This window comes from Bordetella bronchiseptica (genome assembly GCF_900636925.1).
Lineage (GTDB): Bacteria > Pseudomonadota > Gammaproteobacteria > Burkholderiales > Burkholderiaceae_B > Bordetella > Bordetella pertussis.
Genome location: NZ_LR134326.1, coordinates 1135681 through 1591163, shown reverse-complemented (window position 1 = coordinate 1591163; position 455483 = coordinate 1135681). Strand labels below are relative to the sequence as shown.

Annotated in this window: 412 protein-coding genes, 3 tRNA genes and 1 other RNA gene (2 of these 416 only partly in view); 164 read left to right on the top strand and 252 right to left on the bottom strand. The window is 67.4% G+C overall.

Translation table 11 applies throughout. The annotated features are described in order from the left end of the window. From phoU to rmuC, 4 genes are all read right to left on the bottom strand, one after another. On the bottom strand, positions 1–505 hold the 5' portion of the coding sequence (gene phoU / locus EL288_RS07470; RefSeq protein WP_003813242.1) for a phosphate signaling complex protein PhoU. 275 nt of this gene lie to the left of the window's left edge; only the first 505 of its 780 coding nucleotides appear in the window; it begins with the start codon at positions 503–505; its stop codon lies beyond the left edge, outside the window. Between the two features lie 154 nt (positions 506–659). Continuing rightward, positions 660–1340, bottom strand: coding sequence for a ribose-5-phosphate isomerase RpiA (gene rpiA, locus EL288_RS07465; RefSeq protein WP_003813244.1), 681 nt, complete (start codon positions 1338–1340; stop codon positions 660–662). 53 nt (positions 1341–1393) lie between these two features. Next, complete coding sequence (locus EL288_RS07460; protein ID WP_010926810.1) at positions 1394–3052, bottom strand: isovaleryl-CoA dehydrogenase; 1659 nt, start codon at positions 3050–3052, stop codon at positions 1394–1396. A 79-nt stretch (positions 3053–3131) separates the two neighbouring features. Beyond that, positions 3132–4547, bottom strand: coding sequence for a DNA recombination protein RmuC (gene rmuC, locus EL288_RS07455; RefSeq protein ID WP_003813247.1), 1416 nt, complete (start codon positions 4545–4547; stop codon positions 3132–3134). A gap of 77 nt (positions 4548–4624) precedes the next feature. On the opposite strand from rmuC, the gene EL288_RS07450 reads away from it, so the two are divergent. After that, positions 4625–5332, top strand: a complete 708-nt coding sequence (locus EL288_RS07450) for a PhoP regulatory network YrbL family protein (RefSeq protein ID WP_003813249.1) — start codon at positions 4625–4627, stop codon at positions 5330–5332. A 7-nt stretch (positions 5333–5339) separates the two neighbouring features. Here EL288_RS07450 and EL288_RS07445 read toward each other — a convergent pair whose 3' ends face one another. The 9 genes from EL288_RS07445 to EL288_RS07405 form a co-directional block, all read right to left on the bottom strand. Then, positions 5340–6056 carry a DNA-3-methyladenine glycosylase gene (locus tag EL288_RS07445; protein ID WP_003813251.1) on the bottom strand — a complete coding sequence of 239 codons (717 nt, stop codon included), beginning with the start codon at positions 6054–6056 and terminating at the stop codon, positions 5340–5342. A gap of 4 nt (positions 6057–6060) precedes the next feature. Further along, complete coding sequence (locus EL288_RS07440; protein WP_003813253.1) at positions 6061–6417, bottom strand: arsenate reductase; 357 nt, start codon at positions 6415–6417, stop codon at positions 6061–6063. Next, positions 6414–7223, bottom strand: coding sequence for an ABC transporter permease subunit (locus EL288_RS07435; RefSeq protein ID WP_003813256.1), 810 nt, complete (start codon positions 7221–7223; stop codon positions 6414–6416). The genes EL288_RS07440 and EL288_RS07435 overlap by 4 nt, the downstream gene beginning before the upstream one ends. Then, the gene (locus tag EL288_RS07430; RefSeq protein WP_003813258.1) at positions 7220–8134 is read right to left on the bottom strand and encodes an ABC transporter permease subunit; all 915 of its coding nucleotides are present in this window, start codon (positions 8132–8134) and stop codon (positions 7220–7222) included. Before EL288_RS07430 ends, EL288_RS07435 begins: the two co-directional genes overlap by 4 nt. Further along, positions 8131–9258, bottom strand: coding sequence for an ABC transporter ATP-binding protein (locus EL288_RS07425; RefSeq protein ID WP_003813260.1), 1128 nt, complete (start codon positions 9256–9258; stop codon positions 8131–8133). The genes EL288_RS07430 and EL288_RS07425 overlap by 4 nt, the downstream gene beginning before the upstream one ends. Before the next feature lie 6 nt (positions 9259–9264). After that, positions 9265–10368, bottom strand: coding sequence for a polyamine ABC transporter substrate-binding protein (locus tag EL288_RS07420; protein WP_003813262.1), 1104 nt, complete (start codon positions 10366–10368; stop codon positions 9265–9267). 131 nt (positions 10369–10499) lie between these two features. Next, entirely contained in the window at positions 10500–11234 is a 735-nt protein-coding gene (locus tag EL288_RS07415; RefSeq protein ID WP_126621905.1) for a 3-deoxy-D-manno-octulosonic acid kinase, read from the bottom strand. Then, complete coding sequence (locus EL288_RS07410; RefSeq protein ID WP_003813267.1) at positions 11224–11649, bottom strand: group II truncated hemoglobin; 426 nt, start codon at positions 11647–11649, stop codon at positions 11224–11226. Before EL288_RS07410 ends, EL288_RS07415 begins: the two co-directional genes overlap by 11 nt. After that, positions 11649–14180 carry an ABC transporter permease gene (locus EL288_RS07405; protein WP_003813269.1) on the bottom strand — a complete coding sequence of 844 codons (2532 nt, stop codon included), beginning with the start codon at positions 14178–14180 and terminating at the stop codon, positions 11649–11651. The genes EL288_RS07410 and EL288_RS07405 overlap by 1 nt, the downstream gene beginning before the upstream one ends. A 114-nt stretch (positions 14181–14294) precedes the next feature. Here EL288_RS07405 and EL288_RS07400 point away from each other — a divergent pair, with 114 nt between their 5' ends. From EL288_RS07400 to fimX, 8 genes are all read left to right on the top strand, one after another. After that, positions 14295–15269, top strand: a complete 975-nt coding sequence (locus EL288_RS07400; protein WP_003813270.1) for a TRAP transporter substrate-binding protein — start codon at positions 14295–14297, stop codon at positions 15267–15269. A gap of 85 nt (positions 15270–15354) precedes the next feature. Further along, positions 15355–15855 carry a TRAP transporter small permease gene (locus EL288_RS07395; protein WP_003813272.1) on the top strand — a complete coding sequence of 167 codons (501 nt, stop codon included), beginning with the start codon at positions 15355–15357 and terminating at the stop codon, positions 15853–15855. Between the two features lie 40 nt (positions 15856–15895). Further along, on the top strand, positions 15896–17173 hold the full coding sequence (locus EL288_RS07390; RefSeq protein WP_010926811.1) for a TRAP transporter large permease: 1278 nt from the start codon (positions 15896–15898) through the stop codon (positions 17171–17173). 139 nt (positions 17174–17312) lie between these two features. Next, positions 17313–17945, top strand: coding sequence for a fimbrial protein (locus EL288_RS07385; protein WP_010926812.1), 633 nt, complete (start codon positions 17313–17315; stop codon positions 17943–17945). Between the two features lie 118 nt (positions 17946–18063). Beyond that, positions 18064–18693: a fimbrial protein gene (locus EL288_RS07380; RefSeq protein WP_003813275.1), complete on the top strand. Its 630-nt coding sequence runs from the start codon at positions 18064–18066 to the stop codon at positions 18691–18693. A 113-nt stretch (positions 18694–18806) separates the two neighbouring features. Beyond that, positions 18807–19436, top strand: a complete 630-nt coding sequence (locus EL288_RS07375) for a fimbrial protein (RefSeq protein WP_003813276.1) — start codon at positions 18807–18809, stop codon at positions 19434–19436. A 128-nt stretch (positions 19437–19564) separates the two neighbouring features. Beyond that, the gene (locus EL288_RS07370) at positions 19565–20191 is read left to right on the top strand and encodes a fimbrial protein (protein WP_003813278.1); all 627 of its coding nucleotides are present in this window, start codon (positions 19565–19567) and stop codon (positions 20189–20191) included. Between the two features lie 233 nt (positions 20192–20424). Further along, positions 20425–21030: a fimbrial major subunit FimX gene (gene fimX / locus EL288_RS07365; RefSeq protein WP_003813280.1), complete on the top strand. Its 606-nt coding sequence runs from the start codon at positions 20425–20427 to the stop codon at positions 21028–21030. Positions 21031–21083: 53 nt separating this feature from the next. Here fimX and paaK read toward each other — a convergent pair whose 3' ends face one another. From paaK to paaA, 9 genes are all read right to left on the bottom strand, one after another. After that, the gene (gene paaK / locus EL288_RS07360) at positions 21084–22397 is read right to left on the bottom strand and encodes a phenylacetate--CoA ligase PaaK (RefSeq protein ID WP_010926815.1); all 1314 of its coding nucleotides are present in this window, start codon (positions 22395–22397) and stop codon (positions 21084–21086) included. A gap of 74 nt (positions 22398–22471) precedes the next feature. Next, positions 22472–22942, bottom strand: a complete 471-nt coding sequence (gene paaI / locus EL288_RS07355; protein ID WP_003813284.1) for a hydroxyphenylacetyl-CoA thioesterase PaaI — start codon at positions 22940–22942, stop codon at positions 22472–22474. Next, positions 22942–23730, bottom strand: a complete 789-nt coding sequence (gene paaG, locus EL288_RS07350) for a 2-(1,2-epoxy-1,2-dihydrophenyl)acetyl-CoA isomerase PaaG (RefSeq protein WP_003813286.1) — start codon at positions 23728–23730, stop codon at positions 22942–22944. Before paaG ends, paaI begins: the two co-directional genes overlap by 1 nt. Positions 23731–23740: 10 nt before the next feature. Continuing rightward, a complete protein-coding gene (gene paaN, locus EL288_RS07345; protein WP_003813288.1) occupies positions 23741–25405 on the bottom strand; it encodes a phenylacetic acid degradation protein PaaN in 1665 nt (554 codons plus the stop codon). 50 nt (positions 25406–25455) lie between these two features. Then, positions 25456–26544: a 1,2-phenylacetyl-CoA epoxidase subunit PaaE gene (paaE, locus tag EL288_RS07340; RefSeq protein ID WP_003813290.1), complete on the bottom strand. Its 1089-nt coding sequence runs from the start codon at positions 26542–26544 to the stop codon at positions 25456–25458. Positions 26545–26555: 11 nt separating this feature from the next. Continuing rightward, entirely contained in the window at positions 26556–27062 is a 507-nt protein-coding gene (gene paaD, locus EL288_RS07335; RefSeq protein WP_003813291.1) for a 1,2-phenylacetyl-CoA epoxidase subunit PaaD, read from the bottom strand. Next, a complete protein-coding gene (gene paaC / locus EL288_RS07330; RefSeq protein WP_003813293.1) occupies positions 27059–27823 on the bottom strand; it encodes a 1,2-phenylacetyl-CoA epoxidase subunit PaaC in 765 nt (254 codons plus the stop codon). The genes paaD and paaC overlap by 4 nt, the downstream gene beginning before the upstream one ends. 15 nt (positions 27824–27838) lie before the next feature. Further along, the gene (gene paaB, locus EL288_RS07325; RefSeq protein WP_003813296.1) at positions 27839–28123 is read right to left on the bottom strand and encodes a 1,2-phenylacetyl-CoA epoxidase subunit PaaB; all 285 of its coding nucleotides are present in this window, start codon (positions 28121–28123) and stop codon (positions 27839–27841) included. A 64-nt stretch (positions 28124–28187) separates the two neighbouring features. Beyond that, a complete protein-coding gene (paaA, locus tag EL288_RS07320; protein WP_003813298.1) occupies positions 28188–29177 on the bottom strand; it encodes a 1,2-phenylacetyl-CoA epoxidase subunit PaaA in 990 nt (329 codons plus the stop codon). A gap of 171 nt (positions 29178–29348) precedes the next feature. Between paaA and paaX the strand changes: the two genes are divergently transcribed. Then, complete coding sequence (paaX, locus tag EL288_RS07315; RefSeq protein WP_003813301.1) at positions 29349–30278, top strand: phenylacetic acid degradation operon negative regulatory protein PaaX; 930 nt, start codon at positions 29349–29351, stop codon at positions 30276–30278. Here the strand turns inward: paaX and EL288_RS07310 are convergent. Next, positions 30250–30936: an NAD(P)H-hydrate epimerase gene (locus EL288_RS07310; RefSeq protein WP_015064016.1), complete on the bottom strand. Its 687-nt coding sequence runs from the start codon at positions 30934–30936 to the stop codon at positions 30250–30252. The genes paaX and EL288_RS07310 overlap by 29 nt on opposite strands. Before the next feature lie 33 nt (positions 30937–30969). Beyond that, the gene (gene orn, locus EL288_RS07305; protein ID WP_003813303.1) at positions 30970–31515 is read right to left on the bottom strand and encodes an oligoribonuclease; all 546 of its coding nucleotides are present in this window, start codon (positions 31513–31515) and stop codon (positions 30970–30972) included. Positions 31516–31559: 44 nt separating this feature from the next. On the opposite strand from orn, the gene EL288_RS07300 reads away from it, so the two are divergent. After that, positions 31560–32825: a M48 family metallopeptidase gene (locus EL288_RS07300; RefSeq protein ID WP_003813306.1), complete on the top strand. Its 1266-nt coding sequence runs from the start codon at positions 31560–31562 to the stop codon at positions 32823–32825. Further along, positions 32822–33724, top strand: a complete 903-nt coding sequence (gene rsgA / locus EL288_RS07295; RefSeq protein WP_003813309.1) for a ribosome small subunit-dependent GTPase A — start codon at positions 32822–32824, stop codon at positions 33722–33724. Before EL288_RS07300 ends, rsgA begins: the two co-directional genes overlap by 4 nt. A gap of 381 nt (positions 33725–34105) precedes the next feature. Here rsgA and EL288_RS07290 read toward each other — a convergent pair whose 3' ends face one another. The 3 genes from EL288_RS07290 to rplS form a co-directional block, all read right to left on the bottom strand. Next, positions 34106–35155 carry an NADP(H)-dependent aldo-keto reductase gene (locus EL288_RS07290; RefSeq protein ID WP_010930118.1) on the bottom strand — a complete coding sequence of 350 codons (1050 nt, stop codon included), beginning with the start codon at positions 35153–35155 and terminating at the stop codon, positions 34106–34108. Positions 35156–35256: 101 nt separating this feature from the next. Beyond that, a complete protein-coding gene (locus tag EL288_RS07285; protein WP_003813314.1) occupies positions 35257–35982 on the bottom strand; it encodes a CoA pyrophosphatase in 726 nt (241 codons plus the stop codon). Between the two features lie 276 nt (positions 35983–36258). Then, on the bottom strand, positions 36259–36639 hold the full coding sequence (gene rplS, locus EL288_RS07280; RefSeq protein WP_003813315.1) for a 50S ribosomal protein L19: 381 nt from the start codon (positions 36637–36639) through the stop codon (positions 36259–36261). Between the two features lie 307 nt (positions 36640–36946). On the opposite strand from rplS, the gene EL288_RS07275 reads away from it, so the two are divergent. Further along, complete coding sequence (locus EL288_RS07275; RefSeq protein WP_003813317.1) at positions 36947–37819, top strand: DMT family transporter; 873 nt, start codon at positions 36947–36949, stop codon at positions 37817–37819. A gap of 7 nt (positions 37820–37826) precedes the next feature. Here EL288_RS07275 and EL288_RS07270 read toward each other — a convergent pair whose 3' ends face one another. The 14 genes from EL288_RS07270 to EL288_RS07205 all read right to left on the bottom strand — a co-directional run bounded on the left by EL288_RS07270 (position 37827) and on the right by EL288_RS07205 (position 52459). Then, positions 37827–38207 (bottom strand): hypothetical protein, encoded by a 381-nt coding sequence (locus EL288_RS07270; RefSeq protein ID WP_003813319.1) that lies wholly within the window; start codon positions 38205–38207, stop codon positions 37827–37829. A gap of 153 nt (positions 38208–38360) precedes the next feature. Next, complete coding sequence (locus tag EL288_RS07265; protein WP_003813320.1) at positions 38361–39635, bottom strand: PA0069 family radical SAM protein; 1275 nt, start codon at positions 39633–39635, stop codon at positions 38361–38363. Positions 39636–39824: 189 nt separating this feature from the next. Beyond that, positions 39825–41123, bottom strand: coding sequence for a sulfate adenylyltransferase subunit 1 (locus EL288_RS07260; protein WP_003813322.1), 1299 nt, complete (start codon positions 41121–41123; stop codon positions 39825–39827). 52 nt (positions 41124–41175) lie between these two features. After that, a complete protein-coding gene (gene cysD / locus EL288_RS07255) occupies positions 41176–42084 on the bottom strand; it encodes a sulfate adenylyltransferase subunit CysD (protein ID WP_003813323.1) in 909 nt (302 codons plus the stop codon). Between the two features lie 49 nt (positions 42085–42133). Further along, complete coding sequence (locus EL288_RS07250) at positions 42134–42886, bottom strand: phosphoadenylyl-sulfate reductase (protein WP_004565842.1); 753 nt, start codon at positions 42884–42886, stop codon at positions 42134–42136. Next, the gene (locus tag EL288_RS07245; protein WP_003821532.1) at positions 42883–43947 is read right to left on the bottom strand and encodes a sulfate/molybdate ABC transporter ATP-binding protein; all 1065 of its coding nucleotides are present in this window, start codon (positions 43945–43947) and stop codon (positions 42883–42885) included. Before EL288_RS07245 ends, EL288_RS07250 begins: the two co-directional genes overlap by 4 nt. Positions 43948–43971: 24 nt before the next feature. After that, positions 43972–44871, bottom strand: coding sequence for a sulfate ABC transporter permease subunit CysW (gene cysW, locus EL288_RS07240; protein WP_003813328.1), 900 nt, complete (start codon positions 44869–44871; stop codon positions 43972–43974). After that, positions 44868–45743, bottom strand: a complete 876-nt coding sequence (gene cysT / locus EL288_RS07235) for a sulfate ABC transporter permease subunit CysT (RefSeq protein WP_003813329.1) — start codon at positions 45741–45743, stop codon at positions 44868–44870. The genes cysW and cysT overlap by 4 nt, the downstream gene beginning before the upstream one ends. Positions 45744–45758: 15 nt before the next feature. Then, positions 45759–46793, bottom strand: coding sequence for a sulfate ABC transporter substrate-binding protein (locus tag EL288_RS07230; protein ID WP_010926821.1), 1035 nt, complete (start codon positions 46791–46793; stop codon positions 45759–45761). A gap of 188 nt (positions 46794–46981) precedes the next feature. Then, positions 46982–47623, bottom strand: coding sequence for a peroxiredoxin (locus tag EL288_RS07225; protein WP_003813333.1), 642 nt, complete (start codon positions 47621–47623; stop codon positions 46982–46984). Between the two features lie 82 nt (positions 47624–47705). Continuing rightward, positions 47706–49532 (bottom strand): acyl-CoA dehydrogenase, encoded by a 1827-nt coding sequence (locus tag EL288_RS07220; RefSeq protein WP_003821527.1) that lies wholly within the window; start codon positions 49530–49532, stop codon positions 47706–47708. Positions 49533–49794: 262 nt separating this feature from the next. Next, positions 49795–50724 (bottom strand): electron transfer flavoprotein subunit alpha/FixB family protein, encoded by a 930-nt coding sequence (locus EL288_RS07215; protein ID WP_043172132.1) that lies wholly within the window; start codon positions 50722–50724, stop codon positions 49795–49797. Further along, a complete protein-coding gene (locus EL288_RS07210; RefSeq protein ID WP_033447049.1) occupies positions 50724–51473 on the bottom strand; it encodes an electron transfer flavoprotein subunit beta/FixA family protein in 750 nt (249 codons plus the stop codon). The genes EL288_RS07215 and EL288_RS07210 overlap by 1 nt, the downstream gene beginning before the upstream one ends. Positions 51474–51544: 71 nt before the next feature. Further along, positions 51545–52459 (bottom strand): histone deacetylase family protein, encoded by a 915-nt coding sequence (locus EL288_RS07205; protein ID WP_010926822.1) that lies wholly within the window; start codon positions 52457–52459, stop codon positions 51545–51547. Positions 52460–52478: 19 nt separating this feature from the next. On the opposite strand from EL288_RS07205, the gene mltB reads away from it, so the two are divergent. Beyond that, positions 52479–53624: a lytic murein transglycosylase B gene (mltB, locus tag EL288_RS07200; RefSeq protein WP_010926823.1), complete on the top strand. Its 1146-nt coding sequence runs from the start codon at positions 52479–52481 to the stop codon at positions 53622–53624. Positions 53625–53680: 56 nt separating this feature from the next. On the opposite strand, the gene cysM is transcribed toward mltB, so the two are convergent. The 14 genes from cysM to gyrA form a co-directional block, all read right to left on the bottom strand. Next, positions 53681–54592: a cysteine synthase CysM gene (cysM, locus tag EL288_RS07195; RefSeq protein WP_003813345.1), complete on the bottom strand. Its 912-nt coding sequence runs from the start codon at positions 54590–54592 to the stop codon at positions 53681–53683. Between the two features lie 80 nt (positions 54593–54672). Then, on the bottom strand, positions 54673–55257 hold the full coding sequence (locus EL288_RS07190) for a ComEA family DNA-binding protein (RefSeq protein WP_003813346.1): 585 nt from the start codon (positions 55255–55257) through the stop codon (positions 54673–54675). 34 nt (positions 55258–55291) lie between these two features. Continuing rightward, complete coding sequence (gene rfaD / locus EL288_RS07185) at positions 55292–56281, bottom strand: ADP-glyceromanno-heptose 6-epimerase (RefSeq protein WP_003813348.1); 990 nt, start codon at positions 56279–56281, stop codon at positions 55292–55294. Beyond that, complete coding sequence (gene rfaE1, locus EL288_RS07180) at positions 56278–57219, bottom strand: D-glycero-beta-D-manno-heptose-7-phosphate kinase (protein WP_003813350.1); 942 nt, start codon at positions 57217–57219, stop codon at positions 56278–56280. Before rfaE1 ends, rfaD begins: the two co-directional genes overlap by 4 nt. Next, entirely contained in the window at positions 57216–58439 is a 1224-nt protein-coding gene (lapB, locus tag EL288_RS07175; protein WP_003813352.1) for a lipopolysaccharide assembly protein LapB, read from the bottom strand. The genes rfaE1 and lapB overlap by 4 nt, the downstream gene beginning before the upstream one ends. 41 nt (positions 58440–58480) lie before the next feature. Next, positions 58481–58795: a lipopolysaccharide assembly protein LapA domain-containing protein gene (locus tag EL288_RS07170; RefSeq protein WP_003813353.1), complete on the bottom strand. Its 315-nt coding sequence runs from the start codon at positions 58793–58795 to the stop codon at positions 58481–58483. Between the two features lie 191 nt (positions 58796–58986). Further along, positions 58987–59346, bottom strand: coding sequence for an integration host factor subunit beta (locus EL288_RS07165; RefSeq protein WP_010928906.1), 360 nt, complete (start codon positions 59344–59346; stop codon positions 58987–58989). 1 nt (position 59347) lies between these two features. Further along, positions 59348–61063: a 30S ribosomal protein S1 gene (rpsA, locus tag EL288_RS07160; protein WP_010926825.1), complete on the bottom strand. Its 1716-nt coding sequence runs from the start codon at positions 61061–61063 to the stop codon at positions 59348–59350. Between the two features lie 185 nt (positions 61064–61248). Next, positions 61249–61920 carry a (d)CMP kinase gene (cmk, locus tag EL288_RS07155; RefSeq protein ID WP_003813361.1) on the bottom strand — a complete coding sequence of 224 codons (672 nt, stop codon included), beginning with the start codon at positions 61918–61920 and terminating at the stop codon, positions 61249–61251. Positions 61921–61934: 14 nt separating this feature from the next. Then, positions 61935–63263, bottom strand: a complete 1329-nt coding sequence (gene aroA / locus EL288_RS07150; RefSeq protein ID WP_003813363.1) for a 3-phosphoshikimate 1-carboxyvinyltransferase — start codon at positions 63261–63263, stop codon at positions 61935–61937. Further along, positions 63260–64159: a prephenate dehydrogenase gene (locus EL288_RS07145; RefSeq protein WP_003813366.1), complete on the bottom strand. Its 900-nt coding sequence runs from the start codon at positions 64157–64159 to the stop codon at positions 63260–63262. The genes aroA and EL288_RS07145 overlap by 4 nt, the downstream gene beginning before the upstream one ends. Before the next feature lie 86 nt (positions 64160–64245). After that, the gene (gene pheA / locus EL288_RS07140) at positions 64246–65331 is read right to left on the bottom strand and encodes a prephenate dehydratase (protein ID WP_003813370.1); all 1086 of its coding nucleotides are present in this window, start codon (positions 65329–65331) and stop codon (positions 64246–64248) included. Then, entirely contained in the window at positions 65324–66457 is a 1134-nt protein-coding gene (serC, locus tag EL288_RS07135; protein ID WP_003813372.1) for a 3-phosphoserine/phosphohydroxythreonine transaminase, read from the bottom strand. Before serC ends, pheA begins: the two co-directional genes overlap by 8 nt. Beyond that, positions 66457–69138, bottom strand: a complete 2682-nt coding sequence (gyrA, locus tag EL288_RS07130) for a DNA gyrase subunit A (protein WP_010926826.1) — start codon at positions 69136–69138, stop codon at positions 66457–66459. Before gyrA ends, serC begins: the two co-directional genes overlap by 1 nt. A gap of 370 nt (positions 69139–69508) precedes the next feature. Here gyrA and ompA point away from each other — a divergent pair, with 370 nt between their 5' ends. From ompA to ssrA, 5 genes are all read left to right on the top strand, one after another. Then, positions 69509–70090, top strand: a complete 582-nt coding sequence (gene ompA, locus EL288_RS07125; protein ID WP_003813377.1) for an outer membrane protein OmpA — start codon at positions 69509–69511, stop codon at positions 70088–70090. Positions 70091–70215: 125 nt separating this feature from the next. Continuing rightward, entirely contained in the window at positions 70216–70941 is a 726-nt protein-coding gene (gene ubiG / locus EL288_RS07120; RefSeq protein ID WP_033448326.1) for a bifunctional 2-polyprenyl-6-hydroxyphenol methylase/3-demethylubiquinol 3-O-methyltransferase UbiG, read from the top strand. Next, positions 70938–71615, top strand: a complete 678-nt coding sequence (locus EL288_RS07115; protein ID WP_003813381.1) for an HAD-IA family hydrolase — start codon at positions 70938–70940, stop codon at positions 71613–71615. Before ubiG ends, EL288_RS07115 begins: the two co-directional genes overlap by 4 nt. 217 nt (positions 71616–71832) lie before the next feature. Next, complete coding sequence (locus tag EL288_RS07110) at positions 71833–73017, top strand: MFS transporter (RefSeq protein WP_003813383.1); 1185 nt, start codon at positions 71833–71835, stop codon at positions 73015–73017. Positions 73018–73059: 42 nt separating this feature from the next. Next, positions 73060–73446: a transfer-messenger RNA gene (ssrA, locus tag EL288_RS07105) on the top strand. A 114-nt stretch (positions 73447–73560) separates the two neighbouring features. On the opposite strand, the gene EL288_RS07100 is transcribed toward ssrA, so the two are convergent. Beyond that, positions 73561–74472 carry a LysR family transcriptional regulator gene (locus EL288_RS07100; protein ID WP_003813474.1) on the bottom strand — a complete coding sequence of 304 codons (912 nt, stop codon included), beginning with the start codon at positions 74470–74472 and terminating at the stop codon, positions 73561–73563. Between the two features lie 124 nt (positions 74473–74596). On the opposite strand from EL288_RS07100, the gene EL288_RS07095 reads away from it, so the two are divergent. The 7 genes from EL288_RS07095 to EL288_RS07065 all read left to right on the top strand — a co-directional run bounded on the left by EL288_RS07095 (position 74597) and on the right by EL288_RS07065 (position 80956). Beyond that, positions 74597–75571: a Bug family tripartite tricarboxylate transporter substrate binding protein gene (locus EL288_RS07095; RefSeq protein WP_003821495.1), complete on the top strand. Its 975-nt coding sequence runs from the start codon at positions 74597–74599 to the stop codon at positions 75569–75571. 34 nt (positions 75572–75605) lie between these two features. Then, on the top strand, positions 75606–75965 hold the full coding sequence (locus EL288_RS07090) for a DUF4286 family protein (RefSeq protein WP_033458814.1): 360 nt from the start codon (positions 75606–75608) through the stop codon (positions 75963–75965). Between the two features lie 66 nt (positions 75966–76031). Next, complete coding sequence (locus tag EL288_RS07085; RefSeq protein WP_010926854.1) at positions 76032–77204, top strand: thiolase domain-containing protein; 1173 nt, start codon at positions 76032–76034, stop codon at positions 77202–77204. A 3-nt stretch (positions 77205–77207) separates the two neighbouring features. Continuing rightward, positions 77208–77630 (top strand): Zn-ribbon domain-containing OB-fold protein, encoded by a 423-nt coding sequence (locus EL288_RS07080; protein WP_003813481.1) that lies wholly within the window; start codon positions 77208–77210, stop codon positions 77628–77630. Positions 77631–77634: 4 nt separating this feature from the next. Beyond that, positions 77635–78618, top strand: a complete 984-nt coding sequence (locus EL288_RS07075; RefSeq protein WP_033456223.1) for a tripartite tricarboxylate transporter substrate binding protein — start codon at positions 77635–77637, stop codon at positions 78616–78618. A gap of 11 nt (positions 78619–78629) precedes the next feature. Continuing rightward, the gene (locus tag EL288_RS07070) at positions 78630–80288 is read left to right on the top strand and encodes an AMP-binding protein (protein WP_033452504.1); all 1659 of its coding nucleotides are present in this window, start codon (positions 78630–78632) and stop codon (positions 80286–80288) included. Positions 80289–80380: 92 nt separating this feature from the next. Then, on the top strand, positions 80381–80956 hold the full coding sequence (locus EL288_RS07065; RefSeq protein ID WP_010928921.1) for a restriction endonuclease: 576 nt from the start codon (positions 80381–80383) through the stop codon (positions 80954–80956). Positions 80957–80980: 24 nt separating this feature from the next. On the opposite strand, the gene EL288_RS07060 is transcribed toward EL288_RS07065, so the two are convergent. Next, a complete protein-coding gene (locus EL288_RS07060; RefSeq protein ID WP_010928922.1) occupies positions 80981–81970 on the bottom strand; it encodes a LysR family transcriptional regulator in 990 nt (329 codons plus the stop codon). A gap of 135 nt (positions 81971–82105) precedes the next feature. On the opposite strand from EL288_RS07060, the gene EL288_RS07055 reads away from it, so the two are divergent. The 3 genes from EL288_RS07055 (at position 82106) to EL288_RS07045 (ending at position 85220) form a co-directional block, all read left to right on the top strand. After that, positions 82106–83083, top strand: coding sequence for a Bug family tripartite tricarboxylate transporter substrate binding protein (locus EL288_RS07055; RefSeq protein ID WP_003813492.1), 978 nt, complete (start codon positions 82106–82108; stop codon positions 83081–83083). Between the two features lie 125 nt (positions 83084–83208). Continuing rightward, positions 83209–84282, top strand: coding sequence for a TauD/TfdA family dioxygenase (locus tag EL288_RS07050; RefSeq protein ID WP_003813493.1), 1074 nt, complete (start codon positions 83209–83211; stop codon positions 84280–84282). Between the two features lie 77 nt (positions 84283–84359). Next, on the top strand, positions 84360–85220 hold the full coding sequence (locus tag EL288_RS07045; protein WP_003821484.1) for a fumarylacetoacetate hydrolase family protein: 861 nt from the start codon (positions 84360–84362) through the stop codon (positions 85218–85220). A gap of 51 nt (positions 85221–85271) precedes the next feature. Here the strand turns inward: EL288_RS07045 and EL288_RS07040 are convergent, their stop codons facing one another. Together EL288_RS07040 and EL288_RS07035 are read right to left on the bottom strand one after the other, a co-directional pair. Then, positions 85272–86168 carry a TrmB family transcriptional regulator gene (locus tag EL288_RS07040; RefSeq protein WP_033458812.1) on the bottom strand — a complete coding sequence of 299 codons (897 nt, stop codon included), beginning with the start codon at positions 86166–86168 and terminating at the stop codon, positions 85272–85274. A 41-nt stretch (positions 86169–86209) separates the two neighbouring features. Further along, positions 86210–87025, bottom strand: a complete 816-nt coding sequence (locus tag EL288_RS07035) for a phosphosulfolactate synthase (RefSeq protein ID WP_003821483.1) — start codon at positions 87023–87025, stop codon at positions 86210–86212. Positions 87026–87137: 112 nt separating this feature from the next. Here EL288_RS07035 and EL288_RS07030 point away from each other — a divergent pair, with 112 nt between their 5' ends. Genes EL288_RS07030 through tcuA form a run of 3 tightly spaced genes read left to right on the top strand, consistent with a single transcriptional unit; the run spans position 87138 to position 91021 of the window. Further along, a complete protein-coding gene (locus EL288_RS07030) occupies positions 87138–88370 on the top strand; it encodes a 2-methylaconitate cis-trans isomerase PrpF family protein (RefSeq protein WP_015040164.1) in 1233 nt (410 codons plus the stop codon). A 42-nt stretch (positions 88371–88412) separates the two neighbouring features. Beyond that, positions 88413–89597 (top strand): tricarballylate utilization 4Fe-4S protein TcuB, encoded by a 1185-nt coding sequence (tcuB, locus tag EL288_RS07025; RefSeq protein WP_003813507.1) that lies wholly within the window; start codon positions 88413–88415, stop codon positions 89595–89597. 20 nt (positions 89598–89617) lie between these two features. Further along, positions 89618–91021: an FAD-dependent tricarballylate dehydrogenase TcuA gene (gene tcuA / locus EL288_RS07020; protein ID WP_003813511.1), complete on the top strand. Its 1404-nt coding sequence runs from the start codon at positions 89618–89620 to the stop codon at positions 91019–91021. A gap of 50 nt (positions 91022–91071) precedes the next feature. Here tcuA and EL288_RS07015 read toward each other — a convergent pair whose 3' ends face one another. The 7 genes from EL288_RS07015 to EL288_RS06985 form a co-directional block, all read right to left on the bottom strand. Continuing rightward, complete coding sequence (locus tag EL288_RS07015) at positions 91072–92526, bottom strand: aldehyde dehydrogenase family protein (RefSeq protein WP_003813512.1); 1455 nt, start codon at positions 92524–92526, stop codon at positions 91072–91074. A gap of 104 nt (positions 92527–92630) precedes the next feature. Next, positions 92631–94043, bottom strand: coding sequence for an MmgE/PrpD family protein (locus EL288_RS07010; RefSeq protein WP_003813514.1), 1413 nt, complete (start codon positions 94041–94043; stop codon positions 92631–92633). 108 nt (positions 94044–94151) lie between these two features. Continuing rightward, complete coding sequence (locus EL288_RS07005; RefSeq protein WP_003813516.1) at positions 94152–94931, bottom strand: ABC transporter ATP-binding protein; 780 nt, start codon at positions 94929–94931, stop codon at positions 94152–94154. A 23-nt stretch (positions 94932–94954) separates the two neighbouring features. Continuing rightward, positions 94955–95782, bottom strand: a complete 828-nt coding sequence (locus EL288_RS07000) for an ABC transporter permease (RefSeq protein WP_126621904.1) — start codon at positions 95780–95782, stop codon at positions 94955–94957. Beyond that, complete coding sequence (locus EL288_RS06995) at positions 95779–96651, bottom strand: ABC transporter permease (RefSeq protein WP_003813519.1); 873 nt, start codon at positions 96649–96651, stop codon at positions 95779–95781. Before EL288_RS06995 ends, EL288_RS07000 begins: the two co-directional genes overlap by 4 nt. A 19-nt stretch (positions 96652–96670) precedes the next feature. Then, entirely contained in the window at positions 96671–97645 is a 975-nt protein-coding gene (locus tag EL288_RS06990) for an NrtA/SsuA/CpmA family ABC transporter substrate-binding protein (protein WP_003813520.1), read from the bottom strand. Between the two features lie 104 nt (positions 97646–97749). Next, positions 97750–98751, bottom strand: a complete 1002-nt coding sequence (locus EL288_RS06985; RefSeq protein WP_003813523.1) for a LysR family transcriptional regulator — start codon at positions 98749–98751, stop codon at positions 97750–97752. A 173-nt stretch (positions 98752–98924) separates the two neighbouring features. On the opposite strand from EL288_RS06985, the gene EL288_RS06980 reads away from it, so the two are divergent. The 8 genes from EL288_RS06980 to EL288_RS06945 all read left to right on the top strand — a co-directional run bounded on the left by EL288_RS06980 (position 98925) and on the right by EL288_RS06945 (position 108462). Continuing rightward, a complete protein-coding gene (locus EL288_RS06980; RefSeq protein WP_003813525.1) occupies positions 98925–99476 on the top strand; it encodes a thiamine pyrophosphate-binding protein in 552 nt (183 codons plus the stop codon). A 12-nt stretch (positions 99477–99488) separates the two neighbouring features. Then, the gene (locus EL288_RS06975; RefSeq protein ID WP_003813527.1) at positions 99489–100097 is read left to right on the top strand and encodes a thiamine pyrophosphate-dependent enzyme; all 609 of its coding nucleotides are present in this window, start codon (positions 99489–99491) and stop codon (positions 100095–100097) included. 26 nt (positions 100098–100123) lie between these two features. Beyond that, positions 100124–101323, top strand: coding sequence for a pyridoxal phosphate-dependent aminotransferase (locus EL288_RS06970; protein WP_003813530.1), 1200 nt, complete (start codon positions 100124–100126; stop codon positions 101321–101323). Continuing rightward, positions 101320–103455, top strand: coding sequence for a hydantoinase/oxoprolinase family protein (locus EL288_RS06965; RefSeq protein ID WP_033458811.1), 2136 nt, complete (start codon positions 101320–101322; stop codon positions 103453–103455). The genes EL288_RS06970 and EL288_RS06965 overlap by 4 nt, the downstream gene beginning before the upstream one ends. After that, a complete protein-coding gene (locus tag EL288_RS06960) occupies positions 103452–105113 on the top strand; it encodes a hydantoinase B/oxoprolinase family protein (RefSeq protein ID WP_010928929.1) in 1662 nt (553 codons plus the stop codon). Before EL288_RS06965 ends, EL288_RS06960 begins: the two co-directional genes overlap by 4 nt. 70 nt (positions 105114–105183) lie before the next feature. Next, positions 105184–106164, top strand: coding sequence for a Bug family tripartite tricarboxylate transporter substrate binding protein (locus EL288_RS06955; protein ID WP_003813537.1), 981 nt, complete (start codon positions 105184–105186; stop codon positions 106162–106164). Beyond that, the gene (locus tag EL288_RS06950; protein ID WP_015065181.1) at positions 106161–107018 is read left to right on the top strand and encodes a nitroreductase family protein; all 858 of its coding nucleotides are present in this window, start codon (positions 106161–106163) and stop codon (positions 107016–107018) included. The genes EL288_RS06955 and EL288_RS06950 overlap by 4 nt, the downstream gene beginning before the upstream one ends. Before the next feature lie 73 nt (positions 107019–107091). Further along, entirely contained in the window at positions 107092–108462 is a 1371-nt protein-coding gene (locus EL288_RS06945) for an MFS transporter (protein WP_003813541.1), read from the top strand. Positions 108463–108573: 111 nt separating this feature from the next. On the opposite strand, the gene EL288_RS06940 is transcribed toward EL288_RS06945, so the two are convergent. Beyond that, a complete protein-coding gene (locus EL288_RS06940; RefSeq protein ID WP_003813543.1) occupies positions 108574–110196 on the bottom strand; it encodes a sensor domain-containing diguanylate cyclase in 1623 nt (540 codons plus the stop codon). A gap of 135 nt (positions 110197–110331) precedes the next feature. Between EL288_RS06940 and EL288_RS06935 the strand changes: the two genes are divergently transcribed. Next, the gene (locus EL288_RS06935) at positions 110332–111186 is read left to right on the top strand and encodes a universal stress protein (protein WP_003813546.1); all 855 of its coding nucleotides are present in this window, start codon (positions 110332–110334) and stop codon (positions 111184–111186) included. 8 nt (positions 111187–111194) lie between these two features. On the opposite strand, the gene EL288_RS06930 is transcribed toward EL288_RS06935, so the two are convergent. The 3 genes from EL288_RS06930 to EL288_RS06920 all read right to left on the bottom strand — a co-directional run bounded on the left by EL288_RS06930 (position 111195) and on the right by EL288_RS06920 (position 113847). Further along, positions 111195–111635: a YidB family protein gene (locus EL288_RS06930; protein ID WP_003813548.1), complete on the bottom strand. Its 441-nt coding sequence runs from the start codon at positions 111633–111635 to the stop codon at positions 111195–111197. A gap of 128 nt (positions 111636–111763) precedes the next feature. Next, positions 111764–112993, bottom strand: coding sequence for a lytic murein transglycosylase (locus tag EL288_RS06925; RefSeq protein WP_003813550.1), 1230 nt, complete (start codon positions 112991–112993; stop codon positions 111764–111766). 38 nt (positions 112994–113031) lie between these two features. Further along, complete coding sequence (locus tag EL288_RS06920; RefSeq protein ID WP_003813551.1) at positions 113032–113847, bottom strand: ferritin-like domain-containing protein; 816 nt, start codon at positions 113845–113847, stop codon at positions 113032–113034. 53 nt (positions 113848–113900) lie between these two features. On the opposite strand from EL288_RS06920, the gene EL288_RS06915 reads away from it, so the two are divergent. Beyond that, the gene (locus EL288_RS06915) at positions 113901–115052 is read left to right on the top strand and encodes a GNAT family N-acetyltransferase (RefSeq protein ID WP_003813554.1); all 1152 of its coding nucleotides are present in this window, start codon (positions 113901–113903) and stop codon (positions 115050–115052) included. Positions 115053–115220: 168 nt separating this feature from the next. Here the strand turns inward: EL288_RS06915 and EL288_RS06910 are convergent, their stop codons facing one another. Both EL288_RS06910 and EL288_RS06905 read right to left on the bottom strand, forming a co-directional pair. Then, on the bottom strand, positions 115221–115709 hold the full coding sequence (locus EL288_RS06910; RefSeq protein WP_010928936.1) for a cyanophycin metabolism-associated DUF1854 family protein: 489 nt from the start codon (positions 115707–115709) through the stop codon (positions 115221–115223). Continuing rightward, positions 115706–117994 carry a cyanophycin metabolism-associated ABC transporter gene (locus tag EL288_RS06905; protein WP_003813559.1) on the bottom strand — a complete coding sequence of 763 codons (2289 nt, stop codon included), beginning with the start codon at positions 117992–117994 and terminating at the stop codon, positions 115706–115708. Before EL288_RS06905 ends, EL288_RS06910 begins: the two co-directional genes overlap by 4 nt. Positions 117995–118258: 264 nt before the next feature. Here EL288_RS06905 and cphA (EL288_RS06900) point away from each other — a divergent pair, with 264 nt between their 5' ends. From cphA (EL288_RS06900) to EL288_RS06880, 5 genes are all read left to right on the top strand, one after another. After that, on the top strand, positions 118259–120874 hold the full coding sequence (gene cphA, locus EL288_RS06900; RefSeq protein ID WP_033447960.1) for a cyanophycin synthetase: 2616 nt from the start codon (positions 118259–118261) through the stop codon (positions 120872–120874). A gap of 70 nt (positions 120875–120944) precedes the next feature. Further along, complete coding sequence (gene cphA / locus EL288_RS06895; RefSeq protein ID WP_033458810.1) at positions 120945–123518, top strand: cyanophycin synthetase; 2574 nt, start codon at positions 120945–120947, stop codon at positions 123516–123518. 264 nt (positions 123519–123782) lie between these two features. Continuing rightward, positions 123783–123983 carry a CsbD family protein gene (locus EL288_RS06890; protein WP_003813568.1) on the top strand — a complete coding sequence of 67 codons (201 nt, stop codon included), beginning with the start codon at positions 123783–123785 and terminating at the stop codon, positions 123981–123983. Positions 123984–124014: 31 nt separating this feature from the next. Continuing rightward, positions 124015–124176, top strand: coding sequence for a DUF1328 domain-containing protein (locus EL288_RS06885; RefSeq protein WP_003813570.1), 162 nt, complete (start codon positions 124015–124017; stop codon positions 124174–124176). A 57-nt stretch (positions 124177–124233) separates the two neighbouring features. Next, on the top strand, positions 124234–124572 hold the full coding sequence (locus EL288_RS06880) for a BON domain-containing protein (protein WP_003813572.1): 339 nt from the start codon (positions 124234–124236) through the stop codon (positions 124570–124572). Between the two features lie 147 nt (positions 124573–124719). Here the strand turns inward: EL288_RS06880 and EL288_RS06875 are convergent, their stop codons facing one another. From EL288_RS06875 to EL288_RS06830, 10 genes are all read right to left on the bottom strand, one after another. Next, positions 124720–125601 carry a PhzF family phenazine biosynthesis protein gene (locus tag EL288_RS06875; RefSeq protein WP_003813574.1) on the bottom strand — a complete coding sequence of 294 codons (882 nt, stop codon included), beginning with the start codon at positions 125599–125601 and terminating at the stop codon, positions 124720–124722. Between the two features lie 77 nt (positions 125602–125678). Further along, positions 125679–127058: a 4Fe-4S binding protein gene (locus EL288_RS06870; protein ID WP_003813576.1), complete on the bottom strand. Its 1380-nt coding sequence runs from the start codon at positions 127056–127058 to the stop codon at positions 125679–125681. A gap of 38 nt (positions 127059–127096) precedes the next feature. Beyond that, positions 127097–127942 (bottom strand): FTR1 family iron permease, encoded by an 846-nt coding sequence (locus tag EL288_RS06865; RefSeq protein ID WP_003813578.1) that lies wholly within the window; start codon positions 127940–127942, stop codon positions 127097–127099. A gap of 15 nt (positions 127943–127957) precedes the next feature. Next, positions 127958–128302, bottom strand: coding sequence for a cupredoxin domain-containing protein (locus EL288_RS06860; protein WP_003813580.1), 345 nt, complete (start codon positions 128300–128302; stop codon positions 127958–127960). A 2-nt stretch (positions 128303–128304) separates the two neighbouring features. Then, entirely contained in the window at positions 128305–128841 is a 537-nt protein-coding gene (locus EL288_RS06855; protein WP_003813582.1) for an iron transporter, read from the bottom strand. A gap of 171 nt (positions 128842–129012) precedes the next feature. After that, a complete protein-coding gene (gene phaR, locus EL288_RS06850; protein ID WP_003813585.1) occupies positions 129013–129588 on the bottom strand; it encodes a polyhydroxyalkanoate synthesis repressor PhaR in 576 nt (191 codons plus the stop codon). Between the two features lie 102 nt (positions 129589–129690). Beyond that, positions 129691–130428, bottom strand: coding sequence for an acetoacetyl-CoA reductase (phbB, locus tag EL288_RS06845; RefSeq protein WP_003813586.1), 738 nt, complete (start codon positions 130426–130428; stop codon positions 129691–129693). A 67-nt stretch (positions 130429–130495) separates the two neighbouring features. Beyond that, a complete protein-coding gene (locus EL288_RS06840; RefSeq protein WP_003813588.1) occupies positions 130496–132133 on the bottom strand; it encodes a PHA/PHB synthase family protein in 1638 nt (545 codons plus the stop codon). Between the two features lie 107 nt (positions 132134–132240). Further along, the gene (gene pgeF, locus EL288_RS06835) at positions 132241–132996 is read right to left on the bottom strand and encodes a peptidoglycan editing factor PgeF (protein ID WP_003813591.1); all 756 of its coding nucleotides are present in this window, start codon (positions 132994–132996) and stop codon (positions 132241–132243) included. Next, positions 132984–133946, bottom strand: coding sequence for an RluA family pseudouridine synthase (locus EL288_RS06830; protein WP_003813593.1), 963 nt, complete (start codon positions 133944–133946; stop codon positions 132984–132986). The genes pgeF and EL288_RS06830 overlap by 13 nt, the downstream gene beginning before the upstream one ends. A 101-nt stretch (positions 133947–134047) precedes the next feature. Here EL288_RS06830 and EL288_RS06825 point away from each other — a divergent pair, with 101 nt between their 5' ends. Beyond that, entirely contained in the window at positions 134048–134848 is an 801-nt protein-coding gene (locus EL288_RS06825) for an outer membrane protein assembly factor BamD (RefSeq protein ID WP_003813594.1), read from the top strand. A 61-nt stretch (positions 134849–134909) separates the two neighbouring features. Here EL288_RS06825 and EL288_RS06820 read toward each other — a convergent pair whose 3' ends face one another. After that, positions 134910–136985 carry an ATP-dependent DNA helicase gene (locus tag EL288_RS06820; protein ID WP_033458809.1) on the bottom strand — a complete coding sequence of 692 codons (2076 nt, stop codon included), beginning with the start codon at positions 136983–136985 and terminating at the stop codon, positions 134910–134912. A 164-nt stretch (positions 136986–137149) separates the two neighbouring features. Between EL288_RS06820 and tex the strand changes: the two genes are divergently transcribed. Next, entirely contained in the window at positions 137150–139525 is a 2376-nt protein-coding gene (tex, locus tag EL288_RS06815) for an RNA-binding transcriptional accessory protein Tex (RefSeq protein ID WP_003813599.1), read from the top strand. An 80-nt stretch (positions 139526–139605) separates the two neighbouring features. On the opposite strand, the gene EL288_RS06810 is transcribed toward tex, so the two are convergent. The 7 genes from EL288_RS06810 to EL288_RS06780 form a co-directional block, all read right to left on the bottom strand. Next, the gene (locus EL288_RS06810; protein ID WP_010926868.1) at positions 139606–140961 is read right to left on the bottom strand and encodes a tryptophan--tRNA ligase; all 1356 of its coding nucleotides are present in this window, start codon (positions 140959–140961) and stop codon (positions 139606–139608) included. A gap of 59 nt (positions 140962–141020) precedes the next feature. Beyond that, positions 141021–141347 (bottom strand): DUF3325 domain-containing protein, encoded by a 327-nt coding sequence (locus EL288_RS06805; RefSeq protein WP_003813603.1) that lies wholly within the window; start codon positions 141345–141347, stop codon positions 141021–141023. A gap of 4 nt (positions 141348–141351) precedes the next feature. After that, on the bottom strand, positions 141352–142986 hold the full coding sequence (locus EL288_RS06800; RefSeq protein WP_003813605.1) for a PepSY-associated TM helix domain-containing protein: 1635 nt from the start codon (positions 142984–142986) through the stop codon (positions 141352–141354). Continuing rightward, positions 142983–143291, bottom strand: a complete 309-nt coding sequence (locus tag EL288_RS06795) for a DUF3649 domain-containing protein (protein WP_003813607.1) — start codon at positions 143289–143291, stop codon at positions 142983–142985. Before EL288_RS06795 ends, EL288_RS06800 begins: the two co-directional genes overlap by 4 nt. 116 nt (positions 143292–143407) lie before the next feature. Further along, positions 143408–145885 (bottom strand): TonB-dependent siderophore receptor, encoded by a 2478-nt coding sequence (locus tag EL288_RS06790; protein WP_033448582.1) that lies wholly within the window; start codon positions 145883–145885, stop codon positions 143408–143410. Between the two features lie 93 nt (positions 145886–145978). Further along, a complete protein-coding gene (locus EL288_RS06785; protein ID WP_003813612.1) occupies positions 145979–146941 on the bottom strand; it encodes a FecR domain-containing protein in 963 nt (320 codons plus the stop codon). Next, the gene (locus tag EL288_RS06780; protein WP_003813614.1) at positions 146934–147467 is read right to left on the bottom strand and encodes a sigma-70 family RNA polymerase sigma factor; all 534 of its coding nucleotides are present in this window, start codon (positions 147465–147467) and stop codon (positions 146934–146936) included. Before EL288_RS06780 ends, EL288_RS06785 begins: the two co-directional genes overlap by 8 nt. A 259-nt stretch (positions 147468–147726) precedes the next feature. Between EL288_RS06780 and EL288_RS06775 the strand changes: the two genes are divergently transcribed. Genes EL288_RS06775 through EL288_RS06765 form a run of 3 tightly spaced genes read left to right on the top strand, consistent with a single transcriptional unit; the run spans position 147727 to position 150332 of the window. Then, a complete protein-coding gene (locus EL288_RS06775; protein WP_003813616.1) occupies positions 147727–148575 on the top strand; it encodes a TauD/TfdA dioxygenase family protein in 849 nt (282 codons plus the stop codon). Next, entirely contained in the window at positions 148572–149294 is a 723-nt protein-coding gene (locus EL288_RS06770) for an SDR family oxidoreductase (protein WP_003813618.1), read from the top strand. The genes EL288_RS06775 and EL288_RS06770 overlap by 4 nt, the downstream gene beginning before the upstream one ends. Positions 149295–149348: 54 nt before the next feature. Next, on the top strand, positions 149349–150332 hold the full coding sequence (locus EL288_RS06765; protein ID WP_003813620.1) for a Bug family tripartite tricarboxylate transporter substrate binding protein: 984 nt from the start codon (positions 149349–149351) through the stop codon (positions 150330–150332). 31 nt (positions 150333–150363) lie between these two features. On the opposite strand, the gene EL288_RS06760 is transcribed toward EL288_RS06765, so the two are convergent. After that, on the bottom strand, positions 150364–151266 hold the full coding sequence (locus tag EL288_RS06760) for a LysR family transcriptional regulator (protein ID WP_033458806.1): 903 nt from the start codon (positions 151264–151266) through the stop codon (positions 150364–150366). 87 nt (positions 151267–151353) lie between these two features. Here EL288_RS06760 and EL288_RS06755 point away from each other — a divergent pair, with 87 nt between their 5' ends. Continuing rightward, positions 151354–152112 carry an SDR family oxidoreductase gene (locus tag EL288_RS06755; protein ID WP_033458804.1) on the top strand — a complete coding sequence of 253 codons (759 nt, stop codon included), beginning with the start codon at positions 151354–151356 and terminating at the stop codon, positions 152110–152112. 12 nt (positions 152113–152124) lie between these two features. On the opposite strand, the gene zapE is transcribed toward EL288_RS06755, so the two are convergent. The 6 genes from zapE to EL288_RS06725 all read right to left on the bottom strand — a co-directional run bounded on the left by zapE (position 152125) and on the right by EL288_RS06725 (position 162001). After that, entirely contained in the window at positions 152125–153216 is a 1092-nt protein-coding gene (gene zapE, locus EL288_RS06750; protein ID WP_033447983.1) for a cell division protein ZapE, read from the bottom strand. Positions 153217–153313: 97 nt separating this feature from the next. Next, on the bottom strand, positions 153314–154741 hold the full coding sequence (gene lpdA / locus EL288_RS06745) for a dihydrolipoyl dehydrogenase (RefSeq protein ID WP_003813626.1): 1428 nt from the start codon (positions 154739–154741) through the stop codon (positions 153314–153316). A 229-nt stretch (positions 154742–154970) separates the two neighbouring features. Continuing rightward, positions 154971–156188: a 2-oxoglutarate dehydrogenase complex dihydrolipoyllysine-residue succinyltransferase gene (gene odhB, locus EL288_RS06740; protein ID WP_004566345.1), complete on the bottom strand. Its 1218-nt coding sequence runs from the start codon at positions 156186–156188 to the stop codon at positions 154971–154973. A gap of 45 nt (positions 156189–156233) precedes the next feature. Next, positions 156234–159104, bottom strand: coding sequence for a 2-oxoglutarate dehydrogenase E1 component (locus tag EL288_RS06735; protein ID WP_003813631.1), 2871 nt, complete (start codon positions 159102–159104; stop codon positions 156234–156236). Positions 159105–159428: 324 nt separating this feature from the next. After that, positions 159429–161477: an OPT family oligopeptide transporter gene (locus EL288_RS06730; protein WP_010930203.1), complete on the bottom strand. Its 2049-nt coding sequence runs from the start codon at positions 161475–161477 to the stop codon at positions 159429–159431. 38 nt (positions 161478–161515) lie between these two features. Then, positions 161516–162001 carry an Lrp/AsnC family transcriptional regulator gene (locus EL288_RS06725; RefSeq protein ID WP_126621903.1) on the bottom strand — a complete coding sequence of 162 codons (486 nt, stop codon included), beginning with the start codon at positions 161999–162001 and terminating at the stop codon, positions 161516–161518. 122 nt (positions 162002–162123) lie between these two features. Between EL288_RS06725 and mdeB the strand changes: the two genes are divergently transcribed. The 4 genes from mdeB (at position 162124) to EL288_RS06705 (ending at position 168629) form a co-directional block, all read left to right on the top strand. Further along, positions 162124–164820: an alpha-ketoglutarate dehydrogenase gene (gene mdeB / locus EL288_RS06720; protein ID WP_010926927.1), complete on the top strand. Its 2697-nt coding sequence runs from the start codon at positions 162124–162126 to the stop codon at positions 164818–164820. 153 nt (positions 164821–164973) lie between these two features. Further along, positions 164974–167256, top strand: coding sequence for an NADP-dependent malic enzyme (locus EL288_RS06715; protein WP_033446507.1), 2283 nt, complete (start codon positions 164974–164976; stop codon positions 167254–167256). Positions 167257–167430: 174 nt separating this feature from the next. Beyond that, entirely contained in the window at positions 167431–168066 is a 636-nt protein-coding gene (locus EL288_RS06710) for a fimbrial protein (protein ID WP_010926928.1), read from the top strand. A gap of 110 nt (positions 168067–168176) precedes the next feature. Further along, complete coding sequence (locus EL288_RS06705) at positions 168177–168629, top strand: DUF2214 family protein (protein WP_003813640.1); 453 nt, start codon at positions 168177–168179, stop codon at positions 168627–168629. A gap of 15 nt (positions 168630–168644) precedes the next feature. On the opposite strand, the gene EL288_RS06700 is transcribed toward EL288_RS06705, so the two are convergent. From EL288_RS06700 to EL288_RS06665, 8 genes are all read right to left on the bottom strand, one after another. Further along, positions 168645–169754 carry a hypothetical protein gene (locus tag EL288_RS06700; RefSeq protein ID WP_225665550.1) on the bottom strand — a complete coding sequence of 370 codons (1110 nt, stop codon included), beginning with the start codon at positions 169752–169754 and terminating at the stop codon, positions 168645–168647. Between the two features lie 91 nt (positions 169755–169845). Next, a complete protein-coding gene (locus EL288_RS06695) occupies positions 169846–171156 on the bottom strand; it encodes a citrate synthase (RefSeq protein ID WP_003813645.1) in 1311 nt (436 codons plus the stop codon). A gap of 20 nt (positions 171157–171176) precedes the next feature. Beyond that, positions 171177–171437: a succinate dehydrogenase assembly factor 2 gene (locus EL288_RS06690; RefSeq protein WP_003813647.1), complete on the bottom strand. Its 261-nt coding sequence runs from the start codon at positions 171435–171437 to the stop codon at positions 171177–171179. A 25-nt stretch (positions 171438–171462) separates the two neighbouring features. After that, entirely contained in the window at positions 171463–172179 is a 717-nt protein-coding gene (locus tag EL288_RS06685) for a succinate dehydrogenase iron-sulfur subunit (protein WP_003813649.1), read from the bottom strand. Positions 172180–172191: 12 nt separating this feature from the next. Beyond that, positions 172192–173970: a succinate dehydrogenase flavoprotein subunit gene (gene sdhA, locus EL288_RS06680; RefSeq protein ID WP_003813651.1), complete on the bottom strand. Its 1779-nt coding sequence runs from the start codon at positions 173968–173970 to the stop codon at positions 172192–172194. A 3-nt stretch (positions 173971–173973) separates the two neighbouring features. After that, positions 173974–174357 carry a succinate dehydrogenase, hydrophobic membrane anchor protein gene (sdhD, locus tag EL288_RS06675; protein WP_003813653.1) on the bottom strand — a complete coding sequence of 128 codons (384 nt, stop codon included), beginning with the start codon at positions 174355–174357 and terminating at the stop codon, positions 173974–173976. Further along, positions 174357–174770, bottom strand: coding sequence for a succinate dehydrogenase, cytochrome b556 subunit (gene sdhC, locus EL288_RS06670; RefSeq protein WP_003813654.1), 414 nt, complete (start codon positions 174768–174770; stop codon positions 174357–174359). The genes sdhD and sdhC overlap by 1 nt, the downstream gene beginning before the upstream one ends. A gap of 124 nt (positions 174771–174894) precedes the next feature. Next, the gene (locus EL288_RS06665; protein WP_003813656.1) at positions 174895–175674 is read right to left on the bottom strand and encodes a GntR family transcriptional regulator; all 780 of its coding nucleotides are present in this window, start codon (positions 175672–175674) and stop codon (positions 174895–174897) included. 288 nt (positions 175675–175962) lie between these two features. Here EL288_RS06665 and EL288_RS06660 point away from each other — a divergent pair, with 288 nt between their 5' ends. The 15 genes from EL288_RS06660 to EL288_RS06590 all read left to right on the top strand — a co-directional run bounded on the left by EL288_RS06660 (position 175963) and on the right by EL288_RS06590 (position 192967). Next, the gene (locus EL288_RS06660; protein ID WP_003813657.1) at positions 175963–176952 is read left to right on the top strand and encodes a malate dehydrogenase; all 990 of its coding nucleotides are present in this window, start codon (positions 175963–175965) and stop codon (positions 176950–176952) included. A 261-nt stretch (positions 176953–177213) separates the two neighbouring features. Beyond that, entirely contained in the window at positions 177214–178107 is an 894-nt protein-coding gene (gene prpB, locus EL288_RS06655) for a methylisocitrate lyase (protein WP_003813658.1), read from the top strand. A gap of 73 nt (positions 178108–178180) precedes the next feature. After that, on the top strand, positions 178181–179383 hold the full coding sequence (gene prpC, locus EL288_RS06650) for a bifunctional 2-methylcitrate synthase/citrate synthase (protein ID WP_003813660.1): 1203 nt from the start codon (positions 178181–178183) through the stop codon (positions 179381–179383). A 118-nt stretch (positions 179384–179501) separates the two neighbouring features. Further along, a complete protein-coding gene (gene acnD, locus EL288_RS06645; RefSeq protein ID WP_126621902.1) occupies positions 179502–182096 on the top strand; it encodes a Fe/S-dependent 2-methylisocitrate dehydratase AcnD in 2595 nt (864 codons plus the stop codon). Between the two features lie 56 nt (positions 182097–182152). After that, positions 182153–183343 carry a 2-methylaconitate cis-trans isomerase PrpF gene (prpF, locus tag EL288_RS06640; protein WP_003813665.1) on the top strand — a complete coding sequence of 397 codons (1191 nt, stop codon included), beginning with the start codon at positions 182153–182155 and terminating at the stop codon, positions 183341–183343. A gap of 17 nt (positions 183344–183360) precedes the next feature. Next, entirely contained in the window at positions 183361–184818 is a 1458-nt protein-coding gene (locus EL288_RS06635) for a bifunctional 2-methylcitrate dehydratase/aconitate hydratase (RefSeq protein WP_003813668.1), read from the top strand. Between the two features lie 69 nt (positions 184819–184887). After that, positions 184888–185310 (top strand): CopD family protein, encoded by a 423-nt coding sequence (locus tag EL288_RS06630; RefSeq protein WP_010930898.1) that lies wholly within the window; start codon positions 184888–184890, stop codon positions 185308–185310. 29 nt (positions 185311–185339) lie between these two features. Next, a complete protein-coding gene (locus EL288_RS06625) occupies positions 185340–186839 on the top strand; it encodes a THUMP domain-containing class I SAM-dependent RNA methyltransferase (RefSeq protein WP_003813672.1) in 1500 nt (499 codons plus the stop codon). Between the two features lie 215 nt (positions 186840–187054). Further along, positions 187055–187237, top strand: a complete 183-nt coding sequence (locus EL288_RS06620; RefSeq protein WP_003813674.1) for a hypothetical protein — start codon at positions 187055–187057, stop codon at positions 187235–187237. Positions 187238–187370: 133 nt separating this feature from the next. Further along, positions 187371–187901: an RDD family protein gene (locus tag EL288_RS06615; RefSeq protein WP_003813677.1), complete on the top strand. Its 531-nt coding sequence runs from the start codon at positions 187371–187373 to the stop codon at positions 187899–187901. Between the two features lie 65 nt (positions 187902–187966). After that, positions 187967–188839 (top strand): UDP-2,3-diacylglucosamine diphosphatase, encoded by an 873-nt coding sequence (locus EL288_RS06610; protein WP_003813679.1) that lies wholly within the window; start codon positions 187967–187969, stop codon positions 188837–188839. A 137-nt stretch (positions 188840–188976) separates the two neighbouring features. Further along, positions 188977–190641 (top strand): acyl-CoA synthetase, encoded by a 1665-nt coding sequence (locus EL288_RS06605; RefSeq protein WP_003813682.1) that lies wholly within the window; start codon positions 188977–188979, stop codon positions 190639–190641. 11 nt (positions 190642–190652) lie between these two features. Next, positions 190653–191174: a gamma carbonic anhydrase family protein gene (locus tag EL288_RS06600; RefSeq protein ID WP_003813683.1), complete on the top strand. Its 522-nt coding sequence runs from the start codon at positions 190653–190655 to the stop codon at positions 191172–191174. A 49-nt stretch (positions 191175–191223) separates the two neighbouring features. Further along, on the top strand, positions 191224–192138 hold the full coding sequence (hslO, locus tag EL288_RS06595) for an Hsp33 family molecular chaperone HslO (protein ID WP_010930902.1): 915 nt from the start codon (positions 191224–191226) through the stop codon (positions 192136–192138). A 76-nt stretch (positions 192139–192214) separates the two neighbouring features. Next, entirely contained in the window at positions 192215–192967 is a 753-nt protein-coding gene (locus EL288_RS06590) for a TadE/TadG family type IV pilus assembly protein (protein ID WP_033458342.1), read from the top strand. Here the strand turns inward: EL288_RS06590 and EL288_RS06585 are convergent. From EL288_RS06585 to EL288_RS06575, 3 genes are read right to left on the bottom strand one after another with little or no spacing between them, the layout of a single operon-like run. After that, a complete protein-coding gene (locus tag EL288_RS06585; protein WP_010930904.1) occupies positions 192945–193346 on the bottom strand; it encodes a cupin domain-containing protein in 402 nt (133 codons plus the stop codon). The two genes, EL288_RS06590 and EL288_RS06585, sit on opposite strands and share 23 nt — an antisense overlap. 24 nt (positions 193347–193370) lie before the next feature. Then, a complete protein-coding gene (locus tag EL288_RS06580; RefSeq protein WP_003813692.1) occupies positions 193371–193850 on the bottom strand; it encodes a carboxymuconolactone decarboxylase family protein in 480 nt (159 codons plus the stop codon). Between the two features lie 49 nt (positions 193851–193899). Further along, positions 193900–194655, bottom strand: coding sequence for an SDR family oxidoreductase (locus tag EL288_RS06575; protein ID WP_003813694.1), 756 nt, complete (start codon positions 194653–194655; stop codon positions 193900–193902). A 223-nt stretch (positions 194656–194878) separates the two neighbouring features. Between EL288_RS06575 and EL288_RS06570 the strand changes: the two genes are divergently transcribed. Further along, positions 194879–196444 (top strand): winged helix-turn-helix domain-containing tetratricopeptide repeat protein, encoded by a 1566-nt coding sequence (locus EL288_RS06570; protein WP_033447430.1) that lies wholly within the window; start codon positions 194879–194881, stop codon positions 196442–196444. A 67-nt stretch (positions 196445–196511) separates the two neighbouring features. On the opposite strand, the gene ftsB is transcribed toward EL288_RS06570, so the two are convergent. The 17 genes from ftsB to EL288_RS06485 form a co-directional block, all read right to left on the bottom strand. Then, positions 196512–196868 carry a cell division protein FtsB gene (gene ftsB / locus EL288_RS06565; RefSeq protein WP_003813698.1) on the bottom strand — a complete coding sequence of 119 codons (357 nt, stop codon included), beginning with the start codon at positions 196866–196868 and terminating at the stop codon, positions 196512–196514. An 81-nt stretch (positions 196869–196949) separates the two neighbouring features. After that, on the bottom strand, positions 196950–198236 hold the full coding sequence (eno, locus tag EL288_RS06560) for a phosphopyruvate hydratase (RefSeq protein WP_003813700.1): 1287 nt from the start codon (positions 198234–198236) through the stop codon (positions 196950–196952). Positions 198237–198241: 5 nt separating this feature from the next. Beyond that, the gene (locus EL288_RS06555; protein ID WP_003813702.1) at positions 198242–198526 is read right to left on the bottom strand and encodes a DUF1330 domain-containing protein; all 285 of its coding nucleotides are present in this window, start codon (positions 198524–198526) and stop codon (positions 198242–198244) included. 9 nt (positions 198527–198535) lie between these two features. Beyond that, positions 198536–199393 carry a 3-deoxy-8-phosphooctulonate synthase gene (kdsA, locus tag EL288_RS06550; protein ID WP_003813703.1) on the bottom strand — a complete coding sequence of 286 codons (858 nt, stop codon included), beginning with the start codon at positions 199391–199393 and terminating at the stop codon, positions 198536–198538. After that, the gene (locus EL288_RS06545; protein ID WP_003813705.1) at positions 199390–201042 is read right to left on the bottom strand and encodes a CTP synthase; all 1653 of its coding nucleotides are present in this window, start codon (positions 201040–201042) and stop codon (positions 199390–199392) included. The genes kdsA and EL288_RS06545 overlap by 4 nt, the downstream gene beginning before the upstream one ends. 215 nt (positions 201043–201257) lie before the next feature. Continuing rightward, positions 201258–203057, bottom strand: coding sequence for an aminopeptidase P family protein (locus EL288_RS06540; RefSeq protein ID WP_010926935.1), 1800 nt, complete (start codon positions 203055–203057; stop codon positions 201258–201260). An 8-nt stretch (positions 203058–203065) separates the two neighbouring features. Then, on the bottom strand, positions 203066–203884 hold the full coding sequence (locus EL288_RS06535) for a M55 family metallopeptidase (RefSeq protein WP_003813709.1): 819 nt from the start codon (positions 203882–203884) through the stop codon (positions 203066–203068). A gap of 26 nt (positions 203885–203910) precedes the next feature. Next, a complete protein-coding gene (locus EL288_RS06530; protein ID WP_003813710.1) occupies positions 203911–205059 on the bottom strand; it encodes a DmpA family aminopeptidase in 1149 nt (382 codons plus the stop codon). Positions 205060–205076: 17 nt separating this feature from the next. Further along, complete coding sequence (gene gsiD, locus EL288_RS06525) at positions 205077–205976, bottom strand: glutathione ABC transporter permease GsiD (RefSeq protein WP_003813711.1); 900 nt, start codon at positions 205974–205976, stop codon at positions 205077–205079. 7 nt (positions 205977–205983) lie between these two features. Then, on the bottom strand, positions 205984–206904 hold the full coding sequence (gene gsiC / locus EL288_RS06520) for a glutathione ABC transporter permease GsiC (RefSeq protein WP_003813715.1): 921 nt from the start codon (positions 206902–206904) through the stop codon (positions 205984–205986). A 61-nt stretch (positions 206905–206965) separates the two neighbouring features. Further along, positions 206966–208519: a glutathione ABC transporter substrate-binding protein GsiB gene (gsiB, locus tag EL288_RS06515; protein WP_003813717.1), complete on the bottom strand. Its 1554-nt coding sequence runs from the start codon at positions 208517–208519 to the stop codon at positions 206966–206968. 70 nt (positions 208520–208589) lie between these two features. After that, positions 208590–210491, bottom strand: a complete 1902-nt coding sequence (locus EL288_RS06510) for a dipeptide ABC transporter ATP-binding protein (RefSeq protein WP_003813720.1) — start codon at positions 210489–210491, stop codon at positions 208590–208592. A gap of 44 nt (positions 210492–210535) precedes the next feature. Further along, on the bottom strand, positions 210536–211516 hold the full coding sequence (locus EL288_RS06505; protein ID WP_033459647.1) for an isoaspartyl peptidase/L-asparaginase family protein: 981 nt from the start codon (positions 211514–211516) through the stop codon (positions 210536–210538). After that, entirely contained in the window at positions 211513–212397 is an 885-nt protein-coding gene (locus EL288_RS06500; RefSeq protein WP_003813724.1) for a MurR/RpiR family transcriptional regulator, read from the bottom strand. The genes EL288_RS06505 and EL288_RS06500 overlap by 4 nt, the downstream gene beginning before the upstream one ends. A 224-nt stretch (positions 212398–212621) precedes the next feature. Beyond that, positions 212622–213275, bottom strand: coding sequence for a CoA transferase subunit B (locus EL288_RS06495; RefSeq protein WP_003813726.1), 654 nt, complete (start codon positions 213273–213275; stop codon positions 212622–212624). A 12-nt stretch (positions 213276–213287) separates the two neighbouring features. Then, positions 213288–213986: a CoA transferase subunit A gene (locus EL288_RS06490; RefSeq protein ID WP_033459646.1), complete on the bottom strand. Its 699-nt coding sequence runs from the start codon at positions 213984–213986 to the stop codon at positions 213288–213290. A 103-nt stretch (positions 213987–214089) separates the two neighbouring features. Further along, positions 214090–214539: an acyl-CoA thioesterase gene (locus tag EL288_RS06485; RefSeq protein ID WP_003813730.1), complete on the bottom strand. Its 450-nt coding sequence runs from the start codon at positions 214537–214539 to the stop codon at positions 214090–214092. 109 nt (positions 214540–214648) lie between these two features. Between EL288_RS06485 and EL288_RS06480 the strand changes: the two genes are divergently transcribed. The 4 genes from EL288_RS06480 (at position 214649) to EL288_RS06465 (ending at position 218790) form a co-directional block, all read left to right on the top strand. Beyond that, entirely contained in the window at positions 214649–216295 is a 1647-nt protein-coding gene (locus EL288_RS06480) for an electron transfer flavoprotein-ubiquinone oxidoreductase (RefSeq protein ID WP_033449775.1), read from the top strand. A 97-nt stretch (positions 216296–216392) separates the two neighbouring features. Next, on the top strand, positions 216393–217277 hold the full coding sequence (locus EL288_RS06475) for an NAD-dependent epimerase/dehydratase family protein (protein ID WP_010928982.1): 885 nt from the start codon (positions 216393–216395) through the stop codon (positions 217275–217277). Then, entirely contained in the window at positions 217274–218431 is a 1158-nt protein-coding gene (locus EL288_RS06470) for a cytochrome P450 family protein (RefSeq protein ID WP_010926940.1), read from the top strand. The genes EL288_RS06475 and EL288_RS06470 overlap by 4 nt, the downstream gene beginning before the upstream one ends. Beyond that, on the top strand, positions 218428–218790 hold the full coding sequence (locus tag EL288_RS06465) for an antibiotic biosynthesis monooxygenase family protein (protein WP_003813739.1): 363 nt from the start codon (positions 218428–218430) through the stop codon (positions 218788–218790). Before EL288_RS06470 ends, EL288_RS06465 begins: the two co-directional genes overlap by 4 nt. Before the next feature lie 13 nt (positions 218791–218803). On the opposite strand, the gene ltaE is transcribed toward EL288_RS06465, so the two are convergent. The 6 genes from ltaE to EL288_RS06435 all read right to left on the bottom strand — a co-directional run bounded on the left by ltaE (position 218804) and on the right by EL288_RS06435 (position 226708). After that, positions 218804–219823: a low-specificity L-threonine aldolase gene (gene ltaE, locus EL288_RS06460; RefSeq protein WP_003813743.1), complete on the bottom strand. Its 1020-nt coding sequence runs from the start codon at positions 219821–219823 to the stop codon at positions 218804–218806. Positions 219824–219844: 21 nt separating this feature from the next. Then, positions 219845–220741 (bottom strand): DMT family transporter, encoded by an 897-nt coding sequence (locus tag EL288_RS06455; RefSeq protein ID WP_003813745.1) that lies wholly within the window; start codon positions 220739–220741, stop codon positions 219845–219847. A 145-nt stretch (positions 220742–220886) separates the two neighbouring features. Beyond that, entirely contained in the window at positions 220887–222866 is a 1980-nt protein-coding gene (gene acs / locus EL288_RS06450) for an acetate--CoA ligase (RefSeq protein WP_010926941.1), read from the bottom strand. Positions 222867–223077: 211 nt separating this feature from the next. Beyond that, entirely contained in the window at positions 223078–224418 is a 1341-nt protein-coding gene (locus EL288_RS06445) for an MFS transporter (RefSeq protein ID WP_003813749.1), read from the bottom strand. Continuing rightward, a complete protein-coding gene (locus EL288_RS06440; RefSeq protein ID WP_010926942.1) occupies positions 224415–224822 on the bottom strand; it encodes a heme-binding protein in 408 nt (135 codons plus the stop codon). The genes EL288_RS06445 and EL288_RS06440 overlap by 4 nt, the downstream gene beginning before the upstream one ends. Continuing rightward, positions 224819–226708, bottom strand: coding sequence for a propionate--CoA ligase (locus EL288_RS06435; protein WP_003813753.1), 1890 nt, complete (start codon positions 226706–226708; stop codon positions 224819–224821). The genes EL288_RS06440 and EL288_RS06435 overlap by 4 nt, the downstream gene beginning before the upstream one ends. A gap of 232 nt (positions 226709–226940) precedes the next feature. On the opposite strand from EL288_RS06435, the gene EL288_RS06430 reads away from it, so the two are divergent. Then, the gene (locus tag EL288_RS06430) at positions 226941–227600 is read left to right on the top strand and encodes a C40 family peptidase (protein ID WP_033447287.1); all 660 of its coding nucleotides are present in this window, start codon (positions 226941–226943) and stop codon (positions 227598–227600) included. A gap of 134 nt (positions 227601–227734) precedes the next feature. Here EL288_RS06430 and EL288_RS06425 read toward each other — a convergent pair whose 3' ends face one another. From EL288_RS06425 to EL288_RS06410, 4 genes are all read right to left on the bottom strand, one after another. Further along, positions 227735–228046 carry a DUF2325 domain-containing protein gene (locus EL288_RS06425; RefSeq protein WP_003813757.1) on the bottom strand — a complete coding sequence of 104 codons (312 nt, stop codon included), beginning with the start codon at positions 228044–228046 and terminating at the stop codon, positions 227735–227737. A 215-nt stretch (positions 228047–228261) separates the two neighbouring features. Continuing rightward, positions 228262–229206 carry a CysB family HTH-type transcriptional regulator gene (locus tag EL288_RS06420; protein ID WP_003813758.1) on the bottom strand — a complete coding sequence of 315 codons (945 nt, stop codon included), beginning with the start codon at positions 229204–229206 and terminating at the stop codon, positions 228262–228264. 99 nt (positions 229207–229305) lie between these two features. After that, positions 229306–230799: a CoA-acylating methylmalonate-semialdehyde dehydrogenase gene (locus tag EL288_RS06415; RefSeq protein ID WP_003813760.1), complete on the bottom strand. Its 1494-nt coding sequence runs from the start codon at positions 230797–230799 to the stop codon at positions 229306–229308. 96 nt (positions 230800–230895) lie between these two features. After that, positions 230896–232113 carry an ABC transporter substrate-binding protein gene (locus tag EL288_RS06410; protein ID WP_003821372.1) on the bottom strand — a complete coding sequence of 406 codons (1218 nt, stop codon included), beginning with the start codon at positions 232111–232113 and terminating at the stop codon, positions 230896–230898. Between the two features lie 139 nt (positions 232114–232252). Here EL288_RS06410 and EL288_RS06405 point away from each other — a divergent pair, with 139 nt between their 5' ends. After that, entirely contained in the window at positions 232253–233173 is a 921-nt protein-coding gene (locus EL288_RS06405) for a LysR family transcriptional regulator (protein WP_003813764.1), read from the top strand. Here EL288_RS06405 and lptF read toward each other — a convergent pair. Next, entirely contained in the window at positions 233170–234282 is a 1113-nt protein-coding gene (gene lptF, locus EL288_RS06400; RefSeq protein WP_003813765.1) for an LPS export ABC transporter permease LptF, read from the bottom strand. The genes EL288_RS06405 and lptF overlap by 4 nt on opposite strands. A gap of 53 nt (positions 234283–234335) precedes the next feature. Here lptF and EL288_RS06395 point away from each other — a divergent pair, with 53 nt between their 5' ends. From EL288_RS06395 to EL288_RS06365, 7 genes are all read left to right on the top strand, one after another. Further along, the gene (locus EL288_RS06395; protein WP_003813767.1) at positions 234336–235835 is read left to right on the top strand and encodes a leucyl aminopeptidase; all 1500 of its coding nucleotides are present in this window, start codon (positions 234336–234338) and stop codon (positions 235833–235835) included. A gap of 17 nt (positions 235836–235852) precedes the next feature. Then, positions 235853–236308, top strand: coding sequence for a DNA polymerase III subunit chi (locus EL288_RS06390; protein ID WP_003813769.1), 456 nt, complete (start codon positions 235853–235855; stop codon positions 236306–236308). Between the two features lie 30 nt (positions 236309–236338). Further along, positions 236339–236665: a hypothetical protein gene (locus EL288_RS06385; protein WP_003813770.1), complete on the top strand. Its 327-nt coding sequence runs from the start codon at positions 236339–236341 to the stop codon at positions 236663–236665. Positions 236666–236764: 99 nt separating this feature from the next. Further along, the gene (locus EL288_RS06380; protein WP_003813772.1) at positions 236765–237475 is read left to right on the top strand and encodes a Bax inhibitor-1/YccA family protein; all 711 of its coding nucleotides are present in this window, start codon (positions 236765–236767) and stop codon (positions 237473–237475) included. A gap of 181 nt (positions 237476–237656) precedes the next feature. Continuing rightward, on the top strand, positions 237657–238610 hold the full coding sequence (locus EL288_RS06375; protein ID WP_080561934.1) for a Bug family tripartite tricarboxylate transporter substrate binding protein: 954 nt from the start codon (positions 237657–237659) through the stop codon (positions 238608–238610). Further along, positions 238607–239587 carry a M14 family metallopeptidase gene (locus EL288_RS06370; RefSeq protein ID WP_010926945.1) on the top strand — a complete coding sequence of 327 codons (981 nt, stop codon included), beginning with the start codon at positions 238607–238609 and terminating at the stop codon, positions 239585–239587. Before EL288_RS06375 ends, EL288_RS06370 begins: the two co-directional genes overlap by 4 nt. Before the next feature lie 3 nt (positions 239588–239590). Continuing rightward, positions 239591–240691: a PLP-dependent lyase/thiolase gene (locus EL288_RS06365; protein ID WP_010928994.1), complete on the top strand. Its 1101-nt coding sequence runs from the start codon at positions 239591–239593 to the stop codon at positions 240689–240691. Here the strand turns inward: EL288_RS06365 and EL288_RS06360 are convergent. The 19 genes from EL288_RS06360 to EL288_RS06270 form a co-directional block, all read right to left on the bottom strand. Continuing rightward, positions 240688–241608, bottom strand: coding sequence for a LysR substrate-binding domain-containing protein (locus EL288_RS06360; RefSeq protein WP_010926946.1), 921 nt, complete (start codon positions 241606–241608; stop codon positions 240688–240690). The two genes, EL288_RS06365 and EL288_RS06360, sit on opposite strands and share 4 nt — an antisense overlap. A 19-nt stretch (positions 241609–241627) precedes the next feature. Next, the gene (gene recO, locus EL288_RS06355) at positions 241628–242215 is read right to left on the bottom strand and encodes a DNA repair protein RecO (RefSeq protein ID WP_003813782.1); all 588 of its coding nucleotides are present in this window, start codon (positions 242213–242215) and stop codon (positions 241628–241630) included. Continuing rightward, a complete protein-coding gene (gene era, locus EL288_RS06350) occupies positions 242208–243098 on the bottom strand; it encodes a GTPase Era (protein WP_003813784.1) in 891 nt (296 codons plus the stop codon). Before era ends, recO begins: the two co-directional genes overlap by 8 nt. Beyond that, positions 243095–243856 carry a ribonuclease III gene (rnc, locus tag EL288_RS06345; protein ID WP_023853248.1) on the bottom strand — a complete coding sequence of 254 codons (762 nt, stop codon included), beginning with the start codon at positions 243854–243856 and terminating at the stop codon, positions 243095–243097. The genes era and rnc overlap by 4 nt, the downstream gene beginning before the upstream one ends. Before the next feature lie 5 nt (positions 243857–243861). Continuing rightward, entirely contained in the window at positions 243862–244746 is an 885-nt protein-coding gene (gene lepB / locus EL288_RS06340; protein WP_010928996.1) for a signal peptidase I, read from the bottom strand. A 22-nt stretch (positions 244747–244768) separates the two neighbouring features. Beyond that, positions 244769–246562, bottom strand: a complete 1794-nt coding sequence (gene lepA, locus EL288_RS06335) for a translation elongation factor 4 (RefSeq protein ID WP_003813789.1) — start codon at positions 246560–246562, stop codon at positions 244769–244771. Between the two features lie 130 nt (positions 246563–246692). After that, positions 246693–248180, bottom strand: coding sequence for a DegQ family serine endoprotease (locus EL288_RS06330; RefSeq protein WP_003813791.1), 1488 nt, complete (start codon positions 248178–248180; stop codon positions 246693–246695). Between the two features lie 37 nt (positions 248181–248217). Beyond that, the gene (locus EL288_RS06325; RefSeq protein ID WP_042144922.1) at positions 248218–249276 is read right to left on the bottom strand and encodes a MucB/RseB C-terminal domain-containing protein; all 1059 of its coding nucleotides are present in this window, start codon (positions 249274–249276) and stop codon (positions 248218–248220) included. Then, positions 249276–249776 carry a sigma-E factor negative regulatory protein gene (locus EL288_RS06320; RefSeq protein ID WP_003813794.1) on the bottom strand — a complete coding sequence of 167 codons (501 nt, stop codon included), beginning with the start codon at positions 249774–249776 and terminating at the stop codon, positions 249276–249278. Before EL288_RS06320 ends, EL288_RS06325 begins: the two co-directional genes overlap by 1 nt. Positions 249777–249788: 12 nt before the next feature. Beyond that, positions 249789–250388, bottom strand: coding sequence for an RNA polymerase sigma factor RpoE (gene rpoE, locus EL288_RS06315; RefSeq protein ID WP_003813797.1), 600 nt, complete (start codon positions 250386–250388; stop codon positions 249789–249791). Beyond that, the gene (locus EL288_RS06310) at positions 250385–250885 is read right to left on the bottom strand and encodes a hypothetical protein (protein ID WP_003813800.1); all 501 of its coding nucleotides are present in this window, start codon (positions 250883–250885) and stop codon (positions 250385–250387) included. The genes rpoE and EL288_RS06310 overlap by 4 nt, the downstream gene beginning before the upstream one ends. Position 250886: 1 nt before the next feature. Then, entirely contained in the window at positions 250887–252116 is a 1230-nt protein-coding gene (fabF, locus tag EL288_RS06305; RefSeq protein ID WP_003813802.1) for a beta-ketoacyl-ACP synthase II, read from the bottom strand. A 189-nt stretch (positions 252117–252305) separates the two neighbouring features. Next, entirely contained in the window at positions 252306–252545 is a 240-nt protein-coding gene (gene acpP / locus EL288_RS06300) for an acyl carrier protein (protein ID WP_003813816.1), read from the bottom strand. Positions 252546–252727: 182 nt separating this feature from the next. Then, positions 252728–253480, bottom strand: a complete 753-nt coding sequence (gene fabG / locus EL288_RS06295) for a 3-oxoacyl-ACP reductase FabG (protein WP_010929000.1) — start codon at positions 253478–253480, stop codon at positions 252728–252730. Position 253481: 1 nt separating this feature from the next. Then, on the bottom strand, positions 253482–254417 hold the full coding sequence (fabD, locus tag EL288_RS06290) for an ACP S-malonyltransferase (protein WP_010926948.1): 936 nt from the start codon (positions 254415–254417) through the stop codon (positions 253482–253484). A gap of 81 nt (positions 254418–254498) precedes the next feature. Next, the gene (locus EL288_RS06285; RefSeq protein WP_033447294.1) at positions 254499–255485 is read right to left on the bottom strand and encodes a beta-ketoacyl-ACP synthase III; all 987 of its coding nucleotides are present in this window, start codon (positions 255483–255485) and stop codon (positions 254499–254501) included. Further along, positions 255485–256543, bottom strand: a complete 1059-nt coding sequence (gene plsX / locus EL288_RS06280) for a phosphate acyltransferase PlsX (RefSeq protein WP_003813826.1) — start codon at positions 256541–256543, stop codon at positions 255485–255487. The genes EL288_RS06285 and plsX overlap by 1 nt, the downstream gene beginning before the upstream one ends. A gap of 56 nt (positions 256544–256599) precedes the next feature. Then, positions 256600–256782, bottom strand: a complete 183-nt coding sequence (gene rpmF, locus EL288_RS06275; RefSeq protein WP_003813827.1) for a 50S ribosomal protein L32 — start codon at positions 256780–256782, stop codon at positions 256600–256602. 51 nt (positions 256783–256833) lie between these two features. After that, a complete protein-coding gene (locus EL288_RS06270; protein WP_003813829.1) occupies positions 256834–257427 on the bottom strand; it encodes a YceD family protein in 594 nt (197 codons plus the stop codon). Between the two features lie 108 nt (positions 257428–257535). Here EL288_RS06270 and EL288_RS06265 point away from each other — a divergent pair, with 108 nt between their 5' ends. The 3 genes from EL288_RS06265 to EL288_RS06255 are packed head-to-tail and all read left to right on the top strand — an operon-like array spanning position 257536 to position 259671. Beyond that, positions 257536–258135, top strand: coding sequence for a Maf family nucleotide pyrophosphatase (locus tag EL288_RS06265; RefSeq protein WP_003813831.1), 600 nt, complete (start codon positions 257536–257538; stop codon positions 258133–258135). Continuing rightward, positions 258132–258842 (top strand): SAM-dependent methyltransferase, encoded by a 711-nt coding sequence (locus EL288_RS06260; RefSeq protein ID WP_003821344.1) that lies wholly within the window; start codon positions 258132–258134, stop codon positions 258840–258842. The genes EL288_RS06265 and EL288_RS06260 overlap by 4 nt, the downstream gene beginning before the upstream one ends. Before the next feature lies 1 nt (position 258843). Next, positions 258844–259671, top strand: coding sequence for an N-acetylmuramoyl-L-alanine amidase (locus EL288_RS06255; RefSeq protein WP_033459644.1), 828 nt, complete (start codon positions 258844–258846; stop codon positions 259669–259671). Here the strand turns inward: EL288_RS06255 and msrQ are convergent. From msrQ to EL288_RS06235, 4 genes are all read right to left on the bottom strand, one after another. Further along, positions 259668–260330, bottom strand: a complete 663-nt coding sequence (msrQ, locus tag EL288_RS06250; RefSeq protein WP_010926950.1) for a protein-methionine-sulfoxide reductase heme-binding subunit MsrQ — start codon at positions 260328–260330, stop codon at positions 259668–259670. The two genes, EL288_RS06255 and msrQ, sit on opposite strands and share 4 nt — an antisense overlap. A 7-nt stretch (positions 260331–260337) precedes the next feature. Beyond that, on the bottom strand, positions 260338–261297 hold the full coding sequence (gene msrP / locus EL288_RS06245; RefSeq protein ID WP_003813837.1) for a protein-methionine-sulfoxide reductase catalytic subunit MsrP: 960 nt from the start codon (positions 261295–261297) through the stop codon (positions 260338–260340). A gap of 156 nt (positions 261298–261453) precedes the next feature. Continuing rightward, positions 261454–262125, bottom strand: coding sequence for an HAD family hydrolase (locus tag EL288_RS06240; protein ID WP_003813838.1), 672 nt, complete (start codon positions 262123–262125; stop codon positions 261454–261456). A gap of 2 nt (positions 262126–262127) precedes the next feature. Continuing rightward, on the bottom strand, positions 262128–263093 hold the full coding sequence (locus EL288_RS06235) for an RluA family pseudouridine synthase (protein WP_003813839.1): 966 nt from the start codon (positions 263091–263093) through the stop codon (positions 262128–262130). 507 nt (positions 263094–263600) lie between these two features. Here EL288_RS06235 and EL288_RS06230 point away from each other — a divergent pair. Beyond that, complete coding sequence (locus tag EL288_RS06230; protein WP_033459643.1) at positions 263601–266711, top strand: ribonuclease E/G; 3111 nt, start codon at positions 263601–263603, stop codon at positions 266709–266711. A 75-nt stretch (positions 266712–266786) separates the two neighbouring features. Here EL288_RS06230 and EL288_RS06225 read toward each other — a convergent pair whose 3' ends face one another. The 7 genes from EL288_RS06225 to EL288_RS06195 all read right to left on the bottom strand — a co-directional run bounded on the left by EL288_RS06225 (position 266787) and on the right by EL288_RS06195 (position 275425). Further along, the gene (locus EL288_RS06225; protein ID WP_010929006.1) at positions 266787–267854 is read right to left on the bottom strand and encodes a linear amide C-N hydrolase; all 1068 of its coding nucleotides are present in this window, start codon (positions 267852–267854) and stop codon (positions 266787–266789) included. A 298-nt stretch (positions 267855–268152) separates the two neighbouring features. After that, entirely contained in the window at positions 268153–268689 is a 537-nt protein-coding gene (locus EL288_RS06220) for an acyloxyacyl hydrolase (RefSeq protein WP_003813842.1), read from the bottom strand. Between the two features lie 209 nt (positions 268690–268898). Beyond that, positions 268899–269777 (bottom strand): acetyl-CoA carboxylase, carboxyltransferase subunit beta, encoded by an 879-nt coding sequence (gene accD / locus EL288_RS06215; RefSeq protein ID WP_003813843.1) that lies wholly within the window; start codon positions 269775–269777, stop codon positions 268899–268901. A 36-nt stretch (positions 269778–269813) separates the two neighbouring features. Beyond that, positions 269814–270671, bottom strand: a complete 858-nt coding sequence (trpA, locus tag EL288_RS06210; RefSeq protein ID WP_003813844.1) for a tryptophan synthase subunit alpha — start codon at positions 270669–270671, stop codon at positions 269814–269816. A 3-nt stretch (positions 270672–270674) separates the two neighbouring features. Then, on the bottom strand, positions 270675–271874 hold the full coding sequence (gene trpB / locus EL288_RS06205; protein ID WP_003813845.1) for a tryptophan synthase subunit beta: 1200 nt from the start codon (positions 271872–271874) through the stop codon (positions 270675–270677). 109 nt (positions 271875–271983) lie between these two features. After that, positions 271984–273135, bottom strand: a complete 1152-nt coding sequence (gene argE, locus EL288_RS06200) for an acetylornithine deacetylase (RefSeq protein ID WP_003813846.1) — start codon at positions 273133–273135, stop codon at positions 271984–271986. A 76-nt stretch (positions 273136–273211) separates the two neighbouring features. Then, complete coding sequence (locus EL288_RS06195; protein WP_003813847.1) at positions 273212–275425, bottom strand: RelA/SpoT family protein; 2214 nt, start codon at positions 275423–275425, stop codon at positions 273212–273214. 83 nt (positions 275426–275508) lie between these two features. Between EL288_RS06195 and EL288_RS06190 the strand changes: the two genes are divergently transcribed. Both EL288_RS06190 and EL288_RS06185 read left to right on the top strand, forming a co-directional pair. Beyond that, positions 275509–276342 carry a M90 family metallopeptidase gene (locus EL288_RS06190; RefSeq protein ID WP_003813848.1) on the top strand — a complete coding sequence of 278 codons (834 nt, stop codon included), beginning with the start codon at positions 275509–275511 and terminating at the stop codon, positions 276340–276342. Continuing rightward, entirely contained in the window at positions 276339–276848 is a 510-nt protein-coding gene (locus tag EL288_RS06185; protein WP_003813849.1) for an NAD(P)H-dependent oxidoreductase, read from the top strand. The genes EL288_RS06190 and EL288_RS06185 overlap by 4 nt, the downstream gene beginning before the upstream one ends. 132 nt (positions 276849–276980) lie before the next feature. Here EL288_RS06185 and EL288_RS06180 read toward each other — a convergent pair whose 3' ends face one another. Beyond that, positions 276981–277331, bottom strand: coding sequence for a RidA family protein (locus tag EL288_RS06180; RefSeq protein ID WP_003813850.1), 351 nt, complete (start codon positions 277329–277331; stop codon positions 276981–276983). 51 nt (positions 277332–277382) lie between these two features. After that, positions 277383–278558: a nicotinate phosphoribosyltransferase gene (gene pncB / locus EL288_RS06175; RefSeq protein ID WP_033459649.1), complete on the bottom strand. Its 1176-nt coding sequence runs from the start codon at positions 278556–278558 to the stop codon at positions 277383–277385. Between the two features lie 166 nt (positions 278559–278724). Between pncB and fdxA the strand changes: the two genes are divergently transcribed. The 12 genes from fdxA to EL288_RS06115 all read left to right on the top strand — a co-directional run bounded on the left by fdxA (position 278725) and on the right by EL288_RS06115 (position 289526). Continuing rightward, the gene (fdxA, locus tag EL288_RS06170; RefSeq protein WP_010931551.1) at positions 278725–279048 is read left to right on the top strand and encodes a ferredoxin FdxA; all 324 of its coding nucleotides are present in this window, start codon (positions 278725–278727) and stop codon (positions 279046–279048) included. A 45-nt stretch (positions 279049–279093) separates the two neighbouring features. Further along, entirely contained in the window at positions 279094–279891 is a 798-nt protein-coding gene (locus tag EL288_RS06165; RefSeq protein WP_003813853.1) for a ferredoxin--NADP reductase, read from the top strand. Between the two features lie 144 nt (positions 279892–280035). Beyond that, positions 280036–281262: a polyhydroxyalkanoate depolymerase gene (locus EL288_RS06160; RefSeq protein WP_003813854.1), complete on the top strand. Its 1227-nt coding sequence runs from the start codon at positions 280036–280038 to the stop codon at positions 281260–281262. Positions 281263–281319: 57 nt separating this feature from the next. Then, on the top strand, positions 281320–281961 hold the full coding sequence (gene rsxB / locus EL288_RS06155; protein ID WP_010926953.1) for an electron transport complex subunit RsxB: 642 nt from the start codon (positions 281320–281322) through the stop codon (positions 281959–281961). Continuing rightward, positions 281958–282593, top strand: coding sequence for an endonuclease III (nth, locus tag EL288_RS06150; protein ID WP_003813856.1), 636 nt, complete (start codon positions 281958–281960; stop codon positions 282591–282593). Before rsxB ends, nth begins: the two co-directional genes overlap by 4 nt. Before the next feature lie 258 nt (positions 282594–282851). Next, positions 282852–283625 (top strand): ABC transporter ATP-binding protein, encoded by a 774-nt coding sequence (locus tag EL288_RS06145; RefSeq protein ID WP_003813857.1) that lies wholly within the window; start codon positions 282852–282854, stop codon positions 283623–283625. Continuing rightward, entirely contained in the window at positions 283622–284332 is a 711-nt protein-coding gene (locus EL288_RS06140; RefSeq protein ID WP_003813858.1) for an ABC transporter ATP-binding protein, read from the top strand. The genes EL288_RS06145 and EL288_RS06140 overlap by 4 nt, the downstream gene beginning before the upstream one ends. Before the next feature lie 58 nt (positions 284333–284390). After that, positions 284391–285605: an ABC transporter substrate-binding protein gene (locus EL288_RS06135; RefSeq protein WP_004566398.1), complete on the top strand. Its 1215-nt coding sequence runs from the start codon at positions 284391–284393 to the stop codon at positions 285603–285605. Positions 285606–285696: 91 nt separating this feature from the next. Further along, positions 285697–286584 (top strand): branched-chain amino acid ABC transporter permease, encoded by an 888-nt coding sequence (locus EL288_RS06130; RefSeq protein ID WP_003813860.1) that lies wholly within the window; start codon positions 285697–285699, stop codon positions 286582–286584. After that, positions 286581–287561 carry a branched-chain amino acid ABC transporter permease gene (locus EL288_RS06125; protein ID WP_003813861.1) on the top strand — a complete coding sequence of 327 codons (981 nt, stop codon included), beginning with the start codon at positions 286581–286583 and terminating at the stop codon, positions 287559–287561. Before EL288_RS06130 ends, EL288_RS06125 begins: the two co-directional genes overlap by 4 nt. A gap of 95 nt (positions 287562–287656) precedes the next feature. Continuing rightward, positions 287657–288655, top strand: coding sequence for an ABC transporter substrate-binding protein (locus EL288_RS06120; protein ID WP_003813862.1), 999 nt, complete (start codon positions 287657–287659; stop codon positions 288653–288655). A gap of 31 nt (positions 288656–288686) precedes the next feature. Then, entirely contained in the window at positions 288687–289526 is an 840-nt protein-coding gene (locus EL288_RS06115) for a branched-chain amino acid aminotransferase (RefSeq protein ID WP_003813863.1), read from the top strand. Between the two features lie 46 nt (positions 289527–289572). On the opposite strand, the gene EL288_RS06110 is transcribed toward EL288_RS06115, so the two are convergent. The 7 genes from EL288_RS06110 to EL288_RS06080 all read right to left on the bottom strand — a co-directional run bounded on the left by EL288_RS06110 (position 289573) and on the right by EL288_RS06080 (position 296629). Then, positions 289573–290325 carry an ABC transporter ATP-binding protein gene (locus EL288_RS06110; protein ID WP_003813864.1) on the bottom strand — a complete coding sequence of 251 codons (753 nt, stop codon included), beginning with the start codon at positions 290323–290325 and terminating at the stop codon, positions 289573–289575. Further along, positions 290322–292160, bottom strand: a complete 1839-nt coding sequence (locus tag EL288_RS06105; RefSeq protein WP_003813865.1) for a branched-chain amino acid ABC transporter ATP-binding protein/permease — start codon at positions 292158–292160, stop codon at positions 290322–290324. Before EL288_RS06105 ends, EL288_RS06110 begins: the two co-directional genes overlap by 4 nt. 5 nt (positions 292161–292165) lie before the next feature. After that, positions 292166–293203: a branched-chain amino acid ABC transporter permease gene (locus EL288_RS06100; protein WP_003813866.1), complete on the bottom strand. Its 1038-nt coding sequence runs from the start codon at positions 293201–293203 to the stop codon at positions 292166–292168. Between the two features lie 161 nt (positions 293204–293364). Next, a complete protein-coding gene (locus EL288_RS06095; protein ID WP_003813867.1) occupies positions 293365–294528 on the bottom strand; it encodes an ABC transporter substrate-binding protein in 1164 nt (387 codons plus the stop codon). 232 nt (positions 294529–294760) lie between these two features. Further along, positions 294761–295318: a biotin transporter BioY gene (locus EL288_RS06090; RefSeq protein ID WP_003813868.1), complete on the bottom strand. Its 558-nt coding sequence runs from the start codon at positions 295316–295318 to the stop codon at positions 294761–294763. Between the two features lie 43 nt (positions 295319–295361). Then, entirely contained in the window at positions 295362–295955 is a 594-nt protein-coding gene (locus EL288_RS06085) for an energy-coupling factor transporter transmembrane component T family protein (RefSeq protein WP_003821317.1), read from the bottom strand. Beyond that, on the bottom strand, positions 295952–296629 hold the full coding sequence (locus EL288_RS06080; protein ID WP_003813870.1) for an energy-coupling factor ABC transporter ATP-binding protein: 678 nt from the start codon (positions 296627–296629) through the stop codon (positions 295952–295954). The genes EL288_RS06085 and EL288_RS06080 overlap by 4 nt, the downstream gene beginning before the upstream one ends. Before the next feature lie 51 nt (positions 296630–296680). On the opposite strand from EL288_RS06080, the gene msrB reads away from it, so the two are divergent. Genes msrB through EL288_RS06060 form a run of 4 tightly spaced genes read left to right on the top strand, consistent with a single transcriptional unit; the run spans position 296681 to position 298759 of the window. Next, positions 296681–297082 (top strand): peptide-methionine (R)-S-oxide reductase MsrB, encoded by a 402-nt coding sequence (msrB, locus tag EL288_RS06075; protein WP_003813871.1) that lies wholly within the window; start codon positions 296681–296683, stop codon positions 297080–297082. After that, positions 297079–297648 (top strand): septation protein A, encoded by a 570-nt coding sequence (locus EL288_RS06070; RefSeq protein ID WP_003813872.1) that lies wholly within the window; start codon positions 297079–297081, stop codon positions 297646–297648. The genes msrB and EL288_RS06070 overlap by 4 nt, the downstream gene beginning before the upstream one ends. 21 nt (positions 297649–297669) lie before the next feature. Then, positions 297670–297954, top strand: a complete 285-nt coding sequence (locus EL288_RS06065; protein ID WP_003813873.1) for a BolA family protein — start codon at positions 297670–297672, stop codon at positions 297952–297954. Between the two features lie 28 nt (positions 297955–297982). Beyond that, positions 297983–298759, top strand: a complete 777-nt coding sequence (locus EL288_RS06060) for a peptidylprolyl isomerase (RefSeq protein ID WP_003813874.1) — start codon at positions 297983–297985, stop codon at positions 298757–298759. 84 nt (positions 298760–298843) lie between these two features. Here EL288_RS06060 and ligA read toward each other — a convergent pair whose 3' ends face one another. From ligA to smc, 3 genes are read right to left on the bottom strand one after another with little or no spacing between them, the layout of a single operon-like run. After that, entirely contained in the window at positions 298844–300934 is a 2091-nt protein-coding gene (gene ligA, locus EL288_RS06055; RefSeq protein ID WP_003813875.1) for an NAD-dependent DNA ligase LigA, read from the bottom strand. Beyond that, positions 300934–301992 carry a cell division protein ZipA C-terminal FtsZ-binding domain-containing protein gene (locus EL288_RS06050; protein WP_003813876.1) on the bottom strand — a complete coding sequence of 353 codons (1059 nt, stop codon included), beginning with the start codon at positions 301990–301992 and terminating at the stop codon, positions 300934–300936. Before EL288_RS06050 ends, ligA begins: the two co-directional genes overlap by 1 nt. A gap of 44 nt (positions 301993–302036) precedes the next feature. Further along, complete coding sequence (smc, locus tag EL288_RS06045; protein ID WP_033448079.1) at positions 302037–305564, bottom strand: chromosome segregation protein SMC; 3528 nt, start codon at positions 305562–305564, stop codon at positions 302037–302039. A gap of 262 nt (positions 305565–305826) precedes the next feature. Here smc and lplT point away from each other — a divergent pair, with 262 nt between their 5' ends. Beyond that, positions 305827–307140 carry a lysophospholipid transporter LplT gene (gene lplT, locus EL288_RS06040; protein WP_003813878.1) on the top strand — a complete coding sequence of 438 codons (1314 nt, stop codon included), beginning with the start codon at positions 305827–305829 and terminating at the stop codon, positions 307138–307140. An 18-nt stretch (positions 307141–307158) separates the two neighbouring features. Here lplT and EL288_RS06035 read toward each other — a convergent pair whose 3' ends face one another. Further along, positions 307159–308055: a uracil-DNA glycosylase gene (locus tag EL288_RS06035; protein ID WP_033452148.1), complete on the bottom strand. Its 897-nt coding sequence runs from the start codon at positions 308053–308055 to the stop codon at positions 307159–307161. After that, complete coding sequence (locus tag EL288_RS06030) at positions 308042–309289, bottom strand: bifunctional tRNA (adenosine(37)-N6)-threonylcarbamoyltransferase complex dimerization subunit type 1 TsaB/ribosomal protein alanine acetyltransferase RimI (protein ID WP_010926956.1); 1248 nt, start codon at positions 309287–309289, stop codon at positions 308042–308044. The genes EL288_RS06035 and EL288_RS06030 overlap by 14 nt, the downstream gene beginning before the upstream one ends. A 129-nt stretch (positions 309290–309418) precedes the next feature. On the opposite strand from EL288_RS06030, the gene risA reads away from it, so the two are divergent. From risA to EL288_RS06010, 4 genes are all read left to right on the top strand, one after another. After that, complete coding sequence (risA, locus tag EL288_RS06025) at positions 309419–310153, top strand: response regulator transcription factor RisA (protein WP_003813882.1); 735 nt, start codon at positions 309419–309421, stop codon at positions 310151–310153. Between the two features lie 34 nt (positions 310154–310187). Next, positions 310188–311582, top strand: a complete 1395-nt coding sequence (gene risS / locus EL288_RS06020; RefSeq protein ID WP_033446543.1) for a sensor histidine kinase RisS — start codon at positions 310188–310190, stop codon at positions 311580–311582. Between the two features lie 62 nt (positions 311583–311644). After that, complete coding sequence (locus EL288_RS06015) at positions 311645–312193, top strand: peroxiredoxin (protein ID WP_003813886.1); 549 nt, start codon at positions 311645–311647, stop codon at positions 312191–312193. A 55-nt stretch (positions 312194–312248) separates the two neighbouring features. Further along, the gene (locus tag EL288_RS06010; protein WP_003813887.1) at positions 312249–312767 is read left to right on the top strand and encodes a carboxymuconolactone decarboxylase family protein; all 519 of its coding nucleotides are present in this window, start codon (positions 312249–312251) and stop codon (positions 312765–312767) included. A gap of 80 nt (positions 312768–312847) precedes the next feature. On the opposite strand, the gene EL288_RS06005 is transcribed toward EL288_RS06010, so the two are convergent. Beyond that, positions 312848–313675 carry an AraC family transcriptional regulator gene (locus EL288_RS06005; RefSeq protein ID WP_010931533.1) on the bottom strand — a complete coding sequence of 276 codons (828 nt, stop codon included), beginning with the start codon at positions 313673–313675 and terminating at the stop codon, positions 312848–312850. 60 nt (positions 313676–313735) lie between these two features. On the opposite strand from EL288_RS06005, the gene EL288_RS06000 reads away from it, so the two are divergent. Continuing rightward, positions 313736–314986, top strand: a complete 1251-nt coding sequence (locus EL288_RS06000) for an MFS transporter (protein ID WP_223851191.1) — start codon at positions 313736–313738, stop codon at positions 314984–314986. 8 nt (positions 314987–314994) lie between these two features. On the opposite strand, the gene ispF is transcribed toward EL288_RS06000, so the two are convergent. Together ispF and ispD are read right to left on the bottom strand one after the other, a co-directional pair. After that, positions 314995–315483: a 2-C-methyl-D-erythritol 2,4-cyclodiphosphate synthase gene (gene ispF / locus EL288_RS05995; protein ID WP_010926958.1), complete on the bottom strand. Its 489-nt coding sequence runs from the start codon at positions 315481–315483 to the stop codon at positions 314995–314997. Continuing rightward, positions 315480–316163: a 2-C-methyl-D-erythritol 4-phosphate cytidylyltransferase gene (ispD, locus tag EL288_RS05990; protein ID WP_003813895.1), complete on the bottom strand. Its 684-nt coding sequence runs from the start codon at positions 316161–316163 to the stop codon at positions 315480–315482. Before ispD ends, ispF begins: the two co-directional genes overlap by 4 nt. 29 nt (positions 316164–316192) lie before the next feature. Between ispD and mfd the strand changes: the two genes are divergently transcribed. Next, the gene (gene mfd, locus EL288_RS05985) at positions 316193–319648 is read left to right on the top strand and encodes a transcription-repair coupling factor (RefSeq protein WP_003813896.1); all 3456 of its coding nucleotides are present in this window, start codon (positions 316193–316195) and stop codon (positions 319646–319648) included. A gap of 35 nt (positions 319649–319683) precedes the next feature. Then, positions 319684–320544: a phosphoserine phosphatase SerB gene (gene serB / locus EL288_RS05980; protein WP_033458675.1), complete on the top strand. Its 861-nt coding sequence runs from the start codon at positions 319684–319686 to the stop codon at positions 320542–320544. Between the two features lie 128 nt (positions 320545–320672). Here the strand turns inward: serB and EL288_RS05975 are convergent, their stop codons facing one another. After that, a complete protein-coding gene (locus EL288_RS05975) occupies positions 320673–321590 on the bottom strand; it encodes a LysR family transcriptional regulator (protein WP_003813900.1) in 918 nt (305 codons plus the stop codon). A 137-nt stretch (positions 321591–321727) separates the two neighbouring features. Between EL288_RS05975 and EL288_RS05970 the strand changes: the two genes are divergently transcribed. Genes EL288_RS05970 through EL288_RS05960 form a run of 3 tightly spaced genes read left to right on the top strand, consistent with a single transcriptional unit; the run spans position 321728 to position 325331 of the window. Then, positions 321728–322708: a Bug family tripartite tricarboxylate transporter substrate binding protein gene (locus tag EL288_RS05970; protein ID WP_003813902.1), complete on the top strand. Its 981-nt coding sequence runs from the start codon at positions 321728–321730 to the stop codon at positions 322706–322708. Between the two features lie 59 nt (positions 322709–322767). Then, complete coding sequence (locus EL288_RS05965) at positions 322768–324558, top strand: acetolactate synthase catalytic subunit (protein WP_003813904.1); 1791 nt, start codon at positions 322768–322770, stop codon at positions 324556–324558. Continuing rightward, positions 324555–325331 (top strand): SDR family oxidoreductase, encoded by a 777-nt coding sequence (locus EL288_RS05960; protein WP_003813906.1) that lies wholly within the window; start codon positions 324555–324557, stop codon positions 325329–325331. Before EL288_RS05965 ends, EL288_RS05960 begins: the two co-directional genes overlap by 4 nt. Positions 325332–325340: 9 nt before the next feature. On the opposite strand, the gene EL288_RS05955 is transcribed toward EL288_RS05960, so the two are convergent. The 19 genes from EL288_RS05955 to EL288_RS05865 form a co-directional block, all read right to left on the bottom strand. After that, the gene (locus EL288_RS05955; protein WP_003813908.1) at positions 325341–325859 is read right to left on the bottom strand and encodes a GNAT family N-acetyltransferase; all 519 of its coding nucleotides are present in this window, start codon (positions 325857–325859) and stop codon (positions 325341–325343) included. Positions 325860–325970: 111 nt separating this feature from the next. Then, entirely contained in the window at positions 325971–328241 is a 2271-nt protein-coding gene (locus EL288_RS05950; RefSeq protein WP_033458673.1) for a TonB-dependent receptor, read from the bottom strand. A gap of 211 nt (positions 328242–328452) precedes the next feature. Continuing rightward, positions 328453–330684, bottom strand: a complete 2232-nt coding sequence (locus tag EL288_RS05945; RefSeq protein ID WP_003813912.1) for a TonB-dependent receptor — start codon at positions 330682–330684, stop codon at positions 328453–328455. A 300-nt stretch (positions 330685–330984) separates the two neighbouring features. Beyond that, complete coding sequence (locus EL288_RS05940; protein WP_003813915.1) at positions 330985–331314, bottom strand: DUF2818 family protein; 330 nt, start codon at positions 331312–331314, stop codon at positions 330985–330987. 16 nt (positions 331315–331330) lie between these two features. Then, positions 331331–332815 carry an NADH-quinone oxidoreductase subunit NuoN gene (nuoN, locus tag EL288_RS05935; RefSeq protein ID WP_003821286.1) on the bottom strand — a complete coding sequence of 495 codons (1485 nt, stop codon included), beginning with the start codon at positions 332813–332815 and terminating at the stop codon, positions 331331–331333. A gap of 10 nt (positions 332816–332825) precedes the next feature. After that, positions 332826–334328, bottom strand: a complete 1503-nt coding sequence (locus EL288_RS05930; protein WP_003813918.1) for an NADH-quinone oxidoreductase subunit M — start codon at positions 334326–334328, stop codon at positions 332826–332828. Continuing rightward, positions 334325–336337, bottom strand: a complete 2013-nt coding sequence (nuoL, locus tag EL288_RS05925; RefSeq protein WP_003813919.1) for an NADH-quinone oxidoreductase subunit L — start codon at positions 336335–336337, stop codon at positions 334325–334327. Before nuoL ends, EL288_RS05930 begins: the two co-directional genes overlap by 4 nt. 17 nt (positions 336338–336354) lie before the next feature. Beyond that, positions 336355–336663 carry an NADH-quinone oxidoreductase subunit NuoK gene (gene nuoK, locus EL288_RS05920; protein ID WP_003813920.1) on the bottom strand — a complete coding sequence of 103 codons (309 nt, stop codon included), beginning with the start codon at positions 336661–336663 and terminating at the stop codon, positions 336355–336357. Beyond that, positions 336660–337307 carry an NADH-quinone oxidoreductase subunit J gene (locus tag EL288_RS05915; RefSeq protein ID WP_003813921.1) on the bottom strand — a complete coding sequence of 216 codons (648 nt, stop codon included), beginning with the start codon at positions 337305–337307 and terminating at the stop codon, positions 336660–336662. Before EL288_RS05915 ends, nuoK begins: the two co-directional genes overlap by 4 nt. A 17-nt stretch (positions 337308–337324) precedes the next feature. Beyond that, the gene (gene nuoI, locus EL288_RS05910) at positions 337325–337813 is read right to left on the bottom strand and encodes an NADH-quinone oxidoreductase subunit NuoI (protein ID WP_003813924.1); all 489 of its coding nucleotides are present in this window, start codon (positions 337811–337813) and stop codon (positions 337325–337327) included. Positions 337814–337834: 21 nt separating this feature from the next. Beyond that, complete coding sequence (gene nuoH / locus EL288_RS05905; protein ID WP_003813926.1) at positions 337835–338908, bottom strand: NADH-quinone oxidoreductase subunit NuoH; 1074 nt, start codon at positions 338906–338908, stop codon at positions 337835–337837. Continuing rightward, complete coding sequence (gene nuoG / locus EL288_RS05900; RefSeq protein WP_003813928.1) at positions 338908–341235, bottom strand: NADH-quinone oxidoreductase subunit NuoG; 2328 nt, start codon at positions 341233–341235, stop codon at positions 338908–338910. The genes nuoH and nuoG overlap by 1 nt, the downstream gene beginning before the upstream one ends. A 15-nt stretch (positions 341236–341250) precedes the next feature. Beyond that, positions 341251–342618 carry an NADH-quinone oxidoreductase subunit NuoF gene (gene nuoF / locus EL288_RS05895; protein ID WP_003813930.1) on the bottom strand — a complete coding sequence of 456 codons (1368 nt, stop codon included), beginning with the start codon at positions 342616–342618 and terminating at the stop codon, positions 341251–341253. Continuing rightward, positions 342615–343109: an NADH-quinone oxidoreductase subunit NuoE gene (gene nuoE / locus EL288_RS05890; protein WP_003813932.1), complete on the bottom strand. Its 495-nt coding sequence runs from the start codon at positions 343107–343109 to the stop codon at positions 342615–342617. Before nuoE ends, nuoF begins: the two co-directional genes overlap by 4 nt. A 45-nt stretch (positions 343110–343154) precedes the next feature. After that, positions 343155–344411, bottom strand: coding sequence for an NADH-quinone oxidoreductase subunit D (locus EL288_RS05885; RefSeq protein ID WP_003813935.1), 1257 nt, complete (start codon positions 344409–344411; stop codon positions 343155–343157). Positions 344412–344413: 2 nt separating this feature from the next. Further along, positions 344414–345037: an NADH-quinone oxidoreductase subunit C gene (locus tag EL288_RS05880; RefSeq protein ID WP_010926963.1), complete on the bottom strand. Its 624-nt coding sequence runs from the start codon at positions 345035–345037 to the stop codon at positions 344414–344416. 74 nt (positions 345038–345111) lie between these two features. Continuing rightward, positions 345112–345588 carry a NuoB/complex I 20 kDa subunit family protein gene (locus EL288_RS05875; protein WP_003813941.1) on the bottom strand — a complete coding sequence of 159 codons (477 nt, stop codon included), beginning with the start codon at positions 345586–345588 and terminating at the stop codon, positions 345112–345114. 36 nt (positions 345589–345624) lie between these two features. Then, on the bottom strand, positions 345625–345984 hold the full coding sequence (locus EL288_RS05870) for an NADH-quinone oxidoreductase subunit A (RefSeq protein WP_003813943.1): 360 nt from the start codon (positions 345982–345984) through the stop codon (positions 345625–345627). 188 nt (positions 345985–346172) lie between these two features. Continuing rightward, entirely contained in the window at positions 346173–347339 is a 1167-nt protein-coding gene (locus EL288_RS05865) for a porin (RefSeq protein ID WP_003813945.1), read from the bottom strand. 454 nt (positions 347340–347793) lie between these two features. Between EL288_RS05865 and EL288_RS05860 the strand changes: the two genes are divergently transcribed. The 3 genes from EL288_RS05860 to EL288_RS05850 are packed head-to-tail and all read left to right on the top strand — an operon-like array spanning position 347794 to position 349272. After that, positions 347794–348405 carry a TetR/AcrR family transcriptional regulator gene (locus EL288_RS05860; protein ID WP_003813947.1) on the top strand — a complete coding sequence of 204 codons (612 nt, stop codon included), beginning with the start codon at positions 347794–347796 and terminating at the stop codon, positions 348403–348405. Between the two features lies 1 nt (position 348406). Beyond that, positions 348407–348841 (top strand): PaaI family thioesterase, encoded by a 435-nt coding sequence (locus tag EL288_RS05855; RefSeq protein WP_010926964.1) that lies wholly within the window; start codon positions 348407–348409, stop codon positions 348839–348841. Then, positions 348838–349272, top strand: a complete 435-nt coding sequence (locus EL288_RS05850; protein WP_003813951.1) for an NAD(P)-binding domain-containing protein — start codon at positions 348838–348840, stop codon at positions 349270–349272. The genes EL288_RS05855 and EL288_RS05850 overlap by 4 nt, the downstream gene beginning before the upstream one ends. Here the strand turns inward: EL288_RS05850 and EL288_RS05845 are convergent. The 5 genes from EL288_RS05845 to EL288_RS05825 are packed head-to-tail and all read right to left on the bottom strand — an operon-like array spanning position 349256 to position 354774. Then, on the bottom strand, positions 349256–350059 hold the full coding sequence (locus EL288_RS05845; protein ID WP_003813952.1) for a phosphatase PAP2 family protein: 804 nt from the start codon (positions 350057–350059) through the stop codon (positions 349256–349258). The genes EL288_RS05850 and EL288_RS05845 overlap by 17 nt on opposite strands. A gap of 16 nt (positions 350060–350075) precedes the next feature. Continuing rightward, entirely contained in the window at positions 350076–350891 is an 816-nt protein-coding gene (locus tag EL288_RS05840; RefSeq protein ID WP_003813954.1) for a metallophosphoesterase family protein, read from the bottom strand. After that, the gene (locus EL288_RS05835; RefSeq protein ID WP_010926966.1) at positions 350888–351847 is read right to left on the bottom strand and encodes a diacylglycerol/lipid kinase family protein; all 960 of its coding nucleotides are present in this window, start codon (positions 351845–351847) and stop codon (positions 350888–350890) included. The genes EL288_RS05840 and EL288_RS05835 overlap by 4 nt, the downstream gene beginning before the upstream one ends. A 44-nt stretch (positions 351848–351891) precedes the next feature. Beyond that, positions 351892–352788, bottom strand: coding sequence for a LysR family transcriptional regulator (locus EL288_RS05830; RefSeq protein WP_003813958.1), 897 nt, complete (start codon positions 352786–352788; stop codon positions 351892–351894). A 27-nt stretch (positions 352789–352815) separates the two neighbouring features. Beyond that, complete coding sequence (locus tag EL288_RS05825) at positions 352816–354774, bottom strand: BCCT family transporter (protein ID WP_003813960.1); 1959 nt, start codon at positions 354772–354774, stop codon at positions 352816–352818. Positions 354775–354978: 204 nt separating this feature from the next. Here EL288_RS05825 and EL288_RS05820 point away from each other — a divergent pair, with 204 nt between their 5' ends. The 5 genes from EL288_RS05820 (at position 354979) to EL288_RS05800 (ending at position 362149) form a co-directional block, all read left to right on the top strand. Further along, positions 354979–355647, top strand: coding sequence for a winged helix-turn-helix transcriptional regulator (locus EL288_RS05820; protein ID WP_003813962.1), 669 nt, complete (start codon positions 354979–354981; stop codon positions 355645–355647). Between the two features lie 123 nt (positions 355648–355770). Beyond that, a complete protein-coding gene (locus EL288_RS05815) occupies positions 355771–356877 on the top strand; it encodes an efflux RND transporter periplasmic adaptor subunit (protein WP_010926967.1) in 1107 nt (368 codons plus the stop codon). Positions 356878–356889: 12 nt separating this feature from the next. Further along, positions 356890–360003 carry a MexW/MexI family multidrug efflux RND transporter permease subunit gene (locus EL288_RS05810; RefSeq protein ID WP_126621901.1) on the top strand — a complete coding sequence of 1038 codons (3114 nt, stop codon included), beginning with the start codon at positions 356890–356892 and terminating at the stop codon, positions 360001–360003. After that, positions 360000–361463, top strand: a complete 1464-nt coding sequence (locus EL288_RS05805; protein WP_003813969.1) for an efflux transporter outer membrane subunit — start codon at positions 360000–360002, stop codon at positions 361461–361463. The genes EL288_RS05810 and EL288_RS05805 overlap by 4 nt, the downstream gene beginning before the upstream one ends. Positions 361464–361477: 14 nt before the next feature. Further along, positions 361478–362149, top strand: a complete 672-nt coding sequence (locus tag EL288_RS05800) for a helix-turn-helix transcriptional regulator (protein ID WP_010926969.1) — start codon at positions 361478–361480, stop codon at positions 362147–362149. 43 nt (positions 362150–362192) lie between these two features. Here the strand turns inward: EL288_RS05800 and azu are convergent, their stop codons facing one another. Together azu and EL288_RS05790 are read right to left on the bottom strand one after the other, a co-directional pair. After that, complete coding sequence (gene azu, locus EL288_RS05795; protein ID WP_003813974.1) at positions 362193–362687, bottom strand: azurin; 495 nt, start codon at positions 362685–362687, stop codon at positions 362193–362195. Between the two features lie 140 nt (positions 362688–362827). Continuing rightward, a complete protein-coding gene (locus EL288_RS05790) occupies positions 362828–363475 on the bottom strand; it encodes an IclR family transcriptional regulator (protein ID WP_003813976.1) in 648 nt (215 codons plus the stop codon). Between the two features lie 103 nt (positions 363476–363578). On the opposite strand from EL288_RS05790, the gene EL288_RS05785 reads away from it, so the two are divergent. The 4 genes from EL288_RS05785 to EL288_RS05770 all read left to right on the top strand — a co-directional run bounded on the left by EL288_RS05785 (position 363579) and on the right by EL288_RS05770 (position 370097). After that, complete coding sequence (locus tag EL288_RS05785; RefSeq protein ID WP_010926970.1) at positions 363579–365627, top strand: hydantoinase/oxoprolinase family protein; 2049 nt, start codon at positions 363579–363581, stop codon at positions 365625–365627. Then, a complete protein-coding gene (locus EL288_RS05780; RefSeq protein ID WP_003813979.1) occupies positions 365624–367636 on the top strand; it encodes a hydantoinase B/oxoprolinase family protein in 2013 nt (670 codons plus the stop codon). Before EL288_RS05785 ends, EL288_RS05780 begins: the two co-directional genes overlap by 4 nt. 25 nt (positions 367637–367661) lie before the next feature. Continuing rightward, a complete protein-coding gene (locus EL288_RS05775; RefSeq protein ID WP_033458669.1) occupies positions 367662–368996 on the top strand; it encodes an NAD(P)/FAD-dependent oxidoreductase in 1335 nt (444 codons plus the stop codon). 108 nt (positions 368997–369104) lie between these two features. Then, the gene (locus EL288_RS05770) at positions 369105–370097 is read left to right on the top strand and encodes a Bug family tripartite tricarboxylate transporter substrate binding protein (protein WP_003813981.1); all 993 of its coding nucleotides are present in this window, start codon (positions 369105–369107) and stop codon (positions 370095–370097) included. A gap of 66 nt (positions 370098–370163) precedes the next feature. Here EL288_RS05770 and EL288_RS05765 read toward each other — a convergent pair whose 3' ends face one another. The 4 genes from EL288_RS05765 to metC all read right to left on the bottom strand — a co-directional run bounded on the left by EL288_RS05765 (position 370164) and on the right by metC (position 375563). Next, a complete protein-coding gene (locus EL288_RS05765) occupies positions 370164–372248 on the bottom strand; it encodes a rhodanese-like domain-containing protein (protein ID WP_003813982.1) in 2085 nt (694 codons plus the stop codon). Between the two features lie 24 nt (positions 372249–372272). Next, positions 372273–373247 (bottom strand): tripartite tricarboxylate transporter substrate binding protein, encoded by a 975-nt coding sequence (locus EL288_RS05760; RefSeq protein ID WP_033446555.1) that lies wholly within the window; start codon positions 373245–373247, stop codon positions 372273–372275. Positions 373248–373376: 129 nt separating this feature from the next. After that, the gene (locus EL288_RS05755) at positions 373377–374408 is read right to left on the bottom strand and encodes a M14 family metallopeptidase (RefSeq protein WP_010930022.1); all 1032 of its coding nucleotides are present in this window, start codon (positions 374406–374408) and stop codon (positions 373377–373379) included. 3 nt (positions 374409–374411) lie between these two features. Then, the gene (gene metC, locus EL288_RS05750) at positions 374412–375563 is read right to left on the bottom strand and encodes a cystathionine beta-lyase (RefSeq protein ID WP_010930021.1); all 1152 of its coding nucleotides are present in this window, start codon (positions 375561–375563) and stop codon (positions 374412–374414) included. Between the two features lie 170 nt (positions 375564–375733). Between metC and EL288_RS05745 the strand changes: the two genes are divergently transcribed. Next, entirely contained in the window at positions 375734–376657 is a 924-nt protein-coding gene (locus EL288_RS05745; protein WP_003813986.1) for a LysR substrate-binding domain-containing protein, read from the top strand. Positions 376658–376734: 77 nt separating this feature from the next. Continuing rightward, on the top strand, positions 376735–377559 hold the full coding sequence (locus tag EL288_RS05740; protein ID WP_003813987.1) for an SDR family oxidoreductase: 825 nt from the start codon (positions 376735–376737) through the stop codon (positions 377557–377559). A gap of 197 nt (positions 377560–377756) precedes the next feature. On the opposite strand, the gene EL288_RS05735 is transcribed toward EL288_RS05740, so the two are convergent. The 5 genes from EL288_RS05735 to EL288_RS05715 all read right to left on the bottom strand — a co-directional run bounded on the left by EL288_RS05735 (position 377757) and on the right by EL288_RS05715 (position 384091). After that, positions 377757–378740, bottom strand: a complete 984-nt coding sequence (locus tag EL288_RS05735) for a tripartite tricarboxylate transporter substrate binding protein (RefSeq protein ID WP_003813988.1) — start codon at positions 378738–378740, stop codon at positions 377757–377759. A gap of 58 nt (positions 378741–378798) precedes the next feature. After that, a complete protein-coding gene (locus EL288_RS05730) occupies positions 378799–380292 on the bottom strand; it encodes an argininosuccinate lyase (protein WP_003813989.1) in 1494 nt (497 codons plus the stop codon). A 47-nt stretch (positions 380293–380339) separates the two neighbouring features. Beyond that, entirely contained in the window at positions 380340–381728 is a 1389-nt protein-coding gene (locus tag EL288_RS05725; protein ID WP_010926974.1) for an MmgE/PrpD family protein, read from the bottom strand. 30 nt (positions 381729–381758) lie between these two features. Then, complete coding sequence (locus EL288_RS05720) at positions 381759–382748, bottom strand: tripartite tricarboxylate transporter substrate binding protein (protein WP_003813991.1); 990 nt, start codon at positions 382746–382748, stop codon at positions 381759–381761. Between the two features lie 110 nt (positions 382749–382858). Continuing rightward, entirely contained in the window at positions 382859–384091 is a 1233-nt protein-coding gene (locus tag EL288_RS05715; protein ID WP_033446547.1) for a methylaspartate ammonia-lyase, read from the bottom strand. A 281-nt stretch (positions 384092–384372) separates the two neighbouring features. Here EL288_RS05715 and EL288_RS05710 point away from each other — a divergent pair, with 281 nt between their 5' ends. After that, positions 384373–385173, top strand: coding sequence for an IclR family transcriptional regulator (locus EL288_RS05710; RefSeq protein WP_003813993.1), 801 nt, complete (start codon positions 384373–384375; stop codon positions 385171–385173). Positions 385174–385195: 22 nt separating this feature from the next. Here the strand turns inward: EL288_RS05710 and betT are convergent, their stop codons facing one another. From betT to EL288_RS05685, 5 genes are all read right to left on the bottom strand, one after another. Next, positions 385196–387427 carry a choline BCCT transporter BetT gene (gene betT / locus EL288_RS05705; protein WP_003813994.1) on the bottom strand — a complete coding sequence of 744 codons (2232 nt, stop codon included), beginning with the start codon at positions 387425–387427 and terminating at the stop codon, positions 385196–385198. 652 nt (positions 387428–388079) lie between these two features. Then, positions 388080–388164 (bottom strand) — tRNA-Leu (locus EL288_RS05700). Between the two features lie 126 nt (positions 388165–388290). Beyond that, positions 388291–388755, bottom strand: a complete 465-nt coding sequence (gene secG / locus EL288_RS05695; RefSeq protein ID WP_003813995.1) for a preprotein translocase subunit SecG — start codon at positions 388753–388755, stop codon at positions 388291–388293. Between the two features lie 21 nt (positions 388756–388776). Then, positions 388777–389523 carry a triose-phosphate isomerase gene (gene tpiA, locus EL288_RS05690; RefSeq protein ID WP_003813996.1) on the bottom strand — a complete coding sequence of 249 codons (747 nt, stop codon included), beginning with the start codon at positions 389521–389523 and terminating at the stop codon, positions 388777–388779. A 144-nt stretch (positions 389524–389667) separates the two neighbouring features. Beyond that, positions 389668–390645 (bottom strand): NAD(P)H-quinone oxidoreductase, encoded by a 978-nt coding sequence (locus EL288_RS05685; protein WP_003813997.1) that lies wholly within the window; start codon positions 390643–390645, stop codon positions 389668–389670. A 489-nt stretch (positions 390646–391134) separates the two neighbouring features. On the opposite strand from EL288_RS05685, the gene EL288_RS05680 reads away from it, so the two are divergent. Then, a tRNA-Leu gene (locus EL288_RS05680) sits at positions 391135–391219 on the top strand. A 59-nt stretch (positions 391220–391278) separates the two neighbouring features. After that, complete coding sequence (locus tag EL288_RS05675; RefSeq protein WP_003813998.1) at positions 391279–391890, top strand: PIN domain-containing protein; 612 nt, start codon at positions 391279–391281, stop codon at positions 391888–391890. Here EL288_RS05675 and EL288_RS05670 read toward each other — a convergent pair. From EL288_RS05670 to rpsO, 4 genes are all read right to left on the bottom strand, one after another. Then, positions 391884–393101, bottom strand: coding sequence for a threonine ammonia-lyase (locus EL288_RS05670; RefSeq protein WP_003813999.1), 1218 nt, complete (start codon positions 393099–393101; stop codon positions 391884–391886). The genes EL288_RS05675 and EL288_RS05670 overlap by 7 nt on opposite strands. A gap of 38 nt (positions 393102–393139) precedes the next feature. Then, entirely contained in the window at positions 393140–393859 is a 720-nt protein-coding gene (locus tag EL288_RS05665) for a lipoprotein (protein ID WP_003814000.1), read from the bottom strand. Positions 393860–393979: 120 nt separating this feature from the next. Then, positions 393980–396139, bottom strand: coding sequence for a polyribonucleotide nucleotidyltransferase (pnp, locus tag EL288_RS05660; protein ID WP_033458667.1), 2160 nt, complete (start codon positions 396137–396139; stop codon positions 393980–393982). Positions 396140–396229: 90 nt separating this feature from the next. Then, positions 396230–396499 (bottom strand): 30S ribosomal protein S15, encoded by a 270-nt coding sequence (rpsO, locus tag EL288_RS05655; protein WP_003814002.1) that lies wholly within the window; start codon positions 396497–396499, stop codon positions 396230–396232. 293 nt (positions 396500–396792) lie between these two features. Here rpsO and EL288_RS05645 point away from each other — a divergent pair, with 293 nt between their 5' ends. Next, positions 396793–397320 carry a lipoprotein gene (locus EL288_RS05645; protein WP_003814003.1) on the top strand — a complete coding sequence of 176 codons (528 nt, stop codon included), beginning with the start codon at positions 396793–396795 and terminating at the stop codon, positions 397318–397320. Between the two features lie 18 nt (positions 397321–397338). On the opposite strand, the gene pssA is transcribed toward EL288_RS05645, so the two are convergent. The 4 genes from pssA to EL288_RS05625 form a co-directional block, all read right to left on the bottom strand. Continuing rightward, a complete protein-coding gene (gene pssA / locus EL288_RS05640; RefSeq protein WP_003814004.1) occupies positions 397339–398118 on the bottom strand; it encodes a CDP-diacylglycerol--serine O-phosphatidyltransferase in 780 nt (259 codons plus the stop codon). Between the two features lie 167 nt (positions 398119–398285). Beyond that, entirely contained in the window at positions 398286–399302 is a 1017-nt protein-coding gene (gene ilvC / locus EL288_RS05635; RefSeq protein WP_003814005.1) for a ketol-acid reductoisomerase, read from the bottom strand. Between the two features lie 72 nt (positions 399303–399374). Then, positions 399375–399866, bottom strand: a complete 492-nt coding sequence (gene ilvN, locus EL288_RS05630; protein ID WP_003814006.1) for an acetolactate synthase small subunit — start codon at positions 399864–399866, stop codon at positions 399375–399377. 10 nt (positions 399867–399876) lie between these two features. Beyond that, entirely contained in the window at positions 399877–401592 is a 1716-nt protein-coding gene (locus EL288_RS05625) for an acetolactate synthase 3 catalytic subunit (RefSeq protein ID WP_003814007.1), read from the bottom strand. A 470-nt stretch (positions 401593–402062) separates the two neighbouring features. On the opposite strand from EL288_RS05625, the gene EL288_RS05620 reads away from it, so the two are divergent. Beyond that, complete coding sequence (locus EL288_RS05620; RefSeq protein WP_033458665.1) at positions 402063–404291, top strand: FUSC family protein; 2229 nt, start codon at positions 402063–402065, stop codon at positions 404289–404291. A gap of 6 nt (positions 404292–404297) precedes the next feature. Here the strand turns inward: EL288_RS05620 and EL288_RS05615 are convergent, their stop codons facing one another. The 4 genes from EL288_RS05615 to EL288_RS05600 form a co-directional block, all read right to left on the bottom strand. After that, positions 404298–405539, bottom strand: a complete 1242-nt coding sequence (locus tag EL288_RS05615; RefSeq protein WP_003814009.1) for an MFS transporter — start codon at positions 405537–405539, stop codon at positions 404298–404300. A gap of 11 nt (positions 405540–405550) precedes the next feature. Then, positions 405551–406324, bottom strand: coding sequence for a peroxide stress protein YaaA (gene yaaA, locus EL288_RS05610; RefSeq protein ID WP_003814010.1), 774 nt, complete (start codon positions 406322–406324; stop codon positions 405551–405553). A gap of 26 nt (positions 406325–406350) precedes the next feature. Further along, positions 406351–407133, bottom strand: coding sequence for a 3-hydroxybutyrate dehydrogenase (locus EL288_RS05605; RefSeq protein ID WP_003814011.1), 783 nt, complete (start codon positions 407131–407133; stop codon positions 406351–406353). A gap of 88 nt (positions 407134–407221) precedes the next feature. Then, the gene (locus EL288_RS05600) at positions 407222–408448 is read right to left on the bottom strand and encodes a cation:proton antiporter domain-containing protein (RefSeq protein ID WP_003814012.1); all 1227 of its coding nucleotides are present in this window, start codon (positions 408446–408448) and stop codon (positions 407222–407224) included. 240 nt (positions 408449–408688) lie between these two features. On the opposite strand from EL288_RS05600, the gene EL288_RS05595 reads away from it, so the two are divergent. The 11 genes from EL288_RS05595 to EL288_RS05540 all read left to right on the top strand — a co-directional run bounded on the left by EL288_RS05595 (position 408689) and on the right by EL288_RS05540 (position 422008). Beyond that, positions 408689–408778: transfer RNA gene (locus EL288_RS05595), tRNA-Ser, on the top strand. Positions 408779–409174: 396 nt separating this feature from the next. Then, positions 409175–410560, top strand: coding sequence for an alcaligin biosynthesis hydroxylase AlcA (gene alcA / locus EL288_RS05590; protein WP_010926977.1), 1386 nt, complete (start codon positions 409175–409177; stop codon positions 410558–410560). Between the two features lie 18 nt (positions 410561–410578). Beyond that, positions 410579–411184: an alcaligin biosynthesis acetyltransferase AlcB gene (gene alcB / locus EL288_RS05585; RefSeq protein WP_003814014.1), complete on the top strand. Its 606-nt coding sequence runs from the start codon at positions 410579–410581 to the stop codon at positions 411182–411184. Next, entirely contained in the window at positions 411181–413037 is a 1857-nt protein-coding gene (alcC, locus tag EL288_RS05580; RefSeq protein WP_010926978.1) for an alcaligin biosynthesis protein AlcC, read from the top strand. The genes alcB and alcC overlap by 4 nt, the downstream gene beginning before the upstream one ends. Beyond that, positions 413034–413834, top strand: a complete 801-nt coding sequence (gene alcD, locus EL288_RS05575) for an alcaligin biosynthesis protein AlcD (RefSeq protein ID WP_003814016.1) — start codon at positions 413034–413036, stop codon at positions 413832–413834. The genes alcC and alcD overlap by 4 nt, the downstream gene beginning before the upstream one ends. A gap of 14 nt (positions 413835–413848) precedes the next feature. After that, positions 413849–415042, top strand: a complete 1194-nt coding sequence (alcE, locus tag EL288_RS05570) for an alcaligin biosynthesis hydroxylase AlcE (RefSeq protein ID WP_033458663.1) — start codon at positions 413849–413851, stop codon at positions 415040–415042. Positions 415043–415109: 67 nt separating this feature from the next. Then, the gene (gene alcR / locus EL288_RS05565; protein WP_003814017.1) at positions 415110–416084 is read left to right on the top strand and encodes an alcaligin siderophore biosynthesis transcriptional regulator AlcR; all 975 of its coding nucleotides are present in this window, start codon (positions 415110–415112) and stop codon (positions 416082–416084) included. A 122-nt stretch (positions 416085–416206) separates the two neighbouring features. Continuing rightward, complete coding sequence (gene bcr, locus EL288_RS05560; protein ID WP_003814018.1) at positions 416207–417430, top strand: alcaligin export MFS transporter Bcr; 1224 nt, start codon at positions 416207–416209, stop codon at positions 417428–417430. 111 nt (positions 417431–417541) lie between these two features. Continuing rightward, entirely contained in the window at positions 417542–419746 is a 2205-nt protein-coding gene (gene fauA / locus EL288_RS05555) for a TonB-dependent alcaligin siderophore receptor FauA (RefSeq protein WP_010926982.1), read from the top strand. Positions 419747–420040: 294 nt separating this feature from the next. Then, positions 420041–420700, top strand: coding sequence for a MarC family protein (locus EL288_RS05550; protein ID WP_003814020.1), 660 nt, complete (start codon positions 420041–420043; stop codon positions 420698–420700). Between the two features lie 552 nt (positions 420701–421252). Then, a complete protein-coding gene (locus tag EL288_RS05540) occupies positions 421253–422008 on the top strand; it encodes a GGDEF domain-containing protein (RefSeq protein WP_003814021.1) in 756 nt (251 codons plus the stop codon). A 15-nt stretch (positions 422009–422023) separates the two neighbouring features. Here the strand turns inward: EL288_RS05540 and EL288_RS05535 are convergent, their stop codons facing one another. Then, complete coding sequence (locus EL288_RS05535) at positions 422024–422233, bottom strand: hypothetical protein (RefSeq protein WP_162179453.1); 210 nt, start codon at positions 422231–422233, stop codon at positions 422024–422026. A 120-nt stretch (positions 422234–422353) separates the two neighbouring features. On the opposite strand from EL288_RS05535, the gene EL288_RS05530 reads away from it, so the two are divergent. Next, complete coding sequence (locus tag EL288_RS05530; RefSeq protein WP_003814023.1) at positions 422354–422869, top strand: hypothetical protein; 516 nt, start codon at positions 422354–422356, stop codon at positions 422867–422869. 272 nt (positions 422870–423141) lie between these two features. Further along, a complete protein-coding gene (locus EL288_RS05525; protein ID WP_003814024.1) occupies positions 423142–423459 on the top strand; it encodes a virulence factor in 318 nt (105 codons plus the stop codon). Positions 423460–423647: 188 nt separating this feature from the next. On the opposite strand, the gene EL288_RS24580 is transcribed toward EL288_RS05525, so the two are convergent. The 5 genes from EL288_RS24580 to EL288_RS05500 form a co-directional block, all read right to left on the bottom strand. Then, on the bottom strand, positions 423648–423896 hold the full coding sequence (locus tag EL288_RS24580) for a hypothetical protein (RefSeq protein WP_003814025.1): 249 nt from the start codon (positions 423894–423896) through the stop codon (positions 423648–423650). Positions 423897–424174: 278 nt separating this feature from the next. After that, a complete protein-coding gene (gene serS / locus EL288_RS05515) occupies positions 424175–425530 on the bottom strand; it encodes a serine--tRNA ligase (RefSeq protein WP_003814026.1) in 1356 nt (451 codons plus the stop codon). Between the two features lie 46 nt (positions 425531–425576). Next, positions 425577–426917: a replication-associated recombination protein A gene (locus EL288_RS05510; protein WP_010930945.1), complete on the bottom strand. Its 1341-nt coding sequence runs from the start codon at positions 426915–426917 to the stop codon at positions 425577–425579. A gap of 101 nt (positions 426918–427018) precedes the next feature. Then, entirely contained in the window at positions 427019–427651 is a 633-nt protein-coding gene (gene lolA, locus EL288_RS05505; protein WP_003814030.1) for an outer membrane lipoprotein chaperone LolA, read from the bottom strand. Next, complete coding sequence (locus EL288_RS05500) at positions 427651–430011, bottom strand: DNA translocase FtsK (RefSeq protein ID WP_003814032.1); 2361 nt, start codon at positions 430009–430011, stop codon at positions 427651–427653. Before EL288_RS05500 ends, lolA begins: the two co-directional genes overlap by 1 nt. A 41-nt stretch (positions 430012–430052) precedes the next feature. On the opposite strand from EL288_RS05500, the gene trxB reads away from it, so the two are divergent. From trxB to EL288_RS05485, 3 genes are read left to right on the top strand one after another with little or no spacing between them, the layout of a single operon-like run. Continuing rightward, positions 430053–431012, top strand: coding sequence for a thioredoxin-disulfide reductase (gene trxB, locus EL288_RS05495; protein ID WP_003821203.1), 960 nt, complete (start codon positions 430053–430055; stop codon positions 431010–431012). Then, positions 430999–431685 carry a Smr/MutS family protein gene (locus EL288_RS05490; RefSeq protein ID WP_010929073.1) on the top strand — a complete coding sequence of 229 codons (687 nt, stop codon included), beginning with the start codon at positions 430999–431001 and terminating at the stop codon, positions 431683–431685. Before trxB ends, EL288_RS05490 begins: the two co-directional genes overlap by 14 nt. Continuing rightward, positions 431682–432014 carry an SMR family transporter gene (locus tag EL288_RS05485; RefSeq protein ID WP_003814037.1) on the top strand — a complete coding sequence of 111 codons (333 nt, stop codon included), beginning with the start codon at positions 431682–431684 and terminating at the stop codon, positions 432012–432014. The genes EL288_RS05490 and EL288_RS05485 overlap by 4 nt, the downstream gene beginning before the upstream one ends. A gap of 13 nt (positions 432015–432027) precedes the next feature. On the opposite strand, the gene EL288_RS05480 is transcribed toward EL288_RS05485, so the two are convergent. Together EL288_RS05480 and EL288_RS05475 are read right to left on the bottom strand one after the other, a co-directional pair. Continuing rightward, entirely contained in the window at positions 432028–434094 is a 2067-nt protein-coding gene (locus EL288_RS05480; protein ID WP_003814040.1) for a sodium:solute symporter family protein, read from the bottom strand. Further along, complete coding sequence (locus EL288_RS05475) at positions 434094–434366, bottom strand: DUF4212 domain-containing protein (RefSeq protein WP_003814042.1); 273 nt, start codon at positions 434364–434366, stop codon at positions 434094–434096. The genes EL288_RS05480 and EL288_RS05475 overlap by 1 nt, the downstream gene beginning before the upstream one ends. Before the next feature lie 693 nt (positions 434367–435059). On the opposite strand from EL288_RS05475, the gene kdpF reads away from it, so the two are divergent. The 6 genes from kdpF (at position 435060) to kdpE (ending at position 443247) form a co-directional block, all read left to right on the top strand. Beyond that, positions 435060–435149: a K(+)-transporting ATPase subunit F gene (gene kdpF, locus EL288_RS05470; RefSeq protein ID WP_017685545.1), complete on the top strand. Its 90-nt coding sequence runs from the start codon at positions 435060–435062 to the stop codon at positions 435147–435149. Beyond that, positions 435149–436933: a potassium-transporting ATPase subunit KdpA gene (gene kdpA, locus EL288_RS05465; RefSeq protein ID WP_003814045.1), complete on the top strand. Its 1785-nt coding sequence runs from the start codon at positions 435149–435151 to the stop codon at positions 436931–436933. The genes kdpF and kdpA overlap by 1 nt, the downstream gene beginning before the upstream one ends. A 23-nt stretch (positions 436934–436956) precedes the next feature. Beyond that, positions 436957–439122, top strand: a complete 2166-nt coding sequence (gene kdpB, locus EL288_RS05460; protein WP_010926987.1) for a potassium-transporting ATPase subunit KdpB — start codon at positions 436957–436959, stop codon at positions 439120–439122. 10 nt (positions 439123–439132) lie between these two features. Continuing rightward, positions 439133–439732 carry a potassium-transporting ATPase subunit KdpC gene (gene kdpC / locus EL288_RS05455; RefSeq protein ID WP_003814050.1) on the top strand — a complete coding sequence of 200 codons (600 nt, stop codon included), beginning with the start codon at positions 439133–439135 and terminating at the stop codon, positions 439730–439732. A gap of 65 nt (positions 439733–439797) precedes the next feature. After that, entirely contained in the window at positions 439798–442545 is a 2748-nt protein-coding gene (locus tag EL288_RS05450; protein ID WP_268746252.1) for a sensor histidine kinase, read from the top strand. Positions 442546–442551: 6 nt separating this feature from the next. Continuing rightward, positions 442552–443247, top strand: a complete 696-nt coding sequence (gene kdpE / locus EL288_RS05445; protein WP_003814052.1) for a two-component system response regulator KdpE — start codon at positions 442552–442554, stop codon at positions 443245–443247. An 8-nt stretch (positions 443248–443255) separates the two neighbouring features. Here the strand turns inward: kdpE and EL288_RS05440 are convergent, their stop codons facing one another. From EL288_RS05440 to icd, 3 genes are all read right to left on the bottom strand, one after another. Continuing rightward, complete coding sequence (locus tag EL288_RS05440; protein WP_015065061.1) at positions 443256–444506, bottom strand: O-antigen ligase family protein; 1251 nt, start codon at positions 444504–444506, stop codon at positions 443256–443258. Between the two features lie 149 nt (positions 444507–444655). Next, positions 444656–445636, bottom strand: coding sequence for a glycosyltransferase family 9 protein (locus EL288_RS05435; protein WP_003814057.1), 981 nt, complete (start codon positions 445634–445636; stop codon positions 444656–444658). A 198-nt stretch (positions 445637–445834) separates the two neighbouring features. Next, on the bottom strand, positions 445835–447091 hold the full coding sequence (icd, locus tag EL288_RS05430; protein ID WP_003814059.1) for an NADP-dependent isocitrate dehydrogenase: 1257 nt from the start codon (positions 447089–447091) through the stop codon (positions 445835–445837). Positions 447092–447293: 202 nt separating this feature from the next. Between icd and EL288_RS05425 the strand changes: the two genes are divergently transcribed. Continuing rightward, a complete protein-coding gene (locus EL288_RS05425; RefSeq protein ID WP_003814061.1) occupies positions 447294–447719 on the top strand; it encodes a DUF1841 family protein in 426 nt (141 codons plus the stop codon). A gap of 50 nt (positions 447720–447769) precedes the next feature. Here the strand turns inward: EL288_RS05425 and EL288_RS05420 are convergent, their stop codons facing one another. Both EL288_RS05420 and EL288_RS05415 read right to left on the bottom strand, forming a co-directional pair. After that, positions 447770–448132, bottom strand: coding sequence for a c-type cytochrome (locus EL288_RS05420; protein ID WP_003814063.1), 363 nt, complete (start codon positions 448130–448132; stop codon positions 447770–447772). Positions 448133–448144: 12 nt separating this feature from the next. Continuing rightward, positions 448145–448498, bottom strand: coding sequence for a c-type cytochrome (locus EL288_RS05415; RefSeq protein WP_003814065.1), 354 nt, complete (start codon positions 448496–448498; stop codon positions 448145–448147). A gap of 160 nt (positions 448499–448658) precedes the next feature. Between EL288_RS05415 and EL288_RS05410 the strand changes: the two genes are divergently transcribed. Next, on the top strand, positions 448659–449546 hold the full coding sequence (locus EL288_RS05410; RefSeq protein WP_003814066.1) for an AAA family ATPase: 888 nt from the start codon (positions 448659–448661) through the stop codon (positions 449544–449546). Between the two features lie 21 nt (positions 449547–449567). Further along, complete coding sequence (locus tag EL288_RS05405) at positions 449568–450740, top strand: vWA domain-containing protein (protein WP_003814068.1); 1173 nt, start codon at positions 449568–449570, stop codon at positions 450738–450740. A 3-nt stretch (positions 450741–450743) separates the two neighbouring features. Here the strand turns inward: EL288_RS05405 and EL288_RS05400 are convergent, their stop codons facing one another. Together EL288_RS05400 and EL288_RS05395 are read right to left on the bottom strand one after the other, a co-directional pair. Next, positions 450744–451298, bottom strand: coding sequence for a GNAT family N-acetyltransferase (locus EL288_RS05400; protein ID WP_004566468.1), 555 nt, complete (start codon positions 451296–451298; stop codon positions 450744–450746). A 37-nt stretch (positions 451299–451335) separates the two neighbouring features. Continuing rightward, positions 451336–451710, bottom strand: coding sequence for a hypothetical protein (locus tag EL288_RS05395; protein ID WP_003814072.1), 375 nt, complete (start codon positions 451708–451710; stop codon positions 451336–451338). A 332-nt stretch (positions 451711–452042) separates the two neighbouring features. Here EL288_RS05395 and EL288_RS05390 point away from each other — a divergent pair, with 332 nt between their 5' ends. Further along, positions 452043–454793 (top strand): M16 family metallopeptidase, encoded by a 2751-nt coding sequence (locus EL288_RS05390; RefSeq protein WP_003814074.1) that lies wholly within the window; start codon positions 452043–452045, stop codon positions 454791–454793. Positions 454794–454961: 168 nt separating this feature from the next. Here the strand turns inward: EL288_RS05390 and dnaJ are convergent, their stop codons facing one another. Next, positions 454962–455483, bottom strand: partial view of a molecular chaperone DnaJ gene (dnaJ, locus tag EL288_RS05385; RefSeq protein ID WP_003821186.1) — the 3' end only. The gene runs 600 nt beyond the window's last position; only the last 522 of its 1122 coding nucleotides appear in the window; its start codon lies off the right edge, out of view; it ends in the stop codon at positions 454962–454964.

Genomic DNA, 455483 nt, shown 5'->3' with positions numbered 1-455483 from the left:
GCAGCGCCGCCTTCCATTCCTTGTCGACTTCCTTGTCGCTGCGCACGACCTGCGCGGCCAGGATCGGATCCAGGCGCGCGAAGGCGTCCAGCGCCTGGCGCAGCATATTGCCCACGTTCACGGCCATGTGGCGCAGTTCGATCAGGGGAATGTGACGCTGGTCGTTCTCGTACATGCGGCGCACGGCGGTGGCGATCTTCTCGGCCTCGTCGCCCGAGCGCTCCATGTCGGTCAGCATCTTGGAGACGGCCAGCAAGGTGCGCAGGTCGATCGCGGTGGGCTGGTGGCGCGCCAGGATCAGGCTGATGCGCTCGTCGATCTCGACTTCGTGCCGGTTGACCTCTTTCTCGCGCTCGCGCACCTTCTCGACCATGCTCATGTCGCCGGCCGGAATGGCTTCGACCGCTTCGTGGATCATGGCCTCGACGATTCCGCCCATCTGGAGGAACTGCGACCGCACGTGCTGCAGGTCTGCGTCGAATTGTTTGTTGGTGTGCTCCGTCATCCGGACTCCCTGCGTGGTTGGTCTCATCTGTAGTGCCCCTGAAAACGCGGTTGCGCAGAGGGCTGCCCGACCCGCAAGGTTATGACCCGACTATGACAGGATTATGAATCCCCCCCGGAAGACCGGCAAGCCGGCCCCGGGAAGGCGCGCCGGGTCAGCCGCGGCGCTCCAGGCGGCGGATGCCGTCCTGGGTGGCCAGCAGCGCCACATCGGCGCCGGCCAGGGCGAACAGGCCGCAGGTCACCACGCCCGGAATGTCGTTGATGGTCTTCTCCAGCCCCGGCGCGTCGGCGATCGACAGGCCGGCCACGTCCAGGATGATGTTGCCATTGTCGGTAACGAAGCCTTCGCGCAGCGCCGGCTGGCCGCCCAGCCGGCTCAAGCCGCGCGCCACGGCGTTGCGCGCCATGGGAATGACCTCCACCGGCAGCGGAAAGCGGCCCAGCCGCTCGACCAGCTTGGACTCGTCGGCGATGCAGATGTAGCGCCGGGCCACCGAGGCCACGATCTTCTCGCGCGTCAGCGCGCCGCCGCCGCCCTTGATCATGTGCAGGTTGGGATCGATCTCGTCGGCGCCGTCCACGTAGATCGGCATGCTCTGGACATCGTTGAGGTCCAGCACCGCCAGGCCGTGGCCGGCCAGCCGCGCCGCGCTGCGCTCGGAACTGGCCACCGTGCCGCGCAGCCTGCCCTTGAAGCGAGCCAGGCCATCGATGAACAGATCGGCGGTCGAGCCGGTGCCCACGCCGATGATCACGTCCGGCCCGGCTACCTGTTCGACCAATTCGAGTGCCGCGTCGGCGGCTTGTTGCTTGAGTTCTTGCTGAGTAAGCATGGCGATTGCGAGTATGAGCGCGGCAGGCGCGCGAAACCTTGAAGGCCGGAAATTTAGCAGATACCGGGCCAGGCGCGGGCCAGAATCGGGGCCGGATCGTCGATCGGCGCGGCCCCGACGATGCCCGCGGGCGCGTGCAGGCGCGTGGCGGCAAAGGCCGCGCCCACCGGGGCGGGCGCGTGGCGAATCAGCAAGGCAGCCTGCCAGAGCGTGGCCAGCCCGGCGGCCACGCGGCGCGCCAGGGCCTGCGGGACCGAGTCCGGCTGCGCCACCAGCGCCAGCCAGTCGTCCAGCGCCTGGTCGTACGCGGGCACCACGCCGCGCGCGCGGTCCAGCTCGTCGCGCAGGCCCGGCAGCGCCTCGGCCTCGCGCGCCAGGCCGCGCAGCACGTCCAGCGCCATGACATTGCCCGAGCCCTCCCAGATCGAATTGACCGGCGCCTCGCGGTACAGCCGCGCCAGCGGCGCTTCCTCGACGTAGCCGTTGCCGCCCAGCACTTCCATGCATTCGCCCAGCGCGGCGATGGCGCGCTTGCAGACCCACAGCTTGGCCGCCGGCGTACCCACGCGCACCAAGGCGCGCGCGACCGGGTCGGCACGCTCGTCCACGGCGCGCGCCAGCCGCAACGCCAGCACGGTCGCCGCCTCGCTCTCCAGCGCCAGGTCGGCCAGCAGCACCCGCATCAATGGCTGCGCCAGCAGGGCAGTCCCGAAAGCCTGGCGCTGCGCGGCGTGATGCAGGGCCTGCGCCACCGCCTGGCGCAACAGCGCCGCGCTGCCCAGCACGCAATCCAGCCGCGTGGTCGCGGCCATCTCCAGCAATACCGCGGTCCCGCGCCCCGGCTCGCCCAGCATGGCGCCCCAGGCCTGCTCGAACTCCACTTCGGCACTGGCGTTGCTGCGATTGCCCAGCTTGTCCTTCAGGCGGCGCAGGCGCACGGCATTGCGCGGCCCATCGGGCACCCAGCGCGGCACGAAGAAGCAACCCAGCCCTTCGTCGGTACGCGCCAGCACCAGGTGCGCATCGGCGTGCGGCACCGACAGGAACCATTTATGGCCGGTCAGCAGGTAGGCCTGGCCGCGCCCGGGCGCGCCGACCGGCTCGGCGCGCGTGGCCACCGAGCGCAGGTCCGAACCGCCTTGCTTCTCGGTCAGGCCCATGCCGATCAGGGCGCCGCGCTTGCGGCCGATGGGCGCGTCGCTGGCGTCGAACTCGCGCGAATACAGGACGTCGAGCCAGTCGCGCCCGTAGTCGATGACGCCGGCCGGCTCGCGCGCCAGCAAGGGCACCGCGGCGTGGGTCATGGTGGTGGGACACAGGGTGCCGGCCTCCACCTGGCCTTGCATCAGGTAGGCGGCCGCGCGCGCCACGTGCGCGCCCGGCACCGGCTGCGCCCAGGCCCTGCTGTGCAGCCCGCGCGCCACGATGCCGGTCATCAGCGCGTTCCAGGCCGGGTGAAAGGCGACCTTGTCCTGCCGGTGGCCGGTCGGGTCATAGGCCAGCAGGCGCGGCGAATTGCGATTGGCCTCGGCGGCGGCCTCCAGCGTCTGGGCCCGGCCCAGCCATGCGCCGTGCTCGCGCAACTCGGACTCGAAGGCCGCGGCGCCCTCGCGCCGCACGGCCTGCTGCAGCACCGGATCGGTCTCGTACAGCGAATAATCTTCCAGCGGTGCGACCTGGTTGGTCACCAGGTGCGTAAGGAACGGCTGCATGGCGCCTCCGGCCTTGGCGGCGAAAGAATTGGGCGGACCGCCCGCCCCGCCGGGGGCTCGCCGCCCCCGCGCCTGCTCCTCAGGATGGGGAGCCCTGGTCAGCCCCTAGTGTATCGGGTTCGTCGCCCAGCAGCCGGGCCGCCTCGGCCTCCGGCAGGGCCTCGACCGTCCTGAGGTTGCGCAGCATGGCGCGCGTGCGCACCTCGGTCTGGCCGATCCTGTTGCTGGCGGTGTCCAGGGTTTTCTTGACCGTGGCCAGCGATTCGCCGAACTTGGCGAACTCGGTCTTGACCGCGCGCAGCACCTGCCACACCTCGGACGAGCGGCGCTCGATCGCCAGGGTGCGGAAACCCATCTGCAGGCTGTTGAGCAAGGCCGCCAGATTGGCGGGGCCGGCCACGTTCACGCGCAGGCCGTGCAGCTTGTCCAGCAATCCGGGCCGGCGCAGCACTTCCGCGTACAGGCCTTCGGTGGGCAGGAACATGATGGCGAAGTCGGTCGTGTGGGGCGGCGCCACGTACTTGGACGCGATGAGCCGCGCCTGCGTCTCCACGGCCTTGGCCAGCGCCGCGCCGGCGGCGCGGGCGGCCTCCTGCTCGGCCGCATCCTGGGCATCCATCAGGCGCTCGTATTCTTCCTTGGGAAACTTGGCGTCGATGGGCAGCCACACCGGGCCGCCGCCCTCGTCCTTGCCCGGCAGGCGGATCGCGAACTCCACCACCGCATCGCTGCCGGGCACCGGCTTGACGTTGCGCGCGTATTGCTCGGGCGTCATGGCGTCTTCCATGAGCCGCGCCAGCTGCACCTCGCCCCAGGTGCCGCGCGATTTCACGTTGGTCAGCACCCGTTTCAGGTCGCCCACGCCGGCCGCCAGCGTCTGCATCTCGCCCAGGCCCTTGTGCACGGCCTCCAGGCGGTCCGACACCATCCGGAACGACTCGCCCAGGCGCTGCTCCAGCGTCGCGTGCAGCTTCTCGTCCACGGTACGGCGCATTTCCTCGAGCCGCGCGCCATTGTCCGCCTGCAAGGCCTGCAGGCGCTGGTCGACCACCTGGCGCACGTCCTGCATGCGGCGGTCATTCAGTTCGACCAGGCCCTGCAGGCGCTCGCCGAACTGGCTGGCGAAACGCGCCAGCGACTCGCCATGCTCGGCGCGGGCGGCGCGCGCGTCGCGCCCCAGCGTGGCGCGCAGCTCTTCCTGGCTTTGCGCCATCTCGGCGCGCAGCGCGCGCATCGACTCGGCCAGCTCGGCGCGCAACCCGCGCTGGCTCTCCGCCAGGTCGGCGCGCAGCCCCCGGTCCACGCGTTCCAGGCCATCGAGCAGCGCCTGCAGGCGCGCGTCGCCGCCCCGCCCGCGCAGCGCCAGCAGGCAGGCCAGCAGCGCGAACACCGCGGCCGCCACGGTTATCCAAGGCAGATAAGATTCCAAGCCAATCTCCACAAACCACGATTGTAGGAACAGGGGCCGGCTCACGCCAGGACACTGCTTAAGCAAGCCGGCGCAGGCTCACACCGGGCATACAAAAAAAGACTAACATTGCTCGCTGACTGTCATACCGATCCTTTTTTATCGTGCCCTGGCCCGACAACACCGCAGACCACAACACCCATCACGCGCCCCTGCCGGGCAGCGGCTACGCCGCCATGTTCGGCCCGCTGGACCTGAGCCAGGCGCGGCTGCTGGCCCAGGGCGGCGACCGGTACGTGTTCCAGCACCCGCACGAGCCCGCGCTGTTGGTCAAGGTCATGGACATGGAGGCGCGCGCCGTCTATCTGGAGGCGCGCCCGTTCAAGCGCTGGTACAAGCAATTCCAGCGGGAAAGCGCCTACCGCGTCTACCTGAACGAAATCACCGAATACGTCACCACCTCGACCAGCGCCTCGGGTGTCTGGCAGGTGCCGCTGGCGCGCATCGTGGGGCTGGCGCAGACCTCGCTGGGCCTGGGCCTGCTGGCCGAGAAAATCACCGACGCGGCCGGCAACATGGCGCCGACGGTCAGCGATCTGGTCAAGCGCGGCGAATTCGACACGGCGCTGGCCCAGCGCCTGGACCGGTTCTTCGAAGACCTGGCCGACGCCCACATCGTGATCCACGATATCTCGGCCAGCAATATCGCCTGTGGCCGCAATGCCGAAGGCCGCGAAGGCCTGTATCTGATCGACGGCTTCGGCGTGCTGCCGCTGATTCCCACCTATGCCTGGAGCCGGCGCCTGAACCGCAAGCGCATCATGCGCAAGTACGCGGAACTGCGCGCCCGCATGCCCGCCCCGGCGCCCTGAGCCGGCGCTACACGTACAGCGCGCCGTCGGGATCCACCCAATCGAAATCGCGCCCGGCCTGCTGGCCGCGACGCAAGGGATTGCGCGTGCAGAACGCCGCATAGGCCGGATCGACGTAGCGGTACGGCAGGTGCTCGTCGCGCCCGGCCGGGATGCCCAGCCGGGTGGTGCGGACCAGGCGGTCGAGCCGCACGCCCACGTCCTCGACGAAAAACCGCCGCGGGTCGAAGGCCTTGGCGTCCCATTGCGGCACTTTCAGCCCGAGCGCGCGGCACAGCAGGGTCTGGCCCGCGCACAGGCGCGCCGGCGGCCGGGGCTGGCCCTGCGCATCCGGGTTGAGCCGCTGCATGCAGGCCAGCGCGCGCGGCCCGGACACCTCGTCGACCCAGGGATGGCCCGATTTGATCAACACCGCATTACCGGGGCCGGCCGCGCTGAAATTGAGCGAATCGCCGCCGCGCGCGTAGTACATGTAGACCACGCCCCCGTCCATGAACAACGCGCGCCGCTTGTGGGTGTAGCCGAGCGAGGCGTGGCTGCCCTTCTCGGCCAGGTAATAGGCTTCCGTCTCGATGATGCGCGCCGACAGCCACAGGCCGTCCACGCGGTGGCGCACCACCTTGCCCAGCAGGTCGCGCGCGAGCTGCTGGGCGTCGCGGTTGAAGAAAGCGGCCGGCAGGGCCGGGCCCGGCTGCGGCCGGGCCGTGCGCGCAGGGGCCGGCATACGATCAGGCGAAGCGCTCGCCGTAGCGCTTTTCCGAGAAACCAACGGTCACCTCGCCGTCCGGCGTCACGGTAACGGGGCGGCGCACCAGCGCCGGGTACTCGGCGATCAGCGCGGTCCATTCGGCATCGCTGCGGGCCGCCTTGCGCTCGTCGGACAGCGCGCGCCAGGTCATGGACGTGCGGTTGACCAGCTTTTCCCAGCCGCCCACCTTGCCGGCCCATTGCTTGAGCGTGGCCGCCGGCACGGGATGGTCGCGATAATCGACAAAGTCATGCGCCACGCCGCGGGCCGCCAGCCAGTCGCGCGCCTTCACGCAGGTGCTGCACTTGTTCAGACCATACAGGGTGACTTGTTTCATCGGTTATCGGCCTCCTTGCGCCACTGCAACCGGTTGGCGATGATCACGCAGGTGCCGACCGCCAGGATGAACAGGGTGGCCAGCGCGTTGATCTCGGGCTTGAGCCCCAGGCGAACGCGCGAGAACACCTCCATCGGCAGGGTCGACGACCCCGGCCCCGACAGGAACGACGCGATCACCACATCGTCCAGCGAAAGCGTGAATGCCAGCAGCCAGGCCGACACCAGCGCCGGGGCGATCAGCGGCAGCGTGATCGCGAAAAATACCTTGATGGGCGTGGCGCCCAGATCGAGCGCGGCCTCTTCGAGCGAGCGGTCCATGTCGCGGATGCGCGACTGGACCACGACCGCCACGAACGCCATGCACAGCGTGACGTGGCCCACCCAGATGGTGAACACGCCGTTCTGCTCCGGCCAGCCCAGGTGGCCACGCATCTCGACGAACATCAGCAAGAGCGAGATGCCCAGCACGACCTCGGGAATGACCAGCGGCGCGCTGAGCATGCCCACGTACAGCGTGAAGCCGCGAAAGCGGCCCATGCGCCCCAGCACGTAGCCGGCCCAGGTGCCGATGATGGTGGCGGCGGTGGCCGTCAGGACGGCGATCTTGAACGACAGCCAGGCGGCGCGCAGCAAGGCGCTGTCCTCGAGCAGCGAGCCATACCAGCGCAGCGAGAATCCGGTCCAGGATGTCACCACCGGCGAATCGTTGAACGAGAAAACCATCAGGCTGATGATGGGCACGTACAGGAAGAAGTACCCGAGGCCCAGCACCAGCATCCGCAACGACTTGTTGGGCCCCTTCATCGGCGGCCTCCGCCGGCGAAATCCTGCTGCTTGATCTGGTTGTACTGGAACAGGGCCAGCGGCACCAGCAGCAACAGCACCATCACGCAGGTGACGGCCGAGGCCATCGGCCAATCGGTGTTGTTGAAGAACTCGTTCCACATGACACGCCCCATCATCAGGGTGTCGGCGCCGCCCAGCATTTCCGGGATGACGTACTCGCCCACCGACGGGATGAACACCAGCATGGCGCCGGCGATCACGCCCGGCCGCGACAATGGCACGGTGATGCGCCAGAACGCCTGCCACGGCCGCGCGCCCAGGTCGTAGGCGGCTTCGAGCAGGCGCAGGTCCATCTTCACCAGGTTGGCGTACAGCGGCAGGATGAAGAACGGCAGGTAGGCATAGACCAGGCCGATGTAGACGGCCAGGTCGGTACGGTATATTTCCAGCGGACTGGAAATCAGGCCCAGGCTCATCAGCAGCTTGTTCAGCAGGCCGTCGTTGCGCAGGATGCCCACCCACGCGTAGACGCGCAGCAGCAGCGAGGTCCAGAACGGCAGGATCACGGCCAGCAGCAGCAGATTGCGCAGCGCGGGCGCCGAACGCGCGATGTAGTAGGCGATCGGATAGCCGATGAGAATGCAGCACAGCGTGGTGATCGCCGCCATCTTGACCGAATTGAGGTAAGTGGCGACATACAGGCTGTCGGTGAACAGCAGGACATAGCCGCGCAGGTGCAGGCTGAGCTGCACGGCCTCGTCCTTGAACTCGGCCAGCGGCGTGTACGGCGGAATGCCGAACTGCAGCTCCGCGAAGCTGATCTTGAACACCAGCAGGAACGGCACCAGCAGGAACAGCACCAGCCAGGCGAACGGCGGCACGATGGCCACCGTGCGGCGCGATGGCCGCGGCAGGGCGAACCGCCTCATGACGAGAACACCGTCGCGCTATCGGCGTCCCAGCTGACGAAGACCTCCTCGTCGATGCCGGGCGCGTCCTGGCGCGCCAGTTGCAGGCTGGGGACGCTGGCCTCGACGATCTTGCCCGAGTCCAGGCGGATCTGGTAGAGGCCGTAGCTGCCCATCCAGGCCATGTGGGTGACCATGCCATGCGCCCAGTTGTGCTCGGCCTCGGGCTGCTCGCGCAGGACCACCAGCCGCTCGGGCCGGATCGATACGTGCACTTCCATGCCCAGCGGCTCGCTTACGCCGTGGCTGACGTACAGCGGCCGGGTCAGCTCGCCCGACTCGATGGCGACATGGTCGGGCTCGTCGACCACGATGGTGCCCGAGAACAGGTTGGTCGAGCCGATGAAGCCCGCCACGAAACGCGAATTCGGAAACTCGTAGACGTCCTGCGGGGTGCCGCACTGCACGATCTGGCCTTCGGTCATGACGGCCAGGCGGTGCGCCATGGTCATGGCCTCTTCCTGGTCGTGCGTCACCATGATGCAGGTCACGCCGACCTGCTGCAGGATCTTGACCAGCTCGATCTGCGTTTTCTGGCGGATCTGCTTGTCCAGCGCCGACATCGGCTCGTCGAGCAACAGCAGCTTGGGCCGCTTGACCAGGCTGCGCGCCAGCGCCACGCGCTGCTGCTGCCCGCCGGACAGCTGGTGCGGCTTGCGGCGCGCGTAGCCGGCCATCTGGACCAGGTCCAGCGCCTCGAACACGCGGTCATGGATCTCGGCGCGGTCCACCCCTTCCTGCTTCAGGCCGAAGGCCACGTTGGCCTCGACCGTCATGTGCGGAAACAGCGCGTACGACTGGAACATCATGTTCACCGGCCGGCGGTACGGCGGCACATTGGTGATGTCCTCGCCGTCGAGCAGGATCTGCCCCGAGGTGGCGTCCTCGAAGCCGGCCAGCATGCGCAGCAGCGTCGACTTGCCGCTGCCAGAGCTGCCCAGCAGCGCGAAGATCTCGTTGCGCCGTACGGACAGGTTGACCGACTGCACGGCCACCACGTCGCCGAAAATCTTGACGACGTCGGAGACCTTGACGAATTCGTCCGGATCGGCGGAATGCTGCGCCGAATAGCGGATGTCGCTCATGATGGCTCAGCGTCCGGACTTCAGTTCGGCCCACATGCGCGTCTGCAGGCGCTGCACGTTCAGCGGCTGGGCCTTGATCACGTACAGGGTCTTGGACACGTCGGCGGGCGGGTAGATCATCGGGTTGTCGGCCACGTCCTTGACCACGAACTCGCGCGCCGCCTTGTTGGCGTTGGGATAGAACATGGTGTTGGTGATGGCCGCGTGCACCTGCGGCGTCTCGATATAGTTGATGAAGGCGTGCGCCTCCTCGGGATGCGGGGCGTCCTTGGGAATGGCCATCACGTCGAACCAGGCGGGCGCGCCGCCCTTCGGGATGAAGTAATTGATCTCGTACGGCTTCCTGGCCTCCTGGGCCCGGCGGCGCGCGATCATCACGTCGCCCGAAAAGCCGTAGACCATGCACAGGTCGCCCACCGCCAGCTCGTCGATATAGCCCGACGAGCTGAACTGGCGGATATAGGGCCGGATCTGCTTGAGCAGGGCCAGGGCTTCCTTGTAGTCGTCCGTGTTGGCGCTGTTGGGATCCTTGCCCAGGTATTTGAGCACCGCCGGGAACACCTGCGCGGCCTCGTCCAGCATGGAGATGCCGCACTCCTTCAGCTTGGCGGCGTTCTCGGGCTTGAACAGCATGTCCCAATTGGCCAGGTCCACGCCCTCGCCCATGATCTGCCTGACCTTGGTGACGTTGTAGCCCAGCCCGTTGGTGCCGTAGCCCCACGGGATCACGTACTGGTTGCCCGGGTCGATGGTGGCGACCAGCGCCATGACGTCGGGGTCGAGATTCTTCCAGTTGGGGATCTTGGACTTGTCCAGCTTCTGGTACAGCCCGCCCTCGATCTGGCGCGACGCATAGTGGGTCGAGGGCACGACCACGTCGTAGCCCGACTTGCCCGTCAGCAGTTTGGCCTGCAGGGTATCGTTGTTGTCATAGACGTCATAACGCACCTTGATGCCGGTTTCCTTCTCGAAACCGGGGATGGTGTCGGGCGCCGTATATTCGGCCCAGTTGTAGACGTTGACGACCTTGTCTTGCGCCGCTGCCGGCGACATCGCCGCCGCCAGCACTGCGCCGCCCAATACGCAGCGCAACCGTGCCGAGAATTTCATCGCGAACCCCCTGCCATGATGCGATTTTCGATAATTGCCAAAAGGCGGAATCATAAAGCCTTTTAGGAGCGGGCTGGTCGCAAATCCAGCCCTGAACAAGCAGTTTTCGCCCGCGCGCTACGCCGGGCGGCTCATGCCCTTGCGGTCCCGCGCGCCCAGGCGGCCCGGTAGGCCGGCTCCAGCCTCTGCCAGAAGTCCTGCCCCCGCTCGCCGCCGACCTTGACGAGGGAACGGCGCAGGCGCGCCAGGTTGCCCTGGCGCCCCCGCTCGGACACGCCGCCGGCCGTGCCCCGGTCGAAATCGATCAGCCATGCCAGCCCGCCCGGGTCCAGCAGGATATTGAAGGCGTTCAGGTCGGCATGCCAGACGCCCGCCCGGTGCATGGCCGCGATGGCGCGCGCCACCGCCTCCCAGACGGGCTCGTCGAGCAGGCTGGCCAGCGGCCGGGCCGCCGGGATGCGCTCGACCAGGATCGCCGCCCGGTACGTCAGGCCGTGGCGCCAGTAGCCGGCCGCCAGCGGCGCCGGCACGGCCAGGCCCTGCTCGCGCATGTGCGCCAGCAGGCGGTACTCGCGCAGGCCGCGGGTACGCGCCTCGCCTTGCCACACATAGGCATCGCGGCTGACGCGCGCCGCCAGGCCGCCGCGCCGGTAGCCGCGCAGCACACCCTGCCAGCCGGGCGTGGCGACGAACCACGCCGCCTGCCTGCCGCCCGCCGCCACCGGCTGCGCGGCCGCGCCATAGCTGGACGGATCGAACAGCGCCGGCCCGGGCGCCTCGATACGCGCCGCGTCGTACAGCATGGCGCCGGCCGGCGCCTCGCGCCAGGCCAGGCGTTCGGTGCGCGCCCGGGTATCAGCCGGCACGGTTGCGCATCCAGTCGGCCGTGCCGTAGAAGGCCTGCAGCAGGCGATCGACCAGGGCCGCGGGCAATTGCTGGTCCTGCATGGCGCGGCCCATGCACGCCACCCACTGGTCGCGCTCGATCTCCCCGATCGAGAACGGCAGGTGCCGCGCGCGCAGGCGCGGATGGCCGAAGCGCTCGATATAGTGGTCCGGACCGCCGAAGTAGCCGCACAGGAACCAGAACAGCTTGTCGCGCGCCTGCTCCAGGCTGGGGCCATGGGCATCGCGCAGCGCCTTGAAGTCGGACTCCATGTCCATCAGGTCGTAGAACCGGTCGACCAGCTCGCGCACGCCGGGCTCGCCGCCGAGCATGTCGAAAACGGTCTTGGAGGTGTCCAGCGGCTCGGAAATCGGCTGGACGCGGGTCGTCGTCATTACGCTTCTCGCAAAGTAACCAGCGGCGGCGTGCGCAGCACGCCCCGCAAAGCCAGGGCGCCGCCAGCCCACGCCCCCAGCATGCCGGCCAGTGCGCCGGCCAGCCAGGGCCACCACTGCAGGCTGATGGCGAAATCGAATACCTGGGTCGACAGCACCCAGGCCACGGCGGTGGCGCCGCCGGCGGCCAGCAGGCCCGCCAGGCCACCCACCGCCAGCAGTTCCAGGCGCTGCGCGCGGGCCAGTTGGCGGCGGGTCGCGCCCAGCGCGCGCAGCACCGCGGCCTCACGCACGCGTTCGTCGCGGGTGGCCGTCAGCGCGGCCGCCAGCACCAGCACGCCGGCCGCCAGTGTAAACAAGAACAACAGCTGCACGGCCTTGACCACTTCGTCCAGCACGGTCTGCAATTGCCCGAGGATCGCCCCCACGTCGAACACGGTCAGGTTGGGAAAGGCCTGCACCAGGTCGCGCAGCACGGCGGCCTTGGCGGGCGGCAGGTGGAACGAGGTGATCCAGCTCTGCGGCGCGTCGGCCAGCGCCTGCGGCGAGAGGATGGCGAAGAAGTTCACGCGCATCGAATCCCAGTCGACCCGGCGGGTGCCGCTGACCACCACCTCGACCTGCTGTCCGGCGATGTCGAATCCCAGCTTGTCGCCCACCGCCAGCTTCAGCGAGCGGGCCAGCCCGGACTCCAGCGACACCTCGGCCGCGTCGGGGCGCAGCCAGCGCCCCTGCTCCACCCGGTTCGACTCGGGCAGCGTATCGCCATAGGACAGGTTGAATTCGCGATCCACCAGCCGCTTGGCGCGCGGCTCGTCGAAATCGTCCGGACCGACCGGCCGGCCGTTGACGCTGACCAGGCGGCCGCGCACCATCGGCCACAGATGGACCTGGCCCAGGCCGGCGTCGGCCAGCCGCTGCATGACGGCGTCGCGCTGGTCGGGTTGCACATTGATCAGGAAACGGTTGGGCGCGTCGGGAGGCAGCGTGCGCTGCCAGCCGGCGATCAGGTCGGTGCGCGTCATGGTCAGCAGCAACAGGGCCATCAGGCCGATTGCCAGCGCGCACACCTGCGTGATGGTGGCCGCCCGGCGCCGCACCACGCCGGCCAGCGCAAAGCGCAAGGCCGGCAGGCCGGCCGCGGCGCGGCGCAGCCGCGCCAGCGCCTGCACGGCCAGCCAGGCCACCAGCGCGAACACGGCGAAGGCTCCCAGGAAACCGCCGGCCACCACCGCGCCCAGGCGCGCGTCGCCGGCAAACCACCAGATGAGCAAACCCAGGCCGACGGCCCCCAAGGCATAGCCGCCCGCGCCACGCGCGCGCAGGCGATCGGCGTCGCGCCGCAGCACCCTGGCCGGCGGCACGTGGCGCAGCTGCGCCAGCGACGGCAGCGCGAAACCCAGCAGCATCAGCAGGCCGGTCAGCACGCCCTGGGCCGCCGGGATCGCCGACGGCGCCGGCAGGCTGGTGTCGATCAGCTGGCCCAGCGCCAGCACCAACCCCTGATGCACCGCATAGCCCAGCAAGCAGCCGACGGCCGAGGCCGCCAGCCCCACCAGCGCGAATTCCAGCACCAGCATGCGCGTCACCTGCGCCTGCACCGCGCCCAGGCAGCGCATGACGGCGATGCCGTCGCGATGCCGCTGCATGAAGCGGCCGGCCGCCAGCGCCACGGCCACCGCCGAAATCAGCACCGCCAGCAGCGCCACCAGCGCCAGGAAGCGCTGCGCCCGGTCCAGGGTGCGCCGCACCTCCGGCCGGCCCGACTCGAGCGTGGCCAGTTTCTGGCCACGCTGCAGATGCTGGCCCAGCCATTGCCCGTAGGCGGCCACGGCGTCGGGCTGCCCGGCCGCCAGCAGGGCATAGCCGATGCGGCTGCCCGGCGCCACCAGTCCGGTGGCGGGCAGGTCGGCGGTGCGCAGCATGACGCGCGGCGCCACATTGACGAACTGCATGCCGCGATCGGGCTCGTAGGTGATGACGCGCTCGATGCGCAGCCGGGCATCGCCCAGGCCCAGCGTGTCGCCCACCTGCACGCCCAGCAGCGTCAGCAGCTGGGCGTCGACCCAGACGGCGCCCAGCGCCGGCACATCGCGGGTGGGCGCGTCCTGGGCAAAGGGCGCCTCGGCCACCCGCAGGCTGCCGCGCAGCGGATAGCCCGGCTCGACGGCCTTCAGGGAGGCCAGCTGGGCATTGCCGTTGGCGCTGGCCATGGACGGGAACTGCAAGGTACTGGAAACCGACAGCCCCGCCTGGCGCGCCCGCTGCGCGAACTCGGCCGGCACCGGCTCATCGGCCTCCAGCACCAGGTCGGCGCCCAGCATCTGGCCCGCATCGCGCTCCAGCGCCCGGCCGACCCGGTCGGCCAGGAAGCCCACGCTGGTGACGGCGGCCACCGCCACCACCAGCGCCAGCACCAGCAGGCGCAGCTCGCCGGCGCGCGCGTCGCGCATCATCATGCGCAAACCCAGGCGCAGGGTCGGCAACCAGCCCTGGCGGGCGGGGCTGCGGGCATCAGGGAAATCCATCATCGGGCAATCGTAACCAAGTAGGAGAGTTGTCAGGGAATCCCGCTATCATGCGCGAGGGGCAGTCCGGCGCGACTGTCAAGCAACAATATTAATTAACGAAACGGAGAAGACACTATGCGCAAGTCCTGGCTTGCGGCCGCGACGCTGGCCGCCTGCACCGTTGCCGCCTCCCTGCCCGCCGCGGCCCAGACCACCCTGAAAATGGCCTATGCCCTGTCGACCTCGTCGCATTACGGCGCGGGGGCCGAGGCTTTCGCCAAATCCATCGAAGGCGCCTCGGGCGGCAAGTACAAGGTACAGCAATTCGCCAACAGCGCCCTGGGCGGCGAACGTGAGGTTATCGAGGGCCTGCAGATCGGCACCATAGACCTGGCCATCGTCTCGACCGGCGCCACGCTCAATTTCGTGCCCGAGACCGGCGTGTTCGACATCCCGTTCCTGCTGCGCGACCTGCCGCACGCCCGCGCGGTGCTCGACAGCAAGATAGGCCAGGATATGCTGGCGAAGTTCCCCGACCGGGGCATCATCGCCCTGGCCTGGGGCGAACAGGGCTTTCGCCACCTGACCAACAACGTGCGCCCGGTCAAGACGCCGGCCGACGCCAAGGGCCTGAAGATCCGCACCACCGAGAACCCCATCCACATCACGGCATTCCGCCAGATCGGGATCCTGCCCACGCCGATGGCCTGGCCCGAAGTCGCCACCGCCTTGCAGCAGGGTACCATCGACGGCCAGGAGAACCCGCTCTCGGTCATCACCTCGGCCAAGCTGTCGCAGCTGCAGAAGTACCTGTCGCTGACCGGCCATGTATATGGCCCGGCCCTGGTGCTGATGTCCGCCAACGTCTACAACGGCCTGTCGGACGCCGAAAAAGCCAGCTTCAAGGCGGCCGGCAAGGACTCGGCGCAGGCCATGCGCGCCTACGTCGACAACATCGAGCAGACCGGCGTGGAGCAATTGAAGAAGGAAGGCATGGAGGTCAGCGAGGTCGATCGCGCCGCGTTCGCCGCCGCGGTCGAGCCGGCCTACGCCGAGTACTACAAGAAGTTCGACAAACAGCTTATCCAGTCCATTCGCGACACCAAGTAAGCCTGTCCGCGCCGCCCGGCCTCCCTCGGCCGGCGCGGCGCCCGGCGGCCCGCCCCGCGGCCGTCCTCCCACCCCGGAAACCATCATGCGACTGCTTTGCACCGCCGAGCGCGCGCTGTTCCGACTGGTTTCGGCAATTGCCCAGATCCTGCTGATTGCCGCCGCCTGCGCCGCGTTCTACCAAGTCATTGCCCGTTTCATCCTGCATTCCCCCGCGGACTGGAGCGAAGTCGCCACGCGCGCGCTGCTGATCTGGACCGTGCTGCTGGGCGTGGCGCTGGCTTTCCGGCACGGCGCCATGATCAGCGTGGAGCTGCTGCGCAACACCCTGCAAGGCGCCGCGCGCCGCCTGCTCGAGCACGCCATTGCCCTGACCTGCATCGCCTTCCTGGCGTTCATCGCCTGGATCGGCGGCCAGATGACCTGGCGCGTGCGCTTCCAGAACGTGCCCAGCCTGGACATTTCCATTTCGTGGATCTATCTGGCGATACCGGTCGGCGCCACGCTGGCGGTCATCGCCGTGCTGGCGCGCTGGCTGGCCGGCGAGCAGGACGACGTACCGGTGCGCAACGACGCGCAGGGCTGAGGCCCGTTCCCATCCCTTCGAGCAACCTGGGCTGTCCATCATGTCGCAGTTGATGATTCTCTCGATGTTGATTTTCTTCGGGCTGTCGGTGCCGGTCGCGGTGGCGATCGGCATCGCGGCCCTGACCGGCGTGTCGGTGGGCGGCCTGCCCTGGCTGGTGGTGGCGCAGCAGATCTACGCGGCCCTGGACAAATACCCGCTGGTGGCCATTCCCTTCTTCATCCTGGCCGGCAACCTGATGGAGGCCGGCGGGATCTCCGAGCGCATGGTCGAATTCGCCAAGAGCCTGGTGGGCGGCATACAGGGCGGCCTGGCGTGCACCTGCGTGCTGACCTGCATGATCTTCGCGGCGGTGGCCGGCTCCAGCGTGGCGACCACCTTCGCGGTGGGCGCGATCCTGATTCCGGCCATGGTCCGCCACGGCTACCCGGCGCCGTTCGCCGCGTCGCTGCAGGCCAGCGCGGCCGAGCTCGGCGTGATCATTCCGCCGTCCATTCCCATGATCCTGTTCGCCGTGTCCACCGACACCTCCACCGGCGAGCTGTTCATCGCAGGCGTCATGCCCGGCGTGCTGATCGGCCTGGCGCTGATGCTGTATGTATGGCTGTACGCGCGCCGCAATGGCCTGGGCAAGCAGGACGGCGCGGGCCGCCTGCCGGTGTGGCAGGCGTTCAAGCGGGCCTGGCTGGCCCTGCTGATGCCGGTCATCATCCTGGGCGGCATCTACGGCGGCGTGTTCACGCCCACCGAGGCGTCGGTGGTCGCGGTCATGTACGCGGTGCTGATAGGCTGGCTGGTCTACCGCCGCCTGTCGTTCGGCCTCATTTCGACCACCCTGCATCGCTCGGTGATCTCGACCGCGGTCATCATGTTCGTGATCGCCAACGCGGGCGTCTTCAGCTTCCTGCTCAACCGCGCCGGCATCCCGGACGCGCTGGGCGTATGGCTGAGCCAGCTGTTCGACAACCACTTCACCTTCCTGATGGGCGTGAACGCGGCGCTGTTCGTGATCGGCATGTTCATCGAGACCTCGGCCTCGGTGGTGGTGCTGGCGCCGCTGCTGCTGCCCGTGGCCATGAAGTTCGGCGTCGAGCCGGTCCACTTCGGCGTCATCATGGTGGTGAACCTGGCACTGGGCATGATCACTCCGCCCTTCGGCGTCAACCTGTTCGCCGCCTGCGCGGTCGCCAAGCTGCCGCTGGAGCGCCTGGTCCGGCCGCTGGTCCCGTTCGTCGGCGTGGTGGTCGCGTGCCTGCTGGTCATTACTTACTGGCCCGGCCTGTCGCTGGGCCTGCGCGACCTGGTCTATGGCCGCTAGTCCCATACGCCCCCCGCGCCTGCGCCTAGGAATAGGCGCAGGCCATCCTCATATAAATCCCACACGACCAACAGCCCAGACCTCAGTCAACTTTTAATATTCTTGTAATCGCATCCTTAGTGACATAGCGATTTATCACGTGAAGCAAGAATTTTCCTCCATCCAGTTCAAGGCGGCGCTTCTGGCCGCCGGCCTGGTCCTCCAGGTTCCCGCCCATGCCAACGATGGCACGATCGTCATCACCGGCGCCATCACCGATACCACCTGCATCATCGAGGACCCCTCAGGCCCGAATCACACCAAGGTCGTACAGCTACCCAAAATCTCCAAGAGCGCATTGAAGGTCAAAGGCGACCAGGCCGGCCGCACGCCATTCACGATCAGCCTGAAAGACTGCCCGGCCGATCTCGGCAACGGCGTCAAGGTCTATTTCGAGCCCGGTCCCACCACCAACTACGCCACCGGCGATCTCAAGGCGTACAAGCTGGCCTACGCCACCAACCCCAACGCCACCCCGCTCAACAGCATCGTTGCGGCAACTCCCGCCACCGGCGTGGAAATCCGGATCTCCAACCTGGACGACAGCAAAATCCCGATGGGCGTCGACGTCACCAACCAGCGCGCACAGGGGTTCAATCCCGTGGAACAAACCGGCGACACCAACAAACGCACCGTGACCATGCGCTACCTCGCCTCGTACGTAAAAGCGGATGGCGACATCCAGGCCAGCGCCATCACCACTTATGTGGGTTTTTCCGTGGTCTATCCTTAAGCAGGCCGCCCGACAATGAGGCGGGTTCCTACACACCTATCAGCCCCCCCCCCCCCCCCCCGACCACCTCTAATATTCTTGCTTCCATTGTTATATTGGCACTCGAGCCAGTTTCCGCATGAAGCAAGTCCCCCCGCACTTCCTCCTCGCGCCGGCCGTCCTGGCCGGCGTCCTCGCCTGGCACATTCCGGCGCGCGCCAACGACGGCACGATCGTCATCACCGGTACGATTACCGACACCACCTGCATGGTCGAGGACCCCGCCGGCCCCAGCCATACCAAGGTCGTGACCCTGCCCAAGATTGCCAAGACCGCCTTGAAGAACGTTGGCGACCAGGCCGGCCGTACCCCTTTCATCATCAAGCTGAAGGATTGCCCGTCCAGCCTGGGCAACGGCGTCAAGGCCTATTTCGAACCGGGCCCGACCACTGACTACAGCACCGGCGACTTGCGGGCATACAAGATGGTCTATGCCACCAATCCGCAAACCCAGCTGAGCAACATCACCGCCGCAACCGAGGCCCAGGGCGTGCAGGTACGGATTTCCAATCTCAATGACTCCAAGATCACCATGGGTGCGGACGAGGCGACCCAGCAGGCGGCAGGCTTCGACCCCGAAGTGCAGACCGGTGAGGCCAGCAAGCGAACCGTCACGATGCGCTACCTGGCCTCCTACGTCAAAAAGAACGGCGACGTCGAAGCCAGCGCCATCACCACTTATGTGGGTTTTTCCGTGGTCTACCCTTAAGCAGGCCCGCCCGACAATGCGGCGGGTTCCTACATATCTATCAGCCCCCCCCCCGGCGACCTCTAATATTCTTGCTTCCTCCGTAATTCCGGCGCGCTTGCGCCAATACCAGCATGAAGCACTTTCGCCGCCACCGTGGGCTGGCGCTGGCCTGCCTGGCCAGCGCATTGGGCCTGCACACCGCCGTCCATGCCAACGACGGCACGATCGTGATCACCGGCAACATCGTCGACAACACCTGCGAGGTCGTGGATCCGCCGCAGCCCAATCACATCAAGGTGGTGCATCTGCCCAAGATCTCGACAAGCGCGCTCAAGAAGACCGGCGATACCGCCGGCGCGACGCCGTTTTCCATCAAGCTGCAGAACTGCCCCGAATCGCTGGGCAATGGCGTGAAGCTGTACTTCGAGCCCGGTCCGACCACCGACTACAGCACCAGGGACCTGACCGCCTACAAGCTGGCCTACACCGCCAACAGCACGACCAACAGCAACATTGTTGCCGGCCAGGTCGCGGAAGGAGTGCAGATCCGTATCGCCAACCTGGATGGCACCCAGATTCCCATGGGCGAAAACGCCGCGGGCCAGAATGCGCGCGGCTTCGATCCGGTCGCGCAAACCGGGCAACAGGGCAAAAAGGAAGTCACCTTGCGCTATCTGGCCGCCTATGTGAAGAAAGCCACAGGCACAATTTCTGCAAGCGCGATAACCACTTACGTAGGCTTTTCGGTCATCTATCCTTAGATATGAGGCGCGGGGCTTGATAAGGATAAGTCCTACACAAAAGTAAGCCCCCCCCCCCCCCCCCCCGCACTTTCTAAGATGCTTGCACTTCGATTCATGTACGGCGCTTTGCGCCGCCTATTGGCCGTATGCAAGCAAAATCCTCCGTTCTTCGCGCCTCGGTCTGCGCTGGTGCCCTCGCCCTTGCCTTCGCGGCGCATGCCGACGATGGCACCATTGTCATCACCGGCACCATCACCGATACCACCTGCGTCATCGAAAACCCGGCCGGGCCCGATCATTTGCGGATCGTGATCCTGCCCACGATTTCCAAGAATGCCCTGCGCAAGCCAGGCGACCAGGCTGGCAGGACGCGTTTCGACATCAAGCTGAAAGACTGCCCCAGCAACGTGGGCAACGGCATCAAGCTGTACTTCGAGCCGGGCGCCACGACCGATTACGCCACCGGCGACCTCAAAGCCTACAAGATCCAGTATTCGTCGAGCGATCCCAAGACCCAGACGGCGCAGATCTCCGGCGCGACCGAGACCACCGGCGTGCAGATACGCCTGTCCAACCTGAACGACAGCAAGATCACCATGGGCGCGAACGAGCAGATGCAGCACGCACAGGGCTTCGACCCGGTCGCCCAGGCATCGGGCGGCAAGAAGAGCGTGACCCTGAGCTACCTTGCTTCGTATGTGCGCAAGAGCAGCGGCGACGTGGACAGCGGCTCGATTACCACCTACGTGGGCTTCTCTGTGGTCTACCCCTAGCGGGGCGAATGCGCGGATATCGACGCAGCTTGGGCCAAATCCCATAGGCTGACGAACCCGCCCCTCGATGGCGGCCCGAACCCTTACCACGTAAGTGGTTCCCGCCGTCGTCCGTGCCTGATATGGCGAAGGCACACCAAATTCCTACACACCCATCAGCCCCCCCCCCCCCCGAGGCGTCTAATAATCTTGCACACACATTGTCCCTGGATCCCTTCTTTACTCCAGCCTGTATGCAAGCCAAAACGTTCCTCCTGGGCGCGGCGCTCGCCGGCGTCGCGCTCGCCGCCCATGCCGAAGACGGCACCATTGTCATTACCGGCACGATCACCGACCAGACCTGCACGATCGAGGACCCGAGCCCCGGTTACATCAAGGTCGTGCACCTGCCCACGATCTCCAAGAGCGCGCTGAAGAACGCCGGCGACGTGGCGGGGCGCACTCGCTTCGATATCAAGCTGAAGGACTGCCCGACCACCGTCAACACTCTCAAGCTGTACTTCGAGCCCGGCCCCACCACGGATTACGGCACCAAGGATCTGAAAGCCTATAAGCAGGCTTGGTACGTCGACGCCGCAACGCTGCTCAAATCGCCGCCCAGTGTGACCGAAGCCAAGGGGGTGCAGATCCGGCTGATGAACCTGAACGGCAAGCAGATTCCCATGGGCGAGACCGAGCCCAACCAGCATGCCGCGGCATTTTCCGGCACCATGCAAGCCGGCCAGGCGAAGAAATCGTTCACCTTGCAATACCTGGCCGGCTACGTGAAGAAGGCCAGTGGAGAGGTCGAGGCGACCATGCTGACCACCTACGTGGGCTTTTCGGTCGTCTACCCCTGAAACGGCAACGCCGGCCATGGCGGCCGGCGTTGCGCCCTGCGAACCCGCCGCGATCAGCGCGGCCGCTTGTCGATGACGCGCCGCGCCTTGCCCGTCAGGGTACGCTCGACGAAGCCCGTGTCGGCAACCTGCACGCGGGCGCTGACGCCGATGTATGACTTGACCGCATGCTGCAGCTGCTTGCCCAGGCCGGCGCGCTCGGCCTCGGTCAGGGTGGAGAATTCGGCGCGTACCTCGGTGAGGATTTCCAGCTCGTCCAGGTTGCCCGAGCGCGACAGCACCAACTGGTAGTGCGGCGCCAGCTGGGCGATCTTCAGCACCAGCTCCTCGACCTGGGTCGGAAACAGGTTCACGCCCCGCACGATCAGCATATCGTCGCTGCGGCCGGTGATCTTGCCGATGCGGCGCATGCTGCGCGAGGTGGGCGGCAGCAGGCGCGTGAGGTCGCGCGTACGATAGCGGATGATGGGCATCGCTTCCTTGGTCAGCGATGTGAACACCAGCTCGCCCGGTTCGCCGTCGGCCACCGGCTCGCCGGTATCCGGATTGACGATCTCGGCATAGAAATGGTCTTCCCACACGACCGGGCCATCCTTGGTTTCGACGCATTCGCTGGCCACGCCCGGCCCCATCACTTCGGACAGGCCATAGATATCGACCGCGTCGATGCCGCCCTCGGCCTCGATGTCCGCCCGCATCTGCCCTGTCCAGGGCTCGGCGCCGAAAATGCCGATGCGCAGCGAGCTTTGGCGCGGGTCCATGCCCTGGCGGCGCTGTTCCTCCAGGATATTGCAGTAATAGGACGGCGTGACCATGATGATGTCGGGCCGGAAATCGTTGATCAGCTGCACCTGCTTCTCGGTCTGCCCGCCCGACATGGGCACCACCGTGCAGCCCAGCCGCTCGGCGCCGTAATGCGCGCCCAGCCCGCCGGTGAACAGCCCGTAGCCGTAGGCCACGTGCACGATGTCGCCGGGCTTGCCGCCGGCCGCGCGGATCGAGCGCGCCACCAGGTTGGCCCAGTTGTCGAGATCGCGCGCGGTATAGCCCACCACGGTCGGCTTGCCGGTGGTACCGCTGGAGGCATGCACCCGCGACACGCGCTCGCGCGGGACGGCGAACATGCCGAAGGGATAGTTGTCGCGCAGGTCCTGTTTGGTGGTGAACGGAAACCTGGCGATGTCGGACAGCTGCTGCAAATCCTCGGGGTGCACGCCAGCCGCGTCGAATGCCTTCTTGTAATGGGGCACGTTCTGGTAGGCATGGCTGAGCGTCCACTTGAGCCGCTCCAGCTGCAAGGCCGCGATCTCGTCGCGGCTGGCGTGCTCGATCGGATCCAACCCCGGCTTGCTCATGGTGGTGGACATGATGGTTTGTCTCCTGAAAATTCCAGTTGCCGGCGGCGCGTTGCCGGCCGCCCTTTTCTTGTCTTTGCGCCGCCTCAGTCCTGCGGCGGCTCGCCCACGACCTGGCCGCGGATACGGTACGAGCGGCCACGGAATACCGCCACCGAGCGTCCCTGCTGGTTGGTGACGGTCACGTCGTAAATGCCGGTGCGGCCGGCCAGCGACCGCTCCTGCGCCACCGCCGTCAACACGTCGCCCTCCAGGCCCGGGGCCAGGTAATCGATGGTGCAGCCCGACGCCACGGTGCTGACGTTGCGCGAGTTGCACGAAAACGCGAACGCGCTGTCGGCCAGCGCGAAAATAAAGCCGCCGTGGCAGGTCTTGTGGCCGTTGAGCATGTCGGCGCGCACCGGCATGCTCAGCTTGGCGTAGCCCGGGGCGATTTCCACCACCGTCATGCCCAGGCCCTGCGACGCCGCGTCGCCGGCATACATCGTGGCGCCCACGGCGCGTGCCAGTTCGTGCGGATCGCTGGGCACGTCTACGGCAGGAACATGCGCGTTCATTATTTCCCCTTGAATTGCGGTTGGCGTTTATCGAGAAATGCCGCCACGCCCTCGGCGTAGTCGGCGCTGCGGCCCAGCTCGCGCATCATGTCCCGCTCCAGGTCGAGCTGGGTGGACAGATCGTTGCCCAGGCTGGCCTGCAGCGCGCGCTTGGTGAACGCCAGGCCCTTGGTGGGCGCCTGCGCGAAATGGGCGGCCAGTCCGTCGAGCGCGCTGTCGAACTCGTCATCGGCCACGCATTGCCAGATCAGGCCCCAATCCTGCGCCTGCCGGGCGCTCAGCTTGTTGCCCAGCAGGGCCAGGCCCGCGGCGCGGGCGCGGCCGACCAGGCGCGGCAGCGCGAAAGTCCCGCCGGTGTCGGGGATCAACCCCAGCCTGCAGAACGATTGGATGAAACTGGCGGACTCGCGGGCGATCACGATGTCGCCGGCGAGGGCCAGGTTGGCGCCCGCTCCGGCGGCCACGCCATTGACCCCCACCACCACGGGCAGGGGCAGCGCGGCCAGGCGGCGCACCAGCGGTCCGTAGAATTTCTCGACCGTCTCGCCCAGGTCGGGCGGCGCTCCGTCGGCCGTGGGGCGGCGTTCGCTCAGGTCCTGGCCGGCGCAAAAGCCGCGGCCGGCGCCGGTCAGCACCAGCACGCGGGCGCCCTCGCGCTCGATCCGGCCGAGCGCATCGGCCACCTCGCCGTGCATGCGGGCGGTGAAGCTGTTGAGCTTGTCCGGGCGGTTCAGCGTCAGGCGGGCCACGCCGCCGGCCAGCTCGAACAGGATGTCCTGGTAGGTCATGGCTGCCCCCTCAAACGTGGCGGCGGGTTTGCACGACGCGGAACCGGTTGGCGACGAACGCCGAATCGGACAGCGCGGCATTGGCGGCCGGGTTGGCGCCGGTGCCATGGAAATCGCTGAACGCAGCGGTCTGGTTCACGAACACGCCGCCGGTCAGGTTCAGCGACAGCGACACGCCGCTGTGCTCGGCCATGTCCTGCACCCGGGACGCGACCGCCTCGTCGGTGGTATAGGCCGACAGGCTGAGCGCGCCATGCTGGCGCACGCTGGCGCCGGCCAGCTCGATGCTGTGGGCGGTGGAATCGGTGGCGACCACGAAGGCGATCGGCCCGAACCACTCCTGTCCGAGCGCGTCGTTGCCGGCGTCGGCGCGCAGCAGCAGCGGCGTATGCACGCGCGCCTGCTCGAATTGCGGGTGCGCCAGCGCCTTGCTGTCGGCCAGCACCGGCAGGCCCAGCTGGCGCGCCTTGCCGATGCGCGCCACCGTCGCGTCGTTCTGGACCGCGCCGGTCAATTCGACCGCCTTGGCCGGGTCGCCGGCCAGCTTGTCCAGGGCGGCTCCCAGCGCCGCGGCCACCTCGTCGAAGCCGACCCGGCCTTCGGCGGTCTGGATGCCGTCGCGCGGCACATAGATATTCTGCGGCGCCGTGCACATCTGGCCGGAATACAGCGCCAGCGAGAACGCCAGATTGCGCGCCACGCCCTTGAGGTCGTCGGTGGAATCGATGAGAACCTGGTTGACGCCGGCCTTCTCGGTGTACACCAGGGCCTGGCGGGCGTTCTGCTCCAGCCAGTTGCCGTTGGCGCTGCTGCCGGTGAAGTCGACGATGCGCACCGCCGGATCCAGCGCCAGGCGCTGCGCGGTGTCGTCGCCGGCGGGATGCGCCGCCAGCAGCACCACGTCGGGGTCGAAGCCGGCCTCGCCCAGCACCTCGCGCGCCACCTGGACGGTGAGGGCCAGCGGCAGGATGGCGCCGGGATGCGGCTTGACGATGACCGTGTTGCCGGTGGCCAGGCTGGCGAACAGGCCCGGATAGCCGTTCCAGGTGGGGAAGGTCGAGCAGCCGATCACCAGCGCGATGCCGCGCGGCACCACGGTGAAGCGCTTTTCCATCTTGATGGGGTCGTGCTTGCCCTGCGGCTTTTCCCAGAGCGCCACGCCGGGGATGCGCGACATTTCCTGCCAGGCATAGGTCACGGCCTCGACGCCGCGGTCCTGCGCATGCGGGCCGCCGGCCTGGAAGGCCATCATGAAGGCCTGGCCGGTGGTGTGCTGCACGGCGTGGGCCATCTCGAAGCTGCGGCGGTTCAGGCGCTGGAGGATCTCCAGCGACACGCCCACCCAGGCGCGCGGCCCGGCCCGGCGCCATTGCTCCAGGGCCTTGGACGATGCCGCGACCAGCGCTTCGGGCGCGACCTGCGGATAGGTAATACCCAGTTCGAAGCCGAACGGCGAGACCTCGCCCCCCACGGCGCCCGAGGCTTGCGGCAGGTCCAGCGCGAACGGCTTGCCGCGCAGCGCCTCGAACGCGGCCTGGCCGTCCTGGGCGGCGGTTTCGCCGTAATTGCGCGGGCTGGGCGACTCGGGGAACGGGCTCCAATAGCCGCGCTGCGCGGCGGCTTCCAGCGCTTTCTGCAACATGGGCTGGTGGCGTTCAAAGAAATCTTGGGACACTGCGCTATCTCCGTGATGAATAGTTGTATTGCGTCGCTGGCCGGGACGGCTCAGGTTTCCTGGTCGAAGTCGATGACCAGCCGATCGCTGACCGGGTAGCTCTGGCAGCTGAGCACGAAACCGCGCGCCACTTCGTAATCTTCCAGGGCGAAGTTGGCGTCCATGTCGACTTCGCCTTCGACGACCTTGCAGCGGCAGGTGGAACACACCCCGCCCTTGCACGAATAAGGCAGCTCGACGCCTTGCGCCAGCGCCGAATCGAGCACGCTATCCTTGTTCTTGTCGATGAAAAACGTACGGCTGTGGCCGTCCTGCACAACCGTGACCTCGCACTGGCCCTTGCCGGGCGCGGCGGGCGCGTCGCGTCCGGTGCGCAGCGCCCGCGGCCCCTTGGGCGCGCCAAACAGCTCGAACTTGATATGCGACTTGGGCATGCCGCGCGCCTGCAGGTGCTCGACCACGCTCTCGATCATGGTTTGCGGACCGCACACAAAAGCGTAATCGATATCGCCGGGCCGCATCCAGGCGGTGAGCAGTTGATCGACTTTATCGCCGTCCAGGCGACCATTGAACAGCTCAATGTCCTGGCTTTCGCGGCTCATGATGTAGACCAGCGAGAAGCGCTCCATATAGAGGTTCTTGAGGTCTTCGATTTCCTCGCGAAACAGCACCGAGGACGAGGCGCGGTTGCCGAAGAACAGCGTGAAGCGGCTGCGCGGTTCGGCCGACAGGGCCGACTTCACCAGCGAGAACACCGGCGTGATGCCGCTGCCCACCGCGAACGCCACATAGTGGCGCGCGTTGTCCGGGTCGAAGTCGACGGTGAAGTTGCCCGCCGGCGGCATCACTTCCAGGCTCTGGCCGGGCTGCAGCTCGTGGTTGGCCCAGTTGGAGAACACCCCCTCGTCGACCTTCTTGATGGCCACGCGCAGCACGCCGTCGCCCGGCGCCGAACAGATGGAGTACGAGCGGCGCACCTCCTCGCCGTCCAGGCGGGTGCGCAGGGTCAGGTACTGGCCCGGCCGGAAGCGGAAGTCGCCGGCCAGCTCGGGCGGCAGGTCGAACGTGACCACCACGGCGTCGCGCGTGTTGCGCGCCACCGAAGCGACCTTCAGCATATGGAATGGATTGTGGCTCATGGCGCGGGCATTCAGTGGGGCTTGAAGTAATCGAACGGCTCGCGGCAGGCGACGCAACGGTACAGCGCCTTGCAGGAGGTCGATCCGAAATGGCTGATCAGCCGCGTATCGAGCGAACCGCAGTGCGGGCATTCGATGGCGGGCGCGGCGCGGCGCCGGCTGATGCCGGAAATATCGACGGCGCGCTCGACCGGCGCGGCGATGCCGTACTGCCTGAGCGCGGCGCGGCCGCGCGCGGTCATCCAGTCGGTGGTCCAGGCCGGCGCCAGGCGCGTCTCGACCCGCACGCTGGCCAGGCCGTGGCCGGCCAGCGTGGTCTCGATGTCGTGGGTGATTTCGCGCATGGCCGGACAGCCCGAGTACGTGGGCGTGATGGTGACCACGCAGGTATCGCCGTCCCAGCCGATGTCGCGCACCACGCCGAGATCCACCACCGACAGCACGGGGATCTCCGGGTCGGGCACGCTTTCCAGCCAGGCCAGCACCTGGCCGGCCGGCACCCTGGGCAAGGCGTTCACCACGAGGCTCCGGGATAGGCGCGCTGCAGGTGCTGCATCTCGGCCAGGATGTAGCCCAGGTGCTCGGTATGGCGCCCCTGCCGTCCGCCGCGATGGGCGGGATGGAAGGCCTCGTCCTCCTGCGGCATGGCCAGGGTGGCCTCGTCCAGCACTTCGCGCACCTGCGCCAGCCACTCGTCGCGCAGGCTGGACAGCTCGCAGGCGATGCCGCGCGCGGCAAGATCCTGGTCGATGGCATCGTCGACGAACATCTCGCCCACGTAGGGCCAGGCCGCGTCGATCGCCGCCTGCATCCGCGCGTGGCTGAGCGCCGTGCCATCACCCAGCCGCACCACCAGGTCGGCGGAACGGCGCGCGTGGTAGGTGACCTCCTTCAACGCCTTGGCGGCAATCGCCGCCACGCGTTCGTCGGCCGACCTGGCCAGGCGGATCAGCAGGAAGTAGTGCCAGGTGTCGAACAGGAACTGGCGCGCCATGGTGTCGCCATAGTGGCCATTGGGCCGCTCGACCAGCAGCAGGTTGCGGAACTGCGGCGCATCGCGCAGGTACGCCAGCCGGTCCTCGTCGCGCCCGGCCCCCTCGACCTCGCCGGCCAGCGTCAGCCACATGCGGGCCTGGCCCAGCAGGTCGAGCGCGGTATTGGTCAGCGCCAGGTCCTCTTCCAGCACGGGCCCGTGGCCGCACCACTGGCCCAGGCGCTGCGACAGCACCAGGGTGGTGTCGCCCAGCCGCAGCAGGTACTCAAACAATGACTTGTCCATGTTCGCCGCCCCGCCCTACATGTGCTTGATTTCGTCGGGCATCGGGAAAAACGTCGGATGCCGGTAGACCTTGCTGTTGGCGGGTTCGAACAGCGGCTCCTTGTCGCCCGGGCTGCTGGCCACGATGTCGGCCGCGCGCACGACCCAGATGCTCAGGCCCTCGTTGCGGCGCGTATAGACATCGCGCGCATGGTTGATGGCCATTTCGGCGTCGGGCGCGTGCAGGCTGCCCACATGCTTGTGGGCCAGGCCATGCTGGCTGCGGATGAATACTTCCCAGAGAGGCCAATCTTTGCTCATGATGCGTATCCCTGGCGCGCCGCCTGGGCGCGCCGAAACTGGAATGGAGAAACCGGCGGCGCCGTCAGGCCGCCTTGCGGCGCGCCTGCTTGTCGGCGTGGGCGGCCATTGCCTCGCGCACCCAGGCGCCATCCTCGTGCGCCTTGACGCGGGCGGCCAGGCGTTCGCGGTTGCACGGGCCATGGCCCTTGATCACCGCGTAGAACTCGTCCCAGTCGATCGCGCCGAAATCGTAATGGCCGCGCTCGGCGTTCCACTTCAGGTCGGGATCGGGCACCGTCAGCCCCAGGTACTCGGCCTGCGGCACGGTCTGGTCGACCATTTTCTGGCGCAATTCGTCGTTGGAGAACAGCTTGATCTTCCATTGCATCGACTGCGCGCTGTTGGGCGAGTCGGCGTCGGAGGGGCCGAACATCATCAGCGCCGGCCACCACCAGCGATTGAACGCCTCCTGGCACATGGCCTTCTGCTCGGGCGTGCCGTGCAGGCACATCTGGATCAGCAGATCGTAGCCCTGGCGCTGGTGGAACGACTCTTCCTTGCACACGCGCACCATGGCGCGCGCGTAGGGGCCGTACGAACATCGGCACAGCGGGATCTGGTTGATGATGGCCGAGCCATCGACCAGCCAGCCGATCATGCCGATATCGGCCCACGTCAGGGTGGGATAGTTGAAGATGCTGGAGTACTTGGCGCGGCCCGTGTGCAGATCGTCGATCAGGTCCTCGCGCGAAACGCCCAGCGTCTCGGCCGCGCTGTAGAGATACAGGCCGTGCCCGGCCTCGTCCTGCACCTTGGCCAGCAGGATCGCCTTGCGCTTGAGCGACGGCGCGCGGGTGATCCAGTTGCCCTCGGGCAGCATGCCGACGATCTCGGAATGGGCGTGCTGGGAAATCTGGCGCACCAAGGTCTTGCGATAGGCCTCGGGCATCCAGTCCTTGGGTTCGATGCGCACCCCGTCGTCGATACGGCGCTGGAACGCCTGCTCGGGGCCTTCCAGCTGATCGACATGCTTGACCTTGCCGACCCCGGTTTCGACCAATTGAGCGTACATATCTGTCTCCTGCGGCGGGGCTGCGCCAGGCGCTGGCGCGCCCGGACTTTCCGCCGTCTCATGCATGGGATTATTTAATACAAAAAATCCATTGTCAAACCTATTTCTGTATCACATTGGATTTATGTATCATGTCATGAATCCTCGTATCCGCCCGGCCTACGCCCGCACATGGCAAGCACTCCGTCACCGCTGGACCGCTTTCTCTCCCGTCTGCTGAAAAACGATCCGCCCCGCGCCAAATCGCTGTGCGTCAGCCTGCTGGGCGACGCGCTGGCGCCGCACGGCGGCGCCATCTGGCTGGGCGACCTGATCGAGCTGCTGGCCCCTATCGGCATCAACGAACGCCTGCTGCGCACCAGCGTGTTCAGGCTGGTCGCGCAGGGCTGGCTGCAATCCGAGCGCCATGGACGGCGCAGCCTGTATCTGTTGTCGGAACACGGCCTGCGCCACACCGCGCACGCCTCGCAGCGCATCTATGACGGGCCGGCGCGCGCCTGGAACGGCGAATGGACACTGGTGGCGCTGCCGCGCGCCGGCAACAATGGCCTGGCCGAGCGGGGCGAGCTGCGCCGCGAACTGCTCTGGGAAGGGTTCGGCATGGTGGCCCCGGGCCTGTTCGCCCACCCGCAGACCGAAGCGCGCGCCGCGCACGATATCCTCGAAAAGCTGGGTATCCCCGACAAGGCCCTGGTGCTGTCGGCGCGCGACCTGGCCGGCGCCGGCGGCCTGCCGATCGCCAGCCTGGCGGGACAATGCTGGAATCTCGATGAGGTGGCGGACCAATACCGCCTGTTCTCGCGCAATTTCGGCCCGGTGGAAAAACTGCTGGATCCGCCCCCCACCCCCGCGCAGGCCTTCGCGGTGCGGGTGCTGTTGCTGCACAACTGGCGGCGCATCGTGCTGCACGATCCGCAGCTGCCCACCCCCATGGAACCGGACGGCTGGCCCGGCAACGCGGCCCGCGCACTGTGCCGGCGCATCTACTGGCAAGTCTTCGACGCCTCGGAACGCCACCTGGATGCCGTGGCCGGCCGCGAGAACGCGCGCTATCGGCCGGCCCAGGCCGACATCATGGGCCGCTTCGGCGGGCGGCCGTAGCCGTCGCCTGCCCGCACGGGCCGACGGCCTCGGCCAGGAAAGCCGGCGTCAAACCAAGCAGGGACAGATACTGTTCGCCGCACCAGGCCGCGGCGCCCGGTGCGCGCAGGGCGGCCGGCACGCCGATGAACGACAGGGTCCAGGTGGCCCGCACCGGGCGGCCCGGCGGATCACCCAGCGGCTGGCCACTGGCCGCGCTCAGGCCGCTGGGCACATCCAGCGCCAGCACCGGCACGCGCCAGGCGTTGACCTGGTCGATCAGCCCCTGCCATGCCCCACCCAGCGGACGGGCCAGGCCGATGCCGAACAAACCGTCGATGACCAGCGCCGGCGCATGAGCCGGCAGATCGGCGCTGGCCTGGCCGCCGGCGGCGCACCAATCTTGCCAGGCCCGGCGCGCATCGTCAGGCAGGCGCGCCGGGCCGGCGGGCATGACGACCGCGACCCGATAGCCGCGCGCCTGCAGCAGCGTGGCCGCCACCAGCGCGTCGCCGCCATTGTTGCCCGGTCCGGCCAGGGCCAGCACCTGCGCGCCGGCCGGCAGGCGGGCCGCGACGAAATCGGCGGCGGCCAAGCCTGCGCGCGGCATCAGCGCCAGCCCGCGACGATGCGCCAGCCGTTCGACGGCGCGGACCTGCTCGACGCGCTCGATGTCCATGGCGCCCTGCCGTTCGATGCCGCGCCGGCCTGCTCAGACCTTGAGCAGGTGCTCGCGGTAATACTTGAGTTCGTCGATGGATTCGTAGATGTCGGCCAGCGCCTCGTGGCGGCTTTTCTTGTCGAATCCCTTGTAGACCGCGGGCGCCCAGCGCCGCGCCAGCTCCTTCAGGGTGCTGACATCCAGGTTGCGGTAATGGAAGAAGCGCTCCAGGTTGGGCATGTAGGCGTACATGAAGCGCCGGTCCTGGCTGATGGTATTGCCACACAGCGGCGACTTGCCCGCGGGCACGTGCTCGGCCAGGAATTCGAGCAGGATCTGCTCGGCCTGGGCCTCGCCCAGCGTCGATGCCTTGACCTTCTCGATCAGGCCGCTCTTGCCATGGGTGGACTTGTTCCAGTTGTCCATGGCGTCGAGCAGGCTGTCGGGCTGGTGCACCACCAGCACCGGGCCTTCGGCCACCACGGTGAGATCGGCCTCGGTCACGACCACCGCCACCTCGATGATGCGCTCTTTCTCGGGATCGAGCCCGGTCATTTCCATATCGAGCCAGACCAGGCGGTTTTCGTTCGCAGCCATATAATTTGCCTTTAAAACGCACCATTTTCGCATACCCCTGCCCCGTGACCGCACCCGTGCCCCTTTTCACGCTTTTCTTCGTTGTCCTGCTGCTGGCCGATATCGGCGTGCGCCTGTGGCTGGCCACCCGCCAGATCCGCCACGTGGCGGCCAACCGCCAGTCCGTCCCGCCCGAGTTCGCCCCGCGCATCGGGCTGCACAGCCACCAGCGCGCGGCCGACTACACCGTGGCGCGCGTGCGCCTGGGCATGCTCGAACGCGTCTACGACGCGGCCATCCTGGTGGCGCTGACGCTGCTGGGCGGCCTGCAGTTCATCGACCTGTGGCTGGGGCAGCTGACCCAGCACGACTTCCTGCGCCAATTGCTGCTGCTGGCCTGCGTGCCGCTGTTGCTGGGCCTGCTCGGCCTGCCCTTCACCCTGTGGCGGCAATTCCGCCTGGAGGGGCGCTTCGGCTTCAACCGCATGACGCCCGCCCTGTTTTTCAGCGATGCCGTCAAGGGCGTGCTGGTGGCCCTGGTCCTGGGCCTGCCGCTGGCCGCCGCCGTGCTGTGGCTGATGGCCGGCGCCGGCGCCTACTGGTGGCTGTGGGCCTGGGGCCTGTGGCTGGGCTACAACCTGCTGCTGCTGCTCATCTATCCCACCTTCATCGCGCCGCTGTTCAACAAGTTCACCCCGCTCAACGACCCCGAACTGGCCGGCCGCATCCGCCAGTTGGCGCAGCGCTGCGGCTTTGCCCTGAACGGGCTGTTCGTGATGGACGGCTCGCGCCGCTCGGCCCACGGCAACGCCTACTTCACCGGGTTCGGCAAATCGCGCCGCATCGTCTTCTTCGATACCCTGCTCGCGCGCCTGAACGGCGACGAGATCGAAGCGGTGCTGGCCCACGAGCTGGGCCACTTCGCGCGCCGCCACATCATCAAGCGTCTGGCGCTCAGCTTTGCCGGCGCGCTGGTCTTCTTCGCCGCGCTGGGCTGGCTGGCCCGCCAGCCCTGGTTCTACGAAGGACTGGGCGTCCTGCCCAACCTGGGCGGACGCAACGACGCCATGGCGCTGGTGCTGTTCTTCCTGGTCGTGCCGGTGTTCACCTTCATGCTGACCCCGCTGGCCAGCTGGTACTCGCGCCGCGACGAATTCGAGGCCGACCGCTACGCCGCGGCCCAGAGTTCGCCGGATCGGCTGGTATCGGCGCTGGTCAAACTGTACGATGACAACGCCGCCACCCTGACGCCCGATCCTGTGCACTCCGCCTTCTACGACAGCCATCCTCCAGCCGCGGTACGCATCCGCCACCTGATGGCGGGCGCATGAGCAGCAACCAGGCCGAAGGCCTGATCATCGCCGCCCACGGTCGCCACTACACCGTGGAGCTGGCCGACGGCTCGCTGCGGCAGTGCTTTCCGCGCGGCAAGAAGAACGGCCCGGCCGTCGGCGACCGCGTGCGCATCACCCCGCAAGGCCGCGACGAAGGCGCCATCGAAGCCGTGCTGCCGCGGCGCAACCTGCTGTTTCGCTCCGACGAAATGCGCGTCAAGCAATTCGCCGCCAACGTCGACCAATTGCTGATCGTCGTGGCGGTCGAACCCACCTTCGCGGACGACCTGACCGGCCGCTCCCTGGCCGGCGCCTGGAGCGCCGACATCGAGCCGGTGATCGTGCTCAACAAGATAGACCTGCCCAACGGACTAGACGCCGCGCGCGCGCGCCTGGAGCCGCTGCGCCGGCTGGGCGTGCCCGTCATCGAATTGAGCGCGCAGGACCACGCCATGGTGCACGAGCGCCTGGCGCCACGGCTGGCCGGGCGCACCAGCCTGCTGCTGGGCCAGAGCGGCATGGGCAAGTCCACCCTGCTCAACACGCTGGTGCCGCACGCCCAGGCCGCCACGCGCGAATATTCGGCGGCGCTGGACATGGGCCGCCACACCACCACCAGCACGCGCCTCTACCACCTGCCCGAACCCGGCGGCGACCTGATCGACTCGCCGGGCTTCCAGGCGTTCGGCCTGCAGCACCTCAACGGCGAACAGATCCTGCGCGGCTTCCCGGAATTCGCCCCGCATATCGAGCACTGCCGCTTCTACAACTGCACCCATCGCCACGAGCCCGGCTGCGGCGTCCTGGCAGCGCTGCAAGCCGGCCAGATCGACGCCGGCCGCTACGCGCTGTACCTGCGCATCCTGGACGAAAACGCGGCCGCGCGCCCCTACTGAAACCCTCAGGTGCCTGTCCCCACGCGGACAGGCACCTGCCGACTCCCGGGGTGCCTGTCCCCACGAGGACAGGCACCTGCCGACTTCCGGGGTGCCTGTCCCTACGCGGACAGGCACCTGCCGACTTCCGGGGTGCCTGTCCCTACGCGGACAGGCACCTGCCGACTCCCGGGGTGCCTGTCCCCACGCGGACAGGCACCTGCCGACTTCCGGGGCGCCTGTCCCTACGCGGACAGGCGCCTGCCGACTTCCGGGGTGCCTGTCCCTACGCGGACAGGCGCCTGCCGACTTCCGGGGTGCCTGTCCCTACGCGGACAGGCACCTGCCGACTCCCGGGGTGCCTGTCCCCACGAGGACAGGCGCCTGCCGACTTCCGCCCCCTTACGGCGCCGGATTGGGCTGGCGCGCGTGGATGGCCTCGATGCCTTGCAGCACCTCGTCCGACAGGGTGACCTCGACGCTCTCGATGTTTTCCTTCAACTGCGCCAGCGTGGTCGCGCCCATCAGGTTGCTGCTTACGAACGGACGCTGGTTGACCCAGGCCAGCGCCATCTGCGCCGGCGCCAGGCCGTGGTCGCGCGCCAGCATCACGTAGTCGCGCGCCGCGGCTTCGGCCTGCGGGTTGCTGTAGCGGGTAAACCGCGTGAACAGCGCGAGCCGCGAGCCCTCCGGGCGCGCCCCGTCGAGGTACTTGCCCGACAGGATACCCATGGCCAGCGGCGAGTAGGCCAGCAGCCCGACGCCTTCGCGGTGGCTGAACTCGGCCAGGCCGATCTCGAAGATGCGGTTGAGCAGGTTGTACGGGTTCTGGATCGTGGCCACCTTGGGCAGCCCGTGCTTCTCGGCTGCCTGCAGGAAACGCGCCACGCCCCACGGGGTTTCGTTGGACAGGCCGACATGGCGCACCTTGCCCGCGCGCACGAAATCCTGCAGCACCTCAAGCGTCTCTTCGATCGGTACGGTGTGGGCGTCGTCCACCCACGGGTAGGCCAGCTTGCCGAAAGTATTGGTGGTGCGATCGGGCCAGTGCAGCTGGTAGAGGTCCAGGTAATCGGTCTGCAGGCGCTTGAGGCTGGCGTCCAGCGCCTGTGTCAGGTTCTTGCGGTCGAGAAAGGTCTTGCCGTCGCGGATATGGCTGGGGCGCTTGGCGTCGCGCACCGGACCAGCCGCCTTGCTGGCCAGGACCACCTCGTGGCGCCGTCCGGTCCGGGCCAGCCAGCTGCCGATGCAGCTTTCGGTGCGTCCCTGGGTTTCCGGCTTGGGCGGCACGGGATACATCTCGGCGGCGTCGACCAGGTTGATGCCGTGCGCCAGCGCATAGTCCAACTGTTCGTGAGCCTGCGCCTCGGTGTTCTGCTCGCCCCAGGTCATGGTGCCCAGGCCGATGAGGCTGACGTCGAGATCGGTGTGTCCGAGTTTGCGGTATTTCACGGCTAGATCCTGTCCAGACTGCGAGGCGCCCTGCGCCGGGATGAAAAAAGGCGCGCCACGGCGCGCCGTACTGATCGGGAATATTACTCCCGCTGGCGGGGTCAACCCGGCAGCGCCTCGCGCACCGTCTGATACAGATTGCGCAGCATGCCCGCGGTGGCGCCCCAGATGAAATAGCGCTGCCATGGCATCGCATAGTATTGGCGCACATAGCCATCGGGCAGCGCGGCGCGGTACAGCCGATGATTGGCCGGGTCCATGAGAAACGACAGCGGCACCTCGAACACCTCGGCCACTTCGAACGCATCGGGCGCCAGCTCGAAATCGGGCTGCACCAGCGAGACCACCGGCGTGATGGCAAAGCCCGTGGCGGTGAAATACTGGGGCATGCTGCCCAGCACTTCCACTTGCTGCACCGGCAGGCCGGTTTCCTCCTGGGCCTCGCGCAACGCGGCGGCCACCGGCGTGGCATCGCTGACTTCGATACGCCCGCCCGGGAAGCTGACCTGGCCGGCGTGGTCGTGCAGGTGCGCGGCGCGCTGGGTCAGCATGACGCGCACGCCATCGGCCCGCATGACCAGGGGGATCAATACCGCCGCGGCCACCAGACTGCCTTCCCGGCCGGGCGCGCGCGGCTCCGCCGCGCACAAGGGATCGAGCCGCCAGTGATCGGCCGGGCGCAGGCTGGAGCGCAGCTCGGGCGGCGTCAGCAGGCGTTCGTCCACGCGAGCCAGCCCCTGATTGGCGGTTTCCCAAGGCTGCGCCATGGGATCGAAGAGCGGACGCACTGGCGTGCGGCGTGGACGAGAAGGAGCAGAGTCAGACATGCGGCAACGAAAAAGAAACAAGGCAGCTGCAAGAGTAACCCCGCCATGCAAAAAGGCACCCTTGCGGGTGCCCTTTTACTCTGAAAAGGCATTCTTTCAGATACTTTTTCACGATAAAAGGGCACCCTTGCGGGTGCCCTTTCACTCTGAAAAGGCATTCTTTCAGATACTTTTTCACGATAAAAGGGCACCCTTGCGGGTGCCCTTTTATCGCGGAAAGCCGTGCCAGGCACAAACGCGTCGACGTTTGCATGCCGGACACGGCCCCGGTCTCGATCAAGCCGACTTGGCTTTCTTGAGAACCAGCTTTTCCTTGATGCGTGCGGACTTGCCCGAGCGGCTGCGCAGGTAGTACAGCTTGGCGCGGCGCACGTCGCCGCGGCGCTTGACTTCGATGCCGGCGATCTGCGGCGAGTACAGCTGGAACGTACGTTCCACGGCTTCGCCCGACGAGATCTTGCGCACGATGAACGACGAGTTCAGGCCGCGGTTGCGCTTGGCGATGACCACGCCTTCGAAAGCCTGAACGCGCTTGCGGGTGCCTTCGACAACGTTGACGCTGACCACGACGGTGTCGCCGGGAGCAAATTCGGTTACGGCATTGCCGCCGGTAAGGCGTGCAATTTCTTCCTGTTCCAGGATAGCGATGAGGTTCACGAGAACTCCTTGATCATCTTGCCTTGCGGACGGTATTTGCCAGGATTTCTTGTCCGTCGCCTGTCATGCGCCACAAGTGGCGCCTGACGCTCCGTCGGTATGGCTACCGCCGGATGCCGCAGCCAGGCAACGGCTATTGGGTTTCCGCAAGCAGAGGATGAGGTTTGGCAAACCCAGCATTCTACATCAAAAGCATGGACAGGGCTGCGGGCTGCCACCCTCCGGCCCTATTTACGTTACTCTAGCGGCACGGCCAGCCTATATACACCAGGACCCGGCCCCGCCTTCGCGGACACATCCCAACGCAATGTCGTACACGTCCCTTATTTTGGTGGTACTGGCTGCCATGGCCCATGCGGCCTGGAATCTGCTTGCCAAGCGCGCCGCGATGGTCGGCCCCATGTTCGTCTTTGCCTATGGCCTGGCGGCAACCATACTGTATGCCCCCTGGGTGATCTGGGTGCTGGCGCACGACGGAATGGTCTGGAGCTGGCCGGTGGTGCTGTGCATCCTGGCGTCCAGTATGTTGCATCTAGGCTACAGCCTGTGCCTGCAACGCGGCTACCAGGTCGCCGATCTGTCTGTCGTATACCCGATCGCGCGCGGTACGGGCCCGCTGCTCTCGACCATGGGCGCCTTCACGCTGCTGAGCGAGCCGGCCACCACCACCGGTATTGCCGGCATGCTGTGCGTGGTCGGCGGCGTACTGCTGATTGCCACGCAAGGCCGACTGGGCATGTTCCGGCAGGCGCAGGCCTGGATTGGCGTGCGCTGGGGGGTGGTCATCGGCCTGTTCATCGCCGCCTACACCGTGGTGGACGCCTATGGCGTCAAGATGCTGCTGATCATGCCGGTGCTGTTCGACTGGTTCACCTGTGCCACCCGCACCCTGATGATGACGCCTCACGTGCTGCGCCGGCGCGCCCAATATTGGCCGGCCATGCGCGGCTATTGGCACCTTGCCATTGCGGTGGGCGTCCTGTCGCCTCTGGGCTACATCCTGGTGCTGTACGCGCTGCGCAATGGCGCGCCGCTCAGCCTGGTTGCCCCGGCCCGCGAAATGTCGATGATGCTGGGCACACTGGCGGGAATGTTCCTGCTACGGGAAAAAGTAGGCATAGGCCGACTGGCTGGCTGCCTGGCCATCCTGGCCGGCGTGGTGCTGCTGGGGTCGAGCTGACCCCGGCTCAGAACCCGCCAGCCGCGCCCAGCCACATCAGCGCCGGAATCATGGCGCCCCAGACCGCCACCAGCAGCACGTCGATGATCTTGGCCTTGGTGCTCAATACTTGCGCGGCGGCTTGCGTGGCCGCGCCGCTGAGTTCGGCCTGTGCGTGAAGCGCCTGGGCCTGCGCAGGCTGGACGGCCTGGGCGGACCGGGGCTGGCTGTCTGCGCAGGGCGTGCAAGGCTGCGCCTGGCCCGGCGGCGTCGGCGGAAACGGCCATTTGCGCTGCGGTACCGCCGCGCCGGCCCATGCGCGCGCCAGGCGGCGCAGCGCGCCCAAAGTGCGGCCGGGCACGGCCGTCGGCAAGGATGTTGCAGCGTCAAGCGTCGTAGCGATAGTCATGTCGACTCTCCTGGTGTTGAAGCCGGCGGGCCCCGAGGCCCCGGCTCTTCGCGGACCACGCCGCGAATGCATGTCAAACCACTGCCGCGACGGGCGCGGCCCCCTACCACTGGCAACGTCGCGGCGGCGCCAGGCGCCTGCGGCGACGCGCCGCTAAAACAAGGCCAGCTGCCCCGGCTGGGCACGCGCCTCGCGCCGGCCGCGGGCCGGCGGCAAGCCGGACTCGAGCGGCGGGACGAAACGATGCGTGTCGAGTTCGGGACGGTGGCGGTTCAGGCCCAGCTTGCGCGTGGCCAACGCAAAACGCTGGCGCAGCAAATCGGCCCAGATGCCGGTACCGCGCATGCGCGAACCAAAGGCCGTATCGTTGCGCCGGCCGTTGCGCAGATCTTCGATACGGTGCAGCACACGCTGGGCGCGATCCGGAAAATGCGCCTGCAGCCAGGTTTCGAAAACCTCTTTCACTTCCCAGGGCAGGCGCAGCACGGTGTAGCTGGCGTAGCAGGCGCCAGCCGCGCTGGCCTCCTGCAGGACGTGCTCGAGGGATTCGTCGTTGATGAACGGGATGACAGGCGCCACCAGCACACCCACCGGCACGCCGGCCTGCGCCAGGGTGCGCACCGTTTGCAGCCGGCGGTACGGCGCCGAGGCGCGCGGTTCCAGCGTGCGGGCCATGGCGGCATCCAGCGTGGTGATGCTGACGAATACCGTGACCAGCTTCTGGCGCGCCAGGTCCTGCAGCAGGTCGAGATCGCGCTCGACCAGGGCGTTCTTGGTAACGACGGTAAGCGGGTGGCGGGTTTGCAGCAGCAGTTCGAGCATGCCGCGCGTCAGGCGCCAGGTACGCTCGATGGGCTGGTAGGCGTCGGTGGCCGAACCGATGTTGATGGGCGATGCGCGGTAGCCCGGACGGGCCAGCTCGGCGCGCAGCGCGGCGACCGCGTTGGCCTTGGCCACCAGCCGGGTTTCGAAGTCGAGCCCCGGCGAATAGCCCAGGTAGGCATGCGTGGGCCGCGCGTAGCAGTACACGCAGCCGTGCTCGCAGCCCCGATAGGGGTTGGCCGCCACGTCGAACGGGATGTCGGGGGAGTCGTTGCGCGAGAGCATCTTGCGGGCTTCTTCGGCCTGCACGATGGTGCGCGGGGCCGGCGCCTGGGCGCAAGTATTCGGTGACGCATCCGCGCCCTCGACGGCGATGGGGATGGCCCGCCGTCCGCCCTGCCCGAGCGCGTCGGCGACAGGAGGAAACGCGGCTGCGTCGGAACCTGCGGTGTAGTCGGGATTGGCCCAGCCGTCGTCGACGCGGACCCGGTCGGCTTGCTGGAAGCGATGCGAAACATTAGTAACCGCACCCCGACCGCGCAAGGCGGCGGGGGCGGCAGCCGGGGACCCAAAACCGGCGGAAAAAGAATGTTCGGTGCTTGCCATGAATCTACTGTACAAAAACACAGTACTTTTGGCAAGCCCCGCAGCCCTTGCGAGCCATGCATCGAATTTACCCCAAGACGGCGACGCCGTCCGGGGAAATCATTTCATCCTTTGGAAATCGCCCGGAGAACCGCGCCCAGCAAGGGTTTGGATTAAAAACAACAGCCTGGCGGGGAGTCTGGCGGCCGCCTATTCGAGCATGCCCGCGGCAGCCGTCTGGTGCGTGGCCTCGTCGATCAGGATGAACGCGCCGGTGGCCGCGATCGCGGCGTACGGATCGGTCGCCAAGGCCTCGCGCGTCAGCAGCGACACGCGGCCGATGTCGTTCATGTGCAAGGCGCCATCGGCATTGGGCACCTCCTGCAGCTCATGGATGTCGCGCCGCGTGTGCACCGCGCTGATCTTCGCCGAAGTCAGCCGCGTGCCATGCTTGAGCAGATAGCGGCGCGCGGGATTGAGCGGCTGCGCATCCAGCCAGCACAGCTGCGCGTCGAACTCGCGGCCCACGCGCGCCGGCGCCTGCGCATGCGCCAGCACATCGCCGCGCGAGACATCGACATCGCGATCCAGGATCAACGTGACCGAGTCGCCACTGACCGCCTCCTGCAGTTCGCCGTCGAAGGCCAGCACCCGCTGCACGCGCGCGCGCACCCCGGACGGCTGCACCACGACCTCGTCGCCCGGACGCAGCACGCCGCTGGCCACGCGGCCGGCGTAGCCGCGAAAATCGTCGGCCCGTTCGCCGCCGTGGCGCGCCACCCATTGCACCGGTACGCGCAATGGCAGATCGCGGCCGTCTCCCGCCAGGTCCAGCCCTTCGAGCAGCGTCAGCAAGGGCTGCCCTTCGTACCAGGGCGAGTGCGGCGACAGGTTGACGACATTGTCGCCGTGCAGCGCCGACAACGGCAGGATGTGAAACGCCGGCAGCGCCAGCCGGCGCGCCAGCTCGCCATAGGCTGCGCCGATGCGCTCGAACACGGCCCGGTCCCAATCGACCAGATCCATCTTGTTGACGGCGACCACGATGTGCTTGATGCCCAGCAGGCGCGCGATGGCGCTGTGGCGCTTGGTCTGGGCCAGCAGCCGCCCGTCGGCCGCCCGCGTCGCGTCGACCAGGATGATGGCGGCATCGGCGGTGGACGCCCCGGTCACCATGTTGCGCGTGTACTGCTCGTGGCCCGGCGCGTCGGCGATGATGAACTTGCGCAAGGGCGTCGAAAAATAGCGGTAGGCCACATCGATGGTGATGCCCTGCTCGCGCTCGGCCTCCAGGCCGTCGGTCAGCAACGAGAAGTCGATGCCGTCGCCGGCCACGCGCTTGTGCTTGGCGCGCGAGATGGCGTCGAGCTGGTCGGCGAAGACGCCCTTGCTGTCGTACAGCAGTCGGCCGATCAGCGTCGACTTGCCGTCGTCGACCGAACCGGCGGTGATCAGCCGCAGCACGCCGTTGTCGGCGCCGGCCAGGAAAGAATCGTTCAAAGCGTTCATGCATGTCCCCAGTGGGCGCGCCAGGCGCGCCGGTGTTCAGGTGCGGGCCGGCTCAGAAGTAGCCTTCGCGTTTGCGGCGTTCCATCGACGCCTCGGAGGTCTGGTCGTCCATCCGGGTGGCGCCGCGCTCGGTGATGTCGGTGACCGCGGTCTCGGCGATGATGGCAGCCGGATCGGCCGCATCGGAGGCCACCGGGCAGGTGCACGAGATATCGCCCACGGTGCGAAACCGCACGGCCAGCCGCTCGACGGTTTCGCCCTCCGCCGGCGGCGTCAGGCGCGTGACCGGCACCAGCAGCCCCTTGCGCCGCACCACCTCGCGGGCATGGCTGTAGTAGATCGACGGCAGCGCCAGGCGCTCGCGCTGGATGTACTGCCACACATCCAGTTCGGTCCAGTTGGAAATCGGGAACACCCGCATGTTCTCGCCCCGGTGCACGCGGGTGTTGAACAGGTTCCAGAGTTCCGGGCGCTGGGCCTTGGGGTCCCATTGGCCGAACTCGTCGCGGAAGGAAAAGATGCGTTCCTTGGCGCGCGCCTTTTCCTCGTCGCGCCGGGCTCCGCCGATGCAGGCATCCAGCCCCAGCTCCTCGATCGCCTCCAGCAGGGTCACGGCCTGGGCGGCGTTGCGCGAGTCGGTTTCGCGCCGCAACGCCACGCTGCCGCGGGCGATCGAATCCTCGACGCTGCGCACCAGCAGCGTCTCGCCCAGTTCTGCGGCGCGGGCGTCGCGGAAGGCGATCACCTCGTCGTAGTTGTGCCCGGTGTCGATGTGCAGCAAGGGGAACGGGAACCTGCCCGGACGAAAGGCCTTCTCGGCCAGCCGCAGCAGGACGACCGAGTCCTTGCCGCCGGAAAACAGCAGCGCGGGCCGGGCGCATTCGGCCGCGACCTCGCGCAGGATGAATATCGCTTCGGATTCGAGCCAGTCGAGATGGCTGCGGGTCATGACGGCGCTCATTGGCGTTTCCTTTCTGTCTGCGTTATCGATGTCTGTAGCGATCCGGGCCTCAGGCAGGCCGGGCCGCGATCTGGATGACCCGGTTGCCGGCGTGCAGGCCGCATTCCTTCGAGTCCGACGATTCCCACCACCAACGGCCGGCCCGCACGTCCTCGCCCGGGCGGACGGCGCGCGTACAGGGTTCGCAGCCGATGGACGGGTAGCCCTGGTCGTGCAGCGGGTTGTACGGGATGCCCAGCGCGCGAATGACGCTCCACACATCGGCCTCGTTCCACGCCGCCAGCGGGTTGAACTTGTAGAGGCCGAACACGGGGTCGCGCTCCTCGTCGGGCAGCTCGCCGCGAGTGGCCGATTGCGCGCGGCGCTGCCCGGTGATCCAGGCGCCGCGCCCGGCCAGCGCGCGGCGCAAGGGCTCGACCTTGCGGATTTCGCAGCAGGCCTTGCGCAACGCCACGCTTTCATAGAAGGCGTGCATGCCGTGCGCGTCCACATGCGCCTGCACCGCGGCGGCGTCGGGCCGGTAAACCGTGATGGCGCGCCCGTAGCGCGTGGCCACCGCGTCCAGCACGCCGAGGGTCTCGGTATGCAGCCGGCCCGTATCCAGGGTGAACACCTCCAGGTCCAGCCCGCCGGCATAGATGGCGTGGGTCAGCACCATGTCTTCGGCGGCCAGCGAGGAAGCCAGCGCCGCGTCGGGATACTGCCGCGCGATGATCGCCAGGCGCGACTGCAGGTCGTGCCAGCGGGCGGCGGCGGCGGCCGTCAGGCCGGCGATGGCGGCGAGGGGACGGGCCGCCATCATGGCTGCACCGCGAAAACGCGCGCGCGGCGCGGCTGGGCCAGCAGCGCCTCGCCCTCCTTGAGGCCCAGGCTGCGGAACAGGGGTTCAGGCACCTGCGCCTCGATGATGGCCTGGTCGTCCTGGCGCGCCAGTTCGAGGTAGGCGCTGGGTCCGGCCAGGTACACGTGGTTCAGGCGCACCGGGATGCCGGGAGCGGCCGTGCCCGCGCGGGCCAGGTCGATATCGTGCGGACGCACATAGGCGATGGCGCGCTGGTTGTCGGCCTCGGGCAGGTCCGGCGCCGGCAGCGCCACCTCGCCCAGGCGCCACACGCCGCGCGTGGCATGGCCATGCAGCTGGTTGACGTCGCCCAGGAAGCCGTACACGAATGGCGTGGCCGGCCGCTCCCAGACCTCGCGCGGCGAGCCCACTTGCTCGATGCGTCCGGCGTTCATCAGGACAACGCGGTCGGCCACTTCCAGGGCTTCCTCCTGGTCGTGGGTGACGAAGACGCTGGCCACGTGCAGCTCGTCGTGCAGCCGGCGCAGCCAGCGGCGCAGCTCCTTGCGCACCTTGGCGTCCAGCGCGCCGAACGGTTCGTCCAGCAGCAGCACGCGCGGCTCGACGGCCAGGGCGCGCGCCAGGGCAATCCGCTGGCGCTGTCCGCCGGAGAGCTGGGCCGGATAGCGGTCGGCCAGCCAGTCCAGCTGCACCAGCCCCAGCAGGTCGAGCACCTTGGCGCGGATCCGCGCCTCCGAGGGGCGCTGCGAACGGTGCCGCACGCGCAGGCCGAAGGCCACGTTCTCGAACACCGTCATGTGCTTGAACAACGCGTAATGCTGGAACACGAAGCCGACCTGGCGTTGCCGCACGTCCACTTCGGTGGCATCTTCACCGGCGAACAGCACGCTGCCGGCATCGGCCGACTCCAACCCGGCGATGATGCGCAGCAGGGTGGTCTTGCCGCAGCCCGACGGCCCGAGCAGGGCCACCAGTTCGCCCGTCTCGATATGCAGCGAGACCTCGTCGAGCGCCCGGAATGCGCCGAACCGCTTGGACAGACCGCGAACTTCGATACTCATGAATCGTCTCCTGGTAAACGGCGCTCAGGCTGCCGCCGGCCGCACCGCCAGCGCGCCCGCATGCACGGGCGCCTCGGCCTGCCGCGGCGACAACCGCTGGTTGCGCCATTCGACGACCTGCTTGGCCGCCAGCGTCACCAGCGCCAGCAGGGCCAGCAGCGACGCCACGGCGAAGGCCGCCGCGAACTGGTACTCGTTGTAGAGAATCTCGACGTGCAAGGTCATCGTGTTGGTCAGGCCGCGGACCTGCCCGGACACGACCGAGACCGCGCCGAACTCGCCCATGGCGCGGGCATTGCACAGGATGGCGCCATACAGCAGGCCCCACTTGATATTGGGCAGCGTGACGCGCCAGAAGATCTGCCAGCCGCTGGCGCCCAGCGTCAGCGCGGCCTGCTCTTCCTCGCTGCCCTGCGCCTGCATCAGCGGGATCAGCTCGCGGGCGATGAACGGGAACGTGACGAACAGCGTCGCCAGGATCACGCCGGGCACCGCATACACGATCTTCCAGTCATGGTCCTGCAACCAGGAGCCGAACCAGCCTTGCGACCCGAACAGCAGCACGAACACCATGCCGGCCACCACCGGCGAAACCGAGAACGGCAGGTCGATCAGGGTGATCAGCAACTGCTTGCCGCGAAACTGGAACTTGGTGACCGCCCAGGCCGCCGCCACGCCGAACACCAGGTTCACCGGCAGCGCGATGGCAGCCACCAGCAGGGTCAGCCGGATGGCGGACCAGGCATCGGGCTCGACGATGGCGGCCAGGTACAGCTGCCACCCCTTGCGCAGGGCCTCGGTGAACACCGCGGCCAGCGGCACCAGCAGGAACAGCGTCAGGAACGCCAGCGCCGCGCCCAGCAGCAGCGCGCGCACCCAGCGCGGCTCGGTCAGGTGGGCGGGCCGGTGATCGGCCGGGCTCATGGCTGCCTCCCGCCACGGCGCGCCTGCCAGCCCTGCAACAGATTGATGACCAGCAGCAAGGCGAACGACAGCGCCAGCATGACGGTGGCGATGGCCGCGGCGCCGGCGTAGTCGTACTGCTCCAGCTTGGAAATGATCAGCAAGGGGGTGATCTCCGAAATCATGGGCATGTTGCCGGCGATGAACACCACCGAACCGTACTCGCCGATGGCGCGCGCGAAGGCCAGCGCGAAGCCGGTCAGCAAGGCCGGCAGCAGCGCGGGCAGCAGCACGCGGCGGATGGTCTGCCAGCGGCCCGCGCCCAGGCTGGCCGCGGCCTCCTCCAATTCGCGCTCGACATCTTCCAGCACCGGCTGCACCGTGCGCACCACGAATGGCACGCCGATGAAGATCAGCGCCACCACGATGCCCAGCGGGGTGAACGCCACCTTCAGGTCGAACCAGCGCTGCAGCGGCGCGCCCAGCCAGCCGTTGGCCGAATAGAGCGCGGTCAGCGCGATGCCGGCCACGGCGGTGGGCAGCGCGAACGGCAGGTCCACCAGGGCGTCGACGAGCTTCTTTCCAGGGAAGCGGTAGCGCACCAGCACCCAGGCAACGATGGTGCCGAACACCAGGTTGACCAGCGCCGCCAGCAGCGACGCCCCGAACGTCAGGCGATACGAGGCCACCACCCTGGGCGCGGTGACCGTATCCCAGAAGCCGGCCCACCCGAGCTCCAGGCTCTTGATCGGCAGGGCCGCCAGCGGCACCAGCACCAGCAGGCTGAGGTACAGCACGGCATACCCCATCGAGATGCCGAAGCCCGGCAATACGCCGGGGCGCTGGCGCCGCGCCGCCGTCGGCGCGGATCCGGAAGGAATGGCCAGGGACATGGTGGCTGGATCCTGCTATTTCCGCTGCGGCTGATAGACTTGGTCGAAGGTGCCGCCGTCGCTGAAGTGATCCTTCTGCGCCTTGCGCCAGCCGCCGAAGATCGGGTCGTCGATGGTCACCAGCTTCAGCTTGGGAAACCGGCTGGCGTATCTGGCCGCCACGGTCTCGTCAGTGGGCCGGTAGAAATTGCGGGCGATGATTTCCTGGGCGGCCGGCGTATACAGGTACTCGAGATAGGCCTGCGCGGCGGCGCGGGTACCCTTGCGGTCGACCACCTTGTCCACCACCGCAACAGGCGGTTCGGCCAGGATGGACAGCGACGGCACCACGATGTCGAATTTGTCCGGCCCCAGCTCCTCGCGCGCCAGGAAGGCCTCGTTTTCCCAGGCTAGCAGCACGTCGCCTACGCCGCGCTCGACGAACGTGGTGGTCGAGCCGCGCGCCCCCGTATCCAGCACCGGCACATGGCTGAGCAACTGGCCCACGAATTCGCGCGCCTTGGCTTCGCTGCCCTCGTTGCGCGCCAGCGCATAGGCCCAGGCCGCCAGGTAATTCCAGCGCGCGCCGCCCGAGGTCTTGGGATTGGGCGTGATCACCTGCACGCCGTCCTTGACCAGGTCGTCCCAATCGTGGATCTGCCTGGGATTGCCCTTGCGCACCAGGAACACGATGGTCGAGGTATAGGGCGAGCTGTTGCGCGGCAGGCGTTTCTGCCAGTCCTGCGGCAACAGGCCGCGGTCGGCGATGGCGTCGATATCGTAGGCCAGCGCCAGCGTCACCACGTCGGCATCCAGGCCATCGATCACCGAACGCGCCTGGCGGCCCGAACCGCCGTGCGACTGGCGCACCGTCAGGTCCACGCCGGCGCGGGCCTGGTATTCCTTGATGAAGGCCTCGTCCACCGCCCGGTACAGCTCGCGGGTGGGGTCGTAGGAGACATTGAGCAGCGTCTGCTTGTCCTGCGCCTGCACGGCCCATGGCAGACCGAGCGAGAAAACCGTCGCCAGCGCCACGATGGCGCCACGGATACCTGCTGTGTTGCGTCGCATACCTGCTTCCTTCGAGAACATCGGAATGGATGCAAGTGTGCCGGCCGCTCCTACTGAACGGAACGACTCATTTTTTGGTTGCTCATCGCCTCAGGGCATAAAGCGCGGCGTGGGTGAGGCTGTTTGCGGCCGGGCCGTCCAGGCAAAAAAAACGCCCCTTGCGGGGCGTTCTCGCCGAAGCGGCCGGTTTACTTGTTCGGCTGCGGGGTGATGCGCAGATACGGACGCAGCGCCTTGTAGCCCTTGGGGAACTTCTCCTTGATGACGGCTTCGTCCTTCAGCGACGGCACGATGATCACGTCCTCGCCGTCCTTCCAGTTGACCGGCGTGGCCACGCTGTGGCTGTCGGTAAGCTGCAGCGAGTCGATCACGCGCAGGATCTCGTCGAAGTTGCGGCCGGTGCTGGCCGGATAGGTGATGGTCAGGCGCACCTTCTTGGCCGGATCGATCACGAACACCGAGCGCACCGTCAGGGTGGCGTTGGCATTGGGATGGATCATGTCGTACAGCTCGGACACCTTGCGGTCGTCGTCGGCCAGGATGGGGAAATTGACCGTGGTCGACTGCGTGTCGTTGATGTCGTCGATCCACTTGGTGTGCGAATCGACCGGATCCACCGACAAGGCCAGCACCTTGACGTTGCGCTTGGCGAACTCGCCGGCCAGCTTGGCGGTGTAGCCCAGCTCGGTGGTGCAGACCGGCGTGAAATCGGCCGGATGCGAAAACAGCACGCCCCAGCTGTCGCCCAGATAGTCGTACAGACGGAGGGGACCGATGGAAGATTTTTGTTCGAAATCGGGGGCGGTATCGCCCAGACGGAGTTGACCCATTGACGTCTCCTGCTTCAGGTTGAGTGGCGCTCTGATTCTTGCATCAAACTTATTTGGGGGGAAATACGTAAGGCATATAACTTTATGCGATATCAGCCATGCTGCCGCACGAATCAGCCACATCGCCGGCGCGCACCGCCGCCGCCAGGGCCAAGGCGCGCGGCAGGATGTGCGCGCCGTAGAACAATGCCGTGCCCAATTTATGGCGATGGAACGCATCGCCGGAGCCGGCCGCCAGATGGCGGCGACACGCCAATGCCGCGCGCGCCATCTGCCAGCCGCCGTGTACCACGCCGGCCAGCATCAGGTAAGGCACGCTGCTCGAATACACCGCGCGCACATTGGACGCGGCGTGCGCCAGAATGAATTCGACCGCGCCCTCATAGGACTGGATGGCCTGGTCGAAATTGTCGCGCAGCACGCGCAAGGCGGTATGGTCGGCCGTATCGGCGCGCTGCGCCTCGGCCGCCACCGCCTTGAGGGTGTCGCGCATTGCCGCGATCGAGGCATGGGCCGTGGCCCCGCCGTCGCGCAGCGTCTTGCGCCCCACCAGGTCGTTGGCCTGGATGGCGGTCGTTCCCTCGTAGATGGGCAGGATGCGCGCATCGCGATAATGCTGCGCGGCGCCGGTCTCTTCGATGAAACCCATGCCGCCATGCACCTGGATGCCCAGCGACGCCACTTCCACGGCCGACTCGGTCGAGAAACCCTTGACGATCGGCACCAGGTATTCATAGAAGGCGCGGTTGCGGGCGCGCACCTCGGCGTCGGGATGATGCGTGCCCTTGTCGTGCGCAGCGGCCGCCACGTAGGAAACGGCGCGGGCCGCTTCGGTCAGCGCCCGCATGGTCAGCAGCATGCGCTGGACATCGGGGTGGTGCGCAATCGTCACCGGCGCGGCCGATCCCTCGATGGCGCGCCCCTGCACGCGTTCGCGCGCGTAAGCCTGCGCATGCTGATAGGCACGCTCCGACACGCCGATACCCTGCTGGCCGACCGAATAGCGCGCGGCATTCATCATGATGAACATGTATTCCAGGCCGCGGTTGGCCTCGCCCACCAGATAGCCCACCGCGCCCTCGCCCACCTCGCCCTTGCCCGCGCCGTACAGCAGCACCGCGGTCGGACTGCCGTGGATGCCCAGCTTGTGCTCCAGCGAGGCGCACCACACATCGTTGCGCTTGCCGCGCGAGCCGTCCTCGTTGACCAGGTACTTGGGCACGATGAACAGCGAAATCCCCTTGACCCCGGCCGGCGCATCGGGCGTGCGCGCCAGCACCAGGTGGATGATGTTCTCGGCCAGGTCGTGCTCGCCGTAGGTGATGAAGATCTTCTGGCCGCTCAGGCGGTAGCTGCCGTCGTCCTGCCGCACCGCGCGCGTGGCCACCTGGGCCAGGTCCGAGCCGGCCTGCGGCTCGGTCAGGTTCATGGTGCCGGTCCACTGGCCGCCGATCAGCTTGGGCACGTAGGTCTGCCGTTGCGCCTCGGAACCCACCGTCAGCAGCGCCTCGATCACGCCATCGGTCAGCATGGGGCACAGCGAAAACGCCAGGCTGGCCGCCTGGATGTTTTCTCCCGCCGGCGCCGCCACGACCTTGGGCAGGCCCTGCCCGCCCCACTTCTGCGGATGCTGCAGGCCTTGCCAGCCCCCCGCCGTATAGTCCGCGAAACCCTGGCTGAAACCCGGCGTGGTGGTCACCTGGCCGTCGTTCCAGACCGGCGGCTTGGTATCGCCGGCCACGTTCAGCGGCGCGATGGCCTGCTGCACGAAGCGCGCGTTTTCTTCGAGGATGGCGTCCACCAGGTCCGGGGTCACTTCTTCGAACCCGGGCAGTTTCAGGATTTCCTCCAGCCCGGCCAGCTCATTGAGCGCGAAGCGGAAATCCTGCAACGGTGTGGCGTAAGTCATTTTGTCTCCGTAGTCTTGATGCGGGCTGGCGGTCAGGTCGGCCGGGCATTTGCAGGGTGCGTGCCGGCGCGGCGCGGCGCGCCGGCGGATTTCGTAGAGTATGCCAAGCGACGATAATCGGCCTCGCCACGCAGGGCAACCTCATTCCGGGCGACAGATGTAACCACGCGAGCGTCCTCGCCGACGGCCCCATGCCGTGCATGGCCGAAAAAAAAACCGCGGGCGACAGCCCGCGGCTTTCTCTCTGCGTGCGGCGCGCCGCTCAGAGCGCGCCGGTCAGTTCGGGCACGACCTGGAACAGGTCGCCCACCAGGCCGTAGTCGGCCACGCCGAAGATCGGCGCTTCCGGATCCTTGTTGATGGCCACGATGACCTTGGAGTCCTTCATGCCCGCCAGGTGCTGGATCGCCCCGGAGATGCCCACCGCCACGTACAGCTGCGGCGCCACGATCTTGCCCGTCTGCCCCACCTGCCAGTCGTTGGGCGCGTAGCCCGCGTCCACCGCCGCGCGCGAGGCTCCCAGCGCCGCGCCCAGCTTGTCGGCCAGCGGGTCCAGGATCTTGAAGTTCTCCGCGCTGCCCAGCCCGCGCCCGCCCGAGACCACCACCCGCGCGCCGGCGAGCTCCGGACGGTCGCTCTTGGCCACCTCCCGGCCCACGAAGCGCGACAGCCCCGAATCGGCCACCGCATCGAGCGCCTCGACCGCCGCCGACCCGCCCTGCGCGGCCACCGCGTCAAAACCGGTCGTGCGCACCGTGATCACCTTGACCGCATCGCCCGACTGCACCGTGGCGATCGCGTTGCCCGCGTAGATCGGCCGCTGGAACGTATCGGCCGACTCCACTCCGATGATGTCCGAGATCTGCGCCACATCCAGCTTGGCCGCCACCCGCGGCGCCACGTTCTTGCCCGAGGCCGTGGCCGCGAACAGAATGTGGCTGTACCCGCCGGCCACCGCCAGCACCTGCGCGGCCAGGTTCTCGGCCAGCCCCTCGGCCAGCTGCGGCGCATCGGCCAGCAGCACCTTGGACACCCCGGCCGCCTGCGCGGCCTGCCCGGCCACCGCCTGCGCGCCCGAGCCCGCCACCAGCACATGCACCTCGCCGCCCAGCCTGGACGCCGCGGCGATCGTGTTCAGCGTCGCGCCCTTCAGCTGCGCGTTATCGTGTTCGGCTATTACCAGCGTCGTCATCACACCACCTTCGCTTCGTTCTTCAGTTTGTCCACCAGCGTGGCCACATCAGGCACCTTGATGCCGGCCTGGCGCGCCGGCGGCTCGCTCACCTTCAGCGTCTTCAGGCGCGGCGCCGGATCCACCCCCAGATCCTGCGGGCTCACCGTCTCCAGCGGCTTCTTCTTGGCCTTCATGATGTTGGGCAGCGTCACGTAGCGCGGCTCGTTCAGCCGCAGGTCCGTGGTCACGATCGCCGGCAGATTCAGCGACAGCGTCTCCAGCCCCCCATCGACCTCGCGCGTCACCGTCACCTGACCATCGCCCAGCTCCACCTTGCTCGCAAACGTCGCCTGCGGCCAATCCAGCAGCGCCGCCAGCATCTGCCCCGTCTGGTTGGCGTCGTCGTCGATCGCCTGCTTGCCCAGAATCACCAGCTGCGGCTGCTCCTTGTCCACCAGCGCCTTGAGCAGCTTGGCCACCGCCAGCGGCTGCAGCTCCGCGTCGGTCTGCACCAGCACCGCGCGGTCCGCCCCGATCGCCATCGCCGTGCGCAGCGTCTCCTGGCATTGTGCGGCGCCGCAAGAAACCGCCACCACCTCCGCCACCGCGCCCTTCTCCTTGAGCCGCGTGGCCTCCTCGACCGCTATCTCGTCGAACGGGTTCATGGACATCTTCACGTTGGCGATGTCCACCCCCGTTTGATCCGATTTGACGCGCACCTTGACGTTGTAGTCGACCACGCGCTTGACTGGTACCAGAACCTTCATCCAGCAGTCTCCAAAATAACAATAATTACCCGGCGAAACCCGGGACCGCATTGCACAATTTTTTCTCGATTCTACAGCTTCGACAGGGATCGTATATGCGCGACCACGCTGCGGCCCAAGGCTGACAAGTTGTAACCACCCTCCAGGGTGCTGACGATACGGCCCTGGCAGTGCTGGTCGGCAACCTCGACCAGGCGGTCGGTGATCCAGGCGTAATCGGCCTCGACCAGGCCCATCTGGGCCATATCGTCCTCGCGATGGGCGTCGAAACCGGCCGAGATCAGGATCAGTTCGGGACGATGCTCGTGCAGCCGCGGCAGCCACTGCTCGCGCACGATCGTCCGTATCGACGCGCCGCCGGTGTAGGCCGCCACCGGCACATTCAGCATATTGGGCGCCGGATCGTCGGCGCCGCTGTTGGGGAAGAACGGATGCTGGAAGAAGCTGCACATCAGCACCCGCGGATCGCCCGCGAAGGCATGTTCGGTGCCATTGCCATGGTGGACGTCGAAATCCACCAGCGCCACCCGCTGCAAGCCATGGAAGTCCAGCGCATGGCGGGCCGCGATCGCGACATTGTTCAGGAAGCAGAATCCCATGGCGTGGTCGCGCTCGGCATGGTGGCCGGGCGGACGCACCGAGCAGAATGCCGTAATGGCCTCGCCGCCCAGCACCGCGTCGACCGCCGCCACCCCGGCGCCGGCGGCGCGCAGCGCCGCCTCGTAGGTGTGGCGGTTCATCGACGTGTCGGCGTCTATCGCGTAATAGCCATGCTCGGGCTGGTGCGCGCGCAGGCTGTCCAGGTAGGCCGGCGTATGCACCCTCAGGATGTCGGCGCGCGAGGCTTCCGGAGCCTGCCGCTCCTGCAGGTAGGGCAGCAGGCCGCTGGCCAGCAATTGATCGGAAATAGCATCGAGCCTCTGCGGGCTCTCGGGATGCCAGTCGCCCATTTCATGCAAGCGGCATGACGGGTGGGTAAGATACATAGTCTCCATAAGGAAGATTATGTTCAACTGTCGGCGATTCCTGCAAATCGGCACGCTGTCGGCCCTGCTGGCCGGCTGTGCCACCTCCAGCCAAACACCCCAAGCCCAGCATCTTCCCGCGCAGGCCGCCACAGGCCAGGCCGACCGCGTCCGCATCGGCCCGGACAAACCCGTATCGAGCGACGAAGGCCCCGCCACGCTGACGCCGACCGGCGAACTGCGGCCCGACGTCCGCGCCTTCGCCGAACAGCTGGCGGCACAGCGCGAGCTGCCCCTGCCGCAAGTGCTGGCCAGCCTGGAAAGCACGCGCTACAACGCGACCGTCGCCCGCCTCATCGCCCCGTCCGGCGCGTCGGGCAAGAAGATCTGGCGCAGCTGGCTGACCTATCGCGGGCGTTTCGTCGAACCCAAGCGCATCGCCTGGGGCGTGGAATTCTGGAACGCCAACCAGGACCTGCTCAACCGCGCCGCCCAGCGCTACGGCGTGCCGGCCTCGATCATCGCCTCCATCATCGGCGTGGAAACCCTGTACGGCCGCAACGTGGGCAACTTCCGCGTGGTCGATGCCCTGGCGACGCTGGCGTTCGACTACCCCGATCCCGCCAAGCCCGAGCGCGCCGACATGTTCCGCGGCCAGCTCGGCGACTTCATCACCCTGGCGCTGCAGGACAAGCTGGACCCCGAGACGCGCGGCTCGTACGCCGGCGCCATCGGCATGCCGCAATTCATGCCCGGCAGCATCATGCGCTATGCGGTCGATGGCGATGACGACGGCCACATCGACCTGACCAACAGCGTCGCGGACGCGGTCATGTCGGTGGGCAACTTCCTGGTCGAACATGGCTGGCAGCGCGGCCTGCCGGTGTTCGCGCCGGTCGCGCTGCCGGCCGATCCGGCGCCGCTGGTGGCCGGCGGCCTTACGCCGACGCTGGACTGGAACGGTCTGCAGGCCGCCGGCGCGCGCCCGGCGGCGGGCGCCGGACGCGGCGCCTGGCAGGAGCACCCCATGGGCATCGTGGACCTGGTCGAGGAAGCGCGCGGCACCGTGCAATACCGTACCGCCACGCCCAATTTCTTTGCCCTGACGCAATACAACCGCAGCTACTTCTATGCCACGGCGGTGGCCGACCTGGCGGCCGAACTGCAGGCCCGCACGGGCTATTGATGCCCCGTGCCGCGGCGCGGCCCGCCACGCGGGCGGACGCCGCGCCCGGCCCTGCGTCAGTTGAAGACGCCGGTCGACAGGTAGCGGTCGCCGCGGTCGCACACGATGAAGACAATGGTGGCGTTCTCGACCCGCTCGGCCACGCGCAACGCCGCCACCAGGGCGCCCGCCGACGAAATGCCGGCGAATATGCCTTCTTCGGCGGCCAGCCGGCGCGCCATGGTCTCCGCCTCGGCCTGCGCGATGGACTCATAGGCGTCGACCAGCGAACGGTCGAAGATCTTCGGCATGTAGGCCTCGGGCCACTTGCGGATGCCCGGGATCTGCGAGCCTTCGGCCGGCTGCGCGCCAACCACCTGCACCGCCGCGTTGCGCGACTTCAGGTAGGTGGACACGCCCATGATGGTGCCGGTGGTGCCCATCGCGCTGACGAAATGCGTGACGCGGCCATCCGTCTGGTTCCAGATTTCCGGGCCGGTGCCCTCGATATGGGCGCGCGGGTTGTCCGGGTTGCCGAATTGGTCCAGCACCTTGCCCTTGCCTTCGGCCTGCATGGCCGTGGCCAGGTCGCGGGCGTATTCCATGCCGCCCTTGGCGGCAGGCGTGAGGATCAGTTCGGCGCCATAGGCGGTCATGGCGGCCCGCCGCTCGAGCGACAGGTTGTCGGGCATGATGAGGACCATCCGGTACCCGCGCATGGCCGCCGTCATGGCCAGCGCGATGCCGGTATTGCCGCTGGTGGCCTCGATCAGGGTATCGCCCGGATGGATTTCGCCGCGCTCTTCGGCGCGCAGGATCATGGACAGGGCAGGACGGTCCTTGACCGAGCCGGCAGGGTTGTTGCCCTCCAGCTTGGCCAGGATCACGTTGCCGCGCGCCTGCCCGGCCGCGCCGGGAATGCGCTGCAGGCGCACGAGCGGCGTATTGCCGACGGTTTGCTCGATAGTGGGGTAGGTAGGAGTGCTCATGCCGCCGATAATAACCGCCCCGGATCGGCCGAGGCGGTTTAGCCGCGCTGGCGCCAGGGACTCCCGCGCCGCCGGCCAGGCTAGCGGCCGGCAGCCGCCTTGGCGCGCGGCCCTCCCGCCGGCCTGGCCTCGGGCCTGGCGCCCGCGGCCGGCGCAGCCGGGCCGGCCGTCAGGCCGGCGGCCTGCAAGGATTGCATTTTCTTGAGGCCGATGCCGCTGACCCGCTCGGACAGGTCTTCGAGCGACAGGAAGCGGCCTCCCCGCTGGCGCTCTTCGATGATGACGCGGGCCGTGCGCGGCCCCACGCCGCGCACGGTTTCGAGCTGGTCGACGGTGGCGGTGTTGACGTCCAGCGCGTGGGCCGGCGCGGCAGCCAGCGCGCAACCGGCCATCACCAGCCAGCGCGCCAGCGGCTCGCTTGCCGGCTTGCGCCCGGCCGGCGCCTTGCCCGCCGGCGCGCGCGCCGCGGCGCCGGGCGGCCGCGGCCGCCACAGCCGGCCGCGGCCCACCAGCGGCCAAGCGGGAGCGCTTGCGCAACGCGCCACGGGATCGTGCAAAAACGGATTCATGCTGTGCTCCTTGGATGCGTGTCGGACGAACCGGTCGATCCGCCCCGCAGCCATCTTGCCCGCCCCGGCGTTCGCCGCGGCGGACGGTGCACGCAAACATCCACCCGGGCAACTACCCGGGGCAAATCCGCTACTTCAGGGCGCGCCAATAGCGCACGTATTCCGATACGCCAGTCTGTACATCGCGCATCGGCGCGCTGAAGCCGGCCGCCCGCAGCCGGCCGACGTCGGCCTGGGTGTAGCTCTGGTAGCGCCCTTTCAGATCATCCGGGAACGGGATATAGCGCAGCAGGCCTTTCTTGACCAGTTCGGCCAGCGGCAGCGCCGCCTCGCCGCGTTCGGCGCGCAGGGTATTGACCACCGCCGCGGCCACGTCGTTGAACGGCTGGGCACGCCCGGTGCCGCAGTTGAAAACGCCCGACTGGCCAGGGTTGTCGAGGAAATGCAGATTGACCGCCACCACGTCCTCGACCGAAATGAAATCGCGGCTCTGCCCGCCGTCCTCGTAGCCATCCCAGCCGGCGAACAGGCGCACATGGCCTTCGGCCAGGAACTGGTTCATATTGTGGAAGGCCACCGAAGCCATGCGGCCCTTGTGCTGCTCGTGCGGCCCGTACACGTTGAAATAGCGCAGCCCCACCACCTGGGCGGTCAGGCTGTCCATGCGCGTGCGCAGCACCTGGTCGAACAGCAGCTTGGAATAGCCGTACACATTGAGCGGATGTTCGTTGGCCGGGTCTTCCACATAGACCGACGAACCGCCGTAGACCGCGGCCGACGAGGCGTACAGGAACGGCACGCGCTCGGCCTGGCAGTACTCGAACAGTTCCAGCGTGACGCGGTAGTTGTTGTCCAGCATGTAGCGGCCGTTGCGCTCGGTGGTGTCCGAGCAGGCGCCCTGGTGCAGCACGGCACGCAAGGCCGGCAGGTTGCCGCCGCGCACGCGTTCGCGGAACTCGTCCTTGTCGAGATAGTCGGCGATGCTGCAATCGACGAGGTTGCGGAATTTGTCGCCGTCGGTCAGGTCGTCGACGGCGATGATGTCCTGGATGCCGCGCCGGTTCAGGCCGCGCACCAGGTTGCTGCCGATAAAGCCGGCCGCGCCGGTCACCACGATCATGTTGATTCTCCTGCAAGTTCTGCGGCGGTCACCACCGACGTGCCCAGCTTGCCGACCACGATGCCGCCGGCCCGGTTGGCCCAGCGCATCGCGTCGCCCCAGGACAGTCCCACCGCGCGCATGACGGCCAGGGTCGCCAGCACGGTATCGCCGGCGCCCGATACATCATAGACTTCGTGCGCGGCGGCGTCGGCATGGTCGCGCCCCGCGTCGGTAAAGAGGGTCATGCCCTGCTCGGACCGCGTCACGAGCAAGGCCTCCAGGTCCAGGTCGAGGCGCAGCCGCTGGGCGCGCTCGGCCAGTTCGTCCTCGGTTTTCCAGCGCCCGACCGCCTCGCGCATTTCGGCCCGGTTGGGCGTGACCAGCGTGGCGCCGCGATAGCGCTCGTAGTGGTCGCCCTTGGGGTCGACCAGCACCGGCAGGCTGTGGCCGACGGCGGCGGCGATGATGGATTCGACCCGGTCCAGCACGCCCTTGGCGTAATCGGACAGCACCACGATATCGTGCTGCGCCAGCTGCCGCGCCACGGCGGCGCTGATGCCGTCGAGCGCGGCCGGCTCGGGATGCTGCTCGAAATCCACCCGCAGCAGCTGCTGCTGGCGGCCGAGCACGCGCATCTTCAGCGTGGTCGGGTGCTCGGTGTCGGATACCAGATCGGTGCGCACGCCCTCTTCGGCGGCCATGCGCTCGATGCGGTGGCCGACCTCATCGGCGCCGACCACCCCGATCAGCGTCACCTGGGCGCCCAGCGCGGCCACGTTGCGCGCCACGTTGGCGGCGCCGCCCAGGCGGTCTTCGCGGCGCGCCACCCGCACCACGGGCACCGGAGCTTCCGGTGAAATCCGGTCGACTTCGCCGAACCAGTAGCGGTCGAGCATGACGTCGCCCACGACCAGCACGCGGGCGCGGGCGATGCGTTCAGCGGGGTATTGATTCATTCGAGTTCTTCCAGGCGGCGCGGCGCGTAGGTTTCCCAGGAATTGCAGCCGGGGCACTGCCAGTAAAAGCGGCGCGCCTGGAAGCCGCAACTGCGGCAGGCATAGCGGTCCAGGCGCTGGGTATGTTTATGGATGAGGCTGCGCAGCAGGGTCAGGTCGGCCCCGGTCACGGGCCCGGCGTCGGCGGGCGCGCCGGGCGAGGCCAATTCGGCCTCGAGCAGGCGGTCCAGGCCCAGCAGGGACGGATGATGGCGCAGCGCCTCGCGCGCGAACGCCCACGCGGGCGCCGAGCCCTGCTGCACGCGCAGCTCGCGGAACACCACGTTGAAGAGGTCCAGCGAGGCGTGCCGCTGGTACTGCTGCTGCAGCATCGCCAACCCGGCGGCGGCCTGGTCGGCCTGCCGGTAGTTCGTCAGCAGCGCCTCGGCCACCAGCCCGGCGAATTCGGGCGCCTGGGTGAGAATGGATTCGAGATACAGGCGCTCGCGCTTGGGATCGCTCTCGAGGGCGGCCAGGCGCGCGCGCAGCATGGCGGTGCGCACCAGCGACGCCTTGGCTGGCGCCGCGTTGCCGCGCTCGACCATGCCGGCGGCGTGGTCGGCCGCGTCCAGCGCGGCATGGGCGGCGTCGAAATCCACCGGCTTGGCCGTCAGCGCGGCCTGCGCCTGCTCGCAGTAGTAGTGCACGATCTGCGGCACGGGCTCGTCGACCAGCCCGTGCAAGGTCTTGACCGCCTCGATGGCGCGCGGCCAGTCGTGCTCGGATTCGTAGATACGGATCAGCGAACGCAGCGCGGGCAGCGCGTAGCGGGTGTCCTTGAGCTGCTCGAACGCCCCTTCGGCGCGGTCCAGCATGCCGGCCTTCAGGAAATCCTGCGCCAGTTCGTGCTGCGCGTGTTCGCGCTCGGCCACCGGCAGATCGGAGCGGCTCAGCAGGCTCTGGTGCACGCGGATGGCGCGCTCCATTTCGCCGCGCCGGCGAAACAGGCTGCCCAGGGCGAAGTGCAGCTCGGTGGTTTCGGGATCCAGCTTGGCGACCTCGACGAACGCGTCGATCGCCCGGTCGGGCTGCTCATTGAGCAGGAAGTTCAGGCCGCGGAAGTACGAATCGGGCAGCGTGCGCGTCTCGCGCAGCATCTGCCGGAAGTCAAAGCGCGCCGCCAGCCAGCCCAGCGCGAACAGCACCGGCACGAATATCAGCCACCAGGGTTCAAAATCCACAGCGCGGGCTCTCGGTAGGAAAAAGGGACACGGGCCCCGGGTTACAGCGGCGACATCGGCGCGACGGCCTCCGGCGTGACGACCGGCGGCGTACCGCTGGCGGCCGCCTGCAGGCGCTCGACCTCGCGGCGCAGGCGCAGGGCCTCGCGGCGGCGGCGCATGGCGGCGGGTACGGTCAGCAGCAGCCCGAACAGGGCCCCGACGACGAACACGACCAGCATGACGACGATCAGCGGCACGTCGTGCACCACGTAATCGGCGTAGAAAGTCACGGCGACGGGATTGGTGTTCTTGAGCGCGAACATCAGAACCGCCACAAACACGAGCAATCGCAGGGCCCAGACCAGGTAGCGCATGACGCATGCTCCAAAGAATTCAAGACGAGTAATTGTAAGCGGAAGCGGCGCCCTTGCCGCGCCCGGCGGCACATGCGCGGGCCGTCTTTTTCACCGCGCCGCGCCGCCGGCCCGAAAAAACAAAGCCCCTTGAACAAGCAAGGGGCTTTGCCGGTACAACGCCAACCACGCGGGACGCCCTGCGCGGCACATCAGTGCATGGCATGCATATCCATGACCGATTGCAGCGGGTCGGACGACCCGTTGGACGAGTCGTCGCCCTGATCGTTGCCAACCAGATCGACCCGCTCGCGCAGCTCCTTGCCGGCCTTGAAGTGCGGCACCTGCTTGCCAGGTACCAGCACTTGTTCGCCCGACTTCGGATTGCGCCCGATACGGGGGGAGCGCTGCGACAGCGAGAAGCTGCCAAACCCGCGGATTTCGATGCGCTGACCCGAGGCCAGGGCCTGGGTCATTGCATCGAGCATGGTCTTGACAGCGTAATCGGTGTCGCGGGCGGCCAGCTGAGGATAGCGGGCCGCCAACGCGGCGATCAGCTCCGACTTGGTCACGTCAACCGTCGTTGCGCTGTTGGTCCAGCTTGGCCTTGAGCAGCGCGCCCAGGTTCGTCGTACCCGACGAAGCGCTCGCCTCGGACATGCGCTGGATGGTTTCGGCCGTCTCGGCGTTATCGCGGGCCTTGATCGACAGCTGGATCGAACGCGCCTTGCGGTCGATGTTGACGATCATGGCTTCGATGTTCTCGCCAGCCTTCAGCACGGTGGTGGCGTCCTCGACGCGGCCCGAGGAGATCTCGGAAGCGCGCAGGTAGCCTTCCACGTCCACCGACAGGGTGATCACGGCGCCCTTGGGCTCGACCGACTTGATGGTGCCCGGAACAACGGCGCCCTTGTCGTGCGTGGCAACGAAGTTGTTGAACGGGTCGCCTTCGAGCTGCTTGATACCCAGCGAGATGCGCTCTTTGTCGGTATCGATGCCCAGCACCACGGCTTCCAGCTCGTCGCCCTTCTTGAAGTTGCGCACGGCTTCCTCGCCCGATTCCGTCCACGACAGGTCGGACAGGTGGACCAGGCCGTCGATGCCGCCGGGCAGGCCGACGAACACGCCGAAGTCGGTGATCGACTTGATGGCGCCGCGGACCTTGTCACCACGCTTGAAGTTGGTGGCGAACTCTTCCCACGGGTTCTGGCGGCACTGCTTCATGCCCAGCGAAATGCGGCGACGGTCTTCGTCGATTTCCAGGACCATGACTTCGACTTCTTCGCCCAGGGTCACGACCTTGCGCGGATCGACGTTCTTGTTGGTCCAGTCCATTTCGGACACGTGCACCAGGCCTTCGATGCCGGCTTCGACTTCGACGAACGCGCCGTAGTCGGTCAGGTTGGTGACCTTGCCGAACAGGCGGGTGCCCTGCGGATAACGGCGAGCCAGGCCCACCCACGGATCTTCGCCCAGCTGCTTGACGCCCAGGGAGACGCGGCTCTTTTCCTGGTCGAACTTGAGCACCTTGGCTTCGACTTCCTGACCCACTTGCAGGACTTCGGACGGGTGACGCACGCGGCGCCAGGCCATGTCGGTGATGTGCAGCAGGCCATCGATGCCGCCCAGGTCGACGAACGCGCCGTAGTCGGTGATGTTCTTGACCACGCCCTTGACCACCGCGCCTTCGTGCAGCGTCTCGAGCAGCTTCTGGCGCTCTTCGCCCATGCTGGCTTCCAGCACCTGGCGGCGCGACAGCACGACGTTGTTGCGCTTGCGGTCCAGCTTGATGACCTTGAATTCGAGGGTCTTGCCTTCGTACGGCGTGGTGTCCTTGACCGGGCGCAGGTCGACCAGCGAACCGGGCAGGAACGCGCGGATGCCGTTGGTCATGACGGTCAGGCCGCCCTTGACCTTGCCGGTGATCGTGCCGGTGACCAGCTCGCCGTTCTCGAGGGCCTGCTCCAGTTGCAGCCAGGCCGACAGACGCTTGGCGCGGTCGCGCGACAGGATGGTGTCGCCGTAGCCGTTCTCCAGCGAATCGATCGCCACCGAGACGAAGTCGCCGGGTTGAACTTCGAGTTCGCCCTGGTCATTGAGGAACTCTTCCAGGGGAATCAGCGCTTCGGACTTCAGGCCGGCGTTGACGACCACGAAATTGTGATCGACGCGCACGACTTCGGCACTGATGACCTCGCCGGACTTCATGTCCTGGCTCTTGAGGCTTTCTGCGAACAGGTCGGCGAAGTTTTCGCCGCCAACGATGGCGGAGGTGGAAACGGAAGACATTAGGTTGGAATCCATTTGGCCGGGATTGGCCGTTCAAAACACACCGCAACGGATTGCCCGCAGCAGTGGAGTGGTAAAACCTGCCGGCTTCGCCGGCCCTTGCGGGGTGTCCCGTGGGGGCTGGAGATTGGCCGTCAGGGCCTCAAACAGGTACTGAGGTACTGCCCAAACAACACGCGCCGTGGCTAGGCGCGCCAGAAATCCAGCACGGCCTGTACGGTCTGTTCGATGGTCAGGCCGGAAGAATCCAGCACATGCGCATCGGCAGCCGGGGCAAGCGGTGCCACCGCACGCTGCGTGTCGCGCGCATCGCGTTCACGCATATCGCGTAGCAGGTCATCTAGATTAGCAGAAATTCCCTTTTCGATCAACTGCTTACAGCGTCTTTGCGCGCGCGCCTCGACATCGGCCACCAGAAATATTTTCAGGGACGCATCAGGAAACACGACCGTCCCCATGTCGCGGCCGTCGGCGACCAGGCCCGGCGGCTGCCGGAAAGCCCGCTGGCGCTCCAGCAAGGCCTGACGAACGCCCGGGTAGGCGGCGATGCGCGAAGCGTAGTTTCCGACCTCTTCCTGGCGGATTTCGTGCCCGGCATCCCGCCCTTCCAGGTAGACATGCGGCCCGTCGAACCGTACGTCCAGCGCCTGGGCCACGGCGGCCACCGCCGGTTCGTCGGTGGCCGGCAGGCCGCGCCGCAACGCGGCCAGGGCGGTCAGCCGGTACAGGGCGCCGCTGTCGAGCACGTCCCAGCCCAGCTGCTTGGCCACCCGGTGCGCGATGGTGCCCTTGCCGGAAGCCGTGGGGCCGTCGATGGTGATGACCGGCGCGGCGCCGGCGGATGCGGAAATAGCCATGGGGCAGGCGCCGTTCAGTCCCGCGCGGCCAGCAGGCCCGCGTACACGTCGAAATAATCGGGGAAAGTCTTGCTGACGCAGCCCGGATCCAGGATGCGCACCGCAGCCGGACCGAACGCGGCCAGCGAGAAGCACATGGCCATGCGGTGGTCGTCCCAGGTGCCGATGTGAGCGTCGCGCCAGCCGCCGGGCGCCGGCGGCGCCACCTCCAGCCAGTCCGCCCCGCTTTGCACGCCCGCCCCCAGCTTCTCCAGCTCGGTGTGCATGGCGTGGATGCGGTCGGTCTCCTTGACGCGCCAGCTGCCGATGTTGCGCAGGCGGCATGGGCCGTCGGCGTACAGCGCCAGCGTCGCGGCCGTCATGGCGGCGTCGGGAATCAGGTTGAAGTCGGCGTCGAACGCCTTCAGGCGTCCGCCCTCGGCCACCCGCACGCCGCGCGTCTCGATCCAGCCCGGGCCATAGCGCACGTCGGCGCCCATCGCCGCCAGCGTCGCGGCGAACGCCACGTCGCCCTGGATGCTGTCCTCGCCCACGCCGGTGACGCGCACCGGCCCGCCGCCGATGGCGCCCAGGGCCAGGAAGTACGACGCCGTCGAGGCATCGCCCTCGATCGCCATGCGGCCCGGGCCGCGGTAGGCCGCATCGCGCGCGATCGTGAAGGCGCGCCAGCCGTCGCGCCGCACCGACACGCCAAAACGCGCCATCAGATTGAGCGTGATCTCGATATAGGGTTTGGAAATCAGCTCGCCCACCACCTCGATGGTGATGTCCTGGCCGCTGCGCCGAGCCAGCACGGGGGCGGCCATCAGCAAGGCGGTCAGGAACTGGCTGGACACCGAGCCCTCCACCCGCACCGGCCCGTCGACGCGAATGCTGCCGCCGCCGATGCGCAGCGGCGGATACCCCGCCTGCCCCAGATATTCGATCCCGGCGCCGAACTGGCGCAAGGCGTCGACCAGGTCGCCGATGGGCCGCTCGTGCATGCGCGGCACGCCGGACAGGCGGTAATCGCCGCCCATCAACGCCAGCGCCGCGGTCAGCGGCCGGAACGCGGTGCCGGCGTTGCCCAGGAACAGCTCGGCCTGTTCGGTCGGAAAGCGCGCCACGCCTTCGATGGTCACGCAGCCATCGGCCACCTCGCCCACCGATACGCCCAGCTGGCGCAACGCGGCCAGCATGACGCGGGTGTCATCGGAATCGAGCAGGCCCGTGATTTCGGTGCTGCCTTCGGCCAGCGCGGCCAGCAGCAATACCCTGTTGGAGATGCTCTTGGAACCCGGCAGGGCCACCTCGCCGCGCGCCAGGCGCGCCGCGGGCAGGTCGAGATATGCCAATCCGCTCATTTGGAATCCTTGCGCCAATTGCGCCGCGCGTGCGCCGCGCGCTCCAGCAAGGCCTGCAGGCCCGCGCCGTCGCCGGCGCCCAATGCCTGCTCGGCCTCGTCGAGCACCCGTCGCAGGGCCGCCAGCTCGGACTGCATGGCGGCCTGGTTGGACAAAAAGATATCGCGCCACATTTCCGGCGAACCGGCCGCGATGCGCGTGAAATCCCGAAAACCGCTGCCGGCCAGATCCATGCGCGCCTGGGCGTCATCGGAGCCGGCCACCTGGGCCATGTAGACGGCGGCCAGGAAGTGCGGCATGTGGCTGACCGAAGCCAGCAGCCGGTCGTGCGCCACGTCGTCCATCTCGACCACGTGCGCCCCGCATGCGTGCCAGCAGGCGCGCACGCGCGCCACCGATGCGGCCGCGTTCTCCGGCAGGGGCGTAAGCACTACCGCACGCCGTACGTACAGCCCCGCGTCGGCCGCCTCGGGCCCGGTGCGCTCGCCTCCGGCGATCGGATGCCCCGGCACGAAACAGGAAACCTGCTCGCCCAGCGCCTGACGCGCCGCCATGACGACCTGCGATTTGGTGCTGCCGGCATCGGTCAGCAGGCAGCCCGGCCGCAGATGGTCGCGCATGCGCGCCAGCATCGCGCCCAGCCCGCCCACCGGGGTGGACAGCAGCACCAGGTCTGCGCGCGCCGCCGCTTCCTCGGGCGAGACGGCCTCGTCGATCAGGCCCAGCTCGCGCGCACGCGCCAGCGACGCCGGGTTGCGGCCCACGCCGAGAATGGTGCCGACCTGCCCGGCGTGGCGCAACGCGGCGGCGAACGAGCCACCGATCAAGCCTACGCCGGCCACAGCCAGCACGGGGACCAGGGGCCCCTGCCCGTTTGCCGAATTGTTCGCGCTCATACCTGCAGAAAAACAATATGGCAGCGCCGGACGGACACACGCTCCGTCACGCCGGCCGCCTGGTGTGCGTCAACCACGCCGTGGCCCTATTGCGCCGGATACGAACCCAGCACCTTGAAGAAGGCCACCTGCGCCTGCAATGCCGCCAGTGCGCGGGCCACGTTCGCGTCATCGCGATGGCCCAGCACGTCGACGTAGAAATAGTATTCCCACTGGCCCGTGCGCGCCGGGCGCGATTCGAAGCGCGTCATGGAAACGCCGTTGGCCGCCATCGGCGCCAGCATGTCATAGACGGCGCCGGCGCGGTTGGGCACGGCCAGGATCAGGCTGGTCTTGTCCTTGCCGCTGCTCAATGGCTCGATATGGCCGACAGCCAGGAAGCGCGTGCGGTTCTGCGGATCGTCCTGGATGCCGGCGGCCACGACGCGCAGGTTCCAGGCCGGCGCGGCGACTTCGCCAGCGATGGCCGCGACCGTCGGGTCCTCGGCGGCCACGCGGGCAGCCTCGGAATTGCTGGCCGCCGCCACGCGATTGAGGTCCGGGTAATGGCGCGTCAGCCATCCCTGGCACTGTGCCAGCGCCTGGGGATGCGCCGAGATCGTCTTGATGCCGTCCATCGTGCCGGACTGGCTCATCAGGCAGTGGCGGATCACCAGCGAGCGCTCGCCCAGGATGGTCAGCGGCGTGTTCAGCAGCAGGTCCAGGCTGCGGTTGACCGCGCCCTCGGTGGAGTTTTCCACCGGCACCATGCCGACGTCGGCCTGCCCGGCCTCGACGGCACGGAACACCTCATCGAACGAGGGGCATGGCAGCTGCTGCACCGAATGGCCGAAATGCTCGAGCGCGGCCTGTTCGGAGAACGAGCCCTGCGGCCCGAGATAGGCCACGGTCATGCCGCGCTCCAGGCCGCGGCAGGCGGACATGATCTCGGTCCAGACGGCTGCCACGGCGGCCTTGGGGAACGGCCCCGGGTTGCTGTGCTGCAAGCGGCGGATCACTTCGGCTTCGCGCTCGGGGCGCAGCACCGGGCCATCCGCGTGCGCGGCGTGCTTGACCGAGCCCACTTCCTGCGCGGTGCGCGCGCGCTGCGACAGCAGGTCGAGGATCTGGGCGTCGATGGCGTCGATGCGGTCGCGCAGCGGCCGCAGCTTGTCCTGCAGGGAATCATCCATGGCGGCGCTCGAACTCCTTGAGGTAATCGATCAGGGCCTGCACGCCGGCCAGCGGCATGGCGTTGTAAATCGAGGCCCGCATGCCGCCGACGCTCTTGTGGCCCTTGAGCTGCATCAGGCCGGCCGCTTCCGCGCCTTGCAGGAAGGCATCGTTGAGGGATTCGTCGCGCAGCACGAACGGCACGTTCATGCGCGAGCGCACCGCTGGCTGCACCGGGTTGCGGTAGAACGCGGAGCCGTCCAGGTAGCCATACAGCAACTCGGCCTTGGCGCGGTTGGCCTCTTCCATGCCGCGCACGCCCCCGTGCGCCTTGATCCACTTGAACACCAGGCCCATCACGTAGATGGCGAAAGTGGGCGGTGTGTTGTAGCGCGAGTGATCGGCCGCCACGTTGGCATAGTCGAACGCCGACGGGCAGATCGGCAGCGCATGGCCCAGCAGGTCGCGGCGCGCGATGACCACGGTCACGCCGGCCGGGCCGGCGTTCTTCTGGGCGCCGGCAAACACCAGCCCCGCGCGCGCGATGTCCAGCGGACGCGACAGGAAATGCGAGGACACGTCGACCACCAGCGGCACGTCGGGCGCGCCCAGGCTGGCCGGATCGGGCCATTCGGTGAACTCGACGCCGCCTATGGTTTCGTTGCTGCACAGGTGCAGATAGGCCGAATCCTTGCGCACGCGCCAGGTATCGACCGGCGGCAGCCAGGTCCAGGAGGACTGGGCCTGGCCGTCGATCTCGGTGGCCTCGGCGGCGCTGGCCGCGATCTGCGCGTCGCCGTAGCGGCCCGCCTCCTTGTGCGAACGGGTCGACCAGTGGCCGGTCACCACGAAATCGGCCGCCGGCGTGCTGCGCCGGCCCATCAGGTTCATGGGCACGATGGCGTTTTCGCCCAGCCCGCCGCCCTGCATGAACATCACGGCGTAGTCGGCCGGAAGTCCCAGCAGTTCGCGCAGGTCGGCCTCGGCCTCGTCGCAGATCTGCACGAAGTGCTTGCCGCGGTGGCTCATTTCCATCACGGACATGCCGCTGCCGTGCCAGTCCAGCATTTCGGCGGCGGCTTGCTGCAGCACCGCCTCGGGCAAGGCCGAGGGGCCTGCCGAGAAATTCCAGGGGCGAGCCATCATTACTCCGTAGGTTCAGTCGGTTCAGAATCCTTGCCCTGGGCGCCGGTATCGTCGCCGCCTTGGTCGCCGCCCTCTTCGCCGAGATCTTCGCCGCCATCCTCGTCATCGGCGTCGGCATCGCTTTCGACCACGCGCCGCACGCCGGACAGGCTGCTGCCGTCATCGACGCTGATCAGCGTGACGCCCTGCGTGGCGCGGCCCATCTCGCGAATCTCGGCCACGCGGGTGCGCACCAGCACGCCGCCGGTGGTGATCAGCATGATCTCGTCGGACGGCATCACCAGCACGGCGCCGACCACGCGGCCGTTGCGCGAGCTGGTCTGGATGGCGATCATGCCCTTGGTGCCGCGGCCATGGCGGGTGTACTCGGTGATCGGGGTGCGCTTGCCGTAGCCGTTCTCGGTGGCGGTCAGCACGCTCTGGGTCTCGTCGCCGGCCACCAGCAGCGCGATGACGGTCTGGCCCTCTTCGAGCATCATGCCGCGCACGCCGCGCGCATTGCGGCCCATCGGACGCACGTCGTTCTCGTCGAAGCGCACCGCCTTGCCGGCGTCGGAGAACAGCATCACATCGTGCTTGCCGTCGGTCAGGTCGGCGCCGATCAGGTAATCGCCGTCATCCAGGTCGACGGCGATGATGCCGGCCTTGCGCGGGTTCGAGAAGTCGGACAGCGGGGTCTTCTTGACCGTGCCGCGCGACGTCGCCATGAAGACGTAGTGGTCTTCGCTGAATTCCTTGACCGGCAGCACCACGGTCACCTTCTCGCCGTCGGCCAGCGGGAACATGTTGACGATGGGCTTGCCGCGCGAGTTGCGCGTGCCCTGCGGCACCTCCCACACCTTCAGCCAGTACACCCGGCCCCGGTTGGAGAAGCACAGCAGGTAGTCGTGCGTATTGGCGATGAACAGCTGGTCGACCCAGTCGTTCTCCTTCATGGCCGTAGCCTGCTTGCCGCGTCCGCCGCGCTTTTGCGAACGGTACTCGGACAGCGGCTGGCTCTTGATGTATCCGCCATGCGACAGGGTGACCACCATGTCCATCGGCGTGATCAGGTCTTCGGTATCGAGCTCGGTGGCGTTGACTTCGATTTCGGCGCGGCGCGTATCCTTGGCCGAGGTCGAGAACTCGGCCTTGATGGCCTGCAGCTCTTCGCTGATGATCGTGGTGATGCGCTCCGGGCGGGCCAGGATGTCGAGCAGGTCGGCGATGGTGGCCATCACGTCCTTGTACTCGCCGATGATCTTGTCCTGCTCCAGGCCGGTCAGGCGTTGCAGGCGCATGTTGAGGATTTCCTGCGCCTGGGTCTCGCTCAGCCGGTAGTTGCCATCGCCCTGCAGGCCGTACTCGGGCGCCAGGTCGTCGGGGCGGAATGCCGCGACGCCGCCGGCGGCGTCGCCGTCGACGCGGGCCAGCATTTCACGCACCAGCGACGAATCCCAGGAACGCGCCATCAATTCCTGGCGCGCCACCGGCGGGGTGGGCGCCGCCTTGATGATGGCGATGAAGTCGTCGATGTTGGCCAGCGCCACCGCCAGGCCTTCCAGCACGTGGCCGCGTTCGCGCGCCTTGCGCAGCTGGAACACGGTGCGGCGCGTCACCACTTCGCGGCGATGCTGCAGGAAGTACTCGATCAGCTGCTTGAGGTTCAGCAGGCGCGGCTGGCCGTCGACCAGCGCCACCAGGTTCATGCCGAAGGTGTCCTGCAGCTGCGTATTCTTGTACAGGTTGTTCAGCACCACCTCGGGCACTTCGCCGCGCTTGAGCTCGATGACCAGGCGCATGCCGTCCTTGTCCGACTCGTCGCGGATGTCCGAAATGCCCTCGATCTTCTTGTCGTTGACCAGCTCGGCGATGCGCTCCTGCAGGGTCTTCTTGTTGACCTGGTAGGGAATCGCGTCGACCACGATGGCCTGGCGGTTGCCCTTCTCCATGTCCTCGAAGTGGGTCTTGGCGCGCATGATGACGCGGCCGCGCCCGGTGCGGTACCCCTCGCGAACGCCCGTGATGCCGTAGATCACCCCGCCCGTGGGAAAGTCCGGCGCCGGGATCAGTTCGATCAGCTCGTCGATCGAGCATTCCGGATTGCGCAGGCAATACAGGCAGCCGTCGACCACTTCCTGCAGGTTGTGCGGGGGAATGTTGGTGGCCATGCCCACGGCGATACCCGAGCTGCCGTTGACCAGCAGGTTGGGCAGGCGCGAAGGCAGCAGCAGGGGCTCCTGTTCGCTGCCGTCGTAGTTGGGCCCGAAGTCGACCGTTTCCTGGTCGATATCGGCCAGCAACTCGTGCGCGATCTTGGCCAGGCGGATTTCGGTGTAGCGCATCGCCGCGGCGTTGTCGCCGTCGATGGAGCCGAAGTTGCCCTGGCCGTCGACCAGCATGTAGCGCATGGAGAAGTCCTGCGCCATGCGGACGATGGTGTCGTATACCGACTGGTCGCCGTGCGGGTGGTACTTACCGATGACGTCCCCGACGATACGCGCGGACTTCTTATAGGCACGGTTCCAATCGTTGTTCAGTTCGTGCATCGCGTACAGCACGCGGCGATGCACAGGCTTGAGACCGTCACGCACGTCTGGCAGCGCGCGCCCCACGATCACGCTCATCGCGTAATCAAGATAGCTACGGCGCATCTCTTCTTCCAGCGATACCGGAAGCGTCTCCTTGGCGAAGGAATCCATATATATAGGCGACAGAATCGTATGTAAGGATGAACCCGAGCCGGGTAAACAGGAAATTCTATCATTCGATCCTTTTTGCCTCCTTTGGGGCCGCCCCGGCGGGCTTGCTTGCGCGCTTCCCCGCCTTGTTGCCAAAAACCAACATGATCAAGGCGGCGAGCCCTGAAATGCTCAATATCCACGGTCAATGCAACGGTCTAGGGCAGCCAAAGCCACCCAAATGCCTTAAGATTGTTTCCAGCACGCAGGAGACCCAGTAGCGATCCTTTGAACCTGTTCTTGGCGTTGCTATACTGGCCCCGTTTTCCTGATATGCGGCGGGGGTTCGCTGCGAGTCACTTATCCAGCTTCAAGCTCAACGAGGAGAAACATGAACAAACCCTCCAAATTCGCTCTGGCGCTCGCCTTCGCCGCTGTTACGGCCTCTGGTGCAGCTTCCGCGCAAACCGTGGACAACTGGCGCAATCCGTTTGGCGACGTTTGGAAGAACGGCACCAATGAACTGTGCTGGCGCGATGCGTTCTGGACCCCGGCTACCGGCATCCCCGGTTGCGACGGCGTTCCGGTCGCTCAGAAGGAAAAGCCCGCTCCCATGGCCGCCAAGGTCGTGTTCAATGCTGACACCTTCTTCGACTTCGACAAGTCGACGCTGAAGCCGGAAGGCCGCCAGCTGCTGGATCAAGTCGCCCAGCAAGCCGGCACGATCGATCTGGAAACGATCATCGCCGTTGGCCACACGGACTCGATCGGCACCGAAGCCTACAACCAGAAGCTGTCCGAGCGCCGTGCCGCTGCGGTCAAGACCTACCTGGTCAGCAAGGGTATCGACCCCAACCGTATCTACACGGAAGGCAAGGGCGAACTGCAACCGATCGCTTCGAACAAGACGCGTGAAGGCCGTGCCCAGAACCGTCGCGTGGAAATCGAGATCGTCGGTAGCCGCAAGAACTAATTGCAGCGCTAGCCGCTACAATGAGGGGGCCTCGCATAGCGAGGCCCTTTTTTCTTGCCGCGCCCTTCCGGCGCGGCATGCCGTACCCTTATATAGAGCCGGTCGGCCCGCCGACCCCCGCGCCCATGACGACAGCCACCCAATCCAGCGCCCCCGGCGTCAACGTCGACCAAGCCGAGGTCGAGAAATTCAGCGCGCTGGCCGCCCGCTGGTGGGACCCGGAAAGCGAATTCAAGCCGCTGCATGCCATCAACCCGCTGCGCCTGGGCTGGATCCAGGAGACCGCCGGCAGCCTGAGCGGCAAGCGCGTGCTGGACGTGGGCTGCGGCGGCGGCATCCTGTCCGAGAGCATGGCCGTGGCCGGCGCGCAGGTCACCGGCATCGACCTGGCCGAGAAATCGCTCAAGATCGCCCGCCTGCACGGGCTGGAGTCCGGCGTGAAGGTCGATTACCGCGCCGTGCCCGTCGAGGAACTGGCCGCCGAGCAGCCGGGCCAGTACGACGTGGTGACCTGCATGGAAATGCTCGAGCACGTGCCGGATCCGGCCTCCGTCGTGCGGGCCTGCGCCGCGCTGGCCAAGCCCGGCGGATGGGTGTTCTTCTCCACCCTGAACCGCAACCCCAAGTCATTCCTGTTCGCCATCGTCGGCGCCGAATACGTTCTGCGCCTGCTGCCGCGCGGCACCCACAGCTACGACAGCTTCATCAAGCCCAGCGAACTGGCCGCCAGCGCGCGCCAGGCCGGCCTGGAACCCACGGGCATGCGCGGCATGGAGTACAACCCCATTACCCAGGTCTATTCGCTGTCGGCCAACACCTCGGTCAACTACCTGATGTCCACCCGCAAATGAGCGCCCTCATCCTGTTCGATTTCGACGGCACCCTGGCCGATACGGCCCCCGACCTGGCCGCCGCCGCCAACCGGCAACGCACTCGCAAGGGCCTGGAGCCCATGCCCTACGAAGCGCTGCGGCCGATGGCTTCCCAGGGCGCGCGCGGCCTGCTGCGCGCCGCGCTGGGCCTGTTGCCCGACCATCCCGACTACGAGCCGACGCGGCTGCAGTTCCTGGAAGACTATGCGGCCGAATCCACCGTGCACAGCCGCCTGTTCCCGGGCATCGCCGACCTGCTCGAGGATATCGCCCAGCGCGGCCTGTCCTGGGGCATCGTCACCAACAAGGTCACCTACCTGACGCTGCCCATCGTCGAACACCTGGGCCTGACGCGCGACAGCGCGGTGCTGGTCTGCGGCGACACCACCGCCCACGCCAAGCCGCATCCCCTGCCCCTGCTGCACGCGGCCGAGCAGGCCGGCTTCGAGGCCGGGCGATGCGTCTACGTGGGCGACGACCTGCGCGACATCCAGGCGGCCCATGCGGCCGGCATGCCGGCGGTGGCGGCGGCCTACGGCTACGTTGGCATGGAAGAGGACGTCACGACCTGGCAGGCCGAGGCGTGCGCCGCTTCGCCGCGCGAACTGTGGTCCGCCATCGAACCCTTGCTGCCCACGCGCGCCACGGCCTGATCTTCGGCGACGGCCGGCGCGGGCCTCATGCCCGTGCCGGCGCCACACCCGGCCACTGATTGTTCCATCCATGCGAACAGTCATGCCGAGATTCCCGTCTTTATCCCGTCACCGCATTCCTCTAGCGTAACGTTCCTGCGCCGGCGCCGCCCAGCCGCCGGCGCGTCCAACCGTTCCCCCCCCAACGCGCCCGCCTCGCCGGTGCGCGGAGAATCCTATGTTGTTGCCCATCATTCTGCTGTCCGCGGCAGGCTTTACCATTCTGACCACGGAATTCCTGATCGTCGGCCTGCTGCCGCCCCTGGCGCGCGACCTGCAGGTCACCGTGTCGCAGGCCGGCCTGCTGGTATCGCTGTTCGCCTTCACGGTGGCCGCCGCCGGCCCGGTGCTGACCGCCCTGCTGGCCAATCTCGAGCGCAAGCGCCTGTTCGTCTGGGTGCTGGTGCTGTTCGGCCTGGCCAATGCCCTGGCCGCCGTCTCGCCCAACATCTGGGTCATGGCGTTCGCCCGCTTCGTGCCCGCCCTGGCGCTGCCCGTGTTCTGGTCGCTGGCCAGCGCCACCGCCGTCGAGCTGGTCGGCCCCGCCTATGCGGGGCGCGCCATATCCATCATCGGCTTCGGCATCGTCGCCGCCACCGTCCTGGGCATTCCCATCGGCGTGCTGATTTCCGACGCCTTCGGCTGGCGCGCCGCCTTCGCGGTGCTGACCGCCGTGGCCTGGGCCAAGGCCCTGCTGCTGCTGGCCTACTTTCCCAAACCCAGGACGGGGCGCCAGAACCAGCGCCTGAGCACCCAGCTGCGCATCCTGCGCGACCCCAGGCTGCTGGGCCATGTGATGCTGTCCCTGCTTGTCTTCACCGGCATGTTCACCGCCTACACCTACCTGGCCGACATGCTCGAGCGCCTGGCCGGCTTCGACGGCAAGGTGGTGGGCTGGACCATGATGGCCTTCGGCGGCGCCGGCATATTGGGCAACTGGCTCGGCGGGCGCCTGGTCGACCGCAGCCCGCTGGGCGCCACCATCCTGTTCAGCCTGATCATGACCGCCGGCCTGCTGTTCGTCGCCCAGGCCATGCAGGCGCCGTACTGGCTGGCGCTCGCGCTGGCGCTGTGGGGCGTCGCCCAGGCCGCGCTGCTGACGGTCTGCCACGTGCGCGTCATCAAGGCCGCCCCGCAGGCGCCGGCCTTCGCCGCGTCGTTGAACATCTCGGGCGCCAACATCGGCATTGGCCTGGGCGCAGCCGTGGGCGGCCACTTCATCGACAGCCGCGGCCTGGCGTCCCTGGGCACGGTCGCAGCCGTCATCGTCCTCGCGGCGGTGGGCCTGGCCATCGCGCTGGTGCTGTCGCGGCGCCCGTCCACGCCCCACCCGGCGGCGCCCGCGCCGGGCGTCGAACCGTGAAGGCGCGCGGGCCGAATTAACGGTACAATGGGTGTCAACCTTGGGGCCGATCCGGATTCGACGTGGGTCATGAAACAGCTCAGGGCATGCCGAGCACCAGTAAGCTCGTTAATCCACTGGAACACTACAAACGCCAACGACGAGCGTTTCGCTCTCGCCGCTTAAGCGGTGAGCCGCTGCACTGATCTGTCCTTGGGTCAGGCGGGGGAAGGCAACTTCCCAGGGGGCAACCCCGAACCGCAGCAGCGACATTCACAAGGAATCGGCCACCGCTGGGGTCACACGGCGTTGGTTTAAATTACGTGAATCGCCCTGGTCCGGCCCGTCGATCGGCTAAGTCCAGGGTTAAATCCAAATAGATCGACTAAGCATGTAGAACTGGTTGCGGAGGGCTTGCGGACGGGGGTTCAATTCCCCCCGGCTCCACCAATTACAAGGGCTCGGATAATCTCCGGGCCCTTTTTCTTTCCGGACAGCGCCCGCCCCCGGCTTGGACGAGTTCCTGCGCCGCGAACCGGCGAGCGGCCGTCCGCGGCTCCTGCCCTAGCCCATGCGCTGGCGGATCGCGCGCCGGAAGTGGTCTGCCAGCGTAGTGTGGTGGTCCGGACTGCTCAGCAGCGCCAGGCCCGTACGGAATCGCGAGCCTGGGGCAAGCGGACGGAACGCCACGCGGTAGCCGACACGGCCCACGATGGATTGCGGAACCAGCGCGATGCCGGCGCCCATTTCCACCAGCGCCAGCACGGTGGCGGTCTGCGTGGCCATGTGATTGGCGATGCGAGGCATGATGCCCTGGGCCTGGAAGCCCTCGAGCATGAGCGCGCGCAAGGGCGGCGAATGTTCGCGCGGCGGCAGCAACAGCGGCTCGTCGGCCAGGTCGCGCAGCGAGATTTCCCCGGCCGCGACCAACGCATGGTCGTGCGGCAGCGCCACGCAGAAACCGTCCTCGTCCACCAGCTCGAGCTCCAGGCCCGGAAACGCGTCCAGCGGATAGCGCACGATGCCCAGGTCGAACGTCCGATTGTGCAGGCCTTCGACAATGCGATCGGTGGTGGCCTCGTACAGTTCGACGTGGACGCCCGGGTGGGCGCGCTGCAGTTGCGGCAGTGCCTGCGGCAGCAGGCGATAGGGGGCGCTGCCGACGAAGGCCAGCCGCAAGGTGCCGACGTCGCCGCTCGCGGCGTCCCGGGCGAGGAACGGCAGCCTTTCGGCGTGCCGCAGGATCTGCATGGCTTCGGGCAGCAGCAGCGCGCCGGCCTCGGTGAGCGTGACGCCTCGCCGTCCGCGCACGAACAGCCTGGCGCCCAGCCTCGACTCCAGCTGCGCGATGGAGACCGACAGCGCCGGCTGCGCGATATGAAGCTGTTCGGCGGCGCGGCGCAGGTTCAGTTCGGTGGCGACAACGCAGAAGTGGCGCAGGCTCTTCAGGTTCATGCTTGCCACGAAATCAGCCATATCGTTTTTATTATCAAATCAACTAAAAATAGTATTTTACTCATTATGGCTGCGTATCTAAGCTCTCGTTGATCCACCGAACCGGCCCGCTCCGGATCCGATATCGATAACGACAGGGGGAGACATGAATCGTAGACATGCACTGAAGGTCCTGGGCGCGGCAGCCCTGCCCGCGCTGGGCTGGCCGATGAGCGCCATGGCTGGCGAGTTTCCGCAAAAGCCCATCCGGTTCATTTCGCCCAGCCCGCCCGGCGGCGTGACGGACTTCCTGCCGCGCCTGCTGGGCCAGGAGATGAGCAAGATCCTGGGCCAGCCGGTGGTGATCGAAAACCGCACGGGCGGCAACCAGACCATCGCGACGAATTACGTCGCCAAGGCGGCCCCGGACGGATACACCATCCTGCTCGCCACGTCGGGCGCGCTGGCGGTCAACCCGCATCTGATCGCCGACATTCCCTATCAACCCCTGACGGACTTCGAGCCCATTTCCATGCTGGGCGGGGTCGCCTCGGTGGTGATGGCAACGCACGCGTCGGACGCCCGGACACTGGCGCAACTGCTCGAAGCCGGCCGCGGGAAGGGACGCAAGCCCGCATTCGGCCATACGGGCATCGGCACCTCTCCGCACCTGGTGCTCGAGGCGCTGAAGCAGGAAGCCGGCATCGACATCGTGGACGTTCCATACAAGGGAACGCAGCAGTTGTTCACCGATGCCAAGGGCGGGCAGTTCGAGTTCCTTTGCAACAACATCGGGCCGTCCCTGCCGCTGATCAGGAACGGCGACCTGCGCGCGCTGGCCGTCACGAGCCGCAAGCGCTCGCCGGCGCTGCCCGACGTTCCGGCCATAGCCGAAACGCTGCCGGGATTCGAGGTTCTCGGGTGGATGGCTGCCTACGCCCCGGCGGGAACGCCGGCGGACGTCATCGACAGGCTGGCCGCCGCGCTGCACGCCTCCCTCGCCACGGACGAGGTGCGCAAGGCGCTGGCCAATTTCGCCATCGACGCCATGCCGACGAGTCCGCAGGAAGCGAAAGACTTTCTCGCGGCCGAGTACCGCCGGTGGGGAGAGGTGGTGCGGCGCTCCGGCATCCGGATCTAGCGGCGGGACCATATACAACAGGAGGGGCAACAGCATGCAGGAATATCGATTGGTGGTGTTTACCAACCCGACGCAGGGCATGGAAGATCAGTTCGATGAATGGTATGTGAACCAGCATCTTCCCGACGTGCTGGCCGTGCCGGGGTTCAAGGCGGGGCAGCGCTTCGAGCTGGAGCAGGAACAGCTGAAGGCCGGCCCGCATCCATGGCGCTTCATGACGGTGTTCGACATCGAGACCGATGACTTGCGCCACACATTCGACACCCTGATCAGCCGCGTCAATACCCCTTTGATGCCCATGTCCCCCTCTATCGCGGAACATCGGATTGCCTACGCCTACAAGGCCGTGACGCCCAAGGTGCAGGCGAGGCCGCACGGACAGCAGCCGAAATAACAGGTTCCGGCCCAGCCCCGACCCGCATCGCGCGGCGCGGGGACCTGCCGGAGGATGGAGACAGACATGACGAGACACGCTCTGGCCTATGTGGCGGGCGCCTATGAACATCCCCTGCGCCATGCGCCGGACAAGTCCGTGGCGCAATTGCATGCGGAGAGCGCGCGCGGCGCGCTGGACGACGCCGGCCTGAGTTTCGCCGACGTGGACGGGTATTTCTGCGCCGGCGACGCCGGCCTGGGGCCCGCCTATATGGTGGACTACCTGAACCTGACGCTGCGGCATGTGGACGGCACCGAGATCGGGGGCGGCTCCTATCTTGCGCAGATCGGCCACGCCGCCCATGCCATCGCCGCTGGCAAGTGCTCGGTGGCCCTGATCACCCTCGCCGGACGCCCGCGCAGCGAGGGCCAGGCCACGGGTACCGAGCCGCGCATCCCGGGCCCGGACCGGCCCTCGGCGCCATGGGACTCGGCATACCGCTGGACGATAGGCACCATCTACGGGAATTTCGCGCGCCGCCACATGCACGAATACGGCACGACCAGCGAGCAACTGGCATGGGTCAAGGTCGCCGCCTCGCATCATGCGCAGCACAACCCCAACGCGCTGCTGCGCAAGGTCTATACGGTGGACGACGTGCTGGGCTCGCCGATGGTGGCCGACCCGCTGCACCGGCTGGACTGCTGCGTCATCACCGACGGCGGCGGCGCATTGGTGATCGTGGCGCCCGAAGTGGCGCGCAGCCTGAATCGGCCGCGCATCAAGGTGGTGGGCCACGGCGAGACCATCCGCACCAACAACGGCGGCCACCATGAAGACCTGCTGGTGACGGGCGCCGCCCGCTCGGCGCCCGCGGCGTTCGCCCAGGCTGGCGTGACACCGGCGGATATCAAATATGCGTCCATCTACGACAACTTCACCATCATGGTCATCATGCAACTGGAAGACCTCGGCTTCTGCCCCAAAGGCGAAGGGGGACGCTTCGTGGCCGACGGCAACCTGATATCCGGCGTGGGACGGCTGCCTTTCAATACCGACGGCGGCGGACTGTGCAACAACCATCCGGCCAATCGGGGCGGCATGACCAAGGCGATCGAGGCCGTGCGCCAGCTGCGCGGCGAGGCGCATCCGGCCGTACAGGTGAAGAACTGCGACCTGGCCCTGGCGGCCGGTCCCGGCGGGGTCTATGGCATCGGCCATTCGCACACCACCGTCATTTTCGAGCGGGAGGATTGACAGATGCATATCAGCGAACAGGCGTGCGGCTGGCAGGCCGACCCCTACGCCCTTGCATATCCGGAATCGGCGCCGTTCTGGCAGGCGGCCGAAACCGGCACGCTGCTGTTGCCCCAGTGCGTCCGGTGCGAATGCTTCCATTGGCACCCCCGCGCGTTCTGCCCTTTCTGCAAGGCCCCGGACCCTCGCTGGACCGCATCGAGCGGCCAGGGCGAGATCTTCAGCTTCAGCGTGGCGCGTACCGCGACACCCTACGTCGTGGCCTACGTCAGGCTGGCCGAGGGCCCGTTGATGCTGACCAATATCGTCGACTGCGACCCCGACGGCGTGCGCATCGGCCAGCGCGTCAGCGCCCGCTTCCGCCCGACGCAGCAAGGCCGGCTGCTGCCGGTGTTCGCCCCGGCGCACGATCACGACAAGGACTAGAGACATGCATTCCGGAAATCGCATCACCCGTCGCAGTTTCATGCTGGCCGCGGGGGCCCTGGGCCTGGCCCTCGCGGGCGCCGCCCAGGCGGCCGCGTTCCCGCAGCGCCCTGTCGCGATGATCGTGCCCTTCCCGGCCGGAACGGCCGTCGACGTCGTGGCCCGTTTCCTGGCGACCCGGCTCACGCAGCAGTGGAACCAGTCGGTCTACGTGGAAAACCGCGTGGGCGCCGATGGGCTGATCGGCACGGTGGCCGCCAGGATGGCGCCCGCCGATGGCCACACCATCCTGTACACCGGCCCGCCCTTTCTCTTCGTGCCGGATCTCAACTCGCAGGCAGACTACGACCCGCTGAAGGATTTTCGGCCGGTCGCACGCGTGACCGCGCCGGTCTACATGCTGGCGGCGACCAAGAGCGCGCCCTACAGCACCTTCCGGGAGATGGTGGAAACGGCAAAGCGCACCGGCGGCCAGCTGGATGTCGGCACTGTCGGCGCGCACGGCACCGCCACGGCCGCGGGGATGGCCAGGGCGGCCGGCGTCGACATCAACATCATCAACTACAAGACCACGGCGCAATTGATCAGCGACAGCATCGCCGGGCACGTTCCCATGGTCCTGTCCGCGCTGGGGTCGCTGAACACGCTGACGCACAACGGCTCGCTGAAGGCCCTGGCGGTCAGCGGGCCGCAGCGATCGATCATCGCGCCCGAGGTTCCCACCGCCATGGAGGCCGGCGCAAAGGATTTCTCGGTGGTCTCGTGGAACGGCGCATTCGTGCGCACCGGCACCCCGGACGCGGCCGTGGATGCCATTGCCCAGGCCATCCACAAGGCGACGCTGAGTCCGGACTTCATCGAATTCTGCCGCGCCCAGGGCCTGGAGCCGGCATTCGAGGACGGCCAGGCGTGGCTCAAGACCTTGCCGGCCGAACGTAGCTATTTGAACGGGCTGCTGCGCCAAAGCGGCCTGCTGGCGGCAAAGTGAGAACGGCATCCATGCAAGCAGCAAACATCTGGCCGGCCATCGACGCCGAAGCCGAAATCGGTGACATCCGGCAATGGACGACCGGCGCGGTACTGGCGCGCCGCGCCGAGCGCTGCCCGGACCGGGTTTTCCTGCGCTTTGCGCCGGACGGCCGCAGCTATACCTTCGCGGACCTGCACCGCCGCACCAACGGTATCGCCCAGGCGATGATCGGCTACGGCATCGCCCAGGGCGAGCACGTCGCCATGCTGTCGCCGAACTGCCCGGAATGCCTGCTCGGCAATCTGGCGCTCGGCAAGATGGGCGCCGTATCGGTACCGATCAACACCAATGCCAAGGCGTCGCTGCTGGAGTACTACCTCACGCATGCGGATTGCGTGACCGCGATCGTGGCCGACGCCTGCATGGAAGCGTTTGCGGCGGTGGCCCCGCGCCTGGCGCAACTGCGGCGAGTGCTGGTCATCGGCGATGCCGCGAACGCCCGCCGGATGCTCGAGGGCCTGCCGCTGGCGGTCGAGCCCTTTCCCGCGGACGCCGCGAGCGACGAGGCGGTGAGCAATGACGTGCGCTTCACCGACCTGGCCTATCTCATGTTCACCTCGGGCACCACGGGACCGTCGAAGGCCATCATGATTCCGCACGGGGCGGCCTGGCACTGGGGCAAGCACAGCGTGCACTACCGCTACTTCCTGCCCGAAGACGTCGACTACGTCTGCATGCCGCTGTTCCACGCCAATGCGCTGCTGCTCAGCTGCACGACCGCGATCGTGGCCGGCACCTCGGTGGTGCTGGACGAACGCTTCTCCGCCTCGCGCTTCTGGGAGCGCGTACGCGCCTTCGGCGTGACACGCTTCAACGCCATCGGCGCCATCGGCAATTTCCTCTGGTCGCAGCCGGCCTCGCCAGTCGATCTCGAGCACAAGGTGCGTATTTGCTCGCTGGCGCCCCCGCCGCCCTTCGTGCACGATTTCGAGCGCCGCTTCGGCCTGCGCGTGATCGCGGGCTACGCCCTGAGCGACTACGGTTTCGGCGCGTCGCTCTCGCCCGATGCGCCGCCCGAGAAGTCGCTCAGCCTGGGCAGGACCTGCGAAGGCGTCGCGATACGCGTGGTCGACGAGGACGACCTGACCCTGCCGGCAGGCCAGGTCGGCGAGATCGTGATGCGCATCGAACAGCCAGGCGCCGCGCCGCTGGGCTACTACAAGATGCCGGAAGCCACGCTGGCGGCCTGGCGCAACCTCTGGTTCCATACCGGGGACCGCGGCTACTTCGACGCCGACGGCTATCTCTACCTGACCGATCGCAAGAAGGACATGATCCGCCGCCGCGGCGAGAACATCTCGTCGTACGAAGTCGAATCCGTGATCGCCCTGCATCCCGCCGTGCTGCAGGTGGCGGTCTATCCGCTGCAGTCGGAGCACAGCGAGGACGAAGTGGCCGTCACGGTCATGCTCAAGGACGGCCAGGCCCTGGATCCGGACGAACTGGTCGCCTTCTGCCAGCAGCAGATGGCGGCGCACATGGTGCCGCGCTTCGTCGAATTCGTGGACGCGATGCCGCTGACGCCCACCAACAAGATAGAGAAATACAAGATAAAGGAGCGCGCGCAGGCGGATCGCTCACGGCTATGGGACCGCGAAGGCACGCCGGGCGCGCGGCCCGGACCGTAAGACGGGGGGCCGGAATCCGCCGGACGGGCCGGGCGGGGGCCGGCCCGCCTGCCCTATACTGGCGCCTGCCTACCAGACCCGACAGCTCCGGCGTGAAACTCAAGCCAGCCCCCAACTCGATATTCGCCATCCTCCTGCGCTCTTCGTGGTGGATCAGCGCCGCCATCGCGCTCGTCCTGATCGCCAGCGCGCTGGCATCCACACGGCCGACGTTCACCGCGGTCCTGTTCTTCGCCGCCTTGCCCTTTCTCGTCATTGCGGCCATGGCGGCCTGGAAGCAACGCAACGTCCCTTCGGCCGCCCGCGTCGAACGCGCCACGAACGCGGCGCGCGCCATGCCCTGGGAAACATTCTCGAAAGTGCTGCAGGAAGGCTTGCGCCAGGACGGCTGCGAGGTCACCGTGCTGCAGGGCGGGCCGGCCGACTATGTGTTGCGACGCAAGAACCGGCTGGCCGTGGTCGGCGCAAAACGCTGGAAAGCCTCGCGCGTCGGCGTGCAGGCGCTGCAGGAGCTGAACGCCGTCCGCGAGACCCACGGCGCGCACGACGCCATCTACGTCACCATCGGCGAGATCAGCGCGCCGGCGCTGGCGTACGCGAAGGCCAACCAGATCCAGTTCATGGCCGAGGCCGAACTGACGCGCCTGTTGCCGCAGCTGTCGACATAGCGCGCCGCCCGAACGCGGGCCGGGTCAGAATTCGCCGGCGCGGGCGGCCGCCCCGGTTTCCATTGCGCCCGGCATGGCGGCCGCGCACTCGATCAGCGCGTTCTTCATGTCCATGATTTCCGCGATGTCGCCCTTGGTGCGGCGCCACACCACCGAAATCGGCGGTAGCGGAACCCGCGGGTTGACGGGCAGCACATGCAGGCGGCCGCCCTGCTGCAATTCGGCCGCCACCGAGGCAGGACATATGCCGAGGAAATTGCTTTTCTGCACCAGGGTCAGGCGCGAGGCCGAGGTAAGCCATTCCACTTTCGGCACGGGCGGCCGCAGCCCTGCGCTGACGAACTCCTCTTCGATCAATTTGCCGGTGATGGAGGTCGACGGCGGCAGCACCCAGTCGTACTGCGTCAGCATGTCCAGGGTGACCGTGTCCACCGCGCTCAGCGGATGGTCCGTGCTGCATACGATGGCAATGGCTTCCTCATAGAGGACCGCGCTGTCGAAATTGCGCGCGCCGGCCAGGCCCGCGTGGCTTTCCAGCAAACGGGTGACCGCGATATCGATGGCGCCCTGGTCCAGCGCGTCGAGCAGCTGCCGCGACGTGCCCTCGGCAATCCGTACGCGCGACCTGAAGCCGGCGCCGAACAAGCGCACCAGCGTCGTGGGCACAAGGGTATGCAGGCAACGCGGCAGCGCGCCGAGGTCGATCGACACACCCTGGCGATGCTCCAGCTCAGCCACGTCGGCCTGCATCTCGTGCAGCTCGCGCAGGATGACCCGCACGCGGCCCACCAGCACATCGGCAAACGGATTCGGCCGCATGCCCCGCCTGCCTCGCTCGAACAGCGTCACCCCGAACGTGGACTCGACTTCGCGCAGCATCTGGCTGGCGGCCGGCTCGCTCAGGTGCAGGCCCTCGGCCGCCTTGCGCAGGGATCCGTACTGCACCACCAGTTCGAGCAAGCGCAAGTGCTTGATCCGGATATGCCCCAGCCCCCTGGCCGCCGATTTCTGCATTTTGTTTTTCCGATCACTTGATAAGTTACTCCTATTATTAATTTATCACTGGCCCGGATAGACTGCTTTCCACCAAACGGAATACGTCACCACTTGCGCCGGGGCACACCGGTCGACCGAAACCCTGGAGACAGAATGATGTTGCAACGGCTTTTCGCAGTATTGCTGGCCGCCTCGACGCATGCAGCCGCCTGCGCGCAGACCCCTGCCCCGGCCTATCCGGAGCGAACGGTCCGTTTTCTGGTGCCCTATACCCCCGGCGGCAATGCCGATATGCTCGTGCGGCTGTTGTCGCTCAAGCTGACCCAGTATTGGGACAAGCCGGTCGTGGTCGAGAACAAGCCCGGCGCGTCCGGGACCATCGCGGTCAACACCGTCGCCAAGGCCGAACCGGACGGACACACCCTGGTCCTGGGCGCGGCGGGCAACCTGGTCGTCGCGAACAAGCTGATCAAGGGCCTGCCGTACGACCCCGTCGAGGACCTGAAAGCCGTTTCGGTGGTCGCCACCCCGCCCTTTGTCCTGGTCACGGCCGAGCAATCCAGGTACCAGGATGTCGCCAGCCTGGTCGCGGACGCCGGCCAGCGGCCCGAGCAGATCACCTTCGGCTCGGCCGGCATCGGATCGGCCAATCATCTTTCCGGCGAGTTGCTGGCCCTGATGAAGCGCGTCAAGTTCACGCACGTCGCCTACAAGGGCATGGGGCCCGCCCTCAACGACGTGGTGGCCGGCCGCATCGACTTCGCCTTCGCGCCGATTCCGCTCGTACTGCCGCAGATCCAGGCCGGCAAGCTGCGCGCGCTGGCCGTCTCCGGCACGACCCGCACTCAGGTCCTGCCCGACGTGCCAACCGTGTCCGAGGCGGGCGTCACCGGATTCGAGAGCGGCGCCTGGTTCACCGTCATGGTGCCGAAGAACACCCCCGATCGCATCGTCGACAAGATCAACCACGATCTGAAGTCGGCGATGCAGGACGCGGACTTCATCCGCAAGCTGGCCGAGGAAGGCGCGGTCCCGATCGGCAATACGCCCGCCGAGGCATCCGCGTCGCTCCAGTCGGAAATGGCCAAGTGGGGCGACCTGATCGACCGCCTGAATCTGCAGCCCATCTGACACGGCCGCAGCGCCGGCCTGGACGCAGCACCCTTTCCGAACCGCAATCCCGCCACGCACGCGTGGCAGGGACAAACTCGTCCGCCGGTTTCGCAGCCGGCGGGCCATCCCGCAGGGAGAATGCCATGAACGAAGCATGCACGCCGACCGCCGCGTCGCTGGACTCATACCGGAACGCACAGGCCTGGTACGGGCCGCAGCTGGATAAACACCCGGAATACTGGGTGCATCACCTGACCGGCCCCGAGCTGGAGCAACTGGACCGGGCGGTGCGGCACGCCGACGCCGGCGGCAAGGACATCACGGAATTGAGCCAGGACGACTTCGAACTGGGCGAACTCGGCCAGCGCCTGCAACAGGTCAAGCATGAAGTGCTGCACGGGCGCGGCCTGTACCTGATCCGCGGCGTGCCGGTCGAACAGTACACCATGCGGCAGTCCGCCATTGCGTTCTGGGCGCTCGGAACGAACCTCGGCCTGCCCGTCTCGCAAAATGGCAAGGGGCACGTACTGGGCCATGTCGCCAACCTGGGGCTGGATTATGCGGACGCCGCCGTGCGCGGCTACCAGACCTCCAACCGGCTTCCGTATCACACGGATTCATCGGACATCGTGGGCCTGCTGTGCGTCAGGCCGGCGAAGGCCGGCGGGCTGTCCTCGGTCGTCAGCTCCACGACCGTCTGGAACGAACTGGCCGCCCGTCACCCTGAACACGCGCGCACGCTGCTGGACAGTTTTCATCGCACGCGCTGGGGCGAGATCCCGGAAGGACAGAAGCCCTACTCGTCGAGCCCCGTCTTCGCGCCCTACCAGGGGCGCATGTACGCCAACTACGTGCGCAGCGCCATCCGCAAGGCGCAGGCGCTGCCGTCCGTGCCACGCCTGAGCGCCCAACAGAACGAGGCGCTCGACTGCCTGGACGCACTGACATGCGATCCGGCGCTCTACCTCGACATGGACTTCAAGCCCGGCGACGTGCAGCTCCTGTCCAACTTCACCATCTTCCACTCTCGCACGGCGTATGAAGACTGGCCCGAAACCGAGCGGCGCCGGCATCTGCTGCGCCTGTGGCTGGCCTGCGAAGGCGGCCCGCCGATCCCGGAACCGCTGCTGCGGCGCAATGGCCTGGCCAGCAACGGCCGGCCCAATGGCATCGAGGTACCCGGCGTCAAGCCCAACGCGCCCCTCGTGCCCCAATAGGGGCGCGGGTCCAAGCCCCGTCCGCTCCACCGAACCGCGGAGCACGCACGCTCTGCCCACACCACCGTCGAGAAAACATGCAATTCGTGAACCTAGACCACGCCGGGCGCGCGATGGCCGCCGTGGCGCACCCCCATGGCTATGTCCTGCTGCCCGGCCCGGAAAACGGCGACTCGCCCGAACTGGGCGAGCGCATACGCCGGGAAGAAGACCTGCCCGCGCTCGGCGCGCAGGCGCTCGCCGCCGGCACGCCGCTTGTCGCCGGCTCGGCCGCCGTGCTCGCCCCCCTGCTGACCCGGCCCGGCAAGATCATCTGCCTGGGCCTGAACTACTACGATCACGCCAGGGAGGGCGGCCGCGACAAGCCGACGTATCCATGGTTCTTCCTGCGCGCCCCCAGCTCGCTGGTGGCCCACGGGCAAGCCGCATGGCTGCCCCGGGTCTCGGGTCATTTCGATTACGAGGCGGAGCTGGCCGTCGTCATCGGCAAGCGCGCCAGGCACGTCATGCCGGAACAGGCCCTGGACATGGTGCTGGGCTACGCCTGCTTCAACGACATGTCCGTTCGCGACTACCAGAAGAAAACACCGCAATGGACCGTGGGCAAGAATTTCGACCGTACCGGCGGCTTCGGCCCGGCGCTCGTCCTGGCCGGCGACCTTCCGCCGGGCGGGCGCGGCCTTGGCATCGCATGCCGGGTGAATGGACAGACGGTGCAGGAAGCCAACACGGACGACATGATTTTCGACGTCGCGGAGGCGATCGGCATCGTTACCGAATGCATGACCCTGGAACCCGGCGACGTCCTGGTAATGGGAACGCCCGCCGGCGTCGGCATGGCGCGGACTCCCCCGCTCTGGCTCAAGCCGCAAGACACGGTCGAAGTGGAGATCGAGCGCGTCGGCCGCCTGTGCAACCCCGTCCTGGCCGAGCCCTGATGCGGCGCGCGGCCCGGGCAGGGCACGCCTTGCCCGTTTGGGCCCGCCGGCTCAGGCCGCCGTGGCCTTGCCGGCCAGCCGGGCAGGGTCGGCCGTTTCCAGGAATACCTTCAATGCATCCGCCTGGTCCGCGGGCAGGTAGCTCTCGCGCAACTTGACCAGCGCCGGACCGAACTTCTCCTGGATCTCGTCGCCGAAGCAGCTGAAGATCTCGGCAAAGTAGATCTCATGGCGCAGCAGCGAGTCGGCCAGGGTGACGATGGGCTTGTTTTCCGTATAGGAGCCGTAGGCATCCCGGCCGACCTCGGCGACCAGGGCCTCTTTGTAGTCGCGCGTGACCGTGATCAGCTTGTGCGAGATGCCGACGCGTATGCCGTTGCCTTCGTGCAGATAGACTTTGCAGTTCTTGCCCAGATCGAACGGCCGGACATCCTCGCCGAACAGGATGATCAACACCTTGACGCCGCGCCGGGCGGCCTTCTTCAGGCTGGGCAAATGCGGCTCCAGCGTGGTGTCCGCGGCCTTGATGCGAATCGTGTCGCGCGCCGAGCCGATCATCTTCTCGATATGCAGGCCGACCGCCGCCGCATCGTTGAGCGACCAGACCAGGTCTTCCTGCGGCAGGTGGCCGATGTTCTTCAGGCTTTCCTTCAGGTCTTCGCAGCGCAGCTGGGTGAGCTCGACCATCTGGTTGAAATAGCGGTTGGGATCGACGGCGACATACTTGACCGGATTCTCCGAAACCGCCTGCACGGCGCCATTCTTGCGCAGCGCCTCGAGCACGGAGTAGCAGTTGGCCTTGGGAATGCCGGCTTCCTTGCTGATTTCGTAGGCGGTTGCGTTGGGCGTGAGCAGAAGCGCGATATAGGTCTTGGCTTCGTAATCGCTGAAGCCCACGCCCTGCAGGTCCTTGATTATCTTCTCGTACGCCGATCTCGTATTGTTCATCTGGAAACTGCCTTGCTGTCGTGACCGTGCCGGGGCCTGCCTCAGATGCGGGACAAGATGGAGTAGTTGACCGCACGGCCCACGCCGTAGCGGAATCCTTGCAGGCGCAGCACCTGGTCCGCGGTAATGTTGGCGAGATTGACGCCATCGCCGAATTTCTCGAGCAGCGTCGCGTGGCCCTTCGGGAAGGCGTACGGGTCCGCCTCGATGAATATATTGCGAAACCAGTCCCGGGCGGCAATGTCCTTGAGTATAGCCGGATTGCTGGCGCTGACGCAGTCGATCTCGGACTGCTCGATGATGGTGTGATGCACGCCCATGGCCACATTGCTGCGGATGACACGCTCGAGTTGCGCCAGGCTGAACGGCTCGGTCGGGTTCTTCCTGCCGAACTCGTATATCACCTCGAAGCCATGCTTTTGCATGGTCTCTATATGGCGCATGCGTTCGTCATCGCCGAAGTCGAGATAATTCTCCGAGACCTCGATCCTGGGCATGCCCAGCTTCTTCAGATGCCGGATGTAGCCGTCCAGCTCGTTCTTCAGGTACGCATACTCGAACAGTATGCCGCCGGCGTATGGCTTGATGTCCGCATCCCGGTAGATCCGCACGGTCTCGCGCACGATCTCTTCGGGCAGGATCAGGGCGTTCATGGCGTAGATCTTGGCGTAATCGATGTAGTCGGCCACGCAACGCAGGTAATCGCGCAGGCTGGCGGGACCCGTCCAGCCGAAACCGTCCGGACCGAAATCGATGACCGACGTGAGCCCGACGGCCCGCGGCTTCTTAGAACGATGGTCGTGATCGAAACTCAACGGCGACAACGAGGCAACAGGTGCGGTACGCGGCTTGTCCATGATCGAGCCTTGACAACGGTTTTGACGGTAGTAGTATTATTCACTACTTCCAATATCCTGTAAAGACGCCGGCACCGGCCCCGTCCCGCCAGGATCCGCAAGGAGACCGCCCATGGATGCACCCGCCCAAGAACCGCCGCGCACGCAGGCCCCTCCCTCACCGCTTTGCGTGACGGCCGATCCGGAACAACTCAGCCTGCCTTGCCTGTACATGCGGGGCGGCTCCAGCAAGGGCGGTTTCTTTCTCGCGGCCGACCTTCCGGCCGATCCGTTGGAGCGGGACGCGACGCTGCTGGCGGCGTACGGCTCGCCGGATGCCCGGCAGATCGATGGCATCGGCGGCGCCGATCCCCTGACCAGCAAGGCGGCCATCGTCGCGCGATCCGGGCGCCCCGACGCGGACGTCGAATACACCTTCTGCCAGGTCGACCTCACGCGCGCCCAGGTCTCGACCGGCGGCAACTGCGGCAACATGCTTGCCGCGGTCGGCCCCTACGCGGTCCTGCGCGGCCTGATCCCGGCCCGGGAGGGACAGAATCGCGTACGCATCTACACCACCAACACCAAGCAGGTGGTAGAGGCCAGCTTCGCGGTGCGGGCGGGCGTGCCTTGCGTCGAGGGTCCGACGGTAGTGCCGGGGGTGCCGGGCAGCGGCGCGACGGTGGCCATCGACTTCGGCGACTGCGCGGGCTCGGTATCCGGGGCCTTGCTGCCTACCGGCCAGGCCGCCGACGCCATCGAGATCGACGGGCGCCCCGTCCGCGTCTCGCTGATCGATGCGGCCACGCCGTTCGTCTACGTGGTGGCCGAGGACATAGGCGGCGACGCCACCGCCACCCCGCAGGACATCCAGAACGACAGTGCGCTCATGGACCGCCTGGAGCAGGCGCGCGGCTGGGCCGCCGTGACGCTCGGCCTGGTCGACGACGCCCGCAAGGCGCGCGAGACCAGTCCCAACGTGCCGCGCGTGATGATGATATCGGCGCCGCGCGACTACGTGGCGGGCGACACGCCCATCAAGGCCGCCGACATCAACCTGTGCGTGCGCCAGCTGGCGATGCAGAAACCGCACAAGGCCCTGGCGGTGACTGGCGCGGTGTGCACCGCCATCGCCTGCCGCATCCCCGGTTCGGTGGTGCAGGAGCAATTGCGCGGCGATACCGGCAGCGAGATCCGGCTTGGCCATCCATCCGGCGCGCTTTCGGTCGATTCGCAGGTGGAGCAGACACCAGCCGGGCCGCGGGTCCGCAAGGCCGCCCTGAACCGCACGGCGCGCCTCATCATGGCGGGCCAGCTGTTCATCGCGCGAGAGAAGATCCGCCAACTCATGCAACGGATGCGGTAGGGCCGCGCCGTGCGCGGACATTCAGCGAAGGAGAGGAGACAGATGAGCACACCCTATACCGAAAGCCAGGTCATGGCCCGCGCAACGATACCGATCGCGGTGGAAGACACCGGCATCGAGCACGACGAAGCGCAGGCGCGGCGCATCCTGACGATCTGCAATGCGTGCCGGTACTGCGAGGGATTCTGCGCGGTGTTCCCGGCGATGACGCGGCGCCTCGACTTCGTGAAAGAGGATGTGCACTATCTCGCCAATCTTTGCCATAACTGCGGGGCATGCCTGCATGCCTGTCAGTACGCGGCGCCGCACGAGTTCGACGTCAACATCCCTCGCACCCTGGCCAAGGTGCGCCTGAAAACCTATTCCGAGTATGCGTGGCCGAGGGCGTTGGGGCAGCTCTACGACCGTAACGGCCTGACGCTGTCGCTGGCGACGGCCGTGGCGCTCTCGCTCTTTCTGGCGCTGCTGGTCTGGCTCAACGGCGCCCTGTGGCACGCCCCGTTGCAGGGCAATTTCTACGCCATATTTCCGCACAACCTGCTGGTGGCCATGTTCGGCCTGGTCTTCCTGTATGCGGCACTGGCACTGGGAATCGGCGCAACCCGCTTCTGGCGCGGCACCCGTCAGGACGCCGCGCCGCCGTCCTCGGCCAGCGGCGCGGCCGCGGAGGCTTCGTTCGACGTCCTGACGCTGCGCTACCTGGGTGGCGGACACGGAGAAGGCTGCAACGAAGAAAGCGCGCGCTTCACCCTGTGGCGGCGCCGCTTTCATCACCTGACGTTCTACGGCTTCATGCTGTGCTTCGCGGCCACCGGCGTAGCCACGGTCTATCACTACGCGCTGGGCTGGCAGGCGCCCTACCCCGTACTCAGCCTGCCCGTACTGCTGGGCACGGCCGGCGGCATCGGCCTGCTGATCGGGCCCGCCGGACTCTACCTGCTCAACCGCAAGCGCCACGCCGACCATGGCGACCCCGCCCAGCATGCGATGGACCGCGGATTCATGGCCCTGCTTTTCTTCGTGAGCCTGACCGGCCTGCTGTTGCTGGCGCTGCGCGACACGTCATGGATGGCGGTGCTGCTGGCGGTACACCTGGGCTTCGTCATGGCCTTTTTCCTCACCATGCCGTATGGCAAGTTCGCCCACGGCATTTATCGCAGCGCCGCACTGCTCAAGAACGCCGTCGAGAAACGCACGCCCGGCACGCTCAATGTAGGCGCTGACTGAACCAACCCCTGGAGGAACGGATGATAGACGTACTGGTGATTGGTGGCGGCAACGCCGCGCTGTGCGCCGCCCTGTCGGCGCGCGAAGCGGGCGCGAGCGTTCTGCTGCTCGAAGCCGCGCCGCGCGAATGGCGCGGCGGAAACTCGCAGCACACGCGCAATCTGCGCTGCATGCACGACGCACCGCAGGACGTGCTGGTGGAGAGCTACCCGGAAGAAGAATACTGGCAGGACCTGTTGAAGGTCACCGGCGGCATCACCAACGAGCGCCTGGCCAGGCTCGTCATCCGCCGCTCCTCGAATTGCCGGCCGTGGATGCGCAGCCATGGCGTACGGTTTCAGAACTCGCTGTCCGGAACCTTGCACCTGGCCCGTACCAACGCATTCTTCATGGGCGGCGGCAAGGCCCTGGTCAACGCGTACTATCGCAGCGCCGCCGCCCTCGGGATACAGGTGCGCTACGACACGCCGGTGGCGGCCATCGAGCGCGACGGCGAGCGCTTCGTGGCCGCCGTCCTGGAAGACGGCGCCCGCATCGAGGCCGGCAGCTGCGTACTGGCGGCCGGCGGCTTCGAGTCCAACCTGGAGTGGCTCGACCAGGCCTGGGGCACCAACGAGAACGGCGAAAGGCCCGCGCTGCAATTCCTCATCCGCGGCACCCGGTACAACCGGGGCGTGCTGTTGCGGCACATGCTCGACAGCGGGGCCGACGCCATCGGCGACCCCACCCAGGCCCATATGGTGGCCATCGACGCGCGCTCCCCGTTGTACGACGGCGGCATCTGCACCCGCATCGACTGCGTACCGCTGGGCATCGTGGTCAACCGCGCAGGCCAGCGCTTCTATGACGAAGGCGAAGACTTCTGGCCCAAGCGGTACGCCATATGGGGCCGGCTGGTGGCGCAGCAACCCGGCCAGATCGCCTGGTCCATCATCGACCGCAAATCGATCGGCCGCTTCATGCCGCCCGTGTTTCCAGGCACGCAGGCCGACAGCATCGAGGCATTGGCGCGCAAACTGGGCCTGCCCGTGGAGCAGACCAGCCGGACCATCGCCGAATACAACGCCGCGTGCATATCCGGCACGTTCGACCACACCGTGCTGGACGACTGCCGCACGCAGGGGCTGACTCCGGCCAAGACCCACTGGGCCAGCCCCATCGTCGAACCGCCCTTCCAGGGCTTTCCGCTCAAGCCGGGCATCACCTTCACCTACCTGGGCCTGAAGACCGACGAAACGGCGGCGGTCCGCTTCAATGACCGGCCCAGTCCGAACCTGTTCGTGGCGGGCGAAATGATGGCGGGCAATATCCTCGGCAAGGGCTACACCGGGGGCATCGGCATGGCCATCGGCACCGCCTTCGGCCGGATCGCCGGCGCCGGCGCGGCGCGGCACGCCCTGGCCGGGCGCCGCCAGGCCGCCTGAACGCAACGGCCCGCCTGACGGCGGGCCGCTTTTCGGACCGGATCGAGAAACTACTGGTTGAAGACGATCAGGCGCTCTTCGGTCATCTCGCGGGCCGCATAACCGGGCCCCTCCTTGCCGAAACCGCTGTCCTTGACGCCGCCGAACGGCATGACGTCGCACCGCGCGCTGGAGGTCTCGTTGATGTGCACCGTACCGAAGCGCAGCGCACGAACGGCGCTCATGATACGGGCGTGATCATTGGTGAAGATGCCGGCGGCCAGGCCATAGGGCGTGTCGTTCGCGCTGGCCAGGACGTCATCGAAGCGGGCAAAGCCCCTGATCGACACCATGGGCGAGAACACCTCGGTGCTCCAGGCCGAGCAGGACTCGGGCACGTCGGCCAGGACGGCCGGCTGTACCACCGCCCCCTGGCGCTCGCCGCCGCGCACCAGGCGCGCGCCCGCCTCGACGGCCTCGGCGATCCAGGCTTGCGCCCGCGCCGCGGCCGCCTCGCTGATCATGGGGCCCACCCGCGTCGCGCCGGCGCGCGGATCGCCGGCGGGCATGTCGTCCAGGTAGCGGGACAAGCGTTCGATCAGCTCGTTCTTGAGCGCGTCCTCGACGTACAGCCGTTGAATCGATGTACACACCTGGCCGGCCTTGCGGAACGCCGCGTTGGCGATCCGCGGCACGGCGGCCTCGAGATCGGCATCCGCGCAGACAATGGTGCTGGCGATGCTGCCCAGCTCCATCTGCGTGCGCCGCAACCCGGCGGCACGCTGGATGATGCGCCCGACCCGGGTACTGCCCGTGAATGTATAGAACGCCACATCCTGCTCTTCCAGCAGCCACGTACCGACGTCATCGCCCTCGCCCTGGACCACGGCCAGGAACTCGGGCGGCATGCCGGCCTCGAGCAGCACCCGCGCCAGCAGCGCGCTGGTCAGCGGCGTGAAGGCCGACGGCTTGAGCACCACGGAATTGCCCGCCGCGAAGGCCGGCGCAACCTTGTGCAGCACCGTGTTCAAGGGCGCGTTGAACGGCGTGATCGCCGCCACCACGCCCACCGGGACACGCACCGTGAACCCCAGCTTGTGCTCCGCGCCCGGGCTGGCCTGGAACGGCACCATGCTGCCGGTCAGACGCAGCGCTTCGTCGGCCGACAGTTCCAGCGTCACCTTGGCCCGCGTGAACTCGGCGGAAATGTCGTGAACGGTAAAGCCGCCCTCCACCATCATGACGGCCTCGAAGTCCTGACGATAGGCGTCCAGCAGGCCGGCCGCGCGGCGCAGGATGGCCGCGCGTTCGCGCGCCGCCGGCGCTCCCCGGTCGGCCGCCGCCTTGCACTGCGACACCGCCTGCGCGACCTGCCGGCGGCTGGCGCGGGAGACCTCGGCGGCGGGCGCCAGGGTGTATTTGTCCAGCACCGGAAAGCTGCCCTCTCCCGCCTGCCAGACGCCGTCGATCAGGATGCCTGTGTACTCAGCCATCAACCGTTGCGCAATCCCGTCCGTCACGTTCATCGCTTAATCCTCGTATGGGCGCAACGCCCGCGCCCTCGGGCCTGATGCCGCGGGGGCGGCCGGCGCCCCCGCGGTTCATTGTCGCGCATCCCGGCGCGGCGGCGTCAAGCGGCGCGCAGCGCGGGAGTCTGGCCAGCCGCCTTCAGCGGTCCGATCAGGTCCGCGATCGCCTTCTCGTCCTCCAGGCGCATCAGGCGCTGCGAAAACTCGCCGCTGACCTGGCTGGACGTTTCGACCATGTCCACCAGGCCGGTGAACTTGTCGGTCAGCTCCTGGTCGGTCAGCGGATTGCTGGGCTCGCCCTTGGGCTCGGCCTGGTCGCGCTGCAGCACCCGCCCGTCCTTCAGCGTGACCGCCATGGCCGCCTGGCGGCCGGTGACGCCGTACGCAGGCTCCATGATGAGACGCGTGCGGTCCGCCGCGGCCTCGTGGACGCGCTGGTCGTTGAAACCGTCCCAGTACTCCCGCAGGCCGTTGCGGCCGCCCGCCAATGCCAGCGCGACACCGAACTCGGTGCTGCCCATGGCGGCGTTCAGGTTGGGCGCCTTGGGCTTGGACGCCTGGCGGATCGACAACTCGCACATGCGCACGTCGATCTTCTCGACGTCCTCCAGGCGCACCCCCTCCTCGAAGAACTGCTGGGCCAGATCGATGGGGCCGTGCGCATAGCGGCAGGCGGCATGCGGCTTGAAGCCGACCTCCATGATGACGAAGCGCTCGCCCAGTCCGTCGAGCAGGTCGTCGACGCGGATATCTTCGCAGTAGGCGTTGAAGAAGCCCTCCTTGCATTCCAGGGCCTTGCGCGGGCCGGCGAAGCCGCGGCTGGCCATGACGGCCGCCATGGTGCCGTTGAAGGCCGATTTGCCGGGACTGAACGGCTTGGCCATGCACGGATCGTCCAGGTATGACTGGATGCCCGCCGACTGCATGGCGGCCAGGCCGATCGCCGCCGCGATGCCTTCTTCGTCGCAACCAAGCAGCTTGGCGCCCCCGGCGGCCGCGCCGAACAGGGATACCGTGCCGGTGGTGTGAAAGCCGCGCTGGCGATGTCCGGGGTTGATCGCCTTGGCGATGCGGACCGCCACTTCATAGCCGGCGACGATGGCCGTGATGACGTCGCGGCCGCTTTTGCCGTTGGCCTCGGCCAGCGCCATGATCGAGGGAATCATGACCGAACCGCCCTTGATCAGGCCCGACCCATGCGCGTCATCCAGCTCCACGCCGTGGCCCAGCATGGCATTGCACATGGCCGCCAGCGGCGCGGGCACCTTGAACCCATAGCCGATGACGGTGGCCTCGGGCTTGCCGCCCCATTCGCGCACGATCTCGACCACGCGCCGCGCCGGTTCGCTGATGGCCGAAGCCGCGACCTGGTTGCCCAGTCCATCGCGAATGATCAGCTTGGCCTTGTGCAGCACCTCCTCGGGCAAGTCCTCGAACTTCAGGTCGTGCACCAGTTTGGCGAAACGGCGGGTCAGGCCCTGGAGTTTGGCGGCGGTTTCCTCGTTCATGCTCATTTCTCTCACCTCGGTATGGTTGACTGCAAATTAGGAGTATCTAATGCTACTACTTTAAATCGGGCGCGCCAATATGGAATGCGGCCGGCATAGCCGGCCCGCCGCGCGTCACGCCGCCACGCGCCGCTCCATGCTCATGGATTTGTCGACTTCGGCCGACAGGATGCGCGTCACCTCGTCCTCGTACGCCTTCACGCCCTCGTCGCCGGCGCCCCTGGGATGGGGCAGGTCGATCTTGATGTCGGCAATGATGGAGGACGGCCGCGCGCTGAATATCAGCACGCGGTCGGCCAGCAGCACCGCCTCCGACACACTGTGCGTCACCATGACGATGGTCTTGTTCGCCTCTGTCCAGAGGCTCTGCAGGTCATGGATCATGTAGTTCTTGGTCTGCACATCCAGCGCGCCGAATGGTTCGTCCAGCAGGATCACCTCCGGGTCGTAGGTCAGCGCCCGGGCGATCGCCACCCGTTGCTTCATGCCTCCGGACAGCGTGGACGGATACGCATCCTCGAAACCGTCCAGCCCCGCCAGAGTGATCCACTTCTGGGCGCGCCGCCGCGCTTCCTGCGGCGGCGTCTTCTTGATGTCCAGGCCCAGCGTGACGTTCTCCATGACGGTGCGCCAGGGGTACAGGACGAACTCCTGAAAGACGATGCCGCGATCCGGACCCGGGCCGCGTATCGGTTCGCCGTCCAGTTCGACGGCGCCGCCTGAAATCCCTTCGAAACCTGCGATCACATACAGAAAGGTGGATTTGCCGCAGCCGCTGGGGCCGATGATTGCGACAAACTCCCGTTCCCCGATGCTGCAGGTCGCATCCTTGATCGCCAGTACGTCGCCGAACCGCATGCTCACGTTCCTGGCCACGATCTTGTCCCTTGCCATCTCCGTCTCCCGTTTCGTTGTTTTCAGCGTTCGACCTGGACGCCCCATTTACCGACCGTACGCTCCTCGAACGCGCCCATCAGCACGTTCTCGATCAGATAGCCGAGCAGCGCAATCATGATCAGCCCGCCGTAAATGGTGGTCATGTCCATGAACTCGGAGGCCTCGTAGATCATGAAGCCCAGCCCGTAGGAGCTGGCGGCCAGCATTTCCGCGGCGATCAAGGCCCGCCACGCATAGCCGCTGCCCAGCCGCACCCCGGTGATCAGGTACGGCAGGATGCCGGGAACGATCACCTTGAAGAAGATCTGCAGGCGGCTGGCCCCCATCGAGCGCGCGACCCAGAACACCTTGACGTTCATGTTCTCGATGCCGGCCACTACGTTGAGGATCACCTCGAAGCTGGCCGCGATGAACACGATCAGGATCGTGGTCTTGTTGTCGACGCCGATCAGCAACAGCAGGATCGGCGTCCAGGCCAGCGTGGGCACCGGCATGAACAGGCTCAGCAAGGGCTTGAAGACGAACCGCCCCCAGCGGGTCAGGCCGATCAGGATGCCGATCAGGGTGCCGACGGCCGCCGCCAGCGCAAGGCCGGCCAGCAGGCGCATCATGCTGTAGTACACATGGCGGTATAGCTGTCCGCCGTGGACATCGGCTCCGGAGTCCGACCAAAGCGTGGAGAAAATACTGCTGGGCGGGGGAAACAGGAAGTCGCTGACCAGGCCGGAACGCGCCAGGAATTCCCAGATCAACAGCGGCACGCCCAGCGAGACCAGGGGCACCAGAAGCCAGTCGAAAATCCTGGCCCCGTCGCCGCCAGGCATGGAGGAAGCCATTGCGCTGCTCATTTCGATCCTCCCATGCGCGAGGCGCCATGCCATTTCCTGATGGTGCGCTGCTCCAGCACGCCGAATATCCCGTATTCGATCGCCATGCCGATCAAGGCCAGCAGCGCGATGCCCACGAACATGGTCGAGACGTCCATATAGCTGCGGGCGGCGAAGATCATGTAGCCCAGGCCCGTGCTGATGGCCGCCAGCATCTCGGCGGCGACCAGCGTGCGCCACGAGTGGGCCATGCCCAGCTTCAGGCCGGATATCAGCGCCGGCAGGCAGGAGGGCAGCAGGACGTTCAGCAGTACGTGCCGGCGCTTGCCGCCCATGCTGCGCACCACCCAGATCGACTGTTTGCTCACCGCCTTGACGCCTTGGATCGTGCTGTAGAGCACAGGGAAGAACGCGCCCAGGAAGCATACGGTGATGATGGTCCGGTCGCCCTGGCCGAACGCGACCAGCAGAATGGGGGTCCACGCGACGGCGGGCAATGGCAGCATGACGCTCAGGATCGGGCTGGTCCATTTGTGGACCGACGGCATCAGGCCCAGGCAGAAGCCCAGCGGTATCCCGATGAGCACGCTCAGCGCGAAGGCGCTGATGGCGCGATACAGGCTGGCGCCGATGTGCTTGAACAGCATGCCCTGCTCCGGCCCGGTGGAGAAGAGTTGCTCGCTGGCGCGAGCGAAGATCATCGACGGCGAGGGAAAGATGTTCGAGGCGATCCACCCCGCCCTGACGGCGAGCTCCCAGAACACGAGCAGGGTGACGATGGGCAGCATGAACCGGCCGAACTCGGCGTACGCGGCGAAAGCGCCGGGAGTACGCCGCGCGGCAGGCCTGATCATGACCGTGTGGGCTGTGGTTGCGGCAAGCGGCTTCATGGGGTCTCCGTGATTCGGCTCACTGCCTGGCCTTGGCAAGCGCGGCAGCCCGCTCGTAGTACGACTTCTGAACCAGCTTGCCGAACTCCGGCATGGCATTGATGCGTCCGGCGGCGATCATGGGCTCGGCTATGGCGGGCAGCTCTTCGAGCAGGCGATCCTCGATCCGCGGATCCACCACGATGCGCGAGACGGCCAGCTCCATCGCCTTGGGCGGGATGCTGACGCCGGACTTGCCCAGCTGGGCCGCGATCATCTCGCCAGCCTTCTTGGGATCGGTCGTGGTCAGCTGCGACATGTCGATCATGGACGCGATGTACTTGGCGACCGCTTCGGGGTGCTTGCCCGCATACTCGCGATTGACGAGGATAAAGTTGGGGCTTTCGTTGACGCCCTTCATCGACTGGATGCGCTTGACCGCGCCGTTGACTTCCGCCAGGGCGACGTGCGGCTCCCAGGCCAGGCCGGCGTCGACCACGCCGCGGTTCACCGCCGCCGCGATATCCTCGACCTTCATGTTGACGAAGCGGAAATCCTTGGGACTGAGCTGGTTCTTCTCGAGGTACAGCATCAAGGTGCCGTGCGCGCCCGAACCGCTGACCACCCCGATCTTCTTGCCTTTGAGATCGGCGATCGATTTGTACGGGGCCTCCGGCCCGACGATGATGCCGTAGCGGTCGCCGCCGTACTGGTTGGCGGCCACGATATAGAACACCTCGGGCTGCTTGGCCGCCATGGTGACCAGCCGCGCCGCGCCGCCGGACACCACGTCCACGCGGCCGGCCAGGAACGCCTTGAGAGAGTCGCCGGCCGAACTGTAGGTCGAGATTTCCGTTTTCAACCCGTAGGGCTGGGCCCAGTCCCGGGCCTGGTACAGCTCGTCGGTGGGGACCGCCTGCAACCCCAGGCGTATGGTGTCCTGCGCCTGGCTGGCGCAAGCCGCAACCACACCGAGCAACGCGCCGGCCAGCCGGCGGCAAATGCGTGACTTCATGGTCAGTCTCCTTGGCTTGTTATCGATCCGCCTTTGGCAGTATCAATTGATACTACCTTTGTGAAAGCAGTCTAGCGAAGTTTCCAGCGCGCAGCAAGCGGCCGTTACAAAGTGGGAGAGGATGGGCCGGCGCCGTCTGTCGCGGCCTGGCTGCCCGGGTCGCTCCGGGCGTCGCGCCGCAGCAGCTCCACCCCTTGCGGCAAGGCGATGCGGTCGAACACCTCCAGCAGCGCCTGGAGGATGCGCCGCGCGCTCGTGGACATGTAGCGCAGGCGCCGTGTCACCAGGCAGATCTCGCGCGTCAGCACGGGATCGACCAGCGCGCGGAAATCGAACTCGGGAAACGGGCCGGTCCCGGCCGACAACGCGCCGACGATGGAATACGTGCCCGGCAGCTCCAGCATGGCGTAGAGCGTGGTGCTGCTGGATACCGCGTCGCGCTGCTCGTCGTACAGGCGCGCGGCGGCGGGCAAGGCCGCCAGCATCGCGCCCAGCGCGGTGTCCGGCGTGAACTGCACATAGCCTTCGGCGGCGAGGCTGCTCCAGCGCACCGGCCCCTCGCCCTCCAGGCGAAAGGCCGACGAGCGATACACCACGCCGTACTGGTCGCGCAGCAGCGGAACGTATTCGAGCTCGTCGAACGCGATATGCCTGCTGGTCAGGGCAAAGTCGATTTCCCCATTGAGCACCATGCGTTCGATGCGCGTCGCGTCGGCGTCGCGAACCGTAAAGGTGATATGGGGAAAACTTGCCTTCAGGTGCGGGATGGCCGGCACCAGCAGCGCCTGCACCACGGACGGGGCGCTGGCCACATGGACATGCATGCGGCCGCCCTGGCCGAACGCCTTGAGATCGCGAATGGAGGCGTCGAAGCCATGGACGACCCGCTCGGCTTCCGCCTTGAAGTGGCGGCCGGCGTCGGTCAGCTCCACATGCCGCGTCGTGCGCTCGAACAGCTTCAGCCCCACCGCTTCCTCGAACTGCTGGATCGCGGCGGTCAGCGACGACTGCGACAGGAACATGCGCGAGGCCGCGAGGGTGAACGAACGGGTTTCCACCACTGCCAGGAAGCAGCGCAAGTGCCGCAGCGAAACGCGACGGTCCATACCTCTTTCCCCTCAGGCACTCGGCGAGTGATTTATCGGCTGTGCCGAATAATCTATTCGAAATATTTGTTTGTATCAATTAACCGGCATTCCTAGTATGGCCACTCCAGCACCGATCACGTCCGCAACATGCCCTGCCGGGCACGCGCGGCGCCACACACAGGAGAGCAGGCATGGGGGCAATCGCAGCGCATGAAACCGGCGACACCGCGGCCACCGCGGCATGGGACGAAACCGTCTGGCGCATCCTCAAGAAAGAGGACATCCGGCTGGTGACCTACGTGCCCGACAAGGTGCTCAAGCCGCTGATCGACCGGGTCGAGGCCGACGACCATTTCCAGGTCGTCTGTCCCGCTCGCGAAGAAGAGGCCCTGGGTATCGTCTGCGGCGCGCAGATGGCGGGCATGCGCAGCATCCTCCTGACCCAGACCAGCGGCTTTGCCACCCTGGCCAATGTGCTGGCGTCGCTGCCCGTGCCTTACGAAATCCCGGTGGTGATGGTGATATCGGAGCGCGGCGCGCTGGGCGACCGCCAATTGGTCCAGGTACGGGTATGGCAGACCATGCGCCCGATCCTCGACTCCCTGGGCATTCCGCATCACACCCTCACGCACGCCGACGAGGTCGAGTTCGTGGTCGAGGAAGCCATCAGGCAGGCCTTCGCGACGCGCTCGCCCGCCGCGCTCATTCTTTCCCCCAAATTGACCAAGAAATCCAGCGACTGAGGAGATCCGACGATGCATCCCGCCAGCAATTCCGCGGTCACCCGCGACAGCGCCGCGGTCATGAGCCGCTACGACCTCACCACCCGGCTAGTCGGGCGCCTGGACGACGCAGCCGTCATTGGCGGCATCGGCTCGACCAATCACGATCTCTGGGCCAGCGGCCAACGGCCGCAGAATTTCTACATGCTGGGCAGCATGGGGCTGGCCGTGCCCATTGCGCTGGGCGTAGCCCTGGCGCAACCGTCGCGCAAGGTCATCGCGCTGGAGGGCGACGGCTCCCTGCTGATGCAGCTCGGCACATTGGGAACGGTCGCGGCCTGCCGGCCCGCCAACTTGACCATCATCGTGTTCGACAACGGCGTCTACAACATCACCGGCGGGCAACGCACCCTCACTTCCCACACCATCGACGTGGTCGCGATGGCGCGCGGGGCCGGCTTGCGCAACAGCCACTGGGCGGCCGATCCGGCGCACTTCGACGCGCTCGTCGAACAGGCGCTGCGCGGCGACGGCCCGAGCTTCATCGCCACCCGCACCGACAGGCAGCTGGCGCGGATGTTCAGCGAATTCAACCCCACCAAGATCCGGCAAGGCTTCTCGGCCGGTCTGGGCGTGGCCTGAGCCCTGGCGCGCCGGAGAACCACATCATGCGTTTCGCAGACAGAATGGCAAGGATCGCGCCCTCCCCCAGCTCCATGGCTGGCCAGCGCATGCGCGAACTGCGGGCCGCCGGCCGCGACGTGATCGGGCTGACCGCCGGCGAACCCGACTTCGCCACCCCCGACAACATCCAGCAAGCCGCGCTGCGCGCCATGCGCAACGGCCAGACGAAATACACCGACGTGGGCGGCGTACCGGAGCTCAAGGCCGCCGTGGCCGAGAAATTCCGGCGCGAGAACAGCCTGGCGTACCGCCAGGACCAGATCATCGTGTCGTCGGGCGCCAAGCAGGTGATCTTCAACGCCCTGCTGTGCCTGGTGCAGCGTGGCGACGAAGTCGTCATCCCGGCGCCATACTGGGTTTCCTATCCCGATATGGTGCGCTTTGCCGGCGGCACGCCGGTCGCCGTGGCCTGTGCGCAGCAACATCGCTTCAAGCTGCAGCCCGACGAGCTGGAGCGGGCGATCACGCCACGCACGCGCTGCCTCATCCTGAACTCGCCCAACAACCCCAGCGGCGCGGCGTACGACGAGACCGAACTCAAGGCCCTGGCGCAAGTGCTGCTGCGGCACCCGGACATTTGCGTCATCACGGACGACATCTACGAGCACTTGCTGTACGACGGCCGCCGCTTCGCCACCATCGCCGCCGTGGAGCCGGCGCTGGCCGACCGCGTGCTGACCGTCAACGGCGTCTCGAAGTCGTACGCGATGACGGGCTGGCGCATCGGCTATGCCGGCGGACCAGCGGCCCTGATCGCCAACATGGTCAAGCTGCAGTCGCAAAGCACGTCGTGCCCGAGCGCCGTGAGCCAGGCCGCCGCGATCGAGGCGCTGACCGGCCCGCAGGACATCATCGCGTCGTCCAGAAAGCTGTTCCAGGCGCGGCGCGACCTGCTGGTCCGGCGCATCAACGCCATACCGGGATTGCACTGCGACACGCCGGACGGCGCCTTCTATGTCTTCGCCTCTTGCGCCGGCCTGGCTGGCAAGCGCACGCCGCAGGGGCGCACGATCGACAACGACACCGACCTCGCCCTGCACCTGCTCGACGCCGAGGGCGTGGTCGTCATCCAGGGAGACGCCTATGGCATGCCCGGCTTCTTCCGCCTTTCCATCGCCGCGTCGGAAACCCTGATCGAAGAAGCGCAACGCCGCATCGCGGCCGCCTGCGCCGCGCTGCATTGAAGGCGCGGCATTTCCAGCACGAACGGAGAACTGTCTTGGCTGAATGGTCCATTGGCATTGATATCGGCGGAACGTTTACCGATCTGGTCGCGCTCGACTATGCGGGCGGCAAGCTGCATAGCCTCAAGATGCTGACCACGTACGACGATCCATCCCTGGCGGTCATGGAAGGCGTGCGCCAGTTGATGGCCACGTGCGGCATCGCCGCGTCCGAGGTCGGCCGCGTGGTGCATGCCACCACGCTGTTCACCAATGCCCTGATCAGCCGCGCCGGCGCCAGGACGGGCCTGCTGTGCAACCAAGGCTTCATGGACGCGATAGAGATCGGCAACGAACGCAAGTACGACCTGTACGACCTGGCCATCGACCGCCCCCCGCCACTGGTGCCCCGGGACCTGCGCCGCGAAATTCCAGGCCGGCTCGACGCGCATGGCAACGAGCTCGAACCGCTCGATCGCCAGGCGGTCGTCGCCATGGCGCACAGCCTGGCCGACGCCGGTGCGACCTCCATCGCCGTCTGCCTGTTGCATGCCTACGCATCGCCGCGGCACGAACAACAGGTCCACGCCTGGATCCGGCAAGCCCTGCCCGATGTCAGCCTTACGCTGTCGTCCGAGGTGGCGCCGGTCATCCGCGAATTCGAGCGTGGCTCGACCACGGTCGCCAACGCTTACATCAAGCCGCTGGCGGATCGCTATCTCGCCGCGCTGGAAGACAAGCTGGCCACGCTGGGCTTGCGCAGCGGCGTACTGATGATGCTGTCCAACGGCGGACTCGGCCACCTGCGCCAGGCGCGCCGCAATCCGATCGAACTGCTGGAATCCGGACCTGCCGGCGGGGCGATCGCCGCCGCCCACTACGGCGTCTGCGACCAGCAGCCGGACCTGCTGGCCTTCGACATGGGCGGCACCACCGCCAAGCTGACCCTGGTGGAAGGCGGCGCGCCGTCCATCGCCCACAGTTTCGAAGCGGCGCGGCGCAAACGTTTCGCCGAAGGCAGCGGCCTGCCCATCGGCATCACCACGGTTCACCTGATCGAGATCGGCGCCGGCGGGGGCAGCATCGCGCATCAGGACGAACTGCAACTGCTCAAGGTCGGCCCCTTGAGCGCGGGCTCCGAGCCGGGCCCTGCCTGCTATGCGCTGGGTGGCGAGGCGCCCACGGTCACCGACGCCAACCTGCTGCTGGGATACCTCAACCCCGACTATTTCGCCGGCGGCTCGCTGCGCATCGACAGGGACCGGGCGCACATGGCCGTCCGGACCCTCGCCCGGCAGCTGGACCGGGAAACCGTGGACGTTGCCTGGGGCATCCACGACATCGTGGCCGAGAACATGGCGGGCGCGGCGCGGGTGCACCTGGCCGAATGCGGCCGCGACGCCGGCGATTTCGTGTTGTTGTGCACGGGCGGCGGCGGACCGCTGCACGCCTATTACGTCGCGCAAAAGATCGGCGTGCGGTCCATCATCTGCCCGCCGGCCGCCGGCGTGGCCTCCGCTTACGGCTTGCTGATCGCCCCCGCGCGCGCCGATCGCTCGCGCACCGCCAACTTCCGGCCCGAAACCGGGTCGCTGGCCGACCTGGAACGGGAGTTCGCCGCGCTGGAAGCCCAGGCGCGCGAGCCCCTGGAGCTGGTACAGGACCGCTTCGGCCCCATCGAGATCGCGCGCCACGCCGACGGCCGCTTCATCGGCCAGGCCTTCAATCTGTCGGTCCGGCTACCCGCGGGCCCCTATGACCAGGAAGGCGGCGAGGCTACGGCCACGCGGACCGTACTGGTCGCGGCCTTCAAGCAGGCATACGAACAGAAGTTCGGACGTACGCCGCCCAATGTGCCGGTCGAACTGGTCAACCTGCGCGTGGCGGCCGAAGCGCCGCCGCGCGTGGCATTCGTGCCCGAGCCGCTGGCTGGCGGCGCGCCCCCCGAACCCAAAGCATGGCGACAGGTGTTCTTCAAGGAGGCCGACGACTTCGTGCGCACGCCGGTCTATGACCGCGCGGCGCTCACGCCAGGCTTTCGCGCCGCCGGACCGGCGCTGGTCGAGGATGCCGGCTCGACCCTGGTGGTGGGGCCGAAAGGCGCCTTGCTGCAACTGGCCAGCGGCAATATCCGCATCACGATCGAGGAGTGAGCATCATGAAAACCGCAGACCGGCCCCATGCCATGAACAGGCGCCAGGACGCCATCTTCCTGGAAGTATTCTGGGCGCGCGTGCGTTCGATCGCGGACGAAGCGGCCAAGCTGATCGTACGGACCTCGTTCTCCACGCTTTCGACCGAAGCCAACGACTTCACCGTGGTGGTGACCGACTCCGCGGGACGCTGCCTGACCGAAAACTCGGGCAGCATCCCGGCCTTCATCGGCACCCTGCCCGCGACAGTGCAGGCCGTGATCGCCAAGTACCCGCACCACACTTTGCGCCCGGGCGACGTGTTCATCACCAACGACCCGTGGATCGGCACGGGGCACCTGAACGACGTCTGCCTGGTCAAGCCGGTGTTCCACCTGGGCAAGGTGGTGGCGTTCGCCGCCACCGCGGGCCACGTGCCGGACATCGGCGGGCGCTTTCGCTCCGTCAATGCCCACGAATTGTTCGAAGAAGGCCTGCAGATACCCGTCATTCGCCTGCTCGACCAGGGCGCACCCAATGAGGCGATCCTGGACATGATACGAACCAACGTGCGCACCCCCGACCAGACCGCGGGCGATATCTGGTCGCAAGCCAGCGCGGTCGAACTCGTGGCGCGTCGGCTTGGCGAAGTACTGGTGGAGTACGCGCTGCCGGGGGTCGACGATATTGCCGAGGCGCTGTTCGAACGCGGCGACCGGGCGCTGCGCAAGGCAATCTCGGCGTTGCCGGACGGGCAGTACCGGTATGCGATGCAGACCGACGGATTCGAACAGCGGCTGGACCTGGCCGTCACGGTACGTATCGAAGGCGATGCCATCACCTGCGACTTCACCGGCACATCGCCGCAGCAGCCGCGGGCCATCAACTGTCCGCTCGGATACACCACCGCCATGGCGGTCTACGCCATCAAATGCCTGCTGGTCCCGGACATTCCCAACAGCGACGGCATGCTGCGCGCGATCCGTGTAGAGGCGCCGGAGCACTCCCTGCTCAACCCGGCGCGCCCCGCGGCGGTCGGCGGCCGGGCATCCACCGGGCATTACCTGCCGGTACTGATCTTCGGCGCCATGCACGCGGTCCTGCCCGAGCGGGTCATGGCCGGCGCCGGCTCGCCGCTGTGGAGCGCCAACATCAGCGGCACCGGCGCCGATGGCCTGCCGATGGCGACGGTGCTGTTCTTCAACGGCGGCATGGGCGCGACCTGCGGCAAGGACGGCGCGGCGGTCATGTCGTGGCCCAGCAATATCTCGCCCACGCCGGTCGAAGTCGCCGAACGCGACATACCGCTCTTTTTCCGCTACAAGCGCCTGCGCGTCGACTCCGGCGGCCCGGGGCAATGGCGCGGCGGCCTGGGCGAGGAGGTCTGCATGGTCAGCCGTCACGACAGGCCCCTGTCGGTGGTCTTTCTCGCCGAGCGCACACGCGAGCCGGCGCCGGGCCTCGGCGGCGGCCAGGCCGGCGTGCCCGGCGCGGTATGGATCAACGGTGTGGCGGTCGATGTCCGCGAGCGGCACCTCCTCAACCCGGGCGACGAACTGGTCATGCGCACGCCCGGCGGAGGCGGCTTCGGACCGCCCGGCCAGCGCGACCCCGCGCTGGCGGATCACGACTACCGGCTGGGCTACAGTGCTGCGCCGGGCACCGCGCGCCAATCCTGAACACAACGGCCGGGCACGCCTGGCCGCGTTGCATTTCGAGCCACACAACGGACATCCAAGGAGGTGCAGCATGAGAAGGCAGATCCTGTTACCCGCGCTGGCGATCGCCGGCGCCATGATCGGCGCGGCGGCGTCGGCGCAGCCCCGGGTGGAAACGAACAAGCCCATCAGCATCGTCGTGCCGTTTTCGCCAGGGGGCTCGACCGACGCCATGGCGCGCATCCTGCGCGAAGGCATGGCCAAGGCGCTCAACGAACAAGTCATCGTCGTCAACCAGCCAGGCGCCAGCGGCTCGGTCGCGGCGGCTGCGATCAAGCGAGCCGAACCCGACGGCAAGCATCTGTTCCTCGGCACGATCGCCGCCCTGTCCATCTACCCCGTGCTCTATGCGTCGCGCATCGAGTACGACCCGCTCAAGGATTTCACCCCTGTCATGCTGGTGGCCACCATGCCGCTGGTCGTGGTTGTGCCCGGCAACTCGCCGTTCAAGACCTTGCAGGAACTGACGGCCTATCTCAAGAAGAACGGCGAGCAGGCCAACTACGCCTCGGCCGGCAACGGAAGCTCGCCCCATCTGGGCGCGGAGCTGTACAAGACCATGGCGCACGTGAACGCCGTCCACGTGCCGTACAAGGGAGGCAACCCCGCCCTGCTGGGCCTGGCAAGCGGCGAGACGACCTTCATGGTCGCGGTCGCGCCCGAGGTCAAGCCCTTCATCGAAGCGGGCAAGCTGCGCGCGCTGGCTGTCACCACCCAACAGCGTATCGCCGAACTGCCGGACATTCCCACCGTCAGCGAATCGGGCCTGCCCGGCTATGAGATCACGTCCTGGTACGCTTTCGTGGTGCGGGCCGGCACGCCCCCCGCCACCGTGGCCAGGCTGCACGACGCGCTGGCCACCGCCTTGAAGGACAACAATGCCGTCAACACGCTCAAGGGCATGGGTTTCCTGATCGAAGGCGGCGCCCCGGACCAATTGCATGCGCTGATGAAATCGGAACTGGCCAAGTGGCGGCAGGTGGTGGACACGGCACGGATCTCCGCCAAATGAAGCGGCCCGTCCCGCACCCGTCCACGGGGCGCCTGCACGAACACCTGGACCGGCGCTACGGCGGCGCGGCCGCGCCGCCGCTGACGCTTGCCCATGCGGCGGGCTCGGATATGCTGTCCCTGCTGTTGTCGCATCGCAGCGTGCGCGCCTACGCCGACACACCGCTGGACGATGCCGTGCTCACGGCGCTCACGGCGGCCGCCCAATCCGCCGCCACGTCGTCCAACCTGCAGGCATGGAGCCTGGTGGCCGTTACCGACCCGGCGCGCAAGGCCAGGCTGGCCGAATTGGCGGGGTCCCAGCCGCACGTCGTCCAATGCCCGCTGTTTCTCGTCTGGCTCGCCGACCTGTCGCGCCTGGCGCGCGTGGCGGCCGGCCGGAACGCCCCGGCCGCGGCACTGCCTTTTCTTGAGCTCTACACGCTCGCCCTGGTCGACGCGGCGCTGGCGGCGCAGAACGCGGTCGTCGCCGCCGAAGCGCTCGGCCTGGGCACGGTGTTCATCGGCGGCCTGCGCAATCGGCCGGAACGGGTCAGCGCCGAACTCGGTCTGCCCGCGCAGTGCTTTGCCGCCTTCGGCCTGTGCGTGGGCTACCCCGATCCGTCGCGGCCAGCATCCATCAAACCCCGCCTGCCGCCGCCGGCTGTCCTGCACCGGGACCAGTACGCCACCAGTTCGGAAGCCGATCTGCTCGAACGGTACGACGAACGGCTCGCGGCATTCCAGGCCGCCCAGGGGCTGCCCGCGCCGGGCTGGACGCCGCAGGTCGCGCGCCGCGTCGCCGGGGCGCGCAGCCTGGCCGGACGGGACCGGCTCAGGCAGGCCCTGGGCAATCTCGGCTTCCAGCTGGAATGACCCGCGCCGCCGGCTGGGCGAAACGGAATCGGAATTACTTTATGATTCCAGCAAAACAGCCGGACACCCTAGCTTGAAGAACTTGGCCCAGCAGTCTGTGGAAGAAAACGGCCTGAGCGGCCCGCGCCAGCAGCGGGCCCTCGTTACCGTGACGCTGGGCGTCACGATAGCGGTCATGGACGGTGTCATCGCCAATACCGCCCTGCCGCTCATCGCCCAGGACCTGGCGGCGCCCGCCGCGACCTCGATCTGGATCGTCAACGCCTACCAGATCGCCCTGTTCATGGCGCTGCTGCCCCTGGCGGTGCTGGGCGAGTCGTTGGGGTACCGGCGCGTCTACCTCGTCGGCCTGTACGTGTTCACCGGCGCCTCGCTCATGAGCGCGCTGGCCGGCAGCCTGACCGCGCTGGTGCTGGCGCGAGTGATGCAGGGCCTGGGCACCGCCGGCATTCTCAGCGTCAATCTGGCGTTGATCCGCTATATCGTGCCGCGCGAGCGCCTGGGACGCGCGATCGGCATGAACGCCACGGTGGCGGCCATCGCTTCGACGGCCGGCCCGGTTCTGGCCAGCGTGGTGCTGTCCATCGGCAGTTGGCCCTGGCTGTTCGCCATCGGCGTGCCGGCGGGCATCGCCGCCATCCTCACCGGTTCGCGATCCCTGCCCGAAAGCCATCGCCGCGAAGGCAGCTACGACTGGCGCAGCGCCATCCTGAGCGCCACGGCGTTCGGCCTGGCGCTGCTTGCCGTGGTCACCTTCTCCCATCGCCTGCCCGCCTTGCTGGTGCTGGGCCTGCTGGGGATGGCGATCGCCACGGGGTGGTTCCTGGTGCGGCGCCAGCGCGCCGTGGAAGCCCCGCTGCTGCCCCTGGACCTGCTGCGCAAGGCGGCGTTCAGTCTTTCGCTGTGCACGTCGATCTGCTCGTTCGCGGCGCAGACGCTGGCCTACGTCGGACTGCCGTTCTACTACCAGCTGGTATTGGGTTTCAATGCCGTCGATACCGGCATCCTGCTGGCCCCCTGGCCGCTGGCGCTGGCCGCCATCGCGAGCAGTTCGGGCAGATTGGCCGACCGCTGGGGCGCCGCGGTACTGGGCTCGATCGGCATGGCGCTGCTGGCCGCGGGACTGCTGCTTCTGGCCGCGCTGCCACGCGAACCGGCCATCACCGACGTCCTGCTGCGCATGGCCATCTGCGGCGCCGGCTTCGGCCTGTTCCAGCCGGCCAACAACCGCGCGATCATGGGCGCGGCCCCGCCTTCGCGCAGCGGCGCGGCCAGCGGCATGCTGGGCACGGCGCGCCTGCTGGGCCAGGCGGCGGGCGCCGCCCTGGTGGCTTATCTGCTGGGCCGTGCCGGCCCGCAAGGCGCCGTGCAATGCCTGTACGCGGGTGCGGCGTGCGCGGGAGTGGCCGGCGTAATCAGCCTGGCGCGGCTGAGGCGCCGCTAGGCCGGCGCGCCCATGATCAGGGCAACGCCGGGCAGCGGCATGTCGGCGCCAGTCCGGCGATGCATGCTCACGCTCCTTGCTGTCCGCGCTGCAAAGTAGCGGCGCATTCGGTCAGGAACGCAGGTCCTGGCTTGGTTCCGAGCCGGCAGCGGCGTCCGTCAAACTTGCAGGAAGAGGCATGCCGACGCGATACAGATGCGTGCGGTTGCGCCCGCCCGCCTTGGCGGCGTACAGGGCTTCATCGGCGCAGCGCATGACAGCCTCCAGCGAGGCGCCATGCGCGGGATAACAGGCCACGCCGATCGACACGGTGTAGGACACGCCGGCCTCGGTGGGCGCGGCCTCGATCGAACGGCGTATGCGCTCGGCCAGCTGGGGCGCCTGCGGCACGTCCACGTCCGGCAGCAACACGGCGAATTCTTCGCCGCCCAGGCGCGCCAGGACATCCTTGGTACGCGCGCTGGAGCGCAGGATCCCGGCCAATGACTGGATCACCTCGTCGCCGGCGGCATGGCCGTGGGTGTCGTTGATGATCTTGAAGCGGTCGATATCCAGGGCCAGCACCGTCATCGCGCCGTCCTGCCATGGGGTATTGCGCAGGTACTCCTCCAGGCCCCGGCGGTTGAGCAGGCCGGTCAGCGGGTCGGTCAGGCTGTCCTGGCGCAATTGCTCGAACTTGGTGCCAATCTTGCGGCGCACTGCCATGAGCGCGTTCTTGATCTGCAAGGCTTCGCGATACCAGGCGCGCACACTGAGCGCGCCATCGGCGGCGCGCGGGTTATCCAGCTCGGCGGCCGCCCGCGCCAGCTGCGACAATGGCCGCGAAATGCGGTCGGCCAGCCACCACACGCACAACACGCCCAGGGCCACCCATATGGCCAGCGCATAGACCGTGCGGCGCACCAGCAATTGGGTGGCGGCCACCACGCTGCTTACCGGCCGCTGGGCCACCACGCCCCAGCCGGTGGCGGGCACCACGGCATAGCCGGCCAGCATTTCGGTGCCCAGGGTGTTGACGAAGCGCTGGGCGCCGCCGCGGCCGGCACGCACTTCGGCAAGCAGCGGGTTGCTTGTCTGGCTCTCGCCGATGCGGGTGGCCTGCGGGTGGTACAGCAGCACGCCCTGGCGGTCGACGGCGTACTGGTAGCTGCCGTTGCGGTGGTCGCGCTCGCCCAGCAGCGATTTCAGCGCGTTGCCCTCATGCAGGTAGAACAGCCCGGACAGCACGCCGGCAAAGGCGCCGTCCGGCCCGAAGACCGGCTGGGACATGGCGATCAGCCAGCGCCCGGTGGGCGCGATGAACGGGTCGGAAATCAGGGCGCCGCGATGTTCCAGCGCCTGGCGCATCTCGGCCGAGACAACCGGCCGCCCGACGATATTGCCGGCATGCGGGGCAACCGCCCGGAACACGCCGTTGGCATCCACATAGGTAACGGCATTGAAGCGATTGGTCTGCGCCTGCAGGCGCTCGACCTCCTGGGCGATGACGCGGCTGTCGGGCCGTTCGCCGATCTTCTGGGCGCCATAGGCCAGATCGCGCATGGCGTTGGCCAGCAGGTCATCGGCCGCCAGCGCCAGCTTGCGCGCATAGACACGGTTGTCCTCCAGCGTGGAAGACAGCAGGATGTCGCGCTGCACCACCGCGCTGGCATAGAGCGTCCCGGCCAGGGCCAGCAACAATGACAGCATGCTCAGGCCCAGGATCAGGCGGCGCAGATCGAGTTGGCGCATCATCGGGGAACGTAACAGGCAAAAGCGCCATCTTATCCTTATCCGACCCCGTCACGGTTGCAGTTTGGAGGCGAAGGCGGGATAGTATGGTAAGCCGGGCAGCGCGCACGACGAACCGGCAAACTCCGGGAGATGGTCATGAAGAACGTCATAGCCTGCATCAGCAGTCCCAGGCGCGTGCAGAGCATTTGCGACTATGCGATCTGGGCCGTGCGCCGGCTCGGCAGCGAACTGGAGCTCCTGCACGTCGTCGAGCGCGAACAGGATGCGGTGCCCATCGCGGACCTCAGCGGCGGGATCTGGATGGGGGCCCAGGAAACCCTGCTCAAGGAACTGGCCGAGCTCGACGAGCGCCGCCAGCAGCTTGCCCAGGAGCAGGGGCGCCAGCTCTTGCAGGCAGCCACCGAGCGGGCGCGCGAGGCCGGCATACAAGGGCTGGCCGGGCTGGCCCGCCAGGGCTACCTGGTCGATGTGCTGCTGGAGCTCGAAGACGACGCGCGCCTGTTCGTGATGGGCCAGCACGACCGGCCCACCAAGCCGTCACGCCTGCTGCCCGACCAGCACCTGGAAGCGGCGGTGCGCGCGCTGCACCGGCCCGTCCTGGTGGCCGGTCCCAGTTTCGTCACGCCGACCCGCTTCCTGGTTGCCTTCGATGGCAGCGCCACCTCCCGCAAGACCGTGGAAATGGTCAGCCGCAGCCCGCTGCTGCAAGGCATGCAGGCCCATGTCCTGACCGCCGGATCGGACGCCGGCGAAGCGCGCCAGGCGCTGCAATGGGCGCGCGAACAACTGGCCCAGGGCGGTTTCGACGCCATCACGCACCATGCTGCCGAGCGGCCGGCCGATGCGCTGGCGGCCTACGCCGGGCAGCACGGCATCGATATGCTGGTCATGGGCGCCTACGGGCATTCGCGCATCCGCCAGCTGGTGCTGGGCAGCACCACCACGGAAATCCTGAGCCGGGTCTCGCTGGCGGTGCTGATCCTGCGCTAGGCGGCGCGTCAGCCGCGCTTGCCGTCGAGCAGCCCCGACAGCGACGCCAGCAGGCTGCCGGCATCGAAGGATTGGCCCGACTCGGCCTGGCCGCCCGGCGTGGCGGTATCCACCAGGCCCGGCAGCAAGCGGCTCAGGTTGGCCAGCACGTCGCCGCGGTCCTGGCCGGACTGCTGCGCCATCTGGTCGACCATGCCCGGCTCCAGCACCGAGTCCAGCTGCGCCGGCGTCACGGGCTGGTTGGGCCCGGCGCTCACCCACGAGGCGATCACCTCGCCCAGGCCGCCTTGCTGGAAGCGCTGGATCAAGGCCGTCAGGCCGCCGGGGTAATTGTTCAATTGCGCGACCAGGATGGGCAGCAACGCTGCCATGCCGCCGTTGGCCGAGCGCTCGTCGCCGCCACCCAGGGCGCCGCCGGCGATCGACGTGAGAGAATCGAGAAGACCCATGACAGGCTCCCAAGAGAAAGAAGGGGAAGCCAGTCTAGCGCATCCGTCCTACGCGGCCGTGCCCGCGCGGCGCGGAAATTGCAACCATTTCCGCGCCACCCTTGGCGGCGCGCCGAACCCGGCCGGCGCTACGGCGTGCGCAGGGCCTTGAGCGTCTTCTGGCCGGCGCGCCCGTCGGCCGGCAGGCCCAGCTGGCCCTGCACGGTCTGCAGCGCCTGGCGCGTACGCGCGCCGATCACGCCATCCGGCTTGCCGATATCGAATCCGCGGGCAAGCAGCAGCTCCTGCAATTCGCGGCGTTCGGCGCGCGACAGGCCGGGATCGTCGGTGGGCCAGGCGCGCGCGAACGGCAAGTCGCCGCGCAGGCGGTCCGACAAATGGGCAATGGCCAGCGCGTAGCTCTCGGCCGCGTTGTACGAATACAGCGCATCGAAATTGCGCAACACCAGGAACACCGGACCTTGCGCCCCGGCCGGCGCCAGCAGCGCCGCGGGCGCATCGCCCGCCGGCAGCGCGCCGCCGTCCACGCGCTTGATGCCGCGCGCCTGCCAGGCGCTCATCGGCTGCTTGTTGCGGCGTCCGGTGCCGGCCAGGTCCATGCCGGCCGGCAGCTTGACCTCGAAGCCCCAGGGCTGCCCGGTTTGCCAGCCGGCGCGGCGCAGGAAGTTCGCGGTGGAGCCCAGGGCGTCGGGCACGCTGTCGACCAGGTCGCGCCGCCCGTCGCCATCGAAGTCGACCGCCAGGCGCAGGTAGGTCGACGGCATGAACTGCGTCTGGCCGAAGGCGCCGGCCCACGAACCGGCCAGGCGCTCGGGCTGCATGTGCTCGTCCTGGATGATCTTGAGGGTGGCGAAGAATTCGCCTCGGAAATAGCTTTGCCGGCGCCCGAAGCACGACAGCGTCGAAAGCGACGTCAGCAAAGGGCGTCCGCCCAGGTTCTTGCCGAAATTGCTTTCGACTCCCCAGACGGCCACCACGGTCGCGGGGTCGACGCCATATTCGGCCTGCGCCCGCGCCAGTACGTCGGCATGCCGGGCCAGGGCCTGGCGGCCGTCCTCGATGCGTTCCTCGTCGACCAGGCCCGCCATGTAGTCCCAGATGGGCGTCTTGAATTCGGGCTGCGCGTCCAGGAAGCCCAGCACGTCCATGTCCGGCGCCAGCGACGCGGTCTGCGCGTCGTAGGTGGCTGCCTGTACGCCGCTCTTGATGGCGTCGCCGCGCAACTGCTTCAGGCAGGCGCGATACGCATCGAGGTCGGCGGGGGTGGCGGCGGCGGGCGCGGCCAGCGCGGGGGTGGCCGCCGCGGCGAAGGCCGTGGCGCACAACAGGCGTAGGTAGGCTTTTTTCATGTGCACCATTCTAATTCGGGCGGCCGCCCGCAGACATGCCCGCGCCGTTACGCCTGCAACAAGGCCCGCAGTTCGTCCTCGTCGAAACCGGCCGCGCGGCGGGCCTCGAGGTTGAACGGGCCACGCAGGCGCGGCGCCCCGTACCGGGAAGCGAGCTGCGCGTACTGCGCCACCGGATCGAGGCCGCGCTGCGCGCACAACGCCTTGTACCAGTGGTTACCGATGGCCACATGGCCGATCTCGTCGCGCAGGATGATCTCCAGAATGGCGGCGCCATCGGCGTCGCCGGCCGCGGCCAGCTTGTCGCGGATCAGCGGCGAGGCATCCAGGCCGCGCGCCTCCAGCGTGCGCGGCACCAGCGCCAGGCGGGCCAGCAGGTCGGCGCGCGTTTTCTCGGCCATCTCCCACAGGCCATTGTGGGCCGGAAAGTCGCCATAGGCATGGCCCAACCCGGACAGATGACGGTTGAGCAGGTCGAAGTGATAGGCCTCCTCGCGCGCCACCTTCAGCCAGTCGAGATAGTAGGCGTCCGGCAGGCCGCCGTAGCGCCACACGGCATCCAGCGCCAGGTTGATGGCGTTGAACTCGATATGCGCCAGGGCGTGCAGCAAGGCGGCGCGCCCTTCGGGCGATTGCACCGAGCGCTGCCGCACCTGGGACGGCGGCACCAGCTGCGGGGCGGGCGGCCGCCCCGGCAGGCCGGCCGGCTCGGCGAGGTCCTGTTGCGCGCCCACCGGCGCGCCAGCGTCGATGGCCGCCACGGCCGCCAGCTTGTCGGCCCAGGCAGGCGTCATCAGGGCGTCCAGCGCCTGGGCGCGCAGACTGGCTCCGGCGCCAGGCACTGCTATGCTTGCTGCTTCCATTGTCTTCTCGTTGCGAAAGGCATGCCGGGCCTGTGGCGCCGCGGCATGGCCACATGGCGACTTTATCATTGGCCATGCCCTCCTCTGTCGAACTCTCGGTGCAAGCCGGCCTGGACCACTTCGATGCGGCCCAATGGGATGCGCTGGCCGGCCCGCAGCCGTTCGTGCGCCATGCCTTCCTGCGGGCGCTGCACGATACCGGATGCGCCAGTCCAGGCACCGGCTGGACGCCCTGCTTCCTGGCCCTGCGCCGCGCGGGCCTGCTGGCCGGCGCGGTGCCGCTCTATGCCAAAAGCCACTCGCGCGGCGAGTATGTGTTCGACTATGCCTGGGCCGACGCCTACGCGCGCAACGGCCTGCCCTACTACCCCAAGCTGCTGTCGGCCGTGCCGTTCACGCCGGTCGGCGGGGCGCGCCTGCTGGCGCACACGCATGCCGACCGGCTGCTGCTGGCGCGTGGCCTGATCCAGCTGGCCCGGCAGTTCGAGGTATCGTCGCTGCATGTCCTGTTCCCGAGCGATGACGACCTGCTCGCCCTGCGCGAGGCCGGCTACCTGATCCGCGCCGGCGTGCAATTCCACTGGCGCAACGCGGGCTATGCCGGATTCGACGACTTCCTGGCCGCGTTCAGCCACGACAAGCGCAAGAAAATCCGCCAGGACCGCAAGAAGGTCGCCGCCGAACGCGTTTCGTTTCGCTGGCTGCGCGGCGCCGACATCGATGCCGCGGCGCTGGATTTCTTCTACCAGTGCTATCGCCACACCTACCTGGCGCACGGCAACCCGCCCTATCTGAACCTGGAGTTCTTCCGGCGGCTGCATGCCGAGATGCCGGACGCGCTGGTGCTGATCCTGGCCGAACAGGACGGGCAGCCGGTGGCGGCGGCGCTGAACCTGCAGGCCGACGGCGTGCTGTACGGCCGCTACTGGGGCGCCCGGCGCTACATCCCCGGCCTGCATTTCGAAACCTGCTACCTGCAGTCCATCGAATACTGCATCGCGCACGGCCTGGCCAGCTTCGAAGGCGGCGCGCAGGGCGAACACAAGATGGCGCGCGGCCTGCTGCCCACGCCGACCTGGTCGGCCCACTGGATCGCCGACACGCGCTTTGCCGCGGCCATCGACGATTTCCTCGGCCACGAAACCCACGCTATCGACGAATATCGCGACGAACTGGCCACCCACAGCCCGTTTCGAAAAACCTGACACAACCTTCCGGTGCCTGTCCCCGCATGGGGACTGGCACCGGCAAACTTCCCAGGTGCCTGTCCCCGCATGGCGCCTGGCACCGGCAAACTTCCCAGGTGCCTGTCCCCGCTGGGACAGGCACCTGGGTACCTGGGCCCTGGGCACCTGGGCACCCGGGCCCCTGCGCTACAGGAACCGATCCAGCAGCTTGCGGCTATGGCGGTCCAGCGCCAGCGCATCGCGGATCAGGAAGAAAATTCCGTGCATGTCGGTGATCAGCAGGGTATGGCCGGCCAGCCGGCGGATGTCTTCTTCGCCGCGCAATACGAAGGTGGCGTTGCCGCGGTCGGTCTCGACCTGCCAGGACGATGGCGTGGCGAATGTGGACACCGAGACAATGCGCCGGATCTCGGGCATGAATTCGCGGCTGGCCAGCTCTGCTTCGACCAGTTGCCGCTGCGCGGGCGGCAACTGCGCCACGTCGTCCAGCCAGGCCAGCTCATGCCCGTCGGCGCTGACCAAAGACAGGCCGCTGGCCGGAGCGCTGATCGGAAACGCGCGCACCGGCACCACGCCTTCATGTGCCCGGCCGTCGGCGCCGGTGAAAACCAGCCGGCCGGCCTGGTTGCGATGCAGCTGGAATGCGCAGTGGTTCATGGCGGGCTGCGCTCTCATGCGATGGCGGCGATGGCGTCGCTGCCGTCGTCGCCGCCTTCGGCCTGGCGCGTCTGTTGCGCCTGGTACAGCCGATAGTAGGCGCCTTCGCGCGCCATCAAGGCCTCGTGCGCGCCCTCCTCGACGATCTGCCCGCGGTCCAGCACGACCAGCCGGTCGGCCCGCCGCAGCGTGCTGAGGCGATGCGCGATGGCGATGGTGGTGCGCCCGCGCACGAGGTTGTCGAGCGCCTTCTGGATTTCCTTCTCGGTCGTGGTGTCCACCGACGAGGTCGCCTCGTCCATGATGAGAATGCGCGGGTCGATCAGCAGCGCCCGGGCAATGGAGATGCGTTGGCGCTCGCCGCCGGACAGCGCCTGGCCGCGTTCGCCCACCAGCGAGTCATAGCCATGCGGCAGACGCAGGATGAACTCATGGGCATGCGCGGCGCGCGCGGCGGCGATGATCTCCGCGCGCGTGGCGTCCGGCTTGCCGTACGAGATGTTGTCGGCGATGGTGCCGAAGAAGAGGAAAGGCTCCTGCAGCACCAGCCCGATGTTGCGCCGGTAATCGGCGATGCGCAGCGAGCGGATGTCCACGCCGTCGACCAGCACCGCGCCTTCCGATACGTCGTAGAAGCGGCAGATCAGGTTGATCAGGGTGCTCTTGCCCGAGCCGCTATGCCCGACCAGGCCTATCATTTCGCCCGGCGCGATCGACAGGTCCAGCCCGCGTATCACCGAACGGTTGCCGTAGCGGAACCCTACGTCGCGCAGCTCGATGTGGCCGTTCACGCGCGGCAGGTGCACCGGCTTGTGCGGCTCGGGCACGCTGGAGACGTGGTCGAGAATGTCGAAAATGCGCTTGGCGCCGGCGGCCGCCTTCTGCGTCACCGACACGATGCGGCTCATCGAATCCAGGCGCGTGTAAAAGCGGCCGATATACGCCAGGAACGCCGCCAGCACGCCAACCGTGATGTGCTTCTGCGACACCTGCCAGATGCCAAAGATCCACACGATGAGCAAGCCGATCTCCGTCAGCAGCGTCACCGTCGGCGAGAACAGCGACCACACGGTATTGACGCGGTCGTTGACCTCCAGGTTGCGGTTGTTGGCTTCGCGAAAGCGCTGCACTTCGCGCCGCTCCTGGGCAAACGCCTTGACCACGCGGATGCCCGGTATGGTGTCTGCCAGCACATTGGTGATCTCCGACCAGATCCGATCGACCTTCTCGAAACCGTGGCGCAGCCGGTCGCGCACCACGTGGATCATCCACATGATGAACGGCAGCGGCACCAGGGTGGCCAACGCCAGCCACGGGTTGATCGACACCAGGATCGCGGCGGTCATGGCGATCATCAGCACGTCGGTGGCGAAGTCCAGCAGATGCAGCGACAGGAATACGCAGATGCGATCGGTTTCGCTGCCGATGCGCGCCATCAGGTCGCCGGTCCGCTTGCCGCCGAAGTACTCCAGCGAAAGCTGCTGCAAATGTTCGTAGGTGGTGGTGCGCAGATCCGCCCCGATGCGTTCGCTGACCCAGGCCAGGATATAGGTACGCGCCCAGCCCAACCCCCAGGCCAGCACCGCCGAGGCCAGCAGGCCGGCCAGGTACAGCCTGACTTTGGCGTAGTCGATGGGCGCACCGTTCTGGAACGGAATCAGTACGTCGTCCATCAGCGGCATGGTCAGGTAGGGCGGAACCAGCGTAGCGGCGGTACCCAGCAGCGTCAGCAGGAATCCGGCCAGCAGCGCGCCGCGATAGGGCCGCGCGAACCGCCACAGCCGCAACAGCGCCCAGGTCGCCGGCGGGGCGGCGGGCTCCTGGCTGCACTCCGGACAGTCTTCCCGGTCGGCGGGGATCGGCGCCTGGCAGGTCGGGCATGGCCGGGGGGATTCGCCAGCCGTCGGGGCCGCGCCGGCCAGGCGCAGGGCCTGGAGACTCTCGAACTGTTCCAGCAGGCGCAGGGCCGCCGGATTGCGGCCCAGGGTGAACCGCCAGCTTGCCAGGCGCCGCGCGCCGGCATCGAGCTCCAGGCTGGCGGCGCCGGCGTGGTCGTGCAGGGCCAGGCGCAGATCAGGGGAATACGGCCAGCTGGACCACTCGCGGCGGCCCGGCGCGCAGGCCAGGATGCGCCGGTCGGTTGCCAACACCATTCCCGTCTCGAAGCGCAGCCGCGCGTCGAGATCGGTTTCCAGCCAGGCCAGCACGGTTTCGCCTGCGTCAAGATGCGAATGAATCGCATCCCTCCACTCGGCCGGCACCTCGCGCCGGCCCGCGCCAGCTAGATTTTGTGGTTTTTTCATTAGAACGCGTTTCGAGCCACGGCCCGGCCCAAAAAGGCGATTCTCCGGCTTGCGGCCTCGGACCTGAAGCCTGTCCGTTCCTTACAACAGCGCGAGTTTATATGGGCAAAAAGGCGGCGTATAGTAGCAGCCGATTTTCACAATTTCCATACTTAGGAATTCTTCCGCCCATCCACGTGTTGGCACTTCCCAACCGGCCCTTCGCCCCTCGACTTTGCACGGGGTGACTTCGGCCTGCCAATGCGCAATCACTCCTCCATAACCATGAAAAAGAAAGACATTGAATTTCTCGATGTCGTGACTTTGCGCGGCCCCAACATCTGGACGTACCGTCCGGTGCTGGAAGCGTGGGTGGACATCGGCGAATTGGAGGATTTCCCCTCCAACACGATACCCGGCTTCTACGAGCGCCTGTCCGGCTGGCTGCCCACGCTGATCGAGCACCGCTGCAGCCCCGGCGTGCGCGGCGGCTTCCTGCAGCGCCTGCGCGAAGGGACCTGGCCGGGCCACATCCTCGAGCACGTCACGCTCGAACTGCAGAACCTGGCCGGCCTGCCGGGCGGGTTTGGCAAGGCGCGCGAAACCTCGCGGCGCGGCGTCTACAAGGTGGTGGTGCGCGCCTGGCACGAACAGGTCACGCGCGCCGCCTTGCAGGAGGGACGCGACCTCGTGATGGCGGCCATCGAGGATCGCCCGTTCGACGTGCCGGCGGCCGTCGCGCGGCTGCGCGCCCTGGTCGACTCGCTGTGCCTGGGGCCCAGCACCGCCTGCATCGTGGACGCGGCCGACGACCGCGACATTCCCTATATCCGGCTGTTCGAGGGCAACCTGGTGCAGTTCGGCTACGGATCGCGGCAACGCCGCATCTGGACCGCCGAAACAGACCGCACCAGCGCCATCGCCGAAGGCATATCGCGCGACAAGGACCTGACCAAGGAACTGCTGTCGACCTGCGGCGTGCCGGTCCCCGAGGGACGGCTGGTGCAAAGCGCGGTCGACGCCTGGGAGGCCGCGCAGGACATCGGCCTGCCGGTGGTCGTCAAGCCCTACGACGGCAACCATGGACGCGGCGTCTTCACCAACCTGCTGACGCGCGACGAAATCGAATCGGCCTATGCCGTGGCGGTGGATGAAGGCAGCGGCGTCATCGTCGAGCGCTTCATCACCGGCAACGAACACCGCCTGCTGGTGGTGGGAGACCGCATGGTGGCGGCGGCGGCGGGCGAACCCGCCTGGGTCACCGGCGACGGCGTATCCACCATCGAAGACCTGATCGGCAGCCAGATCAATACCGACCCGCGGCGCGGCCGCACCGAAAACCATCCGCTCAATCCGGTGCGGCTGGACTCGGCCGCGCGCCTGGAGATCGCCCGCCAGGGCATGACGGCCACCAGCGTGCCCGCCGCGGGCCGCAATGTGCTGATCCAGCGCAGCGGCAACGTGGCGTTCGACGTCACCGACCGCGTGCATCCCAGCGTGGCGGCCACGGTGGCGCTGGCCGCCCGCGTGGTCGGCCTGGACGTCGCCGGCGTCGACCTCGTCACCGACGACATCTCGCGTCCGCTGGACCAAACGCGCGGCGCCATCGTCGAAGTCAACGCCGGGCCGGGGCTGCTCATGCACCTGAAGCCGGCCGACGGCCCGCCGCGCCCGGTGGGCCGCGCCATCGTCGACCACCTGTTCCCGGCCGACGACGACGGCCGCATCCCCATCGTGGGCGTGACCGGCACCAACGGCAAGACCGTGGTCGCGCGCCTGGTGGCGCGCCTGCTGCACCTGTCCGGCAAGCAGACCGGCCTGGCCTGCAGCGAAGGCCTGTACCTGAACAAGCGCCTGGTGCAGAAAGGCGACTGCGCCAATTGGGCCGCGGGGCGGCGCGTGCTGATGAACCGCTCGGTCGATGCGGCGGTGATCGAGAACGACAGCGGCGTCATCCTGGGCCAGGGGCTGGCCTATGACCGCTGCCTGGTCGGCGTGGTCACCAACATCGACGACGGCGACCACCTGGGCGATTTCGATATCAACGAAACCGACCGCCTGGTCGACGTGTTCCGCACCCAGATCGACGTCGTGCTGCCCGGCGGCGCTGCCGTGCTCAATGCCCGCGACCCGCGCGTGGTCCGCATGGCCGAGCTGTGCGACGGCGAGGTGCTGTATTTCGGCCTGGACCCCGCCCTGCCGACGCTGGCCGCCCACCTGGCCGACGGCAGGCGCGCCGTCTACCTGCGCGCCGGACGCATCGTGCTGGCGCGTGGCCGCGACGAAGAAGCCTTGGCCGACATCGCCGCGGTTCCGCTGACGCACGGCGGCCGCGTCGCGTTCCAGATCGAGAACGTGCTGGCCGCGGTCGCGGCCGCCTGGGCGCTGGACATTCCGGTCGAGCTGATACGCGCCGGCATCGAAACCTTCGACATCGACCAGGCCGACGCGCCGTGGCAGTTCACGCTGTTCGAGCGCAACGGCGCCTGCGTGGTGGTCGACGACGTGCACAACCCCTCGGCGCTGCGCGCGCTGCTGGCCGCCATCGAACAATTCCCCGCCAGGCGGCGCGCCGCCGTGTACTCGGCCGGCGCCGACCGCAACGACGATGCCCTGGTCGAACAGGGCCGCCTGCTGGGCACGGCGTTCGACCAGGTCGTGCTCTACGACGACGCCACGGTTGCCAGCAAGCGTCCCGCCGGGCAGGCGCGCGGCCTGCTGCGGCAGGGGTTGCGGCAATCGGCGCGCGCCACCGCCATTGCCGACGAGGCCGACCACGCGCGCGCCATCGCCCGCGTGCTCGACGACCTGCGCGAGGGCGACTTCGCGCTGCTGCAATCCGATGAGGCATTCTCCGGCCCCACCATAGACCTGGTGCGGCGCTGGATAGAACAAGGCTGAACCCGCGACTGCGCCCCTCTTGCCGCGCCGCCCGAACGGCGGCGCTTCTTCGACGACAGGAATCCCTGCCATGGAAGTTTCCCGAATCCGCGCCCTGCGCGGCCCCAATCTCTGGAGCCGCAACACCGCCATCGAGGCCATCGCCGCCTGCTCCGATGCCGAATGCGCGATCAACGGCATGCCGGACTTCGAGGCGCGCCTGCGCGCCCGGTTCCCGCAATTGGGCGTGCTGCAGCCGGAAGGCCAGCGCGACGCCATCTCGATGGCCCACGTGCTGCAGGCGACCGCGCTCGGCCTGCAGGCGCATGCGGGCTGCCCGGTCACCTTCGGACGCACGTCCCCCACCATCGAACCCGGCGTGTTCCAGGTCGTGGTCGAGTACAGCGAGGAAGACGTCGGACGGCTGGCGTTCGAACTGGCCGAAGCCCTCATCCGCTCGGCCCAGGACGACACGCCTTTCGACCTGCCCCAGGCCCTGCAACGCCTGCGCGACCTCGACGAGGACACCCGCCTGGGCCCGAGCACCGGCTCCATCGTCAACGCCGCCGTGGCGCGCAGTATCCCCTACCACCGGCTGACCCAGGGCAGCATGGTGCAATTCGGCTGGGGCAGCAAACAGCGCCGCATCCAGGCCGCCGAAACCGACATGACCAGCGCGATCTCGGAGTCGATCGCCCAGGACAAGGACCTGACCAAGATGCTGCTGGACGCCGCGGGCGTCCCGGTGCCGATGGGCAGCTCGGTCGACAGCGCCGCGGCGGCCTGGCAGGCCGCGCAGGCGCTCGGCGGCCCCGTCGTGGTCAAGCCCCGCGACGGCAGCCAGGGCCGCGGCGTGGCGGTCAATATCGAGACGCGCGACCGTATCGAAAGCGCCTTCGAGGCCGCTGCCGAAATCAGCTCGGAGGTCATCGTCGAACGCTACATTCCCGGCCATGACTTCCGTCTGCTGGTGGTGGGCAATACCCTGGTGGCGGCGGCGCGCCGCGATCCGCCGCAGGTCACCGGCGACGGCACGCACACCATCGCCGAGCTGGTGGCCCAGGTCAATGCGGACCCGCTGCGCGGCGATGGCCATGCCACGTCGCTGACCAAGATCCGCTTCGACGACATCGCCATCGCCACCCTGCGCAAGCAGGGCTACGAGGCCGACTCCGTCGCAGCGGCGGGCGCCCTGGTCGTGCTGCGCAACAACGCCAATCTCAGTACCGGCGGCGCGGCCACCGACGTCACCGACGAAGTCCATCCCGAACTCGCCGCGCGCGCCGTCACGGCCGCGCGCATGATAGGCCTGGATATCTGTGGCGTCGACGTCGTCGCCGAGACCGTGCACCTGCCGCTGGAGGACCAGCACGGCGGCGTGGTCGAGGTCAACGCGGCGCCCGGCCTGCGCATGCACCTGAACCCCTCGTTCGGCAAGGGCCGCGCGGTGGGCGAAGCCATCATCTCCCACATGTTCGCCGAGCGCGACGACGGCCGCATTCCGGTCGTGGCGGTGGCCGGCACCAATGGCAAGACCACCACGGTGCGCCTGACGGCGCATATCCTGGGCTGCGCGGGCCACCGCGTCGGCATGACCAACTCGGACGGCGTCTATGTGGGCAAGCAGCGCATCGACACCGGCGACTGCAGCGGCCCGCGCAGCGCCCGCCGCCTGCTGCTGCATCCCGACGTGGATGCCGCGGTGCTGGAGACCGCGCGCGGCGGCGTGCTGCGCGAGGGCCTGGCCTTCGATCGCTGCAACGTCGCCATCGTCACCAACATCGGCATGGGCGACCACCTCGGGCTGGGCTATATCAGCACCGTCGAGGACCTGGCGGTCGTCAAGCGCGTGATCGTGCAATACGTGCAGCCTGACGGCATGGCCGTGCTCAACGCCGCCGATCCCATGGTGGCCGAGATGGCCAGCGCCTGCCCTGGCTCGATCACGTATTTCGCCGAAGACCGCAACCATCCCGTCATGGCCACCCATCGCGCCCAGGGCCATCGCGTGGTCTATCGCGACGGCGACAGTCTCGTCGCCGCGCAAGGCGGCGCCGAAGTCGCCTTCGCACTGGCGGACATTCCGCTGACGCGCGGCGGCGCGATCGCCTTCCAGGTGGAGAACACCATGGCGGCGCTGGCGGCGGCCTGGGCGCTGGGCATCGACTGGGACACCATCCGGCACGCGCTGGCCATCTTCGTCAACGACGCGCAAACGGCCCCGGGACGCTTCAACGTCTTCGATTTCCGCGGCGCGACCCTGATCGCCGATTATGGCCACAACCCCGACGCCATCCAGGCGCTGGTGCGGGCCATCGACACCATGCCGGCGCGCCGCCGCAGCGTGGTCATCAGCGGCGCGGGCGATCGGCGCGACGAAGACTTGCGCCAGCAGACAGAGATCCTGGGCGGCGCCTTCGACGACGTGATCCTGTACCAGGACCAATGCCAGCGCGGCCGCGCCGACGGCGAAGTGGTGGCCTTGCTGCGCCAGGGCCTGCAACAGGCGCCGCGCACGCGCCACATCGACGAAATCCAGGGCGAGTTCGTCGCCATCGACGCCGCACTGCAGCGGCTGGCCCCTGGCGACCTCTGCCTGATCCTGGTGGACCAGGTGGAAGAAGCCCTGGCCCACATCGCCAGCCGCGTCGCCGGGCAGCCATGACAAGCGCGGTTACCTGAGCCCGTCAAAGCGGCTCAATTCTTTGCTCAAATGTAACTAAGGCCGGCGCAAGCCGGCCTTTTTTTCCCTGCGCAAAATGCATCGCCAGCCACGCCGGACCATTTACATTTCCCCACACGCCGGTTTGACACCGCCACCGCCCCCTCTTACGGTAGAACCGTACGCTGATCAGTGTCCACACTCACTCGCGGCAAGGCATTCGGCAGGCACGGATCCCGCGCCGCAACGACCTAGAAGAGGACAACCATGAACAACGATATTGTTGCAGGCAAGTGGAAGCAATTGACGGGCAAGGCCAAGGCGGCCTGGGGCGAGCTGACCGACGACGAGCTCACTCGCACCGAAGGCAATGCCGAACGGCTGGCTGGCCTGATCCAGGAGCGTTACGGCAAGACCAAGGAACAGGCCCAACGGGAGGTGCGCGAGTTCTTCGACCGCAATCCCTGACTGACTGCTTCGTGACTCAAGGAGAAACATCATGCTGCACTACGCGGTCGTGTTTTTCGTCATTGCCATCATTGCAGCCGTACTGGGCTTCGGCGGCATCGCCGCCGGCGCGGCCGGCATCGCCAAGATCCTGTTCTTCGTGTTCCTGGTGCTGGCGCTGCTGTCCATCCTGGGCGGCGTCTTCAGGAAATGACGGGCTGCGCCAGTACCCGCTCCTGATCCTGGGCTTCATCGATAAAGGAGAATAACCATGCAAGTTCGCAAACTGTTCGTTGCCACTCTCATCGGCGCCACCGCCGCCATCGGTTCGCTGGCCCACGCCGCGGGCGAAGACAAGCCCAAGCAATCGGTGGGCGAGTACGCCTCCGATGCCACGGTCACCACCAAGGTCAAGGCTGCCTTCGTCGCCGACAAGTCCCTGAGCGCGCTGGACATCGCGGTCGAAACGAACAATGGCGTGGTGACGCTGACCGGTACGGTCGGCACCGCCACCGAGGCGGATCAAGCAGCGACCGTGGCGCGTGACGTCGAAGGGGTCAAGCAGGTCATGAACAACATCAAGGTCGATCCGGCCAAGGCCGCGAAATAAGTCATGACGCGGGGCCGCCGGGTGGTCCGGCGCGCCGTACGTGTACCGCCTTCGGGTTCGCCCGAAGGCTTTTTTTTGTGCCTGTCCCGGCGGGGACAGGCACCCGCGCATCGGGACGGAACCGGCACCTGCCGCGTCCGCCGCGGCCTAGCGCGGCAGGCGGATCTCGCCGCGTCCGATCTCGATCACGCCGCCGCCCACCTGGATGGCGCCGGCGTCATCCACGTCCAGCCGCAGCCGACACGGCCGGCGCACCAGGTCTCCCTGTTCGACCAGGATATGGGCGGGCAAGGGCGCGCCGCGCGCCAGCAGCCAGCCGCCCAGGTTGGCGCATGCCGAGCCGGTGCCGGGGTCTTCGGCCACGCCGCCGCCTGCGCGCGCATGAAAGTAGCGGGACTGCACGATGCGCCGCGCGCCTGCGCCGGTCTGCGGCCCGAATGCAAAGACATAGGCGGTCTTGCGGCCCAGGCTGTTGGCGGGCCAGCGCGCGGGCCATGCGGCGTGCGGCGCGGCGCGCATCACCGCCTCCGGCGTCTTGAGCGGCACCAGCAGCTGGTCGGAACCGGTATCCACCCATAGCGGCTCGTCATGCAGATCCGCAGGGTCCAGGCCCAGCAGGCCGGCGATCTCGCCCGCGGCCAAAGCCGCACGCGCCGTCCTGGGCATGCCGGACGACGGCGCCGTGAAAGTCCATGCGCCGTCGTGCTCGCGCACCGGCACGACGCCGGCCTTGAAACCCAGGCGCACCGACGCCCCCAGCCCCAGCAACTCGCTGACCACCCGCGCCGTCCCCAGGGCAGGATGGCCGGCAAAACGCATCTCGGCGTCGGGCGTGAAAACGCGCACCTGCGCATCGGCGCCTTCGCCGCCAGGCAGGATGAATGTGGTCTCGGACAGATTGAACTGCAGGGCCAGCGCCTGCATCTCCTCGTCCCGCAAACCGCGCGCGTCCTCGAACACGCACAGCGGGTTGCCGCCGAAACAGGATTCGGCGAACACATTGAGCAGGCGGAAAGCGTAGGACGTCATGGCGGGCGGAACCAGGCGCGGACAGCGCCCGGCAGAGGTGGCGGGACCGCCACCATACCGCGCCGCGCGTGGCCGCGCTACCAGATGGCGAAGAACAGCACCCACGAAAGGCAGAACGGCGCCAGCCCCGCCACCGTCGCCAGCCAGGCCAGCCCGCGCCGCGCAAAACCGGCCGGACGACGCGCCAGCAGACGCCACACCAGGCGCAGCGACCACAGCACGGCGAGCGCCAACAAGGTAAAGCGCACCGGATTGGCCCAGCCCGTACCTACCCCTTCGTGCCGCAGCAGGGTCAGCGTGGTGGCGGACAGGCCGAGAAACACGCCGATTCCGGCACAGGGAATCAACCCCTGCGCCAGCTTGTGCACGCCGGCCAGCCGGCCCGCGCGCGCAGCCAGCGGCGCAACGCGGTCGGCCAGCCACAATGCGGCGAATGCCGGCAAGCCCACGGCCAGGGTCGCCCCGGCCACGAACAGCAGGATGCCCGCGCCGTCCAGCCAGGAGAAACTGTCGTTGACGTCCGGGTAGTGCGTCAACACGAACCACGGCGCATTGTCCAGCAGCGGCCAGATGATGTCATGCTCGACCAGCCAGGTGGCCACCCACTGCTTGATCGTCACGTACCAGGGGCTGGCGCTCCACAGGAAGGCCCCCACCGCCACGCCCATCAGCCCGAAACAGATCAGCGCGGTCTGCCAGCCGTCGCCGTCGGCGACCTCCACGATCTCGGTTTCGGGCGAGCGCGGCGCCAGGGCAATCGCCCCGCGATAGCCGCTACAGCGGCCACAGACATGGCAGTCGCCCGCGCCCTTCATGTGGCGCAGCGGCACCAGCGGCGCGCAATTGATCGCCTCGACGCGAATGACCGGATGGCGCCATTTTTCCTCGTCCACCTTGAAATGCCAGGGCGCCAGCTTGGCCAGCAAGTTGAACACGCCATTGACCGGACACAGGTACTTGCACCAGACGCGCTTGCTGCGGCCGTAGCGCCAGCCGACGATCATCGCCGCCACGGTCGAGCCGCCCAGCACCGCCAGCGCCGCCAGCGGGTACTGATAGACACTGACCAGCTGGCCGTAGATCGTCGTCAGGGCAAAGGCCACGAACGGCCAGCCGCCCCAGCGCATCCAGCGCGGAATGGCCCGGCCCTGGCCGCGCTCGCTGGCCCACTCGGTGAGCATGCCCTCGGGACAGAACCAGCCGCACCAGGCGCGCCCCAACAGCGGCATGGAAACCAGGACGAACGGCCACCACACGCCCCAGAACGCGAATTGCGCCAGCACGGTCAGGTTGTCGAAGACCGACGCGGCGTTGTCCGGCAAGGGCAGGAACACCGGCACGATCAACAGGAACGCATACGCAGCGACGATGCCCCATTGCAGCTTGCGCAGCAAAGGGGCATGGTCGCGAAGCACGTCGGCAAAGCGGGCGGTTGCCCGCCCGAGTACAGATGCCATGTCAAACCTTCATGTCGTGGCGCGGTGCCTGGGTATCCTCAGGCGGCCGAACGCGCCGAAACCGCCGCTGCGCCATCGGCGCGGCGCAGCAGCAGCCATACCACCAGCCAATAGGCCAGCCACAGCAATACCGAGATCAAGGCCGGATAGGCGCGATAGCCGGCGAAATCGGCCAGGACCTTGCCCACCCCGCTGCTGTCGTCGAGCAGCCATGAGCTGTCCCAGACCGGATCGATGAGCGTGGGCAGCACGTCCAGCGAGATCAGATGGTCCAGGCCACCCACCAGCAAGGCGCCGGCCAGCAGGAGCAGCAGGATTTCGGTAACGCGGAAGAAGCGCCGCCAGGTGATCAGCTTGCCACCCAATTGCAGCAGCCAGAACGTCAGCAGTGCGATCAGGAAACCCGCCGCGCCGGCCAGGACCAGCAACGCCGCATCCCCGGCCTGCCCGGCCGCCGCGGCCACGGTGCCGTACAGGAACACCACCGTCTCGCTGCCTTCGCGCGCCACGGCGATCATGACCAGCACCAGCAGGCCCCACCAGTTGTCGCGCTCGATGGAGGCGCGCGCCCCGCCCTCGAGCTCGCGCTTGAGCGTGCGGCCATGGCGCTTCATCCAGATCACCATCTGGACCACCAGCGCGCAGGCCACCAGCGACATGCCGGCCTGGAACCACTCCTGGCCTTCGTCGCTCAGCCACGAGGAGACGCCCAGCAGCACCAGCGCCAGCAGGAGCGCCAACGCCAGGCCCGCCGCCACGCCGCCCCACAGGTAGGGCATGCCGCGCCGCCCGGCGGGCGTGGCCCGCAGCCAGGCGTAGAGAATGCCCACCACCAGCAGGGCCTCGACGCTTTCGCGCCATACGATGAAAAGTACTTGTTCCATATCCGACCCGATGGCTCAGTCCTTGGGCTTGACGACCAGCGTGCCCTTCACGTCCTGGTGGAAGTCATCGAAAAAGGGATACTCGCCCGGGCGCGAGATGGTGATGACGACGAACGACTTCACGCCCGGGCCCAGCACCTTCTCCTTGCGCAGCGGGATGCTTTCGAATTCCACCGGTTCGTTGCTGGCGTTGATCAGTTCGATCTTGAAGCGCCCCGCCGGCACCTCGAGGCGGGCCGGCTCGAACGTGCCGTCGGGCTGGAACGTCAGGGTGAACGTAGGCAGGTCGGCGGCGCGCGCCGCCAGCGGCGCGCCCAGCCCCAATGCCATGGCCAGCAAGGCCGCCGCCGGAGCACGCACGATCAGTACCCGCCCTTCTTGCCGGTGCCGGCAAAGACGAATTCATACTCGAGGTCGAACGGCTCGAACCACGGGCCCACGCCGGTTTCCTTGTCGATATGGCGGCCGAAGTGGTTCATCTTGTCGGAGGTCGGCGGCATGATGGTGTACTTCAGCTTGTACTTGCCGGGACCGTCCAGCTTGACGTTGTCGCCATAGTGCGGGCCGTCGTTGGCCACCATGGGCATGAAGGTGCCCTTCTGGACCTTGTCGCTGCCGACCTTCTGGACTTCGTACTTGACCACCAGGTAAGGCACCCACTCGCCTTCCGGAAAGCCCGTGGCGTTGCCCGCGGTGGCGTGGATGTCGGCTTCCAGGTGGACGTCGGAGTCCTTGGCAGCGCGCATCATGCCGGGGGGATCCATCTCGATGGGCTGCAGATAGACCGCGCCGATTTCCATGCCGCCCTTCTCGGCCGGCTTGCCGATCGGATACTCGGCCGCGAACGCGGCGCCAGGCAGGCTCAGGGCAAGCGCAAGTAGCAAGGCTTTCTTCATCATGTACGAGTCCTCTTAACTGAAAAAACGGCCCGAAGAAACACAAACAAGAACCGTTTTCATTAATGTAGTTCGGTTCGGCTTACAGATCCCTTAAGCCGACCCCAATTTCAGGACTCATACGGAAAAGGGGCGCCCGTGGGCGCCCCTTTTCCTTCAGCCAGCTTCGCGGCGCTACTTGCCGCGCCCGCCTTGCGGGCCGTCGCCACCCGGCGGCGTGAACGGGAAATTCGAGAACATCGCCCGGGTCTGATCCTGCATCTGGTCCTGCATCTGGACGAACAGGTTCTTGCTCTGGTCGATGTAGTTGTTCATCATCTTCTGCAGCATCGGCGTCTGCACGTTCATGAACTGCGTCCAGGCCTCGGGCCCGAACTGGCTGCCGTACAGCCCCTTGGACTGCTCGGCCATGCGCTGCTGGATTTCCATGAACGCCTGGATGTTCTTTTCCAGGTACGAACCCATGATGCCCTGCATGGCGTGGCCGTAGAAGCGGATGATCTGCGCCAGCATGTTGGACGAGAACATGGGCATGCCGCCGCTTTCCTCTTCGAGAATGATCTGCAGCAGGATACTGCGCGTGAGATCCTCTCCGCTCTTGGCATCGACAACCTGGAAGTTCTCGTTGGCCAGAACCAGCTGCTTGACATCGGCTAGCGTGATGTAGGTGCTGGTTTGCGTGTCGTACAGCCGGCGGTTGGGATACTTCTTGATCAGGCGCAGGGCGGCGCCAGTTTGTGCTTGCGTCATGTCTGTCCCCGAGATCGGGAGATCTCTTTAACTTTCAATCATTTTACGTGTAATACCGGGCGTCCGCTTCCCCCCGGACCCCGGCCCCCTCCGAATGCGGCCTCAACCCATGTGCAGGCCGCCATTGAGCGAGAAATCCGCGCCCGTGGCAAAACCCGATTCGTCCGACGCCAGCCAGGACGTCATGGACGCGATTTCCTCGGGCGTACCCAGCCGGCGCACCGGAATCGTCGCGACGATTTTCTCCAGCACGTCGGGACGGATGGCCCGCACCATGTCGGTCCCGATGTAGCCCGGCGAAATGGTGTTGACGGTAATGCCCTTGCTGGCGACCTCCTGGGCCAGGGCCATGGTGAAACCATGGATGCCCGCCTTGGCGGTCGAGTAGTTGGTCTGGCCGAACTGCCCTTTCTGGCCGTTGACCGAGCTGATGTTGACGATGCGCCCCCATTGGCGCTCCACCATCCCGTCGAGCACCTGCTTGGTCACGTTGAACAGGCTGTTCAGGTTGGTGTCGATCACCGCGCGCCAGTCGTCCACCGACATCTTGCGGAACAGGCCGTCACGCGTGATGCCGGCGTTGTTGACCAGCACGTCGACCTGGCCCAGGTCGGCCGTGACGCGCTCGAAAGCCTTGACGGTGGACTCCCAGTCGGACACGTTGCCCACCGATGCGTAGAACGTATAGCCCTGGGCCGCCTGCTCGTCGAGCCACTGCTGATAGTTGCGGCTGGGGCCGCACCCCGCCACCACCCGGAAGCCGTCCTTGGCCAACCGCTGGCAGATCGCGGTACCGATACCGCCCATGCCGCCCGTCACATATGCCAATTTTCCGCTCATTTGACTTCCTCCTGTTTTCACGGCGAACGCCCGCCAAGAATGCCGGCCTTGCGGCCCGCGCGCGTACTCAAACCGCTCTTACTTTCACATAACGTCCCGGCGCCGGCTCGATCGGCCGGAACCGTTTGTTGCCCGCCTGCGCGGGCGCGGCGACCTGCTTGCCGCCATGCCCGGCCAGCCAGGCGGTCCAGTCGGGCCACCAGCTGCCCGCGTGCTCGACCGCGCCGGCCAGCCAGGCGTTGGGATCGCCAGGCAGGTCGTGGGACACCGCGCCGGCCGATTCATTCACCCAATAGCTGCGCCGCTGCTTGGCCGGCGGATTGATCACCCCGGCAATATGGCCGGAAGCGCCCAGCACGAAACGCATGGGCCCGCGCAGCAATTGCGTCGATGCGTAGGCCGACGGCCAGGGCACGATGTGGTCCTCGCGCGACCCGTACAGGTAGGCAGGCATGTCGAGCCGGGTCAGGTCCAGCGGCACGCCCGCGGCACGCGCCCGTCCGGGCACCTTGAGATTGTTTTCGAGATACGTGTTGCGGAAATACCAGGCGAAGAACGGCCCCGGCAGGTTGGTGCTGTCGGCATTCCAGAACAGCAGGTCGAACGCAGGCGGTGTCTTGCCTTTCAGGTAATTGGAGACGACGTAGTTCCAGACCAATTCGTTGGGGCGCAGGAACGAAAACGTGGTGGCCAGGTCGCGGGCAGGCATCAGGCCGCGCTGTCCGTACTGGTGGTCGCGCAGCAAGGCATGCGCTTCGTCGACGAACACCTTCAGGATGCCGGTATCGTGGAAGTCCAGCAGCGAGGTCAGCAGCGTGAGCGAGGCCACCGGGCGCTCGCCGCGCGCCTGGGCCAGCGCCAGCGCCGAGGCCAGCATGGTGCCGCCGACGCAGAAGCCCAGCGCGTTGACCTGCGGCTGGCCGCTGATGTCGCTGGCCACCGCCAGCGCCTTGAGCACCGCGTCGTCGAGGTATTCGCTCCAGGTGGCGGTGTCCACGCCGTCGGTATCGGCCGCCAGCGGATTGCGCCACGAGATGATGAACACCGTATGGCCCTGCTCCACCGCATACCGGACGAAGGAGTTCTCGGGCTGCAGGTCGAGGATGTAGTACTTGTTGATGTTCGGCGGCACGATCACCAGCGGCCGCTCGCAGACCTTGGCGGTCTGCGGCGCGTACTGGATGAGCTGCATCAGGCTGTTCTCGAACACCACATGGCCGGGCGTGGTGGCCACGTTGCGGCCGATTTCGAACTGTGTCTCGTCCGTTTGGCTGATGCGGCCGCGCTGGATGTCGTTGAGCAGGTTGGCCATGCCTTCCTGCAAGGTGCGGCCGGCGCTTTCGACGATGGCGCGCTGCGCATCCGGATTGAAGGCCAGGAAGTTGGCCGGCGACATGGCATCGACCCATTGCATGACCGAGAAGCGCAAACGGTTGCGCATGGGTTCGCTGACCTGCGCCGCCTCGACCAGGCGCGCCATTGCACGGGCCGACAGCAGATAGGCATGCGCCATCAGCAGGCGCTGGCGGTCGTCCAGCCAGGCTGCGCCGGCAAAGCGCTTGTCGGCCGGAGCGCCCAGTACGCCACGCTTGGCCTCGTCACACAGGCGCAGCCATTCGCGGGAGAAATCGGCCTGGATTTCTGCCAGAGCGTCCGGTGCCACGCTCACCGGGACGGGCCATGCAGCGGAAAGATGGGCGTTCACTTCGACACCTTGTTATCGGAACTGCGCGAATTGATGGTGCATGCCGCCATTTTTACTGTCAATGCGGGTATACCTAGGAGCCATCCGGCAAGCATACCGAAGTCGCATTACCGGGCGTCGAGCCAGGCCAGCAAAGCCATCCGGCCGGTTTCCCGATCTCGCCGATACGAAAAAAATCGCGAATCCTGCACCGTGCACAAACCGCAGGATTGCGCCTGTACGCCAGCGCGCCGCAAGCGCAGCAGCGCCAGTCCGGGCAGGTCGGCCAGCCATTTGCCGGGCAGGCCCGGGCGCGGCGCGAACAGGGCCGCGGCCTCGGGGCCGTCGGCCGCAAAGGCTTGCAGCACATCGGCTCCCACCTCGAAGGCCGCCGGCCCGATGCCGGGCCCGATCCAGGCGCGCCAGCCGCGCGCGTCCGGCGCCTTGGCCTGCATGGCGCGCAAGGTGTTTTCCAGCACGCCGCCGGCAAGGCCGCGCCAGCCGGCGTGCGCCGCGCCCAGCACGGTGCCGTCCTGGTCGGCGATGACCACGGGCAGGCAATCGGCAACCATGATGGCCAGCACGCGTCCGGGCGCAGCCGTGACGCTGGCATCGGCGGCGGGTTCATGCGGCGGGCCGGCGTCGGCGTCGACCACCTCGTGGCCGTGTACCTGGCGCAGCCACAGGGGCTCGGCCGGCACCGCGGCGCGCACCCGGCGGCGATTCTCGGCCACCGTTTCGGGACGATCGCCCGCGCGCAGCCCCAGGTTGAGGGTATCGTGCGGCGCGACGCCCGCCCCGCCGGCGCGCGTGGTGCAGAAATAGTTCACTCCCGCCCATTGCGCACCGGTGATGACGGGCAGATCGTGTATCAGGCGTTCCATGCCAAGGCTTCCTGGACGTCGGACATATCGGCGGGTACGCCGGCCTCGAAGCTGACTTCGCCCGCGCCGCCCGGATCATCGAAATGCAGGGCCCGCGCGTGCAGCATCTGGCGCGTGGCGCCGGCCAGCGGCTTGCCGCCGTACAGCGTGTCGGCAAGCAGGGGATGCCCCAGGCTGGCCAGGTGCACGCGGATCTGGTGGGTACGGCCGGTTTCCAGCCGGCACAGCACCTCGCTCACCCGGGCGCCGCCTTCGGCGCAGCCGCGCCGCCGCGGGTCGAAATGCGTGACCGCCGGCTTGGGCGCGATGGGCCGTTCGACGCTCATCCGTACCGGAACCCGCGCATCGCGGCCGATGGGACGGTCGACGGTGCCGGCGGCGCCCAGCCAGCCATGCGCCAGCGCGATGTACTGGCGGCCCATGGTGCGCGCCTGCAGCTGGCGTACCAGATGGGTCTGGGCCAGTTCGTTGCGCGCCACCACCATCAGGCCGGACGTGTCCTTGTCGAGCCGGTGCACGATGCCGGCACGCGCCACGCGCGCCAGTTCGGGATAACGGTGCAGCAGGCCGTTGAGCAGCGTGCCGCTCCAGTTGCCCGCCCCGGGATGCGTCACCAGCCCCGCCGGCTTGTCCACTACGATCCAATCGGGGCTTTCGGCCACCACGTCGAAAGCCACCGGTTCGGGCGCGAAAGCCCGGCTTTCCGGGGCCGGTTGCTCCCAGACCGACAGGACGTCGCCGGGGCCGACCGCCTGGCGCACCTTGGCCTGGGCGCCGTTTACCAAAACGTAACCGGCCTCGATCCAGCCCTGCAGCCGGCTGCGCGAATGGCCGGGCAACAGCCCCGCCAGCACCTTGTCCAGGCGGTCTGCCGGGGTATCCGGCGGCACCGTGAGCAGCAGCGGTTCGTCGTCGGAAAGCAGGTCTACACTGGCGGCTGTATCAGACATGAAGACAAATCATATAATCAGCCTGCCATGCTAACACCAAGGATAGGACTCACGTGACTCACCGTCCCGCTGCACTCTCGAAGCCCGCCTCCCGCCGCGGGGTGGCCCTGCGCGCGGCGATCGCGCTGTCAACCATTCTGATCGTGGCCGGCTGCGGCTCGTCAAGCACCAAATACGACAAGACCGCGGGCTGGAGCGCCGAACAGTTGTACGCCGACGCCAAGCAGGAAGTCGCGGCGGGCAACTGGACCGATGCCCGGGAGCGCCTGACCGCCATCGAAAGCCGCTACCCGTTCGGCACGTACGCCCAGCAGGCCCTGATCGAACTGGCCTACGTCAACTGGAAAGACGGCGAGAACGAACAGGCGCTGGCCGCCATCGACCGCTTCCAGCAGCTCTATCCCAACCACCCGGGCACGGACTACGTGCTGTACCTGAAGGGGCTGGTCAACTTCACGCCGGCCAGCGCCTTCATGAGCAACCTGACCGGCCAGGACCCCGCCGAGCGCGATCCCAAGGGCCTGCGCGCGTCCTACGATGCGTTCAACGAACTGGTCCAGCGCTTCCCCAACAGCAAGTACACGCCCGATGCGCAGAAGCGCATGACCTGGCTGGTCAACGCCATCGCCATGAACGAAGTCCACGTGGCGCGCTACTACTACGAGCGGGGCGCCTACGTGGCGGCCGCCAACCGGGCGCAGACCGTGATCACCGATTTCGAGGGAGCCCCCGCCTCGGAAGAAGCGCTCTATATCATGGTCGAGTCGTACGACAAGCTGGGAATGACCGAACTGAAGGGCGACGCCGAACGCGTGCTCGACCAGAACTATCCCAACAGCAAATTCAAGACGCAAGGCCTGTCGGCCGACAAGAGCTGGTGGAACCCGTTCTCGTGGCGCTGACGCCACTCGCGCAGTCCAAGGAAAGCCCGGCCCCAGGCCGGGTTTTCCTTTTGCGCGGCCGTTATGGTTCGGCCTCGCCCATGCGGGCGTAGAAAGCCAGTGCCTCGTTCATGTCGCGGGTGCGGGCAAACGGCGGCAGGCCGCGCCACAGGCGCTTGCCATAAGGCTTCTCGACCAGGCGGGCATCGCCCACCATGAGCACGCCCCAATCGGTTTCGGTGCGGATCAGGCGGCCCGCGCCCTGCTTGAGCGAAATGGCGGCCTCGGGCAACTGGTACTCGGCAAACGGATTGCCGCCGCGCAGCCGACAGGCGCGCAGGCGGGCCTCGATGACCGGGTCGTCGGGCGGCGCGAACGGCAGCTTGTCGATCGCCACCAGCGTCAGCACATCGCCCGGCAGGTCGATGCCCTCCCAGAAACTGGCGCTGCCGACCAGCACGGGATGCTCCAGCTTGCAAAAGCGTTCCAGCAGATCGCGGCGGGTGGCCTCGCCCTGGCGCAACAGCGGCCAGTCGTGTCCCGCGTCCGCGAAGGCGTCGGCCAGCAACTGCGCCACCTTGTCGACCGCGCGCAGCGTCGTGCACAGCACCAGCGCGCCGCCCGGACTGGCTTCCAGCAAGGGCAGCAGATTCTCGACGAAGCGCTCGACGAAGCGGGGCGACTGCGGCTCGGGCATATCGCGCGGCACGAACAGCAAGCCCTGCGCGGGGTAGTCGAATGGCGACTCCCAACGTCCGGTGCGGGCATCCTCCAAGCCAAGCTGCTGCGTGAAATGGCCGAAATCACCATAAACAGATAGCGTTGCCGACGTCAGAATCCACGCTTGGCCGGGCTTGCGATAGCGCGAGAATGCCTGTGCCACCGACAAGGGCGCCGCATGCAGGCGCACATGATGCTGGCCATGCTCGACCCAGCGCACCGCCGGCCCGCTCCAGTTGGCGGCGGCCGCCGCCTCGGCCAGCAGCGCCTCGGACGGCGCGGCCACCGCCACGCCCTGGTCGTCGCGGCCCCAGCCTTCATCGTGCTCGGCGGCCTGGGCCGCGTGGCGCGGCGGCGTGGCCCAACGGGACAGGCGCACCGAAATTTCGGCGCCCGCGCGAGCGGCGGCGGCCAGGTCCGGATGTTTTTCCGCCACGCCGCTCAACGCCCGCACCGCGGCGTCGAGGACCTCGCGCAGGCTGGCCAGCGCGGCGTCGAATTCATCCGGGTCCGGCATGGCCTCGAAGGTCGCCTTGCGCCCGGGCAGCCGCTCCAGCGGCGCGCAGGCCAGCCGCAGCTCGCGCGCGGCGGTCTCGACCTGCCGGCCGACATCGCTCCATTTGGCGGCTTCGCGCGCGTACGCCAGGCCGGCCGCCTCCAGCGTGCGGGCGAAGTCCAGCAACTGGTGAGTCGACACACTGCTGCCCAGGAACCGGGTCGCGGTATCGGGCAACTGGTGCGCCTCGTCGAAAATCACCGTATCCACTTCGGGCAGCAAGTCTGTCACGCCCTCCTCGCGCAGCACCAGGTCGGCCATGAACAGCGCATGGTTCACGACCACCACGTCGGCCTCCTGCGCCTGGCGGCGCGCCTTGACCACGAAGCAGTCGCGGATGCGCGGGCACTCCTGGCCCAGGCAGTTCTCGCGCGTGGAGGTCACGCGTTGCCAGAGATCGGCGTCTTCGGGCACCTGCGCCAGCTCGGCGCGATCGCCGGTCTTGCTGATGCCGGCAAACACCTGGATCTGGCGCAGCTGGCCGATCTCGGCGCGCGACTTCAAGGCGCGGTCGTCGCCCTGCAGGCGGTCGAGGTGGTAGTGGCAGACATAGTTGCCGCGCCCCTTGAGCAGCGCGGCCGTCACCGGCGCGGCCAGCGCCTGCCGCACCTTCGGCAGGTCGCGCGCGAACAGCTGGTCCTGCAGGGTGCGCGTGCCGGTGGAAATCAGCACCTTGCCGCCTTGCGCGAAGGCGGGCACCAGATAGGCCCAGGTCTTGCCGATGCCGGTGCCGGCCTCGGCCACCAGGGTGGCGCGCGCCGCGATGGCGCTGTCTATGGCCTGCGCCAGCTCGACCTGCGACTGCCGCGGCCGGTAGCCCGGCATGGCGCGCGCCAGCGGGCCGTCGTCCGCGAAGAATTCCGAAATGTCGAGGTCCAGCATTGATCAAGCCATGCGCTAAAGTGGCTGACATAATAGCGCCTCCGGCCTACGCAGCCGGCCGGCTGGCGCATGCCGCCGTGACATAAACGCGCCACCCGCCATATCTGGTAACAGTGGCTTGTGGCACAATCCGCCCCTTGTTTTCCCTTTGCCGTCGTATCGAGATGCCTGAAACCTCCGCTACCACGAACGCCGCACCGGGCGTCGATCACGCCCGGATCATTGCCCAACTGGCCACCGAAATCGGCGCCCGAGCCTCGCAGGTCGCCTCGGCCGTGGAACTGCTGGACGACGGCGCCACCGTGCCGTTCATTGCCCGCTACCGCAAGGAAGCCACCGGCGGGCTGGACGACGGCGCCCTGCGCACCCTGGAGGTGCGCCTGGGCTACCTGCGCGAACTCGAAGAGCGCCGCGGCGCGATCCTGGAGTCCATCACGCAGCAGGGCAAGCTGACGCCCGAACTGCAGCAGGAGATCGCCACGGCTGAGACCAAGCAGCGCCTGGAAGACCTGTACGCGCCCTACAAGCCCAAGCGCCGCACGCGCGCCCAGATCGCCCGCGAAGCCGGCCTCGAGCCGCTGGCCGACGCCATCCTGGCCGATCCGGCCTGCGATCCCGCGGCGCTGGCGGCGCAGTACCTCAACCCGGAAGCCTCGATCAACGACGCCAAGGCGGCCCTCGACGGCGCGCGCGATATCCTGGCCGAGCGCCATGCCGAGAACGCCGACCTGCTGGCCGACATGCGCGAGCATCTGTGGAGCACCGGCCTGCTCTATTCGAAGATGGTCGAGGGCAAGGAAACCGACGGCGCGAACTTCCGCGACTGGTTCGATTTCAACGAGCCGCTGCGCACGCTGCCTTCGCACCGCATCCTGGCGCTGATGCGCGGCCGCCAGCAAGGCGTGCTGGAATTGCGCGTGGGCCTGGAAGCCGACCTCGAGGCCGAGACGCCCCACCCCTGCGTGGCGCGCATCGCCTCGTTTCTCAAGCTGGGCAACGGCCTGTTCGCCCTGGACGCCACGCCGCGCGCGCGCTGGCTGGGCGAGGTATGCCGCTGGACGTGGCGCGTCAAGCTGCTGACGGCATTCGAAAGCGAATTGTTCGGCCGCCTGCGCGAAAGCGCCGAAGCCGAGGCCATCCGCGTGTTCGCCGCCAACCTGAAGGATTTGCTGCTGGCCGCGCCGGCGGGCCCCAAGACGGTACTGGGGCTGGACCCCGGCATCCGCACCGGGTGCAAGGTGGCGGTCATCGACCGCACCGGCAAGGTCGTCGATACGGCCACGGTCTACCCGTTCGAGCCGCGCCGTGACCGCGAAGGCACCATCAAGACGCTGGCGGCCCTGGCGGCGCGCCACAAGGTCGAGCTCATCGCCATCGGCAACGGCACCGCCTCGCGCGAATCCGAAAAGCTGGTCGGCGACATGATGGCCCGCTTTCCCGACCTCGCGTTGACGCGCGTGGTGGTCTCCGAGGCCGGCGCCTCGGTGTACTCGGCCTCGGAAACGGCCGCGCTCGAATTCCCCGACCTGGACGTGACGCTGCGCGGCGCCGTCTCGATCGCCCGCCGCCTGCAGGATCCTTTGGCCGAACTGGTCAAGATCGATCCCAAGGCGATCGGCGTGGGCCAGTACCAGCACGACGTCAACCAGCGCGAGCTGGCCCGTTCGCTGGATGCGGTGGTCGAGGACTGCGTGAACGCCGTGGGCGTGGACGTCAACACCGCCTCGGCGGCGCTGCTGGCGCGCGTCTCGGGGCTGAACACGCTGCTGGCCAAGAACATCGTGGCCTGGCGCGACGAGAACGGCGCCTTCCCCACCCGCGACATGCTGCGCAAGGTGCCGCGCTTCGGCGAGAAGGCTTTCGAGCAGGCCGCCGGCTTCCTGCGCATTCCCAACGGCGACAATCCGCTCGATGCCTCGGCGGTGCACCCGGAGGCCTATCCCGTGGTGGAGCGTATCGTCGCGCGCATCAAGGCCGACGTACGGCACATCATCGGCCAGCGCGAGGCGCTCAAGGGCGTGTCGCCCAGCGACTTCACCGACGAGCGCTTCGGGCTGCCCACGGTGCGCGACATCTTCGCCGAGCTGGAAAAGCCCGGCCGCGATCCGCGCCCGGAATTCAAGACCGCGCAGTTCAAGGAAGGCGTCGAAACCCTCAACGACCTGTTCCCCGGCATGGTGCTCGAAGGCGTGGTGACCAACGTCGCCAATTTCGGCGCCTTCGTGGACATCGGCGTGCACCAGGACGGGCTGGTCCATATTTCGGCGCTGGCCGAGAAATTCGTCAAGGATCCGCGCGACGTCGTGCGCGTGGGCCAGACCGTGACCGTCAAGGTGCTCGAGGTCGACGTGGCGCGCAAGCGCGTGGCCCTCACCATGCGCCTGAACGATGCCGCCGAGCCGGCCCGCCGTGGCAATGGCGCGGGAGCCGGGGCCGCGCGCGGCGCCGATCGGGGCGCCCGCCGTCCGCAGGCGGACAACGGCAAGGGCGCGCCGGCCAACAGCGCCATGGCCGACGCCTTCGCCAAACTCAAGCGCTGATCGCAACGCAGGCGCCGCCCCGTCATCGGGTGCGGCGCCTGCGTCGTTGCCCCGATCCGCGGGCGCGCCGCGGACGAAGCCTAGGCTGCAGCCAGTTGGGCCAGGGCCTCGCGGGCCTTGGCCAGCAGCGCATCGCGCGCGCCGGCATCGGCGGCTTGCGGTCCGTACGCCACTTCCTTGCCATCCAGCCAGGCCGCATACGACACGTCATCGTGGCCGCGCAAGGCCTGCTCGGGCGCCTCGTCCTGCAGGCGGCGCATCAGCGCGCCCGCTTCCTTGGGATTGGCGAAAGGCACCGAGCACAGCAACTCTTCCCCGTCGGCGGCAAGCAGCCGGAAACGGAAACTGCCATCCTCGTCGCGGAAGCTGACGAAACGCGCGTCCTTGGCGGCCTTGCGGGCCGGCTGGGCGGCCTTGGCCGCAGCCGGCTGCAAGGCGCCCAGGCCCACCGCATCGCGCAGCGTGCGGACCAGCGGTTGCGCCAGCTTGCGCGCCTTGGCGGCGCCGGCCTGCAGGATGTCCTCGATCAGGCCGGGGTTGGAAATCAGTTCGACATAGCGCTCGCGCATCGGCGCGAGATCGCGCTCCAGCCGTTCGTACAAGGCCTGCTTGGCGTCGCCCCAGCCCATGCCTTCTTCGAGCTGGCGGCGAAACGCCATGGATTCCTGCTGCGTGGAGAAGGCGCGGTACAGCATGTACAGGTGCGAGGCCTCGGCGTCCTTGGGCTCGCCCGGCAGGCGCGAATCGGTGACGATGCGCTGCGTGGCGTTGCGCAGGCCCGCCGCTCCGCCTTCGAACAGCGGAATGGTGTTGTTGTAGCTCTTGGACATCTTGCGGCCATCCAGGCCCGGCAAGGTCGCGACCTCCTCGGCGATCACCACTTCGGGCAGGACGAAGAATTCGCGGCCATACAGGTGGTTGAAACGCTGCGCGATATCGCGCGCCATTTCCAGGTGCTGGACCTGGTCGCGCCCGACCGGCACCTGGTTGGCGTTGAACAGCAGGATGTCGGCGGCCATCAGGACGGGATACGAGAACAGTCCCATGGTCACGCCGTCATCCGGCTCGACGCCCTTGGCGGCATTCTGGTCCACCGACGCCTTGTAGGCGTGCGCCCGGTTCATCAGGCCCTTGGGGGTCACGCAGGTCAGCAGCCAGCACAGCTCGGTGATTTCCGGGATGTCCGACTGGCGATAGAACGTGACGCGTTCCGGGTCCAGCCCCGCGGCCAGCCAGGTGGCGGCGAGCTCCAGCCGCGAACGCGCCACCCGCGCCGGATCGTCGCACTTGATCAGCGCGTGATAGTCGGCCAGGAAGAAAAACGCGTCCACGCCCGGCTGGGTACTGGCCTGGATGGCGGGGCGGATCGCGCCCGCGTAATTGCCCAGGTGCGGCGTGCCGGTGGTGGTGATGCCGGTGAGGACTCGGGTATTCATGGAGGACTGCTAGGCTGTGGATCGAAGGACACAGTTTACCGTGCCCCCGGCGACCGCATTCAAAGCAGCGCCAGCACGGGCGCCGCCAATGCGCAGGCGCCGCCTGCGCCCAGGGCCGCGCGCGGCCAGAACGTGAGGAGCCAGATCAGCAGCAACCCGGCCAGGCTCAGGATGCCGATCCATTCGACCGTGCCGTAGTTCCATCCCCAAGCGCCCGCCGATGCCCACAGCGACAGCGCCAGGCCCAGCCACCCCAGGCTGCGCAGCGCCAGGCGGCGGCGCCTGGGCAGCGCGCGGTCGAAGACGTCTTCGTAATGGCGGTCCATGCCCAGCGACAGGGCGGCAAAGCCCGCGTAGGCCAGGCAGAAGGCAGTGGCGTTCAGCATGCGGTCACCTCGTCTCGCCAATTGCGGCGGCCGCCGCATCGCGCGCGGGCACCCGGCGCGATGCGGGTGCGGGCCGGGCGCGCGGTGGCACGGCGGCGGCGGCCGCCTTGCGTGCCGCCCGCCACGCCATCCAGCCCAGCAAGGCGGCGCACGCCAGGGCGGTCAGATCGAAGCCCGCCATGACCCAGTCGCCCGCCGGCAGCGACACTCCCAGGTGGCGCTGGGTCGTCCACAGGTTCAGGACCGGCAGCGCGGCGGCCATGAACGCGGCCAGCGCCAGCAGGTCGCGCCACTTGCGCCGGCGCGCCACCGCCGCATACAGGCCGCACAGCAGCCATGCGCCGAAGAAGATCCGGACTTCCCATTGCGCATGCTGCGGCAGCGCCGCCGGCAACAGCCGGTTGGCCCAGAAGAACGCCGCCACGGCCACGCACAGGCCCGCGATGCTGCCGGCGTTCAGGGCGTCGACCAGCCGCAGCGCAAACGACTCGCGCCCCGCCGCCTTCTGGCGGCGCTTGGCGATCCACAGCGCCAGGCCGGTCCCCACCATGGCGGTTCCCGCCAGGCTCACCAGGAAATACAGCCAGCGCAGCACGGGTTCGGCGAACAGGCCCAGGTGCAGTCCGACGATGGTGCCGGCGGTGGCCGCCACGGCGCTTTCCTTGGCGTCCTGGCTGCGCAGTTGCCCGGTCACGCCGTCGAAGGTGATGGTCGGCGCCATGCGCCCATAGGCGATGCGCTCGCTGGTCGAGCGCGTCACGCTGACCGTGGCCGAGGCGTCGCCCGGATTGTTGACCACGATGCGGCCGGGCCTGCCGCCATCCCACTCGGCCCGCGCCCGGGCCGCCAGCCCGGCCAGCGGCGCCAGCGGCGCCGGATTGGCCTGGAGCGCGGTCTGGGTGAAGGCGGGGAACATCTCGTCGAAGAAGGCGCGCTCGTTGTCATAGGCGGCCAGGACGCCGGCCGGCATCAGCATGTACATGAAAATCACCAGCCCGCTGAAGGTGATCATGAGATGGAACGGCAGCCCCAGCACCGACAACACATTGTGCCCGTCCATCCAGGCGCGCTGGCCGCCCTTGCGCGGCCGGAAAGTGAAGAAATCGGTGAATATCTTCTTGTGGGTGATGATGCCGCTGATGATGGCCACCAGCATGAACATCCCGGCAATGCTGGCCAGCCAGCGCCCCCAGGGGAAGGCCATCTCCAGTTCGAAATGGAAGCGGTAGAAGAAATCGCCGCCGCGCGTCTGGCGCGCATGCAGCGCGTCTCCGGTGGCGGGGTCGAGCGACACGCGCGTAAAGCCGCGCTCGCCCGGCTTGGGCTTGGCAGCCGGATACGACAGCTGGATGGCGGGCGCGCGCTGGGTAGGCAGGGTCACGAACCAGCGCCGCGCATCGGGCGCGTGGGCCTGCAGATAGCGCTGCGCCACCGCGCTGGCCTGCTCGGCCGACACCGGAGCGACATCGATCTCGGGCTGCATCCAGCGCGTGATCTCGGGCCGGAAGAACGCCAGCGTGCCGGTCAGGAACATCGCGAACAGCACCCAGCCGAAGATCAACCCCGACCAGGTGTGCAGCCACGACATGGACTGGCGCAGCCCCTCCTCGCCCGCCGCCTTGGTACGTGCCGGTTTCATGCTCCTCCCGCGGCCTTGCCCAGCCAGTACAGCATCAGCAGCGCCAGCGCGGGCAGCAGCACTCCGGCCCATGCGCGCCAGGCGTTGCGGGTGGCGAACACCCACAGCACGGCGCACGTATAGACGACGAACGACAGCATCAACGCGGCCACGACCGCGTCGACGCGGCGCATGGGCAGCCAGACAGCCAGGCAGGCTGCCGCCGCGCTGGATAGGGCGTAGCCGCCCAGGATGGCGGCCAGGGCGCGCGACGTCACGGCGAACCGGTAATGCAGCATGTGGGCACCGGCAGCGGGCGCTTTCATGTCAACCTCCTTCTTGACCCAGCGGTGGCGCGCCCTTCGCGATGCGCGCCGATGATTGGAAAATTTAAGAAATTATAATCATTCTTAATCGCATTCTTCGGATGACGGGCCATGCATCACCAGCGATAGCGCAAGCTGGCCTTGATCGAACGCTGGTAGCCATACCAGCACCACGAATCGGACAGGCACGAGCCGATGTATTCCTTGTCGAACAGGTTGGAGACGTTCAACGCCACCTGCATACCCTTGAGTGCGGGGCTGGCCCGGCCCAGGTCGTAGTCGAGCATCATGTCCACCAGCGTCACCGATGGCACCTTGAGCGTGTTGGTTTCGTTGGCGTACGAACTGCCGATGTAGCGCACCCCCGCGCCCATGCCCAGGCCGGCCAGCGGGCCCTCCTGCAGTTGATAGCGGGCCCAGGCCGACGCCTGGTGCGCCGGCACGGCCACCGGCTTCTTGCCCTTGAGGTCCAACCCGGTCGTGTTTGGATAGGCCTTCTCGTATTCGTTGTCGAGGTACGAATAGGCGGCGATCAGGCTCAGGCCGCGCAGCGGTTCGGTCTTGGCCTCCAGTTCGATGCCGCGGGTGCGCACTTCGCCGGCCTGTATCGAGCAGCGCGAAACGCCGCACATATGGGTGGGATCCGGGTCGGTGGTGGGCAGGTTCTTGCGCCGGATGTCGAAGGCCGCCAGCGTGAGCAGCGTGGCCGAGCCCGGCGGCTGGTATTTCACGCCGACCTCATACTGCTTGCCTTCGGTCGGCTTGAACGGCGTGTTGTTCCAGCCCGTGCCGGTCTGCGGCTCGAACGACTCCGAGTAGCTGGCGTACGGCGCCACGCCGTTGTCGAAGTTGTAGATCGCCCCGACCCGGCCGGTGAACGCCTCGGCGGCGAGCGCCGAGCTGCTGTGCGAGCCGTTGGCCAGGTTGTCGGTGCCGGTGTGGGTGCGCGACCAGTCGTAGCGCCCGCCCAGCAGCAACGACAGGCGATCCAGCCTGATCTGGTCCTGCAGGTAGAGGCCGGTCTGGTAGTTGTACTGGGTCTGATCGGACGTAAACGGCGGCCGCTCGATACCCATGTGATAGTCCGGATCGAACACGTCGAGCGGCGGCGCGCTGCCATAGCCCGACAAGGTGTCGGTCTGCACGCGCTGGTAGTCGAACCCCACCAGCACCGTATGCGCCAGCGCCCCGGTATCGAAGCGCGCCTGCAGGTTGTTGTCGATCGTGAACGCATCCACGTCCACGTCGCTGATGGCCAGGCCGCGCTGCGAGTAGTGGTAGTCCTTGTCGAGATAGCCGTAATTGTTGTTGCTGGCGCCGTAGATGCTGCGATAGACGCCCTCGGCATGCTGGAAACGCAGGTTCTGCGAGGCCTTGAAGGTATCGTTGAAGCGATGCTCCAGTTGATAGCCCAGCGAATAGCTGCGGCGGTCGCTCTTTTCGAAATCGGCGTCGCCGTCGTAGTGGTTCGGGCCCAGCCGCCTGCCGTCGGGCGCCGACAGCAGCGTGCGCATGGCCGAGATCGATCCGTACGAACCCATGTCGGGGTCGCGCTGGAAGTTGGTCAGCACGGTCAGCGTGGTATCCGCGCTGGGCCGCCACGTGAACGACGGCGAGACGAAGTAGCGGCGCTCCCTGGTGTGATCCACCTGGCCATCGGACATATAGGCCGCGCCGGTTACCCGGTACAGGAAGCGCCGGTCCTCGTCCACCGGGCCGGAAAAATCCATGTTGACCCGCCGGAAATCGAAATTGCCCGCCTGCACTTCGATCTCGCGCAAAGGCTCGTCCAGGGGACGCTTGCTGACCTGGTTGACCACGCCGCCCGGGCCGCCCTGGCCATACAGCACGGAAGCCGGCCCCTTGAGCACATCGACCCGTTCGAGCCGGTAGGCGTCGACCTGGGGCAAGGCGTCCCGGCCGCCGAACACGCGCATGCCGTCCAGATAGGTGGCGGCGGAGAAACCGCGCACGCTGAACTGGTCCAGCCGCGTCGCGGTCGCGCCGCGCGTCTCGGTCGCCACGCCGGCGGTATAGCGCAGCACCTGGTTCAGCGTCTGGGCGCCCTGCTCGGTTATCTGGTCGCGAGTCACCACCGAAATCGATTGCGGCGTTTCGATCAGCGGCGTATCGGTCTTGGTGCCGCTCAGGCTGGCACTGGCGACATAGCCGACCGTGGGCGCCAGCGCGCCCTCCAGGCCCAGCACCGTCACCGGCGCCAGCGTCTGCGCATCGCCGCCGCGCGGCAGCGCCGCCAGCGACCAGTTGTTGCCGCCGCCGGCGCGCGCCTGCAGGCCCGAGCCGGCCAGCAGCGCCGCGAACCCGTCGCGCACGCCGTACACGCCCTGCAGGCCCGCCGTGCTGCGCCCCTGCACCAGGGCCGGGTCGAACGACAGCACCACGCCGGCACGGCGCGCGAAGCGGGTCAGTGCGTCGGCCAGCGGTCCGGCCGCGATTTCATAATGCTGGGCGCTGGCGGCGGGTGCCTGCGCGCGGGCGGTGTCCGCGCTACCGACCGCGACGGCGCACAAGGCGGCCGCAAGTACGCATGGCGACAGGCGCCAGGACGGATGCTTCTGACTGCGAGAAAACACGGGAACTCTCCTATGCGTTAGCTTCTTCCATGAGCTATTCCGCGCGGGAAAGCCGAATCTGCAAGGACGGCGGCGATTGTTTTGTAACCGCGCTCAGGCCGCGCGCGGCGTCACGCTGAGCCAGTAAGCGGTGTGGCGACGGATCTCGATGGGCAGGCTCTGGCGCACGGCGGCCAACGCGCGCTCGGCGTCGTCGAGCGGAAACACGCCCGACAGGCGCAGCCCGGCCACCGCCGGGTCGACCCGGATGACACCGAGCCGGTAGCGCGCCAATTGCGCCGCCAGGCGATCCAGCCGCCAGCCATGCACCACCAGCAGGCCATCCTCCCAGGCGCTTTCGTCGGCAGCGACGCGGCCGCGCCGCGGCACGCCTGCGCCATCGAGGCGCAGCGACTCGCCCGCCTCGCCGCGGTGCCATGGCGCGTGCGGCGCACTGGCTACCTGCACGCTGCCCGCATACACGCCGATGCGCGCCGAACCGCCCGCGCGGCACACGCCGAAGCGCGCCTGCTCGGCCAATGCCATGCCGTACCCGGTATCGACCTGCAGCGCCGGCTGGGCCGCGCCACTGTGCACATCCACCAGCATTTCGCCACGCAACAGCGCTATGGCGCGCCGCGTCGCGTCGATACGCAGGCGGACCGCGCTGTCGCTGGCAAGCACCAGGCGCACGCCGGGACCGGGCACGATCTGGCGCCGCTCGCCCACGCCGGTACTGGCATCGGCCACCAACCGCTGCCAGGGCGCCCAGGAATACGCGCCGGCGCCGGCCGCAGCGCCGACGCCCAGGCCCGCCAGCAGACGCAACGCCTGCCGGCGCGACGGGCCGCGACTGGCCAGATCGGGCAGGATGGCCAGCGCCGGCGCCGCCGGCGCGCGACGGATGCCTGCCGCCAGGGTCGCGACGCGGTCCCACGCACGCTGATGCGCCTTGTCGCGCGCCAGCCAGGCGCGACAGGCCTCGTGTTCGGCGGCGGCGGCGCAGCCGGACTGCAGCCGCACCCACCAGGCTATGGCCTGCTGGGCGACCGCGTCGGGCGCCGCCGGCCTACTCATGGAATGCCATGTAACAAGCGCTCATGGCGCGCAGCATGTATTGCTGCACCGAACTGAGCGAAATGCGCAGGCGTTGCGCGATCTCGGCATAGCCCAGCCCTTCGAGCTGCGACATCAGGAACACCGCGCGGGCGCGCGGCGGCAAGCCTTCGAGCAGGCGATCGAGCTCGGCCAGCGCCTGCAGCAGCTCGGCCTGCTGTTGCGGCGAAGGCGCGTGCCCCGACGGCTGCGCCGCCAGGTATTCCAGATAAGCGTGCTCCAGCGCCGCGCGGCGCTGGTGATCGATGACCAGTCCCTTGGCGATGGTGGCCAGCAAGGCGCGCGCCTGCTCCATGCGTACCGCCTTGCGCCCCTGGATCACGCGCACGAACACATCCTGCGTCAGGTCCTCGGCGCGGTGCGGACAGCCCAGCCGCCGCCGCAGCCACCCGGCCAGCCACGACCGGTGCTGGCGGTACAGGCCCTCCACCGCGGCGGTGTCGGCGGCGGGACGGGCGGAGGGCGAAGTGATCAGGCTGGCAGGCACAACGGCAATACCATCGGGGCGGCGATGAATGGACGATCAAACGCTGGATATTAATTGATAACTACTTGCATTATCAATATCGATTGGCAGCCAGCCCCGCCGCAAACCGCCCAAGGCGTGCCGGCGCCTGGTTGCGCGCCGCGCCACATTAATACCTTTAAGGTATCCAGAAAGCACATAATTAATATTGGACGCCCAGGAGAATTGATCCTAATCTTTGCTCGCACCCCGCAAGTTCGATCGAGGAGACCACAAAGACATGAATACGCAAACTGCCCTGGAAGTCAGGCCCCTGACCGGCTCCTGCGGCGCCGAACTCTTCGGCGTCGATCTTTCGCAAGCGCTGTCCGCCGATACCGTCAAGGCCATACGCCAGGCGCTGCTGGACCACAACGTCATTTTCTTTCGCGAGCAGACCCTCACGCCCGAGCAGCATCGCGCCTTCACCCGCCAGTTCGGCGAAGTGGTCGTGAACCCGGTGTACACCCATGTGGAAGGCTATCCGGACATCATGCCGGTCATAAAAGAGCCGAACGACCGCTACAACATCGGCGATACCTGGCACTCCGACATGTCCTATATGCAGGAGCCTCCCCTGGGCTCGGTGCTCTACGGACGCGACATCCCCGAGTATGGCGGCGACACCTTGTTTGCCAATATGTACCTGGCCTATGACCTGCTGCCCGAGGCCTTGAGGCAGATGATCGACGGCCGCCAGGCCTACCATTCCGACCGCTACCTCACCTCGCGCATCAGCGAACGCAATGCGGGCCGCTCGACCCGCCTGAAGGCCGACGCCGACGCCAAGGAGAACCTGGCCCTCCACCCCATGGTGCGCACGCACGAGGAAACCGGCCGCAAGTGCCTGTACGTCAATTTTCCCTTCACGTGGCAAATCGAAGGATTGAGCCGCGAGGAAAGCCTGCCGTTGCTGCATCAGCTGTACGCCCACGCGGCGCGACCCGAATTTGCCTGCCGCTTCCGCTGGCGCAAGGGCTCGCTGGCCTTCTGGGACAACCGCTGCACCATGCACTATGCCTGCAACGACTACCAGGGCAAGCGGCGCGAAATGCATCGCATGACCATCGCCGGCGGCCGTCCGCAATGACGCGGGCGCAGGGGTACACACTGATCACCGGCGCCACGCGCGGCATCGGCCGCGCCATCGCCGACCTGCTGGCGGCCCGCGGCGAGCCGGTCATGGGCATTGCGCGCAGCGGCGACGCCGGCTTTCCCGGCCCGCTGCTGCAGGCCGACCTGCTCGATGCCGCCCAGCGGCGCGAAGTGCTGCGCGAAGCAGCCTCGCATGGCGTGCTGCGGCTGGTCAACAACGCCGGCTTCAATCAAATGCAGCCGCTGGGCGAGATCACCGACGCCGCCACGTCGGCGATCCTGGAACTGAACATTGCCGTTGCCATCGATGCCGCGCAGGCGGTGCTGCCCGGCATGACCGAGGCCGGCGCGGGGCGCATCGTCAACATCGCCAGCCGTTCCCTGCTGGCGCGGCCCGGCGGCAGCGTCTACTCGGCCGCCAAGGCCGCCATGGTCGGCCTGACCCGGTCCTGGGCGCTCGAGCTGGCCACGCGCGGCATTACGGTCAACTGCGTGGCGCCAGGTCCCGTGGCCACGGAAATGTTCCAACGCAACAATCCGCCCGAGCTGGCGCGCAGCCGCGCGCTGGTGGAGGCCATACCGGTGGCGCGCCTGGGCACGCCGGAGGAGATCGCCCACGCCGTCGATTACTTCCTCGCGCCCCACGCGGCCTACACGACGGGGCAGACCCTGTTCGTCTGCGGCGGCGCGAGTATCAGCCAGATCAAACTGTAGGGAGCCTGGCGTCCGCCAGGCAGGACATAACAAAACCACCTCAGGAGACACGTCATGACCTTCATCACGCTTCGGGCGCAAGCCTGTCTTGCCGCCCTGCTTGCCCTGGCCGGCGCGAGCGGCGCCATGGCCGCCGGCTACCCCGCGCAGCCCATCCGCCTCATCGTGCCGTACGCGGCCGGCGGCACCACCGACCTGATCGCGCGACTGGTGGGCCAGCACATGGGCACCAAGCTGGGCCAGCCCGTCATCGTCGAGAACAAGGCCGGCGCGGGCGGCAACATCGGCACCGAGCAGGTCTCGCGCGCGACGCCGGACGGATACACCCTGCTGCTGGGCACGGCAGGCAACATGACGGTGAACCAGGCCATCTACAAGGACATGGCGTTCGACCCGAACAAGGACTTCCAGCCGATCTCCCTGATCGCCACCCTGCCCAACCTGATGGTGGTCAACAAGGCCGTTCCCGCCCAGACCACGAAGGAGTTCGTGGCCTGGGCCAAGGAGAACCCCAAGACCGTGTTCTTCGCCTCTTCCGGGGTCGGCTCGACCACCCACCTGACGGGCGAACTGTTCAATATGGCGACCGGCCTGCACATGGAACATGTGCCCTACAAGGGCAGCGGCCCGGCGCTGATAGACCTGGTCGGCGGCACCGGCCCGGTCGTCATGTTCGACAACATGCCTTCGGCCATCGCCCTGGTGCGCGACGGATCGCTGCGCGCCCTGGCCGTCACCGGCCCGGACCGCGAAAGCAGCGCCAAGGATATCCCCACCGTGAAGGAGTCGGGCTATCCCGACTTCGACGTGGTGACCTGGTTCGGCCTGTTCGCGCCCGCCGGCACGCCCGCCGACGTCGTGCAGAAGCTGAACAAGACCGTGCAGGAGGTGGTGCACAGTCCGCAGGTCAGCAAGCGGCTGAGCGAGCTGGGCGCGACGCCGAAGACAAACTCTCCGCAGGAATACGCGACCATCATGAAGGACGACACCGCGAAATGGGCCAAGGTGGTCAAGACCGCCAATATCGTCAAGCCGTGAGGCGCGGCCGGCCGGCCGGCCGCGACAGCGGCTAGCCGGCGCTCTCGCCGGTGCGGATCAGTTCGCGCACATGCCGCACCCATGCGTCGAGGCTGCGGCTGGAGTCCTGGTGGCGCCAGCAGACCGTGGAGCTCACGCGCATGGTGGCCTCGGCGAACGGGCGCGTGACGACGCCCTCGATATGAACCATGCGCGAGGTTTCCGGAATGATGCATACCCCCACCCCGGCCAGCACCAGGCCCATGCCCGCATGGATCGTGCCGACTTCCTCGCAAGCCTTGACCGGCACGTCGTGCGCGCGCAGGAACGCGGCGATGGTGCCGTGCAGGCCCACGTCGCCACGCAGGGCGCGAAACAGGATCAGCGGCTGGTCGCGCAGGCTGTGGACCGACACGCGGCGCTTGCGCGCCAGCGGGTGCCCGCTGGGCAGGGCCAGGACGAAGCCCTCCTCGAAGATGGGCAGCGTAGCGATTTCCGGATGCCGCACGGTGGGCCGATAGATGCCGGTATCGATCTGGCCGGAAAGCAGCGCGCTTTCCTTGTCGGCCACCGTGACCTCGCGCAGCGAGACGGCGATGCCCGGGTGTTTCTGCCTGAAGCCCGGCAGCACCCTGGGCAGCAGGGAATAGGCCAGCGAATGGACAAAACCGATCACGATACGGCCCGTGCGCCCCTGCCCGGCCTCGCGGGCCTCGAAGACCGCCTCGTCGGCGGCCGCGACGATCTGCGCGGCGCGCTGGGCGAACGCCACGCCCGCATCGGTGAGCGAGACGCCGCGCGTGCCGCGGTAGAACAGCGTGGCGCCGACCTGCTCTTCGAGGTCGCGTATCTGGCGCGACAACGGCGGTTGCGCGATACCCAGCCTGCTGGCGGCCCGGCCAAAGTGCAGGGTCTCCGCGAGCATCAAAAAATAGCGCAAATGGCGCAATTCCATGGCAGGCCACCGAACGGCTGGAACTAGGGCAATGCATTTAACCACAGCGGCCCCTGCGCCGCCCACCCATACTGAGAGGAGTTATCCATGACGGCTGCCAACCGAACAGCCCTGGTCACCGGCGCCGCGCGCGGCATCGGCCTTGCGATCGCCACTCGCCTGGCGCTGGATGGCCACCCGGTCATCATGCTCGATGCCAGCCCCGACGTGCAAGCCAGCGCGCGCGCGTTGGCCGGCCGCGGCCTGCGCGCGCACGGCATGCGGCTGGACATCGCGGATGAACAGGCGGTACGCGACCTGCCCCGGCGATGCGGCCAGTGGTGGGAGAACCTGGCCATCGTGGTGAACAATGCCGGGATTTCGCCCAAGCACGAGGGACGCAAACGCAAGGTGGCGGACATGCCGCTGGACGAATGGCGCCGGGTACTGGATGTCAATCTCACCGGCACGTTCCTGGTCACGCAGACGTGCCTGCCGGCGCTGGTCGCCGCCGGCTGGGGCCGTATCATCATGATCACCAGCCAGGCGGCGCGCACGCGCACGCCGGTGCCGGGCGCCCACTACTCGGCGACCAAATCCGGCATGACGGGCCTGGCCCGGGTGCTGGCCGGAGAGGTGGCCGAACACGGGATCACGGTCAATTGCGTGGCGCCGGGCCGCATCCAGTCGGCCATGACGGCCGAGGTCGGCGGCGCGGTCAACGCCAGCCATTCGGCCACGGTGCCGCTGGGCCGCCTGGGCCTGCCGGAGGAAGTCGCCGCCACGGTGGCCTTCCTGGCTTCCGATGGCGCGGGCTACACCACGGGCGCCACCATCGACGTGAATGGCGGCAGCTTCATGTTGTAGGACGCCGCGCCGCTACAGCGTCACGGCAAGACGGCGCTCGGCCTCGAGGTATTCGCGCGATTGCATCTCCAGGATGCGCGACACCGTGCGATGGAACTCGTTGGCCAGCGCGCCTTCGGTATAGAGTTGCTCGGGCTCGACTTCGGCCGACATGATCAGCTTGACCTTGTGGTCGTAGAACACGTCGATCAGCCACGTGAAGCGCCGCGCCTCGGACGCCTGGCGCGGCCCCATGCGCGGCACGTCCGAGAGGATCACCGCATGGAACCGGTTGGCCAGCTCCAGGTAGTCGTTCTGGGAGCGCGGGCCGCCGCACAGCGTGGCGAAGTCGAACCACACGACCGAGCCGGCCAGCGCCTGGGCGCGGATTTCGCGATGCTCGATATGCAGCACCGGATCCTGCGGCGCGGTGTCGGACAACTGCGCGAATGCGTGTTCCAGCGCCTGGCGGGCCTGGGCGTCGAGCGGCGTGTGATAGCACTGCACCTGCTCCAGCGAACGGCGCCGGTAGTCGATGCCGGCGTCCACGTTCAGCACGTCCATGCGGCCCTGGATCAACGCAATGGCGGGCAGGATGCGGTCGCGATGCAGGCCGTCGGGATACAGGGTGGACGGCTCGTAGTTGGACGTCATCACGAACGAGGTGCCGTGCTCGAACAGCTTGAGCAACAGGCGGTACAGGATCATCGCGTCGGCGACGTCCGAGACGTGGAACTCGTCGAAACAGATCAGGCGGTAACGGCGAGCGAGGCGGCGCGCCACTTCGTCCAGCGGGTCCTGCGTGCCCTTGACCTCTTCCAGCTCGCGGTGCACCCCGCGCATGAATTCGTGGAAATGCAGGCGCGTCTTGCGCACCACCGGCACGGTGGCATAGAAGGCATCCATCAGGAAGCTCTTGCCGCGCCCCACGCCGCCCCACAGATACACGCCGCGCGGTACGTCCGGGCGGTTGAGCAGTTTCTTCAGGGCGTTGGAGCGCAAGGCCTTGAAGCGGACCCATTCATCGTAGTAGCGCTGCAGGCGTTCGACGGCCTGCAATTGCGCCTCGTCGGGCTGATACCCGCGTTCCGCCAGGGCGTGTTCGTAGTATTCGCGGACGTTCATGTCGCAACCGGAAAATCCAAAACAAAGGGGCGGATTGCACAACCCGCCCCAGGCCAAGCCGGGAAGCCCCGGGACCTGCTGGCCCCGGGACGCCTGATCAGAAGTTCAGGGTACGCTTGTCGACAGCCAGCGCGGCTTCCTTGACCGCTTCCGACAGGGTCGGGTGAGCGTGGCAGATGCGGGCGATGTCCTCGGCGGCGCCGCGGAACTCCATGATGGTCACGGCTTCGGAGATCAGCTCCGAGGCCATCGGGCCGATGATATGCACGCCCAGGACTTCGTCGGTCTTGGCATCGGCGATCACCTTGGCGAAACCGGTGGTGTCGCCCAGCGCGCGCGCGCGGCCGTTGGCCATGAACGGGAACGAGCCGGCCTTGTACTCGCGGCCTTCGGCCTTGAGCTGCTGCTCGGTCTTGCCCACCCAGGCGATTTCCGGCGAGGTGTAGATCACCCACGGCACGGTGGCGAAATTGACGTGGCCGTGCTGGCCAGCAATGCGCTCGGCCACCGCGACGCCCTCTTCCTCGGCCTTGTGCGCCAGCATCGGGCCGCGCACCACGTCGCCCACCGCCCACACGTTGGGCAGGTTGGTCTTGCAGTCTTCGTCGACGGCGACGAAGCCGCGTTCGTCCAGCTTCAGGCCCACGGCTTCGGCATTGAGGCCGCCGGTGTACGGCACGCGGCCGATGGAGACGATCAGCTTGTCCACCACCAGCTTCTGCTCGGCGCCCTTGGCGTCGACGTACGGCACGGTGATCGACTTGGCCGCGGCCTTGATCTCGCCGATCTTCACGCCGGTCTGGATGTCCAGGCCCTGCTTGGCGAAGGACTTGAGGGCTTCCTTGGCCACCTGCTGGTCGGCGGCGGCGAGGAACTCGGGCATCGCTTCCAGGATGGTGACTTCGGCGCCCAGGCGGCGCCACACGCTGCCCATTTCGAGGCCGATCACGCCCGCGCCGATCACGCCCAGCTTCTTGGGCACGGCGCCGATGTTCAGCGCGCCGTCGTTGGACAGGATGTTCTTTTCGTCAAAGGGCAGGCCGGGCAGCTCGCGCGCCGACGAGCCGGTGGCCACGATGACGTGCTTGGCGACCAGGTCGGCGTCGGTGGTGCCGGTGACCTTGATGGACCAGCCACCGTCGACCTGGCCGGCGAACGCGCCCTTGCCGTGGAAATACGTGACCTTGTTCTTCTTGAACAGGTACAGGATGCCGTCGTTGTTCTGCTTGACCACCGTGTTCTTGCGGCCGATCAGCGTGTCCAGCTTGAGGCTGACGCCCTTGACTTCGATGCCGTGCTCGGCGAAGTGGTGGTTGGCCTGTTCGTAGTGCTCGGACGACTGCAGCAGCGCCTTGGACGGAATGCAGCCCACGTTGGTGCAGGTGCCGCCGGGAGCGGGGCCGCCCTGGCCGTTCTGCCAGGCGTCGATGCAGGCCACCGACATACCGAGTTGGGCAGCGCGGATCGCGGCGATGTACCCGCCGGGGCCGGCACCGATGACGACGACGTCGAATTGTTTGGACATAGTGTTCTCGCGATGAGAGAAATTTGAAACCGCCTACCGTGCGGCCGCCAGGACGCGGATCCGCCGGTTTGTTGGATCCGGACAGCCGCGCGTATGGCGCGGCTCGGACGGGCAGGCTGATCGAACCGGATTCGACGAAACCGGCAGGGCCGCCGGGCGGGCCGCGATGGCGGCCCGGCCCTTGGCGGCAGCGACAGAAGAAGGCATTCTTCTCTCGCCTTGACGCCGATTACAGATCCAGCAACAGGCGTTGCGGGTCTTCCAGCGCTTCCTTCATGGCCACCAGGCCCAGCACGGCTTCGCGGCCGTCGATGATGCGGTGGTCATAGGACATGGCCAGGTAGTTGATCGGCCGGATGACGATCTGGCCGTTCTCGACCACCGGGCGCTCCTTGGTGGCGTGGATGCCCAGGATGGCCGCCTGCGGCGGGTTGATGATGGGCGTGGACAGCATCGAGCCGAACACCCCGCCGTTGGAGATCGAGAACGTGCCGCCGGTCATTTCCTCGATGCCCAGCTTGCCGTCCGCGGCGCGCTTGCCGAAGTCGGCGATGGTCTTCTCGATTTCGGCGATGGTCAGCTGGTCGGCGTTGCGCAGGATGGGCACCACCAGGCCACGCGGGGTGCCGACGGCGATGCCGATGTCGAAGTAGCCGTGGTAGATGATGTCCTTGCCGTCGACCGAGGCGTTGAGCACCGGGTACTTCTTCAGCGCGGCGACGGCGGCCTTGACGAAGAACGACATGAAGCCCAGCTTGACGCCGTGCTCTTTCTCGAACTTGTCCTTGTAGCGGGCGCGCAGGTCCATCACGGCCTGCATGTTGACTTCGTTGAACGTCGTCAGGATGGCGTTCTCGGCTTGCGATTGCAGCAGGCGCTCGGCGATGCGGGCGCGCAGGCGGCTCATCGGCACGCGCTGCTCGGGGCGGCCGTCCAGCGACAGCGTGGGCGGCGCCACCGGCGCGGCGGCCTTGGCGGCGGGCGCGTTGCCCGCGGCCAGGGCGTCGCCCTTGGTGACGCGGCCGTCGCGGCCGGTGCCGGCCACGCTGGCGGCGTCCACGCCCTTCTCGGCGAGGATCTTGGCGGCGGCCGGCGAGGCCACGCCGCTGGCGGCGCTGCTGGCCGCCGCCGGCGCGGCGGCTGCCGGCGCAGCAGCAGCGGCGGCGGGCGCTTCGGCAGCGGCGGCAGGCGCCGCAGCAGCCTTGGCGGCCGTGTCGATGCGGGCAATGACTTCGCCCGAGGTCACGGTGCTGCCGTCACCCATGACGATTTCGGACAGCACGCCCGACGACGGGGCCGGCACTTCCAGCACCACCTTGTCGGTCTCGATTTCGATCAGGATTTCGTCGGCCTCGACCGCGGCGCCCGCCTGCTTCTTCCAGGTCAGCAGCGTGGCTTCCGAAACCGATTCGGACAGTTGAGGGACGAGAACGTCGGTAATAGCCATAGTGATGAATTCCGTAAAGTTAGTGTTCTATGTCAGCGGCTGTTGTTACTTGGTCAGCATGAAGCCCTTGTACTTGGCGGCGAAGGCCTGCTCGATGAGCGCCTTCTGCTGCTCCTGGTGCTTGGCCAGGTAGCCCACCGCCGGCGAGGCCGAAGCGGCGCGGCCCGCGTAGCCCAGCTTCTGGCCGTCGGCCATGTTTTCGTACAAATGGTGCTGCACATAGAACCACGGGCCCTGGTTCTGCGGCTCGTCCTGCACCCAGATCACCTCGGTGGCCTTGGGGTACTTGCGCAGCTCGGTCTCGAACGCCTTGTGCGCGAACGGATACAGCTGCTCGACGCGGACGATCGCCACGTGGTCGGCGCCACGCTCGCGGCGGGCGTTGACCAGGTCGTAGTAGACCTTGCCCGAGCAGGCCAGCACGCGCTTGACCGAGGCGGCCTTGATCGACTCGTCGACCTCGCCGATCACCGGGCGGAAGCTGCCGCCGGCCAGATCGGTCAGGGGCGAGCCGGCATCCTTGTTGCGCAGCAGGGACTTGGGCGTGAAGATGACCAGCGGCTTGCGGAACGGGCGGATCATCTGGCGACGCAGCAGGTGGAAGATCTGCGCGGCCGAGGTCGGCTGCACCACCTGGATGTTGTGGTCGGCGCACAGCTGCAGGAAGCGCTCGATGCGGCCCGACGAGTGTTCCGGACCCTGGCCTTCGTAGCCGTGCGGCAGCATCAGGGTCAGGCCCGACTGGCGGCCCCACTTGGCTTCGCCGGCGGTGATGAACTGGTCGATGACGACCTGCGCGCCGTTGACGAAGTCGCCGAACTGGGCTTCCCAGATGGTCAGCGTGTTGGGTTCGGCCGACGAGTAGCCGTATTCGAATGCCAGCACCGCCTCTTCGGACAGCACCGAGTCGATCACGGTGAACGGCGCCTGGCCTTCCGAGACGTTCTGCAGCGGCACGTAGAAGCCGTCGTTCCAGCGCTCGCGGTTCTGGTCGTGCAGCACGGCGTGGCGGTGCGTGAACGTGCCGCGGCCCGAGTCCTGGCCGGTGATGCGCACGGCGTAGCCCGAGGCCACCAGCGTGGCGAAGGCCAGGTGCTCGCCCATGCCCCAGTCGAGGTTGACCTCGCCCTTGGCCATGTTGCGGCGGTCATTGAGCAGCTTGGCGACCAGCGGGTGCACCGTGAAGCCCTCGGGCACGGTGGTGATGCGCTCGCCGATGCGCTTGAGCTCGGCCAGCGGCACGGCGGTATCGGCCTGGTCGGTCCACTTGGCGCCCAGGAACGGCGACCAGTCGATGGCGTACTTGCTCTTGTAGTCGGTCAGCACCGGCTCGATGGTGCGCTGGCCGTCTTCCATCAGCTGGCGGTAATCCTTGACCAGCTGGTCGGCATCGCCCTCGGCCAGCACGCCCTGCGTGGTCAGCTTGTCGGCGTACAGCTTGCGGGTGCCGGGGTGGTGGCCGATGCGCTTGTACATCAGCGGCTGCGTCAGCGAGGGGGTGTCCTGCTCGTTGTGGCCCAGCTTGCGGAAGCAGACGATGTCGAGCACCACGTCGTGGCGGAACTGCATGCGGTAGTCCAGCGCCAGGCGGGTGGCGAACACCACGGCCTCGGGATCGTCGCCGTTGACGTGGAACACCGGCGCTTCGATCATCTTGACCACGTCGGTGCAATACAGCGTCGAGCGCGAGTCGCGCGGATCCGAGGTGGTGAAGCCGATCTGGTTGTTGATGACGATGTGCAGCGTGCCGCCCGTACCGTAACCGCGCGTCTGCGCCAGGTTCAGCGTTTCCATCACCACGCCCTGGCCGGCGAAGGCGGCGTCGCCGTGCACCAGCACCGGCAGCACCTGCTTGCCCTCGCCGTCGCCGCGGCGTTCCTGGCGCGCGCGCACGCTGCCCTCGACCACCGGGTTGACGATTTCCAGGTGCGACGGGTTGAAGGCCAGCGACAGGTGCACCGGACCGCCACGGGTGGACAAGTCGCTGGAGAAACCGTTGTGGTACTTCACGTCGCCGTCGGTCAGGCCTTCGGCGTGCTTGCCTTCGAACTCGGCAAACAGGTCGCCGGGCATCTTGCCCATGATGTTGACCAGCAGGTTCAGGCGGCCGCGGTGGGCCATGCCGACCACGATTTCCTGCACGCCCGATTCACCGGCGTGGTTGACCACCTCGTCCATCGAGGCGATGAAGCTCTCGCCGCCTTCCAGCGAGAAACGCTTCTGGCCCACGTACTTGGTGTGCAGGAAGCGCTCGAGGCCTTCGGATTCGGTCAGCTGCTGCAGGATGTGGCGCTTTTCCTCGGTGGAGAACACCGGCGCGCTGAAGGTCGACTCGAGGCGCTGCTGGATCCAGCGCTTGGCGGCCGGATCGGAAATATGCATGAACTCCGCGCCCACCGAGCGGCAATACGTGTCGCGCAGCGCCTTCAGGATGTCGCGCAGCGTCATGGTGCTGGCGGTCGTGAAGTAGGTGTTGGTGGCGGAGTAGACCTGGTCCAGGTCGGCTTCGGTCAGGCCGTAGAACGCCGGGTCCAGTTCGGGGATGGCGGGACGCTCCTGGCGCTTGAGCGGATCCAGGTCGGCCCAGCGGGAACCCAGCGAGCGGTAGGCGGCGATCAGCGACTGCACCGACACCTGCTTGGAGGCTACCGACAGGTCGGGCTCGGCGACGCGCTGCACGAAGGCATTGGCGCGGGCGCGTTGCGCAAACGATTCTACGATGGGAGCGTGGGCCTGGTCGCGGGTGGCTTCCTGGCCATCGGTGGCGGGCGAGTGCTGCAGCTGGTCGAAGTATTCACGCCAGTTGTCGGGCACCGAGCCGGGATTGTCGAGATACGATTCGTAGAGCTCTTCGACGTACGGGGCGTTACCCCCGAACAGATAGGACGTGGATAGGGATTCTGATTCCGTAGACATAAATCGCTTCACCTTGACGAGTGCTTCACTCGATACGATGCAGGAAAACCTTCCGCGACACGGGCTTCCCGTTTAGCGGATAGCAGGGGCAGAAGGCACGTACAAGCCTCGAAAGCCGTATAGCCGCAGTATACCCCTTGAGTCTGCGGCCGTCTTGCTGCAACGGCATGACAGGACCGAGCTTGCGGCATGCCCTCATTCCCGCCCAGAATACCTCTCGCAACACCGCGCATGTCGCGCCGATTGCCGGGCAATATCGGCAATCGGCGCAAGCCGGATCATCCCGCCCTGTGTCGCGAAAACGACGCCAGGCAGGCAGCCTGGCTAGGCCTGTTCCGGCCGGGTCCGCACTACCCGGCGATAAATCCATACGGCCACGGCCGCGAAAACCACGAAACCCAGCCATTCCGCGGTCGGGCCGAAGCCCGCGCCGACCACGGCCAGGGGCGCCTCGTCGCCGGTGGCGCCGATGACGGCTGCCAGCAGCACCCCAACCAGGCTCTCGCCCACGATCAAGCCGGACGCCACCAGCACGCCGCGGCGATTGGGCCCTTCGGCATAGCGCTCGTAGTCCTGCCCGGCGGCGGCGGCCCGGCGGCGCAGCGCGCCCTCCAGGAGCCAGGCCAGCACCGCCCCGACCACGATGGGCGCGCTGGCCGACGGCGGCAAGTAAATGCCGATGCCCACCGCCAGCACCGGCAGGCGCGCCACCCGGCAGGTGCGCCGCAGCACCTGGTCGATCACGATCAGCGCCACGCCCACGCCCATGCCGATCAGGATCATGGTCCAGTTCAACTGATGGGTGAAGATGCCTTGCGCGATGGCCAGCATCAGCGTCGCCTGGGGCGCCGCCAGCGCCTGCGACGGATCCATGCCCGGGCGCGGCAAGGCGTCGCCGAAGCCATAGGCGTTGTACAGCAGCTCCAGCACGGGCGAGATGACCGCCGCCCCGACGACGCAGCCGATCAGCAGCGCGACCTGCTGGCGCCAGGGCGTCGCCCCCACCAGCCAGCCGGTCTTGAGGTCCTGCAGGTTGTCGTTCGAAATGGAGGCCACCGCCACCACGGCCGAGGTCGTGAAGATCGCCAGGGCGATGCCCATCTGCAGCCCCTGCGGCGTGGCCAGCAGGCCATCGCCGCGCTGGATGGCCAGCATGAGCAGCGACACCAGCACGATCGCCACGATGCCGACGCCGGAAATCGGGCTGGTCGACGAGCCGATCAGCCCCGCCATGTAGCCACAGGCCGCCGCCACCAGGAACCCGAAGACGAAGGCGAACACCACGGCGTAGGCCACCAGCCCCCAGCGCGCGCCCGGCGAGAGCACGGCCGGCTGCAGGAAAGCGGCGAACACGCCTACCAGCACGGCGACCAGCGCCAGGGTGATGAGCGAGATCCAGCGCGAGGGCAGGTCGCGCTCGGTGCGCGGGGCGCTGCCATAGGCCGCCTCCCCGCTGCGGCCAAAGGCCGCGAACGACGTACGCACGCCGCGCACCATGGGCATGAACAGCGTGGCCAGCGTCCAGATGGCCCCCACGCCGATGACGCCGGCGCCGATGAAGCGCACCTGCGACGCCCACAGGCTGTTGGCGAAGGCGCTGATGGACTGGCCATCCGGCATGGGCGTGGTTGCGGTCAGCACGGGCACCGCGACCAGCCAGGCGATCAGCAGCCCGACCAGCATGGCCACGCCGGCGACGATGCCGATCAGATAGCCGGCGCCCAGCAATGCCAGCGAAAAGCCCATGGGCAGGCGGAACACCGACGCGCCGAGCTGGCCCCACCAGCTGAAGCTGTCGCCCAGCACCCGCAGGCCGCCGGTGGCCAGGCTGACCAGCGCGGCCACGCCGCCGCCCGCCAGGATGTCGCCCATGCCGGATGCGCCCCGGCGGCCCGGGGCCGTGTCAGGCGCCTCGGCGCTGCCCACCCGCAGGATTTCGGCCGCCGCCACGCCTTCGGGGTAAGGCAGGTCGCTTTGCACCACCATGATGTGGCGCAGCGGAATCGTGAACATCACCCCCAGCATGCCGCCGGCGCCGCAGATGGCCAGGGTCTGCCAGAACGGGAAGCCCTGCCAGTGCCCCATCATGACCAGGGCGGGCAGGATGAAGATGATGGCCGACAAGGTGCCGGCGGCCGAGGCCTGCGTCTGCACCATGTTGTTCTCCAGGATGTTGGCGTCGCGAAACATCCGCAGCACCGACATGGAGATCACCGCGGCCGGGATCGCCGAGGAAAACGTCAGGCCGACCTTCAGGCCCAGAAAGACATTGGAAGCCGTGAAGATGACGGTGATCAGCGCCCCCAGCAAGACGCCGCGCAGCGTCAGCTCGGGCAGGGTCACGCTATCGGGAATGCGGGTTGCATCAGCCATGAGCGATCCGGAACATAAAGGGAAAACCCGCAATTTTACTACGGCCCGCTTCCCTGCCTGAGCGGCAGGGCCGTCTGGTACTTGACTTGCTTGAGCGCGAACCCGGAGCGGATGTTCTTCACGCCAGGAATGCGCGACAGGCGATTGACGATGAAACGCTCCAGTCCCGGCATGTCGGCCACCACCACCCGCAGCAGATAGTCCGCATCGCCCGTCATGAGGTAGCACTCCATCACTTCGGGACAGTCGGCCATGGCGCCCTGGAACCGCTCCAGCTCGCTTTCGACCTGCTTCTCCAGGCTGACCTGGATGAACACATTCAGGTTCAGGCCCAGTTGCGCCGGATCGGCCAGCGCCACATAGCCGCGGATGATCCCGGCGGCCTCCAGGGCCTTGACGCGGGCCAGGCACGGCGAGGGCGACAGATGCACCCGGCGCGCCAGCTCGACGTTGGTGAGGCTGGCATCGGTCTGCAACAGGTCCAGGATCCGGCGATCAATGGCATCCAGCGCGTGTGGCGGCATATTAAGCTCCATAAAGTATCGATCACAGCATTTCATGCCTAATGAATCGGCATTTTGGCGCATTTTCGATGACTCATGCCAGCACTAAAGCGCTAGCATGGATGCAAATAGGAGACAAAGCCATGTGCAACGCCCAGGCCGGCGCCACGCCGCCACAGATCCCGGATCCCGACCCCGTCGAAACCGCCGAATGGCGCGAGGCGCTGGACTCGCTGACCCAGGCCGGCGGCCCCGAACGGGCCGCCTATGTGCTGCAGCAACTGCTGGCGCGGGCCACCGCGCTGGGGGTGCGCGCGCCGGGCATCACGCGTACGGCCTATCTCAACACCATCGCGGCCGACCAGGAGCCGCCCTTTCCCGGCAACCTGTCGCTGGAAGAGCGCATCGCCTCCATCAACCGCTGGAACGCGCTGGCCATGGTGGTGCGCGCCAACCAGGCCCATGGCGAACTGGGCGGCCACATCGCCAGCTATGCGTCGGCGGCCGACCTGTTCGAAGTGGGTTTCAACCATTTCTTCCGCGCGCCCGCGCCCGGCTTCGGCGGCGACCTGGTCTACATGCAGCCGCACTCGGCGCCGGGCATCTATGCCCGCGCCTATCTGGAAGGTTTCCTGAACGACGTCGACCTGGCGCATTTCCGCCAGGAAATCACGGCCGGGGCACAGGGACTGCGAGGCCTGTCTTCCTATCCGCACCCCTGGCTGATGCCGGACTTCTGGCAATTCCCCACCGGCTCGATGGGCATCGGCCCCATCAATGCCATCTACCAGGCCCGCTTCATGCGCTACCTGGAACACCGTTCGCTGGCCATGCCTTCGGACCGCAAGGTCTGGGGCATTTTCGGCGACGGGGAAATGGACGAACCCGAATCCATCGCCGCGCTGACGCTAGCCGCGCGCGAGCGCCTGGACAACCTGGTGTTCGTGATCAACTGCAACCTGCAGCGCCTCGACGGCCCGGTACGCGGCAATGGCCGCATCATCGACGAGCTGGAAACGCTGTACGCCGGCGCCGGCTGGAATGTCATCAAGCTGGTCTGGGGCGGAGACTGGGACGCCCTGCTGCGGCGCGATCCCGATGGCGTGCTGGCCGGCACGTTCTCGCACACGGTGGACGGGCAGTTCCAGACCTTCGCCGCCAATGACGGCGCCTACAACCGCCAGCACTTCTTCGGGCAGGATCCGCGGCTGAGCGCGCTGGTGGCGGACTGGTCCGACGAGGCGATCGACCGCCTGCGCCGCGGCGGCCACGACATGGTCAAGATCCACGCCGCCTATCACCGCGCCACGCACCACCGCGGCCAGCCCACCGTCATCCTGGCGCAGACCAAGAAGGGGTTCGGCATGGGCACCGCCGGACAGGGCAAGATGACCACGCACCAGCAGAAGAAGCTGGACGACGAAGCCCTGCTGGCGTTCCGCGACCGTTTCGCGCTGCCCATCTCCGACGCCGACTGCCTGGCGTTGAAGTTCTACAAGCCGGCCGAGGACAGCGCCGAGCTGCGCTACCTGGAGTCGCGCCGCGCGGCCCTGGGCGGCTACCTGCCGCGGCGCCGCACCGAAGCCCCGCGCCTGGCGCCGCCGCCGGTGGCCGACTGGGCCCGGTTCGCGCTGCAGGCCGCGGGCAAGGAAATGTCCTCGACCATGGCCATCGTGCGCATGCTCACCGCCTTGCTGAAGGACCCGCAACTGGGGCCGCGCATCGTGCCCATCGTGGCCGACGAAGCGCGCACGTTCGGCATGGCCAACCTGTTCCGCCAGGTAGGCATCTACTCGGCGCAGGGACAACTGTACGAACCGGAAGACATTGGCTCGGTGCTGGCGTACCGCGAAGCGCGCGACGGCCAGATCCTGGAAGAAGGCATTACCGAAGCCGGCGCGATCTCGTCCTGGACCGCGGCCGGCACCAGCTATTCGGTCAATGGCCTGCCCATGCTGCCTTTCTATATCTATTACTCGATGTTCGGCTTCCAGCGCATCGGCGACCTGATCTGGGCGGCGGCCGACCAGCGCACGCGGGGCTTTCTCATCGGCGCAACGTCCGGGCGCACGACGCTGGGCGGCGAAGGCCTGCAGCACCAGGACGGCTACAGCCACCTGGCCGCGGCGGCGGTGCCGAATTGCCGCGCCTACGATCCCGCCTATGCGTACGAAGTGGCCGTCCTGGTCGAGCACGGCATGCAGCGCATGCTCGACGAACAGTGCGATGAGTTCTACTACCTGACCGTCACCAACGAAAACCTGGCCCAGCCCGACATGCCCGAGGGCGAGGAAACGCGCACGGGCATCCTGCGCGGCATGCACCGCGTGCGGGCCGCCGACGCCACCCCGCAGGTGCGCCTGCTGGGCGCCGGTCCGATGCTCGACGAGGCCATGCGCGCGGCGCAATTGCTGCGCGATGAGCACGGCGTGGACGCGGAAGTCTGGAGCGTGACCAGCTTTTCGGAGCTGGCGCGCGGCGGGCGCGGCGCCGAGCGCGCCCAGGCGCTGGGACTGCCCTGCCCCGACGGCAACTGGCTGGCGCAATGCCTGGGCGACCAGGCCACCCCGGTGGTTGCCGTCAGCGACTATGTCCGCGCCGTGCCGGAGCAGATCCGCGCCTGGGTCCCCGGCCCGTACCGCGTGCTGGGCACCGACGGCTTCGGCCGCAGCGACACGCGCGCCCGGTTGCGCGACTTCTTCGAGGTCGGCGCGCCCTGGATCGTCCTGCACGCGCTGGACCTGCTGGCGCGCGAGGACAGCGCCTGGCAGCCTGCGCTGCAGGCCCGGCGCGAGCAATTGCAGGCTGCCACGCGCAACGTCCCCTCCTGGCAGTCGTGACGGCCGCATCGGCCGGGACGTGGCCCGGCCGATGCCGTCTTCGCTGCGGTGCAGCAAGCACAGTACGGCGCTTTCTGTTGAAATAGGGGGTTCCCCTCGGATTTCAGCTTTTCCGTTATTTCCCTCAGTTTGCGCCGCAAAGGTTGTGCACCCATGGACGAAAATCTCACCAAACTGGCGTTGGATTACCACGCTTATCCCACCCCGGGCAAAATCTCGGTTACCCCGACCAAGACGCTGGCCAATCAGGACGACCTGTCGCTGGCCTACTCGCCCGGCGTGGCCGCGGCCTGCATGGCGATTTTCGACCAGGGCAATGACGCAGCATCGAAATACACGTCGCGCTCCAACCTGGTCGGCGTGATCACCAACGGGACGGCCGTGCTGGGCCTGGGCAACATCGGCCCGCTGGCCGCCAAGCCGGTCATGGAAGGCAAGGGCTGCCTGTTCAAGAAATTCGCCGGCATCGACGTGTTCGATATCGAGCTGGCCGAGAACGACCCCGACAAGCTGGTCGACATCATCGCCGCGCTCGAGCCGACGCTGGGCGGCGTGAACCTCGAGGACATCAAGGCGCCCGAGTGCTTCTATATCGAGAAGAAGCTGCGCGAGCGCATGAACATCCCGGTGTTCCACGATGACCAGCATGGCACCGCCATCATTTCGTCGGCGGCCATCCTCAATGGCCTGAAAGTCGTCGGCAAGGACATCGGCCAGGTCAAGCTGGCCTGCTCGGGCGCCGGCGCCGCCGCGATCGCCTGCCTGGACCTGCTGGTGCACCTGGGCATCAAGCGCGAACACATCTACGTGGTGGACTCGCGCGGCGTCATCTGGGAAGGCCGTGACGAGAACATGGAGCCCAACAAGCGCCGCTACGCGCAGAAGACCGAGGCCCGTACGCTGGCCGACGTGGTCAACGGCGCCGACGTGTTCCTGGGTTGCTCGACCGCCGGCGTGCTGACGCCGGAAATGGTCAAGACCATGGCGGCGCAGCCGCTGATCCTGGCGCTGGCCAACCCTGAGCCGGAAATCCGCCCCGAGCTCGCCAAGGCGGCGCGGCCCGACTGCATCGTCGCCACCGGCCGTTCGGACTACCCGAACCAGGTCAACAACGTGCTTTGCTTCCCCTTCATTTTCCGCGGCGCCCTGGATGCCGGCGCCACGCGCATCACCGAGGAAATGAAGCTGGCGTGCGTCAAGGCCATCGCCGAGCTGGCCCAGGCCGAACAGAACGACGAAGTAGCGCGCGCCTATGCCGGCCAGGAGCTCAGCTTCGGCCCCGACTACATCATTCCCAAGCCGTTCGATCCCCGCCTGATCGTGCAGATCGCGCCGGCCGTGGCCCAAGCCGCCGCGGACTCCGGCGTCGCCACCCGTCCGATCGAGGACATCGAGGCCTATCGCCAGAAGCTGATGGGCTTCGTGTATCACTCCGGCCAGTTGATGCGTCCGCTGTTCCAGCAGGCCAAGCAGGCGCCCAAGCGCGTGGTGTATGCCGACGGCGAAGACGAGCGCGTGCTGCGCGCGGTACAGACCGTGATCGACGAGAAGCTGGCCGAGCCCATCCTGGTCGGCCGCCCGTCGGTGATCGAGATGCGCATCAAGAAGTTCGGCCTGCGCATGGTGCCGGGCCAGAACGTCGAGATCGTCGACCCCGAGGACGACAGCCGCTTCAACGACACCTGGAATGGCTACTATCAGCTGCGCGGCCGCGAAGGCGTGACACCGGCCATCGCCAAGGCGATGATCCGCAAGCACAACACGCTGATCGGCGCGATGCTGCTGCGTCGCGGCGATGCCGACGCGCTGCTGTGCGGCGTCGCCAGCAAGTACGACAACCAGCTCAAGTACGTGGAGGAGGTGATCGGCCGCAAGCCCGGCCAGACCTACGGCGCGCTGAATGTGCTGATGCTGCCGAACCAGACCCTGTTCGTCACCGACACGCACGTCAACGAGAACCCGTCGGCCGACGAAATCGCCAACATCACGATCCAGGCCGCCGAGGAGATGCTGCGCTTTGGCGTCATGCCGAAGATCGCGCTGCTGTCGCATTCCAACTTCGGCAGCCGGCCCACCGATTCGTCGCGCAAGATGGCCCATGCCCGCAAGCTGGTGGCCGAGCGCGCGCCGCATCTGGAGGTCGATGGCGAGATGCACGCCGACGCCGCGCTGTCGGAGTCGATCCGCCTGCAGGCCTACCCGGACAGCACGCTCAAGGGTCGCGCCAACCTGCTGGTCATGCCCAACCTCGATACCGGCAACATCACCTACAACATGCTGAAGATGACCGGCAGCAACGGGATTGCGATGGGCCCGATCCTGCTGGGTTCGGCCCGCCCGGTGCACATCCTGACCACCAGCGCCACCGTGCGCCGCATCGTCAACATGACGGCATTGGCAGTGGTGGACGCGCAGCAGGAAGCCGCCGAAGGCTGACGCTGATGCGCCGGCCCGGCGCCGCCATGGCGCCGGGCCCTGCATGCACGGGTCCAGTCCCGATAAAGGCCGCATGCAAAAGGGCTGTTTCCCACATCGGAATCAGCCCCCCCCCCCCCCCCCCCCTAAGACCTAAGATCGTGGCTCCATAACTCTTCTGGCGCCAAGACGCCCGTGTTACCCATGCAAGTCCCTTTCCAACGCGCCCTGCGCCTGTGCTTGCGGGCCGCTCTGGCGGCCATTGCGTCCGCGGCGCACGCCGACGACGGCACCATCGTCATCACCGGCACCATCACCGACACCACCTGCGTCATCGAGGACCCGGCCGGCCCCACGCACACCAAGGTGGTGCAATTGCCCAAGATATCCAAGAGCGCGCTGGCCAAGGATGGAGACGAAGCTGGCCGTACGCCCTTCCTGATCACGCTCAAGGACTGCCCCTCGTCCCTGAACAATGGTGTGAAAGCGTACTTCGAGCCTGGGCCGACCACCGACTACGCTACCGGCGACCTAAAGGCGTATTCGATCGCCTACAACAACAACCCCGCCACCACCCAAAATGCGATCATCGCTGCAAGCGAAGCGCAGGGCGTGCAAATCCGCATCTCCAACCAGAACGGCACCAAGATCCCCATGGGCGTGGACGCCGCCGCCCAGAACGCCCAGGCCTTCAACCCCGTCACCGACACCGCCGACAACGCCAAGAAGAAGGTCACGTTGCGCTACCTGGCATCGTACGTAAAGAAATCCGGCAACATTACTGCCGGGCAACTCACGACATACGTCGGTTTTTCCATGATCTATCCGTAACCCCGACTCCTGCCCTCCAGGCAGGCCAAGCGGGCTCTCGCGATCCTCCCGTCGTACTATCGAGACTGAGCGGCGGCTGTTACGGCCGCCGCCCCCATCCGGGAGACCCCATGCTGCAAGACGCCCTGCTCGCCTGGCTGCACTATCTGGCCATCTTCGTCCTGATCGTCCTCATGACCGCCGAAGCCGTGCTGCTGCGGCCCGGCATGTCCGCCCGGTCCGTGGGCCGGCTGGCGCTCTATGACCGCCTGTACCTGGCAAGCGCGCTCGCCGTGCTGGCCACCGGCGTCCTGCGCCTGACGCTGGGCGCCAAGGGCGCGGCCTTCTACATGGCCAACCCCTGGTTCCACGCCAAGATCGGGCTGTTCGTGCTGATCGCGCTCTGTTCCATCCCGCCCACCCTGGCCTTCCTGAGCTGGAAGAAGCAGTCGCTGTCGCAGCCGGGCTTCACCCCCGCCGATGCCGATATCCGGCGCGCGCGCCGCTGGGTGATGATCGAATCGCACCTGTTCATCTTCCTGCCGCTGTTCGCCGTGCTGATGGCGCGCGGCATCGGCATCTAGCGCATCTAGTGCATCTCAGCGCGGCGGGCAGGCGGCCCGCCGCGGCGCCGCCGCGTCGTTCCCGCCCACCGCGATGGCGGCAAAGCGCAGCACCCCTGCCTCATTGTTGGGAACCACGGCCAGCACCTCGCCACCACGCCCCTGCACGACGGCTTGGCCGTCTGCCACGTCAGGATGGCCGGCATACCGGGCGGACGCGCCGGCCGGCGGGCTGAAAATCCAGGCCCCGGGATGGCGCTCGCGCCATCCACGCCCCGCCGAGCGGACCTCCGTGCCGGCCGGATAATGCATGGGCCCGAAGGCCAGCGGGCAGGCCAGCTCGGCCCGCTCGAACGCATCGTAGCGCCGCTCGGCATCGAGCCGGATGATTGCCCCAGCCAGCCATACGCCGCCGATCCGCACCGCCATGTCAGGCTCCAGCCAGACCTGCCAGCGGTCGGGATCGACGTGGCCGTCGGTGTAGACCGTTCCCTCATGGGCCAGCAGGCGGGCGCCTGGCGGCACCTCCATCCCATCGGCGCGGTTGCCCTCGGCCAGCATGCATTCCTCGAACGCCGCGATGCGGCCATCGCGCCGGGTACTGAAGTGCATGGGGCTGGCCGCGTCGCAGCGCCACCCCTGTATGGCCTGCGTACCCGGACCGGTCACGCGCATGGTGAGCGGATAGGCCTCGGTCAGCTTGTAGGTATCCGGCTCGTGGTCCAGCGCGATGTAGCGCTCTATGCGCAGCGCCTGCAGTCCATGCGCGGATACCGGGTGCGGAAACTCGGCGCGGTTGTACGTGTCCGGCGAATGCGCCACCTCGAGGCTGAGCCGGGTGCCGGCGGGCATATCGATGCCGCCCACCCGGGCCGCTTCGGGCAGAGTGTAGTGGCGTGTCCGCCATTCCCGTTCGATCTCGTACCGGACATACGCCGCGACGCCCTGGAAATAGGCGAAATATCCGGCCAGCACGAGCAACACCGCATAGAGTCCGCCGCATGCCAGCCGGCGCCTGCCGAAGGCGCGCCGGGCGCGCCCGCTGAACGCCAGCGCCGCGCTCCACCCCAGCAGGGCCAATGCGCCCAGCGCCGAAGCCAGCAGCAGCAATACGAACGACAGGGAAGGCAGCGCGACAGGAATCATGCGCGGATGATAGCGGAGCCGGCCGTACAGATGGGCCGGCAAGAAAAAACCGCCCGAAGGCGGTTCTTTCAGTGGACGCGAGTACGCCGGATCAGCGCTTGTCCATGCCGGGCACGTCGCGCGTGACCGAACCGGTGAACAGCTGGCGCGGACGGCCGATCTTGTAGTCGGGGTCGGACAGCATTTCGTTCCACTGGGCGATCCAGCCCACCGTGCGGGCCAGCGCGAAGATGGCCGTGAACAGCGAGGTCGGGATGCCGATGGCGCGTTGCACGATACCCGAGTAGAAGTCGACGTTCGGGTACAGCTTGCGCTGCACGAAGTAGTCGTCTTCCAGGGCGATGCGCTCCAGTTCCATGGCCAGCTTGAACAGCGGGTCGTTCTCCAGGCCCAGCGCCACCAGGACTTCCTTGCACGTTTCCTGCATCAGCTTGGCGCGCGGATCGTAGTTCTTGTAGACGCGGTGGCCAAAGCCCATCAGGCGCACGCCCGAGTTCTTGTCCTTGACCTTTTCCATGAACTCGCCGACCTTGGCCACACCGCCGTTGGCCTGCAGTTCTTCGAGCATCTGCAGGCAGGCTTCGTTGGCGCCGCCGTGAGCCGGGCCCCACAGGCACGCCACGCCGGCGGCGATGGCGGCGAACGGATTGGTGCCCGACGAACCGCACAGGCGCACCGTCGAGGTCGAAGCGTTCTGCTCGTGGTCCGCATGCAGGATGAAGATGCGATCGAGCGCGCGCTCGACGACGTCATTGACCTTGTACTCTTCACACGGGGTCGCGAACATCATGCGCAGGAAGTTGCCGGTGTACGACAGGTCATTCTGCGGATAGATGAACGGCTGGCCTTGCGAATACTTGTACGCCATGGCGACCAGCGTCGGCATCTTGGCGATCAGGCGGATGGCCGAGACGTGGCGATGGTGCGGGTTGGTGATGTCGGTCGAGTCGTGGTAGAAAGCCGACAGCGCGCCCACCAGGCCCGTCAGCACCGCCATCGGGTGCGCGTCGCGGCGGAAGCCGCGCAGGAAGAAATGCAGCTGCTCGTTGACCATCGTGTGATGGGTCACCTGCGAGTCGAAATCCTGCTTCTGGCCGCCGTTGGGCAGCTCGCCGTTGAGGATCAGGTAGCAGATGTCGAGGAAGTCGCAATTGACGGCCAGCTGCTCGATGGGATAGCCGCGGTACAGCAGTTCGCCCTTGTCGCCGTCGATGTAGGTAATGCCCGAGGCGCAGGCGGCGGTGGACATGAAGCCGGGGTCGAACGTGAACATACCCGTCTGGCCATACAGCTTGCGGATGTCGATCACGTCCGGGCCGACCGTACCCTTGTAGACTGGGAATTCGATAGGAGCGCTGCCGTCCGAAAAGGATAGCGTGGCTTTTTTGTCAGACAGGTTCATCGCAGTTTCCTCGTAATGAATCAGAGCTCTCGCATCCGGTCAATGATGGCGCGCAGCCGGGGAGTGTCCAGCGCTCCCTCCGGCTCCTTGCGCGCCAGCAGCAGATCAAGCAGATCGTTGTCTCCAAGCTCGAAGAGCTGCGTCAGCGCCGTTACGTCTTCGTCGGTAAGCTGGTCTTCGCAGGCATCCAGATACCGGGTGATGATGAGGTCGTTCTCCAGCAGGCCACGTCGTGCTCGCCAACGCAGACGAGCCCGCTGCAATTCCGTAAGCCTGCTCATGAAAACACCTTAATGCCAATAAACACTAGACCGTACGACGGACCATCAGTTCCTTGATCTTGCCGATCGCCTTGGTCGGATTGAGACCCTTGGGACAGACGTCGACACAGTTCATGATGGTGTGGCAGCGGAACAGGCGGTACGGATCCTCCAGGTTGTCCAGGCGGGCACCGGTTGCTTCGTCGCGGCTGTCGGCGATGAAGCGGTAGGCCTGCAGCAGGCCGGCCGGGCCGACGAACTTGTCCGGGTTCCACCAGAACGACGGGCACGACGTCGAGCAGCACGCGCACAGGATGCACTCGTACAGGCCATCGAGTTCCTCGCGCGCCTCGGGCGACTGCAGGCGCTCTTTCTCGGGCGGCGGCGTGTCGTTGATGAGGTAGGGGCGGATCGAGTGGTACTGATTGAAGAAGTGCGTCATGTCCACGATCAGGTCGCGGATCACGGGCAGGCCGGGCAGCGGCTTCAGGACGATGGGTTCCTTCAGCTCCAGCAGGTTGGTGGTGCAGGCCAGGCCGTTCTTGCCGTTGATGTTCATGGCATCCGAACCGCACACGCCCTCGCGGCACGACCGGCGCAGCGCCAGGCTGTCGTCCACGTCGTTCTTGATGCGCACCAGCGCATCGAGAAGCATCTTGTCGGTCGGCTGGAGTTCGACTTCCAGCTTCTGCATGTACGGACGCTCGTCCTTGTCAGGATCGTAGCGGTAGATTTCGAACTTAACGATTCGTTTAGTGCTCATTCCGGATCCTGCTTAGAAAGTACGAGCCTTGGGCGGGAAGGATTCCACTGTCAGCGGCTTCATCTGAACGGGCTTGTAGTCGAGGCGGCTGCCTTCCGAATACCACAGCGTATGCTTGAGCCAGTTCACGTCGTCGCGCTCGGGATGGTCGTTCAGCGCATGCGCGCCGCGGCTTTCGGTGCGGTTGGCGGCCGACTTGATGGTGGCGCGCGCCACCTCGGTCATGTTGGCCAGTTCCAGCGCCTCGACGCGCGCGGTGTTGAACACCTTCGACTTGTCCTTGAAGTAGATGTGCTGGGCCGTCTGCGCCAGGTCTTCGATCTGGCCCACGCCCTCGTTGAGCAGCTCCAGCGTGCGGAACACGCCGCAATGGCGCTGCATCGACATGCGGATGGCGTTGGCGACGTCCTGGGTCTTCTCGCCCGAAGTGCGCGACTCCAGCTCGTCGACGCGCGCCAGCGACCGGTCGACGGCTTCCTTGGGCAGCGGCTGGTGGGCGTGCTGGCGCTCGGGATGCGAGTCGACGATATGGTTGCCGGTGGCACGGCCGAAGACGATCAGGTCCAGCAGCGAATTGGTGCCCAGGCGGTTGGCGCCGTGCACCGACACCGCGGCGCATTCGCCGATGGCGTACAGGCCGTTGACGATCTTGTTCTCGCCGTTGGCGCGCTCGAGCACCTGGCCGTGGTAGTTGGCGGGAATGCCGCCCATCTGGTAGTGGATGGTCGGCACGACGGGGATCGGTTCCTTGATCGGGTCGACGTTGCCGAACTTGATGGCGATCTCACGGATCGACGGCAGGCGCTTGTTGATCACGTCGGCGCCGAGGTGATCCAGCTTCAGCACCACGTAGCTGCCGTCGGGACCGCAGCCGCGGCCTTCCTTGATTTCCTGGTCCATCGAGCGCGACACGAAGTCGCGCGGCGCCAGGTCCTTCAGCGTGGGCGCGTAGCGCTCCATGAAGCGCTCGCCATCCTTGTTGAGCAGGATGCCGCCTTCGCCGCGCACGCCTTCGGTGATCAGCACGCCCGCGCCGGCCACGCCGGTCGGGTGGAACTGCCAGAACTCCATGTCCTGCAGCGGGATGCCCGCGCGCGCCGCCATGCCCAGGCCGTCGCCGGTGTTGATGAAGGCGTTCGTGGAAGCGGCCCAGATACGGCCGGCGCCGCCGGTGGCCAGCACCGTGGTCTTGGCTTCCAGGACGTAGATCTCGCCGGTTTCCATTTCGAGCGCGGTCACGCCCAGCACGTCGCCGGCTTCGTTGCGCAGCAGGTCCAGCGCCATCCACTCGACGAAGAACTGGGTACGGGCGGCGACGTTGCGCTGGTAGAGCGTGTGCAGCAGCGCGTGGCCGGTACGGTCGGCGGCGGCACAGGCGCGCTGCACCGGCTTCTCGCCGAAATTGGCCGTATGGCCGCCGAACGGACGCTGGTAGATGGTGCCGTCGGCGTTGCGGTCGAACGGCATGCCGAAGTGCTCGAGCTCATACACGGCATTGGGCGCCTCGCGGCACATGAACTCGATGGCATCCTGGTCGCCCAGCCAGTCCGACCCCTTGACGGTGTCGTACATATGCCAGTACCAGTTGTCTTCGCTCATGTTGCCCAGCGACGCGCTCACGCCGCCTTGCGCGGCAACCGTGTGCGAACGGGTCGGGAACACTTTGGACAGCACCGCAACCGACAGGCCCGCCTGGGCCAGTTGCAGCGAACAGCGCATGCCGGCTCCGCCGGCGCCGACCACCACCACATCAAACTGGCGGCGCGGCAAGGAATTCATGACAGCGACCACGGCTTAGATTCTCCAGAGGATTTGCGCGAAGTAGACGACCGAACCGACCAGCCAGAGGATGGTCAGCACCTGCAGCAGCAGGCGCACGCCTACCGGGCGGACATAGTCCATCCAGATGTCGCGCACGCCGATCCAGGCATGCCAGGCCAGCGCAAAGAAAGCGAGCGAGGCCAGGATCTGGCCCACCGGAAGGGCGAACACGTGGAAGGTGAACAGGGCCTTCCAGTTTTCATACGTGAAAGCCGGCATGATCAGCAGGCCGACGATCAGCACCAGGGTATACACGGCCAGGATGACGGCGGTGATGCGCTGGGCGATGAAATCGGTAACCCCGTAGTGGGCGCCGACGACCAGGCGCTTGGGGCCATAGTTTTTCGTATCGGCCATTACAGGACTCCGAACAGTTTGAGACCGAACACCAGGGTCAGCGCCAGGCTGACGCCGAAGGCCACGCCGGCGCTTTTCTGGGCCGAGACCTTGTCCAGGCCGATATGCAGGTCCAGCACCAGGTAGCGGATGCCGGCGCAGAAGTGATGCAGATAGCCCCAGATCAGGGCCAGCAGCACCAGCTTGACCAGCGGATTGGCCGCGTACTGGGCGACCTGCGCGTAGCTTTCCGGCGAGGTCACGCTGGCCGCGAACAACGGCACGATGACCAAGGGAAGACAGAGGAACAGCAACGCGCCGCTAATGCGGTGCAGGATGGACAGTTTTCCAGCCAGCGGCAATCGGTAACTAAGGATTTGCGGAACGCTGATATTGCGAAACTGTGGACGCGGCTTGGCAGCTGAGTCGGACATGACGGCCTCGGTGTTTCGGAACTAGGGGGGAATCGTGACGGCGAAATGCCGTGGAGCCCTCGCGGGCAAACGCGCTATTTTCGCCTAGAGCGGGGTTCGTATCAAATCGTAGGGGAAAAGCTCATCAATTCAGGCTATTGCGGTAGTGGTAATGATCGGTAAGGTATAAGCCGCGGCGCACTTCCATGGGCCGATCGCCATAGGTATATGAAATGCGATCGACCTGCAGCAAGGGCCGGCCGGGCTCGACACCCAGGAGCGGAGCGATTTCAGGCGAGGCGGCGACGGCGCGCAGTTTTTCGTCGGCTCGGACCATACTGACCCCGAATTCGGACTCGAACAATCCATACAGGGGCGCCTTGCTGGCGGTCAGCAGTTCGAGGGTGAGCCCGCGAAAATGCGTGCCGGGCAACCAGAGATCGTCGATGACCGTCGGCATGTGGTTCATGGACAACTGGCGCCGTATGGTCACCACGGTCTCGCCGGCCCGCAGCTCGAGGGCGCGGGCGATCTCGGCCGGCGCGCGCAGGCGGCGGCATTCGAGGATGCGGCTTTCGGCCCGCCCGCCCTCGCCCTCTTCGTCGGGCGCCAGGCGCAGGAACCGATAGCGCACGCGCGCTTCGTGATGGGTGGCGACAAAGGTGCCCTTGCCCTGGCGGCGCAGCAGCAGATGCTCGGCGGCCAGTTCGTCGACCGCCTTGCGCACGGTGCCCTGGCTGACCTGGAAACGGGCCGCCAGGTCGATCTCGCTGGGAATGAGTTCGCCGGGTTTCCATTCGCCGCGGTCCAGGCTCTGGACCAGCAGTTCCTTGATCTGGCGGTAAAGCGGACTGAAAGCGGCCCCCTCGCCTGCCGGTTTTGCGGCACGCGAACGCGTGAGGGAATCGGGCCGTGCTTCTGCCATGTCGGAGTCGTGTGTGTTCGGTATCCGCCCGGCCGCCATCGCGGCGAAGGGCGGCGCGATGGCCGTCCGGGCAAACATCCCATTGTGGCACAGACGCCCTCCGTCTGTCCAACGTCTTATGTCTTATATAAGATATAAGAGATGTTGACGTATACGTAAATTGGCTCTAGGATTTCGAGCTACCAGACAGCGGCTTCGCGCGCGTTTTGCGCGCCGGCTGAAGCCCGTCAGCGATTACACTGATTGACGAGATTCTTTCTCGCCAAAACCTAATTACGGAGAGCATTCATGTCCAAGCCCGCCTTGCGTGTCGCCGTCACTGGCGCCGCCGGCCAAATCGGTTACGCCCTGCTGTTTCGCATCGCCTCTGGCGAAATGCTGGGTAAAGACCAGCCGGTAATCCTGCAACTGCTGGAAATTCCCGACGAAAAAGCCCAGAAGGCGCTCAAGGGCGTCATCATGGAACTGGAAGATTGCGCCTTCCCCCTGCTGCACGAAGTCACCGCCCACAGCGACCCGCGCACCGCCTTCAAGGATGCCGACGTGGCCCTGCTGGTCGGCGCCCGTCCGCGCGGCCCCGGCATGGAGCGCAAGGACCTGCTCAGCGTCAACGCCCAGATCTTCACCGCCCAGGGCCGTGCCCTGAACGACGTGGCCAGCCGCAACGTCAAGGTGCTGGTGGTCGGCAACCCCGCCAACACCAATGCCTACATCGCCATGAAGTCGGCGCCGGACCTGCCCGCCAAGAACTTCACCGCCATGCTGCGCCTGGACCACAACCGCGCCCTGTCGCAGCTGTCCGCCAAGTCGGGCAAGCGCGTGGCCGACATCGAGAAGCTGATCGTGTGGGGCAACCACTCGCCCACCATGTACCCGGACTTCCGCTTCGCCACGGTCGGCGGCCAGGGCCTGACCCAGCTGATCAATGACGACGCCTGGAACCGCGACACGTTCATCCCCACGGTGGGCAAGCGCGGCGCGGCCATCATCGAGGCGCGCGGCCTGTCGTCGGCCGCCTCGGCCGCCAACGCCGCCATCGATCACGTGCGCGACTGGGTGCTGGGCAGCAACGGCAAGTGGGTGACGATGGGCATCCCGTCGGACGGCTCGTATGGCATTCCCGAAGGCATCATCTACGGCTTCCCGGTGGTTACCGAGAATGGCGAGTACAAGATGATCAAGGACCTCGAGATCGACGCCTTTTCGCGTGAACGCCTGGACTTCACGCTGAAAGAGCTGCTCGAAGAGCGCGACGGCGTCAAGGATCTGCTGAAGTAATCCGGCATTGCCGCCACGGGCCCGCGCAGACGGGCCCGTTTTGCAGGACCGTCCGCGACGGTCCTGCGCGCCGAAACATAAGTCTGCGCCTTCCGGGCGACCCCGGAGGGGACAGAGTTATTTTCCGGACTCGCGGTCTGGTCTGGCAACGTTGCTGCAGCGTCTGGCACGCTTGCCGCAACCGTCGACCGGCCCGCACCTTGCCTGCAAAAAACAAGCTCGCGCATGCAGCGAGCGTTCCATTATTTCGGAGACCACCCCATGTCCAGACCCGAATCTCCCGGCGCCCTCTTTCGCCGCGCGCTCAACGAAGAACAGCCGCTGCAGATCATCGGCGCCATCAATGCCAATCATGCGCTGCTGGCCAAGCGCGCCGGCTACCGCGCCATCTACCTGTCGGGCGGCGGCGTGGCGGCGGGTTCGCTGGGGCTGCCGGACCTGGGCATCAACACGCTGGACGACGTGCTGACCGACGTGCGCCGCATCACCGATGTGTGCGACGTGCCCCTGATGGTGGACATCGATACCGGCTTCGGCCCGTCCGCCTTCAACATCGCCCGCACCGTCAAGAGCCTGATCAAGTTCGGCGCGGCCGCCTGCCACATCGAGGACCAGGTCGGCGCCAAGCGCTGCGGCCATCGGCCCGGCAAGGAAATCGTCAGCACCGAGGAGATGGCCGACCGCGTCAAGGCCGCGGCCGACGCCCGCACCGACTCCGATTTCTACCTGATCGCGCGCACCGACGCCATCGCCTCGCACGGCGTGGACGCCGCCATCGAGCGCGCCATTGCCTGCGTGGAAGCAGGCGCCGACGCCATCTTCGCCGAGGCGGCCTACGACCTGCCTACCTACGATCGCTTCGTCAAGGCGGTCAAGGTGCCGGTGCTGGCCAACATCACCGAATTCGGCAAGACGCCGCTGTTCTCGGTGGAAGAGCTCAAAAGCGTGGGCGTGGGCATGGTGCTGTACCCGCTGTCGGCATTCCGCGCCATGAACAAGGCTGCCGAAACCGTCTACCAGGCCATCCGCCGCGATGGCCACCAGAAGAACGTGGTGGACCTGATGCAGACGCGCGACGAACTGTACGACCGCATCGGCTATCACGAATTCGAATCGCAGCTGGACCAGCTGTTCCAGCAAGGCAAATCGCAATAATGGGCGGCGGCGCGGCACGAGCCGCCGCCGGCACCACCCCTGTGTTTATCCCATAGGAAGGAGCAAGAGAGACATGAGCACCTCGCAGAAAAAGCCCACCGTCCAACAGAAGAAACCCGCCGCCCAGCCCGCGGAGAAGGCTGCGTTCAAACCCAAGAAATCGGTTGCGCTGTCGGGCGTGGTCGCCGGCAACACCGCGCTGTGCACCGTCGGCCGTACCGGCAACGACCTGCACTACCGCGGCTATGACATCCTGGACTTCGCCGGCAGCGCGGAATTCGAGGAAATCGCTCACCTGCTGGTGCACGGAAAGTTGCCGAACAAGGCCGAACTGAAGGCCTACAAGGAAAAGCTGCGCGCGCTGCGCGGCCTGCCGGCGCAATTGCAGAACGTGCTGGAATGCCTGCCGGCCTCCAGCCACCCCATGGACGTCATGCGCACCGCCGTCTCGGTGCTGGGCTGCGTGCTGCCCGAGAAGGACGACCACAACACCCCGGGCGCGCGCGACATCGCCGACCGGCTGATGGCCAACCTGGGCTCGGCCCTGCTGTACTGGTACCACTACAGCCACAACGGCCGCGTCATCGATGTCCAGACCGACGACGACAGCATCGGCGGCCACTTCCTGCACCTGCTGCATGGCGCCAAGCCGTCGGACGAGTGGGTGCGCGCCATGCACACCTCGCTGATCCTGTACGCCGAGCACGAATTCAACGCCTCGACCTTCACCGGCCGCGTCATCGCCGGCACGGGCTCGGACATGTATTCGTCCATCACCGGCGCCATCGGCGCGCTGCGCGGCCCCAAGCACGGCGGCGCCAACGAGGTCGCGTTCGAAGTCCAGAAGCGCTACGAGACGCCCGACGAAGCCGAAGCCGACATCCGCCAGCGCGTCGAGAACAAGGAAGTCATCATCGGCTTCGGCCACCCGGTCTACACGGTTTCCGACCCGCGCAACAAGGTGATCAAGGACGTCGCCAAGAAGCTGTCCAGGAAGGCGGGCAGCACCAAGATGTTCGATATCGCCGAGCGCCTGGAAACGGTCATGTGGGACATCAAGAAGATGTTCCCCAACCTGGACTGGTTCTCCGCCGTGAGCTACCACATGATGGGCGTGCCGACGGCCATGTTCACGCCGCTGTTCGTCATCGCGCGCACGGCCGGCTGGTCGGCCCACATCATCGAGCAGCGCATCGACAACAAGATCATCCGCCCGACGGCCAACTACGTCGGACCGGAAGACCAGACCTACGTCCCCATCAGCAAGCGCGCCTGAACCAGCGCTCGCGGCCATCGTACCGCGCCGGGTCCGCCATGCCGGCCCGGCGCGGCCGGCCCGGCCCCCGCAGCCCCGCTTTCCGGCCTGCCTGCATGCCCATAGAGACACGCCTGTCATGAACACGAAATACCGCAAGAATCTGCCCGGTACGTCGCTGGACTATTTCGACGCCCGCCAGGCGGTCGAAGACCTCCAGGCCGGCGCCTGGGCCACGCTGCCCTATACCTCGCGCGTCCTGGCCGAGAACCTGGTGCGCCGCTGCGACCCCGCCACGCTGTCCGACTCGCTGCGGCAGCTGATCGAGCGCCGCCGCGACATAGACTTCCCCTGGTACCCCGCTCGCGTGGTGTGCCACGACATCCTGGGCCAGACGGCGCTGGTCGACCTGGCCGGCCTGCGCGACGCGATTGCCGACGCCGGCGGCGACCCGGCGCAGATCAACCCGGTGGTGCCCACGCAACTCATCGTGGACCACTCGCTGGCGGTCGAGTACCCGGGCTTCGACAAGGACGCCTTCGAGAAGAACCGCGCGGTGGAAGACCGGCGCAACGAAGACCGCTTCCACTTCATCAACTGGACCAAGCTGGCCTTCCGCAACGTGGACGTGATCCCGCCGGGCAACGGCATCATGCACCAGATCAACCTGGAGAAGATGTCTCCGGTGGTGCAAGTGCGCGACGGCGTGGCCTTTCCGGACACCTGCGTGGGCACCGACAGCCACACCCCGCACGTCGACGCCCTGGGCGTGATCGCCATCGGCGTGGGCGGCCTGGAGGCCGAAAACGTGATGCTCGGACGCGCTTCCTGGATGCGCCTGCCGGACATCGTCGGCGTGGAGCTGACCGGCCGGCCGCAAGCCGGCATTACCTGCACCGACATCGTGCTGGCGCTGACCGAATTCCTGCGCCGCGAAAAGGTGGTGGGCGCCTACCTCGAATTCCTGGGCGAAGGCGCCAGCGCGCTGACCATCGGCGACCGCGCCACGATTTCCAACATGACCCCGGAATTCGGGGCGACGGCCGCGATGTTCTATATCGACGGCCAGACCACCGACTACCTCACCCTGACCGGCCGCGAAGACAGCCAGGTCAAGCTGGTGGAAACCTATGCCAGGCAGGCCGGACTGTGGGCCGACGACCTGGCGGGCGCGCAGTACGAACGCATGCTGCGCTTCGACCTGTCGTCGGTCGTGCGCAACATGGCCGGCCCCTCCAACCCGCACAAGCGGGTGGCCACCACCGAACTGGCCGAACGCGGCATTGCCGGGCCGTGGCAGGAAACGCCGGGACAGATGCCCGACGGCGCGGTGATCATCGCCGCCATCACCAGCTGCACCAACACCAGCAACCCGCGCAACGTCATCGCCGCCGCGCTGCTGGCGCGCAACGCCAACCGCGCCGGCCTGACGCGCAAGCCGTGGGTCAAGAGCTCGCTGGCGCCGGGCTCGAAGGCGGTCCAGCTTTATCTGGAAGAAGCCGGCCTGCTGCCCGACCTGGAAAAACTGGGTTTCGGCATCGTGGCTTTCGCCTGCACGACCTGTAACGGCATGAGCGGCGCGCTTGACCCGAAGATCCAGCAGGAAATCATCGAGCGCGATCTCTATGCCACCGCCGTGCTGTCGGGCAACCGCAACTTCGACGGCCGCATCCACCCGTACGCCAAGCAGGCCTTCCTGGCATCGCCGCCGCTGGTGATCGCCTACGCCATCGCCGGCACCGTGCGCTTCGACATCGAGAAAGATGCGCTGGGCGTGGACGCCGCGGGCAAGCCCGTGACGCTCAAGGACATCTGGCCCAGCGATGCGGAAATCGATGCGGTGGTGACGGCCAGCGTCAAGCCCGAGCAGTTCCGCAAGGTCTACGAGCCGATGTTCCGCTTCGCGCAGGAACAGACCGGCAAGATCGATCCGCTCTACGCCTGGCGCCCGCAAAGCACCTACATCCGCCGCCCGCCCTATTGGGAAGGCGCGCTGGCCGGGGAGCGCACGCTCGCGGGCATGCGCCCGCTGGCCGTGCTGGGCGACAACATCACCACCGACCACCTCTCGCCATCCAACGCCATCATGGCCGATAGCGCGGCGGGCGAGTACCTGGCCAAGATGGGCCTGCCGGAAGAGGATTTCAACTCGTACGCCACCCACCGCGGCGACCACCTGACCGCGCAGCGCGCCACCTTCGCCAATCCGAAGCTGATCAACGAAATGGCTGTGGTCGACGGCCAGGTCAAGCAAGGCTCGCTCGCGCGGCTGGAGCCCGAGGGCAAGGTCATGCGCATGTGGGAAACCATCGAAACCTACATGGACCGCAAGCAACCGCTGATCATCATCGCCGGCGCCGATTACGGCCAGGGCTCGTCGCGCGACTGGGCGGCCAAGGGCGTGCGGCTGGCCGGCGTGGAGGCCATCGTCGCCGAGGGCTTCGAGCGCATCCACCGCACCAACCTGATCGGCATGGGCGTGCTGCCGCTGGAGTTCCAGGCGGGCGTCGATCGCAAGACGCTGGGCATCGACGGCACCGAAACCTTTGATGTCGTCGGCGAACGCGTGCCGCGCGCCACGCTGACGCTGGTCATACACCGCCGCGACGGCGAGCAAGTGCAAGTGCCGGTCATCTGTCGCCTGGACACCGCCGAGGAAGTCTCGATCTACGAGGCTGGCGGCGTGCTGCAGCGATTTGCCCAGGATTTCCTGGAGGCCACGCAGACGGCCTGACCCTCCCACGGCGGCGCCCGCGTGGCGCCGCCCCAGCTCCGCAAGGAATCGAAGACATGGCTTTCCTTCCCCAACTCAAGGTCCGCGCCACCTACATGCGCGGGGGCACCAGCAAGGGCGTGTTCTTCCGCCTGCAGGACCTGCCGCCCGCGGCCCAGGTGCCGGGACCGGCGCGCGACGCCCTGCTGCTGCGGGTGATCGGCAGCCCCGACCCGTACGGCAAGCAGATCGACGGCATGGGCGGCGCCACCTCCAGCACCAGCAAGACGGTCATCCTGGACCGCAGCCAGCGCCCCGGCCACGACGTCGACTACCTGTTCGGCCAGGTCTCCATCGACAGCGCCTTCGTCGACTGGAGCGGCAACTGCGGCAACCTGAGCGCCGCGGTGGGCGCCTTCGCCATCGAAAGCGGACTGGTCGATCCGGACCGCGTCCCGCGCAATGGCACCGCCGTGGTGCGGATCTGGCAGGCCAACATCGGCAAGACCATCCTGGGCCATATTCCCATCGTCGACGGCCAGGTGCAGGAAAGCGGCGACTTCGAGCTCGACGGCGTCACCTTCCCGGCCGCGGAGGTGCAACTGGAGTTCCTCGATCCGGCCGACGAGGGCGAAGGCGAAGGCGGGGCGATGTTTCCCACCGGCAACGTGCTGGACACCCTCGAGGTACCGGGCATCGGCACGCTGCAGGCGACGCTGATCAACGCCGGCATCCCGACGATCTTCGTCGACGCGCAGGCCGTCGGCTATACCGGCAGCGAATTGCAGGACGATATCAACGGCGACGCCAAGGCCCTGGCCATGTTCGAGACGCTGCGCGCCCATGGCGCACTGCGCATGGGCCTGATCGCCGATGTCGCGGAAGCGGCCAAGCGCCAGCACACGCCCAAGGTCGCCTTCGTGGCGCCGCCGGCCGCGTATACGGCCTCCAGCGGCAAGCAGGTCGGGGCCGGCGACATCGACCTGCGCGTGCGCGCGCTGTCCATGGGCAAGCTGCACCACGCGATGATGGGCACCGCCGCGGTCGCGATCGGCACGGCGGCCGCCGTGCCCGGCACGCTGGTCAACCTTGCCGCCGGCGGCGGCGAGCGCGAATCCGTGCGTTTCGGCCACCCTTCGGGTACGCTGCGGGTAGGCGCCCAGGCTCGCCTGGAGGACGGCCAGTGGAAGGTCACCAAGGCCGTCATGAGCCGCAGCGCCCGCGTACTGATGGAAGGCCATATCCGCGTACCCGCCGAAACGCTCTGACAACAGGGAGGAGGAGGATGAGCCACGCTACCATCCCCTTCAACCAGCGCCCCGCCTGGGATTCGGCGCTGGCCGATATCGTCGACTATGTGCTGGACTACGAGGTCCAGGGCAAGCTGGCCTACGAAACCGCGCGCAACTGCCTGATCGACACGCTGGGCTGCGGCATGGAAGCCCTGGAGTACCCGGCCTGCCGGAAATTGCTGGGGCCTGTCGTGCCGGGCACGGTCGTGCCGCATGGCGCGAAAGTCCCGGGCACCCAGTTCCAGCTCGACCCGGTCCAGGCCGCCTTCAATATCGGCGCCATGATCCGCTGGCTGGATTTCAACGACACCTGGCTGGCCGCCGAATGGGGCCACCCGTCCGACAACCTGGGCGGCATACTGGCCACCGCCGACTGGCTGTCGCGCAGCGCCGTGGCCAACGGCAGGCCGCCGCTGGCCATGCGCGACGTGCTGACCGCGATGATCAAGGCGCACGAGATCCAGGGCTGCATCGCGCTGGAAAACTCGTTCAACAAGGTCGGGCTGGATCACGTGGTGCTGGTCAAGGTTGCCTCGACGGCCGTGGTGGCGCACATGCTGGGCCTGTCGCGCGAGGAAATCCTCAACGCCGTGTCGCTGGCCTGGGTCGACGGGCAGAGCCTGCGCACCTACCGCCACGCGCCCAACACCGGCAGCCGCAAGAGCTGGGCCGCGGGCGACGCCACCAGCCGCGCCGTGCGCCTGGCGCTCATCGCCCGGACCGGCGAAATGGGCTACCCATCGGCGCTCACGGCGCCGACCTGGGGTTTCTACGACGTGCTCTTCAAGGGCCAGCCGTTCAGGTTCCAGCGCCCCTACGGCAGCTACGTGATGGAGAACGTCCTGTTCAAGATCTCCTTCCCGGCCGAATTCCACGCGCAGACGGCGGTGGAATGCGCCATGGAGATCCATGCGCTGCTCAAGGCGCGCGGCAAGTCGGCCGACGATATCCGGCGCATCACGATCCGCACCCACGAGGCGTGCATCCGCATCATCGACAAGCAGGGCCCGCTGAACAACCCCGCCGACCGTGACCACTGCATCCAGTACATGGTGGCCGTGCCCATCCTGTACGGCCGCCTGACCGCCGCGGACTACGAGGACGGCATCGCCCGCGATCCGCGCATCGACGCGCTGCGCGCCCGCATCGTGTGCGTGGAGGACCCGGCCTTCACGACGGATTACCACGACCCGGCCAAGCGGTCGATCGCCAACGCGCTGACGGTCGAATTCAACGATGGGTCCCGCCTGGACGAAATCGTCTGCGAGTACCCGATCGGCCACCGCCGCCGCCGCGCCGACGGCATCCCGCTGCTGGAAGCGAAATTCCGCACCAACCTGGCGCGCGCCTTCCCCGCCCGCCAGCAGGAGCGCATCCTGGCCGCCTCGCTGGACCAGGAAAAACTGGAAGCCATGCCCGTCAACGAGTACGTGGATCTTTACGTGATCTGAGCGGGCGCCCGGCCCGTCGCCATGGGCCTGCAATACAATGTGGCGTTTCACGCAAGGGACGCGCTCTCCATGCTCTGGGTCAAGACTTTCCACATCGTGTTCATTGCCGCCTGGTTCGCCGGCCTGTTCTACCTGCCGCGCATCTACGTCAACCTGGCGCAACAATCCGATCCGGCGATCCAATCCTGTCTGCTCGGCATGGCGCGCCGCCTCTACCGCTTCACGACGCTGCTGGCCATCCCCGCCATCGTGCTGGGTCTCTGGCTGTACGTGGGCTACCGGATCGGCACCGGCCCGGGCAATGCCTGGATGCATGCCAAGCTGCTGTTCGTGCTGCTGATCATCGGCTACCACCATGCCTGCGGCGTCATGCTGCGCAAGTTCGAGCAGGGCCGCAATGCCCGCACGCACAAGTTCTATCGCTGGTTCAACGAAATCCCCGTTGTGCTGCTGTTGATCGTGGTCACGCTGGTTGTCGTCAAACCCTTTTGATTTCCGCGCCAGCGATGGCCTGAACCTGTATGCCCACCGATGATAAAGCGCGTCCGCGCAAGACGCTGACGATCAAGAAAACCGCGCCAGCCGCCCCCTCGGCCGACGACGAGGCGCCCAGGCGCAAGCGCACCGGCGCCCGCGCGCGCCTGGTGGCGCAGATGGAGCGCGCCAAGGAGCAGCAGCACGCGCCGCGACGACCGCCCGAGCCGCGGGACGCGGCCGCCGAGGCGCCGCAACCCGCGCGCCGCGACGACCGCGCGGCCCGCGCGGCGCGCGCCTGGCAGGACGAGCACGCGCCGCGCCGGAAAGCGCCGCGCCAGGATGCCGCGCACCAGGATGACGCCCCGCGCCGCCGCCCGCGCGCCCCGCGGGAAGCCGAAATCTTCCCCGTATACGCCCCCTGCCCCCAGGGCATCGAGGAAGCCCTGGCCGCCGAAATGCAGGCGCTGGGCTTCGAGGATGCCCGTGCAGGCCGCGCCGGCTGCGCCTTCAGCACCGACTGGGCCGGCGTGCAGCGCGCCAACCTGTACTCGCGGCTGGCGACCCGCATCCTGGTCCAGGTCGCGCAGGCCGACATCGGCCACGAGGACGATATCCTCGAGCTGGCGCGCAGCGTGCCCTGGGAGCGCTGGTTCGGTCCGGACGAGACCCTGCGCGTCGATACCTCGGCCATCAAGAGCCCGGTCAAGAGCCTGCAGTACTGCAACCTGCGCGCCAAGGACGGCATTTGCGACCGGCTGCGCGAAGTCGAAGGCGCGCGGCCCGACATCGACACCGTAAGGCCCGACGCCCGCGTACACCTGTTCCTGTCCGGCACCACGGCCACGCTGTACCTGGACACCTCGGGCGAGTCCCTGTTCAAGCGCGGCTGGCGCCTGGACAAGGGCGAGGCCCCGCTGCGCGAAAACCTGGCCGCCGGCATGCTGGCGCTGGCCGGCTGGGATCCGGCCGAACCCTTGCTGGACCCGTTCTGCGGCAGCGGCACCATCCTCATCGAAGCGGCCTGGATCGCCCTGGGCGTGCCGCCCGGCATTTCGCGCCCGTTCGGCTTCGAGCGGCTGCGCAATCACGACGCGCGCCGCTGGCAGGACCTGAAGGCCGACGCCCGCACGCGCATCCAGACCCAGCTCGAGACCCCGCTGTTCGGCTACGACCTCGATCCGCGCGCCATCCAATACGCGCAGGCCAACGCCGAACGCGCCTGGCTGACCGCCGATACCATCCGTTTCGAAGTGGGCGACGCGCGCCACCTGGCGGCGCCGGCCGACCACGGCTGGATCGTCACCAATCCGCCCTATGGCGAGCGCATGGAAACCGAGGACGACTCCGAAATGTGGCGCGACTGGGCGGCGTGCCTGAAACGCCAGTTCGCCGGCTGGCAGGTGCACGTGATCTCCAGCGACATGACGCTGCCGCAGCGCCTGCGCCTCAAGCCGCTGCGCCGCGTGCCGCTGCACAACGGCGCGCTGGACTGCCGCCTGTTCGGCTTCGAGCTGGTGCCCGCCAGCTACCGCAAGCCGGCATAAGCGCCGGCCCGCGCGCGCCACGCGGCGTTGTAAAAGCGCCGCAACAATGCCCCACTATCGTCATGGCTGGGGCCCCTGCGGCGCCGAATTGGGGCATTATCACCACAGGCATCGCGCATTTTGCACCACGGGCTTGCATGCGTTCAGGGTTAACCCTATAATCGGGGTTAACCCTAGTAGCACGAACACATGCACTGGCCCTGGAGCCTACCGCGATGAACCCGAATACCTTCCGCCTGACCGACGAACTCGAACGCCAACTGATGCTGCAAGCCATGGAAGACCAGTTCCGCCCGCGCCCGATGCGCGCGCTGGCTGCCGGGCTGCGCAAGCTGGCCGACGGCATCAAGTCGGTCGCCGGCAAGAGCGGCTCGAAGGCCGCCCACTCGGCCGCCTGAGCAGGCCCCGAGCGCAAGACAGCAAAGATTTTTAGTTTTCCCCTTGGGGGCTGCAAAGCCCCTTTTAAGACCCGCTCTAAACCAGCGGGTTTTTTTTTGGCCGGGATCCTGGCTTGCTGGATAATACCGGCCCATGAATGCCACCCATGACCTCCAGTCGACCCCCAGCCGCCTGCGGCGCTTCGCCTGCATGATGTACGAAGGCGTGTTGCTGTTTGGCGTCGTCTTCATCGCCAGCTACCTGTTCGATACCCTGACCCAGAGCAAGCACGGCCTGATGCTGCGCGACGGGCGCCAGGTCTGGCTGTTCCTGGTGATCGGCCTGTACTTCGTGCTGTGCTGGCGCCGCCGCGGCCAGACCCTGCCCATGAAGACCTGGAACATCCGCCTGGTCGACCGCGACGGCCAGCCGCCCTCCACGCCGCGGCTGGTCCTGCGCTACGTGCTGGCGTGGCCGCTGCCCCTGGGCGCCGCCGCGCTGGTCTGGCTGGCCTCGTCGCTGACCGGCTGGCGCTCGGTCGATATGTTCATCGTGCTGGCGCCATTCGCCATTTTCGCGTGGAGCTGGGTCGATCCGGACGGCCAGTTCCTGCACGACCGGCTGCTGGGCACCCGGTTGCGCAATGCCCCCCCGCGCGCCGCCCGCGCCGTCGCGGGGACATAAGCGTCACAACGCCGTCACGGTTCCTTCACGGAGGCGTCATCGCGGGATGGTTTCATCCTTGGGCAATGACAGCCCGAATGGAAGCGACCGTGACCGAGATCCATCCCACGCATTGGCGCACGCTGTGGATTTCCGACATTCACCTGGGAACGGCCGGATGCAAGGCCGAATTCCTGCTCGATTTCCTCGACCATAACGATTCGGACACGCTGTACCTGGTGGGCGACATCGTGGACGGCTGGCAGCTGCGCAAGCACTGGCACTGGCCGCGCGCCCACAATGACGTGGTCCAGCGCATCCTGCGCAAGGCGCGCAACGGCACCCGGGTGGTGTTCGTCCCCGGCAACCACGACGAATTCGCGCGGGAATTCGCGGGCTTCGCTTTCGGCGATATCGAGATCCTGGACGAGGACGTCCACGTCACGGCCCAGGGCGTCAAGCTGCTGGTGCTGCACGGCGACCAGTTCGACGGCGTCATCCAGCACAGCAAATGGCTGGCCCACCTGGGCGACTCGCTCTACCAGACCGCGCTGTGGCTGAACCACCACTTCAACCGGCTGCGCCACCGGCTGGGCCTGCACTACTGGTCGCTGTCGCAATACCTCAAGCACAAGGTGAAGAACGCGGTGGCCTTCATCACCGATTTCGAGGAAGCGCTGGCCGGCGAAGCGCGCCGGCGCGGACTGGACGGGGTGGTATGCGGCCATATCCACCAGCCGGCGTTGCGCCAGGTAGACGGAATCCTCTACTGCAACGACGGCGACTGGGTGGAAAGCCTGTCGGCGCTGGGCGAAACCCACGAGGGCCAGCTGCAGCTGCTGGACTGGGCCGCCTGCATGGCCGAACGCGGCAACGACCCCGCGGCGGCCCGGCCGCGGCGCTCGCTGAGCCTGCCCGCCCTGCCCTCGGCCTTGCGCCGCCAGGGCCGCCACCCGTAATAACCCTTATACGTCCCCGTTAGGGATACGGGGATGTTGCAGTTCACGGCCCTCTCAGTCATGCTTGCAGTTGGGGCAACCGGCTCCTCGCAACGCCACCCATTCCATCGTTGCCACCGAGCTCAGACCATAGGGCCATGAACGACCAATACGAGGCGCTGTACCAAACCTTCCGCTGGCTGGTTCCGACCCAGTTCAATATCGCGGACGCCTGCTGCCACCGCTGGGCCGCCAGCAGTCCGGACGCACGCCGTATCGCCATCTACTACGAAGACGAAGCGGGCAACCGCGAGGTCTGGACCTACGCGCGCCTGGCCGAAGCCGCCAACCAGCTGGCCAATGGCCTGGTGAAGATGGGCGTGGAGCGCGGCGACCGCGTGGGTGTGGTATTGGGACAACGTCCGGAGACCGTCGTCGCCCACATGGCGATCTACAGCGTCGGCGCCGTGGTACTGCCGCTGTCGCCCCTGTTCGGCCCGGAGGCGCTCGAATCGCGCCTGCGCGACGCCGACGCGCGGGTGGCCATCGTGGACTACGCCTCCAGCGCCAACCTGCTGGCCATCAGCGACAACTGCCCCAACCTGCACCAGATCATCGGCATCGGCTTCGCCGACGAGCGGGTGCTGCCCTGGCGCAGCCTGCTGGCGCGCCAGCCGAACGAATTCAAGATGGTGGCCACGCGCGCGTCCGACCCGGCCATCCTGATGTACACGTCCGGCACCACCGGCGCCCCCAAGGGCGCGCTGCTGCCGCACAGCGTGCTGATCGGCAACCTGCCCGGCTTCGTCGCGTCCCAGGACTGGTTTCCCCGGCCCGGCGACGTCTTCTGGTCGCCGGCGGACTGGGCCTGGACGGGGGGCATGATGGACGCCCTGCTGCCGACCCTGTATTTCGGCCACCCCATCGTCGGCACGCGCGGGCGCTTTACGCCGGAACGCGCCTTCGAGCTGATGGAGCGCTACCAGGTCACCAATACCTTCCTGTTCCCGACCGCGCTGAAGATGATGATGAAGTCGGTGCCCGAGCCGCGCGGCCGCTACCAGCTGGCGCTGCGCAGCATCATGAGCGCCGGCGAAAGCGTGGGCGAAACCGTGTTCGAGTGGTGCGAGCAGGCGCTGGGCATCACGCCCAACGAGATGTTCGGCCAGACCGAGCTGAACTACGTGGTGGGCAACAGCAACCGGCGCTGGCCGGCGCGCCCCGGCAGCATGGGCCGGCCCTATCCGGGCCATCGGGTCGCCGTCATCGACGAAGCGGGCCGGCCGGTCAAGCCCGGCGAAACGGGCGAAGTGGCGCTCAACCGGTTCGATATCCACGGCTTCCCCGATCCGGTGCTGTTCCTGGGCTACTGGCGCAACGAGGCCGCGACCGCCGCGAAGTTCACGGACGATTGGTGCCGCACCGGCGACCTGGCCAGCATCGACGCCGACGGCTACCTCTGGTATGCCGGACGGGCCGACGATGTGTTCAAGTCGGCCGGCTACCGGATCGGCCCGGGCGAGATCGAGAACTGCCTGCTGGGCCATCCCGCGGTAGCCAATGCGGCGGTCGTGCCCAAGCCCGACGCCGAACGCGGCGCCCTGGTCAAGGCCTATGTGGTGCTGACGCCCGAGTACCAGGGCCGCGACCCGGACAGCATCACCCAGGTGCTGCAGGAGCACGTGCGCGACCGCCTGGCTCCCTACGAATACCCCAAGGAAATCGAATACGTCGATGCCTTGCCCATGACCACTACCGGAAAAATCCAGCGCGCCGTACTGCGCCGCCGCGAGGCCGAACGCGCCAGCGGCGCTCACTCCTGAAGACCTTCGCAATGCCGATTTACCAGCTCGACGACCTGATCCCCGCCATCGACCCCAGCGCCTATCTGGCCGACAGCGCCGATATCATCGGCAACGTCACCCTGGAGGCCGGCGTGAGCATCTGGTCGCAAGTCTCCATCCGCGGCGACAATGCGCCCATCCTGGTGCGCAGCGGCACCAACATCCAGGAAGCCAGCGTGCTGCACGTGGACGCCGGCTGCCCGATGACCGTGGGGCCCAACGTCACCATCGGCCACCAGGCCATGCTGCACGGCTGTACCATCCATGAAGGCGCCCTGGTGGGCATGCAGGCCATCGTCCTGAACAACGCCGTGATCGGCCGCAACTGCCTGATCGGCGCCGGCGCCATCATCCCGGAAGGGCGCATCATTCCCGACAACTCGCTGGTCATCGGTATCGGCAAGATCGTGCGCGAACTCAGCGCCGAGGAAATCGCCGAGATGCAAGCCAACAATCGCCACTATGTCGAGCGCGGCCAGCACTACAAGACCGCGCTCAAACGCATCGGCTGACGGGTCGCGGGCGCCCCGGCGCCCCTGGGCAATCGGCTAAGATTCCACTATGACCGATCTGCTCAAGAAATACCTGTTCGAAGACCGCTCCGTCCGCATCCAGGCGGTTCGGCTGCATGAGACCTGGCTGCAAGCCCAGGTCAACCACCAGCACCCGCCCGCCGTCACCCGCCTGCTGGGCGAGCTGGTGGCCGCCTCGACGCTGCTGGCCGCCAACATCAAGTTCGACGGCTCGCTGGTGCTGCAAATCCAGGGCGATGGCCCGCTGGCCCTGCTGGTGGTCGAGTGTCGCTCCGACCTGAGCCTGCGCGCCACCGTCAAGGTCCGCGAAGGGCAATCCATCCCCGATAACGGGACGATGCAAAGCCTGCTCAATGCCAACGGCAACGGCCGCTTCATGGTGGTGCTGGATCCGCAACGCAAGGTGCCCGGCCAGCAGGCTTACCAGGGCATCGTGCCGCTGGAAGGCGAAACCGTCGCCGAGGCGCTGGGCCACTACATGAAGGCGTCCGAGCAACTGGACACGCAGCTGTGGCTTGCCGCCGACGAGCAGCATGCCGCCGGCCTGCTGGTCCAGCGCCTGCCCGACCATGGCGGCACCACCCAGGGCGACGCGGCCGAAAGCTGGAGCCGCGCCACGCACCTGGCCGCCACGCTGCAGCCGGCCGAACTGCTGGCGACCGACACCGACACGCTCATCCACCGACTGTACTGGGAAGAGCCCCTGATGGCGTTCGAGCCGCACGCCGTGCGCTGGTTCTGCCCCTGCACGCGCGAGCGGGTATCGAGCATGCTGCGCTCGCTCGGCCAGGCCGAAGTCGAATCGATTCTTGCCGAACAGGGCCGGGTCGAAGTGTCGTGCGACTTCTGCGGCAAGCCCTACGAATTCGACAAGGTGGATTGCGCCGGCCTGTTCGCGCCCAATTCCCCCATGCCGGAACAGGACCCGCCCACGGTGCACTGACGGCGCCCGTGACGGCCGCGGCCCGCGTACTAGCCACAATCGACGCGCGCGGCGGCGCCCGGCACACTGGGCGGCCATGGAACACGCCGCCGCCGTCCCGCCCCCACGCCACGCAGGCACAGCCGCCCTCGAATTCATGCTGGCCGGCATGCTCTTGCTGGCAGCGTCCATCGCCACCGTCGAAACCATGTATTGGCACCAGATGCGCCACCTGGCCTATCTGGCGCTGATCGAGGCGGCACGCGCCGGCGCCACCTCGCACGGCGAACCCGGCGCCATCGCGCGAGCCTTTGCCCGCGCCATGAGAGCGCGCCATGCGGCAGGCCAGCCCGGCCAGGCCGCAACCCGCCAGCAGCATGCCTGGAACCGCCAGCAGGCGCGCACCGGCCTGCCGGCCTGGCGCATCGCTATCCTGCAGCCCGGCCCGACGGCGTTCGCCGACCATGGCGTCGCCAACCGGGGCCTGCGCCGCCCGCCCCGCATCCGCAACGACTACCAGGCCGAACAACACGCGCAGCGCCTGGCCCAGGGCTGGCCGGGCGGAGCCGGGCCGCGCTCGGGGCTGGACATTTTCCAGGCCAACACGCTGCGGCTGCGGCTGGTCTACCGCCTGGCGCCGCTTTCACCCTGGCTGGGCGCCCTGCTCAGGGCGTCCGCTGCGCTGGCCCAGGCTTGCGCGCGGCCCGCCTGGCGGCAGGGCCTGCTGCCGATACGGCTCGAACTGGAAATGGACATGCAATCCGATCCGGCGCTCTGGCCGGCCCGGCCCGATGTCTCCTATGGCGACGCGCGGGACTGCGACGGCCTCACCGCTGCGGCGTCAGGATAGCCTCGCCGCGATTCTTCAATAGAAAAACCAGGAACCGGGCCGGCTCGGCGGCGCTGGCATTGCGTCCTATGGTGTGCACATCGTCCGGTCCCTCGTGGAAGGTCTGCCCCGGACCCAGGGTGACGGGCTGGCCGCCGCGCACGCCCATCACGATCGAGCCCTGCAGCACATAGACGAATCCGTGCGCATTGTGGCGATGCACGGGATCGGCGCCGCCGGGCGGGTAGTCGACCACGATGACCGCCACCTCCTTGCCGGGATAGTCCTGCAGCGGCTGCGTCATCAGCGGCGTCACGCTGGGTTGGGGCGGCCCCTCCCCGGCGGCCGCCGTGCCGGTGGCCAGGCATAGCGCCAGGCAGAGCATTGGAAAACGGGACATGATTCGCTCCTTGCGGGCCGGGGCTCAGGACAGGCCGGACTTGTCCACGCCGAAGGCCTGGTCGTATTTGCCGGGCTCGATCCGGAAAGCCACGTTGACGCGGTTCCAGGCATTGATCGACATCACCAGGAACGTGAGATCGGAGAGTTCCTGCTCCGACAGCTGCTCGCGCACTTGCGCATGGATCTCATCCGATACGCCCTCGGCCGGTATCCGCGTCAACACTTCGGTCCAGGCCAGGGCGGCGCGTTCGCGGGGGCTGAACAGCGCGGACTCGCGCCACGCCGCGATGTGGTGCAGCCGCAGCGGCCGCTCGCCATGCATGGTGGCCTCCTTGACGTGCATGTCCAGGCAGAAGGTGCAGCCGTTGATCTGCGAAGCCCGGATGTCGACCAGGTCGCGGATCGACGTCTCGATGCTGGACTGTTTCAAGGCCAGGCTGAAGGCGACGAATTTCTTGAACAATTCGGGAGACTGCTGTTGGTAGTCCAGGCGTTGGGTCATGAAGAATGCTCCGGTTGGTTGTCTGGCCAGATCAGGCGCAAGAGCGGCGTCATTGCGGCGCCGGGGAGCGACTGAGCCAGTTCATCAGGCGCGTGGAGCCGACGCGCGGGTTATCGCCGGCCACCAGCGAGCGGTCGTCCAGTTCGCTGCCGAAGTAGCGTGCGTGCACGTCGGCGACGACCTGCCGGCGGTCGCCGCGCGCGGCGAGGAACTTGCGCGCCAGCTCGTCGAGCGGCAAGCGGTCGGGCCCGGCCACTTCCACCGTGCCGTTGAGCGGCATGCCGACGGCGAGGTCGGCCAGCGCGGCGCTGACATCGTCGGCGGCGATGGGCTGGATCAACGCGGGGGACAGGCGCACCGTGTCGCCATCGGCGCCCGCATTGACGATGCTCTCGATGAACTCGAAGAACTGGGTCGCGCGCAGAATGGTGTAAGGCACCTTGGACGCCTTGATGAGCGCCTCCTGGGCCACCTTGGCGCGGAAGTACCCGCTGTCGGCCAGTCGGTCGGTGCCCACCACCGACAGCGCCAGGTGATGCGTCACGCCCGCGGCGGCCTCGGCAGCCAGCAGCGTGCGGCCCGATGTTTCGAAGAATGCCATGACGGCCTGGTCCTCGAAGGAAGGCGAGTTGGCCACGTCGACCACCACCTGCGCGCCATCCAGCGCCTGCGCCAGCCCCTCGCCGGTGATCGTGTTGACGCCGGTGCCCGGCGAAGCCGCCACCGTCTCGTGTCCATCGCGGCGCAGCCGGTTGACCACGTTCGATCCGATCAGGCCGGTGCCGCCAATAACGACTATCTTCATGCTCTGCTCCTTGGGGGTTCGATCGTCGTCGTTGCGGCGACCTGTGCATGCAGTATGCTTGGCACCCTGGCGGAGCACTTTGCCGGCATCTTGTTTTTCCCTTGCTTTTCGCTTGCTTTTCGCTGGGCGCGGCCTGCGCAGGCCGCCCCGTCCCCACGGTCACCCGAACGGCACGCCCCCACGGTCACCCGAACGGCACGCCCCCAAGCACCAGGAGCTGCGAATGCGGTTGGCGTTTGACGACTGTCTGCTCGACCTGGACCGGCGCGAACTGACGCGCGCGTCCCGGGCGGTCGCGACTGCGCCGCAAGTCTTCGACCTGCTGGCCTATTTGCTGGCAAACCGCGAACGCGTCGTCGACCGCGACGAACTGATCCAGGCCGTCTGGAACGGCCGCATCGTCTCCGAATCGACCCTGGCCAGCCATATCAATGCGGTGCGCACGGCGGTCGGCGACAGCGGACAGCGGCAGGCAGTGGTCCGCACCGTCCCTCGCAAGGGCTTTCGCTTCGTGGCCGAGGTACGAACCGACGCGCCGGCCCCGGCCGGGATGGCCAGGACGCCCGCGCCGCCCGCGACGGCGCCGGCACTGCCTGCCAAGCCGTCCATCGCCGTGCTGCCGTTCGTGAACCTGAGCGCGGACCCCGAGCAGGATTACTTGGCCGACGGCGTGGTGGAGGACATCATCGCCGCGCTGTCGCAATACCGCTGGCTGTTCGTGGTGGCGCGCAATTCCAGCTTCACCTACAAGGGACGGGCCGTGAACGTGCGCCAGGTGGGCCGCGAACTGGGCGTGCGCTATGTACTGGAAGGCAGCTGGCGCAAGGAGCGGAACCGTGTGCGGATCACCGGACAACTGATCGACGCCGCGAGCGGCGCGCACCACTGGGCGGATCGATACGAGGGCGTGCTGGACGATATCTTCGCGTTGCAGGACCAGATCACCGAAAACGTGGTCGGCGCGATCGCGCCGCAGCTGGAACGCGCTGAAATCGAGCGCGCGCGGCGCAAGCCCACCGACAGCCTGGACGCCTACGACTACTACCTGCGCGGCATGGCCTGCGCGCACCAGGGCACCCGGCAGGCCGCCGAGCAGGCCTTGCCGCTATTTCACCGCGCCATCGCCTGCGATCCCGAATTCGCGCCGGCCTATGCCATGGCCGCCTGGTGCCATTGCTGGCGCAAGGTCAATGGCTGGATGCAGGACAAACCGCGGGAAATGGCCGAGGGCGCCCGCCTGGCCCGCCGTGCCGTGGAACTGGACCGGATCGATGCGGTGGCCCTCACGCGCAGCGGCCACGCGCTGGGCCACCTGGCCGGCGATCTGCAAGGCGGCATCGCCTTGCTGGACCGGGCGCTGGTGCTCAACCCCAACCTGGCCGCGGCCTGGTTCCTGAGCGCGTTCCTGCGCCTGTGGCACGGCGAGACCGCGCAGGCCGTCACGCACTTCACCCACGCCATGCGCCTGAGCCCGCTGGACCCCGAGCTGTACCGGATGCAGGCCGGCATGGGGGTGGCGCATCTCTTCCTGGGGCATCACGACGCCGCGACGGCGTGGGCCGAACAGGCGTTGCGCGAGCTGCCCAGCTTCCTGATGGCGGTCGCCATTGCCGCGGCCGGCCATGCCCTGGCCGGCCACGGCGCCCAGGCACGGCGCGCCATGGACCAGTTGCGCCGGCTCGATCCCGCCTTGCGGCTGGCCGGCCTGTCGGAATGGCTGCCGATCCGCAAGGGCGAGAACCTCGCCATTCTCGCCCAGGGGCTGCGCCTGGCGGGCCTGCCTGAATAGCGCCGGGCCGCCCCAAGGCAAAAAAAACTCCCCTGGCGGGGAGTGTTGGCGCGTCCGGCTCAGCGGCTCAGCGGCGCGGCGGCGTGGCGGGCGGCCTGGGCTTGGACAGCGCCGAGGCCTGTGGCGTGGAATTGTCCGAGGGCAGCGGCGTGCCGGGCGGCAGGATATGCACGAAGACTTCGCCTTCGCGCATCATGCCCAGCTCGCTGCGGGCACGCTCCTCGACCGCGCCCACGCCGGTCGCCAGGTCGCGCACTTCGGCTTCCAGCGCCGTATTGCGCGCCCGCAAGCCGTCGTTGGTCTCGCGCTGTTCGGCCACCTGCCGCTGCAGATCCCATACCTTGAACCAGCCGCCCTTGCCCAGCCAGAGCGGGTATTGGATCAAGCCTAGCAGCACTAGCAGCACCAGGAACAGCAGGCGCATACGCGGGCACCTTGAGCAAACGCGGTAGACAGCGGTTTCCGGCCGGGCCGCGATGCCGCGGCCTGGCCGGATTACTGACCATTAACGCAGGTTGTAGAACGCCTCGAGGCCCGGATAGGAAGCCACTTCGGCCAGTTCTTCCTCGATGCGCAGCAACTGGTTGTACTTCGCCATGCGGTCGGAACGCGACAGCGAACCGGTCTTGATCTGCATGGCGTTGGTAGCCACCGCGATGTCGGCAATGGTGGAGTCTTCGGTTTCACCGGAACGGTGCGAGACAACGGCGGTGTAGCCGGCGCGCTTGGCCATTTCGATGGCGGCGAAGGTCTCGGTCAGGGTGCCGATCTGGTTGATCTTGATGAGGATCGAGTTGGCCACGCCCTTCTGGATGCCTTCGCGCAGGATGCGCGTGTTGGTGACGAACAGGTCGTCGCCCACCAGCTGCACCTTCTTGCCCAGCTGGTCGGTCAGCAGCTTCCAGCCGTCCCAGTCGTTTTCGGCCATGCCGTCTTCGATCGAGATGATGGGGTACTTGTCGCACCAGGTCGCCAGCAGGTTGGCAAACTCCTGCGAGGACAGCGATACGCCGCCTTCGCCAGCCAGCGTGTACTTGCCGTCACGGTAGAACTCCGAGCTGGCGCAATCCAGGCCCAGGGCGATCTGCGTACCCGGCTCGTAGCCGGCTTCGGTGATGGCCTTGAGGATCAGCTGGATGGCGGCCTCGTGGCTGGCCACGTTGGGCGCGAAACCGCCCTCGTCGCCCACGGCGGTCGACATGCCCTGGTCGTGGATCAGCTTCTTGAGCATGTGGAACACTTCGGCGCCCCAGCGCAGCGCTTCGCGGAAGCTGGCCGCGCCCACCGGCAGGATCATCAGCTCCTGCAGGTCCAGCGTATTGTTGGCGTGCGCGCCGCCGTTGATGACGTTCATCATCGGCACGGGCATGCTCATGGGGCCGCTGCCGCCGAAGTAGCGGTACAGCGACAGGCCCGACTCGTCGGCCGCGGCGCGCGCGACCGCCATGCTGGCGGCCAGCATGGCATTGGCGCCCAGGCGCTCCTTGCTGTCGGTGCCGTCGAGTTCGATCAGGGTACGATCAACGAAGGTCTGCTCCTGCGCATCCAGGCCCATCAGGGCTTCGGAGATCTCGGTGTTGAGATTCTCCACCGCCCGCAGCACGCCCTTGCCCAGATAACGGCCCTTGTCGCCGTCGCGCAGTTCGATGGCCTCGCGCGAGCCGGTGGAGGCGCCCGAAGGCACGGAGGCGCGACCCATCGCGCCCGACTCCAGCAGCACATCGCACTCGACAGTAGGGTTGCCGCGCGAATCGAGGATTTCGCGGCCGATGATATCGACGATTGCACTCATGGTTCTTACATTCCCTGAACGATAAACATATTCATGATGGCCGCGCCTTCCCGCGCATTGCGGGCACGGCGATACTGATAGGAGTCATAGAAGGCCTGCGCCTTGTCGACGGACGGAAACTCCATGATGACCGTGCGGCCGGGCTCCCTGCCCTCGAGGTGCCGCGACTCGCCGCCGCGCACCAGAACCTTCGCATCGTAGGCGCGCATGGCCAGGGTGGACAGGCGCTTATAGTCTTCGTACTGCGCGGGTTTGGTAACGGAAACGTCGGCGATCAGGTAGGCACTCATGCGATTCCTTCAGACAAACTGGTTTTCGAGAAAGCCACTGCGTTTGGTGACGCGGTCCAGCGCCACCAGCGATTCAAGCAACTCCGCCATGCGGTCCAGCGGCACGGCGTTGGGGCCGTCGGACATGGCGCAGGCGGGATTGGGATGGGTTTCCATGAACAGCCCGGCCACGCCGACCGCAACGGCGGCACGCGCCAGCACCGGCACGAATTCGCGCTGACCGCCCGACGAGGCCCCCTGCCCGCCCGGCAATTGCACCGAGTGCGTGGCATCGAACACGACGGGACAGTCGGTTTCCCGCATGATAGCGAGCGAACGCATGTCGGACACTAAGTTGTTGTATCCGAAAGAAGCGCCACGCTCGCAAACCAGGATGTTATTGCCGTCGCCGCCGGCTTCGAGCGCCGCGTCGCGGGCCTTCCGGGCCACCTGGAGCATGTCGTGCGGCGCCAGGAACTGGCCCTTTTTGATGTTCACCGGCTTGAGCGTGGCCGCACAGGCGCGGATGAAGTCGGTCTGCCGGCACAGGAAGGCCGGCGTCTGCAGCATGTCGACCACCGCGGCCACGGGCGCGACCTGGTCGATATCGTGGACGTCGGTGAGAACCGGCACATCCAGCTGGGCGCGCACGTCGGCCAGGATCTTCAGGCCTTCGTCCATGCCCGGCCCGCGAAACGACTTGCCCGAACTGCGGTTGGCCTTGTCGAACGAGCTCTTGTAGATGAAGGGCACGCCCAGCTTGCCGGTGATCTCCTTGAGACGGCCGGCGGTTTCGAAGGCCAGCTCGCGCGACTCGATGACGCACGGGCCGGCGATCAGGAAAAAGGGATGATCCAGGCCGATATCGAAACCGCAGGCTTTCATCACGCCTCCTTGGCGCGCTGCGCTTTGTGCTCGAGCGCCGCCCGGATATAGCTGGAGAACAGGGGGTGCCCGTCGCGCGGCGTCGAAGTGAACTCGGGGTGGAACTGCACGCCCACGAACCACGGATGGCTGGGCAGCTCCATCATCTCGGGCAGGTTCTCGGTGGGCGTGCGCGCGCTGATCACCATGCCGGCATCTTCGAGCCGGGGGACATACACGTTGTTGACTTCGTAGCGATGGCGATGGCGCTCGTTGACGTCGTCGCCGTAGATGGACTGCGCCCGCGTGCCCGGGCGGATCGGACAGCGCTGCGCGCCCTTGCGCATGGTGCCGCCGAGATCCGAGCTGTTGTCGCGGCGCTCGACGCGGCCTTCGCGGTCCATCCACTCGGTGATCAGGGCCACCACCGGATGCGGCGCGGCCGGATCGAACTCGGTACTGTTGGCGCCGCCCAGGCCGGCCACGTGGCGCGCGAACTCGATCACGGCCAGCTGCATGCCCAGGCAGATGCCCAGGTACGGCACGCCGTTCTCGCGCGCATAGCGGATGGCGGCGATCTTGCCCTCGGTGCCGCGCTTGCCGAAGCCGCCGGGCACCAGGATGGCGTCCAGGTGCTTGAGCTGGTCGGTGCCGCGGGTCTCGATATCCTCGGAGTCGATGTACTCGATATTGACCTTGGAGCGCGTGTGGATGCCGGCGTGCACCAACGCTTCGCTGAGCGACTTGTACGACTCGGTCAGGTCGACGTACTTGCCGACCATGCCGATGGTGACGGAATCCTGCGGGTGCTCGAGCGCGTCGACCAGGTTGTCCCACATGGACAGGTCGGCCGGCGGCGGAGTCAGGCCCAGGGCCTCGCACACGATGTTGTCCACGCCCTGCTTGTGCAGCATGGCGGGAATCTTGTAGATGGAATCGACGTCCCAGACCGAAATCACGGCATCGAGCGGTACGTTCGAGAACATCGAGATCTTGGCGCGCTCGTCGTCGGGAATGCGGCGGTCGGCGCGGCACAGCAGCACGTTCGGGTAGATGCCGATCTCGCGCAGCTTCTGTACCGAATGCTGGGTGGGCTTGGTCTTGAGCTCGCCGGCCGACGCGATGTAGGGCACCAGCGTCAGGTGCACGAAGGCGGCGTTGTTGCGCCCCATGCGCAGGCTCATCTGGCGAGCGGCCTCCAGGAAGGGCAGCGACTCGATGTCGCCCACGGTGCCGCCGATCTCGACGATGGCCACGTCGGTGGCGCCATTCCAGGCGGCCTCGGCGCCACGCGCGACGAAGTCCTGGATTTCGTTGGTGATGTGCGGAATGACCTGGACGGTCTTGCCGAGGTAGTCGCCGCGGCGTTCCTTGCGCAGGACGGATTCGTAGATCTGGCCGGTGGTGAAGTTGTTCACCTTGCGCATCCGGGCCGAAATGAAGCGCTCGTAGTGGCCCAGGTCGAGGTCGGTTTCGGCCCCATCCTCGGTCACGAACACCTCGCCGTGCTGGAACGGGCTCATGGTGCCGGGATCAACGTTGATATAGGGGTCCAGCTTGAGCAGGGTGACTTGCAGGCCGCGCGACTCGAGAATCGCGGCGAGGGACGCGGCGGCGATCCCTTTGCCCAGGGAAGACACCACACCGCCGGTGACAAATACGTATTTGGTCATCGTGAGTGAGCGCCCGGGACGAGCGGGCGCATGCGGGAAATTTGGATTATACCCGGGGAAGCGGACGTGTTGGGGTTTCCCCTAGGCAGGCGGCGGTAACAGTTGGCCGCGCGCCACGCCGGCGTCCGCACGCCTGTCCATGTTAGGTCGGGGCCCGCCCGCACGCCAGCCCCGTGCCCGATTTCCCGCCCGCCGGACCTGCGTCCGGCGGCCGTTCAGTCCGCGCCCAGCGGCCGGGTGCGCGCCTGCAGCCATTGCAGCGCGGCGCCCTCGACCCACGGCGCCAGGCGCTCGCGCACGGTGCGGTGGTAGTCATCCAGCCAGGCGATCTCGTCGGCGCGCAGCAGCGTGGCGTCGATGCAGCGCGTGTCGATCGGACACAGCGTCAGGGTCTCGAAGCAGAGGAACTCGCCCAGCTCGCCCTCCAGCCACGTGCGGTTGGCCACCAGGTTCTCGATGCGCACGCCCCAGCGGCCGGGCCGGTAGATACCCGGCTCGTTGGACGTGATCATGCCCGGCTCCATGGCGGTATGCGGGCCGGGCGCGGCGCGGTACGAGATGACCTGCGGCCCCTCGTGCACATTGAGGAAATAGCCCACGCCATGGCCGGTGCCGTGGCCATACTCGGCGCCTCCCGCCCAGATGGGCGCCCGGGCGATGGCGTCGAGCATGGGCGAAGGCGTGCCGCGCGGGAAGGACGCGCGCGACAGGGCAATCATGCCCTTGAGCACCAGCGTGAAATCGACCTTCTGGTCGGCGCTGGGCGCGCCGACGGCGACCACCCGCGTGATATCGGTGGTGCCGCCCAGGTACTGGCCGCCGGAATCGATCAACAGCAGGCCGTCGCCCTCGATGGCGGCATGCGCCTGCGGCGTGGCCCGGTAATGCGGCATGGCGCCGTTGGCATTGAAGCCGGCGATGGTGGCGAAGCTGGGGCACACGTAGCCGGGCCGGCGGCTGCGCGCGGCCGTGATGCGTTCGTCGATGGTCAATTCGCTGACCGGCTCGCGGCCCACCGCGCCCTCGAACCAGGCGAAGAACTCGCACAGCGCCGCGCCGTCCTGCTCCATGGCGGCGCGCACGCTGGCCAGCTCGGCGTCGCTCTTGCGCGACTTGTACAGCGTCGAGGGGTTGATGGCCTCGATGCGCGGCACGGCCGGATCCATGGCGTGGAAAACGCCGCAGGTGACGCGCGCCGGATCGATCAGCAGCGTCTGGTCGGTATGCAGCGAACCCAGCGCTTCGGCGGCCAGCCCATAATCGGCCGTCTCGACCCCGTCGGCGGCCAGCGCCTGGCGCAGCGCCGCGTCGATCTTGCCATCGGCGACGAACAGGGTGGCATGATCCGGCCCGACCAGGGCGTGGGCCAGGAAAACCGGGTTGTATTCGACGTCCGAGCCGCGCAGGTTGAACAGCCAGGCGATGTCGTCCAGCGTGGACAGCCAGTGCGCATCGGCGCCCTGCGCGCGCATGGCGGCGCGCACGCGCGCCAGCTTGTCGGCGCGCGGCTCGCAGGCGTGCGGGGCCGGAAGTTCGTAGACGGGCGCCGACGGCAGGCCCGGCCGGTCGGGCCAGATGGCCTGCAGCAGGTCGGACAGGATGTCCAGATGGATGCCGGCGGGCGCCAGCGCCGCCGACAGCGCGCGAAACGCGGCCAGCCCCAGGACCTGGCCGTCCACCCCCACCCTGCTGCCCGCGGGCAACCGGGCGGCCAGCCAGTCCACGTGGCCCGGCGTGCTGGCCTGGGCGATCTTCATGAGCGTCACGCCGGTGCCGGCCAACTGGTTCTCGGCCTGCACCCAGTAGCGGCTGTCGACCCACAGCCCGGCGAAATCGCGCGTGACGACCAATGTGCCCACCGACCCCGTGAAACCGGACAGCCAGCGCCGGCCCTGCCAGCGCCCCGGCAGGTATTCCGACAGGTGCGGATCGGCCGACGGCACGATGTAGGCGTCCAGCTGGTGCTGGCGCATGGCCCGGCGCAGCGCGCCGATACGGTTATCGGTGACAGACATGAGGTTCCTTAACGCAGCATGAAGGACATGGCGGCGAGGCTGTTGAGCATGCGGATGGCGGCCTGCATGCTGTCGACGGTAAAGCGCAGCGTGACGCCGTCCACGCGCTCCAGCGTGGGCCAGGTGCAGAACAGGTCGGCCAGCGCCGCGCCCTGGGTCTGCAAACGGCATTCTATCGGCGCGGCGATGCGCAGGGGAGCCAGCCCGTCCAGATTGCGCACGGCGGTCTCGGCCGCCTGGGCGATGGCCCGCCGCGCGGCGGCCGGCGTGAGGGTCACGCCGCTGCCCTGCCCGTGCGCGACCTTGGTCTGCACCCATTGGGCGGCGGGAAACAGTGGGCGGGTCTCGGCGATGAACACATCGTCGCCGCTGGCCAGCGCCACCGGCACCCCCAGTTCGCCGGCCAGCGCGCCATACAGGCCGGCCTCGCCCAGCTCCGTGCCGTTGATGAAGACGCGCGCGAACGCGAAGCTGTTGATCGTGTGCGCCAGCACCCCGCGGCCCTGCGAGCGCGAGTGGTAGCCGATCATGAACACCGCGTCGCAGGACTCCTCGAGCCCGCCCATCATGCCCAGATAGCGCGGCTTGCCCAGCACCAGGCGGGCCCGCTCGTCGAGCTGGTCGGGCAGCAGATTGCGAAAGCCGCCGTGCGAGTCGTTGACCAGCACTTCCTCGGCCCCGCCCGCGATGGCGCCGGCGATGGCGGCGTTGGCCTCGCCGGTCATCCAGGCCCGCGCGCGCTCGTATTCGCCATTGCCCGGGCGCACCTGCTCGGCATGGAACACGCCGGCCACGCCTTCGATATCGGTCGAAATCAGGACTTTCATGGAGAACTGCCTCGATTGGGGGAATGTCAGAAGGCCGTCTCGGCCAGCCACTGGCGCCACTGGGGCGCCGCCTCGCGAATCGCGCGCCGCACGTGGCCGTCGCGCCCGGCCACCGTCTCGGCCCGCCACAGCGCCGCCACGATGGCCTGTTCGACCGCCTCGGCGGCGGCCTCGAACAGGGCATCGATACGGGTTTCGTGCAGCATCACCTGCACCGGCATGCCTCGCTCGGCCAGGTGCGGAATCGTGTAGGCCGTGGAAAACGCCAGGGCGATGTCGCCGCTGCCATGGCCGAACACCGAACCGGTGCGCGCCAGGCCCGCCCCGGCGCGCAGGGACAGCCGGCGCAATTGGCGCGAATCCAGCGGCGCGTCGGTCGCCAGCAACAGGATGATGGACCCCTTTTCGGGCTGGCCCGCGGGTTCGCCGTCGCGCGCGGCGGCGGCCAGCCGGCGGCCGAACGGACGGCCGGCAATCGTCATGCTGGAGCGCTGGCCGAAGTTGGACAGCACCAGCGCGCCTACCGTATAACGCTGGCCCGGATAGGCCTCGGCCAGGCGCGACGCCGAACCGATGCCGCCCTTGAACCCGAAACTGGACATGCCGCGTCCGGCGCCCACCGAGCCCTGCTCGAAGACGCTGGCGGCGCCGCGCCAGGCCTGCTCGTAGTGCGCCTCGGCCACGGCCTGCGCCTGGATATCATTCAGGTAGCCGTCGTTGCACTCGAACACCAGCGGGTTGACCGTCGGCCAGGCGCGCCCGATCTCCGGGTTGGCGGCAATGGCCTGGCGGATCTGCGCGTTGGCCACGGCGCCCACGGCAAAGGTATTGGTCAGCGCAATAGGCGTTTCCAGCACGCCCAGTTCTTCCACCTGGATCAGGCCACAGCTCTTGCCGAAACCATTGAGCACGGTGGCCGCGGCCGGCACCTTGTTGCGAAACGGATCGCCTTCGTGCGGACGCACCACGGTGACGCCGGTCTGCCGCGCGCCCTGCGCCAAAGTGAAATGCCCGACGGTCACGCCGGGCACATCGCCGATCGAATCGAGTTCGCCCGCCGGCAGCATGCCGATGCGCGGGAGGTCCAATTGTTCCATAGCATTCGTCCGTGTCGCCACGGCCCTGGAGATAACAGGGCCGCCGCGCGGGCGGCCCGACCGGCGCGGCGCCTGCATGCACCGCGCGCCCTGCCCTACTTGCGGTCTATCCGGGGATCCAGCGCGTCGCGCAAGCCATCGCCCAGCAGATTGAACGCCAGCACGGTAAAGAAAATCGCCAGCGCCGGGAAGATCGCCACATGCGGGGCGATGACCATGTCGGCGCGGGCCTCGCTCAGCATCGCCCCCCACTCGGGCGTGGGCGGCTGCGCCCCCATGCCCAGGAAGGACAGGCTGGCCGCCGTGATGATGGAGGTGCCGATGCGCATGGTGCCGTACACGACGATGGGGGATATCGTGCCCGGCAGGATATGCCGCATGATGATAGTCCAATCGGAAGCGCCGACGCTGCGCACCGCCTCGACATAGGTCATCTGCTTGATCGCCAGCGTATTGCCGCGCACCAGGCGGGCAAAGGCCGGCACGCTGAACACCGCCACCGCGACAATGACGTTGACCATGCTCGACCCCAGGATCGCCACCACGCCGATGGCCAGCAGCATGCCCGGGAACGCCAGCAGCACGTCGGAAATGCGCATGGTGATGCGTTCCCACCAGCCCTGGTAGTAGCCCGCCATCAGGCCCATGAACGTGCCGACCACGGCGCCCATGGCCACCGACAGGAAGCCGGCGGCCAGCGAAATTCGCGCGCCCATGACGATGCGGCTGAAGATGTCGCGGCCCAGCGAGTCCACGCCCAGCCAGTGAGTGGCCGACGGCCCGGCGTTCAGGGCGTCGTAGTCGAAGAAATTCTCCGGATCGAACGGCACGATCCAGGGCGCGAGGATGGCGATGAGCGCCAGCAGCAGGACGAACAGGCCGGCGCCGACGGCCAGCTTCTGCTTCTTGAACTTGCGCCAGAACTCGGAGGCGGGCGTGCGCACGTCCTCCTTGGCGGCCTGCGCGGCCACGGCGGCGGTATTGGTGTGGCTCATGGCCGCCTCACTTGTAGCGGATGCTGGGATTGATGACGCCATACAGCACGTCCACAATCAGGTTGATCAGGATGAATTCCAGCGAGAACAGCAGCACCAGGCCCTGGATCACCGGATAGTCGCGCTGCGTGACCGCGTCGACCAGCAGCCGGCCCAGGCCCGGCCAATTGAACACGGTCTCCACCACGATGGAGCCGCCCAGCAGGAAACCGAACTGCAGCCCCATCATGGTGACCACGGGAATGAGCGCATTGCGCAAGGCGTGCTTGGTCACCACCACGCGCTCGGACAGGCCCTTGGCGCGCGCCGTGCGCACGAAATCCTCCTGGATCACCTCGACGAACGAGGCGCGCGTAAAGCGCGCCATCACGGCCGCGACCGCCGCGCCCAGCGTCAGCGACGGCAGGATGTAGTGTTTCCAGCTCGAAGCGCCCACGGTGGGCAGCCAGCCCAGGTTCACCGAGAACACCTGCATCAACATCATGCCCAGCGCGAACGCCGGGAACGAAATGCCCGATACCGCCAGGGTCATGCCCAGCCGATCGGGCCAGCGATTGCGCCAGACCGCCGAGACCACGCCGATGGCCATGCCGAACACCACCGACCAGATCATGCTGGCCAGCGTGAGCCACAACGTGGGCATGAAGCGGTCGGCGATTTCGGTGGACACCGGGCGCTTGGTACGCAGCGACGTCCCGAGATCGCCCTGCAGCATGTGGCCGAAGTAGCGCACGAACTGCTGCGGCAGCGGCAGGTCCAGGCCCAGCTCCTGGCGCACCAGCTCGACCGTTTCCTGGTCGGCCTCCTGCCCGGCGGCCAGCCGCGCCGGGTCGCCGGGCAGCATGTGCACGAAAAGGAACACGACCACGGCCACCAGCAACAGGGTGGGGATCATGCCCAACAGACGTTTGACGATATAGGTCAGCATTGGAATTCCCGCGACACCGGCGGGGGTCGCGCGCCCCCGCCGGATGTGGCATTGCCAGGTGTTACTGCTTCAGGTCGATGTCGCCGAACCAGAACGAGGTATCCGGCTCGACGTAGACGCCGGACAGATTCTTCGACTTCACGTACACATTGTTCTGGGTCACCAGGAACGCCCACGGGGCGTCGTTCCAGATGGTTTCCTGCGCGTTCTTGTACAGCTCGGCCTTCTCGCTGCGATCGGTGGTGGCCAGCGCCTTCATCAGGCTGTCGTCCACCTTCGGGTTCGAGTAGTACGAGATGTTGTTCATCACCGGCGGGAACGCGGCGGTGCTCAGCAAGGGCCGCAGGCCCCAATCGGCCTCGCCGGTCGACGACGACCAGCCCGCGTAGTACATGCGCACCTTGGCGTCCTCGGGCTTTTGCACCTGCTGCACGCGCTGTACGCGCTGGCCGGACTCCAGCACCTCGACCGAGGCCTTGATGCCGACCTGGGCCAGTTGCTGCTGCAGGAACTGCACGACCTTGACCGACGTGCCGTCGTTATAGGCGGACCACAGCGAGGTCTCGAAACCGTTCGGATAGCCGGCTTCCTTCAGCAACGCGCGCGCCTTGGCCGGATCGTACGGCCACTGGCCGATCTTGTATGCGAAGTCCACGCCCTGCGGCACCACGCCGTCGACCACGGTCGCGTAGCCGTTGAACGCCACCTTGGCCAGCGCCTGCTTGTTGATCGCGTAGTTGATCGCCTGGCGCACCTTGACGTTGTCGAACGGCTTGACGCGGGTGTTCATGGACAGGTAGCGCGCCATGATGGAATTCTTGTGGTCCACCACGTCCAGCTTGTCGTTCTTGGCCAGGACCGCGGCCTGCTCGTAGGGAATCGGGAAGGCGAACTGCGCCTCGCCGGTCTGCACCACGGCGGCGCGCGTATTGTTGTCGGTGACCGTGCGGAAAGTCAGGGTGTCGACCTTCGGATAGCCCTTGCGCCAGTAGCCGTCGAATTTCTCGACCTTCAGGTACTCGGCAGGTTTCCACTCGACGAACTTGAACGGACCGGTACCCACCGGATGAAAGCCGATCTCCTTGCCGTACTTCTGCAGCGCGGCCGGCGAGATCATCATGGCGGCCGGGTGGGCCAGCGCGTTGATGAAGGCCGAGAACGGTTCTTTCAGCGTGATGCGCACGGTATGCGGATCGACCACTTCGGTCTTGGCCACGCGGTTGAACTGCGTATAGCGCGACAGGCGGTTTTCCGGATTGGCGACACGGTCGAAATTGGCCTTGACGGCGTCGGCATTGAAGTCGGTGCCGTCATGGAACTTGATGCCGTCACGCAGCTTGATCGTGTAGACCAGGCCGTCCGGGCTGACTTCGTAGCCGGTCGCCAGCAGATTCTGGATTTTCAGGTCCTTGTCGAACTCGAACAGCCCTTCATAGTAGGCCTTGCCGGCGGCCTGGTTCAGCGTGCTGTTGGTGTTGTAGGGGTCGAGCGTTTCCAGCGCAATGGCGACGGCGAAGGTTACGTCCTTGCTGGCATGGGCCAGCGGCGACGCGAGCACGCTGAAGGCCAGCGTGGCGGCGGCCACCAGCTTGGTCGGATGCAGAACTTTCATCATGGAAGGCTCCTGGTTTTGCGGGAGATGCGTGGTTGAGGAAGAAAATGCGGCAGGCGCCAAGCCACCGCGTTCAATACGCGCCGCCGACACTGTGGCGCGCGACAAAGTGATCCGGGCCGACCGCCACCAGCGGCGCCACGACGGGTTCGTCATTGAGCTGGCGGATCGGGCTGGGAATCTCGTCCGACAGCAGCGTCCGCGACATATGCCGCCGCGCGGGATCGGCGATCGGCACGGCCGCCATCAGCTTCCTGGTGTAGGGATGCTGAGGATTCTCGAAGATCGCCCGGCGCGGGCCGATCTCGACGATCTGGCCGAGGTACATCACGGCCACCCTGTGGCTGACGCGCTCGACCACCGCCATATCGTGCGAAATGAACAGGAAGGCGATGCCCAGGTCGCGCTGCAGGTCGATCAGCAGATTGACGATCTGCGCCTGGATCGATACGTCGAGCGCCGACACGGACTCGTCGGCGATCACCACCTTGGGATCGAGGGCGAGCGCGCGCGCGATGCAGATGCGCTGGCGCTGGCCGCCCGAGAACTCGTGCGGGTAGCGCTGCGCCATCTCGGGCGGCATGCCCACGCGCTCGAGCAGCTCGGCCACGCGCCGCTCGGCCTGCTTGCCGCTGGCCACGCCGTGCACCAGCAGGGGCTCCATGATGGAGAACCCCACCGTGACGCGCGGATCGAGCGAAGCAAAGGGGTCCTGGAACACGAACTGGATATCGCGGCGCAGCGCTTGCAGCTCGGCGGTCTTCAGCTTGGTGATGTCGCGCCCGCCGAAATGGACCTGGCCGCCCTGGCTGTCGACCAGCCGCAGCAGCGAGCGCCCGGTGGTGGACTTGCCGCAGCCCGACTCGCCCACCAGCGACAGGGTTTCGCCGGGGTAGAGGTCGAAGCTGACTTTCTCGACCGCGTGCACGCGCCGCTGCACGCGGCTGAAGATGCCGCCGCGCAGGTCGAAACGGGTGATCAGGTCGCGCACGCTGAGGATGGGCTGGCGCTCGCCGGCCGGCCCGCTCTCGGCAGGCGCCGGCCCGGCAGGCGTGGCCGGCGGCTCGGGCTCGGCGGCCGCGGACTCGTCGACGCGCAGCAACGGAAAACGCGCCGGGTGATCGGTGCCCTGCATGGCGCCCAGCTTGGGCACGGCCGACAGCAAGGCCTGCGTGTAGCGGTGCCGGGGCTGGGCGAAGATGCGTTCGGAAGGCCCCTCCTCCACCTTGTCGCCACGATACATCACCAGCACGCGGTCGGCCACTTCGGCGACCACGCCCATGTCGTGGGTGATGAACACGACGCCCATGCGCATTTCCTCCTGCAGCTGGCGGATCAGCTGCAGGATTTGCGCCTGGATCGTGACATCCAGCGCCGTGGTCGGCTCGTCGGCGATCAGCAGCGCGGGCTTGCAGGCCAGCGCCATGGCGATCATCACGCGCTGGCGCATGCCGCCGGAAAGCTGGTGCGGATGACGGTCCATGACCGACCGCGCCTCGGGAATGCGCACCTGCTCGAGCATGCGCAGCGCCTCGGCGCGCGCGGCCGCGGCGTCCTTGCCCTGGTGCAGCCGGATGGTTTCGGCAATCTGCTCGCCGGCGGTGAACACCGGGTTCAGCGAGGTCATCGGCTCCTGGAAAATCATGGCCATGTCGGCGCCGCGTACGCTGCGCATGGCCCGCTGCGACGACGCGCCCAGGTCGACGATGTCGCCGTTGCGGCGGCGCAGCGCGATGCGCCCCTGGGCGATGCGTCCGCCGCCATGCTCGACCAGGCGCATCAGCGCCAGCGAGGTCACCGATTTGCCCGAGCCGGATTCGCCCACGATGGCCAGGGTCTCGCCCCGGTCGACGTGAAAGGACAGGTTGCGCACCGCTTCCACGGTGCGTTCGGCGCCGACGAAACGCACCGTCAGGTCCTCGACCTGAACCACGCGGTTCTCCGGCATCGCCAGGCTGTTTGCGCGATCAACCATATTTCGATTCCCGTACTGTATTACCCAGGCCGCTTGCGCGCGCCTTATCGGTAAATGGCGACCACCGGCGGCTCGCCCACGCGGCCATGGCCGCGGTACATGCCCTCGGTATTGAACGGCAGGGCCACGTTGCCATGGGCGTCGACGGCGACCAGGCCGCCCTTGCCTTCGATGGTGGGCAGCTTGTCGTGCACCACCCGGTCGGCCGCCTGCGCCAGCGTGGCGCCGCAATACTCCATCTGGGCCGCCACGTCGTACGCGGCGACCATGCGGATGAACATTTCTCCGGTTCCCGTGGTGGAAACGGCACAGGTCCGGTTGCTGGCATACGTGCCCGCGCCGATCAGCGGCGCGTCGCCCACGCGCCCGACCTGCTTGTTGGTGATGCCGCCGGTGGAGGTCGCCGCGGCCAGGTTGCCCTGCGCGTCCAGCGCCACCGCGCCCACCGTACCGAATTTCCTGTCGGCATCCAGCGGGTCGGCGGGGGCCGGCTGGCCTTGCGTCACCAGGGCCTGGCCGTCGTGGTCCAGCACGGCCGCCCCGGGCGTTTCGCGCTGCACCCGCAACAGTTGCTCGCGCCGCGCCTCGGTGGAGAAATAGCCGGGATCGACCAGCTCCAGCCCGTGCTCGCGCGCGAAGGCGACCGCCCCCTCGCCGACGAAGAACACATGCTTGCTGTGCTCCATGACCGCGCGCGCGGCCCGCACGGGGTTGCGCACGCAATCCACATTGGCAATGGCTCCCGAACGCAGCGTGGCCCCGTCCATGATGGCCGCGTCCAGCTCATGGGTACCGGCGCTCGTGAACACCGCGCCGTGGCCGGCGTTGAACAGCGGGCAGTCCTCCAGCAGGCGCACGGCCTCGGTGACCGCGTCGATGGCGCTGCCGCCGCCGGCCAGCACCGCCTGGCCGGCGGCGACGATGCCCGCCAGGGCGTCCAGGTATTCCTTTTCCTTGTCGGCCGGCATGGCCGCGCGCGATATCGCGCCGGCCCCGCCATGAATGGCGATGATGGGCTGCGTCATCGTTTTCCTGCTCCTGCTTCACCATGAATCAGCCAGGGCATGACGGACTGCGCCACGCCGGCAGCGGCTGCTATCGAATTCTTGGCGCGATGCGCCACCGCGGCGGACAACGCTTCGATCAGGCCCAGCGCGGCGGTTTCCGCGTTGGACGACAACTGGCGCGACATATGGGCATACAAGGCCACGGTGGCGCACGGCGCCAGCGGCGAAGTCGGCTTGTCCGTCAGCACCAGCACCGGCACTCCCGCCAGCTTGGCGGCATTGGCCAGCGTGACCGTGTCGGCCAGATAGCGGGGAAAGGCCAGGGCGATCACGAGGTCGCGCGAAGTCATGCGCGACATCTGGCGCGCCGCATGCGACACGCCGCCCGGGCCGGCCAGCGATTCGACCGCATGCAGGTGCATGCACAGGCCGCGCTGCAGCAGGCCGGCCAGGAAACCGCTGGCGCCAAAACCGATGATGAACACCCGCTCGGCGTTGAGAATCGCCTCGACCGCCCGCTCGCACGCGCCGGCATCCAGCGCCTGCAAAGTCATCTGCGCGTTGTGGATGTCTTCCTGCAGCGTCGCGGCGAAGACCTGCGCCGCGCTGGCGGAGTGCGCCAGCTCGATGCGCAGCTTCTCGACCGGCTCCAGCGCCGATTCGAAACCGCGCGCCAGCTCGGCGCGGAACTGCGGATAGCCGGGCAATTCCAGCACGCGGGCAAAGCGGTTCGCCGTGGCCACCGACACCCCGACCGCGACCGCGAACTCGTCGATGGTCATGGTGGCGACCCGGAACTGGTGCGCCAGCACGTACTCGGCCATGCGGTGCTGGGTCCGGCTGAAGGCGGGTTGCGCACGCGCGATGCGGTCGGCGATGGACGTAGGGGGGAGGGTCATGGAGGCGGCGGCGCCGGAGAAAGCAAAACGGGTTGCGGAGAGTGGGCCAGCAAAAATGTAAATCTGTTTACGTGATTATTTTATGGAAGAAAAAATATTTTCAAACTCGGGGAATACCCTTTCTCCGGCACGCCGCACGCCCGCCGTCCCAGCGCGAGCCATGGCCATGGGCGAAAAAAAACGCCGGCTAACGCCGGCGCCTTACATACAAAAATGAACCCGCCTTACTTCACAGCGGAAACATCCAGCTTGGCAAGGGTCTTTGCCTTGATTTCGTCGACCGTCACACCCGGCGCCAGCTCCAGCAGCTTCAGGCCGTCTTCGGTCACTTTCATGACGCCCAGGTCGGTGATGATCAGGTCGACCACCCCGACGCCGGTCAGCGGCAGCTTGCATTCGGGCAGCAGCTTGATGTCTTCGGTGCCGTCCTTCTTCCTGGCCACGTGCTCCATCAGCACCACGACCTTGCCGACGCCGGCCACCAGATCCATGGCGCCGCCCATGCCCTTGACCATCTTGCCCGGAATCATCCAGTTGGCCAGATCGCCCTTCTCGGAGACCTGCATGGCCCCCAGGATGGCCAGGTTGATCTTGCCGCCACGGATCATGGCGAACGAATCGGCCGAGGAGAAGATCGACGACCCGGGCAAGGTGGTGACGGTCTGCTTGCCGGCGTTGATCAGGTCGGCGTCGACCTCGTCGTCGGTGGGAAACGGGCCGATGCCAAGCAGGCCGTTCTCGGATTGCAGCCATACTTCCACGCCCTTGGGAACGTGGTTGGCGACCAGGGTCGGCAAGCCGATGCCCAGGTTCACATAAAAACCGTCTTGCAGTTCGCGCGCCGCGCGCGCCGCCATTTCATCGCGGGACCATGCCATGTCGTATTCTCCTTAGGCCGGGCGAGTGGTGCGTTGCTCGATGCGCTTTTCCGGGGTGGCGTTGACCACGATCCGGTGCACATAGATGCCGGGCAGATGGATCTGATCGGGATCCAGCGTGCCGGTCTCGACGATCTCCTCGACCTCCACCACCGTCATCTTGCCGGCCATCGCCACGTTCGGATTGAAGTTGCGGGCCGTCTTGCGGAAAACCAGGTTGCCGCTGCGGTCGGCGATATGCGCCTTGACCAGCGAGACATCGGGCACCAGCGCACGCTCCATCACATACTGATGGCCGTCGAATTCGCGGATTTCCTTGCCATCGGCCACCACCGTACCCACGCCGGTACGCGTGAAGAAGGCCGGAATGCCGGCGCCGCCGGCGCGCAGCTTCTCGGCCAGCGTGCCCTGCGGCGTGAATTCCAGCTCGAGCTCGCCCGACAGGAACTGGCGTTCGAATTCCTTGTTCTCGCCAACGTACGAGGCGATCATCTTGCTGATCTGCCGCGTGTTGAGCAACTGGCCCAGTCCGAAGCCGTCGACCCCGGCGTTGTTGCTGATGCAGGTCAGCCCCTTGACGCCGGAATCGCGCAGCGCGGCGATCAGCGCCTCGGGGATCCCGCACAGGCCGAAACCGCCCACGGCGATCATCTGGCCGTCCTTGACGACGCCTGCCAGCGCCTCGGCGGCGCTTGCATAAACCTTGTCCATCGCTCCAGCTCCTATTGAAATGATCTGGTACAGGCCCGGCCCTGGCGGATCGCGCCTGCGCTGTTTTTTGCTCTGCCGCAAATTGTACCGGCAAGCGATCGCTTCAGGCCGCCGGCCGCATTTGCGCGGCCATCCGCTCCAGCAGGCGGGCCGGCCAGGGTTCGGCGCGATTGGTCTGGTAGTTGACCCACACCAGCACATTGCGGCTGCGCGCGTAGGGCTCGCCCTCCTCGCCCACCTTCTCCAGGGTCAGGTCCAGGTCCATGCTGGAGCGCCCGATGCGCACCACCGTATGGGTCACCCGCACCTCGCCGGGATAGGTAAGCGGGCGCAGGAAATCGCACGAGGCGTGGGCCAGGATGACGCCGAACTGGCCTGGCAGCTCGTAACCGGCCTCATACAGGATGCGCACCCGCGCCTCCTCCATCATCCGGAAATAAATCGTGTTGTTGACATGATTGAGGCAATCCGAATCGCCCCAGCGCAGCGGAATATCCACCTGGTGGGCGTCTCCCACCTCCAGCGTGCGCACAGCGTGCTCGTCGCGGTTCACTTACCGTACTCCTGATAATCGACCATGCGCAGCCGGCGCGGCGCCGGCTGCAATACAATCGCCGATAATACTTCCAGCCATATCAGGGTTAACAGAGGGGAACTGTGTAATGTCCGAACGTGAGTCAATGGAATATGACGTGGTCGTGGTCGGTGGCGGGCCGGCTGGGCTGGCCGCGGCCATCCGCCTCAAGCAGCTTGCCGCGGAAAAGAACCACGAAGTCAGCGTCTGTGTCCTGGAGAAGGGCTCCGAGCTCGGCGCGCATATTCTGTCGGGCGCCGTCATGGACCCGCAGGCCCTGACCGAACTGATCCCCGACTGGAAGGAAAAGGGCGCGCCGCTGAACGTGCCCGTGACGCAGGACAAATTCCTCTTCCTGAGCGCCACCGGCGCGCGCTCCACGCCCAACTGGCTGCTGCCGGCCTGTTTCCACAACGAAGGCAACTACATCGTGCGCCTGGGCGACGTGGTGAAGTGGCTGGGCGAACAGGCCGAAGCGCTCGGCGTGGACATTTTCCCCGGTTTCGCGGCGGCCGAAGTGCTGTACGACGAAAACGGCGCGGTGCGCGGCGTGGCCACCGGCGACATGGGCGTGGCGCGCGACGGCACGCACACCGACCACTACCAGCCCGGCATGGAACTGCTGGCGCGCTACACGCTATTTGCCGAAGGGTCGCGCGGCCAGCTGGGCCGCCAGCTGATCGGCCGCTACAAGCTGGACGAGGGCCGCAACCCGCAATCGTACGGCATCGGCATCAAGGAAATGTGGGAGGTCGACCCGGCCCAGTCGCGTCCGGGCCTGGTGGTGCATACCGCCGGCTGGCCGCTGGACTCCGACACCTACGGCGGCTCGTTCCTCTATCACCTGGACAACAACATGGTGGTGGTCGGCCTGATCGTGGGCCTGGACTACGCCAATCCGTGGCTGTCGCCGTTCGAGGAATTCCAGCGCTACAAGACCCACCCCGCCATCCGCGGCACCTTCGAAGGCGGCAAGCGCATCGCCTATGGCGCGCGGGCCATCACCGCGGGCGGACTGCTGTCGCTGCCCAAGCTGGCCTTCCCGGGCGGCGCGCTGATCGGCTGCGAAGCCGGGTTCCTGAATGCATCGCGCATCAAGGGCAGCCACGCCGCCATCAAGAGCGGCAAGATGGCGGCCGAGGCGGCCTTCGACGCCGTGGCGAGCGATCGCAGCCACGACGAGCTGGCCAGCTACGCCAGCGCCTTCGAGTCTTCGTGGCTGCACGCCGAGCTGAACAAGGCGCGCAACTTCAAGCAGTGGTTCAAGAAGGGCCGCACCGTCGGCACCTTCATGACCGGTATCGAGCAGTGGCTGCTCAAGGGCAAGTTCCCCTGGACCCTGCGCCACAACAAGCCTGACCATGCCTGCCTGCAGCCGGCATCGCAGTGCGCCCGCATCGACTACCCCAAGCCCGACGGCAAGCTGACCTTCGACAAGCTGAGCTCGGTGTTCATCTCCAACACCAACCACGAAGAGAACCAGCCGGTGCACTTGACGCTGAAGGACGACAGCGTACCGGTGGCGGTCAATCTGGCCAAGTACGGCGGCCCCGAGTCGCGCTACTGTCCGGCCGGCGTGTACGAGTTCATCAAGGACGACCACGGCGCCGACCGCTTGCAGATCAACGCGCAGAACTGCGTGCACTGCAAGACCTGCGACATCAAGGACCCCACCCAGAACATCGTCTGGGTCGCGCCGCAAGGCGGCGAGGGACCGGTCTACAGCGGCATGTAAGCGCGGGCGCGCACGTGGGCGCCGGCAGGATACCAGGCGCCCTCGCGGCGCCTTTTTTCCAGACCGTGTGCCCGTCAACCACGGGGGGAGGCCTCGCATGAGCGAACGAGTGCTGCTGGCCGGCTGCGGCGACCTGGGCGTGCGCGTGGCGCGGCGCCTGCTGGCGCGCGGCGACCAGGTCTGGGCGTTGCGGCGCCAGCCGCCGCCGGCCGAGGATGGCGGGCTGCGCTGGATCGCCGCCGACCTGACGCAACCCGCGACACTGGCCGGCCTGCCGGACGGCCTGACCCAGGTCGTCTACCTGCCGGCCCCCGGCGCGCGCGACCCGGCCCGCTATCGCGAGATTTTCGTCGATGGTCTGCGCCACCTGCGCGACGCGCTGGACACGGCGGCCCTGCGCCGCACGCTGTTCGTCTCGTCCTCGGCCGTCTACGGCGAGCACGACGGGCAGTGGGTGGACGAACATACGCCCCCCGGCCCGCTGGGCTTCAATGGCCGCAGCCTGCTCGAGGCCGAGCGCTCGCTGGACGCATGGCCCGGCCAGGCCGTGGTGCTGCGCCTGGCGGGCCTGTATGGACCGGGCCGCCTGCAGCTGCTGGAGCGGCTGCGCGCGGGGCAAGCCCGCGCGCCCGTCGACCCGCCCCATTGGGCCAACCGCATCCACATCGACGACGCGGCGGCCGCGATCGCGCACCTGCTGCGCCTGCCCGCCCCCGAGAAGCTCTACCTGGGCTGCGACGATACCCCGCTGCCCCTGCACGAACTGTACGCCGCACTGGCGACGCTGGCCGGCGCGCCCCCGCCCGGCGAAGGCCCGGCGCCCGCGCAGGTCGGCAGCAAGCGGCTGTGCAACGCGCGCCTGCGCGCCAGCGGCCTGCAACTGCAATGGCCGGACTCGCGCGCCGGCTACGCCGCGCTGCTGGACGGCAAGGCAACCTTGCAGGCCACGATTCATACAACAACGAAACGTTCGATCCCGTGATCGCCGATACTGCAAGACAGCATCGAGGAGACATCATGCAACCCGCCGACCCGCTGGAGGCCGTCGCGCACCCCGACCCCTACCCTTACTATGCCGCCCTGGCGCGCGAACGGCCGTTCTACCACGACGATCGCCTGGGCCTGTGGGTAGCCGCGGGGCCGCAGGCCATCCGTGCGGTACTGACCTGTCCGGCCGCGCGCGTGCGCCCGCCCGGGGAACCCGTGCCCGCGGCGCTGGGCGCCGGGCCCGCCGCGCAAATGTTCGGCCGCTTCATCCGCATGAACGACGGCGCCGTCCATGAGCGCCTCAAGCCCATGCTCACGGCCTATCTGACCCAACGCACCGCGGCGGACCTGGCCGAGCCCGCCTGGCCGGCGATCGGCAATGATCCGGCCCAGGTGGATCGCTATCTCTACCAGGCGCCGGTTCACGCCCAGGCCTGCCTGATGGGCTTGCCGGACGAGGTCGCGGCATCCTGTGCGCGAGAAATCGAGGCGTTCATGGCAGCCTGTCGGCCCGGCGCCGACGCGGCGGCCGTCGCCCGCGCCGACCAGGCCGCGCAGGCCCTGCAGGCGCGCATGCTGGCGCATTTGCGCGCCGCCCGCGGCGACGCGGCGCTGGGCGTGCTGCGCCGCCTGGCCCTGGCCGGCGGCGTCGAGGCCGATGCGCTGGCGGCCAATCTCGCAGGCCTGCTGCTGCAATCCTGCGAGGCCGGCGCCGGACTGCTGGGCAATGCGCTGGTTCACGCCGGCCGCCTGTCGCCGGCGGCCGCGGCGGCCGCGCCGGACCTGCTGCATACCTGCGTGGAGATCGTCACCCACGTGGCGCGCCACGATCCGCCGCTGCACAACACCCGGCGCTTCCTGGCCGCGCCCGCCACCCTGCTGGGCCAATCCGTGCCCGCAGGCGCCGGCATCCTGGTGGTGCTGGCCGCCGCGCACGCGCTGGCCGAAGGGGCCTGGCCATGGACCTTCGGCGCCGAGCGCCATGCCTGTCCGGGCCGCACGCCCGCCCTGCTGCACGCGGCCCAGGCGCTGGCGCATGCCTTGCGCCACGGCGTGGACGCGCCGGCGCTGGCGCGGCGCGTGCGCTACCGTCCGCTGCCCAATGCCCGCGTACCGCGGTTCCACTTCCCGCCCGGAGACACGCCATGATCGCCGTCATTTTCGAAGTGCAGCCCGCCGCCGAAGGCGGGCGCGCCGCCTACCTGGATATCGCCGCCGGCCTGCTGCCCCACCTGCGGGCCATCGACGGCTTCATTTCGGTCGAGCGCTTCGAAAGCCTCAGCACGCCGGGCAAGCTGTTGTCGCTGTCGTTCTGGCGCGACGAAGAAGCGGTGCGCAACTGGCGCGCGCTGGCCGAGCACCGGCAAGCCCAATCGGCGGGCCGCAACGGCGTATTCCAGGACTATCGGCTACGCGTCGCGCACGTATTGCGCGACTATGGCATGCAGGCGCGCGACCAGGCGCCGCCCGACAGCCGCCAGGCGCACGACGGCCCGGCGGGCGGCTGAGAACGCGCCGCGCTCAGCGCGCGGCCGCGCAATGCCCGCGTACCGCGTCGACGACGCGATCGATGCCGTCGGCGTCCACGTCCAGGTGCGTCACCAGGCGGGTCGGCCCGCCATAGACCGCCCGCATCAGAATGCCCTGCCCGCGCAGCGCCGTGGTCAGCGATTCGCACCGGGCCGGATCGAACTCGGCGAACACCATGTTGGTGTGCTGCCCCAGCACGCGCACGCCGTCGATGCCGTCCAGGCCCGCGGCCAGCCGCGCCGCGTTGTCGTGGTCTAGCGCCAGGCGCTCGACGTGGTGGTGCAGCGCGTGCAGGCAGGCGGCAGCCAGTATGCCGGCCTGCCGCATGCCGCCGCCCAGCATCTTGCGCCAGCGATGCGCCTGCTCGATCAGGGCGCGGCTGCCGACCAGCACCGATCCGACCGGCGCGCCCAGCCCCTTGGAAAAACAGATCGAAACCGTATCGAACGGCTCGCACAGCTGTTGCACCGGCACGCCGCTGGCCACGGCCGCATTGAAGACGCGCGCGCCGTCCAGATGGGTGGACAGGCCATGCTCGCGGGCCCAGCCCGTGGCCTGCGCGACATAGCCGGCGGGCATGACCCGGCCCTGGAAGGTGTTTTCCAGCGCCAACAGCCGGGTACGGGCGAAATGCGGATCGCCGCCCGGCTTGAGCGCGGCCGCCAGCCTGTCCAGCGGCAGGCTGCCGTCGGCGGCATGGTCGACGGGCTGCGGCTGGATGCTGCCCAGCACCGCAGCGCCGCCTCCCTCGAATTTGTACGTATGGGCCTGCTGCCCCACCAGATACTCGTCGCCGCGGGCGCAATGCGCCATCAGCGCGGCCAGGTTGCTCTGCGTGCCCGACGGGAAGAACAGCCCGGCCTCCTTGCCCGCCCGCGCGGCAACCTCGTCCTGCAGGCGCCGTACGCTGGGGTCATCGCCCATCACATCGTCACCCACCGGCGCGGCCGCCATGGCCTGCCGCATGGCGGCGCTGGGACGGGTCACGGTATCGCTGCGCAGATCGATCATGGTTGCTCCACGTAAGGGGTTTCAGGACACGGCGCGCGGGGCGGGCCGCGCGGCCCGGCTGACCACCCACAGGCCGAACAGGATCAGGGCCATGCCGGCCATCTCGGTCAGGGTGGGCCGTTCGCCCAGGATCGCCCAGGCCAGCAGCACCGCCACCACCGGCACGCCCAGGCTGGACAGCCCGGCGATCGAGGCCGGCACCCGGCGCACCACCAGCAGCCACAGGATCCAGCCCAGCGCCGTGGCGACCAGCACGATATAGCTCATGCCCAGCCACAGCCGCCACCCGCCCCATTGGGCGGGAATCTGCGGCACCAGCCAGGCGAACGGCAGGATGACCACCCCGCCCAGCAGCATCTGCCAGGCGGTGAAGGTCATGATATCCGGCGCATGGCGCTCGAACATGCGCTTGGACAATACCGTGCCCAGGCCCCAGCACAGGCCGCTGCACAGGCCCAGCGCGACCGGCGCCAGATCGCCCAGCCCGGCCCAGGGATCGAGAAAGCACACCAGGCCGACCGCGGCCAGGGCAATGCCGCCCCAATGGCGCGCGGTCGGCCGCTCGCCCTGCAAGGCCCAGGCGAACAGCACGACCCAGAAAGGCATGGTGTAGGCCATCAGCGACACCTTGCCCACGCCGCCGCTGATCAGCGCCGTCTGCACGAAACCCTGGAATCCGGTGATCTGCGTCGCGGCGGCAAGCAAGGTCAGCTTCCAGGGCGGCATGCCCAGCGGCCGGCCGGTCGCCACCAGTATGCTGAACAGCACGACGGCGCCCGACAGATAGCGCACCGCGATGAAATCGAACGGCCCGATGTACGGCACCACCAGCTTCATCGCGATCCAGCTGCCCGCCCACACGAAGATGGTAAGCAGCATCAGGCCCAGGCCCACCCGATCGAACGCGGCGCGATTCACTTCCAGTACTCCCAAGAAAACCCATGCAAAGCCGGAAAAGGCACGGGCCGGTCATGCGACCGGCCCGGCTGGCTACAGGCTGACGGCATTATGCGCCTGCCGGCGCATCGCCCGGTGCGGCGTCCGGCGGGCGGACGCCGCACGATCACAACGGCTTGGCCAGTTGCTCGAGGATGGCGGGGTTCTCCAGGGTGGACACGTCCTGGGTGATTTCCTCGCCCTTGGCGACCACGCGCAGCAGGCGGCGCATGATCTTGCCCGAACGGGTCTTGGGCAGGTTGTCGCCGAAACGGATGTCCTTGGGCTTGGCGATGGGGCCGATTTCCTTGCCCACCCAGTCGCGCAGTTGCCTGGCGATGGCCTGGGCTTCGTCGCCCTCGGGACGGCTGCGCTTGAGCACCACGAAGGCCACCACGGCTTCGCCGGTGGTGTCGTCGGGACGGCCCACCACGGCGGCCTCGGCCACCATTTCGTGCGCCACCAGCGCCGACTCCACCTCCATGGTGCCGAGGCGGTGGCCGGACACGTTGAGCACGTCGTCGATGCGCCCCATGATCCAGAAATAGCCATCGGCGTCGCGCTGGGCGCCGTCGCCGGCCAGGTAGTAGCCGCGCAGCTCGGGCGGGAAGTAGCTCTTCTTGAACCGCTCCGGGTCGCCCCAGATGTTGCGGATCATGGCCGGCCAGGGACGCTTGATGACCAGGAAGCCGCCATTGCCCTGCGCGACATCGCCGCCGGTCTCGTCGACGATGGCCGCGACAATGCCCGGCAGCGGCAGCGTGCACGATCCCGGCTTGAGCGGCGTGGCGCCCGGCAGCGGCGTGAGCATGTGCCCGCCGGTCTCGGTCTGCCACCAGGTGTCGACGACCGGGCAGCGCTCGCGGCCGACGTTCTTGTGGTACCAGATCCAGGCCTCGGGGTTGATGGGCTCGCCCACCGAACCGATGATGCGCAGGCTGTCCAGGTCGTATTGGCGCGGGTGCACCTCCTGGTTGGCCTCGGCGGCCTTGATGAGCGAGCGGATCGCGGTCGGCGCGGTATAGAACACCGACACCTTGTGGCGCGCAATCATGTCCCAGAAGCGTCCGGCATTGGGGAACGTGGGCACGCCCTCGAACACCACCTGCGTCACGCCGGCGGCCAGCGGGCCGTAGGTGATATAGGTATGGCCGGTCACCCAGCCCACGTCGGCCGTGCACCAGTACACATCATCGGCGCGGGCGTCGAAGGTCCACTTCATGGTCAGCAGCGCCCACAGCAGATAGCCCGCGGAGGCATGCTGCACGCCCTTGGGCTTGCCGGTGGAGCCCGACGTGTACAGGATGAACAACGGATGCTCGGCATTGACCGCCTGCGGCTCGCAGGTATCGGCCTGGCCGGCTTCCACGTCGTGCATCCAGACATCGCGCCCTTCCTGCCAGGCGATCTTGCCGCCGGTGCGGCGATACACCACCACCTTGGAAACGGCCTCGCAACCGCCCATGGCGAACGCTTCCTCGACGGCGGGCTTGAGCGGGATGGTCTTGCCGCCGCGCACCTGCTCGTCGGCGGTGATCACCACCGTGGCGCCGACGTCGACGATACGCTCCTGCAGGCTCTTGGCCGAGAAGCCGCCGAACACCACCGAGTGGGTCACACCCAGGCGGGCGCAGGCCTGCATGGCCACCACCGCCTCGATCGACATGGGCATGTAGATGATGGCGCGGTCGCCCTTCTTGTACCCCATGGCCTTCAGGCCATTGGCGAAGCGGCACACGCGCGCCAGCAGTTCGCGGTAGCTGATCTTGTCGACCTTGCCGTCGTCGGATTCGAAGATGATGGCGGTCTTGTCGGCGTTGCCGTTATGCAGGTGCACGTCCAGGCAGTTGGCCGATACGTTGAGTTCGCCATCGCCGAACCACCGATAGAAAGGCGCCTCGGACTCGTCCAGGACCTGGGTGAAGGGCTTGCTCCATTGCAGGTTCTCGCGCGCCAGGCGCGACCAGAACCCGTTGAAATCCTTGTCCGCTTCCTCGCACAGGGCCCAATAGGCGTCCATGCCCGAAATCGCGGCGCCTTGCACGGCGCTCGCCGGCGGCGGGAATACGCGATTCTCGACCAGGACGGATTGAATGGCATTCGACATGGTGTGTCTCCGATGAATGATTCTGGTGCTGCCGTTTTTCTTGCCGACACGCAACCGTATCGCCACGCTCTTACGGGCACCTTACGGTGACGGAGCGCCGCCGCCGACAGGCGCGGCAGGCAATCCGCGATCATCGCAGGCGCGCGGCCATCGTGGCCGGACCATAAGCCGCGTGGTGGTCAGACCATAAGGATAGCAGCCGGCACGGGGTCTAGGCAGCACGGCGCGCGATGCCGCGCGCCATGTCCACGCGCGTAAGCAGGATCAACCCGCCCACGAAGAACAGCCCGGTGACCAGGATGGCCAGGCGATGATTGCCGGCAGTCAGCCAGGTCACCAGTCCGTAGGTCAGCGGCCCCACCACCGCCGCGAGCTGGATGGCGAAAGTCCACAGCGCGAAGAATTCCGCCAGCCGCCCGGCCGGCGCGAGGGCTCCGGTCATGGCGCGTCCGGCGCTTTGGCTGGTGCCCATGCACAGCCCGGCCAGCACCGCCGCCACCCAGAACACCGGGGCCGTCACCGCCGCATAGGCCACCAGCACCATGGCGATCCAGCCGGCCAGCGTGAGCGCCAGCGCCCGCTTGTGGCCGATGCGGTCCTGCAGGTAGCCGAATCCGAAAGCGCCGGCCGCCGCCGCGATATTCACCGTGAACACCAGCAGCATGATCTGGGGCATGGTGAAGCCCATGGCCTGCTCCGCATACACCGCGGCCAGCGTGATGACCACCGCGATGCCCGCCTGGTAGCAGGCCCCGCACATCAGCAGCCGGCGGAACTCCGGATAGTGGGCGCCGGTGTCCTGCCAGGCGCGCCGCAGCCGGCCCAGCATGTCGGGCGCCTGCAGGGCCACCGCATGCGGCACGGCACGCTCGCGCAGCAGGAAGAACGACGGCAGCGCGGAAATGGCGAAAATGGCGCTGGTCACGACGATCACCCAGGGCACGTATTGGGGCGCATCCAGGCCGCGCGCCTCGCCCAGCGTCACCACCGCCAGCGACAGCCCCAGCGCCAGCATGCCGCCGCAATAGCCGAAGCTCCAGCCCCAGCCCGACACGCGGCCCAGCGCATGCGGGCGGGCCAGCTCGGGCAGGAACGCCGCCACCACCGACTCGCCGATGCAATAGCAATAGTTGGACAAGGCCACGGCGGCCAGCGCCAGCCAGACGTCGCCCGGCCCGGCCTGTGTCAGCACCAGCGTCGCCGCCACGCAGCCCAGGGTGCTGGTGTAGAGCAGCCGGCGCTTGCCGGCGCGCGCATCGGCGCGCGCGCCCAGCGTCGGCATGGTCAGCATGATGGCCAGGTAGGACAGCGACAACGCGGCCGTCCAGGCCAGCGTGGCCCAGTGGGCGCGCCCGCCGACCACACTGACGAAATAGGTGCTGAACACCGTCGTCAGGATGACGGTGGTGTAGCCCGAGTTGGCGAAGTCGTACATCGCCCAGGCCCAGACTTCCCGGCGCGTCACGCCGGGGTTCAGCGCGGGGAGCGCGCCGGCGTCAGCCGCCGCGCCGCCCCCGGGCGGATCGCCGGCGGGCGGCAGCGGATACGTCACAGGCCCAGCGCGGCGATGCCGGCGCGGGCGATCTCGGCGTCCTCGCTGGACTTCACGCCCGACACGCCCACCGCGCCCACGACTTCGCCGTCCACCGTCACGGGCACGCCGCCTTCGAGCATCCCTTCGAGCAGCGGCGCCGACAGGAAAGCCTGGCGGCCGTTGTTGATGATCTCCTCGTAGACGCGCGATTCACGGCGGCCCAGCGCGGCCGTGCCGGCCTTGGCCGGCGCGATGTGCGCGGAAATCGGTGCCGCGCCGTCGAGCCGCAATTGACCCAGCAGGTGGCCGCCATCATCGACGACGGCGATGGTGACCGCCCACTTGTTGGCCAGCGCATGCGCTTCGGCCGCCGCCAGGATTTTCTTCACATCGTCGGCGACCAGCACGGGTTTGGTTTTCATTGCAGGGATTCCTTGATCTGTTCTAGGGCGGAAGGATCTTCGATGGTGGTCAGATCACCCGGGTCGCGGCCCTCGCAGACGGCCACGATCGCGCGGCGCAGCACCTTGCCGGAACGCGTCTTGGGCAAGGCACCCACGAAACGGATGCGCGCCGGCCGCGCCACCGCACCCAGCTGGTCTTCCACCACGCGCATGATATCGCCTTCCAGCGCCAGCGCCCCGTCACGCGTTTCCGCGCCGGCCGGATCCTTGAGCACCGCGAAGGCCATCGCCACCTGCCCCTTCAACGTATCGGCCACGCCGACCACGGCGCACTCGGCCACGCCCGCATGGCTGTTGATCGACTCTTCGATCTCGCGCGTGCCCAGCCGGTGGCCCGCGACGTTGATGACATCGTCGGTGCGCCCCAGGATGAACCAGTAGCCGTCCGGGTCGACCAGCCCCCAGTCGAACGTGGAATACACCTGGCGGCCGGGAATCGAGGTGAAGTACGTCTGCACGAAGCGCTCGTCGTCGCCCCAGATGGTGGACATGGCGCCGGGCGGCAGGGGCGGCACGATGGCCACCACGCCTTTCTCGTCGGGCCCCAGGTCCTCGCCGGTGCTTTCGCTGACGATGCGCGCGTCGAACCCGTAGACCGGAAACGAGGGGCTGCCGAAGCGGGTCGGCACGCGCTCGACGCCAGGCTGCGCCGACAGGATCGGCCAGCCGGACTCGGTCTGCCAGTAATTGTCGATGATGGGCTTGCCCAGCCCCTGGGAAATCCACTGCGCGGTCGGCTCGTCCAGGGGCTCGCCGGCCAGGTATACGGCGCGCAGCGTGGACAGGTCGTGCCGGCGCAGCAGCGCGGCGTCCTGGCGCTTGAGCACCCGCACCGCGGTCGGCGCGGAAAACAGGGTGTTGACCCCGAAGCGCTCGACCAGCTGCCACAGGATGGCGCCGTCCGGCCGCACCGGCGTGCCTTCGTACAGGATGGTCGTCTGGCCGCCGATCAGCGGACCATAGACGATGTACGAGTGGCCCACCACCCAGCCGATGTCGCTGGTGCAGAAATAGGTATCGCCAGGCTTGCCGTCGAACAGGTACTCCATCGACGAGGCCAGCGCCACCGCATAGCCGCCGGTGTCGCGCTGCACGCCCTTGGGACGGCCGGTGGTGCCCGAGGTGTAGAGGATGTAGCTCGGCTCGGACGACTCCAGCCATTGCACCGGCACGCGCGCGCCCTCGTGGCGGGCGCGCAGCTCAGCGTAGTCCAGGTCGCGGCCGGCCTGCCGCTCGCATGGCGTGAGCCCCCGGTCGAGGATGATCACCGCGCCGGGCGGCTTCTGGCACAGCGCCAGCGCGCGGTCCAGCAGGGGCTTGTACGCCACCACCTTGCCCGCGCGCGAGCCGCCGTCGGTGCTGACGACGACCTTGGGCGCGGCGTCGTCGATGCGCTGGGCCAGGTTGACCGAGGCGAAGCCGCCGAACACCACCGAATGGATGGCGCCGATGCGCGCGCACGCCAGCATGGCGAACACCGCCTCGGGCACCATGGGCATGTACAGCAGCACCCGGTCGCCCCGCTCCACCCCCTGCTCGCGCAGCATAGCCGCCACGGCGTTGACCTCGTCGTGCAACTGCTGGCGGGTGTAGACGCGCTCCTGGTCGACTTCGGTCGATACCCAGATCAGCGCCGGCTGGTCGGCCTGCTGCGGCAGCCAGCGGTCGACGGCGTTGTAACAGAGGTTGGTCCTGCCCCCCACGAACCACCGCGCAAACGGCGGCCGGGAATAATCGATCACCTGCTCGAACGGCGTCTCCCAATGAATCCGCCCTGCCTCCTCGCGCCAGAACCCATCGCGATCATGTATCGAACGGTAATGGAAATCCCGGGTTTTTTTCATTGGTGTCTCCTGGTATGGTTCGGTAGCTCTTTGGCGCCTCAACCATCTATTGTGGCCGGCAAACCTTGCATCAGGCTTGCCGCGCATCCTGGGGATTCCCCCGATATCCGCCTAGTTTTTTCTTACAGACGGTATTGCGAAATCCTAGCGTCACAATAGCTTTGGTAGAATCCCCGAAAATTTCATTACAACCACGGACGCTCCGTTTATCGGGGACGGCCTATTGCGGCGAATGCATCGACACTCCAACCCCGCGCTACCTGAACGCAATATCAGCCTGTCGAGCCGCGGTCTGCGCTTGCTGGCGGTGGTAGCGTGCGCGGTGGGACTGGCCGGTTGCGCCGGCACCGGTGCCAAGAAAACGTCGTATACCTTCGAAAGCGATCCCTACGACACCGAGTGGGTCGCCAGCGCCGACGATCCGATAGGCATCCTGGTCACCCAGAAGCTCAAGCGCGACCGGCGCGCCGGCCAGTCGCAGACCAGCGGCGAGAACCCGCTGGTCAGCGAAGCGCTGGGCCAGCTTGGCGTGCGTTACCGGTTCGGCGGCATCTCGCCCGATACCGGCTTCGATTGCAGCGGCCTGGTGGCCTATACCGCCGAGCGCTCGCTGGGCTTGAAACTGCCGCGCATCTCGGCCGACATCGCCCGCTGGGGCACCAATATCGACCGCAAGGAATTGCGCCCGGGCGACCTGGTGTTCTTCAACACCCTGGGCCGGCGCTACTCGCATGTCGGCATCTACATGGGCGAAAACCGCTTCATCCACTCGCCCAGCTCCGGCGGCGTGGTGCGTGTCGAGAACATGACCGTGGCCTACTGGGCCAAGCGCTACAACGGCGCGCGCCGCATCGACGACAGCCGCCTCGCCTCGGCGCGCGCGTCGAACTGAACGCCCGCCTTCCCTGCCGGAAGGCCCAAGCAAAAGCGCCCCGAACGGGGCGCTTTTGCTTGGGCCTCAACTGGCGCGCCGGCTACGGCGACCATGCCTGGCGGCTATGACGGCGGCACGGCGTTACCGCGCGGTCACGACCGCGCACACAGGCCGCACTGGTGCAATGCCTGCTGCATGCTGCACACCGAACGCCGGCACGCCACCACGCGGATGCCGCCTCGCTGCGCCGCATGGCGAAACGTTTTCATGACGTTGTGGCCGAGGAAATCGGTAAGAAGGATGACAAGCTGCGTACCGGACGGTAGCTGCAAGGTTTTCTTCTGATGGGATGGATCGCGCCCGCTGATGTGATGGGTGATCGAAATGTTGTGCCCTTTGAGCAGGTCCGGGATGTTGCCCAGCCGGTCCGCGCCCACCACTACTGCACTGAGTCCTGCCGTCATGATTTACCTCATCGGTCGTTGAGACTGTAGGTAATGATAATGATTCCCATTGGATAGTCAACATAAATGAGACCGATTCTTATTTAATATTATCAATGGCTCGGCCTGTTCGGATAGCCGGCATCCGCGGGCGCACGGCCGGCCTGTCCCCCGGGCGAACGGGCAAGAAAAAGCGCGCCGCAGGCGCGCTTTCACCGGGACATGGGCCTGGCCGTTCAGGCCGGCCCGCCCTGCACCGCTTCGCTGACCACCTGGCGCGTCAGGCCGGGGGCCATCATTTCCATGAAGGTGTACACGTAGTCGCGCAGGAACACCCCCGATTTCACTCCTACCCGCGTGGTGTGCGTGCCGAACAGGTGCCCCACCGGCAGGCCCACCAGGTTGGCATCGCGGCGCGGGTCGTACGCGACGCCGGCGATGATGCCGATGCCCAGCCCCACGTCGACATAGGTCTTGATCACGTCGGCGTCGATGGCTTCGAGCACGATATCCGGGTGGATGCCCTGGTTGGCGAATATCTCGTCGATCGTGGTGCGGCCGGTAAAGGCCCGGTCGTACGTCACGATGGGGTATTCGGCCAGCTGGGCCAGCGTCAGGCGCCGCGCCTGGCTGGAGGTCAGTTCGGTAAGCGGGTGGTCGGGGCGCACCACCACCGTGTGCTCCCAGGTGTAGACCGGCAGGGTCGCCAGGCCGGGCGTCAGCGCCAGCGACTCGGTGGCCAGCGCCAGGTCGGCCTGCTCGTGCAGCACCATCTCAGCCAGCTGCGACGGGCTGCCCTCTGCCAACGACAGGTGCACCTTGGGAAACTGCTTGCGAAAGGCCGGAATCACGCGCGGCAGCAGGTAGCGCGCCTGCGTATGGGTGCAGGCGATCACCAGCCCGCCCTCGTCGCGGCGGGCGAACTCGTCGCTGACCTTCTTCAGGTTGTCGACTTCGCGCATGATGCGGTCGATCACCTGCGAAACGGCCAGCCCGGGCTTGGTCAGCCCCTTGATGCGCTTGCCGTGCCGCTCGAAGATCTTGATGCCGAGCTCGTCCTCGAATTCGATGATCGCCTTCGAGACGCCCGGCTGCGAGGTATAGAGCATCCGGGCGGCTTCGGTAAGGTTGAAGTCGCGCCGGATGGTTTCGCGCACAAAACGGAATTGCTGCAGGTTCATGAATTGGCCCCTGTTAGACGGAGCCAATTATAAGTAATATAGGAAGGAGTCTATATTACTTTTTACTATAAGTTTACGCGATCCCGCAGCATCGAGCCGTCATTTCATCGAGATGGTGGTGTTCACGCCGCGCCCGTGGGCGGACCAGCGCGCCGTCACCGTCTTCGTCTGCGTCCAGAATTGCACCGCCTGCTTGCCGTTGGGCCCGAGGTCGCCCAGCTTGGACCCGCGCGAGCCGGTAAAGCTGAACCAGGCCACCGGCACCGGGATGGGAATGTTGATCCCCACCTGGCCGACGTCGATGTTGTTCTGGAAGTAGCGCGCCGCGCCGCCGTCCTGCGTGAACAGCGCCACGCCGTTGCCGTTGGGGTTGCGATTGATGAATTCGACCGCGTCCTCCAGCGTGTCCACGCCCACCACGCACAGCACCGGCCCGAACACTTCCTCGGTGTAGATGGTCATGTTCTCGGTCACGCCATCGAAGATGGTCGGGCCGACGAAGTTGCCCTGCTCGAAGCCGGCCACCTTGAGGCTGCGGCCGTCCAGCAGCAGCTTGGCGCCCTCGTCCACGCCCTTCTGGATCAGGCCCTCGACGCGCTGCTTGGCCGCGGGCGATACCAGCGGGCCGAGATCGGCCTCGCGGTCGACGCCATTGTTGACCTTCAGCTTCCTGGCGCGCTCGACGAAATCGGGCAGCCAGTTGCGCGCCTCGCCCACCATCACCGCCACCGAAGTGGCCATGCAGCGCTGGCCGGCGGCGCCGAATGCCGCGCCCACCAGCTGGTTGAGCGCCACTTCGGGATCGGCGTCGGGCAGGATCACGCAGTGGTTCTTGGCGCCCATCATCGATTGGCAGCGCTTGCCCGCGGCCGAGGCGCGGTTGTAGATCTCGGTGCCCACGCGGGTCGAACCGATGAACGACACCGCCTTGATATCCGGGTGCTCGCACAGGCCGTTGGCGATGTCCGGACCGCCGTGCACCACGTTGAGCACGCCCGGCGGCAGGCCGGCTTCCAGCGCCAGCTGGGCCAGGAACAGCGACGACGAGGGATCCTGCTCGGACGGCTTGAGCACGAAGGTGTTGCCGCAGGCCACCGCGATCGGGAACATGAAGCACGGCAGCATGACCGGGAAGTTGAACGCGGTGATGCCGGCGCACACGCCCAGCGGCTGGATCAGCGTGTAGACGTCGATGCCGCCGGCGGCGTTCTCGGCGTACTCGCCCAGCTGCAGGTTGGCGATCGAGCAGGCATGCTCGACCACCTCCAGGCCGCGGCCGACCTCGCCCTCGGCATCCGGCAGGGTCTTGCCATGCTCGCGGGTGATCATCTCGGCCAGCTTGCCGGTGTTGTCGCGCAGCAGCTGCTGCAGCTTGAGCATGACGCGCATGCGCGCGCCCTGCCCGGTATTGCGCCAGGTCTTGAAGGCTTCCTTGGCGTTGGCGACGGCCAGGTCCAGTTCTTCGCGGGTGGCGAACGGCACCTGGGCCACGACCTCCTGGGTAGCGGGGTTGATCACGTCGCGCCATTGGGTGGTCTTGGACTGCACGAGCTTGCCGCCGATCAATAGCGGCAAACGGTGAACTTCGCTCATTTCTCTGCTCCTCACACTGCTTGGAATGCGGCCCGGCGGGCCGTGTTGGACAGGCGCTGCCGGCGCCGCTCGCGCGGCGCGCGGCACCGGACCGGTTTACTTCTTGACCAGCGGGCAGGTCGACTCGGCCAGCGGCTGGAAGGCCTCGGCGGCCGGAATGGTGGCCACCAGCTTGGAATAGTCCCAGCCGCCCTTGGACTCGGCAGGCTTTTTGACTTCGTACAGATACATGTCGTGGATCACCCGGCCGTCGGGCCGGATGCTCGCGTTGCGCATGATCGGGTCCTTGATCGGCAATTCGCGCATCTTGTCGGCCACGACCTTGCCGTCGGTACTGCCGCTGGCGGCGACCGCGCGCAGGTAATGCAGCACGCTCGAATAGACGCCGGCCTGGACCATGGTGGGCTTCAGGCCGCGAAACGCCTTCTCGAAGCGCGCCGACCACTGGCGCGTCGCGTCGTCATAGTCCCAGTAGAAGCCGTCCACATAGGACAGGCCCTGGGCGTTGTCCAGCCCAAGCGCGCGCAGGTCGGACAGGAATACCAGCAGCGAAACGAGCCGCTGGCCGCCTTCGACGATGCCGAACTCGCGCGCCTGCTTGACGGCGTTGACCGTATCCTGGCCGCCATTGGCCAGCGCCACGACCTGGGCCTTGGAGCTTTGCGCCTGCAGCAGGTACGAGGCGAAATCGGGCGCGTTCAAGGGGTGGCGCACGCTGCCTGCCACCGTGCCGCCCAGCGCCTGGACGGCCTTGGCGGTATCGGCCTCCAGCGAGTGGCCGAAGGCGTAATCGACGGTGATGAAGTACCAGGACTTGCCGCCCGCCCGCACCGTGGCCTTGGCCCCGCCGGCCGATTGCGAATAGGTGTCGAACATCCAGTGAAAGCCCAGCGGCGAGCAATCCTGGTTGGTCAGCGCCGTGGCGGCCGGCCCGGAGAACATCACGACCTTGTTCTTCTCGCGCGCGATACCCTGCACCGCCAGCGCCACGGCCGAGTTGGTCAGGTCGGCGATGGCAGTGACCCCATCGCGGTCGAACCACTCGCGCGCCTTGGCCGCCCCGACGTCCGTCTTGTTCTGGTTGTCGGCCGAAACCAGGTCGATTTTCATGCCCTTGCATTCGGCGGCCAGGCAATCGTCGATCGCCAGTTGCGCCGCCGCGACCGAACCAGGCCCGCCCATGCCGGCATAGGTGCCCGACATATCGGTCAGGATGCCGATCTTCACCGGCGGCTTGTCCGCCGCCATCGCCTGACCCACCAACATGGCGCCCAGGCACAAGCCTGCGGCAAACCCGCGTGCGCGCGATTTCATGAATCTGTCTCCTGTGGTTTTTCTAGGTCCTGCACGGGTGCGCCCAAGGCGTCCGCCCGTCCTAGTGTAGATGTGTGAAAATCCACAATCAACGAAACAAATGCACATTCCTTGTGCAAAAATACACAAGAGAGCCGCCATGCTGGATTGGGACAGCCTGCGCTACTTCCTGGAAGTGGCGCGCACGCAGCGAGTCAGCGCCGCCGCGCGCAAGCTGGGCGTGGAACACACGACCGTGGCGCGCCGCGTCCGCGCGCTGGAGGCCGAGCTCGACAGCCTGTTGTTCGAGAAGTCGCGCAGCGCGGGCTACGTGCTGACCGAGGACGGGCAACGCCTGTTCGTCTTCGCCGAGCAGATGGAAAGCACCGTGCACACCGCGCGGGAAAACCTCTCCGGCATCGGGCAGGCGCTGTCCGGGCATGTGCGCATCGGCGCCACCGAGGGATTCGGCAGCTATGTGCTGACCCCGCTGGCGGCGGACTTCCAGCGCCGCTACCCGCACATCACCCTGGATATCCTGCCGGTGCCCCGCTTCGTCAGCCTGTCCAAGCGCGAGGCGGACCTGGCCATCACCATCGAGCGGCCGCAGCGCGGCCCGTATGTCTGCACCAAGCTGTGCGACTACACGCTGATGCTGTATGGCACGCCCGCGTACCTGGCGCGCCACGCGCCGATCCGCGAGCGCGCCGACCTGGCCGGGCACAACTTCATCGGCTACGTGGACGAACTGCTGTTCAGCGAACGCCTGCGCTACCTCGAGGACGTGCTGCCCAACAGCCAGGTGGTGCTGCGCAGCACCAGCGTCATCGCCCAGTACCACGCCGCCCTGCAAGGACAGTCGCTGGCTATCCTGCCCTGCTTCATCGCCGCGCAGGACCCGCGCCTGACCCCCGTGCTGCCCGACGACATCGCCATCACGCGCAGCTTCTGGATGTACTGCCACGAAGACCTGCGCCGCCTCAAGCGCGTCAGCGCGCTGTGGGAGTTCATGCGCCGCTCGGTCATGCGCAATGCGGCGCTGCTGCAAGGCCGCGGCGCCGCATTGCAATACCTGCCCTAGGCGCCGCGTCCGGCGTTGCGCGGCGCCTTCACCCGCAGGCGGCGCATCAGCAAGTAGGCCGCCAGCAGCGCCACCACGGCGTGCACGGCCCATACGCCGATGCTGAAACTGATCTTGCCGCTGCTGATCCAGGCGCGCGACAGGTTGATCATGTTCATGTAGAGCAGGCCGACCAGGCCGGCGATCAGCAGGTCGCCGGAGCGTCCCAGGCGCGGATTGACCGCGCCCAGCGGGATCGCCAGCAGCGCCAGGTTCAGGGCCGCCAGCGGCATCGCCACCCGCCACATGATCTGCGACCAGCTGCTGTCGGTGTTGTCCTGGACCAGTTGCATCGTCGAGCGCGCCTTGCTGGAGCGCTCGGCCGCCGCGCGCGCCTCGGCCATGGGATCTTCGCCCGCCTTGCTTTCCAGCCGCACGCCATACTGGTCGAAATTGACCAGCCTGATTTCCGGCGTGCCCGGCTTGAGATCGTAGCGGTGCCCTTCGCCCAGGACCAGGAAACGGTCGCCGTTGGGCAGCGTTTCGCTGCGCGCATTGCTGGCGGTCAGCACGCTGAGCCACTCCGGATCGATCGAGCGCGCGAACACCGCGCCCAGCTCATCGCCCGGGCGCACGGGGTCCTCGGCGAAGAATACGCGGTCTCCGCGCCCCGATTCGGCGAACTGCCCCGCCGTCACCTTGGAAAGATCGGAGCGCTGCTCGAAGCGCTCGCGGTATTCGCCGATCTGACGGTAGGCCCAGGGCGACGCGACCAGCGTAAGCGCCGCCACCAGCATCGCAATCGGCACGGCCACCCGCGCCACCGGGCGCAGCCAGTCGGCCAGGGACAAGCCGCTGGCGAACCACACCACCATCTCGGACTCGCGATAGTTGCGTGTTACCGTGGTCAGTACGGCGATGAACAGCGACACGGCCAGGATGGTCGGCAATGCCGTGATGGTGGAAAAGGCCGCCAGGCCGAGCACGACATCGGCGCCGATCGAGCCGCCGGCGGCTTCGCCCAGCAGGCGCACCAGCAGGACGCTCAGCCAGACCACCACCAGCGTGGAAAACACGACGCCAGCGTGACTGGTGATCTCGCTGACGACAGACCGTTTGAATAGAGACATGTGAGAATATGCGGGATAATCGACCGCAACTTACGTGCAATCGGAAAAGCCTCATGGAATTTAGCACACAGACCACTGCCTCCCTGCATCAGATCAAGACTGCGGCCCTGGCCGTCGGCGTCTTCGCCGACGGCGTGCTCAGCGCCGCGGCGGAAGTCATCGACCGCGCCAGCCACGGTGCCGTGGCCGCCGTGGTGAAAAGCGAGTTCCGCGGCCGCACCGGCGGCACGCTGGTGCTGCGCAGCCTGGCCGGCGTCAGCGCCCAGCGCGTGGTGCTGGTGGGCCTGGGCAAGCAGGCCGAATACAACGCCCGCGCGCACGCCAGCGCCGAACAGGCGTTCGCCGCGGCGTGCGTCGCGGCCCAGGTGGGCGAAGGCGTGTCGACCCTGGCCGGCGTGGCCATCGAGGGCGTGCCGGTGCGCGCCCGCGCGCGCAGCGCCGCCATCGCCGCGGGCGCGGCGGCCTACCATTACGATGCGACGTTCGGCAAGGCCAATCGCGACGCCCGCCCCAGGTTGAAGAAAATCGTCCAGGTGGTCGACCGCGCGGCCTCCGCGCAGGCGCAGCTGGGCCTGCGCGAAGGCGCGGCCATCGCCCACGGCATGGAACTGACCCGCACGCTGGGCAACCTGCCCGGCAACGTGTGCACGCCGGCCTATCTCGGCAATACCGCCAAGAAGCTGGCGCGCGAATTCAAGAGCCTCAAGGTCGAGGTGCTCGAACGCAAGCAGGTCGAGGCGCTGGGCATGGGCTCGTTCCTCTCGGTCGCGCGCGGCTCGGAAGAGCCGCTGCGGTTCATCGTGCTGCGCCATGCCGGCAAGCCCGCCAAGAAGGACAAGGCCGGCCCGGTCGTCCTGGTGGGCAAGGGCATCACCTTCGATGCCGGCGGCATCTCGCTCAAGCCGGCCGCCACGATGGACGAAATGAAGTACGACATGTGCGGCGCGGCCAGCGTGCTGGGCACGTTCCGCGCCCTGGCCGAGCTGGAGCTGCCGCTGGATGTGGTGGGCCTGATCGCGGCGTGCGAGAACCTGCCCAGCGGCAAGGCCAACAAGCCCGGCGACGTGGTCACCAGCATGTCGGGCCAGACCATCGAGATCCTCAACACCGACGCCGAAGGCCGCCTGGTGCTGTGCGATGCCCTGACCTACGCCGAGCGCTTCAAGCCCGCGGCCGTGATCGACATCGCCACGTTGACCGGCGCCTGCGTGGTAGCCCTGGGCAACGTCAATAGCGGCCTGTTCTCCAAGGACGACGCGCTGGCCGACGCGCTGCTGGCCGCCAGCCGCCAGTCGCTCGACCCGGCCTGGCGCCTGCCGCTGGACGATGCCTACCAGGACCAGCTCAAGTCCAACTTCGCCGACATCGCCAACATCGGCGGCCCCCCGGCCGGCGCGGTCACGGCGGCCTGCTTCCTGTCGCGCTTCACCAAGGCTTATCCGTGGGCGCACCTGGACATCGCCGGCACGGCCTGGCGCGGCGGCAAGGACAAGGGCGCCACCGGCCGGCCGGTGCCGCTGCTGATGCAGTACCTGCTGGACCAGGCAGGCTGAACGCGGGGCTGGCCGCCATGACGCGCATCGACTTCGCCTTCGGCGCTCCGGACCGCCTGCGCGCGGCCTGCCGCACCGCACGCAAGCGCTTCCAGGCGGGCCAGCGGCTGGTGGTCTACTGCGCCGACGGCGGACGCCTGGCCGCCTTCGACCGGATGCTGTGGGCCCTGGAGGACGTCTCGTTCGTGCCCCATGTGCTGGCCAACGACGCGCTGGCGGCCGACACGCCGGTCCTGCTGACCGCGGGCGACCCCGCCGCCGCCCTGGCGCTGGCCACCACCGGCGACAGCCGCCCCTGGCTGCTGAACCTGGATGACGGCTGCCCGCCCAACTTCGATGGCTACGAGCGCCTGCTGGAAATCGTCTCCGACGACCCGGCCGACCGCCAGGCGGCGCGCCAGCGCTGGCGCGACTATCAGAATGCCGGCCATGCGCTGCACAGCCATGACCTGAGCCGCGCGGGCGAGGCCTGACGGACTCGCCCGCCTTTCCGGGAGGCTGCCATGCCCCACCACTACTCCGACTCCAGCATCCCCACCCTGACCGACCGCGTCGAACCCGGGCTGGGCAGCCCGCAGGCCCCAGCCGCCATACCGCGCCTGTCCGAGCAGGCATCGGCGCCCCCGGTCTCCCACGAGTCCGGGGCGGCCAGCGCGCCCGATACCCCGTTCCAGCCCGGCGACGCCGTGCTGCGCGCGGTGCTGCAAGCCGAGCTGGAGGAAACCCTCACGGCGGCCATCGACGAGGCCGTGGCGGGCATCCGCGCCCGGCTGGATGCCGAACTGCCCGCCATCCTGGCGCGGGTCATGCGCAACGTGCGGCCCGGCTGAACAGGGCCCGGTTTCCGATGGATTTTTCAGGGAACTGTCAGGTAGACTTATCGTCTAAGCTCACGAGGCAAGTTTTTTTGCCGCACATAGGAGTCGTCAATGAACGAAACCCGTCCGTCCCCCTTTAACCGCTCCGGCGCGTATGCCGGCGCCCCGGGCGAAGTCGTCCGGAACAAGGTGCTGCGCAATACGTACTGGCTGCTCGCGCTGTCCCTGGTGCCAACGGTTCTGGGCGCCGCGGTCGGCCTGTACACCGGCATCAACCAGGTCATGGGCGCCAGCCCCGGCCTGAGCGCCATCGTATTCCTGGTGGGCGCCTTCGGCCTGATGTTCGCCATCGAGAAGAACAAGAACAACTCGCTGGGCGTGGTCCTGCTGCTGGCCTTCACGTTCTTCATGGGCGTGATGCTGTCGCGCCTGCTGGGGTTCGTGCTCGGCATGGGCAATGGCGCCCAGCTGGTCATGACCGCATTCGGCGGCACCGCCATCGTGTTCGGGACCATGGCCACGCTGGCCACCACCATCAAGCGTGACCTCTCGGGCATGCAGAAGTGGCTGTTCACCGGCGCGGTGGTCATCCTGGTGGCGGCGCTGGCCAACATCTTCCTGCAGATGCCGGCGCTGATGCTGACCATCTCCGTGCTGGCCATCGTCATTTTCTCGGCCTTCATGCTGGTGGACCTGCAGCGCGTGATCAACGGCGGCGAAACCAACTATGTGTCGGCGACCCTGGCCATCTATCTGGACGTGTACAACGTCTTCTCCAATCTGCTGATGCTGTTGGGAATCTTTGGCGGCGACCGCGAATAAGCATTCCTGCTGCGCATCGAAAAAGGCTTGCCGACGGCAAGCCTTTTTTTTCGCCTCCGGCATACCCGAGGCGGGCCAAGTATTTGATCTATCCGAACAACCATTCGATTGCACTAAACAACAGACGCCCCTGCCCCTCGCACAATGGCGGCACCATCACCACTACGACAGGGGAATCGCCATGTACCTACGCTATGCCCTGGCCGGCGCGCTGACGCTGGCCTGTTCCGGCGTACAGGCCGAGGATTTTCCGGCCCGCGCCATCACGATGATCGTTCCCGCCGCGGCGGGCGGCAATGCCGACATCACGGCCCGCCTGGTCGGGCAGGAAATGAGCAAGCAACTGGGCCAGCCCGTGGTCATCGAGAACCGCGTCGGCGCCGGCGGGCGGATCGGCACCCAGGCCGTGGTGCGCGCCGCTCCCGACGGCTACACCATCGGCTATGCCCACGTCGGCACCCTCGTCCTGCACCGCTTCCTGTTCAAGGAGCAGATGTACGACATCGACAAGGACCTCGCGCCGATCGGGCTGGTGGCGGAAACGCCCAACGTCATCGTGGTCAGCCAGGCCTCGCCCTACCGGACCCTGCAGGACCTGATCGGCGCAAGCAAGGCGCAGCCCGACCGGATCACCATGACCTCGGCCGATCCGGGCACCACCAGCGAAGTGGGCGTGAAGCTGTTCATCGCGCAGACGGGCGCGGGGGTGCGCCAGATTCCGTACAAGGCAACCGCAGCGCAACTGGCCGACCTGCTGGGCGGGCATGTCGACTCCATGATGGAGAACCTGCCGCCGCTGATCGGCAATCTCAAGGATGGCCGCTTGCGGGCGCTGGCGGTCACCACGCGCAAGCGCGTGGCCTCCAACCCGGACGTGCCGACGGTGGCCGAACAGGGCTACCCCGACTACGAGCAAGGCGCCTGGAGCGCCCTGGTCGCCCCGGCCGGCACGCCGCCCGAGGCGCTGGCGCGGCTCAACCAGGCCCTCAATGCGGCGCTGGCCGCGCCGGCGGTATCCGCGGAACTGCGCAGCCGTTCGCAGGAACCCCTGGGCGGCCCGCCCGCCCAGGTGCAGGCGCAGGTCGACAAGGAACTGCCCAAATGGCGCAGCGTGATCCAGGCGGCCAACCCATGACCCGCACCAGCAGGGCGGATTTTTCATGTGCCGCGGCCACCAACCGCTCGGCGTACCGGCGGGTAACGGTGCCGGTGCTGCGCATCGAGGCCGGCGCCGGGCCGGCCGTGCTGCTGATGGCCGGCGTGCACGGCGACGAGTGGGAAGGCCAGGCCGCCCTGCTCGAACTATGGCACGCCCTGCCCGGCCTGCTGCGGCGCGGCACGGTGTACGTGGCGCCGGCGGCCAACGCCGAGGCCAGCCTGGCCGGCACGCGGCTGTCGCCGGCCGACGGCGGCAACCTCAATCGCGCCTTCCTGGGCGCGCCGGCGCGCGGCTATACCGAAGCCGTGGCGCATGCCCTGCAGACGCGCATCCTGCCGCAGGTGCAGTACATGATCGACGTGCACAGCGGTGGCGCTTCGCTGCGCTACCTGCCGGCGACGGTGATCACGCGCTACGGCGACGACCCGTGGGACGAGCGCGTGGCGCGGCTGGCGCGCGGTTTCGGCCTGGCGCGCTGCCTGTTCTTCCGCGGCGTCGAAACCGGCTCCATGCCGGCGGCCGCCAGCCGGCTGGGCGTGGCGCGCCTGAGCGCGGAAATCGGCGGCGGCGCCGAGACGTCCCAAGAGCTGGTAAGGCTGTGCCGCGACGGCATGCTGTCCTGCCTGGCCGGACTGGACATGGTCGACGCACACCATGCCATGCCTGGCCCGCTGGAGGCCTTCCATGACGTGGACGCGCCCCGGGCCAGCATGCGGGCCGATGCGCCCGGCGTCTTCATCCCGTCGGTCGCGCTGGGACAACAGGTCGCCGCCGGCCAGCAAGTCGGCACCCTGTGCGAACCGGCCCGGCCCGATCGGCCGCCGTTGGCGCTGGCCAGCCCGCAGGATGGCACGGTGGTGTGCCTGCGTGCGCTGGCGCGCAGCGACGACGGCGACTGCCTGCTGCAGATCGCCCCCGCCCGTCCTTTCGAAACTCTCTCCACGCTGTACTGATCCATGCTGATGAACCCCTCGCTGTCCCGCCTGCGCTGCCTGCGCTGTTCCCACGCCGTGCCGCCGGGCGACTACCCGGAAGGCTGCCCGCGCTGCCTGGCGGCCGGCTACCCGGCCTCGCTCGCATGCGAATACGAACCGGCCGATACGCAGCCGATGCCGCTGCCGGTCCTCGCGCCGATCACGCTGGGCGAAGGCCGCACGCCCTGCCTCGACGCGCCGGCGCTGGCGCATGCGCACGGGGTGGCGCAAGTCTGGCTGAAATGCGAAAGCGGCAACCCGACGGGCAGCCACAAGGACCGCATGGCTGCGCAACTGGTGTCGCGCGCGGTGCTGGCCGGCACCAAGCGGCTGGCGGCCGCGTCCAGCGGCAACGCCGGCGTGGCGCTGGCGGCCTACGGGGCCGCCGCCGGCCTGCGGGTGGACATCGCCATTGCGCCCACCTGCCCGCCGCGGCAACGCGCCGCCATGGAGCAGTTCGGCGCGCGCCTGCACAGCTTCGCCGACAGCCTGGCGCGCTGGCCCTACGTGGCGACGCTATGCCGCGACGAGGGCGCGTTCGCCGGCACCAACTATCTCAACCCGCCGGTCGGCACCCACCCTTACGGCGTGGAGGGCTACAAGCCGATCGCCGCCGAACTCGCTGCCCAGTGCGACAACCTGCCCACCGACATCATCGTGCCCACGGCCCGGGGCGATCTGCTGTGGGGCATCTGCCTGGGCTGGCAGGCGCTGTTGCGGCGCGGCGCGATCGCGCGGCTGCCGCGCCTGCATGCGGTGGAACCCTATCCCCGCCTGGCGCACGCGCTGGCCGCCGGCGATGCGCGCGGCGTGTGGGAACAGCCGACGGCGCAGTATTCCATCGCCGGCGGCACCGTGACCCTGCAATCGATGCAGGCCCTGGCGCGCAGCGGCGGACGGGCCGTGGATGTCGCGGACGAGCAGGCCGCGCGGGCCCGCGCGGCGCTGGGCGCGCTGGGCATCGCCGCCGAGCTGTCGTCGGCCGCGGCGCTTGCCGCCGTGCCGGCGCTCAAGGCTGCCGGCGCGCTGGACGCCAGGTCGCGCGTGGCGCTGATCCTGACCTCGGACGGGCGGCGCGACTAAACCTGCGCGTCGACGCCGAATTGCTCCACCAGCGGGGCCAGCGCGGCCCGCTGGCAGGTTGCCCAGTACTTGCCGGCGTTCGACAGCGGCCGGCTGCCATGGAGGATCATGTAGCACGCGAAATGCACGTCGGCGTCCAGCGGGCGGAACTCCAGCCCGGCCTGTGCCATGCCCATCGCCGTGGCCGGGTTGGCGATGCCCACGCCGTGGCCGGCCAGCGCCAGTTGGCAGACGGTGGACGAGTACGGCGTTTCGATGGCGGCGTGCGGCGCGATGCCGCGTTGCGCGAACACCGCATCTAGCCGCTTGCGCGAGCCGTCCTCGCGATTGAGCAGCACCAGGGCTGCGTCGGCCAGCTGCGACAGTTCCAGCTGCGCGAAACGCGCCAGCGCATGGCCGCGCGGAAACACCGCCACCGCGCCCAGGCGAGCCAGGCAATGGCCGCGCAGGCCTTGCAGCTCGGACTCGTCGGCCACCAGCGCCAGGTCCAGCTCGCCAGCCACCACCATGTCGCGCAAGGTATTGGAATCGCGCACCTGCAGGTACAGCGGCGTATCGGGATAACGGCCGCGAAAGCGCACCAGCGCCTGCTCGATCACCAGGCCGCTATACGCATGGATGGTACCCACGCGCAAGCGCGGCTGGCCCGCGCCCTTGATGGCGCGGATCTTGCGCCCGAGCGTCTCCAGGCCCAGGCTCTGGCGCCGGATTTCCTCGTACAGCAGATCGGCTTCGGGCGTGCGCACCATGCGCTGCCGCACGCGCTCGAACAGCCGCATCGAGATCGCCGTCTCCAGCGCCGCCAGCGTGGCGCTCACCGTGGCCGGCGAGACGTCGAGCCGGCGCGCGGCCGCGGTCACGCTTTCGGTTTCGTATACGGTGCGGAACGTCTCGACCTGCCTCAGCGTGAAAGTCATGGCGTGGTTCCGCACTGCACTACAGGCGCTGCAGCTCGAGCAGCACCTTGCGCGTGGACAGCGGCCGGCCGGCCAGGTTGGCCTCCAGGCGTTCGCGCAGGTCCCGGCGCAGCGCCGGCTCGATGGCGGGATCGTTGAAATCGGGCTCGGCCTCGTCCAGGCCATAGCCGGTCTCGCGCAGCAGGATCCATTCGAAGCGCCGCAACGCCCCGGCCGCGCGCGAGCCCGCCGACAATTGCGTCAGCGCGGTGTCGTAGGCGTCGTACAGCACCGGATGCGCGTCCTCGCGCGGCAACAGGCGCAGCAGCAGTTCGTTCATGTACCAGGCCGACATGAGCGCCGGGCCGCCCAGCGGCCGCACCCCGGCGATCTCGGCGCGCGTCATGGTCTTGACCTCGCCGGCGCCGCTCCAGGACAGGAGCAGCGGCTGGAATGCCGACAGCACCGGGCGCAACACCGAATAGGGACGCTTGGCGCCCTTGGCCACCAGCGCAATGCAGCCGTACTCGCGCGAGAACGCCTGGACGATCAGCGAGGTTTCGCGCCACGCCGTGGCGTGGAGCATATAGCCGGGAATGTCATGAACGCGCTGCGCGCGTCTACTCATAGCCCAGGTCGCGCAGCGCGCCTTCGCGGTCGGACCAGCCCTTGCGCACCTTGATGTAGATTTCCAGGTGCACGGGCATGTCCAGCAGCTTGGCGATATCCTGGCGCGCCTCCGTGGCGATGCGCTTCATGTGCATGCCGCCCGCGCCCAGCAGGATGGGCCGGTGGCTTTCGCGTTCGACCACCACGCAGGCGGCGATGCGCACTCCCCTCTCGGTTTCTTCCCATTGCTCGATGACCACGGTACAGCCATAGGGCAGTTCGTCGCCGACCAGGCGGAAGATCTTCTCGCGCACCAGCTCGGCCGCGATGAAGCGCACCGGCCGGTCGGTCAGGGTGTCTTCCTCGAACATGGGATCGCCTTGCGGCAAGCCGGCGGCGATCTCGTCGAGCAACTGGTCCAGCTGCTGGCCCTTGGTCGCGCTCACCGGCACGACCGCGTCATAGGCATGCAGCGCCATCAGCTTGCTGACGAACGGGAAGAGCTCGTCGCGGTTCTTCAGGGCGTCGATCTTGCTGACCACCAGGATGCTACGGCGCGACTTGGGCAGCAGGGGCAGCAGCTTGGCGTCGCCTTCGGACCACTTGCCGGCCTCGACCACGTGCACCACGACGTCGACGTCGGCCAGCGCCTGCGTCACGACGCGGTTCATCATGCGATTCATGGCGCCGCCGTGGCGGGTCTGGAAACCCGGCGTATCGACGAACACAAACTGCTCGTGCTCGCGCGTGAGCACGCCATGGATGCGATGGCGGGTCGTCTGGGCCTTGCGCGACACGATCGATATCTTGGTGCCGATCAGCGCGTTGGTCAGGGTGGACTTGCCCACATTGGGGCGGCCGACGATGGCGACAAAGCCGGCGCGAAATTGCGGATTGCTCATTTAACCTCTTGGGCCACTGCCACGGGCAGCGACAATTGCGCGGTCTTGCGGGCCTTGCCCGACTTGCGCGCGGCACGCGCCGCTGGCAGCACGGCCTGGGCCGCCTCCAGGGCGACCTTGGCGGCGGATTGTTCGGCGGCGCGGCGGCTGGCGCCCGGCGCCACGATCTTGATCTCCAGCGCCGGGATGGCGCATTCGACCTCGAATTGCTGGCTATGCGCGGCGCCATGCGTGGCCACCACGGTGTATTGGGGCAGCGCCAGCTTGCGGCCCTGCAGGAACTCCTGCAGCAGCGTCTTGGCATCCTTGCCCAGCGTCTTGGGGTCGACATGCGCCATGACGGGCTGGTACTGGCGCACGATGACCCGGCGCGCGGCCTCGAAGCCGGCATCCAGGAACACCGCGCCGAACAGCGCCTCGACCGTATCGGCCAGGATGGAGGGGCGGCGAAAGCCCCCGCTCTTGAGCTCGCCCTCGCCCAGGCGCAGGTATTGCGACAGGTCCAGCCGCTGGGCGATGTCGGCCAGCGAGGCCTGCTTGACCAGGTTGGCGCGCAGGCGCGACAGGTCGCCTTCGTCCAGCTTGCCGTAGCGCTCGAACAGCATCGCCGCGACGACGAAGTTCAGCACCGAGTCGCCGAGAAACTCCAGCCGCTCGTTATGGCGCGCACCGTGGCTGCGGTGCGTGAGCGCCTGCTCGAGCAGTGCCTTGTCACCGAAGCGGTGATCGAGGCGGGTTTCCAGCGTGGCAAGGGACATAGCGGTCAATGGAAGCGGCCAATGCGGCTCAAATCGCTGAAGTTCATCCAGACAAAAAATGCCTTCCCCACGATATTACCGTCTGGCACGAATCCCCAGTAGCGGCTGTCCGCACTATTGTCACGGTTGTCTCCCATGGCGAAATAATGGCCGGGGGGGACGGTACAGCGCACGCCGTTGCGGGCGTACTGGCAGTTCTGGATGTTGGGAAATTTCCAGATAGGGCCAAAATCCTGCATTTTCTGCTCATCAAGCAGGATTTTATGCTCCACTTCGCCGAGTTTTTCCTTGTACTGCGCAATATAGGACACGCGATCGGGCTCGAAATAATCCCCGTCGCGCTCATGCGGCACCAATTTTCCGTTGATGTACAGCTTCTTGTCCAGGTAGGCCACCTGGTCGCCCGGCAGGCCCACGATGCGCTTGATGTAGTCGACATCCGTATCGACCGGGTAGCGGAACACCACCACGTCGCCACGCTCCAGCGAGCCCGTTTCGATGATCTTGCGATCGATGATGGGTAGGCGGATGCCGTAGCTGAACTTGTTCACCAGGATCAGGTCGCCCGATTGCAGCGTGGGCAGCATGGACCCCGACGGAATGCGAAACGGCTCGACCACGAACGAGCGCAGCACGAACACGAACAGGATCACCGGGAAGAAGCTGACCGCATACTCGATCCACCAGGGCGCGCGGCGCGCCGCGTCGATGGCCTCGCGCCGCTCGCGGCCGGCCTGCTCGGCATCCGTGATGCCGGCGGCATCCACTTGCGCGGCCGCCGCCTGGGCCCGCCGTTCGCGTCGCTTGCGAAACAGCGCCAGATCCAATCCCCAGATAACGCCGGTAATCACCAGCAGTACAAAAAGTATCAGGGCAAAGTTCCAACTCATCGGGTAGGTCGCCTATCTGGTTTTACTTGTCTTCGACTTGCAGGATGGCGAGGAACGCCTCTTGCGGGATTTCCACGCTGCCGACCTGCTTCATGCGCTTCTTGCCGGCCTTCTGCTTTTCCAGCAACTTCTTCTTGCGCGAGATATCGCCGCCATAGCACTTGGCCAGCACGTTCTTGCGCAGCGCCTTGACGTTCTCGCGCGCGATGACCTCCGCGCCGATTGCCGCCTGGATGGCCACGTCGAACATCTGGCGCGGGATCAGGCCGCGCATGCGCGAAACCACCTCGCGCGCCCGGTAGCGCGCATTGTTGCGGTGCGCGATCATGGCCAGCGCATCGACGCGGTCGCCGTTGATCAGCAGATCCACCTTGACCACGTCGGCCGAGCGGTATTCCACGAACTCGTAGTCCATCGACGCATAGCCGCGCGACACCGATTTCAGTTTGTCGAAGAAATCGAGCACGATCTCGGCCAGCGGAATCTCGTAGGTCAGGTGCACCTGACGCCCGTGATAGCTCATGTTGAGCTGGACGCCGCGCTTGTTGTTGCACAGCGTCATCACCGGCCCCACGTATTCCTGGGGCATGAACAGCGTCACCTTGACGATGGGTTCGCGGATATCGGCGATCTTGGCGATTTCCGGCATGCGCGACGGGCTTTCGATGGTCACGACCGTGCCGTCGCGCTGTTCGACCTCATAGACCACCGATGGCGCGGTGGTGATGATGTCCATGTCGAACTCGCGCTCCAGGCGCTCCTGCACGATTTCCATGTGCAGCAGCCCCAGGAAGCCGCAGCGAAAGCCGAAGCCCAGCGCCTGCGACACTTCGGGTTCGAACATCAGCGCGGCGTCGTTGAGCTTCAGCTTTTCCAGCGAATCGCGCAGCTGGTCGTATTCGGAGCTTTCCACCGGATACAGGCCGGCGAACACCTGCGGCTTGACTTCCTTGAAGCCCGGCAGCGGCTCGGCCGCCGGCTTGCCCGCCAGGGTGATGGTGTCGCCCACCTTGGCGTGTTCCAGTTCCTTGATGCCGGCGATGACAAAGCCCACTTCGCCGGCCGACAACTCCGGCCGCGGCTGCGATTTGGGCGTGAACACGCCGATCTGCTCGCACAGATGCGTGGCGTGGGACGCCATCAGCAGGATCTTGTCCTTGGGCTTGAGCACGCCGTTGACGATGCGCACCAGCATGACCACGCCCACGTAGTTGTCGAACCACGAATCGATGATCAGCGCCTGCAGCGGCGCGGACGGATCGCCCTTGGGCGGCGGCACGCGCGCCACGATGGATTCGAGGATTTCGTCGATGCCCATGCCGGTCTTGGCGCTGGCCAGCACCGCCTCGGACGCGTCGATGCCGATCACGTCTTCGACCTCCTGGCGCGCGGCTTCCGGATCGGCCTGCGGCAGGTCCATCTTGTTGAGCACCGGCAGCACTTCCACGCCCAGCTCGATGGCCGTGTAGCAGTTGGCCACGGTCTGGGCCTCGACGCCCTGCGAGGCGTCGACCACCAGCAAGGCGCCTTCGCAGGCCGACAGCGAACGACTGACTTCGTACGAGAAATCGACGTGTCCGGGGGTATCGATCAGGTTGAGGTTGTAGACCGTGCCGTCCTGCGACTTGTACTGCAGGGACGCGGTCTGCGCCTTGATCGTGATACCCCGTTCGCGCTCGATATCCATGGAATCAAGCACTTGCGCGGACATTTCGCGCTCGGCCAGCCCCCCGCAACGGTGGATCAGGCGATCGGCGAGCGTCGATTTACCGTGATCGATGTGGGCAATGATGGAAAAGTTGCGGATATGCTGCATAGTGATTAATTAGGGACAGAGCAAACCGGCGTATCGGTCGGACCGCGCCTTACGCGGGCGAGCCAAAAACGAGGGGGCGCCATGCGCCCCCTCGTTGCGGCAACCAGCCATTTTAGCCGGTTATTGAGCGCTATTTGCTGGCGGGCTGCACCGCGACCCATTGGGTCTGGTCGCCGCGGCGTACCAGCAGGCCGGCGGCCTTTTTCTTGTCCAGGCGCGACACCAGCTTGTTGAACTGGGCCGCGTCCGTGACGTCGGTGTCGTTGACCGCCAGCACGATGTCGCCTTCCTGCAGGCCTGCCTGCGCGGCCGCGCCCTCGGCCACGCGCACCTGCGCCCCGCCCTTGATGCGCAGCTTGCGCTGCGTATCGGACGGCACGTCGACGACGCCCAGGCCCAGGTGGTTCTCGGCCGTCGGCTCGGCCTGCTTGCCCTCGTCCGCGGTCGCGGCGCTGCGATCGGACTTCAGCTCGGCCACCTTGACCGACAGGGTCACGTTGCGGCCCTTGCGCCAGACGTCCATCTTGGCGCTGGTGCCCGGCTTGGTCTCGCCCACGATGCGCGGCAGATCGGACCAGCGCTTGATGGGCTCGCCGTTGAACTTCAGGATCACGTCGCCGGGCTGCACGCCGGCCGACTCGGCCGGGCCTTCGGCCTCGACGCTGCTGACCAGCGCGCCTTCGGCGCGCGGCAGGCCGATGGCGTCGGCCACGTCCTTGCCGACCTCGCCGATCTGCACGCCGATACGGCCGCGCGTCACCTTGCCGGTGGCACGCAACTGGTCGACCACGCGCATGGCCTCATCGATGGGAATGGCCAGCGAAATGCCCATGAAGCCGCCGCTGCGCGAAATGATCTGCGAGTTGATGCCCACGGCCTCGCCCTGCAGGTTCAGCAGCGGCCCGCCCGAGTTGCCCGGGTTGACGGCCACGTCGGTCTGGATGAAGGGCAGGTATTCGCCGGTATCGCGGCCGATGGCGCTGACGATGCCCGCGGTGACGGTGGAGTCCAGGCCGAACGGCGAACCGATGGCCAGCACCCACTGCCCCTTCTTCAGCGTCTTGGGGTCGCCGATGGTCAGCGGCGTCATGTCCTTGGCGTCGATCTTGATCAGGGCCACGTCGGTGCGGTCGTCCGAACCGATCACCTTGGCCTTGAACTCGCGCCCGTCGGTCAGGGTGACGTAGATATCGGTGGCATCGCTGATCACGTGGTTGTTGGTCAGGATGTAGCCATCGGCCGAGATGAAGAAGCCCGACCCCACGCCGCGCGGAATGGTGCGCTCTTCAGGCTGGGGCTGCGGCTGCTTGCGGCGCTGGCCGGGCGCCGGGCCGGGCGGCTGGAAATCGGGGCCGAAGAACCAGCGGAACAATTCGTACGGATCGTTGCCGCCGCCCGGGCCGCCGCGCACCGGCACGGTGGCCGTGGTACGGATGTTGACAACGGCGGGCTCGACTTTCTCGACGATCCCGGTGAAATCGGGTAACGCCACCGCGGGGGGGGCGACCTGCGTCTGCGCCTGGACTTGCGTGCCCGCGGCGGTTACTGCCATGAACGCGACCAGCGCGGCCGCGCCGAAGCGCCGGAAAAAAAGGTTCGACACTGTAATTGCTTTCATAGAGAGCTCCGAAAAGACCCCAGTACCCTTTGCGGGCTTATTGTTGTTTCGCCGCATCCACCGGCACATATTCGGTGGTTTCGGCCAGTTGCTCCAGCGTGCCGGCCGGGACTTCGCCCAGCGCCGTCAGCCAGAAATCGGCGATGCGCGTACCGTAGATATTGATCGCGCCGCGCCGGGCCAGCCCCTCGGGGGGATGCGCGTGCCGGCGCGAATCGTACGGTTCGATGAATACGGAAATGGCGGCCAGGCCATCGGACAGCACCAATTGGTTGACAGTGGCCGGCCCCATGGAGCGCGCCACCTGCAGGACTGCCGAGAACCCCTTGGGCGCCGTGATGCGCCAGCCTTGCGCGGCCAGATCGACCGGCTTCATGACGGGTTCGAGCACACGCCAGTCGCGCGTGCTCCAGCGCGAAGTCAGCATGGCCGGGTCCACGTCGCCGCCCAGGCGGATCGAGGTGAACGACACCTGCTCGACCACCCGGCGCGCGGCGTCCAGCGTCTGCGCCTTCAGCAGCAGGTTGGTGGCCACGTCGGCGCACAGGCGATAACCGTAACGCAGCGCATCGCGCGGCTCGACGGTGATCAGCCGGCATTGGCGATCCGCGACGCGGTGCAACTGCGATTCGGCCCGGATGTGGTAGTTCTCGGCCAGGCCGGCCGGATCGCCCAGCAGCAGGCCGGGGAAGCGGTCGCCGCGGCGCCGCTCCAGCAACACCGTCTTGCGCTCGGGGATGAGGCACTGCACGTCTTCGTTGTGGCGCAGGTATTCGCGCGGCTGGCCGTCGAGGATCTCGAGGCGCTCGCGCTCACCGGTGCCGTCGAGCACGTGCACCAGGCGCGAGGACTGGATCGACTCGCCCTGCTGGTACATGAACACGCCGGCGTAGTCCTGCTTGCGGGCGGCCTGCTGGATGCTGGAGAGCAGCAATACGGGGTCTTCGGGCACCGCCGGCGCGGCAGCCCGGACCGGCCGTGCGTAAATGGCCATCAGGCCCATCAGCACCGCCATGGCCGCCAGGCTGGCCGTCTGTCGCTGTCGCCACGTCATGCGCCCCAATGCGGGCCGGCGCATGTAAAGCAACGGTGTCATCAACGTCCTGCTCCGGCGTCGAAGGATACCTGGCGCACGGCGCTGGGGCCCGCCACCTGGCGATGCGCTTCGAGGTAATCGCGCAGGCCGGCGTCATCGCCCGCGGACGCCGGCGTCGCATCGGCCAGCACCCGGGTTTCACCCGTCGGCGCGCCCGTGAGATAGGGTTGCGCCACCCAGGCCACGGTGGCCACGGCGGCTGCCACGGCCAGCCCGGACAGGCCCAGGCGCAAGGGCGAGCGGCGCCGCGGCGCCGCCACGATGGGCAGCTCGGCCTCCAGCGCGCGGGCCAGGCGGGCCTGGAACTGGGCGCTGGGACTGACTGCGAGATCGGCGTTGCGCAGGGCATCGCCAATCAGATGATATGTATCCCAAGTCTGGCGCCCATGCGGGTGCGACATCTCGGGGAAAAAATCCTCGGACCCTTCGCCGTCCATCCAGGCGGAAACCGACTCCTCCCAGGAGGATTCGGCGGTCAGGGACTTGGCTGCGGTTTGCATGACTGCCACTCCTTACCAGCGACGCTCGGCATCGGTGTCCAGCAAAGGGCGCAACCGACTGGCAATGGCCTCGCGCGCTCTGAATATGCGCGAACGAACCGTGCCAATCGGGCAATCCATGCTCTGGGCGATGTCTTCGTAACTCATACCTTCAATCTCACGCAGGACGATGGCGGTGCGCAATTCCTCGGGCAACTCCTCGATGGCCGCGTTCACCGTCTCGGCGATCTCGCGGGTTGCGGCCATGGATTCCGGCGTGCTTATGTCGGTTAGGTTGTCGGTTTCGTTAAAAGTTTCACCATCTTCGGTTTCAATTGCGTTGGGCGCGCTCGGACGGCGTCCGGACGAGGCCAGCCAATTGCGGGCCGTATTGATGGCGATACGATACAACCAGGTATAGAAGGCGCTGTCCCCGCGAAACTGCGGCAGGGCCCGGTACGCCTTGATAAAGGCTTCCTGCGCGACATCCTCGATTTCGGCCGGATCGCGGATCATGCGCGCCAGCAGGCGGAGGATCTTGCGCTGATACTTCAGGACCAGCAGATCGAAGGCTTTCTTGTCGCCACGTTGTACGCGCGCGACAAGTTCGGCGTCGACATCGCGTTCGCTCATGACGCCTCCCAACTCGTCGCCGCCTGCCCCTGCGCCGCTGTCGCCAGCAGGCGCAGGCGGCGCCAGTGCCCGGGCGGCAATGCCGGCCGCCAGACGGTGCAGATGATTTTGCTATTTGTAACCCGAGACCCCGCCTCGGCGTCAAGCCCAAGCTCCAGGCGCAGCCACAGCGGCCCCTGGCGGACCGCCAGCAAGCGTGCTTGCACCCAGCCACGCCCGCCCAGCACGCGCCAGCCGCCCGGCACGGGCGCCGCGCACAGGGCCGGCGCGCCGCCGCGGCTGCCACGCAGCCACAGCAGCCCGCCCAGCCCGCCCGCGGCGACAGCCAGCATGCCCGCGGACAGCGGCGCCAGCCATTGCAGTTGAACGAGCGCCACCGCCGCGCTGCCGGCAGCCGCCAGCACGGCCAGCCACCCCAGCGCCACCGCCAGGGCCGGCACCCTCACCGGCAAGCGCAGATGCCAACGGTTATCGAAAATACCGCCGTCCGGGTTCAACTCAGACCCGACGAACGGCCATCGAACCGTTGGTGCCGCCAAACCCGAACGAATTCGACAGGCCGATCTCGATCTTCATGGGCCGCGCCTCGTTGGCGCAGTAATCCAGGTCGCACTCCGGATCCTGGTTGAAGATGTTGATGGTCGGCGGCGAAATCTGGTTATGGACGGCCAGGGTCGTGAATACGGCTTCGATCCCGCCAGCGGCGCCCAGCAGGTGCCCGGTCATGGATTTGGTCGAATTCACCACCAGCTTGGAGGCATGGTCGCCGAAAGCCAGTTTCAACGCGTCGGTTTCGTTCTTGTCGCCCAGCGGCGTGGACGTGCCGTGCGCATTGACATAGGAAACCTCGTCGGCATTGATGCCGCCGTTGCGCAGCGCATTGAGAATGCCGCGGCGCGGGCCGTCCTTGTCGGGGGCGGTGATATGGTGCGCGTCGGAGCTCATGCCGTAGCCGGCCAGTTCGCCGTAGATGCGCGCGCCGCGCTTCTTGGCATGCTCGTACTCTTCGAGCACCAGCACGCCGGCGCCTTCGCCCAGCACGAAACCATCGCGGTCGCGGTCCCAGGGACGCGAGGCGGTGGTCGGATCGTCGTTGCGCGTCGACAGCGCGCGCATCGCGGCAAAGCCGCCGATGCCCAGCGGCGAGACGGTCGATTCGGCCCCGCCGGCAAGCATGACATCGGCATCGCCGTATTCGATCAGGCGCGCGGCATCGCCGATGCAATGCAGGCCGGTGGTGCACGCGGACACGACCGCGTAGCTCGGGCCCTTCATGCCATAGGCGATGGAGAGCTGGCCGGAAATGAGATTGATCAACGACGCAGGCACGAAGAACGGCGAAATGCGGCGCGGTCCCTTGGCCAACATCTCGGTCTGGGTTTCTTCGATGCGCGGCAGGCCACCGATGCCCGACCCCACGATCACGCCAATGCGCTCGGCATTGGTTTCGGTGACCTCAAGGCCGCAATCGCGCCACGCCTGCATGCCGGCGGCCAGGCCATAATGGATGAAGGTATCCATCTGGCGGGCTTCTTTGGCGGGCATGTACTGGGTGACGTCGAAATCCTTGACCTCGCCGGCGATGTGCGTCGTCAGCGGGGTAGGGTCGAAACGGGAGATGCGGCTGATGCCGGAACGTCCGTTGACGATATTGTCCCAGGCGCTGGCAATGTCGTTGCCCACGGGGCTAACGATACCCAGGCCGGTGATGACGACTCGTCGCTTCACGGAAGACTCCTCAAACAGACAAAATAAAGGCGGTTTTCGGGAAGCACTGCGCGCGCGGACCGCAAGACCACGGGAAGGCCGTTACTTCCTCCCCGCACGCGGACCGCACGGCATTCCTGAAACCGCCCCGATTCCCGGCGCCGCCCCGAAGTGTTCGATCCGGGCGCGCGGGAGGATACAGGCTTTAGCTTACTGCTTACCGTGCGAATTGATGTAGTCAATCGCTTGCTGCACGGTAGTGATCTTTTCGGCCTCTTCGTCGGGGATCTCGGTCTCGAATTCGTCTTCGAGCGCCATGACCAGTTCGACCATGTCGAGCGAATCGGCACCGAGGTCGTCAAGGAAGGAGGACTCGTTCTTGATCTCGGCTTCGTTCACGCCAAGTTGTTCAGCGACGATCTTCTTGACGCGCTGTTCGATGCTTTCCATGCAGATCTCCAATTGGGAAAAATCCCGCGAATTATAGCCAAGCGTAGAGGAATGCAAACGCCAGGCCGTGACAAAAATAACACCGCATCCGTTCCGGCCCCTACCGGGCCGCTATCCAGGTGCGCGGCGTTTCCACAGAAACGCGCGGCTGGGCTTGGATGGGCCGCGCCGCGCGCTTCTCACTATTGCATATACATGCCGCCGTTGACGTGCAGCGTGGTACCGGTAATGTAACCCGCCTGCGGCCCGGCCAGAAAGGCGACCGCATGGGCGATGTCGGCGGGCGCGCCCAGGCGGCCCAGCGGAATCTGCTGCAGCAGCGCCGCCGTCTGGTCTTCGCCCAGGATACGCGTCATATCGGTATCGATAAAGCCGGGCGCCACGCAGTTGACGGTGATGTTGCGGCTGCCGAGCTCGCGCGCCAGCGCCCGCGCCATGCCCGCCACGCCGGCCTTGGCGGCGGCGTAGTTGGCCTGGCCAGCGTTGCCGCTTGCGCCCACCACCGACGTGATATTGATGATCCGGCCCCAACGCGCCTTCATCATGCCGCGCAGCACGGCGCGCGACAGGCGGAAGACCGCCGCCAGGTTGGTATCGATGACGGCCGACCAGTCGTCGTCCTTCATGCGCATGGCCAGCGTGTCGCGCGTGATGCCGGCGTTGTTGACCAGGATGTGCGGGCCGCCGCCATCCTTGCCAAGCTGCTCGATCAGCGCCTCGCAGGCCTGGGCATCGGTCACGTCCAGCACCACGCCCCGCCCGCCCTGGGCGGCCAGCGCCTCGGTGATGGCCTGGGCGCCCGCCTCGGACGTGGCCGTACCGACCACCGTGGCGCCGCGCGCCGCCAGTTCCTGGGCTATGGCGCGGCCGATGCCGCGCGTCGCGCCGGTCACCAGCGCGATCTTGCCCTGCAGTTCCGTGGAGGTATTTTCCATGTCAGTTCCCGTTTACAGCCGCCAGCGCCGCTTCCAGCGAGGCCGGGTCGGTGATGGCGATGCCCGTCAGGTCGGCATCGATGCGTTTGGTCAGGCCGGTCAGCACCTTGCCCGGACCGCATTCGATCACGTGGGTGACGCCAAGTTCCTTCATGGCGCGCAGCGTCTCGACCCAGCGTACAGGATGCCATGCCTGGCGCACCAGCGCGTCGCGGATGGCCGCCGGTTCGGCAGGCGTGGCGACGTCGACATTGTTGAGCACCGGCACTTGCGGCGCAGACACCGCCACGCCGGCCAGCGCGCCCTGCAGCACCTCGGCGGCGGGCTTGAGCAGGCTGGAGTGAAACGGCGCCGACACCGGCAGCAACAGCGCGCGCTTGGCGCCGGCCGCCTTGGCGGCTTCGCAGGCGCGCTCGACCGCGGCCTTGTGGCCCGCGATGACGACTTGTGCCGGCGCATTGAAATTGACGGCCTCGACCACTTCGCCCTGGGCAGCCTGCTGGCAGGCGGCACGCACGGCGTCGTCGTCCAGGCCGAGCACCGCCGCCATGGCGCCGGCGCCCACCGGCACCGCGGCCTGCATGGCGTCGGCGCGCACGCGCACCAGGCGCACGGCATCTTCCAGCGCCAGCGCGCCGGCGGCCGTCAGCGCGGCGTATTCGCCCAGGCTATGGCCGGCCATCACCTCGGGCATGGGCCCGCCCGCCGCGCGCCAGGCGGCAAAGCAGGCCGCACCGGCGGTCAGCATGGCCGGCTGGGTGTTGGTGGTGAGATTGAGTTGCTCGGCCGGGCCTTGCGCCATCAGGGCGCCCAGGTCCTGGCCCAGCGCGGCGCTGGCACGCGCCACGACGTCGGCCACGGCGGCATTGCCGGCCCATGCATCGAGCATGCCGACAGATTGGGAGCCTTGACCGGGAAAGACAAACGCCAGCTTCATGATTGTCCCTAGACAGAATTCGGTATGGAGGAATGGCGGCGTGCGCGGTCGCGCACAGGCGCGCGCAGCGCGCCCTTCCGCCTACATGCGGGCCAGCACGGAGCCCCAGGTGAAGCCGCCGCCCACGCCTTGCATGAGTACCAGCTGGCCCGGCTTGACGCGCCCGTCGCGGCGCGCGACATCCAGCGCCAGCGGCACGCTGGCCGCCGAGGTGTTGGCATGCTGGTCCACGGTGATGACGACCCGTTCGGTCGGCACGCGCAGCTTGCGCGCCAGGAAATTCAGGATGCGCACGTTGGCCTGGTGCGGGATCAGCCAATCGATATCGTCGACCTCGACGCCAGCCTCGGCGCAGACATCGCGCGCCGAACGGTCGAGCACCGTGACCGCCTGCTTGAACACCGCCTGGCCGTCCATGCGCAGGAAGGGATCGCCGGTGACGTCCCCGTACGCGACGTTGCCCGCGGCGCAGAGAATCTTGGTCTGGCTGCCATCGGCATGCAGGTGCGCGGCCAGGATGCCCGGCTCGTCGGCCGCCTTGAGCACGACGGCGCCGGCGCCATCGCCGAACAGCACGCAGGTGCCGCGGTCGTTCCAGTCGAGAATGCGCGAGAAGACTTCGGCGCCGATCACCAGCGCGCAGCGCGCGCGGCCGGCGCGAATGAAGCTGTCGGCGGTGGTCATGGCGTAGACGAAGCCGCTGCAGACGGCCTGCACGTCGAAGGCCGCGCCGCCCTTGGCGCCCAGGTTGGCCTGCACCAGGCAGGCCGTGCTGGGGAAGACGTAGTCCGGCGTCGACGTGGCGACGATGATCATGTCGATCTCGTCGGCCTGCACCCCGGCGTCGTCCATGGCGCGGCGCGCCGCCTCGGTGGCCAGCTGGCTGGTGGTCACGCCACGCTCGGCCAGGTGGCGCTGCCGGATGCCGGTGCGCTCGACGATCCACTCGTCGGACGTGGAAATTTGCCGCGTCGCCAGCTCGGCGGCCAGATCGTCGTTGGTGACGACGCGTTCGGGAAGGTAGCCGCCCGAACCGGCGATCTTGGCGTATTTCATAGCTTTTTCCATCAAGCGGTGTCCCCAGCCGCGCCGGGCGCGACGGCCTCGCCCGATTGCACGCGCTGGGTTATCTGCGCAACAGTCTGCGCCGTGCGCTCGAGCAGTTTACTCGCCACGGCTTCGCGTGCGCGCTGCAGCGCGAAACCGAACGCGTACGCATCGGCTGAACCGTGGCTCTTGATGACCACGCCGCGCAGGCCAAGCAGGGCCGCGCCATTGTAGCGGCGGTTGTCTACCCGGTTGCGCAGGCGGTTTAGCACCGGCTTGGCGAAGGCGCCAGCCAGCAGGGTAATGAAATTGCGCTTGAACTCTTCGCGGATGACGCTGGACAGCATCTTGGCCAGCCCTTCGACGGACTTCAGCACGACATTGCCGACAAAGCCGTCGCAGACGACCACGTCGACCGTGCCCTTGAAGATGTCGTTGCCTTCGACGTTGCCGTAGAAGTTGAGCGGACTGGCGCGCAGCAGCTCGGCGGCCTCCTTGACCACCTCGTTGCCCTTGATGATCTCTTCGCCGATGTTGAGCAGCCCCACCGTGGGCCGGTCGCGATGATCGACCGCCTGGGACAGGGCCGCGCCCATGATGGCGAACTGCAGCAGGTGCTCGGCCGAGCAGTCGACATTGGCGCCCAGGTCGAGCACGGTCGTGGCGCGGCCGGTCTGGTTGGGGATGGACGTGGCAATGGCCGGACGGTCGATGCCATCCAGCGTCTTGAGCACGTAGCGGGAAATCGCCATCCAGGCGCCGGTATTGCCGGCCGAGATGCAGGCGTCGGCGCGGCCGTCCTTGACCGCCTGCGCCGCCAGGCGCATGGACGAGTCTTTCTTGCGGCGCAACGCGACCTCGACCGGGTCGTCCATGGAGACGACTTCGGTCGCGGGCACGATGTCCAGGCGATCGCGCGGCGCATCGCGCCGCTCGGCCAGGGCCGCCTCGATCGCGTCGGGAAGCCCGACCAGCAACAGCCGGGTATCCGGAAATTGCCGGGCGAACTCGATCGCGGCCGGAATCGTGACGGGCAGGCCGAAGTCACCGCCCATGCAGTCTATAGCGATGCGTATCACGGGTGCCAGGTCAGCGTTCTGCCCAGGAGGTCCGGTTCGCGAGTTCGGCCGCGGCCTTATTCGTCAGCCTTGGTCTTCAGGACCTTGCGGCCACGGTAGAAGCCATTGGGGCTGATATGGTGGCGCAGGTGGGTTTCGCCGGTGTTGGGCTCGATGGCCGTTGCCGGGTTGACCAGAAAATCGTGCGAGCGGTGCATGCCGCGCTTGGACGGGGACTTCTTGTTTTGTTGAACAGCCATGATGACTCCTAGAAACGGGCCGCATTGTACGCGATCCGACCCGAGTTGATCTCAATCCTTGTGCTTCAGTTGCTCAAGCACCGCAAAAGGCGACGGACGCTTGACAGCGGGCTCTTGGGAAGCCTCGCCGGACTCGGCCTGCGCACCCGGACAGACATCATGCCGGGGCACATAGGGGACGCTCAGAATCAGCTCGTCCTCAACCTGGGCCAACAGGTCGAAATTGTGCGAACCCACCACCTTTTCAGGCAGGTCGTCCGCGAAATCTTCATCTTGCGTCTCGCTCAGGTCTTCGTCGAGGTCTTCCTCGGACTTGACCAGTTGCAGCGCCACCGTGTTGTCGACTGGGTAGACGAACGGCTGGTTGCAACGCTGGCACACCAGCATCGGCGCCGCCCGCACCCGCAACCGCAGAAGCGGCTGCCCGGATATCGGGTGGCCGGTGCGGCTGCTGCCCTGCCCCGTCCCGCCCTCGACCGCCCAGCGCGCCAGGCCCGCCTCGCCGCCAGGCTGCTCGGGCAGCCCCTCCATGAAGCGCGCAAGCCGCACCAGGGGAACCGAGCCCTCCAGCCGCTTGGCCTGCCGCGCAAACATGAACGCATCAATGTGGCTTTGTGCATTTTGCGCGTCCGTCCCGCTACCCATAGCCTCACCGTCAGGCGCGCCCTGCGTAGTGCTCATATCGAACTTCCTGCAAAAATGCCGCAAAACATTGGATAATACCGTGGCTTACTGAACATCGTCAAATAACGCATGCCCGCCATCCCTCCAAAGCTGATCCTCGCATCGAGCTCGCGCTATCGCCGCGAGTTGCTGTCCCGCCTGCGCCTGCCGTTTACCGCCATTTCGCCCGATGTGGACGAAACGCCACAGCCTGGCGAAGCGCCCGCCGACCTGGCGCTGCGCCTGTCGGTCGCCAAGGCGATGGCCGTGGCCGCCACCCACCCGGGCAGCGTGGTGATCGGCTCGGACCAGGTCGCCACCGTCGACGGCGACCCCATCGGCAAGCCGGGCGGGTTCGAGCGCGCCCGCGAACAATTGCGCCGGCTGTCCGGGCGCGCCGTGGAATTCCACAGCGCCATGGCCGTCACCGACGGCGTGCACACGGAAACGGCGGATATTGTCACGCTGTGCCGTTTCCGCACGTTGACCGATGCGGCCATCGACGCCTACCTGCGCGCCGAGGAACCCTACGATACCGCAGGCAGCGCCAAGGCCGAAAGCCTGGGCATCGCGCTGATGGACAGCATCCGGAGCGACGACCCCACCGCCATCATCGGCCTGCCGCTGATCGCGCTGACGCGCATGCTGGGCCGCTTCGGCCTGGATCCGCTGACGGGCCATCCGGCATGAGCGGCGCCCTGCACCTGATCCCGGTCGGCCTGGGCGATGCGCCGCCGGAGCGCTGGCTGCCGGCCGACGTGCGCGCGCTGGCGGGCCGGCTCGACACCTATATCGCCGAGAACGCCAAGACGGCGCGCGCCTTCCTGAAGCTGCTGGGCACCGTGCGGCCGCTGCAGGAAATCACCATCCACACCCTGACCGACGCCGTGCCGGCCGGCCAGATAGAACAATGGCTGGCGCCGCTGCGCGGCGGCGCCGAAATCGGCCTGGTGTCGGAGGCCGGCTGCCCCGCCGTGGCCGACCCCGGCGCGAAGGTGGTGGCGGCGGCCCATCGCCTGGGCCTGGCCGTGCGCCCCTGGGTCGGCCCCTCGTCCATCCTGCTGGGGCTGATGGCCAGCGGCCTGGACGGCCAGCGCTTCGCCTTCCACGGCTACGCGCCGGTCGACCCGGCCGAGCGCGCCCGGCAACTGCGCGCCTGGGAGCAGCACTCCGCCCGCCACGACCAGACCCAGATCCTGATCGAAACCCCCTACCGCAACGGCGCCATGTTCGCCACCCTGCTGGCGGCGCTGCGCCCCGACACCCGCCTGTGCATCGCGCGCGCGCTCACTACCGGGGACGAACTGGTGCAAACGCGCACCATCGCCGACTGGAAGAGGCAGCCGGCGCCCGAGCTGGACAAGAAGCCCACGCTGTTCCTGTTCCTGGCCCGCTGACATGTCCTGGATCACCCGCGCCGCGCCGATCGCCTGCCTGCTCGCCCTGGCCGGTTGCGCCGCGCGCGGCCCGGCCGGGCTGGACCTGGACACCTCGATCACGGCTGTCAGCCAGAGCAGCCGCGTGCGCGCCGTCGTGCTGCACTACACCAGCACGGGCAACGAGAATTCGCTGAAGATCCTCTCCGAGCGCAAGGTCAGCGCGCACTACCTGATTACCGACACGCCGCGCCCGCGCGTCTACCGCCTGGTGGACGAGACCCGCGCCGCCTGGCATGCCGGCATCAGCGCCTGGTACGGCCAATCGACCATGAACAGCACGTCGATCGGGATCGAGCTGGTCAACCCCGGCTGGACCAATAGCGAGGGAAACTGGACGCGCGGCGGCCATGGCGATACCGACAGCCGGCACTGGGCGCCCTACTCCGACGCGCAGATCGAAACCCTGATCGTGCTGTTGCGCGACATCGTGGCGCGGCACGGCATCGCGCCGGAGAACATCGTTGGCCACAGCGACATTGCCCCGCAGCGCAAGGTCGACCCCGGCCCCCTGTTTCCATGGCAGCGGCTGGCGCAGGCGGGCCTGGGCCGCTGGTACGACGAGGCCGGCGCGGCCGCCCACCTGGCCCGCCTGCAGGCCGAGGGCATACCGGACATTGCCTGGTTCCAGGGCCAATTGGCCCGCCTGGGATACGCCACGCCGCAATCCGGCGTGCTCGATACGGCCACCCGCAACGTGCTGGCCGCGTTCCAGATGCACTATCGGCCAGCGCGCCACGACGGCCAGCCCGACGCCGAGACCGCCGCCATCATGCTGGCGCTGCGCTAACGGGCGGCGCCGCGGCGCCGCCACCAGGCCGCCACCCGCCATCCCAGCAGCAGGGCCAGCACCGAGCCATAGAGCAGCGGCTGCTGCAGATCGTTCTTGCCGGCCTTGTGCCACCAGAAGTGCAGGATGGCCAGCAGGCCGATGGCATAGACCGCCCGGTGCAGGACCTGCCAGCGCTTGCCCAGCTTGCGCATGGCCCACTGGGTCGAGGTGGCCGCCAGCGCCGCCATCAGCACGAACGCGGCAAAACCCACGGTGATGAATGGCCGCTCGCCCACATCCTGCAGCATGGACACCGGATCCAGGCCGCGATCCCACCATACCCAGGCCAGGAAATGCAGGCTGCCGTAGAAAAACGCAAACAACCCGCACATGCGACGCAGCCGCACCAGCGCGGGCTGGCCGGTCAACCGCCGCAGCGGCGTGATCGCCAGGGTGACCAGCAGGCACACCAGCGTCCAGGTGCCGGAGGACCGGGTCAGGAATTCGACGGGGTTGGCGCTCAGGCCGTCGTTGGCCCCCAGCCAGAACCAGCGCGCGAAAGGCAGCAGGCCGGCAACGAACAGCAGCGGCTTGATGCGCCCGATCGCGCGGGCTGTCAGGGGGGCGGCCGGCACGGCCCGCGCGGCGGCGCTCGCCTTGATCGCGTCATCGGCCATGGGGACCTCAGTAGTTGGCCCGCAGGTCCAGGCCCTGGTAGAGGCTGGCGACCTGCTCGGCGTAGCCGTTGAACATCAGGGTTTTGCGCTTGGGGCTGAACAGGCCGTCTTCGCCGATGCGCCGCTCGGTTGCCTGGCTCCAGCGCGGATGCGGCACATCCGGATTGACATTGGCGTAGAAGCCGTACTCTTGCGGCGCGGCGTTCATCCAGGAGCTGACCGGCTGTTTTTCCACCAGCCGGATGGCCACCAGCGACTTGGCCGACTTGAAACCGTATTTCCAGGGCACGGCCAGGCGCACGGGCGCGCCGTTCTGGTTGGGCAAGACCTTGCCGTAGACGCCGAACACCAGCATCGTGAGCGGGTGCAGGGCTTCGTCCAGCCGCAGCGCCTCGACGTACGGCCAGTCGAGCACGCTGGAACGCACGCCCGGCATGGTGTCGCGCTGCACCGCGGTGACGAACTCGACATACTTGGCGTTGCCGGTGGGTTCGACCCGCTGCAGCAGCGTCGACAGCGAATAGCCCACCCACGGAATCACCATGGACCAGCCCTCGACGCAGCGCAATCGGTAGATGCGCTCTTCCATGGGCGCCAGCTTGAGCAGATCGTCGATGGCGTAGACGCCGGGCTTGCCGACCTCGCCTTCGATCGCGATTTCCCACGGCCGGGTACGCAACCGGCCCGCGTGGGCGGCCGGATCGCCCTTGTCGAGGCCGAATTCGTAGTAATTGTTGTAGGTGGTGACGTCCTTGAAGGACGTGGGCTTGTCCACCACCGCATAGCGGGAATTGGGCGCGCCCGGCAAGGCGGCATCCTGTGCGAAGGCCGCGCGCTGCGCCCAGCCGGGCAGGCCCAGCGCCGCGGCGGCCAGGCCGGCGCGCGCAATCCAGTCGCGCCGTCCCTGCCAGACCGTCTCGGGCGTGATCTGCGACGACGGGATATCAGAGGGCTTGCGTATCAGCATGGAGATCTCCGGTGTAGGCGGGCATGCCGCCCGCTCTTACCCAAATAGACGGTGGCGTGCGCCGCGCTATTCCGTCGCCGGGCGACGGCAGCGCGCGCATGGCGCCGATCCAGGTAAGACAGCGCACCGCGCCGGCCGTTCCCGCAGCCGGATCGCCTACACGCTCTCGATGCGGCCCGGCGAGCGCGCCAGCAGCCATTCGCGCAACACGGCCACGCTGTCGACCACCGCCTGCGGGGCACAGGCCTCCAGCTCCGCCAAGGTATGGGCGCCATAGGCGACACCCAGGCCGTGCACGCCGGCGTTGGCCGCCATCTGCAGGTCGTGCGAGGTATCCCCCACCATCACCACGGCGTCGGCCTCGTGCCCGAGCTCGTGCATGAGTTCCTGCAACATCGCCGGGTGGGGTTTGCTGAAGGTTTCATCGGCCGTGCGGGTGGCGTCGAACAGCGGCCCGAGCCCGGTGGCGGCCAGGGCCCGGTTCAGCCCGACGCGGCTCTTGCCGGTGGCGACCGCCAGGCGGACGTCCTGGCTGGCCAGGTCGGCCAGCAGTTCGCGCACGCCTTCGAACAGGCGCAGCTCCGGGTCGCGCAGCAGGTAGTGGGTCCGGTAGCGCTCGAGAAAACGCGGCACCATGGCCTGCGTCAATTCGGGCACGGCCCGGCGCAGCGCGCTTTCCAGCGACAGGCCGATCACCCAGCTGGCCGACGACGCCGACGGCACAGGCAGGTCCAGATCGCGGCAAGCCCCCTGTATGGCCGCCACGATACTGTGAGTGGAATCCATCAAGGTTCCATCCCAATCGAATACCACCAACGAATAACCCATGGTCAGGCCGTCTCCAGTTGTTTCAACAGCTTGAGGCAGGCGGGCGGCAGGTCCGCCGTCAAGCGCAAGGTTTCTCCCGTGAGGGGGTGAGGCAGCGTCAGCTGGTGTGCGTGCAGGAACATGCGTCCGAACCCGCGCCGCGCGAACGCGGCCCGGGTTTCATCCGTCCCGTATTTATCATCGCCGACGATGGGAAAGCCGCTGGACGCCAGATGCACGCGGATCTGGTGGGTGCGGCCGGTGCGCAGCTCGGCGTCGACCAGACTGTAACCGCCAAAACGCTTCCTGAGCGTGACAATGGTGTGGGCGGCCTGCCCCGCCTGGTCGACCCGTACGCGGCGCTCGCCGGACTGGGTGGTCCATTTGGTCAGCGCCAGGCGGATGTGCTGGCGGTCGTTGACCCAGTCGCCCTCCACCAGCGCCAGATAGTGCTTGTCGCCCTTGCCTTCGCGCAGCATGGCGTGCAGCGCCAGCAGGGCGCTGCGTTTCTTGGCGAGCATCAGCAGGCCGGAGGTCTCGCGGTCCAGGCGGTGCACCAGCTCCAGGAAGCGGGCCTGCGGACGGGCGGCCCGCAACTGCTCGATGACGCCGAAGGACACGCCGCTGCCGCCATGCACCGCCACGCCGGCCGGCTTGTCGATGACCAGCAGCGCATCGTCTTCGTACACGACGGGAAATTCCGCGCCGGGAACCGGCCTGGCCGCGCCCGGGTCGGGCAGGCGCAGCGGCGGTACCCGTACGACGTCCCCCTCGACGAGGCGGTATTCGGCCGAGATGCGTCCCTTGTTTACCCGCACTTCACCGCCGCGGATGGCCTTGTAGATATGGCTCTTGGGGACGCCCTTGCACAGCCTGAGCAGGAAATTATCGATGCGCTGGCCATCGTGCTCGGGGCCGATTGCCAGCATGCGGACAGCGGGTGGCGTGGTGCCAGGGGAAGTTTCTTTGCGCATTGCGGAAAGCGACATATAATCGGGACAGCCTTAAGGGGCTGAACAGCCGCCTGGCGTTGAGATGCAATATTCGTTAGCGTCTCCGTCGGACGCGCAGGCCGCATTGTACTGCCTGCTCGTTCAGCTCCGGGGTCTCTTGGTCGCCGGCGCAAGCGCGGCCTGTCGGACGGTGGTGTGGCACGATGCCCGCCTTCCTGGCAGCCCCCTTGCAAGCCGCAAGCGTCTCTGAAGCAACGCAAGAATCGTCGCAGATTTAAATAAAGCACCAGGTGCGTACGGGTACCCAATCCCGCCGCAACTGACGTTCACAGCACTCATCCGTCAACCACTCAGTGAAGCTGACCCTCCTGCTGCCCGAACCCCGTGCCCTACGGCACGACGTGCCCGCCTGACCCGCGGCGGATACGCCTGGGCGGCCGCCCAGGTACGGTCCGCATTCTCTTGCCCGCTTCAGTCCGCAGCCCGAGTGACCCGAGGTCACGCGCCGATATCGGCGCGTCATGACAACGGAGAACACCACTCATGAAGCGCATGCTGTTTAATGCGACGCACCAGGAAGAACTGCGCGTTGCAATCGTCGACGGTCAGAAACTGATCGATCTCGACATCGAGACTGCCGGTCGCGAACAACGCAAAGGCAACATCTACAAAGGCGTCATCACCCGCATCGAACCCGGCCTGGAAGCCTGCTTCGTCAACTACGGCGAAGACCGCCACGGCTTCCTGCCGTTCAAGGAAGTCGCGCGCAGTTTCTTCAAGGAAGGCGTGGACGTGCGCACCGCACGCATCCAGGACGCCCTGCGCGAAGGCCAGGAGCTGATCGTCCAGGTCGAGAAGGAAGAGCGCGGCAACAAGGGCGCCGCCCTGACCACGTTCATCTCGCTGGCCGGCCGCTACCTCGTCCTGATGCCGAACAACCCGCGCGGCGGCGGCGTATCGCGCCGCGTCGAAGGCGAGGACCGCCAGGAACTGCGCGACACCATGGAGCAGCTCGATGTCCCCCAGGGCATGAGCATCATCGCGCGCACCGCCGGCATCGGGCGCAACGTCGACGAACTCCAGTGGGACCTGTCCTATCTGCTGCAACTCTGGACCGCCATCGACGGCGCGGCGCGCGACAATGCCGCCCCGATCCTGATCTACCTCGAGTCCAGCCTCGTCATCCGCGCGATCCGCGACTATTTTTCGCCCGAGATCGGCGAAATCCTGATCGACACCGACGAAATCGCCGACCAGGCCACCGCCTTCATGAGCGTGGTCATGCCGGACAACGTCCAGCGCGTCAAACGCTACCGCGACGACATCCCGCTGTTCTCGCGCTTCCAGATCGAACACCAGATCGAAACCGCGTACTCGCGCACCGTGCAGCTGCCCTCGGGCGGCGCGGTGGTCATCGACCACACTGAAGCCCTGGTTGCCGTGGACGTGAACTCGGCCCGCTCCACGCGCGGCGCGGACATCGAGGAAACCGCGCTGCGCACGAACCTGGAAGCCGCCGAGGAAGTGGCCCGCCAGTTGCGCCTGCGCGACCTCGGCGGCCTGATCGTGATCGACTTCATCGACATGGAGGACAGCAAGAACCAGCGCGCCGTCGAACAGCGCCTGCGCGATGCCCTGCATTTCGACCGCGCCCGCGTCCAGATGGGCAAGATCTCGCGCTTCGGCCTGATGGAGCTGTCGCGCCAGCGGCTGCGTCCGGCGCTCAACGAAGGCTCGCACATCACTTGCCCGCGCTGCAACGGCACCGGCGTGATCCGCGACGCCGAGTCCAGCGCCCTGCACGTGCTGCGCCTGCTGCAGGAAGAAGCCATGAAGGAAAACACCGCGGCGGTGCACGCCCAGGTGCCGGTCGACGTGGCCACCTTCCTGCTGAACGAAAAGCGCGCCGACATCACCAAGATGGAAGCCCGCCTGAAGGTCAACCTGGTGCTGATTCCCAACAAGCACCTGGAGACGCCGCACCACCATATCGAACGCCTGCGCCACGACGATCCGCGCCTGGAAGAAACCAAGACCAGCTTCGAGCTGGCCGAGGCCCCGGCCACCGACCTCACCTGGCAGCCGCGCGAGCACGAGATCAAGGCGCGCCCCGAAGCGCTGGTCAAGGGCATCACGCCCGCGCAGCCAGCCCCGGTGTCCACGCCCGCCCCCGCCAAGGCGCCTGCCGCCGCGGCGGCCACCCAGGGCGGACTGGGCGGCTGGTTCAAGCGCCTGACCTCCTGGCTGGGCGGCAGCGCCGAACCGGCCAAGACCGAAACCAAGTCCGAAGACGAAAAGCGCGGCGCGAACCGTGCGCGGCGCGCCCACGACGGCCAGGACCGCCGCGGCGAACGCCACGGCTCGGACCGCAACCGCCATCGCCGCAATGAGCCCCGCGGCGACCACGCCGAGAGCGGCGACGCGCGTCATCACGTGCGCGGCGGACGACGCCAGGAAGAGCGCGGTGAACGCGGCGAGCGTGGCCAGAAGGAAGCCCGGACCGAACGCGAGCAGACCCAGCAACAGCAGGCAGCCGGCCAGCCGCGCCAGGAACGCCCCTCGACCGCCGAGACCGGCGAAGAAGGCGGCCGTGGCCGTGGTCGTCGCGGCCGCGGACGTGGCCGTCGCGAGGAAGGCCAGACCGACACGCCCATGACCGAGCAGGAAAACATGGTGGCGGCACTGGCCGAAACCGTGGCTGCCGCCCTGCCCGAAAAGCGCCAGGCGGCGCCCGCGCCGGCGGCCGCCGCTGCCGCGACCCTGACGGTGGCCGAAGCCGCCAGCAGCAATGAGCTGGCTCCCGTGGCCGAGGATGCCGACGGCATCGACGGTATCGACGCCAATGTCGACGCCGGCGCCGAAACGGGTAGCGATCCCGAGCGCAAGCGTCGCCGTCGTCGCAGCCGCCGTGGCCGCCGCAGCCAGGAAGACGGCAGCACGGTCAATGCCGAAGGCGTCGAAGGCGCCGACGACGAGCAGGTCGACGCGCCGGCGGGCGTAGCGGACATCGAGACGCCTGCCCGGCCGGCCGAGTCCGAGACCGTGGCCGCCCCCGTGGCAGTCAGCGTGGCCGCCGACGAGCCCGCCGCCACGATCGAGACCGCCGCCGCCGAGCCTGCCGCGCCGCAAGCTACCGAGGCGCCCCGGGCCGAACCCGTGGTTGCAGCCGCCGACACCGCCCCGCAAGCGGTCCAGCCCGTGCAAGCGGAACTGACGCCGGTCGAAACGCCGCAGGCGCAAGCCCAGCCGGCTGAGCCGGCAGCGGCCGCCCCGGTGGAAACGGCTCCGGTCGAAACGGCCCCGGTCGAAACGGCTCCGGCGGCAACCACCCCGGTCGAGCCTGCCGAGCAGGCCGCGGCCCCGGTCGAAGCCGAAGCGCCCGTCGCTCAGCCCGAAAAGACGCCCGAGCCCGCCGCCGTCCGTCCCGCCGAAGCCATCGTGATGCCCGCGCAAGCGGCCGCACCGGCAACCGGCGCGCTGCACGACGTCCTCGACGCCGCCGGCCTGACCTGGGTCGAAACCGATCCGGAACGTCACGCGCAAACCCAGATGCGCATCGCCGCGGCCGCCGCGCCGGTGCGCCTGGGCCGCGAGCGCAAGCCGGTGGCTTCGGTTTCCAACGAACCGTTGGTGCAAGTCGAAACGCGTCACTGACGCACAAAGCGGGTTGCGGCAGCGCCGCAACCCGCTTTTTCCTGCTGTGCCCCACCCGCGCGCAATGCGCGGCGCTCAGAGCCCCAGGAACTTGAACGGCGCGGCCTGCTCGAAATGCGCGTTGGCCTGGCCGGAATAGATATGGGCCTGATCGGGGCCAAGATCCAGCTTCATCACCTTCCCGCTTTCCGCCGAGAAATCCAGCGCGCCCAGATCGATCCAGAAGATATTGGGGGTCAGCGCCGACTCGAAGAAGTAGCGCTTGCGCTTGTGGTCGGCGACCGTGCGCCAACGCGTCGATGAAATATTGGGCTGGTCGGGCGTGGTAATGCCATACGGCACGGAAACGTTGCGGATCACGCTGAATACGCTGGCTATCGCCTCGACCGGATCCTCGCTCTTGGGAATCGCGTTCACGTAGAAATACGCGCGCGCGTAACGGTCCGATGCCCGGTTCGTGCCGGGCAGCATCACGGTGCCGCCGATCTGCTTCCAGTATTCGTTCAGCGCCAGCTGCTTGTCGAAGGTCGGCGAGTTGGTCATCACCTGGTAGGCACGGTTGTGGTGGATGACCTGCTTGCCGTCGATATATTCGATGATGGCGCTGTCGCCGCTGGCGTCCGACAAGGACAGATGCAAGGTGGCCGGCCGCTGCTCGCCGGGCACATTGTCCGTGACGACGGTGAACGGCTCGCTCGCCAGCGTATCGACGGCTTCGCGCACGCTCGCGAAGTTGTCCAGCACATATTGCGCCCAGGCGGCCAGGGTCAGCCCGGGTGTCTTGCCATCGTATTCGGGGTACGAGGACTCGGCCAGCCACAGCACGTTGGCGACCAGCCCGGCCTCGTTCATGCCGTCGGTGGTCGAAATATCGTAGCCCGATGCGATGACGCTGCCATGCTTCGACGTCCACTGGATCGAATTCGGTCCGGCCTGCCCCGAGCGCTTCATGCCGCGCGGAAAGACCCACAAGTTGGTCCCGACATCCACTTTCCAGTCCATCGAACGGGCGGTGATCACCTCGTCGTTGGCGCCATGGTAGACAAAGCGCGTGCATGCCGAGGCCGCTGGCGTAGCCAGCAGGCTGGCGCATAGAAACAAGGCGGCACCGATCGTGCCAGGCCTGGATCGCCGGAAAATCATGAAACTTCTCCTCGGGTGCCTGTCCCCGCAGGGGGACTGGCACCCGCCAATTCCTCAGGTGCCTGTCCCCGCAGGAAAACTGGCACCCACCAATTCCTCAGTGCCTGTCCCCGCCGGGACAGGCACCCCGCCATACGCCATGTACGCTAGCCTGCCAAAACGGTATCTGTCCCCGCATGGGGACAGGCATCCGGCACTGCCGCGCCGTGCGCCTCGATACTACCCGATGGGTTCAGAAAAAAACCCGCCAGTGCGCCGGCGGGTTTGCAATGATTTGCCGCCCCATCGGCGGCCTTGCTCAGAACTGGTACGTATAGGTCAGCTGCACGATATCGAGGCCGGGGTTCGGTTCCTTGATGCCGGCGTTGGAGAAGTGCGAATAGCGCAGGCCGATGCGGTTGCTGGGCGTCAGCAGGAAGCCCAGCCCGATATGGTCGCCAAACTGGAAGGCCGAACCGATGCGCTTGTCGGCGAAGCTGGTGCTGCTGAAAACCGTGGCGCCGATGCCGGCCTCGATGTAGAAGCGCTCGCCGGTCCACCAGCGGAACATCGGAATGGCGCTGGCCTGCCACACGTGGCCGGGCGAGCGCGAGCCGTCGGCCCACCAGTACGACGCGCCCAGTTCGGGGGTCAGGTCCAGGCGGCCCCAATTGCCGCCGAACTGGTGGCTCCAGAGCGTGGGGGTTTCGTAGTTCAGCGTGACGCGCTGATAGTGGTCGCCAATACCGTAATGCAGGCTGACCCCGCCCTGAGTGGGCTGCGCCTGGGCGGTGGCACATGCCAGAGCCAGTGTAACGATGCCGAACAGGGGCTTGTTTTTCTTGAGAAATTGCATGAACGCTCCACAAAATCTGCGAATTCGATACGCGCTAAACCTTAGCAGAAAATGTCCGCGGCCAGCACGGACATCTGTCTTAATCTGGCAACACTGCGTCCCGGAATTCGACATCGCGCGGTACAGTGCCGCCGCATTCCTCGCATGCATGGAAAAATGACAACGCCCGGCCTGGGCCGGGCATTCGCAGGCACTGCCGGCGGGCAGCCTCAGGCGGCAGCCACGATGTCGGCCGACTCGTTGCCAAGCAAGGCCAGCAGGCGGGCGATTTCCTCGCGCAACTGGCGCCGGTCCACCACCATGTCGATGGCGCCCGTCTTCAGCAGGAACTCGGCGCGCTGGAAGCCTTCGGGCAGCTTCTCGCGCACGGTCTGTTCGATCACCCGCGGGCCGGCGAAACCGATCAGCGCCTTGGGTTCGGCAATCACCACATCGCCCACGAAGGCAAAGCTGGCCGACACGCCGCCCATGGTGGGATCGGTCAGCACGCTGATGAACGGCAGCCCCGCGGCCGACAGGCGCGTCAGCATGGCGTTGGTCTTGGCCATCTGCATCAGCGACAGCAGGCTTTCCTGCATGCGCGCGCCGCCCGAGGCGGCCACACAGATGAACGGCGTCTTGTTCTCCAGCGCGGCCTGCACGCCACGCACGAAGCGCTCGCCCACCACCGAGCCCATGGAACCGCCCATGAACTCGAATTCGAAGCAGGCCAGCACCGCCGACACGCCGCGGATCGAACCGCTCATGACGACCAGCGCATCGGTCTCGCCCGTCTGCTTCATGGCTTCCTGGACGCGTTCGGGATACTTGCGCGAGTCCTTGAACTTCAGGGTATCGACCGAGCGGGTGGTCTGGCCGATCTCGACCCGGCCCTCGATATCGAGCAGGGAGTCGATACGCGCGCGCGCACCGATGCGCATGTGATGGTCGCATTTCGGGCACACATGCAGATTGGCGGCGAGGTCTTCGCTGTACAGCACCGATTCGCACGAGGGACATTTGACCCACAGCCCTTCCGGCACGCGACGCGCGCCGCTGTCGCTGTTCTTGTTGATGCGCGGGGGCAGGAGTTTCTCGATCCAGCTCATAGGTTGGTATCCCGTAGGTGACTTGCTTGCGCGGGCTCAGGCCGGCGCGTTTTCTCGTTTGACGTCATCCAGCGCCAGCCGGATGGTGTGCAGCCATTGCTGCGCCGCCGCGATGGCAGCCTCGTTTTTCTGGTCCGCGCCGGCCTGGGCGCCGGCCTGCTCCATGGTCTCGATCAGCTTGCTGCCGATGACCACGGCGTCGGCGTGCGCGGCGATGCGCTGCGCGCTGGCCGCGTCGCGGATGCCGAAGCCCACGCCCACCGGAATGTGCACGTGGCGGCGAATCAGCGCCAGCTTGCGCGCGACGTCGTCCGTATCCAGGCTGCCCGCGCCCGTGACGCCCTTGAGCGACACATAATAGACGTAGCCGCGCGCCACGCGGCCGATCGCCTCGATGCGGGCCTCGGTGGAGGTGGGCGCCAGCAGGAAGATCGGCGCCACGCCGGCTTCGGCCAGCATGGCCGCGAACTCGTCGACCTCTTCGGGCGGATAGTCGACCACCAGCACGCCGTCGACGCCGGCCGCCTGCGCGGCCTGCGCAAACGCCCGCTGGCCCATGCGTTCGATCGGATTGGCATAGCCCATCAGCACTACCGGCGTGACGCTGTCGTCCCGGCGGAAGTCGGCCACCAGCTCCAGCACGCGGCGCAGCCCGACGCCCTGGGCGATGGCGCGCTCGGCGGCGCGTTGCACCACCGGACCGTCGGCCATGGGGTCGGAGAACGGCACGCCCAGCTCGACCAGGTCGGCGCCGGCGCGCACCAGCGCGTGCATCAGCGGTACCGTCGCCTGCGGCGACGGGTCGCCGGCGGCGATGTAGGGGATCAGGGCCGCCGCGCGGCCGGCCTCGGAAACCCGCGCAAACGCGGCGGCAATTCGGTCAGTGGTAGTCATAGGTCAGAGCTGAAGGCCCGCGCGCTCGGCCACGGTGTGCATGTCTTTGTCGCCCCGGCCGGACAGATTGACCAGGATGACCTTGTCCTTGGAAAGCGCGGGCGCCATTTTCACGGCCTGCGCAATGGCGTGCGCGGACTCCAGCGCCGGCATGATGCCCTCGATGCGGCAGCAATCGTGGAACGCCGCCAGCGCCTCGTCGTCGGTGATGCCCGCGTACTCGGCGCGGCCGCTGTCCTTGAGCCACGCATGCTCCGGCCCCACGCCGGGATAATCCAGCCCGGCCGACACCGAATGGGTTTCCTGCACCTGGCCGTCGGCATTCTGCATGACATAGGTACGGTTGCCGTGCAGCACGCCGATCTGGCCCGCCGCCAGCGAGGCCGCATGGCGGCCGGTTTCCATGCCCTCGCCCGCCGCCTCGACGCCGATCAGGCGCACGTTCTCGTACGGGATATAGGGATGGAAAATGCCCATGGCGTTGGAGCCGCCGCCCACCGCCGCGACCACATAGTCGGGCTGGCGGCCGATGACTTCGGGCATCTGGGTCAGGCACTCCTGGCCGATGACGGTCTGGAAGTCGCGCACCATGCGCGGGTAGGGGTCGGGCCCGGCCACCGTGCCGATGATGTAGAACGTATTCTCGATGTTGGTGACCCAGTCGCGCATGGCTTCGTTCAGCGCGTCCTTCAGGGTGCGCGAGCCCGAGTCCACCGGCACCACCGTGGCGCCCAGCAGCTTCATGCGATAGACGTTGGAGGCCTGGCGACGCACGTCCTCGCTGCCCATGAACACCACGCATTCCATGCCATAGCGGGCCGCTACCGTGGCCGTGGCCACGCCGTGCTGGCCGGCGCCGGTCTCGGCGATGACGCGCGGCTTGCCCATGCGCCGCGCCAGCAGCGCCTGGCCGATGCAATTGTTGACCTTGTGCGCGCCCGTATGGTTGAGGTCTTCGCGCTTGAACCAGATCTGCGCGCCGCCCAGGCGCTGCGACCAGCGGCTGGCGTGGTAGACCGGGCTGGGCCGGCCGACGAAATGCTTGAGCTCGTAATTGAACTCGTCGATGAAGCTGGGATCGACGCGGCACTGGTCATAGGCCGCGCGCAGCTCGTCCAAGGCGTGCATCAGCGTTTCCGCCACAAACACACCGCCATAGGGGCCGAAATGGCCCCGGGCATCCGGAAGGTCGTAAGGTTTCACCAGGAATCTCCCCGGGGTGCCGCCGCGCCAGGCGCGGCGGACCGGTTTCGCAACCCGTCATTTTACCCGAGAGGCGCGCCCCCGGCCGGGGATGCCTCCCCGGACGTCGCTAGAGCGACTGTCCGAGCCGCCGCAGGAAGGCCTCGCAGGCGGCCAGCTGGTCCAGCGCCACGTATTCATCGGGCTTGTGGGCCTGTTCGATATGGCCCGGCCCGCACACCACGGTAGGGATGCCGATGCCCTGGAACAGGCCGGCCTCGGTCCCGTAGGCCACCTTGCGGGTGACCCGGTCCGCGGTCAGGGAGCGCACCAGTTGCGTGATGGCCGCCTGCTCGGACGCCTCCAGGCCGGGCGCCGCGGCGCCGGTTTCGATGTCGATGCGGGCTTGCGTGTATTCGGCGCGCATGCGCGGCAGCAACTCGTCGCGCACGTAGCGCTCGACCTCGGCCTGGATGGCGTCGGCCGGCATGCCCGGCAGGTTGCGGAACTCGTACGAGAACTCGCACAGCTCGGGGATGGTGTTGACCGCGATCCCGCCGTGGATCTGGTTGGTGGTCATGGTCGAGAACGGCACATCGTAGAACTCGTCATACGGGCCGTTGGCCTTGTAGGCGTCGGCCAGGTCGCGGATGCGGCAGATCAGCCGCGCCGCGTATTCGATGGCGTTGCAGCCGCGCGGCGTCAGCGACGAATGCGCCGCCTTGCCATGGACCCGGCAGCGAAACAGGTTGATGCCCTTGTGCGCCACCACCACCTGCATGCCGGTGGGCTCGCCGACCACGCAGCCCTCCGGCTGGATGCCGCGTTCGCGCAGGTCGGCCAGCATGACGGGCGCGCCGGCACAGCCGACCTCCTCGTCATACGAAAACGCCAGATGGATGGGTTTCTTGCGGGGCATCTCCAGGAACGCCGGCACCAGGGCCAGCGACGCGGCGATGAAGCCCTTCATGTCGCACGCGCCTCGCCCGTACAACCGCCCCTCCTGTTCGCGCAAGGCGAACGGGTCGGCGGACCAGTCCTGGCCATCGACCGGCACGACATCGGTATGGCCGGACAGCACGATGCCGCCCTGCTCTGCGCCATCGCTGGCTGGCAGCGTGGCGAACAGATTGGCCTTGGTGCGCTCGGGGTTGTGCGCCAGCCAGGCCTGCACGCCCTGCCGGCCGAGCCAGTCCCGCACGGTTTCGATCAACGCCAGGTTGGAATTGCGGCTGGTGGTGTCGATAGCCACCAGCGTCTCGAGCCAGGTGCGAGTGTCCATGGAATTCCCCGGAACGTGCAAAAGACCTAGTGTAGGGCACGCGGCCGCCCCCGGCGCGCCGTCGTGCGGCAGCCTTTCAGCGGCGCGCCGCCGAGGTGACCCCGGCCACCTCGCCCAGGGCATCGAGCGCCTTGTGCAGCGACTCGCCGCCGCGCACTTCCACCGTGAACACCATGTGCGCCAGCGACTGGCGGCTCTGGGTGTTCACGCCGACCACGTTGAGCCGCTGGCGCGCGAACACTTCCGAGAGGTCGCGCAGCAGGCCCGGGCGATCCTGGGCGCGCACGCTGATATCGACCGGGTAGAACGAATCGCTGGTCTTGCCCCAGGCGACCTCGATGACCCGCTCCGGCTCGCGCTCGGCCAGCGCCTTGTAACTCGGGCAATCGGCGCGATGGATCGAGACCCCGCGCCCGCGCGTCACGAAACCGGCGATCTCGTCCGGCGGCGCGGGCCGGCAGCAGCGGGCCAGCTGGGTCAGCAAGGACCCCACGCCCACCACCAGCACGCCGCTCTTGCCGCTTTTCTCGGCGCTGTCGGCGCTGCGCGCGTGCGCAAGCGCGGCCGGCTCGGGTTCGGCCACGGGCGCCGGCTGCTGGAACACCGCGTCGATCTGGCGCAGGCTGAACTCGTCCTTGGCGGCGGCGACGTACAGGTCGTCGGCGCGCGCGAAGCCCAGTCCCTGGGCCAATTGCTCCAGGTTGACCGCCGTCTTGCCCAGCCGCTGCAGCTCCTTCTCGACCAGCGCCTGCCCCTGGGTGATGCGCTGCTGCAGCTCGATGGCGTTGAACCACATGCGCACCTTGGCCCGCGCGCGCGGACTGGCCAGATAGCCCAGCTGGGTATTGAGCCAGTCGCGCGACGGGCCGCCCGACTTGGCCGCGATGACTTCGACGGTCTGGCCGGTGGCCAGGCGGGTGTTCAGCGGCACCATCTGGCCGTCCACCCGCGCCCCGCGGCACCGGTGCCCCAGGTCGGTATGCAGGTGGTAGGCGAAATCGACCGGCGTGGCGCCGGCCGGCAATTCGATCACCCGGGCCTGCGGCGTGAGCACATAGATGCGCTGGTCGGCGCGGCGCGCGGCCTCGCCCTCGTCCTCGACGTCGCTGTTCCAGGCCAGCAGCTGGCGCATCCAGGACAGCTGGCGATCGTATTCGCTGGAGGCGGCCACCTGGCCGCCGCGCGCGCCGGCCTCCTTGTAGCGCCAGTGCGCCGCCATCCCGTACTCGGCGAACTGGTGCATCTCGCGGGTACGGATCTGCACCTCGAAAGCGCGTCCCTGGGCGTCGGTCACCACCGTGTGCAGCGAACGATAGCCATTGGGCTTGGGGCGCGAGATGTAGTCGTCGAACTCCTCGGGCAGCGGCGTCCACATCTCGTGCACCAGCCCCAGCGCCGTATAGCAGGCGCGCACGTCGTCGACGATGATGCGCAGCGCCCGCAGATCGTACATCTGGCTGAAATCCAGCCCTTTCAGGCGCATCTTGTTCCAGATGCTGTAGATGTGCTTGGGCCGCCCGCTTACCTCGGCGACCACGCCGGCCCGCGCCAGCGCCTCCTGCATGCGGGCGATGGCCTCGGCGATGAAGGCTTCGCGCTCGACCCGCTTTTCCTCCAGCAGGTGCGCAATCTGCTTGTAGCGCTCGGGCTCGAGGAAGCGGAACGCCAGGTCTTCCATTTCCCACTTGAGCTGCCAGATGCCCAGGCGGTTGGCCAGCGGGGTATACAGGTCCAGCGTCTCGCGCGCGAAACCGGCCGCGCACGGCGTCCTGGTCTCGGCATGCCAGCGCAGGCTCTGCAGCCGCGACGCCAGCCGCATCAGCACGATGCGCAGGTCGGCCGCCATGGCCAGCAGCATCTTGCGCTGCATCTCCTTCTGGGAACCGCTTTCGGCCTCGCTGTCGCTGGCATGGCGCGCCACGATGCCCAGCCGCAGCAGGGCGCGCGCGCCCTGCACCAGCCGCGCCACCTCGACGCCGAACTCGCTGGCCACCGGGTCGTTGCGCAGGGTCGGCGCGGGGGCGTTCAGGTCCGCCGGCAGCGAGGCCAGCACCGCGGCCACGCGGGTGGCCTGGTCGGTATGCAGGCTGGCCAGGATGCGCACCGCGCCGGCGGCATGGCTGGCCAGCGGCTCGCCGGTCAGCGCCTTCTGCGCCTCGAAGCGCGGCCAGGCCCAGGCCGCCGCGTGCGCCAATTGCCGCTGGCCGGCATCGTCCAGCCCGGCGGCGGCCAACTGGCGCCAGGCATCGTCGAACGGCGTAGGCGTATCTGGAGCGGACGTGGCGGACATTGCGAACGGGACGAGCGTACTCGGGTCAATTTTTCCTACACTCTACACTAACGCCAAGAGGCATTTCCAAGGAACTCCAAGTCATGTTGCGATGGCTACGCGGCCGGGGCGCCAAGGCGGGCGAAGTGGCCGCCATGCAGGCCCGCATCCCGCCCGATCTGTGGCGGCGGACGCTGCACGCCTACCCGTTCCTGGCGGCCCTGTCCGAGGCCGAGCGGCAGGCCCTGCAGGCGCGCGCGGCATGGCTGCTGGCGAGCAAGAACATCAACGGCGCGCACGGGCTGGAAATCACCGATTTCATGCGCCTGTCGGTCGCCGCGCAGGCCGCCCTGCCGGTACTGAACCTGTCGCCCACCCTGTACGAAGGCTGGGACGAAATCATCATCTACCCGGCCGGCTTCTCCATCCAGCGCGAGCGCATGGACGAGGACGGCGTCATGCACGAATACATCGAGGAGGCGGTCGGCGAGGCCTGGGAGGGCGGGCCGGTGATCCTCTCGTGGAGCGATGCGGCGGGCTCCGACGGCGCCTTCAATGTGGTCATCCACGAATTCGCGCACAAGCTGGACCTGCTGGCCGGCCAGGCCGACGGGATGCCGGCGCTGGCGGCCCACCCGGACATCGACCCGCGCCAGTGGCGCCGCGTGCTGGAAGACAGCCTGGACCGTTTCGCCGCCGCCGTCGAAGCCGTCGAGCGCGCCATTCCGGCGCACGTCGATCCGGAAAGCCCGCAGGCCGATCCCTGGTATGCGCGCCTGCCGCTGGACCCCTACGCCGCCACCGACGAGGCCGAGTTCTTCGCGGTGAGTTCGGAACACTTCTTCGTCGAGCCGGAGCCCCTGGCCGACGCCCTGCCGCAGTGGTACGCCCTGCTGCGCGCCTACTATCGCCAGGATCCCCTGGCCCGGCTGGCATGAAGACCTTGCTCATCGCCTGGCATTCGCGCACCGGCGCGGCGCGGCAGATGGCGCAGGCGCTGGAGCGCGGCGCGCTGGCCGCCGCCCTGGCGCTGGAACAGCCGGGCCAGTTGCGCGTGCGGCGGCAGGCGGCCTCGCGCACCGACGCGGCGGCGCTGCTGGCCGCCGACGGCTATCTGTTCTGCGCGCCCGAGAACCTGGGCAGCCTGAGCGGCGCCATGAAGGAATGTTTCGACCGTTGCTATTACGGCGTGCTCGACCGCATCCAGGGCCGCCCCTACGGCGTGGCCATCAGCGCCGGCACCGACGGCGAAGGCGCGGCCCGGCAGGTCGAGCGCATCTGCACCGGCTGGCGCCTGCGCGCGGCCGCGCCGCCGTTGATCGCGCGCAGCGGCGCGCAAACGCCCGCGCAGATCGCCGCTCCCAAGCAGGTGCCCGCCGACGTTCTGGCTCGCTGCGAGGAGCTCGGCGGCCTGCTGGCGGCCACCCTGCTGATGGGTAGTTGAGGCCCGGACGGCAAGCGCCCGGCAAGATGAGGGCGTCGCGGCACCGGTCGATTCCGCGAGCGCCCGTCCCCGGATGGAGGCTGACGTCCGCGGCGAGGCGTGCCTGTCCCCGCGGGACAGGCACGCCTGCCATCAGCCGATCGCGGCGGTGACCACGATCTCGACTTTGTAGTCGGGATTGGCCAGGCGCGCCTCGACCGTGGCGCGCGGGGGCGAATTGCCTGGCGCGACCCACGCGTCCCAGGCCTTGTTCATGCCGTCGAATTCCTTCATGTTGGCCACGAAGATCTGGGCCATGAGGATCTTGGTCTTGTCGGTGCCGGCCTCGGCCAGCAGGCGGTCGATGGTGGCCAGTACCTGTGCGGTCTGGCCAGCCATGTCCAGCGAGGCGTCGTCGGGTACCTGGCCAGCCAGGTAGGCCACGCCGTTGTAGACAGCCATGTCGGACAGGCGCTTTTCCACGTTGAAGCGCTTAATGCTCATAAATCACCCCTGATGCATTGATTGGATGGGTTGGCGAAAACAAGCCGGCCCTCAGGCCGGCGGAAGCTGGAACACCTGGCGCAGGTAGGCCAGATAGGCGGGATCGTCGCACATCGTCTTCTCGGGCGCATCCGATACCTTGGCGACCGGCTGCCCATTGCAGCGCACCATCTTCATGACGATCTGCAGGGGCTCGTGGCCCAGGTCGTTGGTCAGGTTGGTGCCGATGCCGAACGACACCTTGCAGCGGCCGGCGAACTGGCGCGCCAGCTCGATGGCGCGCGGAAATGTCAGCGAATCCGAGAACACCAGGGTCTTGGCGCGCGGATCCGCGCGATTGGCGCGGTAGTGCTCGAGCAGCCGCTCGCCCCACACGAACGGATCGCCCGAATCGTGGCGCGCGCCGTCGAACAGTTTGCAGAAGTACATGTCGAAGTCGCGCAGGAAGGCATCCATGCCATAGACGTCCGACAGGGCGATGCCGAGATCGCCGCGGTATTCCTTGGCCCAGACTTCCAGGGCGAACACCTGGGAGTCGCGCAGCCGCGGCCCCAGCGCCTGGCAGGCCTGCAGATACTCGTGGCCCATGGTGCCCAGCGGCAGCACGCCGTGCCGCATGGCCAGCAGCACGTTGCTGGTGCCGGCGAAATGCACCCCCATGCGCGCCTTCATGGTCGAGACGATTTCCTCGTGCCAGACCTTCGAGAAGCGCCGCCGGGTGCCGTATTCCGCGACCCGGAAATCGGCCAGCGCGGGGTCGTCGAGCACCAGGTTCATCTTCGATTGCAGGCGCTTGCGGCCTTCCTCCCAATCGGGATTCCTGCGCGTATTACGAAAATAGACTTCGTTGACGATGGCCAGCACCGGTATTTCGAACAATATCGTGTGCAGCCATGGCCCCTTGACCGTGATGGATATTTCGCCGGGCTGCTCGCCCTCGCCGATGAATATGCAGCGCTCGGGCAAATGGAACAGGCCCAGGAAGTCGACGAAATCGCTCTTGATGAAGCGCAGGCCGCGCAGATAATCCAGCTCCTCGCTGGTGAAGCGCAGCTGGCACAGCTCGTGCACCTCGGCGCGTATTTCGTCGAGATAGGGCCGCAGATTGACGCCCGGAGTACGGCACTTGTAGCGGTACTCGACCTGTGCAGCCGGAAAATGATGCAGCACGACCTGCATCATGCTGAATTTGTACAGGTCCGTGTCGAGCAGCGATGTGATGATCATGATGGCGCGAAACTGTTGCCGCGAAACGTTTCGGCACACCATAGCATACCGCGCGCCGGCGGGCCGGCCACCACTACCGGCGCCAGGGTCTTGGTCGCCCCGCCGGCGCGCATTGGGTAAAATCGCTTCAATAATGCAACGGCCGCCCGGCACCCGGAGTTCCTGAATGACCCACGTAGTCACCGAAAACTGTATCAAGTGCAAGTACACCGATTGCGTGGATGTGTGCCCGGTGGACTGTTTTCGAGAGGGTCCGAACTTCCTCGTGATCGACCCCGACGAATGCATCGACTGTGCGGTATGCATCCCGGAATGCCCGGCCAATGCCATTTACGCGGAAGAAGACGTGCCGCAGGACCAGGTCCCTTTCATTGCGCTCAACGTCGAGCTGTCGGCCGAGTTTCCCAGCATCAGCCGGGCCAAGAAGCCGCTCGAAGACGCCGACCAATGGAACGGGGTGCAGGACAAGCTGCAATACCTGGAAAAGTAACCCTCTGTCCGGTCCGCCGCTGCGCGGCCCGGCCGCGCCACGCCGATGACCGATACCAAGTACACGCGCCAGACCATCACCGCCGTCCAGACCTGGGTGCCGGGCAAACTGTTTTCGGTGCGCGTCACCCGAGACCCCGCCTTCCTCTTCCAGGCAGGCCAGTTCGCCCGCGTCGGCCTGCCCGACAGCGACGATCCGCAGGCCGAACCCAGCGTATGGCGCGCCTACTCCATGGTCTCCGCGCCCGAGGAGCCATGGCTGGAGTTCTATTCCATCGTGGTCCCCGAAGGCCAGTTCAGCCCGCGCATGGCGCGCCTGCAGCCCGGCGACGCCCTCTATGTGGAAAAGAAGCCGTTCGGCTTCCTGACCATAGACCGCTTCGCCCCGGGCGGCGACCTCTGGCTGCTGGCTTCCGGCACGGGCCTGTCGGCCTATCTGTCCATATTGCGCGACCCGGCCACCTGGCGCGCCTTCGACCGCATCATCCTCGTGCACGGGGTGCGCAGCGCCGAGGAACTGGCCTATCGCGACGAAATCGAGCAATGGCGCAGCCAGCCCGCGTTCGCCCCCTATTTCGAGGCCGACCCGCGCAAGCTGATCTACCTGCCGATCGCCACGCGCGAGACCCTGCCCGGCATGCCGCAGGCGCGCCTGACCACGCTGATCGCCGACGGACGGCTCGAACAGCTGGCGGGCCAGCCGCTGGACCCGCAGCGCGCCAAGATCATGCTGTGCGGCAACCCGGCCATGCTGGCCGACGCCCGCAAGCTGCTGAGCGAACGCGGTTTCGCCCCCGGCCGGCGCGGCATACCCGGCAATCTAGCGGTCGAAAACTACTGGTAATCCCCCCTATGGCGGGGGGAATCCGCCATGAGGGGTCGCTTTTTCGCAACATTTGCGCGCCAAAGCCTTAATCTGAACAGACAGATTCAAAATATTGATATTTCTGGCGACAATAAGACGTCAGTCTTATTAGGTCATGTCGCGATGCTGTATCAATTGCACGAAATGCAGCGGGCGTTCCTGCGCCCCCTGGCGGCGTTCACCGACGCCAGTTCCCAGCTTTTCACCCATCCGTACAGCCCGCTGGCCTATATGCCCATGTCGCGCCAGTTCGCCGCCGGCTGCGAGCTGGTGCACCGCATCGGCAAGGAATACCAGAAACCGGCCTGGAATCTGCCCGCCACCGAGATCCAGGGCAAGCGCGTCGCCGTGATCGAAGCCGTCGTGCTCGACAAGCCGTTCTGCCGGCTGGTGCACTTCCAGCGCGATGTCCGCCGCACGGCGGGCCGCGCCGATCCACGCGTGCTGCTGGTGGCCCCGCTGTCGGGCCATCATGCCACGCTGTTGCGCGATACCGTGCGGGCGCTGCTGCCGGCTCACGACGTCTACGTCACCGACTGGGTCGATGCGCGCATGGTGCCGCAGGACGCAGGCCCGTTCCATCTGGACGACTACGTCCGCTACATCCAGGCATTCCTGCGCCACCTGGGCCCGGACACCCACGTCATCTCGGTCTGCCAGCCCACCGTGCCGGTACTGGCCGCGATATCGCTGATGGCCTCGGCCAACGACCCTTGCCAGCCGCGCAGCATGGTGATGATGGGCGGGCCGATCGATCCGCGCGAGTCGCCCACCCAGGTCAACCGCCTGGCCACCACCAAGCCGTATGCCTGGTTCGAGAGCCAACTGATCCATGCGGTGCCTGCGCCCTATCCCGGCGCGGGCCGGCGCGTGTACCCCGGCTTCCTGCAGCATGCCGGGTTCATGGCCATGAATCCCGACCGCCACCTGAAGTCGCACTACGACTTCTACCTCGACCTGCTGCGCGGCGATGACGGCGATGCCGAGGCGCACCGCCGCTTCTACGACGAGTACAACGCCGTGCTCGACATGCCGGCCGAGTTCTACCTGGACACGATCCGCACGGTGTTCCAGGAGTTCCGGCTGCCCGGCGGCACCTGGGAAATCGACGGGCAGCTCGTGCGGCCCGCCGACATCCGCAAGACATCGCTGCTGACCGTCGAGGGCGAACTGGACGATATTTCCGGCCAGGGCCAGACGCGCGCGGCCATCAAGCTGTGCAGCGGCATCCCCGCCGCGCGCAAGAGCCATTACACCGCGGTCGGCTGCGGCCATTACGGCATTTTCTCCGGCCGGCGCTGGCGCGAACTGATCTGTCCTAAAATCGCCGCATTCATCCGCCAATCCTGATGCGGCCGCGCGCGCTCCCTGCAACGGGCCGCCTGGCCCGTTTCTGCTTTTTACGCCATGTCTTCCTGTAGTTCGCTGGTCGACCGCATCGACGCCCTGCTGCCGCAGACGCAGTGCACGAAGTGCGGCTACGACGGTTGCCGGCCCTATGCGCAGGCCATCGCCGACGGCGCCGCGGCCATCAACCGCTGCCCGCCCGGCGACGAGTCCGGCATCGCGGCGCTGGCCGCCCTGCTCGACACGCCGCCGCTGCCGCTGGACCGCGCGCGCGGCGAACCCGGGCCGCTGCTGGTGGCGGTCATCGACGAGGCCCATTGCATCGGCTGCACGCTGTGCATAAAGGCCTGCCCGGTCGATGCCATCGTCGGCGCCAACAAGCGCATGCATACGGTGCTGGCCGACTGGTGCACGGGTTGCGACCTGTGCGTGGCGCCTTGCCCGGTCGACTGCATCGACATGCGCCCGGCCGCGCGCGTGTGGTCCGAGGCCGACGCGCAAGCCGCGCGCCAGCGCCACCAGCAACGCCAGGCCCGGGTGCGGCGCGAAACGGCCGCCAACGAACGGCTGATGGCCGCGACCGCCGAGCCGGCGCCCCAGCCCGCCGCGACCGAAAGCGCCGAGGATGCCGCCCGCAAACGTTCCACCATCGAGGCGGCGCTGGCCCGCGCCCGCGCCCGCCGCTCAGCCCAGCGCCCATGAACGCCGTCAAACGCCGCGAAATCTTCGCCCGCCTGCAAGCCGCCAATCCCAAACCCACCACCGAGCTCGAATACGAGACGCCGTTCCAGTTGCTGATCGCGGTGCTGCTGTCGGCCCAGGCGACCGACAAGTCGGTCAACCTGGCCACGCGCAAATTCTTCCCGCGCCATGGCACGCCGCAGGCCATGCTGGAACTGGGCGAGGAAGGGCTGGCCGAGTACATCAAGACCATCGGCCTGTACCGCACCAAGGCCAAGAACGCCATCGCCACCTGTCGTCTCCTGCTCGAGCGCCACGGCGGCGAAGTGCCGCAAAGCCGCGAAGCGCTGGAGGCCCTGCCCGGCGTGGGCCGCAAGACCGCCAACGTGGTGCTCAACACCGCCTTCGGCGAGGCCACCATCGCGGTCGACACGCACATCTTCCGCGTCTCCAACCGCACCGGCATCGCCCCCGGCAAGAACGTGCTGGAGGTCGAGCGCAAGCTGGAGAAAGTGGTGCCGCGCGAGTACCTGCTGGATGCCCATCATTGGCTCATCCTGCATGGCCGCTACGTGTGCGTGGCGCGCAAGCCCAAATGCCCGCAGTGCGGCATCTCGGACCTGTGCGAATACAAGCTGAAAACCAAGGCCTGAACGCCGCGCGCCAGGCCGCCGCTTGCTGCTGTGCACGACGCCCGGCCGCCCGCGGATAACCCCTGCGCCATCGTGGGAAACACCGTGGAAACCCTGGTTTCTGAAGCGTTTTGACGGATTTCTTACTGCTGTTTGTCGGCTGCTTGACAATCGAGCATGCGGCAGCGCAAAACCTATGAAAAACCCTCATGGCAATTTGATAACCGGGTCCGCATACTCGCCGCAACTCTTAAAAAAAACCAAAGCGGATGCGGCGCAATGGATGACACGATCCTGGAGACAAAAGGCCTGACCAAGGAGTTCCGCGGCTTTGTCGCGGTCAACGGGGTCGATCTGCGTGTCAAGCGCGGCCAGATCCACGCGCTGATCGGTCCCAACGGCGCCGGCAAGACCACCTGCTTCAACCTGCTGACCAAATTCCTGGCGCCCACCTCCGGCACCATCGTTTTCAACGGCCGCGACATCACCCGCGAGCGGCCGGCCCAGATCGCGCGGCGCGGCATCATCCGTTCGTTCCAGATCTCGGCGGTGTTCCCGCGCCTGACCGTACTGGAAAACGTGCGCCTGGGCCTGCAGCGCAAGACCGGGCTGTCGTTCCAGTTCTGGCGCAGCGAGCGGCAGCTGGCGACGCTGAACCAGCCCGCGCTGCGCCTGCTCGAGGAGGTCGACCTGGCCTCCTTCGCCCATGAGCTGACGATCAACCTGCCTTACGGCCGCAAGCGCGCGCTGGAGATCGCCACCACGCTGGCGATGGAGCCCGAGCTGATGCTGCTGGACGAACCCACCCAGGGCATGGGCCACGAGGACGTCGCCCGCGTGACGCAATTGATCAAGCGTGTCAGCGCGGGCCGCACCATCCTGATGGTCGAGCACAACATGAACGTGGTGTCCTCGATCGCCGACACGATCACGGTACTGGCGCGCGGCGCGGTGCTGGCCGAAGGCCCCTACGCCGAGGTCTCGCGCCATCCCGCCGTGATGCAGGCATACATGGGCACCACCAACGGCGAACTGCAAGGAGCGCACGCATGAGTATCCCCGCTCTCGAGATCGCGGGCCTGCAGGCCTGGTACGGGGAATCGCATATCCTGCACGGCGTGGACATGCAGGTCGGCCAGGGCGAAGTGGTCACGCTGCTCGGCCGCAACGGCGCCGGCCGCACCACCACGCTGCGGGCCATCCTCGGACTGACCGGCGCGCGCCAGGGATCGGTGCGCATCCATGGCACCGAATCGATCGAGCTGCCCACCTACAAGATCGCGCACCTGGGCGTGGGCTATTGCCCGGAGGAACGGGGCATCTTCGCCAGCCTCTCGTGCGAGGAGAACCTGCTGCTGCCGCCGCCGGTCGGCGCGCTGGGCGGCGGCATGTCGCTGACCGAAATCTACGACATGTTCCCCAACCTGCATGAACGCCGCAACTCTCCCGGCACCCGCCTGTCGGGCGGCGAACAGCAGATGCTGGCGGTGGCGCGCATTCTGCGCACCGGCGCGAACCTCCTGCTGCTCGACGAGATTTCCGAAGGCCTGGCGCCGGTGATCGTGCAAGCCCTGGCGCGCATGATCATGGCGCTCAAGGAGCGCGGCTATACCATCGTCATGGTGGAACAGAATTTCCACTTCGCCGCGCCGCTGGCCGACCGCTTCTACGTCATGGAGCACGGCCAGATCGTCGAACACTTCGAAGCCGCCGAACTGTCACGGAAACAGGGCACGCTCAACGAACTGCTGGGCGTGTAGAAAACCAGCCTGTCACCCGCCGTATCACGGCACCCCACACAGGAAGAGGAGTCATCCCATGAAGCTGCACAAAATCACTGTTGCACTGGCCGTGGCTGGCCTGGGATTCGCCGGGCTACCCGCCCAGGCCCAAGGCATCTCCGATGATGTCATCCGCATCGGCTTCATTACCGACATGTCCGGGGTCTACTCGGACATCGACGGCAAGGCGGGCGTGGAAGCGATCCGCATGGCCATCGAAGACGCCGGCGGCGCCATCAATGGCAAAAAGATAGAACTGGTGTCGGCCGATCACCAGAACAAGGCCGACATTGCCTCGGCCCGCACGCGCGAATGGATCGACCAGCAGAAGGTCGACATGATCATCGGCGGCACCAACTCGTCGACCAGCCTGGCCATCGCGCAGGTGGCGGCCGAGAAGAAGAAGCCGTTCCTCGCCGTGGGCGCCGGGGCCTCCGATCTGACCAATGCCCAGTGCTCGCCCTACACCATCCACTATGCCTACGACACCGTCGCGCTGGCGCGCGGCACCGGCTCGGCGGTGGTGAAGGACGGCGGCAAGACCTGGTTCTTCCTGACCGCCGACTACGCGTTCGGCCATGCGCTGGAGCGCGACACCGCCAACGTCGTCAAGGCCTCCGGCGGCGAGGTCAAGGGCCAGGTGCGCGCGCCGCTGGGCGCCTCCGATTTCTCGTCGTTCCTGCTGCAGGCGCAGGCTTCGGGCGCACAGATCCTGGGCCTGGCCAACGCCGGCGGCGACACCATCAACTCGATCAAGGCCGCCAACGAATTCGGCGTGACGGCGACCATGAAAATGGCCGGCCTGCTGGTCTTCATCAACGACATCCACTCGCTGGGCCTGGACGCCACCAAGGGCATGTACCTGACCGACGGCTGGTACTGGGACCAGAGCGACGCCTCGCGCGCCTGGGCCAAGAAGTTCGAGGACAAGATCGGCCGCAAGCCGTCCATGCTGCAGGCGGGCGACTACTCCGCCGCCATGTTCTACCTGAACGCCGTGAAGGCCACGGGCTCGGACGACGGCGACGCCACCATGAAGTGGATGAAGTCGAACAAGATCAACGACTTCTTCGCCCAGGGCGGCTACGTGCGCGAGGACGGCCGCATGATCCACGACATGTACCTGATGAAGGTCAAGTCCAAGGAAGAATCCAAGGGCCCGTGGGACTACTACAACGTGGTGGCCACGCTGCCGGGCGACGAGGTCTACACCAAGCTGTCCGAGTCGACCTGCCCGCTGCTCAAGAAATAACATCCTGAAGGAACGCGACACGGCCTTGCTCATCCGGCAAGGCCGTGTCGCGACCGGACACGTCTACCCGTACGCGCAGGACTCATAACAGATGACAGATCTATTCGGCATACCCATTCAGGCACTGTTGGGGCAGTTGCTGCTGGGGCTGGTCAACGGCTCGTTCTATGCCATGCTCTCGCTGGGGCTGGCCGTGATTTTCGGTCTGTTGAACGTCATCAACTTCGCCCATGGCGCCCTGTACATGCTGGGCGCCTTCGTAGCCTGGATGGGGCTGTCCTACCTGGGGCTCAACTACTGGATCATGCTGATCCTCGCCCCGCTGGTGGTCGGCCTGTTCGGCATCCTGATCGAGAAACTGCTGCTGCGGCACCTGTACAAGCTGGACCATCTGTACGGCCTGCTGCTGACCTTCGGCCTGACGCTGCTCATCGAAGGCTTGTTTCGCAGTTTCTACGGCGTATCCGGCCAGCCGTACCCCACGCCGGAAGCGCTGCGCGGCGCCACCAACCTGGGGTTCATGGTGCTGCCGAACTACCGCGCCTGGGTCGTCGTGGCCTCGATCACCGTGTGCCTGGCAACCTGGTTCGTCATCGAACGCACCCGCCTGGGCGCGCTGCTGCGCGCCGGCACCGAGAATCCGCGGCTGGTGGAAGCCTTCGGCGTCAACGTGCCGCGCATGATCACGCTGACCTACGGCTTCGGCGTCGCGCTGGCCGGCTTCGCCGGCGTGCTGGCCGCGCCGGTGCTGCAGATTTCCCCACTGATGGGCTCCAACCTCATCATCGTGGTGTTCGCCGTCGTGGTGATCGGCGGCATGGGATCGATCATGGGCGCCATCGTGACCGGCCTGGGGCTGGGCGTCATCGAGGGCCTGACCAAGGTGTTCTGGCCCGAAGCGTCCAACACCGTCGTGTTCATCATCATGGCCATCGTGCTGCTGCTGCGCCCCGCCGGCCTGTTCGGGAAAGAGAAATGAATCGACAACTCCTGGGCTACGCCGCATTCGCCATCATCGTCGGCATCCTGCCGTACGTGGGCGTGTATCCGATCTTCGCCATGAAGGTCATGTGCTACGCGCTGTTCGCCTGCGCCTTCAACCTGCTGCTGGGCTATACCGGGCTGCTGTCGTTCGGCCACGCCGCCTTCCTGGGCAGCGCCGCCTACGCGGCCGGCCACGCGCTGAAGGTATGGGGCCTGCCGACCGAGCTGGGCCTGGCCTTCGGAGTCGCGGTGGCGGCCCTGCTGGGGCTGGCCATGGGCGCGCTGGCCATACGCCGCAGCGGCATCTACTTCGCCATGATCACCCTGGCCCTGGCCCAGATGGTGTTCTTCTTCTTCCTGCAGGCCCATTTCACCGGCGGCGAGGATGGCCTGCAGGGCGTGCCGCGCGGCACGCTGCTGGGCACCATAGACCTGCGCAACGACCTGAACCTGTACTACGTGGTCATGGGCATCTTCGCGCTGGGCTATTTCGTGATCTGGCGCACCGTGCACTCGCCGTTCGGCCAGGTGCTCAAGGGGCTGCGCGAGAACGAGCCGCGCGCCATCTCGCTGGGCTATGACGTCGATCGCTTCAAGCTGGTCGCCTTCGTGCTGTCGGCCGCCATCGCCGGCCTGGCCGGCGCCACCAAGACGCTGGTATTCGTCTCGGCCACGCTGTCGGACGCAACCTGGCAAATGTCCGGGCTGGTCATCCTCATGACCCTGATCGGCGGCCTGGGCACGCTGACCGGCCCTATCCTGGGCGCCTTCATCGTCGTGCTGCTGGAGAACAAGGTCGGGGACTTCGGCCAGATGCTCACGCGCCTGACCGGCCTGGACTGGTTCCTGCGCCTGGGCGAATCGGTCACCATCGTCATCGGGCTGATCTTCGTGGTGTGCGTGATGGCATTCCGGCGCGGCATCGTGGGCGAACTGGTCGCGCTGCGCGAGCGCCGGCAGGCGCGCACCTGAGCGCGGCTGCTGGGCAGGCCGGCCCGTGACGCCGTAGAATCGAACGGGTCTGGCGCCGGTCCGACGGACCGCGTCCCCACTTCGAGGTACCGCTCATGCACGCCCCGCGTTTTGTCCGCGTGGCGCTGGCCGCCCTGGCCAGCGTCGCCGCCCTGACCTGCGCCCCTTCGGCCAGCGCTTGTGAAATCGACCGGCCGGTGCGCTTCAGCGGCCTGAACTGGGAGTCCAACCTGGTCATGGTCGGCATCCAGCGCTTCATCCTCGAAAAGGGCTATGGCTGCAAGACCGCGATGGAGATCGGCGAAACCCTGCCCATGCTGGCGGCGCTGCAGCGCGGCGATGTCGACGTCACGCCGGAAGTCTGGCCGGGACAGATCGAAGGCGCCTGGAAAAAAGCCCTGGCTTCGGGCAAGGTGCTGGGCGTCGGCCATGTGTTCACGGCGGGCGAAGGCTGGTACGTGCCGCGCTATACCGTCGAACGCCACCCCGACCTCAGGCGGGCCGCCGACCTGCAACGCTACAAGAGCACCTTCACCGATCCGGAAGATCCCGCCAAGGGCCGCATCTACGGATGCCCGGCGGGCTGGGCCTGCGGCACGCTGAACGAGAACCTGCTCAAGGCGCTGCAGCTGGAGCACGACTACAACCTGTTCGCGCCGGGCTCGGGCGCCGCGCAGAAGGCCGCCATCATGTCGGCCTACAAGCGCAAGCGCGATATCGTCTTCTACTACTGGACGCCCACGGCGCTGGTCGGCGCCCTGGACCTGGTCAAGCTGCAATTGCCGGCGTTCGACCAGGCCGCCTACACCTGCATGACCGATCCCAGGTGCGCCAAGCCCGTGCCCACCGAGTTCAAGCCCAATCCGGTGGTCACCGGCCTGAACGCCGATTTCGCCCGCCAGGCGCCCGCCCTGCACCGCTTCTTCGAGGCCTTGACCGTCCCCGACGAGGCCATCGGCGCCACGCTGGGCTGGCTGGAAAACGAGAAGGCCGAAGCCGACGATGCCGCGCTGTACTTCCTGCGACAATACGGCGACGTCTGGAAAAAATGGGTGCCCGCCGATGTCGCGCAGCGCGTCCAGGCGGCGCTGTAGGCGCACCCCGATCACCAAGGAAGACCGCGGTATGGAAGCCCTTTACTGGTACGACGGCCAATGGCTGACCGAGAATCCCAAGCTGCTCGGCCCGTCCGACCACGCATTCTGGATGGCCAGCATGGTGTTCGACGGCGCGCGCGCTTTCGCCGGCCTGACGCCCGACCTCGACCTGCATTGCCAGCGCGTGGTGCGCTCGGCTGAGAAGATGCTGATGAAGCCGGCGTTGCCGTGGCAACGCATCCAGGAACTATGCCTGGAAGCGGTGGCCAGGTTCCCCGCCGGCAGCGAGCTCTACATCAAGCCGATGTTCTTCTGCGCCGACGGCTTCCTGCTGCCCGACGCCGAGCAGACGCAGTTCGTGCTGCACGTATTCAAGGTGCCCCTGCCCGGCGAACAAGGCTTCTCGGCCTGCTTCTCCAGCTTCGCGCGTTCCTGGCCCAACATGGCGCCCACCGACGCCAAGGCGTCGTGCCTGTACCCCAATGGCCAGCGCGCCATCCGCGAGGCCAACCTCAAGGGCTTCGACAACGCCATCATGCTCGATGGCGCGGGCCATGTCGCGGAATTCGCCACCAGCAACCTGTGGATCGCGCGCAACGGCCGGATCGCCACGCCGGTCGACAACGGCACGTTCCTCAACGGCATTACGCGCCAGCGCGTGCTGGCGCTGCTGCGCGCCGATGGGGTGACCGTGGACGAGCGCGCCCTGACCCGCGCCGACGTCGAAGAAGCGGACGAGGTGTTTTCTACCGGCAACTACGGCAAGGTCGTGCACGTCAACCGGGTGGAAGCGCGCAGCCTGTCGTACGGGCCGCTGGCGCGGCACGCCTACCGGCTGTACATGGACTACGCGGCGGGCGGGCGCTGACCCGCGCGCACGCTGGCGGCGCGGCCTGGCGCCGCGCCGCCAGCGTTCAGTCCTGGGCGCCCTTGCCCAGGCCCAGGTAGCTCTCGATGACGCGCGGATTGCCGGCCAGTTCGCGCGCCGGGCCGTGCAGCACGATTTCACCGGTTTCCAGCACGTAGCCGTAATCGGCGACCTGCAAGGCGGCGCGGGCGTTCTGCTCGACCAGCAGGATCGCCACGCCGGTTTCGCGCAGCCGCGCGATGATATGGAAAATCTCGCGCACGATGCGCGGCGCCAGCCCGAGGCTGGGCTCGTCGAGCATCAGCAGGCGCGGCTTGGCCATCAGGGCGCGGCCCACGGCCAGCATCTGGCGCTCGCCGCCGGACAGGGTGCCGGCCTGCTGCGAGCGCCGCTCGCGCAAGCGCGGAAACAGATCGAACACTTCCTGCAGCGTATCGCGCCAGCCGCTTTCCCGGGCGCGGTAGCGCCGGAAACCGCCCAGCAGCAGATTGTCCTCGACCGACATGCTGCCGAACAGCTCGCGCCGCTCGGGCACCAGCGACATGCCGGCCGCGACGCGGCGCTCGACCTGCCAGCCCGATACGTCGGCGCCGGCGTACTGCACCTGCCCGGCGGCGTGGCCGGTCTGCGGCAGCGCGCCCATGACCGCGTTGAGCATGGTCGACTTGCCGGCGCCGTTGGCGCCGATCACCGTCACGATGCTGCCGGCCGGCACCTGCAGGTCGGCCCCGCTCAACGCGCCGACCTTGCCATAGCGGGCCGACAGCTGGCGTACCTCGAGAATGGGCGCCTGGCTCATTGCGCACCTCCGGCGGCTGCCGGCGCGCCCTGGCCGGCGTCGGGAAGATCGTCGTCGATACCGCCCAGATAGGCCTCCAGCACCGCCGGGTTCTTCTGCACATCGGCGGGCACGCCCTCGGCCAGCTTGGTGCCGAAATCCATGACCACCAGGTGATTGGTCAGTCGCATCACAAAGTCCATGTCGTGTTCCACCAGCAGGATGCTCAGCCCCTCGGCGCGCAGCTGTTCCAGCACCTTGGCCAGTTCCTGCTTTTCCTTGTAGCGCAGGCCGGCGGCCGGCTCGTCGAGCAGCAGCAGCACCGGATCGCACGCCAGCGCGCGGGCGATTTCCAGGATGCGCTGCTGGCCCAGCGCCAGGTTGCCCGCCTGCTCGTACAGATAGTCGCCCAGCCCGACGCGCTGCAGCTGCTGCGCGGCTTCGTGCAGCAGCTGGGCCTCGCGGGCGCGCTCGCTGTGCAAGGCGCCCGACAGCACGCCCACGTCCGAACGCATGTGCGCCCCCAGGGCCACGTTTTCCAGCACCGACATGGTCGGCAGCAGCTGCACGTGCTGGAAGGTGCGGCCCACGCCGCGCTTGGCGATCTCGCGCGCCGAGCGGCCGTCGATGCGATCGCCCAGGAAGCGCACCTGGCCGCGCGTGGCCGGCAGCACGCCGCTGATCAGGTTGAAGGTCGTGCTCTTGCCGGCGCCGTTGGGGCCGATCAGGCCCATGATTTCGCCGGCGCGCACCTTGAACGTAATGTCGTTGACCGCCACCAGGCCGCCGAACTCCTTGCGGATGCTATCGACTTCCAGCACCAGCTCGCCGGCCTGCGGCCGGGCGCGGTGCGGCAGCGCCGGCGCTTGCGGCGGCGGCGCCATGTTGCGCCGCGAGCCGGCCGCGCCGGTGACGCGCTCCCACCAGCCCGACAGAATGGGCCACAGGCCATTGCTGGCGTACTGCAGCACCAGGATCATCAGCACGCCGAAGAAGATCAGTTCGAAGTTGGCGTTGGTATCGATCAGCTTGGGCAGGATGTTCTGCAGCTGGTCCTTGATTCCCAGGATGACCGCCGAGCCCAGCAGCGCCCCCCAGACATGGCCGGCGCCGCCGACCACGGCCATGAAGAGGTATTCGATGCCGTAGTTCAGGCCGAACGGACTGGGGCTGACCGCACGCTGCATGTGGGCGTACAGCCAGCCCGACAGGCAGGCCAGCAGCGCCGCCCACACGAAGATGACGATTTTGTAGATGCCGGTATTGACCCCCATCGACTCGGCCATGCCGGCGCCGCTCTTCAGGGCGCGGATGGCGCGGCCCGGACGCGAATCGAGCAGGTTGCGCGTGGCCCACAGCGCCAGCAGCACGAACACCCAGATCAGGTAGTAAATATGGCGTCCGCTGGCCAGCGACCAGCCGAACAGGCTGATGGGCTCGATGCCGGCGATGCCGTCATGCTTGCCGAGCCAATCCAGGTTGCCGAACAGGTAATACAGCGAGAGTCCCCAGGCAATGGTGCCCAGCGGCAGATAATGCCCCGACAGCCGCAGCGTGATCAGCCCCAGCAGGAACGCCACCACGGCCGTCACCAGCAGGCCCACCGGCAGCGCCAGCCACGGCGAGATGTCGTATTGCGTGGTGAGCAGCGCCGTGGTGTAGGCGCCCAGGCCCACGAAGGCCGCCTGGCCGAACGAGGTCAGGCCGCCCACGCCGGTCAGCAGCACCAGCCCCAGCGCCACCATGGCGGCCAGGCCGATGTAGTTGAGCTGCGTGATCCAGAATTCGGGCGTGGCCGACAGCAGCGGCAGGCCGGCCAGCACGACGATGAATGCGATAAGCAGGAAGCGGTTCATGGCGCTTATTCCTCTTCGTCCACATGACGGCTGCTGAACGAACGCCAGACCAGAACCGGGATAATCAGGGTGAACACGATGACTTCTTTGTACGAACTGGCCCAGAACGACGAGAAGGCCTCCAGGATGCCGACCAGCAGTGCGCCGGCCGCGGCCACCGGGTAGCTCACCAGGCCGCCGATGATGGCGCCCACGAAGCCCTTCAGGCCGATCAGGAAGCCGGTGTCGTAATACACGGTGGTGATGGGCGCGATCAGCATGCCCGACATGGCGCCGATGGACACCGCCAGGGTGAATGTCAGGCTGCCCGACATGGTGGTGCTGATGCCCACCAGGCGCGCGCCGCGCCGGTTCACGGCGGTGGCCCGCAGCGCGCGGCCGTACAGCGTCTTGCCGAAGAACAGCCACAGCGCCACGATCAGCAGCGCGCAGGTGGCCACCACGAACAGGCTTTGCGCCGACCAGGTCGAGAACCCGAGATCGACCTGCCCGCTGACGAATGCCGGCGTACGCCAGCCCTCGGCGCCGAAGAACACCAGCGCCAGCCCCATCAACGCGAAGTGCACGGCGACCGACACGATCAGCAGCACCAGCACCGTGGCCTCGGCCAGCGGCTGGTAGACGATGCGGTAGACCATCGGCCCCATCGGGATCACCAGGGCCAGGGTCAGCAGCATGTTCAGCCACAGCGAGGTGCCCTGCGCCGCATAGCTGTCGGTCAGCCACAGCAGCGCCAGGGGCAGCGCCACGCAGCCGGCCAGCACCTTGGGCATGGCGCCCCACGCGCCGGTGCGCAGCGCGCGCACCAGCTCCAGCAGCAGGCACACGCCGCCCAGCAGGGGCAGCAGGTAGGCGGTGCCCGGCACGCGGCCGTCGACCAGCATGGCCAGTGTCAGGGCGCCGAAGGCGACGAACTCGCCCTGCGGAATGAAAATGACCCGCGTGACGGCGAAAACCAGTACCAGCGCCATGCCCAGCAGGGCATAAATGGCGCCGTTGACCACACCGTCTTGCAGCAGGATCAGCGCAATTGAAGAGTCCATCGAACCACTACCTTATGGGGATTTCAGGTGCCCCGACCCCACCCGGGACACGGCGCATACGACGCACCGGCCCTCAGGCCGGTGCGAGGTGAAGCAGGAGAACGCACCGCCACGCCGGTCAGGCGTCGCCGCGCGGCGCGTCCCTTGATGCCGACAGCGGTTTACAGATCGGGCTGGTAAACCCACTTGCCGCCTTCGACCTTGACCATCACTCGCGAGCGTTCGTCGAAGCCGGCATGGTCCGTGGCGCTCATGTTGAACACGCCCTGCGAAGCGGGCAGGTTCTTGATGCCTTCGAGGGCGTCGCGCATGGCCGCGCGGAACTCCGGCGTGCCCGGCTTGGCGCCCGACTTCAGGGCCGTCGGCAGCGCGGCCACGATCAGCTGGCCGGCATCCCACATATGGCCGCCGAAGGTGTTGGTCGAGCCGGCGCCATGCGTCTTTTCATAGGCCTGGGTGTAGGCCAGCGCCGATTGCTTGACCGGGTTGCTGTCGGGCAGTTGCGCGGCGACCAGCAGCGGGCCGGCCGGCAGCAGCATGCCGTCGCAATCCTTGCCGCACACGCGCAGCACGTCATTGTTGGCGGCGCCGTGGGTCTGGTAGATCACGCCGCCGTAGTTGCGCGCGCGCAGCTCCTTCTGGGGCAGGGCCGACGGCGTGCCGGCGCCGGCGATCAGGATCGCGTCGGGCTTGGCGCCCACCAGCTTGAGCACCTGGCCGGTCACGCTGGTATCGGTACGGCCGTACTTCTCGACGGCGGTGATCTCGATGCCCTTGGCCTTGGCCGCGGCCTGCATCACGGCCAGCCAGCCGTCGCCGTAGGCGTCGGCGAAGCCGATGAAGCCCAGGGTCTTGATCTTGGCCTTGACCATGGCGTCGGCCAGGGCGCTGGCCATCAGGGCGTCGTTCTGCGGCGTCTTGAAGACCCAGCGGCGCTTGTCGTCCACCGGCTCGACGATCTTGGCGCTGGCGGCCACGCTGATCATCGGCACCTTGGCTTCGGCGGCCACGTCCACCATGGCCAGCGAGCCCGGGGTGATCGAGGTGCCCACCAGCACGTCGACCTTGTCTTCCGAAGCCAGCTTGCGCGAGTTCTTCACGGCTTGCGTCGTATCGGTGGCGTCGTCGAGCACGATCCATTCGATCTTGGTGCCGTCGACTTCCTTGGGCAGCAGGGCCACCGTATTGCGCTCGGGGATGCCGAGCGAGGCGGCCGGGCCGGTGGCGGCGATCGTCACGCCGACCTTGACCTGGGCGCTGGCGATCAGCGGCAGGCTGAGGGCAACAGCGGCCGCGACCGCGGACAAGCCGAAATGCTTGCGCATGTTTTGTCTCCTGTGTGGACCTGCCGGCGCGCCCGGGATGGAGCGCGGCAAGCCTGATTAAAGTTATACAGAAAAAAGAATTATAGGGTTAAAAGAGTATCAAATAACCACCCCGACCCCACCGGGATCAACCCTAATCCGGTGCCCAAAAATTTTCTAACGCGTTTGTTAATAGAAAATTTTTACCCGAGCCCTCCGTAGTGTCTCTAAGGGGATTCCCTGGGAAGCGCCCTCAGCGTCCCAGCACCGGCCATACGCGCTCGACCCGCGACGCCACCCAGGCCGCCACCGCCGCCTTGGCCAGGTCGCCGGGCAGGAATACCGCCACGGCTGCCCAGGCCTTGGCCATGCCCATCTGCGTGACGCCGGCCAGCCAGGGGACGCCGACGGCATAGACCACCACGATGCCGCCCAGCACGCAGGCCGCCACGTAGCCGGCCAGGCCGCGCCACGTGCCGGCCGCGCGCAGGGCCAGGCGGCGCGCCAGCCAGCCGGTGACGCAGGCGCCGGCCACCATGCCCACCAGGAACCCGCCGGTCGGACCGAAGAACACGCCCAGGCCGCCGCGTCCGCCCGGCAGCACCGGCAGGCCGATGGCCGCCAGCACCAGGTACAGCAGGCAAGCCAGCGCGCCGCGCAACGGGCCCAGCATGGCGCCGGCCAGCATGGCTCCCAGCGTCTGCAGCGTCACCGGCACGGGAATCGCGGGCAGCGGAATCGGCGGCATCAGGCTCAACACCACGATCAGCGCCGCGAACAGCGCCACCAGAACCGTATCCTTGGTCGTCATCGGGCTTCTCCTTCATGTAGATGCGGCGCGCCGGCGCGGCCCCTCAACCGCGCGCGTCGATCGCCTGTGCCACTTCCTCGGCACGTTTCAGCGTACGCACCACCAAGGGCACGAGCAACGCCAGCGGATGGGCGCCCAGGCCGCGCGCGGCCTGGGCCTCCCGGATTTCCTGATAATTGCGCCAGATTTCGGGGATGAAGCGCAAGGCCAGCGCCAGGGCCAGCGCCACCTGCGCGGCATTGAGCAGACCCAGCCGTTCGGCCGGCCGCAGCGCGCGCTCGCACGCGTCGATGAGGGCCGGCACCGGCGTGGTCAGCGTCACGGCCATGGCCAGGCCGATCAGCGCCGCCACCCGCAGCACCACCACGGCGGCGTGCGGCCAGCCCTGCATCAGGCCGGTGAACAGGCCGACCGCGAGCACGATCAACGCCAGGCCGCGGGTCTGCCGCCACCAGGCGGCCGCGCCGACGCCGCTGCGCCAGACCAGCAGCGCGGCGCCGGCCAGCACCGCCGCCAGCGCGCGCCAGTCGGACAGCAGGAACAACCCTACCCCCGCCAGCGCCAACGCCGCCAGCTTCAGCCCGGCCGGCAGGCGGTGCAGGAAACTGGCGCCGGCGACGTACAGGGGCTCGATCATGCGCAATGCTCGCGATACCAGCCCAGCACCGCCGCCGGCTCGCCGTCGGCGGCGATACGCCCGTCGACCACCGCCAGCACCCGGTCGTAGCCGGCCAGCAGGTCGAGGTCGTGGCTGACCACGATGGCCTGCTGCGGCAACGCGGCGATGGCCTCTGCCACCCGGTTGCGGTTGCGCAGGTCCAGCTGCGTCGTGGGTTCGTCGAACACCACCAGTTGCGGCGCCATCACCAGCACGGACGCCATGGCGACCAATTGGCGCTCGCCGCCGGACAGGGTGTGGCTGGTGCGTTCGGCCAGGTGGCCCACGCCCAGCCGTTCGAGCGCGGCCGCGATGCGCGCGTCGCGCTCGGCCGGCGCCAGGCCCTGCTTCTTCAGGCCGAATGCCAGGTCCTCGCGCACGATGGGAAAGACAATCTGGTTCTCTGGATTCTGGAATACGAAACCGACCCGGCGACGCACGTCCTTGACCTGGTTGCGCGTATCCAGGCCGTCGACCAGCACCCGCCCGGAGGACGGCAGGGCCAGGCCGTTGACCAGCCGCGCCAGCGTGCTCTTGCCCGCGCCATTGGGGCCGATCACCCCCACGCGGCGTTCGGACAGGCGCAGGCTCACGCCATGCAGGACCTGTGCCTGGGGCGTGGCGACGACCGCCTGGTCAAACTCGATTAACATGGAGCGGGATTATGCCCGAACCAATTCGCACGGCGGGACTCCAAGCTGATCATGGAAAAAATTCGCAAAACCGACGCCGAATGGCGCACCCAACTTACCCCGGAAGAATACGCGGTCGCGCGGCAGAAAGGCACCGAGCGCGCCTTCAGCGGCCGATACTGGGATACCTCCACGCCCGGCATATACCGCTGCATCGGCTGTGGCACGCCGCTGTTCGCATCCGACACCAAATTCGATGCCGGCTGCGGCTGGCCCAGCTACTTCGAGCCGCTGGCGCCCGAACGCGTGCGCGAGGAACTCGACACCAGCCATGGCATGGTGCGCACCGAGGTGCTGTGCAATATCTGCGACGCCCATCTTGGCCATGTTTTCCCGGACGGCCCCGAGCCGACCGGGCTGCGCTATTGCATCAATTCGCTGTCCCTGAAATTCGAACCGCTCGAGGACGAATGAAGAAGTTCCTGTTTGACCTGTTTCCGCTGATACTGTTTTTCGTTGCCTATCGGTACGCCGATATTTATGCGGCCACGGCCGTGGCGATTACCGCGTCCATCGCCCAGATACTCTGGCTGCGCCTCACCGGCAAGGCCATCGAGGGCATGCACTGGATAAACCTGTCGGTCATCGTGATTTTCGGCGGCGCCACCCTGTGGCTGCACAGCGACGTCTTCATCAAGTGGAAGCCCACCGTGCTGTACTGGCTGTTCGGCGGCGCGCTGCTGGGCGCGCGGTACCTGTTCGGGCGCAACCTGGTCCGCCGCCTGCTGGGCAAGCAGATCGCGTTGCCCGATCCGGTCTGGGAGCGCCTGAACCTGAGCTGGGCGCTGTTCTTCGTGGCGGCCGGCGCGGTCAACCTGTATGTGGCCTTCTCCGGCCACTTCACCGAATCCCAATGGGTCAATTTCAAGGTCTTCGGCCTGATGGGCCTGCTGGTCGCTTTCGTCATCGCCCAGTCGCTGTGGCTGGGCAAGCATCTGCAGGCGTCGGACACGCCCGATCAAGATCGAAACGAAGACTGATCAAGAAATAATCCCTTATATATGTCTGAAAATTCTGAACGAATTGAGATTATTCGCGCACGCCTTGCTGCGTTAAATCCGATTATCTTGGAGATACAGGACGAGTCGCACCTGCACGCCGGGCACGAAGGCGCAAAAGGCGGCGCGGGGCACTTTCGGGTGCACATCGTAGCCTCCTGTTTCGCAGGTCTGACGCCCGTTGCCCGCCATAGGCTGGTGTATCATCATTTGCAGGATTTGCTCCCATATCCCATTCATGCACTTGCGCTGGATGCGCAAGCACCCTCTCCAGACAACGCCAAGTAAACACCCTTCAAAAGGTCAAAGGACATACATGAAACGCATCGCCATGCTGGCTGCTGCCTGCGTCATTGCCGTGCCCGCTTTCGCCCAGAACGTGGCGACCGTGAACGGCAAGCCCATTACCCAGAAGAGCCTGGATGAGTTCGTCAAGCTGGTCGTCAGCCAGGGCGCTACCGATTCGCCCCAGCTGCGTGAGCAGATCAAGCAGGAAATGATCAACCGCCAGGTGTTCGTGCAGGCGGCCGAGAAGGACGGCGTCGCCAAGCAGGCCGACGTGCAGACTGAGATCGAGCTGGCCCGCCAGGGCATCCTGGTGCGCGCCCTGATGGCCGACTACCTGCAAAAACACCCCGTCACCGACGCCCAGGTCAAGGCCGAATACGAGAAGATCAAGAAAGAACAGGCCGGCAAGATGGAATACAAAGTCCGTCACATCCTGGTCGAGGACGAAAAGACGGCCAACGACCTGCTGGCCCAGGTCAAGAGCAACAAGAGCAAATTCGACGATCTGGCCAAGAAGAACTCCAAGGACCCCGGCAGCGCCGAGCGCGGCGGCGACCTGGGTTGGGCGCCTGCCACCAACTACGTCCAGCCGTTTGCCGAGGCCGTGACCAAGCTGAAGAAGGGCCAACTGGTCGACAAGCCGGTGCAGACCCAGTTCGGCTGGCACGTGATCCAGGTCGACGATACCCGTCCGGTCGAATTCCCCGCCATGGACCAGGTGCGCCCGCAACTGGAAGAAATGCTGCGCCAGCAAACCCTGGCCAACTACCAGAAGCAATTGCGCGAACAGGCCAAGATCCAGTAAGCGCCAGGCCATCGCCATCAACAAAATTGCCCGCTTTCGCGGGCAATTTTGTTTTCGGCTGCCGGGCGCCGGCGCCCGCTTCGCCTATAGGCCCAGCAGCGCCTTCAGGCCGTCCTCGTCCAGCACCGGAACGCCGAGTTCCTGGGCCTTGGTCAGCTTGCTGCCGGCATCCTCGCCCGTCACCAGGTAGGCCGTCTTCTTGGAGACCGAACCGCTGACCTTCCCGCCGGCGGCCAGGATACGGCGAGTCGCCTCATCGCGGGTCCAGTTCGGCATGGTGCCGGTCAGGACGAAGGTCTTGCCGGCCAGGCTGGTGCCCTCGGGCTCGGCCTCGGCTTGCGGGTGCACGCCCTGCTGCGTGAGCTGCTCGACGATCTCGCGGTTGTGCGGCTCGGCGAAGAAGCGCCGGATCGAGCCGGCCACCACGCCGCCCACGTCGGGCACGGCCAGCAGCGCTTCTTCGCTGGCGTCCATGATGCGTTCCATGCTGCCGAAATGGCGTGCCACGTCGCGGGCCGTCGTCTCGCCCACATGGCGTATGCCCAGCGCGAACAGCAAGCGGCCCAGAGCCGGACGGCGCGCCTGGTCGATGGCCGCCACCAGGTTTTCCGCCGATTTCTTGCCCATGCGTTCGAGCGCCGCCAGTTCGAACGCAGTCAGGCTGTAGATATCGGCCAGCGACTTGACGCGATCGGCGTCGACCAGTTGGTCGATCAGCTTTTCGCCCAGGCCTTCGATATCCAGCGCCTTGCGGCCGGCGGCATGCAGCAGGGTCTGCTTGCGCTGGGCGGCGCAGAACAGCCCGCCCGTGCAGCGGGCGATAGCCTCGCCCTCGGGGCGCTCGATCGCCGAGCCGCAGATGGGGCAGGCGGTCAGCATGACGAACTCGCGCGCGTCGGCCGGCCGCTTTTCCAGTACCGGCCCGACCACCTCGGGGATGACATCGCCGGCACGCCGCACGATCACGGTATCGCCGATGCGCACATCCTTGCGGCGGATCTCGTCTTCGTTGTGCAGGGTGGCGTTGGTGACCGTCACCCCGCCGACGAACACCGGCGCCAGGCGCGCCACGGGCGTGATCGCGCCCGTGCGGCCCACCTGGACCTCGATACCGAGCAGTTGCGTGACGGCCTCCTCGGCCGGAAACTTGTGCGCCAGCGCAAAGCGCGGCGCGCGCGCGACGAAGCCCAGCACGCGCTGCGACGGCAAGGCGTCGACCTTGTAGACCACGCCGTCGATGTCGTAGGGCAGATCGGCGCGCAGCTTGCCGATACGCTCGTAAAAGGCCAGCAGCCCGTCGGCGCCGCGCTCTCGGTGGTTGTGCCGCAGATTGACCGGCAGGCCCAGTTCGGCCAGCCAGTCCAGCATGCCGCCATGCGTGTCGCGCGGCAGCGTGGACGCCACGCGCACGCCCGGCGCGGGCTCGTCAAAGCGCGTCGGCATGCCTTCGGGCAGGCCATGGACTTCGCCCCAGCTATACGCGAAGAAACGCAACGGCCGCTGCGCCGTGATGCGCGGATCGAGCTGGCGCAGGCTGCCGGCCGCGGCATTGCGCGGGTTGACGAACACTTTCTCGCCGCGCGCTGCCTGCGTACGGTTCAGGCGTTCGAACTCGGCACGGTTCATCAGGACTTCGCCGCGCACCTCGAGTACCCGCGGCGCGCCGTGCAGGCGCAACGGCACGCCTTTGATGGTGCGGATGTTGGCCGTGACGTCCTCGCCGGTCTGCCCGTCGCCGCGCGTGGCCGCCTGGGCCAGCCTGCCCTCCTCGTAGCGCAGGCTGATCGCCAGGCCGTCCAGCTTGAGCTCACAGAAGTATTCAACCTGCTGATCCAGGCCCAGCAGGCCCGCGCCGCGCAGGGTATCGGCCACGCGCTTGTCGAAGGCGCGCACGTCCTCTTCGTCGAAAGCATTGCCCAGCGACAGCATGGGCACGGCGTGGCGCACGCTGCCGAATTCGGCCAGCGGCGCGGCGCCCACGCGCTGCGTCGGCGAATCGGGCGTGACCAGCTCGGGGTGTTCGGCCTCCAGCGCTTGCAGGTCGCGCATGAGCGCGTCGTACTCGGCGTCCGGAACGCTGGGATCGTCGTGGACGTAATAACGGATATTGTGCTGCTCGATCTCGGCCCGCAGGCGCGCGATCGCTTGCTGCGGCGTAGGACCTGCCTGCGCCATTATGCAAATACTCGCTGCGCCCGCGCGCTGCCGGCCGGCAGGCCGGCCTGGTCAAGCTGCTCGAACAATACCTGCAGGCGCTCGTCGATGACCGCGTCCGCGCCGTCCTGCAGGGGCCGGCCCTGGTCATCGACCAATTCGGCGCGCAGGCGGGCGGCCAGATCGCGGCCCACGTCGACCATGCGGCCGAAGGCCCGCTGGTCCGCCGGGCTGCACGGCACGTCCAGCAGCAGGTACAGGCGTTCGATGCCACCCATGCCGGCGTCGAACGCCGCGCCATCGGCGCGCGACAGCGTAAAGCGCACCGCGCCGTTGTCGGCCAGCCAGGCCAGCCGCGCGCCATCGGCGGCAAAACCCAGGTCGCGCGCCACCGCCAGCACCTCGGCGGCCGGTTGCGCAACGCCCAGCAGCAGCGTCAGGCCGACCTGGGTGTCCAGGGCGGCGCAGGTATCGTCCAGCCGGGCCGCCTGTTCCAGCACTTCCTGCTGGTCGGGGCCCTCGACGCTGGCCTCGAAGCGGTCGGCCAGGTCTTGCGCGCGGGCCCAGGCCTGCGACCATTCGATGGCGGTCAGCGGGCCGCTGCGGTTGGCCAGCAACACGGCCAGCTGCATGTTGGCATAGGACTCTTCGGAATGGATGCGGGCGCGATGGCGTTGCTCGGCCGTGGCGGCGAACACGCGCAAGGGCTTGCGGCCGGCCTGCCGCAGCGACTGCAGATAAGGCAGCAGGTCGGCGCCGCGCACGGGCTCGCTGAAATGGATTTCAATCACGACCTCGCAAGCGGGATCGGGTTCTTCCTGGTCGTCGGTGTCCGGGTTGGCGGGCGCCGCGGCCGGCGCGGCACCCGCTGCGGCGCCGCCCATGCCGGGCTCACGGCGCGTCGCGCCCGCCGCCGTGCGATCCTGCGCGCCGGCGCCAAGCAGGGGATCCTGCTCGGTCGAAGGGAAATGGGCTTGCATCCTGCGGCGCACCCGGCGGTCCTGCCACCAGTTAAAGCCCAGCACCAGCAATATGAGCAGGACACCAAGGGCAATCAGCCCGATCTGCAAATCACTCATGAGAATATCCCGCGCCTAAGGCAGCGCAAATCCGAATATGGGTTTCAGGCTTCGGCGGCCATTTGCACGGCCGAGTCTATATCCACAGCAACAATACGCGATACGCCCTGCTCCTGCATCGTCACGCCGATCAGTTGCTTGGCCATCTGCATGGCGATTTTATTGTGCGAGATGAACAGGAACTGGGTCTGTTCGCTCATGTTGCTGACCAGATTGGCATAGCGTTCGGTATTGGCGTCATCCAGCGGCGCGTCGACCTCGTCGAGCAGGCAGAACGGCGCGGGATTCAGCTTGAACAGCGCGAACACCAAGGCCGTGGCCGTCAAGGCCTTCTCGCCCCCGGACAGCAGGTGGATGGTGCTGTTGCGCTTGCCCGGCGGCTGTGCCATCACCTGCACGCCCGCGTCGAGGATTTCGTCGCCGGTCATGGTCAGCCTGGCCTCGCCGCCGCCGAACAGCTTGGGGAACAACTCGCCGAAATGGCGGTTGACCGTATTGAAGGTCTCCTGCAGCAGCTCGCGGGTTTCCCGGTCGATCTTGCGGATGGCGTCCTCGAGGGTCTCCATGGCCGTCAGGAGGTCCTGCTGCTGGGCGTCGAGGAAAGTCTTGCGTTCGCGCGAGGTATTCAGTTCGTCCAGGGCGGCCAGGTTGACCGGCCCCAGCGCGTCGACCTGGCGCGAAATGCGGCCCACCTCGGACTGCAGCCAACTGGCCTTGCGCCACTCGTCGGGCATCTCGGCCAGCTCGCGGGCCAGCGTCTCGCGGTCGACCTCGCGGGCGTTGAGCTGCTCGGTGAACTGTTCCTCGGCCAGGCGGGCGGCCTGCTCCTGCAGTTGCAGTTCGGTGATGCGGGCGCGCAGCGGCTCGAGCCCGCGCTCCTGTTGCATGCGTTCCTCGTCGGCGCCGCGCATCAAGGCCGACAGGTTGTCCAGTTCCAGGCGCGCGCGCGTCAGCGCCTCTTCGCGCTCGGCGCGCAACTCCAGGGCGTCCTGCAGGCCTGCCTGCGAGGCCGAGGCGTCCAGGTCGACCAGGTCGGTTTCGAGCTGCTGCAGCTCGGTGCCGGCGCGCTGGCTCTGGTCGGCGGCCAGTTGCCGGTTGCGCTGCAGGTCGGTGATGCGCACCTGGACGCCGCGCTCGGCGAACTCGGCCTCCTGGGCGGCGCGCTCCAGCTCGCGCAGCCGGGTACGGGCGGCATCGGCCTGGGCGGACAGGGTTTCGCCGTCGATCTCGGCGTCGGAGAAGCGCGATTGGTGCTCGGCCAGCTCGCCGTCGAGCGCCTCGAAGCGCACTTCGGCCTCCTCGCGGGTGGCGCGCAGGTCTTCCTCGTGCGCCGCGAGCTCCTCGAGATCCTGGCGCAGGCGGGCGGCCCGCTCGCCGGACTGTTCGGCCTGCTGCTGCAGGCGCGAATGCTCGAGCTGGATGTCGTGCACGCGCCGGGTGACTTCGGCCACCCGCTGGCGCGCCGGCGCGATGGCCTGCGATACCTGTTGCCAGGCCGCCTCGGCGCGCGCCACGGCGGCGCGGGCCTGGTCGGCGATCAACTGCTGCGCCTTGATCTCGCGCTGCAGGTTTTCGATTTCCTGCTGGCGCGCCAGCAACCCGGCCTGCTCGGAGTCGGGCGCGTAGAAACGTACGCTGTGGGCATCGACCAGGTGCCCGGCCTTGACGACGTAGGCGGCGCCGGCCGGCAGGCTGGCGCGCCCGGCCAGGGCCTGGGTCAGGTCGGCGGCGGTGTACAGGCCGGCCAGCCACTGGTTGAGCAGCGTGCGCAGGTCGGGGTCGGTGACCCGCAGCAGGCTGGCCAGCGGCGTCTGGCCCTGCGGGGCGGCCGGCGCGGGCGCGGCAGCCGGCACTTGGTAGAACGCCAGGCGGGCCGGCGGCGCGTCGTCGGCGAAGGCGCGCGCCCAGTCCAGGCTGCGCACCTCGAGCGCGGCCATGCGCTCGCGCAGCGCGGCTTCCAGGGCGGTTTCCCAGCCCGGCTCGATATGCAGCTTCTGCCACAGGCGGCCCAGGCCGGCCAGCTCGTGCTTGGCCAGCCATGGCTCCAGCGCGCCCTGCTTCTGGACGTCCTCCTGCAACTTGACCAGCGCCGCCAGGCGGGCCTCGAGGCGGGCCAGGCCCTGGGCATCCTGCTGGGCGGCGGCCTGGGCGCGGCTGCGCTCGGCGTCGGCCTCGGGCACGCGCCCTTCCAGGGTGGCCAGTTCGGCTTGCGCCGCCTCGAGCTGGTCCTCGCCGGCCAGGCGATCGCCGGCCAGCTGTTCCAGCCGCTCGGGGTCGGGCGTGTGCAGTTCGCGCAGTTCCTGCTGCAGGCGCTCGCGGCGCTGCTCCAGCGTTTGCAGCTGGCGGTCGGCGTCGCGCTGGGTCTGGGCCACCAGGGCCAGGTTCTGTTCGACGCGCGCCAGCGCGGCGCGCATGTCGTCGCGCCCGGCCGCAGCGTCGCGCACCCGGGCTTCGATGGCCGGCAGGCCGGCCTGGGCGTCCTCGGCCGCGGCGCGCGCTTCCTCGGTGCGCGCCGCGCCGGTGGCCAGGTCTTCCTCGGCCAGGGCGATCTGTTCGGTACAGTGCTCCTGCTGGGTGTTCCACTCGGCGATCTGGGCCTGCAGCTGTTCGCGGCGCGCCTGCAGGCGGTTGCGCGAATCGACCACATGGCGGATTTCGGCCTCCAGGCGGCTGACCTGGGCATTGGCCTCGTACAGCTGCCCCTGCGCCGCGTGCACCGCGTCGCTGGCGGCGTAATGGGCCTGGCGGCGCGATTCCAGCTCGGCCTCGCCAGCCCGCAGGCCGGCGATGGCGGCTTCCAGGTCGTTCTGGGCCCGCGCCATGTCCTGGTTCTTGCGCTCGCGCTCATCGCGGGCGCCGGTTTCCTTCAGCAGCCACAGCGCAAACTGCTTTTTCTCGCCGTCGGCCTGCAGCTCGCGGTATTTGCGCGCCACCTCGGCCTGGGCCTCCAGCTTGTCGAGCTGGCTGCCCAGTTCGCGCAGGATGTCCTCGACCCGGGTCAGGTTCTCGCGCGTATCGGACAGGCGGTTCTCGGTCTCGCGGCGGCGCTCTTTGTAGCGCGACACCCCGGCCGCCTCTTCGAGGAAGACCCGCAGCTCTTCCGGGCGGGCCTCGATCAGGCGGTTGATCATGCCCTGGCCGATGATGGCGTAACCGCGCGCGCCCAGGCCGGTGCCCAGGAAGATGTCGTGGATGTCGCGCCGCCGGACCTGCTGGTTGTTGACGTAGTAGCTGCTGGTGCCGTCGCGCGTCAACACGCGGCGCACGGCGATTTCCGAATAGGCGCTCCACTGGCCCGCGGCCCGCCCTTCGGTATTGTCGAATACCATCTCGACCGAGGCGCGGGCAGCCGGCTTGCGGTTGCCCGAGCCATTGAAGATGACGTCCTGCATCGACTCGCCGCGCAGTTCGGACGCCTTGGCTTCGCCCAATACCCAGCGCACGGCGTCGATGATGTTGGACTTGCCGCAGCCGTTGGGACCCACCACGCCCACCAGTTGGCTGGGCACGGGGATCACGGTTGGATCGACGAAGGACTTGAAGCCGGCGAGTTTTAGCTGGGTAAGACGCACAGTACGATGACGGACGGGGTAGGTTGAACGAGGGGCGTTGAACGGACCTGCCGCACACAATAGGCGATGCGACCCCCAGGAGGGCCGATCCAAGGCCCGTATGATACCCCAGGAGGGTAGCGCCCATCGTGAGCAAAGGTGAGCCTGGGACAAACGCGAAGCGCCGGCCGGCCGGACCGGGCGCTATACTCGCTGACACTTTTTTTCGCCAATACGGTCAATCGGACAGTGCCAGCCGTTCGGGCGGGCAGCGGGGACATTCTTGAAACGCGGGTTTTATCTGGTTATGGCCGCGCAGGCCTTCTCATCCCTGGCAGACAACGCACTGTTCATCGCGGCGATCGCCTTGATCCTGGAGTTGAGCGGGCCCGACTGGATGGCGCCCATGATGAAGTGGTCCTTCGCCCTGGCCTACGTGGTGCTGGCCGCGTTCGTGGGCGCCTTCGCCGATTCGTTCCCCAAGGGCCGGGTGATGTTCATCACCAATGCGCTCAAGGTCGCCGGCTGCATGCTGATGTTCTCGTATGCCAGCATCGGCGTGCCGGCCACCTACCAGACCTACCTGGTCTGCGCGGCCTATGGCCTGGTCGGCATCGGCGCGGCCGCCTACTCGCCGGCCAAGTACGGGATCGTCACCGAAATGCTGCCGCCCGACCTGCTGGTAAAGGGAAACAGCTGGATCGAAGGGCTGACCGTGCTGTCCATCATCATCGGCACGGTGCTGGGCGGCGTGCTCATTTCCCCCCATGTCTCGAGCGTGCTGCTCGCCCACCCCTGGCTGAACAAGCTGGTCCATACGCCGGCGGAAGCCGCCATCCTGGTCATTGCGCTGGTCTACGTGATCGCCGCGCTGTGCAATCTGCTGATCCCGCCCACGCACGTGCGCTACCCCCCGCAGCAGCGCAGCCCCTTCAAGCTGGTGCGCGCATTCAGCGGCTACGTGTGCGTGCTGTGGCGCGACAAGCTGGGCCAGATCTCGCTGGCCGTGACCACGCTGTTCTGGGGCGCCGGCGCCACGCTGCAATTGATCGTGATCGAATGGGGCCGCAGCCATCTGGGCTATCGCCTGGACCAGGCTTCGGTGCTGATGGGCGTGGCGGCGGTGGGAACGGTGGTCGGCTCCATCCTGGCCGGCCGCATTCCGCTGCGCAAGGCGCTGTCGGTGCTGCCGGTCGGCGCAGCCATGGGCCTGGTGGTGCTGCTGATGCCGCTGGTCTATTCGCCCTGGAGCGTCTACCTGCTGCTGCTGGTCACCGGCGGCCTGGCCGGCTTTTTCGTCGTTCCCATGAACGCCCTGCTGCAGCACCGCGGCCACGTGCTGCTGTCGGCCGGCCATTCGATCGCGGTGCAGAACTTCAACGAGCAGCTCAATATCCTGCTGATGGTCGCCATCTATACGGTGCTGCTGTGGCTGGAACTGCCCATCAACATCATCATCGTCATATTCGGCCTGATCGTCACCGTCCTCATGGTGGTGTTCATCCGCTGGAGCCGCCGCAACCTGTCGGCCGACCCCGCCCTGCGCGAGCAGATCGGCCAGGAAGGCCACGGCAAGGCCCTCGACTCGGCCCACTGAGGACCGCTTGCCGCCGCCTCAGCCGCGCGCCGCCAGCAGCAGGTCCTGCCAGGCGCGCGCCTTCTCGGCCGGGCTGCGCAACAGATAGGCCGGGTGGTAGCTGACCACCACGGGAATCGAGCGCCCCTCGTCGGTTTGCAGGCTGTGCACGCGGCCGCGCAAATTGCCTATCGTGGCCTCGGTGCCCAGCAGCGTCTGGGCCGCGAACCGGCCCAGCACCAGGATGCGCTCCGGGTTCAGCAGGGCAATCTGGCGCCGCAGGTAGGGACTGCAGGCGGCGATTTCCTCGGGCTTGGGATTGCGGTTGCCGGGCGGGCGGCACTTGATGACGTTGGCGATGAACACGTCGCGCTCGCGACTCATGCCCACCGACTGCAGCATCGCATCCAGCAGCTTTCCCGAGCGGCCGACGAATGGCAGCCCCTGGCGGTCTTCCTGCTCGCCGGGCGCCTCGCCCACCACCATCCAGCGCGCTGGCTGGGCGCCCATGCCGAACACGGCGTGGCGCCGCCCCTGGCACAGGCCGCAGGCGGTGCAGTCCTGCACCAGCTGCTGCAATTGCCCCAAGTCGGCGCCGGCAGCCCGCGCCGCCACGGCGGCCCGCGCGGCCTGTCCGTCGGCCTCGGCGGCCGGCTCGGCGCGCTGCGGCGCGGCCACCGGCGGGCGCGGCGCGCGGGCCGGACTGGCCGCCGGGCCATCGGCGCGTGGGGTCGCGGCCGCCGGCCGGACGGCCTCGGCCGTCGCCACGGCCGCATTGGCGGCCTCGGCGACAGGCGCGGCGGGCGCGGCAGCCCCGGCCGCGGACGCCAATGGCGCCGGCAGCCAGGTTTTCTCGATGCCGATCTCGCGCAGCCAGATCCGCTGCAGCGGATTCGGACGCGGCGCGGCCGGCACGGCGGCCTCAGGCGCGCTCATCGCCCACCGTCGCTTCGCCCAGGGTTTTCTGCATTACCAAAGCATCCTCGCGCTTGCCCTTACCTGCGGGATAGTAATCCTTGCGCCGGCCGATGCGCAGATAGCCGTGCCGCTCGTAGAACTGCACCGCGGTGGCATTGGACGGCCGCACCTCCAGCAGCACGCCGGCCAGGCCGCGCGCGCGCGCCTGGCGCTCGCACCAGCCCAGCATCAGGCCGCCCAGGCCTTGCCGGTGCAGATGGCGCGGCACGGCGATGACCAGCAGATGCACCACGTCGGGCGCCGCCATCATCACACAAAAGCCCGCCAGCCTGCCGTCCTGGCGCAGCACACAGGCCGGATAGCCGGCCTGCAGCGCATCGGCGAAATTGCCGCGCGTCCAGGGAAAGGATTGGACCTGCGCCTCGAGTTCGGCCACTTCGTCGAGGTCGCGCTGCGCCATGGGCAGCATCTGCGTGGCGGCCAGGGCCGAGACCGCGCGCGGGTTGCCCCCCTGCCCCCGCTCGCGCTCGGCGGTGGTGAAGGCCACCTTGTCGCGCACATACAGGGGCGCGGCCAGTTCGGCGGCCACGCCGCCGCCATCCCGCCAGGCACGGCGCGCCAGGCGCGCCACTGCCTGGGCCTGCGGCCGCTCGGCCTGCACGCGCACCCAGCCAGGCGGCGCGGCCATGCTGGCCGCGTAGACCTGCCATGCATCGCCCGCCATCCGCACGCGCAACGCGCGGCCGGCGCGGGCCGACCAAGCGTCCAGGTGATGCACGGTCCAGGGCACCACCTCGCCGGCGGCGATCAGCAGCGGCGCCTGCAGCGTCTGCCACTGCCCGTCATCGCCGCGCAGGTAGACGGCCAGGTAGACCTCTTCCATGCGGGCGTCCAGCGCCACCACGACCGCGTCGTCGGCCGCCGCGCCCGAAACCTCCGCCACCGCCTCATGCGACACGACCGGCAGGACCGGGATCCCCAGTCCCAGGGCGATGCCCTGCGCCACGCCGCACGCCACCCGCAAGCCGGTGAACCCGCCCGGCCCCTGGCCGAAGGCGACCGCCTGCAGGGCTTCGGGCGCCAGGCCGGCGCGTACCAGCAATTCCCGTGCCATGGGCAACAGGCGTTCGGCATGCTCCTGGGCGCCCTCGTGCTCCAGCACGGCGACGACGGGTTCGGCCCCGTGCTCGGTGAGCAAGGCCACGCCGCAGCGGGAAGACGAAGTTTCGAAGGCAAGCAGGTTTAGATCCATAGGGGCGGATTGTACGAAATCGGGCGCTTCACCTAGTATGTAAGGGGGATTTCAACCGTAGCGCGCAATGTGTAATATCTTGTGAACACCCACTAGCCGCTGGTTCTTGTCACTGTTACATTTCCGGCCATGAACACGCAAAACACCACTCCTACCCGCAAGATCCTGGTCGTCGACGATGATCCCCGACTGCGCGATCTCCTGCGCCGCTATCTGTCGGAACAAGGGTTCAATGTATTCGTGGCCGAAGATGCCAAGGAAATGGGCAAACTGTGGCAACGCGAACACTTTGACCTGCTGGTTCTCGACCTGATGCTGCCGGGCGAGGATGGCCTGTCGATCTGCCGCCGCCTGCGCGGCGGCCACGACAATACTCCCATCATCATGCTGACCGCCAAGGCCGAGGAAATCGACCGGATCGTCGGCCTGGAAATGGGAGCCGACGATTACCTGTCCAAGCCCTTCAACCCGCGCGAACTGCTGGCCCGCATCAATGCGATCCTGCGCCGCCGCGGCACCGAAGAGCACCCGGGCGCGCCCAGCCAGGAAAACGAGTCGATCGCCTTCGGCCCGTACGTCCTGAACCTGTCCACGCGCACCCTCACCCGCAATGGCGAGCAGGTGCCGATCACGACCGGCGAATTCTCGGTCCTGAAGGTTTTTGCCCGCCATCCCAAGATCCCGCTGTCGCGCGACAAGCTGATGGAACTGGCCCGCGGACGCGAATACGAGGCGTTCGACCGCAGCCTGGATGTGCAGATTTCGCGTCTGCGCAAATTGATCGAACCCAACCCGTCCAAACCCGTTTTCATCCAAACCGTCTGGGGCCTGGGATACGTTTTCGTTCCGGATGGCGGCAGTTGACCTAATGGCCCGCCCCGGGCAGGAGCGCCGTCTCGTGCCCCGCATGCGCAGACTGTTCAGAAACCTGACCTCGCGGTTGCGTCTCGGCCTGTTCGGACGCACCTTTCTGCTGCTCGCGGCACTGATGCTGGTCAGCCTGGGCGCCTGGCTGCAAGTCTTCTTCAGCATGGAGCTGGGGCCGCGCGCCAATCAGATGGCGCAGCGGGTGATCACGGCCGTCAATATCACGCGTACGGCCCTGGTCTATTCGCATACGGACGAGCGCAGCAAGCTGCTGCTGGACCTGGCCACCAACGAAGGCATCCAGGTCTACCCGCGCGAGCTCACCGACTTCACCGAGGCGCTGCCCGACGACGACTACTGGCAACGGGTCGCGCAGCATATCCGCGTGCGTTTCGGACCCGAAACCCAGATCGCCTGGGGGGTCAACCAGGTACCCGGCTTCTGGGTCAGCTTCCAGATCGACCAGGACCTGTACTGGCTGGTCTTCGAGCGCGAGCAGATCGGCCTGACCGGCGGCATCGAATGGCTGGGCTGGGGCGCCACGGCGCTGCTGCTGTCGCTGGTCGGCGCGGCCGTCAGCGTGGGGTTCGTCAACCGGCCGCTGTCGCGGCTGGCGCGCGCCGCCCAGGTGCTCTCGCGCGGCGAAACGCCCGCGCCGCTGCCCGAGCAAGGTCCGCTGGAAATCCGCGACCTGAATGCCTCGTTCAACCGCATGGCCAAGGACCTGCGGCAGGCCGAGGCCGATCGCGAGCTCATGCTGGCCGGCATTTCACACGACCTGCGCACGCCGCTGGCGCGCATGCGCCTGGAAATCGAGATGAGCGGCGTCTCGGAGGACGCCCGCCAGGCCATCGACGAGGACCTCGGCCAGATCGACCACAGCATCGGGCAGCTGATGGAATACGCGCGCCCGGCCGGAACCCTGCCCCAGCTCGCCACCGACATTTCGTCGGTGCTGGCCGAGCTGTATGAGCGCGAGCGCAGCCATACCGCCTCGCTGGGCGGCGAGCTGGAAGCCTCGATCGATCCGGGCCTGCGGGCGCGCATCACGGCGCTGGATCTCAAGCGCATCGTCAGCAATCTGATCGAGAACGCGCGCCGCTACGGCCGCTCGTCCGACGGACTGGCCCACCTGGCCATCAGCGTGCATTCGGAAGGCAATATCCTGGCGATCGAAGTGGCCGACCGCGGCCCCGGCATCGCCCCCGAGGAAGTCGACCGCCTGCTGCGTCCGTTTTCGCGTGGAGAAGCGGCCCGCACCGGCGTCAGCGGCGCGGGGCTAGGCCTGGCGATCGTCGAACGCCTGCTCAAGCACGTGGGCGGCTCGCTGCGCATGCTGCCGCGCCAGGGCGGCGGCCTGATCGCGCGGATAGAGTTACCCAAAGCCAAATTTAGAAATTATCAATTAGACAGCGAAAACCAATAGCGTAGAATTTAGGGCTTGAGGCCTTGCCTGCCTTAATTCCACCAACTTACTGGGAGCACCACATGAAAACTGTTGGCGACAAACTCGAGCCTTTCAAGGTTACCGGCGTCAAGCCCGGCTTCAACCAGCATGAAGAAAACGGCGTTTCGGCTTTCGAGGACATCACCGAAAGCTCCTTCCCCGGCAAGTGGAAAGTGATCTATTTCTACCCGAAGGATTTCACCTTCGTGTGCCCGACCGAAATCGTCGGCTTCAACAAGCTGGCCAAGGATTTCGAAGACCGCGACGCCGTCCTGCTGGGCGGCTCGACCGACAACGAATTCGTCAAGCTGGCCTGGCGCCGTGAGCACCCGGACCTGAACAAGCTGGGTCACTACCAGTTCGGCGACACCACCGGCGCGCTGATCGATCAGCTGGGTGTGCGTGAAAAGGGTGCCGGCGTCGCGCTGCGCGCCACTTTCATCGTCGACCCCGACAACACGATCCAGCACGTTTCGGTGAACAACCTGAACGTCGGCCGCAACCCTGAAGAAGTGCTGCGTCTGCTCGACGGCCTGCAAACCGACGAGCTGTGCCCGTGCAACCGTTCGGTTGGCGGCGCCACGCTGTAATTTCCCCGGCCCGGCTCGTCCGGGCTTTCATTGCTCCAGACTATAGGGAAAAACTATGGAATTCCTTTCTACCATTAAGGATCAACTGCCGGATTGGGCCAAGGACATCCGCCTGAATCTGGACGCCGTGATCGCACGCTCCACCCTGGCGCCGGAAGACGCCCTGGGCGCCGCGCTGTCGGCCGCGTTCGCCGCGCGCAGCCAGTTGCTGATCGACGCCTTCAAGGGTGCGCTGTCGGAGACCGACGCCAATGCCGCCCTGACCGCTTCGGCGCTGATGGGCATGAACAACACCTGGTATCCGTACGTCGAAATGACCGGCGACGCCCAGTTGAAGAGCCTGCCGGCGCAGCTGCGCATGAATGCCTACGCCACCCATGGCGGCGTGGACAAGAAGCGCTTCGAGCTGTTCGCGCTGGCCGCCTCGATCATCGGCAAGTGCCATTTCTGCGTGCAGTCGCACTACGAAAACCTGAAGAAGGACGGCCTGACCGTCGAACAGCTGCGCGACGCGGGCCGTATTGCCGCCGTCGTCAACGCAGCCGCCCTGGCGCTGGCCGCGCAGGGCAAGTAAGCGCCCCCCGCGGTGCGCCGGCCTCCCCCGCCGGCCTCCCCCGCCGGCGGCCGCAGCCGGCCCCTGCGCGGGGCCGGCACTCATTCCCTTCCCTCGCCCAGCCGCCGCCACTCGCGCGGCGAGCAGCCCAGCGCCCGATTGAACATGGCCGTGAACGCGCTCGGGCTCTGATAGCCGAGATCCAGCGCCACGTCGGTGACCGCCTGGCCGTCGCCCAGCCGCCGCACGGCGTCCAGCAGGCGGGCCTGCTGGATCCAGCGCGCGAAGCTCAGGCCCGTTTCGTCGAGAAAACGCCGGTACAGCGTGCGCGCGCTGAGCTTCAGCCGGCGCGCCTGCGCCTGGGCGCTGTCGAATGCCGACAAGTCGGCCAGCGCCCGCTCGCACAGGCCACGCAGCGCCGCGCTCTCGGGCAGCGGCAGATCGAGGCCGCAGCGCGGCAGCCGCCGCAGTTCGGCCACCATCAAGGCGCTGAGCAGGCCATATTCCTCGTCCAGCGCGCCGTCGCTGGCCTCGTGGCGCTGGGGCGCGTCGCGGGTGGAGGGCGCATCGGTGCTGGCGCGCACCACCAGCTCGCGCATCAGCGCAGTCATGTCCAGCACGGCGCAATCGTCGGGCATGCCCCGCACCAGCGCCGCGTCGATGTACAAGGACCGCATGTCGACCGCGCTGCTCATGCGGATTTCGTGCACCGTGCGCGCCGGGATCCATAACGCGCGCATCGGCGGCACCACCCACAGCCGGCGCCGGGTCGCGACCCGCATCACCCCCGACGAGCCGCACAGGAACTGCGCGCGATCGTGCCAATGCGGCTTGACGTGCGCGTCGGCCGGATAGCGGTTGCGCCGCGTGACGACAGCCGGCGCGCGCGCATGGGCAACCGAGATGGCTTCGGCGGCGGGTTTGTCCATTTCTCGATAGTTTTGGTCGAATTCAAGAAGGACAGAATAGCGCAGCCAGCGCACACTGGCATGCATCCTCATTACGACGCCTTCGCCATGGACGCTCCCGCAGCAAGCACGCCCGCCCCTCCCGCCGCCTTCCCGCGCAGCGTCACGCTGTTGCTGAACGTCGCGCACGCGCTGGACCATATGTTCCTGCTGATCTTCGCGACGGCGGTCGCGGCCATCGCGGCCGATTTCGGTTTTGCGCGCTGGGAGGACCTCATGCCCTTCGGCGTGGCGGCCTTCTTCCTGTTCGGCCTGGCATCGTGGCCGGCCGGCCGCCTGGGCGACCTGTGGGGCCGGCGCCGCATGATGCTGCTGTTCTTCTTCGGCCTGGGCGCGGCCGCGCTGCTGTGCGCGCTGACCCGCAATGCCTGGCAGCTGGCCGGCGCGATGGCGCTGATCGGCGCGTTCGCCGCCATCTACCATCCGGTGGGCATTCCCATGATCGTGCAGCACGCGACCAACCCGGGCGCGGTCATCGGCGTCAACGGGCTGGCCGGCAACCTGGGCGTGGCCCTGGCGGCGCTGGTCACCGGCGTGCTGGTCCAATGGCTGGGATGGCGGGCGGCCTTCGCAGTGCCCGGACTGCTGTCGATCGCGTGCGGCCTGCTGTTCATGCGGGTATGCCCCGCCGAGGACGAGCCGCCGGCCCGCCGCAAGAGCCGCGCCAGCGTGCTGCTCGACCCGCGCCAGCTGGCGCGGGCGTTCGCGGTCATGACGGCGGCCGCCGTCACCGGCAGCCTGCTGTTCAACTTCACCACCAACGGCAATGCCCAATTGCTGGACCAGCGTTTTCGCGGCATCGTCGAAGACCCGGTCGCCCTCGGCGCCATGCTGGCGTTCATCTATGTGGTGGCATCGCTCACGCAGGTGGTGGTGGGGCGCCTGATCGACCGGGTCGCGCTCAAGCCGCTCTACCTGTGCATGGTGCTGGCGCAGATCCCGCTGCTGGCCTGGGCGGCCGTGGCGCAGGGCTGGGCCCTGTTTGCCGCGCTGCTGGGAACCATGGTGTTCATTTTCGGCGCGATCCCGTTCACCGACGCGATGATCGTGCGCTATGTGGACGACCGCAGCCGCTCGCGCGTGGCCGGCATGCGGCTGACGGTGTCGTTCGGCGTCAGTTCGCTGGCGGTGTGGCTGCTGGGGCCGGTGGTCAAGCAGGCAGGCTTTGGCAGCCTGTTCGCGGGCATGGCCGTCATCGCCGCCTGCACCGCCACCATGGTGCTGCTGCTGCCCAGCGAGCGGCCCGAGCCGCAAAGCGCCCCGGCCGCCTAGCGGCCGGCCTAGCCGGCGCGCGCCAGCAGCACCACCACGTTGGCGGCAATCCCTTCCTTGCGGCCCAGGTAGCCCAGGCCTTCGTTGGTCTTGGCCTTGATGTTGACCGCGCCGGCGTCCAACGCCAGATCGGCGGCAATGTTGGCCACCATGGCGGCCGCGTGCGGGCCGATCTTGGGCGCCTGCGCATGGATGGTCGCGTCGACGTTGACCGGCGCCCAGCCCGCCGCGCGAACCTTGTCGAACGCCGCCCGCAGCAGCACCCGGCTGTCGGCGCCGCGGTAGGCCTGGTCGGTATCGGGAAAATGGCGGCCGATATCGCCCAGGCCGGCCCCGCCCAGCAGGGCATCGGTCACCGCATGCAACAGGACATCGGCATCGGAATGCCCCAGCAGGCCGTGCGTGTGGGCGATGGTGACGCCCCCGATGATCAAGGGCCGGCCTTCGACCAGCGCGTGCACATCGAAGCCCTGCCCTACGCGAAACGGGATATTCATAGCCATTTTTCCATCAGTTCGAAATCATCGGGCCAGGTCACCTTGAAATTGCGCAACGCGCCCGCCACCAGGCGCGGGGCATGGCCGGCCGCCTCCACCGCCGACGCCTCGTCGGTAACGGCCAGGCCCGCGGCCCGCGCGCGCGCCAGCGCGTCGCGCAGCAAGCCGGCGCGAAACATCTGCGGCGTCTGGGCCAGCCACAGGCCGTCGCGATCGACGGTGCGCGATACGCGCTGCCGGCCCGCCTTGACGGTATCGGCGACCGGCAGGGCCAGCAGGCCCCCAACCGCATCGTCCAGGCAGGCGTCGATCAGGCGCGCCAGCGCCGCGGCCGGCAAGCCCGGCCGGGCGGCGTCGTGCACCAGTATCCAGTCGTCGGCGGCCGCCCCGCTGTCGGCCAGGGCGGCGGCCACCGTGTCGGCGCGGTTCGGGCCGCCGCATGGGCGCCATACGGTACGCGGCAGGCCAGCCAGCGCCTGCTCGACCCAGCCGTCGCCGGCGCTGACCGCCACGCGCACCTGGACGATGCGCGGATCGGCCAGCAGGGCGCGCACCGCGTGGCGCAGCATGGGCTGCCCGGCCAGCGGGCGATATTGTTTCGGAACGGCCGCCTCGCCGGGCAGGCTGGCGCGCGCGCCGATGCCGGCGGCCGGCACGATAGCGATCAGGGACTCGGACATGTTGCGGTGATTTTATAATCTTTGCCCTGATGCCTGATCTCACTCCGCCCGCCGTGCCCATCCCCGCCACCGCCACCACCCTGTCCGCCCTCAAGCCGGGAGCGCGCTTTACGCAGCCCCGCCCGCCCGGATCCGGCGACGGATGGCTGCTGGCGGACCTGGCGCGCCAGGCCGGCAAGCCGCTGGTGGTGCTGACGGCCGACCCGCTGGAGGCCCAGCGGCTGGCCGATGAAATCCCGCAATTCGCGCCCGAACTGCGCGTGCGCCAGTTGCCCGACTGGGAAACCCTGCCCTACGACGCGTTCTCGCCCCACCAGGACCTGATCTCGCAACGCCTGCGCACGCTGCACGCGCTCATGAACCAGGGCGTGGACATCCTGACCGTGCCGGTCACCACCGCCCTGTACCGCCTGGCGCCGCCCGCCTTCCTGGCCGCGTATACGTTTTCGTTCAAGCAGAAGGACCGGCTCGACGAAGCGGCCCTGCGCGCGCAGCTGACGCTGGCCAACTACAGCCACGTCACCCAGGTCACCGCGCCGGGCGAATTCTGCCTGCGCGGCGGCCTGATCGACCTGTTTCCCATGGGTTCGGTGGTGCCCTACCGGCTGGACCTGTTCGACGACGAGATCGAATCGATCCGCAGCTTCGACGTCGACACGCAGCGCAGCCTGTATCCGGTGGGCGAAGTGCAGTTGCTGCCCGGCCGCGAGTTTCCCATGGACGAAGAGGCGCGCAACCGCTTCCGGGCGCGGTTTCGCGAAGTGTTCGAAGGCGACCCCTCCCGCGCCCTGCCGTACAAGGACATCGGCAACGGCATCGCGTTCGCCGGCATCGAGTATTACCTGCCCCTGTTCTTCGAGCAGACCGCCACCCTGTTCGATTACCTGGCGGCCGACACGATCACCGTCACGGTGGGCGACATCGACGACGCCATGCAGCGCTTCGCCCATGACACCCGCAGCCGCTACGACTTTCTCAAGGTCGACCGCGAACGGCCGGTGCTGCCGCCGGACACCCTGTTCCTCGACCACGAGGCGCTGTTCGCGCGCCTGAAAGACTTCCCGCGCCTGGCCTTGATGGCGGAGCGGCCGCATCCGGACTTCGCCGCCGCGCCCGATGTCGCCGTGGCGCGCCGCGCCGACGACCCCGTGGCGCGCCTGCGCGCGCTGCTGGCGCAGACCGGCGACCGCGTGCTGCTGTGCGCTGATTCGGCCGGCCGGCGCGAGACGCTGGCGCAAATGCTGGGCGAACACGGCCTGGCGCCCGAGGCGCAGGCCGATTCGATCCAGGCCTTCCTGGACGACGGCGCGCGCTTCGGCCTGGCCGTGGCGCCGCTGTCGGCCGGCTTCGGCGTGCCCGGCGGCGCCCTGCTGTTCCTGACCGAGAACGACCTCTACCCCGGCCATGCCGGCGTCACCCGGCGCGGCAAGCGCACCCAGGAACGCACCAGCAATGTCGAAGCCATGGTGCGCGACCTGGCCGAACTGCGCGCCGGCGACCCGGTGGTGCACGCCCAGCACGGCATCGGCCGCTACCACGGGCTGGTCAACATGGACATGGGCGAAGGCGAGATGGAGTTCCTGCATCTCGAATACGCCAGCGGCAGCACGCTGTACGTGCCCGTGTCGCAGCTGCACGTCATCGCCCGCTACAGCGGCGCCGACCCGGACGCCGCCCCCCTGCACCAGCTCGGTTCGGGCCAATGGGACAAGGCGCGCCGCAAGGCGGCCAGGCAGGTGCGCGACACCGCGGCCGAACTGCTGGCCCTGTATGCGCAGCGCGCCGCCCGCGAAGGCTATGCCTTCAAGCTGCCCATGAGCGACTACGAAGCCTTCGCCGAAGGTTTCGGCTTCGAGGAGACGCCCGACCAGGCGGCCGCCATCCAGGCCGTCATCATGGACATGACCTCGGGCCGCCCCATGGACCGGCTGGTATGCGGCGACGTGGGCTTCGGCAAGACCGAGGTCGCGCTGCGCGCCGCCTTCCTGGCCGTGGCCAACGGCAAGCAGGTCGCGCTGCTGTGCCCCACCACCCTGCTGGCCGAGCAGCATGCCCAGACGTTTTCCGACCGCTTCGCCGACTGGCCGGTGCGCGTCGTGGAGCTGTCGCGCTTTCGCTCCGCCAAGGAGGTGGCCGCCGCCGTCGAAGGCATCAACGACGGCCGCGTGGACATCGTCATCGGCACGCACAAGATCCTGTCCAAGGACGTGCGCTTCAAGCGGCTGGGCCTGGTCATCATCGACGAGGAACACCGCTTTGGCGTGCGCCAGAAGGAAACCCTCAAGGCGCTGCGCGCCGAGGTCGACGTGCTGACCCTGACGGCCACCCCGATCCCGCGCACGCTGGGCATGTCGCTGGAAGGCATCCGCGACTTCTCCGTGATCGCGACGGCGCCGCAGAAGCGGCTGGCCATCAAGACCTTCGTGCGGCGCGAGGACGGCAGCACCATACGCGAAGCGCTGCTGCGCGAGCTCAAGCGCGGCGGCCAGGTGTATTTCCTGCACAACGAGGTCGAGACCATCCACAACCGGCGGGCGCGCCTCGAAGAACTGGTGCCCGAGGCCCGCATCGCGGTCGCCCACGGCCAGATGCCCGAACGCGAGCTGGAACAGGTCATGAAGGGCTTCTACCAGCAGCGCCACAACGTGCTGCTGTGCACCACCATCATCGAAACCGGCATCGACATCCCCACCGCAAACACCATCGTCATCCACCGCGCCGATCGCTTCGGCCTGGCGCAGCTGCACCAGCTGCGCGGCCGCGTCGGACGCTCGCACCACCAGGCCTACGCCTATCTGCTGACGCCGGGCGAGGATGCCATCACGAACAACGCCAAGAAGCGCCTGGAGGCCATCCAGGCCATGGAAGAGCTCGGTTCGGGCTTCTACCTGGCCATGCACGACCTGGAAATCCGCGGCACCGGCGAAATCCTGGGCGACTCGCAATCGGGCAACATCCAGGAGGTGGGCTTCTCGATGTACAACGAGATGCTCAACGAAGCGGTGCGGGCGCTGAAGGCGGGCGAGGAGCCCGACCTGGACGCGCCCTTCAACCTGGCCTGCGAAGTCAACCTGCACGCGCCGGCGCTGCTGCCGTCGGACTACTGTCCCGACGTGCATGGCCGCCTGGCCATCTACAAGCGCCTGTCGCATGCCGACGGCGAAGACGACCTGATCCGCATCCAGGAAGAACTCATCGACCGTTTCGGTAAACTGCCCGAAGCCGCGCAGACGTTGCTGGCCACGCACCGCCTGCGCCTGGCCGCGCAACCGCTGGGCATCGTCAAGATCGATGCCAGCGAAACGCAGGCCCTGCTGCAGTTCGGTGCCAAGACCACGGTCGACCCCTTGCGCATCATCGAGCTGGTGCAGCGCCAGCGCCATATCAAGCTGTCCGGCCAGGACAAACTGCGGGTGGAGATCAAGGCGCCTCAGATCGCCGCCCGCGCCGACGCCGTGCGCGCCGTCCTGCGCGCACTGAAATAACCGCCGCGCTCGGCGCGGCCCGGAATCCTCGATCCATGACTATCCATCACCTCGTCATCCAGTCTCCCGCCCTGGCGGCCGAACACGCCGAACAGCTGGCGGCGCTGGCCCAGGCCCAGGGCGTGACGCGCATCAGCACCACCGCGGCCCGCCTGCTCGACGTACAGCAGGATGGCGACACGCGCGCCCAGGTACGGCATTGGGCCGAAACGCACGGCGTCGACGCCGCCTTCGTGCCCGCGGGCCTGGCGCTGGCCGACTGCCGCATCCTGGCGATGGACATGGACTCGACGCTGATCAACATCGAGTGCATCGACGAAATCGCGGCCGTCGCCGGCGTGGGGGCCCAGGTGGCCCAGATCACGGAAGCCGCCATGCGCGGCGAAATCAAGGACTTCCCGGAAAGCCTGCGCCGCCGTGTGGCGCTCCTGGCCGGCGCGCCGGCTGCCGCGCTCGAACGCGTGTACGCCGAGAAGCTGCGCCTGAACCCGGGCGCCGAACGCCTGCTGGCCAGCGTCCAGGCGGCCGGCATCCAGACCCTGCTGGTCTCCGGAGGGTTCACCTTCTTCACCGAGCGGCTGCGCGAACGCCTGGGGCTGGACCACGCCCATGCCAACACGCTGGAAGTCGACGCCGACGGCAAGCTGACCGGACGCGTGCTGGGCGACATTCTCGACGGCGACGCCAAGGCCGCGCACCTGGCCGCGCTGGCGCAGCGCCTGTCGGCCCGTCCCGAGCAGATCATCGCCATCGGCGACGGCGCCAACGACCTCAAGATGCTGGCCCGCGCCGGCTTCGCCGTCGCCTACCACGCCAAGCCCATCGTGCGCGAGCAAACGCCCTACGCCCTGAACGTATGCGGCCTGGACGGCGTGCTGAACTGGTTCGAGAAGTAAGCCACACATAGGGTGCCTGTCCCCGCGGGGACAGGCACCCATGAACACTTGACGGCCAAGACGGTATCTGTCCCGGCGGGGACAGGCGCCTCGCGACGGCCTCCCGCCGCCCGGCCGGCCCGCGCGCCTTACTCCGGCTGCTTGCCCAGCGGAATGGGGCCCGCATCCTTCACGAACCGCAGAAGCAGCCGCGCGGCCGGGCTCAGGCTGCGCGTCGGCAGGTGCAAAAACCCCAGGGGACGGCGCACCCGCGGCGCATGCAGCCGCAATACCTTCAGCCCGGCGACGTTGCATACCTCGATGGCGGTGGTGGGCAGAACGGAAACGCCCAGCCCTGCCCGCACCATGCCGATGGCGGTGGTGATAAGGCTCACCTCGCGCTTGGGACGCTTCGAGATGCCGTTGGCCGCGAAGGCTTCGTCGACCAGCATCCTCACGTGGCTCTGGTAACTCATGCCTATCAAGGGCGATTCCGCCAACTCGCTCCAGCGGACCAGTGTGCGCCTGGCCAGGGGATGATCCTGCGGCACGACCGCGACCAGTTCATCGTGCGCCAGCAGGTCGAACTCCAATCCGTCCTGCTCGACCGACGGACTGCCCACGCCATAGTCGATATCGCCGGTTCTCAGCATCTCGTGAATGCTGCGGTTTTCGGTCATGGCGTCCTTCAGGATCACCTTGATGCGCGGATAGGCCTGCTCCACGCGCGCGATCAGGGATGGGATCCAGGTGTTGCTGAGCGACGGAATGCACGCCAGCGTGACGGTGCCGCCGCGCGGCGAGGCGGCACCACGCACATCCTCGATCACGACCTCGAGATTGGCCAGGATCCGCTGCAGCTCCGGCAGCAGTTCGCGCCCGGTGGTGGTCAGCTCGGCGCCCCGGCGCGTACGCGTGAACAGGACGACTCCAAGCTGGGCCTCCAGCTTCTGGATCATGGCCGTCAGCGCCGGCTGCGTCACGTGCAAGGCCTGCGCCGCCTGCGAGAAGCTGCGGCTGCTTGCGACCTCGATGAAGGCGGTCAACTGCCTGAAGGTCACGTTCATGGCGTCATAACTTAAATTGAATTAACTATAAACAGAATAGATTATACGAATCAAACATTTACGGGTGTAATGGCGTCGCCTTCAGGCCAACCATCGATAACAGGCGTATCAACATCGCCTTCCGGAGACGCAGCAACATGCTATTGCACCGAGTACTCATTTCCCTCGCCACGGGCGTGCTGACTTTGGGGGTGCTTGGCGCCGCACACGCCGACGCCTATCCGACCAAGCCGATCAGGCTGGTAGTGCCCTATCCGCCCGGAGGAATTACCGATATCGCCGCGCGCGGCCTGGCGCGCGCCATGAGCGAGGAGCTGAAACAGTCGGTGATCGTGGAGAACCGCGCGGGCGCGGGCGGCATCATCGGCTCGGATTATGTGGCGCGAGCGCCCGCCGACGGCTACACGCTGTTGATCGGCACCAGCGCGACCCATGGAACGAACCCCAGCACCTACGCCAACCTGCCGTACAGCGCGACCGGCAGTTTCGAACCGATCGCCGCCGTGGCATCCAGCCCGCTGCTGGTGGTCGTCAACCCATCGTCCCCGGTGCGGGACGTCCAGGGCCTGATCGCGCACCTGAAAGCCAACCCGGGCAAGGAATCCTATGCGTCCACCGGCACTGGCGGCTCGCTGCACCTGACGCTGGAGCTCTTCAAGCTGATGACCGGGACCGATATCCAACATGTGCCCTACAAGGGCAGCGCTCCCGCGCTGACCGACCTGATCGGCGGCCATGTCCAGCTGATGTTCGACAACATGCCCTCGTCGCTGCCGCAGGTCAAGGCTGGCAGCCTGCGCGCCCTGGCCGTGACGGGTCCGCAACGTTCGGCGCTGGTGCCGGAACTGCCTACCGTGGCCGAAGCCGTCCCCGGGTTCGCGTCGGCCTCGTGGGTCGCGCTGTACGCGCCGAAGAACACGCCGGCCGCGATCGTGCAAACGCTCAACGCCGCGGCCAACAAGGGCCTGAAGTCGCAAGACGTATTGGCGCAGTTCTCCGCCGCGGGACTGGAGCCGACCGGCGGCACATCCGCCGCGCTGGACAGTTTCATGCGCGCGGAAATCGCCAAGTGGGCCGAGGTCGTCAAGAAGATCAATCTGCCGCCATCGAAGCTGTAGCAGCCGCCGCACGCCGCCGCCTGGCCAGCCTCCCAGCTATCCACACCAGATGAAACCCCATGCAAGCACACACTGAATCACCACCCGGCGCGCGCACCAGCACCGGCAGCTGGGCGCGCCAGGATCTGAGCGCCTACCAGGCCGCCAACGCGATCGCCGACGTGCTGAAGGCCGCGGGCGTCGCCCAGATCTTCGGCCAAAGCTGTCCGACGGCCCTGTTCCTGGCCGCCGATGCGATCGGTATCCGCCAGATCGGCTACCGGACGGAGAACGCGGGCGCGGCGATGGCCGACGGCGCGGCTCGCGTCGGACGCCAGCTGACCGTGATCACGGCGCAGAACGGCCCGGCCGCGGCCTTGCTGGTCGCCGGCTTCTCCGAGGCGACCAAGGCGTCCGTGCCCATCCTGGCCATCGTGCAGGAGGTGCCGCGCGCCAACGCGGACAAGAACGCATTCCAGGAGCTGGACCACGTCCAGCTATTCGCATCCTGCGCGAAATGGGTACGCCGGATCGACGTGGCCGAACGCGCCGCGGAGTACACCGAGCGCGCGATACGTATCGCGACATCCGGCCGGCCCGGTCCGGTGGTGCTGCTGGTATCGCAGGACGTCCTGACCACGGCCTGCCCGCAGGCGCGGCCGGTGGCGCAGGACAGCGACGAGCCGCTGGGCCGCTTCCCGCTGGACCGGACGGTTCCGGTGGCAGGCCGCCTGGCGCAGCTTGCCCAGCGCCTGCTTGACGCGAAGCGGCCCCTGGTCGTGGCTGGAGGCGGCGTCCATCTTTCGGGCGCCTGCGACGCCCTGGCCCGGCTGCAGTCCCTGGCCGGCCTGCCCGTGGCCACCACCAATATGGGCAAGGGCGCGATCGACGAAACGCATCCGCTCTCCCTGGGGGTGATCGGCAACGCCATGGGCACGCGCAGTCCAGCCAAGCATTTCATGGATTACGTCCGAAGCGCCGACTTCGTGCTGTTCGTCGGCACCCGCACCAACGAGAACGGCACGGCGTCGTGGTCGCTGTTTCCCGAGCAGGCGCAATATGCCCAGATCGACATCGACAGCGAGGAAGTCGGCCGCAATTACGGGGCCATGCGCTTTGCCGGCGACGCCGCCGCCACGCTGCAGGCGCTTGGCGATGCCCTGCAGGGGCGCGGCCAGGCCGTTGCGGCGCGCAGAATGGCCGAGCTGGCGCCGGCATTCGAAGCCTGCCGCCAGGCCCACCGCGCCGAACTCGCGCCCTACGCGCAGAGCGACGCCTCGCCCATGCGGCCGGAACGGATCATGGCGGAGTTGCGCGCAAGCCATGGCGACATCATCTGGGTCGCCGATGCCAGCTACTCGTCCATCTGGCTTGCCCAGTTCATCCCTTGCACCGAGGCGGGAACGCGATTCGTCACGCCGCGTGGCATCGCCGGCCTGGGATGGGGCGTCCCGATGGCGATCGGCGCCAAGATCGCCCGGCCCGGCGCCCGCGTGATTTGCCTGACCGGCGACGGCGGCTTCGCCCACTGCTGGGCCGAACTGGAAACGGCTCGCCGGCACGAGGTGCCCCTCACGATCGTGGTGCTCAACAACGGCGTGCTCGGGTTCCAGATCAACGCCGAAGAAAGCCGTTTCGGCACCCATACCGACGTTTGCCACTTCGGCGCCATCGATCACGTCGCGATCGCCAAGGCATGCGGCTGCGATGGCGCCAGCGTGAGCGACGCCGCTTCGCTGCGGCAAGCCATGGCGGCGGCCGAACGCAGCCCGGTCCCGTTCGTGATCGACGTGAAAACCGAGCCCTCGGCCTTTCCGCCGATATCGGCGTTCGAATCCCAGCTCCGGCCCCTCGGCGGCGAGACGCCATGACGCCGCGCGAACAGCCCCGGTTCCGCGGCAAGCGGGCGCTCGTGACGGGCGCGGGCGCCGGCATAGGCCGCGCCATCGCCCTGGCGCTGGCCAAGGACGGCGCCCATGTCTGCGTGCTGGATGCCGACCATGCGGCCGCCGACGAAACGGCGGCGATGGTGCGCCAGCTGGGCGCGGAAGCGGCGACTATCGTGCACGACATGGGATGCGCATCCGTCGTGGCGTCGATCGCATCGATGCAGGATGGCTTCGGCGCCTTCGATCTGCTGGTCAATAACGCGGGCATCTCGCCCAAGCAGCCGGACGGCCGCAAGCGCATGATCTGGGAAACCCCGCCCGAGGAGTGGCAGCGCGTCATCCAGGTCAATCTTGGCGGCTACTTTTTCGCGCTGCGCGCGGTGTTGCCGGGGATGGTCGAACGGCGCGCCGGGGCGGTCGTGAACATCGCCTCGCTGGCGGGCCTGCGCTATTCCTCGATTGCCGGCGCGTCGTACGCCACCGCCAAGAACGCAGTCGTCGGCCTGACCCGGCAGGCCGCCGGCGAAGTGGCCGAATTCGGCATCCGCATCAACTGCGTCGCCCCAGGACGCATCGAGACCGCGATGGCCTCGGTGGCCGGCGGCGAGTTCAACGAGACGATCCGCGCAAGCACCCCGCTGCGGCGCCTGGGCCAGCCTGCCGACATCGCCGACGCCGTGCTGTTCCTGCTTTCCGAGCAGGCCGGCTTCATCACCGGCGAAACCTTGCCGGTGACCGGCGGACGGGGGCTGTGACCCGCCCGCTCAGCCCGCCCGTTCCAGCAGCAGATGCGCTGCACCATCGAACGCCACGTCGGAATACCCGCGAAAGCCAAGCCGCTCGGCCAGGCGCAGCGAGGGAAGGTTCGAACGCGCTATCAACGCCACCACGCGCTGGCGTCCGCTTGATCGATCGTGGTGCGCGAGAAGCGCCTGCATTGCCTCCGCCGCCAGTCCCCTGCCCTGATGGGCGCTGGCGACGGCCCAGGCGGCCTCCGGATGGTTGTCGAAACCGGGCCCGAGGCCGCGGCGCCGGAATTGGAAACCGGCCTCGCCGCGCATCTCGCCGCTGACCGGATCCAGCAGGTAGTAGAAGCCGCAAGCATACGCGTCCCACATTCCCTGCCGCGCGCAAAGGCGCAACCATGCCTGGTCCTCGGTGAGATCGCGATGCCCGGCTTCATCGCGCTGCCGCTCCATCGCGAACCATTGATCGAAGCGGGCCATCGATTGCGGCTCCAGCACCAGCCGGTCTGTTTTCAGCACTTGCCGCATATTCGTCATGTCTTCCGCCCGGGTGGCTCGATGGCAAACACCTGAAATCGTAGAGCATTTCCGCGCCATGCCAAAAAAAACCGGCGCAATGCGCCGGCTTTCCCTGCTGCGCGGCTGCGCTCAATACTTGATATTGAACGACAGCACCGCGGCGCGGCCCGTGCCCAGCGCCGCGTAGTGCGCCGCGTAGGCCTTGGTGTAGTACGTCTTGTCGAAGATGTTCATCACGTTGAGCTGCGCGGTCAGGTGGTCGTTGAACTCGTACGCGGCCATGGCGTCGAAGCGCCAGTACGACGGTACCCAGCGCGCCTTCGGTGTGCCGTCGGCATTGCGCCCGTTGTCCGCGTTGCCATATACCTTGTCCACGTAATAGGCGCCGCCGCCCACGGTCAGCTGAGGCACCAGCTTGTAGGTGGCCCACAGGCTGAAGGCATTGCGCGGCGTGTTGGGCAGGTCCTGGCCCACCGCGCCGCTGTTGTAGGCGCCCTCGACCAGTTCGCTGTCCATGAAGGTATAGCCGCCGTAGACGTTCCACTTGGGCGTGATGCTGCCGGAGAAGCCCAGTTCGATGCCGCGCACCTTGGCCTTGCCGATCTGCTCCGTTTCGGTCGCCGACACGGCCACGCTGGTGTTCTTGCGGATGTCCTGGAACAACGCGCCCGACAGGGTCAGGCGGTCGTCGAACAATTGCCACTTGGTGCCGACCTCGACGGTGCGGCTTTTCTCCGGCGCCAGCGACTCGTTGCTCACCGTCACGGCGTCGCTCACGTTCGAGCCGGCGACGGCCGACGGCGTCGACGAGGTGCCATACGAGGCGTAGATCGTGCCGTTGGGCACCGGCTTGTAGGCCAGGCCCAGCTGGTAATTGAACAGATTGTCTTCGCGGCTGGTGCTGTAGAACGCCGGCGTGCTGGCGGGATCGTTGCGGCCGCGGGCGATATTGCTGCCGCTTACGCGGTAATTGTCCCAACGCAGCCCGACGCTGGCCTGCCATTGCTCGTTGAACTTGATCGTGTCGAAGCCGTAGAGCGCGATCGTGTCGGTGGAATAGCGGGCCGGGTTGTCGTTGCGCGACAGGTGGCCGGGATAATAGTCATGCGGATCCGGATCCCACAGCGAGGTGCACAAGGCCGGATTGCTGGCATCGTTGGCGCCCACCTTGCAAGGCATCGCGCCCTTGGCGATGGTCTGGGTATACGAGTCCTTGTCCTGCTTGATGTTGCTGTACTCGAAGCCCACGTCGAACGAGTGCTGCAGGCTGCCCGTCTCGAATTCGCCGCTCAGGTCGGTCTGGTTGGTGAACGTCTTGTTGGTGTAGTAGCCCGCCTTCAGCGCCCGGTACACCAGCCCGTTGGGCACGTTGCCCTTGCTGTCATCCGGATTGGTGGCGGCGTAGTCGGTCACCGAGCGCCCGTAGCGGGTGACGTTGCGCAGGCGCAGCTTGCTGCTGAAATCGTGATCGATGGCCAGCGTGGCCACGTCGTCGCGCGACTTCATGAAGTCGCGGCCGGTCAGGCCGTAGAAATTCTTGCGGCTGACGCCCTGGGTCTCGGTGACCGGCTGCCCCGACTTCGGATCGTACGGGATCGCGTAATCGGGCATGCTGTCATCCTGGTAGTGGTAGTACCCCAGGGTGATGCGGGTGGGCGTGCCCACGCCCAGTTGCAGGGTGGGCGCCACGCCCCAGCGGCTGAAATCGACCGCATGGTCGCGGCCCGGCACGTCGCCCTTGTTGCCCATCAGGTTCAGGCGGAAGGCGGCGTTGTCGCCCAGCAGCCAGTTGCCGTCGGCGGTGGCGCGGTAATTGCTGTCGGTGCCGATCTGCACCGAGCCCTCGGCGAAGTCGCGCGCCTTCGGCGTCTTGCTGACCAGGTTGATGCTGCCGCCGGCTCCGCCGCGGCCGGAGTAGACCGAATCAGGCCCCTTGATGATCTCGACCTGCTCCAGGTTGAACGTATCGCGTATCTGGGTGCTGGGGTCGCGCACGCCGTCGACGAAGATGCTGCCCGCCGCATTCTGGCCCCGGATGATGGGCAGGTCGCCGCCGGCGCGCCCGCCCTCGCCGGCGCCCATGGTGATGCCCGGCGAGTTGCGCAGCACGTCCTGCAGATTGGTGGCGGCCTGGTCCTGGATGACCTGCTGCGGCACGACCTGCACGGTCCTGGGCGTATCCAGCAAGGGCGCCGTCATCTTGGACGACTGGACGGTGGTGGCCTGATAGGGGGACGCTTCGCCCTCTACCTGCACCGGCGCCAATTGGGTAACGCCCGCGCTGGTCTGTGCCTGAGCACCGGGCATCAGGCACAGGGCCGGCACCGCAATGGCGGCGGCCAGCGAGTTGGCGAGCGTGCTCGCTGAATACGAGTCCAGGGATTTCAACGGCTTCTCCATAAAAATCTGAATAACAACGATTCTTGTTCTTTAAATCGACTGCGATTCTCGTCTGTTTACCTGACCCAAACCTGAATATTCCTACGGTGTCACATTTCTGCCACAGCCCTTTCCGCGCTCCGAGCCCCCATTCGGACAGGGAAAATCCAGCCGGAAATGAAAAACGGCCCCCTTGCGGGAGGCCGTCGGAACGGCGGGGTTGCAGCCCGGATCAGTAGCTCAGCTTGAACGTCAGCATGGCGGACCGCCCCGGGCCCAGCGCCGCGTAATGGCTGCGGTAGGTCTTGGCGTAATAGGTCTTGTCGAGCAGGTTGTAGACGTTCAACTGGGCCGTAAGGTGCTTGTTAAGCTGGTACGCCGCCATGGCGTCGAAGCGCCAGTACGCCGGCACCCAGCGCGCCTTGGGCGTGCCGTCCTTGTTGTAGCCGGCATCTGCGTTGCCATAGACCTTGCTGCGATAGAACGCGCCGGCCCCCACGGTCAGTTCCGGCAGCAGCTTGTAGGTGCTCCAGATGCTGAATGCGTGCCGGGGCGCGCTGGGCAGCGGCTGGCCTTGCGCCCCGCTCTTATGGCTGGCCCTGACCAGCTTGCTGTCGAGCAGCGCGTAGCCGCCGTAGACGTCCCAGCGCGGCGTCAGGCTGCCCGCCACGCCCAGCTCCATGCCGGTGACGCGGCTCTTGCCGGCTGGTGCGCGCAGGCCTTCGGCGACTTCGATGCTGGTGTTCTTGCGCGTCTCGCGGAACATGGCGCCCGTCACCAGCAGCCGCCGGTCCAGCACCTGCCACTTGGTCCCGATCTCGATCGCCTCGCTGCGCTCCGGCTTGAGCTGCTGGCTTGTGCCGGAGATGCTGTCCGCCGGGGCGTAGTCGGACACGGCCGACGGCGTGGACGCCGTGCCGTAACTCGCATACACCGAGCCGTCCGGACGAGGCTTGTAGACCAGGCCGAGCTGGTAGTTGAACAGGTTGTCGGTGCGCGCGGCACGCTCGTAGACGGGCGGCTTGGCGCCTCGTACCGGCAGGTTGCGTCCGCTGGTCTTGTAGTGGTCCCAGCGCAGGCCGAGATTCAGCTGCCACTGCTCGTCGAAGGCGATGGTGTCGAAACCGTACAGGGACAGGATGTCGGTGTGGTAGCGGGCCGGGTTATGGTTGCGCCGCACCGTTCCCGGGAAATCCACGTGCGGATCCGGATCCCGGAGCGAGGCGCACAGGGCGGGATTGTTGCCGTCCGTCACGGGCGAGCAAGGACTGGCGGCGTCGGGGATTTCTTGCTTGTAGCGGTCGCGACTGCGCCGGCTGGTGGCGAACTCCCCGCCCAGATCGAAGGTATGGCGCCACTGCCCCGTGTCGAATGTACCGCGCAGGTCGGTGCGGTTGGCGAAACTGTCGTTGACCTGGTAGCTGGCGCGCAGATTGCGGTACACCAGCCCCTTGGCCAGATCGGCGGTTTTCAGTTCGGGCATGGTGGTGATCTGCTCCACCGTGGCACGCGAGTAGCGCGCCAGGTTCTCCACCTTGAAGCCATTGGCGAGGTCGTGCTCCCATTTGACGGTGGCGGCGTAGTCCTCGGTATCGCCGGAGTCGCGCCGCACCAGGCCGTAGAAGTTGCGGCGGCTGACGCCGATGGTCTCGGTGATCGGCGTGCCGGTGCGCGGATCGTACGGAATCGAATAATCGGGAACCCGCCGGTGGCGATAGTGGTACAGGCCCAGCGTCACGCGGGTGGGGCCGCTCAGGCCCAGGCGCAGCGATGGCGCGATACCCACGCGGCTGAACTCGACCGCCTTGTCGCGGCCCGGCACGGTGCCCCTGGTGCCCAGCAGGTTGAGGCGCAGCGCCGTGTTCTCGCCCAGCACCCAGTTGCCGTCTATGGTGCCTCGGTAGGTCTCGGCCGTCCCGATGCCGGCCTGGACTTCGGTGAAATCCTGGTTCCTGGGCGTCTTGGTGACGAGGTTGATGCTTCCGCCGGCGCCGCCGCGCCCGGAAAATACCGAATCGGGCCCCTTGACGACGTCGACCTGTTCCAGGTTGAAGGTATCGCGCGATTGCGTGCTGGGATCGCGCAGGCCGTCGACAAAAAGGCTGCTGGCCGAATTCTGGCCGCGGATGAACGGCAGGTCGCTGGCCGGACGGCCGCCTTCGCCGGCGGTCATCGATATCCCTGGCGCATTGCGCAGTACCGCTTCGAGGTCGCTGGCCCCCTGGTCCTGGATGAGCCGCTCAGGGATGACCTGCACCGTGCGCGGCGTGTCCGCCAGGGGCGCGGTGAACTTGGGCGACTGGGCGCTTTCCGGTTGATAGGACGAGTACTCGCCCTCGACCGTGACGGATGGCAGCTGGACCGCCGTGGACGCGGCCTGCGCCGCCGGCAGCAGGCCCAACAGAGGCACTGCGATCGCAGCCGCGAGCGACTCGGGCATCGGATGGGAAGAGTAGAACTTCATGGGAATCCGCTATCGTCAACGAAACATGGAATGCGACGCCCACCCGCCAAGCGGATACGGCGCTGCGCCATGCTACGGACGACTGCCGCCGGCGCGGCCCCCTATCGGCCGCGCCGCCCCAAAACCAGATAGTCCCTATCCGCCGCCACCCTCGATCCTTCCTTGGTGACAGGACAAATCTCTCAGCATCCACGCCATCTGTGGCAAATCCAAGCGACACCTGCCCCTCGGAACACTGGCCGGCGTAGGCGAAAAAAAACCGCCTCATGGAGGCGGTATCGCTGAAGCGGCGCGGCGGATTCAAGCCCGGGCCGGGCGGCGCTTCTTGTAGAGATAGCGGTACACGAAGCCGGGATAGCCCAGGACCAGGAACAGGCTGAACGTAATGGCATAGAACTCCCAGGCCTGCGCAAAGCGGTTGCCCAGCTGCGCCTCGAAGGCGAAGCCGAGCAGCCCGACCACTGCGTACCAGACCAGCACTTCGCACAGCCTGAGCCAGAAAGGCTTGGGCGCATGAACGCCGGCCCGCTTGTACGGCAGCAGCGCGAACACCCGCTCGCTGAGAAACGGCAGATTGGCGCTGACCAGGGCCAGCGCAATCAACAGCCATACGGCGGCGGTCTGGTTCACGCTCCTGCCCCGGCCATCAGCCCAGCGACGCCTGGATCACCTGCACGCACAGCGCCATCAGGCCGCCCGGCAGAATGCCCAGCACCAGGATCAGCGCGCCGTTGAGCGACAGGATGCTGCGCTGGCCGGCCGTCACCGCCAAGGCGGCGGGCTGGTCGACCGGATCGTCGAAGTACACGACCTTGACCACGCGCAGGTAGTAGAAGGCGCCGATCAGCGAGAACATCACGGCGACGACCGCCAGCGCCACGTGGCCGGCCTCGACCAGCGCCTGCAGCACCGCCAGCTTGGCGTAGAAGCCCACCAGCGGCGGGATGCCGGCCAACGAGAACATCAGCAGCAAGACGATGGCGGCGTGCCACGGATTGCGCCGGTTCAAGCCCTTCAGGTCGTCGATCTGCTCGCATTCGAACCCCTGGCGCGCCAGCAGCAGGATGATGCCGAAGGTGCCCAGCGTGGTCAGCACGTAGGTCAGCATGTAGAACAGGGCCGCGCCATAGGCGGAGGCCGCCGCGTCGGGCTTGCCGTCGACCACGCCGGCCATCAGGCCCAGCAGCACGAAGCCGGTGTGCGAGATGGTCGAATAGGCCAGCATGCGCTTGAAGTTGGTCTGGACGATGGCGGTCAGGTTGCCGATCGCCAGCGACAGCACGGCCAGGATCATGAGCATCGGCTGCCAATCGGCCGCCAGCCCGTGCAGGCCGTCGACCAGCAGGCGCAGCGTGATGGCGAAGGCCGCCAGCTTGGGCGCGGCGCCCAGGATCAGCGTCACCGCCGTGGGCGAGCCCTGGTAGACGTCGGGCAGCCACATATGGAACGGCACGGCGCCCAGCTTGAAGGCCAGCCCGGAAACCAGGAACACCACGCCGAACACCAGCGGCAGCTGCTTGGCCTGGCCGGAGGCGATGACCTCGGCGATCTTCGCCAGGTCGAGGTGGCCGGTGGCGCCATACACCATCGACATGCCGTACAGCAGGAAGCCCGACGCCAGCGCGCCCAGCACGAAGTACTTCATGGCGGCTTCGGTGGCGACCTTGTCTTCGCGGCGCAGCGCGATCAGCGCGTACAGCGCCAGCGACATCAGTTCCAGGCCGAGGTAGATGCTGATCAGGTTGCCGGCCGAGATCATGACCATCTGGCCGAGCAAGGCGAACAGCGTCAGCACGTAGAGCTCGCCGCCGCGCTGCATCATGTCGCGCTGCTGCGCATAGATGCGGCCATACACCAGGGTCGCGGCGACTGCGATGTACGAGGCGACCTTGAGCAGGTGCGCCAGGCTGTCGGTCACGTACAGGCCATTGAAGGTCTGGCCCTGGACGCCGTCGCGCCATTGCAGCAGGGACACCACGGTCAGCGCCGCCAGCGTGGCCAGCGTCAGGACGAACGTGGTCTTGCGTTCAGGATGGGAACTGACCGCGTCGATGAGCAGGATGGCCAGCCCGAGAACCAGCAGCAGGATCTCCGGGGTCGCCAGGGCAAAATCGAGATGGGATTGCATCATTGTCCAGGTCTTACAGTTTCGAGACAGCCACGTGTTGCAGCAGGGCCTCGACCGAAACGTGCATCACGTCGGTAAAGGGCTTGGGGTAGATCCCCATGAACAACACGGCGATCGCCATGACGCCGAGAATCAGGAATTCCCGGCCGCTGAGGTCCGTCATTTCGCGCACGCGGTCGTTGCCGATGTCGCCGAAGGCAACGCGCTTGAGCATCCACAGCGAATACGACGCGCCCAGGATCAGCGCGGTGGCGGTCAGCAGGCCGATCCAGAAGTTGTATTCGACCGCGCCCATGATGACCAGGAACTCGCCCACGAAACCGCTGGTGGCCGGCAGGCCGCTGTTGGCCATCGAAAACAGCACGAAGAACGTGACGAAGCGGGGCATGACGTTGACCACGCCGCCGTAGTCGGCGATGCGGCGCGAGTGCATGCGGTCGTACAGCACGCCAATGCACAGGAACATGGCGCCCGAAACGAACCCGTGCGAAATCATCTGCACGATGGCCCCTTCGAGGCCGGCCGTGTTGAAGATGAAAAAGCCCAGCGTCACGAAGCCCATGTGGGCCACCGACGAATAGGCAACCAGCTTCTTCATGTCATCCTGGACGATGGCGACCAGGCCGATGTAGATGACCGCGATCAGCGACAGCGCGATCATCAGGCCGGCCAGGCCGTGCGAGGCGTCGGGCGCGATCGGCAGCGAAAAGCGCAGGAAACCGTAGGCGCCCAGCTTGAGCATGATGGCGGCCAGCACGACCGAACCGCCCGTCGGCGCCTCGACGTGCGCGTCGGGCAGCCAGGTATGCACCGGCCACATCGGCACCTTGACCGCGAAGGCGGCCAGCAGCGCGACGAAGATCAGCACCTGCGGCGTGTAGCCCAGCTTGGTCTGGTGCCAGGTCTGGATGTCGAACGAACCGCCCGACACGTTCCACAGGTAGACGAAGGCCACCAGCGTCAGCAGCGAGCCCAGCAGCGTGTACAGGAAGAACTTGAACGCCGCGTACACGCGGTTGGGTCCGCCCCACACGCCGATGATGATGTACATCGGGATCAGGGTCGCTTCGAAGAACACGTAGAACAGCATGCCGTCGAGCGCGGCGAACACGCCCACCATCAGGCCCGACAGGATCAGGAAGGCGGCCATGTACTGCGCCACGCGGCTGGTGATCACCTGCCAGCCGGCGCCCACCACGATGATGGTGATGAAGGCCGTCAGCAGCACGAACCACAGCGAGATGCCGTCGATGCCGAGATGGTAGTTGACGTTGAAGGCCTCGATCCAGGACGCCTTCTCGACGAACTGCATCTGCGCCGTACCGGCGTCGAAACCCGTATAGAGGGGAATCGTGACCAGGAAGCCCGCCAGCGCGCCGATCAGCGACAAGCCCCGCGTCAGGCCGGGACGGTCGTCGCGGCCCAGCGCCAGCACCAGCAGACCGAATACGATCGGAACAAAGATCGCAAGCGTAAGCCAGGGGAAGTTGTTGGATGCCATGTCGCTTGCCATCATTGGGGAATCAGCACAAAGAAAGTTACCAGCGCCATGATGCCGATGATCATCGCGAACGCGTAGTGATAGATGAAGCCGGACTGCAGATGGCGGCTGATCGCGGCCACCCAGCCCACCACGCGGGCGCTGCCGTTGACGAGCACGCCGTCGATGATGCCGCGGTCGCCGGTCTGCCACAGGCCGTAGCCCAGGCACCGCGCGCCACGGGCGATGATCTGCTCGTTGATCCAGTCGACGTAGTACTTGTTCTCGAGCAGCTTGTACACGCCCGAGAAGGTGGACTGGATCGCGGCCGGCACCCTCGGATTGATCAGGTAGCAGTACCAGGCGATGACGGCGCCGGCGACCACCAGCCAGAACGGCACGGTCTGCACGGAGTGCAGGCCGAAGGCCACCCAGCCGTGCCACTCGTGGCCCAGCTCGGCCATGGCCGGATGCTGCGGCAGCACCTTGATCACGCCGTCGAAGAACTTGCCGAACAGCATGGGTTCGACCACCCAGGCGCCGATCAGCACCGACGGGATGGCCAGCAGCACCAGCGGCAGCGTCACCACCCACGGCGACTCGTGCGGCGTGCCGCCGTGATGGCCGTGGTCGTCATGGTGCGCGTCGCCATGGTGGCCGTGGCCATGGGCGTCGAAACGCTCCTTGCCGTGGAACACCAGGAAATATACGCGGAACGAGTACAGCGAGGTGACGAACACGCCGATCAGCGTCGAGTAATAGGCGAAGCTGGCGCCCCACACGTTGGCCGCGCCCGCGGCCTCGATGATGTGTTCCTTCGAGTAGAAACCGGAGAAGAACGGCGTGCCGACCAGCGCCAGCGTGCCCAGCAGGAAGGTGATCCAGGTAATGGGCATGTACTTGCGCAGGCCGCCCATGTTGCGGATGTCCTGGTCATGGTGCATGCCGATGATGACCGAGCCCGCGCCCAGGAACAGCAGCGCCTTGAAGAAAGCGTGGGTCATCAGGTGGAAGATCGCCACCGAGTAGGCCGAGGCGCCCAGCGCGACGGTCATGTAGCCCAGTTGCGACAGCGTCGAGTACGCCACGACGCGCTTGATGTCGTTCTGGATGATGCCCAGGATGCCCAGGAACAGCGCGCCGATGGCGCCGATCACGATGACGAACGACAGCGCGGTGTCCGACAGCTCGAACAGCGGCGAAAAGCGCGCCACCATGAAGATGCCCGCCGTCACCATGGTGGCGGCGTGGATCAGGGCGGAAATCGGCGTCGGGCCTTCCATCGAATCCGGCAGCCAGGCATGCAGTGGCACCTGGGCCGACTTGCCCATCGCGCCGATGAACAGGCAGATGCAGGCGACCGTCAGCAGCATCCAGTCGGTGCCCGGCAGGGTTTCGCCGGCCAGCTTGTCGGCCTGGGCGAACACGTCGGCGTAATGCATGGTGCCGGCGTACGCGAACAGCAGGCCGATGCCCAGCACGAAGCCGAAGTCGCCGACCCGGTTGATCAGGAACGCCTTCATGTTGGCGAAGATCGCGGTCGGGCGGGTGTACCAGAAGCCGATCAGCAGATAGGACACCAGGCCCACGGCTTCCCAGCCGAAGAACAGCTGCACCATGTTGTTCGACATCACCAGCATCAGCATGGAGAACGTGAACAGCGAGATGTAGGCGAAGAAGCGCTGGTAGCCCGGATCGTCGGCCATGTAGCCGATGGTGTAGATGTGCACCATCAGCGAGACCGAGGTCACCACGACCATCATCATGGCCGACAGCGGATCGATCAGGAAACCGATTTCCAGCTTGGTCTGGCCGATCAGGCTCCAGGTATAGACCGTGCCGTCGTAGGTATGGCCGTCGAGCACGTCGCCCAGCACCACGAACGAGCCGATGGTGGAGATGAGCACGCCCAGGATGGTGATGACGTGCGAGCCGCGGCGGCCGATGGGACGGCCCAGGAATCCGGTGCCGAACAGGCCGGCGAGAATCGCGCCGACCAGCGGAGCCAGCGCGATGAGCAAGTAGAGATTGGGTGAGCTAGACATTTTCTTCCAATACCCCGTCAGCCCTTGAGGCGATCGAGTTCGTCAACGTTGATCGTGTTCAGGTTGCGGAACAGCAGTACCAGGATCGCCAGGCCGATGGCGGCCTCGGCGGCCGCGACGGTCAGGATGAAGAACACGAACACCTGGCCGGCGATGTCGCCGAACCAGCTCGAGAACGCCACGAAGTTCATGTTGACGGCCAGGAGCACCAGCTCGATGGACATCAGCAGAATGATCAGGTTACGGCGGTTGAGGAAGATGCCGAAGATGCCGATGGCGAAGAGAATCGCCCCCAGGATCAGGTAGTGGGCCAGCGTCAGCGTCATTGTTGTTCTCCTTGGGCATCCGCGGACGGCGAGGCCACGCGAGCCTGGGCACGGTCGCTCTGCGCGGTCATCTTCACCATGCGGAAGCGGTCTTTCGCGCGCACGCGCACGGCGGCGACCGGGTCGTTGTACTTGGCGTCGCGACGGCGGCGCAGGGTCAGCGCGATGGCCGCCACCATGCCTACCAGCAGCAGCGCCGCGCCCACTTCGATGGCGTAGACGTACTGGGTGTACATGACTTCGCCCAGCGCGCGGGCGTTGTTGTAGTCGCCGGCGACAGGGGCCTGCGGGCCGGCGCCATACCAGGTGGAGCCCAGCACGAAGGCCATTTCCAGCACCAGCACCACGCCGATGACCAGGCCCAGCGGCAGATAGGTCTTGAGCCCGTCGCGCAGGCTGTCGATGCGGATATCGAGCATCATCACGACGAACAGGAACAGCACCATCACGGCGCCGACGTAGACCAGCACCAGCAACAGCGCCAGGAACTCCGCGCCCAGCAGCATCCAGATCATGGCGGCGTTGGCAAACGCCAGGATCAGGTGCAGGACGGCGGTGACGGGGCTGCGCGCCGTGATCACGCGGAAAGCGGCGATCACCAGGACGAAAGCCAGTATGTAGAACAGGACGGTAGTAAATGTCATGGATCAGACCCTGGCGATCAACGGTAAGGCGCGTCTTCGGCCCGACGGCGGGCGATTTCGGCTTCGTAGCGGTCGCCGACGGCAAGCAGCATGTCCTTGGTGAAGTAAAGATCGCCGCGCTTCTCGCCGTGGTACTCGTGAATGTGGGTTTCCACGATCGAGTCCACCGGGCAGCTCTCTTCACAGAAACCGCAGAAAATGCACTTGGTGAGATCGATGTCGTAGCGCGTGGTACGGCGGGTGCCGTCGTCGCGCTGCTCCGATTCGATGGTGATGGCCAGCGCCGGGCAGACCGCCTCGCACAGTTTGCACGCGATGCAGCGCTCCTCCCCGTTGGGATAGCGGCGCAGCGCATGCAACCCGCGAAAGCGTGCCGAGGTCGGCGTCTTTTCCATCGGGTAGCGCAGGGTGACCTTGCGCTTGAAAAAATACTTGCCCGTCAGGCGCAAGCCCTTGAACAACTCGGTCAGCAGCAGGCTACCGAAAAAATCCTTGATCGCTTCCATTTCCAGCCTCAGCCTGACGCATCAGCGCCAAATGTTCCAGGGCGTCTGCATCCAGATCGCCAAGACGACCAGCCACACGCCGGTCAGCGGGATGAAGATCTTCCAACCCAAGCGCATGATCTGGTCGTAGCGGTAGCGCGGGAACGACGCGCGGAACCACACGAACATCGAAACCACGCAGAAGGTCTTGATGCCCAGCCAGATCCAGCCCGGAATCCAGTTCAGCGGCGCGATGTCGATCGGCGACATCCAGCCGCCCAGGAACATGATCGCGGCCATGCACGACAGCAGGATCATGTTGGCGTATTCACCCAGGAAGAACAGCGCGAAGGCCATGCCCGAGTACTCGACCATGTGGCCGGCCACGATTTCGGACTCGCCTTCGACCACGTCGAACGGGTGGCGGTTGGTTTCGGCCACGGCCGAAATCACGTAGATGATGAACAGCGGCAACAGCGGCAGCCAGTTCCAGGACAGGAACGTCAGGCCACGCTCGGCGAACCAGCCACGGCCCTGCCCCAGCACGATTTCGCTCATGTTCAGGCTGCCCGACACCAGCAGCACGCTGACCAGCACGAAGCCGATGGCCAGCTCGTACGACACCATCTGCGCCGAGGCGCGCAGCGCGCCCAGGAAGGCGTACTTGGAGTTCGAGGCCCAGCCGGCCACGATCACGCCATACACGCCGATCGAGGTGATCGCCATGATGTACAGCAGTCCGGCGTTGACGTTGGCCAGCACCACCTCGGGGCCGAACGGCACGACGGCCCAGGCGGCCAGCGCCGGCATCAGCGTCACCACGGGCGCCACCACGAACAGCACCTTGTTGGCGGCGCTGGGCACCACCACTTCCTTGGTCAGCAGCTTGAACACGTCGGCGAACGGCTGCAGCAGGCCCTTGAAGCCGACCCGGGTCGGCCCCAGGCGCACGTGCATCGCGCCGATCATCTTGCGCTCCCAGTACGTCAGGTACGCCACGCACAGAATGATGGGCACGGCGATCACGACGATCTTGACGAGCGACCAGACCACCATCCACGCCACGGGGCCCAGCAGTGCCTGACCGTGGCTTTCGAGAACATTAAGCCATTCCATCAGACACGCTCCACGCTGATTTGACCGAAGGCACCGCCGAGGGCGGCGGTTTGCTCAAAGGCGGCGGCCACGCGCACGGCGCGGTCGGCCACGGCCTCGTCCAGGGCGGCTTCGAGCTCGATGGCCCCCGCCGCGCCGCTTACGCGCACCTTGTCGCCCGCGCTCACGCCCAGGCTGGCCAGGGTGCGGCCATTCATGCGCGCCTTGGGCGCGCGCGAAGCCGGAGCGGCCTGCAGCGGTTCGGAGCGGCGCACGATGGCGTCGGTGCGATAGATCGGCACATCGGCCACGCGCTCCAGCGCATCGAGCGGCTGGCCCAGGCCCAGCGGGGCGCTGATGGCGTTGGACAGGCGCGCTTCCACGCCGCCCGCCAGCGCCGCGTCACGCACGGTTTCGGAGGTCTCCTCGTCAAAGCCCGCCAGGTGCAGCACGTTGCCCAGCACGCGCAGCACTTTCCAGGCCGGACGCGTCTGACCGAACGGCGCGACCGTGCCCTTGAAGCTCTGCGGCTGGCCTTGCGCGTTGACAAAGGTGCCCGAGGTCTCGGTGAACGGCGCGACCGGCAGCATGACATCGGCCCAGTCCTGGGCCGCCGAACGATACGGCGTCAGCGCGACGGCGAACTGCGCGCCGCGCAGCGCGGCCAGCGCTTGCGGCGCGTTGTCGGCGTCCAGCGAGGGCTCGGCGTGCAGCACGATGTAGGCCTTGAGCGGGTCGGCCAGCATGGCGGCGGCATTCTTGCCGCCCTTGCCCGGCACGGCGCCAGCCAGGTAACCGCCCACGGTATTGCCGCCGGCGGTCAGGAAGCCCAGCTTCGCGCCGGCCAGTTGCGCCACGGCCTGCGCGTTGGCCGCCAGCGTGGCGGCCTGCGGCGCGTTGACGGCCATGTTGCCCAGCAGCACCGCGGCATTGCTGCCCGAGGCCAGGCTGGCGGCGATCTGCTTGGCGCCCTCTCCGGCCGCCACGGCGGCGAACTCGGCCGGCACGGCCTGGCCCTTGGCCTGCGCCAGCGCCACGGCCACTTCGGCCAGGGCGCTTGCCAGCCCGGACGGCGCAACCGTCAGGCGGCCGGCGACCGGCATCAGGGGATCGTCGGCGGCGGCGTCGAGCAGCAGCACCTGCGTGCCGCGCTTGGCGGCCTGGCGCAGGCGTTGCGCCATCAGGGGGTGGTCCTTGCGCAGGAACGAACCAATCACCAGGACGCGGTCGAGGTTGTCCAGTTCGGCGACCGGCATGCCCAGCCACGGCGCGCCGCTCAGGGCCGCGTCGAAGCCGGCGTCGGTCTGGCGCAGGCGGAAGTCGATGTTCTCGGAACCCAGGGCGCGCACCAGGCGGCCCAGCAGGGAGAACTCTTCAGTGGTGGCGTACTCGGAAGCCAGCGCGCCGATCTGGCCGGCGCCGAAACTTTCGCGCACGCGCGACAGGCCCTGGGCCACCGCCTGCAGGGCGTCGGCCCACGAGGCTTCCTGCCACTTGCCGTCGGCGCCCTTGATCATGGGCGCGGCCAGGCGGTCGTCGCTATTGAGGCCTTCATAGGAGAAGCGGTCGCGGTCGCTGATCCAGCACTCGTTGAGCGCTTCGTTCTCGAACGGCACCACGCGCAGCGCGCGGTCGCCCTTGACCTGGACCACCAGGTTGGCGCCCATGCTGTCGTGCGGGCTGACGCTGCGGCGGCGGGCCAGTTCCCAGGTGCGCGCCGAGTAGCGGAACGGCTTGGACGTCAGCGCGCCCACCGGACACAGGTCGATCATGTTGCCCGACAGCTCGGACTCGATCGAACGGCCGACGAACGACGTGATCTCGGCATGCTCGCCGCGGTTGAGCATGCCCAGCTCCATCACGCCGGCGATTTCCTGGCCGAAGCGCACACAGCGGGTGCAGTGGATGCAGCGGGCCATTTCCTCGGCCGACACCAGCGGGCCGAGGTCCTTGTGGAAGACGACGCGCTTTTCTTCCTTGTAGCGCGACGACGAGCCGCCGTAGCCGACCGCGAGATCCTGCAGCTGGCACTCGCCGCCCTGGTCACAGATGGGGCAGTCGAGCGGGTGATTGATGAGCAGAAACTCCATCACCGATTTCTGCGCGGCCTTGGCCTTCTCGGAGCAGGTGTGCACCACCATGCCGTTGGTCACGGGCGTTGCGCAGGCGGGTAGCGCCTTGGGCGCCTTCTCCACTTCCACCAGGCACATGCGGCAGTTGGCCGCGATGGACAGCTTCTTGTGGTAGCAGAAATGCGGCACGTACAGCCCGAGCTTCTGGGCCGCATGCATCACCATGCTGCCTTCGGGCACTTCGACTTGATTGCCGTCGACGGTTAGTTCAACCATTGCTGTTCCTGAGACCTACAGATATTGCGGGACCACACAAGACTTGTGCTCGATGTGGTGCGCGAATTCGTCGCGAAAATGCTTGATGAAGCTGCGCACGGGCATGGCAGCGGCATCGCCCAGGGCGCAGATGGTGCGCCCCATGATGTTGCCCGCCACGCTGTCGAGCATGTCCAGGTCCTCGGGGCGGCCCTGGCCATTCTCGATACGGTGCACCATGCGGTAGAGCCAGCCGGTGCCTTCGCGGCACGGCGTGCACTGGCCGCAGCTTTCCTCGAAATAGAAATACGACAGCCGCAGCAGCGACTTGACCATGCAGCGCGTCTCGTCCATGACGATCACCGCGCCCGAACCCAGCATCGAGCCGGCCTTGGCGATGGCGTCATAGTCCATCGTGCAGTCCATCATGATGTCGGCGGGCAGCACCGGCGCGCTCGAGCCGCCGGGAATCACCGCCTTCAGCTTGCGGCCGCCGCGCATGCCGCCGGCCAGTTCCAGCAACTTCGAGAACGGCGTGCCCATCGGGATCTCGTAGTTGCCGGGACGCTCGACGTCGCCGGAAATCGAGAACAGCTTGGTGCCGCCGTTGTTGGGCTTGCCCACTTCGAGGTAGGCCTGCCCGCCGTTGCGGATGATCCAGGGGACCGCCGCGAAGGTTTCGGTGTTGTTGATCGTGGTCGGCTTGCCGTACAGGCCGAAGCTGGCCGGGAACGGCGGCTTGAAGCGCGGCTGGCCTTTCTTGCCTTCCAGCGATTCGAGCAGCGCGGTTTCCTCGCCGCAGATGTAGGCGCCGTAGCCATGGAACGCGTGCAGCTGGAAGCTGAAATCCGAGCCCAGCAGCTTGTCGCCCAAAAAGCCCGCCGCGCGCGCCTCTTCGAGCGCTTCCTCGAAGCGTTCATACACCTCGAAGATTTCGCCGTGGATGTAGTTGTAACCCACGCTGATCCCCATCGCGTAGGCGGCGATCGCCATGCCCTCGATCACGATATGGGGATTGAAGCGCAGGATGTCGCGATCCTTGAACGTGCCGGGCTCGCCCTCGTCCGAGTTGCACACCAGGTACTTCTGGCCCGGGAACGCGCGCGGCATGAAGCTCCACTTCAGGCCGGTGGGAAAGCCTGCGCCGCCGCGGCCGCGCAGGCCCGAGGCCTTGACTTCCGCGATCACGTCTTCCGGCGTCATGCCGGTGGTGAGGATCTTGCGCAGCGCCTCGTAGCCGCCGCGCTTGACGTACTCCTGCAGGCGCCAGTTCTCGCCATCGACGTCGGCCATGATCTGCGGCGCGATGTGCCGGCCATGCAGGCACATCGAGATCGACAGATCGTTCAGCGGATTGGGGTCCAGCCCCTGCGCCAGGCGCTTGTACAGGTCGGGCGCGTTCATGCCGACTCTCCTTGCGACTTCAGGCCATCGACCAGCGCGTCCAGTTTCTCTTCCGTCATGCGCACGCACATATGCTTGTTGTTGACGATGAGCACGGGGGAATCGCCGCAGGCGCCCATGCATTCGCCTTCGATCAGCGTGAACCGGCCGTCGGCCGTGGTCTCACGGAAATCGACGCCCAGCTTGCGCTTGAGATAGTCGGCGGCCTTTTCGCCATCGCGCAAGGCACAGGGCAGGTTGGTGCACACGGCAATCTTGTGCGTGCCGACCGGCTTGACGTCGAACATGTTGTAGAACGTGGCGACTTCCTGCACCGCGATGGGCGGCACGCCGATGTAGTTGGCCACGTCTTCGAGAATTTCGGCCGGCAACCAGCCTTTCTCTTCTTGCGCGATGGCAAGCGAGGCCATGATGGCCGACTGCCTTTGGTCGGCCGGGAACTTGGCCAGCTCACGGTCGATTTTTTTGTAGGCCTGTTCGGAAAGCAGCATAGTTTGAATCCGGGTTATGCGGGCGCTCTGGACTGATATGAAGAATCAGCGGTCGATCTCGCCAAAAACGATGTCCTGCGTGCCGATGATGGTGACGGCGTCGGCAATCATATGGCCGCGCGCCATTTCGTCCAGCGACTGCAAGTGGGCAAAACCGGGCGCCCGGATCTTCAGGCGGTAGGGTTTGTTGGCGCCATCGGCCACCAGGTAGATCCCGAACTCGCCCTTCGGGTGCTCGACCGCGGCATAGGCTTCGCCGGGAGGCACGTGGAAACCTTCGGAGAACAGCTTGAAGTGGTGGATCAGCTCTTCCATGTTGGACTTCATGGCGGTGCGGCTGGGCGGCGCGATCTTGTGGTTCTCGATCATGACCGGACCCGGGTTGTTGCGCAGCCATTCGACGCACTGGCGGATGATGCGGTTGCTTTCGCGCATCTCGGCCACGCGCACCAGATAGCGGTCGTAGCAATCGCCATTGACGCCGACCGGCACGTCGAAGTCCATCAGATCGTAGACTTCGTAAGGTTGCGTCTTGCGCAGGTCCCAGGCCACGCCCGAGCCGCGCAGCATCGGGCCGGTAAAGCCCAGCGCCTTGGCGCGATCCGGGTCGACCACGCCGATCCCCACCAGGCGCTGCTTCCAGATGCGGTTGTCGGTGAGCAACGTTTCGTACTCGTCGACGCAGCCGGGGAAGCGATTGGTGAAGTCCTCGATGAAATCCAGCAGCGAGCCCGAGCGTGCGTCGTTCATCGCGCGCACTTCCTTCTCGCCGCGGTATTTGCTCGAATCGCCGTACTGCGGCATGGTGTCGGGCAGGTCGCGGTAGACGCCGCCGGGACGGTAGTACGCCGCGTGCATGCGGGCGCCCGAGACCGCTTCATAGCAGTCCATCAGGTCCTCGCGTTCGCGGAAGGCGTACAGGAACACCGCCATCGCGCCCACGTCCAGGGCGTGCGAGCCCAGCGACATCAGGTGGTTCAGGACGCGGGTGATCTCGTCGAACATCACGCGGATGTACTGCGCGCGCAGCGGCGCCTCGATGCCCAGCAGCTTCTCGATGGCCATGACATAGGCGTGCTCGTTGCACATCATGGACACGTAGTCCAGGCGGTCCATGTAGGGCAGCGCCTGGATGAAGGTCTTGTGCTCGGCCAGCTTCTCGGTGGCGCGGTGCAGCAGGCCGATATGCGGGTCGGCGCGCTGGATGACTTCGCCGTCGAGCTCGAGGACCAGGCGCAGCACGCCGTGCGCGGCCGGGTGCTGCGGGCCGAAGTTGAGCGTGTAGTTCTTGATTTCTGCCATGATTAACGCCCCATGCCGTAAGAGTCTTCACGAACGACGCGCGGCGTGATTTCGCGCGGGTCGATCGTGACCGGCTGGTAAATGACCCGCTTCTGCTCGGGGTCGTAACGCATTTCGACCGTGCCGGAGAGCGGGAAATCCTTGCGGAACGGGTGGCCGATGAAGCCGTAGTCGGTAAGGATGCGGCGCAGGTCCGGGTGGCCTTCGAAGACGATGCCGTACAGGTCGAAGGCTTCGCGCTCGAACCAGTTCACGCCGGGCCAGCATTCCAGCAGGGACGACACCATCGGGAACTCGTCGTCCGGGGCCCAGGTGCGCACGCGCAGGCGCCAGTTGTGCTCGATCGACAGCAGGTGCACGACGACGGCATAGCGGCCGCGCGTGACCGGGCCGGTCTTTTCCTCGGGCTGCGTGCCATTGCCCCAGGTCAGGTAGTCCACGCCGCAAAGGTCGATACAGGACTCGAAGCGCAGCGCCGGGTCGGTGCGCAGCTTGGTGCACGCCGAAAACCACTGCTCGGCGGCGACTTCCAGCGTCAATTCGCCAAGCGACTCGGTGAGCGCGAGGTCCTGGCCAAAAGCGGCCTGCAAGTTGTTTTTCAGGGTTTCGAGCCTGGTCATCATCATGTACGCATAGGTAAACCGGGACACTGCTTCACTGGGCGGCGGCGCGATCGAACCGCGCCGCCCGCGCCGGTGGCTCAGCGCGCAATCGTATTGGTCAGGCGGATCTTGTTCTGCATCTGCAGCAGGCCATAGACCAGCGCCTCGGCCGTGGGCGGACACCCCGGCACATAAACGTCGACGGGCACGATGCGGTCGCAACCGCGCACCACCGAGTACGAGTAGTGGTAGTAGCCACCGCCGTTGGCACAGGAACCCATGGACACCACCCAACGCGGCTCGGGCATCTGGTCATAGACCTTGCGCAGCGCCGGTCCCATCTTGTTGCACAGCGTGCCGGCCACGATCATCAGATCGGACTGGCGCGGGCTGGGACGGAAAATGATGCCGAACTGGTCCAGGTCGTAGCGGGCGGCGCCCGCGTGCATCATTTCGACCGCGCAACAGGCCAGGCCGAAGGTCATGGGCCACATCGAACCGGTCTTGGCCCAGTTGAGGAACTTGTCGGCGCTGGTGGTGATGAAGCCTTGCTTGAGAATGCCGTCTATAGCCATATTCGTCTCTGATAGCGTGCTGATCGAGGCCGGGATTTATTCCCAGTCCAGCGCGCCCTTTTTCCATTCGTAGATAAACCCGACGGTCAGCACGGCCAGGAAGACCATGACTGTCCAGAAACCGACGAGGCCCACCGTACCCTGGGCAATGGCCCACGGGAACAGGAACGCGATTTCCAGGTCGAACAGGATGAAGAGAATGGCTACCAGGTAGTAGCGCACATCAAACTTCATCCGCGCGTCTTCGAAGGCTTCGAAGCCGCATTCATAGGGCGACAGTTTTTCGGCGTAAGGACGCCGCGGCCCAAGCAACGAGCCCGCTGTAAGCAGGGCAAACCCGATCAGGGTTGCCACCAGGATAAACAGCAGGACGGGGAAATACGGGTGCAGGTTCATTCAGGCGTCCGTCAAATGCGCAAACCTTTGGATTGTAGCATTTACGGAATTACTTCCGGCTGAACCCAAGCGCTCGGAAACATGATTCAAAAGCGAAAAAAGCCGCCCCGAAGGGCGGCTTTTCACGCGCGGGCACGAGGCCCGCGCGTCAGCTTGGAATCGAAGCGGAACTTGCGTTCCGCAGCCGATTAGAAGCGGTGACGGATACCGACGCCGACAGCGGTCGACTTGGCATCTTCCAGGAACGCGAAGTTCTTGGCGTACGAACCGTAGGCGTACAGGTTGGTGCGCTTGGACAGGTCGTAGGTGTAGCCCAGCGAGAAGACGTTCATCTTCTCGTCGCCGCCGGTCAGCTTGTCGTTGCTGGGGTCAACCATCTGCCACGAACCGAACACGTTGCTGGCGCCGCCGATGGGGGCCGACAGGCCGACCATGTACGAGTTGGCCTTGAAGCCGTCAGCGAAGGTGTTCACGCCGAAGCCGCCGAACTTGTCGCCCGAGGGCAGCGTGACGGCGACCGGGTAGCCTTGGCCACCGAACCAGCCGTCGGTCGTGCGAGCGTAGGCCAGAGCCAGCTTCACGACTTCGAAGTCATACGAACCGCCGAGGCCGTAGCTGCGCGGGGTCGCGTCAACTTCGCCTTGGGCTTGGTTGTTCGAGGCGTTCAGCTGGTCGTACGACAGAGCGACGTTCAGCGGGCCGTTCACGTAGCGCAGACCGGTCGTGATGGCACGAACGTTGTCGGCGGTGGCGAAGCCAACGCGGTTGACGGCGTCAGCATCCTTGTCGTTCGCGCTGAACGAGTAGCCGATACCGAACTGGAAGCCGCTGTACGACGGGGTCTGGTACATGACCATGTTGTCGTAGCGAACGGTGTTCATCGCGCTCATGCCCATGCCGATGTTGGCTTGACCGAAGCCAGCGCCGAACGGATCGATCGAGCCGAAGTACTTCGAGGCGATGTTGGTTTGGCGACCGAAGTCCAGACGGCCCCAGCTTTCGCTTTGCAGACCGATGGTGGCTTGGCGACCGAACAGGCGGCCGTCTTGGGCCGAGTTACCGTTGCCCGAGTTGAAGCCCGATTCCAGTTGGAACACAGCTTGCAGGCCGTCACCCAGATCTTCCGTACCACGCAGACCCCAGCGCGAACCGTTCTGCACGCCGTTGATCATGCCGAAGCGGCTGTGGTTGTACTTGAAGTCGCTGCCGTCGGCGTTAGCGCCTTTCACCTTGAAATCGACATCGTTGTAGCCGATACCCGTGTCGATGATACCGTACAGGGTGACCGACGTTTCTGCCTGAGCGGCACCGGCGAAACCGGCGAGCAGGGCGGCAGCGAGCAGAGTCTTTTTCATTTAAGAAATCTCCGTTGATTTGAGTGACAAGAGCAGCAATGCAGCACATACCGGCCTGCCGCCCCCCTAACTCCGCGAAGGGAAGTTGACGCTATTGCATCAAAAATCGGCAGGACTGGCTATGGTCAGGCTCAGAAAAAAGCCGGTTTCCCGCCCCATTGTTGGTAAGTTGCAACATCCTGTCCCCTTAATCCGGAATCGCGCGCGGGCTAACCCTAGGGCGGCGCATCGCAATGCAACAAGTCCCTGCCCGCCCGCTTTGCGCCGATCTCCTACCACCCCTGGTGGACGATTCGTCCGACCTCACCACGTATGCCCGCGCCCGTCCGCGCCCCGATCGCGCCTGCCGCTGGCGCACATGGATATAACATTGTTATTTTGAAAGAACGTTGCTATAACCTGCCTGGGCGACCTGTCGCGTCGCCGCCACACCGTCGCGCAGACAAGGAAACCCATGACCCTGCCCCGCCCGCCCGGCCGCGCCGACCAGCTAGCCTCGCTGCGACGGCAATTGATCCTGGAAGCCGCCGAGCGCGTGTTCGCGCGCGATGGCCTGGAAAACACCACGATCCGCGCCATCGCCAAGGAGGCCGACTGCACGACCGGTGCGATCTATCCATGGTTCGACGGCAAGGAAGCCATCTATGGCGCCGTGCTGGAGGCGTCGCTGCAGCGTCTGCGGCAAAGCCTGGCCGACGCGCTGCGGGACGCTGTCGACGCCCAGGCCGCGCGCAGCGTGATCGTTGCCTTCTTCAATTACTACACGACGCGCCAGACCGAATTCTCGCTGGGCCTGTATCTGTTTCGCGGCCTGGGGCCGCGCGGCCTGGGGCGCGAAATGGACGACAGGCTGAACGCGCGCCTGCGCACCTGCGTGGAGCTGCTGGGCACGGGCCTGGCGCGCACCCGCCGCTGGCCGGCCGAGCGCATCGCCCTGGAAGAAATGAACACCTTCACCTATCTGATGGGTCTGCTGCTGCTGTTTCATACGCGCCGGCTCAAGTCGCTGGGCCAGCAGGCCGAATCGCTGCTGGACAGTTTCATCACCGCCCTGGAGCAGCGCTGACATGAATATCCCCGCCGCCGAACCCCACGCGCGCATGACGCTGGCCGAGTTCCACCGGCTGCTGGCCGACCAGCATCCCTTCGCCCAGGTGCTGGGCATCGACGTGGTCGATATCGGCCATGGCACGGCGCGGGCCGTGCTGCCGGCGCGCGATACCCATCAGCGCCTGGGCGGCATCGTGGCCGGCCCCATGCTGATGGGCCTGGCCGACCTGACGATGTATGCGGCCGTGGTCGGCGCCACCGGGCAGGCCGGCGCCGTGACCGCCAACCTGACGATCCACTTCCTGCGCAAGACGTCCGGCGCCGCCGTGATCGCCGATGCGCGGGTCCTGAAGACGGGCCGGCTGGCCATGGCCGAGGCCATCCTGCGCTGCGATGGCGCGGACGAGCCGGTCGCGCATGTCGTCAGCGCCTGGGCCGTACCGGCGCCATGACGCGCGAGATCACCATCATCGGGTTGGGGGCCACCGGCAGCCAGGCGGCCCATGCGCTGCTGCACGCCGCCCCGGATGTCTCGTTGACGCTCTATGACCGCCAGCCGCTGCGCTGCGAACCATTTCGCGGCCAGGCCACGCTGGCCGCCAGCGCCGCCGAGGCATTGCGCGAGTCGGCCGTGATCGTGCTGGCGCTTACCGATGAACGGGAAATCGACCGCACCCTGGAGCGGTTCAGCGACGGCAAGGTGGGCGTGGACCTGCAGGGCAAGCGGGTACTGGACCTGTGCCCGAGCCCGCCGGACTGGGTCCGGGCGCTGGGCGCCGCGGTCTCGGAAGCGGGCGCGGACTACCGCCACGCCGACCCGCGCGAGGTGGCCGGCGAGCGCGCCGGACCGCAAGCGCTGCTGCGGCTCATGCTCGCGCGTTGACGCGCAGCGCCCATTCGGTGACGGCCACGCACAGGGCCAGCCAGGCGGCGGTAATGGCGAACCCCGCCACCACATCGCTCAGGAAGTGCACCTGCAGCAGCACGCGGCTGACCCCGATCGCGACGATCAGGGCCGCCACGCCGGCCAACGCGGACGAACGCCAGCGCGCCGGCAAGGTGCGCAACATCAGGTAGCAGGCAATGCCATAGACGGCCATGGAGGCGGAGGCATGCCCGCTCGGGAAGCTCCAGCCGTCGGCCAGCGTGTAGCCGTGGAGATGGTCCGGGCGCACCCGCTGGAACGCGCGCTTGAGCAGCCAGTTCAGCGCGCCCGCGCCCCCCGTCGCGGCCACGCAGGCGCCGGCCAGCACCCAGCGCCGCCGCCACAGCAGCGTCAGCGTCATGCCCACCGCCACCAGGGTCAGCAAGGTTCGATCGCCCAGATGCGTGAACCAGGACAGCACCCACAGCAACGCGGCCGGCATGGACAGCCCCAGCGCGCGCGCCAGCGCCTGGTCGAACGCGACCATGCCGCCCTGGTGCTCGACCGAGGCGGCCAGCGCGCCGAACACCCCCACCGCCACCAGCGCCAGCACGGCGAAGACCATGGTGCGGCGGCGGCCCGCGGGCAGGCCGGCGACCAGTTGCCACAGCAACAGCGCGCCTGCCGCGGCCAGGACCGGCGCGGCGACGAAGATGATGATGGGGTGGGCAGCAATCCAGACTGCGTAGGATTCCATGGGGTCAATAGACGAAACGTCGGCCAAAAGGTTCACGAACAGCGGCATCGCGCCGCGGCGAGCGTCATCCGCGCGCGCGATTCAGGGCCAGCACCTGCTGCCCGAAGAGGACGAACGCGCCGCTGTCCGTCTGGAAATCCCAGCGCTGCACCGTACAGGCCGGGCTGTCGGCTTGCGCCGCGTAATCGATCAGGTTGACGGAGTTGGGCACCCTGCCCCGCACGCGCCGCGAAACCGCCGTGCCCGCCTGCACCGTCCAGGCGCGCCGGCCGGCTTCGCCGGCCTTGCCATGCAGCGGCGCCACGTACGGCAAATGTATATGCCCGCCCAGTATCAGGTCGACACCCGCGTCGACCCAGGCAGGCACGGCGAACTCGCGCCCGATGAGCAGATTGCGCTGGTCGCTCTCGACCATGGCGTGCACCGGGTGATGCAGCGCCACCACCCGCAGCTGGCCGGGACGCGCGTCACGCAGGCGCTGCGCCACCCGCTGCGCCTGCGTACGCGACACCTCGCCGTTCTTGCGACGCGCCGCGCGCGTGCTGTTGACGCCGATGGCCAGCAGGCGGTCGTCCTCGTAGACGGGCTCGAGCACCGCGCCCAGGGCGCGCCGGTAATTGCCATAGGGATCGAACAGGCGCGCGGCCAGGTTGAACAGCGGAATGTCGTGGTTGCCCGGCACCGCCAGCACCGGCCGCTGCAGGGCCTGGATGAAGCGCCGCGCCGCGGCGAACTGGCCGCGCCGGGCCCGCTGCGTGATGTCGCCGCCCAATACCACCAGGTCGGGGCGCAGCGTATCGGCCAGCGCATGCAAGGCATGCACCACCGGCTCGCGCTCGGTGCCGAAGTGGGTATCCGAAATATGCAGCACGCGCATCATGCCGCCTCCAGCCGCTGGCCGGGCGACGGCACCAGCAGGCGCAGCGGCTCGGGCGAGACCTGGAATTGCAGTGGCGTCGGCAACCAGGAGATTTCGCCATCCATGGCCACCTTGACGCGCCGCCGCCCGCGCACGCGGACGGTCAGGCGGTCAAAGCCGAAGCTGACGACCTTGTCGGCCTCGCCCAGGCGGCTGAACAAGCCGCTGAGCAGCAGGCCGTAAAGCGCCAGGGTGCCCACCGGGCGCACCGACATCGCGACCAATTGCCCCTGCTGCAGCGCCGCCGCCTCGGCGATGCCCAGGCGCTCGAGCTGCAGCGCGTTGTTGCCCACCACCAGCGTGGGCGTGCGCAGCGTGCGCGCCTGGCCGCCATGCTCCAGCTGCAGCGTCAGTTGCGGCGGCGCCCGCAGCAGGGTCACCAGGCCCGACCACAGCGCCACCATGCGGCTGCGCCCATAGCGCTGCTTGTACGCCTCGCGGTCTTCCAGCAATTGCGGGTACAGGCCGAGGCTGGCGTTCACCAGGAACAGGCGGTCGTTGAGCAAGCCGACCTGCACGGGCTCGATGCGGGCGTCGAGCAGGCAGCGGGTCGCGGCGTGCGCATCCTGCGGGATGCCGTGCGCGCGCCCGAAGAAATTGAAGGTGCCTTGCGGCAGGATGCCGAACGGCACGCCCGAGCCCAGTACGGCGCGCGCCACGGCATTGAGCGTACCGTCGCCGCCGGCGGCCACGACGATGCCCCCTTCGGCGCACGCGCGTTCGACAGCCTGGCGCGCCACGCCCGGCAGCGCCGTGGCGTCGCTGACCGGCATCAGCGTGTGCGCGCGCGAGGCGGCTTGCAGCACATGCACGATGGCGGCCTGCGCGGCGGGCGCGTCATCGCGTCCGGAGCCGGTGTTCAAGACGATGAAAAGGGGCTCGCGCCCGCTCAGGCCGCCGCGTAGGGGTTGGGTCATGCGATCAAAGATAGCGCAGGCGCGGCGTGCCCCGCAAGGCGCGCTCAGGGCAGCCGGCAAGGCGCGGCGAAGTCGACCGACAGCAGCACCTGGTCGCGCATGGCGGCCACCAGCGGCCGCGTATCGTCGCGCCGCCAATGAAAGGCATAGTGCAACGGCACCGGCTCCGGATCGCTGGCGAGGATGCGCAGCGCGCCGTCGCGCGCCAGGGCCTGCGCCCAGTGGCGGGGCAGCAGGCCGATGCCCATGCCTTCGAGCAACATGCCCGCGATCGCCCCCCAGTTGTTGCAGGCCAGGCGCGGACCGGCCGGCGCGCCGCCGGCCAGCCAGGGATCGAGCAGGCGCGTGGTGCCCGCCCCGTCGGGCAGCGAAACCAGCGCGGTGCCGGCCAGCAGTTGCGGCGTCAGGCTTTGGGCCGCCCCGGCCACCGACGGCGCGGCCACCCACGCGAAATGCGCCTGCCCCACCGGCGCGGACGCGATGGCGCTGTGCGAGGAGGCGCCGGCCACGACGGCGAAATCGAGCTCGCCTTCGGCAACCTTGCGCTTGAGCACCTGGCCGACATCCACATAGGGTTCGAGCGCCAGCCCCGGATAGCGGCCGCGCACGCGTCCGATCAGCCTGGGCAGCCAGGTGAGCGCGCTGAGTTCGCCCACGCCGAAACGGCAGCGCACGCCCAGCTCGGGCTCGGCGCGCAGGCTGGCGCGGATGCGATCGGCGCTGGCGAGCAAGTCGCGCGCCTGCGGCAGCAGCCGTTCGCCGGCGGCCGTCAGGACCGCGCGATGGCCGCTGCGGTCGAACAGGTCCAGGCCCAGCGCCGACTCGAGTTCGGCGATCCGCTTGGACAGCGACGACAGCGACAGGTGCAGGCGATCGGCCGCCACCGCGAAACTGGCGCAGGTGGCGGCCCAGTAGAAGGCTTCGAGTTGCTTGAGCGTCATGCGGCGATTGTAGGAGCCGCGCGGGCGTCAATGCACCACGTGCAGATAGTGGCGGTGGCGCTCGTACTGGTCGAGGATGTCGCCGATCACCTCGTCACGCGTCCAACCCATGATGTCGTAGTCCTGTCCCCCCTCGCGCAAGTGCACTTCGGCGCGGAAGTAGCGGCGCTCCTCTTCGTCGTTGGCCTCCTGGGGCGTCAGGCTGGGGCGCACCTCGGAGCGCGGGTAGACGGCATAGGAGAAGTCCAGGTAGACGCCATGCGACACCTCCAGCCTGACCTCGCCCTCCTCGCCATCGACCACCTGGGCCTCGTAGGCCTCCTTGCGCAAGGCTTCGGCCACGTCGTCCATGGCGGGACGCACCACGTCCGAAATGAAGCGCAGCACATGCGCGCGGCGCGGCATCATCACGATGTTGCGCAGGCGGTGCTCCCAGTTCTGGCCGCGCACCGGCTGGGTGCGCGTGATGGTGCGATGAAGCAGGCTGCGCTTGGTGGCGTCCAGCCTGAGCGCCTTGAACAACCCCCACAAGGCCAGCAGCAGAATGATCGAAAACGGCAGCGCGCTGGCGATGGTGGCCGTCTGCAGCGCCTGCAGGCCGTCGGCCAGCAGCAGCGCGATGGCGACCACGCCCATCAGGGTGGACCAGAAGATGCGCTGCCAGACCGGCGTGCTCTCGGCGCCGCCTGAGGCCAGCTGGTCCACCACCAGCGCGCCCGAATCGGCCGAGGTCACGAAGAACACCACCACCATCACGATCGCCACGACGGACGTCACGCTTCCCCAGGGCAGGTGCTCCAGGAAGGCGAACAAGGCCAGCGAACTGTCGGCCTTGACGGTCTCGGCGAGGCTGCCCATGCCTTCGACCAGGATGGCGTGGATGGCGGCATCGCCGAACACCGTCATCCAGAACAGGGTGAAACCGGCGGGAACCAGCAATACCCCGCCCACGAACTGGCGGATGGTGCGCCCGCGCGAGATCCGCGCGATGAACAGGCCCACGAAGGGCGACCACGCAATCCACCAGCCCCAGTAGAACAAGGTCCAGCCGCCGATCCAGTCGGTCGGCTCATAGGCATAGAGGTTGAAGGTCTTGTTGACGATATCCGAGAGGTACGCGCCGGTATTCTGCACGAAGGTCTGCAGCAGGAACACCGTGGGCCCCAGCACCAGCACGAACAGCAGCAGCACCACCGCCAGCAGCAGATTGGTCTCCGACAGGATGCGGATGCCCCGGTCCAGCCCGCTGGCCACCGAAATCGTGGCCAGCCCGCAGCTGATGACGATGAGAATGATCTGCGTCGGTATGCCGACCGGCACGCCGAACAGGTGGTTCAGGCCGCTGTTGATCTGCGCCACCCCCAGGCCCAGCGACGTCGCCACGCCGAACACCGTGCCGATGATGGCGAAGATGTCGACGGCATGGCCGATCGGGCCGTAGATGCGCTCGCCGATCAGGGGATAGAGGGCCGAGCGCAGGGTCAGCGGCAGGCCATGGCGAAAACAGAAGAAGGCCAGGACCAGCGCCACGCTGGCATAGATGGCCCAGGCGTGCAGGCCCCAGTGGAAGAAAGTGATCTTCATGGCCTCGCGCGCCGCCAGCGCGGTGCCGCCCTCGCCCACCGGAGGATCGATGAAGTGCATGACCGGCTCGGCCACGCCAAAGAACATCAGGCCGATCCCCATGCCGGTCGAGAACAGCATGGCGAACCAGGTGATATCGCGGTAGTCGGGCTCGCTGTGGTCCGGCCCCAGCTTGATATTGCCGTAGCGGCTGACCGCCACGAAGATGACCGCCAGCAGGATGATGGCCACGGTCAGGATGTAGAACCAGCTGGCGTTGCCCAGGATCCAGGCCTGGATCACGTTGAAGAAGTCCTGGGCGGTGGCCGGAGCGGCGATCGTGAAGACGACCAGCAGCAGGATGAACAGCGCCGAGGTCAGGAACACCGGCTTGTTGATGGTCGGCTTGAGTTCGTTTTGCATGCGCGCGCCTCTGGTCGATGGTCATCGGCTGCCCTCGCAGCCCCGTACCGGCCCTATTACTAACACACGGCACCGGACCTGCCTAGGTGTGGCGCCGCCTCGCGCGCCGGACTGGTAATATCGGCGCAATACTCCTGATAGCGGAGTCAATGGTCCTATTTTGGAACCGCATACTGGCGGGCAGGCAAGCCCGGCGGCACAGGCATGGCAGGCAAACGAAGCTATGAAGATGGGTGCGCGGGCGCCCATGCGCTGGATCTGGTCGGCGAGCGCTGGGCGCTGCTGGTCGTGCGCGAGCTGTTGCTCGGCCCCAAGCGCTTTACCGACCTGCGCAAGGGATTGCCAGGCATCAGCCCCAATGTACTGACGCAGCGCCTGACCGAGCTGGAGGCCGTCGCGGTGCTGCGCCGCCGCAAGCTGGACCCGCCGGCAGGCGCCTGGGTCTACGAACTGACGGACTGGGGCCGCGAGCTGGAGCCGGTCATCCTCCAGCTGGGCAAATGGGGCGCTCGCTCGCCGGCCCTGCCGCGCGAGGCCGGGCTGAGCGTGGACTCGCTGGTGCTGTCGTTTCGCGCCATGTTCGACCCGCGCGCGGCCGCCCGCCTGACCGCCACCTACGAACTGGTGCTGGACGGCCAGCATTTCTGGGCCCGGGTGGAAAACGGCCAGATCGCCCTGCTGCGCGGCCGGCCGCCGGCGCGGCCCGATGCGACCATCGAAGCCTCCCCCAACGCGCTGGCGGCGCTGGTGTACGACGATGGCGACCTCGATGCCGCCGTTGCGGCCGAGCAACTACGCTACAGCGGCCCGCGCGCGGGCATTGCGCGCTTTCTCGGCTTGTTCACGCTGCCGGAACCCGCCGCGCAAGACTGAATCTCCCCCAAAACCCAATCCCGCAATAACCCCACAAGGTCTGTCGGATTATCTTTAATTTCTTGACGGCAATCTCGCTTTGACTAATTATCCAAGAACATTCTTTGATAATTAGGTTGCGTCATGAAAAGCAAGAAAGGGACGCTGGCGGCCGGCATCGTGGCCGCCGTGGCAATAGCGGGAGGTGCGTGGCTGTACCTGCGTGACGCGGGCTCGGCGCCGGCCTGGACGATGGCTCCCGTCAAGGTCGCGGCCGCCCCCGCGGCGCTGGGACCGCTGCCGGTCACGCTGGCCGGCATCGGCACGCTGCAGGCCAGCCGCCAGGTGGTCATTCCCGCCGAAGTGGACGGGCGCATCGCGCGGATCGCCTTCGAGTCGGGCCAGGCAGTGCGGGCCGGCCAGGTGCTGGCGCAATTGAACGATGCCCCCGAACAGGGCGACCTGGCCCGCCTGCAGGCGCAACTGCGCAACGCGCGCAGCGTGCTGGAACGTACGCGCCGCCTGGTGCCGCAGCAGGCGGCCACCGCCGAGCAGCTGGACCAGGCCCGCGCCGCCTACGACCAGGCTGCCGGCGAGGTGCGCCGGGTGCAGGCCCTGGTCGAGCAGAAGCAGGTCAAGGCGCCTTTCGACGGCGTGCTGGGGGTGCGCCGGGTCGACCTGGGCCAATTCGTGCGCGCCGGCGAACCGGTCGTGTCGCTGACCGACGCGCGCACCATGTACGCGGACATCACGCTGCCGGAACAGGCGCTGCGCGACATCAGGACCGGCCAGGCCGTCAGCGTCGGCGTGGATGCGTATCCGGGCCGGGCATTCGACGGCGTGGTCAGCACCATAGAACCGCAGGTGTCGGCACAGGCCCGCACCCTGCTGGTGCGCGCCACCCTGCCCAATCCCGACGGCGTGCTGGCGCCCGGGATGTACGTGAATGCCCGCGTGGCGCTGCCCGAACGCCCCGGCGTCATCACCGTGCCGGAAACCGCGGTGAGCTACAGCGCCTACGGCGACTCGGTCTACGTCGTGGACGACACCGTCCGGCCCGCGACGGTGCGGCAAGTGTTCGTCAAGACCGCCGAGCGGGTGGACAGCCGCATCGTGGTGACCGAGGGGCTGCAGGCCGGACAGCGGGTCGTGACCTCGGGCCAGCTGCGGCTGCACAACGGCGCGGCGGTCGAGGTCTTCGGCCAGGACACGCTGGCCGCCGGCGGCGGCACGGCGCTGGCCAGCCATTGATCGGGGCCGACCATGACATTCACCGACCTGTTCGTGCGCCGCCCGGTGCTGGCCCTGGTGGTCAGCACCCTGATCCTGCTGCTGGGCCTGCGCGCCACCGGCGAGCTGCCGGTGCGCCAATACCCGCTGACCGAAAACACCACCATCACCATCACCACCCAGTACCCGGGCGCCTCGCCCGAGCTGATGCAAGGCTTCGTGACCCAGCCCATCGCGCAAGCGGTGGCGACGGTCGAGAACATCGACTATCTCTCGTCCTCGTCCACCCAGGGGCGCAGCCTGATCACCGTGCGCATGAAGCTGAACGCCGATTCCAACAAGGCGCTCACCGAGATCATGGCCAAGGTCAACCAGGTCAAGTACCGGCTGCCGCAGGAGATCTACGACCCGGTATTGGCCAAGTCCTCGGGCGAGGCCACGTCGGTGGCCTACGTGGGCTTTTCCAGCAAGACCATGCCGATTCCCGCGCTGACCGACTACCTGCAGCGCGTGGTGCTGCCGCAGCTCTCGTCCATCGACGGCGTGGCCAGCGTGGACCTGTACGGCGGCCAGACCCTGGCGATGCGCGTCTGGCTCGATCCGGCCCGCATGGCCGCGCGCGGCATCTCGGCGGGCGAGATCGCGCAGGCGCTGCGCGACAACAACGTGCAGGCCGCGCCCGGCCAGACCAAGGGGCTGTACGTGGTATCCAACATCCAGGTCAACACGGACCTGAACAGCCTGACCGATTTCCGCGACATGGTGGTGCGCCAGGTCGACGGCGCCATCGTGCGGCTGGGCGACGTGGGCACGGTGGAGCTGGGCGCCGCCTCGTACGACTCCAGCGCCCGCATGGACGGCGAGAAGGCCGTCTACTTCGGCCTGAACGCCACGCCGGTCGGCAACCCCCTGACCATCGTCGAACGCATCAACGCCCTGCTGCCGGGCATCAAGCAGAACCTGCCGCCTGGCGTCGAAGTGCAGGTTCCGTTCGAGCTGGCGCGCTTCATCAACGCCTCGATCGACGAAGTGCGCAATACGCTGCTCGAGGCGATCCTCATCGTGGTGGCGGTGATCTTCCTGTGCCTGGGTTCGCTGCGCGCGGTGCTGGTTCCGGTGGTGACGATTCCGCTGTCCATGCTGGGCGCGGCCGCCATCATGCTGTCCCTGGGCTTCTCCATCAACCTGTTGACGCTGCTGGCGATGGTGCTGGCCATCGGGCTGGTGGTCGACGACGCCATCGTGGTGGTGGAGAACGTGCACCGCCATATCGAGGAAGGCAAGTCGCCGGTGCACGCCGCCCTGGTCGGCGCGCGCGAGGTGGCCGGGCCGGTGATCGCCATGACCCTCACCCTGGCCGCCGTGTACGCGCCCATCGGCCTGATGGGCGGGCTGACCGGCTCGTTGTTCAAGGAGTTCGCCTTCACGCTGGCCGCGGCCGTGGGCGTGTCGGGCGTGATCGCCCTGACCCTTTCGCCCGTGATGAGTTCGTTCCTGCTGAACAGCCGTGTCTCCGAAGGCTGGATGGCGCGCAAGGCCGAGCACTTCTTCCAGCGCCTGGGCGACGCCTATGGGCGCGTGCTCGACGTCTCGCTGCGCCACCGCTGGGTGACCGGCCTGATCGCCGTCGTGGTGCTGGCGAGCCTGCCGGTGCTGTACGGCAGCGCGCAGCGCGAGCTGGCGCCCGTGGAAGACCAGGCCATGATCCTGACCGCCGTCAAGTCGCCCCAGCACGCCAATATCGACTACGTCGAGAAGTTCGGCCAGAAGTGGGACACCGTCATGCAGGAGATTCCCGAGCAGAACGGCCGCTGGCTCATCAACGGCTCGGACGGCGTGGCCAACAGCATCGGCGGGGTGAACCTGGTCACCTGGCAGGCGCGCAAACGCTCGGCCGACGAGATCCAGGGCGATCTGCAGAACCGCGTCAACGCGATCGAGGGCAGCAACACCTTCGCATTCCAGCTGCCGTCGCTGCCCGGTTCGACCGGCGGCCTGCCGGTGCAGATGGTGCTGATGAGCGCGGCCGACTACCGCGTGGTCTACGACGCCATGGAAACCTTGAAACACGCCGCGCGCGCAAGCGGCCTGTTCATGGTGGTCGACAGCGACCTGGACTACAACAATCCGGTGGTACGGGTGGACATCGACCGCGCCAAGGCCAACAGCCTGGGCGTCACCATGAAGGCCATCGGCGATACGCTGGCCGTGCTGGTGGGCGAGAACTACGTCAACCGCTTCGGCATGGACGGACGCTCGTACGACGTGATACCGCAAAGCCCGCGCGGCATGCGCCTGACGCCGCAGTCGCTGGGCCAGTTCTATGTCAAGAGCGCCAGCGGCGCGCAGGTGCCGCTGGCCACGCTGGTGAAGATCTCGATGGGCGTCGAACCCAACCGGCTGACCCAGTTCGACCAGCTGAATTCCGCCACGTTCCAGGCCATTCCCATGCCCGGCGTGACCATGGGCGACGCGGTGCAGTTCCTTACCGAACAGGCGCGCCTGCTGCCGCCCGGCTTCAGCCATGACTGGCAGTCCGATGCGCGCCAGTACAGCCAGGAAGGCTCGGCGCTGGTGGTGACGTTCCTGTTCGCCATCATCGTCATCTATCTGGTCCTGGCCGCCCAGTACGAAAGCCTGCGCGACCCGCTGATCATCCTGGTCAGCGTGCCGATGTCGATCTGCGGCGCGCTCATTCCGCTGGCGCTCGGCATGGCCACCATCAACATCTATACCCAGATCGGCCTGGTGACCCTGATCGGCCTGATCAGCAAGCACGGCATCCTGATGGTGGAGTTCGCCAACGAGATGCAGGCGCATGCCGGACTGGACCGCCGCGCCGCCATGGAGCGGGCCGCGCGTATCCGGCTGCGCCCCATCCTGATGACGACGGCCGCCATGGTGGTGGGCCTGGTGCCGCTGCTGTTCGCCAGCGGCGCCGGCGCGCACAGCCGCTTCAGCCTCGGCCTGGTGATCGTGGTGGGCATGCTGGTGGGCACCCTGTTCACCCTGTTCGTGCTGCCCACCATGTACACCCTGCTGGCGCGCGACCACCGCGCCGCCGGCCAATCCGCGCGCGCCCGCGAACTGGCGCGGCTGGACGCCCAGGCGGGCGCCGCCTCCCCCGCACACGAGACCGCATCATGACGCATCCCGTCCCGACGACCTTTGCACGTACCGCCGGCGCGCTGCTTGCCGCGCTGGCGCTGGCCGGCTGCGCCGTGGGGCCGCAGTACCAGGCGCCCACGCCCGCGCCGGTGAAGCTGGCCAGCCCCGAACAGGCGCTGTTCTCGGCCGACCGGTTGCAACGCGAATGGTGGCGCCAGTTGCAGGATGCCCGGCTGGACGCGTTGATCGGCCTGGCGCTGGCGCGCAACCTCGATATCCGCCAGGCGCAGGCGCGCCTGCGCGAAGCGCGCGCCGCGCTCGACGAAAAGGAACTGGACCGCTGGCCGACCGTGACCGCGGCCGGCGGCTACACGCGCAGCCTGTCGCAGATCAACCCCGGCCCCGACCAGCGCAACCTCGCGCAAAGCTACCGCGCGGGCTTCGACGCGACCTGGGAAATCGATTTGTTCGGCCGCCTGCAGCGACGGGCCGAGGCCGCGGCCGCGCGCGACCAGGCCGCCGCCGCCGACCTGGCCCAGACGCGCCTGGTGGTGGTGGCCGAGCTGGCACGCAACTATTTCGAGATGCGCGGCGCCGAGCAACGGCTGGCCGTGGCGCGCGCCAACCTCGCCACCCAGCAGGAGACGCTGCGCGTCACCGCGGCGCTGGTGGAAACCGGCCGCGGCTATGCCGGCGACCTGGCCAGCGCACGGGCCGAGCTGGCCGGCACGCGGGCGCTGCTCGCGCCGCTGGAGACGCAACGGCGCCTGGCCCAGTACCGCATCGCCGTCCTGGCGGCCATGCGGCCGGCCGAGCTGGGCGAGCTGCGGCAGGAGCAGCCGCTGGCGCCGCTGGCCGCGCAATTGCCCATCGGCGACGTGGCCATGCTGCTGCAACGCCGCCCCGACGTGCGCGCCGCCGAGCGCCTGCTGGCCGCCACCAACGCCGACGTCGGCGCCATCACCGCCGAACTGTATCCGCGCATCGACCTGGGCGGGTTCCTCGGTTTCATTGCCTTGCGCGGCGGCGACCTGGGCCAGGCCAGCAGCAAGGCCTTCGCGCTGGCGCCGACGATCAGCTGGCCGGCGTTGCACCTGGGCAGCGTCCAGGCGCAGCTGCGCGCGGGCCAGGCCCGGCACGACGCGGCGCGGGCGCGCTACGAACAGGTGGCGCTGCAGGCCATCGAGGAAGTGGAAGGCGCGTTGACCCGCTATGGACAGAACCAGCAGCGGCTGCGCGACCTGCTTGACAGCGCCACGCAGAGCCAGCGCGCCGCCGACCTGGCGCAAACGCGCTATCGTGAAGGGGCCGCGCCGTATTTGACGGTGCTGGACGCGCAGCGTACTCTTTTGCGCGCACAGGATGCCGTGGCGCAATCCGAGTCGGAGTCCTATACCAGCCTGGTCGCGCTCTACAAGGCCCTGGGCGGAGGCTGGAATACCGACGCCGCCGCGCCCGCCCGTTCCGCCCGCACCGCCGCCCTGCCGGCCAGCCCCTGAGACGCCCAACCGCCATGTCCGATCAATCCGCCTCTGTCAGCACGCACTGGGTTCCGCACCAACCGGCCGAGCGCATTCTCATGACGCTCAAGACGCGCGGCCCGCAAGGCATCGCGGCCATCGCCGAGGTGCTGGACGTGACGGCCGAGGCGGTGCGCCAGCAGATGGCGCGCCTGCAGGTCGAAGGCCTGGTGGACGCCGAAACGCGTTCGGCCGGCCGCGGCCGGCCCACCCAGATATGGCGGCTGACGCAGGCCGGCCATGCGCGCTTTCCCGACATGCACGCCGAGATGACGGTGCAGATGCTGGGCGCGGTGCGCCAGGTTTTCGGTGAAAGCGGGATAGACAAGCTGATCGGCGCGCGCGAGGCCAGCATGCGCGCCAGCTACGCCGAGGCCATGCAAGGCGCCGACGGCCTGCGCGAGCGCCTGGAGCGCCTGGTGGCCGTGCGCAGCCGCGAGGGCTACATGGCCGAATTGGTCGCCACCGACGATGGCTACCTGCTGGTGGAGAATCACTGTCCCATCTGTGCGGCCGCGCAAGCCTGCATGGCCTTCTGCCGCAGCGAACTGGACCTGTTTCGCGAGATCATCGGCCCGCAGGCGCGGGTCGAGCGGGCCGAGCACATCCTGGCCGGCGCGCGCCGCTGCGCCTATACGGTTCGGCCGCTGCGCCAGGCCGCCTGACAGCGCGCCCCGGCGGCGGCGCCGCCAGGGTCCGCGCCGGCGCTCAGTCGACCAGCTTGAGGGTGCCCTTCATGAGGGCGCCATGGCCGGGGAACGAGCAGAAGAACGTATAGTCATCGCCCGCGGCCAGCTTGGCCACGTCGAACGTCACCGAATCCGACTCGCCGCCGCCCAGCACCTTGGTGTGCGCCAGCACGCGCGTATCGCCGGCCTTCAGGTACTGGTTGTCCAGGCCCGCGGCTATGCCATCCTTCTCGACCGCCTGCATGTCGGCCGTCTTGGTCAGCACCCAGTTGTGCCCCATCACGTTGCGGGGCAGCTTGCCGGTGTGCTTGAGGTTGACCGTGAATTGCTTGCACGACTTGCTGACCTCGATGGCCTTCTTGTCGAATTGCATCTGGTCCGTGCCGGCAATGTCCACCGAGCATTCGGCCGCGAGAACCGGCGCGCTGAACGCCGCCATCAAGGCCATGCCACCCAATACCTGCTTGAACATAACGTCCTCCATCAACACATTGTGCGACGCGCGACCGCGCATCGGGCAATCCCTACTTTACGCCCCCGCGCGCGCAAAGGGAAAGGAGCGCGGCTCGCCCGTTTGCGCGCCATCAAACAATGCGGCCGGCCCGCGCCATGCCGCGCAACCCATGCTGCAACCAGGGGAATAGTGGCGCAGGCCTACATCTCGCCCAGGCGCATCAGGCGCCGGATGTGATCGCGCTGCGCACGCAGGCGCGGCAACACCTCGGCCTCGATGCGCGGCATGTCGTAGTCGTCGTCGTTGACGGACAGGCCCAATGAAAGACCGCGCGCCTGGCTGGAGAAGAGCGCAACCCCCACGGTGGTGACCTTGCGCTCGGGGTACCGGGCGATCGCCCACTGGTCTTCGGGCAGGTCCAGCGCCGAGCACAGCGCGCTGGCCGGCGGCAGCGCATTGCCCACGCGCAGATTGACCACCAGGATCTTGCGCCGCTCGGCTTCCGAGCTGGCCCGCGCGATGATGATGACGTCGTTCTTGCTGCGCTCGCCGATGTTGGCCGTGCCCGCGCATTGGTCCGCCAGCTCCTGCAGGGCGGACTGGATCACATCGTTGACCCCGGTGTTGGCCAGCGCGGCAAAGCCGATCTCCAGCAGTTGGGGCGTCAACGACCACAACGTGCCTTCCTTGCGCACATAGCCTTCGCTCTCGAGCGTGGTCAGAAAGCGCAGCACGGTGGAATGCGGCAGGTCGACCGCCTTGGACAAGGCGGTGAGCGATTGCCCCGGGCCGCTGCGGAAACTGCGCAGCAGCGCTAGACACCTCTGGACCGAGCGATTATCATTCATTTGACCACTGCATGAAAATATTGTTCACCTAGCGGAAAGTTTAAACGGCTCGCGGGCACTTTGCAAGCGTTTATCGGCTTTGCGCGACATCGATGGGGGCACCATGGGGTACAGGGTAGGCGTCGATATCGGCGGCTCATTCACCGATTTCGCCGTATTCGACGAAGACAGCGGTGAAATCAAAAGTCTGAAGGTCTTTTCGCGGCCCGACCAACCCGGCGAAGAAGTCATCGCCGGGGTGCGCATGCTGGGCGAGCGCTACGGCATCCAGCCCGAGCAGATCACGTATTTCACGCACGGCACCACGGTCGGCATCAATACGGTCATCCAGCGCAAGGGCCTGAAGCTGGCGCTGTTCACCACCGAGAACTTCAGCGACGTGCTCGAGCTGGCGCGGCTGAAAACCCCCGACATGTATCACCTGCTGTCGCGGCGGCCCGCGCCGCTGGTCAAGCGCAGCATGGTGTTCGGCATCGCCGAGCGCATGGGCCCTGACGGCACGGTGCGCGCGCCGCTGGACGAGGCCAGCGTGGAGCGCGCGGTCCGGCAGGCGCTGGACGCGGGCGCCGAAGGCATCGTGGTCTCGCTGCTGCACGCCTACCGCAACCCGGCGCATGAACTGCGCGTGCGTGAAATCGCCGAAGCGCTGGCGCCCGGCCTGCCGGTGTCGTGCTCCAGCGAGACCTGGCCCATCATCCGCGAGTACGAGCGCACCATCACCGCCGTGATCGGCGGCTATGTGCAGCCGCGCGTCGCCCATTACCTGACATCGCTGCAGCAGGCGCTGAAGAACGCCGGCGTGCAGCCCGAGCCGCGCCTGACCAAATCCAACGGCGGCGTGATGACCGCCGAGCAGGGCAAGCGCGATTGCGTGCAGATGATCCTGTCGGGCACCGCCGCCGGCGTCATCGGCGCCAGCCACGTCGCGGCAACGGCCGGCCTGCCGCGCTGCCTGAGCCTGGACATCGGCGGCACCAGCGCGGACATCGCGGTCATCGTCGACGGCAAGCCGCAATACGGCGTGGGCGAGCTGATCGGCGATTTCCAGATCTACATCCCGTCCGTCTCGGTGTCCTCGGTGGGCGAAGGCGGCGGCTCCATTGCCTGGGTGGACCCGCTGGGCGTGCTCAAGGTGGGCCCGGAAAGCGCGGGCTCGCATCCGGGCCCCGCCTGCTATCGGCGCGGCGGCACGCGCGCCACCATTACCGACGCCTTCGTCTGCTGCGGGCTGGTCGGCCATTCCGAACTGGGCTACCAGGCCGTCACGGTCGATGCCGACGCCTCGCGCCAGGCGGTGGGCGAGCTGGCCGACAGGCTGGGCCGCGGCATCGAGGAAACGGCCGAGGCCATCATCCAGATCGCCGTCTCCGGCATGTATTCGGAGGTCAGCGGCCTGGTGTCGCGCTACGGCATCGATCCGCGCGAGTATGCCGTGCTGGCCTTCGGCGGCGCCGGCCCGATGCTGGGCTGCTTCCTGGCGCGCGAGCTCAAGGTCCGCGAGATCGTGGTGCCGCCCTCGCCCGGCACCCTCAGCGCGCTGGGCGGCCTGATCGCCGACCTCAAGAGCGACTTCCTGAAGACCGTGTACACCGACCTCAGCGCCGACCGGCTGGCCTTCGTGCGCGACGAATTCGCCACCCTGGCCGGGCGCGCGCGCCAATGGCTGGCGCAGGAACAGGGACACGCCGAGGAGGCCGAGCTGGTGTACTCGGCCGAAATGCGCTATCGCGGCCAATCGTACGAAATCGATACCGTGCTGGACCCGATCCACATCGAGGCCGGCGACGTGCAGGCGGTGGGCCAAGCCTTCCACGACATGCACCGGCGCCTGTACGGGCACGCCGACGAACAGGCTCCGGTTCAGATCGTCAGCCTGCGCGTGGTCATCGCCGGCAACAACGACAAGCCCGCCTTCCCGCGCCATGCGCTGCGCCCCGGCGCGCCGCGCGCCGAACGCAAGGTACGCGTCTGGCTGGACGGCGCCTGGCACGAGGTGCCGCTGTACGCGCGCACCGCCCTGGCGGCGGGCCAGCAGTTCACCGGCCCGGCCATCGTGACCCAGGACGACTGCACTACCGTCATCCCGCCCGACTATGCATGCCGGGTCGACGAGTACGCCAATCTGCGCATCACCGAAGGAGCCGCGTCGTGACCGTGGACAATTTCCGCCTGCAAGTGCTCGCCAACCATTGCACCGCCGCCGCCGAGGCGATGGGCTATACGTTGATGCGCACCGCCTATTCGACCTTCGTGAAGGAAACCGAGGACTTCTCGGCGCAGCTGATGACGCCGGCGGGCAAGACCTTCGCCTCGCCCAAGACCTTCGGCGCGACCTGGTACACCGGGCTGGACTATGGCCGGGTCATCGCCATGTTCGACGATTATCGCGAAGGCGACATCTATCTCACCAACGATCCGTACAGCGGCTTCGTGGCCACCCATACCCCGGACATGCACGTCTGGAAGCCGGTGTTCCGCGACGGCCGCCTGGTCTGCTTCGTCGGCAGCCACATCCACAATACCGACATGGGCGGCGCCGTGCCGGCGTCGCTGTCGCGCACCCTGACCGAAGTCCACCAGGAGGGCCTGCGCATCCCGCCGATGCTGCTGGCGCGCGACGGCGTCATCGACGAGAAAGTGCTGCGCATCATGGAAGTCAATGTGCGCATGCCGGAGCAGAACCGCGGCGACCTCAACGCCCAGATCGCCGCGCTCAATGTCGGCGAGCGCAAGGTGCACGAGATCATCGACCGGTTCGGCGTGGACGAATTCATGCAGGGCGCCGAGGCCATCCTCGATTACGCCGAGCAACAGACCCGCGCCCTGATCCGCGAGATCCCGGACGGCGAGTACCGCTTCGCCGAGTACGCCGACGAAGATACCGTGGGCGGCTACCCGTGCCGCATCCAGATCACGCTGCGCGTGCGCGGCGACGAACTGGAGCTGGATTTCACCGGCAGCGACCCGCAGGTCGCCTCGTCGCTGAACGTACCCACCGGCGGCGACGGCCACCATTCGGTGATCACGGTCGGCCTGATCTACGTCATGCATACCCTGGCGCCGCGCAACGTGCTCAACGCCGGCAGCGTACGGCCCTGCCATGCCGTCCTGCCGGAAGGCACGGTGGTCAATCCGCAGGCGCCGGCGGCCGTGGGCATGCGCAGCCTGATGGCGGCGGTCATCCAGGCCTGCACCTTCGGCGTCTTCAGCCGCGCCATGCCCGATCGCCTGCCGGCCTGCCCGGCCGGCGGCTCGACCCTGCTCAACGTCAAGACCGCCACGCGCGAGGGCCGCCAGGTGCTGTCGTCGATCGGCCCGTGCGGCGGCGGCGCCGGCGGCGGACCGGAACATGACGGCGTCGAAGGCTGCGGCGCCAACAACGCGTTCCTGAAGAACACGCCGGTGGAGATCAACGAGGCCGAGGTGCCGATCGAGATCATCCGCTACGGCCTGGTGCCGGACACCGGCGGCGCCGGCCGCCAGCGCGGCGGCAACGCGGCCACGATGGAATTCCGGCTGCTGGCGCCCAACGGCGTGGTCACGGCGCGCAACCGCAACCGCTCCGAGCTGGCGGCCTGGGGCGTCATGGGCGGCAAGGCGGGCGCCAACTCGCGCTTCATCCGCAACCCCGACTCCGACGCGCCGGAGGAGCTGCGCAACAGCGACCTGGTGAACTGCGCCCCGGGCGACGTCATCCGCCTGCAGGGCCCGGCCGGCGGCGGCTATGGCCATCCCTACGAACGGCCGATCGAGCAGGTGGTGGAAGACGTGCGCTGCGGTTTCGTGTCGCGCCAGCGCGCCCGCGAGGCCTATGGCGTCGCGGTGCGCGCGGACCTCAGCGTGGACGAGGCGGCCACCCGCGAACTGCGCCGCGCCGACCGGGGCGGCCAGGCCCATTTCGACCATGGCCCGGGCCGCTCGCGCTTCGAGGCGGTCTGGACGCCGGCGCGCTACGACGCGATGACGCGCATCATGGCGGCGCTGCCCATCAGCTGGCGGCATTTCGTCAAGCACCAGATGTTCGCCGCGCTGGCCGGCTCGGCGCCGCCGCAAGACGGCGGCGCGCAGGATATCGAGCGGCTCTATGCGCAATTGAGCCAGCGCTACGCGGACCTGCCCTCGCCGCAGGCGATTGCCGCGGCCAGCGGCGCGGCCGCCTGAGCGCGCAGCCATGCGGGAGCCGAACATGGCCGCGTCCAGGGACATCTTTGCGCCGGATTTTCGCCGGCGGCCCTACTGGTGGGAGGGCTACGAGCCGCCCGAATGCGGCGAGGACACCCTGCCGGCCAGCGCCGACGTGGCCATCGTGGGCGGCGGCTACACCGGCGTGTGCTGCGCCCTGGCCCTGCGCGAGGCCGGCATCGAGGCCGTGGTGCTGGAAGCCGGCCGTCCCGGCGAAGGCGCCAGCACCCGTTCCGGCGGGCAGGTGTCGGGCGGCGTCAACGTGCAGAAGAAGGCGCTCGCCGCGGTCGGCGAAAGCGCCGGCCAGCGCGCCGAGCGCCTGGCCGCGCGGCTGCGCGACGCCGCGGCCTCGATGGCCTATGTCGAATCATTGATCGAACGGTACGCCATCGAGTGCGGCTGGCACCGCACGGGGCGGCTCACCACCATGTGGGTGCCCGCGCACTACCAGAGCTGGCAGGCGCGCCTGGACCAGCTCAATGCCTGCACCGGATCGCAGGCGCGCATGATCCCGCGCGCGGAGCTGGCCGCCGAGATCGGCTCGTCCGTGTACCACGGCGCCGCGCTGATCGAGCACGCCGGCCACCTGCAACCCGCCCAGCTCTATGGCGGCATGCTGCGGGCGGCACGCGACGCGGGCGCGCGCGTGCTTGGCCGCACGCCGGTCGAACGCATCGAGCGCCGCGCCGGCGGCTATGACGTCCATACCGCGCGGGGCACCGTGCGGGCCGGCCAGGTGGTCATCGCCACCAACGGCTATACGGGCGCCAACCTCGGCGGCCTGAAGCGCCGCATCGTGCCGGTCTGCACCCACATGATCGCCACCGAAGCGCTGCCGCCGGACCTCGCCGCCAGCCTGCTGCCGACCAATCGGGCCGTGTCCGAGTCGCGCCGCGTCGTCAACCACTACCGGCTCTCGCCGGACGGGCGGCGGCTGCTGTTCGGCGGGCGCGCGCGCTTCGTGCCCACCGACGAGGCGACCACCGCCCGGCTGCTGTACCGCGCCATGCTCAAGCGCTTTCCGCAACTGGCCGGCACGCGCATCACCCACAGCTGGGGCGGCAACGTCGCCATGACGCTGGACTCGATGCCCCACATCGGCGGCGCCGACGGCTTGCATTACGCGCTGGGCTGCAATGGCAGCGGCGTGGCCATGATGAGCTACCTGGGCCACTGCGTCGGCCGCAAGATCGCCACGCAGTCGGGCGAACCGATCAACGCATTCGATATGGGGGAAATTCCAGGCCATCCTTTCTACTTCGGCAACCCGTGGTTCCTGTTCGCGATCGGCAGCTGGTACCAGGCGCGGGATGCCTACGACCACTGGAGGGCCCGCTGAACAGCGGGCGCAGACACCGGTTCTCGCTCATCCACCCGGCCAGGGCCTCGCACCGTCCCGATGCCCCGGCCGCCGAAGCGAACCGGAAAAATATCTATGGAGCGCTCCATGAACAATCAGCGTCGCAATGCATTGAGAGTACTGACCGGCCTGTGCGGAGCCGCCGCCCTGCCCCGGCTTGCCCTGGCGCAGGCGGGCGCCTACCCCGCCGGCCCGGTCACCGTCGTCGTGCCGTACGGCTCGGGCGGCAGCACCGATGTCATCGCCCGCCTGCTGGTCAATGACGTCAGCGAACGCCTGGGCGGCAAGTTCATCGTCGAGAACAAGCCCGGCGCCGCCGGCAACATCGGCACCCGCCAGGTCGGCATTTCCCGCCCCGACGGCACCACCCTGCTCTATTCCACGGCCACGCCGTTCTGCATCAACCCGTACGTCTACCGCACCCTGCCCTTCGATCCCGACAAGGATTTCGCGGCCGTCTCGCGCACCGCCAAGCTGCCCCTGGTGCTGGTGGTCAACGCCGGCCTGGGCATCAAGACCCCGCAGGCCTTCATCGACTACCTGCGCAAGAACCAGCAGCAGTGCAGCTACAGCTCGTATGGCATCGGCACGTCCAGCCACATCGCCAGCGCGATCTTCACCAAGAAGATCGGCGCGCCGGGCGTGCTGCATGTCCCCTACAAGGACATGACGGCGATGTCCGACCTGGCGGCCGGACGCAATACCTTCCACATCGATGCCTGGTCGGTCGTCGACCCGCTGGTCAGGGCCGGCAAGCTGACCGCCCTGGCCGTCTCCAGCGCCGAGCCCCTGCCCTGGGCCCCCAAGCTGCCGACGATCGCCAGCGTGATCGGCAGCGACTACGAAGTCGTCACCTGGCATGCGGTGTTCGCGCCGCGCAAGACGCCGGCGGAGATCGTCCAGAAGCTGAACCACGAGTTCCGGCAGACCATCGCCAAGCCTTCGGTACAGAAGACCTACGTGGACCAGGGCTTTCTGACCTACCCGCCGGCCACCCCCGCCGAAATCGACGCCTTCGTGCAGCAGGACAAGCAGCGCTGGAAATCGTTCGTGGAAGCGGCCGGCATCACGCCCAGCTGAGCAGTCCGGGCTCGCCTGCCGGCCGCGACGGCCCCGGCGCGCAAGCGCGCGGGGCCGTCGCCGCGTTCAGATGCGAAACGCCACGGTGGGGTCGGACCGGACCTTGTCCAGCAGGCCGGTTTCCCAGCTCAGGTACTGGTGCATGGCTTCCTCGATGCCGGTCTCGCGGTCATAGGGGCGGTACCAGACGTCGATCGCCTCGGTCAGGAACTGCGGCGCGTCGCCGCGCAGCCGGTCCGCGCCCAGCGCCGCGGTGCCTCCCTTCAGGTAGGCGGCCTGGTAGCCCTGCGCGGCGGCGTCGGCCGCCGCCAGCCGCGAGACCCGCCCGTCCGCGCACGTGAACAGCAGCGGCCCGGCGGGCTTGCGCTGCGCCAGCAAGGCCGGCAGGCGCGAGCGCGGCGCCCAGGCGGCGCCGGCCAGGTGGCCGGCCCGATAGGTACGCGAATCCCCCACGTCGATGATCACGGCGTCGGCCGCGACGGCCTCGACCGGCACGCCACGCTCGTCGTCGTACTCGACGCGCGGCGGCGCGACCAGCGCCGTTGCCTCGGGCCGGTGCAGATAGACTTCCCAGCCCATCTGGTGCAGCCAGCCGGCGGTCATCGGCGCCTGCACGCCGTCGGTGTCGAACACCACGATGCGCGCATTGCGCACCGGCGCGTAGTAATCCGTCTGCTGGACCAGCTGTCCCCCGGGCGCGGCCACCGCGCGCGGCAGGGTCGCCCGCGACGAGCAGGACGGATCGCGTGCGTCGAACAGGTACGTGGTGCGATAGGGGTTGGACAGCATGTCGTGCAATTCGCCCGCGTCCAGCGTGGCGATGGACATGCCCAGCGCCCACGCCTGCGCCGCCTGCGCGGCGCCGGCGGCGACCGGGCGGTCCAGGTAGCTGGCGGACTTGCCGCGTTCGAGCGGCAGGCCGGCCAGGTGCTGGCCCATCGTGCCGTTTTCCAGGGCCCGCACGTCTGTCTTGCCGGCGTTGCGCAGCGACTGCGCGCCGATGATGGAGCGGGTACGGCCGGCGCAGTTGACGACGATGGGGCCGGCATGGTCCAGCGCACGCGCCACCAGCTCGGCGCCCGGGCACGAATAGGCGCCCGGCACCGACATCAGGTTGAATTCCTGTTCGGTGCGGCTGTCGAGCACCAGCACCTCCTCGCTGCGCCGCAGCGCGTCGAGCTCGACGGCGCTGATGCTGGGCGTGCCGTAGACGTGCTCGGCCACTTCGCCAAAAGCCTTGCTGGGCACGAAAACGCCGGTATATACCGGCAGGCCGGCGGCATTCCAGCCCGGCTGTCCGCCCTGCAGCACCGCCACGTTGTGGTAGCCGCGCTGATGCAGCAGGCGCACCGCCTGCTCGGCCAGGCCGTCGGCGTCGTCGATCACCACGATGCGCACGTGCGGCGACGGCAGTCCGTCGTCGACGCGCAGCTCGAACACCGACAATGGCATGGACGCGGCATGGAACAGGTGCCCCTGGGTATAGACGCCGTTCTCGCGCACGTCCAGGATGGCCAGCTCGCCGCCGTCGGTCAGCATCTCGTACAGATCGCGCGGCGCGATCCAGGGCGCGTAGGTTTCCGGCACCGCCATGAAGCGGGTATAGGCGCCGCCTTCTTCCGTGGCGAAATTGATGCGTCCGCTCAGCGTATCGAGCGCGCGGCCATACAGGTGCAGGTGCAGCGAATCTTCCTCGGACACGACTTCGATCGTGTGGAACACCTCGCCGCTCAGGCGCGCGGCGTTGCCCTGGACCACGGTCAGGGCGTCGATCTGGCGCAACGTGCCGAAACCGGCGCGCGAGCCATCGTCGGTGCGTTCGAAGAACACGTTGTGCTCTTCGCCGTACACGCCGGCGATCACCGCCCAGGTGGTGTGATCGTGCGGCGGCTGCTTCTTGCCGGTCTTGCCCGCCGACGCATACAGGGCCAGGTCGCCGCTCTCGCCGCGCCACAACTGGTACAGCCCGCCGGGCTTGCCGGCCCGGATCGGGAACTCATCGCGCGGAAACAGCTCGTCGCGCTCGCCCAGGGCGACCAGCACCGGGCCGATCGCCTCGCGCAGCGCCTCGCCGTCGAGCTGCGCAGCCAGACGGCCGATCTGCGCCATGGCGTCTTTCACCGCATCGTAACGTTGTTGCATCGTAGTCATCGTCTTCTCTCCTGTCGGCATGCTTTACTCAACCTTGATGTTCTGGTCGCGGATCAGGCGCTTCCACAGCTGCGTCTCCGAATCGATCAGCTCGCTGAATGCCTGCGGCGTGCCGACGTCGGGCGTCATGCCCAGTTCCTTGACGCGCTTGGCGATCTCCGGCTCGGCCATCAGCTTGGCGAAGATCTGCTGGTAGCGATCCACGATGGGCTGCGGCGTGCCCGGCGGCGCGATGACGCCCAGCCAGTTGGTCACCTCGTAGCCCGGCACGGTCTCGGCCACCGTCGGCACGTCGGGAAAACGCGGCTCGCGCTGGCGGGTGGTGGTGGCGATGGCGCGCAGCCGGCCGGCGGCGATCAGCTCATGGGTGGCCGTATCGCCGAACCCGATATCGGTCTCGCCGGCCATGGTGGACATCAGCGCCGGGCCGCCCCCTTTGTAGCCGATCTCGCGCAGACGGCTGCCGGTCATGGCATTGAGCAAATGGCCGGTCATCGAGTTCGAGGTGCCCACGCCCACCGACGAATACGTCACGTCGCCGCTCTTGCTGCCGTCGATCACGTCCTGCACGCTGTTCCAGCGGCTTTCTCCGGGCTTGGTCACCAGCATGTAGCCCATCTGGACCAGCAGGTTGACCGGGGTCAGCTTCTTGGGGTCATAGGAAATCTGGCGCAGCTGCGGCCAGATCGTCAGCACGCCCGGCCCGGACCAGGTGATGGTGCGGCCGTCGGGCCGCGCGTTGGCGACGAAGTCGGTCGCGATCAATCCGCCGGCTCCCGGTTTGGGCATGACGATCAGCGGCTGGCCCAGTTCCTCGGCCATGCGGGCCTGGAGCACCTGCGCCAGGGCATAGTGCCCGCCGCCCGCGCCATAGCCCAGGATGAGCGTCACCGGGCCATCCGGCTGCCAGGGCTTGGCGGCCTTGTCCTGCGCCCCGGCGGTCCAGGGCAGTACCGCGACGGCGGCGGCGGCCAGATACTTCGCGAGAGTATGTTGCATGGTATTCCCCCTCTGTTCTTCGTTGAAAAAGGCCACGCGCCGCGGGCGCGGGCCGAACGCAACCACCGGCGCCGCCCGCGGCGCCGGACCTGCTCGAATCGGAATGGACTGGTATCGCGGCGCCGCGCCTCAGCCGGCGCCGATATCGGCCTGGTCCCATTGCGTTGCCACGAACGCCACGCGGTCGCCGGTGTGCACCACCGGATCGCGTCGCATGCCGATGACGATGCAATCGGTATCCAGGCTGACGGCCTCCACCTCGGCGCCATGCAAATCCACGATGCGGCCCAGCGGCGCGCCGGCCGGCACGATCTGGCCGGCCCGCCCGGCCGCCAGGAACAACCCTCCATGGCGCGCCATCACCCAGCGGCGCCGGGTGACCCGGCGCACGCTGGCGGGCGCGGGAGCGCCGGCGGATACGCCGCTTTCGTCGATGAGGCCCAGGTGGCTCGCCAGGCGCAGCAGCCCGGTCAGCGCCTGCTCGACGTTCTCCGGCGTGTACCAGCTGCCCTGGCCCAGTTCGACCATGAAGGCCGGCACATCGATGGCCAGGCACTGGTAATCCAGCCCGCCGGCAATGTTGCCGGGCAGTTCGCCCGCGCCGCCCACGTCCATGCGGCAGCTGACCGAGGGTTCGAAGAACGAGGTCATGCGCAGCAGCTGCGCCTCGGTGACCGCGCTGCCCGGAAAGACCTTGTAGACACAGTACGGCTTGCTGTCGTGGATCGAGCCCATCGTATGCATGTTCACCAGGCACGAGGCCACCGCCCGAACTTCCTGGAACAGGGCATGGGCCATATGGTTGGTCACCATCCCCTGCGGATTGCCCGGGAAAGTCTGGTCCAGGTCCTGCAGATCCTGCGGCGCCGTCTTGGTGCGGTTGTCCAGCCCCAGGGGGTTGGCCGTGGGCGTGATGACCAGGCTGCCCGACAGCGCGGCCGGATCCACCCGGCGGCCCAGCTCCACCGCGGCGATCACGCCGTTGAGTTCATTGCCATGCACCTGTCCATTGACCCACAGGCAAGGTCCCGGCGCCGCCCCCTTGATCACCGTCACCGGGATGGCGATGGCCATGCCCGAGCTCATGGTGCCCACCGGCAGGTAGTCATGCGCCACGGTTCCCGGCTGCATGCCGGACAACAAGTCTTGTATTTTCGACACGGTTCAATCCTCCCGGCGCAGCGCCTGGTCCAGGTCGCGCTTCAAGTCTTCGACATCTTCCAATCCGATATGCAGCCGCACCAGCGGCCCGGCATAGTCCCTGCCCGCCAGGCTGCGCTTGCCGGCGGTATCGGCCGGCAGCACCAGGCTCTCGTAGCCGCCCCAGCTCGCGCCGATGGCAAACAGCGTCAGCCGGTCGATGAAGGCGTCGCGCTGCTCGAGGCTGCAGGGCTCCAGTTCGAGGGTCAGCAGGCCCGAGGCGCCGCGCATCTGGCGGCGCCACAGCGCGTGGTCGGGGTGCTGCGGCAGCGCCGGATACAGCACCTGCGCCACCCGTGGATGCCCGGCCAGCCATTGCGCCACGTCCAGCGCGTTGCGGTAGTGCGCCGCCATGCGCACCCCCAGCGTGCGGATACCGCGCGTGGCCAGATAGGCGTCGTCGGGGCTGATGGACAGGCCCTGCGCGGCCGCTTCCGTGCGGATGGCCAGCCACAGCTCGGGGTCATGCGCCGTCACCGTCCCCATCATCACGTCCGAATGGCCCACCAGGTACTTGGTGGCGGCATGGATGGAGACGTCGATGCCGTGCTCGAACGGCTGCAGGAATACCGGCGTCGCCCAGGTGTTGTCGGCCACCACCTTGGCGCCGACCGCATGCGCGGCGGCGGCGATGCGGGCGAAATCCTGCATTTCCATGGTCAGCGAACCAGGGCTCTCGCAGTACACGACCGAGGTATCGGGGCGGACCAGGCGCTCGACCTCCGAACCGGCGTAGTACTCGACGCGCACGCCGCGCGGCGCCAGCACCTTTTCGCAGAACTCGCGACAGGGGTAATAGACGTTGTCCGGCACCAGGATGTGCGAGCCCGGACGGGCCAGGGTATTGAGGGTCGTGGCGATGGCCGAAACGCCCGAGGGCGTGAGAACCGCCCGATGGCCGCCTTCGATGGCGGCCACCAGGTTCTCCAGCTCCTTCACGGTGTGCGTGCCGAGCCGCCCGTAGCGTACGTGGTCGAACTTCGCGCCACGGGTTGCCTTGTACTCGGCCATGGACTCGAATACAACGGTTGAGGTGCGGTAGACAGGCGTGTTCACCATCCCCTTGTGCGCCTTCGGGTCGCGACCGCCATGGGTCAGCAGCGTATCGAACTTCATGAGCACCTGCAGAAGTGAAAGTGTGCGGACGGACCTGCCCGCGGCGCGACAGGCGCCGCCCGGGCAGGAGCGAAATGCGCGCCCGCGCATGCGGCGGGCACAGACAACGAGAGGAATTCTAGGTAGCCGGCGCAGCGTCTACTAATGAAAGATTTTCCTGAACCATTAAAATGATTAATAAATCAAGACAGGGGATACGATCCGTGCGCCATCTGGACATGCAGCAGTTGCGCACTCTGGTGACCATTGCGCAGACCGGCAGCTTTTCCGCCACCGCGGAAAAGCTGTTCAAGACACAGCCGGCCATTACCCACCAGATGCATCAGCTGGAAGCGACGCTGGGCACCGCCCTGTTCGAGAAGCAGGGGCGCAGCCGCGTCCTGACCGAGGACGGGCAGAAGATGCTCAAGTACGCAAGCCAGGTGCTGGCGCTCAACGACGAGGTCTTCCGCGTTTTCCAGGAACGCCTGCAGGGCACGCTGCGCATCGGCTCGCCGCACGACGCCGTCGAGACCCTGCTGCCCTCCATCCTGCGGCAGGCCAGCCAGGCCTTGCCGCAGTTGAACATCGACGTCTGCATAGACCGCGCGCCGCGGCTGTTCGAGCTGCTGCAGCGCGGCGAAATCGACATGGCCATCTCGGCCCGCTTTCACCAGGAATTCGAGGGGCTGATCCTGAAACGCTCGCCGGTGGTCTGGCTATGCGCCGCGGACTATGTGCACCGCCCCGACAAGGCCTTGCCGCTGATCCTGGCCGACGGCTCCAGCATCTATCGCGAAATGGCCCTGGCGGCGCTCGAGCAGCACCATATACGCTGGACGGTCACGCGCATCGTGCCCGACCTGGTCGGCATCAAGGCGGCGATCCGCGCCGGACTGGGCGTCACCCCGCGCAGCATCGACCTGCTCGCGCCCGACATGCGCATGCTGGACGAGGCCGACGGCCTGCCGCCGCTGCCCGAGATGACCTATCACCTGTGGATACGCCCGCATGCGGACGACTCGCCCGCGCGCCAGGCCTACGAGATGCTGCGCCAGGCCTGGGAGCTGGTCGACGCAGTGCCGGCGGCGCGCGCCGGCCCGGCCGCAGGCTGACGGCGGCGCCCCCCACGCCTTTCGTAATTCAGGCCCGTTCCCGCTCGGACCGGCCATCCAACCCAAGGAAGACACACATGGATCTCGGCATTGCAGGACGGTGGGCGCTGGTATGCGGCGCCAGCAAGGGGCTCGGCTATGGCTGCGCCAGCGCGCTGCTGCAGAACGGCGTCAACGTCGTCATCAACGCGCGCAACGACGGCGTCTTGCAGGACGCGGCGTCCGCGCTGCGCAAGGACGCCGAAAACCAGGCCCGGCAATCGGGCGGCCAGGCGGGCAAGGTCATCGCCGTCGCCTGCGACATCACCACCGAGCCAGGCAGGCAGGCCGCGCTCGAAGCGCCGGGCGGCCCCGGGCCGGACTTCGACATCGTGGTGACCAACGCCGGCGGTCCGCCGCCGGGGCAATACCAGGACTGGGACCGCGATGACTGGATCAAGGCGATCGACGCCAACATGCTGACGCCCATCGCGCTGATCAAGGCCACGGTGGACGGCATGCAGGCGCGCGGCTTCGGACGCATCGTCAACATCACCTCGACCGCCGTGAAGGCGCCGATCAGCACGCTGGGCCTGTCCAATGGCGCCCGCTCCGGCCTGACCGGCTTTATCGCCGGCCTGGCCCGCTCGGAGATCGCGGCCCGCGGGGTCACCATCAACAACATCCTCCCGGGCAGGTTCGACACCGACAGGCTGAAGAGCACGATGCGCGTCGCGGCGCAGGCGTGCGGCCAAAGCATCGAAGCGCTGCGCGAGGAACAGCAGCTGGGCATCCCCGCCGGCCGCTTCGGCCGTCCCGACGAGTTCGGCGCGCTCTGCGCCTTCCTGTGCAGCGTGCACGCCGGCTACATCACCGGGCAGAACATGCTGATCGATGGCGGCGCGTACCCCGGCACGTACTGAGCGCTGGCGCACGGGGCGGGTGTCGACAATCAGCAGGTGTCAGTCCCCCTGCGGGGACAGATACTGTCTTAGTCGTCAAGCGTCGATGGCGTACGGCAGTGTGCCTGTCCCAGCGAGGACAGGCACACGCACGGGCAGACGCCATGAAATCTTGCAGGCGCCAGCCCCCCTGCGGGGACAGACACCTGCGCGCCGGCTCAGTCGACCTTGACCTTGGCCTCCTTCACGACCTTGCGCCACTTCGCCACGTCGTCGCGCACCATCCGGGAAAACTCGCCGGGGGTGCTGGTGGCAACCTCATAGCCCTGCCCCACCAGCGCCGCGCGCACCTGGGCGTTGGACAGGACGGCCACCAGGGCCTGGTTGAGCCGATCCACGACCGCCGCCGGCGTGCCCGCCGGCGCATGGATGCCGTACCAGGTCTGCACATCGTAGCCGGCCACGCCGGCCTCATCGATGGTGGGCACCTCGGGCAGCAGTTGCGAACGCTGCTTGCCGGTGACGGCCAGCGCGCGCACCTTGCCGGCCCTGATCGAGGTCATCAACGGCGGCAGCGTGTTGAACGTCAGCTGCACCTGCCCGGCGATCACGTCCGCGTTGGAGGGCGACGCGCCCTTGTAGGGCACGTGCACCATGTCCGTGCCGGTCATCAGCTTGAACAACTCGCCCGCCAGGTGCGGCGTGCCGCCCTGCCCGGTCGAGGCGAAGTTCAGCTGCCCGGGCGAGCGGCGCGCCAGCGCGATCAGCTCGGTCACCGAGCGGGCCTGCACGCCCGGATGCACCACCAGCACATGGGTGGTGTAGCCGATCAGGCTGACTTCCTCGAAGCTGTCGACCGCGTCATAGGGAAGGTCGGGATAAATGGCCTGGTTGATGGCATTGGGCCCGCTGTTGCCCAGCAGGATGGTGTAGCCGTCGGGCGCGGCGCGGGCGACGGCATCGGTGCCGATGATGCCGTTGGCCCCGGGCCGGTTCTCGACGATGACTGGCTGGCCCAGCTGGGCCGCCAGCGGCTCGGACAGGGTGCGGGCGAAGATGTCGGCGCCGCCGCCCGGCGGATAGGGCACGACCAGGCGCACCGGACGGTCGGGAAACGGCGCCGCGACGGCCGCCGGCGCGGCCAGCGCCGCGCCCAGCGCAAGGGTGTATGCGATACGCAGCACTGAAAACAGGTCAGCCATGCAAACCTCCTGAAGTAAACAGCCGGGCGACGGTAGCGGCCGCCGCGCCGGTCCGGATTCAAGCGCCGCCGCGCGCGCTCGCCAGCAATGCGCGGTCCGCCTCGTCGTAGCGGTCCTGCCACTGCCGCCACGCGCGCTGGTCCGCGTGCAGCGCGTCCCGCCACACGGCGAGCACGCGGCGCACCTCCGCGGGCGCCGTCCCGCCGCTGGAATGGATGGCCTGCACGAAATTGCCCGGATCGATGCAGGCAGCCAGCTGCGCATCGTCGATCGGCGGCAGGTCGATGCCCATGCCGCGGGCCGCGTCGCGCACCCGCGCCGGCGTGAGCGCAGCCCGTCCGTCCGCCATGCAGGCGCGTACCGCCGTGCCGACGATCTCGTGCGCCTCCCGAAACGGCAGGCCGCCGGCCGCCACCAGCGTGTTGGCCACTTCCGACGCCGTGGCATAGCTCAGGTCCAGCAGCTCGCGCATGCGCGCGGGGTCGAAGCTGATGTCGCGCATGATGGCGCCGGTCAGGTCCGCCGCGTCGCCGCTGAGCGTCAAGGCGCCATTGATCGCGTCGAAGCCGTGGTTGATGAGGCTGTGCGGCCAGTCCTCGTTGCGCGCCATCAGGTAGACCGTGGCCAGCGCCCCCTGCACCTGCTCGGCGAACACCTTGACGGTCTCGAGCGGTTCGGGATTGCGCTTGTGCGGCAGATAGGTGCTGGCGGTGCAGAATGCATCGCTTAGCCGCACCATGCCGAACTCCTGGGTGTGCCAGAGAATGAAGTTGCCCGTCAGGCGCGCCAGGTGGGAGCACAGCAGCGCCGCCACCGATACGGGTTCGATCATGTAGTCCCAGGCATTGGTGCCGTCGCCCGTGGACAGCGTGGGCTCGTCGTGCCCCAGCCAGGCGGCGGTCATTGCGCGGTCGACCCGCACGCTGGTGCCCACGCCGTTGGCGCTGCCCAGCACCGAAAGATTGTGGCGCGACACGCATTCGAACAGGCGCTGCGTATCCCGCTCCAGCCAGGCGCTGAACCGGCCCAGGAAATGCCCCACCGTCATGATCTGCGACTGCTGCCAGTGCGTGTAGGCGGGCATGATGGTATCGGCATGCTCGACGGCCCGATCGAGAATCGCTTCGCGCAGGGCCAGCACCGACGCCAGCAGGCGCATCAGCTTGATACGCAGCTTCAGGCGCATCGCCGACGGAATGACGTCGCCGCGCGACCGCCCGAGCTGCAGGTAGCCCGCCACGTCGGCGCCCAGCAGCGCGGCCGCGTGCGCCTCGATCTGCGGATACAGGTCGCCGGCGCCGGCCTCCAGCGCGACGCTGGACGGTCCGCGCTCGAACAGTTCGGCCATCAGCGCCACCAGCGCCCGCGCGGCCTCGGGCGGTATCAGGTTGCGGTCGCGCAGCATCACGGCATGCGCGAGATTGACGCGCGACATGGCATGGAACAGATCCTCGTGGCCGGCTGCGGCGGCCTCCTTGGTGGCGAAGGTCAAGCGGCGGACGATCTCGGCGGGTTCCGCCGACAGGATCGCCCCGACTCCCAAAGTCGTCATGCGGGTCTCCTCGTGTAATGGCAATGGGGTTGGGAAAGCAGGCGGTCTCAGGCTCCGGAGGGCGTCGCGGCCTGCGGCCGCAGCAGCGCCATCAGGGCCGCTACCGCGCCGGGCGCCTCGGGCAGGCGCAGCACGGCGTCGCGCACCGCGTCGCAGGACGCGAAACCGGGCACGGCGCCGGCCACGCTCATGAACTTGCCGAGCGTGACGCGCCATTTGTCCTGCGACGTAGCGGTACTCGCGCGCAGGTCCGCGTGCCGGCGCAACTGGCTGCCGTCGGCCAGCGTCACGGTGACGATAGCTTCGGGCCAGGCCAGCCCGGCCCCTTGCGCGATCGTGGTGCGCGCGCGCAAGGCCCGCAGGGCCGGCTCGCGCGCGCGGGCATCGGAGAAATCTGCAATCGTGGCCTGGCCATGCACGAGGCCCTGGGCAATCGCATGGGGCAGGCTGAACTTGGCCTGCATGCCGTCGCGCGGCTCGACGATGCGCGCATTGGCCATGGACATCGCGCTGACTTCGCCATGTATCCGCGCCACCGCCGTCCAGGCAAAGCCCGGCGTCGCACGCAGGGCCAGGGCGCATTCGATCAATGCCTGCGTGCAAAAGGACGAGGCGTGCGGCTTGTAGAGAATGTCGTGCATGGACCAGCGCTCGCCCCAGCCGTCGAGCAGGCCGTCCCAATGCGCGCCATCGCCGCACACGCGGCCGAACCCATAATGCCCGCCCAGGATATCCTCGGCGCTCGTGTACCCCTGGCGCGCCAGCAGCGCGGCCATCACGCCGTTGCGCGCCGCCTGGCCGGCATGCAGCGGCTTGGACATGGTGCCGAAAGTCTCTTTCAGGCCGCTGGCCTGCGTACCGGCGATACCGAGCGCCATCGTCGTCTGTTGCGCGTCCAGTCCCAGCAGGCAACCCGCCGCGACCGCCGCGCCGAAATGGCCGAGCGTGCCGGTGGCATGCCAGCCCCGCTGGTAATGGTGGGGCCGCACCGCCTCGCCGATGCGCAGCTGCGCCTCGATGCCCAGCGCCAGGGCCCGCAGCAGCGCCGCTCCGTCCGCGCCCTCGTGTTCGGCCACGGCCAGGGCGGCCGCGACCACCGGCACGCTCGGATGCATGGCCGACTCGATGTGCATATCGTCGAAATCGAGCGCATGGCCCGCGGCGCCATTGACCAGCGCCGCGTCGGGCAACGGCGCACGCCTGCCCCGGCCGATCAGCGTGGCCTGCCCCGCGCCGCCGAAACCGGCGAGCGTGCGGTCAAGCACGGCAACCAGCGGCTCTTGCGCGCCGGCCAGCGTCACCGCCAGGCTGTCGAGCAGGCAGGCCTGCGCCGTCTGGAGCGTGGCGGCGCCCAGCCTGGAGGATGCGGTGGCCACGATGGCGTCGGCCAGCGGCCGGGTGACGCCCACGGCGGGCGACGGCGATGCGAGCTGCATGCGGCACTCCAGCGATCGGATGGTTGGCGGCTATTGCTTCTGGAAACCGTCGCCGGCCTCGGCGACGACGCGGGCCCACTTGCCGATCTCGCGCTCGACCATGGCGGTGAAGTCCTGGCGGGAGCGGGTCGCCACCACGATGCCCATCTTGCCCAGGCTGTCGATCACGCGTGGATCCTTCAAGGCCTCCTCGAACGCGGCATGAATGGCGTCCACCACCGTGTCCGGCGTACCGGCCACGGCCCACACGCCCAGCCAGATATCGGCGTCGTAGCCGGGCACGGTATCGGACACCGGCGGCAGATCCGGCAAGGACGGCAGGCGCCGGGCCGAGGTGACCGCGATGGCGCGCAGCTTGCCGGCGGCGACGAAACTCTGCGAGGCCGGCTGGGAGGCGAAGGCCACGGCGGTCTGCCCGCCGGCGACGGCCACCAGCGCCGGCGATGTGCCCCGGAACGGCACGTGCATCATCGGCACGTCGGCCATCGAACCGAACATTGCCGCAAACAGATGGTTGGGCGAGCCGATTCCGGCCGACGCGTACTGCACGCCGCCGGGCTGCTTGCGCGCGTAATCGATCAGTTCGGCGACCGACCGCACCGGCAACGACGGGTTCACCAGCACCAGGGTCGGAATCAGGCCGATGGAGGTGACGGGGATGAAATCCTTGACCGGATCGAAAGGCAGGTTGTCCTGCACCGCCGGCAGGATGCCGAACTGGTTGCTGGAGATGAGCAGCGTGTGTCCGTCCGGCCTGGACTTGGCCACGTCCTGCGTGCCGATGATGCCGCCGGCGCCGGCGCGGTTGTCCACCACCACGGGCTGGCCCAGTATGGCGGAGAGCCGCTCGGAAAACGCGCGCGCCGCCAGGTCGGTGCCGCCGCCGGGGCCGGTCGGCACCACCAGGGTGACCGGTCCTTTCGGGTAGCCGGCCGGAGCTGCCAGGGCGCTCGTCGCAATGCCCAGGCAGGCCGCGCCGCACCCCAGCGCGGCGATGATCCATTGCTGCCAACGTGTCATGTCTGTGTCCTTGGTTCGATCATGTTGTGCGCCGGCCGCACGCCATGCGTGGCCGACGGGCCGCCAAAACCAGTGATGCCGACAAACCGCCCGCGCCGTGCGGACGGACGCTACGCCGCGGACAGGCGCGTCTGATACGAGCGGATCGCGCGCTGCATTTCGTTGGTGACGATCATCACGCCCTCGTCCAGCCCCAGCCCCGGCTTGCCCAGGAACTCGACCGGACGCACCGCCAGCGCGACGTGCGCGGCGACGCGGGCCGAGATGTCCGTCTCGTTGCAACTGCCCCCCAGGTACACGCCGACACCGCCGTCACGGCAGATCAGGCAGGCCTGCACGGTGTTGTCCACGCCCCCCAGGTCCGGCATCTTGATCTGGATGAGATCGCAACACCCTTGCGCGACGAACTCGCGCACGTCCTCGCGGGTGTTGCACCATTCGTCGGCGATCAGGCGAATGCCCGAGCCGGCGCGCCGCAGGGCCTCGCGCAGCCGCCCCATCAGCGCGATCTGGGCGCCGCGCTCGCCCGCGTCGAGCGGATCCTCGAACAGCACGGGGTACGGCGCGCTGGCCGCCTCCACCTTGCGCAGATAGACCAGCGCCGCATCCAGGTCGTCGCCCACCCGCTGCGACAGCAGCCCGTGCAGGTCGTAATGCAGCGTCGGGAAGAAATCCGGACGGCCCACCGCGCGGATGCGCTGGCTGATCCATTCGGCGTACGCCGGCAGTTCGTCGAGCTGGTCGGTGCGCACCATGGCGGTCTGCGGAAAATAAGGCAGCTCGCGCACGATCGCCTTGTCGACGTTCTCGTACCAGTTGCCGCCGCAGGAACCCAACAGGTCGCACGGCGTGTCGGCCAGCGTCAGGCCATACTCGCGCGCCAGGATCTCGGCCATCGTGACGCGGTGATGCGCGGCCACCGCCTGCAGCAGCAGTTGCGACAGGCCGTAGCGCAGCGCCATGTGCAACGGCTGCCCGTCGAGCCGCATGGTATCGAGTTGCGCGGCGGCGTCGCGAAACGACGACAGGTCGCACTGCGCCAGCCAGCGCGACAGCGGCCCCTCGGCCTGTGCGATCAGGCTGGCCGCATCCGGCGCCTGCTGGCGCCCCGACCGGAAGGCGTGATTCACCGTCGCGCAATCGCCGTACAGTTCGCTGCCGTCGTCGGCCACGCCGGTCAGCAGCACCGTGGAACTCACCTGGATGATGGACGTAAAACCGGGCGTGACCGGCGCGCCCCGGTACAGGAAGCCGTCACGCGGCGCGCCCTGCCCGATCGCCTCCTGGTCGCGCCAGTAGTACCCGCCTATCCCGTCCGTCGCCAGCAACCGTTGCACTCGCATGTCGTCCTGTCTCCTGTGGCATCCGCCTTCTTCTCGAGGCCAGGCCAGTTTAGGCACGCCGGATTTGGATGTCATTAAATGAGATGTAAATTCCGAACAACGGAATATATAATCGGCAAAAAGCAAGCCGGAACCGTGGCGAAAGCGTGCCCGGCCGGCGCCGGCGGTCGCGCTTGGGCAACGCCGCCACCCTCTACACTCACGCTGTCGCCGGCACTGGCCGATCACTCACGCAGCACCCTGGCCCCTCCTGGGCCGGGTCACTCGGAAAATGCGCAGACATGGAAAACGAGCGCGGTACCGTCGAACGAATCGTCAGGCTGATCGCCTTTCTCGCCTCCCAGGACGATGACGTCGGGGTGAAAGACATCGCCGATGAATTGCAGTTGCCGCACAGCACGGCGCACCGCCTGCTGCAGCAACTGGTGGCGCTGAACCTGATGCAGCGCGTGCAGGGCGCGCGCCGCTACGCGTTCGGCCCGGAGATGTACCGGCTGGGCGCCATGATCTCCAACAAGGTGAACGTGGTGCAGCTGGCCAGCGCGCCGCTGCATCGCATCGTCGCCTACACCAACGAGTCCTGCGCGCTGGCGCTGTACCGCGACCAGGACGCCACCCTGGTGTTCGCCAAGCAGGTCGAATCGGCCAACCAGTTGCGCTACCAACTCGACCTGTACCGCCCGGTCTCGGTGCTCTGGGGCGCCTCGGGACATGCCGTGCTGGCGCACCTGCCGCCCGAACGCGTGCGCACGTTGCTCAAGAAAGAGCCCCTCTCGCCCACCGGCCTGGCCGCCCTGCCGGCGCGCGAACTCAATCGCGACCTGAAGCAAATCCGCGAGCAAGGCTATTCCGTCAGCACGCGCGGCGAGAAGATCGAAGGCGCCGCCGGCATTTCCACCCCCATCTTCGGCACCGGGGGACACGTCATCGGTTGCTTCTCGCTGTTCATCCCCCGCATCCGCTACCCGGAGCATCGGGAAACCGAACTGGCGCAACTGCTGGTCCGGGAGGCCGGGGCCCTGTCCGACGTACTGGCCGGCCGGCAGGCAGCGCCCGCCGGCGCGCCCGGCGCGGCGCGCTGAGATACCGTCGGGCGTGCGCGGGCTACGGGTTCCTGGCCGGCGCCGGCGGCGTCAGCACCGATGCCGTATCGGTATTGGTGGAAAAGGTGAGGAATGCGAGGTGAGCCTCGAAGCGCTCGAGCACGTCGTCGATCACCTGCTGCCGGGTCAGGCCCATCAGGTCATAGCCGCCCGAACCGGTCTGGGTGAACACCTCGAGCCGGTAATAGACGTCGGTCTCGCGCGACATGCGGCCGCTGAACATCGGCACCGGCGCCTCGACGACGGCGACGTGGTACTGGAAGGCGCGAAAACCGTCCATCGACACGCGCAGCAGCGGTTCCTCGATGCCGCGCTCGCTGGCCAGGGATTCGCTCGCGACCTCGTAGCCCTGGTTGCGGAACTCGGCGGCAACGTCGCCGAGCGCCGGGCGCACGGTACGGTCGAGGAACTGGGTAGCCTGCCGCAGCGACGCGAACGCGTGCAGCTGTTCGAGGCGCTGCTTCCATGAGCGCTCCGGCAGATGGCCGCCCATCGGCGCCATGGACGGCCTGCGCAGCACCTGCCCCTCGCGCTCGGCCCGCTCCATCCTCAGCACCTTGTAGAACGACGCCATGACCGTGTAGGCAATGATGGTTACCGGCAAGGCAAAGATGAGCGTGGCGTACTCCATCGTCGTCACGCCGCCGGCCAGCAGCATCGCCACCGTCAGCACTGCCGTCAGCACGGCCCAGAAGATGCGCAGCCACTTCGGCCCGTCGTGCGAGGGGTCGGGGATCGACGCCGAAAAGTTCGACATCACCATCGCGCCCGAATTCGCGCTGGTAAGGTAGAACAACAGCCCCGACAGCGTGGCCAGGCCTATCAGGAACATGGCTCCCGGAAACATCGCCAGCAGCGCGTACCAACCACGCTCGGGGCTTTCGACCGCGAGCGCGGCGAACGCGGTGTCGCCCTGCAGCACGTGATAAAGGGCCGAGTTGCCGAACAGCGAAACGATGATGAAGTCGCACAGCACCGGCGCGGTGATCGCGGCGATCACGAATTCGCGCAGCGTCCGCCCGCGCGAAATGCGCGCGAGAAAGACGCCGACGAACGGCCCCCACGCCAGCCAGAACGCCCAGAAGAACAGCGTCCAACCGCCCATCCACTCCGGCCCGCCGGGCTCGTAGGCGAACGTCTGCAAGGTGCGCGCGGGGAACGTCACGAGAAACCTGCCGATGTTCTCCGATAGCGCATTCAGGAGGAATGCCGTTTGCCCGGTGAGCAGGATGTAGACCATCATCGCCACCGCGCTCCAGAGGTTCAGCTCGGAAATCCAGCGGATGCCGCGGTCGACCCCGGACGTCGTGGCCCCGATGGTCAGGATCACGGCGCCCACGACCAGGGCGATCTGCAGCGACAGGCCTTGCTCCAGCCCGAAAATCAGCGAGAAACCGACGTTGAGCAGCACCACGCCGATGCCCATCGAGGTCGCCACGCCGAACACCGTGCCGACCAGCGCGATGATGCTGATGCCGTCGCCCAGGGGGCCGCGCACGCGCTTGCCCAACAGCGGATAGAGCGCCGCGCGGATGGACAGGGGCATGCCCCAGCGGTAGGCGAAGTATCCCATCGCCATGCCCAGCAAGGCATACATGGACCAGCCCGCCACCCCGTAGTGGAACATCGTCCAGACGACCGCGTCCTGCATGGCTGCCGCCGTGCCGCCCTCGCCGGACGGCGGATGCAGGTACTGCACGACCGGCCCGGTGACCGAGAAGAAAAGCATGTCGATCCCGACGCCGGCGGCAAACAGCATCGCGACCCAGGTCGACAGCCGGTATTGCGGCCGCGAATGATCGGGGCCGAGGCGCACGTCTCCCTCCTTGGAAAACGCGACCCACAGCACGAAACCGATCACCAGCGTCATGGTCAGCACGTAGTACCAGCCCAGATTGGCCGCAATCCAGTCGACGGCCGTCTTCATCCTCATGCGCGCATCGCCGGGCACCAGGATCGCCCATACCGAGAACGCGACGATCACGGCCGACGAGACCAGCAGCACACGCCAATTTATGCTGGCCGTGCGGCGCTCGAGCACCTCCTCGGGCCCCTTGCTGAGGTCGCTGCGCGACACCGGCGCATCGTCGCCGTCCTGGCGTTCAGGGCGGCGCTGCGAGCCGCCGAACCGGCTGCGTTCGATCGGCCGGCGCAACGCCGCGGCCTGCGCGTGCGGCGCCTGGCTGGACGGCCCGGGCTCGGCCCCCTCGTCGTCGGGTGGTGTGATCGACATGGCTGACTCCTTTCCAGAAGGGGCGCCGCTCCGGAACCGTCCACCGGGGACGCGCCAGCCGGGTGGACATGCCGTGCCCGTCCCGCGCGCCTTTCAGCCGGATCCTGGATGCCAAGCCCGGAACCATTATGCGCCACGCGTCCCCGATTCGGTCAGACCTCGCGGCGGCGGCGCTCAAGCCCCCTGGCGCCCGCACGGCCCACAGATTCGACGCTTGGCGATTTTGTTGTTAATGTAACCATGCGAAACAAGAGCGCAGGGGCACCCATGCCCGAGAAGGCCGGCCCAGGGAGGCAGTGGATAGCGCTGGAACAGCCGGTTGTTCACCTTCATCGATCCGGGAGAGACCAATGAGAAAGATCCAACTTTTCGCCACGGCGTGGCTGCTTCTGGCACTCGCCCTGCCGTTTCCGGCCTCGGCCCACGGCGGTGGCTGCCGGAAAGACTCGCCGCCTGGAAAATGCTGCCACATGGACAGAAAGGCAGGCACGGTGCATTGCCACTGAGCCTGGATTGGCAGATGCCCAGGCCATTGATAGCCTGGGCATCTGCCTGGACGACAAAAAGCCCATAGGCGCTGACGCATATGGGCTTTTTTGCTGGCTTTCTCTTGCGGGTCTTTCCCGCGCCAGGGCCTGCCTGGACAAATCCTTGGTGCCGACGGCGAGACTCGAACTCGCACAGCTTTCGCCACTACCCCCTCAAGATAGCGTGTCTACCAATTTCACCACGTCGGCATCCTGCAAAACTTCGACCAGGATCCGAAGATCCTGGAAAGTCGGGCATTCTAGCATGTAAATGCCCATGGGCAAAACCGCCAGGGCGGCTGGCCGCGCCATGCGCGGCGCGCCGCCGGCCCGGCGTTATTGCGCGGGCTTGGGCTGCTCGGGCGCGGCCGGGGCAGCCGGCTGGCTGGGCGCCTGGGGCACGGAGGCGTCAGGCTGGGCGGGGGCGGCCGGCACGCCGCTGCCCGGGGCCTGCGGCACCGACGAGCCGCTGCCGGCCGGCGCGCTGCCGGGTGCCTGCGGCACCGAGCGATCCTGCGGGAAATTCTGCATCACGCCCGAATCGATGGCGGGACCGGACGGCCCCTTGTGGGTGACGTACGCCAGGCCCGCGGTGCTGACGAAGAACACCACGGCGGCCCACTTGGTGGTGCGCGACAGGAAGTTGGCCGCGCCGGTGGCGCCAAACAGGCTGCCGGCCGAGCCGCTACCGAACGCCGACCCCATGTCGGCGCCCTTGCCCTGCTGCAGCAGGACCAGAACGATGATAGCCAGCGCCGATACAACCTGGACGACCAGCAGGACAGTAAGCATCAAAGACATTACAGACTCCGGAACGGAAACTTAAGCTGCGGCGATGCGCAGGAATTCTTCAGCGACGAGCGAGGCCCCGCCCACCAGGCCGCCGTCGATGTCGGGCATGGCGAACAGGCTGGCGGCGTTGGCCCCCTTGACGCTGCCGCCGTACAGCACGCGCACCTGGCTGGCTTGCAGGCCGTCGAGCGCCACGCGGATGGCGCTGTGCACTTCCTGCGCCTGCTCGGGGCTGGCAGTACGGCCGGTGCCGATGGCCCAGACGGGTTCGTAGGCGAGGACCATGCGGACCAGGGCATCGCGGCCCAGGGCCAGGACGGGTTCGAGCTGGCGCTCGATCACGCCCAGGGTGTTGCCGCCTTCGCGCTCTTGCAGCGATTCGCCGACGCAAACCACCGGGGTCAGGCCTGCCTCGAGCGCGGCGCGGGCCTTGTCGGCCACCAGCTGGTCGCTCTCGGCATGCAGCGTGCGCCGCTCGGAGTGGCCCACCAGCACCCAGCGGCAGCCGAATTCGGCCAGCATGGGGGCGGCGACTTCGCCGGTGTAGGCGCCCTTGGCGTGCGCGCTGACATCCTGCGCGCCCCAGCCGATGGCGCTGCCCTGCAAGGCGGCAGCGGTCTGGGCCAGGTACGGAAACGGCACGCACACCCCCATTTCGCAATGGGCGGCGGCATCGGCGGCGCGCAACTCGGCCAGCAAGGCGGCGTTCTCGGCCAGGTTGCCGTGCATCTTCCAGTTGCCCAGCACCAGGCGGGCGCGATTCTCAGCTGTGGTCATGGCGCAGAAAAAAGAGTCAAAAAGGCCTGACCCGGGGTCGGGTCAAACCTGAGATTGTATCCTGTTGCCGGCCGATGCGCCGTTACCAGGGCAAGAAAATCCGGGCGCACCGGGCGATCCGGCGCGCCCGCCGTCCGGCTGGCGCTATACGGTCAGGATGATCTTGCCGATGTTTTCCCCGGCTTCCATCATGGCATGGGCCGCGGCGGCCTGCTCCAGCGGCAGCGTGGCGTGCACCACCGGCTTGAGGGTGCCGTTTTCCAGCAAGGGCCAGACCCGCTCGCGCAGCGCGCGAGCGATTTCGCCCTTGAACTCGACCGGGCGCGGACGCAGCGTCGAACCGGTGATGGTCAGCCGGCGGCGCAGCACCTGATTGCAATCCACGTTTGCATGCGCGCCGCCCAGCAGCGCGATGATGACGATGCGGCCGTCGTCGGCCAGGCACTTGAGGTTGCGGCCGATGTACTCGCCGGCCACCATGTCCAGCACCACGTCCACGCCGGCGCCGCCGGTGGCGTCCAGCACTTCCTTGACGTAGTCCTGCGTCTTGTAGTTGATGCCCAGCGCGGCGCCCAGCGCTTCGACGGCGCGCGCGCGCTCGTCGCTGCCCACCGTGGCGTAGACCTTGTTGCCCATGGCGCGCGCCAGCTGGATGGCCGTGGTGCCGATGCCGCTGGCGCCGCCGTGCACCAGCAGCGCTTCGCCGGCCGCCAGGCGGCCGCGGTCGAACACGTTGCTCCAGACGGTGAAATAGGTCTCGGGCAGGCCGGCCGCCTCGATCTCGGTCAGGCCGCGCGGAATCGGCAGGCACTGCGGCGCCGGCGCCACCACGTATTCGGCGTACCCGCCGCCGGCCACCAGGGCACAGACCTTGTCGCCGATGGCAAAGCCCCCCGCGGCGGCATCGCCGCCGACGATCTCGCCGGCCACTTCCAGGCCGGGCAGGTCCGAGGCGCCCGGCGGCGGGGCATAGTTGCCCTTGCGCTGCAGCACGTCGGGCCGGTTGACCCCGGCAGCGGACACCTTGATCAGCACTTCGCCGGAAGCAGGCTCGGGAACGCTGCGCTCGGTGGGCACCAGGACTTCAGGACCGCCAGGACGGGTGATTTCTACGGCTCGCATGTCGCGCCTCCAACCAGAGTCGATATCGAAACGGCAATTATGCGCTTTTTTGCACGGCCCCTGCCGCAGGCGGGCATGGCGCCGCGATGAAATGGCGGAAGGTGTGAGATTCGAACTCACGAGGGCCGTGAAGCCCCGCCGGTTTTCCGTACCGCTATGGCTTTCGCCACCAGAACGATGTCTGTTTGCTGGTCTGGACTTTGCCTTCACCATAGTCGGGCGACCTTAGGTGGGAGCCGTCAAGTCTCTACACGTTGCCGCCCCGGCAGGGGTGGCCTTCGCTCGGCGTTACCTCGGACAGGGCCAGGGGCTTCGCCGAATTTGACTCCTTACAGCCATGCGGTTTCCCGCGTGGCGCTCGATTGAACAAGACCGGTGCATTCAACCACTCTGCCAACCTTCCACGGCGCGCATTGTATAGGATTCAGGCCCGCGGCGCGGCCAGCGGCCCGTTAAAGCACGTTATCATTGTCGCCCTGCCGGACAGCCGCACCCATGGCGAAATTGGTAGACGCAAGGGACTTAAAATCCCTCGCCGCAAGGCGTCCCGGTTCGATTCCGGGTGGGTGCACCATCAAACGGCACCGCTGTTTTCCCCAGGCCCGATAGACGCGCCGCGCCAACGGGCCGCGCATGCCCTACCTCAACTTGATACCGAACCCCGCGCCTCCGTTTGTCGTTCTCGATGCCTGCGTACTGATGTCCGGCATCGCCCGCCAGCTGCTGTTGCGAGTGGCGCGGACAGGCGTCTTCCAGCCCGTCTGGACCGAGCGCATCGGCGAAGAATGGCGCCGCAACGCCGCGCGCCTGTGGGACATTCCCGCCGCAGCCCTGGCCGCGCAATGGGAGGCGATGAACGCCAGCTTTCCGCGGGCGCTGGAAGTTGATACGCAGCCTTACGAAACGGGGCTGCGCTACAGCGACCCCAAGGATTTCCATGTGATCGCCGCCGGCCTGGCGCGACGGGCCCGCTGCGGCCTGCCGCAGGCGCCCGCCACCCTGGTGATGACCTGGAACCTGAAGGATTTCAACCGCTCCGAGCTGCGCCGCCAGGGCCTGGACGCGTTCAGTCCGGATCATCTGCTGGCGCGCTGGTGGCAGGCCGACCCGGCCGCGCTGCGCGACGCGCTGGCGACGGTTGCCGACGATTATGTGGCGCTCGGGCGCGAGCCCCTGCCGCTGGCCGCGATCCTGCAGCGCGAGCGCCTGTACCGGCTCAGGCGCCTGGCCGATGCGGATCAGTGATCGTGGTTGCTGGCCGCGAAGCCCGCGGCATTGAGCACCGCGATGACTTCCTGGATGTGGTCATGGCCACGCGTCTGCAGCACGAAATCGACCTCGACATTGCGCACTGGCAAGGTGGTGAAGGCGCGCTGGTGATGCACCTCGGTAATGTTGGCGTGCGCGTCGGCGATCAGCTTGGTGGCCTGCGCCAGCGCGCCCGGCAGGTCGCGCAGGTCGACCCGGATGCGCGCCAGGCGCCCGGCGCGCACCATACCGCGCTCGATCAGCTCGCCCAGCATCAGGGGATCGATGTTGCCGCCCGTGAGCACCAGCCCCAGCCGCTTGCCGCGGAACCGCTCGTCGCGGCGTTCCTGCAGCCGCAGCAGCGCCGCCAGGCCGGCCGCGCCGGCCCCTTCGACCACGGTCTTCTCGATTTCCAGCAGGACCACGATGGCATGCTCGATATCGCTTTCGTTGACCAGCTCGATGTGGTCGACCAGGCGCGTGACGATCTCCTGGGTCAGCGTGCCGGGTGACTTGACGGCGATGCCCTCGGCGATCGTGTAGTGGCCGCTTTCCATGGCCACGCCCTTGACGGCGGCGTACATGGACGGAAAGCGCTCGGTCTGCACGCCGATGATCTCGATGTCCGGCTTGATGGCCTTGGCGGCGGTGGCGATGCCCGCGATCAGGCCGCCGCCGCCGATGCCCACCACGATGGCGTCCAGGTCTGGGCGCGCCTGCAGCATTTCGAGCGCCACCGTACCCTGCCCGGCAATCACGGCTGGATCGTCGTAGGGATGGATCATGACCAGGCCGCGCTCGCGCGCCAGTTCGTAGCCGCGCGCCTTGGCGTCGTCGAAGGTGTCGCCGGCCAGGACGACTTCGGCGCCGAAGCGCCGCGTGTTGGCCACCTTGACCGTGGGAGTGAAGCGCGGCATGACGATCACCGCCGGCACGCCCATGCGCTGCGCGTGGTACGCCACGCCCTGGGCATGGTTGCCGGCCGACACGGCGATCACGCCGGCGGCGCGCTCGGCCTCGGTCAGGTTGAGCATCCGGTTGAGGGCGCCGCGCTCCTTGAACGAGGCGGTGAACTGCAGGTTCTCGAACTTCAGCCAGATTTCGGCGCCGAGGATATCGGACAGCGTGCGGGAATGCGTGAACGGCGTATTGAGGACCTGTCCCCGCAGGATGTCCCGGGCGGTCTGGATGGCGGCAAGATCGATCACGATGGCGGCGTCTGGGTGAGTGCGCGATATCCCGCAGCCTAGCGGACTGGCAGGAAATTGAAGAACAGCAGGCCCTGTGCGTAGTTGATGCCGATGCGCCGGGAGTTTTCGCCGAGCAGGTTGGCAATCAAGTCCAGCCTGCCGATGATAGCGCCGAATTCGCGCTCGAAGCTGAGATTCGTGGCCGCGGCCGACATCTCGTTGGCCAGCAATAGCGGCTCGCCCTGGGCGGTGCGGCGCGAGGCCAGCAGCCAGGCGGCCGCCTCGACATTGCGCGCCGCGTTGTAGATGCGCTGGCCGTCGAGCACGTCCGAGAGGTAGATGCGGGTCTTGTCGTTGTGCGCCGCGATCAGGGTGTCGGCCAGGCCATAGACGAAGGCCGCCACGCGATCGCCGCCGTAGGCCGGATCGAGCGACACGGCCAGCACCTGGATGTCGCGCAGGCCCGCCAGGCCCGCCGGAGGACGGCGCTCTTCGATCAGGCGCTTGACCCGCGCCACCGCGGCAGCCTGGTCCGCCACCCCGCTCTTGCGCCATTCGCGCGGATTGCGCCGGTACAGCTTGTCCAGCAGCGTGTCGAGGCTGGCCAGGTTGTCGCGGATCTCCAGCGTGACCGTGCGGTTGAAGTCGGTCTGCATGAACTGGTCGGCCGACATCGATTCGCCGCGCGGCCCACCGCTGCCGCCGGGCGCGATGCAGCCGGCCAGCAGCACGCTGGCGGCCCATCCTGACAGTGCGGCCAGCCGCCTGCTCGTCATGCCATATCCGTCCGTGTCCCTTGTCCTGAGGCGGCCTGGCCGCGCGTGGCATGACTTTACCGTATGCGGACGCAAAAACGGCGCCCGCGGGCGCCGTTCTTGCGTCAGGAATCGCAAACCTTATTCGGCTTGCGGCTCCGACTGGGCGGCCGGCTCGGCCGTACCGGACTGCTGCTGCTCGATGCCGCCGATCGCCTTGATCGACAGGCGCAGGCGGCCCTTGTCGTCGGCCTCGATGACCTTGACGCGGACCGGCTGGCCAACCTTCAGCACATCGTTGATGTTGGCGATGCGGTAGTTGGCGATCTCGGAGATGTGCAGCAGGCCGTCGCGGCCCGGCAGCACTTGCACGATGGCGCCGAAATCCAGCAGGCGCAGCACCGAGCCGTCGTAGATCTGGCCCACTTCGACGTCGGCGGTCAGTTCGACGATGCGGCGCTGGGCTTCCTTGGCCTGGGTCTCGTCCACGCTGGCGATCACGATGGTGCCGTCGTCCGAGATATCGATCTGCGTGCCGGTTTCCTCGGTCAGCGCACGGATGGTGGCGCCGCCCTTGCCGATCACGTCGCGGATCTTCTCGGGGTTGATCTTGATGGTCAGCATGCGCGGCGCGAACGCCGACAGCTCGGTACGCGAGCCTTCCAGCGCGTCGCGCATCTTGCCGAGGATGTGCAGGCGGCCTTCGCGGGCCTGGGCCAGCGCGACCTGCATGATTTCCTTGGTGATGCCCTGGATCTTGATGTCCATCTGCAGCGCCGTGATACCGGTTTCGGTACCCGCCACCTTGAAGTCCATGTCGCCCAGGTGGTCTTCGTCGCCCAGGATGTCGGTCAGCACGGCGAACTTGCCGCTGTCCAGGATCAGGCCCATGGCCACGCCGGCCACGTGATCGTTGGTGGGCACGCCGGCGTCCATCATGGCCAGCGAACCGCCGCACACCGAGGCCATCGACGAGGAGCCGTTGGATTCGGTGATCTCGGACACCAGGCGGATGGTGTACTGGAAGTCTTCCGGGGCCGGCAGCAGCGGCAGCAGCGCGCGCTTGGCCAGGCGGCCGTGGCCGATTTCGCGGCGCTTGGGCACGCCGATGCGGCCGGTTTCGCCGGTGGCGAACGGCGGCATGTTGTAGTGCAGCATGAAGCGGTCGCGGTACTCGCCCATCAGGGCGTCGATGATCTGCTCATCCTGCTTGGTGCCCAGCGTGGCCACCACCAGCGCCTGCGTTTCGCCGCGGGTGAACAGCGCGCTGCCGTGCGCGCGCGGCAGCACGCCCAGGCGGATGCTGATCGGACGCACGGTGCGGGTGTCGCGGCCGTCGATGCGCGGCTCGCCGTTGAGGATCTGGCTGCGCACGATGCGCGCTTCCAGGTCGAACAGGATGTTGTCCACGCCGACGCTGTCGGGCGCGGGCTGGCCAGCCTGCGCGGCCTGTTCGGCCATGGAGGCCTGCACGGCGGCGTAGACTTCGCGCAGCTTGGTGGTGCGGGCCTGCTTTTCGCGGATCTGGTAGGCGGCGTTCAGCCCTTCCTGGGCGGCGGCGCTCACGGCGGCGATCAGCGCTTCGTTCTTGGGGGCGGGTTGCCAGTCCCAGTCGGGCTTGCCGGCATCGCGCACCAGGTCATGGATGGCGTTGATGGCGGTCTGCATCTGCTCGTGGCCGAACACCACGCCGCCCAGCATGATTTCCTCGGACAGCTGCTTCGCCTCGGATTCGACCATCAGCACGGCGTTCTCGGTGCCGGCCACCACCAGGTCCATCTTGGACGACTTCAGTTGCGTCGCGGTGGGGTTGAGCACGTACTGGCCGTCGACATAGCCGACGCGGGCGGCGCCGATGGGGCCGTTGAACGGGATGCCCGAGATGGCCAGCGCGGCCGAGGCGCCGATCATGGCGGGAATGTCGGGATCGATGTCCGGATTGACCGACAGCGTGTGGATGACCACTTGCACGTCGTTATAGAAGCCTTCCGGGAACAGCGGACGCAGCGGACGGTCGATCAGGCGCGAGGTCAGCGTTTCCTTTTCGGAGGGCTTGCCTTCGCGCTTGAAGAAACCGCCCGGGATGCGGCCGGCGGCGTAGGTCTTCTCGATGTAGTCGACGGTCAGCGGAAAAAAGTCCTGGCCGGCCTTGGCTTTCTTGGCCGCCACGACCGTTGCCAGCACGACGGTGTCCTCCACGGACACCAGCACCGCGCCGGACGCCTGGCGAGCCATCTCGCCGGTTTCCAACACGACCGAATGCTGGCCGTACTGGAAGGTCTTGGTCACTTTATTGAACATGACGGTGATTCCTTACAAATGAAAAACCGTGGCCGTTGCGACATGCGTCGCCCCGACCACGGTTGCGTCATGGGGAGCCAGCCCCGTCGATCACTTGCGCAGACCGAGTTTTTCGATCAGTGCGCGGTACGAATCGGGATTGCGGCCCTTGAGATAGTCGAGCAGCTTGCGACGACGGCTGACCATGCGCAGCAGGCCGCGGCGCGAGTGGTGGTCCTTCATGTGTTCTTTGAAGTGACCGGTCAGTTCGTTGATGCGAGCGGTAAGCAGTGCCACCTGAACTTCAGGGGAGCCGGTATCGCCTTGAGCGCGTTGGAATTGCGCGACGATTTCGGATTTTTTGATGTCAGCTACAGACATTTGATGACCTCTACGGACATGCGTCAGGGCCGAGGCGCCCGGACGTGGGTTTCAAGAAAAACGAGCCCCGAGACAACCGGGCGCCCTGTTACGCTGTTGCCGCCGCGCCGGATCCATTCTTGATCATTCTCGGACTCGGCAGGCTGGCGTGTCTTGCGGCCGGAAAAGCAACTTCGACAACCTTGACCGCAAAAGCGACGATGATTATAGCCGATTCGGTAGAATTGCCCAGTGAGGCCGCACGCGGGCGGATTCCGGCCGCGATGATCCGCCCCTTATTGAAGGAGACCGCCATGCCCCCGATTCGCCGCCCCATCGGCCGCGCCCTGCGCCTGGCCGGCGCGGGCATGCTGCTGGCCGCCCTGGCCGCCTGCGCCAACCTGAACCAGGTGCCGCCCGGCACGCCCCTGGCCGACGTGCAGGCGCAATTCGGCGCGCCCAATTTCGCCTGCGATCTGCCCAATGGCGGGCAGCGGGTGATCTGGACCCAGCAGCCATACGGCCAGTTCGCCTGGGGCGCCAACGTGGGCCCCGACGGGCGCGTCGACCGCGTCGTCGAGGTGCTGACCGACGAGCATTTCAAGGTGCTGGGCACCGGCACCTGGACGGCCGACCAGGTGCGCTGCGAATTCGGCCCGCCAGCCGAGATCAAGCAGGTCGGCCTGCCCAGCGTGCGCCAGGTGGTGTGGTCGTACCGCTACCGCGAATCGCGGGTCTGGAATTCGCTGATGTACGTGTACATGGGCCGCGAGGGAGACCGCGTCACGCGCTTTCATCCCGGGCCGGACCCGATGTACGACGAAGACTGGCGCTGGCACTGAGCGGACAGCGCCCGGCCATCACGGGGAATGATGGCCGCTGCGGCGCTCCTGCTGCAGCCTGCGGGCGCGGTTCCAGCGCCATGCCATCACCACCCAGCCCGACAGGCCATAAAGCACGAACAGGCCGAACAGCACCACCGGCGGATCGCTGGAGACGAACACGAACACGGCCACCACCAGCAGGATGCCCCAGAACGGCACGCTGCGGCCCAAGGCGAAGTTCTTGCCGCTGAAAAACGAGGCGTTGCTGACCATCGCCACGCCGGCGTACATCGTCAGGACAAAGGCCACCCAGGCCATGATGCTGTCGTGGATGGGCAGTTTGTTGTCGATGGCCAGCCAGACGAAGCCGGCCACCAGCGCCGCGGCAGCGGGGCTGGGCAGCCCCTGGAAGAAGCGCTTGTCGACCACCGCGATGTTGGTGTTGAAGCGCGCCAGGCGCAAGGCCGCGCCGGCGACGTACACGAAGGCGGCCAGCCAGCCCCAGCGGCCGAGGTCCTGCAGGATCCATTCGTAGATGACCAGCGCGGGCGCGACGCCGAAGGAGGTCATGTCGGACAGCGAATCGTATTGCTCGCCGAAGGCCGACTGGGTGTTGGTCAGGCGCGCCACCCGGCCGTCCATGCCGTCGAGCACCATGGCCACGAAGATGGCGATGGCCGCGGTCTCGAAGCGGTCGTTCATGGCCTGCACGACGGCGTAGAACCCCGCGAACAGGGCCGCCGTGGTGAAGGCATTGGGCAGCAGGTAGATGCTGCGATGGCGATTTTCGGGATCGCGCATGGAGAAATTGGGCATAGATGACAGAATCGCTTGCAGCGGAAGTGAAAGCTTAACCCATATGACCCCACTTGCGGGCGCGCATCACCGTGTCGTTTGCACCGCGGAAAAGAAAAAACGCGCCCCGTGGGGCGCGTCTGGACCAGCCTGCCGGGGCCCTGCGGGACCCGGCGTGGCCGTGGCCTTTAGTTCTTGGCCTTGTCCACCAGCTTGTTGGCGGCGATCCAGGGCATCATGGCGCGCAGCTTGCCGCCGACCTGCTCGATCTGCGATTCCGCGTTGATGCGGCGGCGCGAGGTCAGGGTCGGGGCGCCGGCGGCGTTTTCCAGGATGAACTTCTTGGCGTATTCGCCGGTCTGGATGGCCGTCAGGCACTCGCGCATCGCCTGGCGGGTCGCGTCGGTCACGACCTTCGGGCCGGTCTCGTACTCGCCGAATTCGGCGTTGTTCGAGATCGAGTAGTTCATGTTGGCGATGCCGCCTTCGTAGATCAGGTCGACGATCAGCTTGAGCTCGTGCAGGCACTCGAAATAGGCCATTTCGGGCGCGTAGCCGGCTTCCACCAGCGTGTCGAAGCCGGCCTTGATCAGCTCGACGGTGCCGCCGCACAGCACGGCCTGTTCGCCGAACAGGTCGGTCTCGGTCTCTTCGCGGAAGTTGGTCTCGATGATGCCGGCACGACCGCCGCCGTTGGCGCTGGCGTACGACAGGGCCACGTCGCGGGCGCTGCCCGACTTGTCCTGGTAGACGGCGATCAGGTGCGGAACGCCGCCGCCCTGGCTGTAGGTCGAGCGCACGGTGTGGCCCGGGGCCTTGGGCGCCACCATGATGACGTCGATGTCTTCGCGCGGCACGACCTGGCCGTAGTGCACGTTGAAGCCGTGGGCGAAGGCCAGCGCGGCGCCGGCCTTGATGTTGGCGTGCACTTCGTCGCGGTAGACGGCGGCGATGTTCTCGTCGGGCAGCAGCATCATGACGATGTCGGCGCGCTTGACGGCCTCGGCCACTTCGGCGACTTCCAGGCCGGCGTTGGCGGCCTTGTTCCACGAGGCGCCGCCCTTGCGCAGGCCCACCACGACCTTGACGCCCGAATCATGCAGGTTCAGCGCGTGGGCGTGGCCTTGCGAGCCGTAGCCGATGATGGCGACGGTTTTGCCCTTGACCAGGGAGAGATCGCAGTCTTTGTCGTAGAAAACTTTCATGTTGTGCTCCGGTTCTTGAATTTTGGTAATCGTGAATGCTAATGCAGGGTGGCGCGCCGCCAGGCGCGCCGGTCAGATTTTCAGTATCCGTTCGCCGCGCCCGATGCCGGACACGCCGGTGCGCACGGTTTCCAGGATGGCACTGCGGTCGAGGGCTTCGATGAAAGCCTGGATTTTCTCCTGAACGCCGGTCAGCTCGATCGTGTAGGACTTGTCGGTGACGTCGATGATGCGCCCGCGGAAGATATCCGCCATGCGCTTCATTTCCTCGCGCTCCTTGCCCACTGCCCGCACCTTGATCAGCATGAGCTCGCGCTCGATGTGCGCGCCTTCGGTGAGGTCCACGACCTTGACCACGTCGACCAGGCGATTGAGGTGCTTGGTGATCTGTTCGATGACCTCGTCCGAACCGACGGTCACCACGGTCAGGCGCGACAGGGTCGCGTCCTCGGTGGGCGCCACGGTCAGCGTCTCGATGTTGTAGCCGCGCGCGGAGAACAGGCCGACCACGCGCGACAGCGCGCCGGGTTCGTTTTCCATCAGCACAGAAATCACGTGTTTCATGGTGGCCTCCTTACAGATCCTCGGAACCGAGCAGCATCTCGGTCAGCCCGCGGCCGGCCTTCACCATGGGCCACACGTTTTCGGTGCGGTCGGTGATGAAGTCCAGGAAGACCAGGCGATCCTTGTGCTTCTTGAATGCTTCGCGCAGCGCCGGCTCGACGTCGGCGGGCCGCTCGATGCGCAGGCCGACGTGGCCATAGGCCTCGGCGACCTTGACGAAATCCGGCAGCGAATCCATGTACGACTCGGAATAGCGCGAGCCGTAGTCGATCTGCTGCCACTGGCGCACCATGCCCAGGAAACGGTTGTTCAGGCAGATGATCTTGGGCGTCAGGTGGTACTGGTGGCAGGTGGACAATTCCTGGATGTTCATCTGGATCGACGCCTCGCCGGTGATCACGGCGATGTCGGCGCCCGGATTGGCCATCTGCACGCCCATGGCATAGGGCAGCCCCACGCCCATGGTGCCCAGGCCGCCGGAGTTGATCCAGCGGCGCGGCTTGTTGAACTTGTAGTACTGCGCGGCCCACATCTGGTGCTGGCCGACGTCGGAGGTCACGAAGGCGTCGCCTCCGGTCACTTCCCACAGTTTCTCGACCACGAACTGAGGCTTGATGACCTCGTCGGAGCCGGCGTACTTCAGGCACTCCTTGCCGCGCCAGGCCTCGATCTGCTGCCACCACTTCTCGATCGGCGCCGGCTTGGCGTCGGCGCGCGCCAGGTCGTACTGGGCGCTCAGATCGGCCAGTACGTCCTTGACGTTGCCGACGATGGGCACGTCGACGCGCACGCGCTTGGAGATCGACGAGGGATCGATGTCGATGTGGATGATCTTGCGCGCGTTCTGCGCGAAATGGCGCGGATTGCCGATGACGCGGTCATCGAAGCGCGCCCCGATGGCCAGCAGCACGTCGCAGTGCTGCATCGCCATGTTCGCCTCGTAGGTGCCGTGCATGCCGGGCATGCCCAGGAAGCGGTGGTCGGTGGCCGGCATCGCGCCCAGGCCCATCAGGGTGTTGGTGCACGGCGCGCCGGTCTGGTCCACCAGGTGGCGCAAGGCCTCGGCGGCATCGGACAGGATCACGCCGCCGCCCGTGTAGATCATGGGACGCTCGGCGTGCAGCAGCATCTGCACGGCCTTCTTGATCTGGCCCTGGTGCCCCTTGTTCACCGGCGCGTACGAGCGCATCGAGATCTCGCCCTTGGGCGGCGCGTACTTGCACTGCGCGACGGTGATGTCCTTCGGGATATCGACCAGCACGGGGCCGGGACGGCCGGTGCGGGCGATGAAGAAGGCACGGCGCATGGTCTCGGCCAGGTCCTTGACGTCGCGCACCAGGAAGTTGTGCTTGACGCAGGGACGCGTGATACCCACGGTGTCGCATTCCTGGAAGGCATCCTCGCCGATGGCCGCAGTCGGCACCTGGCCGCTGATGATGACCATGGGGATGGAGTCCATGTAGGCGGTGGCGATGCCGGTGACGGCATTGGTGACGCCCGGACCGCTGGTCACCAGGCATACGCCCACTTTCTGCGAGGCGCGCGAGTACGCGTCGGCGGCGTGCACGGCAGCCTGCTCGTGACGCACCAGAATGTGCTGGAATTTGTCCTGCTTGAAAATCGCGTCGTAGATGTAAAGCACCGCGCCGCCAGGGTAGCCGAAAACGTGTTCCACGCCTTCTTCGGCCAGGCAGCGCACGACGATGTCGGCGCCATTGAGTTCCATGTTGTCTTTCCTTTCAGTACCGGCCCTGCACGCCTGAGCGCTGCCCGCCCGGATACGACGGCAGCTGAACCCGAACCGGCGACAACAACATGATCCGGCGCTTTGCGGCTCACGGAGCCACGCCACCCGGACACATTGTCGACCCGGCACACGCTCGTCAGAAACGCAGTGCAAACGCCCTGGGGGCGCTGGAGGTCGAAATGGAAGCCTTGGCAGCACACGCTTGTGGCGCGGCCAACGGCAGGTGTAACTGGCGCAATCCGCCCGGAAGGTGGCCCGGGGCAGCTGTAAGCCGGCGCACCGGCTTCGGATAGTCACGCCGGCGCAAGACGGGCAATTTACCGCGTTGCGGCATCCGGAGCAAATCGGGTGTTGGGAAAGCCCCGCAACCCGTCGTTTTCCGATCCGGCCCCAAAAGTGGCGCACATCTCTCTATACTGGCGTTGTCGCGGACAAATCGCCCCATCTCCATGGATTTGCGCATCGCCAGCATCCGGCGCTTTCTATACAGCCACTACTTCTTTGGCGGTATCCGACAGGCGATCGGCATGCTTCTGCCCGTCCTGGTGCTGGGCGGGCTGTTCGGCCAGTACAGCATCGGCCTGGTCGCCACCTTCGGCGCCCAGTGCCTGGCCATCATCGACCAGCCGGGCGGGCCGCAGCGCCATCGCACCAACGAAATGCTGGGCGGCGCCCTGCTGGGCACCGCCACGGTCACGCTGACCGGCGCGGCCTCCACCTACCCCATCCTGCTGTGGCTGGCGGTGACCGCCCAGTGCTTCACGTTCTCGATGTTCTCGGTGTTCGGCAAGCGCGGCGGCCTGATCGGCTTTGCCGGCCTGCTGCTGATGACCCTGACCATGCATTCGCCGCTGGCCCCGCACGAGGTGCTGCTGCACTCGGCCGCCACGCTGGGCGGGGCGCTGTTCTACCTCGGCTGGAGCCTGGCCTTCAGCCGCCTGTTCTGGCTGCGCGAGGAGCGCCAGGCGATGTCGGTGGCGCTGTTCGCCACCGCCGACTACATGGCCGCGCGGGCCAGCTTCTACGACGAGAACGCCGACCTGGACGACGCCTACCGCACCCTGATCCAGCGCCAGTCGGCCATGACGGAGAAGCACCAGGCCGCGCGCGACATGGTGCTGCGCGCCCTGCCGCGCGGCGGCGGCTTTCGCGAAGACGACCGGGTCATGCTGTGGAACATGTTCGTCGACATGCTGCAGCTGCTCGATACGCTGGTCGCCACCCATACCGATTACGCCTCGCTGCGCCGCACCCTGGCCGGCCACGACGCGCTGGTCTTCATGCGCGACGCCCTGGTAAAGATGTCGCTGGAGCTCAACCGCGTCGCGCTGGACGTCTCGCGCGGCCACAAGACGCAATACCGCAGCAGCGCCAAGGCCGAGCTGCGCGCCATCGAGTACGAGATCGAGCAGCTCAAGCAGCAGGGGCTGGGCGAGCGCGAACCCGAGATGCTGGCGCTGACCGTGCAGGTGCTGCGCCGGCTGCGCAACGCCGCGCGCATCGTCGACAAGCTGGCCCAGCACACCGAGGCGCGCTCGGACGCCATCCCCACGAGCATGCTGCGCATCGACAAATCGCTGACGCAGTTCATCTCGCGCCAGGAGCTGCGCCTGGGCATGATCACCAGCAACCTGCGGCTGGACTCGCCCCACTTCCGCTACGCCATCCGCGTCACGCTGGCCGCGGCGCTGGCCATGACGCTGATCGGCATCTGGCTGGCGCCCAACATGGCCGCGCACAGCTACTGGGTGCTGCTGACCATCGTCATCATCATGAAGCCGGGCTTCGCGCTCACGCGCCAGCGCAACGGCTGGCGCCTGATGGGCACGCTGGTGGGCTGCATCCTGGCCCTGACCCTGTTCACGCTGACCAACAACCCGACCATCCTGTTCGCGGTGCTGCTGGGCGCCTGCATCATGGGCAACAGCCTGGTGCAGCTGAACTACATGGCCAGCGCCATCTTCAACACGCTGTTCGTGGTGCTGGTGTTCCATTTCGTCGCCCCGGGCACGGTTTCGCTGGAGGTGATCGGCGAGCGGGCGATGGATACGGCGCTGGGCTGCGCGCTGGCGCTGATCTGCAGCTATGTGCTGCCCTGGTGGGAGGCGCGCTACATGAAGCCGCTGGCGCGGGCCGCCTCGCGCGCCAACCGCGAATACCTGCGCGCCGGGCTGCGCTATATCGAGGCCATGCGCCAGCCGGCGCCCGGCGGCGCGGCGGCGGGCGAGGAAACGCCCGAGACCGGCGAGCGCGCCGACGCCGACCTGGCCTGGCGGCTGGGCCGCAAGAACGTGCATATCGCGTTCAGCAATTTCGCCGAGGCGTTCTATCGCATGATGAGCGAGCCGACGCAGCACCAGGTGAGCGTGCCCGAATTCAATAACCTGCTGGTGCAGAACCACATCCTGGCCTCGCAGATCACGGCCGTCGTGCCCATCCTGGTCGGCCTGCCGCACACGCCGCCCGCGGTGCAGCAGGCGCTGGACGCGATGATGGACCTGCTGGACCCGGCCCGCAAGCCGCCGGCCGCGCTGCCCGCGCAGTTCGACACCGAAGGCGAGCAGGCGGCGCTGGCCTATCCGCTCAAGCAGATGCTGCGCGCCTGCGTGATGATCCGCCAGGAACTGGCCGGCGTCGCCGACCCCGAAGACCCGCGTCCGGCGCCGGCCTCGGCCTGAGCCGGCTCAGGCGCCCTGCCTGGCCGAGGCGGCGCGGCGGCGCGGCCAGAAGTAGTACAGGGCCACCGCTATCTGCAGCGCCAGGAAGGCCCCCCACGCGGCCAGGTAGCCGCCGGCCGGGTAGCTGCCGGGCTCATACACGGCGTCGCCGCGCGGCCATAGTTCGACGATCCAGCCGAACGTGACCTGGCACACGAAGATGGAAACAAAGGTCAGCAGATTGGTGGTCGCGGCCACGCGCCCCAGCAATTCGCGCGGAAACTCGCCCGCCAGCAGGGCGAACACCAGGATATTGGCCGAACCGAACACGCCGTAACCCGCCCACAGCAGCGCCAGCGGCACGGGCGCGCGCAGCACGATCAGCAGCTGGATCAGGATGAACAGCGCCAGGCATACGCCGCTGAAGCCATACAGCCCCAGGCCCATGCGCTCGACGCGCCGCGCCATGGCGCCCAGCCCGACGTTGCCGCCCATCATGGCAAAACCCAGCAGCGACACCAGCGCCGCGGCCGGCGCGGCCGGCAGCATATTGACGTCGGTCAGGTAGGGACGCACCCACAGCGATTGCACGCCGTAGAACACGCCGCCGGTCGCCACCGGCAGCGACACCAGCCGCCAGTAGTGCGCCGTGCGCAGCAGCACGAACGTGCCGCGCAGCTGCTCGCCCAGGCTGGCGTGCGGCCGGTCGCGGGCGGGTTCGCGCGGCGCGCCGAACCACAGCAGCGCCGCCACGCACAGCGTGACCACCACCATGCCGATACTGACCTCGCGCCAGGTGGAGAAATTCAGCAGCCACGACAGCGGCGAGCCCACCAGCACGCCGCCCAGCCCGCCCACCGCCATCACCAGCCCGTTGATCAGGGGCAACCGGGCCAGCGGGTAGTTCAGCGCCAGCGCCTGGAATGCCGCGCCCAGGCAGACCGACACGCCGGCGCCGATCAGCAGCCGCCCCACCATCAGGCCGGGCAGGCCCTGCGACAGCCCGTAGACCAGGGTGCCCACGGCGGCCACCACCAGCAGGGCGGCGTTGACGCGCCGCGGCCCCCAGGTATCGAGCAGCACGCCGGCCGGGATCTGCAGCAGCGCGAAACCGAGAAAGTACAGGCTGGTCAGGGTGCCCAGATCGGCGGCCGACAGGCCCAGTTCGGCGCTCAAGGTCGGCCCGAAGCCGATGTTCAGGCCCCGGAACAGATACGAGACCAGGTAGCCGAGCGAAAAGAACAGGAAGACGCGTAAGCCTGCCGACATCGCGCGTCCTGTCAGGCCTGCTTGCGGCGGAACACCAGCTTGTCGGCGCTGGAAGCGGCAGCGTCGTAGGCATAGCCTTCCGAATCGAAACCCTGCAGGCCTTCCGGACGGGCGACCTTGTGCGCGATGGCGTAACGCGCCATCAGGCCGCGCGCGCGCTTGGCATGGAAGCTGATCACCTTCCAGGCGCCGTTCTTCCAGTCCTGGAAGACGCACTGCACCACGCGCGCCTTCAGCGTCTTGAGGTCGACGACCTTGAAATACTCTTCGGAGGCCAGGTTGACGATGACCGGCGCTTTCGCGCCCGCCTGGCGTTCGTTCAGATACTCGGCGATGCCGCTGCCCCAGTACTCGTACAGGTTCTTGCCCTTGGGCGTGTGCAGGCGGGTGCCCATTTCAAGGCGGTACGGCTGCATCAGGTCCAGCGGGCGCAGCGCCCCGTACAGGCCGCTGAGGATCACGACATGGTCCTGCGCCCAATCGAGCTGGCGGGCCGACAGCGTGTCGGCCTGCAGCCCTTCGTAGACGTCGCCATTGAACGCCAGGACGGCCTGGCGCGAATTGGCCTGCGTGAAGCTGCGCTTCCAGGCGCCGTAGCGGCCCGCGTTCAGCTCGGCCAGCGCCGGGCTCAGGCTCATCAGCTCGGCGATTTCGTCGGCGGACTTGGTCTTGAGCACCTTGATCAGCGCCGCGGCCTGGTCGACGAACAGCGGCTGCGTGTGCGTTTCGACGTGAACGGGAGAGTCGTAGTCCAGCTTCTTGGCGGGAGACAACAGGAACAACATGAGGGTTTCCTTGGATTTGAACGAGACTAGCGGGCTGTCCAGCCGCCGTCGACGGAAATGGTGGTGCCGGTGATCTGGGCCGCGGCCTCCGAGGCCAGGAACACGGCCGTGCCGCCCAGTTGCTCGGGCGTGACGAACTGCAGCGACGGCTGCTTCTCGCCGAGCAGTTCGCGCGCGGCGCTTTCCTGGTCGACGCCGTCCTTGGCCGCCAGGGCGGTGATCTGCTTTTCCACCAACGGCGTGCGCACCCAGCCGGGGCAGATGGCGTTGGCGGTGATGCCCATGCCGGCCGTCTCCAGCGCGGTGACCTTGGTCAGGCCGACCACGCCGTGCTTGGCGGCCACGTAGGCGGACTTCGCGGCCGAGGCCACCAGGCCATGGGCCGAGGCGATGTTGATGATGCGCCCCCAGCCCTGCTTCTTCATGTGGGGCAGCGCCGCGGCCGTGCCATGGAATACCGCCGAGAGATTCAGCGCGATGATGGCGTCCCACTTGTCGGCGGGAAAGTCCTCGATCAAGGCGGTGTGCTGGATGCCCGCGTTGTTGACCAGGATATCGATGCGGCCCAGCTCGGCGACGGCGCCGGACACCAGTTGCCGCACCGCCTCGCCCTTGGACAGGTCGGCGCCGTCATAGCGCACCTGCACGCCGTACTGGCTGGCCAGCCCGGCCCGCAATTTCTCGATGTCCGCCGCGTCGCCGAATCCGTTGAGCACGATGTCGGCGCCCTGCTGCGCCAGCGCGCTGGCGATCCCCAGGCCGATGCCGCTGGTGGAACCGGTGACGACTGCAACTTTTCCTTTGAGCATGACTGTTCTCCTGTGGAGTGGGCGGGACGGCCTCAAGTGTAGCCGTCCGCCGCCGGCAATGATGGCACGGATCCGTGACCGGGCGCGGTCAGCCCGGGCCGGACCGCTCCTCGTTGTCCGCGGCGGATTGGGGCGGCGGCGAACCGGCGAATCCGACCGGCGTGACCGCCATGTCGCCGATACCGCCGTAGCGGCCCGGCAGGCGCTCCAGCAGCCGGATGACGATCGGCACCGCGCCCATGGAAATCGCCACCACGATGGCCAGCAGGTCGCGCTGCTCCAGCGACATCAAATGATTGTCCCAGGCCTCGTTGAAAATCACGAAGCTGAATTCGCCGCCCTGCGCCAGCACCAGCGCGTACAGCAGGCGATGATAGTGCGGCAGCCCCATCAGGCGCGCGATGCCGTAGAGCACCAGCGCCTTGAGCGACAGCAGCGCCACGACCCCGGCCAGCACATACGGCCAGTAATCCAGCGCCTCCTCCACATTGACCGACATGCCCACGGCCAGGAAGAACAGGCCCAGCAACAGCCCCTTGAACGGCTCGATCGTGTGCTCCAGCTCATTGCGATGGCGCGACTCGGCCAGCAGCATGCCGACCAGGAAACCGCCCAGGCCGGCCGACAGGCCCGCGTAATCGAACAGTTGCGCCGTGCCCAGCACGACCAGCAGCGTGGCGGCAGTGAACAGCTCATGCAGCTGCGAACGCGCCGCCCAGTCCAGCAGCCGCAGGCGGTAGCACGCCAGCACCACCACCACCGCCACCAGGGCCGCCTCGAACGACGGCGCGGAATCGCCATCCGAACCCAGCAGGCCGGCCGCCACCAGCATCGGGATGGCCGCCATATCCTGCAGCAGCAACACCCCCAGGGCCGAGCGGCCCAGCGGCGTGCGCACCAGGCCGCGCTCCTCCAGCAGGCGCAGCGCCACCGCGGTCGAGGACAGGGCCAGCGACAGGCCGCACAGGATGGCCGCCTGCCAGCCCATGCCGGCCAGGTGGCGCAGCCCGGCGCCGAACACCGCGCCCAGCAACGCGCCGCAGACGACCATCTGCAAGGTGCCGGCGCCGAACACTTCGCGGCGCATCGCCCACAGTCGCTTGGGCGCCAGCTCCAGGCCGATCACGAACAGCATCATCACCACGCCCCATTCCGAGACGCGCATGATGTCCGGCACGTCGGTGACCAGCCCCAGCCCGGACGGCCCGATCACCCCGCCCGCCAGCAGGTAGCCGGGGATGGCGCCCAGGCCCAGGCGCTGCGCCAGGGGCACGCACAGGACGGCGGCGATCAGCAAAATGGTGAGCAGTTCCATGGCGCGGGGCTTGGCGGTGGCGGCAATATTGCGGCAATTCTGACAAAAACCCGGGCTGCGCGAAATCCGGCATCGGCGCCGAGCAAAATCTTGCCGCAATCCTGGCATGGCCGAAAATTTTCAGGTAGAATAGCTGGCTTTGCTGGATCCCGCGCAGAAATGCCGGCGGGGAGATTGCCCAGGGCCATGACCACGGTCCATGCGGCAGACAGCAAGAACACAGGCAAGACAGCACACCCCGGAGAGGTGGCAGAGTGGTCGAATGCGCCGGACTCGAAATCCGGTATACGTTTAGGCGTATCGTGGGTTCGAATCCCACCCTCTCCGCCAGACATTGCAAGCCCCTGATTCGTCAGGGGCTTTTTTCTTGGCCCCATGCCCCTCGACAAACGCCTTGTGAATCAAGGAGAGGGCGACTCATGCGGCCCCGACCGGCGAAACCCACGCCTGTGGACCGCCCCCCTATGTCGGCCGCCACCATGCATATGCATCCTGCCGGAGAGCGGGCGAGCGTCTGTCGCGCAGAATTTCAATTTGCTAGAGTTTTTCGCACAACAGACATGAGAATAGAAGTCATAATTATTCTCATTAATAAGACAATGAATAAGCCCACACCGCATCAACCGCATTCTCAAACCGGCTGAAGGACAGGCTTTCTTCGCACAGCCTCTTTCAGTGCTTCGGCAAGGCGGCATACGGGACAGACACAGCAAAGGCGAATCCAACATGAATCGTGAAATCTATGACTTCGTGGCTATCGGTATCGGACCTTTCAATCTCAGCCTGGCGAGCCTGTCTGCGCCCTTGCGAGGCGTGCGCACGCTCTTCCTGGACAAGAAATCCGGCTTTGATTGGCATCCAGGCATGCTGATCGAGACGTCCACTCTGCAAAACCCTTTTCTCGCCGATCTGGTCAGTTTGGCCGACCCACGCAGCGAATATAGCTATCTGAACTATTGCAAACTCACCAACCGCATTTATTCCTACTACATGCGCGAGAACCATTACCTGAGCCGCGCCGAGTACACCCGCTATTGCCAATGGGTAGCTGCACGCTTGCCGAACCTGCGTTTCGGCTGCGATGTACAGGGCGTACTGCACGATCCCGAAAGCCACAGCTATCTCGTCACCGGCCAACACACCATGTCCGGCCAGCGGTTCATGTTCCGCTGCCGCAAGCTGGTCCTGGGTCTTGGTTCCCAGCCCTATCTGCCAGCGTGCTGCGATCGACGTGCCGCGCCCTTCATCCATAGCGCGGACTATCTGCGCCATAAATACGAACTCCAGGGCCGCGCGTCAATCACCATAGTGGGCAGCGGACAAAGCGCGGCCGAAGTGTTCCATGATCTGCTCCGTGAGAGCGGGCGACATGATTACAGTCTGGCCTGGATCACTCGCTCTCCGCGCTTTTTCCAGATGGAGAACACAAAACTCACGCTGGAGCTGATATCGCCGGACTACACCGAATATTTCCATGATCTGCCCGAGGCACGCCGCCAGGAGATCCTGACTCAACAGAACAGCCTGTACAAAGGCATCAATGCCTCGCTGATCAACCAGATCTACGATCTTCTCGACGAGAAGGTCCATGATGGCGACAACCGCTATACGCTTCTGACCAACTCCGAACTACGCGCCTGCCGCTACGACCCGCTGCAGGAACGCTTTCAGCTGGACTTTCAGCATCTCGATTGCGACCGCCCTTTTAGCCACGCCACCGACGGACTGGTCCTGGCCACAGGCTATTCTCATGAGATCCCGGCCTGCATCAATCCCATTCACGACCGAATTGCCTGGAATGCCGACGGTAGCTACCGCATCGGACGTAATTACGCCATTGACCACGAGGGCAGCGAGATCTTCGTGCAGAACACCGGTTTGCTCAGCCATGGAGTGACGAATCCGGATCTGGGCTTCTGCTGCTATCGCAACTCACAGATCCTGCGTGAACTGACCGGCACGGAACATTACCGCATCGAGACACGAACCGCCTTGCAGGAGTTCTCTCCACCAGCAGACGGCGTGCTCAAGCACCGTCCGGCCCGGCGAGCCGAACGGGGGCCCACGGTTGCAGCCCGACCCTTGATGGACATCCACCGCGCCACACTCTGAGGCTGCCAAGGAAGCGCGATGATGACGATGATGGCAACGTTCCTGGACGTGATCGACCAAAAAGCCCGCTCCCACTATGACGAAGGCAAGGGATTGGCGTTACGTTCGCTCGACCCCGAGGCGGACGCAGCCCAGCTGCAGCAATGGTTTTCCATGGACTATGCCCGCTTCTGGTCCATGCAAGACTCTAGCGTGCACCAGGTGCGCGACTTCTACACTGCGTTGTGCTCCAGTGGACACGCCGGAGCCTGGCTGGGCCTGCACCATGGCCGTGCGGCCTTTCTGGTGGAATGCTATGACCCGGCTCGCGACCAAGTCGGCGAGCACTACTGCGTGCGCCCAGGCGACCTGGGCATGCATCTTCTCATCGCCCCCCCGACCGAGCACATTCCCGGTTTCAGCCGTGCGGTGTTCGCGCTCGTCATGCGCTTCATGTTCGACCGCCTCCATGCGGCCCGTGTCGTCGTGGAACCCGACGTGAACAACACCAAGATCCATGCATTGAATCTATCCATGGGCTTCGTCTATGCCGGGCTGGCGCGCTTTCGGGAAAAGACGGCAAGTCTTGCCTTCTGCACGCGCGCCCAATTCGAGCAAGCCCAACGCCAGGAGTTGACGCAATGAGCCGCACCACCCCTCCTCATCCCGCCGAGATCGTTGCTCATCTGCAGCCGGAAATCTGGAACAAGGTCAATCGCCTGCTGGTGCGCAAGGCGATATCCGAATATGCACATGAGTGGCTGCTCGAACCTCAGCGACTCGGTCCGGGCGAAACGCCGGGATTTGAACGCTTTCGCCTGACACTGGCTGACGGCGCGCAATATGACTTTGACGCTCAGGTCATGGCCATGCGCCATTGGCGTATTCCGCCTGAATCCATCGTAAAGACCGTGGCCGGGGTTCCGGCGCCGCTGGATGCCCTGCAGTTCGTGATAGAGATCCGGGACAAACTCGGCTTGCCGGTGGACCGTCTGCCCATCTATATGGACGAAATCACCAGCACTCTACACGGCAGCGCCTATAAACATGGCCGGACGACGCTTGGCGCCGCGGCATTGGCACGAGCCGACTACCAGACCATAGAAACATCGATGATCGAGGGCCACCCCAGCTTCGTGGCCAACAATGGCCGCCTTGGCTTTGATGCCGAGGATTACCATGGCTACGCGCCCGAAGCTGCCACGCCGGTGCGCTTGATGTGGCTGGCGGTTCACAAGGACAACGCGCATTTTTCCTGCTTGTCCGACATGGACTACGACAGCCTGATGAGCGAGGAGTTGGGTGAGTCCGCTGTAACGGATTTCGCCGCCCGACTGCGCGAGCAGGGCCTGCATCCCGCGGACTACTACTTCATGCCCGCCCACCCATGGCAATGGTTCAACAAGCTGTCCCTGGCTTTTGCCCCCTACGTCGCCCAGCGCAAAATCGTCTGCCTGGGGTACGGCGAGGAGCAATACCTCGCTCAGCAGTCCATCCGCACCTTTTTCAACATCAGCCGACCCGGCAAGCGCTATGTGAAGACCTCGCTGTCCATTCTCAACATGGGATTCATGCGCGGCCTGTCACCCTACTACATGGCAGGTACGCCAGCCATCAACGAATACATCCATGACCTGATATCGGCCGATCCGTGGCTGCGCGCCAATGGTTTCAGAATTCTGCGCGAAGTCGCCTCGATGGGCTTTCGCAACTACTACTACGAAGCCGCCATCGATACGGACACACCGTACAAGAAGATGTTCTCGGCGCTTTGGCGCGAGAACCCCCTGACGCTGATCGCTCCCGGACAAAATCTCATGACCATGGCTGCGCTGCTGCATGTGGACCCACAAGGCCGGGCTTTGCTTCCCGAATTGATACAGGCTTCAGGACTGGATGCAGGGACTTGGCTGGAGCGCTATGTGGACGCTTATCTGACTCCACTGATCCATTGTTTCTATGCTCATGACCTGGTTTTCATGCCGCACGGTGAAAACGTGATTCTCGTCATCCAGGATGGCGTACCTGTGCGCGCCTTCATGAAGGACATCGCGGAAGAGTCTTCCATCCTCAATCCGCAGGTCAGGCTTCCGCAGGCGGCTCAGCGCCTGGCCGCCGATGTGCCGGAGGCCTATAAGCTGCTGACGATTTTCGTGGATGTCTTCGAGGGCTATTTCCGCCATCTGACCCAGATCCTGGTTGAGACGGAACTGATGCCGGAACATGATTTCTGGCGGCTAGTGGCTGGGCGCATCGCCGCTTATCAGCAAGCGCATCCGCAACGGCTCGACAAGTATCGGCGCTACGACTTGTTTGCGCCCGACATGATCCATTCGTGCCTGAACCGCCTGCAATTGGCCAACAATCTGCAGATGGTCAACCTGGCCGATCCCATTGGCAGTTTCCAAATGGCCCCCAATCTGCCCAACCCTATCGCCTGCTTCCGTCCGTCGTGGCTGGGTAGCGGCGAAGCCCTGCAGACGCTGACGGCCGCATGAGCTGGGACATTGCCGCCCAGACCGGCGCCGGCGTGGCCCAAGACATCAATCGGACCGCCTGCTCGGACCTGGATGCTCTGCTCGCCCTGGCTGGTTCCCTGGTGCCCGGGCTCGATGGACGCATCGGTCCGGTCTCCGGCGATATCCGGCCGGGCGCCGACAATCGGGCTACGCTGCGGACGCTGCAAGACTGGTGGCGCCTGCGCCATCCCGAAGCCGGCTCGCATTATCTGGCGCTACGTTGCTGGGGCCTGCTGATCTGGCAGCCGATTTACCTGGGTGTAATCGCGGTGCATTGCAGCGACATTGCTCCGGATCTGGATCGCCTCGGCCAGCCGGTGCGCGATGGTTTCATCGCGGGCTACATTCTCGAACGCCACGAGCCGTTACGCGGTTGTCTGGAACAGCGCAAGCAGGCAGTTGCCGCTCAGCTACGCCGGATCTGCGCGACCTATTTTCGGGAGCTCTCCCAACTGTTGCGCCTGAGCCCGCGCGCCGCGGCGTGCATGCAGGCGGACTGCGTGCTATCCGCTCTGCTAGCCGCCCGTGCCAATGAGGACAAGGCCGCCGTGGCCTGGGCGCATGAGCAGGCGGCCGACTGGCTGGATCGCCTGGGAATCGCCGGCCACAGCGGCTATCTGGTTTATGCGCGCGCCGGCCGGCCCGTCCTGGCGCTTGACCGCCAGGTCTGCTGCCACCATTTCCGCCGCCACGACGGCGACTATTGCAGTACTTGCCCCAAATTGCCCCCCGCCGAGCGTATCGCGCGCATCGAGGCGGACGAGGCGGCAGCCTGAGTAAGGAGCCGGACATGACGGATATCGCCAGCCTGGCGCAGTTGCAGCAAGCGCTCAGCCCTCTGCACGCACGGGCCTATTTTGATGAAGCCCTCTTCGTGCGAGAACAGGAAATCCTGTTCCGACAATCTGCGTTATATGTCGGGCATGAGAAGAGCGTGCCCGAGCCGGGCGACTGGCGTCGCTTGCCGCAGGACGACGGCAGTCGCATCCTCGTGCGCAATGGAAATGAAGTGGCACTGCTGTCGAATGTCTGCCGCCATCGCCAGGCCGTCATGCTAGGCCCGATTGCAGGCGGCAAGGCCATGAAGGGCAATCTGTCAGTCACGGGAGGCAACATCGTCTGCCCGTTGCACCGCTGGACTTACGACGGCCAGGGCCGGATTCTAGGCGCCCCCCACTTTCCCAGTACGCCCTGCCTGAATCTGTCGCGCTTCCCCCTGCATAACTGCCATGGGCTACTGTTCGAAGGCCCACGCGATCCATTGAAAGACCTCGACGTGCTTTTCCGCCGACCCGAATTCGATTTCTCCGACTATGTGCTGGACCACGTCGAAGTACATCGATGCAATTACAACTGGAAGACTTTCATCGAAGTCTATCTGGAGGACTATCACGTGGGCCCTTTCCATCCGGGCCTTGGACGCTTTGTCACCTGCGCCGACCTGTCCTGGGAGTTCGGCGCGCAATACAGTCTCCAGAAGGTGGGCGTGCACGACTCACTGGAACAACCCGGTACCGAGGTCTATCGCGGCTGGCATGACAATCTCATGCGCTACCGGGGCGGGAGGACCCCGGATTTCGGAGCCATCTGGGTAACCTACTTCCCCACCCACATGATTGAGCTCTACCCGCATGTGCTGGTGCTCTCGACGCTCTATCCCAAGGGGCCGCAAGAGACTTTGAACATCGCGGAGTTCTACTATCCGGAGGAAATTGCGCTGTTCGAGCGTGATTTCGTACAGGCCCAACGCGCTGCCTACATGGAGACGGCGGTCGAAGACGATGAAATCGGTGAGCGCATGGACGCCGGACGCCTGGCGCTGCTGCGCCGCGGCGTTTCCGACAGCGGCCCCTATCAATCACCCATGGAAGACGGCATGTTGCATTTCCATGAGTGGTACCTGAGCAACATGGGAGAGCAGCTTGGTGACAGCGCCGCGCCGCATGTCGCATCGACCCAACGGCCCATGCCATTTCGCTCATGAAATAAAAGCGAATGAATTGCATTATCATTAACAGCTCATGCGGACCAGGCCTCCTCCGGCAACGCCAATGACACAACCGACGCTCCCCCCACCGCCCCGCACCCGATTCACGGTCTCGGACTTCAACCGCATGGGCGGGTCGGTCGGCTTCAATTACCGCTTGCCCGGCCAGGAAGGCGGGGGCGCCGGCATTGAGAACCTTTGCATCGCCGAGGGCCGTGTGGAGGAATGTGAGATCCGCCCCGGCATCACCCTGATCGTCTCCGACGTGCATGTGTATCATCATTACGAATCGACGTCCGTCATGACGCCGCGCTTTTCAGCCATCGTTATGCTCCAGGGCCAGGCCCGGGCTCGGCTGGACAAGCAGGACGACGTGCGCCTGGCCGCTCAGAGCGGCCTCAATGCGCTATATGGCGATACCGTCGCCATGACGGGCGTTCATCCGGCCGGCCAGCGTCTGCGCAGCGTCAATCTCTCCGTGACGGCCCCTGAAGCGGCCGACGATGAGTACACCAGCGAAATCATATGGAAACTCATGCAGTCCTCGGCGCCCAGGCTGCGCCGCTGGCCGGTGCCGCACCATTTGCTGCTATCCATTGAGCATCTGCTGGAATGCGACTGGGATCAACCTCTACGCAATATGGTGCGTGAAGGCGTGGGCACGCAACTGCTGGCCCACGCCTTGGCTGCGCTGCAACACGCCCCTGTGACCCACCGCGGCCTGACCCAGCGGGATCGCCAGCTTCTGGAGAGGGTGCGCGAGCGCCTGCACGAGGCGCCCGGCGAAGACCATACTCTGGATGACCTGGCGCGACTGGCCTGCATGAGTCCAAGCACGCTGCGTGCAAAGTTCCATGCCGTGTATCACCGTTCGGTATTCAGCTGGCTGCGCGAACGCCGCCTGGAGGTTGCCCGCGAACAATTGGCTCGGGGTTGGAGCGTACAGCAGGCGGCGCACTTCGTCGGCTACCGCCACGCGACCAATTTCGCCACGGCGTTTCGCGAACGCTACGGCGTCGCGCCCAGTCAACTCGGTTAGCGGCTGGTGCCTTGCGGCGGCAGGCATTGACATTGCGGCATTGACCATCCCATTCCTGTTGCCAGCTGGATCATCATGGAAGGCCGCTGCCCGCTCCGGGCGGCCTTGTCCATGGAGCCGCCATGAGCCGCGCCGCGTCGGCCCCCTCATATTCGCTCATGATGGTAATGCTGGGGCTGCTGTCCTGCGTCGCACCCGCCAGCATCGACGCCTACCTGCCAGCCTTCGGCGCGCTGCAACGCGAGTTCGGCGTACCCCAGGAAACCGTGCAACTCACGCTCGGCGTATACATGTTCTGCTATGCGGCGATGCTCTTGCTGCACGGAACACTGTCTGACTCTCTGGGCAGGCGTCGCGTTGTGCTGGGCGCCCTGGGCTTCTATGTTTGGGGCGCCCTGCTTGCCACGGCCGCACCCGGTTTTGGCTGGCTGCTGGCGGCCCGGGCCCTGCAGGGACTGTCCGCCGGCGCCGGGGTCGTGGTAGGACAGGCCATCATCCGCGATTGCTATCAGGGCGCAGCGGCACAACGCAGCATGTCTTATCTGATCCTGGTGTTCAATCTATCGCCCGCGCTCGCGCCCGTCATCGGAGGTCAATTGGCCGTCCATCATGGTTGGCGTTCGATCTTCTTCATGTTGGGGCTTCTGGCCGCCACTGCCCTGACCCTATGCGCCTGGCGCCTACCAGAAACGCTCGCGCCCGCCAAGCGCCAAACGCTCTCCTTGCGGGGTCTGGCCGCGGGCTATCGTGACGTGTTGCGCAATGGAAATTTCACCGCGCCCGGCCTGGCGTTCAGCCTGGTCTTCGCCGCACAGGGCCTGCTGATCGGTGCGGCGCCGGATTTCATCGCCAATGTGCTCGATCTGCCCGAAACCAACTTTGCCTATCTATTCGTCCCTCTGGTGGCCGGCGCGATGACCGGGGCCGCGATCGCGGCGCGGCATGCCGGACGTTGGCGCGATACACGGATCATCGGACTGGCCTATCTGCTCATGAACGGTAGTTGCCTCGCCTACGCCATCTATTTTTGGACCGCCTTGTCGCCGGCACTGCCCTGGGCGGTGCTGCCCCCCGCTTTATTCACCTGCGGATTGGCCATGTCGGTGCCTGCCATGACGTTGCACATCCTGGAGTCTGTGCCCGCGCTCTCCGGCACAGGGGCCTCGGTGCTGGGTTTCATGCAGATGCTGGCCTTTTCGATAGCCAGCGGCTGGGGCGTACCGCTGACCTATGGGCAGCCCTCGGTCCTGGCCCTGGCCATGCTGGCCTGCGTGACGGCAAGCGCGCTGGCCTGGGCGTGGTTGCAGCATTTATCGAGAATATCGGCCAAGGTCCAGGCACGCTGAACATCTTCGGCGTTTTCCATACGCACTCCGTCATCGCCGATACAACCGTCCGATTACAAAAAATAATAATTCCTATTCCCTTTAATTTCTTGCCGTCTTGCATCTGTCCCCATGCCAGATCCCGCTCACTTCTCCCCGGCGCATTCGCGCCGTTTGCGTTTCTTTGCCCACGTTCTGCACCTGCTCGGCGCACTCTTTACCCAGCACGCCCTGGCCCAGGAAGCGCGAACGGGGAACGATATCGCTCAGTTGCCCGCCATAAGCGTCACGGGTCGTGAGATTTCCGACCTCACCGAGGGTACAAACGCCTACACAACCGAGGCCATGAGCACGGCCACGGGCCTGACACTCTCGCCACGCGAAACACCACAATCCGTCAGTGTGGTCACCCGACAGCAGATCGAGGATCAGGGCCTCACCGACACCGGCGCCATCCTGGCGACCGCGCCAGGGATTTCCGTCACGCGCAGCGACAGCAACCGCTATTCATTCTCGGCCCGCGGCTTCACCATCGACAACTTCCAGTTTGACGGCCTGGTATCGCCCATCCTGAGCCAATGGAACTATGGTTCGACCGATATGGACGCCGCCATCTACGATCACGTGGAAATCGTACGTGGCGCCACAGGCCTGATGACAGGCTCGGGCAATCCTTCAGCCGCCGTGAACTTCGTGCGCAAGCGTCCCTTGCGTGAGTTCGCGGCTACGTTCAATGCGAGTGTCGGCAGCTGGGACTATGTGCGCGGCGATGCCGACATCTCCGTGCCCATCACGGAAGACGGCAGAATACGGTCACGCCTGGTGGCCGCCTACAGTCAGGGCGACAGCTATGTGCACTTTTTAGATACGCGCCGGCGCACATTCTATGGCGTGGTCAGCGCCGATCTGACGCCGGATACGGTGCTGACGACCAGCGTGGAGTACCAGCACAACCACAGCAACGGGTTTGGCAGCGGCTTTCCGCTGTTCTATAGCGACGGTTCGCGCACCGATTTCAACCGCTCGGTGGCCAACAACGCTCCCTGGGCCCGGCAGGATACCGAAGCCACCACCTATTTCGTGGACCTCACGCACCGCTTCACCAATGACTGGAAGCTGCGCGCGGCCTATAGCCACACTGATGGCCGCTATCTCATGAAACATGTGTACCGGGGCGGCTACCCCGATCGCCATACTGGCATCATCGCTGCCCCCCCTGCATTTTCCAACTACGACGGCAACCTCGATCGGGATGACATCCATTTGTCCTTGTCCGCTCCTTTCGAGGCCTTCGGCCTGCGCCACGAAGTTGCCCTGGGCTGGATGAGCATCGACAACCATAGCGACATCCAGCGATACGCAATGGTCGGACCGGCCCCAGCCATCGGCAGCTTCTTCGACTGGCGCCGCGCCCACATCCAAGAGCCCAGCTGGGCCGACACGCTGTCGCCCGCCGACGACGTGCGCACCAAGCAGACCGGCGCCTATCTGGTCGGCCGGTTTGCACTAGCCGAACCCCTGCACCTCATCGTGGGCGGCCGTTGGAGCGACTGGAAAACCAAACAGATGTATTTTGGCTCGCGCCGCGAATACAGGATCAAGAATCAGTTCACCCCCTATGCCGGTCTGACCTACGACATCAACGACACCTACACGGCGTACGCCAGCTATACGGAGATCTTCCAGCCGCAGAACGCGCGCGACACCAGCGGCGGCATTCTTCCTCCCATCAAAGGCAAGAGCTATGAGCTGGGTCTGAAGGCAGCCTATCTGGAGGGACGGCTCAATACCTCCGCCGCGCTCTTTCAGACGCGGCAGGATAACCTGGCCCAGGTCATCCCGGGCTCATCCATTCCGGGCTTTCCGAACATGCAGGCCTCACGTGCCGCCTCCGGCGCCAAGGTCGAGGGGATAGACCTGGAGGCCAGCGGCCAGATCCTGCCCGACTGGAACATCGGCGCCAGCTATACACACTTCACCACCAAGGACGCCAGCGGCAACCCCATCAACACCAATCATCCGCGCAGCCTGTTCAAGCTCTACACCACGTACCGCCTGCCGGGCGCCCTGCACCGGCTTACCGTGGGCGGCGGCGTTGACTGGCAAAGTCGCATGTACCAGGCCGCAGCCAGTCCGCGCGGCAATGTCGAAGTCGAACAGGACAGCTACGCACTCGTGAGCCTCATGGCGCGCTTCGACTTTAACAAAAAACTGTCGGCAACACTGAACGTGAACAATCTGTTCGACAAAAAGTACTACGATCAGATCGGCTTCTACAGCCAGGGTTGGTGGGGTGCGCCACGCAATGTAATGCTCAACTTGCGGGCGCAGTATTGAAGTGGTCCGGCCAGCCTGGAGGGCCCGACCCGCGATAGTGGATCGGTGACCAGATCAGGGCTGCCGAAATACCCGGGAAACCCCTGTAGAACCGAGCGTCTGCGGGGTTTTTCTTTCGCGTTTGGCCTCAGAACGCCACCGACGGATTGGCCGTCACGCCATGGTCCCAGGCGATGGGCGCGTCCGCCACCGTGAAGGCAGCACCCCCTGGCGATGCTGCGTGGCCGGCGCCGGCTTGCGTGGCGGCGCAAAAGCGCGGACACTGGCTGCGCCCCGATGGCCGCGAGGAAGAACATGGGTAATTTCGTGTCGGAGATCCTGTTTGGCTACACGACGCTCATCAGCATCATCAACCCGCTGGGCCTGGCCTTCGTCTTCCTGAACAAGACCGCCACGCTCACGCCCGAGGAACGCGCCCGGCTGGCCTACAGCGTGGCGCTCAACGCGATGTTCCTGCTGCTGGTGACGTTTTTCATCGGCGCCTACATCCTGCACTTGTTCGGCATTTCGCTGGAGGCGCTGCGCGTGGCGGGCGGCCTGTCGGTGGCCGTGTCCGGCTGGGCCATGCTCAACGCCCCGGAGCCGCACCCGCAGGCCCAGGCGCTGCAGCAGATCACGCCCAGCATGGCGCGCGAGATGGTGTTCTTCCCGCTCACCATGCCCCTGACCACCGGCCCGGGCACGGTCGCGGCGACCATCGCCCTGAGCGCCAACCGCACCAACGAATTGCGCGACTTCCTGCTGGCCAGCCTGGCGTCGGTCCTGATCACCATGGCGGTAGCCGCCACGGTATATCTCGCCTATAGCCGAGCCGGCACGCTGGCGCGCTACCTGGGCGCGGACGGCACCCGCATCGTCACCCGGGTATCGGCGTTCCTGCTGCTGTGCGTGGGCGTGCAGATCATGCTGACCGGGCTGGAGCAATTCCTGCGTCCGATCATCGGCCACGGCTGAAGCGGCGTCAGGCAGCCTGCCCGTCGGCCGCGGGGCGCTCGCCACAGGCGCCGACGCCGGCGTAAATGCGCTTGGGTCTCCAGATGCGGCAGGCATGATCCAGGTCCTTGCCCTGGTCCAGAAACCTGACGAATCCCATCGCCTGCTCTATCGACAGGAACTCATAGCGCCTGTCACCGTACCAGACCGATCGACCTTCACGCGTCGCGCCCACCTACCCGCCCCTGTGTGCAAAATAAGACGTGACATATATCACACTCTTGCGATGGGCCGCTTCCTGCCGCCAGGCGGCGATAACTCAGCTCGCCCTGCCGGGCGAACACTTCGAGAGAACCAGCGCATGCGCGCAAGGCCGGCGAAGGCGATGGACGCTACGTTGAAGCAGCCTGAAAAGCGGGAAATCGCGTATTGACAATTGTTGACAGCCGAACCGTAGAGGTTTCAAGCAAAACGCCGTAGCCTACGCTTGGTGGTGGGATCGACATCCCACCGGTAACGGAAACCCCTGCTCCGAAAAACAACATGCGACTTATCAGAACCGGAGGGATTGCGATGGCGAGGCTGGACAACGCCGACGCCACATCCATGACCGGGCGTCCGCCACTCATCATGAACGATCAGCGCAAGTCCTCGCGTGCCAGCTGCCGTGCCAGCGCCAATTACCTGCGCGCCGAAGCGGCCCTGCCCCGGCGCCGCTATCCGCAGCCGCCGGTATCCGGCGCCGCGACGCTGCAGGAACTGCAGGCGCAGGTCGACACGCTCGAGCTGGAAAATGCGCGGCTGCGCCGCCTGGCGCTGACCGACGACCTGACCGGGGCGTACAACCGGCGCTACTTCGCCACCATGCTGCGCGATGCGCTGCGCGAACGCGTGCGCGGCGGCGGGCTGGCGCTGTGCCTGTTCGATATCGACAATTTCAAGACCATCAACGACCGCCACGGCCACTTCGCGGGCGACTACCTGCTGCGCCGCGTGGCGCTGGCGGCGCGCCGCTGCATGCGCCGCACCAGCGACGACCTGTGCCGGGTGGGCGGCGACGAGTTCGCCGCGGTGCTGTCGGCGCCCAGCGCGTCGGCGGCGCTGGCGCAGGCCCAGCGCGTGCTCGACGCGATACGCGCCATTGCGCCGCTGGACACGCCGCACGGGCCGCGCCATGTCACGGCCACCTTCGGTCTGGCGTGGATCGCTCCCGGCGTCTCGTTGACCTGGGAGCAGGCCTACAGCGATGCGGACCGGGCGCTCTACCGGGCCAAGCAGGCCGGCAAGAATCGCCTGCACCTGATCGCCAGCCGCACGGCTGGCGCATAACGGCCCGCGGGCCGGTCAGCCTTCCTGGCTGATGACCGGCGGTTCGATCCAGAAAAAACGTTCGCCCTGGCGGATCATGCTGGCGACGCCTTCGGGCTCCACGCGGTAGTCGGTACCCATCAACGTCGCGCCGCCATCTTCATGGATATGAATGATGGCCAACGGATCGTTTTCCATGGTGTACCAGTAGTACCCGGGCTTGAGGTCGTGGGTCGTATTCATCATGCCTCGAGTATACAAACAAGACATGCACATGGCTTGACGCAGCGCAAGAGCGCCGGGAACAACGTTGCCTGGACGAAACGCCAGTGTCCCCAGGGGGCGATTGCGCGCATACTGCCACACATGACACCCGGCCCGCGTACGTCACCGCTCGTGTTCGCGAGCGCGTCGATACAAGCCATCAAGGCCGGCAAGCAGCGGCAGACGCGCCGGATCGTCAAGCCGCAGCCCCCGCCGGCCGCCACGCTTTGGTACTGCGACCCCGCGCACGCCGAACGCTGGATCGCCGCCACGGCTCGCCCGGATGACGCGACCCCCGCACAGACCGTATCGAAATGGCTGGTATGTCCCTACGGCAAGCCAGGCGACCTGATCGACCTGGCCCACGAATCGGGCCAGCCGTTCGGGCGGGCTATCCTCATGGGGGTGCGCATCCAGCGCCTGCAGGCCATCAACGAGGCCGACGCGGCGGCCGAAGGCTTCGCCGCCGCATCCCGGCTGGATGAATTCCTGCCGGAAACCCCGCCCCAGGCCGCGTTTGCGCTGGCCTGGTGCGAACGCTACGGCGCGCGCGCCTGGGCGGCCAACCCCTGGGTATGGGTGCTGGAATTCCGTCTGCTGAACCAGAACGGGCATTGATCCTCGTGGCGGGCAGGCCACGCAAGGTGTGGAAATGTAACCCCACCTGGGGCCCGCCTTGGCTCCCCCCGCGTTTCAACCCATTTCAAAGCCGCGCCCGCCCCAGCGGGATAAATTTGCCGCAACGCAGCAAACGCCGGCGTCCCGGACTGCGGGCGGTTGCGGATTGTCGCCATTGCGGGGGCTGTTTTCACAAATTTACGCGCAAAACAGCCGAGAATAGGCCCGTCGATTAGTCAACTTGGCTGCACGCGCAGCAAGGCAGGTGAAAAATGAAAAAGTGGTTCGTTGCTGCCGGCATCGGCGCTGCCGGACTCATGCTCTCCAGCGCCGCCCTGGCCCGTGTGGATATCGGGGTGTCGATCGGCATTCCGGGCGTGGTGTACCCGGCGCCCGTGTATGTGGCGCCCGCCCCGGTGTATGCCCCGCCGCCCGTGGTGCACTACCCGGCGCCGGTCTATGTGCGCCCGCAGGTGGTGTATCCGGCGCCCGTCTACTATGGCGGCCCCCGCTACTACAAGGGCCATCGGCACTATGACCGCGGCCATCGCGGCCACCGCGGCCATGGCCGCGGCCACTGGCGCGATTGACCGGCGATCGCCGCAAATCAATGAAAAAGCCGCCCGGATGGGCGGCCTTTTTTTTGCGGCACGGCTGGGTTCAGGCCTGTTCGGCCGGGACCTTGGCGGCTGGCGCGGCCGTCTGCCCCTCGGCGGGCTTGTCGCTGCGCATGGCGTCAAGCCAGCGGCGCGGCGCGCTGGAGGCCTTCCACCAGCCGTTATGCGGACGCGTGTGCGAATTCCGGTTCACCATTGAAACGTACTCCATTGATTCTTTCAAAGATCTGCTGGCTCGTTCGCTCGGCGTCCTCGCGGTCCTGGTAAGAAACCTGGCCCGGCACCGTCCAGCATTTCTCGGGCGCATTGCCGCCGACGCGGCGCGTGCAGATCTGCACGCTGTACTGATTGCCCTCTTCCTGAACGACGGTACACCTGACGCGAAAATCGCCAATCATTCGCGAAGTCATAAAACAGCTTCCTTTATTGAAATGAAGGGGACGTGTTGCCAGGCGATATTTTGCCGCAGATATGGCCCTGTTTATTGCCGGTACACATTTATTCACATCAACTTAGGCTGTTCTACGGAGATTACCTGCCAAAAGCGACAAATTTGTGGCTAACCCGGGAAAACCCCCGGCCGCGTTTGTACCAGTTGCGCGCCGTTGCAATACGCGCATGGCGGCCCGCCGAAATGAAAAACGGAACCCGCGGGTTCCGTTTCTGGTTCACGTGCGGCGCGGCCGTCTCAAGGTTCGAGAACGGTCAGGCCGCCCATGTAGGGCTGCAGCACTGCCGGCACCCGCACGCTGCCGTCGGCTTGCTGGCAGTTTTCCAGCACGGCCACCAGGGCGCGGCCCACGGCCAGCCCGGACCCATTGAGCGTATGCACGTATTCGGGCTTGTTCTGCGCGTTACGGAAGCGGGCCTGCATGCGGCGCGCCTGGAATGTTTCGCAGTTGGAAACCGAGGAGATCTCGCGCCAGGTATCCTGCGCCGGCAGCCAGACCTCCAGGTCGTAGGTCTTGGCCGAGCCGAAACCCATGTCGCCGGTGCACAGCAGCATGACGCGGTACGGCAGCTCCAGCAGCTGCAGTACGCGCTCGGCATGGCCGACCATTTCCTCGAGCGCCTCGTACGAATGCTCGGGATGGGCGATCTGCACCATCTCGACCTTGTCGAACTGGTGCTGGCGGATCATGCCGCGCGTATCGCGCCCGCCGCTGCCGGCTTCGGAGCGGAAGCACGGCGTATGCGCGGTCAGGCGCAGCGGCAGGTCGGCGCCGGCCACGATGGTCTCGCGCACCACGCTGGTCAGGGTGATTTCCGAGGTCGAGATCAGGTATTGGTCTTCGCGCGCCAGCGGGTTGCCCTGCTCGTCGACCTTGGGCTCGTCGTCGCCGCCGCCCTTGGTGACGAAGAACATGTCGTCCTTGAACTTGGGCAGTTGGCCGGTGCCGAACAAGGTCGAGCTGTTGACGATGTAGGGCGTGTAGCACTCGGTGTAGCCATGCGTGCCCGTCTGCAAGTCCAGCATGAACTGCGCCAGCGCGCGGTGCAGGCGCGCCATCTGGCCGCGCATGAAAGAAAAGCGCGCGCCCGACAGCCGTGCGGCCAGATCGAAATCCAGGCCCAGCGGCTCGCCCACCGCCACGTGATCCCGCACCTCGAAACCCAGCGCCGCAGGGTTGCCGCGCTCGTCGGCCGCGCCCGGCAGCCAACGCCGCACCTCGACGTTCTCGTCGCTGGACGCGCCCTGCGGCACGCTGGCGTGCGGCAGGTTGGGCACGGACATCAGCAGGTCGTTGAGTTGCGCCTGCGTCTGCGCCAGTTCGTCCTCGAGCGCCTTGAGCCGGGCCGGCAAGGCCTGCGACTCGGCCATCACGGCCTGCACTTCCGCTTCGGGCGCGCCTTTGCCCTTGAGCTGGCCGATCTGCTTGGCCAAGGCATTGCGGCGCGCCTGCTGCGACTCGGTTTCGGTCTGGACAGCCTTGCGGCGGGACTCCAGCTCGTTGAACCGGGCGATGTCGAAATCGACGCCACGGCTCTTGAGGCGGTCGACGACGGTTTGCAGGTCTTTGCGCAGCAGTATCGGATCTAGCATGGTGTGTCAGTAAGGGTTGGCATTCACGGCGGCGGCGGTCGCGCCGCTACCGTTTCCTGGCGCGTTCCTGGGCGTCAAGCTCATCCAGGAATGCCAGCTTCTGCTGGATTTTAGCCTCCAGCCCCCGGTCGGTCGGCCGGTAGAAGGTGGGATTGAGGCCGTCGGGGAAATATTGCTCGTCCGCGGCATAGGCATGCGGCTGGTCGTGGGCATAGCGATATGCCTTGCCATGGCCGAGCTGCTTCATCAGCTTGGTGGGCGCATTGCGCAGATGCAAGGGCACCGGCGCGCTGCCATGCTCGGCCGCGAACTTGCGCGCGGCGTTGTACGCGTTGTAGACCGCATTGGACTTGGCCGCACAGGCCATGTAGACCACCGCCTGCGCCAGCGCCAGCTCGCCTTCGGGCGAACCCAGGCGTTCGTAGATGTCGGCGCCGTTGACGGCCAGCTCGGTGGCGCGCGGATCGGCCAGGCCGATATCCTCGATCGCCATGCGCACCAGGCGGCGCGCCAGGTACTTGGGATCGGCGCCGCCGTCGAGCATGCGGGCCAGCCAGTACAGCGCTGCGTCCGGGTCGGAGCCACGCACCGACTTGTGCAGCGCGCTGATCTGGTCGTAGAAGGCGTCGCCCCCCTTGTCGAAACGGCGCAGGTTCTGCGACAGCGAGGTTTCCAGCCAGGCCGCGTCGACGCTGTCGCGCCCGGCGGCCTGGGCGGACTCGGCCACCACCTCGACCGCGCTGATCAGGCGGCGCGCATCGCCGTCGGCCCAGGCCGCCAATTGCTCGCGCGCCTCGGCCTCGAAGCGGATCTGCTGCCCGTCCTCCAGGCCCTCGTTGAGCGCGGCGACGGCGCGGTCGACCAGCTGCATCAACTCCTCGGCCGACAGCGACTGCAGCACGTAGACGCGCGCCCGCGACAGCAGCGCCGAGTTGACCTCGAAGGAAGGGTTCTCGGTGGTGGCGCCGATGAAGGTGAACAGGCCGCTTTCCACATACGGCAGAAAGGCGTCCTGCTGCGATTTGTTGAAGCGATGCACCTCGTCGACGAACAGGATCGTGCGGCGCCCCTGCCCTTGCGCGACCTGGGCGGTCACCACTGCGTCGCGAATGTCCTTGACGCCGCCCAGCACGGCCGAAATGGCGATGAACTGCGCATCGAAGCCGTCTGCCATCAGGCGCGCGAGGGTGGTCTTGCCCACGCCGGGCGGGCCCCAGAAGATCATCGAATGCGGCCGCCCGGAGTCGAACGCGACGCGCAGCGGTTTGTCCGGCCCCAGCAGATGCGACTGCCCGACCACATCGGACAGCGTACGGGGCCGCAGGCGTTCGGCCAGCGGCACATAGGGCCGATGGGCCGGATCGGAGGCGAACAGGTCGTTGCTCATGGACAGCAGGAAAAAAACACGGGCGGATCCAACGCGCATTACACCATGCGGCGGCCTTGGCCCGCAGGATTGCCCTGCGCGCGACGCAGAGCGTCGCGGCCCTACATCTTCACCACGTCCACTCCCTGGGGCGGGGTGAACTGGAATTCGGAGGCCGGCACGGCGCCGGGCAGCAGGTTGGACAGCTCGACGCGCGTGGTCTGCCCGAAGGCGTCGACCAGTTCGATGCGCGCGGGCTGGTTGTCGCGCAAGCCGATATCGACCTGCGAGAAACCCGCGTCGGCGTTGCGCGGCTTGGCGCGCAGCCATTGCAGGCCGTCGCGGTCGGGCAGCGCGCTGACGGCAAACGCCTGGCCCAGCTGGCCCGCGCCGAACAGGATGGCGGCGGGCGACGTGCCGATGGCCTGATCGACCTGGCGCACGGTGACCTGCGCCAGGTCCGGGTCGTACTGGAAAACCTGCTTGCCATCGGACACGATGAGTTGCTCGTACGGCAGCTGGACGGCCCACTTGAACTTGCCCGGGCGCTGGAACGCGAAAGTGCCGCTTTGCGCGGGCTGGGTGGCGCCCTGCGGGCTGACGGTCGATTGCTTGAACGAGCCGGTGGCGCCCTTGACGGTGGCCACGAAGGTGTCGAGCTGCTCCTGGGCCGTGGCGGCCCAGGCCGGCGCGGCGGCCAGGGCCGCCACGGCGAAAACGGCAAGCGCGCCGGCGGCGCGGCGGATCATGTGCATCAGGCTTCCTCTCGGGCCGGCACCAGGATTTCCCGGTTGCCGTTGGATTGCATGGGCGACACCATACCCGCCTGCTCCATCTGTTCGAGTAACCGTGCGGCACGGTTGTAACCAATACGCAGATGGCGCTGCACCAGCGAGATCGAGGCGCGGCGGTGCTTGAGCACCACTTCGCAGGCCTGGTCGTACATCGGATCGGACTCCGCGTCGCCCATGCCGGTGACCGAGCTCAGGCCATCGCCGGTCTCGCCTTCGCTGCCTTCGAGCAGGCCATCGATATAGTTGGGCTCGCCCTGCGCCTTGAGCGCCTCGACGACGCGGTGCACCTCGTCGTCGTGCACGAACGCGCCGTGCACCCGCACCGGCAGGCCGGTGCCCGGCGGCATGTACAGCATGTCGCCCTGGCCCAGCAGGGTTTCGGCGCCCATCTGGTCCAGGATGGTGCGCGAGTCGATCTTGGAAGACACCTGGAAGGCGATGCGGGTCGGGATGTTGGCCTTGATCAGGCCGGTGATCACGTCCACGCTGGGGCGCTGGGTGGCCAGCACCAGGTGGATGCCCGCGGCGCGGGCCTTCTGCGCCAGCCGGGCGATCAGCTCCTCGATCTTCTTGCCCACCACCATCATCAGGTCGGCCAGCTCGTCGATCACCACCACGATATGCGGCAACGCCTGCAGCGGCTCGGGCGCGTCCGGCGTCAGCGAGAACGGATTGGGAATGGGCTCTTCGCGCTTGATGGCGTCGCGAATCTTGCTGTTGTAGCCGGCCAGGTTGCGCACGCCCATCTTGCTCATCAGGCGATAGCGCTTTTCCATCTCGCCCACGCACCAGTTCAGCGCGTTGGCGGCATGGCGCATGTCGGTGACCACCGGCGCCAGCAGGTGGGGAATGCCTTCGTAGACGCTCATCTCGAGCATCTTCGGGTCGATCAGGATCAGCCGGGTATGGCTGGCGTCGGCCTTGTAGAGCAGCGACAGGATCATGGCGTTGATGCCGACCGACTTGCCCGAGCCGGTGGTGCCGGCCACCAGCAAGTGCGGCATCTTGGCCAGGTCGGCCACCACCGGGTTGCCGGCGATGTCCTTGCCCAGCGCCATGGTCAGCACCGAATGGCTGGCATGGTAGGTCTGCGAGCCGAGGATTTCCGACAGCTTGACCATCTGGCGGCGCGGGTTGGGCAGCTCCAGGCCCATCAGGTTCTTGCCCGGGATGGTTTCCACCACGCGGATGCTGACCAGGCTGAGCGCGCGCGCCAGATCCTTGGCCAGGTTGACGATCTGGCTGCCTTTCACGCCCGTGGCGGGCTCGATCTCGTAGCGCGTGATCACCGGGCCGGCCTGCGCCGCCACCACGACCACGGAAACGCCGAAATCGGCCAGTTTCTTCTCGATCAGGCGCGAGGTGAATTCGATCGTCTCGGCGGAAACGGTTTCCTGGTTCTGCAGGGGAGGATCCAGCAGCCCGATGGCCGGCAGGTCGCTCTCGCCGGCCGGCGGCGCGAACAGGCTTTGCTGCTTTTCCTTCTCGGCGCGATCCGAGCGCGGCACCACGGTAATGGCGGGCTCGATGCGCACGGGCTGCTCGTGCACCAGCTTTTCCTGCTTGGCCACCACCTGCTCGGTACGGACCGCCTTGGCGACCTCGCCGACCTTGCGGTCCTCGCGCGCGGCGTACGAATCGCGCACGCGCCGCACCAGGCCTTCGAGCCAGCTGCCGACCCGTTCGGCGATCTGCAGCCACGAAAACGAGAAGAACAGGCTCAGGCCGACCGCCAGCAGCACCAGCAGGGCCAGGGTGCCGCCGGTAAAGCCCACGCCGCGCGACAGCCAGCCGGCCAGCATCTGGCCGATCACGCCGCCGGCGCCGCTTTCGCCGTCGGTGCCGCCGGGCAGGTGCATGCCCCAGCTGTACAGGCGCAGCGCCTCGATGCCCAGCGAACCGGTCAGCAGGAGCACGAAGCCGATGCCCTCTTCCCAGTGCACGCGCGGCAAGGCGTCGGGCTGCTTGCCGCTGGTGACGCGCAGGTTGCTGGCCAGGCGGCGGTAGCCGGCGCGCACGCGGTGCAGCAGCAGCACGACCCACCACCAGGCGGAAAATCCGAACAGGTACAGCAGGATATCGGCGAGATAGGCGCCCAGCGTGCCGCCGCCGTTGTGGATGGCGTCACCGGAAACAGAATGTGACCAACCAGGGTCGGCCGGGCTCCAGGTGGCAAGCACCAGGGTCAGCCAGGCGGCCAGCGCGGCGAACAGGATCCAGCGGGCCTCCCTGAGGAGCGCGGAGATGCGCGCTTGAAAGGGAGACGGCCCGTTGCGGGTGTTGCGCGAGGCGCGCGGAGTAGCATTCGAAATACGCGGCATGCGGCTCATTATAATTGGGCGTTATCCTAAAGATACCTGCCATGTCTACGCCTAAACACGCCAAAGTCCTGATTCTGGGTTCCGGCCCCGCCGGTTACACCGCTGCCGTCTATGCGGCGCGCGCCAATCTCAGCCCCGCGCTCATCACCGGCCTGGCCCAGGGCGGCCAGCTGATGACCACCACGGAAGTCGACAACTGGCCCGCCGACGTGCAGGGCGTGCAGGGCCCCGACCTGATGCAGCGCTTCCTGCAGCACGCCGAGCGCTTCAACACCGAAATCCTGTTCGACCATATCGCCAAGGTCGACCTCTCCAGGCGTCCGTTCACCCTGACCGGCGACACCGGCAACCTGTACACCTGCGACGCGCTCATCATCGCGACCGGCGCCTCGGCCAAGTACCTGGGGCTGCCCAGCGAGCAGGCCTTCATGGGCCGCGGCGTATCGGGCTGCGCCACCTGCGACGGCTTTTTCTACCGCAACAAGGACGTCGTCGTGATCGGCGGCGGCAATACGGCGGTCGAAGAGGCGCTGTACCTGTCCAACATCTGCCGCAAGGTGACCCTGATCCACCGGCGCGACAAGTTCCGCGCCGAACCCATCCTGGTCGACAAGCTGATGGACAAGGTCGCCAATGGCAACATGGAACTGAAGCTGTTCCACACCCTGGACGAGGTGCTCGGCGACGATAGCGGCGTCACCGGCGTGCGCATCCGCAGCACCGAGACCGACGCCACCGAGGACCTGGACGTGGCCGGCTGCTTCGTCGCCATCGGCCATCAGCCCAATACCGGCATCTTCGAAGGCCAGCTCGAGATGAAGGACGGCTACATCATCACCAAGAGCGGCCTGTCGGGCATGGCCACCATGACCTCGGTGCCGGGCGTGTTCGCCGCCGGCGACGTGCAGGACCACGTATACCGCCAGGCCATCACCAGCGCCGGCACCGGCTGCATGGCGGCCCTGGACGCTCAGCGGTGGCTGGAGAATGCGGGGCAATAAGACGGGGCTGGCCGACCTGAAACGGCTGCACGAGCAAGTGCGCGAGACCCGGGCGCGGGCCGAGGCCGCCGAGCGCGAAGCGGCGGCCCGCGCGTCGGCCGCCGCCCCCGAGGCCGACGTCGCCGCGTTCCGGCGCGCGGTCCAGGCCGCCACGCCGCTCAAGCCCTCGGGCCGGCTCGCCAACCGCCGTCCCGATGCCACGCCGGCCACGGCCGCGGCCGTGGCGTCGCGCCGGGCCGCCGCGCTGGGCGAGGCGGCGCCGCGCGCCGATGCCGGCGTCTCCGATGCCAGCGATATCGGCGCCTTGCTGACCGACGGCGGCACGGCCTACGTGCGCGCCGGCGTCGCGCCCGACACCGCGCGCAACCTCAAGCGCGGCCAGTGGCGGGTGGGCGCCGAGCTCGACCTGCATGGCCTGCGCGTCGAACAGGCCCGCCATGCGGTGCTGTCGTTCCTGGACGAATGCCTCGAACACGGCATCCGCTGCGTGCGCATCGTGCACGGCAAAGGCTACGGCTCGCAGGGGCTGGAACCGGTGCTCAAGGACAAGGCCCGCACCTGGCTGGTGCAGAAGGCCGACGTCCTGGCGTTTTCCGAAGCGCCGGAGCGCGGCGGCGGCGCCGGCGCGCTGCTGGTGCTGCTGCGCCAGGCCGAAGCCGGAGGCAGGCCATGAACAGCTGGATCCATCTGTCGGTGGCCATCGTGGCCGAAATCATCGCCACCAGCGCCCTGAAAAGCTCGGAGGGCTTCACCCGCCTGCTCCCCTCGCTGGTCACCGTGGCGGGCTACGCGATCGCGTTCTACTTCCTGGCCCTCACGCTGCGGGTCATCCCGGTGGGGGTCGCCTACGCCATCTGGTCCGGCGTGGGCATCGTGCTGATCTCGCTGGTTGGCGCGCTGTTGTTCAAGCAGCACCTGGACCTGCCCGCCATCATCGGCATCGCGCTGATCCTGGCGGGCGTGGTGGTCATGAACGTGTTCTCGAAGTCCGTCGGCCACTGAAGGCGCGGCCGCGCTAGCGGCCGCCGGGCTCGCGCAGATAGTCGACCAGGGCCTCGGTGGCGGAGTCCGGGCGCGGCGTGAGCAACGACACCACGATAATCGTCAGGAACGCCATCGGCGCGCCGAACACGCCGGCGGCCACCGGCTGGATGCCCCACCACAGGTCCACCGGCTCGGCGCGCGTCACGCCGAACACCCATTCGCGCAGCCACGGATGGGTGTGCGCCATGTAGGCGAAGGTGGCGGCCAGCCCGGCAAACATGCCCAGCGTGGCGCCCCATTTGTTGGCGCGCCGCCAGAACACCCCCATCACCAGCGCGGGGAAGAACGACGACGCCGCGAACGAGAACGCCGCCGACACCATGAACAGGATGTCGGCCGGCTTGCGCGCGGCCACCCAGGCCGCGCCGAACGCGACCAGCAGCAGCAGGATCTTGGACACCATCACCCGCCGGCCGGCCGACATGCGCGGCGACACGACGCGGTACCAGGTATCGTGAGACAGCGAATTCGACAGCGTCAGCAGCAGCCCGTCGGCGGTGGACAGCGCCGCGGCCAGCCCGCCGGCGGCCACCAGGCCGGACACGACGTAGGGCAGCCCGCCGATCTCCGGCATGGCCAGCACCACCACATCGGCCCCCATGCTGATTTCGCCCAGCTGCACGATGCCGTCGCGGTTGACGTCGAGCACGTCCAGCAAATGGATGTCGACCGCGCTCCAGGCGTGCACCCACGATGGCAGGCTGAGGAAACTGGTGCCGACCACCTGCGTGTACACCTCGTACTTGACCAGCAGGGCCAGCGCCGGCGCCATGAAATACAGCAGGAGGATGAACAGCAGCGACCAGCACACCGAGCGGCGCGCCTCGCCCACCGATGGCGTGGTGTATGAGCGCATCAGTATGTGCGGCATGCCGGCCGTGCCCAGCATCAGGCACAGCACCAGCGCCAGGAAGTTGATGCGCATGTTCTCGCGCTCGCGCGGATCCTCGGCCGGAAACGGCTCCGCGTGCGGCACCGGCGGGGTGGCGCGCGCCTCGAAGGCGGCGCGCGCCTGCGACCAGAGCGTGCGCGCCTCCTCCACCGTGGCCGGGTAGCTGGCCAGCTCGCGCTCCAGCGAGCGGATCTCCACCATGGGCGCGTCGCTGGCGTTCAGTTGCGCCAGGCGGCCGCGCAGCCGGTCTTTCTCGTGCGCCAGCGAGTCGGGCAAGGCCCGCAGGCGCTCGTCCATCTCGTCGGCGCGGCTGCGCCACAACTGCCGCACCGCCCGCTCGCCCGGGTCGTGGGCCAGATAGACTTCCTTTTCGGTGATCTCCTGCAGCACCGTGCCGGCCGACAATTGCGGCACCGGCATGCCGGTATGCTTGACCGACAGCCAGACCACCGGCACCAGGTAGGCGATCACCAGGATGATGTACTGGCCGACCTGGGTCCACGTCACCGCGCGCATCCCGCCCAGGAACGAGCACACCAGCATGCCGCCCAGGGCCACGAAGATGCCCAGCTCGAACGAGATGCCGGTCAGGCGGGTGGTGATGATGCCCACGCCGTAGATTTGCGCCACCAGGTAGGTGAACGAGCACAGGATGGCGCAGAACACCCCCGCCAGGCGCGGCAGCTTGCCGCCGTAGCGCGCGCCCAGGTAATCGGGAATGGTGTACTGGCCGAATTTGCGCAGATAGGGCGCCAGCAGCAGCGCCACCAGCACATAGCCGCCCGTCCAGCCCATGATGTAGGCCAGCCCGCCGTAGCCGGTCAGGTACAGCGTGCCCGCCACGCCGATGAACGACGCCACGGACATCCAGTCGGCCGCCGTCGCCATGCCGTTGTAGAAGGCCGGCACGCGCCGGCCCGCGACGTAGTATTCGACCTGGTCGGAAGTCCGGCACACGATGCCGATGCAGGCGTACAGGCTGACCGTCACCAGCAGGAACACATAGCCGATCCAGCTGCGGGCCATGCCCATGAGCTCGGCCAGCGCCAGCAGCAGCACCAGCAGGATGAAGCCCAGCGTATACAGCGTGTAGATACGGCGCAGGCGCTGTTCGAATTCCTGGGGGGTATTGCCGGTAAAGGGCATCAGTCGTCCCGCCGGGTGCGCGAGCGGGCATCGAACCGGTTCATGACCAGCGCATAGATCACGATGAGGATCAAATAGGCCAGCGGGGCGCCATAGGCAGCCATCCAGAACGAGAAGGGCCAGCCGATGAAGTCGAAGGCAAGCTGGCGCGCGAAATAGGCCGGCACGAAGGTCAGCCCGGCCCAGCAGGCCAGCAGCAGCACGATCAGCCGCACATTGCGGCGCCAGTATGGCGCGGGGGACGGCTCGGATTTGACGCGGGATTCCGGCATGGCTTACCTGAATATCGCGAAACGCAGCACTTGAAAAGCCCTTCGTGCCGGTCGGCCTGTCAGCGACGGCTTTTTAAGCGACAACGGCTGGCCCGTGAGGTGCCAGCCGTTGTGCGTTTTGCTTTTTTTTGGGTACTGCTTCGCTTTCTATTTGTATACCGGTGCCGCCGGTTATGCCCATGCAGGGCTTTGTCTCCTCACCTGCATGGGACGAGATTCTGCACCATAAGCGGGCCGGCAACACTAGGGGAATGCCCTAAGAAGGCGCACGCATATGCATATAAAACGCACCAATATGGTGCAAAAAACCGTTTTCTGAGGCTTACATCGCCGATTTTCGCCAATTTTCGGTGAATTCGCCATCGAAATTGCCAAACGTGCACTTGTTTTTTTAAAAAGCGGTGAATCCACCAGCGCCCCACACGTGTGCATGGACGCCCGGCCGGCAAGGGGTTTTTTACGCCGCGTTTACGCCCAGCCTCGGAACATTTACCCCGTTTTTATCCGCCGATCCGTAACCTGCCAGCGTCCGCCGGTGCTCCGTGCACAACGCACCACCGGCCCAACCCCGCGGCCCCGCGCCCAAGGAGAACGCTACATGGATCTGGTTTACCTGGCCGTCTTTGCCGCCATGGCGGCCCTGACCGGCACGCAACTGCGCCTGTGCGCCCGACTGTTCGCGAGAGGCCGCCCATGACCGCGCTTTACTGGCTCGGCGGCCTGACGGCCGCGCTGCTCTTCGCCTACCTGGCCTACGCGCTGTTCAATCCGGAGAAATTCTGATGAACGCCGATTTCCTCGGTTTGCTGCTGCTGTACCTGGCGATCCTGCTGTGCGCCGCGCCGCTGCTCGGGCGCCACATCCGCCAGGCCATGAACGGCGAGCGCACCTGGCTCACCGCCTGGGGCCAGCCACTGGAGCGCGGACTCTACCGCCTGGCGGGGGTGGACCCCGCCGCCGAAATGGACTGGCGCCGCTATGCCGTGGCCATGCTGGTCTTCAACGTGCTGGGAGTGCTGGCCGTCTACGCCCTGCAACGCCTCCAGGGTTGGTTGCCGCTCAATCCCGCCGGGCTGCCGGGCGTCGCGCCCGACTCGGCGCTCAATACGGCCATCAGCTTCGTGACCAACACCAACTGGCAGGGCTACGCCGGCGAAAGCACGATGAGCTACCTGACGCAGATGCTGGCGCTGACGGTGCAGAACTTCGTTTCGGCCGCCACCGGCATCGCCGTGCTGATCGCCCTGGTACGCGGACTGGCCCGCCACAGCGCCGCCACGCTGGGCAATTTCTGGGCCGACCTGGTGCGCGCCACGCTGTACGTGCTGCTGCCGCTGTCGTTCATCCTGGCGCTGGCGCTGGTCAGCCAGGGCGTGGTGCAGAACCTGGACCCGTACGTCGAAGCGCAAACCGTGCAGGCGCAGCAGTACGAGACCGCGCGGCTGGACGCGCAGGGCCAGCCCATGACCGGACCAGCCGGCCAACCCCTGACCGACACCGTCGTCACCCGCGTGCAGACCCTGCCCATGGGCCCGGTCGCCTCGCAAGAGGCCATCAAGCTGCTGGGAACCAACGGCGGCGGCTTTTTCAACGCCAATTCCGCCCACCCGTACGAAAACCCCAACGCCTGGTCCAACCTGCTGGAAATGCTGGCGATTCTCCTGATCCCGGCGGCGCTGTGCTGGACCTTCGGCGAGATGGTCGGCAGCCGCCGGCAAGGCGTCGCCATCCTGGCGGCCATGACGGTGCTGTTTGCCGGATTCGCCGCCAGCGCGGCGTATTTCGAGCAGCAGCCCACGCCTGCCCTGCGCCAGGCCGAAGCGGCGCTGCTGGCCGACGGCGGCAATCTCGAAGGCAAGGAAGCCCGCTTCGGCGTGGCCGCCACGGCGCTGTTCGCCACCGTCACCACCGCGGCCTCGTGCGGCGCGGTCAATGGCATGCACGATTCATTCAGCGCCCTGGGCGGCGTCACGCCGCTGTTGCAGATGCAGCTGGGCGAGGTGATCTACGGCGGCGTGGGCTCGGGCCTGTACGGCATGCTGGCCTTCGCCATTCTCGCGGTGTTCATCGCCGGGCTGATGATAGGCCGCACGCCCGAGTACCTGGGCAAGAAGATCGAAGCCCTGGACATGCAGATGGTGGCCCTCGTGATCCTGGCCACGCCGGCGCTGGTGCTGGCGGGCACGGCCGTCGCCGTGCTGGCCGATGCGGGCAGGGCGGGCGTGCTCAATCCCGGCGCGCATGGTTTCTCGGAAATCCTGTACGCCATGTCGTCGGCCGCCAACAACAATGGCAGCGCGTTCGCCGGACTGTCGGCCAACACCCCTTTCTACAACGTCCTGCTGGGCCTGGCCATGTGGTTCGGCCGCTACACCATCATCGTCGCCATCCTGGCGCTGGCCGGCTCGCTGGCCGCCAAGCCGCGGCTGCCGGCCAGCGTCGGCGGCATGCCGACCACCGGCCCGCTGTTCGTCGCGCTGCTGGTCGGCGCCGTGCTGCTGGTCGGCGCCCTGACCTATGTGCCGGCGCTGGCGCTGGGCCCGGTGGCCGAACACCTGCAACCCTGACGCTTCCGAACCGAGAACGCTCCATGGCCAACTCCCCTACCCCCCTGTCCGCCCAGGCCGGCCTGCCGGCTGCAAGCCCCTCCCTGCCGGCGGCCACGCCGCATCGCGCGTTCGGCCTGTGGTCGCGCGCGCTGGCCGGCCCCGCCCTGCGCGACACCCTGCGCAAACTGTCGCCGGCCGCCCAGTTGCGCAACCCCGTCATGTTCGTCGTCTACGCCGGCAGCATCCTGACCACCCTGTTGTGGCTGCTGGCCCTGGCCGGCCTGGCCGAGGCCCCCGCGGGCTTCATCCTCGCCGTCGCGGCCGGCCTCTGGTTCACCGTGCTGTTCGCCAACTTCGCCGAGGCATTGGCCGAGGGGCGCGGCAGGCAGCAGGCCGCCGCCCTGCGCGGCTTGCGCACCACCATCGAGGCGCGGGTGCTGACAGGCTTTCGCGATAGCGACGCCGCCGCAGCACTGCCGCCGTACTGGCGCTCGCGCGCCACCTCGCGCCCCTCGGGCGCGCTGCGCAGGGACGACGTGGTCCTGATCGAAGCGGGCGAAACCGTGCCGGGCGACGGGCAGGTGATCGCCGGCATCGCCTCGGTCGACGAAAGCGCCATCACCGGCGAATCGGCGCCGGTGATCCGCGCGGCCGGCAGCGATTTCTGCTCGGTCACCGGCGGCACGCGCGTCCTGTCCGACTGGATCTTCGTGCGCATCGCGGCCGACCCTGGCGACAGCTTCCTCGACCGCATGATCGCCATGGTGGAAAGCGCCCGCCGCCAGAAAACCCCCAATGAGCTGGCGCTGACCATCCTGCTGGTGGGCCTGACGCTGGTGTTCCTGCTGGTCGTGGCCAGTCTGCTGCCGTTCTCGATGTACGCGGTGTCCGCCTCGGGCGCGGGGCAGGCTGTGTCGATCACCGTGCTGGTGGCCCTGCTGGTCTGCCTGATCCCCACCACCATCGGCGGCCTGCTGTCGGCCATCGGCGTGGCGGGCATGAGCCGCATGATGCGGGCCAACGTCATCGCCACCTCGGGGCGCGCGATCGAGGCGGCCGGCGATGTCAGCGTCCTGCTGCTGGACAAGACCGGCACGATCACGTTCGGCAATCGCCAGGCCGCGGCCTTCGTCCCCGCGCCGGGGGTATCCCCGGCGGTGCTGGCCGAGGCCGCGCGGCTGGCGTCGCTGGCCGACGAAACGCCCGAGGGCCGCAGCATCGTCGCCCTGGCCGAGCGCATCCTGGACACCCGCAGCGAGGCGCCCGCCGGCGCGCGCTTCGTGCCGTTCTCCGCCCAGTCGCGCATGAGCGGCGTGGACCTCGACGGCCGCCTTATCCGCAAGGGAGCGGCCGACGCCCTGGCACGCTGGCTGGGCGAAGGACAGGGCGGCCTGCCCGCCGCCGTGGCGCGCGACGTGGACGACGTGGCTCGCCGCGGCAGCACGCCCCTGGTGGTCGCCGAAGGCGGGCAGGCGCTGGGCGTGATCGAGCTCAAGGACATCGTCAAGCCCGGGATCCAGCCGCGCTTTGCCGCGTTGCGCCGCATGGGCATCAAGACGGTCATGATCACCGGCGACAACGCCCTGACCGCGGCCGCCATCGCCGCCGAGGCCGGCGTGGACGACTTCCTGGCCGAAGCCACCCCGCAAGCCAAGCTGGAACTGATCCGCGCCTGCCAGGCCGACGGCCATCTGGTGGCCATGACGGGCGACGGCACCAACGATGCGCCGGCGCTGGCCCAGGCCGACGTGGCGGTCGCCATGAACTCCGGCACGCAGGCCGCCAAGGAGGCCGGCAACATGGTGGACCTGGACTCCAACCCCACCAAGCTGATCGAAATCGTCGAAATCGGCAAGCAGATGCTGATGACGCGCGGCGCGCTCACCACCTTCAGCGTCGCCAACGACGTCGCCAAGTACTTCGCCATCATTCCCGCGGCATTCATGGCGGTGTACCCGCAGCTGGCGCAACTCAATGTGATGGGCCTGGCCACCCCCGCCTCGGCCATTCTTTCGGCCGTCATTTTCAACGCCCTGATCATCGTGGCCCTGATTCCGCTGGCGCTCAAGGGCGTGCGCTACCGCCCGCTCGGCGCGGCGGTGCTGCTGCGCCGCAACCTGCTGGTCTATGGACTGGGCGGGCTGCTGGCGCCCTTTGCCGGCATCAAACTGATCGACATGGCGCTGGCCGCCCTGGGCTGGACCTGACAAAAGGAGCATGACCATGCACCCTCCGCTTCCCCCCGCCGGGCGCCCCCTGCGCGCCGCCCTGGTGATCTTCCTGGCGCTGTCCGTGCTGGTCGGACTGCTTTATCCGCTGGCCACCACCGGCGTGGCCCGCCTGCTGTGGCCCTTCCAGGCCGGCGGCTCGCTGCTCGAGCAGGACGGCCGCGTGGTCGGCTCGGCGCTGATCGGCCAGTCGTTCACCGATCCGCGCTATTTCTGGGGCCGGCCATCGGCCACCGCGCCCATGCCCTACAACGCCGCCGCCTCGGGCGGATCGAACCTGGGCCCCGCCAACCCGGCGCTGGCGCAGGCCGTCCGGGCGCGCATCGCCGCCTTGCGGGCGGCCGATCCCGGCAATCCGGCGCCGATTCCGGTGGATCTCGCCACCGCTTCGGGCAGCGGCCTGGATCCGCACATCAGCCCGGCGGCGGCCGGCTACCAGGCCGCCCGCGTGGCGCGCGCCCGCGGCCTGCCCACCGCCACGGTGGAGCAGCTCATCGCCCGGCACACGGAACGCCCGGTGCCGGACATCCTGGGCGAACCGGTCGTCAATGTGCTGGCCCTCAACCTGGCGCTGGACCGCCTGCGCTGAAGCGGCGCGCGTATAGTATGCGTGCCGCCTGCGCGCGACCCTTCCCGACGCGACACACCCACCCCATGGCCGACCCCGGCAACGACCGCCTCGACCCCGACCGCCTGCTCCAGACCCTGGAGCAGGCGCAGTCCGACGCCCGGCGCGGGCGGCTGCGCATCTACTTCGGCGCCTGCGCCGGCGTAGGCAAGACCTATGCCATGCTGGCCGCGGCGCGCGCCCAGGCCGCGCAGGGCGTGGATGTCGTGGCGGGGCTGGTCGAAACCCACGGCCGCGCCGACACCGCCGCGCTGCTCGATACGCTGCCGGCCCTGCCCCTGCAGACGCTCGACTTCCAGGGACGCCGCCTGCGCGAATTCGACCTGCAGGCCGCCGTGGCGCGCCGGCCCCGCCTGCTGCTGCTCGACGAACTGGCGCACACCAACGCGCCCGGGGCGCGCCACGCCAAGCGCTGGCAGGACGTCGAGGAACTGCTGGCGGCCGGCATCGACGTCTGGACCACCCTCAACGTCCAGCACCTGGAAAGCCTGAACGAGGCGGTCGGCGGCATCACCGGAGTGCGCGTGCGCGAAACCGTGCCAGACTCGGTATTCGATGCCGCCGACGAGATCATCCTGGTGGACCTGTCGGCCGACGAATTGCTGCGCCGCCTGCGCGAGGGCCGGGTCTATGTGCCGGAACAGGCCCGCCACGCCAGCCGGCACTTCTTCCGCAAGGGCAATCTGATCGCCCTGCGCGAACTGGCGCTGCGCCGCACCGCCGAACACGTCGACGACGATGTGCGCGCGTACCGCCACGAACGCGCGATCGAGCCGGTCTGGCGCACGCGCGAGGCCGTGGTCGCCTGTATCGACGCCGACCCGCATGCCGAGCATGTGCTGCGCAGCGCGCACCGGCTGGCCCAGCAACTGGACTGCGAGTGGCATGCCATCACCATCGAGGCGCCGCGGGTCGCGCCCCTGCCGCGCGCCGGCCGGGCGCGGCTGGACCAGGCGCTGGCGCTGGCCGAGACGCTGGGCGCGCATGTCGAGACCGTGGCCGGCACCGACATGGTCGACGCCGCGACCCGCTACATGCGCCGCCACAACATCACCAAGGCCGTGGTCGGACGCGACGCGTGGCGCCGCCGCGGCCTGTCGGGCCTGCTGGATGCCGCCCTGACGCCGGGCCGGCTGCTGCGCCGGCGCAGCTTCGCCGATGCCCTGGCGTCGGCCTGCCCGGAAGCGGACATCGTGCGGGTCGGCGCGCCGTCGGCGGCCACGGCCGCGCCACGGCGCGACCCGCGTTCGTGGCGCAACGCTTCCGCGCCCGCCGGCCACGCCGCCGCCGGCGCCTATCTGTGGGCCCTGGCCTATTGCGCGGCGGCCACCCTGGCCTCGCGCCTGGCCTTTCCGGCTCTGCACCAGACCAATATCGTCATGATCTTCCTGCTGGCGGTCGTGGCGGCGGCCCTGCGCCACGGACGCGGGCCGGCGGCGCTGGCCTCGGTGGTCAGCGTCGCGCTGTTCGATTTCTTCTTCGTGCAGCCATTGGCCTCGTTCGCCGTCTCGGACGTGCAGTACCTGCTGACGTTCGCGGTCCTGCTGACGGTCGGGCTGCTGATCGGCCAGCTGACCGCCGGCTTGCGCCAGCAGGCCCGGGCCGCCGCCAGGCGCGAGGCCGATGCGCGCGGCCTTTACGAATTCGCGCGGGAGCTGTCCGCGGCCCTGCAGCCGGAGCAAATCGCCGGCGCGGCCTCGGCATTCCTGAACGCCGCGTTCGGCGCCCGCGGCGCCCTCTACATACTGGGCCTGGACGACCGGCTGCGGCTGGCGCCCGGCGCTGGCGACGCGGCGCTCGAACCCGCGCTGGCGCAATGGGCCTTCGACCACGGCCAGGCCTGCGGCGCCGGCACCGACACCCTGTCGAACAGCCCCGTGCTGTACCTGCCCCTGCGCGCGCCCATGCGGGTGCGCGGCGTGCTGGCCCTGCACCACGCCGGCCCGCCGCTCTACAGCGCGGCGCCGGCGCGCCGCCAGCTCGACGCCTACGCCACCCTGATCGCCATCGCCATCGAACGGCTGCACTATGTGGAAGTCGCCCAGCAGGCGCTGCTCAGTATCGAATCCGAACGCCTGCGCAACGCCCTGCTGGCGGCGGTCTCGCACGATCTGCGCACGCCGCTGACCAGCTTGCTCGGCATGGCCGAGACCCTGCAGCGCTCGCCCGCCGCCATGACGCCGGCCGCGCTCGAAACCGTGGCCGCCATGCAGGACCAGGCGCGGCGCATGCACGCGCTGGTCGTCAACCTGCTGGACATGGCGCGGCTGCAAAGCCACGATGCGCCGCTGCGGCGCCAATGGCAATCGGTCGAGGAACTGGTGGGCTCGGCCCTGGCGGCCATGAACGCCGCGCTGCAGGATCGCCCCGTCACGGTCGCGCCGCTTTCTGCCCTGCCGCTGGTGGAATGCGATGGCATCCTGATCGAACGGGTGCTGTGCAACCTGCTGGAAAATGCCGCCAAATACACGCCGCCCGGCAGTGCCATCCACATCGACGCCCTGGCCGACGCCCATACCCTGCAGGTACGGGTGGCCGATGACGGGGCGGGCGTCGCGCAGGCCGACCGCCAGCGGATCTTCGAGAAATTCGCGCGCGGCCAGCGCGAGTCGGCCACCCCCGGCGCAGGCCTCGGGCTGGCGGTATGCCGCGCCATCCTGGACGCCCACCAGGGCCGCATCTGGGTCGAGCCGGCCCGGCGCCTGCGCGGCGCCTGCTTCGTCTTCGCGCTGCCGCTGACCCCGCCGCCGGCCGTGCCCCCCGAACCCGCCTGACCCGCCATGCCCGATTACCGCCCCACCGTACTGATCGTCGAGGACGATGCCCATATCCGCCGCTTCGTGCGCAGCGCGCTCGAAGCCGAAGGCTGCGAGGTCCACGAGACCGACACCGTGAGACGGGGGCTGATCGAGGCCGGCACGCGCCAGCCCGATGCCGTGGTGCTGGACCTGGGCCTGCCCGACGAGGATGGCATGGCGCTGTTGCGCGAACTGCGCGGCTGGACCGAACTGCCGGTGCTGGTGTTGTCGGCGCGCAGCAGCGAAGGCGACAAGATCGCTGCCCTGGATGCCGGCGCCGACGACTACCTGACCAAGCCGTTCGGCGTCGGCGAACTGCTGGCGCGCCTGCGCGTGCTGTTGCGCCGGCACGCCCGCGGCGGCGCCGGCAATGCCGCGCAGGCCGGTTTCGGCGACGTGCAGATCGACCTGGCCCGGCGCGTCGTCACCCGCGCGGGCGAGCACGTACACCTCACCCAGATCGAATACCGGCTGCTGGCCGCGCTGGTGGCATCGCGCGGCAAGGTCATGACGCACCGCGAACTGCTGCGCGAGGTATGGGGGCCGTCCCATGTGGAAAGCCACCATTACCTGCGCATCTACATGGGCCACCTGCGGCAGAAGCTGGAAGCCGATCCGGCCCGGCCGCGCTACCTGCTGACGGAAATCGGCGTGGGCTACCGCTACGCGGGCGAATAGCCGCCCAGCTAGGCTGCGCGCGGCGCGCGCGGCGCGGTCAGCGCCAGCAGCAGCACCAGCGTGGCACTGTAGATGGGCACGCTGCGCATGTTGCGGAACATCATCTCGGTCAGGCTGAAAGCGCAATAACCGAGGCAGAACAACAGGCCGATCTGCGCGCCCGTCCGTATGACGCGGTCGTCGCTGGCCATGCGGCGCAGGAACACCCAGGCCGGCGCGAGATACAGCAACAGGATGCTCAGCAGGCCGAGCAGGCCGTAGCCGGCCATGGCCGCCATGAAATCATTGTGGGGTTCGCCGTACCCGCTGGCGACCTCCGGCGTGACCACGCCCCGGTCGCGCAGCTTGGCCAGCTCGGCACGGAAATTGCGCGGCCCCACCCCCAGCACCGGCGCCTCCTGGAAGATCATCCACGAGGCATGCCACAGCTGCAGGCGTATGCCCACGGACGTATTGCGATCGTTCTGCACGGTATAGCGCTGTAGATCCGTCAGGATCTTGTGCATCCGGTTTCCCTGCGAGGACAGCATCACCCCCGCCAGCACCGCCAGCGCCGCGACCAGCACCAGGCCCACGGCCAGTTTCCTGCGCAGGCTCCAGACACGGCGGGACATGAGGAACACCAGCCCGAAAACCGGCAGCAGCATCCAGCTGCTGCGCGTCTCCGATACATGGGCCGCATACACCGCGGCGCATGCCGCCCCCACCTTCAACAGCGCTTCCAGGCCGGGCCAGGGCGTCAGCCGCCAGCCCAGCGTCAACAGCGAGGCGAAACCGAAGAACAGCGTCAGATTGGCGAAGGCCACGGCGTTGTACTCGGCGCCGTAGAAGCTGACCTGCATGCGCCCGCCGTACCAGCCGACGATGACATAAAGCATGATCGCGCCGGCATAGGCGCTGAACAGCAGGCTCCACTGGATCTGTTGCAGCCATGGGCGCGGCACGCACAGCAGTACCCAGAACAGGGGAAGCGCCAGCGCGAACCGCAGCAGTTTCTCGAACTCGGAACCGCTCCAGATACCGAGGTAGGCGTTGGTGACCAGCATCGACAGCAAGGGCACCGCCAGCACCGCGCCGGGCCAGGCCAGGTCGCGCCAGGACGGCTGTGCGCGGCCACGGCCGGCGTAGACCATGATTGCGAGCGACGTCAGTACGGCTAGCGTGTAGAACACGGCGACGCCCCCGCCTTTGCTGACCAGCGCCAGCGCAGGTATCAACAGGGCAAGAACGGCGAAGATTTTCAATTGGACAACAGGCATGGCATCAAGAGCAGAAAAACAGGGGACGCTTTCATATCGGGCACTGAGCGCCGCAGCAGTGTAGAAGCAAATACCGGACCGGCCTCAACCCGAAACGGAATCCCACATCCACCTAGGACCGTTGAGCGCGGCGCCAGTGCACCATCGCCTCAGATTTTTCCCCAAGGCACCCCCACGGGCTGCCGCCGGTCGTCCGCCTGCAGCTTGTGGAATGCCGACATGACGCGGCGCGGCGAGAGCCACTCGCGCCACAGGCGATCGCGCCAGCGGCCTCCGGGAATCAGGGCCGGGTAGACGATGCGCGAGGTCGACCAGGCCGGCCGCCAGGCGCGCGTGCGGGTGGGCCTGCCGGTCAGCGACAGGGTGGGCACGCCCACGTTGGAAGCCAGGTGGCCGATGCCGGACTCGTTGCCGATGAACCAGCCCGAGGCATGGATGAAGCCCGCCACCTCGGACAGGGAGGGAAACTGGGGCAGATGCAGGCCATGGTCCAGCACCCAGCTCCACTCGGCCCGCTCGTGCGGCGCGACGATGTAGTTCGGCTCGTAGCCCTCGTGCAGCAGGCGCAGCCCCAGCTCCTTGAAATGGCGCGGCGCCCAGCACCGCTGGGCCCCCGTCGACGTGGGATGCAGCGCCACCCGGCGCGGATGGCTGCGGTGCGGCTGCACCTGCGGCGGCGGCCGCAAGCCGTTATCGGCGCCGGCCTGCGCCAGCCCCAGTTGCTCGCGACAGAAATCGCGGATCTGGAACAGCTTCACGAAGCCGCGCCCGGTAATCGCCACATGCGCGTCGTAATAGAAATAGTTCGGCTGGTGCGCATGCAGCGCGTAGGGCCAGCCCACATGCATCTGGGCCGCGCAATCGTAGCCGGGCAGCACCTGGCCGGCCTGCTCCTCGGACAGCGATGGGCGGATATCCAGGCCCGGGAACCAGTCGCGCAAGCCGTGGATATAGTCGCCGAAGATGCTGACTTCGCGGCCGTGCGCGGCCAGGTTGCGGGCCATGTTCATCATCAGCAGCGTGTCGCCCAGCCGTGGCGCCATCAGCAGCGCCACACGGCGTGCGCCGGCCAGGCCGCGCAGCGCGGCCGCCTTGTCGTAGGGGGGCATATCGGAAGCAGGTTTAGCCATGTTCTCTATCGTCCGAGCCAACGTCCCCCGGATAAAATTTGAAACGCAAAACTGGAAATTTTACAACGAAAAGTTACATACCTATGGGCCTGGCAGGGTCATGCCGGCCCCGGATGGCCGTTGCCCATTCGGCAAAAAACCCGCTACCCCCATAGGGGCGCGGGTTTCTCGGCTGATGCGGCTGAAGCCTTACAGCAATTACATATTGTCGATCATGACCTGACCGAAGCCCGAGCACGACACCTGGGTGGCGCCTTCGAGCAGACGGGCGAAGTCATAGGTGACCTTCTTGGACAGGATGGATTTCTCCATGCTGGCGATGATCAGGTCGGCGGCCTCGGTCCAGCCCATGTGGCGCAGCATCATTTCGGCCGACAGGATTTCGGAACCGGGGTTCACGTAGTCCTTGCCCGCGTACTTCGGCGCGGTGCCGTGGGTGGCTTCGAACATGGCCACGGAATCCGACAGGTTGGCGCCCGGGGCAATGCCGATGCCGCCCACTTGCGCGGCCAGCGCGTCGGAGATGTAGTCGCCGTTCAGGTTCAGCGTGGCGATCACGTCGTATTCGGCCGGACGCAGCAGGATCTGCTGCAGGAAGGCGTCGGCGATCGAATCCTTGACGATGATCTCGCGACCCGTCTTGGGATTCTTGAACTTGCACCACGGGCCGCCGTCGATCGGCTGCGCGCCGAACTCGTTCTGGGCCAGGGCGTAGCCCCAGTCGCGGAAGCCGCCTTCCGTGAACTTCATGATGTTGCCCTTGTGGACCAGGGTCACCGAGGCGCGGTCATTGTCGATGGCGTACTGCAGCGCCTTGCGCACCAGGCGCTCGGTGCCTTCGCGCGAAACCGGCTTGATGCCGATCGACGAGGTGTTCGGGAAGCGGATCTTGGTCACGCCCAGCTTGGTCTGCAGGTACTGGATCAGGTCCTTGGCCTGCTCGGACTCGGCCATGTACTCGATGCCCGCGTAGATGTCTTCCGAGTTCTCGCGGAAGATGACCATGTCGGTCTTCTCGGGCTCGCGCACCGGCGAGGGCACGCCCTTGAAGTAGCGCACCGGGCGCAGGCAGACATACAGGTCCAGCTGCTGGCGCAGCGCCACGTTCAGCGAACGGATGCCGCCGCCGACCGGCGTGGTCAGCGGACCCTTGATCGACACCACGTAGTCCTTGACGGCGTCGAGGGTTTCCTCGGGCAGCCAGACGTCCGGGCCGTAGACCTTGGTGGCCTTCTCGCCGGCGTAGACTTCCATCCAGTGGATCTTGCGCTTGCCCGCATAGGCCTTCTGCACGGCCGCGTCGACGACCTTGATCATCACCGGCGTGATGTCGGCGCCCGTACCGTCACCCTCGATGACCGGAATGATGACCTGATCGGGCACATTCAGCGAGTAATCGGCGTTGACCGTGATTTTTTGGCCCCCAGTGGGAACCTTGATATGTTGATAGGACATGAATGCTCCAGTTGCTCCGGGTGGTTTTTACCGCTCGCCTGACCGTGTTTCTGCCGGAGATGCACGTTTGTAACCACGCAAAGCAACCCGGGCCGGATGGCGGACAACCTCCAATTCTATATCGCATTGGCCCGGCGCGCCCGGCAGGGGGTCCGGCAGGCGGTAAAATGGCCTATCCTTCCCGCCTGTCTTTGAAGCGCCGATGTTCAATCCTTCCCGCGACCAGGTTCGCGAATTCTTTATCGAAACCTGGCGCAAGCACCGCGCCACCGAGGTCCTGACCCCGCTCGAATCCATGGCGCTGGACTGGATCCTCGAACATCCCGAGTACCACGGCGACCTCGAAAGCCCCGAGGCCATGACCGCCGAGTACCCGGTCGAGCACGGCCGCACCAACCCGTTCCTGCACCTGTCCATGCACCTGGCGATCGCCGAGCAGTTGTCGATCGACCATCCGCGCGGCATCCGCGCGGCGTACCAGCGCCTGGTCGGCCGCGGCGACGCGCACCAGGCCGCCCATGAAATCATGGAATGCCTGGGCCAGGTGGTATGGGAGGCTCAACGCCTGGGTACGCCGCTCGACAGCGACGCCTACATCGAGCTGATCCGCCAGCGCGCCGAGCGCTAGAAAAGGAAAAGCCCCCGGATCGGGGGCTTGCCCGGCGCCGCCGGCACCGCTTACTGGCGCACGCCCAGGTCGCTGGGCTGCGCCGCCAGCCAGGCCGCGACGTTGCGGATGTCCTGGTCCGACAGCTGCGCCGCGAACGCGCCCATGATCGGGTTCTTGCGCACGTTGGCCGTGGCCGCGCTGCCCGCGGCGCCACGCTTGTAGGCCTTGAGCGCATGCGCCAGGTAATCGGCATGCTGGCCGGCCAGCACCGGATACTCCGGCTGGACGCTGGTCTTGGCGTCGGCGCCGTGGCAGGACGCGCAATTGAACTTGTCGAACACGGCCTTGCCGGCCACCACATCCTGGGCCTGCGCCGAGACGCCGGCGGTCGCCAGAACTATGCCCGCAAGGGCAAACGTAAAGCGTTTCATGGTCTGCCCCGATTACTTGAGAGATGAGTAGTAGGCCGCCAGGTCGGCGATGTCCTGGTCGGACAGGCTGCCGGCCACCGCGTCCATCGTCGGATGGCTGCGCGCGCCCTTCCTGTACTCATTGAGCGCCGCTTCGATGTACTTGGCATTCTGGCCAGCGATCATCGGAACGTGATAAAGCTCGGGGAACGAGGCCTTGTAGCCCGGGATGCCGTGGCAGCCTATGCACATCGACACCTTGTCACGGGCGTTCTGCGCGTTGCCGACCGGCGCCGCGTCGGCCGCGGCCGCCGGACCGGCGATCGCACAGGACGCCAATACTGCCAGCACGGAAACCGTGCGCGTCATCGAAATTCGCAACTTCATAATGGCTCTTGTATGGCTGAATACGAAAGGAGAACTTCTTCTTCAAGACACCGGGTAAAAATCCCTAGCCGGTCGCAAAACCCTGCGATTGTACGATAATTGCCGCAAGACCATTCCTTATCATGCCTCGGCGCTGTCGCGCCTCATTGACTGCCACTCCATGCCCACGTCCGCGTCCTCCTCTTCCGCCCCCGCCCAATCGGCCCGTTTCGAAGGTACCGACCGCTACGTCGCCACCGACGACCTGAAGCTGGCCGTCAACGCCGCGCTGACGCTGCAGCGCCCCCTCTTGATCAAGGGCGAGCCCGGCACGGGCAAGACGATGCTGGCCGAGGAAGTGGCGCGCGCGCTGGACCGCCCGCTGCTGCAATGGCACATCAAGTCCACCACCAAGGCGCACCAGGGCCTGTACGAATACGACGCGGTCTCGCGCCTGCGCGATTCGCAGCTGGGCGACGAGAAGGTCCGCGACATCCGCAACTACATCGTGCAGGGCACGCTGTGGCAGGCCTTCGAGGCGCCCGAACCGGTCGTCCTGCTGATCGACGAGATCGACAAGGCCGACATCGAATTCCCCAATGACCTGCTGCGCGAGCTCGACCGCATGGAATTCCATGTCTACGAGACGCGCCAGACCGTGCAGGCGCGGCACCGCCCGCTGGTCATCATCACCTCCAACAACGAGAAAGACCTGCCCGACGCCTTTCTGCGGCGCTGCTTTTTCCACTACATCCGCTTTCCGGACCGCGACACCATGCGCGATATCGTCGGCGTGCACTACCCCGACATCCGCCAGGACGTGCTGCGCGCCGCGCTCGATACCTTCTTCGCGCTGCGCGAAGCGCCGGGCCTGAAGAAAAAGCCGTCGACCTCCGAGCTGCTGGACTGGCTGCGCCTGCTGCTGGCCGAGGCGATCCCGGCCGCCGAGATCGACGCCCACGCGGCCACCGCCGTGCCGGTGCTGGCCGGGGCGCTGCTCAAGAACGAGCAGGACGTGCATCTGCTGGAGCGCCTGGGCGCCATGGCGCGCGGCGCCCAGCGCCGCTGACGCCACGCCAGGCCCTGCCCCATGCTGATCGATTTCTTCTATCATCTGCGCGCCCACAAGCTGCCGGTGTCGGTGCAGGAGTACCTGACCCTGCTCGAGGCGCTGCGCCAGCGCCTGATGGCGCCCACGCTCGACGATTTCTACTTCCTGGCGCGCACCGCGCTGGTCAAGGACGAAAGCCTCTACGACCGCTATGACGCCGCGTTCGGCGCCTACTATCGCGGCATCGCCGCCGCCCTGCCCGCCGACCGCGACATCCCGCTGGACTGGCTGATCAAGGAATTCGAGAAAACCCTCACGCCCGAAGAAAAGGCCGCCATCGAAGCGCACGGCTGGGACAAGCTGATGGAACTGTTCAAGCAACGCCTCGAGGAACAGCAGGAAAGGCACGCGGGCGGCAGCAAGTGGATCGGCACCGGCGGCACCTCGCCGTTCGGCAACGGCGGCTATCACCCGGAAGGCATCCGCGTCGGCGGCGATTCGGCCGGCAACCGCACCGCGGTCAAGGTGTGGGACATGCGCCAGTTCCGCGACTACGACGACCAGCTCGAACTGGGCACGCGCAACTTCAAGGTCGCGCTGCGGCGCCTGCGCCGTTTCGCGCGCCAGGGCGCCGACCTGGAACTGGACCTGGACGACACCATCGCCAGCACGGCGCGCAACGCCGGCCACCTCGACCTGCGGCTGGTGCCCGAGCGCCGCAATACCGTCAAGGTGCTGATGCTGCTGGACGTGGGCGGCAGCATGGACGACCACATCGCGCGCGTGGAGGAACTGTTTTCGGCCGCGCGCAGCGAGTTCCGCCACCTCGACGTCTATTACTTCCACAACTGCCCGTACGAAAACCTCTGGCAGAACAACCGCCGGCGCCAGAACGAGCGCTTCGAAACCTGGGACGTCCTGCGCAAGTACAACGCCGACTGGCGCCTGATCATCGTCGGCGACGCCACCATGAGCCCGTACGAAATCCTGCAGCCCGGGGGCTCGGTCGAGCACTACAACAAGGAGGCCGGCGCGGTCTGGCTGCGCCGGCTGCTCGACGCCTGGCCCAAGGCCGCCTGGCTCAACCCCGAGCCCACCGCGTCCTGGCGCTATAGGCAGTCGATCGCCCTGCTGCGCGACATCATGCAGGACCGCATGTACCCGGTCACCGTGGCGGGCCTGGAACAGGCCATGCGCCAGCTGTCCAAATAGCGTTCAGCCGTCGACCGGCCGCAGGGGCGTGTCGAGCGTCAGCTGATAGAACGCCAGGTCGAGCCAGCGCCCGAACTTGAATCCGGCCTGCGTGATCGTGCCGGCGTGCACGAACCCCAGCTTGCGGTGCAGCGCGACGCTGCCGGCGTTGGTGGCGTCGATCCCGCCCACCAGCACGTGGACCTGCTGCAGGCGGGCCCGCTCGATCAGCGCCCGCAGCAAGGCTTCGCCCAGCCCGCGGCCGCGATAGCGGCGGTCCACGTACACCGAGTGCTCGACCGAGTACTTGTACGCCGGCCAGGCGCGAAACGTGCCGTAGCTGGCGAACCCCATCAGCACGCCCGCCGCGTCCTCGAAGCCCACTACCGGGAAGCCGCCCTGGCGCTTGGCCTGGAACCAGGCCTCCATCGAAGCCAGCGCGCGCGGCTGGTAGTCGTACAGCGCCGTCGACGTCAGGATGGCGTCGTTGAAGATATCCAGGATGGCCGCCGCGTGGCGGTCATGCGTGCAGTCGACCAGCGTGGCGCCGGTCGGGGCGGGGGAAGGCGTGGCGTTCATGCCGGCATTGTAGCCAGCCGAGCGCCCCGCCCGCCGCTCAGGCCACGCGGCTTTGCGCCTGCCGCGTCGCCGCCAGGGCCACGGCTCCCGGACAGCGGCGCCAGGCGATTTCATCGCCGTCCATGTCCAGGTCGAACAGATCATTGACGGCGGGCCAGGGGTGGCCATGCTCCTGCGCGCCCTCCATCTCAAGCACGTGCCCGGCGAATCCGCACGGCACGCCAGCGCACTCCGCGAAGTAGCGCTGTGCATCGACATCCACCACATAAGTAGTCAGGTCATGGCCCAGGATGGCCACAAAACGGCCGTCATCGCTGGCATAAGCGTAGCGAAAGCGCCCTTTGATGACGTCGCCCGACAGGGAATTGCCAAGCAACTGGGACAGGGCGCGCGTGACGATATCGGTCAGCATGAATCGATCCTCCGGAGTGAGCGCCGGCGTCGGGCCGGCTGCGAAGGCGCGAGCAAACAAGCGCCGGCACAGCGCACGGAAGGCGGAGTGGGGGCGAAGGACGGGAAGCCAGGAAAGGCTGTCGCGCATCCCGTCAGACTAGGGGAAACCATATCGGACATTTAGCTTACACCCGTGCCAGCCCTGTCTTCAAATCACTCCCCCGTCCCCATAATCCATGCCGTGCCGCAGCATGGCGGCGCGGCCAGCCGGCTCCGCGCGCGTCCCGGCCCGGGTGAACCAATCGAAACGTATACACTCCAACGGATTCCGCTAGTTTCGAGGTCATCCCCATGCGCCTGCCGCTTCTGTCGCGCCGCCTGAATGCATTGTTAGTGTCGTCGTTCCTGGCTTTCCAGGCCGGCGCCGCGTCGCTCCCCGCGGGCGTCTCGGAAGTGTCCTCGATCGAGGGCATTACCGAATACCGCCTGGCCAACGGCCTGCGCGTGCTGCTGGCGCCCGACGCGTCCAAGCCCACCACCACGGTCAACATGACGTACCTGGTGGGATCGCGCAACGAGAACTACGGCCAGACCGGCATGGCCCACCTGCTCGAGCACATGCTGTTCAAGGGCACGCCCGCCATCCGCAACGCGCTGGGCGAGTTCTCGCGCCGCGGCCTGCAGGCCAACGGCTCCACCTCGTCGGATCGCACCAATTACTTCGCCAGCTTCGCGGCCAATCCCGAAACCCTCAAGTGGTACCTGGGCTGGCAGGCCGACGCCATGGTCAACTCGCTGATCGCCAGGGAAGACCTCGACTCCGAGATGACCGTGGTCCGCAACGAGATGGAAAGCGGCGAGAACAACCCGTTCCGCGTGCTCATGCAGAAGATGCAGGCCGCCGCCTACCAGTGGCACAACTACGGCAAGAGCACCATCGGCGCGCGCAGCGACGTCGAGAACGTGGACATCGCGCAATTGCGCGCCTTCTACCACGAGTATTACCAGCCCGACAACGCCGTGCTGATCGTCGCGGGCAAGTTCGATCCGCAGACGGCCCTGGCCGATATCCAGTCCTCGCTGGGCAAGCTGCCCAAGCCCAAGCGCACCCTGCCGCCCGAATACACCGTGGAGCCGGTCCAGGACGGCGAGCGCTCGGTGACGCTGCGCCGCGCCGGCGGCACCCCGCTGGTGGCCGCCATGTACCACCTGCCCGCCGCCGGCAGCCCCGATTTCGTCGGGCTGGACCTGGCCGCCACCATCCTGGCCGACACGCCGTCGGGCCGCCTGTACCACGCGCTGGTCCCCACCAAGCTGGCGTCGGGCGTATTCGGCTTCACCATGGACCAGCTCGACCCCGGCCTGGCCATGTTCGGCGCCCAGCTGCAACCCGGCATGGACCAGGACAAGGCGCTGCAGACCCTGACCGCCACGCTCGAATCCCTGTCCAGCAAACCGTTCAGCCAGGAGGAACTGGAGCGCGCCCGCAGCAAGTGGCTGACCGCCTGGCAGCAGACCTATGCCGATCCGGAGAAGGTCGGCGTGGCCCTGTCGGAAGCCATTGCCTCGGGCGACTGGCGCCTGTTCTTCCTGCAGCGCGACCGCGTGCGCGAGGCCAAGCTGGACGACGTGCAGCGCGCCGCCGTCGCCTACCTGGTGCGCAGCAATCGCACCGAAGGCCGCTACATTCCCACCGAAAAGCCGCAGCGCGCGCCGCTGGCGCAGCGCGCCGACCTGGCGGCCGTCTTCAAGGACTACAAGGGCGACCCGAACTTCAAGGCCGTCGAGGCCTTCGATCCGTCGCCAGCCAATATCGACAAGCGCACCCTGCGGCGCACGCTCGACCTGCCCAACGGCCAGGTCGAACTGGCCTTGCTGCCCAAGGCCACGCGCGGCGACCGCGTGCAGGCCGAACTGCTGATCCAGTTCGGCGACGCCGAAGCGCTGCGCGGCCAGCGCGTGGCGCTGGCCGCCGCGGCCGCCCTGCTCGACCGCGGCACCGACAAGCTGTCGCGCCAGGCCATCCAGGACCGCCTGGACCAGCTGCAGGCCGAAGCCGCCATCAATGGCAGCGGCACCAACCTGGTGGTCAACATCTCCACGCTCGGCAAGAACCTGCCCGACGTGATGGCGCTGGTGCTGGATGTGGTGCGCAACGCCAGCTTCCCGCAGGACCAGGTCGAGGAATACAAGCGCCAGGCCATCACCATGGTGCAGGACGCGATGACCGACCCGACCGCGCTGGCCTCGCGCGCCCTGGCACGCCACAACAATCCGTGGCCGGCCGACGACGTGCGGTATGTGCCCACCTTCGACGAAGCCCTGGAGCAGCTGCGCAGCCTGTCGCGCGACGACCTGGCCACGGTCAGCGGCAAGCTGTACGGCGCCGGCCGGATCAAGTTCTCGGCCGTGGGCGAATTCGATCCCGCCGCGGTCGAGGCCGTGCTGCGCAAGGGCCTGGACGGCTGGCGCAGCGCACCCGCCTATACCCGCCTGCCGGATCCCTACCGCGCCGTGCCCGCGCAGCAATTCGACATCGCCACGCCCGACAAGGCCAACGCCTTCTACATCTCGCGCATGCCGCTGCAGCTGCAGGACACCAACGCCGACTACCCCGCCCTGTACCTGGCCAACTTCCTGCTCGGCACCTCGGAAACCTCGCGCCTGTGGCACCGCGTGCGCGAAACCGAAGGCCTGTCGTACAACGTGCGCAGCAACCTGTCGGTGTCGTCGTACGAGCCGTCCGCGAACTGGACGATCTACGCCATCTACGCGCCGCAGAACCGGGCACGCCTGGAAAAGGCCATCTCGGAAGAGCTGGCCCGCGCCCTCAAGGACGGCTTCACGGACCAGGAGGTCCGCGACGGCGTCGTGGCGCTGCTGAACTACCGCAACCTGGCGCGCGCCCAGGATGACGTGCTGGCCGATACCTGGGTGAACTACATGCAGACCGGCCGCAGCTTCCAGTGGTCGGCCGACATGGACCGCAAACTCGAGGCGCTCACGCCCGACCAGGTCAACGCCGCGCTGCGCAAGTATCTCAAGCCCGAGGCGTTCAGCACCGCCGTGGCGGGGGATTTCACCAAGAAATCCGCCCCTTGAGGGGCCGCATGGGGACTGGCGCAGGCTGACTTCCAGCCTGCCCCCCGGTGGAAACTGACATCCGCGACAGAGTGTGCCTGTCCCCGCTGGGACAGGCACACTGCTCTACGCCATGAACGGCTGACTGCCAGGACGGTACCGCCCCCAGCGGGACAGGCGCCGCATGCGTCAGCTGAAGAACTCCTTGACGCGGTCGGTCCAGGACTTGCTCTGCGGCGAATGGCGGTCGCCGCCGTCGTTGAGCGAAGCCTCGAACTGGCGCAGGATGGCCTTCTGCTCGTCGCTCAGGCGCACCGGCGTCTCGACCACCACGTGGCAATAGAGGTCGCCCGGATAACTGCCGCGCACCCCGCGGATGCCCTTGGCGCGCAGGCGGAAGGTCTTGCCCGACTGCGTGCCTTCCGGAATCGAGATCTCGGCCTTGCCGCCCAGGGTCGGCACCTGCAGCTCGCCGCCCAGCGCCGCCGTGGTGAACGGGATGGTCAGCTCGCAGTGCAGATCGTCGCCATCGCGCTGGAAGATCTTGTGCTGCTTGATATGGATCTCGACATACAGGTCGCCCGGCGGGCCGCCGTTGATGCCGGGCTCGCCGTTGCCGCTGGAGCGGATGCGCATGCCGTCGTCGATGCCGGCCGGGATCTTGACCTGCAGCGTCTTGTTGCGACGCGTACGGCCCACGCCGTCGCACGA

Excerpts from the sequence above, each read along its gene's own strand:
- rpiA (WP_003813244.1), bottom strand. The coding sequence starts at position 1,340 with ATGCTTACTCAGCAAGAACTCAAGCAACAAGCCGCCGACGCGGCACTC.
- EL288_RS07460 (WP_010926810.1), bottom strand. The coding sequence starts at position 3,052 with ATGCAGCCGTTCCTTACGCACCTGGTGACCAACCAGGTCGCACCGCTG.
- EL288_RS07445 (WP_003813251.1), bottom strand. The coding sequence starts at position 6,056 with ATGCCGGCCCCTGCGCGCACGGCCCGGCCGCAGCCGGGCCCGGCCCTG.
- EL288_RS07440 (WP_003813253.1), bottom strand. The coding sequence starts at position 6,417 with ATGAAACAAGTCACCCTGTATGGTCTGAACAAGTGCAGCACCTGCGTG.
- EL288_RS07435 (WP_003813256.1), bottom strand. The coding sequence starts at position 7,223 with ATGAAGGGGCCCAACAAGTCGTTGCGGATGCTGGTGCTGGGCCTCGGG.
- EL288_RS07430 (WP_003813258.1), bottom strand. The coding sequence starts at position 8,134 with ATGAGGCGGTTCGCCCTGCCGCGGCCATCGCGCCGCACGGTGGCCATC.
- EL288_RS07425 (WP_003813260.1), bottom strand. The coding sequence starts at position 9,258 with ATGAGCGACATCCGCTATTCGGCGCAGCATTCCGCCGATCCGGACGAA.
- EL288_RS07420 (WP_003813262.1), bottom strand. The coding sequence starts at position 10,368 with ATGAAATTCTCGGCACGGTTGCGCTGCGTATTGGGCGGCGCAGTGCTG.
- EL288_RS07410 (WP_003813267.1), bottom strand. The coding sequence starts at position 11,649 with ATGACGACGACCCGCGTCCAGCCGATTTCCGAGCCGCTGGACACCTCC.
- EL288_RS07405 (WP_003813269.1), bottom strand. The coding sequence starts at position 14,180 with ATGATGGATTTCCCTGATGCCCGCAGCCCCGCCCGCCAGGGCTGGTTG.
- EL288_RS07400 (WP_003813270.1), top strand. The coding sequence starts at position 14,295 with ATGCGCAAGTCCTGGCTTGCGGCCGCGACGCTGGCCGCCTGCACCGTT.
- EL288_RS07395 (WP_003813272.1), top strand. The coding sequence starts at position 15,355 with ATGCGACTGCTTTGCACCGCCGAGCGCGCGCTGTTCCGACTGGTTTCG.
- EL288_RS07390 (WP_010926811.1), top strand. The coding sequence starts at position 15,896 with ATGTCGCAGTTGATGATTCTCTCGATGTTGATTTTCTTCGGGCTGTCG.
- EL288_RS07380 (WP_003813275.1), top strand. The coding sequence starts at position 18,064 with ATGAAGCAAGTCCCCCCGCACTTCCTCCTCGCGCCGGCCGTCCTGGCC.
- EL288_RS07375 (WP_003813276.1), top strand. The coding sequence starts at position 18,807 with ATGAAGCACTTTCGCCGCCACCGTGGGCTGGCGCTGGCCTGCCTGGCC.
- EL288_RS07370 (WP_003813278.1), top strand. The coding sequence starts at position 19,565 with ATGCAAGCAAAATCCTCCGTTCTTCGCGCCTCGGTCTGCGCTGGTGCC.
- fimX (WP_003813280.1), top strand. The coding sequence starts at position 20,425 with ATGCAAGCCAAAACGTTCCTCCTGGGCGCGGCGCTCGCCGGCGTCGCG.
- paaK (WP_010926815.1), bottom strand. The coding sequence starts at position 22,397 with ATGTCCACCACCATGAGCAAGCCGGGGTTGGATCCGATCGAGCACGCC.
- paaI (WP_003813284.1), bottom strand. The coding sequence starts at position 22,942 with ATGAACGCGCATGTTCCTGCCGTAGACGTGCCCAGCGATCCGCACGAA.
- paaG (WP_003813286.1), bottom strand. The coding sequence starts at position 23,730 with ATGACCTACCAGGACATCCTGTTCGAGCTGGCCGGCGGCGTGGCCCGC.
- paaE (WP_003813290.1), bottom strand. The coding sequence starts at position 26,544 with ATGAGCCACAATCCATTCCATATGCTGAAGGTCGCTTCGGTGGCGCGC.
- paaC (WP_003813293.1), bottom strand. The coding sequence starts at position 27,823 with ATGGACAAGTCATTGTTTGAGTACCTGCTGCGGCTGGGCGACACCACC.
- paaB (WP_003813296.1), bottom strand. The coding sequence starts at position 28,123 with ATGAGCAAAGATTGGCCTCTCTGGGAAGTATTCATCCGCAGCCAGCAT.
- paaA (WP_003813298.1), bottom strand. The coding sequence starts at position 29,177 with ATGTACGCTCAATTGGTCGAAACCGGGGTCGGCAAGGTCAAGCATGTC.
- paaX (WP_003813301.1), top strand. The coding sequence starts at position 29,349 with ATGGCAAGCACTCCGTCACCGCTGGACCGCTTTCTCTCCCGTCTGCTG.
- EL288_RS07310 (WP_015064016.1), bottom strand. The coding sequence starts at position 30,936 with ATGGACATCGAGCGCGTCGAGCAGGTCCGCGCCGTCGAACGGCTGGCG.
- orn (WP_003813303.1), bottom strand. The coding sequence starts at position 31,515 with ATGGCTGCGAACGAAAACCGCCTGGTCTGGCTCGATATGGAAATGACC.
- rsgA (WP_003813309.1), top strand. The coding sequence starts at position 32,822 with ATGAGCAGCAACCAGGCCGAAGGCCTGATCATCGCCGCCCACGGTCGC.
- EL288_RS07285 (WP_003813314.1), bottom strand. The coding sequence starts at position 35,982 with ATGTCTGACTCTGCTCCTTCTCGTCCACGCCGCACGCCAGTGCGTCCG.
- EL288_RS07275 (WP_003813317.1), top strand. The coding sequence starts at position 36,947 with ATGTCGTACACGTCCCTTATTTTGGTGGTACTGGCTGCCATGGCCCAT.
- EL288_RS07270 (WP_003813319.1), bottom strand. The coding sequence starts at position 38,207 with ATGACTATCGCTACGACGCTTGACGCTGCAACATCCTTGCCGACGGCC.
- EL288_RS07265 (WP_003813320.1), bottom strand. The coding sequence starts at position 39,635 with ATGGCAAGCACCGAACATTCTTTTTCCGCCGGTTTTGGGTCCCCGGCT.
- EL288_RS07260 (WP_003813322.1), bottom strand. The coding sequence starts at position 41,123 with ATGAACGCTTTGAACGATTCTTTCCTGGCCGGCGCCGACAACGGCGTG.
- cysD (WP_003813323.1), bottom strand. The coding sequence starts at position 42,084 with ATGAGCGCCGTCATGACCCGCAGCCATCTCGACTGGCTCGAATCCGAA.
- EL288_RS07250 (WP_004565842.1), bottom strand. The coding sequence starts at position 42,886 with ATGATGGCGGCCCGTCCCCTCGCCGCCATCGCCGGCCTGACGGCCGCC.
- EL288_RS07245 (WP_003821532.1), bottom strand. The coding sequence starts at position 43,947 with ATGAGTATCGAAGTTCGCGGTCTGTCCAAGCGGTTCGGCGCATTCCGG.
- cysW (WP_003813328.1), bottom strand. The coding sequence starts at position 44,871 with ATGAGCCCGGCCGATCACCGGCCCGCCCACCTGACCGAGCCGCGCTGG.
- cysT (WP_003813329.1), bottom strand. The coding sequence starts at position 45,743 with ATGTCCCTGGCCATTCCTTCCGGATCCGCGCCGACGGCGGCGCGGCGC.
- EL288_RS07230 (WP_010926821.1), bottom strand. The coding sequence starts at position 46,793 with ATGCGACGCAACACAGCAGGTATCCGTGGCGCCATCGTGGCGCTGGCG.
- EL288_RS07225 (WP_003813333.1), bottom strand. The coding sequence starts at position 47,623 with ATGGGTCAACTCCGTCTGGGCGATACCGCCCCCGATTTCGAACAAAAA.
- EL288_RS07220 (WP_003821527.1), bottom strand. The coding sequence starts at position 49,532 with ATGACTTACGCCACACCGTTGCAGGATTTCCGCTTCGCGCTCAATGAG.
- EL288_RS07215 (WP_043172132.1), bottom strand. The coding sequence starts at position 50,724 with ATGACGACGCTGGTAATAGCCGAACACGATAACGCGCAGCTGAAGGGC.
- EL288_RS07210 (WP_033447049.1), bottom strand. The coding sequence starts at position 51,473 with ATGAAGGTTCTGGTACCAGTCAAGCGCGTGGTCGACTACAACGTCAAG.
- EL288_RS07205 (WP_010926822.1), bottom strand. The coding sequence starts at position 52,459 with ATGTATCTTACCCACCCGTCATGCCGCTTGCATGAAATGGGCGACTGG.
- mltB (WP_010926823.1), top strand. The coding sequence starts at position 52,479 with ATGTTCAACTGTCGGCGATTCCTGCAAATCGGCACGCTGTCGGCCCTG.
- cysM (WP_003813345.1), bottom strand. The coding sequence starts at position 54,592 with ATGAGCACTCCTACCTACCCCACTATCGAGCAAACCGTCGGCAATACG.
- rfaD (WP_003813348.1), bottom strand. The coding sequence starts at position 56,281 with ATGATCGTGGTGACCGGCGCGGCCGGCTTTATCGGCAGCAACCTGGTG.
- rfaE1 (WP_003813350.1), bottom strand. The coding sequence starts at position 57,219 with ATGAATCAATACCCCGCTGAACGCATCGCCCGCGCCCGCGTGCTGGTC.
- EL288_RS07170 (WP_003813353.1), bottom strand. The coding sequence starts at position 58,795 with ATGCGCTACCTGGTCTGGGCCCTGCGATTGCTCGTGTTTGTGGCGGTT.
- rpsA (WP_010926825.1), bottom strand. The coding sequence starts at position 61,063 with ATGTCTTCCGTTTCCACCTCCGCCATCGTTGGCGGCGAAAACTTCGCC.
- cmk (WP_003813361.1), bottom strand. The coding sequence starts at position 61,920 with ATGGCTATTTCCGCATCCGCCGGCGCCGCGCCGGTCATCACCATCGAC.
- aroA (WP_003813363.1), bottom strand. The coding sequence starts at position 63,263 with ATGAGCGGATTGGCATATCTCGACCTGCCCGCGGCGCGCCTGGCGCGC.
- EL288_RS07145 (WP_003813366.1), bottom strand. The coding sequence starts at position 64,159 with ATGAGCGCGAACAATTCGGCAAACGGGCAGGGGCCCCTGGTCCCCGTG.
- pheA (WP_003813370.1), bottom strand. The coding sequence starts at position 65,331 with ATGGATGATTCCCTGCAGGACAAGCTGCGGCCGCTGCGCGACCGCATC.
- serC (WP_003813372.1), bottom strand. The coding sequence starts at position 66,457 with ATGATGGCTCGCCCCTGGAATTTCTCGGCAGGCCCCTCGGCCTTGCCC.
- gyrA (WP_010926826.1), bottom strand. The coding sequence starts at position 69,138 with ATGGATTCCTTCGCCAAGGAGACGCTTCCGGTATCGCTGGAAGAAGAG.
- ompA (WP_003813377.1), top strand. The coding sequence starts at position 69,509 with ATGAACAAACCCTCCAAATTCGCTCTGGCGCTCGCCTTCGCCGCTGTT.
- ubiG (WP_033448326.1), top strand. The coding sequence starts at position 70,216 with ATGACGACAGCCACCCAATCCAGCGCCCCCGGCGTCAACGTCGACCAA.
- EL288_RS07115 (WP_003813381.1), top strand. The coding sequence starts at position 70,938 with ATGAGCGCCCTCATCCTGTTCGATTTCGACGGCACCCTGGCCGATACG.
- EL288_RS07110 (WP_003813383.1), top strand. The coding sequence starts at position 71,833 with ATGTTGTTGCCCATCATTCTGCTGTCCGCGGCAGGCTTTACCATTCTG.
- EL288_RS07100 (WP_003813474.1), bottom strand. The coding sequence starts at position 74,472 with ATGGCTGATTTCGTGGCAAGCATGAACCTGAAGAGCCTGCGCCACTTC.
- EL288_RS07095 (WP_003821495.1), top strand. The coding sequence starts at position 74,597 with ATGAATCGTAGACATGCACTGAAGGTCCTGGGCGCGGCAGCCCTGCCC.
- EL288_RS07090 (WP_033458814.1), top strand. The coding sequence starts at position 75,606 with ATGCAGGAATATCGATTGGTGGTGTTTACCAACCCGACGCAGGGCATG.
- EL288_RS07085 (WP_010926854.1), top strand. The coding sequence starts at position 76,032 with ATGACGAGACACGCTCTGGCCTATGTGGCGGGCGCCTATGAACATCCC.
- EL288_RS07080 (WP_003813481.1), top strand. The coding sequence starts at position 77,208 with ATGCATATCAGCGAACAGGCGTGCGGCTGGCAGGCCGACCCCTACGCC.
- EL288_RS07075 (WP_033456223.1), top strand. The coding sequence starts at position 77,635 with ATGCATTCCGGAAATCGCATCACCCGTCGCAGTTTCATGCTGGCCGCG.
- EL288_RS07070 (WP_033452504.1), top strand. The coding sequence starts at position 78,630 with ATGCAAGCAGCAAACATCTGGCCGGCCATCGACGCCGAAGCCGAAATC.
- EL288_RS07060 (WP_010928922.1), bottom strand. The coding sequence starts at position 81,970 with ATGCAGAAATCGGCGGCCAGGGGGCTGGGGCATATCCGGATCAAGCAC.
- EL288_RS07055 (WP_003813492.1), top strand. The coding sequence starts at position 82,106 with ATGATGTTGCAACGGCTTTTCGCAGTATTGCTGGCCGCCTCGACGCAT.
- EL288_RS07050 (WP_003813493.1), top strand. The coding sequence starts at position 83,209 with ATGAACGAAGCATGCACGCCGACCGCCGCGTCGCTGGACTCATACCGG.
- EL288_RS07045 (WP_003821484.1), top strand. The coding sequence starts at position 84,360 with ATGCAATTCGTGAACCTAGACCACGCCGGGCGCGCGATGGCCGCCGTG.
- EL288_RS07040 (WP_033458812.1), bottom strand. The coding sequence starts at position 86,168 with ATGAACAATACGAGATCGGCGTACGAGAAGATAATCAAGGACCTGCAG.
- EL288_RS07035 (WP_003821483.1), bottom strand. The coding sequence starts at position 87,025 with ATGGACAAGCCGCGTACCGCACCTGTTGCCTCGTTGTCGCCGTTGAGT.
- EL288_RS07030 (WP_015040164.1), top strand. The coding sequence starts at position 87,138 with ATGGATGCACCCGCCCAAGAACCGCCGCGCACGCAGGCCCCTCCCTCA.
- tcuB (WP_003813507.1), top strand. The coding sequence starts at position 88,413 with ATGAGCACACCCTATACCGAAAGCCAGGTCATGGCCCGCGCAACGATA.
- tcuA (WP_003813511.1), top strand. The coding sequence starts at position 89,618 with ATGATAGACGTACTGGTGATTGGTGGCGGCAACGCCGCGCTGTGCGCC.
- EL288_RS07015 (WP_003813512.1), bottom strand. The coding sequence starts at position 92,526 with ATGAACGTGACGGACGGGATTGCGCAACGGTTGATGGCTGAGTACACA.
- EL288_RS07010 (WP_003813514.1), bottom strand. The coding sequence starts at position 94,043 with ATGAGCATGAACGAGGAAACCGCCGCCAAACTCCAGGGCCTGACCCGC.
- EL288_RS07005 (WP_003813516.1), bottom strand. The coding sequence starts at position 94,931 with ATGGCAAGGGACAAGATCGTGGCCAGGAACGTGAGCATGCGGTTCGGC.
- EL288_RS07000 (WP_126621904.1), bottom strand. The coding sequence starts at position 95,782 with ATGAGCAGCGCAATGGCTTCCTCCATGCCTGGCGGCGACGGGGCCAGG.
- EL288_RS06995 (WP_003813519.1), bottom strand. The coding sequence starts at position 96,651 with ATGAAGCCGCTTGCCGCAACCACAGCCCACACGGTCATGATCAGGCCT.
- EL288_RS06990 (WP_003813520.1), bottom strand. The coding sequence starts at position 97,645 with ATGAAGTCACGCATTTGCCGCCGGCTGGCCGGCGCGTTGCTCGGTGTG.
- EL288_RS06985 (WP_003813523.1), bottom strand. The coding sequence starts at position 98,751 with ATGGACCGTCGCGTTTCGCTGCGGCACTTGCGCTGCTTCCTGGCAGTG.
- EL288_RS06980 (WP_003813525.1), top strand. The coding sequence starts at position 98,925 with ATGGGGGCAATCGCAGCGCATGAAACCGGCGACACCGCGGCCACCGCG.
- EL288_RS06975 (WP_003813527.1), top strand. The coding sequence starts at position 99,489 with ATGCATCCCGCCAGCAATTCCGCGGTCACCCGCGACAGCGCCGCGGTC.
- EL288_RS06970 (WP_003813530.1), top strand. The coding sequence starts at position 100,124 with ATGCGTTTCGCAGACAGAATGGCAAGGATCGCGCCCTCCCCCAGCTCC.
- EL288_RS06955 (WP_003813537.1), top strand. The coding sequence starts at position 105,184 with ATGAGAAGGCAGATCCTGTTACCCGCGCTGGCGATCGCCGGCGCCATG.
- EL288_RS06950 (WP_015065181.1), top strand. The coding sequence starts at position 106,161 with ATGAAGCGGCCCGTCCCGCACCCGTCCACGGGGCGCCTGCACGAACAC.
- EL288_RS06940 (WP_003813543.1), bottom strand. The coding sequence starts at position 110,196 with ATGATGCGCCAACTCGATCTGCGCCGCCTGATCCTGGGCCTGAGCATG.
- EL288_RS06935 (WP_003813546.1), top strand. The coding sequence starts at position 110,332 with ATGAAGAACGTCATAGCCTGCATCAGCAGTCCCAGGCGCGTGCAGAGC.
- EL288_RS06930 (WP_003813548.1), bottom strand. The coding sequence starts at position 111,635 with ATGGGTCTTCTCGATTCTCTCACGTCGATCGCCGGCGGCGCCCTGGGT.
- EL288_RS06925 (WP_003813550.1), bottom strand. The coding sequence starts at position 112,993 with ATGGTGCACATGAAAAAAGCCTACCTACGCCTGTTGTGCGCCACGGCC.
- EL288_RS06920 (WP_003813551.1), bottom strand. The coding sequence starts at position 113,847 with ATGGAAGCAGCAAGCATAGCAGTGCCTGGCGCCGGAGCCAGTCTGCGC.
- EL288_RS06915 (WP_003813554.1), top strand. The coding sequence starts at position 113,901 with ATGGCGACTTTATCATTGGCCATGCCCTCCTCTGTCGAACTCTCGGTG.
- EL288_RS06910 (WP_010928936.1), bottom strand. The coding sequence starts at position 115,709 with ATGAGAGCGCAGCCCGCCATGAACCACTGCGCATTCCAGCTGCATCGC.
- EL288_RS06905 (WP_003813559.1), bottom strand. The coding sequence starts at position 117,994 with ATGAAAAAACCACAAAATCTAGCTGGCGCGGGCCGGCGCGAGGTGCCG.
- cphA (WP_033447960.1), top strand. The coding sequence starts at position 118,259 with ATGAAAAAGAAAGACATTGAATTTCTCGATGTCGTGACTTTGCGCGGC.
- cphA (WP_033458810.1), top strand. The coding sequence starts at position 120,945 with ATGGAAGTTTCCCGAATCCGCGCCCTGCGCGGCCCCAATCTCTGGAGC.
- EL288_RS06890 (WP_003813568.1), top strand. The coding sequence starts at position 123,783 with ATGAACAACGATATTGTTGCAGGCAAGTGGAAGCAATTGACGGGCAAG.
- EL288_RS06885 (WP_003813570.1), top strand. The coding sequence starts at position 124,015 with ATGCTGCACTACGCGGTCGTGTTTTTCGTCATTGCCATCATTGCAGCC.
- EL288_RS06880 (WP_003813572.1), top strand. The coding sequence starts at position 124,234 with ATGCAAGTTCGCAAACTGTTCGTTGCCACTCTCATCGGCGCCACCGCC.
- EL288_RS06875 (WP_003813574.1), bottom strand. The coding sequence starts at position 125,601 with ATGACGTCCTACGCTTTCCGCCTGCTCAATGTGTTCGCCGAATCCTGT.
- EL288_RS06870 (WP_003813576.1), bottom strand. The coding sequence starts at position 127,058 with ATGGCATCTGTACTCGGGCGGGCAACCGCCCGCTTTGCCGACGTGCTT.
- EL288_RS06865 (WP_003813578.1), bottom strand. The coding sequence starts at position 127,942 with ATGGAACAAGTACTTTTCATCGTATGGCGCGAAAGCGTCGAGGCCCTG.
- EL288_RS06855 (WP_003813582.1), bottom strand. The coding sequence starts at position 128,841 with ATGATGAAGAAAGCCTTGCTACTTGCGCTTGCCCTGAGCCTGCCTGGC.
- phaR (WP_003813585.1), bottom strand. The coding sequence starts at position 129,588 with ATGACGCAAGCACAAACTGGCGCCGCCCTGCGCCTGATCAAGAAGTAT.
- phbB (WP_003813586.1), bottom strand. The coding sequence starts at position 130,428 with ATGAGCGGAAAATTGGCATATGTGACGGGCGGCATGGGCGGTATCGGT.
- pgeF (WP_003813591.1), bottom strand. The coding sequence starts at position 132,996 with ATGGAACGCCTGATACACGATCTGCCCGTCATCACCGGTGCGCAATGG.
- EL288_RS06830 (WP_003813593.1), bottom strand. The coding sequence starts at position 133,946 with ATGTCTGATACAGCCGCCAGTGTAGACCTGCTTTCCGACGACGAACCG.
- EL288_RS06820 (WP_033458809.1), bottom strand. The coding sequence starts at position 136,985 with ATGCTGGACCTCGACATTTCGGAATTCTTCGCGGACGACGGCCCGCTG.
- tex (WP_003813599.1), top strand. The coding sequence starts at position 137,150 with ATGCCTGAAACCTCCGCTACCACGAACGCCGCACCGGGCGTCGATCAC.
- EL288_RS06810 (WP_010926868.1), bottom strand. The coding sequence starts at position 140,961 with ATGAATACCCGAGTCCTCACCGGCATCACCACCACCGGCACGCCGCAC.
- EL288_RS06805 (WP_003813603.1), bottom strand. The coding sequence starts at position 141,347 with ATGCTGAACGCCACTGCCTTCTGCCTGGCCTACGCGGGCTTTGCCGCC.
- EL288_RS06800 (WP_003813605.1), bottom strand. The coding sequence starts at position 142,986 with ATGAAACCGGCACGTACCAAGGCGGCGGGCGAGGAGGGGCTGCGCCAG.
- EL288_RS06795 (WP_003813607.1), bottom strand. The coding sequence starts at position 143,291 with ATGAAAGCGCCCGCTGCCGGTGCCCACATGCTGCATTACCGGTTCGCC.
- EL288_RS06785 (WP_003813612.1), bottom strand. The coding sequence starts at position 146,941 with ATGAGTAGGCCGGCGGCGCCCGACGCGGTCGCCCAGCAGGCCATAGCC.
- EL288_RS06775 (WP_003813616.1), top strand. The coding sequence starts at position 147,727 with ATGAATACGCAAACTGCCCTGGAAGTCAGGCCCCTGACCGGCTCCTGC.
- EL288_RS06770 (WP_003813618.1), top strand. The coding sequence starts at position 148,572 with ATGACGCGGGCGCAGGGGTACACACTGATCACCGGCGCCACGCGCGGC.
- EL288_RS06765 (WP_003813620.1), top strand. The coding sequence starts at position 149,349 with ATGACCTTCATCACGCTTCGGGCGCAAGCCTGTCTTGCCGCCCTGCTT.
- EL288_RS06760 (WP_033458806.1), bottom strand. The coding sequence starts at position 151,266 with ATGGAATTGCGCCATTTGCGCTATTTTTTGATGCTCGCGGAGACCCTG.
- EL288_RS06755 (WP_033458804.1), top strand. The coding sequence starts at position 151,354 with ATGACGGCTGCCAACCGAACAGCCCTGGTCACCGGCGCCGCGCGCGGC.
- zapE (WP_033447983.1), bottom strand. The coding sequence starts at position 153,216 with ATGAACGTCCGCGAATACTACGAACACGCCCTGGCGGAACGCGGGTAT.
- lpdA (WP_003813626.1), bottom strand. The coding sequence starts at position 154,741 with ATGTCCAAACAATTCGACGTCGTCGTCATCGGTGCCGGCCCCGGCGGG.
- odhB (WP_004566345.1), bottom strand. The coding sequence starts at position 156,188 with ATGGCTATTACCGACGTTCTCGTCCCTCAACTGTCCGAATCGGTTTCG.
- EL288_RS06735 (WP_003813631.1), bottom strand. The coding sequence starts at position 159,104 with ATGTCTACGGAATCAGAATCCCTATCCACGTCCTATCTGTTCGGGGGT.
- EL288_RS06730 (WP_010930203.1), bottom strand. The coding sequence starts at position 161,477 with ATGGCTGATGCAACCCGCATTCCCGATAGCGTGACCCTGCCCGAGCTG.
- EL288_RS06725 (WP_126621903.1), bottom strand. The coding sequence starts at position 162,001 with ATGCCGCCACACGCGCTGGATGCCATTGATCGCCGGATCCTGGACCTG.
- mdeB (WP_010926927.1), top strand. The coding sequence starts at position 162,124 with ATGTGCAACGCCCAGGCCGGCGCCACGCCGCCACAGATCCCGGATCCC.
- EL288_RS06715 (WP_033446507.1), top strand. The coding sequence starts at position 164,974 with ATGGACGAAAATCTCACCAAACTGGCGTTGGATTACCACGCTTATCCC.
- EL288_RS06705 (WP_003813640.1), top strand. The coding sequence starts at position 168,177 with ATGCTGCAAGACGCCCTGCTCGCCTGGCTGCACTATCTGGCCATCTTC.
- EL288_RS06700 (WP_225665550.1), bottom strand. The coding sequence starts at position 169,754 with ATGATTCCTGTCGCGCTGCCTTCCCTGTCGTTCGTATTGCTGCTGCTG.
- EL288_RS06695 (WP_003813645.1), bottom strand. The coding sequence starts at position 171,156 with ATGAACCTGTCTGACAAAAAAGCCACGCTATCCTTTTCGGACGGCAGC.
- EL288_RS06690 (WP_003813647.1), bottom strand. The coding sequence starts at position 171,437 with ATGAGCAGGCTTACGGAATTGCAGCGGGCTCGTCTGCGTTGGCGAGCA.
- EL288_RS06685 (WP_003813649.1), bottom strand. The coding sequence starts at position 172,179 with ATGAGCACTAAACGAATCGTTAAGTTCGAAATCTACCGCTACGATCCT.
- sdhD (WP_003813653.1), bottom strand. The coding sequence starts at position 174,357 with ATGGCCGATACGAAAAACTATGGCCCCAAGCGCCTGGTCGTCGGCGCC.
- sdhC (WP_003813654.1), bottom strand. The coding sequence starts at position 174,770 with ATGTCCGACTCAGCTGCCAAGCCGCGTCCACAGTTTCGCAATATCAGC.
- EL288_RS06665 (WP_003813656.1), bottom strand. The coding sequence starts at position 175,674 with ATGGCAGAAGCACGGCCCGATTCCCTCACGCGTTCGCGTGCCGCAAAA.
- EL288_RS06660 (WP_003813657.1), top strand. The coding sequence starts at position 175,963 with ATGTCCAAGCCCGCCTTGCGTGTCGCCGTCACTGGCGCCGCCGGCCAA.
- prpB (WP_003813658.1), top strand. The coding sequence starts at position 177,214 with ATGTCCAGACCCGAATCTCCCGGCGCCCTCTTTCGCCGCGCGCTCAAC.
- prpC (WP_003813660.1), top strand. The coding sequence starts at position 178,181 with ATGAGCACCTCGCAGAAAAAGCCCACCGTCCAACAGAAGAAACCCGCC.
- acnD (WP_126621902.1), top strand. The coding sequence starts at position 179,502 with ATGAACACGAAATACCGCAAGAATCTGCCCGGTACGTCGCTGGACTAT.
- prpF (WP_003813665.1), top strand. The coding sequence starts at position 182,153 with ATGGCTTTCCTTCCCCAACTCAAGGTCCGCGCCACCTACATGCGCGGG.
- EL288_RS06635 (WP_003813668.1), top strand. The coding sequence starts at position 183,361 with ATGAGCCACGCTACCATCCCCTTCAACCAGCGCCCCGCCTGGGATTCG.
- EL288_RS06630 (WP_010930898.1), top strand. The coding sequence starts at position 184,888 with ATGCTCTGGGTCAAGACTTTCCACATCGTGTTCATTGCCGCCTGGTTC.
- EL288_RS06625 (WP_003813672.1), top strand. The coding sequence starts at position 185,340 with ATGCCCACCGATGATAAAGCGCGTCCGCGCAAGACGCTGACGATCAAG.
- EL288_RS06620 (WP_003813674.1), top strand. The coding sequence starts at position 187,055 with ATGAACCCGAATACCTTCCGCCTGACCGACGAACTCGAACGCCAACTG.
- EL288_RS06615 (WP_003813677.1), top strand. The coding sequence starts at position 187,371 with ATGAATGCCACCCATGACCTCCAGTCGACCCCCAGCCGCCTGCGGCGC.
- EL288_RS06610 (WP_003813679.1), top strand. The coding sequence starts at position 187,967 with ATGACAGCCCGAATGGAAGCGACCGTGACCGAGATCCATCCCACGCAT.
- EL288_RS06605 (WP_003813682.1), top strand. The coding sequence starts at position 188,977 with ATGAACGACCAATACGAGGCGCTGTACCAAACCTTCCGCTGGCTGGTT.
- EL288_RS06600 (WP_003813683.1), top strand. The coding sequence starts at position 190,653 with ATGCCGATTTACCAGCTCGACGACCTGATCCCCGCCATCGACCCCAGC.
- hslO (WP_010930902.1), top strand. The coding sequence starts at position 191,224 with ATGACCGATCTGCTCAAGAAATACCTGTTCGAAGACCGCTCCGTCCGC.
- EL288_RS06590 (WP_033458342.1), top strand. The coding sequence starts at position 192,215 with ATGGAACACGCCGCCGCCGTCCCGCCCCCACGCCACGCAGGCACAGCC.
- EL288_RS06585 (WP_010930904.1), bottom strand. The coding sequence starts at position 193,346 with ATGTCCCGTTTTCCAATGCTCTGCCTGGCGCTATGCCTGGCCACCGGC.
- EL288_RS06580 (WP_003813692.1), bottom strand. The coding sequence starts at position 193,850 with ATGACCCAACGCCTGGACTACCAACAGCAGTCTCCCGAATTGTTCAAG.
- EL288_RS06575 (WP_003813694.1), bottom strand. The coding sequence starts at position 194,655 with ATGAAGATAGTCGTTATTGGCGGCACCGGCCTGATCGGATCGAACGTG.
- EL288_RS06570 (WP_033447430.1), top strand. The coding sequence starts at position 194,879 with ATGCGGTTGGCGTTTGACGACTGTCTGCTCGACCTGGACCGGCGCGAA.
- ftsB (WP_003813698.1), bottom strand. The coding sequence starts at position 196,868 with ATGCGCCTGCTGTTCCTGGTGCTGCTAGTGCTGCTAGGCTTGATCCAA.
- eno (WP_003813700.1), bottom strand. The coding sequence starts at position 198,236 with ATGAGTGCAATCGTCGATATCATCGGCCGCGAAATCCTCGATTCGCGC.
- EL288_RS06555 (WP_003813702.1), bottom strand. The coding sequence starts at position 198,526 with ATGAGTGCCTACCTGATCGCCGACGTTTCCGTTACCAAACCCGCGCAG.
- EL288_RS06545 (WP_003813705.1), bottom strand. The coding sequence starts at position 201,042 with ATGACCAAATACGTATTTGTCACCGGCGGTGTGGTGTCTTCCCTGGGC.
- EL288_RS06540 (WP_010926935.1), bottom strand. The coding sequence starts at position 203,057 with ATGTCTGTCACCGATAACCGTATCGGCGCGCTGCGCCGGGCCATGCGC.
- EL288_RS06535 (WP_003813709.1), bottom strand. The coding sequence starts at position 203,884 with ATGAAAGTCCTGATTTCGACCGATATCGAAGGCGTGGCCGGCGTGTTC.
- EL288_RS06530 (WP_003813710.1), bottom strand. The coding sequence starts at position 205,059 with ATGCAGGCGCCGCGCCGGTCGGGCCGCCCGCGCGGCGGCCCTGTTATC.
- gsiD (WP_003813711.1), bottom strand. The coding sequence starts at position 205,976 with ATGAGCCACACCAATACCGCCGCCGTGGCCGCGCAGGCCGCCAAGGAG.
- gsiC (WP_003813715.1), bottom strand. The coding sequence starts at position 206,904 with ATGCTGACCTATATCGTCAAACGTCTGTTGGGCATGATCCCCACCCTG.
- gsiB (WP_003813717.1), bottom strand. The coding sequence starts at position 208,519 with ATGATGAAAGTTCTGCATCCGACCAAGCTGGTGGCCGCCGCCACGCTG.
- EL288_RS06510 (WP_003813720.1), bottom strand. The coding sequence starts at position 210,491 with ATGGTTGATCGCGCAAACAGCCTGGCGATGCCGGAGAACCGCGTGGTT.
- EL288_RS06505 (WP_033459647.1), bottom strand. The coding sequence starts at position 211,516 with ATGACGCAGCCCATCATCGCCATTCATGGCGGGGCCGGCGCGATATCG.
- EL288_RS06500 (WP_003813724.1), bottom strand. The coding sequence starts at position 212,397 with ATGACCCTCCCCCCTACGTCCATCGCCGACCGCATCGCGCGTGCGCAA.
- EL288_RS06495 (WP_003813726.1), bottom strand. The coding sequence starts at position 213,275 with ATGGCATGGTCCCGCGATGAAATGGCGGCGCGCGCGGCGCGCGAACTG.
- EL288_RS06490 (WP_033459646.1), bottom strand. The coding sequence starts at position 213,986 with ATGGACAAGGTTTATGCAAGCGCCGCCGAGGCGCTGGCAGGCGTCGTC.
- EL288_RS06480 (WP_033449775.1), top strand. The coding sequence starts at position 214,649 with ATGTCCGAACGTGAGTCAATGGAATATGACGTGGTCGTGGTCGGTGGC.
- EL288_RS06475 (WP_010928982.1), top strand. The coding sequence starts at position 216,393 with ATGAGCGAACGAGTGCTGCTGGCCGGCTGCGGCGACCTGGGCGTGCGC.
- EL288_RS06465 (WP_003813739.1), top strand. The coding sequence starts at position 218,428 with ATGATCGCCGTCATTTTCGAAGTGCAGCCCGCCGCCGAAGGCGGGCGC.
- ltaE (WP_003813743.1), bottom strand. The coding sequence starts at position 219,823 with ATGATCGATCTGCGCAGCGATACCGTGACCCGTCCCAGCGCCGCCATG.
- acs (WP_010926941.1), bottom strand. The coding sequence starts at position 222,866 with ATGTCGAATGCCATTCAATCCGTCCTGGTCGAGAATCGCGTATTCCCG.
- EL288_RS06440 (WP_010926942.1), bottom strand. The coding sequence starts at position 224,822 with ATGAAAACCAAACCCGTGCTGGTCGCCGACGATGTGAAGAAAATCCTG.
- EL288_RS06435 (WP_003813753.1), bottom strand. The coding sequence starts at position 226,708 with ATGAAAAAAACCCGGGATTTCCATTACCGTTCGATACATGATCGCGAT.
- EL288_RS06430 (WP_033447287.1), top strand. The coding sequence starts at position 226,941 with ATGCATCGACACTCCAACCCCGCGCTACCTGAACGCAATATCAGCCTG.
- EL288_RS06425 (WP_003813757.1), bottom strand. The coding sequence starts at position 228,046 with ATGACGGCAGGACTCAGTGCAGTAGTGGTGGGCGCGGACCGGCTGGGC.
- EL288_RS06420 (WP_003813758.1), bottom strand. The coding sequence starts at position 229,206 with ATGAACCTGCAGCAATTCCGTTTTGTGCGCGAAACCATCCGGCGCGAC.
- EL288_RS06415 (WP_003813760.1), bottom strand. The coding sequence starts at position 230,799 with ATGAGCGAAGTTCACCGTTTGCCGCTATTGATCGGCGGCAAGCTCGTG.
- EL288_RS06410 (WP_003821372.1), bottom strand. The coding sequence starts at position 232,113 with ATGAAATCGCGCGCACGCGGGTTTGCCGCAGGCTTGTGCCTGGGCGCC.
- EL288_RS06405 (WP_003813764.1), top strand. The coding sequence starts at position 232,253 with ATGCTGGATTGGGACAGCCTGCGCTACTTCCTGGAAGTGGCGCGCACG.
- lptF (WP_003813765.1), bottom strand. The coding sequence starts at position 234,282 with ATGTCTCTATTCAAACGGTCTGTCGTCAGCGAGATCACCAGTCACGCT.
- EL288_RS06395 (WP_003813767.1), top strand. The coding sequence starts at position 234,336 with ATGGAATTTAGCACACAGACCACTGCCTCCCTGCATCAGATCAAGACT.
- EL288_RS06390 (WP_003813769.1), top strand. The coding sequence starts at position 235,853 with ATGACGCGCATCGACTTCGCCTTCGGCGCTCCGGACCGCCTGCGCGCG.
- EL288_RS06385 (WP_003813770.1), top strand. The coding sequence starts at position 236,339 with ATGCCCCACCACTACTCCGACTCCAGCATCCCCACCCTGACCGACCGC.
- EL288_RS06380 (WP_003813772.1), top strand. The coding sequence starts at position 236,765 with ATGAACGAAACCCGTCCGTCCCCCTTTAACCGCTCCGGCGCGTATGCC.
- EL288_RS06375 (WP_080561934.1), top strand. The coding sequence starts at position 237,657 with ATGTACCTACGCTATGCCCTGGCCGGCGCGCTGACGCTGGCCTGTTCC.
- EL288_RS06370 (WP_010926945.1), top strand. The coding sequence starts at position 238,607 with ATGACCCGCACCAGCAGGGCGGATTTTTCATGTGCCGCGGCCACCAAC.
- EL288_RS06365 (WP_010928994.1), top strand. The coding sequence starts at position 239,591 with ATGCTGATGAACCCCTCGCTGTCCCGCCTGCGCTGCCTGCGCTGTTCC.
- EL288_RS06360 (WP_010926946.1), bottom strand. The coding sequence starts at position 241,608 with ATGACTTTCACGCTGAGGCAGGTCGAGACGTTCCGCACCGTATACGAA.
- recO (WP_003813782.1), bottom strand. The coding sequence starts at position 242,215 with ATGAGTAGACGCGCGCAGCGCGTTCATGACATTCCCGGCTATATGCTC.
- era (WP_003813784.1), bottom strand. The coding sequence starts at position 243,098 with ATGAGCAATCCGCAATTTCGCGCCGGCTTTGTCGCCATCGTCGGCCGC.
- rnc (WP_023853248.1), bottom strand. The coding sequence starts at position 243,856 with ATGTCCCTTGCCACGCTGGAAACCCGCCTCGATCACCGCTTCGGTGAC.
- lepB (WP_010928996.1), bottom strand. The coding sequence starts at position 244,746 with ATGAGTTGGAACTTTGCCCTGATACTTTTTGTACTGCTGGTGATTACC.
- lepA (WP_003813789.1), bottom strand. The coding sequence starts at position 246,562 with ATGCAGCATATCCGCAACTTTTCCATCATTGCCCACATCGATCACGGT.
- EL288_RS06330 (WP_003813791.1), bottom strand. The coding sequence starts at position 248,180 with ATGAAAGCAATTACAGTGTCGAACCTTTTTTTCCGGCGCTTCGGCGCG.
- EL288_RS06325 (WP_042144922.1), bottom strand. The coding sequence starts at position 249,276 with ATGACACCGTTGCTTTACATGCGCCGGCCCGCATTGGGGCGCATGACG.
- EL288_RS06320 (WP_003813794.1), bottom strand. The coding sequence starts at position 249,776 with ATGCAAACCGCAGCCAAGTCCCTGACCGCCGAATCCTCCTGGGAGGAG.
- rpoE (WP_003813797.1), bottom strand. The coding sequence starts at position 250,388 with ATGAGCGAACGCGATGTCGACGCCGAACTTGTCGCGCGCGTACAACGT.
- acpP (WP_003813816.1), bottom strand. The coding sequence starts at position 252,545 with ATGGAAAGCATCGAACAGCGCGTCAAGAAGATCGTCGCTGAACAACTT.
- fabG (WP_010929000.1), bottom strand. The coding sequence starts at position 253,480 with ATGGAAAATACCTCCACGGAACTGCAGGGCAAGATCGCGCTGGTGACC.
- fabD (WP_010926948.1), bottom strand. The coding sequence starts at position 254,417 with ATGAAGCTGGCGTTTGTCTTTCCCGGTCAAGGCTCCCAATCTGTCGGC.
- EL288_RS06285 (WP_033447294.1), bottom strand. The coding sequence starts at position 255,485 with ATGGAAAAAGCTATGAAATACGCCAAGATCGCCGGTTCGGGCGGCTAC.
- rpmF (WP_003813827.1), bottom strand. The coding sequence starts at position 256,782 with ATGGCTGTTCAACAAAACAAGAAGTCCCCGTCCAAGCGCGGCATGCAC.
- EL288_RS06270 (WP_003813829.1), bottom strand. The coding sequence starts at position 257,427 with ATGGGTAGCGGGACGGACGCGCAAAATGCACAAAGCCACATTGATGCG.
- EL288_RS06265 (WP_003813831.1), top strand. The coding sequence starts at position 257,536 with ATGCCCGCCATCCCTCCAAAGCTGATCCTCGCATCGAGCTCGCGCTAT.
- EL288_RS06260 (WP_003821344.1), top strand. The coding sequence starts at position 258,132 with ATGAGCGGCGCCCTGCACCTGATCCCGGTCGGCCTGGGCGATGCGCCG.
- EL288_RS06255 (WP_033459644.1), top strand. The coding sequence starts at position 258,844 with ATGTCCTGGATCACCCGCGCCGCGCCGATCGCCTGCCTGCTCGCCCTG.
- msrQ (WP_010926950.1), bottom strand. The coding sequence starts at position 260,330 with ATGGCCGATGACGCGATCAAGGCGAGCGCCGCCGCGCGGGCCGTGCCG.
- msrP (WP_003813837.1), bottom strand. The coding sequence starts at position 261,297 with ATGCTGATACGCAAGCCCTCTGATATCCCGTCGTCGCAGATCACGCCC.
- EL288_RS06240 (WP_003813838.1), bottom strand. The coding sequence starts at position 262,125 with ATGGGTTATTCGTTGGTGGTATTCGATTGGGATGGAACCTTGATGGAT.
- EL288_RS06235 (WP_003813839.1), bottom strand. The coding sequence starts at position 263,093 with ATGTCGCTTTCCGCAATGCGCAAAGAAACTTCCCCTGGCACCACGCCA.
- EL288_RS06230 (WP_033459643.1), top strand. The coding sequence starts at position 263,601 with ATGAAGCGCATGCTGTTTAATGCGACGCACCAGGAAGAACTGCGCGTT.
- EL288_RS06225 (WP_010929006.1), bottom strand. The coding sequence starts at position 267,854 with ATGATTTTCCGGCGATCCAGGCCTGGCACGATCGGTGCCGCCTTGTTT.
- EL288_RS06220 (WP_003813842.1), bottom strand. The coding sequence starts at position 268,689 with ATGCAATTTCTCAAGAAAAACAAGCCCCTGTTCGGCATCGTTACACTG.
- accD (WP_003813843.1), bottom strand. The coding sequence starts at position 269,777 with ATGAGCTGGATCGAGAAACTCCTGCCCCCGCGCATCAACAAGAACAGC.
- trpA (WP_003813844.1), bottom strand. The coding sequence starts at position 270,671 with ATGACTACCACTGACCGAATTGCCGCCGCGTTTGCGCGGGTTTCCGAG.
- argE (WP_003813846.1), bottom strand. The coding sequence starts at position 273,135 with ATGGACACTCGCACCTGGCTCGAGACGCTGGTGGCTATCGACACCACC.
- EL288_RS06195 (WP_003813847.1), bottom strand. The coding sequence starts at position 275,425 with ATGTCCGCCACGTCCGCTCCAGATACGCCTACGCCGTTCGACGATGCC.
- EL288_RS06190 (WP_003813848.1), top strand. The coding sequence starts at position 275,509 with ATGTTGCGATGGCTACGCGGCCGGGGCGCCAAGGCGGGCGAAGTGGCC.
- EL288_RS06185 (WP_003813849.1), top strand. The coding sequence starts at position 276,339 with ATGAAGACCTTGCTCATCGCCTGGCATTCGCGCACCGGCGCGGCGCGG.
- EL288_RS06180 (WP_003813850.1), bottom strand. The coding sequence starts at position 277,331 with ATGAGCATTAAGCGCTTCAACGTGGAAAAGCGCCTGTCCGACATGGCT.
- pncB (WP_033459649.1), bottom strand. The coding sequence starts at position 278,558 with ATGATCATCACATCGCTGCTCGACACGGACCTGTACAAATTCAGCATG.
- fdxA (WP_010931551.1), top strand. The coding sequence starts at position 278,725 with ATGACCCACGTAGTCACCGAAAACTGTATCAAGTGCAAGTACACCGAT.
- EL288_RS06165 (WP_003813853.1), top strand. The coding sequence starts at position 279,094 with ATGACCGATACCAAGTACACGCGCCAGACCATCACCGCCGTCCAGACC.
- EL288_RS06160 (WP_003813854.1), top strand. The coding sequence starts at position 280,036 with ATGCTGTATCAATTGCACGAAATGCAGCGGGCGTTCCTGCGCCCCCTG.
- rsxB (WP_010926953.1), top strand. The coding sequence starts at position 281,320 with ATGTCTTCCTGTAGTTCGCTGGTCGACCGCATCGACGCCCTGCTGCCG.
- nth (WP_003813856.1), top strand. The coding sequence starts at position 281,958 with ATGAACGCCGTCAAACGCCGCGAAATCTTCGCCCGCCTGCAAGCCGCC.
- EL288_RS06145 (WP_003813857.1), top strand. The coding sequence starts at position 282,852 with ATGGATGACACGATCCTGGAGACAAAAGGCCTGACCAAGGAGTTCCGC.
- EL288_RS06140 (WP_003813858.1), top strand. The coding sequence starts at position 283,622 with ATGAGTATCCCCGCTCTCGAGATCGCGGGCCTGCAGGCCTGGTACGGG.
- EL288_RS06135 (WP_004566398.1), top strand. The coding sequence starts at position 284,391 with ATGAAGCTGCACAAAATCACTGTTGCACTGGCCGTGGCTGGCCTGGGA.
- EL288_RS06130 (WP_003813860.1), top strand. The coding sequence starts at position 285,697 with ATGACAGATCTATTCGGCATACCCATTCAGGCACTGTTGGGGCAGTTG.
- EL288_RS06125 (WP_003813861.1), top strand. The coding sequence starts at position 286,581 with ATGAATCGACAACTCCTGGGCTACGCCGCATTCGCCATCATCGTCGGC.
- EL288_RS06120 (WP_003813862.1), top strand. The coding sequence starts at position 287,657 with ATGCACGCCCCGCGTTTTGTCCGCGTGGCGCTGGCCGCCCTGGCCAGC.
- EL288_RS06115 (WP_003813863.1), top strand. The coding sequence starts at position 288,687 with ATGGAAGCCCTTTACTGGTACGACGGCCAATGGCTGACCGAGAATCCC.
- EL288_RS06110 (WP_003813864.1), bottom strand. The coding sequence starts at position 290,325 with ATGAGCCAGGCGCCCATTCTCGAGGTACGCCAGCTGTCGGCCCGCTAT.
- EL288_RS06105 (WP_003813865.1), bottom strand. The coding sequence starts at position 292,160 with ATGAACCGCTTCCTGCTTATCGCATTCATCGTCGTGCTGGCCGGCCTG.
- EL288_RS06100 (WP_003813866.1), bottom strand. The coding sequence starts at position 293,203 with ATGGACTCTTCAATTGCGCTGATCCTGCTGCAAGACGGTGTGGTCAAC.
- EL288_RS06095 (WP_003813867.1), bottom strand. The coding sequence starts at position 294,528 with ATGCGCAAGCATTTCGGCTTGTCCGCGGTCGCGGCCGCTGTTGCCCTC.
- EL288_RS06090 (WP_003813868.1), bottom strand. The coding sequence starts at position 295,318 with ATGACGACCAAGGATACGGTTCTGGTGGCGCTGTTCGCGGCGCTGATC.
- EL288_RS06085 (WP_003821317.1), bottom strand. The coding sequence starts at position 295,955 with ATGATCGAGCCCCTGTACGTCGCCGGCGCCAGTTTCCTGCACCGCCTG.
- EL288_RS06080 (WP_003813870.1), bottom strand. The coding sequence starts at position 296,629 with ATGTTAATCGAGTTTGACCAGGCGGTCGTCGCCACGCCCCAGGCACAG.
- msrB (WP_003813871.1), top strand. The coding sequence starts at position 296,681 with ATGGAAAAAATTCGCAAAACCGACGCCGAATGGCGCACCCAACTTACC.
- EL288_RS06070 (WP_003813872.1), top strand. The coding sequence starts at position 297,079 with ATGAAGAAGTTCCTGTTTGACCTGTTTCCGCTGATACTGTTTTTCGTT.
- EL288_RS06065 (WP_003813873.1), top strand. The coding sequence starts at position 297,670 with ATGTCTGAAAATTCTGAACGAATTGAGATTATTCGCGCACGCCTTGCT.
- EL288_RS06060 (WP_003813874.1), top strand. The coding sequence starts at position 297,983 with ATGAAACGCATCGCCATGCTGGCTGCTGCCTGCGTCATTGCCGTGCCC.
- ligA (WP_003813875.1), bottom strand. The coding sequence starts at position 300,934 with ATGGCGCAGGCAGGTCCTACGCCGCAGCAAGCGATCGCGCGCCTGCGG.
- EL288_RS06050 (WP_003813876.1), bottom strand. The coding sequence starts at position 301,992 with ATGAGTGATTTGCAGATCGGGCTGATTGCCCTTGGTGTCCTGCTCATA.
- EL288_RS06035 (WP_033452148.1), bottom strand. The coding sequence starts at position 308,055 with ATGAGCGCGCCTGAGGCCGCCGTGCCGGCCGCGCCGCGTCCGAATCCG.
- EL288_RS06030 (WP_010926956.1), bottom strand. The coding sequence starts at position 309,289 with ATGGATCTAAACCTGCTTGCCTTCGAAACTTCGTCTTCCCGCTGCGGC.
- risA (WP_003813882.1), top strand. The coding sequence starts at position 309,419 with ATGAACACGCAAAACACCACTCCTACCCGCAAGATCCTGGTCGTCGAC.
- EL288_RS06015 (WP_003813886.1), top strand. The coding sequence starts at position 311,645 with ATGAAAACTGTTGGCGACAAACTCGAGCCTTTCAAGGTTACCGGCGTC.
- EL288_RS06010 (WP_003813887.1), top strand. The coding sequence starts at position 312,249 with ATGGAATTCCTTTCTACCATTAAGGATCAACTGCCGGATTGGGCCAAG.
- EL288_RS06005 (WP_010931533.1), bottom strand. The coding sequence starts at position 313,675 with ATGGACAAACCCGCCGCCGAAGCCATCTCGGTTGCCCATGCGCGCGCG.
- EL288_RS06000 (WP_223851191.1), top strand. The coding sequence starts at position 313,736 with ATGCATCCTCATTACGACGCCTTCGCCATGGACGCTCCCGCAGCAAGC.
- ispF (WP_010926958.1), bottom strand. The coding sequence starts at position 315,483 with ATGAATATCCCGTTTCGCGTAGGGCAGGGCTTCGATGTGCACGCGCTG.
- ispD (WP_003813895.1), bottom strand. The coding sequence starts at position 316,163 with ATGTCCGAGTCCCTGATCGCTATCGTGCCGGCCGCCGGCATCGGCGCG.
- mfd (WP_003813896.1), top strand. The coding sequence starts at position 316,193 with ATGCCTGATCTCACTCCGCCCGCCGTGCCCATCCCCGCCACCGCCACC.
- serB (WP_033458675.1), top strand. The coding sequence starts at position 319,684 with ATGACTATCCATCACCTCGTCATCCAGTCTCCCGCCCTGGCGGCCGAA.
- EL288_RS05975 (WP_003813900.1), bottom strand. The coding sequence starts at position 321,590 with ATGAACGTGACCTTCAGGCAGTTGACCGCCTTCATCGAGGTCGCAAGC.
- EL288_RS05970 (WP_003813902.1), top strand. The coding sequence starts at position 321,728 with ATGCTATTGCACCGAGTACTCATTTCCCTCGCCACGGGCGTGCTGACT.
- EL288_RS05965 (WP_003813904.1), top strand. The coding sequence starts at position 322,768 with ATGCAAGCACACACTGAATCACCACCCGGCGCGCGCACCAGCACCGGC.
- EL288_RS05960 (WP_003813906.1), top strand. The coding sequence starts at position 324,555 with ATGACGCCGCGCGAACAGCCCCGGTTCCGCGGCAAGCGGGCGCTCGTG.
- EL288_RS05955 (WP_003813908.1), bottom strand. The coding sequence starts at position 325,859 with ATGACGAATATGCGGCAAGTGCTGAAAACAGACCGGCTGGTGCTGGAG.
- EL288_RS05950 (WP_033458673.1), bottom strand. The coding sequence starts at position 328,241 with ATGGAGAAGCCGTTGAAATCCCTGGACTCGTATTCAGCGAGCACGCTC.
- EL288_RS05945 (WP_003813912.1), bottom strand. The coding sequence starts at position 330,684 with ATGAAGTTCTACTCTTCCCATCCGATGCCCGAGTCGCTCGCGGCTGCG.
- nuoN (WP_003821286.1), bottom strand. The coding sequence starts at position 332,815 with ATGATGCAATCCCATCTCGATTTTGCCCTGGCGACCCCGGAGATCCTG.
- EL288_RS05930 (WP_003813918.1), bottom strand. The coding sequence starts at position 334,328 with ATGATGGCAAGCGACATGGCATCCAACAACTTCCCCTGGCTTACGCTT.
- nuoL (WP_003813919.1), bottom strand. The coding sequence starts at position 336,337 with ATGTCTAGCTCACCCAATCTCTACTTGCTCATCGCGCTGGCTCCGCTG.
- nuoK (WP_003813920.1), bottom strand. The coding sequence starts at position 336,663 with ATGACGCTGACGCTGGCCCACTACCTGATCCTGGGGGCGATTCTCTTC.
- EL288_RS05915 (WP_003813921.1), bottom strand. The coding sequence starts at position 337,307 with ATGACATTTACTACCGTCCTGTTCTACATACTGGCTTTCGTCCTGGTG.
- nuoI (WP_003813924.1), bottom strand. The coding sequence starts at position 337,813 with ATGGAAGCGATCAAGGATTTTTTCGGTAGCCTGCTGCTGACCGAGTTG.
- nuoH (WP_003813926.1), bottom strand. The coding sequence starts at position 338,908 with ATGGAATGGCTTAATGTTCTCGAAAGCCACGGTCAGGCACTGCTGGGC.
- nuoG (WP_003813928.1), bottom strand. The coding sequence starts at position 341,235 with ATGGTTGAACTAACCGTCGACGGCAATCAAGTCGAAGTGCCCGAAGGC.
- nuoF (WP_003813930.1), bottom strand. The coding sequence starts at position 342,618 with ATGAACGCGCCCGACCTGTACAAGCGCCTGGCGCAGGGGCTGGACCCC.
- nuoE (WP_003813932.1), bottom strand. The coding sequence starts at position 343,109 with ATGCTGCTTTCCGAACAGGCCTACAAAAAAATCGACCGTGAGCTGGCC.
- EL288_RS05885 (WP_003813935.1), bottom strand. The coding sequence starts at position 344,411 with ATGGCAGAAATCAAGAACTACACGCTCAACTTCGGCCCGCAGCACCCG.
- EL288_RS05880 (WP_010926963.1), bottom strand. The coding sequence starts at position 345,037 with ATGATGATGACCAGGCTCGAAACCCTGAAAAACAACTTGCAGGCCGCT.
- EL288_RS05875 (WP_003813941.1), bottom strand. The coding sequence starts at position 345,588 with ATGGCTATAGACGGCATTCTCAAGCAAGGCTTCATCACCACCAGCGCC.
- EL288_RS05870 (WP_003813943.1), bottom strand. The coding sequence starts at position 345,984 with ATGAACCTGCACCCGTATTTCCCCGTCCTGCTGTTTATCCTGGTGGCA.
- EL288_RS05865 (WP_003813945.1), bottom strand. The coding sequence starts at position 347,339 with ATGAAAAAGACTCTGCTCGCTGCCGCCCTGCTCGCCGGTTTCGCCGGT.
- EL288_RS05860 (WP_003813947.1), top strand. The coding sequence starts at position 347,794 with ATGACCCTGCCCCGCCCGCCCGGCCGCGCCGACCAGCTAGCCTCGCTG.
- EL288_RS05855 (WP_010926964.1), top strand. The coding sequence starts at position 348,407 with ATGAATATCCCCGCCGCCGAACCCCACGCGCGCATGACGCTGGCCGAG.
- EL288_RS05850 (WP_003813951.1), top strand. The coding sequence starts at position 348,838 with ATGACGCGCGAGATCACCATCATCGGGTTGGGGGCCACCGGCAGCCAG.
- EL288_RS05845 (WP_003813952.1), bottom strand. The coding sequence starts at position 350,059 with ATGCCGCTGTTCGTGAACCTTTTGGCCGACGTTTCGTCTATTGACCCC.
- EL288_RS05840 (WP_003813954.1), bottom strand. The coding sequence starts at position 350,891 with ATGATGCGCGTGCTGCATATTTCGGATACCCACTTCGGCACCGAGCGC.
- EL288_RS05835 (WP_010926966.1), bottom strand. The coding sequence starts at position 351,847 with ATGACCCAACCCCTACGCGGCGGCCTGAGCGGGCGCGAGCCCCTTTTC.
- EL288_RS05830 (WP_003813958.1), bottom strand. The coding sequence starts at position 352,788 with ATGACGCTCAAGCAACTCGAAGCCTTCTACTGGGCCGCCACCTGCGCC.
- EL288_RS05825 (WP_003813960.1), bottom strand. The coding sequence starts at position 354,774 with ATGCAAAACGAACTCAAGCCGACCATCAACAAGCCGGTGTTCCTGACC.
- EL288_RS05820 (WP_003813962.1), top strand. The coding sequence starts at position 354,979 with ATGGCAGGCAAACGAAGCTATGAAGATGGGTGCGCGGGCGCCCATGCG.
- EL288_RS05815 (WP_010926967.1), top strand. The coding sequence starts at position 355,771 with ATGAAAAGCAAGAAAGGGACGCTGGCGGCCGGCATCGTGGCCGCCGTG.
- EL288_RS05810 (WP_126621901.1), top strand. The coding sequence starts at position 356,890 with ATGACATTCACCGACCTGTTCGTGCGCCGCCCGGTGCTGGCCCTGGTG.
- EL288_RS05805 (WP_003813969.1), top strand. The coding sequence starts at position 360,000 with ATGACGCATCCCGTCCCGACGACCTTTGCACGTACCGCCGGCGCGCTG.
- EL288_RS05800 (WP_010926969.1), top strand. The coding sequence starts at position 361,478 with ATGTCCGATCAATCCGCCTCTGTCAGCACGCACTGGGTTCCGCACCAA.
- azu (WP_003813974.1), bottom strand. The coding sequence starts at position 362,687 with ATGCGCGGTCGCGCGTCGCACAATGTGTTGATGGAGGACGTTATGTTC.
- EL288_RS05790 (WP_003813976.1), bottom strand. The coding sequence starts at position 363,475 with ATGAATGATAATCGCTCGGTCCAGAGGTGTCTAGCGCTGCTGCGCAGT.
- EL288_RS05785 (WP_010926970.1), top strand. The coding sequence starts at position 363,579 with ATGGGGTACAGGGTAGGCGTCGATATCGGCGGCTCATTCACCGATTTC.
- EL288_RS05775 (WP_033458669.1), top strand. The coding sequence starts at position 367,662 with ATGGCCGCGTCCAGGGACATCTTTGCGCCGGATTTTCGCCGGCGGCCC.
- EL288_RS05770 (WP_003813981.1), top strand. The coding sequence starts at position 369,105 with ATGAACAATCAGCGTCGCAATGCATTGAGAGTACTGACCGGCCTGTGC.
- EL288_RS05765 (WP_003813982.1), bottom strand. The coding sequence starts at position 372,248 with ATGACTACGATGCAACAACGTTACGATGCGGTGAAAGACGCCATGGCG.
- EL288_RS05760 (WP_033446555.1), bottom strand. The coding sequence starts at position 373,247 with ATGCAACATACTCTCGCGAAGTATCTGGCCGCCGCCGCCGTCGCGGTA.
- metC (WP_010930021.1), bottom strand. The coding sequence starts at position 375,563 with ATGAAGTTCGATACGCTGCTGACCCATGGCGGTCGCGACCCGAAGGCG.
- EL288_RS05745 (WP_003813986.1), top strand. The coding sequence starts at position 375,734 with ATGATTAATAAATCAAGACAGGGGATACGATCCGTGCGCCATCTGGAC.
- EL288_RS05740 (WP_003813987.1), top strand. The coding sequence starts at position 376,735 with ATGGATCTCGGCATTGCAGGACGGTGGGCGCTGGTATGCGGCGCCAGC.
- EL288_RS05735 (WP_003813988.1), bottom strand. The coding sequence starts at position 378,740 with ATGGCTGACCTGTTTTCAGTGCTGCGTATCGCATACACCCTTGCGCTG.
- EL288_RS05730 (WP_003813989.1), bottom strand. The coding sequence starts at position 380,292 with ATGACGACTTTGGGAGTCGGGGCGATCCTGTCGGCGGAACCCGCCGAG.
- EL288_RS05725 (WP_010926974.1), bottom strand. The coding sequence starts at position 381,728 with ATGCAGCTCGCATCGCCGTCGCCCGCCGTGGGCGTCACCCGGCCGCTG.
- EL288_RS05720 (WP_003813991.1), bottom strand. The coding sequence starts at position 382,748 with ATGACACGTTGGCAGCAATGGATCATCGCCGCGCTGGGGTGCGGCGCG.
- EL288_RS05715 (WP_033446547.1), bottom strand. The coding sequence starts at position 384,091 with ATGCGAGTGCAACGGTTGCTGGCGACGGACGGGATAGGCGGGTACTAC.
- EL288_RS05710 (WP_003813993.1), top strand. The coding sequence starts at position 384,373 with ATGGAAAACGAGCGCGGTACCGTCGAACGAATCGTCAGGCTGATCGCC.
- betT (WP_003813994.1), bottom strand. The coding sequence starts at position 387,427 with ATGTCGATCACACCACCCGACGACGAGGGGGCCGAGCCCGGGCCGTCC.
- secG (WP_003813995.1), bottom strand. The coding sequence starts at position 388,755 with ATGTCTTTGATGCTTACTGTCCTGCTGGTCGTCCAGGTTGTATCGGCG.
- tpiA (WP_003813996.1), bottom strand. The coding sequence starts at position 389,523 with ATGACCACAGCTGAGAATCGCGCCCGCCTGGTGCTGGGCAACTGGAAG.
- EL288_RS05685 (WP_003813997.1), bottom strand. The coding sequence starts at position 390,645 with ATGCGAGCCGTAGAAATCACCCGTCCTGGCGGTCCTGAAGTCCTGGTG.
- EL288_RS05675 (WP_003813998.1), top strand. The coding sequence starts at position 391,279 with ATGCCCTACCTCAACTTGATACCGAACCCCGCGCCTCCGTTTGTCGTT.
- EL288_RS05665 (WP_003814000.1), bottom strand. The coding sequence starts at position 393,859 with ATGACGAGCAGGCGGCTGGCCGCACTGTCAGGATGGGCCGCCAGCGTG.
- pnp (WP_033458667.1), bottom strand. The coding sequence starts at position 396,139 with ATGTTCAATAAAGTGACCAAGACCTTCCAGTACGGCCAGCATTCGGTC.
- rpsO (WP_003814002.1), bottom strand. The coding sequence starts at position 396,499 with ATGTCTGTAGCTGACATCAAAAAATCCGAAATCGTCGCGCAATTCCAA.
- EL288_RS05645 (WP_003814003.1), top strand. The coding sequence starts at position 396,793 with ATGCCCCCGATTCGCCGCCCCATCGGCCGCGCCCTGCGCCTGGCCGGC.
- pssA (WP_003814004.1), bottom strand. The coding sequence starts at position 398,118 with ATGCCCAATTTCTCCATGCGCGATCCCGAAAATCGCCATCGCAGCATC.
- ilvC (WP_003814005.1), bottom strand. The coding sequence starts at position 399,302 with ATGAAAGTTTTCTACGACAAAGACTGCGATCTCTCCCTGGTCAAGGGC.
- ilvN (WP_003814006.1), bottom strand. The coding sequence starts at position 399,866 with ATGAAACACGTGATTTCTGTGCTGATGGAAAACGAACCCGGCGCGCTG.
- EL288_RS05625 (WP_003814007.1), bottom strand. The coding sequence starts at position 401,592 with ATGGAACTCAATGGCGCCGACATCGTCGTGCGCTGCCTGGCCGAAGAA.
- EL288_RS05620 (WP_033458665.1), top strand. The coding sequence starts at position 402,063 with ATGGATTTGCGCATCGCCAGCATCCGGCGCTTTCTATACAGCCACTAC.
- EL288_RS05615 (WP_003814009.1), bottom strand. The coding sequence starts at position 405,539 with ATGTCGGCAGGCTTACGCGTCTTCCTGTTCTTTTCGCTCGGCTACCTG.
- yaaA (WP_003814010.1), bottom strand. The coding sequence starts at position 406,324 with ATGTTGTTCCTGTTGTCTCCCGCCAAGAAGCTGGACTACGACTCTCCC.
- EL288_RS05605 (WP_003814011.1), bottom strand. The coding sequence starts at position 407,133 with ATGCTCAAAGGAAAAGTTGCAGTCGTCACCGGTTCCACCAGCGGCATC.
- EL288_RS05600 (WP_003814012.1), bottom strand. The coding sequence starts at position 408,448 with ATGGAACTGCTCACCATTTTGCTGATCGCCGCCGTCCTGTGCGTGCCC.
- alcA (WP_010926977.1), top strand. The coding sequence starts at position 409,175 with ATGAATCGTGAAATCTATGACTTCGTGGCTATCGGTATCGGACCTTTC.
- alcB (WP_003814014.1), top strand. The coding sequence starts at position 410,579 with ATGATGACGATGATGGCAACGTTCCTGGACGTGATCGACCAAAAAGCC.
- alcC (WP_010926978.1), top strand. The coding sequence starts at position 411,181 with ATGAGCCGCACCACCCCTCCTCATCCCGCCGAGATCGTTGCTCATCTG.
- alcD (WP_003814016.1), top strand. The coding sequence starts at position 413,034 with ATGAGCTGGGACATTGCCGCCCAGACCGGCGCCGGCGTGGCCCAAGAC.
- alcE (WP_033458663.1), top strand. The coding sequence starts at position 413,849 with ATGACGGATATCGCCAGCCTGGCGCAGTTGCAGCAAGCGCTCAGCCCT.
- alcR (WP_003814017.1), top strand. The coding sequence starts at position 415,110 with ATGACACAACCGACGCTCCCCCCACCGCCCCGCACCCGATTCACGGTC.
- bcr (WP_003814018.1), top strand. The coding sequence starts at position 416,207 with ATGAGCCGCGCCGCGTCGGCCCCCTCATATTCGCTCATGATGGTAATG.
- fauA (WP_010926982.1), top strand. The coding sequence starts at position 417,542 with ATGCCAGATCCCGCTCACTTCTCCCCGGCGCATTCGCGCCGTTTGCGT.
- EL288_RS05550 (WP_003814020.1), top strand. The coding sequence starts at position 420,041 with ATGGGTAATTTCGTGTCGGAGATCCTGTTTGGCTACACGACGCTCATC.
- EL288_RS05540 (WP_003814021.1), top strand. The coding sequence starts at position 421,253 with ATGGCGAGGCTGGACAACGCCGACGCCACATCCATGACCGGGCGTCCG.
- EL288_RS05535 (WP_162179453.1), bottom strand. The coding sequence starts at position 422,233 with ATGATGAATACGACCCACGACCTCAAGCCCGGGTACTACTGGTACACC.
- EL288_RS05530 (WP_003814023.1), top strand. The coding sequence starts at position 422,354 with ATGACACCCGGCCCGCGTACGTCACCGCTCGTGTTCGCGAGCGCGTCG.
- EL288_RS05525 (WP_003814024.1), top strand. The coding sequence starts at position 423,142 with ATGAAAAAGTGGTTCGTTGCTGCCGGCATCGGCGCTGCCGGACTCATG.
- EL288_RS24580 (WP_003814025.1), bottom strand. The coding sequence starts at position 423,896 with ATGACTTCGCGAATGATTGGCGATTTTCGCGTCAGGTGTACCGTCGTT.
- serS (WP_003814026.1), bottom strand. The coding sequence starts at position 425,530 with ATGCTAGATCCGATACTGCTGCGCAAAGACCTGCAAACCGTCGTCGAC.
- EL288_RS05510 (WP_010930945.1), bottom strand. The coding sequence starts at position 426,917 with ATGAGCAACGACCTGTTCGCCTCCGATCCGGCCCATCGGCCCTATGTG.
- lolA (WP_003814030.1), bottom strand. The coding sequence starts at position 427,651 with ATGCACATGATCCGCCGCGCCGCCGGCGCGCTTGCCGTTTTCGCCGTG.
- EL288_RS05500 (WP_003814032.1), bottom strand. The coding sequence starts at position 430,011 with ATGCCGCGTATTTCGAATGCTACTCCGCGCGCCTCGCGCAACACCCGC.
- trxB (WP_003821203.1), top strand. The coding sequence starts at position 430,053 with ATGTCTACGCCTAAACACGCCAAAGTCCTGATTCTGGGTTCCGGCCCC.
- EL288_RS05490 (WP_010929073.1), top strand. The coding sequence starts at position 430,999 with ATGCGGGGCAATAAGACGGGGCTGGCCGACCTGAAACGGCTGCACGAG.
- EL288_RS05485 (WP_003814037.1), top strand. The coding sequence starts at position 431,682 with ATGAACAGCTGGATCCATCTGTCGGTGGCCATCGTGGCCGAAATCATC.
- EL288_RS05480 (WP_003814040.1), bottom strand. The coding sequence starts at position 434,094 with ATGCCCTTTACCGGCAATACCCCCCAGGAATTCGAACAGCGCCTGCGC.
- EL288_RS05475 (WP_003814042.1), bottom strand. The coding sequence starts at position 434,366 with ATGCCGGAATCCCGCGTCAAATCCGAGCCGTCCCCCGCGCCATACTGG.
- kdpF (WP_017685545.1), top strand. The coding sequence starts at position 435,060 with ATGACCGCGCTTTACTGGCTCGGCGGCCTGACGGCCGCGCTGCTCTTC.
- kdpA (WP_003814045.1), top strand. The coding sequence starts at position 435,149 with ATGAACGCCGATTTCCTCGGTTTGCTGCTGCTGTACCTGGCGATCCTG.
- kdpB (WP_010926987.1), top strand. The coding sequence starts at position 436,957 with ATGGCCAACTCCCCTACCCCCCTGTCCGCCCAGGCCGGCCTGCCGGCT.
- kdpC (WP_003814050.1), top strand. The coding sequence starts at position 439,133 with ATGACCATGCACCCTCCGCTTCCCCCCGCCGGGCGCCCCCTGCGCGCC.
- EL288_RS05450 (WP_268746252.1), top strand. The coding sequence starts at position 439,798 with ATGGCCGACCCCGGCAACGACCGCCTCGACCCCGACCGCCTGCTCCAG.
- kdpE (WP_003814052.1), top strand. The coding sequence starts at position 442,552 with ATGCCCGATTACCGCCCCACCGTACTGATCGTCGAGGACGATGCCCAT.
- EL288_RS05440 (WP_015065061.1), bottom strand. The coding sequence starts at position 444,506 with ATGCCTGTTGTCCAATTGAAAATCTTCGCCGTTCTTGCCCTGTTGATA.
- EL288_RS05435 (WP_003814057.1), bottom strand. The coding sequence starts at position 445,636 with ATGGCTAAACCTGCTTCCGATATGCCCCCCTACGACAAGGCGGCCGCG.
- icd (WP_003814059.1), bottom strand. The coding sequence starts at position 447,091 with ATGTCCTATCAACATATCAAGGTTCCCACTGGGGGCCAAAAAATCACG.
- EL288_RS05425 (WP_003814061.1), top strand. The coding sequence starts at position 447,294 with ATGTTCAATCCTTCCCGCGACCAGGTTCGCGAATTCTTTATCGAAACC.
- EL288_RS05420 (WP_003814063.1), bottom strand. The coding sequence starts at position 448,132 with ATGAAACGCTTTACGTTTGCCCTTGCGGGCATAGTTCTGGCGACCGCC.
- EL288_RS05415 (WP_003814065.1), bottom strand. The coding sequence starts at position 448,498 with ATGAAGTTGCGAATTTCGATGACGCGCACGGTTTCCGTGCTGGCAGTA.
- EL288_RS05410 (WP_003814066.1), top strand. The coding sequence starts at position 448,659 with ATGCCCACGTCCGCGTCCTCCTCTTCCGCCCCCGCCCAATCGGCCCGT.
- EL288_RS05405 (WP_003814068.1), top strand. The coding sequence starts at position 449,568 with ATGCTGATCGATTTCTTCTATCATCTGCGCGCCCACAAGCTGCCGGTG.
- EL288_RS05400 (WP_004566468.1), bottom strand. The coding sequence starts at position 451,298 with ATGAACGCCACGCCTTCCCCCGCCCCGACCGGCGCCACGCTGGTCGAC.
- EL288_RS05395 (WP_003814072.1), bottom strand. The coding sequence starts at position 451,710 with ATGCTGACCGATATCGTCACGCGCGCCCTGTCCCAGTTGCTTGGCAAT.
- EL288_RS05390 (WP_003814074.1), top strand. The coding sequence starts at position 452,043 with ATGCGCCTGCCGCTTCTGTCGCGCCGCCTGAATGCATTGTTAGTGTCG.